The organism is Synechococcus sp. Tobar12-5m-g, from assembly GCF_024345415.1.
GTDB lineage: Bacteria > Cyanobacteriota > Cyanobacteriia > PCC-6307 > Cyanobiaceae > Regnicoccus.
The window spans coordinates 1-359,928 of sequence record NZ_JAGQBB010000001.1 but is presented as its reverse complement, the minus strand read 5'-3'; the positions used below and the strand labels follow the sequence as shown (position 1 = coordinate 359,928).

At 65.9% G+C, this 359,928-nt stretch carries 343 protein-coding genes, 2 tRNA genes, 3 pseudogenes and 2 riboswitches; of the genes and pseudogenes, 182 read left to right on the top strand and 166 right to left on the bottom strand.

The genetic code is table 11. The features are described from left to right. Positions 1-65: 65 nt before the first annotated feature. On the bottom strand, positions 66-3,257 hold the full coding sequence (locus KBY66_RS01745; RefSeq protein WP_255087390.1) for a glycosyltransferase: 3,192 nt from the start codon (positions 3,255-3,257) through the stop codon (positions 66-68). Between the two features lie 1,304 nt (positions 3,258-4,561). On the opposite strand from KBY66_RS01745, the gene KBY66_RS15805 reads away from it, so the two are divergent. Beyond that, entirely contained in the window at positions 4,562-4,711 is a 150-nt protein-coding gene (locus KBY66_RS15805) for a hypothetical protein (RefSeq protein WP_399224628.1), read from the top strand. Positions 4,712-4,726: 15 nt separating this feature from the next. Next, positions 4,727-5,089, top strand: a complete 363-nt coding sequence (locus KBY66_RS01740; RefSeq protein WP_255087389.1) for a hypothetical protein — start codon at positions 4,727-4,729, stop codon at positions 5,087-5,089. Between the two features lie 499 nt (positions 5,090-5,588). Here KBY66_RS01740 and KBY66_RS01735 read toward each other — a convergent pair whose 3' ends face one another. Continuing rightward, positions 5,589-6,701 (bottom strand): CARDB domain-containing protein, encoded by a 1,113-nt coding sequence (locus KBY66_RS01735; RefSeq protein WP_255087388.1) that lies wholly within the window; start codon positions 6,699-6,701, stop codon positions 5,589-5,591. Positions 6,702-6,754: 53 nt separating this feature from the next. Here KBY66_RS01735 and KBY66_RS01730 point away from each other — a divergent pair, with 53 nt between their 5' ends. Next, entirely contained in the window at positions 6,755-7,120 is a 366-nt protein-coding gene (locus tag KBY66_RS01730; RefSeq protein WP_255087387.1) for a YciI family protein, read from the top strand. Here KBY66_RS01730 and KBY66_RS01725 read toward each other — a convergent pair. The 3 genes from KBY66_RS01725 to KBY66_RS01715 all read right to left on the bottom strand — a co-directional run bounded on the left by KBY66_RS01725 (position 7,098) and on the right by KBY66_RS01715 (position 9,287). Further along, complete coding sequence (locus tag KBY66_RS01725) at positions 7,098-7,424, bottom strand: hypothetical protein (protein WP_255087385.1); 327 nt, start codon at positions 7,422-7,424, stop codon at positions 7,098-7,100. The genes KBY66_RS01730 and KBY66_RS01725 overlap by 23 nt on opposite strands. Positions 7,425-7,486: 62 nt before the next feature. Then, entirely contained in the window at positions 7,487-8,275 is a 789-nt protein-coding gene (locus tag KBY66_RS01720) for a fatty acid desaturase (protein ID WP_255087384.1), read from the bottom strand. A 52-nt stretch (positions 8,276-8,327) separates the two neighbouring features. Next, a complete protein-coding gene (locus tag KBY66_RS01715; RefSeq protein WP_255087383.1) occupies positions 8,328-9,287 on the bottom strand; it encodes an orange carotenoid-binding protein in 960 nt (319 codons plus the stop codon). 220 nt (positions 9,288-9,507) lie between these two features. Here KBY66_RS01715 and KBY66_RS01710 point away from each other — a divergent pair, with 220 nt between their 5' ends. Next, entirely contained in the window at positions 9,508-10,239 is a 732-nt protein-coding gene (locus KBY66_RS01710) for a hypothetical protein (RefSeq protein WP_255087382.1), read from the top strand. Here the strand turns inward: KBY66_RS01710 and KBY66_RS01705 are convergent. The 5 genes from KBY66_RS01705 to KBY66_RS01685 are packed head-to-tail and all read right to left on the bottom strand — an operon-like array spanning position 10,227 to position 17,614. Continuing rightward, complete coding sequence (locus KBY66_RS01705; RefSeq protein ID WP_255087380.1) at positions 10,227-10,943, bottom strand: hypothetical protein; 717 nt, start codon at positions 10,941-10,943, stop codon at positions 10,227-10,229. The genes KBY66_RS01710 and KBY66_RS01705 overlap by 13 nt on opposite strands. A gap of 8 nt (positions 10,944-10,951) precedes the next feature. Continuing rightward, on the bottom strand, positions 10,952-14,221 hold the full coding sequence (locus KBY66_RS01700) for a hypothetical protein (RefSeq protein ID WP_255087378.1): 3,270 nt from the start codon (positions 14,219-14,221) through the stop codon (positions 10,952-10,954). A 10-nt stretch (positions 14,222-14,231) separates the two neighbouring features. After that, positions 14,232-15,740, bottom strand: coding sequence for a hypothetical protein (locus KBY66_RS01695; protein ID WP_255087376.1), 1,509 nt, complete (start codon positions 15,738-15,740; stop codon positions 14,232-14,234). 1 nt (position 15,741) lies between these two features. Beyond that, positions 15,742-16,278 (bottom strand): hypothetical protein, encoded by a 537-nt coding sequence (locus tag KBY66_RS01690; RefSeq protein WP_255087374.1) that lies wholly within the window; start codon positions 16,276-16,278, stop codon positions 15,742-15,744. A 13-nt stretch (positions 16,279-16,291) separates the two neighbouring features. Beyond that, positions 16,292-17,614 (bottom strand): hypothetical protein, encoded by a 1,323-nt coding sequence (locus KBY66_RS01685; protein WP_255087372.1) that lies wholly within the window; start codon positions 17,612-17,614, stop codon positions 16,292-16,294. 103 nt (positions 17,615-17,717) lie between these two features. On the opposite strand from KBY66_RS01685, the gene KBY66_RS01680 reads away from it, so the two are divergent. From KBY66_RS01680 to KBY66_RS01665, 4 genes are all read left to right on the top strand, one after another. Continuing rightward, on the top strand, positions 17,718-18,038 hold the full coding sequence (locus KBY66_RS01680) for a hypothetical protein (RefSeq protein WP_255087370.1): 321 nt from the start codon (positions 17,718-17,720) through the stop codon (positions 18,036-18,038). 61 nt (positions 18,039-18,099) lie between these two features. Then, positions 18,100-19,206, top strand: a complete 1,107-nt coding sequence (locus tag KBY66_RS01675; RefSeq protein ID WP_255087368.1) for a hypothetical protein — start codon at positions 18,100-18,102, stop codon at positions 19,204-19,206. Positions 19,207-19,496: 290 nt separating this feature from the next. After that, complete coding sequence (locus tag KBY66_RS01670; RefSeq protein WP_255087366.1) at positions 19,497-20,042, top strand: hypothetical protein; 546 nt, start codon at positions 19,497-19,499, stop codon at positions 20,040-20,042. A gap of 53 nt (positions 20,043-20,095) precedes the next feature. Next, the gene (locus KBY66_RS01665) at positions 20,096-20,323 is read left to right on the top strand and encodes a hypothetical protein (protein WP_255087365.1); all 228 of its coding nucleotides are present in this window, start codon (positions 20,096-20,098) and stop codon (positions 20,321-20,323) included. Between the two features lie 37 nt (positions 20,324-20,360). Here the strand turns inward: KBY66_RS01665 and purB are convergent, their stop codons facing one another. Then, the gene (gene purB, locus KBY66_RS01660; protein ID WP_255087363.1) at positions 20,361-21,656 is read right to left on the bottom strand and encodes an adenylosuccinate lyase; all 1,296 of its coding nucleotides are present in this window, start codon (positions 21,654-21,656) and stop codon (positions 20,361-20,363) included. A 123-nt stretch (positions 21,657-21,779) separates the two neighbouring features. Between purB and KBY66_RS01655 the strand changes: the two genes are divergently transcribed. After that, on the top strand, positions 21,780-22,601 hold the full coding sequence (locus KBY66_RS01655) for a TlyA family RNA methyltransferase (RefSeq protein WP_255087421.1): 822 nt from the start codon (positions 21,780-21,782) through the stop codon (positions 22,599-22,601). Positions 22,602-22,622: 21 nt separating this feature from the next. On the opposite strand, the gene KBY66_RS01650 is transcribed toward KBY66_RS01655, so the two are convergent. Together KBY66_RS01650 and KBY66_RS01645 are read right to left on the bottom strand one after the other, a co-directional pair. After that, positions 22,623-22,961 (bottom strand): P-II family nitrogen regulator, encoded by a 339-nt coding sequence (locus tag KBY66_RS01650; RefSeq protein ID WP_255087362.1) that lies wholly within the window; start codon positions 22,959-22,961, stop codon positions 22,623-22,625. Positions 22,962-23,329: 368 nt separating this feature from the next. Beyond that, positions 23,330-23,554 carry a DUF4278 domain-containing protein gene (locus KBY66_RS01645; RefSeq protein WP_255087361.1) on the bottom strand — a complete coding sequence of 75 codons (225 nt, stop codon included), beginning with the start codon at positions 23,552-23,554 and terminating at the stop codon, positions 23,330-23,332. Positions 23,555-23,840: 286 nt separating this feature from the next. Here KBY66_RS01645 and queF point away from each other — a divergent pair, with 286 nt between their 5' ends. Beyond that, on the top strand, positions 23,841-24,236 hold the full coding sequence (gene queF, locus KBY66_RS01640) for a preQ(1) synthase (protein WP_255087359.1): 396 nt from the start codon (positions 23,841-23,843) through the stop codon (positions 24,234-24,236). Here the strand turns inward: queF and KBY66_RS01635 are convergent. From KBY66_RS01635 to KBY66_RS01605, 7 genes are all read right to left on the bottom strand, one after another. Further along, on the bottom strand, positions 24,224-25,579 hold the full coding sequence (locus KBY66_RS01635) for a cytochrome c biogenesis protein ResB (protein WP_255087358.1): 1,356 nt from the start codon (positions 25,577-25,579) through the stop codon (positions 24,224-24,226). The genes queF and KBY66_RS01635 overlap by 13 nt on opposite strands. Then, positions 25,570-26,292, bottom strand: a complete 723-nt coding sequence (locus KBY66_RS01630; protein ID WP_255087357.1) for a cytochrome c biogenesis CcdA family protein — start codon at positions 26,290-26,292, stop codon at positions 25,570-25,572. Before KBY66_RS01630 ends, KBY66_RS01635 begins: the two co-directional genes overlap by 10 nt. A gap of 51 nt (positions 26,293-26,343) precedes the next feature. Continuing rightward, positions 26,344-27,627 carry an FtsW/RodA/SpoVE family cell cycle protein gene (locus tag KBY66_RS01625; RefSeq protein WP_255120017.1) on the bottom strand — a complete coding sequence of 428 codons (1,284 nt, stop codon included), beginning with the start codon at positions 27,625-27,627 and terminating at the stop codon, positions 26,344-26,346. Positions 27,628-27,718: 91 nt separating this feature from the next. Continuing rightward, positions 27,719-27,919: a phycobilisome linker polypeptide gene (locus tag KBY66_RS01620; RefSeq protein WP_255087356.1), complete on the bottom strand. Its 201-nt coding sequence runs from the start codon at positions 27,917-27,919 to the stop codon at positions 27,719-27,721. Between the two features lie 36 nt (positions 27,920-27,955). Then, positions 27,956-28,444: an allophycocyanin subunit beta gene (gene apcB / locus KBY66_RS01615; RefSeq protein ID WP_255087355.1), complete on the bottom strand. Its 489-nt coding sequence runs from the start codon at positions 28,442-28,444 to the stop codon at positions 27,956-27,958. 39 nt (positions 28,445-28,483) lie between these two features. Further along, the gene (locus KBY66_RS01610) at positions 28,484-28,969 is read right to left on the bottom strand and encodes an allophycocyanin (RefSeq protein WP_255087354.1); all 486 of its coding nucleotides are present in this window, start codon (positions 28,967-28,969) and stop codon (positions 28,484-28,486) included. 448 nt (positions 28,970-29,417) lie between these two features. Then, positions 29,418-32,444 carry a phycobilisome rod-core linker polypeptide gene (locus tag KBY66_RS01605; RefSeq protein WP_255087352.1) on the bottom strand — a complete coding sequence of 1,009 codons (3,027 nt, stop codon included), beginning with the start codon at positions 32,442-32,444 and terminating at the stop codon, positions 29,418-29,420. Positions 32,445-32,612: 168 nt separating this feature from the next. Between KBY66_RS01605 and KBY66_RS01600 the strand changes: the two genes are divergently transcribed. The 13 genes from KBY66_RS01600 to KBY66_RS01540 all read left to right on the top strand — a co-directional run bounded on the left by KBY66_RS01600 (position 32,613) and on the right by KBY66_RS01540 (position 42,269). Then, the gene (locus KBY66_RS01600) at positions 32,613-33,818 is read left to right on the top strand and encodes a class I SAM-dependent methyltransferase (RefSeq protein WP_255087350.1); all 1,206 of its coding nucleotides are present in this window, start codon (positions 32,613-32,615) and stop codon (positions 33,816-33,818) included. Between the two features lie 333 nt (positions 33,819-34,151). Then, on the top strand, positions 34,152-34,487 hold the full coding sequence (locus tag KBY66_RS01595; RefSeq protein ID WP_255087349.1) for a hypothetical protein: 336 nt from the start codon (positions 34,152-34,154) through the stop codon (positions 34,485-34,487). 67 nt (positions 34,488-34,554) lie between these two features. Further along, positions 34,555-35,283: a F0F1 ATP synthase subunit A gene (atpB, locus tag KBY66_RS01590; protein WP_255087347.1), complete on the top strand. Its 729-nt coding sequence runs from the start codon at positions 34,555-34,557 to the stop codon at positions 35,281-35,283. 157 nt (positions 35,284-35,440) lie between these two features. Next, a complete protein-coding gene (atpE, locus tag KBY66_RS01585) occupies positions 35,441-35,689 on the top strand; it encodes an ATP synthase F0 subunit C (RefSeq protein WP_071801201.1) in 249 nt (82 codons plus the stop codon). A gap of 93 nt (positions 35,690-35,782) precedes the next feature. After that, positions 35,783-36,247 (top strand): F0F1 ATP synthase subunit B', encoded by a 465-nt coding sequence (locus KBY66_RS01580; RefSeq protein WP_255087345.1) that lies wholly within the window; start codon positions 35,783-35,785, stop codon positions 36,245-36,247. Next, on the top strand, positions 36,244-36,789 hold the full coding sequence (locus tag KBY66_RS01575) for a F0F1 ATP synthase subunit B (RefSeq protein WP_255087344.1): 546 nt from the start codon (positions 36,244-36,246) through the stop codon (positions 36,787-36,789). Before KBY66_RS01580 ends, KBY66_RS01575 begins: the two co-directional genes overlap by 4 nt. Continuing rightward, positions 36,789-37,337, top strand: a complete 549-nt coding sequence (gene atpH / locus KBY66_RS01570; RefSeq protein WP_255087342.1) for an ATP synthase F1 subunit delta — start codon at positions 36,789-36,791, stop codon at positions 37,335-37,337. The genes KBY66_RS01575 and atpH overlap by 1 nt, the downstream gene beginning before the upstream one ends. Positions 37,338-37,421: 84 nt before the next feature. Further along, a complete protein-coding gene (atpA, locus tag KBY66_RS01565; protein ID WP_255087341.1) occupies positions 37,422-38,939 on the top strand; it encodes a F0F1 ATP synthase subunit alpha in 1,518 nt (505 codons plus the stop codon). Between the two features lie 12 nt (positions 38,940-38,951). Next, positions 38,952-39,905, top strand: coding sequence for a F0F1 ATP synthase subunit gamma (locus tag KBY66_RS01560; RefSeq protein ID WP_255087340.1), 954 nt, complete (start codon positions 38,952-38,954; stop codon positions 39,903-39,905). After that, the gene (locus KBY66_RS01555; RefSeq protein ID WP_399224595.1) at positions 39,886-40,626 is read left to right on the top strand and encodes a TIGR02466 family protein; all 741 of its coding nucleotides are present in this window, start codon (positions 39,886-39,888) and stop codon (positions 40,624-40,626) included. Before KBY66_RS01560 ends, KBY66_RS01555 begins: the two co-directional genes overlap by 20 nt. Continuing rightward, positions 40,623-40,946, top strand: coding sequence for a 2Fe-2S iron-sulfur cluster-binding protein (locus tag KBY66_RS01550; RefSeq protein WP_255087339.1), 324 nt, complete (start codon positions 40,623-40,625; stop codon positions 40,944-40,946). Before KBY66_RS01555 ends, KBY66_RS01550 begins: the two co-directional genes overlap by 4 nt. Before the next feature lie 43 nt (positions 40,947-40,989). Further along, positions 40,990-41,193, top strand: coding sequence for a hypothetical protein (locus tag KBY66_RS01545; RefSeq protein WP_255087338.1), 204 nt, complete (start codon positions 40,990-40,992; stop codon positions 41,191-41,193). After that, complete coding sequence (locus KBY66_RS01540) at positions 41,190-42,269, top strand: DUF3326 domain-containing protein (RefSeq protein ID WP_255087418.1); 1,080 nt, start codon at positions 41,190-41,192, stop codon at positions 42,267-42,269. The genes KBY66_RS01545 and KBY66_RS01540 overlap by 4 nt, the downstream gene beginning before the upstream one ends. Positions 42,270-42,308: 39 nt before the next feature. Here the strand turns inward: KBY66_RS01540 and ald are convergent, their stop codons facing one another. From ald to KBY66_RS01515, 5 genes are all read right to left on the bottom strand, one after another. Next, positions 42,309-43,448, bottom strand: a complete 1,140-nt coding sequence (gene ald, locus KBY66_RS01535) for an alanine dehydrogenase (RefSeq protein WP_255087337.1) — start codon at positions 43,446-43,448, stop codon at positions 42,309-42,311. An 81-nt stretch (positions 43,449-43,529) separates the two neighbouring features. Continuing rightward, on the bottom strand, positions 43,530-45,236 hold the full coding sequence (locus KBY66_RS01530; RefSeq protein ID WP_255087336.1) for an NAD+ synthase: 1,707 nt from the start codon (positions 45,234-45,236) through the stop codon (positions 43,530-43,532). Then, entirely contained in the window at positions 45,236-45,865 is a 630-nt protein-coding gene (locus KBY66_RS01525; RefSeq protein ID WP_255087335.1) for a nicotinate-nucleotide adenylyltransferase, read from the bottom strand. Before KBY66_RS01525 ends, KBY66_RS01530 begins: the two co-directional genes overlap by 1 nt. Beyond that, positions 45,862-47,148, bottom strand: a complete 1,287-nt coding sequence (locus KBY66_RS01520; RefSeq protein ID WP_255087334.1) for a DUF697 domain-containing protein — start codon at positions 47,146-47,148, stop codon at positions 45,862-45,864. The genes KBY66_RS01525 and KBY66_RS01520 overlap by 4 nt, the downstream gene beginning before the upstream one ends. Then, a complete protein-coding gene (locus tag KBY66_RS01515; protein WP_255087333.1) occupies positions 47,145-48,158 on the bottom strand; it encodes a CNNM domain-containing protein in 1,014 nt (337 codons plus the stop codon). Before KBY66_RS01515 ends, KBY66_RS01520 begins: the two co-directional genes overlap by 4 nt. Positions 48,159-48,272: 114 nt before the next feature. Here KBY66_RS01515 and KBY66_RS01510 point away from each other — a divergent pair, with 114 nt between their 5' ends. Further along, complete coding sequence (locus KBY66_RS01510) at positions 48,273-49,592, top strand: aminopeptidase P N-terminal domain-containing protein (protein ID WP_255087332.1); 1,320 nt, start codon at positions 48,273-48,275, stop codon at positions 49,590-49,592. A 3-nt stretch (positions 49,593-49,595) separates the two neighbouring features. On the opposite strand, the gene KBY66_RS01505 is transcribed toward KBY66_RS01510, so the two are convergent. Next, positions 49,596-50,351: a TIGR01548 family HAD-type hydrolase gene (locus tag KBY66_RS01505; protein WP_255087331.1), complete on the bottom strand. Its 756-nt coding sequence runs from the start codon at positions 50,349-50,351 to the stop codon at positions 49,596-49,598. A gap of 122 nt (positions 50,352-50,473) precedes the next feature. Here KBY66_RS01505 and KBY66_RS01500 point away from each other — a divergent pair, with 122 nt between their 5' ends. Next, positions 50,474-51,025: a 30S ribosomal protein PSRP-3 gene (locus KBY66_RS01500; RefSeq protein WP_255087330.1), complete on the top strand. Its 552-nt coding sequence runs from the start codon at positions 50,474-50,476 to the stop codon at positions 51,023-51,025. A gap of 127 nt (positions 51,026-51,152) precedes the next feature. Here the strand turns inward: KBY66_RS01500 and atpC are convergent, their stop codons facing one another. Both atpC and atpD read right to left on the bottom strand, forming a co-directional pair. Beyond that, positions 51,153-51,560, bottom strand: a complete 408-nt coding sequence (atpC, locus tag KBY66_RS01495; protein ID WP_255087329.1) for an ATP synthase F1 subunit epsilon — start codon at positions 51,558-51,560, stop codon at positions 51,153-51,155. Between the two features lie 42 nt (positions 51,561-51,602). Next, positions 51,603-53,069: a F0F1 ATP synthase subunit beta gene (gene atpD / locus KBY66_RS01490; protein ID WP_255087328.1), complete on the bottom strand. Its 1,467-nt coding sequence runs from the start codon at positions 53,067-53,069 to the stop codon at positions 51,603-51,605. Between the two features lie 244 nt (positions 53,070-53,313). Here atpD and groES point away from each other — a divergent pair, with 244 nt between their 5' ends. Both groES and groL read left to right on the top strand, forming a co-directional pair. Beyond that, on the top strand, positions 53,314-53,625 hold the full coding sequence (gene groES / locus KBY66_RS01485) for a co-chaperone GroES (RefSeq protein WP_255087417.1): 312 nt from the start codon (positions 53,314-53,316) through the stop codon (positions 53,623-53,625). Between the two features lie 65 nt (positions 53,626-53,690). Beyond that, a complete protein-coding gene (groL, locus tag KBY66_RS01480; protein ID WP_255087327.1) occupies positions 53,691-55,325 on the top strand; it encodes a chaperonin GroEL in 1,635 nt (544 codons plus the stop codon). Between the two features lie 265 nt (positions 55,326-55,590). On the opposite strand, the gene msrB is transcribed toward groL, so the two are convergent. The 3 genes from msrB to gpmI are packed head-to-tail and all read right to left on the bottom strand — an operon-like array spanning position 55,591 to position 57,937. Continuing rightward, positions 55,591-56,070, bottom strand: a complete 480-nt coding sequence (msrB, locus tag KBY66_RS01475; RefSeq protein ID WP_255087416.1) for a peptide-methionine (R)-S-oxide reductase MsrB — start codon at positions 56,068-56,070, stop codon at positions 55,591-55,593. Positions 56,071-56,075: 5 nt separating this feature from the next. After that, positions 56,076-56,306, bottom strand: coding sequence for a preprotein translocase subunit SecG (secG, locus tag KBY66_RS01470; RefSeq protein WP_255087326.1), 231 nt, complete (start codon positions 56,304-56,306; stop codon positions 56,076-56,078). Between the two features lie 38 nt (positions 56,307-56,344). After that, positions 56,345-57,937, bottom strand: coding sequence for a 2,3-bisphosphoglycerate-independent phosphoglycerate mutase (gene gpmI, locus KBY66_RS01465; RefSeq protein ID WP_255087415.1), 1,593 nt, complete (start codon positions 57,935-57,937; stop codon positions 56,345-56,347). 248 nt (positions 57,938-58,185) lie between these two features. On the opposite strand from gpmI, the gene pyrR reads away from it, so the two are divergent. Further along, the gene (pyrR, locus tag KBY66_RS01460; protein ID WP_255087325.1) at positions 58,186-58,734 is read left to right on the top strand and encodes a bifunctional pyr operon transcriptional regulator/uracil phosphoribosyltransferase PyrR; all 549 of its coding nucleotides are present in this window, start codon (positions 58,186-58,188) and stop codon (positions 58,732-58,734) included. Position 58,735: 1 nt separating this feature from the next. Here the strand turns inward: pyrR and KBY66_RS01455 are convergent, their stop codons facing one another. The 3 genes from KBY66_RS01455 to KBY66_RS01445 all read right to left on the bottom strand — a co-directional run bounded on the left by KBY66_RS01455 (position 58,736) and on the right by KBY66_RS01445 (position 61,519). Further along, positions 58,736-58,966: a ferredoxin-thioredoxin reductase variable chain gene (locus KBY66_RS01455; protein WP_255087324.1), complete on the bottom strand. Its 231-nt coding sequence runs from the start codon at positions 58,964-58,966 to the stop codon at positions 58,736-58,738. A gap of 43 nt (positions 58,967-59,009) precedes the next feature. Further along, a complete protein-coding gene (locus KBY66_RS01450) occupies positions 59,010-59,840 on the bottom strand; it encodes a hypothetical protein (RefSeq protein ID WP_255087323.1) in 831 nt (276 codons plus the stop codon). Positions 59,841-59,938: 98 nt separating this feature from the next. Then, entirely contained in the window at positions 59,939-61,519 is a 1,581-nt protein-coding gene (locus KBY66_RS01445) for an Hsp70 family protein (protein WP_255087414.1), read from the bottom strand. A gap of 105 nt (positions 61,520-61,624) precedes the next feature. Here KBY66_RS01445 and KBY66_RS01440 point away from each other — a divergent pair, with 105 nt between their 5' ends. From KBY66_RS01440 to KBY66_RS01430, 3 genes are all read left to right on the top strand, one after another. Beyond that, positions 61,625-61,855, top strand: coding sequence for a DNA-directed RNA polymerase subunit omega (locus tag KBY66_RS01440; RefSeq protein ID WP_255087322.1), 231 nt, complete (start codon positions 61,625-61,627; stop codon positions 61,853-61,855). 8 nt (positions 61,856-61,863) lie between these two features. After that, positions 61,864-62,265 (top strand): DUF1818 family protein, encoded by a 402-nt coding sequence (locus KBY66_RS01435; protein ID WP_255087321.1) that lies wholly within the window; start codon positions 61,864-61,866, stop codon positions 62,263-62,265. A gap of 439 nt (positions 62,266-62,704) precedes the next feature. After that, positions 62,705-62,890: a DUF2811 domain-containing protein gene (locus KBY66_RS01430; RefSeq protein WP_255087413.1), complete on the top strand. Its 186-nt coding sequence runs from the start codon at positions 62,705-62,707 to the stop codon at positions 62,888-62,890. Between the two features lie 46 nt (positions 62,891-62,936). On the opposite strand, the gene KBY66_RS01425 is transcribed toward KBY66_RS01430, so the two are convergent. The 5 genes from KBY66_RS01425 to KBY66_RS01405 form a co-directional block, all read right to left on the bottom strand. After that, complete coding sequence (locus KBY66_RS01425) at positions 62,937-63,392, bottom strand: EVE domain-containing protein (protein ID WP_315855467.1); 456 nt, start codon at positions 63,390-63,392, stop codon at positions 62,937-62,939. An 89-nt stretch (positions 63,393-63,481) separates the two neighbouring features. Further along, entirely contained in the window at positions 63,482-64,879 is a 1,398-nt protein-coding gene (gene murD / locus KBY66_RS01420) for a UDP-N-acetylmuramoyl-L-alanine--D-glutamate ligase (protein ID WP_399224586.1), read from the bottom strand. Positions 64,880-64,937: 58 nt separating this feature from the next. Further along, positions 64,938-65,009: transfer RNA gene (locus KBY66_RS01415), tRNA-Val, on the bottom strand. Positions 65,010-65,078: 69 nt separating this feature from the next. Next, entirely contained in the window at positions 65,079-65,843 is a 765-nt protein-coding gene (locus KBY66_RS01410) for a photosystem II S4 domain protein (RefSeq protein ID WP_255087318.1), read from the bottom strand. Further along, positions 65,830-66,333: a hypothetical protein gene (locus tag KBY66_RS01405; RefSeq protein WP_255087316.1), complete on the bottom strand. Its 504-nt coding sequence runs from the start codon at positions 66,331-66,333 to the stop codon at positions 65,830-65,832. The genes KBY66_RS01410 and KBY66_RS01405 overlap by 14 nt, the downstream gene beginning before the upstream one ends. A gap of 125 nt (positions 66,334-66,458) precedes the next feature. On the opposite strand from KBY66_RS01405, the gene serA reads away from it, so the two are divergent. From serA to KBY66_RS01385, 4 genes are all read left to right on the top strand, one after another. After that, on the top strand, positions 66,459-68,045 hold the full coding sequence (gene serA / locus KBY66_RS01400; protein WP_255087314.1) for a phosphoglycerate dehydrogenase: 1,587 nt from the start codon (positions 66,459-66,461) through the stop codon (positions 68,043-68,045). Then, entirely contained in the window at positions 68,045-68,962 is a 918-nt protein-coding gene (locus KBY66_RS01395) for a 50S ribosomal protein L11 methyltransferase (RefSeq protein WP_255087312.1), read from the top strand. Before serA ends, KBY66_RS01395 begins: the two co-directional genes overlap by 1 nt. A 142-nt stretch (positions 68,963-69,104) precedes the next feature. Next, a complete protein-coding gene (locus KBY66_RS01390; RefSeq protein ID WP_255087311.1) occupies positions 69,105-69,404 on the top strand; it encodes a ferredoxin in 300 nt (99 codons plus the stop codon). A 119-nt stretch (positions 69,405-69,523) separates the two neighbouring features. Further along, entirely contained in the window at positions 69,524-69,895 is a 372-nt protein-coding gene (locus KBY66_RS01385; RefSeq protein WP_255087310.1) for a hypothetical protein, read from the top strand. Between the two features lies 1 nt (position 69,896). Here the strand turns inward: KBY66_RS01385 and psbV are convergent, their stop codons facing one another. Then, complete coding sequence (psbV, locus tag KBY66_RS01380; protein WP_255087309.1) at positions 69,897-70,418, bottom strand: photosystem II cytochrome c-550; 522 nt, start codon at positions 70,416-70,418, stop codon at positions 69,897-69,899. Between the two features lie 116 nt (positions 70,419-70,534). Further along, on the bottom strand, positions 70,535-71,485 hold the full coding sequence (rnz, locus tag KBY66_RS01375; protein ID WP_255087308.1) for a ribonuclease Z: 951 nt from the start codon (positions 71,483-71,485) through the stop codon (positions 70,535-70,537). Positions 71,486-71,627: 142 nt separating this feature from the next. Between rnz and KBY66_RS01370 the strand changes: the two genes are divergently transcribed. Beyond that, a complete protein-coding gene (locus tag KBY66_RS01370) occupies positions 71,628-73,097 on the top strand; it encodes a SpoIID/LytB domain-containing protein (protein WP_255087307.1) in 1,470 nt (489 codons plus the stop codon). A gap of 26 nt (positions 73,098-73,123) precedes the next feature. Then, positions 73,124-73,879 (top strand): glucosamine-6-phosphate deaminase, encoded by a 756-nt coding sequence (locus tag KBY66_RS01365; protein WP_255087306.1) that lies wholly within the window; start codon positions 73,124-73,126, stop codon positions 73,877-73,879. An 11-nt stretch (positions 73,880-73,890) separates the two neighbouring features. Here KBY66_RS01365 and KBY66_RS01360 read toward each other — a convergent pair whose 3' ends face one another. Both KBY66_RS01360 and truB read right to left on the bottom strand, forming a co-directional pair. Further along, positions 73,891-74,646 (bottom strand): YebC/PmpR family DNA-binding transcriptional regulator, encoded by a 756-nt coding sequence (locus tag KBY66_RS01360; RefSeq protein WP_255087304.1) that lies wholly within the window; start codon positions 74,644-74,646, stop codon positions 73,891-73,893. Between the two features lie 24 nt (positions 74,647-74,670). Continuing rightward, positions 74,671-75,531, bottom strand: a complete 861-nt coding sequence (gene truB, locus KBY66_RS01355) for a tRNA pseudouridine(55) synthase TruB (protein WP_315855466.1) — start codon at positions 75,529-75,531, stop codon at positions 74,671-74,673. A gap of 113 nt (positions 75,532-75,644) precedes the next feature. Between truB and KBY66_RS01350 the strand changes: the two genes are divergently transcribed. Both KBY66_RS01350 and KBY66_RS01345 read left to right on the top strand, forming a co-directional pair. Further along, positions 75,645-76,433, top strand: a complete 789-nt coding sequence (locus tag KBY66_RS01350; RefSeq protein ID WP_255087303.1) for a queuosine precursor transporter — start codon at positions 75,645-75,647, stop codon at positions 76,431-76,433. A gap of 31 nt (positions 76,434-76,464) precedes the next feature. Then, positions 76,465-77,265, top strand: coding sequence for a class I SAM-dependent methyltransferase (locus KBY66_RS01345; RefSeq protein WP_255087302.1), 801 nt, complete (start codon positions 76,465-76,467; stop codon positions 77,263-77,265). Here KBY66_RS01345 and rpmA read toward each other — a convergent pair. Together rpmA and rplU are read right to left on the bottom strand one after the other, a co-directional pair. Beyond that, positions 77,243-77,509, bottom strand: a complete 267-nt coding sequence (gene rpmA / locus KBY66_RS01340; RefSeq protein WP_255087301.1) for a 50S ribosomal protein L27 — start codon at positions 77,507-77,509, stop codon at positions 77,243-77,245. The genes KBY66_RS01345 and rpmA overlap by 23 nt on opposite strands. 83 nt (positions 77,510-77,592) lie before the next feature. Beyond that, a complete protein-coding gene (gene rplU, locus KBY66_RS01335; protein ID WP_255087299.1) occupies positions 77,593-77,988 on the bottom strand; it encodes a 50S ribosomal protein L21 in 396 nt (131 codons plus the stop codon). 172 nt (positions 77,989-78,160) lie between these two features. On the opposite strand from rplU, the gene KBY66_RS01330 reads away from it, so the two are divergent. The 3 genes from KBY66_RS01330 to kaiC are packed head-to-tail and all read left to right on the top strand — an operon-like array spanning position 78,161 to position 80,946. Next, on the top strand, positions 78,161-79,024 hold the full coding sequence (locus tag KBY66_RS01330; protein WP_255087411.1) for a circadian clock protein KaiA: 864 nt from the start codon (positions 78,161-78,163) through the stop codon (positions 79,022-79,024). Then, positions 79,024-79,380, top strand: coding sequence for a circadian clock protein KaiB (gene kaiB / locus KBY66_RS01325; RefSeq protein WP_255087297.1), 357 nt, complete (start codon positions 79,024-79,026; stop codon positions 79,378-79,380). The genes KBY66_RS01330 and kaiB overlap by 1 nt, the downstream gene beginning before the upstream one ends. Positions 79,381-79,404: 24 nt before the next feature. Then, positions 79,405-80,946: a circadian clock protein KaiC gene (kaiC, locus tag KBY66_RS01320; RefSeq protein WP_255087295.1), complete on the top strand. Its 1,542-nt coding sequence runs from the start codon at positions 79,405-79,407 to the stop codon at positions 80,944-80,946. A 19-nt stretch (positions 80,947-80,965) separates the two neighbouring features. On the opposite strand, the gene nblS is transcribed toward kaiC, so the two are convergent. Both nblS and purD read right to left on the bottom strand, forming a co-directional pair. Beyond that, complete coding sequence (gene nblS, locus KBY66_RS01315) at positions 80,966-82,984, bottom strand: two-component system sensor histidine kinase NblS (protein WP_255087410.1); 2,019 nt, start codon at positions 82,982-82,984, stop codon at positions 80,966-80,968. Between the two features lie 77 nt (positions 82,985-83,061). Continuing rightward, complete coding sequence (purD, locus tag KBY66_RS01310) at positions 83,062-84,393, bottom strand: phosphoribosylamine--glycine ligase (RefSeq protein WP_255087293.1); 1,332 nt, start codon at positions 84,391-84,393, stop codon at positions 83,062-83,064. 58 nt (positions 84,394-84,451) lie between these two features. Between purD and KBY66_RS01305 the strand changes: the two genes are divergently transcribed. The 9 genes from KBY66_RS01305 (at position 84,452) to KBY66_RS01265 (ending at position 92,995) form a co-directional block, all read left to right on the top strand. After that, positions 84,452-85,507, top strand: a complete 1,056-nt coding sequence (locus tag KBY66_RS01305; protein WP_255087292.1) for a hypothetical protein — start codon at positions 84,452-84,454, stop codon at positions 85,505-85,507. Further along, positions 85,504-86,259, top strand: coding sequence for a phosphoribosylaminoimidazolesuccinocarboxamide synthase (gene purC / locus KBY66_RS01300; protein ID WP_255087291.1), 756 nt, complete (start codon positions 85,504-85,506; stop codon positions 86,257-86,259). Before KBY66_RS01305 ends, purC begins: the two co-directional genes overlap by 4 nt. A 43-nt stretch (positions 86,260-86,302) precedes the next feature. Beyond that, positions 86,303-88,648 carry a BamA/TamA family outer membrane protein gene (locus tag KBY66_RS01295; protein WP_255087290.1) on the top strand — a complete coding sequence of 782 codons (2,346 nt, stop codon included), beginning with the start codon at positions 86,303-86,305 and terminating at the stop codon, positions 88,646-88,648. 2 nt (positions 88,649-88,650) lie between these two features. Next, positions 88,651-89,499, top strand: coding sequence for a UDP-3-O-acyl-N-acetylglucosamine deacetylase (gene lpxC / locus KBY66_RS01290; protein ID WP_255087288.1), 849 nt, complete (start codon positions 88,651-88,653; stop codon positions 89,497-89,499). Positions 89,500-89,532: 33 nt separating this feature from the next. After that, the gene (gene fabZ / locus KBY66_RS01285) at positions 89,533-89,961 is read left to right on the top strand and encodes a 3-hydroxyacyl-ACP dehydratase FabZ (RefSeq protein WP_399224623.1); all 429 of its coding nucleotides are present in this window, start codon (positions 89,533-89,535) and stop codon (positions 89,959-89,961) included. A 4-nt stretch (positions 89,962-89,965) separates the two neighbouring features. Continuing rightward, on the top strand, positions 89,966-90,787 hold the full coding sequence (lpxA, locus tag KBY66_RS01280) for an acyl-ACP--UDP-N-acetylglucosamine O-acyltransferase (protein ID WP_255087286.1): 822 nt from the start codon (positions 89,966-89,968) through the stop codon (positions 90,785-90,787). Continuing rightward, positions 90,787-91,968: a lipid-A-disaccharide synthase gene (lpxB, locus tag KBY66_RS01275; protein ID WP_255087285.1), complete on the top strand. Its 1,182-nt coding sequence runs from the start codon at positions 90,787-90,789 to the stop codon at positions 91,966-91,968. The genes lpxA and lpxB overlap by 1 nt, the downstream gene beginning before the upstream one ends. Before the next feature lie 73 nt (positions 91,969-92,041). Next, positions 92,042-92,716 carry a peptide-methionine (S)-S-oxide reductase MsrA gene (gene msrA, locus KBY66_RS01270; RefSeq protein ID WP_255087409.1) on the top strand — a complete coding sequence of 225 codons (675 nt, stop codon included), beginning with the start codon at positions 92,042-92,044 and terminating at the stop codon, positions 92,714-92,716. A 93-nt stretch (positions 92,717-92,809) separates the two neighbouring features. After that, complete coding sequence (locus KBY66_RS01265) at positions 92,810-92,995, top strand: hypothetical protein (protein WP_255087284.1); 186 nt, start codon at positions 92,810-92,812, stop codon at positions 92,993-92,995. 9 nt (positions 92,996-93,004) lie between these two features. Here the strand turns inward: KBY66_RS01265 and KBY66_RS01260 are convergent, their stop codons facing one another. From KBY66_RS01260 to KBY66_RS01245, 4 genes are read right to left on the bottom strand one after another with little or no spacing between them, the layout of a single operon-like run. After that, positions 93,005-93,256 carry a hypothetical protein gene (locus KBY66_RS01260; RefSeq protein WP_255087283.1) on the bottom strand — a complete coding sequence of 84 codons (252 nt, stop codon included), beginning with the start codon at positions 93,254-93,256 and terminating at the stop codon, positions 93,005-93,007. Positions 93,257-93,285: 29 nt separating this feature from the next. After that, complete coding sequence (locus KBY66_RS01255) at positions 93,286-94,767, bottom strand: leucyl aminopeptidase (protein WP_255087282.1); 1,482 nt, start codon at positions 94,765-94,767, stop codon at positions 93,286-93,288. 60 nt (positions 94,768-94,827) lie between these two features. Continuing rightward, complete coding sequence (locus KBY66_RS01250) at positions 94,828-95,466, bottom strand: GIY-YIG nuclease family protein (RefSeq protein WP_255087281.1); 639 nt, start codon at positions 95,464-95,466, stop codon at positions 94,828-94,830. Between the two features lie 2 nt (positions 95,467-95,468). Next, positions 95,469-96,161 (bottom strand): ComEA family DNA-binding protein, encoded by a 693-nt coding sequence (locus KBY66_RS01245; RefSeq protein WP_255087279.1) that lies wholly within the window; start codon positions 96,159-96,161, stop codon positions 95,469-95,471. Positions 96,162-96,293: 132 nt separating this feature from the next. Here KBY66_RS01245 and KBY66_RS01240 point away from each other — a divergent pair, with 132 nt between their 5' ends. Then, the gene (locus KBY66_RS01240; protein ID WP_255087278.1) at positions 96,294-96,617 is read left to right on the top strand and encodes a DUF1825 family protein; all 324 of its coding nucleotides are present in this window, start codon (positions 96,294-96,296) and stop codon (positions 96,615-96,617) included. Here the strand turns inward: KBY66_RS01240 and KBY66_RS01235 are convergent. From KBY66_RS01235 to KBY66_RS01220, 4 genes are read right to left on the bottom strand one after another with little or no spacing between them, the layout of a single operon-like run. Continuing rightward, on the bottom strand, positions 96,559-97,380 hold the full coding sequence (locus KBY66_RS01235) for an ABC transporter permease (RefSeq protein WP_255087277.1): 822 nt from the start codon (positions 97,378-97,380) through the stop codon (positions 96,559-96,561). The genes KBY66_RS01240 and KBY66_RS01235 overlap by 59 nt on opposite strands. Next, positions 97,377-98,276 carry an ABC transporter permease gene (locus KBY66_RS01230; RefSeq protein ID WP_255087275.1) on the bottom strand — a complete coding sequence of 300 codons (900 nt, stop codon included), beginning with the start codon at positions 98,274-98,276 and terminating at the stop codon, positions 97,377-97,379. Before KBY66_RS01230 ends, KBY66_RS01235 begins: the two co-directional genes overlap by 4 nt. Beyond that, entirely contained in the window at positions 98,245-99,399 is a 1,155-nt protein-coding gene (locus KBY66_RS01225) for a PotD/PotF family extracellular solute-binding protein (protein ID WP_255087274.1), read from the bottom strand. Before KBY66_RS01225 ends, KBY66_RS01230 begins: the two co-directional genes overlap by 32 nt. 8 nt (positions 99,400-99,407) lie before the next feature. Continuing rightward, the gene (locus KBY66_RS01220) at positions 99,408-100,481 is read right to left on the bottom strand and encodes an ABC transporter ATP-binding protein (RefSeq protein WP_255087273.1); all 1,074 of its coding nucleotides are present in this window, start codon (positions 100,479-100,481) and stop codon (positions 99,408-99,410) included. Positions 100,482-100,566: 85 nt separating this feature from the next. On the opposite strand from KBY66_RS01220, the gene tyrS reads away from it, so the two are divergent. Beyond that, positions 100,567-101,871 (top strand): tyrosine--tRNA ligase, encoded by a 1,305-nt coding sequence (gene tyrS / locus KBY66_RS01215; RefSeq protein WP_255087272.1) that lies wholly within the window; start codon positions 100,567-100,569, stop codon positions 101,869-101,871. Positions 101,872-101,879: 8 nt separating this feature from the next. Here tyrS and KBY66_RS01210 read toward each other — a convergent pair whose 3' ends face one another. Further along, on the bottom strand, positions 101,880-102,230 hold the full coding sequence (locus tag KBY66_RS01210; RefSeq protein ID WP_255087271.1) for a type II toxin-antitoxin system VapC family toxin: 351 nt from the start codon (positions 102,228-102,230) through the stop codon (positions 101,880-101,882). 236 nt (positions 102,231-102,466) lie between these two features. Here KBY66_RS01210 and KBY66_RS01205 point away from each other — a divergent pair, with 236 nt between their 5' ends. Further along, complete coding sequence (locus KBY66_RS01205) at positions 102,467-102,658, top strand: PIN domain-containing protein (RefSeq protein WP_255087408.1); 192 nt, start codon at positions 102,467-102,469, stop codon at positions 102,656-102,658. A 132-nt stretch (positions 102,659-102,790) separates the two neighbouring features. On the opposite strand, the gene KBY66_RS01200 is transcribed toward KBY66_RS01205, so the two are convergent. Next, positions 102,791-103,393: a DUF6398 domain-containing protein gene (locus KBY66_RS01200; RefSeq protein ID WP_255087270.1), complete on the bottom strand. Its 603-nt coding sequence runs from the start codon at positions 103,391-103,393 to the stop codon at positions 102,791-102,793. 495 nt (positions 103,394-103,888) lie between these two features. Between KBY66_RS01200 and KBY66_RS01195 the strand changes: the two genes are divergently transcribed. The 8 genes from KBY66_RS01195 to KBY66_RS01160 all read left to right on the top strand — a co-directional run bounded on the left by KBY66_RS01195 (position 103,889) and on the right by KBY66_RS01160 (position 115,398). After that, on the top strand, positions 103,889-104,314 hold the full coding sequence (locus tag KBY66_RS01195) for a hypothetical protein (protein WP_255087268.1): 426 nt from the start codon (positions 103,889-103,891) through the stop codon (positions 104,312-104,314). Next, positions 104,314-105,039, top strand: a complete 726-nt coding sequence (gene pyrF, locus KBY66_RS01190) for an orotidine-5'-phosphate decarboxylase (protein ID WP_255087266.1) — start codon at positions 104,314-104,316, stop codon at positions 105,037-105,039. The genes KBY66_RS01195 and pyrF overlap by 1 nt, the downstream gene beginning before the upstream one ends. A gap of 24 nt (positions 105,040-105,063) precedes the next feature. Next, positions 105,064-106,524, top strand: a complete 1,461-nt coding sequence (locus KBY66_RS01185) for a flavin monoamine oxidase family protein (protein ID WP_255087263.1) — start codon at positions 105,064-105,066, stop codon at positions 106,522-106,524. Positions 106,525-106,573: 49 nt separating this feature from the next. Then, entirely contained in the window at positions 106,574-107,278 is a 705-nt protein-coding gene (locus tag KBY66_RS01180; protein ID WP_255087261.1) for a superoxide dismutase, read from the top strand. Next, entirely contained in the window at positions 107,278-107,805 is a 528-nt protein-coding gene (locus KBY66_RS01175) for a WbuC family cupin fold metalloprotein (RefSeq protein WP_255087259.1), read from the top strand. Before KBY66_RS01180 ends, KBY66_RS01175 begins: the two co-directional genes overlap by 1 nt. Positions 107,806-107,810: 5 nt before the next feature. Further along, positions 107,811-109,187, top strand: a complete 1,377-nt coding sequence (locus KBY66_RS01170; protein WP_255087257.1) for a 1-acyl-sn-glycerol-3-phosphate acyltransferase — start codon at positions 107,811-107,813, stop codon at positions 109,185-109,187. Positions 109,188-109,622: 435 nt separating this feature from the next. After that, positions 109,623-110,561: an NAD-dependent epimerase/dehydratase family protein gene (locus KBY66_RS01165; RefSeq protein WP_255087256.1), complete on the top strand. Its 939-nt coding sequence runs from the start codon at positions 109,623-109,625 to the stop codon at positions 110,559-110,561. 328 nt (positions 110,562-110,889) lie between these two features. Beyond that, entirely contained in the window at positions 110,890-115,398 is a 4,509-nt protein-coding gene (locus KBY66_RS01160; RefSeq protein WP_255087254.1) for a glycosyltransferase, read from the top strand. A 368-nt stretch (positions 115,399-115,766) separates the two neighbouring features. On the opposite strand, the gene KBY66_RS01155 is transcribed toward KBY66_RS01160, so the two are convergent. The 5 genes from KBY66_RS01155 to hpf are packed head-to-tail and all read right to left on the bottom strand — an operon-like array spanning position 115,767 to position 120,567. Continuing rightward, the gene (locus KBY66_RS01155) at positions 115,767-117,005 is read right to left on the bottom strand and encodes a glycosyltransferase family 4 protein (RefSeq protein WP_255087253.1); all 1,239 of its coding nucleotides are present in this window, start codon (positions 117,003-117,005) and stop codon (positions 115,767-115,769) included. A 27-nt stretch (positions 117,006-117,032) separates the two neighbouring features. Further along, entirely contained in the window at positions 117,033-118,412 is a 1,380-nt protein-coding gene (locus KBY66_RS01150) for an MFS transporter (protein ID WP_399224567.1), read from the bottom strand. 4 nt (positions 118,413-118,416) lie between these two features. Further along, positions 118,417-119,247 (bottom strand): DNA repair protein RecO, encoded by an 831-nt coding sequence (gene recO / locus KBY66_RS01145; RefSeq protein ID WP_255087252.1) that lies wholly within the window; start codon positions 119,245-119,247, stop codon positions 118,417-118,419. Continuing rightward, a complete protein-coding gene (deoC, locus tag KBY66_RS01140) occupies positions 119,244-119,939 on the bottom strand; it encodes a deoxyribose-phosphate aldolase (protein ID WP_255087248.1) in 696 nt (231 codons plus the stop codon). Before deoC ends, recO begins: the two co-directional genes overlap by 4 nt. A gap of 4 nt (positions 119,940-119,943) precedes the next feature. Beyond that, positions 119,944-120,567, bottom strand: coding sequence for a ribosome hibernation-promoting factor, HPF/YfiA family (gene hpf, locus KBY66_RS01135; RefSeq protein ID WP_255087247.1), 624 nt, complete (start codon positions 120,565-120,567; stop codon positions 119,944-119,946). A 42-nt stretch (positions 120,568-120,609) separates the two neighbouring features. Between hpf and lipB the strand changes: the two genes are divergently transcribed. The 5 genes from lipB (at position 120,610) to queA (ending at position 126,270) form a co-directional block, all read left to right on the top strand. Further along, positions 120,610-121,287 (top strand): lipoyl(octanoyl) transferase LipB, encoded by a 678-nt coding sequence (gene lipB / locus KBY66_RS01130; protein ID WP_255087246.1) that lies wholly within the window; start codon positions 120,610-120,612, stop codon positions 121,285-121,287. A gap of 32 nt (positions 121,288-121,319) precedes the next feature. Further along, positions 121,320-123,224: an AMP-binding protein gene (locus KBY66_RS01125; protein WP_255087245.1), complete on the top strand. Its 1,905-nt coding sequence runs from the start codon at positions 121,320-121,322 to the stop codon at positions 123,222-123,224. Between the two features lie 46 nt (positions 123,225-123,270). Further along, on the top strand, positions 123,271-123,714 hold the full coding sequence (locus KBY66_RS01120) for a YlqD family protein (protein WP_255087244.1): 444 nt from the start codon (positions 123,271-123,273) through the stop codon (positions 123,712-123,714). Positions 123,715-123,791: 77 nt separating this feature from the next. Then, the gene (locus KBY66_RS01115) at positions 123,792-125,147 is read left to right on the top strand and encodes a dihydrolipoamide acetyltransferase family protein (protein WP_255087243.1); all 1,356 of its coding nucleotides are present in this window, start codon (positions 123,792-123,794) and stop codon (positions 125,145-125,147) included. Positions 125,148-125,175: 28 nt separating this feature from the next. Further along, the gene (queA, locus tag KBY66_RS01110; protein WP_399224620.1) at positions 125,176-126,270 is read left to right on the top strand and encodes a tRNA preQ1(34) S-adenosylmethionine ribosyltransferase-isomerase QueA; all 1,095 of its coding nucleotides are present in this window, start codon (positions 125,176-125,178) and stop codon (positions 126,268-126,270) included. Here queA and KBY66_RS01105 read toward each other — a convergent pair. The 3 genes from KBY66_RS01105 to KBY66_RS01095 all read right to left on the bottom strand — a co-directional run bounded on the left by KBY66_RS01105 (position 126,267) and on the right by KBY66_RS01095 (position 128,098). Then, positions 126,267-126,866 carry a superoxide dismutase gene (locus KBY66_RS01105; RefSeq protein WP_255087240.1) on the bottom strand — a complete coding sequence of 200 codons (600 nt, stop codon included), beginning with the start codon at positions 126,864-126,866 and terminating at the stop codon, positions 126,267-126,269. The genes queA and KBY66_RS01105 overlap by 4 nt on opposite strands. A 123-nt stretch (positions 126,867-126,989) precedes the next feature. Continuing rightward, complete coding sequence (locus tag KBY66_RS01100) at positions 126,990-127,679, bottom strand: FKBP-type peptidyl-prolyl cis-trans isomerase (RefSeq protein ID WP_255087238.1); 690 nt, start codon at positions 127,677-127,679, stop codon at positions 126,990-126,992. A gap of 77 nt (positions 127,680-127,756) precedes the next feature. Next, positions 127,757-128,098: a phasin family protein gene (locus KBY66_RS01095; protein WP_255087405.1), complete on the bottom strand. Its 342-nt coding sequence runs from the start codon at positions 128,096-128,098 to the stop codon at positions 127,757-127,759. A 50-nt stretch (positions 128,099-128,148) separates the two neighbouring features. Between KBY66_RS01095 and KBY66_RS01090 the strand changes: the two genes are divergently transcribed. Further along, positions 128,149-129,666 carry an apolipoprotein N-acyltransferase gene (locus KBY66_RS01090; RefSeq protein ID WP_255087237.1) on the top strand — a complete coding sequence of 506 codons (1,518 nt, stop codon included), beginning with the start codon at positions 128,149-128,151 and terminating at the stop codon, positions 129,664-129,666. Positions 129,667-129,746: 80 nt separating this feature from the next. Here KBY66_RS01090 and KBY66_RS01085 read toward each other — a convergent pair whose 3' ends face one another. Continuing rightward, positions 129,747-130,115 (bottom strand): RNA recognition motif domain-containing protein, encoded by a 369-nt coding sequence (locus KBY66_RS01085; RefSeq protein ID WP_255087235.1) that lies wholly within the window; start codon positions 130,113-130,115, stop codon positions 129,747-129,749. Between the two features lie 169 nt (positions 130,116-130,284). Here KBY66_RS01085 and KBY66_RS01080 point away from each other — a divergent pair, with 169 nt between their 5' ends. Together KBY66_RS01080 and KBY66_RS01075 are read left to right on the top strand one after the other, a co-directional pair. Then, positions 130,285-130,827, top strand: a complete 543-nt coding sequence (locus KBY66_RS01080; protein ID WP_255087233.1) for a PAP/fibrillin family protein — start codon at positions 130,285-130,287, stop codon at positions 130,825-130,827. A gap of 81 nt (positions 130,828-130,908) precedes the next feature. Continuing rightward, positions 130,909-131,148, top strand: coding sequence for a cell division protein SepF (locus tag KBY66_RS01075; protein ID WP_399224561.1), 240 nt, complete (start codon positions 130,909-130,911; stop codon positions 131,146-131,148). A gap of 33 nt (positions 131,149-131,181) precedes the next feature. On the opposite strand, the gene KBY66_RS01070 is transcribed toward KBY66_RS01075, so the two are convergent. Next, on the bottom strand, positions 131,182-131,985 hold the full coding sequence (locus KBY66_RS01070; protein ID WP_255087232.1) for an HAD family hydrolase: 804 nt from the start codon (positions 131,983-131,985) through the stop codon (positions 131,182-131,184). A gap of 135 nt (positions 131,986-132,120) precedes the next feature. Here KBY66_RS01070 and KBY66_RS01065 point away from each other — a divergent pair, with 135 nt between their 5' ends. Next, on the top strand, positions 132,121-132,642 hold the full coding sequence (locus KBY66_RS01065) for a hypothetical protein (protein ID WP_255087231.1): 522 nt from the start codon (positions 132,121-132,123) through the stop codon (positions 132,640-132,642). Positions 132,643-132,663: 21 nt separating this feature from the next. On the opposite strand, the gene glnT (KBY66_RS01060) is transcribed toward KBY66_RS01065, so the two are convergent. The 8 genes from glnT (KBY66_RS01060) to KBY66_RS01025 are packed head-to-tail and all read right to left on the bottom strand — an operon-like array spanning position 132,664 to position 140,524. Further along, positions 132,664-133,929 carry a type III glutamate--ammonia ligase gene (gene glnT, locus KBY66_RS01060; protein ID WP_255087230.1) on the bottom strand — a complete coding sequence of 422 codons (1,266 nt, stop codon included), beginning with the start codon at positions 133,927-133,929 and terminating at the stop codon, positions 132,664-132,666. A gap of 4 nt (positions 133,930-133,933) precedes the next feature. Next, positions 133,934-134,986, bottom strand: a complete 1,053-nt coding sequence (locus KBY66_RS01055) for an alpha/beta fold hydrolase (RefSeq protein ID WP_255087229.1) — start codon at positions 134,984-134,986, stop codon at positions 133,934-133,936. Beyond that, positions 134,983-135,939 carry a fatty acid desaturase gene (locus tag KBY66_RS01050; RefSeq protein ID WP_255087228.1) on the bottom strand — a complete coding sequence of 319 codons (957 nt, stop codon included), beginning with the start codon at positions 135,937-135,939 and terminating at the stop codon, positions 134,983-134,985. Before KBY66_RS01050 ends, KBY66_RS01055 begins: the two co-directional genes overlap by 4 nt. A 1-nt stretch (position 135,940) precedes the next feature. Continuing rightward, on the bottom strand, positions 135,941-137,206 hold the full coding sequence (locus KBY66_RS01045; protein ID WP_255087227.1) for a mechanosensitive ion channel family protein: 1,266 nt from the start codon (positions 137,204-137,206) through the stop codon (positions 135,941-135,943). Positions 137,207-137,216: 10 nt separating this feature from the next. Continuing rightward, complete coding sequence (locus KBY66_RS01040) at positions 137,217-138,458, bottom strand: extracellular solute-binding protein (protein WP_255087226.1); 1,242 nt, start codon at positions 138,456-138,458, stop codon at positions 137,217-137,219. A 47-nt stretch (positions 138,459-138,505) separates the two neighbouring features. Next, positions 138,506-139,417 (bottom strand): oxidoreductase, encoded by a 912-nt coding sequence (locus tag KBY66_RS01035; RefSeq protein WP_255087225.1) that lies wholly within the window; start codon positions 139,415-139,417, stop codon positions 138,506-138,508. Then, positions 139,414-140,256 carry a methyltransferase domain-containing protein gene (locus tag KBY66_RS01030; protein WP_255087224.1) on the bottom strand — a complete coding sequence of 281 codons (843 nt, stop codon included), beginning with the start codon at positions 140,254-140,256 and terminating at the stop codon, positions 139,414-139,416. The genes KBY66_RS01035 and KBY66_RS01030 overlap by 4 nt, the downstream gene beginning before the upstream one ends. A 10-nt stretch (positions 140,257-140,266) precedes the next feature. After that, positions 140,267-140,524 (bottom strand): hypothetical protein, encoded by a 258-nt coding sequence (locus tag KBY66_RS01025; RefSeq protein WP_255087223.1) that lies wholly within the window; start codon positions 140,522-140,524, stop codon positions 140,267-140,269. Positions 140,525-140,686: 162 nt separating this feature from the next. Here KBY66_RS01025 and KBY66_RS01020 point away from each other — a divergent pair, with 162 nt between their 5' ends. The 4 genes from KBY66_RS01020 to KBY66_RS01005 are packed head-to-tail and all read left to right on the top strand — an operon-like array spanning position 140,687 to position 143,531. Further along, a complete protein-coding gene (locus KBY66_RS01020) occupies positions 140,687-141,349 on the top strand; it encodes a DUF47 domain-containing protein (RefSeq protein WP_255087222.1) in 663 nt (220 codons plus the stop codon). 15 nt (positions 141,350-141,364) lie between these two features. Next, the gene (locus KBY66_RS01015; protein ID WP_255087221.1) at positions 141,365-142,438 is read left to right on the top strand and encodes an inorganic phosphate transporter; all 1,074 of its coding nucleotides are present in this window, start codon (positions 141,365-141,367) and stop codon (positions 142,436-142,438) included. Then, a complete protein-coding gene (locus tag KBY66_RS01010; RefSeq protein ID WP_255087220.1) occupies positions 142,435-142,890 on the top strand; it encodes a protein phosphatase in 456 nt (151 codons plus the stop codon). The genes KBY66_RS01015 and KBY66_RS01010 overlap by 4 nt, the downstream gene beginning before the upstream one ends. Then, a complete protein-coding gene (locus KBY66_RS01005) occupies positions 142,887-143,531 on the top strand; it encodes a 2OG-Fe(II) oxygenase (RefSeq protein ID WP_255087219.1) in 645 nt (214 codons plus the stop codon). The genes KBY66_RS01010 and KBY66_RS01005 overlap by 4 nt, the downstream gene beginning before the upstream one ends. Here KBY66_RS01005 and KBY66_RS01000 read toward each other — a convergent pair. Then, on the bottom strand, positions 143,482-144,996 hold the full coding sequence (locus KBY66_RS01000; RefSeq protein WP_255087218.1) for an MFS transporter: 1,515 nt from the start codon (positions 144,994-144,996) through the stop codon (positions 143,482-143,484). The two genes, KBY66_RS01005 and KBY66_RS01000, sit on opposite strands and share 50 nt — an antisense overlap. A 74-nt stretch (positions 144,997-145,070) precedes the next feature. Here KBY66_RS01000 and KBY66_RS00995 point away from each other — a divergent pair, with 74 nt between their 5' ends. From KBY66_RS00995 to KBY66_RS00970, 6 genes are all read left to right on the top strand, one after another. After that, the gene (locus KBY66_RS00995; protein ID WP_255087217.1) at positions 145,071-145,250 is read left to right on the top strand and encodes a hypothetical protein; all 180 of its coding nucleotides are present in this window, start codon (positions 145,071-145,073) and stop codon (positions 145,248-145,250) included. Next, positions 145,247-145,945 carry a Coq4 family protein gene (locus tag KBY66_RS00990; protein ID WP_255087216.1) on the top strand — a complete coding sequence of 233 codons (699 nt, stop codon included), beginning with the start codon at positions 145,247-145,249 and terminating at the stop codon, positions 145,943-145,945. Before KBY66_RS00995 ends, KBY66_RS00990 begins: the two co-directional genes overlap by 4 nt. Before the next feature lie 80 nt (positions 145,946-146,025). Then, positions 146,026-148,380, top strand: coding sequence for an arylsulfatase (locus tag KBY66_RS00985; RefSeq protein ID WP_255087214.1), 2,355 nt, complete (start codon positions 146,026-146,028; stop codon positions 148,378-148,380). An 87-nt stretch (positions 148,381-148,467) separates the two neighbouring features. Next, positions 148,468-150,843 (top strand): arylsulfatase, encoded by a 2,376-nt coding sequence (locus KBY66_RS00980; protein WP_255087213.1) that lies wholly within the window; start codon positions 148,468-148,470, stop codon positions 150,841-150,843. Positions 150,844-150,848: 5 nt separating this feature from the next. After that, the gene (locus KBY66_RS00975; RefSeq protein ID WP_255087212.1) at positions 150,849-151,517 is read left to right on the top strand and encodes a hypothetical protein; all 669 of its coding nucleotides are present in this window, start codon (positions 150,849-150,851) and stop codon (positions 151,515-151,517) included. Between the two features lie 71 nt (positions 151,518-151,588). After that, positions 151,589-154,528 carry a valine--tRNA ligase gene (locus tag KBY66_RS00970; RefSeq protein ID WP_255120010.1) on the top strand — a complete coding sequence of 980 codons (2,940 nt, stop codon included), beginning with the start codon at positions 151,589-151,591 and terminating at the stop codon, positions 154,526-154,528. A 25-nt stretch (positions 154,529-154,553) separates the two neighbouring features. Here KBY66_RS00970 and corA read toward each other — a convergent pair whose 3' ends face one another. Beyond that, entirely contained in the window at positions 154,554-155,624 is a 1,071-nt protein-coding gene (gene corA, locus KBY66_RS00965) for a magnesium/cobalt transporter CorA (RefSeq protein ID WP_255087207.1), read from the bottom strand. A gap of 81 nt (positions 155,625-155,705) precedes the next feature. Next, positions 155,706-156,215, bottom strand: coding sequence for a hypothetical protein (locus KBY66_RS00960; protein WP_255087206.1), 510 nt, complete (start codon positions 156,213-156,215; stop codon positions 155,706-155,708). 59 nt (positions 156,216-156,274) lie between these two features. On the opposite strand from KBY66_RS00960, the gene KBY66_RS00955 reads away from it, so the two are divergent. From KBY66_RS00955 to KBY66_RS00915, 9 genes are all read left to right on the top strand, one after another. After that, on the top strand, positions 156,275-156,952 hold the full coding sequence (locus KBY66_RS00955; protein ID WP_255087205.1) for a DUF6880 family protein: 678 nt from the start codon (positions 156,275-156,277) through the stop codon (positions 156,950-156,952). Further along, positions 156,916-157,632: a DUF6880 family protein gene (locus tag KBY66_RS00950; protein ID WP_255087204.1), complete on the top strand. Its 717-nt coding sequence runs from the start codon at positions 156,916-156,918 to the stop codon at positions 157,630-157,632. Before KBY66_RS00955 ends, KBY66_RS00950 begins: the two co-directional genes overlap by 37 nt. A gap of 23 nt (positions 157,633-157,655) precedes the next feature. Further along, positions 157,656-158,078: a hypothetical protein gene (locus tag KBY66_RS00945; RefSeq protein WP_255087203.1), complete on the top strand. Its 423-nt coding sequence runs from the start codon at positions 157,656-157,658 to the stop codon at positions 158,076-158,078. A gap of 63 nt (positions 158,079-158,141) precedes the next feature. Further along, the gene (locus KBY66_RS00940; protein ID WP_255087202.1) at positions 158,142-158,861 is read left to right on the top strand and encodes a Coq4 family protein; all 720 of its coding nucleotides are present in this window, start codon (positions 158,142-158,144) and stop codon (positions 158,859-158,861) included. Between the two features lie 94 nt (positions 158,862-158,955). Beyond that, complete coding sequence (locus tag KBY66_RS00935; RefSeq protein ID WP_255087201.1) at positions 158,956-159,738, top strand: sulfite exporter TauE/SafE family protein; 783 nt, start codon at positions 158,956-158,958, stop codon at positions 159,736-159,738. Between the two features lie 61 nt (positions 159,739-159,799). Beyond that, positions 159,800-160,048, top strand: a complete 249-nt coding sequence (locus KBY66_RS00930) for a hypothetical protein (RefSeq protein WP_255087200.1) — start codon at positions 159,800-159,802, stop codon at positions 160,046-160,048. Then, positions 160,042-160,518: an SDR family NAD(P)-dependent oxidoreductase gene (locus KBY66_RS00925; RefSeq protein WP_255087199.1), complete on the top strand. Its 477-nt coding sequence runs from the start codon at positions 160,042-160,044 to the stop codon at positions 160,516-160,518. Before KBY66_RS00930 ends, KBY66_RS00925 begins: the two co-directional genes overlap by 7 nt. A gap of 25 nt (positions 160,519-160,543) precedes the next feature. Further along, on the top strand, positions 160,544-161,329 hold the full coding sequence (locus KBY66_RS00920) for a methyltransferase domain-containing protein (protein ID WP_255087198.1): 786 nt from the start codon (positions 160,544-160,546) through the stop codon (positions 161,327-161,329). A gap of 16 nt (positions 161,330-161,345) precedes the next feature. Further along, the gene (locus tag KBY66_RS00915) at positions 161,346-161,834 is read left to right on the top strand and encodes a sigma factor (protein WP_255087197.1); all 489 of its coding nucleotides are present in this window, start codon (positions 161,346-161,348) and stop codon (positions 161,832-161,834) included. Between the two features lie 377 nt (positions 161,835-162,211). Here KBY66_RS00915 and KBY66_RS00910 read toward each other — a convergent pair whose 3' ends face one another. Then, positions 162,212-162,784, bottom strand: coding sequence for a hypothetical protein (locus KBY66_RS00910; protein WP_255087196.1), 573 nt, complete (start codon positions 162,782-162,784; stop codon positions 162,212-162,214). Positions 162,785-163,619: 835 nt separating this feature from the next. Here KBY66_RS00910 and KBY66_RS00905 point away from each other — a divergent pair. Then, complete coding sequence (locus tag KBY66_RS00905) at positions 163,620-164,795, top strand: iron-containing alcohol dehydrogenase (protein WP_255087195.1); 1,176 nt, start codon at positions 163,620-163,622, stop codon at positions 164,793-164,795. A gap of 3 nt (positions 164,796-164,798) precedes the next feature. Further along, positions 164,799-166,217 carry a coniferyl aldehyde dehydrogenase gene (locus KBY66_RS00900; protein WP_255087194.1) on the top strand — a complete coding sequence of 473 codons (1,419 nt, stop codon included), beginning with the start codon at positions 164,799-164,801 and terminating at the stop codon, positions 166,215-166,217. Here the strand turns inward: KBY66_RS00900 and KBY66_RS00895 are convergent. The 3 genes from KBY66_RS00895 to KBY66_RS00885 all read right to left on the bottom strand — a co-directional run bounded on the left by KBY66_RS00895 (position 166,214) and on the right by KBY66_RS00885 (position 168,785). Then, entirely contained in the window at positions 166,214-166,405 is a 192-nt protein-coding gene (locus KBY66_RS00895) for a hypothetical protein (protein ID WP_255087193.1), read from the bottom strand. The two genes, KBY66_RS00900 and KBY66_RS00895, sit on opposite strands and share 4 nt — an antisense overlap. Before the next feature lie 450 nt (positions 166,406-166,855). Then, positions 166,856-167,452 carry a hypothetical protein gene (locus KBY66_RS00890; protein WP_255087192.1) on the bottom strand — a complete coding sequence of 199 codons (597 nt, stop codon included), beginning with the start codon at positions 167,450-167,452 and terminating at the stop codon, positions 166,856-166,858. A gap of 250 nt (positions 167,453-167,702) precedes the next feature. Beyond that, entirely contained in the window at positions 167,703-168,785 is a 1,083-nt protein-coding gene (locus KBY66_RS00885) for a DUF389 domain-containing protein (protein ID WP_255087191.1), read from the bottom strand. 195 nt (positions 168,786-168,980) lie between these two features. Between KBY66_RS00885 and KBY66_RS00880 the strand changes: the two genes are divergently transcribed. After that, positions 168,981-169,220, top strand: a complete 240-nt coding sequence (locus KBY66_RS00880; protein WP_255087190.1) for a hypothetical protein — start codon at positions 168,981-168,983, stop codon at positions 169,218-169,220. 755 nt (positions 169,221-169,975) lie between these two features. Here the strand turns inward: KBY66_RS00880 and KBY66_RS00875 are convergent. Next, positions 169,976-170,812, bottom strand: coding sequence for a sugar phosphate isomerase/epimerase family protein (locus KBY66_RS00875; RefSeq protein ID WP_255087189.1), 837 nt, complete (start codon positions 170,810-170,812; stop codon positions 169,976-169,978). A 105-nt stretch (positions 170,813-170,917) separates the two neighbouring features. Beyond that, a riboswitch (guanidine-I (ykkC/yxkD leader) is annotated at positions 170,918-171,035 on the top strand. Between the two features lie 25 nt (positions 171,036-171,060). Between KBY66_RS00875 and speB the strand changes: the two genes are divergently transcribed. From speB to KBY66_RS00835, 8 genes are all read left to right on the top strand, one after another. After that, positions 171,061-172,266, top strand: a complete 1,206-nt coding sequence (gene speB / locus KBY66_RS00870) for an agmatinase (RefSeq protein ID WP_255087188.1) — start codon at positions 171,061-171,063, stop codon at positions 172,264-172,266. 3 nt (positions 172,267-172,269) lie between these two features. Beyond that, complete coding sequence (locus KBY66_RS00865; protein ID WP_255087187.1) at positions 172,270-172,701, top strand: hydrogenase maturation nickel metallochaperone HypA; 432 nt, start codon at positions 172,270-172,272, stop codon at positions 172,699-172,701. Between the two features lie 4 nt (positions 172,702-172,705). Further along, the gene (gene hypB / locus KBY66_RS00860) at positions 172,706-173,470 is read left to right on the top strand and encodes a hydrogenase nickel incorporation protein HypB (protein WP_255087186.1); all 765 of its coding nucleotides are present in this window, start codon (positions 172,706-172,708) and stop codon (positions 173,468-173,470) included. A 20-nt stretch (positions 173,471-173,490) separates the two neighbouring features. Continuing rightward, positions 173,491-174,873 (top strand): type III glutamate--ammonia ligase, encoded by a 1,383-nt coding sequence (gene glnT / locus KBY66_RS00855; RefSeq protein ID WP_399224618.1) that lies wholly within the window; start codon positions 173,491-173,493, stop codon positions 174,871-174,873. A gap of 63 nt (positions 174,874-174,936) precedes the next feature. Continuing rightward, a complete protein-coding gene (locus tag KBY66_RS00850) occupies positions 174,937-175,953 on the top strand; it encodes an ABC transporter substrate-binding protein (protein WP_255087184.1) in 1,017 nt (338 codons plus the stop codon). A 71-nt stretch (positions 175,954-176,024) separates the two neighbouring features. Continuing rightward, on the top strand, positions 176,025-176,771 hold the full coding sequence (locus KBY66_RS00845; protein WP_255087404.1) for an ABC transporter permease: 747 nt from the start codon (positions 176,025-176,027) through the stop codon (positions 176,769-176,771). Between the two features lie 16 nt (positions 176,772-176,787). Next, on the top strand, positions 176,788-177,558 hold the full coding sequence (locus tag KBY66_RS00840; RefSeq protein ID WP_255087183.1) for an ABC transporter ATP-binding protein: 771 nt from the start codon (positions 176,788-176,790) through the stop codon (positions 177,556-177,558). Between the two features lie 45 nt (positions 177,559-177,603). Continuing rightward, positions 177,604-178,782, top strand: a complete 1,179-nt coding sequence (locus tag KBY66_RS00835) for an aromatic ring-hydroxylating oxygenase subunit alpha (RefSeq protein ID WP_255087182.1) — start codon at positions 177,604-177,606, stop codon at positions 178,780-178,782. On the opposite strand, the gene KBY66_RS00830 is transcribed toward KBY66_RS00835, so the two are convergent. Then, entirely contained in the window at positions 178,728-178,910 is a 183-nt protein-coding gene (locus KBY66_RS00830; RefSeq protein ID WP_255087181.1) for a hypothetical protein, read from the bottom strand. The genes KBY66_RS00835 and KBY66_RS00830 overlap by 55 nt on opposite strands. Positions 178,911-179,097: 187 nt before the next feature. On the opposite strand from KBY66_RS00830, the gene mgtA reads away from it, so the two are divergent. Then, complete coding sequence (gene mgtA / locus KBY66_RS00825) at positions 179,098-181,644, top strand: magnesium-translocating P-type ATPase (protein ID WP_255087180.1); 2,547 nt, start codon at positions 179,098-179,100, stop codon at positions 181,642-181,644. Further along, positions 181,641-183,599, top strand: a complete 1,959-nt coding sequence (locus tag KBY66_RS00820; RefSeq protein ID WP_255087179.1) for an ABC transporter ATP-binding protein/permease — start codon at positions 181,641-181,643, stop codon at positions 183,597-183,599. Before mgtA ends, KBY66_RS00820 begins: the two co-directional genes overlap by 4 nt. Here KBY66_RS00820 and KBY66_RS00815 read toward each other — a convergent pair. Genes KBY66_RS00815 through KBY66_RS00805 form a run of 3 tightly spaced genes read right to left on the bottom strand, consistent with a single transcriptional unit; the run spans position 183,596 to position 185,347 of the window. Beyond that, positions 183,596-184,054: an AAA-associated domain-containing protein gene (locus KBY66_RS00815; RefSeq protein WP_255087178.1), complete on the bottom strand. Its 459-nt coding sequence runs from the start codon at positions 184,052-184,054 to the stop codon at positions 183,596-183,598. The genes KBY66_RS00820 and KBY66_RS00815 overlap by 4 nt on opposite strands. Before the next feature lie 48 nt (positions 184,055-184,102). Beyond that, a complete protein-coding gene (locus tag KBY66_RS00810) occupies positions 184,103-184,960 on the bottom strand; it encodes a gamma-glutamylcyclotransferase (RefSeq protein ID WP_255087177.1) in 858 nt (285 codons plus the stop codon). Positions 184,961-184,963: 3 nt separating this feature from the next. Next, positions 184,964-185,347 (bottom strand): DCC1-like thiol-disulfide oxidoreductase family protein, encoded by a 384-nt coding sequence (locus KBY66_RS00805; RefSeq protein WP_255087176.1) that lies wholly within the window; start codon positions 185,345-185,347, stop codon positions 184,964-184,966. Positions 185,348-185,669: 322 nt separating this feature from the next. Here KBY66_RS00805 and KBY66_RS00800 point away from each other — a divergent pair, with 322 nt between their 5' ends. Beyond that, the gene (locus tag KBY66_RS00800; protein WP_255087175.1) at positions 185,670-186,041 is read left to right on the top strand and encodes an AbrB family transcriptional regulator; all 372 of its coding nucleotides are present in this window, start codon (positions 185,670-185,672) and stop codon (positions 186,039-186,041) included. 38 nt (positions 186,042-186,079) lie between these two features. On the opposite strand, the gene KBY66_RS00795 is transcribed toward KBY66_RS00800, so the two are convergent. The 5 genes from KBY66_RS00795 to KBY66_RS00775 are packed head-to-tail and all read right to left on the bottom strand — an operon-like array spanning position 186,080 to position 193,109. Continuing rightward, complete coding sequence (locus KBY66_RS00795; RefSeq protein ID WP_255087174.1) at positions 186,080-188,806, bottom strand: AAA family ATPase; 2,727 nt, start codon at positions 188,804-188,806, stop codon at positions 186,080-186,082. Positions 188,807-188,838: 32 nt separating this feature from the next. Beyond that, positions 188,839-190,026: an exonuclease SbcCD subunit D gene (locus KBY66_RS00790; protein WP_255087173.1), complete on the bottom strand. Its 1,188-nt coding sequence runs from the start codon at positions 190,024-190,026 to the stop codon at positions 188,839-188,841. 22 nt (positions 190,027-190,048) lie between these two features. Further along, a complete protein-coding gene (locus KBY66_RS00785) occupies positions 190,049-191,185 on the bottom strand; it encodes an NAD(P)/FAD-dependent oxidoreductase (protein WP_255087403.1) in 1,137 nt (378 codons plus the stop codon). Positions 191,186-191,187: 2 nt separating this feature from the next. Continuing rightward, positions 191,188-191,967, bottom strand: coding sequence for a methyltransferase domain-containing protein (locus KBY66_RS00780; protein WP_255087172.1), 780 nt, complete (start codon positions 191,965-191,967; stop codon positions 191,188-191,190). A gap of 5 nt (positions 191,968-191,972) precedes the next feature. Continuing rightward, positions 191,973-193,109, bottom strand: coding sequence for a type III polyketide synthase (locus KBY66_RS00775; protein ID WP_255087171.1), 1,137 nt, complete (start codon positions 193,107-193,109; stop codon positions 191,973-191,975). 713 nt (positions 193,110-193,822) lie between these two features. Between KBY66_RS00775 and KBY66_RS00770 the strand changes: the two genes are divergently transcribed. Continuing rightward, a complete protein-coding gene (locus tag KBY66_RS00770) occupies positions 193,823-194,008 on the top strand; it encodes a hypothetical protein (RefSeq protein WP_255087170.1) in 186 nt (61 codons plus the stop codon). 473 nt (positions 194,009-194,481) lie between these two features. Here KBY66_RS00770 and KBY66_RS00765 read toward each other — a convergent pair whose 3' ends face one another. Further along, on the bottom strand, positions 194,482-195,444 hold the full coding sequence (locus KBY66_RS00765) for an orange carotenoid protein N-terminal domain-containing protein (protein ID WP_255087169.1): 963 nt from the start codon (positions 195,442-195,444) through the stop codon (positions 194,482-194,484). A 417-nt stretch (positions 195,445-195,861) separates the two neighbouring features. On the opposite strand from KBY66_RS00765, the gene KBY66_RS00760 reads away from it, so the two are divergent. The 3 genes from KBY66_RS00760 (at position 195,862) to KBY66_RS00750 (ending at position 197,862) form a co-directional block, all read left to right on the top strand. Next, the gene (locus tag KBY66_RS00760; protein WP_255087168.1) at positions 195,862-196,077 is read left to right on the top strand and encodes a hypothetical protein; all 216 of its coding nucleotides are present in this window, start codon (positions 195,862-195,864) and stop codon (positions 196,075-196,077) included. Between the two features lie 502 nt (positions 196,078-196,579). Next, a complete protein-coding gene (locus KBY66_RS00755; protein WP_255087167.1) occupies positions 196,580-197,326 on the top strand; it encodes a hypothetical protein in 747 nt (248 codons plus the stop codon). A gap of 65 nt (positions 197,327-197,391) precedes the next feature. Then, positions 197,392-197,862, top strand: a complete 471-nt coding sequence (locus tag KBY66_RS00750; protein ID WP_255087166.1) for a hypothetical protein — start codon at positions 197,392-197,394, stop codon at positions 197,860-197,862. On the opposite strand, the gene KBY66_RS00745 is transcribed toward KBY66_RS00750, so the two are convergent. From KBY66_RS00745 to rpsT, 9 genes are all read right to left on the bottom strand, one after another. Next, positions 197,799-198,602 carry an ABC transporter permease gene (locus KBY66_RS00745; protein ID WP_255087164.1) on the bottom strand — a complete coding sequence of 268 codons (804 nt, stop codon included), beginning with the start codon at positions 198,600-198,602 and terminating at the stop codon, positions 197,799-197,801. The genes KBY66_RS00750 and KBY66_RS00745 overlap by 64 nt on opposite strands. Continuing rightward, positions 198,599-199,273, bottom strand: coding sequence for an ATP-binding cassette domain-containing protein (locus tag KBY66_RS00740; RefSeq protein WP_255087163.1), 675 nt, complete (start codon positions 199,271-199,273; stop codon positions 198,599-198,601). The genes KBY66_RS00745 and KBY66_RS00740 overlap by 4 nt, the downstream gene beginning before the upstream one ends. 150 nt (positions 199,274-199,423) lie before the next feature. Then, on the bottom strand, positions 199,424-200,500 hold the full coding sequence (rlmN, locus tag KBY66_RS00735; RefSeq protein WP_255087162.1) for a 23S rRNA (adenine(2503)-C(2))-methyltransferase RlmN: 1,077 nt from the start codon (positions 200,498-200,500) through the stop codon (positions 199,424-199,426). Next, positions 200,491-200,670, bottom strand: coding sequence for a high light inducible protein (locus tag KBY66_RS00730; protein WP_255087161.1), 180 nt, complete (start codon positions 200,668-200,670; stop codon positions 200,491-200,493). Before KBY66_RS00730 ends, rlmN begins: the two co-directional genes overlap by 10 nt. Continuing rightward, positions 200,670-204,752 (bottom strand): DNA-directed RNA polymerase subunit beta', encoded by a 4,083-nt coding sequence (locus tag KBY66_RS00725; protein ID WP_255087160.1) that lies wholly within the window; start codon positions 204,750-204,752, stop codon positions 200,670-200,672. The genes KBY66_RS00730 and KBY66_RS00725 overlap by 1 nt, the downstream gene beginning before the upstream one ends. A gap of 62 nt (positions 204,753-204,814) precedes the next feature. Then, the gene (locus KBY66_RS00720) at positions 204,815-206,719 is read right to left on the bottom strand and encodes a DNA-directed RNA polymerase subunit gamma (protein WP_255087159.1); all 1,905 of its coding nucleotides are present in this window, start codon (positions 206,717-206,719) and stop codon (positions 204,815-204,817) included. Positions 206,720-206,774: 55 nt separating this feature from the next. Then, on the bottom strand, positions 206,775-210,065 hold the full coding sequence (gene rpoB, locus KBY66_RS00715; protein ID WP_255087158.1) for a DNA-directed RNA polymerase subunit beta: 3,291 nt from the start codon (positions 210,063-210,065) through the stop codon (positions 206,775-206,777). Between the two features lie 243 nt (positions 210,066-210,308). Next, positions 210,309-211,166 (bottom strand): TatD family hydrolase, encoded by an 858-nt coding sequence (locus KBY66_RS00710; protein WP_255087157.1) that lies wholly within the window; start codon positions 211,164-211,166, stop codon positions 210,309-210,311. A 35-nt stretch (positions 211,167-211,201) separates the two neighbouring features. Beyond that, the gene (rpsT, locus tag KBY66_RS00705) at positions 211,202-211,507 is read right to left on the bottom strand and encodes a 30S ribosomal protein S20 (protein WP_255087156.1); all 306 of its coding nucleotides are present in this window, start codon (positions 211,505-211,507) and stop codon (positions 211,202-211,204) included. A gap of 106 nt (positions 211,508-211,613) precedes the next feature. Here rpsT and hisD point away from each other — a divergent pair, with 106 nt between their 5' ends. Further along, entirely contained in the window at positions 211,614-212,984 is a 1,371-nt protein-coding gene (hisD, locus tag KBY66_RS00700; RefSeq protein WP_255087155.1) for a histidinol dehydrogenase, read from the top strand. Here the strand turns inward: hisD and rpiA are convergent. From rpiA to KBY66_RS00685, 3 genes are all read right to left on the bottom strand, one after another. Next, the gene (gene rpiA, locus KBY66_RS00695) at positions 212,914-213,627 is read right to left on the bottom strand and encodes a ribose-5-phosphate isomerase RpiA (RefSeq protein WP_255087154.1); all 714 of its coding nucleotides are present in this window, start codon (positions 213,625-213,627) and stop codon (positions 212,914-212,916) included. The genes hisD and rpiA overlap by 71 nt on opposite strands. Before the next feature lie 39 nt (positions 213,628-213,666). Next, the gene (locus KBY66_RS00690; RefSeq protein WP_399224615.1) at positions 213,667-214,782 is read right to left on the bottom strand and encodes a trypsin-like peptidase domain-containing protein; all 1,116 of its coding nucleotides are present in this window, start codon (positions 214,780-214,782) and stop codon (positions 213,667-213,669) included. Between the two features lie 131 nt (positions 214,783-214,913). Continuing rightward, the gene (locus KBY66_RS00685; protein WP_255087153.1) at positions 214,914-215,723 is read right to left on the bottom strand and encodes a metallophosphoesterase; all 810 of its coding nucleotides are present in this window, start codon (positions 215,721-215,723) and stop codon (positions 214,914-214,916) included. A gap of 85 nt (positions 215,724-215,808) precedes the next feature. Here KBY66_RS00685 and KBY66_RS00680 point away from each other — a divergent pair, with 85 nt between their 5' ends. From KBY66_RS00680 to KBY66_RS00655, 6 genes are all read left to right on the top strand, one after another. Continuing rightward, a complete protein-coding gene (locus KBY66_RS00680; protein WP_255087152.1) occupies positions 215,809-216,081 on the top strand; it encodes a hypothetical protein in 273 nt (90 codons plus the stop codon). A gap of 169 nt (positions 216,082-216,250) precedes the next feature. After that, positions 216,251-216,718: a ribosome assembly cofactor RimP gene (locus KBY66_RS00675; RefSeq protein ID WP_255087151.1), complete on the top strand. Its 468-nt coding sequence runs from the start codon at positions 216,251-216,253 to the stop codon at positions 216,716-216,718. A 49-nt stretch (positions 216,719-216,767) separates the two neighbouring features. Continuing rightward, positions 216,768-218,153 (top strand): transcription termination factor NusA, encoded by a 1,386-nt coding sequence (nusA, locus tag KBY66_RS00670; protein WP_255087150.1) that lies wholly within the window; start codon positions 216,768-216,770, stop codon positions 218,151-218,153. Beyond that, complete coding sequence (locus tag KBY66_RS00665) at positions 218,150-218,428, top strand: YlxR family protein (RefSeq protein WP_255087149.1); 279 nt, start codon at positions 218,150-218,152, stop codon at positions 218,426-218,428. Before nusA ends, KBY66_RS00665 begins: the two co-directional genes overlap by 4 nt. A gap of 63 nt (positions 218,429-218,491) precedes the next feature. Beyond that, on the top strand, positions 218,492-221,845 hold the full coding sequence (infB, locus tag KBY66_RS00660; RefSeq protein WP_255087148.1) for a translation initiation factor IF-2: 3,354 nt from the start codon (positions 218,492-218,494) through the stop codon (positions 221,843-221,845). A 7-nt stretch (positions 221,846-221,852) separates the two neighbouring features. Further along, complete coding sequence (locus tag KBY66_RS00655; protein WP_255087147.1) at positions 221,853-222,554, top strand: low-complexity tail membrane protein; 702 nt, start codon at positions 221,853-221,855, stop codon at positions 222,552-222,554. Here the strand turns inward: KBY66_RS00655 and KBY66_RS00650 are convergent. Continuing rightward, complete coding sequence (locus KBY66_RS00650) at positions 222,486-222,728, bottom strand: DUF3493 domain-containing protein (RefSeq protein WP_255087146.1); 243 nt, start codon at positions 222,726-222,728, stop codon at positions 222,486-222,488. The genes KBY66_RS00655 and KBY66_RS00650 overlap by 69 nt on opposite strands. Before the next feature lie 42 nt (positions 222,729-222,770). Between KBY66_RS00650 and KBY66_RS00645 the strand changes: the two genes are divergently transcribed. Further along, a tRNA-Thr gene (locus KBY66_RS00645) sits at positions 222,771-222,842 on the top strand. A 377-nt stretch (positions 222,843-223,219) separates the two neighbouring features. Next, a complete protein-coding gene (locus KBY66_RS00640) occupies positions 223,220-223,741 on the top strand; it encodes a tellurite resistance TerB family protein (protein WP_255087145.1) in 522 nt (173 codons plus the stop codon). A gap of 372 nt (positions 223,742-224,113) precedes the next feature. On the opposite strand, the gene KBY66_RS00635 is transcribed toward KBY66_RS00640, so the two are convergent. The 7 genes from KBY66_RS00635 to prfB all read right to left on the bottom strand — a co-directional run bounded on the left by KBY66_RS00635 (position 224,114) and on the right by prfB (position 230,054). Then, positions 224,114-226,198 (bottom strand): bifunctional aldolase/short-chain dehydrogenase, encoded by a 2,085-nt coding sequence (locus tag KBY66_RS00635; protein WP_255087144.1) that lies wholly within the window; start codon positions 226,196-226,198, stop codon positions 224,114-224,116. Then, entirely contained in the window at positions 226,195-226,962 is a 768-nt protein-coding gene (locus KBY66_RS00630) for an MBL fold metallo-hydrolase (protein WP_255087143.1), read from the bottom strand. The genes KBY66_RS00635 and KBY66_RS00630 overlap by 4 nt, the downstream gene beginning before the upstream one ends. Before the next feature lie 41 nt (positions 226,963-227,003). Next, positions 227,004-227,600, bottom strand: coding sequence for an anthranilate synthase component II (locus KBY66_RS00625; RefSeq protein ID WP_255087142.1), 597 nt, complete (start codon positions 227,598-227,600; stop codon positions 227,004-227,006). Positions 227,601-227,623: 23 nt separating this feature from the next. Continuing rightward, the gene (locus KBY66_RS00620) at positions 227,624-228,073 is read right to left on the bottom strand and encodes a diacylglycerol kinase family protein (RefSeq protein WP_255087141.1); all 450 of its coding nucleotides are present in this window, start codon (positions 228,071-228,073) and stop codon (positions 227,624-227,626) included. A gap of 65 nt (positions 228,074-228,138) precedes the next feature. Next, positions 228,139-228,705 carry an rRNA maturation RNase YbeY gene (gene ybeY / locus KBY66_RS00615; protein WP_255087140.1) on the bottom strand — a complete coding sequence of 189 codons (567 nt, stop codon included), beginning with the start codon at positions 228,703-228,705 and terminating at the stop codon, positions 228,139-228,141. Continuing rightward, complete coding sequence (locus tag KBY66_RS00610) at positions 228,702-228,911, bottom strand: DUF3285 domain-containing protein (RefSeq protein WP_255087139.1); 210 nt, start codon at positions 228,909-228,911, stop codon at positions 228,702-228,704. Before KBY66_RS00610 ends, ybeY begins: the two co-directional genes overlap by 4 nt. Before the next feature lie 17 nt (positions 228,912-228,928). Continuing rightward, positions 228,929-230,054 (bottom strand): peptide chain release factor 2 gene (prfB, locus tag KBY66_RS00605; protein WP_255087138.1). Its coding sequence is split into 2 segments (ribosomal slippage): positions 228,929-229,978 and positions 229,980-230,054, totalling 1,125 coding nucleotides; the frame shifts between segments, so codons are not numbered across the junction. An 89-nt stretch (positions 230,055-230,143) separates the two neighbouring features. Here prfB and grxC point away from each other — a divergent pair. After that, positions 230,144-230,419: a glutaredoxin 3 gene (gene grxC, locus KBY66_RS00600; RefSeq protein ID WP_255087137.1), complete on the top strand. Its 276-nt coding sequence runs from the start codon at positions 230,144-230,146 to the stop codon at positions 230,417-230,419. Next, a complete protein-coding gene (gshB, locus tag KBY66_RS00595; protein ID WP_399224613.1) occupies positions 230,416-231,435 on the top strand; it encodes a glutathione synthase in 1,020 nt (339 codons plus the stop codon). The genes grxC and gshB overlap by 4 nt, the downstream gene beginning before the upstream one ends. On the opposite strand, the gene KBY66_RS00590 is transcribed toward gshB, so the two are convergent. Then, complete coding sequence (locus tag KBY66_RS00590) at positions 231,407-232,819, bottom strand: isochorismate synthase MenF (RefSeq protein WP_255087135.1); 1,413 nt, start codon at positions 232,817-232,819, stop codon at positions 231,407-231,409. The genes gshB and KBY66_RS00590 overlap by 29 nt on opposite strands. Positions 232,820-232,892: 73 nt before the next feature. Here KBY66_RS00590 and menA point away from each other — a divergent pair, with 73 nt between their 5' ends. From menA to KBY66_RS00575, 3 genes are read left to right on the top strand one after another with little or no spacing between them, the layout of a single operon-like run. Further along, positions 232,893-233,858 carry a 2-carboxy-1,4-naphthoquinone phytyltransferase gene (gene menA / locus KBY66_RS00585; protein WP_255087401.1) on the top strand — a complete coding sequence of 322 codons (966 nt, stop codon included), beginning with the start codon at positions 232,893-232,895 and terminating at the stop codon, positions 233,856-233,858. Continuing rightward, positions 233,840-234,832, top strand: a complete 993-nt coding sequence (locus KBY66_RS00580) for an o-succinylbenzoate synthase (RefSeq protein WP_255087134.1) — start codon at positions 233,840-233,842, stop codon at positions 234,830-234,832. The genes menA and KBY66_RS00580 overlap by 19 nt, the downstream gene beginning before the upstream one ends. After that, positions 234,829-236,037, top strand: a complete 1,209-nt coding sequence (locus tag KBY66_RS00575) for an AMP-binding protein (RefSeq protein ID WP_255087133.1) — start codon at positions 234,829-234,831, stop codon at positions 236,035-236,037. Before KBY66_RS00580 ends, KBY66_RS00575 begins: the two co-directional genes overlap by 4 nt. A gap of 13 nt (positions 236,038-236,050) precedes the next feature. Here KBY66_RS00575 and KBY66_RS00570 read toward each other — a convergent pair whose 3' ends face one another. Then, on the bottom strand, positions 236,051-236,500 hold the full coding sequence (locus KBY66_RS00570; protein WP_255087400.1) for an acyl-CoA thioesterase: 450 nt from the start codon (positions 236,498-236,500) through the stop codon (positions 236,051-236,053). A 277-nt stretch (positions 236,501-236,777) separates the two neighbouring features. On the opposite strand from KBY66_RS00570, the gene KBY66_RS00565 reads away from it, so the two are divergent. Then, positions 236,778-237,470, top strand: coding sequence for a hypothetical protein (locus tag KBY66_RS00565; RefSeq protein WP_255087132.1), 693 nt, complete (start codon positions 236,778-236,780; stop codon positions 237,468-237,470). Between the two features lie 447 nt (positions 237,471-237,917). Then, positions 237,918-239,084 (top strand): SAM-dependent methyltransferase, encoded by a 1,167-nt coding sequence (locus tag KBY66_RS00560; RefSeq protein ID WP_255087131.1) that lies wholly within the window; start codon positions 237,918-237,920, stop codon positions 239,082-239,084. 18 nt (positions 239,085-239,102) lie between these two features. Here the strand turns inward: KBY66_RS00560 and KBY66_RS00555 are convergent, their stop codons facing one another. After that, positions 239,103-239,462 (bottom strand): DUF2752 domain-containing protein, encoded by a 360-nt coding sequence (locus tag KBY66_RS00555; protein ID WP_255087130.1) that lies wholly within the window; start codon positions 239,460-239,462, stop codon positions 239,103-239,105. Positions 239,463-239,539: 77 nt separating this feature from the next. Continuing rightward, positions 239,540-240,724 (bottom strand): NAD(P)H-quinone oxidoreductase subunit H, encoded by a 1,185-nt coding sequence (locus KBY66_RS00550; RefSeq protein ID WP_255087129.1) that lies wholly within the window; start codon positions 240,722-240,724, stop codon positions 239,540-239,542. Between the two features lie 48 nt (positions 240,725-240,772). On the opposite strand from KBY66_RS00550, the gene rsmH reads away from it, so the two are divergent. Both rsmH and KBY66_RS00540 read left to right on the top strand, forming a co-directional pair. After that, positions 240,773-241,672, top strand: a complete 900-nt coding sequence (rsmH, locus tag KBY66_RS00545) for a 16S rRNA (cytosine(1402)-N(4))-methyltransferase RsmH (RefSeq protein WP_255087128.1) — start codon at positions 240,773-240,775, stop codon at positions 241,670-241,672. Continuing rightward, entirely contained in the window at positions 241,669-242,235 is a 567-nt protein-coding gene (locus tag KBY66_RS00540; protein WP_255087127.1) for a DUF456 family protein, read from the top strand. The genes rsmH and KBY66_RS00540 overlap by 4 nt, the downstream gene beginning before the upstream one ends. Here KBY66_RS00540 and KBY66_RS00535 read toward each other — a convergent pair. Next, entirely contained in the window at positions 242,210-243,361 is a 1,152-nt protein-coding gene (locus KBY66_RS00535) for a cysteine desulfurase family protein (protein WP_255087126.1), read from the bottom strand. The genes KBY66_RS00540 and KBY66_RS00535 overlap by 26 nt on opposite strands. Before the next feature lie 1,015 nt (positions 243,362-244,376). Next, a complete protein-coding gene (locus KBY66_RS00530) occupies positions 244,377-246,044 on the bottom strand; it encodes a peroxidase family protein (protein ID WP_255087125.1) in 1,668 nt (555 codons plus the stop codon). Positions 246,045-246,350: 306 nt separating this feature from the next. Between KBY66_RS00530 and KBY66_RS00525 the strand changes: the two genes are divergently transcribed. The 3 genes from KBY66_RS00525 to KBY66_RS00515 are packed head-to-tail and all read left to right on the top strand — an operon-like array spanning position 246,351 to position 248,742. Beyond that, positions 246,351-246,848 (top strand): hypothetical protein, encoded by a 498-nt coding sequence (locus KBY66_RS00525; RefSeq protein WP_255087124.1) that lies wholly within the window; start codon positions 246,351-246,353, stop codon positions 246,846-246,848. Between the two features lie 38 nt (positions 246,849-246,886). Continuing rightward, on the top strand, positions 246,887-247,648 hold the full coding sequence (locus KBY66_RS00520; RefSeq protein ID WP_255087123.1) for a response regulator transcription factor: 762 nt from the start codon (positions 246,887-246,889) through the stop codon (positions 247,646-247,648). 32 nt (positions 247,649-247,680) lie between these two features. Next, positions 247,681-248,742, top strand: a complete 1,062-nt coding sequence (locus KBY66_RS00515; protein ID WP_255087122.1) for a pseudouridine synthase — start codon at positions 247,681-247,683, stop codon at positions 248,740-248,742. Here KBY66_RS00515 and KBY66_RS00510 read toward each other — a convergent pair. The 3 genes from KBY66_RS00510 to KBY66_RS00500 form a co-directional block, all read right to left on the bottom strand. Beyond that, entirely contained in the window at positions 248,736-249,356 is a 621-nt protein-coding gene (locus KBY66_RS00510; RefSeq protein WP_255087121.1) for a hypothetical protein, read from the bottom strand. The two genes, KBY66_RS00515 and KBY66_RS00510, sit on opposite strands and share 7 nt — an antisense overlap. 640 nt (positions 249,357-249,996) lie before the next feature. Further along, the gene (cutA, locus tag KBY66_RS00505) at positions 249,997-250,335 is read right to left on the bottom strand and encodes a divalent-cation tolerance protein CutA (RefSeq protein WP_255087120.1); all 339 of its coding nucleotides are present in this window, start codon (positions 250,333-250,335) and stop codon (positions 249,997-249,999) included. A gap of 56 nt (positions 250,336-250,391) precedes the next feature. Beyond that, on the bottom strand, positions 250,392-252,029 hold the full coding sequence (locus tag KBY66_RS00500) for a 2-isopropylmalate synthase (RefSeq protein WP_255087119.1): 1,638 nt from the start codon (positions 252,027-252,029) through the stop codon (positions 250,392-250,394). 365 nt (positions 252,030-252,394) lie between these two features. Here KBY66_RS00500 and KBY66_RS00495 point away from each other — a divergent pair, with 365 nt between their 5' ends. Together KBY66_RS00495 and KBY66_RS00490 are read left to right on the top strand one after the other, a co-directional pair. Beyond that, positions 252,395-253,972, top strand: a complete 1,578-nt coding sequence (locus KBY66_RS00495; RefSeq protein WP_255087118.1) for a 1,4-alpha-glucan branching protein domain-containing protein — start codon at positions 252,395-252,397, stop codon at positions 253,970-253,972. Between the two features lie 74 nt (positions 253,973-254,046). Further along, positions 254,047-254,553, top strand: coding sequence for a universal stress protein (locus tag KBY66_RS00490; protein WP_255087117.1), 507 nt, complete (start codon positions 254,047-254,049; stop codon positions 254,551-254,553). On the opposite strand, the gene crtL is transcribed toward KBY66_RS00490, so the two are convergent. Both crtL and gyrA read right to left on the bottom strand, forming a co-directional pair. Next, a complete protein-coding gene (crtL, locus tag KBY66_RS00485) occupies positions 254,501-255,736 on the bottom strand; it encodes a lycopene beta cyclase (protein ID WP_255087116.1) in 1,236 nt (411 codons plus the stop codon). The genes KBY66_RS00490 and crtL overlap by 53 nt on opposite strands. Before the next feature lie 9 nt (positions 255,737-255,745). Further along, the gene (gene gyrA / locus KBY66_RS00480) at positions 255,746-258,382 is read right to left on the bottom strand and encodes a DNA gyrase subunit A (protein WP_255087115.1); all 2,637 of its coding nucleotides are present in this window, start codon (positions 258,380-258,382) and stop codon (positions 255,746-255,748) included. Here gyrA and KBY66_RS00475 point away from each other — a divergent pair. The 7 genes and pseudogenes from KBY66_RS00475 to KBY66_RS00445 all read left to right on the top strand — a co-directional run. Continuing rightward, positions 258,381-259,592, top strand: coding sequence for a homocysteine biosynthesis protein (locus KBY66_RS00475; RefSeq protein WP_315855462.1), 1,212 nt, complete (start codon positions 258,381-258,383; stop codon positions 259,590-259,592). The genes gyrA and KBY66_RS00475 overlap by 2 nt on opposite strands. Before the next feature lie 223 nt (positions 259,593-259,815). Next, a complete protein-coding gene (locus KBY66_RS00470) occupies positions 259,816-260,232 on the top strand; it encodes a CAAD domain-containing protein (RefSeq protein WP_255087114.1) in 417 nt (138 codons plus the stop codon). Positions 260,233-260,306: 74 nt separating this feature from the next. Further along, on the top strand, positions 260,307-261,470 hold the full coding sequence (locus tag KBY66_RS00465; protein ID WP_255087113.1) for a GuaB3 family IMP dehydrogenase-related protein: 1,164 nt from the start codon (positions 260,307-260,309) through the stop codon (positions 261,468-261,470). Between the two features lie 212 nt (positions 261,471-261,682). Next, complete coding sequence (gene trxA / locus KBY66_RS00460) at positions 261,683-262,006, top strand: thioredoxin (RefSeq protein ID WP_255087112.1); 324 nt, start codon at positions 261,683-261,685, stop codon at positions 262,004-262,006. Between the two features lie 47 nt (positions 262,007-262,053). Further along, on the top strand, positions 262,054-263,070 hold the full coding sequence (locus tag KBY66_RS00455; protein ID WP_255087111.1) for a TIGR00730 family Rossman fold protein: 1,017 nt from the start codon (positions 262,054-262,056) through the stop codon (positions 263,068-263,070). Between the two features lie 13 nt (positions 263,071-263,083). Continuing rightward, the gene (hisH, locus tag KBY66_RS00450) at positions 263,084-263,716 is read left to right on the top strand and encodes an imidazole glycerol phosphate synthase subunit HisH (RefSeq protein WP_255087110.1); all 633 of its coding nucleotides are present in this window, start codon (positions 263,084-263,086) and stop codon (positions 263,714-263,716) included. Continuing rightward, positions 263,713-264,258, top strand: a pseudogene (locus KBY66_RS00445) (RsmD family RNA methyltransferase); the annotation flags it as partial. The gene hisH and the pseudogene KBY66_RS00445, both read left to right, overlap by 4 nt. A 13-nt stretch (positions 264,259-264,271) precedes the next feature. Here the strand turns inward: KBY66_RS00445 and petG are convergent. Continuing rightward, positions 264,272-264,382: a cytochrome b6-f complex subunit V gene (petG, locus tag KBY66_RS00440; RefSeq protein ID WP_255087109.1), complete on the bottom strand. Its 111-nt coding sequence runs from the start codon at positions 264,380-264,382 to the stop codon at positions 264,272-264,274. Between the two features lie 77 nt (positions 264,383-264,459). Here petG and KBY66_RS00435 point away from each other — a divergent pair, with 77 nt between their 5' ends. The 13 genes from KBY66_RS00435 (at position 264,460) to KBY66_RS00375 (ending at position 275,719) form a co-directional block, all read left to right on the top strand. Then, positions 264,460-264,849, top strand: coding sequence for a c-type cytochrome (locus KBY66_RS00435; protein WP_255087108.1), 390 nt, complete (start codon positions 264,460-264,462; stop codon positions 264,847-264,849). Beyond that, positions 264,846-265,601: an RNA methyltransferase gene (locus tag KBY66_RS00430; protein WP_255087107.1), complete on the top strand. Its 756-nt coding sequence runs from the start codon at positions 264,846-264,848 to the stop codon at positions 265,599-265,601. Before KBY66_RS00435 ends, KBY66_RS00430 begins: the two co-directional genes overlap by 4 nt. Before the next feature lie 32 nt (positions 265,602-265,633). After that, positions 265,634-266,722 carry a serine hydrolase gene (locus tag KBY66_RS00425; protein WP_255087106.1) on the top strand — a complete coding sequence of 363 codons (1,089 nt, stop codon included), beginning with the start codon at positions 265,634-265,636 and terminating at the stop codon, positions 266,720-266,722. After that, positions 266,722-268,176, top strand: a complete 1,455-nt coding sequence (locus KBY66_RS00420) for a DUF3370 domain-containing protein (RefSeq protein WP_255087105.1) — start codon at positions 266,722-266,724, stop codon at positions 268,174-268,176. The genes KBY66_RS00425 and KBY66_RS00420 overlap by 1 nt, the downstream gene beginning before the upstream one ends. Further along, positions 268,173-269,261, top strand: coding sequence for a magnesium chelatase ATPase subunit I (bchI, locus tag KBY66_RS00415; protein ID WP_255087104.1), 1,089 nt, complete (start codon positions 268,173-268,175; stop codon positions 269,259-269,261). Before KBY66_RS00420 ends, bchI begins: the two co-directional genes overlap by 4 nt. A 6-nt stretch (positions 269,262-269,267) precedes the next feature. Continuing rightward, positions 269,268-269,729, top strand: a complete 462-nt coding sequence (ruvC, locus tag KBY66_RS00410; RefSeq protein WP_255087103.1) for a crossover junction endodeoxyribonuclease RuvC — start codon at positions 269,268-269,270, stop codon at positions 269,727-269,729. Beyond that, positions 269,726-270,328, top strand: coding sequence for a 5-formyltetrahydrofolate cyclo-ligase (locus tag KBY66_RS00405; protein ID WP_255087102.1), 603 nt, complete (start codon positions 269,726-269,728; stop codon positions 270,326-270,328). Before ruvC ends, KBY66_RS00405 begins: the two co-directional genes overlap by 4 nt. A 62-nt stretch (positions 270,329-270,390) precedes the next feature. Beyond that, the gene (locus KBY66_RS00400) at positions 270,391-270,648 is read left to right on the top strand and encodes a hypothetical protein (protein ID WP_255087101.1); all 258 of its coding nucleotides are present in this window, start codon (positions 270,391-270,393) and stop codon (positions 270,646-270,648) included. A 66-nt stretch (positions 270,649-270,714) separates the two neighbouring features. Beyond that, the gene (locus tag KBY66_RS00395; RefSeq protein WP_255087100.1) at positions 270,715-271,278 is read left to right on the top strand and encodes a hypothetical protein; all 564 of its coding nucleotides are present in this window, start codon (positions 270,715-270,717) and stop codon (positions 271,276-271,278) included. Next, on the top strand, positions 271,275-271,700 hold the full coding sequence (locus KBY66_RS00390; protein WP_255087099.1) for a SufE family protein: 426 nt from the start codon (positions 271,275-271,277) through the stop codon (positions 271,698-271,700). The genes KBY66_RS00395 and KBY66_RS00390 overlap by 4 nt, the downstream gene beginning before the upstream one ends. Positions 271,701-271,727: 27 nt before the next feature. Beyond that, positions 271,728-273,032, top strand: a complete 1,305-nt coding sequence (locus KBY66_RS00385) for a homoserine dehydrogenase (RefSeq protein ID WP_255087098.1) — start codon at positions 271,728-271,730, stop codon at positions 273,030-273,032. Between the two features lie 99 nt (positions 273,033-273,131). Continuing rightward, positions 273,132-274,703 (top strand): ABC transporter substrate-binding protein, encoded by a 1,572-nt coding sequence (locus KBY66_RS00380; RefSeq protein ID WP_255087097.1) that lies wholly within the window; start codon positions 273,132-273,134, stop codon positions 274,701-274,703. Beyond that, positions 274,700-275,719 carry an ABC transporter permease gene (locus KBY66_RS00375; RefSeq protein ID WP_255087096.1) on the top strand — a complete coding sequence of 340 codons (1,020 nt, stop codon included), beginning with the start codon at positions 274,700-274,702 and terminating at the stop codon, positions 275,717-275,719. The genes KBY66_RS00380 and KBY66_RS00375 overlap by 4 nt, the downstream gene beginning before the upstream one ends. A gap of 13 nt (positions 275,720-275,732) precedes the next feature. Here the strand turns inward: KBY66_RS00375 and KBY66_RS00370 are convergent, their stop codons facing one another. Beyond that, on the bottom strand, positions 275,733-277,313 hold the full coding sequence (locus KBY66_RS00370) for an alpha/beta fold hydrolase (protein WP_255087095.1): 1,581 nt from the start codon (positions 277,311-277,313) through the stop codon (positions 275,733-275,735). On the opposite strand from KBY66_RS00370, the gene KBY66_RS00365 reads away from it, so the two are divergent. Beyond that, the gene (locus tag KBY66_RS00365) at positions 277,289-278,530 is read left to right on the top strand and encodes an MFS transporter (protein ID WP_255087094.1); all 1,242 of its coding nucleotides are present in this window, start codon (positions 277,289-277,291) and stop codon (positions 278,528-278,530) included. The two genes, KBY66_RS00370 and KBY66_RS00365, sit on opposite strands and share 25 nt — an antisense overlap. On the opposite strand, the gene KBY66_RS00360 is transcribed toward KBY66_RS00365, so the two are convergent. Beyond that, positions 278,486-278,719: a hypothetical protein gene (locus tag KBY66_RS00360; RefSeq protein ID WP_255087093.1), complete on the bottom strand. Its 234-nt coding sequence runs from the start codon at positions 278,717-278,719 to the stop codon at positions 278,486-278,488. The two genes, KBY66_RS00365 and KBY66_RS00360, sit on opposite strands and share 45 nt — an antisense overlap. 104 nt (positions 278,720-278,823) lie before the next feature. Between KBY66_RS00360 and KBY66_RS00355 the strand changes: the two genes are divergently transcribed. The 3 genes from KBY66_RS00355 to KBY66_RS00345 all read left to right on the top strand — a co-directional run bounded on the left by KBY66_RS00355 (position 278,824) and on the right by KBY66_RS00345 (position 281,300). After that, positions 278,824-279,630 carry an N-formylglutamate amidohydrolase gene (locus KBY66_RS00355; protein WP_255087092.1) on the top strand — a complete coding sequence of 269 codons (807 nt, stop codon included), beginning with the start codon at positions 278,824-278,826 and terminating at the stop codon, positions 279,628-279,630. 83 nt (positions 279,631-279,713) lie between these two features. Then, complete coding sequence (locus KBY66_RS00350) at positions 279,714-280,553, top strand: transglutaminase-like domain-containing protein (protein ID WP_255087091.1); 840 nt, start codon at positions 279,714-279,716, stop codon at positions 280,551-280,553. 18 nt (positions 280,554-280,571) lie between these two features. Next, positions 280,572-281,300 (top strand): peptidase, encoded by a 729-nt coding sequence (locus KBY66_RS00345; protein ID WP_255087090.1) that lies wholly within the window; start codon positions 280,572-280,574, stop codon positions 281,298-281,300. 277 nt (positions 281,301-281,577) lie between these two features. On the opposite strand, the gene KBY66_RS00340 is transcribed toward KBY66_RS00345, so the two are convergent. The 17 genes and pseudogenes from KBY66_RS00340 to KBY66_RS00250 form a co-directional block, all read right to left on the bottom strand. Continuing rightward, a complete protein-coding gene (locus KBY66_RS00340; RefSeq protein WP_255087089.1) occupies positions 281,578-281,967 on the bottom strand; it encodes a hypothetical protein in 390 nt (129 codons plus the stop codon). 16 nt (positions 281,968-281,983) lie between these two features. After that, positions 281,984-284,470, bottom strand: coding sequence for an HlyD family secretion protein (locus tag KBY66_RS00335; protein WP_255087088.1), 2,487 nt, complete (start codon positions 284,468-284,470; stop codon positions 281,984-281,986). Positions 284,471-284,518: 48 nt separating this feature from the next. Then, positions 284,519-285,847, bottom strand: a complete 1,329-nt coding sequence (locus KBY66_RS00330; RefSeq protein WP_255087087.1) for a hypothetical protein — start codon at positions 285,845-285,847, stop codon at positions 284,519-284,521. A 301-nt stretch (positions 285,848-286,148) separates the two neighbouring features. Next, the gene (locus tag KBY66_RS00325) at positions 286,149-286,922 is read right to left on the bottom strand and encodes an SDR family oxidoreductase (protein ID WP_255087086.1); all 774 of its coding nucleotides are present in this window, start codon (positions 286,920-286,922) and stop codon (positions 286,149-286,151) included. Continuing rightward, positions 286,909-287,196, bottom strand: coding sequence for a hypothetical protein (locus KBY66_RS00320; protein WP_255087085.1), 288 nt, complete (start codon positions 287,194-287,196; stop codon positions 286,909-286,911). Before KBY66_RS00320 ends, KBY66_RS00325 begins: the two co-directional genes overlap by 14 nt. 295 nt (positions 287,197-287,491) lie before the next feature. Beyond that, positions 287,492-288,334, bottom strand: a complete 843-nt coding sequence (locus KBY66_RS00315; RefSeq protein WP_255087084.1) for an alpha/beta fold hydrolase — start codon at positions 288,332-288,334, stop codon at positions 287,492-287,494. A gap of 16 nt (positions 288,335-288,350) precedes the next feature. After that, the gene (locus KBY66_RS00310; RefSeq protein ID WP_255087083.1) at positions 288,351-289,883 is read right to left on the bottom strand and encodes a condensation domain-containing protein; all 1,533 of its coding nucleotides are present in this window, start codon (positions 289,881-289,883) and stop codon (positions 288,351-288,353) included. Then, complete coding sequence (locus KBY66_RS00305) at positions 289,876-290,757, bottom strand: alpha/beta hydrolase family esterase (RefSeq protein WP_255087082.1); 882 nt, start codon at positions 290,755-290,757, stop codon at positions 289,876-289,878. The genes KBY66_RS00310 and KBY66_RS00305 overlap by 8 nt, the downstream gene beginning before the upstream one ends. A gap of 84 nt (positions 290,758-290,841) precedes the next feature. Beyond that, on the bottom strand, positions 290,842-291,750 hold the full coding sequence (locus KBY66_RS00300; protein ID WP_255087080.1) for a TauD/TfdA family dioxygenase: 909 nt from the start codon (positions 291,748-291,750) through the stop codon (positions 290,842-290,844). Between the two features lie 58 nt (positions 291,751-291,808). Continuing rightward, complete coding sequence (locus KBY66_RS00295) at positions 291,809-293,410, bottom strand: alkaline phosphatase family protein (protein ID WP_255087079.1); 1,602 nt, start codon at positions 293,408-293,410, stop codon at positions 291,809-291,811. 15 nt (positions 293,411-293,425) lie between these two features. After that, entirely contained in the window at positions 293,426-293,740 is a 315-nt protein-coding gene (locus KBY66_RS00290) for an acyl carrier protein (RefSeq protein ID WP_255087078.1), read from the bottom strand. Between the two features lie 55 nt (positions 293,741-293,795). Continuing rightward, a complete protein-coding gene (locus KBY66_RS00285) occupies positions 293,796-298,721 on the bottom strand; it encodes a beta-ketoacyl synthase N-terminal-like domain-containing protein (protein ID WP_399224515.1) in 4,926 nt (1,641 codons plus the stop codon). A 28-nt stretch (positions 298,722-298,749) separates the two neighbouring features. Further along, positions 298,750-301,233: an SDR family NAD(P)-dependent oxidoreductase gene (locus KBY66_RS00270; protein WP_255087077.1), complete on the bottom strand. Its 2,484-nt coding sequence runs from the start codon at positions 301,231-301,233 to the stop codon at positions 298,750-298,752. An 8-nt stretch (positions 301,234-301,241) separates the two neighbouring features. Continuing rightward, a complete protein-coding gene (locus KBY66_RS00265) occupies positions 301,242-307,199 on the bottom strand; it encodes a type I polyketide synthase (protein ID WP_255087076.1) in 5,958 nt (1,985 codons plus the stop codon). A gap of 603 nt (positions 307,200-307,802) precedes the next feature. Then, positions 307,803-307,988, bottom strand: a pseudogene (locus KBY66_RS00260) (IS5/IS1182 family transposase); the annotation flags it as partial. A 494-nt stretch (positions 307,989-308,482) separates the two neighbouring features. Then, positions 308,483-308,731 (bottom strand): hypothetical protein, encoded by a 249-nt coding sequence (locus KBY66_RS00255; RefSeq protein WP_255087075.1) that lies wholly within the window; start codon positions 308,729-308,731, stop codon positions 308,483-308,485. A 21-nt stretch (positions 308,732-308,752) separates the two neighbouring features. Continuing rightward, entirely contained in the window at positions 308,753-309,544 is a 792-nt protein-coding gene (locus KBY66_RS00250; RefSeq protein ID WP_255087074.1) for a class I SAM-dependent methyltransferase, read from the bottom strand. Positions 309,545-309,793: 249 nt separating this feature from the next. Here KBY66_RS00250 and KBY66_RS00245 point away from each other — a divergent pair, with 249 nt between their 5' ends. Beyond that, entirely contained in the window at positions 309,794-310,642 is an 849-nt protein-coding gene (locus KBY66_RS00245; protein WP_255087073.1) for a class I SAM-dependent methyltransferase, read from the top strand. A gap of 27 nt (positions 310,643-310,669) precedes the next feature. Here the strand turns inward: KBY66_RS00245 and KBY66_RS00240 are convergent, their stop codons facing one another. Next, the gene (locus tag KBY66_RS00240) at positions 310,670-310,927 is read right to left on the bottom strand and encodes a hypothetical protein (protein ID WP_255087072.1); all 258 of its coding nucleotides are present in this window, start codon (positions 310,925-310,927) and stop codon (positions 310,670-310,672) included. A gap of 378 nt (positions 310,928-311,305) precedes the next feature. Here KBY66_RS00240 and KBY66_RS00235 point away from each other — a divergent pair, with 378 nt between their 5' ends. The 6 genes from KBY66_RS00235 to KBY66_RS00210 all read left to right on the top strand — a co-directional run bounded on the left by KBY66_RS00235 (position 311,306) and on the right by KBY66_RS00210 (position 322,535). Next, positions 311,306-312,346 carry an ATP-binding protein gene (locus tag KBY66_RS00235; protein ID WP_255087071.1) on the top strand — a complete coding sequence of 347 codons (1,041 nt, stop codon included), beginning with the start codon at positions 311,306-311,308 and terminating at the stop codon, positions 312,344-312,346. An 88-nt stretch (positions 312,347-312,434) separates the two neighbouring features. Continuing rightward, on the top strand, positions 312,435-312,767 hold the full coding sequence (locus KBY66_RS00230) for a hypothetical protein (protein ID WP_255087070.1): 333 nt from the start codon (positions 312,435-312,437) through the stop codon (positions 312,765-312,767). Between the two features lie 252 nt (positions 312,768-313,019). Further along, on the top strand, positions 313,020-313,700 hold the full coding sequence (locus tag KBY66_RS00225; protein ID WP_255087069.1) for a metallophosphoesterase: 681 nt from the start codon (positions 313,020-313,022) through the stop codon (positions 313,698-313,700). Beyond that, positions 313,694-317,053, top strand: coding sequence for an exodeoxyribonuclease V subunit gamma (locus KBY66_RS00220; RefSeq protein WP_255087068.1), 3,360 nt, complete (start codon positions 313,694-313,696; stop codon positions 317,051-317,053). Before KBY66_RS00225 ends, KBY66_RS00220 begins: the two co-directional genes overlap by 7 nt. A gap of 29 nt (positions 317,054-317,082) precedes the next feature. Continuing rightward, positions 317,083-320,829, top strand: coding sequence for a UvrD-helicase domain-containing protein (locus KBY66_RS00215; protein ID WP_255087067.1), 3,747 nt, complete (start codon positions 317,083-317,085; stop codon positions 320,827-320,829). Next, positions 320,826-322,535, top strand: coding sequence for an ATP-dependent RecD-like DNA helicase (locus KBY66_RS00210; RefSeq protein WP_255087066.1), 1,710 nt, complete (start codon positions 320,826-320,828; stop codon positions 322,533-322,535). Before KBY66_RS00215 ends, KBY66_RS00210 begins: the two co-directional genes overlap by 4 nt. A 78-nt stretch (positions 322,536-322,613) precedes the next feature. Here the strand turns inward: KBY66_RS00210 and KBY66_RS00205 are convergent, their stop codons facing one another. Next, the gene (locus KBY66_RS00205) at positions 322,614-324,785 is read right to left on the bottom strand and encodes a glutamine synthetase III (protein WP_255087065.1); all 2,172 of its coding nucleotides are present in this window, start codon (positions 324,783-324,785) and stop codon (positions 322,614-322,616) included. A 178-nt stretch (positions 324,786-324,963) separates the two neighbouring features. Between KBY66_RS00205 and KBY66_RS00200 the strand changes: the two genes are divergently transcribed. The 4 genes from KBY66_RS00200 (at position 324,964) to KBY66_RS00185 (ending at position 328,045) form a co-directional block, all read left to right on the top strand. Further along, positions 324,964-325,185, top strand: coding sequence for a hypothetical protein (locus tag KBY66_RS00200; protein ID WP_255087064.1), 222 nt, complete (start codon positions 324,964-324,966; stop codon positions 325,183-325,185). 4 nt (positions 325,186-325,189) lie between these two features. Then, positions 325,190-325,552, top strand: a complete 363-nt coding sequence (locus tag KBY66_RS00195) for a phosphomannose isomerase type II C-terminal cupin domain (protein ID WP_255087063.1) — start codon at positions 325,190-325,192, stop codon at positions 325,550-325,552. 316 nt (positions 325,553-325,868) lie between these two features. Further along, positions 325,869-327,692 (top strand): DEAD/DEAH box helicase, encoded by a 1,824-nt coding sequence (locus KBY66_RS00190; RefSeq protein WP_399224611.1) that lies wholly within the window; start codon positions 325,869-325,871, stop codon positions 327,690-327,692. 95 nt (positions 327,693-327,787) lie between these two features. Next, positions 327,788-328,045: a hypothetical protein gene (locus KBY66_RS00185; protein ID WP_255087061.1), complete on the top strand. Its 258-nt coding sequence runs from the start codon at positions 327,788-327,790 to the stop codon at positions 328,043-328,045. A 7-nt stretch (positions 328,046-328,052) separates the two neighbouring features. On the opposite strand, the gene KBY66_RS00180 is transcribed toward KBY66_RS00185, so the two are convergent. Beyond that, complete coding sequence (locus tag KBY66_RS00180; RefSeq protein ID WP_255087060.1) at positions 328,053-328,253, bottom strand: hypothetical protein; 201 nt, start codon at positions 328,251-328,253, stop codon at positions 328,053-328,055. A 174-nt stretch (positions 328,254-328,427) separates the two neighbouring features. Beyond that, a complete protein-coding gene (locus tag KBY66_RS00175) occupies positions 328,428-328,574 on the bottom strand; it encodes a hypothetical protein (RefSeq protein WP_255087059.1) in 147 nt (48 codons plus the stop codon). Positions 328,575-328,715: 141 nt separating this feature from the next. Here KBY66_RS00175 and KBY66_RS00170 point away from each other — a divergent pair, with 141 nt between their 5' ends. The 6 genes from KBY66_RS00170 (at position 328,716) to KBY66_RS00145 (ending at position 336,225) form a co-directional block, all read left to right on the top strand. Further along, a complete protein-coding gene (locus tag KBY66_RS00170; RefSeq protein ID WP_255087058.1) occupies positions 328,716-330,512 on the top strand; it encodes an ABC transporter ATP-binding protein in 1,797 nt (598 codons plus the stop codon). Positions 330,513-330,624: 112 nt separating this feature from the next. Next, positions 330,625-331,272, top strand: a complete 648-nt coding sequence (locus tag KBY66_RS00165) for a ParB-like protein (RefSeq protein WP_255087057.1) — start codon at positions 330,625-330,627, stop codon at positions 331,270-331,272. A 227-nt stretch (positions 331,273-331,499) separates the two neighbouring features. Further along, positions 331,500-332,357: an LCP family protein gene (locus KBY66_RS00160; RefSeq protein WP_255087056.1), complete on the top strand. Its 858-nt coding sequence runs from the start codon at positions 331,500-331,502 to the stop codon at positions 332,355-332,357. A gap of 270 nt (positions 332,358-332,627) precedes the next feature. After that, on the top strand, positions 332,628-334,406 hold the full coding sequence (locus tag KBY66_RS00155) for a TolC family protein (RefSeq protein WP_255087055.1): 1,779 nt from the start codon (positions 332,628-332,630) through the stop codon (positions 334,404-334,406). Further along, complete coding sequence (locus KBY66_RS00150) at positions 334,388-335,236, top strand: FUSC family protein (RefSeq protein ID WP_255087054.1); 849 nt, start codon at positions 334,388-334,390, stop codon at positions 335,234-335,236. Before KBY66_RS00155 ends, KBY66_RS00150 begins: the two co-directional genes overlap by 19 nt. Then, positions 335,233-336,225, top strand: a complete 993-nt coding sequence (locus tag KBY66_RS00145) for an FUSC family protein (protein WP_255087053.1) — start codon at positions 335,233-335,235, stop codon at positions 336,223-336,225. The genes KBY66_RS00150 and KBY66_RS00145 overlap by 4 nt, the downstream gene beginning before the upstream one ends. Here the strand turns inward: KBY66_RS00145 and KBY66_RS00140 are convergent. From KBY66_RS00140 to psbP, 4 genes are read right to left on the bottom strand one after another with little or no spacing between them, the layout of a single operon-like run. Beyond that, positions 336,177-336,383: a hypothetical protein gene (locus tag KBY66_RS00140; protein WP_255087052.1), complete on the bottom strand. Its 207-nt coding sequence runs from the start codon at positions 336,381-336,383 to the stop codon at positions 336,177-336,179. The genes KBY66_RS00145 and KBY66_RS00140 overlap by 49 nt on opposite strands. Beyond that, on the bottom strand, positions 336,380-337,639 hold the full coding sequence (locus KBY66_RS00135; protein ID WP_255087051.1) for an NHLP bacteriocin system secretion protein: 1,260 nt from the start codon (positions 337,637-337,639) through the stop codon (positions 336,380-336,382). Before KBY66_RS00135 ends, KBY66_RS00140 begins: the two co-directional genes overlap by 4 nt. Before the next feature lie 32 nt (positions 337,640-337,671). Further along, positions 337,672-338,808: an FAD-dependent oxidoreductase gene (locus KBY66_RS00130; protein ID WP_255087397.1), complete on the bottom strand. Its 1,137-nt coding sequence runs from the start codon at positions 338,806-338,808 to the stop codon at positions 337,672-337,674. Between the two features lie 12 nt (positions 338,809-338,820). Continuing rightward, positions 338,821-339,405 (bottom strand): photosystem II reaction center PsbP, encoded by a 585-nt coding sequence (gene psbP / locus KBY66_RS00125; protein ID WP_255087396.1) that lies wholly within the window; start codon positions 339,403-339,405, stop codon positions 338,821-338,823. Between the two features lie 148 nt (positions 339,406-339,553). Between psbP and recR the strand changes: the two genes are divergently transcribed. After that, positions 339,554-340,129 (top strand): recombination mediator RecR, encoded by a 576-nt coding sequence (recR, locus tag KBY66_RS00120; RefSeq protein WP_399224608.1) that lies wholly within the window; start codon positions 339,554-339,556, stop codon positions 340,127-340,129. Between the two features lie 23 nt (positions 340,130-340,152). Next, on the top strand, positions 340,153-341,103 hold the full coding sequence (lipA, locus tag KBY66_RS00115) for a lipoyl synthase (RefSeq protein WP_255087050.1): 951 nt from the start codon (positions 340,153-340,155) through the stop codon (positions 341,101-341,103). 614 nt (positions 341,104-341,717) lie between these two features. Here the strand turns inward: lipA and KBY66_RS00110 are convergent. Then, positions 341,718-342,005 (bottom strand): Nif11-like leader peptide family natural product precursor, encoded by a 288-nt coding sequence (locus tag KBY66_RS00110; RefSeq protein ID WP_255087049.1) that lies wholly within the window; start codon positions 342,003-342,005, stop codon positions 341,718-341,720. A 504-nt stretch (positions 342,006-342,509) separates the two neighbouring features. Next, positions 342,510-342,659 carry a hypothetical protein gene (locus tag KBY66_RS00105; protein ID WP_255087048.1) on the bottom strand — a complete coding sequence of 50 codons (150 nt, stop codon included), beginning with the start codon at positions 342,657-342,659 and terminating at the stop codon, positions 342,510-342,512. Positions 342,660-343,305: 646 nt separating this feature from the next. Here KBY66_RS00105 and KBY66_RS15660 point away from each other — a divergent pair. Both KBY66_RS15660 and KBY66_RS00095 read left to right on the top strand, forming a co-directional pair. Further along, the gene (locus KBY66_RS15660; protein ID WP_315855461.1) at positions 343,306-343,728 is read left to right on the top strand and encodes a prepilin-type N-terminal cleavage/methylation domain-containing protein; all 423 of its coding nucleotides are present in this window, start codon (positions 343,306-343,308) and stop codon (positions 343,726-343,728) included. Between the two features lie 819 nt (positions 343,729-344,547). Further along, positions 344,548-344,805, top strand: a complete 258-nt coding sequence (locus tag KBY66_RS00095; RefSeq protein ID WP_255087047.1) for a hypothetical protein — start codon at positions 344,548-344,550, stop codon at positions 344,803-344,805. Positions 344,806-344,839: 34 nt separating this feature from the next. On the opposite strand, the gene KBY66_RS00090 is transcribed toward KBY66_RS00095, so the two are convergent. Beyond that, complete coding sequence (locus KBY66_RS00090) at positions 344,840-345,175, bottom strand: ATP-binding protein (protein ID WP_255087046.1); 336 nt, start codon at positions 345,173-345,175, stop codon at positions 344,840-344,842. Positions 345,176-345,459: 284 nt separating this feature from the next. Between KBY66_RS00090 and KBY66_RS00085 the strand changes: the two genes are divergently transcribed. Further along, the gene (locus KBY66_RS00085; protein WP_255087045.1) at positions 345,460-345,615 is read left to right on the top strand and encodes a Fic/DOC family N-terminal domain-containing protein; all 156 of its coding nucleotides are present in this window, start codon (positions 345,460-345,462) and stop codon (positions 345,613-345,615) included. A gap of 223 nt (positions 345,616-345,838) precedes the next feature. On the opposite strand, the pseudogene cax reads toward KBY66_RS00085, so the two are convergent. Together cax and KBY66_RS00075 are read right to left on the bottom strand one after the other, a co-directional pair. Further along, positions 345,839-346,900, bottom strand: a pseudogene (gene cax, locus KBY66_RS00080) (calcium/proton exchanger); the annotation flags it as partial. Between the two features lie 62 nt (positions 346,901-346,962). Continuing rightward, positions 346,963-347,280 carry a hypothetical protein gene (locus KBY66_RS00075; protein WP_255087044.1) on the bottom strand — a complete coding sequence of 106 codons (318 nt, stop codon included), beginning with the start codon at positions 347,278-347,280 and terminating at the stop codon, positions 346,963-346,965. 147 nt (positions 347,281-347,427) lie between these two features. On the opposite strand from KBY66_RS00075, the gene KBY66_RS00070 reads away from it, so the two are divergent. Continuing rightward, positions 347,428-348,030, top strand: a complete 603-nt coding sequence (locus KBY66_RS00070; protein ID WP_255087043.1) for a peroxiredoxin — start codon at positions 347,428-347,430, stop codon at positions 348,028-348,030. 2 nt (positions 348,031-348,032) lie between these two features. Here the strand turns inward: KBY66_RS00070 and purQ are convergent, their stop codons facing one another. Both purQ and purS read right to left on the bottom strand, forming a co-directional pair. Beyond that, entirely contained in the window at positions 348,033-348,686 is a 654-nt protein-coding gene (gene purQ / locus KBY66_RS00065) for a phosphoribosylformylglycinamidine synthase subunit PurQ (RefSeq protein ID WP_255087042.1), read from the bottom strand. Further along, entirely contained in the window at positions 348,683-348,955 is a 273-nt protein-coding gene (gene purS / locus KBY66_RS00060; protein WP_255087041.1) for a phosphoribosylformylglycinamidine synthase subunit PurS, read from the bottom strand. The genes purQ and purS overlap by 4 nt, the downstream gene beginning before the upstream one ends. 97 nt (positions 348,956-349,052) lie before the next feature. On the opposite strand from purS, the gene KBY66_RS00055 reads away from it, so the two are divergent. Next, on the top strand, positions 349,053-349,463 hold the full coding sequence (locus tag KBY66_RS00055) for a hypothetical protein (protein WP_255087040.1): 411 nt from the start codon (positions 349,053-349,055) through the stop codon (positions 349,461-349,463). Here the strand turns inward: KBY66_RS00055 and cobW are convergent. The 3 genes from cobW to KBY66_RS00040 form a co-directional block, all read right to left on the bottom strand. Continuing rightward, complete coding sequence (cobW, locus tag KBY66_RS00050) at positions 349,445-350,560, bottom strand: cobalamin biosynthesis protein CobW (RefSeq protein ID WP_255087039.1); 1,116 nt, start codon at positions 350,558-350,560, stop codon at positions 349,445-349,447. The two genes, KBY66_RS00055 and cobW, sit on opposite strands and share 19 nt — an antisense overlap. Positions 350,561-350,562: 2 nt before the next feature. After that, a complete protein-coding gene (locus KBY66_RS00045) occupies positions 350,563-351,165 on the bottom strand; it encodes a HupE/UreJ family protein (RefSeq protein ID WP_255087038.1) in 603 nt (200 codons plus the stop codon). Between the two features lie 22 nt (positions 351,166-351,187). After that, a riboswitch (cobalamin riboswitch) is annotated at positions 351,188-351,349 on the bottom strand. After that, a complete protein-coding gene (locus KBY66_RS00040) occupies positions 351,343-351,909 on the bottom strand; it encodes a pentapeptide repeat-containing protein (RefSeq protein ID WP_410000993.1) in 567 nt (188 codons plus the stop codon). (Overlaps the previous riboswitch by 7 nt.) A gap of 34 nt (positions 351,910-351,943) precedes the next feature. On the opposite strand from KBY66_RS00040, the gene upp reads away from it, so the two are divergent. Genes upp through glmU form a run of 3 tightly spaced genes read left to right on the top strand, consistent with a single transcriptional unit; the run spans position 351,944 to position 355,417 of the window. Beyond that, positions 351,944-352,609: a uracil phosphoribosyltransferase gene (gene upp, locus KBY66_RS00035; protein WP_255087036.1), complete on the top strand. Its 666-nt coding sequence runs from the start codon at positions 351,944-351,946 to the stop codon at positions 352,607-352,609. A gap of 26 nt (positions 352,610-352,635) precedes the next feature. Next, positions 352,636-353,973, top strand: a complete 1,338-nt coding sequence (aroA, locus tag KBY66_RS00030) for a 3-phosphoshikimate 1-carboxyvinyltransferase (protein WP_255087035.1) — start codon at positions 352,636-352,638, stop codon at positions 353,971-353,973. A 49-nt stretch (positions 353,974-354,022) separates the two neighbouring features. Then, complete coding sequence (glmU, locus tag KBY66_RS00025) at positions 354,023-355,417, top strand: bifunctional UDP-N-acetylglucosamine diphosphorylase/glucosamine-1-phosphate N-acetyltransferase GlmU (RefSeq protein ID WP_255087034.1); 1,395 nt, start codon at positions 354,023-354,025, stop codon at positions 355,415-355,417. On the opposite strand, the gene murF is transcribed toward glmU, so the two are convergent. The 4 genes from murF to KBY66_RS00005 all read right to left on the bottom strand — a co-directional run bounded on the left by murF (position 355,344) and on the right by KBY66_RS00005 (position 359,685). After that, positions 355,344-356,747: a UDP-N-acetylmuramoyl-tripeptide--D-alanyl-D-alanine ligase gene (gene murF, locus KBY66_RS00020; protein ID WP_255087033.1), complete on the bottom strand. Its 1,404-nt coding sequence runs from the start codon at positions 356,745-356,747 to the stop codon at positions 355,344-355,346. The genes glmU and murF overlap by 74 nt on opposite strands. Before the next feature lie 4 nt (positions 356,748-356,751). After that, positions 356,752-357,453: a hypothetical protein gene (locus KBY66_RS00015; RefSeq protein ID WP_255087422.1), complete on the bottom strand. Its 702-nt coding sequence runs from the start codon at positions 357,451-357,453 to the stop codon at positions 356,752-356,754. Between the two features lie 12 nt (positions 357,454-357,465). After that, positions 357,466-358,977: a glycogen synthase GlgA gene (glgA, locus tag KBY66_RS00010; protein WP_255087032.1), complete on the bottom strand. Its 1,512-nt coding sequence runs from the start codon at positions 358,975-358,977 to the stop codon at positions 357,466-357,468. Positions 358,978-359,058: 81 nt separating this feature from the next. After that, entirely contained in the window at positions 359,059-359,685 is a 627-nt protein-coding gene (locus tag KBY66_RS00005; RefSeq protein WP_255087031.1) for a L,D-transpeptidase family protein, read from the bottom strand. Between the last annotated feature and the right edge of the window lie 243 nt (positions 359,686-359,928).

The following is a 359,928-nucleotide window of genomic DNA, read 5'->3' as shown; positions in this document are numbered from 1 at the left end:
CCGGAGATGGGCAAGATTTCGTGTCGCCGGAAAGAGGTTGTCGTCAAAGGCAACCGCAGAGCAGCTCAGGGGGCCTCACCGGCCAACTTGATTGACGCCAAACGGCCAAGGGGCTTGACGCGAGACACACGGATCCCTCTGCTGGCAAGACAGATCACAAAGTCATGATCCTCAATGCCAAGCTCTTGGCGTTTTTCTGGACAGATAGAAACATCATCAACAGAGTTGGAAATCTTGGTGAGCTGGTCTGCGCTTAGACCCATGGACAAGAGAGGCTGTCGATTCTTTTCCGCTACATAGGTACAGTGCCTGATCCAAGGAGTAAGCAGCCTACCGGCACGGGCAAGCTCCATTGTGTCAAGTTCATCATACATTCCGTGGGAAGTGACGACATGACTGACGCTGGAGCGGCCAGAGAAAAGCTCTGCAATCGTTGTATCTACCCAAGGGTGATGGGAATGAATGACATCAATTCCCAAATCACTGACCAGTCTTGGCAAAGCTTCCAGGGAAGACAGCTCAAACAAAGGAATATTAGAGTTGAGCATTGACCGCACCCCAGGTTGACTGGGTTGTTGGTGACAGTTCAGAACACTGATGGGGAAACCCCTGGTTCTTAGGGTGTTAGCCAGCCTAAGCGGCATAATCTCGCCGCCTCCGGGGATGAGGGCATAGGTCACGATCAGCAGAGCGGGAGTCTTCCCACCCTCAAGGGCAGACAGGGGTCGTAACGCCTTGATCCTTTGCTTCAACTCATCTGGCAACATTTCATTGCGACGATCCATCCATCTCTGCTCAAGCTCCGACTGCATAGCCAGGCAGTCTGGTCGCCTGAGCGACATCAGACGCAGAAGGCGCTCTGCAAGAAAGAGATGTTCAGTCAGATAGGACTGATTCCGATGGAGAGCGACTGAACTGTTGGTTGGATGCTGCCGATAAAAGTTGGTTGTCCTTGGGCTGTACGCTACAAGGCCCCCACATGCCAGGTGAAGATAGAAGAACCAGTCTCCACATACTCGCATTTGTACCCACTCAGGATCCTCCAGGAATGGTAACTGTGCAGGAGAACGAAACAAGGCTGCGCTGACATTAGGGATGAGATTACGCCGGCTCCAGATCCTCTCTGCCAACTTGTGTGTACTGACCAGGAACGGTTTACCCCAAGTTTTTGCGCTAAGCTCTGGTATGTAATCGTGCATTGACCAGACCTCGCGATCACCGGATGCATCAACGAAGACAGTCCGGCAAAATGCAAGCATGACAGCTTGATTGCTAAACAGAGGAACAAGCTCTGCAAGGAAACTAGGATCACAGAAGTCGTCGCTTTCAGCAATCCAGATCAAGTCTCCCTTGGCTGCAGCCAGCCCTCGTTTCCACTGAGAAAAGGGTGATCCAGAGTTAACAGAGTTAACAACAAGACTTGTGGTTTCCGGATTTTGACTGACAAACTGCTGCAGTATATCAGCACTCCCATCTTCAGAGGCATCGTCCAACAGGATGAGTTCAACGTTCGAGTAAGTTTGTTGGTTAATGCTGGACAGCCTCTGCTCAAGGTACCTCGCGTGATTAAAACACGGGACGATGATGCTGACGAGTGGGTTTGCATTAATCTGGGAGGGGGCATAAGGGTCTGAAAAAAAGATCTGTTGCAGCGATAGGAGGCCTCCCGGAGATCCTTTACCAAAAAATGCGGTTAGTGTTCGGCGCAACTTAAAGAAGACAAGACTATGCAATCCTGGGGCGGCTGGATAGACATAGCGTACCGAAAGGCTTCGCACCTTACGAACAAGGCGCCGACATCCATTCAGAATTAGGGGGTTGGAGAAAAAACTGCGACGGTGACAGTTCGGAACCTGAGAAATGGTTGAAACAGCGCTATCCTGTTGATGCCCAGTCGGTAAGAAAGAAATCAAATGCTTGAGACGATCAATGAACCCACGCAAGAATGCCGTGGATCGCCACAGTTTTGATTGGAGAACCTCATTGAGCATTTTCTCATAATGGATCGCTTCTTGCCTGAACAGCTCTGACCGCGCACGGTTGTGATCGGCTTCTGCCCTGTGTTTCTCTACTGCAACAGTGGCCTCCATTAGCTCCTGCCTGTGTTTCTCTGTGGCCTTCATTAGCTCCTGCCTGTGTTTCTCTACCGCAACAGTGGCCTCCATTAGCTCCTGCCTAAACCTATCCGCTTCAGCTTTGATGGATTCTAATGCAGAGTATGCCTCATCAAGAACGATAACATTGTAAGAGTCATTAGCGAGTTCTAAATTGTGGAGACAGAGCACAATCTCAGGGCAGCCCGTAACCTGTGCGAGGGAACGAATGAAGTTAATGGCAGACACTCTTGCGGCCGGCTGCGTATGGTGCCGAGCGGTAAGCATTGCCAGCTGCAATCCAATCGGAAGATCTGCTCTGATGTCAACTTCATTCGGTGCCGCCAGTTCAGTCAAGCGCTCAAGCAACGGCTGGATGTAGTTTGAATCACTGATTCCAAAGAGCTGAGTATAGACAAACACGGTCTCTGAGTAAATCCTGGATTTCTTTCTACCCAGTCCCGATGCATTCTTATTCTCCGGCAACACACGAAAGCGTACAAGTGGCTCGGTGGCCACATGAATCTCACCATGCTGCACCAGTCGGATCCACAAATCAAAATCAGGGAGTTGGCACAGGGTAGGATTGAAGGCTCCATAATCAATCAGAAAGCGATGACGAATCAAAACTGAGGAATGGCAAAGGCAATTGCCATCAAAGAAGAACTTCTCAAGCCATTCAATCTTCGATCGGTTGTCAACATTGAACACTGTTAAATATAACTTAGCAACTCTGTCTAGAGAGGCATCAGTGGCATCGACTTCAGCGGAATGCTCATTGATAATTGTGGCTCGCGAAAAGGTGGCAACAACATCGGGGTGTGCCTCAAGGAACCCCACCTGGCGCTCTAGCTTGAAAGGTTCCCAGATGTCATCAGAGCTGATGGCTGAAACATAAAATCCCCGTGCCATTTTGATGGCATGATTCGCGGCAATGCAGGCTGAGCGATTCGTAGTAAAGGCTTCGAGTCGGATCCTATGATCGTCAAACGTCTTCAGGATTTTCAGCGTGTCATCAGAAGATCCATCGTCGACAACAATCAGCTCAAAGTCAGAAAACGTCTGATCGAGAACAGATTGGACCGCTGCAGCAACATAGGGAGCATGATTAAAGCTGGCCATGCAGACAGAGACGATCGGGCTATGCGTTTGCGGCACAGACATAACCAAACGCCTTCAGAAACTAATGAAACTAATTTTAGCAGGTCATCTGATTCAGGCAACCCCATTGACAATGGAATTAGAACGATAGTACGTGCAGGAGTAAGGGGATAACTTCGGCACCCTTCCAGAATGTCGACGCTTAACACAAAGATAAGTGAACTTGATAGGCAAAAACGCTTTTCGAATTGGAACAATAGCCAGCGATGGAAAACGGGTCGACTCATTCAGTCGTGCGGAGTTGGGCCTCCTTGCCTGTCGTTGAACGAATAGAATGACGGTTTGGATGCAGGTTCAGTTCTTGCCATTCCATTGACTTATTTGCTGGGGCTCTTCGCAGGTGAGAAGAGAAGCACCTCATCAAACTTGTGTTTAGCGCAGAAGATGGTAAGCATGTGCAAAAAGTGTCGAGGAGCAAGCTCCTGAGTGATCAGTGACAAGCCTGGGATGACATCCCCATCCATTAAGCGTGATGCCACATTGAGGAATTCAGCCCTTTTGCCGAACGTCATTCTTACCCTCAGATGAGATAGCCTGCCGCACAGCAGAGTTTGATAACGCCTCCTTCACCTTCAATCAATGAGTTGACCAGGCGTCGAACCCATAGTCCAGATTTAAAGACTCCTTAGGCCATGGAAGCCATTATCTGCAGCAAGACCCTCCAAGGGTTTCTGCTTGTGGATGTGACCGGCCGAACAGCTGGGTCAACCATGTAAGTTGAGCAGAAGGACTACGCCATAGAAATGAATTCGAAAGCCTACCATGTTACCCAAAACTCCAGGCTATGAGCTAGAGTTTACCTGTGCCTACTTTCTTTGGCGATAGCCTCGAACGCCAGGAATCAATCAATGCCCGCGTAGCATGATCTTCAGCTTTAGCTTGGCCTGGCAAGACGGTACTCGGCATGAACTAATAACTCGAAGCGGCACCAACTCCCTTGATCGAGGGGGAATCTGCTCGGTAAGCGTCAACGGGTTGGAGGGAGCATGCATGGCAATAGGACCAATGCCGACTCCTGCTCCCAGCAGGTTCCTGCCGAAGTGGCATTGGCCACGCAACTCCCATGATGGTGATCGGTCCGACTGCCTTGGAGCACAAAGCGAGACGCAGAAGTCCCTGCCTCCGCTGATGCAGAGGAACGATCTCTGTGTAGACTGAGAAGTGACGGAAAGATCCTGGCTTGAAGTTACTCATCTTCGGGACAGGCACCTTTGTCAATTATGTTGCTTACGTCTTTTCAGCATGAGGAGTCCCTAATCCAGGCCTTCTGCATCGAATGAAGCTTCAACCAGGATCCCCGCCAGCGCCTGTATGGGATTCCAATTGTTGATTCTGAGAGTTTGGAGGAGGCCTTTCCGCCAGATGACCATCAGCTCTTCATCGCTATCGGCAATAACTGGGTGAGGGAGCAGATCTTCAGAAATTCGAAGTTTAAAGGATACTCCCTATTTAGTTAAATATCACCCAGGGCAATGGTCTGCCCAGATCTAACTTACGATGAAAATATCTTTATCGATGACGGAACAGGTGTTCATCTATTCTCCGCCATCGCTGACAACACGCTGCTGCTGTCCGCACAAATTGGTCATCACTGCCGAGTCGGCAGTCAGGTATTGTTGACTGCTTGTTCTTTGGCGGGCAACCTCCAGGGGGGAGACAACAGCTTCATTGCGATCAGCGCTGCCGTTCAGCAGAATACAGCCATCGGGAAGGGCAGCATCCTCGGCATGGGCAGCATCATCGTCTCTTCCACGGCCGATGGATCCGTTTACACTGAACCTCCCGCGACCAAACCACGGGTCTCATCCGCCGACGTCAAACAAATGGATCTCTGAAGCCACCAGCCCACAACGAGCTTACTGTTCCTAGCAGTCTCGGGCTGAGCGACACACAAGTCGAGAAAAATGAACGATGGGAAGAATGGCAGTATATAACGCTTGCTTGAGTGCCAATGAGGATCGCAGTCCTGCGGATGTGTTCGAGCACCGGTTGGCCATCCATAGATGAGCGGCCGGCTGCAGCGCCTAGGGAATCAACTGTTGGAGGGCCTTGAGCCTTGCCCCTGCAGGCATGATTCAGGGGGCGTCTATCGATAGCTCCGGCCCCCAAGCAGGATGGACAAAAGACCCTTCGAAAGCACGCCTTACTGGCAGCGGCTTTTCTGTACCGTTCCGTGAAATCCCAATCCATCTCTCCAAAGCAACCAAAAGTGATGGTGTACGAGGTGGTGTATTCGCCCCCCACCATCCTCTCTAAACGACTGCGCAGGAAAGGCTCTGCATGCCGTTTCAGAGGCCACCCTCTCCGTTCACCAACTCCCCATTCACCTTCCGCTCACACCGCAATTGAGAGGGTGGCGGCATTGTTGGCCTGGCTGGCCCGGGGCTCCAGCACATCCCGCTCAGGATCCACTACCACCAGCAGCTGATGGCGGCCAGTCGGCACGGCCAGCGGCAGGGCGAACGGCAGGGTTTCCCCGGCGGCGAGCCAGGGCAGCCGCAGGTACTGGTGGCTGGAGTAGATGTCGTCGATCACCACGGCCACCCCCAGATCGCTCACATCGAGCCCGCCGCGATTGGTGACTTGGAAGTGCACCACCCCATCGGCGAAGCGGAGCCGCTCGATCGCCAGGTCGGCGCCCAGCATCCGGATCTCCTGCAGCGGATAGATCGCCAGTGATTCCAGCCGCCGTAGCCGGCTGCCGGGATGCTCATGGTGCAGGTGGCCGCCGTGGCGCAGATCACGGCTGCAGCCATGCAGGTGGAGCGGTGCATCAGCCACGGGCACGGTGACCCGCCCCGTTTCGGCCTGGGTGTCCCAGAACCCGCAGCAGTCCCAGTGGAGGCTGTTGCCGAGGAAGCGGACTGGATCCTCGGCGTCCCCAGGGTCCACCGCGGCCAGCCGGTAGTGCTGGAGGCTGCCGTAGAGCCCCTGGGCGGCGGTGGCGGGATCCTGCGGAGCGGCGTTGCGGCGCCGTTGCCCCATGCAGAGCTTGGAGGCCACGGTGATCACCAGGCTGTGCCACTCCACCGCCAGGCGCAGGCCGTAGATGGGAGCCTCCGCCAGGTGCCCCGCCCTGGTCAGGGCGGCGATCGCCGCGCCGATCCGCTGCTGCAGCGGCAGCCCCTCGACGGCCTCCAGGGTGGCTGCGTCCACCGGATGGCGCAGGGCGGTGGCATCGCCGCTGAAGCAGACGTAGGGAAAATGGGCGCTGCCATCGCCGCTCTGCAACGGCCGGATGCTGCCGTCGCCGGCGGAGCACTTGTACAGGCGGGTCCGCGGCTCCATCCCGTTATGGAGGAATGTCAGTTCGCCGTTGTCGAGGCTGCTCGTCGTGCCGAGCCCGATCACATCGCCCTGCAGGGGGATGCGCTCCAGGGGGAGATGTTCCTTCACATCGCCCTGGATCAGATCCGTGATGGTGTTGGCGATCGAGAGGGTCACCATCAAGCGGCGGCGTGGTTACGGTTCAAGATGGGATCCGGGCGGGATTGGGTGCCATGCCGTGGTTCGTGAAGCTGGAGGAGGGGGTGGTGGACCGCAGCCGCTTCGATACCCATCTTCACGCCCATCTGGCCTGGATCCAGCGGTTGGAGCAGTTGGGACACCGCCCCAGCACGGGCTACTGGGGAGAACGCAAGGGGATGAACCGGGCAGGAGCCGGCGGCATGCTGCTCTTTGTGGCCCGGGACCGCGCCGAAGCCGAGGCGATCGTGCTCGGCGACCCGCTGATCCAGACGGGCTGCGTCCGCTGGGTGCTGCACGAGTGGCGCATCGTGGCCGGCGAACTGCGTGGTGATGGGCCGCCGACAGGGCCGGGGGCGGAGTCCACGACAGGCGGGGCTACATGCGGGCCAGAGCCGTGATCTTGACCACTTTCTCACGGTCGAGCCCATCGAGCTCCCCCACCGAGAGCAAGCCATCCTTCACGAGTGTGGCGAAGACGAAGAGGAGGGAAGAATCGCGGAGGTCGAACTTTCCATCCATCTCATGGCGCTTGGCGCTCAGGTAATCGTGCAGGTTCCAGACATCACCAGGGCAACTGACTTCGCTGATTTTGTGGTGGAGAGCCGTGATCAGTGAGGAGACCTCACGCTCATAAGCAAGATCGACAGCTTGTTTGGCAAGGTGCCGTTCTTCTGGGCTCCAGCCGGTGTGGCCTGTTTCCACGCGCGTTAAATCAACAGTTCAGTGTCTTTCGACCCTAACACCCGCCACAGGGGCACCGCGAATCACTGGGCGGGTGCCGTGGCTCCCCGTTCTGCCTGGCCTGGCCTGCGCAGGGAAGGCAGCGAATACCAAGGCGAATTGGGGTAGTGGTGGTGTTCCCAGTGGTAGCCGAAGTGATAGCAGGTCAACAAGGACAGTGCTGGCGGCAGAGAGCTGCTGCCCACCTGATGGGAGCTGCCCGGCGGCGCGGATTGACCCCTGTGGGGAAGATAGGTGCCGAACAGAAAGAGCTGAACCGAGCTCAACACCAACGGCAGAATCCAGAACAGCCCCAGCACCAGGAGCGGGTGGCTGGTGTTGGGGTGCAGGGCCGCCAGGCCGATCCCCCAGATCGCTAGCAGCGAGAGGATCTGGCCGGCGGAAAGATAGCCACGCATGAAGCTGAAAAACCAGAACAGCGGGTGGGTGTGCAGCCCATCGTGGAAATCAGGATCATTCCGATCACCGGGTGAGCGGTGGTGTCGGATGTGGTTGGAGCGGCAGTGGCGGTAGGGAATGCAGGCATACAGCCCGAGCGCAATCCTGCCCAGAAGGGTGTTGCAGCGAAGATTCCCAGGCAGCAGGCAGCCGTGCATGGCGTCATGGGCGACGATGAACAATCCGGTCTGCAGAAAGGTGCGGATCAGGATGACCAGAATCATTCCGATAACGCCCGGAGGGCCTCCCCCCCACCGGCTGCCGAACGGATCAAGCCAGCCGATCAGCAGAAGACTGGAGAGCCACAGGGCCATGATGGCCAGGGCCAGCCATGGCCCTGGCGCCAGAACTTCAACTGTTCTCCGTTTGCTCATCAGGGCTGCCGCCGTCTGCCGTCAGCACGAAGCCGTCGATGGACAGACGTGCTCAGCGAATGAAGTTAAGAAGTTCCTTGGGGGAGGCCAGCAGGTCGATGGCCACGAAGAAGATCTTGTTTTCGGGGTTGAGTAGAAACCGCCAGGCCACATTCATGCCCACGCCGGCACCGAACCAGGGGGTCTGAACCTTTCCGGTCACCTTGATCTGGGTGAAGCCGTCGTCGGCAGGCTCGGTGACTCCCTGTTCGGGAATCAGCTTGAGATTCTGGCAATCCTCCCGGAAAAAGCGCAGAACGGCCTCCTTGCCGATGATCGGCCGCTGGAAGGGAGGCTGAAGGGCAGCGTCCGGCAGGAACAGCTCGATCAGGGCATCGAAATCGTTGGCATTGAGCAGGTTCATATACGAGAGCACCGTGGTGTTGCTCACATTCCCGATCGTCACTGCGCTGCGCTGGGAAGCTTCCGTGGGTGGCACTACCGGCTCGGCAATGCGTTCGGCGGCTTCGAGTTTCTTGGGATCGAAGCCCATGTTGACGACGGCGTTGCGCAGAACGGTGATCTGCTGGCCGCCCTCCAAGCGCTTGATCGCATCGAGAATTGCGGCCGCGTTGGCGGAGAGCTGATAACCCTCGGGAATCGGAGCGACGATCCCCTCCTCCATCCATTCGCCCAGCTTGTACCAGAAGCCCAGCTTGATATTGGGAGACCAGACCGAGTAAATGCGCGACACGGCGGTGTCCACCCGGTTGGCCAGATCGCACATCACCTGGGACTGATCCGCGAAGCTCATCTGGCGGATCTGATTCAGCGTGGGTTCGGCGAACTGCATGCGGGCGGCCCCTGGAGCCGCGATGGTGATCGTTTTTCCCATCTCCAGGTAGGCGTACCAGATCAGGGCCAGCTGATCCTCCGCGCTGAGCTGCTCGAACCGGGCGATCGTGGCTGGCACGACATCCGCAGCCAGGGTGGAAGGAAAAATGCCGCGGGCTTCTTCGATCGTGATCGGCATGGCAGGGTCCCCGTGGAGCGCGATGGGCTTGTGTCGATCGTAACGGAGTCGTCCCCGAAAAGTCGTGGCGCCCAGCCCGCCCGGGGCCGCTGCTTAGGATCGATCCGGTTGTCCTCCTGAGCCAGTCGGATGATCACCGCTTGCAACGCTTTCAGCCTGGCTGTCAGGCCCTTTGTCAGGCCCACTGCCCTCCCCCAGCGGCCGTGGCGGCGCTGATGCCATGACCCAGGCAGACCCGGCCCAGATCGTCGAGTCGGTGAAGTTCCTGCTCAAGAGCGTGCGCCAACTCAGTGACCGCTTCCGAGAAACGAACACCAGGCTGGAGCGAAGCTTCGAGGCGGTGGAAGCGGACATCGCCGATCTGGCCGGCCGGCTCGAGAGGGTCGAAGCCGATCGGGGCGGCGGTGGCGCCAACGACGGCCCCGCCGGCACCACCCCGGCCGCTCCGCCCCCGCCGAGCGGCCGGGGCCTCGAGCCGGCCCCGGTACCGGCGCTGAACCTCCCCATCTCCCAGCTGATCGACACCTACCTCAGCACGCCAATCCTGCTGGAGCCGTTCTGCCGCCCCTGTTCCTTGAGCGGTCGCACCCTGAGCGGGGAGACCGATCAGGTGGAGCTGGAGGTGTTCCCCCAGGGCACCACCTGGGCCGTGGAGATGGTGGTCGGACCCTGGCTGCTGCTGCCCCGCCCCGGCAGCCTGGAGCGGCGCGCCCAGGTGCAGTCACTGGAGCGGCTGTTTGAGATCGAGGGGGCCGCGGCCCTTCCGGCCACCCTGCACCTGCACCAGCCCGCCACCGCCCTGGCGGTGCAGCATGGCCGGCGCTGGACCCTGCAGGACCGGGGCAAGCTGAGCGTGATCCCGGATCCCCTGCGGCAAAACACGGCCCAGCTCCTCGCTGACCTCGAAGCGCGCCTGGCCCGGTTGGAGGAGGGGGGAGGTCAGCCGGGGTAGTGGATCTCGCCGAGCTCGCTGACCCGCCACTGATCGCCTTCGGTTTCCAGTCGGGCCGCCTGGACGACCTGGGCCGAGGCCGCCGCATGGGGCCGGAACAGGAAGATTCCCTTCGCTGGTTGATGGGTGCGGAATCCCTCCAGGGTGCGCTCCGTGGGCAGCAGCCAGTCTTCTCCACCCAGCTGGACATGGAGGTAGCTGCCGCCGCCGCTGACCACCTCCAGGCCGGTGGGCAGGGAGCGCCCCATCTGGATCGCATCTTCCGATGCCCGGGTGATGTTGAGCTCGGCGGGGCTGGCCTCCCGGATGGCGACCTTGTCGCCCCGGTTGATCGCCGCGATCAGGCTGTCGATCCCAGGCTCGGCAGCGGCCGGGGCGGGGATGGGCGGCTCAGGCCGGGGCACTGCCTGCAACGGTGCAGGAAAGGTGTTTGGCGGAACGGTGGGAGAAACCGCAGGCAAGACCGCCGCGCTCTGGCTGCCCTGGCTGAAGCGGAGCTGGGCCAGCTCGGCCTTCAGTTGGCTCAACTCCTGGGTCAGGCCGAGCCCCTCCTGGCCCCTGGCGGAGGCCTGGCGCTCCAGGTTCGCGAGGCGGTAGCGCAGTTTGCCGATCCGCTTGGCCAGGACATAGGCCCAAGCCAGGGCCGCGAGGCCGAAGAGCAGGCCCAGTCCTCCGATGAACAGTGGCTGCAGGACGGGGGCCATTGGAGTGCTCAGAACCGCTCGGCCCACTGGCGGCCGAGGGTGTTGGTGAGGGCACGCAAGCCGAGGATGAAGCCGGGTTCCGGCTCCAGCTCGGCCAGTTCGCAGCCCTGGCGTTCGAGGCAAAGGGAGCGCACCTCCGTGTCCACATCGCTCCAGAGGGTGTCGAGCTGGCAGAGCCGGCGCACCGGTTGCAGCCCCGTGATCCGGCAGCTCTGGATGGCCGCGTCGTAGTTGGTGAGGAACCGCTTCAGCTCCTCCAGGCTGCCAAGCCTGTAGCTGCTCACCAGGGTGTCACCGGGGGCCTGGGCGGCCAGGTCCACCCGGTCGGTGGGGCCGAAGGTCTGCCCGTTGACCTCCAGTTGCTCGCCGGAGAACATCAGCTCGTCGCGGGGATCGAAATCGCCCTTGAGATTCACCCCCGTGCTGATCAGGCCGCAGGCCGTTTCGTTCTTGTAAGCGTCCGAGAGGGTGGTGGCGGCCGGGCCTGGCGCGAAGCCGGCGCTCAGCTGCTGCAGCCGTTCCATCAGTTGATCGGCCTCGCAGCCGGGGCTGAAGCGGCAACTCTGGTCGAGCCAGTTGATCAGCCTGCCGCCATTGCCGCCCAGGTAGACGGGCATCGGCGTGGAGCGCAACAGGCGGGATTCGCCATCGAGGCCCCGCAGGATGGTTCCCAGGTAGTGATAGAGGCCGCCGAAACTGAGCGCCAGCAGGCTGATGAACTGCTCAAGTTGGGCTGAGTTTTCGCCGCGCAGCACCGGCAGGCGCTCCGAGAGCAGGTCCTCGGAGCCGTAGCGCATGATGTTGTCGAGGCGGCTGGTGAAGTTGCGGTCCTGCCGGGCGCGGGCCTCGTCGTTGCTGATGTCGGCCGTGAGGCTGGGCGGAAACAGCCACTTCAGGAACGAGGGCTTGCGCTGCAGCAACTGGCTGCAGATCTGGCGCCCCGCGTAGGGCACCGACACCTGGTGGGTGAGGGTGTTCTCCTGCCAGATGCTGAGATCGGTGGTGCCGCCGCCCACATCCAGGCAGGCGGTGTGAACCATCTGGCGGCCCAGGTAGTTGCCGAAATAGCTGGCGAAGGCCACCGCCTCGGTCTGCAGGCCCCCCTCGCCCCCTCCCACCGCCAGGCTGTGGGGCATGCCGGTGCTGCTGCCGAGCTCCTGGCAGAGATCGCTCCAGAGGCGCCGGTAGTTCTGCACCTCGTTGGGGGAGAAGGCGCTGGGATACGACACCGACCAGGCCATGGCGCTGGCACCGGCGGCGGCGGCGTTGGCGCTGATCAGCAGGGCCAGCTCCTTGAGGTAGGGCTTCTGGTACTGAAGCTGGCGCCACTTGAAGCCGGTGCGCAGCTCGGCGCCACCGAACTCGCCGGGGGTGGGCACCTTGAGGCGGGCCTCATGGAACAGCTCCGGCACGGCTCCCGGCGCCTCCTGCCAGCCCCGCAGGCTCAGGGCCGTGGCGGTGGGCGGGTTCTGGCCCCGGGGCAGCATGTCCTCGGGGATGAAGTATTGGCTGAGCAGGGTCTGGCGGGTTTCCTTCTGGGCCAGGGTGAGCGGAATCACCCGGGTGTCGAGCGGTTTGAGCACCGGAGTGCCGCCGCCCTCGTCCATGAAGAAATTGGTGAAGGAAGTGCCGAAGTCGATTCCGACCTTCCATTCACCGGCCTGGCCGCTCGGCGGTGGTGGCGGCTCCACCGGGATCAACCCCCGCTCCTGGCCCCGCTCGATCATCTTGATCAGGTCGGGGAACCGGTTGGTGCTGAAGTACTTCACCGCCTGGCCGGCATCGCGGCCGAACTGCCGCTGGTAATCGGCAAAGCCATCCACCGTGAGGCCGGTGCTGCTGTCCTCGCAGAACACCACGAACTGGCTCCAGCGGCTGTCGTCGATGTTGGGCCAGAGGCTCACCACCGGCAGGTCTTCGGCGATCAGGTTCTGCTCCTGCAGGGCAAAGGAGCGGCTGATCGGGTAGGGCTCCACCTGGCCGACCAAAGGCAGTTGCAGCGTGACCTCGATGGCGCTGCCCCCAGTCGAGAGCCGCAGGCTGCAGGCCCGTCGCAGTTCCGCGCTGCTGAACAGATCCCGCACCCGCTCGCGCAGGGGCAGCAGCGGCGTGACGGCGGTGCCGTTGATGCGCGGCTGGCCTTCCAGCTTGCGCGGCAGCCAGGAGTGGAGCAGCGCCCCCTCGCCGGCCAGCAGGTGGATCGCCTCGAGGAAAAGGTCGTCCGGGGTGATCACCTCGATCTCCTGGCCGTACTTCATCTCCAGCTGCGCCTTGCTCTGGCCCACCGACTCCAGCGTCGCCGCCTTGTAGAGGCTGATCTCGGAGGCGGGCAGCCCAAGCCGGTTCGGCATCTGGGGGTCGAGCAGCACCACCGGCCTGGTCGGGGTGTTGGGCAGTGGCCGCTGGCGGCGATCGCCCAGGGCGAGGGTGGCCTGGCTGGGGCTGCTTCCCCCCTGGGCTGGCCTGGCCAGCAGGGCCAGGGCCGTGGGCTTGGGCGGCAGGTTCGGCACCCGCGCCTCTGAGAACACGGCGGGGCCACTCCGTCCGCCGCTGAGCTCGGTGGCGAAGCCCTGGAGCACTGCGGCCAGCTGGTTGACCATCGCCGGGTTCGGTCGCTCGGGGGAGCTGAGCAGGCCGTCGCCCAGGTGGGTGATCCAATCGGCAAGGGCCTGCTTCTGCTGGCCTCCCAGGAATGGAACGGGGGAGGAAAACCGTCCGTTCGCGGCCCAGTTCATGCCGGGGATCGGGCCAGCCAGGTGCACCGCCGGGCAGAGCAGGGTGGCCGGAGAGGTGAAGCCGATCAGCTGGCCATTCAGCCGCAGCACGTAGAGCTGGTGCCAGGGGTGGCTGCCATCGGCCAGCTGGTAGAGGGCCTGGGAGGGATTCGGGGCGGCGCTTTGCAGGCTGCGGGCGAACGGCCCGACGGCCCCATCCTCGATGGCGGCCAGATCGGGCAGAAAGACCCGCTCGGCCTCCAGCTTCAAGCCGACCATGTCCCACAGGCCCACGCTGGCCAGGCAGCCGAACAGTTCCGCCAGCAGGGCGGCGCGGGTGGGATAGCGGCTGTTGAGCACCGCCTGCTCGAACTGAAGGGCGCGGGACCAGGGAGAGGGCAGCGCATTGACCTGGCTGTTGGCCACCTCGTAGACGAGCCGTTTGGCCAGCTCGCCGAGGCTGTGTTGCTCTCTCCCCTGCCACACCCCCGCGGCAGCGCCACCGCCCAGGGGGGGGTCGGTCTTGGGGAACCAGGGGTGCTGAACGATGTCGGACGTGGCCATGGTGGGGGATTCAGGCGCAGAGCGTCCAGAGGGCGTCGGCCAGGCCTGCCATGCCGACGCGGCTGATCGCGGCGGCGGGCAAGCCATCCATGGCGATCTTGATCGTCTCCACGGTGTCGGAGGCTTCGGGGCGATCGGGGCGCGCCTTGCCCCGCACCACCTTGTGCAAGGCGTTGTCGGGGCTGGAGGTGCGCTTCAATGTTTCGGGGCTGAACAGCTCCTGCTCGAAGCCGCTGCCGACGTTGCTGCTGATCTGCTGCAGCCACTGCAGCAGGGTTTCGGCGTAGCGGTCGATGCAGGTCTTCAGCGACAGCTCGGTGGCGTCGCGGATTGGCGGGCGCCCACCGGAGGTTGCGGTGGGAGCCCCGGAGGGGGAGAAGAACCGCCGGGCCCAGGGGGCACCGCTGAGGAACGTGCCCATCGGCACCTGCTGGGCCGCATCGATCTCCAGACTCAGGTTGTTGAGCCAGGCCACCGCGAAGCGAGCCCCTTGGGCCAGAGCCGCTCCCACCGCTTCATCGTCAGGGATGTCCTCCCAGCCGATCTGGCCCTGGCGGGCGCGGCTGAGCACGAAGGCATAGCCGCTGGCGTTGGCCGGGGCCTGCTCCCGGGCCCCCAGCGCCGCCAGCAGCTCGACCAGGTGGGCGGCGTTGCTCTGGGAGGTGCCGCCGATGCTGAAGCCGAAGCGGGCCTTGAGATCGCTGCCCACCAGGAACACCCGATCGAAGCAGCTCGGCCCGCTGGCTCGCAGGTACTGCAGGGCGGCATCGGTGTTGAGCTGGAAGTTGCGGGCTTCGGCGTGGACGCCGGTGTCGCCATCCCCCTGGCCGTCGAAATCGAAGTACGGCAGCAGCAGCGAGGCCTGCACCGTCACGCTGCCGAGGTTCTGCTCCCGCAGCCAGTTCTTCAGCAGCAATCCCAGGCTCGGCACCCCGGAGGCTCCCGTGCCGCCGAACACACTGCCGAACAGATGGATCACCGGCGCCTCACCGTTGCCGGCGGCGGCCTGGATGTCGGAGAGCATCCGCTGCCACTGACCGGTCTGGGCTTCCTGCTCCAGGTTGATCCGGTTCATCACCGCCGCGCCGATCGGCGGCCGGCCGCGGAACCCCACCTCCAGGTCGGCCTGCTGCTCCTCCGGCGGGAAGAGGCAATCGAACAGGCCCGCCAGGCCGCTGGCCTGGTTGGTGAGAATCGCCTTGGGGAACACCTGATCAAGGCTCACCGCCCCGCTGCTGTTGCTCAGGGGGCTCCAGTGGCCGTAGTCGTGGAGGTCGCCGCGGGCGAAACGGTCGCTGCGGTCGGCGATGGCGCCCCGCAGGGCGCCGTAGCGGCTGATCGCCGTCTGGGCGCGCAGCAGCAGGGCGCTCTGCTGGTCGGGATCGACCAGGAAGGTGCCGAGGCTGCGGCGGCCCGCACCGCCGTCGCCGCGATCGATCAGGCCGCAGGCGTGCAGGTGGGTGAGGGCTTCGAGGCATTTGGCACCCGTGCCCCCGACGCCGATCGCGAACAGGGTCATCTCAGCGGCCCCCGCGCAGGGTCACGGCGCCGGGCACCACGAAGCGGTGGCTGCGGGGGGAGGCCAGCACGGTGGGAAGCCAGAACAGCAGGATCACATCGAGCACCACGACCACAAGCAGCAGAATCCAGCCCATTGGCGGCACCGGGTAATAGTTCACCCCACCGCCCTCCAGGGGGCTGGTGCCGGTGACCTGCCAGCGGAACACGGTGAAGGTGAGCTGGGAGAACCAGCCGAACAGCACCAGCAGCAGGGCCGCCAGCCACCAGCGGCCCCGCATCCGGCGCACCTCGGCGGAGCTGCGGGTGCTGCGGCTGAAGGTGTGCCAGTACCAGATCAGCAGCGCCGTGAGGCAGCCGATCCACAACACGGTGAAGGAGGGGCTGCTGCCGGTCTGCAGAAAGTCCTGGAGGTTGAGCCCCGGGCCCACCAGCCAGCCGGCGAACACATTGAGGAAGAGAGCGTTCTGGCCCAGGAACACCCACAGCGTGCCGACGATCACACAGGCCAGGAGGCTGATCCATTCACTCGGACGCATGAAGGCTCGCTGCTCAGGTGGTGAAGGCGACGCAGAAGGCGACGGCGGGCGGGCTGCCGGCCGGAACGGCCGCCTGGCTGAGACTGCTGAGGGTGAGCAGCAGATTATCGGTCTGATCCTTGGCCTGGGCGCTGGCGGGATCGCTGCGGCTCCAGCTCAGCCACCAGGGCTCCGGCAGGCCGCCGGCCTCCACCGTGGCCCGGAACGCGCCGGCTGGCGTGCCCGGCGGGACCCTGAAGCGGGCCACCAGCTGTCGCCCGCTCACCGCCAGGCCGCTCACCGCCACACCCTGCAGGGACCCATCGGCACCGGTGCCGGCCAAGGGCAGGGGGGTGAGGGTCATCAGGCCGGCCGGGGCGGGGCTGGCGGCCGTGCCGGTGGCGCCCAGCCCCTTCGAGGAGCTCACGGCCAGCCCGGTGGCGCCGGGAAGCAGCTTGACCAGTTGATAGTCGCCATTGTCGCTGGGGCCGTAGGTGGTTCCGCCGATGCGAATCGGCAGACCCGTGCTGGCGGCCCCCCGGGGCTCACCCCAGGCCGTGGCGGCCTTCAGGGTGGGGGGAGCGGCCCCAAGCAGGGAGATCTCGATCGGCCCGTTGAAGCCCGAGAGGGCCAGGGTCTGGCGCACGCCCTCAAGGAACGACTCCACCGCCCCTTTTGACCCCGTGGCCACCAGGTACGCCGGCCGGTTGGCTTTGCCCACATGTAGGCGCCGGGCATTGCTGTCGAAGACGGTGCCCTCGAAGGGCAGGCGCACCCCGAGCACGCCGATGCTGGCCCCTCTGGCCAGGTCGTCCTGAATCGCCTGGCGCAGGGCCGAGATGTCGCCCTGGTTCACCTCCAGATCCGACAGGATCACCCGCAGCGGCGGCACCGCCCCGGCCCGGGGAATCGTCCAGAGGGTGTGGAGGCTGGAGGCCAGGTTGGGGCGGCCGGGGCAGCCGCCGAAGAAGCAGGGATCGGCCGCCTCGGTGATCGCTCCCACCGCCGTACCCGAGCTGCCGCCGATCCGGTACACCGCCGTGGGGCCGTAGCCGGTGGCGGTGAGCTTGATCGCCTTGAGCAGCTGCTTCCAGGCTTCGCCGCCGCCCGAGCCGTTCAGGAAGCCTGCCATCGAGGCGCTGCCGTCGATGCCGATCAAGGCCTGCCGGGACGGGGGAATTCCCTTGGCGACGGGCGCCTTGGCGCTGGGTTCCAGGCAATCGGGCAGCTTGACCACCGTGCAGCCACCGGCGCCGAAGGCCAACACTGCGGCCAGCCAGAGGGCCGCAGCGCGGTGCTGGTCTGCCGAACGGTGCGGGGAAAAAGCAGGCCTGGCTGAAATGGGGCTCTCAGCCACGGGGCTGCCGGGGTGGAGTGCTGAGGCTAGGGCGGAATCCACAGCCCTTCCCTCCCGGGGGCTCTCCATAGGATGGACTCCACAGTGGAGCGGGCGTCCATTCGTGCGTGGCTTGCCCTCCGATGGCTGTGCCTCCGGCTGTGGCGGCTGCCTTGTTCTGATCGTCGCGGCGGCCCTGCTGGTGGCAGGCCCCGCCGGTTGGACCCTCGCCCTGGTGATCGTCGCGGTGTTGCTGGCACTCGGCGCGGACCGGACCAAGCGCCGGACATCGCTGCTGCGTCACCAGAGCCGCCCTTCGCTTGCCTCGGGGGCCCATGCATCGAAAGCGGAGGAGGCTGCTGCTGTGACCCTCCGGCCTGACCCCGATCAGGAGCTGGATCAGTTGCTTGAAGAGGCTCGTCGCGCCATTGAAGGAGCGGAATAGGAGGTCGATGCGAACTGGATTCCTGCCGATAAGATCCTCGCTGAAGGTTCCGCTGGTGGGATTGGCTCCAACACACACGGCGGCAACCTTCGCTCCCCTGGCCAGCCTGCTGGTCCTGGCACCCGCGCTGCTGGCCGCTGATGTGGCTGCCCAACCCCTCGACTGGCGGTTGCCTCAACCGGATCCAGCCACGGCAGCTGCCTTGCCCTGGCGCCTCGAATCCGCTGATCCTGGGCCTGGATCCTGGAATGTGGTGCCGGCGAATCAACCGGTCGGCCCGGGGTTTCCCGAGGTTGTGCCCGCACCGCAACCTTTGGTTGCCGCAGCCACGCCGCCAATCACCCGGGTTCGGGGCCTCAGCCGGGGCATGACGGTCAATGGCACGCTGTACACCGACACAGCCCTCCAGGTGCCGAACGGCTTCGCCGCCGACAAGCGCTACACCGTTTCGGCCACCCTGACCGGCGTGAACCGCACCCGCTCCTGCGGGGCTGGCTCGGGAAACACGGCTGGCTGTGAGGACTCCGAGCTGAACTTTGAGGTCACACCGATCAAGGGTGAGGACGCCAGCCTGGGCCTGAGCTGGAACATTCAGAGCCTGAGTTCCCGCAGCGGAGGAACCGGTGCGTTTTCGGGCCAGAGCCTCGGGTTCCGCGCCGCCGTCAACCTCACCCCCACCCTGGGGCTCTCCTTCGGTGGTGAGCAGATCATCCAGTTCGACAGCAGCATCGATCTGGGCCGAAACTTCTACCTGGTGCTCTCCCAGGCGGTTCCGCTCAGCGCCGGTCCTGAGCCCGTGGTGGCTGTGGCCACCGTGGGCATCGGCTCCGATTTCTTCGGCTATGGCGGCAACGGCATTCTTGGCTCCACGAACTGCCTGTCCGGGAACAACATCAGCAGCAAAAACTACCCAAGTGGCACCGATTGCTTCTGGGGGCCGATCGGTTCGATCAGTCTCCACCTGGGCAGCCGTGTTTCCTTGGGGGCGGAATGGTTCGGCTATGGCGTCGGCGCGGGGATTTCAGCACGTCCTTTCAGCGACATTCCGCTCACCGTTTCGGCTTATGCCACTGATTTTCTTGGCAATACACCCAGCTACATCGAAGGGCTCTGCACCACCAATCCCTGCGGCGCCCGTTACTACGGACGCATGACGTTCTCCTTCTGACTGCCCGGGGGACATGGCCAAGGTCACGATCGATCGATTCTGGACGGCAGCCATGGTCAGACCACCAGACAGACTCCCTTCCAAGGGATGAGCTTTAAATATTAGGGAAGGCATCCTATGATGTGACAAAAATGCGCACAATGATTGATCCCTCCAGGCGGGTGAGGTCACGCCACCTTCCTGTTGCTCTGTTCACCGCTTCGGCGGTGCTTTGGGCGGGCTTGCCCGCTCGGGCATTCCCAAGCGCCCGCGTCAATCTGATCAGGATCACCGGCGAGGGAGTCACCGCGATGCCCGGTCTGAATCAGGCCAGGCTTCCGGCGTCTTCTATCCCTGCTTCCTCATCCGGCCCATTCCTCAGCCAAGCCGCACCTCCGTCAGGGAATGGGCCGACTCTCCTGACCAAGGCCAGCGATCCGCTCGTGCTGAGCTTTGCCACCCCGCTGCCGAAATTTGGTCTAGACGACTACATCTCCATCCGCGACAGCAATAACACAGAAGTCGAGCAGATTCGATTTGATTCCTCTGCGGTGGTGATCTCCACCGATCGCCGCACGATCACAATCACCCCGACCCAGCCGGTTCAGGAGGGTCAAACCCTGGCGGCCCTGCTCCCCACGGGCAATTACGTTCTCCCCCTGGCCACCAGTTCCTGTTTCTTCCAGCTCGCCCCCCCAGTTGCGGTCATTCCTCCTGTCGTCCCTCCGGCTCCGCCACCGCCACCGCTGTTCCCAGTCATTCCCGTCCTGCTCGGCATAGGCGCGGCAGCTTTGATCGGTTGCGCGATTGGTGGTTGTTTCAGTGGAAGCGGCGGCAGCAACCCATCGTCCAACTGAAACGTCCGAAGCACTCCGGCTCTCTGAATCCTTTCTCAATTTGTGTGACCGCCATGTTCAAGCCTCTCGTTCTTTGTATTGCTTCCTCCTTTGCGCTCTCTCTTCCTGCTTTCTCCGCCGAACCCAGCGACGTGCCGCCCTGCCTGAAGGGAGCCAAGACGCTTGCTTCCGTTCCGGTCAAAACGGTTGAAACCACCCTGATGGCCCAGGCGGCGCCCAATCCCGCTTGCACGTTCACACCGGTCCGAAAGCCCGCTCCCGTGATCCGGGGCCTCTGGTGAGCCGTGCCTCTGGGCTCTGAGCCAGGAGGCATCGTCGTCAGATCCCCAGCCGTTCCCAGATCACTCCCAGCTGGGCCTGATGCAGGTCGGCCGAGAAGCACTCCGCGAGCTGATCGGTGTTCAGGAGGCTGATGACCTCGGGATCGGCCTCCAGATTGGCTCGGAAATCTCCCCCCTCGCTGTTCCAGGCGCTGTGGGCATGGCGCTGCACGATGGCGTAGGCCTGCTCCCGGGTCATGCCGGCCTCCACCAGGGCGAGCAGCACCCGCTGGCTGAACACCACGCCGCCATACACATTCAGGTTGCGCTGCATGTTGGCGGGATAGACCCCAAGGCCCTTCACCACCTCAGTCATCTCCCGGAGCATGAAGTGGAGGGTGGCGGAGCAATCCGGCAGCATCATGCGCTCCACGGAGCTGTGGCTGATGTCCCGTTCATGCCAGAGCGCCACGTTTTCGAGGGCTGCCACGGTGTAGCCCCGCAGCACCCGCGCCAGTCCGCTGATGCGCTCACTGCGGATCGGGTTGCGTTTGTGGGGCATGGCCGAGCTGCCCTTCTGCCCCTTGGCGAAGTTCTCCTCCACCTCGAGCACGTCGGTGCGCTGCAGGTTGCGGATCTCGGTGGAGAAACGCTCCAGGGAGGTACCCACCAGGGCCAGGGTCTGCACGTAATCGGCGTGCCGGTCGCGGCCGATCACCTGGGTGCTGGCGGTGTCAGGCACCAGGCCCAGCCGCGCGCAGGTGAGGGCTTCAACCCGGGGATCGGTGTTGGCGTAGGTGCCCATGGCGCCGCTGATCTGGCCCACGGCCACCACCGTTTCCAGCCGCGCCAACCGCTCTTGATTGCGCAGGGTTTCGGCCAGCCAGCCGGCCACCTTGAAGCCGAAGGTGATCGGCTCGCCATGGATGGCGTGGGAGCGGCCAATCATCACCGTGCCCTTGTGGGCCCGGGCCAGCTCCCGCAGGGCCTCCACCAGGGCGATGAGCTCTCGTCCCAGGGCCTGCACCGACCCCTTCAACTGCAGGGCGAGCCCCGTATCGAGCACATCCGAGCTGGTCATGCCGACGTGGATGTGGCGGCCCGCATCGCCGACGTGCTCGTTGACGTTGGTGAGAAAGGCGATCACGTCATGGCGCACTTCCGCCTCGATCACCGCGATCCGCTCCGGCTCGAAACAGGCCCGGGCGCGGATCTCGGCCATCGCCTCCACCGGCACCAGGCCCAGGGCGCAGCGGGCTTCGCAGGCCGCCAATTCCACCTCCAGCCAGGACTGGAACTTGGCCTGCTCGCTCCAGATCTCGCCCATCTCGGGGAGGGTGTAACGCTCGATCAAGGGCCAGAGGAGCTCGAATGTTCGCCCAATCTATGGGTCGACTTTTCAGACACGATCAGGGGGTGCCCCGGCCGTGGTTCGATGGCCCCAGGAGCACAGGCGGTGCTTCGACCCAGCCTCGCCATGGCCCGCAAGCAGCGCCTCGACCTTCACCTGGTGGCCCTGGGCCTGGCGGCCAGTCGTGGCCAGGCCCAGCAGCTGATCCGGGCAGGCCGGGTGCGCTCCCAGGGGCAGATCCTCGACAAACCCGGCCTGGAGGTGCGCCTCGAGCTGATTCCTGAGGTGGAGCAGGGGCCGCGCTTCGTCTCCCGGGGTGGTGAGAAGTTGCTGGCGGCCCTGGCCGCCTTCCCGATCAACCCGGCTGGGCGGGTTTGCCTCGATGGCGGGATCTCCACCGGGGGTTTCACCGACTGCCTTCTTCAGCACGGGGCCCGCCGGGTGTACGGCGTTGATGTGGGCTATGGCCAGACGGCCTGGAGCCTGCGCACCGATGGGCGGGTGATCCTCAAGGAGCGCACCAACCTGCGCCACCTCAACCCTGAGCAGCTCTATGGGCCCGAAGAACCCTGGCCCGACCTGGCCGTGGCTGATCTTTCCTTCATCGGCCTTGCTCTGGTGCTGCCGGCCCTGCGGCGGTTGCTCCAGCCTTCTGTGGCTGAGGCCGTGGTGCTGATCAAGCCCCAGTTCGAGGTGGGGCGGGAGCGGGTGGGCAAGGGGGGGGTGGTGCGGGACCCGCGTGCCCACACCGACGCCATTGAGGCGGTGATTGCCGCCGCCGCCGCTCTGGCCTGGCCGGCGGCGGGCCTGGTGGCTTCTCCGATCACCGGCCCGGCCGGCAACCACGAGTACCTGCTCTGGCTTAGGGCTGGCTCGCCCAACCAGGGTGAGCCTTTCGACCGCGGGGTGATCGAGGAGCTGGTGGGCCTCACCCTGGCCGGAGCCTGAGAACCACCAGGACGCTTCGGCCTAGATCGCCGTGCTGTCGCGGTCGCCCGTGCGGATTCGGATCACGGTTTCGATCGGGCTGATGAAGATTTTGCCATCACCGATTTCACCGGTGCGGGCGGCATCCTGGATCGCGTTGACGACGGTTTCGACGCGGTCATCGTCGACGACGACATCGAGCTTGAGTTTCTGCAGAAACTCAACAGTGAACTCGGATCCCCTGTAGCGCTCAACCTGACCCTTCTGCCTGCCGAATCCACGCACTTCACTCACCGTCATGCCGATGATGCCGGCATTCACCAAGGCCACCTTGACATCTTCAAGCTTGAAGGGACGAATGATGGCTTCGACTTTTTTCATGGAGTCTCAAAGAGGGGCGGGTGGGCGGAGTTCAGGGGGGTTTGCCGGATGGGCAGCTTCAGCGTCTCCGTGAGGCTGTCCTGGTAGGTGGCTGACGGCCAGGCCTGCCTCCCGGGCGTCCGTGTCGATCAGGCGAGCTGAAGACGCTTCCACGCTGACATGGCCGGCGGCCAGCAGGTGCCAGTGTTCAGCCTCGAAGTGAGTTTGTAGCCACAGCATCCCTGTCGCCGACTGGGCCAGCAGGCGGTAGCCCCCTGGAATGGCGACGAGAACGAGATCCAAGACAGAACCCTGCGACGCAGCCATTAGGCCTGAGTCCGCAGGGTCCCGATGTCGTTGTTGCTACAGCTGATTCGGCTTGTCGGCGATCAGCGATCCCGAAGCTGGCGGGCCGCCTCCTGCTGCCGATGCTGGTAAACGTTGCCCCGATAGTGGAGCAGAACGGTTTCGTTCGCCTTGGCAGGCTCATGGCGCAGGGGTTCCTGGAACTGGATGCCCCGGTAGATGTGCCGCACCGGAGCGGTGCCGGGGGATTGGCCCGGCTGATCGGCGTCGTAGCGAACACCGCGATACACAAGGGAGGTGGGGGTCATGGCTGAACGGCTTCGAAGGGAAGGGATCACAGGGCTTGGAGCTGGTACCGCTTCATCCAAAGGAGCGTTGCTTCGCCTCGCGGTGGGGCTACTTCCAACAGGGGCTCCGGGACTGGCCCAGGGCATGCCCAACGTTTTGTCCTTCAATCCAGATTTAGCGCGTTCATGATGTTCATCGGGAGCAAAAGCGAGCTTTCCAAGGGAGCTGTCACAATCCGTTGAGTTCCTGGCCTCGGAACGCCCGGCCGCCGCCGCTGCTTCGATGGCCATTGCGATGACCACTTCGATGACCGCCACCCAGACCCCCCCCTACGGCGAGAGGTTGATTGCCGACGCCCAGTTGATCTGCTTCGACAATCCCCGGCCCGGACGCCCCTATGAGGTGGCAATCGAGCTGCCCGAGTTCACCTGCAAATGTCCCTTTTCGGGCTATCCGGATTTCGCGGTGCTGCGGTTGATCTACCAGCCGGGCCTGCGGGTGCTGGAGCTCAAGGCGCTCAAGCTCTATGTGAACAGTTGGCGCGATCGGAGCGTTTCCCACGAAGAGGTCACCAACCGAATCCTCGACGACCTCGCCGCAGCCTGCCAACCCGTCTGGATGCAGCTGGAGGCTGACTTCAATCCGCGTGGCAATGTCCACACCGTGATCCGGGTTGCTCAGGGCAGCCGTCAGGCCTGCTGAGCGAGAGCGGACGTTTCACTGCGGCCGCGCTCCACCGCCGCCAGGAGTTCCGGCAACTCCTGGGCCAGGGCCGTGAGGTTGCGGTTGCAGAGGCCCGCCAGGTGGAGCTGGCCTCGCTCAGGCTCGGCAATCGCCCAGAGCTGGCGGGTGGCGATCAGGCTGAGGCCGCCGCCGAGCAGGGCGATCGCAAAGCCGGTGTAGACCAGCGGCACCCCCGGATCCCGCTTCAGCAGCAGGCCACTGGCTGGCAGAACGCTGACCACCCGCAGCGGCAGGCCGCCGACCTCGATCGGCTCTCCCCCTGGCACGATCTGGCCGATCCGGTGGGCATCGGCGGCGAACAGCTCGATCGGTCCCCGCTCATTGCCCAGGGTGAGCAGGACGGGCTCGCTGCCATCCGGCCGGGTCGGCAGGGCCAGCCCCCAGATCTGTTCCCCCAGTTCCGGCAGGCTTCGCAGCGGCAGCTCCAGCAGGGGGCTGCGGCCGATCTGGACGGTGATCGCCGCCAGGGCCCAGTCCGCCTGATAGACCGTGACACCCCGGTAGCGCAGGGGGTGGTTCACGCTCACTTCCGCCGTTTCCAGGGTCTCTCCGTCGCCGTTTTTGAGCAATAGAGCGGAGCGAAACTGTTCTGGACGGCCGGCAGGATCCCGCTCGATCCGGAAGTTGTCCACCGCGAGGGTGAGCTGGCTGACGCCCCTGGAATCGAGCAGGGCCAGCTCCCGGCCAGGGGCAAGAAAACGCTCCAGCCGCTGGCCACCCAGCGACCCCCAGGCCGAACCCACCATCAGCACCACCAGGCCGGCATGGACCAGCAACGGCCCCACCCGACCTGCCAGTCCCCGCCGCGCCGCCAGGCGATCCGGGGCGAGCTGCAGCCGCCAGCCCCGCGCCTCGAGCAGGTGCTGCAAATGGCCCAGGTCTGAGCTGGGATCCGGGCTGGCGATGGTTTCCGCCAGGCTCAATTTGCTGAGCTGGCGCGGCGAGCGGTAGTCGATCCAGCGCAGCGCCGCCCGCAGCGCCGGCCACTGGCGGCGCCAGCTGCAGAGCACCAGGGCCAGACCCAGCCAGGCCAGCAGGCCCAGGAACCAGCGGCTGGAATAAACGTGATCCAGCTCCAGTCGGAGGATCCAGTCGCCGTTGAACAGCCCCAGCCAGGGTTGGCTGTCGTAGAGCTGGTGGTAGCGGCCGGCGGCTTCCCGCTGCGGAATCAGGGTGCCGACACCGCTGGCGATGGCGATCACCAGCAACAGGCCGATCGCCAGGCGCAGGTCGGAGATCCAGGCCAGCAGGCGCAGCAGAGCCGCCGCGCCTGCTGGCCTGGGGGCAGGGCTCAGGGCCATCGCGCCAACAGTGTCAGGGCTCCACTGGCCAGCAGCACGCCGCCGCTGAGGGGGGGGATCCAGCGGCTAAGGGCCCTCAGGGCCAGCAGCCGCTGCATCGAGGCGGCCGCCGTGCCGGCGAGGAGGAGAGGCACCACCTGGCCGGCGCCGAAGCAGGTGAGCAGCACCATGGCGACCAGGGGTTGGCCATGCTGGGCAATCCAGCCGAGCAGCACCGCCAGCACAGGAGTGGTGCAGGGACTGGCGGCCAGGCCGAAGGCAGCGCCGGCCGCCAGCGGCGCCAGGGGCGCCGGCATGCGGCGGCGCCATTGCTCCGGATCCGGTCCGCTCGGCAGGGGCAACCGCAGCAGCCCGAGCAGGTTGAGGCCCATCACCACCGACAGAATGGCCACCAGGGTGGGGATGACACCGGGAATCTGCCCATAGAGCCTGCCCAGCAGGGCACTGGCCCCGCCGAGCAGCACGAGGGACAGCACGATGCCGCCGGCGAAACTGAGGCTGCGCTGCCAGGGTCGACCCGTCTGTCCGGGAAAGCCCGCCATGTAGGCCACCGTGATCGGCAGCAGCGACAGGGAGCAGGGCCCCAGGCTTGTGAGCAGGCCGGCGCCAAAGACGATGGCAAGGGTCAGGGGGCCCGGTGCGTTCAGGGAGCTGGCGGTGAGATCCTCACCCCAGCGAGCCAGGTCGGAAATGAACAGCCCCGGGCTCGTCATCCGCGCGTTGGGAAAGGCGGGGAAGCCTTGCAACCACCCCAGGCAGAGCAATCACCCTATCGGGACGGGGCTCCCCTCCGTATCGCTACCAGCCTCCCGCCTCCGGCGCCGCTTGTGGGGGGGGCGGCCCTCCCAATCCGCTGATTCCAGCGAACAGCGGATCAGCAGTCCAGCCGTGATCAGGCTGGCCAGCAGGGAGTTGCCGCCGTAGCTGACCAGCGGCAGGGGCAGGCCGGTGGTGGGCATGGCACCACTGGCCACGGCGATGTTGAGAATCGACTGCCCCACCAGCAAGGTGACGCAACCGATCGCCACCAGGCGCTGCTGGTTGCCGCGGGATCCCAGGGCCACCCGCAGGCCCACGAAGCCGAACAGCAGGAGAAACACCAGGACCACGAGGGAGCCCATGTAGCCGAACTCCTCGGCAAACACCGCGAAGATGAAATCGGTCGACTGGATCGGCAGATACTGCAACTTCTGGGTGGAGAGGCCATACCCCTCGCCCAGCAGTCCCCCGGAGCCGATCGCCAGCAGGCTCTGCACCAGTTGGTAGCCGTCCCCCTGGGCGTCCTGCCAGGGGTTGAGAAACGACACGACCCGCACGCGCTGGTAGTCGTTGATCAGGATGCTGGCCGTGCCGATCAGGCCACCGGCGACCGCCGTGCCAAGCATCAGCAGCAGGGACAGACCGGCCGCCAGGGCCATGGACCAGAGCAGAAGCCCGGTCAGGGCGGCGGTGCTGAGGTTGGGTTGCTTGAGAATCAGCAGCAGCAGCACCGAAAACGTAACCAGCCACAGCACCTTCTGATCCATGCCGATCCGTTTCCAGTGGGCGAACAGGGAGGCTCCCTGCAACACGACGAAGGGCTTGACGAGCTCAGAGGGCTGGATCTGGATCGGCCCGATCACCAGCCAGCGGCTTGCCCCATTCACGGTGGTGCCCGCCACCAGGGTGGCGGCGATCAGCAGGCACCCCACCAGCACGGCCGGTCCAGCCAGGCGCAACCAGCGCCGCAGCGGTGTGCTGATCGCCAACCAGAGCAGGCCCCAGCTGGCGATCAGCCAGATCACCTGACGCTTCAGGTAATAGGCCGGATCCCCCATTTCCCGGGCTGCCACCCACCAACTGGCTGAGGCCAGGATCAACAGGCCCGCCAGGCTCCAGATCGCCACTAGGCCAAGCAGCAGGCGGGCCTCGGCGGGCCACTGGGCCCAGGGCAGGCTGGATCCATCCGTTGGGCCAGGGCTACCAGAGAGAACGCCCCGGGCTGGCCGTGTCCTGTTGCTGGAGTTCGCGGAACCGGCCAAGGCGAAGCGGTCGAGAGGTGCCCCCATTCAGCCGTGTTCCAGTGGTCAATGACAGGGTGCCAGGGACGAAAAAAAGCCCGGCTTCAGCCGGGCATGAGCAATCCAGGGAAGGGACAGGTCAGTTGCCGACGTTGACCTGCCGCCGACCACTGACGAGCTCAACCTTGAGGATCTTCCCCCCCTGTTTCATGATGCGCTGTTGCTCAGCGAACCAGCTCTCGTAGGGCACCCACTTGGTGAAGAAGGTGTTCTGCAGCTCCCTCTGGCTGCGCACCTTTTCGGGGCAAGGGATGCAAGCCGTGATCTTGAACAGGCGCATGAAGGAATCCTCGCTGGGTGGGGCGTCGCGCTGGGATCAGTTGCCGAGGCCTGAGCTGATGTAGTCGAGGTAAACACCCAACTCTCGGCCGGCATCCGGGCCGACCAAGGACGCCGCTGTTTCCTTCATCGCCTGAATCGACTGAACCGTGGCACCGATCGGCACACCCAGGGAGTTGTAGGTCTCCTTGAGACCGTTCAGCACCCGCTCATCCAGGATCGAGGTGTCACCCGCGAGCATGGCGTAGGTGGCGTAACGGAGGTAATAGTCGAGGTCGCGGATGCACGCGGCGTAGCGACGGGTGGTGTACATGTTCCCGCCCGGACGGGTGATGTCCGAGTAGAGAAGAGTCTTGGCGACGGCTTCCTTGATGATCGCCGAAGCGTTGGAACCAATCGTCGCCGCAGCCCTGACCCGCAGTTCTCCGCTGGTGAAATACTGCTCAAGGCGTCCGATCGATGAATCGTCCAGGTAAAGGCCCTGGACGTCGGACTGGTTGATGACGTTGGTGATCGCGTCTTGCATGGGTCCTGGGAAGAGGCGGGGGGCAGGGAAGGGCGAGCCTCAGGAGAGGGCGCCGATGACGTAGTCGAAGTAGAAACCAGCCTCTTCGGAGTCAGCTCCAGTGAGCAGGCCCATGGAGGCGTTCTTGAGCTCGCGGACGGATTCGGCCATGGCCTCAAGGGGAGTGCCGAGGGCCCGGTACATCTCGCGGGCACCGATGATGCCGATCTCTTCGATGGGAGTCACATCTCCAGCCACCATGCCGTAGGTCACAAGGCGCAGGTAGTAGTCGATGTCGCGAAGACAGGTGGCCGTCATTTCTTCGCCGTAGGCATTGCCACCGGGAGAGATCACGTCCGGACGCTTCTGAAAGAGGGCGCCGCCGGCCTGCTTCACAATCCTTTCACGGTTCTCGCTCAGGACCTGAGCCACTCGCAGCCGGCGTTGACCGCCGCCCACGAAAGACTTGATCTGGTCGAGTTCGCCAGGACTGAGATAGCGGGCTTCTGCGTCCGCGTTGATGATCGAGTTGGAGACGATGCTCATGCAGTTCTGCCTCGAAACAAGCGGCCGCCGATAAGGAGACCGATATCCGGTGGGTAAGGGGAATGCCCTGACTCGCTGCCCGCCGGCAACCTTGGAGGGCTGCACGGTTAAAGCTTGAAGCCATGGCGGACGATCGAACGGGCCGATCGCTCAATGATTCTGCGGCCAAGGGGCCACTGGAGCGTGACGGTGGTAACAGTTCTTCACGCCGGCCAAATCCCGAAAACCCCTTTGCTGCCAAGGATTTCAGCGGGGTCCGTCCACCATCGCCAGCGCACCACGAAACAACAATTACACCACGACGAATGAGATCCGACATTCATCGATTCCGGCAGGAATGCAGCCCAATTGAGCATTCCGGCGAAGGGATTGATCGGCCGCAACAAATCCCTGCTGGCGGGGCGGTCTGGATCAGCTTGATCTAACGATGTTGATCCAATGCTGCGGACTAGATTGCCCCCTTGGTGGGAGGGGTGAGGCCTGCATTGCCTGCATAGAGCGCTGCGGTGCGGTTCACAGTGGTGATTGGGATCCCGTTCTCGGTGTCGAGGCCGCGGAGATAGGGAACCGTGTCCCGCCCGAAACGTTCCGAGTATTCCTGGCTGTCGAGGATGCCATCAAGGGCCGTCATCTGGCCTTGCTTGGCTCTTGTGGCCAGGAAATGGCTCACCTCCTTGGGCTGACCGGCCCGGCCCAGCAGGGCCAGGAAAGCCGCCGAGGCGGCCCGCAGCGGCGCCATCCGGATCAGCCGTTGCTGGAACAGATCACCCGCAGCGATCAGGCCGATGAACTCGGAAACGGAGAGCTGCCCATCGCGCAGCTGGGACTCCGCATCATTCAGCCGCTCCGACGCCAGGGGAACGCGATTGAGCAACTGGCGGTAGCTTGCCTCGATCACTTCCTGGAGGGCTGTTTCACCGGCATCCGGGCGCCAGGTGATTGGTTGGCCGAGACCACCGCGCCGGCTGAAGCCCTGGGGCCTGGCCCCTCCCAGGGCGCCGGCCATGGCGGCATCAGGCCCTTTGGCGGGACTGAATCCTGGGCTGGCTCCGCCGACCCGGGAGGTCCAGCCCCCAGCCTGAGGGGGAGACTGGTAGGAGGTCGACCCCGGAGCGGCCGAGGGTGTTGATCGCCAGGCTGGGACCGATAAGCCTGGTGTGGCCCGCGGCGTGCTCCACCGGCGGGTGGGGGACGGAGGTTGCCTCAGGCCCTGGGGGGCCTGGGCCTCAAGCCTTCCCGAGGGTGTCTCGCCGCCGCTGATCGAGGCGCGCCAACCGCCCACCACCCGGACGCGCCGCCGATCCGCCAGGTTGCGGGCGGTGAGATCCCCACTTCCCCGGAAACTGGTCGTGGGGGCGACTTCCGGCCGCCGAACAGGGGTGAAATCAGCCACCGCCGTGGCCTCGAAAGGCTGGCGAAGCGAGGGCACACGCCGGGCGTTGAGATCGGCTGGGGAGATGAACCGTTCGTAGGGAACGGTGTCCTGGCCGAAGGCGTCGTTGTACTCGCGGCTCTCCATCATCGCGTCGATGACGCCGTAGAAGCCCTGGCGCGCGGCGGTGTCGAAGTAGCTGTTGATTTCCCAGCGCCCGAAGGTGGGGCGACCCAGCAGGCGGCGGTGCATCACCTCGATGGCTTTGGTGATGTAGAGCCCTGACCAATAGCGTTTGCGGAAGGCGTTGGAGCGGGCCACCTGGCGAATGAAGTCGCGCAGGCTGATGTCGCCATTCTCGAGTTTGATCTCCTCGACGGTGAGTTGCTCACCGGCATAGCCGACGGTGCCGAGCACCTGGACATACACAGCCCGGATCACCCCCTGGGTGCTGGCTTCTGTGTTGCGCACGCTCGGCTGCCCACGGCGGCGGGGCACGGAACTGCCACCTGTGGCGATCTGCTGCAGCCGCACCACCCTGGGCCCCACCCGTCTTGGACTCGACGCCCGGAACTGGGGGCTGTCCATCTGGCCGGGCTGGGCCATGCCGTTGCCCACCAGGATGCGGCGGGTGTCGTAGCCGAAGGGGGCTGGCCGGGTGGCCACCGAGGCCGTGCCGGAAGGGAAGATCGCCCCGAAGTTGAGACCCAGGGGATCGTTGCCGCCGCCGTAGACGTGCTGATCGGGGAGCGACTGCCGGTAGGAGGCGTAGAGGGTGATGTACTGCGGAGCGCCCTCGAAGGGAGCGCTGAAGCGGAACAGCTTCCGGTTCGATCCCCATCCGGCGCTCTCCTGGGCTTCCTCGCCGAGGTCGCGAAGGAAGGGAACGGTTTCCTCCCCGAACACCTGGCCATACTCCAGGGTGTTGATCAGGGAATCCACCAGACCGGCGAGGCCCTGGTCGCTGACGATGGCGAAATAGCGCCGGAACTCCTCGATCGAACTGACGCCGCGCCCCAGGAAGTGGCGGAAGGCGAGTTCCACCACCCGGCTGTTGGAGAAGCGTCCGTAGAACTGCTGGCGGTACTCCTTGCTGCGGCCCAGGCAACGGATGAACTCCCGCATCGGCAATTGCCCCTGGGCCGTCTGGGTGGCCTCCACCGGGCTGATCACCTGGGAATAGCCCTTGACGATGTCGCGCTCGAACACCTGGCGGTACGCCGCCCGGATCACCTCGGCTTTTTCTCGTCCGGAGAGGCCGGGCTTCATCACGAAGCGTTGGGGCGTCTCGGCCGCCAGGGCATAGGTGGCGGGCAACTGCAGGCCCTGGTTCTCAGGACTGCCCAGCCGTTGCCGGGTCGATGGGGTGGGCACCGCCAACTCCTTGAGCAGCACGTTGAAACAGGCGATCACCAGTTCACGCGCCTCCGGCTCCTGGCGGAAGAGGTTGGCGGCGGCGGCCCGCATCTCCTGGAGCGCCACATTGGTGGCGGCCAGGGAGCAGCCCTTTTCCAGGACATCCCGAAGCCCACGGGTGTTCACCGCCAGGATGCTCGGATCACCGGCCACCACGGCATAGCCGACGTAGCGCAGGAACCAGCCCATGTCACGCAGGGATTTGCGCATGCGCTCGTTGCCGTAGCGCGCCACGCTGATCGGGCTGAAGCCGCTGGGCAGCACCACCCGCACGTCGGCGTCGGCCTGGACACCTTCGAGGATCCGGCCCAGCAGTCCGGAGCCACCGATGCCCTGGGCGAAGGTGCGCACGGAGGAGGCCGCCGCAAGCTGGTCGGCCGCCAGGGGGGCATTGGCGCCGCTGCTGATCAGGACAGGGGTCAGGGGCGCGTCGAGATAGGACAGGGGCGTGCCGCCGGCGAAAATCCGGTTGGCGGCTTTTGCCACGATCACATCGGCGTTGGCCGAGAGGCGACGGGCCGCTTCGAGGCGAATGACGCCGCTGTTGAAGAAGGTGATCAGGGTGTCGAGCTCACCCTTTTCAGGAAAGCGATCCTGTTGCTCCGCCTGACGGACGCTGGAGAGCGGCAGGGTGTCGTAGCGCTGTGGGGAAACCCTGCTGCTGCCGCTGCTGGCGGTCACGGTCATGGAGGGGCGTGTACCGGGCTGGACAACGTTACGGCTCAGCTTCAGCCTGCTTCGGGCGCCATGAACAAATGTTTGCAGCTGGGCTGCTCCAGCCAGGGGGGTTGGCCAAGTGTGGGGATCGGAGCGGAGCATGAAAGGCTCGCCAGACCGGTGAACGACCCTCCCCCCATGCCCCAGGCTCCCGCCGATGCCGCCACCCCCGTGGTGAGCGCCTTCTACGACCGCTTCCCCTACCCAGGGGATCCCCTCCAGGATGGTCCCCCGCCCGGTTACAACTGGCGTTGGTGCCATGCCACCGCCTTCAGCGCCTGCACGGGGCGCCTGCCCTTGCCGGTGCCGCCGCCGCGGCTCCTCGATGCGGGCTGCGGCACCGGGGTGAGCACCGATTACCTGGCCCATCTCAATCCGGGCTCCGAGATCCTGGCGGTGGACATCAGTGCTGGCGCCCTGGAGGTGGCTCGGGAACGCCTGCGGCGCTCCGGCGGCGGTGCCCTCACCGCTGGCCTGCGGATCGAGCAGCGCAGCTTGCTGGAGCTGGAGGGCGAAGGCCCGTTCGATTACATCAACTCCGTGGGGGTGCTGCATCACCTGGGCGAACCGGAAGCAGGCCTGGCCGCCCTTGCCCGCCTGCTGGCCCCTGGCGGGTTGCTGCATCTGTTTCTGTATGCCGACGGCGGTCGCTGGGAGATCCACCGCATTCAGCGGGCCCTCCAGGACCTCGGCGTGGTCGCCGACCAGGAGGGTCTGCGGCTTGGCCGGCAGCTGTTCGCGGATCTGCCGGAGAATCACCGGCTGCGCCGCCACCACGAGCAGCGTTGGGCCCTGGACACGGCGGCGGATGCCAACTTCGCCGACATGTACCTGCACCCCCAGGAGACGAGTTACAACCTGGAGCGACTGTTCCGCTTCGTGGCGTCCGCCGATCTCCAGTTCGCCGGCTTCTCCAATCCTGAGCAATGGGATCTCGCCCGTCTGTTGAAAGGGGATCTGCTGGAGCGGGCCAGGGGTCTGCCTCTGCGGCAGCAATGGAGCCTGGTGGAGAGCCTCGATCCGGAGATCAGCCATTTCGAGTTCTTCCTCAGCCAGGGTCCCCTGGCCCAGAGCCACTGGAGCCAGGATGAGGAGCTGTTGGCCGCCACGGGCAGACGCAACCCCTGCCTGTGGGGATGGCCGGGAGCGTCACTGCTCGATCCCGACCTGCGGCCCCTTGACCTGGATGGGGATCAGCTGGATCTGCTGAAGGCCCTCGAAGCGGCGCCCCCGTCCACGCCGCTGGCCGAGCTCCCGCTGGGGTGGGACCCGTTGCGGCTGGTCCGGGTGGCACGGCAGTCTTGGCTGCAGCGGCTGCTGCTGTTGGCGCCGCCGCAGGCGTGATGGGACGGTTCGGGCTGGCTGATGAATCAGGGCCTGGATGGACCTGCCGGTCAGCGGGGAGACCGGGTTTGGCGGCAACCCCATAGAGGTCCGCATGGTAAATTCCGCGGGCCTTTTGCAGAGCTTTGGGGGCGTTTGCAGGCTGCAGCTTCGCCGGGTGTCAGCCCCTCAGGCATTCCGTCCGTCGGACGGGACCAACCTGATGGGAAGCCAGGGTTTTCAGAGCCCCTGGACCGACGCGACCCTCTGCAACTGGACCTCTCCGACCAGGGAGAGGCGGATTCAACCCAGCCAGATACCAGCAGGCCGGGGCCTTCCAAGCCTTCTGGTGGCATGGACGATTACGCCCGGCTTCAACGCCAGCTCCTGGTCGCCACCATGGCCCTGGCTGTGGTGGTTGTGCCGCTGTCGGCGCTTCTGTTCGGCCGTTTTACGGCCATCAGCCTGCTGCTGGGATCCCTGGCAGCTCTGCTCTATCTGAAGCTGCTGGCGCGCACCGTGGCCCGCATCGGTCCCGACTCACGCCAAGTGGGTAAGGCCCAGTTGCTGGTGCCCGTGGTGCTCGTTCTTGCCGCTTCCCGGGTGCCCGGTCTCGAAATCGTTCCGGCCCTTGTCGGGTTTCTGCTCTACAAGCCGGCGATCTTGCTCCAGGCCTTTCTCCCGGCCTAGTTCCAGCCAACCCCACGGCTGATCTCCCTTCCCATCCGTCGCAACAGCGGCACCTCCTTTTCCTTCGATGGTCCCGTTGCCCTTCTCCCTCCCGTTCGCTGCGCTTGAGGTGGGTCAACACCTCTACTGGCAGCTCGGTGGGCTCAAGATCCACGGCCAGGTGTTTCTGAGTTCGTGGTTGGTCATCGGCGCACTGCTTGCCCTTGTGGTGGCGGGAACCCGCAAGCTGGAGCGCGATCCCAGTGGAGCTCAGAACCTGCTCGAGTTCCTCTGGGAGTACCTCCGCGACATCGCTCGCGAATACATCGGCGAGAAAGCCTACCGCGACTGGCTTCCCTTCATCGGCACTCTTTTCCTGTTCATCTTCGTGAGCAACTGGGGAGGAGCCCTGGTTCCCTGGAAGTTGATTCATCTTCCCAGTGGAGAGCTCGGCGCCCCAACCGCAGACATCAACACCACCATTGCCCTGGCCTTGCTGGTGTCTTTGGCCTACTTCTATGCCGGCCTGAGCAGAAAGGGTTTCCGCTACTTTGAGTATTACGTGGAGCCGACGCCGATCATGCTTCCGTTCAAGATCGTCGAAGACTTCACCAAACCACTCTCCCTCTCTTTCCGTTTGTTTGGAAATATCCTTGCCGACGAACTCGTCGTCGCTGTTCTTGCCTTCCTGGTCCCCTTGATCGTCCCCCTGCCGGTGATGTTCCTCGGTCTGTTCACCAGCGCCATTCAGGCACTGATCTTCGCCACCCTTGCCGCCTATTACATCGGTGAGGCTGTCCACGAGGAAGCCCACTGAACGGGCCCGCTCAAGGCCTCTACCTGCTCAGCACCCCTCTCTGCTAAAACTCCTGCGCGCAGGTCCGGTCGATTCCGGGCCCATCTCCCATCGGTGAGATGTCCCCGGCGCCAGCTCCAACCCGCGCTCACCGGCGCCCCCATCTCTTCGTTCCACCATGGATTCCATTACTTCCGCTGCGTCTGTTGTGGCTGCTGGTCTGGCCGTTGGCCTCGGTTCCATCGGCCCTGGCATCGGTCAGGGCACGGCTTCCGGCGGCGCCGTCGAAGGCATTGCTCGCCAGCCCGAAGCCGAAGGCAAGATTCGCGGCACCCTGCTGCTCTCCCTGGCCTTCATGGAATCGCTGACCATCTACGGCCTTGTGGTTGCCCTCGTGCTCCTGTTCGCCAACCCCTTCGCCGGTTGACCGCGACCAGCTGATCAGTTCACCCCATCGTCTGCCCCGCTGAGGGACCTGTCCCCCGGCGACCAACCTTGATTTTCCCAGCGCTCCTGCCCCATGACCAGCTGGTTTCTGTTTGCCGCTGCCACCGAGGGGGGTCTTTTTGACCTGGACGCCACCCTGCCCTTGATGGCGATTCAGGTGGTGCTTCTCACCTTCATCCTCAATGCCCTGTTCTTTCGACCCATCGGGCGAACTGTGGAGGAACGGGAGGGTTTCCTGGCCACCAGCCGCGCTGATGCCAAACAGAAGCTCGCCCAGGCCCAGCGCCTTGAAGCTGACCTCACCAGCCAGCTCAAGGAGGCACGTCAGAAAGCCCAGTCCCTGGTTGTGGACGCGGAGCAGGAGATGGACAGGCTTTACCGCAGCGCTCTGGCCGCGGCCCAAGCCGAAGCCTATGCCAGCCGGGAGAAGGCCCGCCGGGAGATCGATCGAGAGAGCAAGCTCGCCCTCGATCAGCTGGTGGCCGATGCCGATCGGCTCGGAGATCAGATCGTCAAACGTTTGCTGGCCGCGACATGATCGACCCGTTCCTCGCTTTCCCCTTCTCATCTCTTCCGCTCCTGGCGGCTGAAGGTGGGCTCGGGTTGAACCTTGATCCGTTCGAGACCAACATCATCAACCTTGCCATCGTCATCGCTGGCCTGGTCTGGTTTTTGCCCAAGGTGATGGGCTCCATCCTGGAGCGCCGCCGCGGGGCCATCCTCTCCGATCTCGAAGAGGTGGAGCGCCGGTTGCAGGAGGCCAATGCCGCCCTGCTCGCCGCCCAGCAAGACCTGGCCGCAGCCCAGACGAAGGCCGAGCAGATCAGGATCGAAGGCAAGTCCAGGGCTGATGCCATTCGGCTGGACAGCGAACAGAGAACCGTCGAAGAGATGGCGAGGCTGAAGCAGTCCGCCGCCTCCGATCTCGATTCGGAGGCTTCCCGGGTCAGTGAGCAGCTGCGTCGTGAAGCGGCAAGGCGGGCGATCGAGAGGGCCCTTGCCGAGCTCCCTGGCCAACTCGACGCCAATGCCCAGGCCAAGCTGATCGATCGTTCCATCAACACCATCGGACAAGCCTGATGCCGTTGCTCAATTCGATCGCCTCCCCCTACGCAGACGCTCTGCTGCAGGTGTCAGATCTACGCCAGGAAGCCGACCTGGTGGCCGATCAGGCCAAGCAGGTTCTGCAGCTCTGGAAGGATTCTCCAGAATTGCGCGACGCGATGACCTCTCCAGTGATCGAACCGGAGCTCAAAAAGGCAGCGCTCGTTACCCTGTTCAACGATCAGGTCACCCCGGCCTTCCTCAACCTGATGCAGTTGATGGCTGATCGTCAGCGCATCGCCCTGCTTGATGCTGTCCTCGCACGCTTTCTCGATCTGTACCGCGAACAGCGGGGAATCGCTCTGGCCAACGTCACCTCCGCCACGCCGCTCACCGAGGCCCAGCAGGCCAGCCTGCGCACCAAGGTGAAGGCGGTGGCCGGCACCGAGTCCGTCGAATTCGACCTGAGCGTCGATCCCGCCCTGATCGGTGGGTTCGTCGTCAGCCTGGGTTCCCAGGTGATCGACGCCAGCCTGGCGGGTCAGGTTCGACGGCTCGGTCTCGCCCTGGCCAAGGCGGGCTAGTTCCCTGTCTACGGCTGTCGCTTCCCCCCTCCTCACCTTCCCTCCCTCCTCTTCCATCACCTCCCCGAGCGGGGATCTGAACCCATGGTTTCCATCCGTCCCGACGAGATCAGCGCCATCCTCAAGCAGCAGATCGAGGACTATGACAAGTCCGTTTCGGTCAGCAACGTTGGAACCGTGTTGCAGGTGGGTGATGGCATCGCCCGTGTCTACGGCCTGCAGCAGGCGATGGCGGGAGAGCTGCTCGAATTCGAGGATGGCACCGAGGGCATCGCCCTGAACCTTGAGGATGACAATGTTGGCGCCGTGCTGATGGGCGAAGGCCTGGGCATCCAGGAGGGGAGCACCGTGAAGGCTTCCGGCCGGATTGCCGAGGTGGCCGTCGGTGACGCCATGCTTGGCAGGGTGATCAACCCGCTTGGGCTTCCGCTCGATGGCAAGGGGGAGATCGCCACCACCGAGTCGCGGCTGATCGAGTCGATGGCCCCCGGGATCATTCAGCGCAAGTCGGTCCATGAACCGATGCAGACCGGCATCACGGCGATCGACGCGATGATCCCGATCGGCCGCGGCCAGCGCGAGCTGATCATCGGTGACCGCCAGACGGGCAAGACCGCCATCGCCATCGACACGATTCTCAACCAGAAGGGCGAAGATGTCGTCTGCGTCTATGTGGCGATCGGCCAGAAATCCGCTTCCGTGGCCAACGTGATCGAGGTGCTGAGGGAACGCGGCGCCCTGGATTACACCGTGGTGGTGGCCGCCAGTGCCTCGGAGCCTGCCGCCCTCCAGTACTTGGCCCCCTACACCGGTGCCGCCATCGCCGAGTACTTCATGTACAAGGGCAAGGCCACCCTGGTGGTGTACGACGACCTCACCAAGCAGGCACAGGCCTATCGCCAGATGTCGTTATTGCTGCGCCGTCCCCCCGGACGGGAGGCCTACCCCGGCGATGTGTTCTATTGCCACAGCCGCCTGCTCGAGCGGGCCGCCAAGCTCTCCGACGCGATGGGCAAGGGCAGCATGACCGCCCTGCCGATCATCGAAACCCAGGCCGGTGACGTGTCGGCCTACATCCCCACCAACGTGATTTCGATCACCGATGGCCAGATCTTCCTAACCTCCGACCTGTTCAACTCAGGCCTGCGCCCGGCCATCAACGTGGGCATCTCGGTGAGCCGGGTGGGGGGCGCCGCCCAGACCAAGGCCATCAAGAAGATCGCCGGCACCCTCAAGCTCGAACTGGCCCAGTTCGATGAGCTGGCCGCCTTCTCCCAGTTCGCTTCCGACCTCGACGCCACCACCCAGAAGCAGCTCGGACGCGGCAAGCGCCTGCGCGAGCTGCTGAAGCAACCCCAGTTCAGCCCGTTGATCCTGGCCGAGCAGGTGGCCGTGGTCTATGCCGGCGTCAAGGGGCTGATCGATGAAATCCCCGTCGACCAGTGCACCCTGTTCGTGCGAGAGCTGCGTGAGTACCTGAAAACCAATGCGTCCGCCTTCGTCGAGCAGCTTCAGACCGACAAGCAGATGAGCGAGGCGTCCGAGGAGCTCCTGAAGGCGGCGATCAACGAAGTGAAATCCACCCTGCTCGCCACCGCCTGAGGCATCTGAACCATGGCCAACCTCAAGGAAATTCGCGACCGGATCAGTTCGGTCAAGAACACCCGCAAGATCACCGAGGCCATGCGTCTCGTGGCGGCAGCCAAGGTCAGGCGGGCCCAGGAGCAGGTGCTCCGCTCACGGCCCTTCGCCGATCGCCTCGCCCGCATGTTGGAGAATCTCCAGTCGCGGCTGCGCTTCGAGGATGTCAGCAGCACACCGCTGCTGGAGCAGGAGCGTCCGCTTCGCCACATCACCCTGGTGGTGGTGAGTGCGGATCGTGGCCTCTGCGGTGGCTACAATGCCAGTATCATCAAGCGCGCCGAGCAGCGTTTCGTCGAGCTCACCGGCAATGGCTTTACCGTGGAGCTGGTGCTGATCGGCCGCAAGGCCACCACCTATTTCAAGAACCGTTCCTATCCGATCCTCTCCACCTTCACAGGGCTGGAGCAGGTGCCAACGGCCGAGGATGCCGGACGGATCGGCGATGAGATCCTGGCCGAGTTTCTCTCGGGCAGCACGGATCGCGTCGAGATGATCTACACCAAGTTCGTCAGCCTGGTGAGCAGCGCGCCCGTTGCCCAGACCCTGCTGCCCCTGGATCCCCAGGGCATTGCAGCCCAGGACGACGAGATCTTCCGGCTGACCACCCGGGAAGGGAGGTTGTCCGTCGAGCGGGGCGGGACCAGTGCCAATGAGGCGCCCCCTTTGGAATCTGAATTCGTTTTTGAGCAGAGCCCGGATCAGCTTCTCAATGCCTTGCTGCCCCTTTACCTCGACAACCAACTGCTCCGTTCGCTTCAGGAAGCCGCCGCCAGCGAACTGGCCAGCCGGATGACGGCGATGAACAACGCCAGCGACAACGCCAAGGAGCTCGCCAAGACCCTCACCCTCGATTACAACAAGGCGCGTCAGGCGGCCATCACTCAGGAAATCCTGGAAGTGGTGGGTGGCTCGGCGATGGGCTGAGCTGACCCTGCAGATCCAGCCCCTGTTCCCCCTCGCCCTCGGCCGGGTGCAGCTGGGGCCCGATCCGCTCAAAACGGCGGTGATGATGCAGGAGGTGCTGGCCCTGCCCGGGGGGGCGAGCAGCAATCCCGATCCCGGCTGTGCCTGGACCGGTGATCTCAATGGGGTCTGGCAGGTGCATCGGCAGGCCTCCTTCCAGTGGCTGCGCCGCCAGGTGGAAGCCCAGGCCTGGGACTACCTCGAAGCCCTCGGTTTCGAGCTGAACCAGGTGGACCTCTTCATCCAGCGCGCCTGGCCGGTGGTCAGCGGGCTGGGCATGGTGGTAGGTCGGCATCACCACCCCAACGCCCATCTCAGCGCTGTCTTCTATCTCAACGGCGATGGCACCGGGCGGGGGGGCTGCCTGAGGCTGTTCGCAACCCGGCAGGTGAACGAGCTCGTGCCGGGCCTTGGCGTCGGCCATGGCGGACCGATCGCTCCGGAGCATCCCCTCAATCTGCCCTGGCTGGATGTGCCCCCTGAAGCGGGTTTGCTGGTGCTCTTCCCGGCCTGCACGGACCACGCCGTCACCGAGAATCAGGATGGGGAGAACGTGCGCCTGTCGATCAGTTTCGATCTGTATCTCAGCGCCTGTCGCAGCCGCGGCCCGGATGGCTCGCTCGCCGAGTATCTGGCCCCCCACCCCGACCACTGGACCCCCGTCTCCCCCCGCCCGTCATGAGTGAGAGCTTCACCGTCGTCGCCGACCTGGGCGGCACCCTCCACACCTTCTCCTGCCGTGACGACCAGACCGTGCTGGCGGCGGCCGAGCTGGCGGGCGTGCCCCTGCCCAGCTCCTGTTGCTCGGGGGTCTGCACCACCTGTGCGGCCAGGGTTCGAGCGGGGTCGGTGGATCAATCCGAGGCGATGGGGGTGAAGGCGGAACTGCAGGCCGAGGGCTTTGCCCTGCTGTGCGTGTCCTATCCCCGCAGCGACCTCCAGCTGCTGGCTGGCCAGGAGGATGCCCTCTACCAGCTGCAGTTCGGGCAGTTTCAGACGTGATCGCTCCTTCTGGACGCCGGCGGCCTGCCCTCCGGCCACGGCCATGAGGCTTGAAGCGTTGGAGTTCTGGCTGGAGGCCGGGCCGGGCCCACTGCTTCCTGAGGTGCTGGCGGCCCTGGCCGCCCATGGAGAACCGCTGCGCTGGGCGATCACCGCCGCAGAGTCGATCGGTGACGGCGCCGCGGAGAGCGGGGGGGGCGCAGGCCGTAGCAGGCTGCGGCTCGAGGCGGTGGTGCTGTGCCCCTGACCCAGGCCTCCCCTCTACCCACCCTGCTGGTGATCCCGACTGGGATCGGCTGCAGCATCGGCGGCTTCGCCGGTGATGGCCTGCCGGTGGCCCGGCTGTTGGCCGCCGCCAGCGGTTGCCTGATCACCCACCCGAACGTGATGAACGGGGCAGCCCTCTATTGGAGCGATCCCCGCCTCCACTACGTGGAGGGCTGGGCCCTCAACCGGTTTGCCAGGGGCGAGCTGGCCCTGGCTCCGGTACGGCGGCAGCGGGTGGGTCTGTTGCTGGATGCGGCGATGGAGCCCGAGCTGCAGCTCCGGCATCTGCAGGTGGCGGATGCCTGCCGGGCCACGCTTGGCCTTTCGATCGGGCCGGTGGTGATCACCGATCAAGCGGTCGAGGTGCGCCTGACCCGGGGGGAGAGCGGCGCGAGCTGGGGACAGCTGGGCCATCCCGATGCGTTGCTGCGGGGCGCCGAGCGGCTCTGCCGGGAGGGGGCAACGGCGATCGCGGTGGTGACCCGCTTCCCCGACGACCATGGAAGCGGGGCGTTGCAGGCCTATCGCCAGGACGGCGGGGTCGATCCCCTGGCCGGGGCGGAGGCGGTGATCAGCCACCTGCTGGGTGGCAGGTTCGGCCTGCCCTGCGCCCATGCCCCGGCCCTGGGGCCGCTGGCGTCGGAACCTGGTCTCGATCCGCGGGCCGCCGCCGAGGAACTGGGCCACACCTTCCTGGCCTGCGTCCTGGTGGGGTTGAGCCGGGCACCTGATCTGATTCCGCTGGGGTCGTTGGCCAAGGCTCCACCCGTCGCGTCCGGGCCTTTGGATCTTCTCCACCCCAGCCGGATCGGGGTCGTGGTGGCTCCGGCGGGGGCCCTCGGCGGGGAGGCCGTGCTCAGTTGCGCCGAGCGCGGCATTCCGCTGATTGCGGTGGAAGGGAACCCCTGCCTGCTGGCGGTCACGGCAGAGGCACTGGGCCTGAAGGCCCTGAAGGTGGGCAGCTATGCCGAAGCGGCCGGTCTGGTGCTGGCCCTCCGGGAGGGCATTGCACCAGAGGCCCTCGGCCGTCCTCTGCCACCGCTGCGGCCCCTGTAGGGCGGCCGCGCCCCCGGTGGGGTGGTGTGCCTCTGGTGCTCAGCGCAGGCAGGCCATCGGATGGCGGGTCGGCACCCCCAGGGCCTTGGCCACGCCCGGGTGGCAGACGGCCCCATCAACCGTGTTGAGCCCGGAGAGCAACTCGGGCCGTTCCGTGACGGCCTCCAGCAGCCCCCGGCCGGCAATCCCCACGATGTAGGGGAGGGTGACGCTCACCAGGGCTTCGGTGGAGGTGAACGGTACGGCACCGGGCATGTTGCCGACGGCGTAGTGCTGCACCCCGTGGATGGTGACGACCGGATCGGTATGGGTGGTTTCACGGCTTGTGGCGATGCAGCCGCCCTGGTCGATCGCCACATCAACGATCACCGAGCCCGGCTTCATCCGTTGTACGAGCCCCTCGTCCACCAGGGTCGGCGCCCGGCCACCAGGGGTGAGCACCGCCCCGATCAGCAGATCGGCTGTGGGCACCAGCCGCTCGATCAGCCCCTGGCTGCTCACCAGGCTGACCAAACGACCACGGCGATCCGATTCGAGGTTCCGCAGCCGCTGGGGTGTGTGATCCAGCAGCAGCACCTCGGCGTCCATGGCGGCCGCCAGCCGCGCCGCGTTCCAGCCCACGGTGCCGGCCCCCAGCACCACCACCCTGGCGGGCCGCACGCCAGTGCAGCCACCGATCAGCACACCCCGACCGCCATGGGGCTTCTCGAGCAGATGGGCTCCCACCTGGGCCGCGAGCCGTCCGGCGATCTCGCTCATCGGGGCGAGCAGGGGAAGTTGGCCGTTGTCGAGTTGAACCGTTTCGTAGGCCACCCCGGTGGTGCCGGCCTCCAGCAGGGCCCGGCCCACCTCCGGATAGGCGGCCAGGTGGAGATAGGTGAACAGGACGAGATCATCGCGGAGGAAGCCGAACTCCTCCTGCTGGGGTTCCTTGACCTTCACCACCAGGTGGGCAGCCCAGGCCTCATCACGGCTCACCAGGCGGGCGCCGGCCTCGGCGTAGCTCGCGTCGGTGATGCCCGCCCCCGCCCCTGCGCCGGCTTGAACCCGGACTTCAAGCCCGTTGGATACCAGCTCCCTGACCCCATCCGGGGTGAGCGCCACCCGCTGTTCATCCCGCTTGATCTCGGTGGGAACGCCGATGCTCGCGATCGGCGCCGCCGGGCCATTGGCTGCCATGCAACTCAGAAGCTGTTCCCAGATTGGCGGGCATCGGGTCCAACTGCAGGGGTTTGATCGGGAAACCCTGCCAGGCCGCCTTCAGGGCGGCCCAGCGGCGATCGGCATGCGCCAGCCCGTGCCGAAGGCGCGGCCGCTCACCTTGAGCAGCGGTGCTGCCTGCCGCCGCTTGAATTCAGCCCGGCGCAACAAGTGGTGCACCCGATGGGCCAGGGTCGCCTCGGTTCCGGCGGCGACCAGCTCCTCCGGAACGCGCAGGTCTTCGATGAAGGCCCTCAGAATCGGATCGAGCTCGTCGTAGTCGGGGAGGGAATCGGAATCCCGCTGATCGGGGCGCAATTCGGCGCTCGGTGGTTTGTCACGGATCGCGCTGCCGATCAGTTCACCCTCGCTCGGCAGGCCGTAGCTCTTGCGGCAGGAAACGGCCGCCTCCGAGTCGAGCCAGGCGCAGAGCCGGAAGACCGTGGTCTTGTAGAGATCACCGATCACGGCCAGGCCGCCGTTCATGTCGCCGTAGAGGGTGCAGTACCCCACCGCCAGCTCCGATTTGTTGCCGGTCGAGAGCAAGAGCTGACCCTGCTGATTCGCCACGGCCATCAGCAGGGTGCCCCGGATGCGGGACTGCAGGTTCTCGGCACTCAGGCCATCCGGCGGGCCTTCGATCGGGCCCAGCAGGGCCTGATCGAAGGCCTCCATCAGGCTGGCGATCGCCACCGTGTGATGTGGGAGGCCCAGGCGGCCGGCCAGGGCGGAGGCATCGCTGCGGGATCCCGCCGAGCTGTAGGGGGAGGGCATCAGCAGGGCGGTGACCTGCTCTCCCCCCAGCGCCGCTGCGGCGATCACCGCCACAAGGGCCGAATCGATCCCACCGCTGAGCCCCAGCAAGGCCCGCTCGAAGCCGCACTTGCGGGCATAGTCGGTCACGCCGAGCACCAGCACGCGGAACAGCTGCTCGAGGGGCGCTGGTTCCGGCGACGGATCAGGCAGGGTAGGAGGCGCCGCGGCCGTGCCGGGCACCGGCCAGATCGCCAGGTCCACTCTGGCGCAGGGGAGCTGCAGCAGGATTCGCCCGGCCGCATCGATCACGAAGCTGGCACCATCAAAAACCAGTTCATCGTTGCCCCCCACCTGGTTGACGTAGACCACCGGGCAGCCCAGCCGCGCCGCCGCCGCCGTGGCCAGGCGTCGCCGCAGCGCAGGCTTGCCCTGCACGAAGGGCGAGGCGGAGAGGTTGAGCAGCAGATCGGGGTGGTGCGGCAGCAGCTCGGCGATCGGATCGGCGCCCGCCAGTCGATGGCCCAGCACCTCTTCTTCCACCCAGAGGTCTTCGCAGATCGTGAGGCCGATCGCCCAGCGACGCCCCTGCCGCTCCAGCTCCAGCAGGCAGGGTTGATCGGCGGGCCGGAAGTAACGCCGCTCGTCGAAGACGTCGTAGCTGGGGAGAAGCCGCTTGCGGGCGACGATGCGCCAGGCCCCCTGCTCGACCAGGGCCACGGCGTTGTGCAGGGCCGGCAGCCGTTCGCCGATCACGGGCTCGGCCACCCCCACCAGCAGCGCCAGGCCCGGGGGGAGGGTGGTGGCCAACTCCGCCAGGACCTGGCCCTGCCCCTGCAGCAGGGCGGGCCGCAGCAGCAGGTCCCGGGGGGGGTAGCCCCAGAGGGAAAGCTCGGGACTCACCACCAGATCAGCGCCGGCGGCCGCCGCTTGCTGGCTGCAGGTGAGCAGCAGGGCCGCATTGCCGCGCAGATCGCCGATCAGCGGATTGGTCTGGGCCAGGGCGATCCGCATCAGCGCAGGGGGCGGCGGTGGGGCGGCGGCTGGACCAGGCTGGACTCGACGGGCTCGAACCCATACAGATGGCGCTCCTGCAGCATGGGCCACAGCTCCACGGGCACCAGCTCGGGATCGGGATGGAGCCGGATCTCGGAACTGGCGGTGGCGGGAATCCGCAAGGGGACCAGGTCCACCTGGGCTCCCCGCTGCCGCAGGGCATCGAGGTCGGTCGATGCGATGGGCCAGCCGAGGCGCGGGACCACCGCCAGCCGGCACAGTCCGAGGATGGTCTCCACGGCGAACCAGCGGTGGATCTGGGGCAGCAGATCGCTCCCCACCACAAACACCAGCGGGGCTTCCGGCCAGTGCGCCCGGGCCCGCTCCAGGGTGTCGAGCGCCCTGGGGCTGCTCAGCTCCTGGGCCAGCCGGAGCCTGGGGTTGGCCAGCCCATCGACGACGGCCTGCAGCAGGGCCGAGCGAACCTCTAGCGGTGCCCCGTGCTGCTTGAAGGGGTTGTCGCTGGCCCAGGTGCGCACCCGGGGGTAATGGGCGGCGAGGCCCGTCAGCAGGGCGCGATGGCCCAGGGTCGGGGGATCGGCGCTGGTGCCGAACAGGGCCAGTTCCGCCCTTGCCGGATCGTTCATGGCCCGTGCAGCAGCCACTGGCGCACCTGGGGATCCTGGGCGGCCAGGCGCCGCAGCATTCCGCCGGGGCCGCCGGGGCCCCGGCGGGCGCCCTGCTGCAGTTCCGCAGCCGCCAACTGGCCGGTGCGGCGTGTGGTGTGGACAGCCAGGGCCGCCTGGGCCAGGGCGACGGGCGCTGCTGGTGCCAGGGAGAGGCCGCCGCTGAGCGGGGCCGCCAGCACGAGCACCTGGCGAAGGCTGCCCAGCAGCAGCTGGATGCCGAGCTGGGCCCCGCCCAGCAGGGCGCCGTGGCCGGAGAGGCGGCCCAGCAACCGGCGGGCCTGGGCCCCGTTGACCGTCAGCCCGTAGAGCCGGCACAACTGCACGATCAAGGCCGTGTCCACGGCCATCGATCCAGCCAGATCCAGCAGCAGCAGGGGGTTGGCAGCCACGCCGGTGGCCTTGAGGGCGGCAAAGCGGCCGATCAGGCTCTGGGCCTCCCTGCGGTGATGGCGCAGCCGCCAGTCCTGCAGCCGCTGGTTGAAGCGATCCCCGGCCCGCAGGCTGTTGAGGGCGAGCAGCAGCGAACCGTGGCCCGCCAGGAGCGCCAGCAGCCGTTCGCGCAGGGGTTCGATCGCCGCTGGCGCCGGTTCGCTGCGGACGCGGCCACCGGCCAGGAGCTTCGCCAGCCGCGGTGCCGCCGAAACCGCCACCAGCTCCAGGTCGCGGCCAAGCTCGGGCAGGCGGCGGCGGATGCTGGCCAGCAGGGAGTCCCGCTCGGCGGCGGGCCAGCAGTCGATCCGGTTCACAACCAGCAGCAGGGGTTTGCCGAGGCGCAGCATCTGCTCCAGCGCGTCGGCCTCCGGCTGGGTGAGGTCGCCATCGAGCACGAACAGCACCAGATCGGCCCCCAGCGCCACCCGGGCCGCCAGGCGTTGGCGGGCTGGTGCGGCCACTTCATCAATGCCCGGGGTGTCGATCAGATCCACCCTGGCCAGCCCATCGATCAATGGATTCCACGGTTCGTGCTGCTGGAGCCGGGTGCAGCCGTGGGCCAGGTCGGTGGCGAAGCGGGGCTGACCCAGCAGGGCGTTGAGCAGGCTGGATTTTCCCACCCCCACCCGGCCGAACACCGCCACGTGCAGATGGCGCCAGGCCAGGCGCTGCAGTTGACGGTCCAGGGCGGCCAGCTCTGGTGCGAGCACGGACTGCTCCCGGGCGGTCATCCCGAGGCGAGCACGCCAGCGATCGAGCAGTTGCTCGCAGCGGGTGATGGTGTCCGGGATGGCGGGGGAGCGGCTCATGGCATCGGGTCCGGGGCCGGCTGGGGCCGACGCCACCAGCCGGCCAGCACAGCCAGCACGGCATCGGCGCCGATCACCCCGACAAAGCCGCCGTGCTCATCGACGACAACGCGTACCGAATGGCTGTTGCGTCGGAAGGCGGTGAGCAGCCGGTCGGCCCGGATCATCTCCGGGACGTAGTCCACCGGAATGGTCAGGCTGAGGGCCGTGGCCTCGCCCCGGCCCTCCACAAGGGCAGCCAGCAGGCTCTCGCGGCTCGCCACCCCCAGCACCTCGTCCACCTCCTCACCGAGCACCACCCACCAGCCGGTGGTGTTGGCCAGCAACTGCTCGCGGACGCTCTCGAGGTGGGCCAGGGCGGAGAGGGTGGGAGCGGAGACCCTCGGCACCATCAGGTCCCGGGCCGTCAGGTCATTGAGCTGGAACACCTTGCCGATCATCGCGGCCTCATCGGCCTCGATCTGGCCGGTGCGGGAGCCGAGCCTGGCCAGCAGGCGAATCTCTTCTTCATCGGTGGTGAGTTCACTCTCGGCGGTGATCGCCGGCATCAGTCGCTCCAGCACCAGCACCAGGGGCAGCATCAGCTTCAGCACGACGCCGACAGTGGCGGCGCTGCCCAAGGCGATCGGCAGGGCCATGCGGCTGCCGATCGCCTTGGGCAGGATTTCGCCCAGCAGGATCACCAACACGGTGAGTCCGACCGAGAACAGGGGCAAGGCGATGCGGTCGATTCCCTGGGAGGCGAACACCCAGCCGGCATAGCTGCCCAGCATCAGGCTGCCGAAGATGTTGAAGCCGTTGTTGAGGATGACCAGCACGGCAAGGGCCCGTCCCATCCGGTTCTTGAGGGACAGCAGGGCCAGGGCACCGCGCACCGGCCTGGGCCGGCTGGCCAGCTCATGGACCCGCAGCGGGTTCACCGTCAGCATGGCGGCCTCGACGCCGGAGCAGACCGCCGAACCCACCAAAATGAAGACGACCAGTGCGGCCAGCCCGACCAGTCCGTTCATGTCCGAAACGTCGCCGCAGCCAGCCCCTGCCCCGACCGTCGTCGTCCCACGCTGATTGCCAATCCCTTCATGCTATCGGTTGTGCCATCTTCGCGCTGTTCCGACCTTCTCTCCATGGGGATCTCCGCCGCCGAGTTCAGCCGACGCCGCACCACCTTTCTGGAGCGGCTCGGCGGCGTGGCGGCGGTGATCCCGGCGGCCCCACTGGTCACCCACCACGCCGATGTGGAGCACCCGTTTCGTCAGCAGAGTGATTTCTGGTATCTCACCGGTTTCGATGAGCCCGGTGCGGTGGCCCTGTTCCTGCCCCACCGGCCCGACAACCCCTTCGTGTTGTTCGTGGAGCCGAAGGACCCCACCGCCGAGGTGTGGAACGGCTTCCGCTGGGGATGCGAGGGGGCCGTGGAGCGCTTTGGCGCCGATCTGGCCCATCCCCGTGCCGAATTGGCAGAGCGCCTCGGCGACTATCTCAAGGGCGCCGAGGGCATCGCCTTTCGGGTGGACCGCCATCCGGCGGTCGAACCGCTGGTGCTGGCGGCCTGGGCAGCCCAGCTGGATCGCGCCCCCCGCAGCGGTCATGCTGCCCTTGGCCTGGTGGCCCCCTGCCCCCTGCTGCATGAGCTGAGGCTGCGTAAATCCGCCGATGAGCTGGAGCGGATGCGCCTGGCCGGCAGGATTTCGGCGGAAGCCCATGAACTGGCCCGCCAGGTGGCGCGTCCAGGCCTGAACGAACGCCAGGTGCAGGCGGCCATTGAGCGGCATTTCATGGAGCAGGGGGCGCGGGGTCCTGCCTATGGCTCGATCGTGGCTGGCGGCGACAACGCCTGCGTGCTGCATTACACCAGCAACAACGCCCTGCTCGAAGCTGGCGACCTGCTGCTCATCGATGCCGGCTGCAGCCTGAGCGACTACTACAACGGCGACATCACCCGCACCTTTCCGATCAACGGTCGCTTCAGCGCTGAGCAGGGGGCCCTCTACGAGCTGGTGCTCGCTGCCCAGGAGGCGGCGATTGCCGAAGTGCGCCCCGGTGCCGATGCCGAGCAGGTCCATGGGGCTGCCCTGGGGGTGCTGGTGGCAGGGCTGGTGGACCTGGGCCTGCTGGCGGGGGAGGTGGACGGGTTGATCGAGCAGGGGGCCTACCGCCACCTCTACATGCACCGCACCGGCCACTGGCTAGGGCTGGATGTGCACGATGTGGGGGCCTACCGCCTTGGCGAGCATCCGGTGCCGCTGGAGGCCGGCATGGTGCTCACGGTGGAGCCGGGCCTCTATGTGAGCGACCGCCTGCCTCCGCCCCAGGGCCAGCCGGCGATCGAGGAGCGCTGGAAGGGCATCGGCATTCGGATCGAAGACGACGTCGCCGTGACCGAGCAGGGCCATGAGGTGCTCACGGCCGCCGCTCTCAAGAGCGTGGCGGCAATGCAGCGCTGAATCTCAGCCGGTGGGGCCGCCCCCCAGCCAGGCGAGCACCAGATCGGGCTGGAGAGCCGCCATGCGGGGGATCAGCCGATCGGCCCCGGCCTCCAGCAAGGCGGCCTCATAGCTGGAGCGTTGCTTGGCCAGGCCAGGGGCGTGGAGATGGGGCGGGGCCACCGCCAGGCTGATCAGGCGCTGGCCGGGCCGTTCGCGGCGGGCATTGCGCACGGTCAGCACATCGGCCACGGTGTCACCCAGATAGGCCACGGGGGGAGCCCCCGGGCCCAGGGCCTGGCCGGCCAGGGTTTCGGCCAGCTGCACCAGGCCGGTGGGGTCGGGTTTGTCGGGGGCCTCCCCCATGGCGAGCAGCGGCGGATCCACCAGAGCGAGCCGCTGGCTCAGGACGTAGCGCGCCGAACTGGGCTCGGCGCCGCTCACGAAGCCCCAGGAGATCCCGGCCTCGCTCAAGCGGGCGAAGAAGTCAGCCTCGACCAGCAGGGGCTCATCCCGGATGAAGCCACGCCAACAGGCCGGATCCCCATACGGATCTCCACCGAAGTAAAAGCGGCTGAACACGCCGACGAGGTCGTCGTACTTCGGCAAGGGGCTCTGGCCCCGTCGCCGCAGCAACTCCTGGGCGGCCTGCCAGTCGTTGTTCCAGTGACCCTCGCTCTTGAGGGCATCGATCAGATCGGGTCGCGGCCGCCAGCCGCTGTAATGGTGAACCGTTTCACGCAGGGCGCGGCGGTAACTGCCGCCCACATCCCGTATCACCCCATCGATGTCGAAGAGCAGAACGGCCTGGATGCTCGGGTCGATGCTCAGGATGGTGCTCAGGGCCTGAAGCGGCGGCTGATAGGTTTGTTGTTTGATTTTATGCCTTGAGCGCCGAACCCATGACGGCCACTGACAGTGCCGCTCCCGACTTCGACTCGGCGGCCACCCCCTCCGCGGAGGTGGCCAGCCCCGATCGCGGTCTGACCCGAAGGATCGTCCCCGTGGAGGCCAGGCATGTCCCCGGTGCCGCGCTCGACCTGGAGGAAGGCATCACCAAGGGGCGCCCGGCCCTGCGGGGGGCCAGCGCCGCCCTGGCCACGGCCACGGTCGATGAAGACGGTGTTCCCTCCGGCCATACCCCCAAAGCCGACGAGGGTCGATTCCTCCTCAAGATTCTCTGGCTTCCCGACAACGTTGCGCTGGCCGTCGATCAGATCGTCGGCGGTGGTCCCAGCCCCCTCACCTCCTACTTCTTCTGGCCCCGCGAAGACGCCTGGGAAACGATGAAGGGCGAACTGGAAGCCAAATCCTGGATCACCGACAACGAGCGCGTCGAGATTCTCAACAAAGCCACCGAGGTGATCAACTACTGGCAGGAGGAAGGCAAGGGCAAGTCGTTGGATGAGGCCAAGCTCAAGTTCCCCGACGTGACCTTCTGCGGTACCGCCTGAGTCTGCGGGACTGCCGGGGATCCGTTGGTTTCCTGAAAACAAACCTCAAGCGAAAAGCGTCCCTCTGGACGCTTTTTTTTGCCACCAGCTGCTCATTCAGCCGAACCCGCCAGTCAGTCAGCTCCGCTCAGCTGGCTTTTGAGGCCTGCAAGCGGGCCCGGGCCCGGGCCAGGGCCTGCTGGGCTTTGAGTTTGCCCGTGCTCGATGGTTGACCCTCGAAGCCGGCCGCCACCAGTTGGGCGGCCTCGACGGCCTGCTCCGCCTGGCTGGGTTCGATGCTGGAGCCCAGCTCGGCGGTGTTCACCAGGACGGTGACCTGATCGGCCTGAATCTCGGCGAATCCCCCCATCAGAGCGATCGAGGCCCAATCCTTGCCCGTGCGGAGGCGCATGACGCCGACGTCAAGGGCGGTGAGAAGGGAAATGTGGCCGGGAAGGATGCCCAGCTGGCCGGTGGTGCTCGGCAGGATCACCTCGTCGGCGCTGCCATCGAAAACGCTCTGAGCGGGAGCCAGAACGCGCAGGTTGAGTGTCATCGGCGTGGATCCTCAGAAAGCAAGACGGAAACGGGAAGGGGATCAGGCTTTGGCTTCGGCGCTGAGTTTTTCGGCTTTCGCCTTGACTTCATCGATCGTGCCGACCAGATAGAAGGCGGCCTCGGGAAGCTCATCGAGCTCACCGGCCAGAATCATGTTGAAGCCCTTGATCGTTTCCTCCAGCTTCACGTACTTGCCGGACATGCCAGTGAAGATCTCAGCGACGAAAAAGGGTTGGGAGAGGAACTTCTCGATCTTGCGGGCCCGATCCACCGTGCGTCGGTCGTCTTCGGACAGTTCATCGAGGCCAAGAATGGCGATGATGTCCTGAAGCTCCTTGTAGCGCTGAAGGGTGGATTGCACTGCCCGGGCTGTGCGGTAGTGGTCGTCGCCGACCACAGCCGGCTGGAGCATCGTGCTCGTGGAATCGAGGGGATCCACAGCAGGGTAGATGCCCTTCGAGGCCAGGCCACGGCTGAGCACCGTGGTGGCGTCGAGGTGGGCGAAGGTGGTCGCCGGGGCGGGATCGGTGAGGTCGTCGGCGGGCACGTAGACCGCCTGAATCGAGGTGATCGAGCCTTCCAGGGTGGAGGTGATCCGCTCCTGCAGTTCACCCACATCGGTGCCGAGGGTGGGTTGGTAGCCCACCGCGGATGGCATGCGGCCGAGCAGGGCGCTCACTTCCGAGCCCGCCTGCACGAAACGGAAGATGTTGTCGATGAACAGCAGGACGTCCTGGTTGTTCACATCGCGGAAGTGCTCCGCCATGGTCAGAGCTGAGAGGCCCACCCGCATGCGGGCACCGGGGGGCTCGTTCATCTGGCCGAAGCAGAGGGCCACCTTCGATTTTGTGAGGTCTTCGGAGTTGATCACCCCGGATTCCTTGAACTCTTCGTAGAGGTCGTTGCCCTCACGGGTGCGTTCTCCGACGCCACCGAACACCGACACACCGCCGTGCTCCTTGGCGATGTTGTTGATCAGCTCCTGGATCAGCACGGTCTTGCCCACACCGGCACCACCGAACAGGCCCACCTTGCCGCCCTGGCGATAGGGGGCGAGCAGATCGATCACCTTGATGCCGGTTTCGAACACCTTGGGCTTGGTTTCCAGCTCGGTGAGCTTCGGGGCCTCCCGGTGGATCGAGGCGGTGAGGTTGGAGGTGACGGGGCCGAGTTCATCGACGGGCTCGCCCAGCACGTTGAAGATGCGGCCGAGGGTGGCTTCTCCCACGGGGACGCAGATCGGGGCACCGGTGTCGAGGGCTTCCATGCCCCGCACAACCCCGTCGGTGGTGCTCATCGCGATCGCCCGCACCCGGTGGTCGCCAAGCAACTGTTGAACCTCGGCGGTCAGGGCGATGTCCTGGCCGGCGGCGTTACGACCCTCAATGCGCAAGGCATTGAAGATCCGGGGCAGTTTGCCGGCCGGAAATTCCACGTCCAGCACGGGACCGATCACCTGGCGCACAACGCCCTTGATGACGGTGTTGACGGGAGCAGCAGCAGCCATAGGAAAGGATGGGATTCGCACAGCGGGCCGCACACCCACCGAAAGCGCGGCCAACTTACCACCGCGCCGGGGAGAGGGGGGAGCGCCATGGCCCCTGGAGGGGCCGTTGTTCGGTCAACCGCCCCCGGTGCCGATTGCCGGGCAACCCTTGGCTGCCATAGGTTGGCACTCGACGGACCCGAGTGCCAACTCGACCGTTCCCATGGCGTCATCGGCGCCATGCCTGTCGTTGTCGCATCGAATCATGGCTGCTGTTTCTCTCACCGTCTCCACGGTCAAACCCCTCGGGGATCGCGTTTTTGTCAAAGTTTCCGACTCCGACGAAAAAACCGCCGGCGGGATCCTGCTTCCCGACACCGCCCAGGAAAAGCCCCAGGTTGGTGAAGTGGTTCAGGTCGGTCCTGGCAAGCGGAACGACGACGGCACCCGCCAATCTCCCGAAGTGAGCGTGGGTGACCAAGTTCTCTACAGCAAGTACGCCGGCACTGACATCAAACTGGGCGGCAACGATTTCGTGCTGCTTTCGGAGAAGGACATTCTGGCGATCGTCAACTGACCATCGATCGGTTTGCTTCGCCTGTCGACGCTTCAGTCCAAACACCCCCCTAGAGATTGATTCCCATGGCCAAACGCATCATCTATAACGAGAACGCCCGTCGGGCCCTCGAAAAAGGCATCGACATCCTGGCCGAAGCCGTTGCTGTCACCCTCGGCCCCAAGGGCCGCAACGTGGTGCTCGAGAAGAAGTTCGGTGCTCCCCAGATCATCAACGACGGTGTCACGATCGCCAAGGAGATCGAGCTCGAGGATCACATCGAGAACACCGGTGTCGCCCTGATCCGTCAGGCCGCCAGCAAAACCAACGATGCCGCCGGTGACGGCACCACCACCGCCACCGTCCTGGCCCACGCCATGGTGAAGGCGGGTCTGCGCAACGTGGCCGCCGGCGCCAACGCCATCACCCTCAAGAAAGGCATCGACAAGGCCTCAGAGTTCCTGGTCGGCAAGATCAAGGAGCACGCCAAGCCGATCTCCGACAGCAACGCCATCGCCCAGGTGGGCACCATCTCCGCCGGCAACGACGAGGAAGTCGGCCGCATGATCGCCGACGCGATGGACAAGGTGGGCAAGGAGGGCGTGATCTCCCTGGAAGAAGGGAAGTCGATGACCACCGAACTGGAGGTCACCGAGGGCATGCGCTTCGACAAGGGCTACATCTCGCCCTACTTCGCCACCGACACCGAGCGGATGGAAGCCATCCTCGAGGAGCCCTACATCCTGCTCACCGACAAGAAGATCGGCCTGGTGCAGGACCTGGTGCCTGTGCTCGAGCAGATCGCCCGCACCGGCAAGCCCCTGCTGATCATCGCCGAGGACATCGAGAAGGAAGCCCTCGCCACCCTGGTGGTGAACCGTCTGCGCGGCGTGCTCAATGTGGCCGCCGTCAAGGCTCCCGGCTTCGGTGATCGCCGCAAGGCCATGCTCGAAGACATCGCCGTTCTCACCAACGGTCAGCTGATCACCGAGGACGCCGGCCTCAAGCTGGAGAACACCAAGCTGGAGATGCTGGGCACCGCCCGTCGCATCACCATCAACAAGGACACAACCACGATCGTGGCCGATGGCAACGAGGTGGCGGTCAAGGCCCGGGTCGAGCAGATCCGCAAGCAGATCGACGAGACCGATTCCACCTACGACAAGGAGAAGCTCCAGGAACGCCTGGCCAAACTGAGCGGCGGTGTGGCCGTGGTCAAGGTGGGCGCCGCCACCGAGACCGAGATGAAGGACAAGAAGCTGCGCCTGGAAGATGCCATCAACGCCACCAAGGCGGCCGTTGAGGAAGGCATCGTCCCTGGTGGCGGCACCACCCTGGCCCACCTGGCTCCGGCTCTGGAGGAGTGGGCAGCCGCCAATCTCTCCGGTGAGGAGCTGATCGGCGCTGGCATTGTCGCCTCCGCCCTGAGTGCTCCCCTGATGCGGATCGCCCAGAACGCCGGGGTCAATGGCGCTGTCGTGGCTGAGCACGTCAAGGGCATGCCCTTCAACGAGGGCTACAACGCCGCCACCGGCGAGTATGTCGACATGCTGGCCGCCGGCATTGTTGACCCCGCCAAGGTGACCCGTTCGGGGCTTCAGAACGCTGCCTCGATCGCCGGCATGGTGCTCACCACCGAGTGCATCGTGGCTGATCTGCCCGAGAAGAAGGAAGCAGCTCCCGCCGGCGGCGGCGGCATGGGCGGCGACTTCGACTACTGAGTACTGCCTCCCCATCAATTGGATGGGGTTCTTCAGGCTCTCCAGTGGCGCCACAGCATGGGGAGAGGGTTTCGGCCTTCTCCCCTTTTTCACCGGTTCCTGTGTGGTTGCCCACGACGGGCAGCTGCCGCTCGGCCACTTCGGCGTTGCCGCGGTTCAGAATGTCGCGGAAGTCACTGCCGAAGCTGCCGACGTGTTGATTCTGAGCGAAGGCATGGAGCCTGTTCTCATGTCCGGCGCATTGTGCCAGCCCAGCCAGGCTGCCTCAACCAGGGATGAAACCCAGGGCAACCCCGTTGTTGCAGTAGCGCTTGCCGGTGGGCCTGGGCCCGTCATTGAACACATGGCCTTGGTGTCCGCCACACCGCCTGCAGTGGTACTCGGTGCGGGGCACGATCAGCTTGAAATCCGTCTTTGTGACCAGTGCATTGGGTAGCGAATCCCAGAAACTGGGCCAGCCGGTCCCGCTGTCGAACTTCGTGGTGGAACGGAACAGGGGAAGGCGGCAGGCGGCACATACGAAGGTGCCCTTGCGTTTTTCCTTGTCCAGGGGGCTTGTGAAGGGCCGCTCGGTGCCCTCCTTGCGCAGCACGGCATAGGCCTCAGGGCTGAGTCGTTTCTTCCATTCCGCCTCGCTGAGTTGCCATTTCGGATCCGTCCCCTTCGAGGCGGCCTCGGCCCGGCTGCCACCGATGATCGGGCCGAGGAGGGAGGCGATGACGGCCAACAGGTTGCGGCGCTTGATCGGTCTCAACGCAGCCAACCCGCGCTCAACAACACGGCCAGACCGAGAAACAGGGCCAGCAGGGTCCAGCTGATTCGGTTGAGGGTGTCTTCAGCGCTGCGGGCGCTGCTGAACATCGAGCCACCACTGCTGGCCAGGCCTCCCATGCCGTCGCCCTTGGGGCTGTGGAGCAGGACACTGATGATCAGCAACACACCGGTGCCGATCCAGATCCAGGAGAGAATGGCGATCAACATGAATTCAGCGTACCGAATGATCGCTCCAGGACTGCCCCCTACACCTGCAGGGCTTGGTAAACCTGGAGAGGCTTGGGCTCGGCGGTGGCGTCGGGAAGGATGTCGGCCGGCTCGATCAGGGAACGGCCAGTCATGCGCGCCGGCTGGGGAAGATCAAGAATCTCAAGCAGGGTCGGGGCGATGTCGGCCAGGCCCCCACCGCTGCGAAGACTGGCGCTGGCTCCACGGCCAGGCAGCTTCCGCTTCTCTCCCTCCACCAGGATGACGGGAACAGGGTTGGTGGTGTGGGCCGTCCAGGGCCGGCCATCCTTGCTCTCCATCATTTCGGCATTGCCATGGTCTGCTGTGATCAGCACCGTTCCGCCTTTGCGGTTGGTGGCTTCCACCAACTGGGCGACGCAGCGGTCGACCGTGGCGATCGCCGCCTTGGTGGCTTCCATCTGGCCGGTATGGCCAACCATGTCGGGGTTGGCGTAGTTGATCACGATCAGGGAGTAGATGCCCTTGTTGATCGAGGCGATGCAACTCTCGGTGAGCGCATCGGCCGACATCTCCGGCGAGAGGTCGTAGGTGGCGACCCGGGGTGAAGGAACGAGGTGGCGATCTTCGCCGGGAAAGGGTTGCTCGATTCCGCCATTCAGGAAGTAGGTGACATGGGGATACTTCTCGGTTTCGGCCGTCCGCAACTGGAGCAGGCCTTGCTCGGAAACCACCTGGCCGAGCAATCCGTCGAGGGATTCGGGGGGGAAGGCCACCGCTACCGGCAAGCCCACTTCGTACTGGGTGAAGGTGACCAGGTGGAGAGGTGACAGGAACGGACGCGGAAAGCCTTCGAAGCTCTCGAGGGCCAGGGATCGCAGCAACTGCCGGCCCCGATCCGGACGGAAGTTGAAACAGATCAGTCCATCACCGGCGCTCACAACCCCCGGACCGAGGCGTAAGGGCTCGATGAATTCGTCATGGATTCCTGCGGCATAGGCCGCTTCGACGGCCTGTTGCGCCGTCAGCGGGCTGGCCTCGGCCGGTTCGGTGAGCAGGCGGTAGGCCTTCTCGGTGCGATCCCAGCGGTTGTCACGATCCATGGCCCAATAGCGGCCGCAGAGAGTGCTGATCCGCCCCACACCGGCCGCATCGATCTGGGCATCGATCTGATCAAGGAATTGAATGGCGCACTGGGGAGGGGTGTCGCGGCCGTCGGTGATCGCGTGGATGCAGACATCCTTGAGACCCCGACCGGCGGCCCAGCGCAACAGCCCCCCGAGATGGTCGATGTGGCTGTGCACCCCTCCATTGGAGCAGAGGCCCACCAGATGGAGGCTGCCGCCATCCTCGAGCAGGCAGTCGGCCAGGGCGTTGAGCGTTGGGTTGTCCGCCAGGCTGCCGTCGCTCACCGCCTTGCTGATCCGCACCAGTTCCTGGCGGATGATTCGCCCGGAGCCGATCGTGAGGTGTCCCACCTCGGAATTGCCCATCTGCCCATCGGGCAGGCCGACGTCGCCGCCGCTGGCTTGGATCAACGTGTGGGGGTAGGCCTCCCACAGGGCGTCCATCACCGGGGTGGAAGCCTCGGAGATGGCGTTCGTCTGGGAAGCTTCCCCGTAACCCCAGCCATCAAGGATCGCCAGAACCACTGGAGAAACTGACCCATCGGCCCCTTGGGTCGTGGTCGAGCCACCGGAAGAGAAGGGGTTCGAGCGGGGGCCGGATGTCATAGAGAACAAAGTGTCACCCCGGTGGATGAAGGCTTCCCATCGTTGAACATCCCCTCAAGTTAACCCGGGCCCTGCAAACACCCTTCCCACCAGGCGGTGGGTCAGCTTTTGGTCATGTTTGTGGCACCCAGGGCTCTGCCTACGCTGCACGTCCTCTCGGCAGCGCCATGCAATCGCCCCGTCGGCTCGGGCGAGTGGAAATCCTCTCGGCCCAGGACCTGGCCCGCACCCTGCATCGCCTGGCTTCCCAGGTGCTCGAGAGCGTCACAGACAGCAGGCAGTTGCTGCTGCTGGGAATCCCCACCCGTGGCGTGGCCCTGGCCAGGGTGCTGGCCCAGCAGTTGGAAGCCGATTCCGGCCACCCCATCGACCAGGGCAGCCTCGATCCCACCTTCCATCGCGACGACCTGGAGCGGGTCGGAACCCGGCTTGTTGAAGCAACCCGGTTGCCAGTCGGGATCGAAGGGCGCCAGGTGGTGTTGGTGGACGACGTGATCTTCACGGGTCGGACCGTGCGGGCGGCGATGGAAGCCCTGCTGACCTGGGGACGCCCCGAGGCGGTGCGCCTGCTGGTGATGGTGGACCGGGGCCACCGGGAACTGCCGATCCAACCGGACTTCTGTGGCCGGGTCGTGCCCACCAGTCGCAAAGAGAGCGTTCAGCTCTGTCTGGCCGAAGTCGACGGGGTGGAGGGGGTTTACCTGTTGAAGGAGTGAGTCAGGCTGGTGGGGTCACCGCTTCGAGTTCATCGGCACGGAAATGGGCCCGGAACCGTCCGAAGGCCACGATCACAGGCAGGGTGGGGCTGATCGGTCGTCCTTTCCAGTCATCGAGGACCTGGTGAACCTCCCCTTGCTGACCCTGGAGATCGAAGGGCTCACCTCTGTGCTCCGGGTGGGTGAAGACCACGACGCTCTGGCTCACCCTGACCTGCTCTCCCGGCTGCATGGCGGTTCACGCTCTGGTTCTGTAATCCTGTCATGGGCGGCTCTCAACGCTGGCAGCCCGTTTCTGGCCCCGCTTCCACCACCCTGCCGCCCAGCTCCTTACAAGCTTTGGTGAAGGCGGTCCAGTCGTCGAGTCCGAGGCCGATGTTGCGTTGAACGGCAGCATCGAGTTCGGCCATGGGCACGGTGCTCAAGCTGGTGTCACCGTGGCTGTGGTGTTCTTGCTCCTTGGCCTTGAGGGCGGCGATTTCCCGCTCCACCTGGCTCTGCAGTCCGGCGGACTGGCGTTTCCACCAGGGATGGTCGATGCGGTTGAGAGCATCGAGCGCCTCCCACCAGCGCTTCTGGGCGACCAGGGCGCGGGCCCGATCCTGCTGGAGGCGGTTGCGGCTCCAGAATTCCCGCAGGTTGTCGCCGTAGGCCTTGCCATCGGGATGCTGATGCTCCCCCATCGGCTTGAGCAGGGCGATGGCGCCCTCCAGATCTCCGGCTTCGAAGCGAGCCAGGGCCCTGGATTTCAGGTCCTGCTGCCAGGCCTCCAGGCGCCGCTTGTCGGAGGCCATGCCGGCCGGAGAGTTGCTGAGCAAGAGTTGCAACTTCAGCGCCTCCCCCCACTTCCCTGCTTTCCAGAGCGTTTCGGCCTTGTTCCGTCGGCAACGCCCCTGCTCCCGGGGGGCGCGTCCACTCATCCAACGCAGGGAGGCGAGTTGGTCGCTATAGCGCAGACAGGCTTCGTAATCCCCCTCGGCGGCCGCTTGCTCCAGTCGATCGGGAAGCTGGGCTTCCCACCAGTGGGCGGCTCCAACGCCTGCCGCCACCAGGCCCAGGGTGAGGGCCAACCAGAAGCGCGGCAGCCTGTGGCGGCGTATGGCCAAGGCGAGGGGGGAGGCAAAACCTACTCTTCCCTATCGAAGCACCCCCGAGTTCCCATTCTCTGGGGGCAGCCACCGGGCCGTCCACCCCAGCCCTGGATCTAGCGGACGGGGCCAAGGGCGATGGGCTCGCTGGTGAGGCCGCTGACCAGATCCTCCCTCTCCATGGTCAGCTGGGCTTGCCCATTGATCTGGAAGCGCAGCCGCAGCCGATCCAGGCCGCGGGTCCCGGCGGGATCCAGGCCGATGGCCGCGGGCTGCCGGGCCCAGGGCTCCACCCGGATCTCTCCGGCAGGGCGGCGGCACAGTTCGGGAAGACCATCGCGGAACACCACCTCGGTGCGCCGCTCATCGAGCGGCTCGCCCAGCACTAGGTCCAGCTCACGTTGCCCATCCCGACTGCAGGCCAGCACCAGCTCCAGGGGCTGGCCGGTGGGCCAGCTCTGGCCGGCGAGGAAGAGGGGATGCCAGCGGTAGCCATCACTGCGGGGATCCCAGCGGCGCAGCGACACGCCCCGGGTGAGCACATCCTTGATCTGAACGCCGGGGGTCAGGGCAAGAGCCCCAACCGCCACAGCCTCGATCGGCCGTTGATCGAGGATGGGGATGCCGCAGCAGCGCTCCCGCAGCCACTCACGGATCAGGGGGATGCGGCTGCTGCCCCCCACCGGAAGCACGGCGTCGATCGCCGCCAGGTTCAGTCCTTCCGCCCGAGCCCCGGCCAGCACCCGCTCTAGAAGGTCATCGAGAAGCTCCAAGAGCCCCTTCCCCCTGAGCAGCGCCTCAAGCGCAGGCCTGTTCAGCCTGAGCTCTCGGCAGGCCTCGCCAGGGGGGCACCAGAGCACACTGGCTTCCTGTTCGGTGCTGAGCCTGCACTTGAGCTGCTCGACAGCCTCCAGCAGGGCTCCCGGCATGGCCGCGGTGGAGCCAGGGGCCCCGGAAGGGTGACCGTCCAGGAGGGCCGCGGCGATCCAGTGATCCAGATCCCTGCCCCCCAGGGCCAGGCCCGCCTTCCCCAGTACCCTGGCGCAGCGCAGGGCCTGGCGGCTGCCGCGCAGGTCGCGGCCACCGAAACGGAGAAGCTGGGCGATCGGTGCCGCCCGGCCTTCGCCTCCCTCCAGGGCCACGAGGGAAAGATCAATCGTGCCGCCACCGAGGTCCACCACCAGCACCCGGCTGCCGGGGGGGAGGCCGGCGCCGATGGCGGCGGCGGTGGGCTCATCCACCAGGGCCACCTCCTCCACAGCCAGAGTTTCGCTGGCCTGCTCCAACCACTGCCGGTAGCCCCGGTAGCCATCGATCGGGGCCGTGAGCACCAGCCGGGAGGGCGCCAGTTCCGGGGGCAGACTGGCCCAGATGCGCTGCAGCAGCAGGGCGCCCGCCTGCTCTGGACTGAGCAGGCACACCCGGCCGGAGCCGCTGTCGCCAGCGCCGATCCTGCGCTTGAAATCGCGGCAGAGCTGGGGGCTCTCACTCCAGGCCAGGCCGGCCTCCTGCACCTGGCGGCCGACCAGGGCCTGGTCGGCCGTGGCACTGGTCACCCAGATCAGGCTTGGGATCACACCTGCGGTGGCGCCGCTGAACGGGGCGAGCGAGACCAATTCGATCGGCCCGCCGCCAGCCGCCTGGAAGGCCACAACGGTGCTGCTGCTGCCCAGGTCGATCGCCAGGGTGCCATCCATCACGGCGGGGCTGGCCTTCGTTCTGTGCACCAAGTGTGCCGGATGGAACCACCATCCGGGGCTGGCTGTGCGCTGGCTTAGAGTGTTGGAAGTTGGTGACTCGATTTGTATACCAGTGCAGTGGTCAATCCCAAGGAACTGGCCCAACGGGCCGAGAGCCTGATCCGTGAGTCGAGCAACCGCTATCTGACTACCGTGAAGATCGCCTTCCGGGCCAAGCAGCGCCGCTTCGATGATTTTGATGGCCTCCTGGAGGATGCGATGGTCAAACCCGTGCAGCGCGCCATCGTCGAACTCAGCGACGAACAGGACCAGCCCGATCTCCTGCCTGGCTGAGACTTGCCTTGAATCCGGGGGGATGGTGCGGAGAGGGGGAAGGCTGGCGCCTGGCCTGGGACCCTGCTCGCCAACCCTTTTCGGTGCTGATCGGCGGAGCAGGCTGGGCTGCAGAGCTCACTGCGGGCGAAGCCCTTCAGTTGCTGCAGGCGATCCGTCACCTGGTGGAGCAGGTCGGTGCCCTCACCGACCAGTTGATGCCCGAAGAGCTGGTCAGTCTTGAGCTGGAGCGCCAGCCCTGGTGGGTCGGCCTTGAGGGGGATCGCAGCGCTTGGGCCCTGCGTTTCGTGCTCACCCCCGGCGACTCCCAACGGGGGATCGAAGGGGGCTGGCCGGCGGCGGCCAGTGCCCAATGCCTGAGGGCCATGGAGCAATGGCCGCTCGGTGACCAGCACCGCTCGGAGAGTTAGCCGCCAGTGAGACTGGCCGCCCGAATCGGCAGGGATCAGCAGTGCTGATCTCCTGGACCCTCCCCGGCCCGGGGGGGCTTCCCCAGGCTTCTGCACAGCTTTTCCACAGCTCGATCGGCAGGAACCTGTTCCCCAGCTCCTGCCTGTGGAGAAGCGCCCTTCGATGGGTTCTCCCCTTGACAGTGGCGGCGAATCGGTTCAAGCCGCCGCCGCTGCGGGGCTGATCGATCCACAGCCCCCCCGTGGTTGAAGTCTCAGGCTGGGATGGTCGCTCCCCGCCCCGTGCCGCCCGATTTGACGGGACTGCCCCGGTGTGGAGAACTGGTGTCTCCCCGAACACGTTCCGATGGATGCAGCTCCGGTTCTCTCCCCCCCAACCCAGCTGAGCGCCCCCCCCGCCACGGTGGCGCCACCCGCCTCCGATCAGGACGACCAGGGGGTGGTGAGCCTGCGGGCCGATGTTCCGGAGGCCCTGCTGGGCTCGATGCGCCGCTTCATCGATGCCCATCCGAACTGGGACCAGTACCGGCTGTTTCAGGCTGCGCTGGCGGGCTTTCTCGTCCAGAACGGGGTGCAGAGCCGGGCGGTGACCCGCTGCTACGTGGCCAACATGTTTCAGCGGTAGCCGAGCCGGCAAGGTCCCGGCAGGGCGGGGTCCGGGCTGGGCAGGATCATGCGGCAAGAAGCGCAAGCAGCCGCAGGGCCGTTGCCTCTGGCACCGGCATAATTGAGAGACGGTTGCCCCGCCGCACTACCATCAGCTCGTCGGTGGTGAAGCTGTCCCGCAGGGTGTCGAGACTGAGCAGATGGGGGAACGAGCGCCGGTAGCCCAGCCGCACGCAGTCCCAGCGCGGGGCGTCCTGGGTGGCGGAGGGATCGAAGTACTTCGAGTCGGGGTCGAACTGGCTGGGGTCGACCAGCCCGGTTTCAAGCACCTCCATCAACCCGACGATGCCGGGTGGCTTGATGTTTGAGTGATAGAAGAACGCCTGGTCCCCCACCTGCATGGAGCGCATGAAGTTGCGCGCCTGGTAGTTGCGGATGCCATCCCAGAGGGTGGTCTGCTCGCGGGCCAGGTGATCGATGCCGTAGACATCGGGCTCGCTTTTCATCAACCAATAGGCCAAGGTCAGACCGGGCCAGGGTCCTGAGTCTATCGACCACACCCTTGGTCCTTATGTCTGGGGCGTTTCTCTGGCGTTGCTGCTGGACGCTCTCAGGTCTCCAGGGCTGCGACCAGGGAGCGGAAGTGGTCGCCGCGGGCCTCGAAATCGCCGTACTGATCGAAGCTGGCGCAGGCCGGTGAGAGAAGCACGGTGCGGCAGCGGGCCTCGGCGGCCAGTTGGCGAGCTTTGGGGACGGCCTGGCTCAGACCCTCCAGCTCCAGGACCGTGCCCGCATAGCCGCTGGACTCCAGCAGGCCAGCCAGGGAGCGTCGGGCCGCGCCGAACAGCACCACGGCAGCCGCCTTCTGCTGCAAAGCGCTCAGCCAGGCCGCCGGATCGCCCTGCTTGGCCTGCCCCCCAGCCAGCACGACCATCGGACCGGGCAGGGCCGCCAGCGCCACTTCCGCCGCGTCGTAGTTGGTGGCCTTGCTGTCGTTGTACCAGCCGACGCCAGCAAGCTCACGAATGCGCTCCAACCGGTGGGGAACCCCCGGGAACGAACGAAAGGCGGACTCCATGACGGCGGCTTCCAGGCCCAGCTTCCAGCCCACGGCCGCGGCCATCAGCAGATTCTGGCGGTTGTGATTGCCCGGCATCGCCAGGCAGTCGGCGGGAAACAGGGGTCCAGCTGCGCTGTGCACCAGGCCCGCCGCAATCCAGAGCAAGGGCTCCATCCCCTGGGGCCACTGGTCCATTGGCGTGGCGGTGACCCAGTCGGCCTGGTCCCAGCTGGCCGCGTGGGCGCGCAGATCGGGGTCATCGGCATTGAGAATGCGGCTGCCGGAGCTCTCGAGCAGGCTGCGCTTGATCGCCCGGTAGTTGTCGAGGCTGCCGTGGCGCTCGAGATGGTCGGGGGTAAGGGTTGTCCAGAGACCCAGCCGCGGACGCAGCTCCGCTGACGCCTCGATCTGATAACTGCTGAGCTCCACCACCATCCACTCCGGCAGGGCTTGCCCTGGCGACTGGCGCTCAAGCACCAGCTCGGCCGCCGAGCGACCCACATTCCCTGCCATCGGAGCATCGATGCCGGCCTGAGTGAGCAAATGGCTGACCAGATGGGTGACGGTGGTTTTGCCATTGGTTCCGGTGATGCCGATCCAGGGAATGGAGCGGGTTGCCTCCCAGGCCACCGAGAGTTCACCGCGGATCGGGACCCCCCGCTGCCTCAGCGCCTCCAGGGTGGGGTGATCCCAGGCAATCCCCGGACTGACAACAACGTCGTCGGGGGGAGTACCGAGGGTCTCGAAGCTTGCAGGCACCAGCGGCGTGGCCAGGTGAACTTCGATCCTTTCGCTGCGGAGTTGAGCGGCGGTTTGCTCGAGTTCAGGGGTGGATTTGCTCTCCAGAAGCGACACCCTCCTGCCCCGGGCAGCCAACAGACGGGCAGCGCCGATGCCTGATCTCCCCATGCCGACAACCACAGTGAAAGGGTGAGCCCCAGCGGTCATTCCTTTCTCCTGATGCGTTTCTGTTGAGGGGAATCGGGCCCGTTGGGCTATGGGGGAGTGGGCGATACTGGAATCGAACCAGTGACTCCTACCGTGTCAAGGTAGTGCTCTACCTCTGAGCTAATCGCCCGGGGTCTGGGCAATTCGCCCAAGGCCGAAACCTAGCAGCCAGAGCTGCCAGATTTCCTTGTGACCGCTTTCAGCACCTGCTGAGCATTAGGCGCCACCGCTCCCGCTTGGTCGCCTCCACTGCCAAAACCGTGAGTTCGCCGCGGTTTTCCAGCTGAATCCGATCGCCCGGGGCCAGCTCCCTGCCGGGGCTGTCGATCACGTACCAGTTGACCCGCACCAGCCCCTGGCGGATCCAGCCGGCCATGCGGCTGCGGGAGACGCCGAATCCGGCCGAGGCCACCGCATCCAGCCGCAGGGAGGCTTCAACGGTGTGGAGCTGGCGGGGTTGGGGCCGGACGGGTGGCTGCAGATCGCTAAGGGGGATGGCTTCGAGGTCCACCGTCACCGTGCGGACCCGGGCCTGCTGCCCGTGCCACCGGGCGGCCAGCGCCTCGGTGGTGACCAGTTGGGCGCCGCGATCGCCCCGTACCCACAGATCACCGAGATCCGCCTCGGTGGCCCCGGCCGCCAGCAGACCGCTGCGGAAATCGGCAGGGGAGGCGGGGTCGAACAGAAAGTTGCCGCTCACCTGCAGGCCCCCGAGGGGGGCCGCGGCCAGGGGGTGCTCCGCACCGACCAGCTCCACCCTCTGCAGCCGCAGGCAGCGCCGCTCGGCGTGGGCATACCCTCCCCCCGTGTGCAGGTCCAGTTCGCTGAGGGGCGCCAGCCGCCCTTCCGCTTCTTCGAGCACCGAGGCGGGGAGGAAGCCACTCCAGAGCGGTTCCCAGGTCCGCAGGGCCCGCTCGGCCAGCTGGATGAGATCGGCGAGCGGTGCGGGGTCAGCTTTCGGCAAGGCGCACCACGGCCCGGGGCCTGGACTGTTGAATCAGGTTCCAAGGAATCTCCTCGCCGGTCGCCGCATCCAGCAGCAGCAGCCAGTTGCCCTCCTCGAGCCGGTTGCGCAGGCTGCGGATCCGGTCGTCAGCCTCGGAGGTCACGCTCGCGGCCGCCGCAAAGCTGCCCATCCAGCCGGAGCCCATGCCGAGCAGGCCACCGATCAGCGGTTCGCCGACGGGGCCGGCGAAGGCGAAGGTGTCGAGGTTGGTGATCAGGCTGAACATCAGGCCGGCAAAGAACCCGAAGGGCATCAGCCAGCGCACCATGGTCCGCTGGCGGCGTTGGCGGGCGAGCGCCGGATTGAGCAGCTCCACCGCCTCCATCGGCGTTTCCCCTTCCCCGACCGCCACCAGCGCCGTTGGCGCTGGCCTGAGCTGGCTGAGTTGATCGCGCAGCTGGAGCAGCTTGACGTGATCATCCAGCACCATCACCACACACAATCCCAAGACAGAACGCCGCAGTCGAATGGATTCTCTTCGCTGCCGGCGAGCAGCGTGGCGACCGCTCACTACACTTCACCGGCGGCCATCGCTGGAGGCTCTCGGGCCCCTCTCCACCCCATCCCCGGTTCATGACAAAGGTTCTGGTTTCCGATCCGATCGATCAAACGGGGATCGACATCCTCTCCCAGGTGGCCCAGGTGGATGTGCGCACGGGCCTGCCGCCCGAGCAACTGCTCGAGATCATCGGCGACTACGAAGCCCTGATGATTCGCTCCGGCACCCAGGTGACGGCCGCCCTGATCGAGGCGGCCCCGCGGCTGAAGATCATCGGGCGGGCTGGTGTGGGCGTCGACAACGTCGATGTGCCCGCCGCCACCCAGCGGGGCGTGCTGGTGGTCAACTCGCCGGAGGGGAACACCATCGCCGCAGCCGAGCATGCCCTGGCGATGATGCTCTCCCTCTCCCGCCACGTTCCCCAGGCCCACCAGAGCACGATGGCCGGGGGCTGGGACCGCAAGAAATACGTCGGCAACGAGCTCTACAACAAGAAGCTCGGCGTGGTCGGACTGGGCAAGATCGGCTCCCATGTCGCCCGGGTCGCCAAGGCGATGGGCATGGAGGTGCTCGCCTATGACCCGTTCATCTCGACAGAACGGGCCCAGCAGCTGCAGGTGCGCCTGCTGGCGATCAAGCCCCTGTTCGCCGAGGCGGACTTCATCACCCTGCACCTGCCCCGCACGCCCGACACCGAAAATCTGGTGGACGCGGCGCTGCTGCAGTCGATGAAGCCCACGGCGCGTCTGGTGAACTGCGCCCGCGGCGGAATCGTTGACGAGCAGGCCCTGGCCGAAGCCCTCAACGCCGGCACGATCGCCGGAGCCGCTCTGGATGTGTATGCGAATGAACCGCTGGAGGCGGATTCCCCCCTGCGCGGGGTGAAGGAGCGGCTGATCCTCACGCCGCACCTCGGCGCTTCGACCGCCGAAGCCCAGGAGAACGTCTCGATCGACGTGGCCGAGCAGATCCGCGATGTGCTGCTGGGGCTGCCGGCTCGCAGTGCCGTGAACATCCCGGGCCTGACCCCCGAGGTGATGGAGCGGCTCCGGCCCCACCTCCAGCTGGCCGAGACCCTGGGGCTGCTGCTCAGCCAGATGGCCGGTGGCTCGGTGCAGGAACTGGAGGTTCGGCTCCAGGGCGAGTTCGCCAACCACCCCTCCCAGCCCCTGGTGGTGGCGGCCCTCAAGGGCCTGCTCTCCCCCGCCCTCGGCGATCGGATCAACTACGTGAACGCGTCCCTGGAGGCCAAGGGCCGCGGCATCCATGTGCTGCAGGTGAAGGACGACAGCAGCCGCGACTTCGCCGGCGGTTCGCTGCAGCTCACCTCGCGGGGGTCCCAGGGCAGCCACAGCGTCACCGGCGCGGTGTTCGCCAACGGGGAGCTGCGCATCACCACGATTGATGAGTTCCCCGTGAATGTGGCCCCCAGCCGCCACATGCTCTTCACCCGCCACCGGGACATGCCCGGCATCATTGGCCAGCTCGGCTCCCTGCTGGGCGAGCACAACGTGAACATCGCCTCGATGCAGGTGGGCCGGCGGATCGTGCGGGGCGATGCGGTGATGGTGCTCAGCATCGACGACCCGATCCCCCCCAGCCTGCTGGCCCACATCCACACGATCAACGGCATCCAGGAAGCCCATCCCGTCACGCTCTGATGGCCCGGAGCTGGTGGCGGCTGGAGATGGATGCTCCGGCCGAACTGGAGGAGTCGCTGCTGTGGAAACTGGGCGCGCTTGGCGTTCAGCGGGTGGCCATTCGCCACGGGCCCGGAACGCCGCGGTTCCACCGGCTGGTGGCCTGGCTGCCGGCCGCCGACTGGCCCCTGATCGAGCGCCAGCGGCTGGAGGCGGCCCTGGAGCCGCTGGGTGAGCCCTTTGGCCTGCCGCTGCCTCCGCAGGAGTGGCATGAGCAGGGAGAAGAAGACTGGAGTTCAAGCTGGAAGCAGCACTGGCAAGCCGATCCGGTTGGGCAGCGGTTGCTGATCCTGCCGGCCTGGCTGGAGTTGCCGGCCGAATTCTCCAGCCGGGAGGTGATCCTCCTCGACCCCGGCAGCGCCTTCGGCACCGGCAGCCATCCCACGACGCGTCTCTGTCTGGAGGCGATCGAGGCGATCGATCCTGTGGGCTGGAGGGTGGCCGACCTGGGTTGTGGCAGCGGCATTCTCTCCCTGGGCGCCCTGCGGCTGGGGGCCGCCTTCGCCGCCGCCACCGACACCGATCCCCTGGCCGTCCGTGCCACTGGTGAGAATGGTCGGCTGAATGGCCTCGCCGTTGGACCAGGAGAGACCCTGCAGGTGGACCTGGGGTCGGTGGAGGCGCTGGCGGGGCTGCTCGACGGCCAACCAGCCGAGCTGCTGTTCTGCAACATCCTGGCGCCGGTGATCGAGACCCTCGCTCCCCAGTTCCACACCGTGCTCTCCAGCAGCGGGGTTGGCCTGCTCAGTGGGCTGTTGCTGGATCAGGTGCCCGGTCTTGTGAGGGCCCTGGCAGCAGCCGGCTGGGGCACGAGGCTGATCGGGGAGCAGGGAGGCTGGGGGTTGCTGGAGATCCGTCGAGGTGCAGCCGTCGCATAAATCACGCTTATCTGTGCCCCCCCTTTGATTGGCCTTCCGATGATCCGCCGCCGGGAGCACCGGCAATGCCCTGGTCCGATGTAGGAAGGTGCGGTCCTACAGGCCCGGACTGTCCAGGCGCCTGTGAGCCCCAATCCCTTCCATGGCTTCCTACAAGGTCACCCTCATCAACGAGAGCGAGGGCCTCAACAAGACCATCGAGGTTCCTGACGATCAGTACATCCTCGATGCGGCTGAAGAGCAGGGAATCGATCTCCCCTATTCCTGCCGCGCCGGCGCCTGCTCCACCTGCGCGGGCAAGCTCACCACCGGCACGGTGGATCAATCCGACCAGAGCTTCCTCGACGACGACCAGATCGAAGCCGGTTTCGTGCTCACCTGCGTGGCTTACCCCACCTCCGACGTGACCATCACCACCCACGCCGAAGAAGAGCTCTATTGAGCGCCTGGGGGTGGAAGGGGGGCCACCGGGGTACATCTCCTTACACCCCCCTTGATTCATCGCTTCTTCGTTGCTGGATCTGAACCCCATTCACCGCCACCCGATCGGGTGGCTTTTTCATGGCCTTGCAGGTCGACGCCCTCCTGAAGTCCGGCAGCGAGCATCCCAGCCTGGGCGGCCAGTACAGCTACCGCATCCTCGGCCCCTGTTGCAGGCTGTTCGACCGGGAGGAGTTGCCCTGGCCCTGTTGCAGGCTGGCCTGGCGCACCAAGGAGCCGAGCTGGCGGCGGATCGGTCGTCGGTTCGTCGCCGATCTGGCGTCCCGCCGCTGCCCGTCCTATGCCGTGGAACTGCTGCAGCCAGGCTCCAGGCCAACCCGCACGGTGGTCACGCTCTTTCCGCAGCGGTTGAACGGGCCGTTGCAGGAGTGGTGGTACAGCAAGCTGCCGGGGTCCCTCGATCCCCGGAACATCAGGCCACCGGTGGCCTGATTCAGAAGTAGACCTTGCCGCCGCCCCACTGGATCCCGCTCACCTTCGGCGCCACCAGGATGTAGCCGGCAATCAGGCGCAGGTCGTTCTCGCTGAGGTCACGCATCTTCACGAACACATCACTGCTGCGCAGGCTGGGGTGAATGTCCGAAATGCTGAATTCCCCGTCGTAGGAGGTGGGATCCTTCATGTAGTCCACCAGGGCATCCACGGAATCCCGGGGCGGGGTGGCCAGGGCCAGGGTTTCGATGTCGAGACCGACGTTGTAGTTGGTCTTGGTCACGCCACCGGCATGGCAGGTGCCACAGCTCTCGTTGAAGATCTTGCGACCCGTCTTGATTTCCGCCTCACTGAAGCTGACCGGCGTGCCATCCGGGGTGCCGGCCACGGTGAGGGTTTCGGTGTCCCACTGGGCCGCCTGCACCGCCATGGCCGGCAGCGCCAGGCAGGCGAGCAGTGACAGGCAGAGAACCAGAAGGGATCGGGTGAGGGTCCGGAGCGAGGAGGAGAGGAGGGAGACCATGGAGGGAGCCGGCGAAATGGCGGTGGGCACCGCGCCTGAGACCTTGTATCACGGCCGGACGGCCGTCCGGCACGGAATCAAGAACTGTTGCAGGCCCGCCTGCCGACACGCCTGGTTCAGGTCTCCGCAGGGCTGACCTCGACGCTGAGGAAATCCCTGGCCAGCAGCGTGTTCGCAAAAATCGAGCGGGCCTCGGCGAGCAGATCGTCTGGGGTGAAGGCATTGCCGGGCACGTAGCGCGGGCTGAGGTGGGTGAGCACGAGCTGCTTCACCCCCGCCATGGCCGCCGTCTGGGCGGCCATGGTGCTGGTGGAATGCTGGCGCTGGATGGCCATGGCCGCCTCGCCATGGGCAAAGGTGGATTCGTGGATGAGCAGGTCGGCCCCTTTGGCCAGCTCGACCGCCGCCTCGCAGAACACCGTGTCGGTGCAGTACACGACGCTGCAGCCGGGGCGGACGGGTCCGCAGAGGGCCTCGCCGCGAATGATCCGGCCATCCTCCAGCGTCACGCTGCGGCCGGCCTTGAGCTCGGCGTAGATGGGTCCCGGCGGAATGCCCAGGTTCCGGGCCTTGTCCGCATTGAAATGGCCGGGACGTGGCTTCTGCTCCACCCGGTAGGCGTAGGCGGGGATGCGATGGGTCAGGGGGGCGCAGCGCACGAGCAGGTCGCCGTCGTCGAGCAGGACCAGGCCCTTGAGGGCGGCCGCCCGCACGGGATGGGTGCGCAGGGGATAGCCGATCCGGGTGGAGGAGGTGCGCAGGGCCCCTTCCAGATAGTCGGCCAGGGGGTCGGGGCCGTAGAGATCGATGCCGCCGCAGCTGCCGGCCATGCCGAGGCTGGCCAGCAGGCCTGGCAACCCGAAGACGTGGTCGCCGTGCATGTGGGTCACGAAGATCCGGCTCAGCTGCGAGACGCGCAACTCACTGCGCAGGAACTGATGCTGGGTGCCTTCGCCGCAATCGAACAGCCAGATCTCGGCGCGCTGGGGCAGCCGCAGGGCCACCGCCGACACGTTGCGGGCTCGGGTGGGGACCCCCGAACTGGTGCCAAGAAAGGTGACCTGCACACCATCCGCGTCTTTTCGGCATGCTGTCACGGCTCCGCCCGACGCCGGTCCAACCAGTGGTGCGGGTGTCCGGCGGGGGACTGGCAGCCCCGTTGCGTGGTGGTCACAATGGGCCCGCTTTCTGCGAGCCCACCGCCGGTTCATGGCTGCTGTCTTGTCCCCCTTCGCTCCTCTGGCCCTGCCTCCAACCCCCCGCCGCCTGTGGAGGGGAATCGGGGCTCTGGCCGGAACCCTGCTGCTCTTCAGCGCCCCTGGCCTGCAGCGGGGGGCCGGGGCTGAGCCGGCTGAAGCGACCAGGGGCCAGGAGGGCGTCAGCCCGGAACTGCGGGTGTTGCTGCTCGAATCGGCGGGCTTCCGCATCGCCGGCGACGGCGGGGCCCGGTTGGTGGATGGAGCCGGCAAGGAGCTGCTGCGCCTGCCTCCGGGGGGCATGGTGGTCCTCAGACCTTCCGCCGGCAGGGTCGTCGTCGATTCCCAGCCCCAGGGCCAGGTCGAAGCGCCAGCGGCCCCGATCTCCGTCGGCGAGCTGTGGTTCGAGCCGATCGGCACCGGCTCGGCTCCCGCCACCTTTGAGCTCCAGCAGCGGCGCTACCGCGGCCGCCTGCAGGTTCGCCCCGCCAACGACCAGTTGCGGGCCATCAATGTGATCGGCGTCGAGACCTATCTACCCAGCGTCGTCGGCAGCGAGATGCCCGCCAGCTGGCCCCTGGAGGCCCTGCGGGCCCAGGCGGTCGCCGCCCGCACCTATGCCCTGCGGCAGCGCAATCCCTCGGCCGCCTTCGACCTCAAGGCCACGGTGAGCAGCCAGGTCTACAAGGGCCTGGAAGCCGAGACGGCCTCCACCCGCCAGGCGACCGCCACGACCCGGGGCCTGGTTCTGATGTACGGTGACGGCCTGATCAATGCGGTGTTCCACAGCAGCAGCGGCGGCGCCACGGAGAACAGCGGCGACCTCTGGTCGCAGCAGCTGCCCTACCTGGTCAGCGTGCGTGACTTCGATGAGAGCAGCCCGGTGAGCCAATGGAAGAAGGACCTGGCACCGGAATTGCTGGACCAGGCGTTCGCCGAGATCGGCGGCGTGCGGCGGATCGATGTGATCGCCACCACCGCCAGTGGCCGGGTGCGCCAGGCCCGGGTGATCGGCCCCTCCGGAGCGCTGGTGCTCAGCGGTGCCCAGCTGCGCAGCCGGCTGGGCTTGAGGAGCACCATGGTGCGCTTCGAAGCGGCCCCCTTCCGCTTCACCGGTCCTGCCGACGCCGGGGTTGCCGTGGCCGGGGGTCCCCAGCCTGGAGTGCCGGTTGGGTTCAGCACACCCCTGGGCCCCCTGCTTGGTCCGCCGCCGCCACCCCAGGCCCAGCTGTTGCAGCCTCCGATCGGATTGGTGGCCATCGGCCGCGGCTTCGGCCATGGCGTGGGGATGAGCCAGTGGGGCGCCTTTGCCCTCGCCCAGCGCGGTGAACGGTTCGACCAGATCCTTCGGCATTACTACCGGGGTGCCGAGCTGCGTCCGTTCAAGGACCAGGGCAGGGGGCCGCTTGCCTCGGGGACGGCCAATCCGCCAGGCTCCCCGGGATGGACACCTGGAACCGTCACGGCCTGGGGCCGCCCCTGACCGTCCTAGAGCCGCCAGGAGCAGCCTTGCCCGTCTGGGCTGGCCGCCTGGTGGTGGCGGAGGATGGCGCTGCCCTGGCCGAAGGGGTGGCGGCGATCATGGCCGGGGCCATGATCGCCGATCCGCGCCTGTGTCTGGGCCTGGCCACCGGCCGCACGATGGAGCCGGTGTACGCCGCCCTGGTCCGCCGGCTGACCGGGTTGCCACCCGAGCAGTGGGAAGCCATCCGGGCCGATTGGCGCAGCTTCAACCTCGATGAGTACGTGGGGCTGTCCCCCGTTGATCCCCGCTCCTTCGCCGCCACCATGCGCCGGCAACTCGGGGACCCGCTCGGCCTCGATCCAGGGCGGCTGCAACTGCCCAGGGGGCTGGCTGCCGACCCAGACTACGAAGCCCTCCGCTATGGCGAGGCCATTGGCGCCGCCGGCGGCATCGATCTGCAACTGTTGGGGCTTGGCGAGAACGGTCATGTGGGCTTCAACGAGCCCCCGTGCCTGCCCTCGGCCGTGAGCCGCTGCGTGGCGCTCAGCCGGGGAACCCGCCTCCAGAACTGCGGCTTGTTCGGTGGTGATCCAGCGGCCGTGCCCAGCGCCGCCATCACCCTGGGCCTGGCCGAGATCCTGCAGGCCAGGCGGATCCTGCTGGTGGTGAGCGGCTCCGGCAAGGCCCCAATCCTCCGCCGCCTCCTGCAGGAACCAGCCAGCCCGGACCTCCCGGCCAGCTGGCTGCAGGGGCATCCAGCCCTGCAGGTGTGGGTGGACCGGGCGGCGCTCAGCGGTTAGCCCAGCGTTGATCAGGTCAACAGCGCCTCCAGGAGGGCATCGTCGGCCTCCAGGTTGGAGGTGACGCTGCGCACGTCATCCAGATCCTCCAGGGCATCGAGCAGGCCCAGGCAGGTGTTCAGCTGGTCGGCGTCCACGAGGCGGCACGGCCTGGCGGCGATCCAGCGGTGCTCCCAGCCAGCCACGGCCCAACCCTGGCGCCGCAGGCCGTCCTGAAGCGCCTCAAGGCCTGTGAAGCCGCAGACCACATCCGCCCCGGCAGCATCGAGCTCGTAGCCCAGCACCTCCAGCTCCAGCAGGTTCTCGAGCAGGGCCTCTTCGGCAAGATCGGACTGCTCGATCCGCACCACCCCCCGGTGCTCGAACAGATAGCCGACGCAGCCGGTTTCCCCCAGGTTGCCGCCGTGCTTGCCGAAGGCCAGCCGCAGGTCGGCCGCGGTGCGGTTGCGGTTGTCGGTGAAGGCCTCCACCAGCACCGCCACCCCGCCGGGCCCATAGCCCTCGTAACGCACTGCCTCGAACCGGTCTGCTTCCCCCCCCGCCTGGCCTGAGCCCTTGGCGATCGCCCGGTCGATGTTGCCGTTCGGCATCCCTGCGGCCTTGGCCTTCTCGATGGCGGTGCGCAGCTGGAAGTTGCCGGCCGGATCGGCGCCGTGGCGCGCCGCCACCGTGATCTCGCGCCCCAGGCGGGTGAAGACCACACCGCGCTTGGCATCGACGACCGCCTTTTGGCGCTTGATCTGGGACCACTTGCTGTGGCCGGCCATCGCAATCGGCTCCGGGGTGTGGACTCAACCGGCCGGATCGAGCACCAAACGGGGCTGAAGCCGTCCGTCTGGAGCTGAGCGGGCCATGCCAGCCAGGTTGCCATCCGGGCTGACCACCACCACGGCCTGGTCGGGGGTGAGCTCCATCGCGGTGCCCGGACCACGGCCGCAGCGCCAACCCAGCCAGTCGGCCGCATCGAGCTGGTGGCGGGGCAGGTGGGCCAGGGCCAGCAGGGGATCCCGCAGGGGCAGCAGGGGTTCGGCCTCCAGGCGCTCCAGATCCACGCTGCCGGCCAGGCCGAAACCGAGGGCCTCGGTGCGCCGCAACGTGGCCAGGGCGCCGCCGCAGCCGAGCCGATCGCCCAGGTCGCGGGCCAGGGCGCGGATGTAGGTGCCGGCGCTGCAGCTCACTTCAAGCTCCAGCCGGTGGTGCTCCGGATCCCAGCGGAGCAGTTCCAGCCGGTGGATCGTCACGGCGCGCGCCTTGAGCTCGAGGGTTTCGCCGCGGCGGACGCGGACGTGGGCCCGCTCACCGGCGACGTGGACGGCGGACACCTGGGGGGGGCGCTGCTGAATGGGGCCGCGGAAGGACTCCAGGCAGGCGTTCAGCTGCAGGAGATCCAGATCCGGGACCGCAGACCTCTCCAGCACCTCCCCGCTGAGGTCGTCGGTGCCGGTGCGCAGGCCCAGCTGGATCACACCGCGGTAGGCCTTGGCGCCGGGCAGATAGGGCAGCAGTCGGGTGGCGCTCCCCAGGGCGATCGGCAGCACCCCGGTCACGGCCGGATCGAGGGTGCCGCCGTGGCCGACCCGCTTGAGCTGATAGCGGCGGCGCACCCTGGCCACGCAGGCGTGGGAGGTGAGGCCTGGCGGCTTGTCGAGCACCAGAAATCCACAGGGTTTGTCCAGGGCCCAAGCGGTGAGGAAGGTTGAGGGAACTGTTGCATCCCGCGCCGGCCCCAGCAGGCTGGGGCCCGTGCCCCCCGACCCGATCCGCCTTGACCCTGCAGAACCGCCGCGATCTGGCCTACATGGTGCTGGCCGGACTCTTCCTCGGCACGATGGGCATGCTAAACATCCTGGGGCTGACCCGTTTTCTCAGCCTCGGCTCGATCGGTGGCTGGCCGATCGTGGTGGCGGTCGGGGCGCTGCCCTACCCCGTCACCTTTCTGTGCACCGATCTGATCAGCGAGATCTGGGGCGAGCAGAAGGCCAACCAGTTGGTCTGGGTGGGGCTGCTGCTGAACGGCTGGATCGTGCTGATCCTCTGGCTGGGGGGTGTGCTGCCGGGCCTCGATGGCTACGGCGGCGGCCATGGTCTGCCCCTGGCTGACCCCGAAGGGCGATTGCCGGTGTTCTTCGAGGTGCGGCGGTTGGCGTTCGGTGCGGTGGGCGCCTCGATGGCGGCCTACCTGGCGGCCCAGTTCACCGATGTGCGCCTCTTCCATTTCTGGAAGCGCTTCAGTGGCGGCAAGGCGCTCTGGCTGCGCAACAACGGCTCCACCATGGTCAGCCAGCTGGTCGACACCACGGCGGTGGTGCTGATCAGCCACTACGCCGCCCATGTCTTGCCCGTTCGTGTGGGCGAGCCGGTGCTGCCCCAGCTGGGGGCGTTCATCGCCAGCGGCTACCTGTTCAAATTCGTAGCCGCCCTGCTGGACACCCTGCCCTTCTATCTGCTGGTGGCCTGGCTGCGCCGCTGGCTCGATGTGCCCGGTGCCGGTTCGGAGTTGGGGGACCTGGGACTGGGGGAGCCGGAGCTGGGGTCAGCGAGGACACCGCCGTAATCTGCGGGTTGTTTCAGATGTCCGATCCGGTGTGCCTGAGCTGATCCGCGCCGATTCCGCCAGCCACCGACGCGACGCCGCCATCGACGTGGATCAGTTCCTTTGCGATGGCTTTGCCCTCCGGGAGCAACTGGCTGATTTTCTGGAGCTCACTCCCGCGGTGTTGGAACAGCGCCTCGGCGCCAGTTGCAGCGATCTGGCGGCCCTCCATCCCGGAGCCGTGGATTTCGACCCCCTGCGGGTGGGGGCGTTTTACGAGGAAACGGTGGGTACGGGCCACCTGCTGGAACTGGCCGCCTGGCACCTGGGCAGTGCCGACTACATCGCCGACACCCTGAGGCTGCAGGCTCGCTGCGCCGTCGGACAGGTGCTCGACTTCGGCGGCGGGATCGGCAGCCATGCCCTGGCGGCGGCCGCCTTGCCGGCGGTGGAGCAGGTCTGGTTCGTGGATCTCAACCCCCACAACCGTGCCTTCGTGGCCGAGCGGGCGGCCCGCTTCGGCCTGAGCGAGCGGCTGCAAGTCTGCCGAGACCTCCATGACCCCTCCCTGCCGAGCCGGTTCGACACGGTCGTTTGCCTCGATGTGCTGGAGCATCTGCCCGACCCGGCCGCCCAGCTCGTTGACTTTGCCGCACGGATGGAACCAGGGGCGACGGCGTTGCTGAACTGGTATTTCTTCAAGGGGTTCCAGGGGGAGTACCCCTTTCATTTCGATGAGCCGGCCCTGGTGGAGCGCTTTTTTGAAACGCTCCAGGACCGATTTCTCGAGGTGTTTCACCCCTTCCTGATCACCACCCGGGCCTACCGGCTCAGGCCAGCAGGGCCACGTTGATCCGCTTGCGGTTGCGCAGGCTGCGCTTGATGCTGTCGAAGTTCACCACCCCGTCCACCAGGGCAAAGAGGGTGTCATCGGAGCCACGGCCGACATTCAGGCCGGGAAGGACCGAGGTGCCACGCTGGCGGATCAGGATCGAGCCGGCGCTGACGGTTTCGCCGCCGTAGCGCTTCACGCCCAGGCGCTTGGAATTCGAATCCCGGCCGTTGCGGGTGGAGCCGGTGCCTTTCTTGTGGGCCATGGAATCAAGCCTGGAGGAGGTGGAAGCGAGGTGAAGGAAGCGGAAAACCCCTGTTGAAGAGGATCAGCTGAGGATGGAAAGGATCAGCTGAGGGACTGGCCGCCCACCGTGATCGATTCGACGACCACCCGGGTGAGCTCCTGACGGTGGCCGTTCTTGCGACGGGTTTTCTTCTTGGGGCGCATCTTGTAGACGATGATCTTGGGCCCGCGGCGATGGGCGACCACTTTCAGGGTGACAGAAGCCTCCGGCACATGGGGGAGGCCCAGGCGGGTGCCGCTGGAATCGCGAACCAGCAGAACCTGATCCAGGGTGACGGTGTCATCCACCTCGGCGTGGATCCGGTCCAGGTCGTAGTAGCGGTTCGGCTGAAGCCAGAACTGCTGGCCCGAAGCCTCGACGATGGCGTAGGGACCCGTGGCCGCCGCTGGGATGCCGTTGGGGGGCGGAGCGCTGACGGCGGGAGAGGTGTTGGTCATGGAAACAGGTGGCATGGACAGGCAAACAACGCTCCGCGCAGGGGAAATGCCCCTGCGGATCGTAGTTATTCAGGCCTGGCGCACGACCAGCGCAAGAAACGAACAAGTATCTTCCCTTGCCGTTTGCCCCAGCGTCAACACTATGGTCATGGCTCTCATCCGAGAACGGCGGATGGCCCAGCCTGCCCTGACCATCGCGTCCCTGCTCAGGGACCCTACCCTCAGGGAAACCTGCGGCCAGTGGCTCCGGGAAGGTCGCTATGAACTGGTGGATCTGGGGGGACAGCCCTCCCCCGGGGCGGCTCTGGAGGATCGTTGGGATGGCTTCGATGCTGTTCTGCTTGAGCAGGGCCTGCTGAGCAGAGACACCATGCAGCAGCTCTGGGGAAAGGGGCTGGTGCTGCCCACTGTCATCCTCGGTCCCGTGACCGGCCTGGTCGAGTACCACGCCGCAGAGGTCCACCTCGCCAAGGACCAGCTCGAACAGCTCAGCTACAGCTTGGATGCGGCCATCTCCCGGTTCCTGCGGCGGGGGCAGTCCATGGGGCCCGACGACGCAAACGAAATCGGTTGGGCGGAAAAGTGGAGGTTCTCCAATCGGCTCAAGGAGCGCCTGGGCTATCTCGGTGTGTTCTATAAACGGGATCCGAGTAGGTTCTTCCGGAACCTGCCGCCCGCGGAGCGCAACATCCTGCTGCAATCCCTGGAACGCACCTACCGGGATCTGCTGATCAGCTATTTCCGTGACCCAGTGGCCGCAAATCAAGCGCTCGAAAGCTTCGTGAACACAGTTTTCTTCAGTGATATCCCGATTACAAAAACCGTTGAAATCCACATGAATCTGATTGATGAGTTCTGGAATTTATTGAAGTTGAAAGGCCGCAAGAATGATTTTCTCAGGGACTATCGACTGGCTCTGATGGATGTGTTGGCCAATCTCTGTGAGATGTATCGTCGCTCCCTGCCGCCGGAGCCTCTCCTTGAGGCGATCGAGCCGGCTGCCCAGCTGGGTGCCTTAAAGCAGGAGATCTGCTGATGGCACCACCAAAGGCCTACATCCTGAAGCTCTATGTGGCGGGAAACACCCCAAATTCGATGCGTGCGCTCAAGACCTTGCGCACCATCCTCGAATCGGAGTTCAAGGGTGTCTACGCTCTCAAGGTGATCGATGTGCTCAAGAATCCCCAGCTGGCTGAGGAGGATAAAATCCTTGCCACGCCAACCCTCGCCAAGATCCTGCCGCCGCCGGTGCGGCGGATCATCGGTGATCTCTCAGACCGGGAGCGGGTGTTGATCGGTCTGGATCTTCTCTATGACGAGCTTTCGGAGAACGATCTGATCGATGGCTCCCTCGACTCGCCTGAGGCCATGGGCAAGTCGGCCCTGCTTTGATTGTCTTCCCCAGCCTCGTTAATCATGCAGAATTTCATGCCGACCTCTGACTTGCCATTGCAGGTGCAGAAGCTCCCCACCGGTGTGGAGGGCCTCGACGACATTCTTCAGGGGGGCCTGCCGACGGGACGCTCCACCTTGATCAGTGGTACTTCGGGCACTGGGAAGACCATTTTCTCGCTTCATTTCCTCTACAACGGTATTGATAAGTATGATGAACCGGGAATTTTTGTTACCTTCGAAGAATCCCCCGTTGATGTGATTCGCAACGCCTCCAGCTTTGGCTGGGATCTTCAGTCTTTGATTGATCAGGATAAGCTTTTCATCCTGGATGCTTCGCCTGATCCGGAGGGACAGGATGTGGCAGGTAGTTTTGACCTCTCAGGCCTGATCGAGCGCATTAACTACGCGATCCGCAAGTACAAGGCTCGCCGCGTTGCCATCGATTCCATCACTGCTGTTTTCCAGCAGTATGACGCCCTGTCGGTGGTGCGTCGTGAGATTTTCAGGATGATCGCCAGGCTCAAGGAGATCGGTGTCACCACGGTGATGACCACTGAGCGTGTCGATGAGTATGGGCCGATTGCCCGCTATGGCGTTGAGGAGTTCGTATCCGATAATGTGATCATCCTACGCAATGTGCTCGACGGTGAGCGGCGCAGGCGAACGGTGGAAATCCTCAAATTGAGGGGAACCACTCACATGAAGGGAGAGTTTCCCTTCACGATGGGGGTCAACGGGGTCAGCATCATCCCTTTGGGTGCCATGCGCCTGACCCAGCGATCTTCCAACGTTCGTGTCAGCTCTGGGGTTGCCCGTCTCGATGAGATGTGTGGCGGTGGTTTCTTCAAGGATTCGATCATCCTGGCCACCGGTGCCACCGGCACCGGCAAGACGCTCTTGGTCAGTAAGTTTGTGGAGAATGCCTGCCTGAACAAGGAGCGAGCGATCGTCTTCGCCTTTGAGGAATCGCGCGCCCAGCTTTTGCGCAATGCCACCAGCTGGGGAATTGATTTCGAGCAGATGGAAGAGGATGGGTTGCTTCGGATCATCTGTGCCTACCCCGAATCGACGGGTCTGGAAGACCATCTCCAAATCATCAAGACGGAGATCAGCGATTTCAAGCCATCACGAATGGCGATCGACTCCCTGTCTGCCCTGTCGCGGGGCGTTAGCCACAACACTTTTCGCCAGTTCGTGATCGGGGTAACCGGCTATGCTAAACAGGAGGAGATTGCTGGATTCTTCACTAACACATCGGAGGAGTTTATGGGCAGCCATTCGATCACGGACTCCCATATTTCCACCATTACAGACACGATTCTATTGTTGCAATATGTGGAGATTCGTGGTGAGATGGCCCGCGCCATCAATGTGTTCAAGATGCGTGGATCGGCCCATGACAAAGGCATCCGCGAATTCGTGATCACCGGTAATGGGCCCGAGATCAGGAACTCCTTTTCCAACTTCGAGCGGATCATCAGCGGTGTACCTCACCGCATCACCAACGACGAGCGCAATGAACTCTCCCGGATCGTGCGGGGGGTCGGCAGTGACGATCTCTGATTTTCATCAAGGTTGGACGTCAGTCGTGGGTAGCTGCCGCCAGGGCGTGCTGGCGTCGTAACCCCTCAACCTGCAGGTCGTCGAGGTCGGCGTGTTCCAGGGCCAGATCAAACCAGAAGGTGGTGCCGACGCCCGGTTCGCTGACCATCCGGATCCGGCTGCCGTGCTTGTCGAGGATCCCACGCACGATCGAGAGGCCAAGTCCTGTGCCCACTTCGGTATGCACGGCATTCTCGACACGAAAGAACCGCTCGAAAATCCGCTGCTGGTCTTCCCGGGAGACTCCCGATCCGGTGTCGGCGATCTCCAGGCGCAGGCGGGGCATCGGTGAAGACAGCTCGCAGGATGGCTGGTCGGTGTTCGGGACGTTGCCGGGATCGAGGGGGCAGGCATCGGGCCAGGGGTAGGCGCTCAGCTTCAGGCGCCCCCCGGCGGCGGTGAACTTGAGGCCGTTCCCCACCAGGTTGTCGAGCACCTGCAGAATCAGGTCCCAGTTGCCCATCACCCGGGGCAACTGCGCATCCACCTCCAGGTCGAGGGTCACGCCTTTCTCTTCTGCGTTGAGTCGGTAGTTGCGCAGGGTCTGCTCGATCGCCGGGCGTAACTCGATCGGCTCGAGGCTCCAGATCCGGTCGGATTCCAGCCGAGAGAGATCCAGCACATCGTTGACAAGCCGGGTGAGGCGATCGGTTTCGGCGTTGGCGATCGCCAGGAACTCCTGGGTTTCCTCCTCGCTGAGCTGATCGCGCAGGTCGTGGAGGGTTTCCACGTAGCTCTTGATGTTGAACAGTGGCGTGCGCAGCTCATGGGAAACATTGCTGATGAAGCGGCTCTGGGCCGCATTGAGCTCCACTTCGCGGGTCAGGTCCTGCACGGTCATGGCGATGCCCTTGAGGCTTTCGCCACTGACATCCTTGACTGTCTGCAGCACGATCCGCAGGGTGCGGGCCGGCTCCCCGAAGCTGCAGCGCACGTCGGTGCTGTCCCGCTCGCCGCTCAGCAGGGTGTGGAGCGGCTCCTGCAACTCCATGGCCAGAACCTCGGGCAGTTCGCCGCAGAGTTCGGTGCCCTCCAGTTTGCGGCCCTCCCAGCGGAACAGACGGCGGGCGGTGGGGTTGACCAGCACGATGCGGCCCTCCCCGTCGAGCAGGGCGGCCCCATCGGCCATCGTGGCGATCAGGGTCTGCTGCTTCACCTGGGCGGCGGTGAGTTCCTCGATGTTGGCGGCGTCGTAGACCTCCAGCCGCGAAGCCATGTCGTTGAAGCCCTTGAGCAGTTCGCCGAGTTCACCGCCCACCGGCAGGGTGATGCGGGCTTCGAAGTCGCCCCCGGCGATCGAGCGCACGCCCTCCAGCAGTTCTTTGATCGGTCGGGTGATCGTCAGCGCATTGAACACCGCCCCGAGGATCACCAGCACCCAGATCGAGATGAACACAGCCACCGTCACTTCGCGGGTGAGGGCCGCACTGGCCAGTACCGCCTCGTTTGGGTTGATGCCAAGCGCCAGCACCCCCAGATAGCGCCCATCACTCACCATCGGCACGAACACGTCGGTGACCTGGCCATCGGGGCTGAGGTGCTGGCGAATCAGCGGGTTCTGGGGCCGACGCTGCAGATCGGGCGGCAGCTCGAGCCGGCGGCTGAGCAGAAGTTCACTGCCGCCGTTGGTGGCACTGATCGGGATCCCCAGATAGATCACGCCATCGGGATCGGCGAAAAAGATGTAGCGAAGGCTGCGGCTGGAGCGCCAGAAGCGTTCGGCCACCGCCGCCAGTTCCCGGTCCCTGCTTTCCGCCACCAGGGGTGTGACGTTGGCGGAGAGCAGCAGACCAAGGTCGCGGGCGAAGCGGGTGTCACTCATCCGGGCATCGCGCTGGATGCTGTGGAAGGCAAAGAAGGTGATGCCCGTCATCATCAGACTCACCACCAGGGTGGCCACCGCCAGCAGCTTGGTCTGCAGGCTGAATTCAGCCCACCAGCGCAGGAATCCCTGCCACCAGGAGATCGGTTCGACCGCCGCGCTTTCAGCCGCGGCCATGGCCGCGTCGAGGTTTGGAAAGGTGGGGATGGACGGGTTGTCGGCGGTCACGATCGGAACCGTCGGATCAGCGCACCCTAGAGGCGTCGGACCTGGTGGCCGATATCGCGCCGAAAGGTCATCCCATCAAAGTGAACCTGCTCCAGGCCGGCATAGACGGCGCCGAAGGCCGCGTCGAAATCCGCCGCCTGGGCCACCACCGCCAGCACCCTGCCACCGGCCGTGAGGCAAGTGCCGGAGGGCTCCAGCCGGCTGCCGGCATGGAACACCTGCCGATCGGGATCGGCAGGGAGGTTGGCCTCAATCGGATCGCCCTGCCGCGGCTCGTCGGGGTAGCCCGAGGCGGCGGCCACCACGCAGGCGCTGCAGCGGGGCGCCACGGTCAGGGCGGGGGCCTGGGCCAGATTGCCGCTGGCGCAGGCCAGCAGCACCGCCGCCAGCTCCCCGCCCAGCAGGGGCATCAGGGTCTGGCATTCGGGATCCCCGAAGCGGCAGTTGAACTCGATCACCTTGGGGCCATCGGCGGTGAGCATCAGCCCAGCGAAGAGGACGCCGCGGTACTCGATGCCGCGCCCTTGAAGGGCCCGCAGGGTGGGCTCCAGCACCAGCTGGCGCACCTGCTCAAGGCCGGCGGCGTCGAGCAGGGGTGCCGGGGCGTAGGCGCCCATGCCCCCTGTGTTCGGACCGGTGTCCCCCTCGCCGATGCGCTTGTGGTCCTGGGCGGGCGGCAACAGCACCATCGCGGTGCCGTCGGTGAGGGCGAACACCGAAACCTCAGGACCAAAGAGGCGCTCCTCCAGCACCAGGGGGGCGCCGCCGCCAGCGTCGTTGCTGCCGGGGCTGGAGAAGCGGCCCGCAAAGATCTCCTCGATGGCGCTCCGGGTGGCCTCGACCGTGTCGGCGACCGTGACCCCCTTGCCGGCCGCGAGCCCGTCGGCCTTCACCACCAGGGGCAGGCCCTGGCGCTCCAGCACGGCCAGGGCCTCCGCAAGGGTCGTCGGGGCCCAGTGGGAGGCCGTTGGCACCCCGGCCTCCCGCATCAACGTCTTGGCCCAGTGCTTGCTGGCTTCCAGCCGGGCCCCATCGGCCCCGGGACCGAACACCGTCAGGCCAGCCCCCCGCAGCCGGTCGGCCAGGCCCTCGGCCAGGGGTCCCTCCGGGCCCACCACCACCAGCTCCACCTGCCGCTCCTGGCAGGCGCGGACCAACCCGCCCTGATCGCTGCTGGCAATCGCCAGGGGCTCGCAGCCCGGCTGGCTGGAGGTGCCCCCATTCCCAGGCGCCACCCAGACCCTCTCCACCCCGGGGCAGCGCCGCAGCGCCCAGGCCAGGGCGTTTTCCCGGCCACCGGAGCCGACGACCAGGAGCCGGGATGGGGTGGACGGTTGGAGCGGTGCCGAGGACGTCATCGGATCGATCGGAGCGGAGGGGGCGGTTCCCTAGGTTGTGGCCCTTGGATCGCCCGCCGTGCCGTTCCTTCTCTACATCTCAGCGGTCCCATCCCGCCGGGTGGCCGGCTGGATTGGGGCGCTGCTTCTCTCCCCGGCAGGGTTTCTGGGCGTCGACCCGGCTGCGTCGGCCCAGCCCCTGGATTCGCCGGTCGAGCGGCCGTCGCCATCGGCCCCAACGGTGGCATTGCCAATGGAGGAGAAGGCCTTTGCCGCCAGCCTGGCCTCAGATGATCTGTTGCTGCTCGAGCAGGCCTGCCAGGACTCGGCCCGGTTCGATCAGCCCGAGCGCCTACGCCTGCTGACCGAACGCCTTGTCGCGCTGCGGCCGGCCCCCCAGCCGTTCAGCGTGGTGATCACCAACGCCAATGCCCTGATCAGCTGCCGGGCGCCGGAGGCGGCCCTCACCGTGCTCGACCGTTTCGGTCCCGGTGCTGGCATCGAGCGCCAGCAGTGGTTGATTCAGCAGTGGCGCGCGGCGAACGCCGGGCTGAACCACCGCCGCGCCGCCGCCGCTTTGCGACGGCTGGCGGCGGGGAATCCGGCCAGCCTGGAGGCCATGCCCCTGCCGATGCGGCTGCGGGAGGACGGCAGTCTCGACACCCGTCCCGCCCTCGACGTGCTCGCCGGCCACCTGGCGGCCTTGGGCCTCAACGAGGAGGCCGCCGCCCTGCTGCTGGCGGGTCGGCTGCCGGGGCGCCCGGCTGCCGAGCGGCTCCAGCTGGCCGCCCAGTTGCTTGATTCGGTGCCGATTGCCGAGCGCGATCGCCTGCTGGAGCAGGCGCTGGACCAGGCCGCCGCCGCCGCGGCCTGGGGCTTGGCGGCCGAACTGCTGGATCTCCAGCGGAACCTGCAGCAGGCGTCCGGTGGGGATGGGGCGGCCGCGGCGGCGCGGCGGCTGCGGCTCAGCCAGCGCATCGACGACGCCTACGCCGAATGGCGGCTGCGCCAGTCGGACCCCGACCAGGTGGCCCGCACCCTTGAGCTGGAGCGCCAGCTGCGCTCACCTCGGGCCGCCGGAGGCCATGCCGCCAGCCCCCCGGTCAGCCCCTCCCTTCCGCCTGCGACACCATGACGGCTTTTCAGCTCGGTCCCCTGCTCTACGAGGGCAAAGCGAAGCGGGTGTTCCGCACCGACACCGACGACCTGCTGGCGGTGGAATTCAAGGATGACGCCACGGCCTTCAACGCCCTCAAGAAGGCCCAGCTGCCGGGCAAGGGACCCCTCAACTGCCGGATCTCCGCCCTGTTGCTCGAACGGCTCGAGCAGGCTGGCGTTCCCACCCACTACCGGGGGATCGATGGCGATCGCTGGATGCTGGTGCGGCCGGTCGCGGTCATTCCCCTCGAAGTGGTGATCCGCAACGTGGCGGCCGGTTCGCTCTGCCGGGAGCTGCCGATCGCCAAGGGCACGCCCCTGGAGCCGCCTCTGCTGGATCTCTATTACAAAGACGACGCTTTCGGCGATCCTCTGCTCACCGAGGCCCGGCTGGAGCGCCTGGCCCTGGTGACCGCGGAGCAGCGCTGGGAGCTGGAGCGGCTGGCGCGGTGGGTGAACGATGTTCTGCGGGACCTTTTCGTCGGGGTACAACTGCAACTGGTGGATTTCAAGCTCGAATTCGGCTTCACCACCGACGGTCAGCTGGTTCTCGCCGATGAGATCAGCCCCGACACCTGCCGCCTCTGGGATGGCCGCGTTGAGGATGCCAACGACCGGATCCTGGACAAGGATCGCTTCCGTCAGGACCTTGGCGGCGTCATCGAGGCCTATGGGGAGGTCTGCAAACGGGTCCAAGGTGTTTGCCCTGAACCCCACGTGTACGGGTAAGGTCACGCCAAGTTGCGGCTTCGCCGCATTGCCTCGGAGACGCATGGGTGGCACCCGCAACGCCCTGACCCCAGATTCCCTCCCAGCCCGGCTCGGGCGGCGCGGCGGCCCTGGCCTGGTGGTCACCCTGCCGGTGCTCGGAGTGCTTGCCTTGCTCGCCCCCGCCCGGGTTCAGGCCCAGGCCCAGTCCACTCCAGCCCAGCCCCAGGCGGCCCCCCCGGCTTCGATGCCGGCGCCCGCCAACAAGCCAGCCGGCTTTGAGCCGGCCCTACCTGGCCCGGCCGTCACCCCTGGACCCACCCCGCCCGCCACTCCGCCAGAAACCACCCCCCCGGCCAGCACACCGCCAGCCGGCAGCCTGGCGCCCCAGGCGCCCGCCGAGCCCAAGGTGCTGATCAGTGAGGTGGTGGTCAACGGCCTGGAGGGCCATCCGGAGAGGGAGCGGCTCGAGCTGGCCGTCTACGACGCCATGATTGTGCGGCCCGGCAGCAGGGTCTCCCGTTCGGAGCTGCAGACCGATCTCGCCGCGATCTATGCCAGCGGTTGGTTCTCGGATGTGCGCATCCAGCCGGTGGATGGTCCCCTTGGCGTTCAGCTCGTGGTGATCGCCACCGCCAATCCTGTGCTTCAGAAGGTGGAGCTTGACTCCACCAAGGCCAAGCTGCCACCCGCCGTTCTGCAGGACACCTTCGCTGCGGACTACGGCAAGACCCTGAACCTCAACACCCTGCAGGGTCGGCTGGCGGAACTGCAGAAGTGGTACGCCGACCAGGGCTATTCCCTGGCCCGGATCACCGGCCCCAGCCGCGTCAGCCCGGAAGGGGTGGTGGTCCTGGGCGTCCGGGAGGGAACGGTCCAGTCTGTGGAGGTGCAGTTCCTCAACAAGGAGGGCTCCGCCACCAATGAGAAGGGAGTGCCGATTCGCGGCAAGACCAAGCCCTGGGTGGTCAGCCGGGAGATCTCAATCCTGCCGGGCCAGACCTTCAACCGCCGCAACCTCGAGGAGGACATCAAACGCCTCTACGGCACTGGCCTGTTCGCCGATGTGAAGGTGACCCTGCGGCCCGTGCCGGCCGAGCCAGGCACCGTGGTGATCGTGCTGGGGGTGGTGGAGCAATCCACCGGCTCCCTCTCCGGCGGCCTGGGCTACAGCCAGAGCCAGGGTGTGTTCGGCCAGGTGCAGCTCCAGGACAGCAACCTGCGCGGTCGCGCCTGGGATGTCGCCCTCAACTTCACCTACGGCCAGTTCGGTGGTCTGGCCGATCTCTCCTTTACCGATCCCTGGATCAAGGGGGACAAATTCCGCACCGCCTTCCGCGCCCGCGTCTTCATCAGCCGGGATGTGCCGCAGATCTACCAGAGCCAGGACAACGGCAACATCAACACCGCCTCTGATTTCTACAAGGCCCCAGGCACCAGCGTCGCTTACAACATTAATTCCGACGACAACCCCGCAGAGCGCACCTTCAATTCCGTCAGTGAAGCCGAATCCCAATCGCGCGGGAACAGCTGGTTCAACTACGACGGGAATTCGATTGCGTTGCAGCGGGTGGGTGGCAACATCCAGTTCGTGCGGCCCCTCAATGGCGGCAATCCGTTCAAGAAAGCCCTCTGGAGTGTGGTGCTGGGAGCCAGCGCCCAGGAAGTGAGGCCGATCAACTTCGCTGGTGACTCCATGCCCTTTGGCGTGAGCAACAACAATTTCAATGGTTCCGAGGCCCCGATCCAGGACGTGGTCTGCGTGGCCTTCAACTGTGCCTCCGTCAACCAACTGCTGGGCATCCGCTTCGCTGCCACCCGCAACACCCTCAACGACCCCCGCAACCCCACCTCCGGCAACTTCCTCAGCCTGAGCACCGAGCAGTTCGTCTCGGTGGGCCCTGATTCCCCCACCTTCAATCGCCTGCGTGGCAGCTACTCCTATTTCATCCCAGTGAACTGGGTGCGCTTCTACCGGGGGTGCCGGCCGAAGCGCGGTGATGCGGCCGATTGCAAGCAGGCCCTGGCCTTCCAGGTCTCTGCCGGCACCAACATCGGTGATCTGCCCCCCTATGAGGCCTTCTGCATGGGGGGCTCGAACTCGGTGCGTGGCTACGCCGACTGCGATCTCGGAGTCGGCAAGAGCTTTGGCGAAGCCACGATCGAGTACCGCTTCCCGCTCTTCGCCGTCGTCAGCGGGTCCTTTTTCGTCGATGGCGGCACCGACTTCGGCACCCAGTCCAGTGTCCAGGGCAATCCGGGCGGCCTGCTGAGCAAGCCGGGCAGTGGCTTCTCGGTGGGCACCGGTCTGATCGTGACCACTCCAGTGGGCCCCCTGCGGCTGGAAGTCGCCAGCAAGGACTTCAGCGGGGATTGGCGCTTCAATCTGGGCGTTGGCTGGAAGTTCTAGGCATGGACTGGCCCGAGAGCTATGGCCAGGCCTGGACCCTGGCGGCGCCGGTGGAGCGCTCCGGTGTGGGTCTGCACAGCGGCACCGCCTGCCGGGTGCGGCTCGAGCCCAGCGACCAGCCCGGCTTCCGGCTCGGCTGGCTGGATCAACCAGCAACTGAACTCGCCCGGCTTCACCCAGCGATGGTGTGCGAAACCCAGCTGTGCACGGCGCTGAAGCTCGATCAACGGCGCCTCGCCACGGTGGAGCATCTGCTGGCGGCCCTGGCTGGAGTGGGCCTCAGCCAGGTGGCGATTCTGGTGGAGGGCGAGGAGGTGCCGCTGCTCGATGGCTCGGGCCTGCCCTGGGTGGAAGCGATCGCCGAGGCCGGTCTTTGCCCCCTGGGCGAGCGGGAGCCGCTGCAGGAGCTTTCCGCACCGATCACCCTTCAGCAGGGCCACAGCTTCGTGACGGCCCTGCCCAGCGCCCAGCCCTGGATCGGAGCGGCCATCGAGTTTTCCCAGCCGGCGATCGGGCGGCAGCTCTTTTCCCTGGAGCTCACCCCCCGGCGTTTCGTTGAGGAGATCGCCCCGGCCCGCACCTTCGGCTTTCGCGAACAGGTGGAGCAGCTTCAGGCGGCCGGGCTGATCAAAGGTGGGGATCTCAGCAATGCCCTGGTCTGCGATGGGCGGCAATGGTTGAATCCCCCTTTGCGATTCGAGCAGGAACCGGTGCGCCATAAGCTGCTGGACCTGCTGGGCGACCTGGCGTTGGTGGGTTTGCCCCGAGCCCAGGTCTTTGCCTTCCGCGGGTCCCATGGGCTGCACACCGCTCTGGCGGCGGCCCTGGCTGCTCAGTTCCGATCTGCCTGAAGCCCGTTGACCGTTTCTCTCGCCGGCTCCCCTCTGCTGACCAGTGAGCAGATCCTCAATCTGTTGCCCCACCGCTATCCATTTGCTCTTGTGGATCGGGTGATCGAACATGAGCCTGGTAAGCGGGCCGTGGCCATCAAGAACGTCACCATCAACGAACCCCAGTTCCAGGGCCATTTCCCTGGCAGGCCCCTGATGCCAGGCGTGTTGATCGTGGAGGCGATGGCCCAGGTGGGGGGTCTGATCATCGCCCAGATGCCTGAGCTGCCGAAGGGCCTGTTCGTTTTCGCCGGCATCGATGGGGTGCGATTCCGTCGTCCGGTGGTGCCTGGCGATCAGCTTCGGATCAGCTGCGAGCTGATCGCTCTCAAGCACAAGCGTTTCGGCAAGGTGAGGGGCGAGGTGACTGTGGATGGCCAACGGGTCTGCTCCGGGGACCTGATGTTCTCTCTGGTGGACTGAGGCGATGACCAGTGCAGCCGTGGAAACCTCGATCCATCCCACCGCCCTGGTTGATCCCCGCGCCAAGTTGGCCAGCGGGGTGGCGATCGGGCCCTTTTCCGTGATCGGTCCGGAGGTGCAGATCGGCGCCGGCAGCCGCATCGGCCCCCACGTGGTGATCGAGGGTCGGGTGCGGATGGGGGCGCGCAACCGGGTCTTCCCCGGGGCCTGCATCGGCCTGGAACCCCAGGACCTGAAATACAACGGCGCCCCCACCGAGGTGGTGCTCGGCGATGACAACACGATCCGGGAATGCGTCACGATCAACCGGGCCACCGCCGACGGCGAGAAGACCCGGCTGGGCAGCGGCAATCTGCTGATGGCCTATTGCCACGTCGGCCACAACTGCGAGCTGGGCGATGGCATCGTGGTGGCCAACAGTGTGGCGATCGCCGGCCACGTGGTGATCGGTGACCGGGCCGTGATCGGCGGCGTGCTCGGCATCCATCAGTTCGTTCACATCGGCACCTTGGCGATGGTGGGGGGCATGAGCCGCATCGACCGGGATGTGCCCCCCTTCGCGATCGTCGAGGGTCACCCGGGGCGGTTGCGGGGGCTCAACCGCATCGGCCTGCGGCGCAGCGGCCTGGCCGAGCGCGCCGCCGGCGCCGAACTCAAACAACTGCAGGACGTGTGGAACCGGCTTTACCGAGGCGATGAGGTGCTGGTGCAGGCCCTGGCGCGGATCCGCCAGGAGGAGCTCATGCCGGCGGCGGAAGAACTCTGCAGCTTCCTCGAGGCCTCGATCACGCCAGGACGCCGCGGCCCCCTGCCCCCCCACCGCTGATGGTGCGCTTGCTGATCAGCACCGGCGAGGTGTCGGGCGATCTTCAGGGCGGGCTGCTGATCCAGGCCCTCCATGTGGAGGCCCGGCGGCGTGACCTCAACCTCGAGATCGTCGCCCTGGGCGGGGAGCGGATGGAGCGGGCGGGAGCAACGCTGCTGGCGAACACCGCGCCGATGGGAGCCATGGGTCTGTGGGAGGCTCTGCCGCTGGTGCTGCCCACCCTGCGGCTGCAACGGCGGGTGGGGCGGGTGCTGCGCCAGGCGCCGCCGGACGGGGTGGTGTTGATCGACTACATGGGTGCGAATGTCAGCCTCGGTCTGAAGTTGCGGCGTTGGTGGCCGGCGGTGCCGATCACCTACTACATCGCCCCCCAGGAATGGGCCTTCCGCATCGGCGAGGGCGGCAGCACCCGGCTGATCGGCTTCACCGACCGCATCCTCTCGATTTTTCCGGAAGAGGCCCGCTTCTACGGAGAGCGGGGCGCCGATGTGACCTGGGTGGGCCACCCCCTGCTCGACACCCTCGGTGAGCTGCCCAGCCGAGATGCGGCCCGCCGCCAGCTGGGGCTTGCGGAGGGGGAGCCGTTGCTGCTGCTGCTGCCCGCGTCCCGCAGTCAGGAGATGCGCTACCTGGTGCCCACCCTGGCAGCGGCGGCCGCCGAGCTGCAACGCCAGCGGCCTCGCTTGCGGGTGGTGGTTCCAGCCGGTCAGGCCGCTTTCGAGGCGACGCTGGCGGCCCTGCTGCATCAGGCGGGGGTCCGGGCCGACGTTGTGCCCGCCGCTGCCGCCGACCGGTTGCGGCCGGTGCTGTCCGCCGCCGCCGACCTGGCGCTGACCAAGTCGGGCACTGTGAACCTCGAACTGGCCCTGCGGGGGGTCCCCCAGGTGGTGGGGTATCGGGTCAGCCGGCCAACAGCCTGGCTGGCCCGCCATCTGCTTCACTTCCGGGTCGATCACATTTCACCGGTCAACCTGGTGCTGGGGGAGCGCCTTGTGCCCGAATTGCTCCAGGAGGCCTTCACCCCGGGAGCGGTCGTGGCGGCGGCCCTGCCCCTGCTCGATTCCGGCCTGGCCCGCGAGCGGATGGTGGAGGGCTACGGGCGCCTGCGCCAATGCCTCGGGGAGCCGGGCGTCACAGGGCGGGCGGCCATCGAGATCCTTGATCACCTGCCCACCGCCTAGCCATCCGGACCGCTGGCGGCGTCCAGCCCGGCAGGATGATCCGATGGCTTCCACCAGCCTCCCGGAGCCGACCATGGCGAACCAACGGCCCTGTCCCTACGCTTCTTCCCCCTGGCTGGGAATTGGCCGCCGGCTGCTCGTGCTCCTGCTTGTGCTTGTGGTGGGCGCCGCACCCGCCCAGGCGGCGATCGAGGAGGCGGTCTTCGCCGGGGGCTGCTTCTGGTGCCTCGAGCACGACCTGGAGGGGTTGCCCGGCGTGGTGGATGCGGTGAGCGGCTACAGCGGCGGGACGAAGGACAACCCCACCTACCGCCAGGTGACGGCGGGAGGAACCGGCCATCTCGAGAGCGTGCAGGTGCGCTTCGACACCAGCCGGATCAGCTACCCCACCCTGCTGCGGGCCTACTGGCGCAACGTCGATGCCCTCGATGGCGGCGGCCAGTTCTGCGACCGCGGCGCCTCCTACCGCCCGGTGATCTTCACAAAGGGCACCCGCCAGCAGGAGCAGGCCCTCGCCAGTGTCAAAGAGGCTGCGCGGGAGCTGAAGCAGAAGCCAAGTGCCATCCGGGTGCAGATTCGCCCGCTGCAACGGTTCTGGCCCGCCGAGGGGTACCACCAAAACTACGCCGAGCAGAATCAGCTCAAGTACAACTACTACCGCTGGTCCTGCGGGCGCGACCGCCGGCTCAACCAGGTGTGGGGGGGCAAGGCCCGCAGCTCCGCCCCCTGGGCCGGCCCCGGGGCCTGAAGCGGGCCCGGGCCGAGCGGGCCCACGGGGCCCAGACCTGTTCAGAACTTCGATTTGTGCCTACGCTGGAAACCCCAGAAGGGAGGGTGGCAGATGTTTCTACTGACGATTCGCGATGGTTTGGCCACACGGCACATCGGGCCCTATGAGAGCCCCAAACAGGCCGCCGACGACCTTGATCGCCTCAGCGCGAGCCTTGGTGAGCGGGCCCGCTGGCAGATTCATGCGATGGAATCGCCCGAATCGCTGCTCGCTAGCCTGGAGCCGGTTGCCATTTGACCCCACCGCTCAGCGGGCGTTGCGTGGATAGCCCCGCAGCAGGCCGCTCTCCACCATCAGCCCCACGCCGGCGGTCACGCAGATCAGCCCTAGGGTTCCGTACCAGAACCAGGGTCCGGCCGGCGACACCATCTGGTTCAGCAGAGCCACCCGCTGCAGGGTGCGCCGGGTCACGGCCTCACCGACCAGGCACAGGCCGAGCGGCAGCAGCAGCACCCCCAGCTGGGCGCTGACATACCAGCGGATCTTCTGAACGGCCATGGCGTCGCACTCCGGCGTCAGGCGCCAACCTAGGCCTCTCCACCCTGGGTGATCCAACGCACCAGGGTGCGCACCCCGAAGCCGGTGGCCCCAGCCGGATCCACCCCCCGACCCTTTTCGCTCCAGACGGTGCCCGCAATGTCAAGGTGGGCCCAGGCCGTCTTCGGCTCGACGAAGTCCTGCAGGAAGAGGGCTGCGGTGATCGCGCCACCGGGCCTGGGGCCGGTGTTCTTCAGGTCGGCCACCGGGCTTTTGATCCCCTCCTTGTAGGAGGCCTGCAGGGGCATCCGCCAGAACTGCTCACCTCCCTGCCGGCCCGCCTCCAGCAGGGCCGTCGCCAGGCCGTCGCTGGGGGACCACAATCCGGCGATCTCCTCGCCCAGGGCGATCACGCAGGCGCCGGTCAGGGTGGCCAGATCGACCACCGCATCGGGTTCGAGGCGGCAGGCGTACACCAGGGCATCGGCCAGGGTGAGGCGACCTTCGGCGTCGGTGTTGTTGATCTCGATCGTCTTGCCGTTGGAGGCGGTGAGGATGTCGCCGGGGTGGATGGCGTTGCCGCTGATCATGTTTTCGCAGGCGGCCACGATCACATGCACCTCCACCCCCGGGGGTTTCAGCTCGGCGATGGCGCGGGCGGCACCGAGCACCGCCGCGCTGCCGCCCATGTCGTACTTCATCATCTCGATCTGGGAGCCGGCGGTTTTGAGGTTGTAGCCGCCGGAATCGAAGGTGACCCCCTTGCCGATCAGCACCAGACGGCGCCTGGCCCCGGCGGCGGGGCGGTAGGTGAGGTGGATGAACTTGGGCGGCAGGGAGGAGCCCTGGGCGACGCCCAGATAGGCCCCCATGCCGAGGGCCTCGCAGTCGGCGCGCTCCAGCACCTTGAGCTCCAGGCCGAACTGTCGGGCGATGGCGGCGGCCGCTTCGGCCAGGGCCTCAGGAGTCACCACATTGGGGGGTGCTGCCACCAGCTGGCGGGCCAGCTCCACGCCGCTGCAGGTGGCCTCCAACGCATCGAGGCCGGCGACCGCCGCCTCCGTCAGTCCCAGCAGGGTGATGGTCTGAGGCAGCTCCTTCGGCTCGGCTTCGCTTTTGAAGCGCTGATCGGCGTAGAGGGCCAGACGAACTGCCTCGGCGATCGCCCCGGCGGCGAAGGCAGGCTCGAGGCCCTGGTTCGGCAAGGCGATGGCCAGATCGGTGGCCTTGCCGGCGGCGGCGGCCTTGGCAATGCTCGACGCTGCACTGCGCAGGGCTGCGGCGTCAAAGCTGGCGGCGTCGCCCAGCCCCACCAGGATCAGGTCAGCCGGGGAGTGATCCAGCAGGGAGAGGCTGAGGGTTTCGCCCGGTTTCCCCTTGAAGCCGCGTTGCTCCATAAGCCGCGGGAGCCCGGCACCGAACCTGGCCTCCAGCGCCTGCCGCGCTTCCCCCTGGTCGCCCTCGAACAGCCCCACGGCCAGGGTGTCGCCGCCCCAGTCGCTCAGGGTGGCGGGCGTGCAGCGGAATTCCATGGGGCAGGGGGCTGGGGGCCGCGATCGTAGCCACGCCGCAGGGGGCCACCCTGGCGGTGCTCAGGCCGGATCGGCGGTGAAGGGGGTGGCCCAGCGCCGGCGGGTTTCCTTGTTGAACGGCGGCAGCCAACGGCGGATCAGGGCTTGCTCCAGGGCACGACGTGGCCGGGCCGCCTCCGGCACATCGCAGCAGAAGCGGATGCTGAGGCGGGTGGTGAAGCCGGCCTGGAGCACGGCTTCGGCGTAGGCCGCCAGGTAGGCCTTGCAGTCGTGCTCGCCCTTCCAGCGCTGGTCGGCCCGGCCGGTTTCCCCCACATACAGCAGCAGGGGACTGACCAGGTGGGGCGGCTGATCGATCACCAGGTACAGCGCCGCTCCCGCCTGGGGCGGCTGGGGCCAGCGCCAGAACTGCAGGCTCTGGGGTGCGAAGGCGAGGGGGTTGAGCCGGGCGGCCAGGGCCGCGGGGTCTGGCGGCTGGCTGGGTGGCTGGGGCGAGAACAGGTTTCCTTGCTCAAGCCCTGGAGAGGGGCCCGGCACGGAGAGTGACCCTGCCGCTTCGAAGAGCGACTGCTGGACTTCAGCCAGCCGGATTTGCCAGGCCAGCACCTGGTGCCGCCTCAGCGGCAGCGCGCCAGCTCCAGAGCTCGAGCAGGATTCAGCCCCAGCAGCGAACAGTTCCCCCTGCCGGCCAACCCCCATCGTCACCACGACGGTGGGGGTTGGCTGGGCCGCGGCAGATCCGGCCCCACCGGCCCCTTGCCGAAGCTCACCTTGCCGATCAGGGCCTCGATCAGGTCGGCGGGGAGACCCAGCCGGTGCTGCAGGTCGGCCAGATCCTGGAAGGGGCCGCGGCCGCGCTCGCGCACCAGGCGCCGGCAGCGCTCGGCATCGAGGGGCAGGCGGCCCTGCAGCTGATCCGCGCTGCTTCGGTTCAGGTCGACCGGGGCCGGGCTGGGAGCGACAGGATCGCCGTACCAGCGGAAGGCGAGCAGGGGCTGCCAGCAGCGGACCTGGTCGTCGGCCAGCGCCAGCAGCCGTTGCAGATCGTCGGGGCCGCTGAGTTGCACGCCGCCGGCCTGCAGGCGCAGCAGCAGGTCCACCTGGCTGGGGGTGCAGCCAGGCAGGCGCAGCCAGTCGGCCGCCGTTGCCCGGTTCACATCGAGGCGCCAGCCGAGGGTCGCCAGTTGACGCACCTCCTCGGCGTTGCGCAGGCGCAGGGCCGGATTGCCTGCCAGCTTCAGGGCCAGCAGCTCCCTCTCGATCGCCTCGGCGCTCTCACCGGTGTCGCCGGAGCTGGATTGACCTGGAGCCGAACGCCTTGGCGCCGCCGGCAGCTGGCCGGTGGCGACCAGCAGGCGGCGAGCCAGGGGATCCAGCCAGTGCCCCTTGGCCATGGCGGCCCTCGCCCGAACGCACGACTGGGCTGAAGTTAGCGGCAGCCGGCGCCCGATTACGTCAATCCACACTCCCCCGGTGGCGGCGGGACGCTCAGAATCCTTGAGATCGCACCATGCCTGGCCTCTGCCATGGGATTCTTCGAATCCGAAATCGTTCAGGACGAAGCCAAGCGGCTGTTCGGCGATTACCAGCAGCTCACCCAGCTCGGCGGCGACTACGGCAAGTTCGATCGGGAAGGCAAGAAGCTGTTCATCGAGCGGATGGAGGAGCTGATGGACCGCTACCGGGTGTTCATGAAGCGCTTCGAGCTCTCCGAGGATTTCCAGGCCAAGCTCACCGTTGAGCAGTTGCGCACCCAGCTCGGCCAGTTCGGCATGACGCCGGAGCAGATGTTCAGCCAGATGAACCAGACCCTCGAGCGAATGAAGCGGGAGCTCGGAACCGGGAGCTGACGCCCAGCTGCCGCAGCGACCCCGCCGCGAGCATCGCCACACTGGCCACCAGCACCATGGTGGCCAGGACATGGATCTGGGGAGAGATCTCCCGCTGGAAGGCGCCTGCGATGTAGAGCGGAAAGGTGACGGCTTCCCCGGCGGTGAAGCTGCTGACGATCACGTCGTCGAGGGAGAGGGAGAAGGAGAGCAGGGCCGCGGCCAATACCCCCGGCAGGATCCGCGGCAGGGTGATGAGCCGGAACACCCGGCCTGGCCGGGCGCCCAGGTCCATGGCGGCATCTTCGAGGTTCCAGTCGATCCCGCCCAGCCTCGCCTTCACGGTGAGCGCCACGAAACTGAGGCAGAACAGGCTGTGGGACACCAGCAGGGTCCCCAGCCCCCGTTGCACGCCCAGTTGCACAAACAGATTGAGCAGGGACACCCCCATCACCACCTCCGGCGTGGTGAGCAGGAGCACCAGGAGGAGGTTCACGACGCGCTCCCCCCGGCAGCGGTAGCGGACCAGGGCGTAGGCCATCAGGCTGCCCAGCACGGTGGCGACGGCACTCGCTGCCAGGGCCAGCAGTAGGCTTGTGATGAACGCCCCGGTGAGGCCGGGATCGCTCAGCGGGTCCAACCAGTTGGCTGCGGTGGGTTGCCGCCAGACCAGGTTGAAGCGTCCGGCCGGGTCGTTGAAGCTGAACAGCACGATCACCGCGATCGGCGCGAACAGCAGCCCGTAACCCAGCAGCAGGCAGCAGCGGAGGACCAGGCGGCTCATGGGCCCGTCAGGGAGTCGCGGTCGAGTTTGCCGAGGCTGAGCACCAGCAGCAGCGACAGCATCACCATCAGCACCACCCCGAGGGCGGCAGCCGCCGGGTAGCGGTTCTGCACCAGCAGCAGATTCTGGAGGCTGTTGCCGATCATGCGGTTGCCCGGCCCGCCCAGGTACTGGGCGTTGACCAGGTCTCCCGCCGCCGGGATGAAGGTGAGCAGCACCCCGGCCAGCAGCCCTGGCAGGGAGAGTGGCCAGATCACCCGACGGAAGGTGCGGCCGCCCCTGGCGTGGAGGTCGGCGGCGGCCTCGAGCAGGCGGGGATCGATCTTCTCCAGGCTCACCACCAGGGGCAGGACCATGAACGGCAGGCCGTTGTAGGTGAGCCCGCCGATCACGGCGGCCGCGGTGTTCAGAATCCGCCCCTCGACGACCAGGCCCAGCCGCTCGAGCGGGCTGACCAGCCCCAACCAGGACAGCAGAGCCAGCACCGGTCCCTGGTCGGCCAGCAACGTGGTCCAGGCGATCGTGCGGACCAGATAGGAGGTGAAGAACGGCACGACCACCAGGCCGAGCAACAGGGGCTTCCAGCGCCCGCCCTGGCGGGAGATGGCATAGGCCATCGGATAGCCGATCAGGCCGCAGAGCAGGGTGGCGACACCGGCGAAAGCGAGAGATCGCCAGAGCACCGGGCCGTACTGCACCAACACCTCGGTGTAATTCGCCACCCTGCCGGTGAACATCGCATCGAGGCTGAAGCGTTGGGTCTGCTCCGAGAGCGACATTCGCACCAGCGCCGCCAGCGGCAGCAGGAAGAACAGAGCCATCCAGAGCAGGCCGGGGGCCAGCAGGGCATAGGGCGCCCAGCGCCTAGCCCCCGGTGATCGCGGCAAAGCGGGCATCAAAACGGCTTTCCTCCTCGGGGCTCAGGGGTCCGAACTTGGTGAGCCGGCGCTCCATCGCCGCATCCGGGAACATCAGCGGGTTGCGGGCCATGGCGGCGGTGGCCGGATCGCGCGCCAGGATCTCGGCCACACCCCGGACCGGGCTGATGTAGTTCACGGCCGCGGCGATCCGGGCCGCGTTCACCGGGTCGTAGACGAAATTCATCCAGGCGGCGGCGGCATCGCGGTGGGGGGCTCCCTTCGGCATCACCATCACATCGGCGAAGCGGATGCCACCGCTCTCCGGCACCACGAAGCGGAGCTTGGGTTGCTCCAGCGAGAGCTGGGCCACATCCCCCGACCAGGCCACACAGGCGGCGAAATTGCCGGCCAGCAGGTCGTCCTGGTAGTCGTTGCCCGTGAAGGCACGGATCTGCCCATCGGCTTTGGCTTGCTCGAGCCGGTTGAAGGCACCCTCGGCGGAGCGGAAGCTGGGCTTGGCGGGATCCTGGCCATCGGCCAGCATCAGCAGCCCGATCGTGTCGCGCATTTCGGTGAGGAAGCCCACCTTGCCGCGGAAGGCGGGATCAAAGAGATCGTCAACCGAACGGAGTTCGCGGCCGGTGGCCTCGATGTTGTAGGCAATGCCGGTGATGCCGGTCTGCCAGGGGAGACTGAAGCGCCCGCTGGGGTCCCACGACGGCTTGTCGAGGCTGGGAAGCAGGTTGGCGGCGTTGGGGATCTGGGAGAGGGGCAGGGGATCGACCCAGTCGAGATCGATCAGCCGCTGCGCCACCCAGTAGGTGGGCACGATGATGTCCTGGGGCAGCCGCTTGCCGGCTGCGAGATCCGGCTGGATCCGGCTGAAGAAGGCGAGCGGGTCGTTGATGTCTTCTTTGTAAGTGACGTCGATGCCCGTCTGTTTCGAGAAGCGCTCGACGCTGCCGGGGTCATCCTTCGTGCCGGGGTCGATGTAGAGGGGCCAGCTGGAGATCACCAGCCGCTTGGCTTTGGCGGCGGCTTCGCTGTCCTTGCCCTGACCCGTGCAGGCAGCCAGGGAGGGGGCCAGGGTCACGCCGATCAGGGCCCACGAGCTTCGCGCCAGGAAGCGACGGCGGCTGAGGGGGAGGTCAGGGGGCATGGCGTAGCTCAGGGCGCATGGGCAGGCATCGAGCGGGAGGCGGTTGGGGCCTGGTCGGGGGACCCACCCGGTAGAGGGCGTTCGGCGGAGAGATCCCAGACAGCCCAGCACCTTTGGCCGGATGTTAAGGGTGGATGAATCGTTTTGCCTGGCGAATCCGCCGCCACAAGGGCCAGCAACGGCGTGCCATCGGCGCCGACCAGGGCGACCCGCTGCAGGGGCCCCTGGAACATCACCGACTCGATCCAGGCCGTCCGGCCGGCCTGCCCGGCGGCGGGAGGATCCGCCTGCAACCGCACCCGCTCCGGTCGCACCATCAGCCGCTCCTGGCCGCCGGGCAGCGGCAGGAGGTTGACCTCCCCCACGAATCCCGCCACGAAGCTGTTGCAGGGCTGGTCATAGAGCTGCCTGGGGGTGCCGATCTGCTCGACCCGACCAACCCGCATCACGGCGATGCGGTCACAGAGGGCCAGGGCTTCGTCCTGGTCGTGGGTGACGAGGATGAAGCTGATCCCCACCTCCTGCTGGATGCGCCGCAGCTCCCCCTGCATCGCACGGCGCAGGTTGGGATCCAGGGCCGCCAGGGGTTCATCCAGCAGCAGGGCCGCCGGGGCGTTGACCAGGGCCCGGGCCAGGGCGACCCGTTGTTGCTGGCCACCGGAGAGCTGGGCCGGCCGGCGGTGGGCCAGATCGGTGAGCCCCACGATCGCCAGGGCTTCACCCACCCGCTGGCGCAGGGTGGTGGCTTCGATCTTCTGGGCGCGGGGACCGAAGGCCACGTTCTCCCAGACCGAGAGGTGGGGGAACAGGGCGTAGTTCTGGAACACCGTGTTGACGTTGCGCCGGTGGGGCGGCACCCGCGACACATCAACCCCCTCAAGCCGGATGGCGCCGCTGCTGGGGCTGTCGAAGCCGGCGATCAGGCGAAGGGTGGTGGTCTTGCCGCAACCGGAGGGACCGAGCAGCCCGAACATCTCGCCCCGGCCGATGCGCAGATCGACCCCGGCCACGGCGGTGACCGGCCCGTACTGCTTCTGGAGCCTCTCCAGTTCGATGACACTCTCCAGTGGTCTGGGGCCCAAACGGTTGGCAGCAGGTTGGCGCAGATTCGCTTCTCGTGCTGGGAATGGGGACCGTGTGTGCGGTGCTGCCTACCATCAGCCCCGGATGGATGCAGGCCCGGTGGCGATCAGCGAGGTGGAAGAGCCGGTGGAGGGCAGATCGGAGCTGCTGCCGGCGTGGCTGGAGCGGGGCATCGCCGACCTGTTCCCCGCTGGCTTTTTTTCTTCGAACCCCGATGGGCGGCTCGCGGCCCGGCTCGCGGAGGCTGGGCAGACAGGCCGGCCTTTGCGCATCAAGCTCGGCATCGATCCCACCGGCACCGACATCCACCTGGGGCACTCGATCCTGTTCCGCAAACTGCGTGCCTTCCAGGACGCGGGCCACACCGCCGTGCTGATCATCGGCGACTTCACCGCCCGCATCGGCGATCCCACCGGCAAGAGCGCCACGCGGGTGCAGCTGGACGCCGCCGAGGTGGAGGCCAACGCCGCCACCTACCTGGCCCAGCTGGGCCAGGGCCAGCCAGTAGAGCGATCACTGCTGGACTTCACCACGCCGGGGCGGCTGGAGGTGCGGCGCAACAGCGAATGGCTGGCGGCGATGGATCTCCCCAAGGTGATCGAGCTGCTGGGGATCGCCACCGTGGGGCAGATGCTGGCGAAGGAGGAGTTCGCCAACCGCTATTGCTCAGGCACGCCGATCTCCCTGCACGAATTTCTCTATCCGCTGCTGCAGGGCTACGACTCGGTGGAGGTGGCCGCCGATCTGGAACTGGGCGGCACCGATCAGAAGTTCAACGTGGCGATGGGCCGCGACCTGCAGCGCCATTTCGGAGTGCGGCCCCAGTTCGGCCTGCTGCTGCCGATCCTGCCGGGCCTCGACGGCGTGCAGAAGATGAGCAAGAGCCTTGGGAACACCGTTGGGCTCAGTGAAGATGCGCTCTCGATGTACTCCAAGCTGGAGAAGGTGCCCGATGCGGTGGTGGACGACTACCTCACCCTGCTCACCGATCTGGATCTGGCAAAGTTGCCGGAAAACCCCCGCGAGCGGCAGAAGGCGATGGCCCTTGCCGTCACCGCCTCTCGCCACGGCGAGGCCGCGGCACGGGCGGCCCAAGCGGATGCCGCCAAGCTTGTGAGAGGCGCCCAGGGCAGCGGCGCCGCCGAGGCGGAGGTCGTGGAGGCGTCGCTGGCACCGGTGAACTTCCCGGCCAAAGCTTTCCATCTGCTAAGCGCCCTGGGGCTCTGCGTCAGCAGCGGCGAGGCCAGGCGAGCGATCCAGGGGGGCGGTGTGCGCCTCGACGGCCAGAAACTCATCGATCCCAGCCAGGCGTTTGCTGGGCCGGGCGAGCTGGAGGGCAAGGTGCTGCAGCTGGGTAAGAAGACGTTCCGACGGCTGGTGCGGGGGTGAGACTCAGCTCAACCGTTGCCCACCCATTGCACCGGCCCTGGGTAACGGACCATCGCCCCATCGGCAGTGAGCAGCAGCTCCGAGAGACTGGCGACACTGAAGACAAGGGTGTTGGCGGGCTCTTCGAGCCGTTCGCGCAGGGAAGTGGAGAGGCGCCCCGGATCCCCTGTAGTCCAGATCAGCAGATGGGTGTCAAGCAGCAAACGCATGGGGCTTTCAGAGCCCCTCGGGGCTTCGGCGATCGCTTCCGCAGCAAGGCGGTCGAAGTCGTCGGGAACAGCGCACTCCCCTTGGAGCAGCCCCAGCCGCAGGCGGTGTCGCCCCACCGTTTCGCCTCCCACAAGGGCCGTGAGCCGCACCCATGGGTTTGCCTGCCTTGCAGATCACCAGGTCCTCTCCTGCGGCGGCTTCTTCCACCAGACGAGAGCGGTGGGTCTTGGCCTGGTGCAGATTGAACAATGCCATGACGGCTATCGACGTGAACTAAGTCTTCGTTTAGGGCGCAGAAGGTCTGCGACTGGAGGGGTTGGCACGACCCGTGCCCCATGCCCGGCGATGTCATCCTTGATGAGGGCATCTCCGCCTTGATGAGGGCATCTCCGCCGCGCTCGAGGACGAAGCGCGAGAGCGTTGCCGACGCGATCCCCGAGACTGGCCAATCGTGGCCACCGCCCTCGACCTGACCGCCGGGATCTGGACCAACGACAACGACTTCCTCGGCACCGGTGTAGCCATCTGGACCATCGACACTCTGCAACGCTGGCTCCAACGCCAGCCCGACCTCTGAAGCCGACTTTCGACGGAGCTCCACCTGACGACAAGGCCTGGGAGAAGCAGGATCCAGATCCAGCACTGGAGGGCCCGAGCCAACACGGCTGGCGGCTGCTGCGCGGCAGCTCCTGGATCAACGATTCCCAGCTCAGAACAACCCCAGCTGACCATTGTCCGGTGCCGGCGCAGTGGCTTCTGGCTCTTCTGGCCTGGTTTTCGGGCCATGCTCCGCAGCACTGGAGCTTTCTTTCAGGGCGGGGATGTAGGGAATCAGGCCTTTTGCGTAGGCGATCTCCTGGACCTGTAAGGGCAGTCTCCGCGCATCACGGATGAAGCCATCCACCTCCACCATCCACACCATGGGGTTGGCGTGCATCCTGCTGGGCAGGGTCCACTCGGGCGAGAAGCAATCCACCCCCATCAGATCGCGCAGCCGCTTCGATCGGGCCTGGCCGTTGCTGGCGGAGACTCCGAAGAAGGCGAAGATCTCCGGGCTCTTGCAGTGGGGGGTCTGGGTTCTTTCGAACAGGAAGTTGGCGGTGCCGATGGCGTGCACCGCCGCCGCTGCCCAGGTGGGCACCTTCCCCCCGGCCACCGGTGACGGCCGTTTGCGGGACAGTGCCGCCAGCAGGTAGCGGATCAGCTGCTGGTATTCACCGTTGAGGTGGGCGTCGCTGAAGGCTTCAGTTGCCTCACACAGGCTCTCGAACCGCTCCTGCATGGGTTTGGGAACGCGTTGAGAGTGGGCCATGGCACCAATCAGGTTGTGTGGTTGTCTACCGTCCCAGTTTGTCGGAAGCGTTTCTCACCGCTCCCCCGCACCGCGCAGCGGCAGCAGCTGGATTCACCCCCTGGGAAGCGGCGCTTCCACGCTCCCGGCCACCCTCGTACGCCGATCCGGCGGGATGTTCTGCACCTGAGCGAGCAGTGGGTTGCGGCTCTGATTCCAGGCCGCCAGCCATCGCAGTGAGTGTGCAACGATGCAATCTCAAGAGATTGCCAGAAGCGGTCATCTGTTGATCTGGGTGGAATTCTGCAAGGATGCTTTCTTCTGGCCTCTCCCCAGATGCCGGACCTGTTGGACTATGCCCCACCTCTCCATCCAGGCAGCCCAACATCATCGCGTGTCCCATGTTGGGCCTGATGTTGTTGACTGACTCCTTTGACCCATGAAATCCTTGAGCGGTATAGGGGTGGCCAGCCTGGTCAGTACGGCCACGACCAGGCGAATTGCCTGCCCCGCGACATGTTGCCCGATGCGGATCAGGTGCTGATCGAGAAGAACGGGGACGTTTTCACGATCATGCTCGATACCTATAGCCTTCCTTCACGTGATCACCGCACCGGCCCGATGCCGGTGCCGAGCGTCCGCGAGCGTGTGTGGAACGTACCCCCCGTGCACATCGATGGATCCGCCGCGTCGCCACGGGCGTTGAATCAGGAGGCCCTCCATGGGTTCCTTGCCAATGGTCTGCTGATCGGCTGTCACGCCCTCCACCGTCAGCGGGTGCTGGTCACGCAGGCCCTGCGGGAGTTCGAGCTGCTGGAGGGGCTGCGTCTCGCGAACTGGTCCGAGCCCGGGTGGATTCCGACTTCGATCTGCGCCTCTCCGCCCATGCCAAGCAGGACCTTGGCCCATTTGTATCCTGCTTGTGGAATCTGGCTGGTCTAGTGATCGCCACTGTTGACCCCGCCCAGCGAATCATCCTGGCCCTCGATCGCCCCGATGCCGCCTCCGCCTTGGAGCTGGTGGGCCGGATCCCGGGGCTGCGCAGGGTGAAGGTGGGCCTGGAGCTGTTCACCGCTGCCGGCCCCGACGTGGTGGGCGAGCTTCGGGATCGAGGCCTGGGGGTGTTCCTTGATCTCAAGTTCCACGACATTCCTGCCACCATGGGCGGCGCCGTGCGCAGTGCCGCCCGGCTGGGGGCCGAGCAGATCACGGTGCATGCCGCCGCTGGCGGCGACGGCCTGGCGGCAGCCCAGGCGGCGGCGCTGGAAGGAGCAGAGGCTGCGGGGGTGGTCCCCCCGACCCTCTTGGCGGTGACGGTGCTCACCAGCTGGGATCCTGTCCGGTTCGAAGCCGAGCTGGCGATCAGCGAACCGATTGAGCGTTACGCGGGCCGGCTGGCGGAGCTGGCCGCCGCCGCCGGCATTGGCGGGGTGGTGTGCTCACCGCTGGAGGTGGCGGCGCTGCGAACGGCCCACCCAGAACCCTTCACCCTGGTCACTCCTGGCATCCGGCCCGCCGGCAGCGCCAGCGGCGATCAGGCCCGGGTGCTCACCCCCGCCCAGGCGATCGCCGCTGGCGCCAGCGCCCTGGTGATCGGCCGGCCGATCAGCGCGGCCGAGGATCCGGCGGCGGCGTTTGCGGCCTGCTGCGGTGATCTGAAGGTCTGAATCGGCGGCTGCGATGCTGGGCCCATGGCGCTCATCCCATCGGAACCCGTTGATGTCGTGGTGGTGGGTGGGGGCCTCTCAGGTCTGGTGGCGGCCCGGGCTCTTCAGAAGGCAGGCCGCTCGGTGCGGTTGATCGAGGCGGCCGAGGAGCTGGGTGGTCGGATGTGCCGCCAGCGGCTGCCCTGGGGGGGGCAGGCCCCTGGCGAGGCACTTGCGGGGGGCGGCAGCTACCCCTGGGTCGATCTTGGCGGCCAGTGGGTCGGCCCCACCCAGACCCGTTTCCTGGCCCTGCTTGATCGCCACGGCATCCGCCGTTTCGCATCTCCCCATGACGGCGAGACGGTGCTGGTGTTCGGCGAGAGCCGCTGCAGCTTCGCCGGCTTCTTCCAGGGCTTCCCGGAAGGGCAGCCGCCGGCTGTCCCCTCCGCCGACTGGGACGACGCCATGGCCGCCCTGGCGCACTTCCAGGAGCAGGTGGCGCAGCTGCCAGATGGTCACCCCCACCACCATCCGGCGGCCGCCGAACTGGATCGCCTCAGCTTTCAGGACTGGATCGACGCCCACACCCACACCCCCTTTGCCGCCTGGTACTTCGCCTACTTCTGCCGGGCGGTGGGCTTCCTCGGCCCGGCCGAGCCGGAGCAGGTGTCGCTGCTGCATGTGCTCTGGGGCCAGCGCACGGCAGCCCAGGGCGAGCAACCGGAACAGGAGCTGCTGCATGGTGGCGCCGGGCAGCTGCCGGCCCTGTTGGCGGCGGAGTTGGGCGAGGGGGTGGTGCGACTGGACGAGCCGGTGCGGGCCGTGGTGCAGGAGCAGCCCCACACCGAGGGGGATCCCGCCCGAGGCCAGGCGGGGTCTCCGGTTCAGGTCCACACCGACCAGACCTGCTACCCCTGCCGTGCCGTGATCGTGGCGATGCCGCCGGCGTTGGCGGGGCGCCTGCGCTTCACGCCGGAGCTGCCCCCCGACCGTCTGGAGCTTCAGCAGCAGATGGCCATGGGCGCCTGCGCCAAGGTGCTGGTGGTGTATTCCCGGCCCTGGTGGCGGGATCAGGGGCTCTCGGGAATCGCCATCGGCGATCGCCCCTGGGTGGAACTCTGCGCCGACAGTTCCGACCCCGAGAGCGGCTGCGGGGTGCTGGCTGCTTTTGTGGTGGGCCACCGCCACCAGCGCTGGGCAGCCCTCGGCGCATTGGAGCGGAAGCAGGCGGTGCTGGGGGATCTGGCCGCCTATCTGGGGCCGAAGGCCCTGGAGCCCCTGGGCTATGCGGAAAAAGACTGGCCGGCGGTACCTTTTGTGGGCGGCGCCTTCTCCGCCTGGATGCCGCCGGGGCTGTGGAGCCGCTGCGGTGATGCCCTGCGCCGGCCCCATGGCCGGGTGTTCTGGGCCGGCACCGAGGTGGCCGAGCGTTGGCCTGGTTTTTTCGAAGGTGCGGTGCGCAGCGGCGAGGAGGCCGCGTTGGCGGTGCTGAAGCAGCTGGATTGAGCGGTCGCCGCCGGTGTTCCCATGCTTGGCTTCAACAGTGCGCTCCTCGATGCCCATGCTCCGGTTCTGGCTGTTGCCCTGGCTGCTGACCTTTCTGCTGGCATTCACGCCCGCCGAGCTGGCCCTCGCTGACGGGGCCCCCTTCTCCCTGCCGCCCCTGCCCTACCCGAGTGCGGCCCTGGAGCCGGCGATCGATGCCACCACGCTGGCGATTCATCACGACCTCCATCACCAGGCCTACGTAGCCAACCTGAACAACGCCGTGGGTGCGGATCCTTCCTTGCAGGGCCTTGGCCTGGAGACCCTGTTGAAGCGCCCGTCGCGGCGTTCAGCCGCCGTGCGCAACAACGCCGGCGGCCACTGGAACCACAGCTTCTTCTGGGAATCCATGGCGGCTCCAGGCCAGGGGGGAGCGCCGTCGGCCGCGCTGCTCGAAGCGATCGATCGGGATTTCGGCTCCTTCGCGCAGTTCCAGGCCAGCTTCAAGGCGGCGGGATTGGGGCGCTTCGGTTCGGGCTGGGTGTGGTTGATCGTCAACCCGAAGGGAGCACTCGAGGTGGTGAGCACCGCCAACCAGGACAACCCCTTGATGGACCACGCTGAGCGGCGGGGTACGCCGCTGCTGGGCAACGACATCTGGGAACACGCCTATTACCTCCAGTACCAGAACCGCCGCGCTGATTACCTGGATGCCTGGTGGTCGGTGGTGAACTGGGAGGTGGTGTCGGGGCGCTATGCCGAGCGGCTGGCCTGATGGACGGTAACTGCAATGACAATGGCACCGGCAACGATCAGCCGGCCATCAAGCTGAAACGCCTCGACCAGGCCCTGTTTGATGCGGTGGCAGGCCAGGCCCGTTCATCCCCGCGCCTCCGGAGGAACCACAACCTCCACGCCGAGCCCGAGCCGGTGCAGCGCTTTCTGAACGTGCTGCAGCCCGGCACCTACGTGCGGCCCCACCGCCATCTGCGCCAGGAGCCAGGAGCGGGCTTCGAATGCTTTGTGGTGCTGCAGGGGGCGATCGGTCTGTTGCTGCTCGATGGGGCCGGCCAGGTCGTGCAGCGGGAACGGCTCGATGCCGGCGGGCCGCTGCGGGGCATCGAGCTGGCCGAAGGCCAGTTCCACACCCTGGTGGCCCTCTGCCCAAACTCCGTGATGTTCGAGGTGAAACAGGGGCCCTACATCCCCTCCGCCGACAAGGACTTTCTGCCCGCGTTTCCTGCCGAGGGCAGCCCCGCCGCCGCCGCCCAGGCCCGCACCTGGGCAGCGTTGTTCGGCTGAGCCTGATGCCACGAGCCAAGGTCCAGGCCGCCCAGCCCGCGCTGGATTTCATCCCTCCCGCCTACACGCCCTGGTTGCATCGCCTCTGCCGGCTGGCCCTGCCGGCCGTGCTGGCGTCGCGGGGCATCGTCCGCTGTGAGGTCAGCGGAGCAGCGCGGCTGGCGGAGCTGTTTGCCGCGGCCCAGGCCGGACAGGTTCGCCTGCTGATCGCCTTCCGCCATCCCAGCACCGCTGACCCCCTGGTGATGGCCCAGTTGATCTGGAAGGAGGTGCCTCGGGCGGCCCGCCGCCACGGCATCCGCCTGGCGGGCCCGGTGCACAGCCAGTTCCTCTATGATCGCGGCATCCCCCTCTGGGCCGGCGCCGCCGCCGGCTGGATGCTCGCCAGGCTGGGGGGGATCCCGATCCAGCGGGGCAAGCTGGATCGCCGGGCCCTGAAGGCGGCCCGCCACCTCCTTGCAAAAGGCCCCTTCCCTTTGGCGATCGCCCCGGAGGGCGCCACCAACAACCACAACGAACTACTCGGTCCCCTTGAGCCCGGCCTGGCCCAGATGGCGTTCTGGGGCTGTGAGGATCTCGCCGCCGAAGGGCGTAGCGAGAGGGTGCTGATCGTGCCGGTCGTGCTGCAGTATGTCTCCCTCAGTAACGACTGGGCGCCGATCAATCAGCTAATCATGGACCTGGAGGCCCTCCTGGGGCTGCCTAACGCTCCAGATCCTTCGCCTTCCAATCCGGCCGATCGCCGCTATGTCCGGTTGCTCAAGTTGGCCGAGGGCCTGCTCGTGCAACTGGAAACGTTCTATCGACAAACGTACGGCCAGGCGCTGGAGACTGGTGGACCATCCCCAGCCCCAGGTGACTTCACAGAACGCCTCGAACGACTGCGTGAATCGGCCTTGGCCGTTGCGGAATCCCACTTCAACCTGCTCCCTCGCGGAACGATTAGCGAACGCTGCCGCCGCATCGAGCAGGCCGGCTGGCACTGTATTTACCGCGACGACCTCGAGGGGAGCTCGGCAGTGGAGCGCAGCCTGGCCGACTGGAGGGCGGCAGTGGCCGGAAGCCACATGGAGCACATGCGGCTGGTGGAGTACCTTGCCACCGTCAGCGGCTCCTACGTGGCCGAGAAGCCGAGCCTTGATCGCTATGGTGAGGTGCTGATGATTCTCTGGCGGGCGATCGCCTGGATCCGCGGCCGCGACGATGAGCGTCCGCCGGCTCTTGGCCCGTGGACGGTGCGCATCCGTGTCGGTGAGCCGATCGGCGTGGATCGCCGCACCGAGGAGTACGCGCACCGCCGGAGGTCCGCTGTCGACCGGCTCACCGCTGACCTGCTCCACAACCTTGAGGAGGGGCTCCACGCTGGAGAGTCGCAGTCTTAGGAGCGTGTTGCACCTCGATCGCCCTGAGCAGACACCCAGGAGCGGGTGCATCAAGGTCGGCCGGCGTCAACGCGGGATGCTATGGGTTCACAACCCGTCAAAACCCCGTGGTCCATCATCTGCCCACAGCCGCCAGGCTGCTTTGAGGGCATCGAGCTCTGAGGTCCGGACTTCGTTTGCCTCGCCCTGGCACTCGCCATTGGTCTTTGCGATGTGATGATCTCCGATCATTGTCAGGGCGAATGAATCAGTTTCAATCAGTTTCTCTTTTGGTGGAAGTCGTCGTGGGCTGGCTCAATGTCCTAAGCCAGTTCTGCAGGCCGTTGGAGCGCATTCGTATCACACCGACAACGGCCCCCTCGGGGTCATTCCCTCCTGGAGTTCTGGGACCGTTGCTCGCCTAAGGTTCAATGCAGCTTCACCGAGTATTGAGCCGTGCACGAATCCGCTCCAGTTGCCGTTCTCGGGGCGACCGGCTTTCTTGGCTCCCACTTGGTGGATGAACTTCTGGGACGCGGATACAGAGTTCGTGCTCTTGGTCGCACATTCCCGGGCCTGATTGGAACTGAAGCAAAACACCATCCCATGCTTGAGTATCACAAAGGTGACTTCAGTGATCAGGACGCAATGGAGCAGGCGCTGGCTGGCGTTGAGTTGTGCTTTCATCTAATCAGTACAACGATCCCATCAACATCAAACCTGAATCCCTCGCTTGACATTTCTAGCAATTTGATTGGAACTTTAAAGCTACTCGAGGTTGCTGTTCGAGTGGGAATTAGACGGATTGTATTTGCATCCTCCGGGGGGACTGTTTATGGGCCACCTCAGCAAACTCCAATTCCTGAAAGTCATCCGACGAATCCAACATGCTCGTATGGAATTGTAAAGCTAGCCATTGAAAAGTACCTTGCAATGTACAGATTTATGTACGGGCTCGACTCTGTGGCTCTTCGATTCGCCAATCCGTATGGTGATCGCCAACGCATTAAGGCTGCCCAGGGGGCTGCAGCTGTTTTCCTCTCCAAGGCCTTGCGTGGGGAACTCATTGAGATCTGGGGAGATGGAAGTGTAGTGCGTGACTATTTGCATGTGAGTGATGCTGTGAACTCTCTATTGGCGGCGGCAATGTATGTAGGAAATACTTCCGTCTTCAACATTGGATCGGGTCAAGGACTGAGCCTGAATGAGCTTGTTTCTGCCATCTCCTTTGAGCTTGGCAGGCCAATAGAGGTCGTCTATAGACCTAGAAGATCATTCGACGTTCCGTGTAATATTCTCGACATTCAGATGGCTGCATCAGAGCTTTCGTGGAGGCCTCTTGTTGCCTTTTCTGAAGGACTGGCACGAATGCGACGAACCCTCACGGTGCTTTAGCAGCCCCCAGCAGGAAGATTCTTCCTTGAAATGCATCACGATGAAGATGGGGGTGTGCCTTCCTGTGGGCTTTCCTCAGCGGCCCATACGGTCACGTGGGCATTGAGCTCGGAGCTGTGGTCGCTCCGCAACTTCTTCGTAGCGGCCTTGCAATGTGGCGATCCATGGCCTGCCCCTGCCCCTCTAACGGTCGATGCGCCCCCTCTCAGAGGAGCGATGGTTCCTGTCTTAGACAACTCAAGAACTCAAGCCCTCGAGATTAGAGCTTTCCATCAGTGCGGTTCTTTGCCTGGAAGGACTCGCTGGGGTACACTCACCAGGATACGGCTTGATCTTGTTTTTTTCGATGGATGGTCACCCCGATAACATCGCAATCAACATCATCGCAGCCTCACGTCAGTTCTTGATGACGGCTTATTCGCGTCCCACTGATGCTTTGCTTTGGCGGGAACATGTTGCCTTCGCTTACTGGCTGGTTCAGACGTTATCACCTACAACGTTTGTACAGCTTGGAGTTCGGGATGATGGTTCTTACACCGCGTTGTGTCTGGCCGTGAAGAATGCCGCTGGGGCGCGGACGGTGTGCTTCGGAATCGATTGCTGCGATGTGGAAGGTCAGACCAATGCATGGTCCAATACGGGGTGGGAACACCCATCGGACTCGCGGGCGAGGCAGCTCGAGGGCTCTTCACGCTTGACTTGCCCCAGTTTCGATGCAGCTCTTGGATCTTTTGAGGATGGCAGCATTGATCTGATCCACTTCAATGACACCAATTCATCTTTAGATCTTCCGCATCTCTTCGAATCATGGTTACCAAAGTTAAGCTCTTCTTCCACAGTCCTGATTTGTGGTATCAACCCACTTGGGACTAAATGTTACCATTCCTCGTTCTGGGACTCACTATGCCTGCGTTATCCAGGCAGAACATTCAGCTTTCTTCATGGGCATGGTCTTGGCGTTTTGTTTCCTGCTGCCACTCTCCCAGAGCCCGGCGAACAGCTTTGCCGTCTTGATCAACAGGGTGTGGACACTCTACGTAAAGCATTCGCCGCAATGGGAGATGCACTTGACAACCAGAACGGGCAGGTGCCGTTGAAGGGTCATGGGGATCTTTTGGAAGCGTATTCTCTTGAGGAAATGACAATCCAAACCAATCAGAGTTTCTCCGTTGAACAAAGCAGCCTGAGGGTTGATGCGCTTCGTCGTGAGCTGATTCAGCGCAACAGGGAAATCGGCCGTCTCGAAGCTCTGGCCATCAGGAATAAGCAACAATTGGCAGAATTACAGGATAAGGCGAACGATGATCAGCTCCAGATAATTGCTGAGATGTCGTCTGTCAAGGAGTCTTTAACCGACGTCTTGCAATCGCGGAGTTGGCGGCTGCTCTCCCCTGTGCGAACGGTGCTTGACAGGATCAAGTCCAAAGCGCGTTTGTTTCACGCATCAATTCCTAATCAGCTCCTTGAATCTCAACAGGTACCAGGAGCCTCATCGTCTTCCATGGTTCCACTGACCGTGAGTCCAGAGCTGATCGCTGCAGAAGTGGCAGCCATCCGTCAGTCTGGCTTGTTTGATGAGGCTTTCTATTGCAGCATCCTGACTGATCACCAGACAGCAACCATGGATCCAATCCAACATTACTGTGAGGTGGGTTGGCGTCAAGGTAGAAATCCATCGACAGATTTCGATACCAACTTCTATCTTTCTACCTACACCGAAATTCGCGATGCCGGGCTCAACCCTTTCTGGCATTACGTGGTGGCAGGGGCTTCTGAACTGCGGCATCCCCGTCCAGATATGACTCCACGCTATGAGGATGATGTCTGCTTTGGCAAGCTGGATCCCGACATTAAGCTCTTCGCTTTTTTCTGTACTCCGGATTGGGCGCAACTACGGAATCGCCGCCCAATCCCCGTTCAGGATTCAAAGCAGCCGCTGCCTTGCAATGATCTGAAATTCTATGATCCTCTTGATCAAGAAGTTCTGCGCCGGCAGTCCATGCTTGCCAAGCGCCATGGCCTCAGGGGCTTCTGTTTTTCGCTGGATGTCCTTACGGACGAGCGTGATTCCCAGTCGCCACTGAATCTTTTTCTAACCCATGGAGATATTGACTTTAGCTTTTGCGTACACATAACGATTTCTGCATCCGATTGCACGGCTGTGTTGGTAAGGGCGCTAGGAAGAGCGATTTCGGATCGGCGTTTTCTCTGCATCAACTGTAGGCCCGTCATCGTTGTCGGACTACAAGCCAATGAGCAAGCTGTAGACACTCTTTTGGGTTTTCGGCAGCAGCTGTCCAGTCATGGCATCCCTGCTCCCTTCCTGATCATCCGTTGGACAAGCTTTGATTGCAACCATCCACTGGAGATCAGCAGTGGATTGCTGGATGCCTTACTCGACCAACCTCCTGAGCCCGTGCCGGGCGAAACTGGCGATTTCGTCCCAATGGACAGAAGTGGTGTTGCCGTTGTTCCCTACAGCATTGTTGCTTTCCAGGGCATTGCCCGAGCCGCAATGGCGGCAGAGTCTTCTCAGCCCACCTTCCACTCTGTCACTGTTGGTCGCTACTACAGTGTCGGCCACCAGGGTAAGCCATTGGTCTATAGCCGCTTCAGCATAAAAGATTACCGTCAGTGGCTCAATGCTGCCATTGCCTGTGCTCGCAAAGCTCACCCTGAAGAGCGTCGACTGGTCTTTTTGGATGCTTGGAACAATTGGCAGGAAGGACTCATCCTAGAGCCGGATAGAATTGGTGGCTACGGCCGACTGAATGAAACCTCACGGGCTTTGCTTGATATTGAACAAGGCAAGATTTTCCCGAAGATCTCGGTCATTGTCCCGAACTACAACCATCAATCCTATCTGGTTCGTCGCTTGGATAGTATTTATAATCAAACCTATCAGAACCTAGAGGTCATCTTGCTGGACGACTGCTCCACCGATGAGAGCCATGTCGTCTTGGATCGATATGCGCATGCTTATCCGGAGATCACTCGAACCATCTATAATACGACTAATTCTGGTGGAGTTTTTCGCCAGTGGGCCAAAGGGATTAAGGCGGCGACAGGGGATCTCGTGTGGATTGCTGAAAGTGATGACTTCTGTGAGGACAATTTCCTTGAAGCCCTCGTTCGTTGTTTTCTTGACGAGACTGTTCTTTTGGCTTGTGGCCAATGCGTGTTTGTGGATCAACAGGAACACCCTCTCCAGGCTGGTTTTGCGCATCACATTAAGGATCTAGCTTCTGCCTACAGATGGGATTGCTCCTATGTGGAAACCGCCCACAAGGAAGTTGCAAGTGCGCTGGGTATCAAGAACACCATCCCTAATGCTAGTGCAGCTGTTTTCAGACGGCCGACCGTTTTGAAACTGCTGGAGGAGGAAGAGTGGCTTTCCATGAAGGTAGCCGGAGATTGGGTCTTCTATTTGCATCTCATCCGCGGAGGCAAGATTGCCTATTGCCATGAGGCGCTAAGTTACTTCCGGCGGTATCAGGGCAGTGCGGCCGAAGCAACATACAAAAAGGATGTATTTTATCGTGAAGTTGGCTTTGCAAGCCGTAATGTGGCTGCTCTCTACGCTGTCCCAATCGATGTTCTTGAGCAGTGCCGCCAGGGATTCAAATTCCTCTACGACCATCATCTGCATCGCAGTGAGGAGGAATTTGAGCAATGGTACGACTATGCTTCCGTGCTCAGCGCTCGGCAGAGACGCCTGCCCAATGTCATGGTTTCAACCATGGGCTTCTTTCCCGGCGGAGCTGAAATACTGCCGATCCGTCTGGCGAATGAGTTCAAGCGACAGGGCCTTTCCGTGTTGTTGTTGAATACAGGTCTGAACCCGCGTGAAGATGGGTGTCGACGGCTGCTTCTTAATGAGGTGCCACTTGTCGAGACCTATAGTATTGATGACATGAAGATGATCATTGATGACTTTGGTATTGAAGCATTAAACTCCCATCAGTGGCATGTTCAGAAGTACCCCTTGAACGTGCCGGATGTTTTTACCCAGTTGCGAGCCCATGTTGCATCGCTTCACGGGATGATTGAGCATGGAGATGCTTTTGGAGTGACGCATCAGCAGTTACGGAAGGCTGATCAGAATGTCACCACCTGGGTTTATACCGCAGACAAGAATCTTGGTCCCTTTGCGCAACTGGGAGTGCTTGGCAGTTCGGCTGCACGCTTCATTAAGCTGCCCAATGGCATAGAGCGTCCCACTGTCGCACCCGTTTCTCGGGTCGATCTTGGCTTTCCTGGTAGCGCCTTCGTGCTGTGTTGCGTGAGCCGAGCGATCCCAGACAAGGGATGGTCTGAAGCGATTCGTGTTGTTGATCGAGCGCGTGTTCTCACTGGCTGTGATATTCGGCTCATTCTTGTCGGTAACGGCCCTGTCTATGAAGAATACTGCCAGGCTGAAATTCCCGAATACGTCTTTCTTGCTGGGTTCAGCGAAAACTCGGTTGGGCACTATGCAGCGTCTGACATGGGGATCATGCTCACAAAGTTTAAGTCTGAAAGTTTCCCTCTCACGATCGTGGACTGTCTCTTCGCTGGCAAGCCTTACATCTCTACTGATGTAGGTGAGATTAAAAACATGCTCACATTGGGTGAAGACGTTGCGGGTCATGTCGTCTCACTGGATGATTGGGAAGTTCCCATCGAAGTGGCCGCTCAGGCGGTTGCCAGGTTTGTGTCGGACCCTGAACATTATCAACGTGCCTCATGTGTGGTTCAGGATGTTGTCGAGCGCTTTAGGCTCGACGTAATCGCTGGCAAGTATGTTCAAATCATACAATCTGACTGCGATGAACATGCCGCAATGGAGGCAAGCTAGTTTCCAGTCTCCCCTTCACAAGAGCAACGAACACTCATTCAGATCTGATGAACTCCGGATGTTTGGTTGGCTGGATATGGCACCATTGGGGACGCCTGCCATCCCGTCGAACGATAGGGCTTTTGGATGCGGGAGGACCATCAGGCTGCCGATTGGACCCTGCAAGGCTGACGTTCTGATGGGACGATTCTCATGGTTCCTGAGTCCCACACTCAGCGTCCTCAGGGGAGGGTCCTTAGGCGTAAGGCTCAGCATCAGCGCCGGAGTGGCATGGTCTTCGGCATTGGCATCAGAAGGAAGAGATTCGCTCGCAGATCCCATCCCTTTGTTGTTCAACCTCTGGAGCCTGAGCCTGCGGGCAACACGCCTTACACGGCCACTGATTTCCGCTGCAACAGCTCAGAGTAGAGCCGCTCCAGCTGCTCGATGTTGCTGGTGAGTGTGTAGCGTTCAAGCACCCGCTCTCGGGCGCGCTGGCCGAGTTCGGCAGTGAGCACAGGCTGATCCCGCAGCACAGGCAGGAGGGTGCGCAGCTGGGTGGTGACCCCCTGCGTGGTGATCACGACCCCTGCACCGCCCTCGAGCACCTCGCCGTCGGCGCCGGCGTCCGTGGCCACGCAGGCCGTGCCGCAGGACATCGCTTCGAGCAGTGCGAGGGAAAGCCCCTCCACCAGGGAGGGAAGCAGAAACACCTCTGCGACCTGCAGCAAGGCCACCCGCATACCCAGATCGGCTTCATAGCCCCACCAGATCACGTCACCCTCCTCGCCACTGGCCTGGAGCGCGTTGCGCAAAGGGCCGTCGCCCACGATCACAAGCACACAGCCCTTCGGGCGCACCAGCCGCCAGGCCTTGAGCAGTGCCTCGACATTTTTTTCCGTGGCCAGACGGCCCATGTAGAGGAACATCCGCCGAGCCTGGAACCGCAGGCGAACTTGGGCCAGTTCTTTCGAACCCCCCTGGTGTGGAGCCGGCTGCCAGCAGTCGGTGTCCACACCGTTCGGGATCACCGCCAGCCGTTCCTCCCTCACCCCCAGCCTCGCGAGTACCTCTGCCTGCAGGTCGGAGAACACGATCACCCGGTCGAAACGGGCGAGGGCTGGAGCGTAGAGCTGGTAGGTGAGCTGCTGGGTGCCGGCAGTCAGATTGCGCAGGCTGGCGTCGAAGGCAGGATGGAAGGTGGCCACCAGAGGCACCCCCAGGTGCTGGCAGAGGTCCGGCAGACGGAAATCCAGTGGCGAGAGGGTGAGGCTGGCATGAACCAGATCGGGCTTCAGTCGCTCCAGGGATTCTCGAAATTCCCGTTGCGCCCCAGGCGACGGGATGGTGTACACCTGCGATTTGACCAGATAGGGCAAGGCCACTTCCCGGCTGTCGTCTTCAGCCACCGCGCGACCCCTGCTGGAGGCCTTCAGGGCTGCCGCTGAGCCATGGCCGCCATCGAGGTTGAGGGCATCCCAACCGATGCCCAGGCCTGGTGAAGGCGTGTCGAAGTGGATGAAGCTGATCCGATGGCCCCGCTCCCTGAGCCGATCGGTGGTGGCCAGGCCGTAGGAAACGTTGCCGCAGAACGGAGATTTCTTGCCCAGCCAGGCGATATGGGCCACCCGCCGCCGTTCTGCCGATAACCAATGCTAGCAGCGGCGCCAGGGCCGCTCCAGCAGGGCAGCCAGGAAGGCTATCGCCGCCAGGATCCAGAGCACAGGCAGCAATCCATAGCGGCTCACCACGGTTCCGGCCAGCACCAGCGGCAGGCTCAAGGCGATGTTGATCAGGTTGTTCTGCAGTCCGAACACCTTGCCGCGCAGTGGCTCCGGCGTGTCTTCCTGGATGGTGGTCTGGGCCGGAATCGCCAGCAACGAGGCCCCCACGCCCAGCAGGGCGCAGAGGCCCAGGGTGAAGATCAGATTGCCGCGCGACTGCCCCAGCAGCACCAGGCTGAAGGCGATGGTGGTCAGGCCAGCCGTTGCCATCACCCGGCGGCTGACACCTTGTCCGAGTTGAGCCACGGCCAGGGCTCCGGCGGCCATGCCCACACCGCTCATTGCCAGCAGGGTGCCGAACTGGGTGGGCCCAAGCCCCTCGATCGCCGACGCCAGGCTGATCGCCAGCACATAGAGCGCCGCCAGAATGCTGTAGAGCAGCACCAGGTGCACCATGGCGCTGCGGACGCTGGTGCGTTCGCGCAGCACCTGGATTCCTTCGGCGATTTCGCTCCACACGCTGGTCCCGCTCTCCTGGCGCGGCGTTTCCTGCATGGGGATCGTGCTGATGATGAAGGCCGCCAGGCCGTAGCACAGGGGCAGCAGCACGAACTCTCCGCCCTTGAAACCAAGGCTGGCGAGCCCGTTGCGCAACATCCGCAGCACCGGATCCCCCAGGGCGAAGCCCACGATCGTGGCCCCCATGCTGGTGGCCTGATAGAGCGAGATCGCCGCCAGTAGCCGCGGCCTGGGCACCAGCAGGGGGATGGCCGCCTGCTCGGCCGGGGCGAAGAACTGGGTGAGCACCGATTCCAGAAAGGTCATCACCACCAGTCCCCAGTAGCCCCAGCTCAGGCCGAGCAGGTAGGGCCCGGGCACCAGGGCGAGGGGAGCCAGCAACACCAGGCCGGCCCGCAGGGCGTTGGAGGCCACCATCACCTCGCGCTTGGGCCAGCGGTCGGCCCAGACCCCGGCCACGGTGCCGAGGAACATGGCCGGCAGGGTGTTGGCCACATAGATCCCTGTGGCCAGCAGCGTGATCATCTGGGTCCGAGTCTCCAGGTCCAGCCGCAGGGAGGCGGCGGCTTCCGCCAGGGCCCCGTTGTCCTGGGGGGTGTCCGTCACCCAGTACTGGGCGATCAGGAACACCATCAGCACGATGTAGAACTTGTCGGCCAGCTGGGAAAAGATCTGCCCCAGCCACAACCGCCGGAAAGCCGGCAGGGCCAGCACGGCCTCGAGGCCCTCCTGTTTTGGCGGCACCACCTCGGCTGAACCTGGCGGGGGTGTGGGTCTGGAGAATCCGCTCAAGGTGTCAACCCTTCCGCGGCAATGATGGCCCAGAGCCGAGCGTCAACCGGGTGGCCGGCTCGAAACAGCCGCTCAGAAGGCTTAGGGAGCGGCAGCGGCGGCCCAGATGCTCCCCCCACCAGACCTCCACGAGTTGCAGCAGCCGCAGCCACACCAGCACGGGCCCGATCAGGGTTCCATCCTGGCGGCGCGGCAGACCGGGCCGCGGCAGCCGTTGGAGCAGGGCCAGCTCCGAGGCATTGAGCACCAGCACGGCTCCCGCCTCGGCCCCGATCACCAACCCACAGCTGGGCAGAAAGCTGCAGCGCCAGTCCCCGTTGCCGAGGGGGGGCTCCAGGGCCTGGCCGCTGCGGGCACAGCTCTGCAGGGGCAGGCCGTAGCCACCGAGGGCGAGCAGGTGGACGCTGCCCTGCACCGTGATCGCCAGGGCCTCCAGGTTGTCTTGCCGGTCCTTCACCACCAGCTCCAGTCGGCCCAGCTGCATCAACAGATCGTCGAGGACTCCGGCCACCCCGTCGCCGCTGGGCACCAGCTGGAGGCAGAGCTCGCTCAGGGCCTGCGCCGCCGCGAGGGTTTCCAGCCGCTGGGCCAGCTGACTGAAGCTGCGCAGCACCTTGAGCTGCCGGACCCGCCGCAGGCCGCTGCCCCCACTCACCTGCAGCTGCAACAGGGAGAGTGGCACCGCCGCCGCAAGGCTGCTGCGGGGGCGCCGGGCTCCCGGCACGGCCAGCCGGCTGAGCCCCTCGGCATCGCTCAGCAGGGTCAGCAGCCGGTCATTTTCCCCCAGGGCGCCGCACTTGAGTGAGAGCCCTTCGAGCCGCCCATCCGGGCTCACGCCGGCACACCCCCGGCCCCTGGGCTGACGGGAGGCCGGCGCAGGGCCTCAATCAGGGCCACCCCCCGGCTGGTTCCAAGCCGGCTGGCGCCTGCCTCCACAAGGGCGAAAGCCTGCTCCAGGTTGGCGATTCCACCGGAGGCCTTGATTCCGGCCCGGCCCCTGGCCAGCTCCCGCAGCAGGCTCACCTGCTCCACGGTGGCGGCTGGTCCGAAGCCACTGCCGGTCTTGAGGAAGGCGGCCCCGGCATCGATCGAGGCCTCCACCAGAAGTTGGAGCTCCTCCGGTCCGAGCCGGCCCACCTCCAGGATGACCTTCACCGGCAGGCCCAGCGCCACGATCGAGCCGATCTCGTCGTAGACGGAGCCGCCGTTGCCATCGGCCAGGGCACCGAAATCCGGCACGATGTCGAGCTCATCGGCGCCGGCCTCGGCGGCTGCTTCGGCCTCGGCCTGCTTGATCCGGCTGGGCACGGCGCCGAAGGGGAAGGCCACCACGCCGATCAGCTTCACCTTGGTGTCCCGTCCGAGGCGCTCCCGGGCCACCGCCACCCAGCGGGAGGCAAGGCAGACCCCGGCAAAGCCGAAGTGCCTGGCCTGGTCGCAGCAGCGCTCGATCACTTCGCGTCCCTGGTGAGGGTCGAGCAGGGCGTGATCGATCAGGGGGGCAAGGTCGGGGCGATCGCGGGCCAACGGCTCAGGACTCCCGGGATTGGATCACGCCGTAACCACCATGGTTGCGGTGATAGACCACCTGAATGTCGCCCTTCTTCCGGTCCCGGAAGACATAGAAATCATGGTCGATCAACTCGAGCTGATCGAGGGCTTCCTCCAGGGACATCTCCGGCATGGCGAAATACTTGCGGCGCACGCCCGGTGCCGGCAGGGCCGGCTCCCGGTCGCCGATCAAGTCAGTGGGGGCCATCGCTGCTTCCGGAGTGGCCTCGGAGCTGGCATCGGCCACCAGCTCCTCGTCGAGGTGCCCGGTGCCGTTGTGACCGGTGCCGTGGGGCTCGCCGTGGTGATCGGTGATGCGTTCCTTGTACCGCTGCAGCTGGCGGCTGAGCTTGCCCGCCACCAGGTCGATGCTGGCGTAGAGATTTTCACTCCGTTCCTGGGCACGGATCACCACGCCGTTGGCAAACACGGTCACTTCGGCGGTCTGCTGGGGCACCCGGGGATTGCGGGCCACGGAGAGATGGACGTCGGCCTCCTTGACCAGGCCTTCGAAATGGTTGATCGCCCGGCTTAACTTGGCTTCGGTGTAATCGCGGATGGCTTGGGTGACATCGAGATTGCGTCCGTGGATCAAGAGCTTCATCGAACACCTCTGCGTTCCATTCCATGGTACGGACGCCTCCGGATGAAACCGGGGCTCGACGCAATCCTTTTCGATCCCCCCGGACCGGTGCCCTTCGAGCGGGCCTGGCGGTGGCAGCGGACCCTGCAGCAGCGCCTGTTGGCGGACCCCCGGGGCCCTGAAACGCTGCTGATCCTTGAGCACCCTGGCTGTTACACCCTCGGCCGCGGAGCCAGCCTGGACCACCTCGGCTTCGATCCCGCCGCGCCGCCCGCACCCCTGTTCCGGATCGACCGGGGTGGGGAGGTCACCCATCACCTGCCGGGCCAGCTGGTGGCCTATCCGGTGCTCAATCTGCAACGCCATGGCGCTGACCTCCACCTCTACCTGCGGCAACTGGAGGGGGTGGTGCTCGATGTGTTGGGCCAGCTCGGCCTGGCCGGGCAGCGCCTGGAGGGCTTGACCGGCGTCTGGCTGGAGGGCCGCAAGCTGGCGGCGATCGGCGTGGGAGCCCGCCGTTGGATCAGCCAGCACGGCCTGGCCCTCAACGTGAACTGTGACCTCGATGGTTTCGCCGCCATCGTTCCCTGCGGCCTTGCCGACCACGGGGTCGGCAGGCTCTGCGACTGGCTGCCGGGCCTCCGCCCCGACCAGGTGCAGCCGCTGCTGCGGGACGCGATCGCCGAGCGGTTCGGCTTGACGCTCCGGCCACCGAAGGACTCCGAGCGGCTCCGGGGGTGATAAGGCTGGGCCCATTCCATGCTGAAGCTGCCGTGACCGGCGACGCGGAGATTCATTGGCAAGCCGATCCGCGCGACCGGCAGGCTCTTGCCGAGCGGATCGACTGGAGCGGCCTGGCGGGGCTCGAGCAGCTCTGGCCATCCCTGGCGGCGCGCTTCGGCGAAGCACCGGCCCTGGATGCACCCCACGCCAATCCACCGCAGGCCCTCAGCTTCCGGGAGCTGCATGGGGCCATCGCCACCGCAGCCGCCGCCTTCGCGGACCTTGGGGTGCACCCGGGCGATGTGGTGGCTCTCTTTGCCGAAAATTCCCCCCGCTGGCTCGTGGCCGACCAGGGCCTGATGCGCTGCGGTGCCGCCGATGCGGTGCGGGGAAGCAACGCCCCGCTCGATGAATTGCGGTACATCCTCGAAGATTCCGGCGCGATCGGTCTGGTGCTGGAGTCGGGTGCCCTGCTCCAGCGGCTGGACCTGGGCGAGGAGCTGCTGAGCCGGCTGCGCTTCGTGCTGCTGCTCGACGACGGCCCGGCCGAGGCTGCGGCTGGCACCCTGGCGGCGGACCTTGCCGTCGCCTGTCTGGACTGGGCCGCATTCCTTCAGCGGGGAGCGGCGGCCCCCCTGCCGCCGGCACCAGGCGGAGGGGCCCAGCGTCTGGCCACCCTGCTTTACACCTCCGGCACCACCGGGCGCCCCAAGGGGGTGCCGCTCAGCCACGCCAATCTTCTCCACCAGCTCACCAGCCTCGGCGTCGCGGTGTCGCCCCGGCCCGGCGATCGGGCCCTGAGCGTGCTGCCGATTTGGCACGCCTACGAGCGCACCGCCGAGTACTTCCTGCTCTCCTGCGGCTGCCAGCAGACCTACACCACCCTCAAGCACCTGCGCGGCGATCTCCAGCGGGTGAAGCCCCAGTACATGATCAGCGTGCCCCGGCTCTGGGAGGCGCTGCTGGCAGGCTTCGAGGATGCCCTTGCCGCCATGGCCGCCCCGCGCCGCCGGCTGATCGAGCGGGCCCTGGCTGTGAGCCGTTTCCATGCCCTGCAACGCCGCAGGGCCCTGGATCTCACCCTCCGCAGCGAGCCGCTGGCCCAACGGCTGCTGGCGGCCGGCCTGGCGCTGGCCAGCTGGCCCCTGCATGGCCTCGCTGCACGGTTGCTCTGGCCCAAGGTTCGGCAGCAGCTGGTGGGGGGGGTGATGCGCACGGCGATCAGTGGCGGCGGGGCCTTGGCCCTGCACGTGGATGGCTTTTTCGAGGCGATCGGCATCGAGCTGCTGGTGGGCTACGGCCTCACCGAGACCAGCCCCGTGCTCACCTGCCGCCGCCGCTGGCACAACCGCCGCGGCAGTGCCGGCCAGCCCCTGCCGGGCACGGCCCTGCGGGTCGTCGATGCCGAGACCGGGGCGTCGTTGGCCCTGGGTGAACGGGGGCGGGTGCTGGGCCGGGGCCCCCAGGTGATGGCGGGCTACTTCGGCAAGCCCGAAGCCACCGCCGCCGTGCTGGATGGCGAGGGTTGGTTCGACACCGGCGACCTGGGCCACCTGATGGCCGACGGCACCCTGGTGCTCACGGGCCGGGCCAAGGACACCATCGTGCTCAGCAGTGGGGAGAACATCGAGCCCGGCCCCCTTGAGGAGGCCCTGGTCGCCCATCCTCGGGTGGAGCAGGTGATGCTGGTTGGCCAGGACCGCCGCCAGCTGGCGGCCCTGGTGGTGCCCAGGGGGGACAGCCCCGACCCCGAGGAGCTTCGGACTCTCAAGGGAGAGTTCAACCGGCTGCTGGCGGCCCGTCCCGGCTCCCGCCCCGATGAGCGGCTGGCCGGGGTGGGCCTGGTGGAGCCGTTCACGATCGAGAACGGCCTGCTCACCCAGACGCTCAAGCAGCGCCGCGATCGGATCAGCAGCCGTGACGCCTTGGCGATCGAGGCGATCTACAGCAGTTGACCCCTGGTCGCCAGGCTGACAGCCTGAACGTTGTTATTGCCATGTCATGTCCGAGGGTCAAACGCTGACGATCAAACGCACGATCACCGTGCGGGCCGTGGTGACTCCAGGCTGGAAGGAGGATGCCGAGCGTGAACTCAGCGCGGCGGTGAGCAACTCCGACCAGCAGCTCGCCCAGCTCGAGCAGGAGGGGCAGCAACTGGTCGATGAGATCCGCCGGCAGAGCCTCAATCCGCTCGATCCGCGCGTGCAGGAGCAGGTGGGGTCGGTGCAGCAGCAGGTGGCCGGCAAGCGAGCCGAGCTGGAGGAGCAGAAACGCACCCTGCTGGAGCAGCAGCGCCAGGTGCGGGAACTGGATTTCGAGCAGATCGTCGAGCAGGGCCAGATCGAGGGCGCCTGCAAGATCAAGGTGGGCGACAACCTGGTGCAGAAGCTTCAGGTGGCCGTGCTGGTGCGTGACGGCGTGATCGAAGCGATCGAGGGGGGCTGAGTCTTGGCGGGCGCGGCGCTGGGGTCGCTTCGGCCACCCTTAAAATGCGGGCGCTTGCCGCTCCCGGGAACAAGATTTTGGCGACCCACGACATCTTCATGCCCGCCCTCAGCTCCACGATGACGGAGGGGAAGATCGTCGAGTGGCTCAAGAAGCCCGGCGATCCGGTCGCCCGCGGTGAATCGGTACTGGTGGTCGAGTCGGACAAGGCCGACATGGATGTGGAGGCCTTCCAGGAAGGCTTCCTCGCCGCCGTGCTGATGCCGGCGGGGGAAACGGCGCCGGTGGGCGAAACGATCGGTCTGATCGTCGAAACCGAAGCGGAGATTGCCGCGGCCCAGGCCAGCGCCCCCAGCGCTCCAGTGGCTGCCGCTGCTGCCCCGGCCATTGTCTCGTCCCCAGTTCCCGCGGCCGCCCCACCAGCTCCCGCCGCTGCGGCAGCCCCGGCGCCTCAGCCCGTTGCCGTGGCGCCCCCTGCACCACCAGCCAACGGACGGCTGGTGGCCACACCCCGGGCCCGCAAGCTGGCCAAGCAGCTGGGGGTGGCCCTGGAAACCCTGCGGGGGACGGGTCCCCATGGCCGCATCCAGGCCGAGGACGTCGAGCTGGCGAGCGGCCAGCCGGTGAGCGTGCCCCGGGTGGCCGAGGGAAGCGCCGCCTACGCCCCGGCCGCCGCTGGTTCGGCTGCCGGAGCTCCCGGTGGCGGCAACGGGGCCAGCCCGGCCCCCAGCGCTGCCATGGGCCAGGCCTTCGGACGCCCGGGCGACACCGTGGCCTTCAACACCCTGCAGCAGGCCGTCAACCGCAACATGCTGGCCAGCCTGACCGTTCCCTGCTTTCACGTCGGCTACACGATCACCACCGACCGGCTCGACGCTTTCTACAAACAGGTCAAGGGCAAGGGCGTCACGATGACCGCCCTGCTGGCCAAGGCGGTCGGGGTGGTGCTGGCCCGCCACCCCCAGGTGAACGGGGCCTACACCGACGCCGGCATGGCCTACCCGGCCACGGTGAATGTGGCGGTGGCGGTGGCGATGGACGACGGCGGCCTGCTCACCCCCGTGCTCAAGGACGCAAACACCATCGATTTGTATTCCCTCTCCCGCACCTGGGCGGATCTGGTCGCCCGCTCCCGCACCAAGCAACTCAAGCCCGACGAATACAGCACCGGCACCTTCACCCTCTCCAACCTCGGCATGTTCGGGGTGGATCGCTTCGATGCGATCCTGCCGCCGGGCACCGGCGCCATCCTGGCGGTGGCCGCTTCCCGGCCCACCGTGATGGCCGGCAACGACGGCTCCATTGCCGTCAAGCGGCAGATGCAGGTGAACCTCACCGCCGACCACCGGGTGATCTATGGCGCCCATGGGGCGGCCTTCCTCAAGGATCTGGCCAACCTGATCGAAACCAACCCGGAAAGCCTGGCCCTCTGAGGTGAGCGGAGCCGATCAAGGCAGCGGGATCCATCCAGACCTGCTGCTCTCGAGTTATCAGTTCGAGCTGCCCGACGCCTGCATCGCCCAGCGGCCGGTCGAACCCCGCCACGCCGCCCGGCTGCTGGTGGTTGACCCTGGAAACGTCAGCCGCCATCGGACCGTCTGGGACCTGCAGGACGAACTCGCCGCCGGGGATCTCCTGGTGGTCAACGACACCCGCGTGCTCAAGGCGCGGCTGCGTGCCCGTCGCGCCAGTGGCGGGGAGGTGGAACTGCTGCTGCTCGACCCCCTCGGCGCTGGCTGCTGGCGCGCCCTGGCCAGACCCGCCAAGCGGCTGAAGCTGGGCGAACGGCTGGAGCTTCAAGCGCCCGGCCAGCCGCCCCTGGCCGTGGAGGTGGTGGGACTGGAGGCGGAAAGTGGGACACGGGTGATCCGCTTTCCCGCCGAGCGGGACACGGCGGCGGCGATCGAGGGTCTGCTGGAGCTCTATGGGGAGATCCCCCTGCCTCCCTACATCCACCAGCACGATCCGTGCGACGACGAGCGCTACCAGACCCGCTATGCCGCGCGGCCGGGGGCGGTGGCGGCACCCACCGCCGGCCTGCATTTCAGTGATGCCCTGCTGGGGGCCCTGGCGGAGAGGGGCGTGGCGATGGCCCGCATCACCCTGCACGTGGGCCTGGGCACCTTCAGGCCCGTCGAAAGTGAGGATCTATCGGGCCTTGAACTTCACAGCGAGTGGGTGGAGGTGAGCCCGGAAGCCGTGGAGGCCGTGGCGGCCTGCCGGCGGCGGGGCGGCCGGGTTCTCGCCATCGGCACCACCAGTGTGCGGTCGCTCGAAGGGGTCGCCGCACTTCACGGCGGTGTGCTGGTGCCCTATCAAGGGCCGGTGGATCTGGTGATCCAGCCAGGCTTCCGCTTTCAGGTGGTGCAGGGCCTGCTCACCAACTTCCACCTGCCGCGCAGTTCCTTGCTGCTGCTGGTCAGTGCCCTGGTCGGACGGCAGCGGCTGCTGGAGCTCTACGGCGAGGCAATCGCGGCGGGTTTTCGCTTCTTTTCCTACGGCGATGCGATGTGGATCGCGCCGTCGGCGGTGCTGGAAAGTGCCCGGCCGGCCTAGGCCGCGGCCAGGTTGGCGGCGACGAAGTCCCAGTTGACCAGCTTGTCGAGGAAGGTGGTCATGTAGTCGGGACGGCGGTTCTGGTAATCCAGGTAGTAGGCGTGCTCCCACACGTCCATGGTGAGCAGGGCGGTCTGGCCATGGGCGAGGGGAAGATCGGCGTTGGCGGTCTTGGTGATCTTGAGGGTGCCGCCATCGAGCACCAGCCAGGCCCAGCCGCTGCCGAACTGGGTGGCGCCCGCCGCCTTGAACTGTTCCACGAAGGCGTCGTAGCTGCCGAAATCGGCGGCGATCTTCTCGGCCAGGGCACCGGTGGGGGCACCGCCGCCACCGGCTTTCATGCCCTGCCAGTAGAAGGTGTGGTTCCAGACCTGGGCGGCGTTGTTGAAGATGCCGGCCTTGCTGGGGTCGCCCGCCACCGCCTGGATCACCTCTTCAAGGCCCTTGCCGTCGAGATCGGTGCCTTCCACCAGTTTGTTGAGGTTGGTCACATAGCCGGCGTGGTGCTTGCCGTGGTGGAACTCCAGGGTCTGCCTGGAGATGTGGGGCTCAAGGGCGTCGAGGTCGTAGGGAAGCGCAGGCAGCTGATGGGTCATGGCAAATCAGGAATGGTTTTGGATCGGCAGGCAGGCCGCTCAGCCCTGGGCAAATTGTAACAACGGCTTCCAGGCTGCGGGCTTCAAGGCCGCGGGCATCCAGGACGCGGTGCGCGTATCGCTTCAGCTGCCGGCGCCCAGCAGCTCCACTTCGAAGATCAAGGTGGCGTTGGCGGGAATCACCCCGCCGGCCCCGCGCTCGCCATAGGCCAGATCGGGGGGGATGACCAGTTTGCGCTTGCCTCCCACCTTCATGCCGGCCACGCCCTCATCCCAGCCCTTGATCACCCGGCCGGCGCCGAGGGGGAAGCTGAAGGGGCCGCGGCCGATGCTGCTGTCGAACTGCTTGCCGTTGGTCAGGGTGCCGGTGTAGTTGACCTGAACGGTCTGCCCGGCAACGGCTTCGGGGCCATCTCCCAGCACCAGGTCGGTGATGCGCAGGCCGCTGGCTGTGGTGCGTTCCGGGGCGGCGTTGAGTTCGCCGCCAAGGGCTGCGGCACCGGCCTGGGCGAGGTCATGGGGATCGGAAACCATCGAGTCGGAAACCTTTGGATCGGAAGTAACCGGCTCGGGAGCCATCGCGAACAGTGTGGGGTTGGGATCGTCGGGATCGAGCTCGAAGCGGTCGCCAGCCTGGGCAACGGCCGGCCGAATCGTGCTGACGGGGACCCTGCTGACGGGGACCGTTGCGATCGGGGCACCAACCACGATCGAGCTGGCGGCAACCACGCTGCTGGGGGCGATCAGTTGGCTGGCCAGGGCCACCAGCAGACAGGCCACGCAGACGGACGCACTGATCAGGATGTCGCGCATGGCGCTGAAACCACCACAGGGGGGAATTGAATCGGATTCTGCCAGTTGCCCCCTCCTGGCCTGGCGAGGGGAGCGGATCAGTCCGGGGTCTCCTCCTGCTCCCGCCTGGAGCGCAGGAGTTGCTCGAGCCGATCGATCCGTCCCCGCAGCTCGTCGATCTCTTTCTGCCGCGCCAGGCCCACGTCCTGGAGGAAGTGGTCGATGTTGCGCTCCATCTGACGCCCCGCCTGCTTCTCCAGTTCAGGGTTGTCGCCCCGCAGGGCCCTCATCACGTCGTCGACCAAGGCGGTGGCCTGGCCGGGATCGAGCTGGCCACTCCGGACCCAATCCTGGGTCACACTACGCAGACGATCGGCCACCAGGGAACTGGTGCCAAGTCCACGAAGCAGAAGCTGTTGCAGCAGGTTGTCCCGGTCCATGGCGGCGTGGCTGGTTGTGTTGATCATGTTCTTCGCATCGGCACAGGGCCATGGGCGATGACCGGCACCTTGGCTGGGTGGTCTCCACACCCGCCACGGCCCTTGCCGGTCTGATCGCCGGCCTGAGTCTCCCCCCGCTCGGTTGCCCACCTCTGCTGTGGCTGAGCCTGGTGCCGCTCTGGGGCCAGGGCCTGCGCGAATCCGGACGCCGCAAAGCCTCGGGGATCGGCTCTGGCGTCTGGGCTGCGGGCCTGTGGGGGGGCGTTGCCGTTCTGGTCAGCCATCGCTGGCTGTTGTGGCTGCACCCGCTCGACTGGGTGGGGGTGCCCCTGCCGCTCAGCCTGCCGGTGTGCGTTGCCCTTTGGCTGGCCTGCGGCCTGGCGGCTGGGCTGCTGGTGGCACTCTGGTGCGCCCTGCTGGGCTGGCTGGGGCCGCTCCGCTGGAGCACGGCGCTGCTGATGGCGGGCCTTTGGGGGCTGGCGGAGGTGCTGCTGGCCCGCAGCCCTCTGTTCTGGATGGGCCTGGGCGCCGCGCCCTTGCCGGGCGATCGGGCCTTGGCGGGGCTGGCGGCCCTGGGCGGCGCCGGGCTGGTGGCGGCCGCCCAGCTGCTGATCGCCTGGCTGCTCTGGCGGGCCCTCGGCGCCGGAGCGACGGGGCGGCGCTGGTGGTGGTTCGGATTTGCCGCCCTGGTGGCGGCCCTGCACCTGCTGGGCTGGAGCCTGCTGCAATCCAGCGGCGCCGAGCGCGGAGAGCGTGTGGCAGTGATGGTGCTGCAGCCAGCGGTGCCCACCCGCCAGAAGTTCGAGCCCGCCCAGCAGCGGCGCCTGCTGCAGCGGCTGGCGGCCGCCAGGCGGGAGGCGGCGCTGCAGGGGGTTCAGAGCTTGCTGCTGCCGGAAGGATCCCTCGTCCGGGGCCAGGAGCTGCCCAGCCGGGAGCCGGTGGAGGTGCTCAGTGGTGGCTTCCGCGTCGAGGGAGAGGAGCTGCGCAGCAGCGTGTTGCGCTTTGCTCCCGACCGGGTGCTCCCCTCCGGCTGGATCGACAAGCACCGGCTGGTGCCACTGGGGGAATGGGTGCCCCTGGCGAGGTTCTGGCGCTGGAGTGGGCTCTCCGCCGTCGGTGGTGTGGAGCCTGGAACTCCCAGCCGATTGCTGGGGCGGCCGGCTGGGGCGATCGGCGTGGCGATCTGCTACGAGATCTCCGATGGCCAGGCCCTGGCCGCCGCCAGCCGCGACGGGGCCCGTTGGCTGCTGGCGGTCGCCAATCTCGATCCCTACCCAGCCCTGCTTCAGGATCAGTTCGTAGCGCTCAGTCAGTTGCGGTCGATCGAAACGGGCCGCTGGCTGGTGAGCGCCGCCAACACTGGACCCAGCCTGGTGCTCAACAGCCAGGGGGTGGTGATCGAGCGGCTGCCCGGGGGCCGGCCGGCCACGGCCCGCATCGAACTCGAAGCCCTGGGAGGGATCACCCCCTACGCCCGCTGGCGGGAGCTGCCCCTGCTGCTGCTGATCCTGATCGGCGCGGCAGCTGCCCTTGCTCCGGTGTGGCGATCGGCCAAGCGGGCGGGCTGAGGGGCGGCCGGGCCATGAAAAAACCCCGCCGAAGCGGGGTGAAGAAAGTCAACACCCGTTGGGGGTTGGAGCGCGTTGGTTCAGTAACGGCTGCGGCCACCGCCACCGCCACCACCGCCGTAGCCACCACCACCACCGCCGCCGTAACCACCGCCGCCACCGCCGTAGCCACCGCCACCGCCGCGATTACCGCCGCCACCGCCGCCGCCACGGGGCTCGGCTTTGTTGACGCGAATCATCCTGTTCATCCATTCGACGTTCTGGAGATCGTCGATGGCCTTCTGTTCTTCGGCATCATTGGCCAGTTCGACAAAGGCAAAACCGCGCTTACGGCCGGTTTCCCGGTCGAGGGGCAGGCTGCACTGGCGAACTTCTCCGTATTGACTGAAAAGGTCACGGAGATCCTCCTGTTCGGCGTCGAACGAAAGGTTGCCTACGTAGATTGTCATGTAACTGGGAAAAAACTTGAACTGATCCGTCGAGGGCTCTAGCCCACTTGTGAGCTAGCCAGAGATCTATGAACCAAAGTCACCTTACATCCCACGGGTGGCCGATTCGGGGCCCCGGGTCCCAGCGAACCCAATCTTCACCCGACCTTTACCGATCACCCTGGCCTCCATGTCAAATCGTGATCAACTGCTGCGGGCCCTGGACCGGCCGGGCCAGCTCGGCGATCGCCAGGTTGAAGCCCTGATCCAGGCCCTTGAGCGGGAGCTGCCGGCCGATCTCGGACGGCAGCGCTCCCTGCTCACGGGGGTGTGGGAGTTGTGCTGGAGCAGCAGCCGCCTTCCCTATCTCCTGGTGGCGCCCTGGTTGGAAAACCTGCAGATTCTTCAGCCGGAGCAGGGGCGCGGCATGAACCTGCTCCGGTCGGCTGGCCCCCTCGGCGCCCTGGCCGGCATCAGTATTGAGGCCAGCCTTGCGATCGTGGGGCCCCAGCGGGTCACCGTTGCCTTCCAGCGGGGCGGCTGGCTGGGGCCCTCGATCGGCGGCGGCCAGCGGCTGAGGTTGTTCCGGACGGTTCACCAGCCCTATCCCGCCTGGCTCGACATCACCGTTCTCGACCAGGACCTGCGCGTCTGCCGCGGCAACGCCGGCACCCTGTTTGCCCTCAAGCGGCGGGAGGACCTCAGCCCCGATGACTTCCTGGCGGGGGGATGAGCCTTGCTGGACCCCCTGGCCCGTGCATGGCACCCTGTGGCGATGAGCCGGTTCCCTGACTTGCCTCCTGAGGTGGTTCTGATGGAACCGCTGCGGTTCGAAGATGTGATGGCCGCCGTGCATGCCGTCCGGGAACGCAAGACGGTGCTGCTCAACCTGAGTTCCATGCCCCCGGAGGAGGCCCAGCGCTCCGCTGATTTCGTGGCCGGCGGGGTGTTTGCCCTCGATGGCCATCAGGAGCGCCTGGGGGAGCTGGTGTTCCTGTTCGCTCCCTTTGGCGTCGAGGTCACCCGGGATCCCGGCGGACCGATCGACCCCTGAGCCGGCCCGGGCCAGAGCCGTGGGGGGCCTTGCTCAGACGGGGCAATCCAGGCCGAAGTGGCGCAGGCCCTCGGCGATGCCGCCGCAGCCGTGGGCCTCGGCCAGGTAGATGTTCTCCAGTTCGGGGTGCAGGGCCCTCAACTTGGGTTCGGCGTTGCCAACCATCACGCCGTTCAGCCCGGTGCGGAACATGGCGAGGTCGTTGAGGGTGTCGCCGGCTGTGACCACCTGGCCATGGGGGAGATCGAGCAGGTCGAGCAGGCGGAGCAGGGTGGTGCCCTTGTTCACCCCGGCGGGGAGCACATCGAGGAACCGCTCGTCGGAAAGCAGGCAATCCACCCCGAGCAGCTCCAGCCGGCTGAGGATGGCGGTATCGAAGACCTGGGGCTCGTAATTGAAGGCATAGCGGCGCTCCACGTTGCGAAGCTGCGGACTCAGCCCGGCCACCCCCTCCAGGTGGCCGTCGAGCAGGGGTTGGACGGCCTGCCACTGGGCCTCGATCGGGTCCACGGCGATTGGCACCGTTTCCAGGCTGAGGCCGCAGGCCACCGTGCTGCCCACATCCCCGATCACCAGGTGGGGGGTCGGTGGCGGCAGCCCGTTGTCACCCCCCAGAAGGCTGCGAACGGCGGCCAGGTCGCGGCCGGTGCTGAAAATCTGCAGCACCCCGTCCCGGCGATCCTCCAGCCAGCTGTAAAACTGACGGCGCTGGGCCAAGGTGCCGCCCAACAGGGTGCCGTCGAGATCCATGACCAGCACCAGCTCGGGCCGTTCAGGCAGGGTGCCGCTGATCTGGGAGGAGAATTGGCTGCGGGAAGCCGCGTTGGCGTCAGCCATTGAGCTGGGGATCGCTGTCAATGACCGTTGTGCAGGGATCTAGGGCGACGGTTCCGTTTTGTCAAACACCCACGGATGACGTGTCAGGCAGATGGGTTGGTTTTCGGCCAGGCTGGTCGCCTCCGCTGCGATGCCATGACCCGCGAGAACGACCCCTTCCGGATCCCCCGCGCCGGTTGGGAAGTGGCCCCCATGGCCGGTTTCGCCTCCGTGGATCTCAATGCGAACGGCGGAGCGTTCAGCGGCGGTGAGTTCATCTCGGAGCGCACCGTTGGCGGCGTGCTCACCTATGCCATCTACCAGGCCCTGCTGACGGCCCTGCGCACCGAGGCCCTGCGCAAACGGGGTGAGATCAACCGCGGTACCCAGCTGAAACTGATCCTGAGCACCAGCCTGGAAACAGCCAAGACCGGTGTCGCCGTGGGGGCGGTGCTCTCGGTGCTGCTGCTGGTGTTCCCCTGGCTGGCCTTCCCCCTTTCGGTGCTGGGGGTGGTGGGCGCGGGCAAGGCCTCAATCGACCTCTTCCATGCCTTCTGGGATGGCCTCGATGAGGATCAGAAGTTGAGAGTGACTGTGGCCGCCCACGAGGCGGGAATCAGCCTGGCCGGTTTCTTCCGCGGCGAGGGGGACGGCATCGGCATGGCAGCCAGGGGTTGATGGCCTTGGGCCTGGGGAGACTCAACCCCCGGCACTGCCTGCAAGGTCCTGCCGGCGCAGGCTTTCGTAGGCCTGGCAGAAGGGCTCCCCCAGGGCCTCCCGCAGGATTCGGTCGGCGGCGAATGCCGCCAGGGCCTCGGCTGGACTGGCCGGGAGGGGTTTCGCCGCATCACCGGTGGGGGGATCGGTGTAGGTGTTGGCGTCGCTGCGGGGGCCGGGGTCCAGGCCCCGCTCGATGCCGTCGAGTCCGGCGGCCAGCACGGCCGCCGGCAGCAGGTAGGGGTTGGCGGCCCCGTCGGCCAGGCGAAGCTCGAGGCGTTGAGCGTCGGGGATGCGGACCATGTGGGTGCGGTTGTTGCCGCCATAGCTGATCCAGCCCGGCGACCAGGTGGCGCCGGAGCTGGTGGGCCGCCCTGCCAGGCGCCTGTAGCTTTCCGGTGTGGGGTTGGTGAGGGCGCAGAGGGCGGCGGCGTGCTCCAGCACCCCTGCGAGGAAGGCATAGGCCAGGGCTGAGAGCCCTTTCTCGCCGAGGGGATCGTGGAACAGGTTGCGGCCCTCCGCGTTCCAGAGCGAATGGTGCAGGTGGGCGCCGTTGCCGGTGAGGTCGGCGAATGGTTTAGGCGCGAAGCTCACTCCCAAGCCCTGCTGCTCGGCCATGCCGCTGGCCATCACCCGGAAGAAGGCGTGGCGGTCAGCCGTCACCAGGGCATCGGCGAAGGTCCAGTTGATCTCGAACTGGCCATTGGCATCCTCGTGATCGGCCTGGTAGGGGCCCCAGCCCAGCTCCTCCATTGCCTCCAGCAGCCCGCCGATCAGGGGGAGCTGGCTCATCAGGGCCAGCTGGTCGTAGCAGGGCTTGGTCTGGGTGTCCCCGGCATCGGCGATCGCCCCGCCATCCTGGGTCAGCAGGAAGAACTCCGCCTCGACGCCGGTGCGGAACCGGTAGCCGAGGGCGCCGGCACGCTCCAGCTGTCGTTTGAGCACCCAGCGGGGCGACTGCTCCAGGGGCTGGCCCTCCACCTGCAGGTCGGTGGCCACCCAGGCCACCTGCCGCTGCCAGGGCAGCACCATCAGGCTGGCCGGATCGGGCAGCCCCAGCACGTCGGGGTCGGCCGGGGTCATGGCGAGCCAGGCCGCAAAGCCGGCGAAGCCCGCCCCATCCCGGGCAACACCCTCCACGGCGCAGGCGGGCACCAGCTTGGCCCGCTGCACGCCGAACAGATCAGAAAAGGAGAACAGGAAATGGCGGATGCCGTGGTCGGCGGCGTAACGGGCCAGGTCGGTCATGGGTTCAAGCGTGGCAGAGGCGATCGATGGCAGCGCGGATCTGGGCCTGCTCCTGGGGGGCGTCGCGGGGATTGCCGGCCCGGTGGCCCAGCACCGATTCGATCACCTCGAAGCGGCATCCGGGGATGAGGGCCGCCTCAGCCGCGCAATCGTCCGGGGGGAAGTAGAGGTCGTGGCGTCCGGCGATCACGGTGGTGCGGGCCTTGATCGCTCCCAGGGCGGCTGCCAGATCGTCGGGCTTTCCCGAGCCGGTGGCGGTCGCCATCGCGACCGCCAGATCGTTGCCCAACCAGGTGTCGAGCATGGCCAGCAGGTTGTGGGGATCGTGGCGGCGGTAGGCGGGCAGCCAGACGCGCTCCACGTAGTCCTCCACCGATCCGTAGCCCAGGGCCTCATGGTGCCGTTCTCGGTAGTAGGGCTGGCTGGCGGCCCAGCTGGCGTAGATCAGGGCGAAGGTGCGCAGTCCCTGGTCCGGGCTGGCTGTGAATCGCTGGCCATTCCAGGCCGGGTCGGCCGTGAGCGCCTGGCGCAGGCTGAGCAGGAACAGGCGGTTGTGGGGGGTGGTCCGGGCCGTGCCGCACAGACAGCAGAGCCGCTCCACCGCCTCGGGGGCCAGGGAGCCCCAGTGGTAGGCCTGCTGGGCCCCCATGGACCAGCCGTAGATCAGGGCGATCCGCTCCACGCCGAACCGCTCCTTCAGCAAGCGCCGCTGCGCCCGCACATTGTCGACATGGCTCACCACCCAGCCGTCCTCGGTCAGGCCCAGGGCGCTGTTGCTGGGGCTGCTGGAGCGGCCGTTGCCGAACTGGCTCACCAGCACCACGCACCAGCGCTGCGGATCGAGGATCGGGCCCACCACCCACGCGATGTCTTCTGGCCAGGCGCCGTAGGAGCTGGGGTAGAGCACCAGGTTGGAGCGATCGGCGTTGAGGCGGCCGTACACCCGGTAGTTGAGGCGGGCATTCCCCAGCTGCTGGCCACAGGCGAAGCGAAAGGGCCCCAGCTCGAAGAGCTGATCCCATCCCCCGTCGGCGACGGACCCAGCGGCCTGGGTCACGCGGGCAGGGCCAGAACGGAGGGATCGGCCAGGAAGCGACGGTGCACCGCCAGGTAGCCTGGGGCGTTGTGCACCAGGCGGGGGGCGATGTGCTGGTGGGCTGTCGCCAGGGCATGAAACGGCACCGAGGCGAACAGGTGGTGCTCCACGTGATAGGGCATGTTCCACATCAGCCAGCGCAGCGGCGCCAGGGTGTGGGTGGTGCGGGTGTTGGCCAGGCCGTCACCACTGTTGCTGCAGCCGCCGTGCTCGGCCAGCAGCACGAAGCGCAGCAGGGGCTGGCCCAGGGCCAGCGGCAGCAGCCAGAACCAGAGCAGGAACCCGTTCCCCCCTGGCACTGACAGCCCCAGCACGACGCCGTACACGGCCGCCTGCTTCCAGAGCGAGGAACGCACCGACGGGGCCGCGTCAGCGGGGATGTAGGGGTTGGCGCTGAACTCGCCTCGCAGCCCCCGCCAATGGCCCCGCAACTTCCCGGTCCACCAGGGCAAGCCGCTGAGCTGGAGCAGGTAGCCCGCCCGGCTGGTGGGCGGCGCATCCTCCAGTTCCGGATCGAGGCCCGGTTGGTTGGTGTACCGGTGGTGCCACTGGTGGTAGCGGCGGTAGAAGTCGGCGTTGTAGAAACTCAGCACGCCCGCCCACCAGGCAACCGCGTCGTTGACGGCGCGGCTGGCGAATGCGGTGCGGTGACCGCATTCGTGCATGGCGCAGAAGGCGAAGGCCAGGCCCCAGCCCAGCAGCAGCAGGGCCGGCAGCCGCACCACCCAGGGGAAGGCGCCGTGGCCCCACACCCAGCCGCTGGCCAGGATCAGGGCGCCGTGGCCGAGGGTCTGGCTCCAGCCCGCCCGGTCGGAGCGACCATTCAGCTCGCGCAGGGCCGGAGCGGGGATGAGGTCGTGGGTGGTCATGTCGCTGGTGTCCACGGAAGGCTGGTGCTGGGTCGGTGGCTCCATTTCAGCCCGTTTCGCCCGGCATCGCGACGATCGTCCCTTCGCGGTGTCCTGGCTGTTGAAGCACCCGCTGCGGGAAGGGGATCTCAATGCCTTCGGCATTGAAGGCATGCCAGACGGCAGTGGACACTTCGCTCTTGATGCCAGCGTTGTTCATCGGATTTTCAATCCAGAAGCGCAGGGCGTAGTTGATCGCCGAATCGCCGTAGCTGAGCAGCAACGCCTTCGGCGCCGGTTGGGGGAGCACCCGCGGCGAGGCCAGAGCCACCTGCTCCAGCAGGCGGATCACCGTTTCGGGGTCGTGGCGGTAGGCGGCGGACACGTCCACCTGGCTGCGGCGCATCCGGTCAGAGCCGGTGTAGGTGGTGGTGGTCTTTGTGAAGAAGTCCTGGTTCGGGACCACCAGCTCAGCGTTGTCGCGGTCGCGCCAGAGCACGGCCGCCCGCAGCCCGAGGCTGCGCACTTCGCAGGGATCCCCATCGATGAAGAGGATTTCGCCTGGACCCACGGATCCCTCGAACAGCAGCCAAAGCCCGCTGATGAAGTTGGAGAACACCTCCTTGACCCCGAAGCCCAGGCCCACCGAGAGGCCCCCGGCCACGGCGGCAATCGCATTGGCATTGAGCCCGATCCGGTGCAACACCCAGAGGAAACCGCCACCGATCAGCACATAGCGGCAGACCAGCTGGATCGCCACCCGGGTCCCCTTGTTGAATCCCAGCAGCCGCTGCATCAGGGCCCCCAGCCAGGCCACCGGAAACTCCGACAGCACCACCAGGAAATAGGGAATGGTGAACAGCAGCACGAGGCCGCCAGTGGTGAGCGGTTCGTTGAAGAGGGGGAAGAGGGGGATGTCGGCAAAGTCCTCCAGCGAATCGACCTGGTTGACCAGGGACCCCGCCAGGGACAGGAGAAACAGGGGCTTGATGATGCGGCCATAAAGCCGGTCGATCGGGGCGGCGCCAAAGCGCCGTGCGAGAAGGACCCGGGCAACGATCAACCCTTGCCAGATGGCGTAAAGCCGCACGGAGTACTCCACCAGGCCGCTCGGTTGTCCGAGGGCCTGGAGGAGTTCGGCACCCAGCCGAAGGGCCAGCAGCAGGCCCAGGGTGCCAAGCAAGCGAACGATGGGGGGGCGTGCGGCCAGCCGGGGTTGCACCCCCCAGTGGTAGCCGAGCATCAGCGCCGCCACCGTGAATCCCTGCAGCAGCACCAGGGGGCGGCTGAGGTAGCCCAGCCAGCCGGAGATCTCGAGGAGAAGCATGTCCATCGCCCGGGCCTCAGGGGGTGTCCTGGTCGGGGGGTGCGCCTCCCGCCTGATCGGTCAGGCCCTGAATCACCCCATTGGGATCGAGGCTTCCCGCCATCAACTGGCGCAGGAGGTCATGAAGTTGGCCAACCCGTTGCTCCACCCGCTCGGGATGGCGGAAGCTCAGCATGCGGGAGTGGTCGAGGCTGGCGGCCATGGCCGCATAGCGCTGGGAACTCTTGGTGGGGATCAGCACCTCTTTGTTGACCGGCACATTACCGGGGCCGGCCAACATCATCCGGCGTTGATTCACCGGGTTGAGGGTGAACAGCACGAAGGCTTGCGCCAATTGACGCTGGCGGGGGCTGGAGTGGGTCCCGAAGCTCCAAACTTTCAGCCGGGTGAGTGTGGTGGCGGGCTGACCATCCGCCCCAGGCAATTCCGACACCCCGAGGGATCCTTTCATCTGGCGGCCCAGCCGTCCCAGCCAGAGGCTGTTGCAACTGATCCAGTCCCGCTCGCCCCGGCCGAGCCGTTCCACCAGATCGATCGATTCCTCGGCGAATTCCACGTTCTGCTGCTGGTTCGCGTTGTCCAGCCAGTTGAGCCACCCCAGCAGCCTGCGCTGGTCTGTGGCCTTGAAGCTTGGGGCAGCGGCGGCGCTGTCGTCAGCGGATTCGAGCAGCGCCTGGAGGCTGTCTTCAGCGTCGCTGCCGCTGGCGGTCCAGTATAGGTCGGTGGCAGCCAGGGGAAGGCCCACCCGCATCCCCTTGGCGCTGAGGGCGATCAGCTGGTCCAGGCTGGTGGGCGGATCGGGGACCCGTCGTCTGTTGAAGCAGGCGAGTTGCGGTTCAGCCAGCAGCGGTACCGCCAGAAACCGGTTGTCTGCCAGCCGGAACTCGGCGAGAAAGCGGGGATGGATCTCCTCGAGGCCCTTGCCGCGAAACCGCACCGGGGTGGACAGGTGCTGCTGGTTCAGCCGCAGCGCCGTCACCACCCGGGTCACCAGCAGATCCGGACCGAGGGCGCGGGAGGTGCGGTAGGCGGTGGCCGGCACGATCGCCCCGCTGGAGAAGTGCCGCACCCGGATGCGCACGCCCGGATTGGCCTGCTCAAAGTCCTCGAGCAGCTGCTGAACAACCCTGCGGGAATCGCCGATCTCCGCCTGGCGGCTCTGGCTGGATTCGTTCTCGACGTAGATGAACAGGGTGTCGGGGAGGAAGCCGCTGCTGCAGCCACCGAGGCCGAGGAACAGGGTCAGGGCACCGCCCATGCCCAGAATCAGTCGCCCTTTCGGGAGCCGCCGACCGGGCAATCTCCTCAAGCCCTGTCCTCCGTGAGGGCCTCACTCACCTCCCAGAGCCGGCGCCGCTGGATGGGATCGAGGGCCGCTGGGGCGATCCGCACCTGGGTCGGCCAGCCCCGCATCCCCCCCCACTGATCAGGACCATACTGCTCGCCGCCCTTGGCCTCGGGGGCCGTGGCGGCGTAGAGCTGGGGCAGGGCTCCCATGGCGGCGCTCTGGAACAGGGGGTCCATCAACCGGTAGGCCAGCCCTTCCAGCTTCGAGCTGGGGGCCGCCACCGAGGCCGGCTGCAGGTTCGGGCGGGCCAGGCCGGGGTGAGCTGCGAGGGAGATGGCCGGCCGGCCGGCGGTCGCCAGCCGCTCCTGGAGTTCCAGGGCGAACATCACGTTGGCCAGCTTGCTCTGGCTGTAGGCCGCCCAGCGGTCGTAGCGGACTTCGCCCTGCAGATCATCGAAGGCGATGCGGCCGAAGTACTGGGCCCCGGAGGTCACCGTCACCACACGGGCGCCCGGCCGCCCTTCCAGCAGGGGCAACAGGGCCTGGGTGAGGGCGAAGTGGCCCAGGTGGTTGGTGCCGAACTGCAGCTCGAAGCCATCGTGGGTGAGGCGCCGCGGCGTGCCCATCACCCCGGCGTTGTTGAGCAGGATGTCGAGGCGGCCGTACTGGTCGGCCATCCAGCGGGCCGCCGTTCGCACACTGGCCAGATCGGCGAGGTTGAGCTCCAGCACCTCCAGCCCGCCGGTGGCCGCGGGCAGCAGCTCGTCGCGGGCCGCTTCCCCCTTGCGCCGGGAGCGGCAGGCCAGCACCACCGTGGCGCCGTGGCCGGCGAGGGCGCGGGCCGATTCGAGGCCCAGGCCACTGTTGGCGCCGGTGATCAGGGCGATGCGGCCGCTCTGGTCGGGGATGTCGGCGATGGTCCAGGTCATGGATGCCATCGTGTCGCCCGCAGCTCCAGCACCGTGGGAGCGACCCAGTAACTTCCAGCCCGCCCGTGGGCCCGGGCCATCTCCCTCTCGGCGGCGGCCGCCTCCTCCAGGCTCCAGCGGCCCTGCTGCTGCAGCGTTGCGCCGTAGACCCGCACGAACCACTCCAGCCAGTCGGCCACCGCATCGCCGGGTTGGCCCACCAGGGCCAGGGGGCGAAGCTCCTCGATATGAAACCCCCGCGCCGCCAGCAGGGCCGGAAGTTCCCGGTTGGGGTTCGGATGGCCGCCGGCCGCCTCGAAGCTCTCCAGGGTGGCGGCAGCGAACCGTTCGATGGCGGCGCCATGGGGATGGAGCGCAAAGCTGCTCCAGTGCACGTACTCGTGGAACACCACCTGACCACCGGGGCGCAGGGCCTGGCCCAGCTGCTCCACGAGCGGTTCCAGCCCAGGCAGGAACATGGCCACCCAGCGGCACCAGGCCCGATCAAAGGGCTCGTCCGGCAGGGGATCGCGGCACAGATCGTGTCGGCGAAATTCCAGCTGCTCCAGTCCGGCGCTCGCGGCCGCCGCCCGGGCCACCTCGACATAGTCGGCGCTGAGCTCAAGCCCCAGCACCCGCCCCGTGGGGCCCACGGCCCGGGCCAGTACCAGGCTGACAAAGCCGGGCCCGGCCCCCAGATCGAGCACCCTGTGGCCTGGCTGCAGGTGGGCACGGCCCCAGGCCTGGCGTGCCAGGGGCAACCACAGCTCATGCTGCAGCCGCAGCCGTTCCCGCTCGAGCGCCGTGGTGCCGAGCACGTAGGTGTCGCCACCGAACCGAAGGGCGCGGGGAGCGGCCATCGTGGAGGGATCAGTCTTCCGGGAACAACAGGTCGGCCAGCTCGTCGGGATCGACGTCGTAGACCCGGGCGAGGCTGGTTTCGATCGCGGAGGTCACTTCGCCGGGCAGGAAGCGCATGGCGTTGAGGGCATCCTCGGCGATGTCGTCGGTGAGCAGCTTCTCCTCTCCGCCGAGCTTCTCGTCGTTGATCACCGCCATCACCCAGCTCTGGTAGGCGTAGACGAGGTCCGCGAACTCCAGATCCGGGTCGTTGAGGTCGAGGGCCATGGGTCTGTCACGTTCAGGCCTCCGTAGTTTGACCCCCGAGGGGGACGAAGGAGCACCGTTGCTGCTGAGGTGGCGGCGGGATGACGGATGCGGCCACGGTCTGCCGCCCCCTTCGTGCCGTTACCTTTGCCTGACAGGAACGAAGCCAGGCAAGCAAACCCGGTGTCCAGTGAAACCCCTCCGCTTTTCGGCAAAACCCGTTTTCTTCAGGGCTTGATCGAGGAGTTCCTTGACAAGATCTCCGAGGGCGTGCTCATCGTGGAACTCGGCCTTCGCGCCTATCTCTCCCCCGCGGAGAACCTGGCGATCTGCGAGGAGAAACTGGAGCAGGCGATCGAGATCAAGCGGCGCTGCAGTGAACTGCGCCGCACGATCGTGACGATGCTCTACACCGAGATGTTGCTGCCTGATGCCCGGGGCGATGTGTTGCGGCTACTGGGCGATCTGTTTGAGCTGCTCGACCAGATGGGCGACGACTTTCAGGAGTTGATGATCGTGCAGCCCCGCTCCCGTCCGGATTTTACCCAGGAGTTCGAGGAACTCTCCACCTTGGCGATCCGTTGCGTGCAGGCCGTGGTGCTGGCCGCCCGCACCTTCTTCCGCAACCCGGAGGCCGTGCGCGATCACATCAACGAGGTGCGGACCTTCGAGGATGAAACCGACAGGATTGCCCTGCGGATCAGGCGCAAAATCGTCGCCTCCGGCCTCGATTTTGAGCAGCGGAGCCAGCTGCGCCAGGAGGTGGCCATGCTGGATGGTCTGGCCGACATGGCCGAGAACATCAGTGATGACCTCTCGATCTACGCGATCAAGCGCGCTCTCTGAGCCGGAGCCCAGCCCATGAGCCTGATCGTCACGCTGATCTTCCTCTCCAGCGGCCTGTTCCTCGGCTGGTCGATGGGGGCCAACGACGCCTCCAACGCCTTCCGCACCGCGGTGGCCACCCGCATGATCCGCTTCTCCACGGCGGCCTTCCTCTGCAGCGCGTTCGTGATCATCGGTGCCGTCACCAGCGGCGCCGGCGCCGCCGAGGGCCTGGGTCAACTGGGGGCGATCAACACCCTGCCGGGGGCCTTCACCGCCGCCCTGGCGGCCGCCCTCACGGTGGCCTGGATGAGCAAGCTGGGCCTGCCGGCCTCCACCAGCCAGGCGGTGGTGGGCTCGATCATCGGCTGGAACCTGTTCAGCGGCTCCCCCACCGACCTGGGCACCCTGGGCCGCATTGCCGCCACCTGGGTGGTGTCACCGGTGCTCGGGGCGATCTTCGCGATGCTGCTCTACAAGCTGCTGGTGGAGTGGATCCGCCTCACCCGGCCCCACCTGCTCTCGCTCGATCGCAACACCCGCACCGGATTGATCCTGGCGGGCGTCTTCGGCTCCTATGCCATCGGCGCCAACGGCATCGGCAATGTGATGGGCTTCTTTGTGGAGGCCTCGCCCTTCCGCGATCTGAGCCTGGGGCGTTTCAGCGTCTCGTCGGTGGAGCAGCTGTTCCTGATCGGTGGGATCGCCGTGGCCGTCGGTGTCTACACCTATTCCCGGCGGGTGATGATGACCGTGGGCGACAGCCTGATGACCCTTTCGCCACTGGGCGCCTTCGTGGTGGTGGTGTCCCATTCGCTGGTGCTGTTCATCTTTTCCTCCACGGCGCTGGAGAGCCTGCTGGCGGGCTGGGGCCTGCCCACGATTCCGCTGCTGCCGGTGTCGGGGTCCCAGGCGGTGATCGGCTCGGTGCTGGGCATCGGCCTGCTGCAGGGCCTCAAGGGGGTGCGCCAGATCCGCTGGGGCGTGCTGGGGGGGATCGCCTCAGGCTGGATCACCACCCCGCTGATCGCAGCGGTGATGGGGTTCGTTCTGCTGTTTGTTGTGCAGAACGTGTTCGGGCAGGAGGTGTTTCGGGCGGTGCATCCATGAGCCCGCCGGCCGCCGAAGCCTCTGCGCTCCAGGCGGGCCTGTTCGATTTCGCCCTCGGTGAGCTGGTGCGGCAGCACCGGGAGAGCTTTTCGCCGCTGTGGACCCCTGAGGGCTGGGCCAAGTTGATGATCTGGCTGGCGCTGAACAGCGGATGCTCCGGCGATCGGGAGGCGCTGGAAGCGTTCGCGGCCTCCCTGGGGCCGGTGGTTACGGGCCGGATGCGGCGGCTGTTCTTCGAGCGAGAGCTGGCTGATCTGAACCTCAAGCTGATGGCGGATCCTGCCGAGGCCCAGGTGCTGGTGTGGCCCCTGGAGCCGGGGGGTGATCCGGTCGGTCTGGAGCGGGTGGCCGCGGCGCTGGAGGCTGTTGGGCTTGCGGATCGGATGGTGGAGCAAGGGAGCTGGCAGCTGCTGGAGGATCTGGTGGCGGTGCCGTGGCGGCAGAACCCATGAACCTGATTGCCCGCTTCCGCAACCCTGGCTATGTCGCCGTCGCCGAGGCGGCCCTGGCCTTCTTCGAGCGCCGGGTCGACCTGCAGCGACCCGGTGTGGCCTTCGGGCCCGATGCGGGGCCTGATCAGGGGCCGGATCCGGAGCCCGCCAAGGTCTCCACCGACATCTCTCTGGTGGCAATCGACCGCAGCGACCCGGAGGCCCATGGCCTGGCCCAGCTGATCCTGCGCGGGGTGAGCGCCGGCCTGGAGCGCTACCTGGCGGAGCGGCCCCTGTTCCGGCAGGTGTGCCCGGAGCAGAGTCTGTTCGTGCTGCCGATCTTCAACCTGCAGCGCTACGCCCCCGGCGAGGGCTTCAGGAGCTGGCACTGCGACTGGACCACCACCGAAGAGGCCACCGAACCGATCAGGCGGGTGCTGGCCTGGATCCTGTACCTGGACACCGTGCCCGAGGCCGGCACCGAGTTCCACTGGCAGGGCCACCACGAGGAGGCCGAGCAGGGCAAGCTGGCGATCTTCCCGGCGGGGCCCTCCCACATCCACCGGGGCCGGGTGAGCCACAGCCACACGAAAACGATTGCCACCGGCTGGATCAACGCCGGCAGCCAGCAGGATTACCTCCGGAGGCTGGCGGAGGGCTGAGCGTTGCGGAGTTCCGTTGGGGCGACTCGCGCCCCCGCAGCAGGGACACGGCCGCTCCCACCAGGCCCAGGGCCGCTGCCAGCTGAAAGGCGTGGTGCTGGGCGGTCATGTAGTGGATCAACGGGGTGCCCGTCACCACGCTTCCGGGCCGTCCGGCCAACACCTGGGCGCCGCCTGGCCCCAGCCCGATCGACAGGATCGAGCCGGCCAGCGAGGCCCCGAGGGCCTGGCCGAAATTCCGGGAGGTGGAGAGGAAGCCGTTGGCCACGCTCAGGTTCTGGGCCGGCACCGGATTGAGGGTGGCACTGTTGTTGGGAGGTTGAAACAGGCCGCCACCGGCGCCGAGCAGCAGCAGAGGGGGCACGATCTGAACCTCCGAGGCGCCGGCCTGAAGCCCTGAGAGCAACAACACGGCGCCGCTGACGGCAAGAAGTCCCAGGGTGCTGAGGCTGCGAGCTCCGAATCTGCCGCCCAGGAAGGTGACGGACAGGCTGGTGATCACCAGCATCACCGACAGCGGCACCAGCAGAAATCCGGCCCGCAGCGGGGTGAGACCGAGCACGAACTGGGCGTAGAGGGGAAGGAGGAAGTAGGCCGAGACAGCCGCCACGAAGTAAAAAGCGGCGGCGAATGAGCCGCAGCTGAAGGCCCGCGAGCGCAGCAGGCCGAGGCGGAGCAGGGGCTGGGCCGTTCGCCGCTCCACGGCCAGGAAGCCCACCAACAGGAGCAGGGTCGCGGCTGCCAGTGCCACTCCAAGGGGCCACGGCCAGGCCCCTGAGAGGTGTTCGATCAGCAGGAAGGGCGCCGCCACCGTGGCACTCCAGAGCAGGGCACCGACCGCGTCGAAGGGGGGCCCGCCGCCTGCGGCACTCGAGGGCTCCAGCACCAGGAGGCAGAGGACCAGACCCGCCAGGCTGATGGCCAGGATGATCAGGAATAGGGACGGCCAGCCATACGTACCGATCACAAGGCCCCCCAGCACCAGCCCTGTGACCTGGGCCAGGGCCAGCACAGAGGCGTTCACGGCCATGGCGGTCCGCCGTTCCCGCAGGGGGAACACCGAGGTGATCTCCGCCATCACATTGGCCAGCACCAACCCACCGCCGATGCCCTGCAGCACGCGCCAGAACAGAAGCACCGGGAAGCTGGTGGCCAGGAAACACATCAACGAGCTGATGGCCAGCCCCCCCATTCCCCCGGCCACGATGCGGCGGCGGCCCCAGAGATCAGCCATGCGCCCGGCTGGCAGCAGGGTGATCGTCACGCTGAGCATGTAGGCGACGATCACCCATTTCAGGGTGGACAGACCGACACCGAACTGCCTGGCCATCGCCGGCAGGGCCAGGGTGACGATGAACCCGTCCATGTAGACGACGAAGTTTCCGAACTCCACGGCTACCAGCGCCCACCAGCGGTGGGAGGGGCCATGCAGGGTCCGACGGAGGAGGCTGGGTTCAGGCTTCATCCGTGGATCCTGAGTCGCATTCCAATTCAACTGGTAAGGCCAAAGTCAGCCAAGCCTGGCCCTCGGCACCGGAGTTGGCGGCCCTGCCGAACGGCAGCCTCGGCAAGCTCGATCAGGCGCGGTTCGATCGGCTTGGGCTGCACGCGCCACCACCACACAAAACCTTCTCCACCGGCTGGATCAACGCCGGCAGCCAGGAGGATGACCTGGGGCGGCTGGCGTCGTCTCCTGCCCCTGCCCCATCCACACCATGAAGATCGATCCCGACCTCCGCCGCCGCACCCTGCGGGCCGCCATCGCCCTGCTCGAAACGGCCCATGATCCGGAGCATGTGTTTCCCCATGCCGTGCCCCTGCTGGATGCCCTCGGCAGCTCGGCTCTGGGGGATCTGGGCCGGGCCCAGTTGCTCGAGGATCCCGCCCTCAGGGCCCTCGCCGCTGAGCGGTACTGGGGTCCCTGGCCCTCGGCACCGGAGTTGCGGGCCCTGCCGAACGGCAGCCTCGGCCAGCTCTATCAGGCGCGGTTCGATCGGCTTGGGCTGCATGCGCCACCACCACCGGACACCTCCGGCATGGACGGCCCCGGCGCCTACCTGCAGCAACGGCTGCGTTTCACCCATGACCTCCATCACACCGTGCTGGCCATTCCCGTGGACGTGCCCGGAGAGGCCGCAGGTTCGGCCTACTACGCCTCGGCCCTGCGCCAGCCAGCTTCTGCCGCCGTGTTGACGGCCTGGATCTTCCACGGCTTTGAAGTTCCTCAGGAGAACGAGCGCCTCTGGAATGGCATCCGCTTCGGTCTGGAGGTGGCCCGGCTGGGGCCCACCCTGCTGGCGATGCGCTGGGAAGAAGGCTGGGCGCTGCCGATCGCCGCCTGGCGTCAGCGGCTGGGACTGACAGATCTTCTGCTGCAAAGCCCCTTCCAGGAGGAGCTGGCGCTGCTCAGCTGAGCGCTGTGTCGAAAGACACAGGTGAAAAACTCACCTTGGCCTGTCTGATTATCTTTCGGGCAGCCCTCCTCCCCGGACCGATGCCGCTCAACGAGTACAAGCCCGGCACCGCCTTCCCTGGCGTGATCGGCCGCACCGCCGACGTGTCGACCCCGGCCTGGCCCGAGCCCAACCGGGCGAAGGAGGGGGCGCCGAACGTGCTCTACATCGTTCTGGACGACACGGGATTCGGGCAGCTCGGTTGCTATGGCAGTCCGATCGCCACGCCCAACCTCGATGCCCTGGCGGCCGATGGGCTGCGCTACAGCAACATGCACACCACGGCGCTCTGCTCGCCGTCACGCTCCTGCATGCTCACGGGGCGCAACCACCATTCCAACGGGCTGGCCTGCATCACGGAAGGCTCGATGGGCTATCCCGGCTCCAACGGCTACATCCCGTTCGAGAATGGCTTCCTTTCCGAAATCCTGCTGCAGCAGGGCTACAACACCTACGCCGTGGGCAAGTGGCACCTCACCCCGGCGGAGGCCACCTCCGCCGCCGGCCCCTACGACCGCTGGCCCCTGGGAAGGGGTTTTGAGCGTTTCTACGGCTTCCTCGGCGGCGACACGCACCAGTACTACCCCGAGCTGGTGCGCGACAACACCCAGGTGGAACCTGAGAAAACTCCTGAGCAGGGCTATCACCTCACGCCGGATCTGGTGGAGAAGGCGAAGGCGATGATCGCCGATGCCAAGCAGGTGGCGCCGAACAAGCCCTTCTTCATGTACTTCTGCACCGGCGCCATGCATGCGCCCCACCATGTGCCGAAGGAATGGGCCGACAAATACAAGGGCCAATTCGACGACGGCTGGGATGCCTACCGCGAGAAGACGTTCGCCCGCCAGAAGGAGCTGGGCATCATTCCCCCGAACACCACCCTGTCGCGCCACGATCCCGACGTGCAGGACTGGGCCTCTCTCTCGGACGATGAACGCCGGTTGTATGCCCGCATGATGGAGGTGTTCGCCGGCTTCCTGGAGCACACCGACCACCACATCGGCGAGCTGATCGCATTCCTCAAGGAACTGGGCGAATACGACAACACCCTGATCATGGTGATCTCCGACAACGGCGCCAGCTCCGAGGGCGGGCCCACCGGGTCGGTGAACGAGGGCAAGTTCTTCAACAACGTGCCGGAAAACCTGGAGCAGAACCTGGCCGCCATCGACGACATCGGCGGACCGAAGTATTTCAACCATTACCCCTGGGGCTGGACCCATGCCGGCAACACCCCGTTCCGGCGCTGGAAGCGGGAGACCTACCGGGGTGGTACCAGCGATCCCTTCATCCTGAGCTGGCCGAAAGGCATCAACGCCAGGGGGGAGATCCGCAGCCAGTACGCCCATGCGATCGACATGGTGCCCACCGTGCTCGATGCCCTGGGGATTGAGGCTCCCACCACCATCCGGGGGGTGACCCAGAGCCCGATCGAGGGCTTCTCGCTGGCCTCCAGCTTCGACAACCCGGCTGCACCGAGTCTGCACCTCACCCAGTACTTCGAGATGTTCGGCCACCGCTCCCTGTATCACGATGGCTGGCGGGCCGTTTGCCCCTGGCCGGGCACTTCTTTCAGCGAATCGGGCCGCAGGTTCGGCGATCCGATCTCCTACGACCAGCTGATCCAGCTCGATGCCCATGGCTGGGAGCTCTACAACCTCGAGGAGGATTTCGCCGAAACCAATGATTTGGCGGCGTCCGAACGGGATCGGCTGATCGCCATGATCGGGATGTGGTACGTGGAGGCCGGCAAGTACAACGTGCTGCCGATCGACAGCCGCGGCACCCAGCGATTCGGGGTCGAGCGCCCTCAGATCGCCGCCGATCGACAGCGTTACGTCTATTACCCCGGCACCCAGGTGGTGCCCACCAACGCGGCCCCCAGGGTGATGAACCGGCCTCACTCGATTTCCGTGGAGGCCCTGGTGCCCGAAGACGGAGCCGATGGGGTGTTGTTCAGCATGGGGGGCAACGACGGTGGTTTTGCGTTCTACGTGCAGAACGGACTCCTCACCTACGGCTACAACTATGTGGCGGAGAGCCACTTCCGCATCACCTCCACAGCGCCGGTTCCCAGCGGCCATCACATCTTCAGCGTGGAGTTCACCCCCACCGGTCCGGCCGACATCGCCAACGGCAAGGGCACCCCAGCGGCGATCAAGCTGTTCGTGGATGGCGAGCCCGTGGGTGAGGGCCAACTTCCGGTCACGATTCCCCTGAGCCTGGGCCTGGCGGCGGGGGCGGCGGTGGGCGCCGATCCCGGCTCCCCCACCATGCCCGATTACAAGCCACCCTTCGCCTTCAGCGGAACGGTGAAGCGGGCGCTGGTGGATGTGACCGGCACAGCGGTGGAATCGCAGGACGACAAGATGCGGATGATCCTGGCGCGGCAGTAGTTGCGTTTCGCGCAGATCTCAGCGGAACGCGTCGCTGCGATCCACCCATCCGTTCCCAGTTGTTCAATCCCGAACAGGCCTACACCGATGACCTCTTCCGATCCCGTGCAACGCCAGATCCTGCCGATCCCCGATCAACCCCATGGGGGCCTGACCACCTACGACGCCAGGGATCCCGATACGTCGTACCCGCCGATCAGGGATCTGCGGCCGCCGGCGGGAGCACCGAATGTGCTGGTCATCCTGCTGGATGATGTGGGTTTCGGTGCCTCCAGCGCCTTCGGTGGCCCCTGCCAGACGCCCAACATCGAGAAGCTGGCCGCAGGCGGCCTCAAGTACAACCGCTTCCACACCACCGCCCTCTGTTCTCCGACGCGGCAGGCCCTGCTTACCGGGCGCAACCACCATTCGGTGGGCATGGGCGGCATCACCGAGATGGCCACGGGAGCGCCCGGCTACAACTCGATCCTGCCGAACAGCTGCTCCCCACTTGCCCGCACCCTGAAGCTCAACGGCTACTCGACTGCGCAGTTCGGCAAGTGCCATGAGGTGCCCGTCTGGCAGACGAGTCCGATGGGGCCCTTTGATGCCTGGCCCACCGGCGGCGGCGGCTTCGAATACTTCTACGGCTTCATCGGCGGTGAAACCAACCAGTGGTATCCGGCGCTCTACGAAGGCACCACGCCGGTGGAACCCCACAAGACACCCGAACAGGGCTATCACCTCAGCGAGGATCTGACCACCAAGGCGATCCAATGGATCCGCCAGCAGAAGGCGCTGATGGCCGACAAGCCGTACTTCACCTATTTCGCCCCTGGCGCCACCCATGCCCCGCACCATGTGCCGAAGGAATGGGCCGACAAGTACAAAGGCCAGTTCGACCAGGGCTGGGACGCTCTGAGGGAAGAAACCTTCGCCCGTCAGAAGCAGCTGGGGGTGATTCCTGCCGACTGTCAGCTCACGGGGCGCCATGCCGACATTCCCGCCTGGGACACGATCACGGCCGAGATGAAGCCCATTCTCGCCCGACAGATGGAGGTGTATGCGGGCTTCCTTGAGCACACCGATCATCACATCGGCCGCTTGATTGATGCGCTTCAGGAGCTTGAGATTCTCGAGGACACGCTGATTTACGTGATCATCGGCGACAACGGCGCCTCAGCGGAGGGCTCCCTGCAGGGCTGCTTCAACGAAATGGCTCCGCTCACGGGCTTTGCCCACCTCGAAACCGCCGAGTTCCTAACCGAGCGGCTGGATCAGCTGGGCGGAGTTGAGGCCTACAACCACTACGCGGTGGGCTGGGCCCACGCCATGGACACGCCCTACCAGTGGACCAAGCAGGTGGCCTCCCATTTCGGCGGCACCCGCAACGGCACCATCGTTCATTGGCCCAAGGGAATCCAGGCCAGGGGAGAAATCCGCAGCCAGTTCCATCATGTGATCGACGTGGCCCCCACGATTCTGGAAGCAGCGGGCCTGCCCCAGCCCACCTTCGTGAATGGCGTGCAGCAGCGTCCGATCGAAGGGGTGAGCATGGCCTATTCCTTCAACGACCCCAAGGCGGCCGAACGGCGCCAGACCCAGTACTTCGAGATGATGGGCAACCGCGGCATTTACCACAAGGGCTGGACCGCCGTGACCAGGCACCGGACGCCCTGGGTAACCGGCCAGGTGCAACTGGCCGCCTTCGACGACGATGTCTGGGAGCTCTACGACACCAGCTCCGACTGGACCCAGGCGCGGGATCTCGCCAGGGAACAACCCCAGAAGCTCCATGAACTGCAGCGGCTGTGGCTAATCGAAGCCACCAGGTACAACGTGCTGCCGCTGGATGATCGCTTCGCCGAGCGGGCCAATCCTGAGATCGCCGGCCGGCCCCAGCTGATCAAAGGAACACGGCAAGTGGTGTTCGGCGGCATGGGGCGGCTGAGCGAAAGCTCGATCGTCAACTTCAAGAACAAGTCGCACGCCATCACCGCCGAGGTGATCGTGCCCGAAGCCGGTGCCGAGGGCGTGATTGTCGCCCAGGGGGGCCTCACCGGTGGCTGGAGCCTTTACGCCAAAGAAGGCAAGCCGAAGTACTGCTACAACTTCTATGGCGTGAACCGCTACACGATCGCGGGCACAGCGGCGATTCCGGCAGGAACCCATCAGGTGCGGATGGAGTTCGCCTACGACGGCGGCGGCCTGGCCAAGGGGGGCACGGTGACGCTCTATGTGGATGGACAGAAGGCAGGCGAAGGCCGGGTGGAGCAGACCGAACCGATGGTGTTCTCCGCCGACGAGACCTGCGACGTCGGTTTCGAGGCCGGCTCACCGGTGACCGACGACTACCCGACAGCAGGCGGGATGTTCAGCGGCGAGGTGAACTGGGTGGAGATCGCCGTCGACAAGGACGCCGAGGATCTCGACCATCTGATCAGACCGGAGGAACGGCTGCGGGTGGCCATGGCACTGCAGTAGAGCGCGTGATCCAGGGCAAGCCAGCAAAATCCCTGCGCATCGAACTGCGCTGGTCCGCCGTTCTCGCCGTGGTCGTCCTCTGGGCGCTGGAGAGGGGGCTGCCCAACCGGTTCCGGATCCTTCCCTACGGCTTCGACTTCATCCTCTTCGCGACGGCTCTGATCCCGATGCTGGCCGTCGGACTGACGACCGGCCGCCGGAGCTGGTTGCGCATCGAGCGCGCCACTACCTGGCTCTTCGTTGCGGTCACCGGCAGCCTCACCCTGGCGAATCTGGCCGTTCTGATTCGGGAGATGCTGTTCGGCGGAGGACAGCTCAATGCCATCGAGCTGCTCGCCTCGGGCATCGCGATCTGGGTCTCCAATGTGGTCACCTTCTCTCTGGCGTTCTGGCATCTCGATCGCGGCGGCCCCGAGGCGAGGCTCAATCGTCTGCCCATCCGGGCCGACTGGTTCTTCCCCCAGGAGGGGGTGCCCGATGCCGTGAGCCCTGACTGGCGCCCCACCTTCATCGATTACCTGTTCCTGGGCTTTTCGACGGCGACGGCCTTCAGCCCCACCGGGGCCATCCCGCTCAGCGCCCGGGCGATGCTGCTGATGATGCTCGAAAGCACCATCTCTCTGCTGACCATCGCCGTGATCGCGGCCCGGGCCATCAACATCCTCGGCAGTTGAGATCAAGGCCATGACGATCGCCCCCGAGCGGCCGCGGCGCACGGCCACCCCAGCTGCGCCGTTTTGAGAGCATGGGCAGATCTATCTTCCCGGCTCCACCTGTGATCGAGGCCGCCGCCGCCCCCAGCCCTGAAGCTGCCACAGCCGACGAGGCCCTGTCCAAGACCTACGACCCGAGCGGCACGGAAGCCCGCTGGCAAGCGGCCTGGGAGGCGGCGGGCGCCTTTCACCCCGACCCCAACGCTCCCGGCGAGCCGTTTTCTGTGGTGATCCCGCCGCCGAACGTGACCGGCAGCCTGCACATGGGTCACGGCTTCGAGACGGCCCTGATCGATACGATCGTGCGCTTCCAGCGCCTGCGCGGCCGCAACGTGCTGTGCCTGCCCGGTACCGACCACGCCTCGATCGCGGTGCAGTCGATCCTGGAGAAGCAGATCAAGGCGGAAGGCGGCAGCAAGGACGACCTGGGCCGCGACGCCTTCCTCGAGCGCGCCTGGGCCTGGAAGGCCGAGAGCGGCGGCACGATCGTGGGCCAGCTGCGCCGGCTCGGCTATTCGGTGGATTGGCGGCGCGAGCGCTTCACGCTCGATCCCGGCCTCAACAAAGCGGTGGTGGAAGCCTTCGTGCGCCTGCACGAGCAGGGGCTGATCTACCGGGGCGAGTACCTGGTGAACTGGTGCCCGGCCTCGGGATCGGCGGTGAGCGATCTGGAGGTGGAGATGAAGGAGCTCGACGGGCACCTCTGGCACTTCCGTTACCCGCTCACCGCTGGCGCGGCAGGTGACGCCACCGGCCTGGATCATCTGGTGGTGGCCACTACCCGCCCCGAAACCCTGCTGGGCGACACCGGTGTGGCCGTGCACCCGGGCGACCCCCGCTACGCCGCCCTGGTGGGCCGCACCATCACCCTGCCCCTGGTGGGCCGCCAGATCCCGATCGTGGCCGATGAGCACGTGGATCCGGCCTTCGGCACCGGCTGCGTCAAGGTGACCCCGGCCCACGACCCCAACGACTTCGCGATCGGCGCCCGCCACGGTCTGCCGCTGATCACCGTAATGGCCAAGGACGGCTCGATGAACGCCGCCGCCGGCCGCTTCGCCGGGCTCGATCGCTTCGAGGCGCGCGCGGCGGTGGTGGCGGCGATGGAGGCGGAAGGGTTCCTGGTGAAGGTGGAGCCGCACCGCCACAGCGTGCCGTTTTCGGATCGCGGCAAGGTGCCGGTGGAGCCGCTGCTCTCCACCCAGTGGTTCGCGCGGGCTGAGCCGCTGGCCGCCCGCTGCCGCGCAGCGCTCGATCAGGGCGAGCCCCGCTTCGTGCCGCAGCGCTGGGAGAAGGTCTACCGCGACTGGCTCACTGACATCCGCGACTGGTGCATCAGCCGCCAGCTCTGGTGGGGCCACCGCATCCCCGCCTGGTTCGTGGTGAGTGAAACCGGCGGTGTGATCAGCGACGCCACCCCCTACGTGGTGGCCCGTGACACCGAGGAGGCCAAGGCCAAGGCCGAGGCGCAGTTCGGCGCCGCCAGCCGCGCGGCAGGGCGCCCGCTGCAGCTGGAGCAAGACCCCGACGTGCTCGACACCTGGTTCTCCAGCGGTCTCTGGCCCTTCTCCACCCTCGGCTGGCCCGATGCGAACGCCGCCGATCTGGCCACCTGGTACCCCACCAGCGTGCTGGTCACCGGCTTCGACATCATCTTTTTCTGGGTGGCGCGCATGACGATGCTGGCCGGCGCCTTCCTGCAGGAGGACGGCGTGCCGGTGGGCGGCCGCGACACCTGGATCCCCTTCCGCGACGTGATGATCCACGGCCTGGTGCGGGATGAGAACAACCGCAAGATGAGCAAGAGCGCCGGCAACGGCATCGATCCGCTGCCGTTGATCGAGCGCTACGGCGCCGATGCCCTGCGCTTCGCCCTGGTGCGCGAAGTGGCCGGCGCCGGCCAGGACATCCGCCTCGACTACGACCGCGCCAGCGGCAATTCGGCCACGGTGGAAGGGGCGCGCAACTTCGCCAACAAGCTCTGGAACGCCACCCGCTTCGCCCTGATCAACCTGGGCGGCGAAACGCCCGCCAGCCTGGGGGAGCCGGATCCGGAGGCGTTGACCCTGGCCGACCGCTGGATCCTGACGCGGCTGGCGCGGGTGAACGGCGAAACGGCGGAGCGCTACGGCAGCTACGCCCTGGGCGAGGCCGCCAAGGGGCTCTACGAGTTCGCCTGGAACGGGGTGTGCGACTGGACGATCGAACTGCTCAAGCGGCGCCTCAACCCCCGCCCTGCCGTTGAAGGCGAGGGGCTCAGCGCTGAGGTGCTGGCGGATCAGCGCGTGGCCCGCCAGGTGCTGGCCAAGGTGCTGAACGAGCTGCTGGTGCTGCTGCATCCGCTCATGCCGCACCTGAGCGAGGAGCTTTGGCATGGGCTCACCGGCGCCCCTGAAGGCACCTTCCTGGCGCTGCAGGCCTGGCCGGCGGTGGACGCCGCCGCCCTCGACGCCGCCCTGGAAGCCCAGTTCGCCGAACTGATCGAGGCGATCCGGGTGGTGCGCAACCTGCGCGCCGTGGCCGGGCTCAAGCCCTCGCAGGCCGCGCCGGTGGTGTTCGTGACCGGCCGGCCGGAGCTGGCCGCCGTGCTGCGCGCCGGCAGCTGCGACATCACCGCCCTCACCCGGGCGGCGTCGGTGGAGGTGCGTGAAACCAGCGCCGATGCCAGCGGTGGTGCCGACGGATCCGGCAGCACGCCCGGGGGTGCCCGCTGCCTGGCGGCGGTGAGCGGGGAGCTGCAGGTGCTGCTTCCGATCGAGGGCCTGGTGGATCTAGACGCCCTGCGCGGCCGGCTGGAGAAAGACATCGCCAAGGCCGAGAAGGAGATCAAGGGCCTGGCCGGCCGTCTGGCCAACCCCAACTTCGCCGGCAAGGCGCCGCCGGAAGTGGTGGCCGAGTGCCAGGCCAACCTGGCCGAAGCCGAAGCCCAGGCGCAGCTGGCGCAGAAACGACTGGCGGATCTGGCGGGTTGAGCTCCGGGGCGCGGCTCGGCTTCGCTCAGATCCAACGACGCTTGCGGAAGTACAGAATCAGCAGCACCCCGATCGCCACCATCACCGCCCAGACGATGTAATAGCCCTCTTTCCACTTGAGCTCGGGCATGTGCTCGAAGTTCATGCCGTACACACCGGCGAGGAAGGTGAGGGGGATGAAGATCGTGGAGATCACGGTGAGCACCTTCATTACCTCATTCATGCGGTTGCTGAGGCTGGAGAGGTAGGTGTCATGCAGGCTGGCCAGGGAGTCCCGGGAGGTTTCCACCATGTCGATGACCTGCACGGTGTGGTCGTAGAGATCCCGCCAGAACACCTTGGTGTGCTCGCCCAGCAGATCGGATTCGCTACGCACGATCGCCCCCACTACCTCCCGAAGGGGCCACACGGCCCGGCGCAGAATCAGCATCTGCCGCTTGAAACGGTGGATCCTGTGGATGTCGCCCGGACTGGGATTGCTGATCACCTGCTCGTCGATCAGCTCCACCCCCTCGCCGATTCGCTCCACGGCCAGGAAGTAGTGGTCGACCACGGCGTCCATCAGGCTGAAGGCCAGGTAGTCGGCCGGCATCGTGCGCACACGACCGCTGGCTGTGCGCAGTCGCTTGCGTACGCTCTCGAACACATCGCCCTCGTCCTCCAGGAACGAGAGCACCCAGGTGGGGCCCAAGATCAGGCTCACGTGCTCGATCGTCACGCCCCGCGCGGGCCCGCCGTCGTCCAGCATCTTCATCGCCAGGAAGGCATAGGCGGCGAACTCCTCCCATTTCGGCCGCTGGGAGGTGTTGGCGATGTCCTCGCGGGTCAGGGGGTGTAGATCGAAGGCATCGCCCAGCTCTTCGATCAGCCCGGTGTCGTGAACGCCGTTCACGTTGATCCAGCTGACCGTGGGGCCTGCCAGGCAGGTGAGGCAGGTGGCCACATCGGCCTGGTGCCACTCCTGGATCGCCTCGGCGCTGTAGTCGATGATGTCGATGCTGGCCCGCTCGCGCCTCTGACGGCCCACGAACACCGTGGTGCCTGGCGCCTGGAAGGCGGTGTCACGGGCGCTGTTGCCCATGCTGCTGCTCACCATCTTTCAAGGCCGCTGCTGGGGGAGTCCGGCCCCACTGGGCCCAGATCCGCTCCCAGGCCTTCACCGGCACCCGAAGCCCCCCTACAGCAGCGAGGTCTGGTGATCCACCGGATTGAGCCGGGGCGCCGGCGGCCGCTCTTCCGCCTCGCCAGCCTTCACCTCAAGGGCCTGCTCGATCACACGGTCGGTGAGGGCGTCGAAGTAGGCCGACAGCGTCTGCTGCAGTTCCTGGAATTCCGGCCAGAGGGTGTCGTTCACGAAGCTGCGGCTGAGGCGTGCCATCACCGTGGTGCGCCGTTGGCCGCGGTAGCGGTAAGGCTGGATCTCATAGCGCCGCAGCAGGGCCACGAAGAGGTGGCGCGACCACTGGTCCGAGAGGGTGAAGCGGAACTCGATCGGCGGCTCCTCGGCGGCGAGCTGCTTGAGCCTCTCTTGAATGCGCTCGCGAGCCCGGGCGGCCGCCACCTTTTCGCCGACGCTGCCGGCCCGGGAGAAGAGCGCTTCGATGCGCTGCAGCTTCTGAACGAGTTGCTCTTCAGCGCTGGCTGGCGCCACCGCGTTGCGCCGGTTTGTCCTGACGCGGGCGCCCATGGCGTTGCTCCCTTGGGGTCTGGCGCGCCACCGTAGGTGCCCTGATTGAAGGCTGGATCATGGCGGCAAAATCCACCCTCAACGCCAGGAATCTGGAGGCCCTCGGCGCACCGCGATTGGCGGAACTGCTGCTGATCCTTACCCAGGGGAACGCCGCCGCCAAGCGGGTGCTGCGGCTGGCGCTGGCGGAACAGGGCGGGCCCAACGAGATCGCCAAGGAGGTGCGCAAGCGGTTGGCCACCGTCGCCCGCTCTGGCAGTTTCCTGGATTGGCGCCAGCGTGATGCCCTGCTCAAGGACCTCGACCAGCAACGCCAGGCGATCGTGGGGCCGATCGCCGAGCACGACCCCGCCCTGGCGGTGGACCTGCTCTGGACGCTGCTGGAGCTGGTGGAGCCGGTGCTGGAGCGCTGCGACGACAGCGACGGGGCTGTGATGCCCCTGTTCCACCAGTCCACGGCCGATCTGGGCGCCGTGGCGGCCCGGGGCAAGGCCAATCCCGAGCCCCTGGCTGATCAGGTGTATGGGGCGCTGATCGACAACGGCTATGGACAGTTCGATCACCTGATCGACCATCTCCAGGAGGCGCTGGGCCCCGTGGGGCTTGGCCATCTGCGCCAGCGGCTGGAGGTGCTGCGCAGCCGGCCGGGGTTGAATGAACACCGCCGGAGCACCGTGCGGCTGGCGATGGCGAGGCCTATTTGGCCGAATACCGCGACCACGAACCCGCTGCCCTGACCGTGCCGGTGATCGCCGCCGAGGTGGCGGAGCGGCTCACCGCCGCCGGGCGAGCCAACGAGGCGCTGAACCTCCTTGACGGGGCCGACCCTCGCCAGACGAAGCGCTTGGCCGGCCTCGTGGAGTGGCTCGATGCCCGGATCGCCGCGCTGGAGGCGCTGGAGCGCGGCGAGGAGGCCCAGGCGTTGCGCTGGGGGGTCGTGGAGCAGTCCCTATCGATCCGCCACCTGCGCGATTACCTGAAGCGGCTGCCCGATTTCGAGGACGCCGCCGAGGAGGAGCGGGCCCTGGAGCTGGCGCTTCACTACCCCATCTTTTCTCAGGCGCTGCGGTTCCTGCACCAGTGGCCGGATCGCCGCCGGGCCGCCCGGCTGATCCTGGAGCGCCAGGGCGAACTCGATGGCGACAGCTACGAACTGCTCGGCCCCGTCGCCGAGGCGTTGGAGGCCCAGCAGTCCCTGGCGGCGATGCTGTGCCTGCGGGCCATGATCGAGTTCAGCCTGGAGCGGGCCCGCACCAGCCGCTACCGCCATGCCGCCCGCCACCTCGAAACCTGCCGGGGCCTGGCTGCCGGCATCGACGATTGGGGCGACGTCCAGGAGCACACGGCCTACCTGACAAGGCTGCAGCAAAACCACGGCCGCAAGTATGGGTTCTGGAGCCTGGTCAGCCAGGAGTGAGGGCCGCCTGAGGGGGCGTTCAGATGAGCGGCATGGATCCCAGTGCCTTCGGCCTCCAGCCCTTGGTGGGGGTGATTGGCTTTCTCCATTCCGCCGCCGGGCGGGCGGGCGGCACCAGCGTGACCTTCATCCTGTTCAGCTCCCTGGGCGGTGTGCCGATGAGTCGGCGTCCACTGCCAGCGGAAATCGTGCCCCTGCTGATCAGGGTGTCGATCGCCGGTTGGCTGGGCTCCCGGCTCGGCAGCGGCCTGCTCTCGCTGCGCGTTCTGGAGCGGAGGGGTCGGGCCGCAGGCGCGCCGATGGTGATCGCGGAGTGGGCGCGGATCCTGGTCAACGGGGCTGGGAAGGCCAGGCGTTGCGGATCGGACGCCGGACTTCACCAGGTGGTGCGTCGATACACCGGCGCAGGCGACATCAGGCCCCTCGATGTCTCAAGACACAGGTGACAACATCCGACGGGCAGCTGGAGCCAGCAGACCTAAGTTCCCTCCACCGCCTCAACGTCTGCCATGACCCGCTTCCAGCAGTCCCTGCAGGCCCTGGGGCAGGCCCGCCAGCTGATCGCGGTGGGGCGCAGCCAGGGGGATCTCACCAGGATCGCCGATCTGGTGGACAGCTTCCTGGACACACCCCAGATGGACGCCTGCCTCGCCCGCTTCAGGGCCCTGCCGGGCGGGGCGGAGCTGCTGGACAGCCGCTATCCCCCACTCCAACCCGACCTGGATCGGCTCTCGGCGCTGCCGGAGGGGAGCCTGGGCCACACCTACGCCGCCCTGATCCGGCGCCTCAACTACGACCCCGCCTTCTTCCGCCCACGGCCGATCGATACCGAAGGCCGCTGGCTCACCCAGCGGATCGCCACCACCCATGACCTGCACCATGTGGTCAGCGGCTTCGGCACCTCAGCGGCCGGGGAGAACGGGGTGCTGGCGATCACCGCCACCCAGATCGGCTTTCCCGCCTACGTGAGCCTGACCCATGCGGCGCAGATCGCCGGATTCCGCCTCCGGCTGGACGGCTACGCAACCCTGAGCCGAGCCATCAGCCACGGCGTCACCATCGGCTTCACCGCGTTCCCCTTCGCCACCGCCCGCTGGGAGGAGGGCTGGGAGCTGCCGGTGGCTGCCTGGCGTGAGCGGCTTGGGGTGACCTTGCCGGCGGACGCGGAGCCCTACGGGCTGACCCCCGCTGAAGCGGACTCTCCAGTGAACCCCAGTGAACCCCGCTGAACAGTCTGTAGCGGCACGGATCGACAGCGCAAGCAGCGTCCTGGGATGGTGAACGCACCCCAGCGCACCGGTTCTTGAGCGCCCCCATCGGTCGATGAGCGGCCCCCTGCCCTTCGAGATCCAGGCCGCCTGGGCGGGCCTGGCGGCCATCGCCGCCGGAGGGATCAATGCCCTTGCCGGGGGCGGTTCGCTGCTGAGCTTTCCTGCCCTCACAGCCATCGGCCTGCCGGCGGTGATGGCCAACGTGACCAACACCGTGGCCCTGGTGCCGGGCTATCTGGGGGCAACCAGGGCCCAGAGCCGGGAACTCCTGGGCCAGCGGCAGCGGCAGCGGTTGCTGCTGCTGCTGCCAGCCGCCGCCCTGGGTGGCCTGGTGGGCGGCTGGCTGCTGCTGAAGACCGGCGAGGGGTTGTTCACGCAGCTGGTGCCGTTCCTGATCCTGTTCGCCTCGGCGCTGCTGGCGGTGCAGGAGCCCGTGCGCCGCTGGCTTCAGCGCCGGTCTGAGCGGCACGGACGCAAGCCATCGGAGCGATGGGCCGTGGGGCCGGTGTTCCTGGCGGCCGTGTACGGGGGCTTCTTCGGCGGCGGGCTGAGCGTGATCGTGCTGGCGGTGCTGGCCCTCAGCCTCGATGACACCCTCACCCGTCTCAACGGCCTCAAGCAGGCCGTGTCGTTCGCCGCCAACCTCACCGCCGCCGCCTTCTTCCTGTTCTCCGGTCAGGTGGCCTGGGGCCTGGCGGCGGTGATGGCGATCGGCGCCATCGTCGGCGGCGTCCTGGGGGGCAAGGTGGCGGGCCGGGTCCCCGCTGCCACCCTGCGGGCCATCGTCGTGGTGGTTGGGGTGGCGGTGGCTTTGGTGTATTTCTTCAGGACATGAGGGCGGTGCCCCACGGCGGGCTGCCTGGATGAACCGAACGGGCTGAGCATCCCAGAGAGCGATGGCCCCGTTGGCCAGGCTGGCCGTTTCCGGGCCAGCCAGCGTGGAGCACTCCGCACCCAGCCGTGCCAGAGCCGTTCCAGGTGCCCTGGCCGTGCTGGTGCTGGTGCTGGTGCTGGCCGAGCCGGGCCTGGCGGCGGAATCGCCCAGCCCCGCCACGACTGAGGACACCCAGCCCGTGGCCGGCAGTTTTCGCCTCTCCCAGGTGCGCATCCTCGGCGTGCCGGGCCCGTCGAGGTGGAGATGCTGATGGTCAACTGCCGGGCGATGCTCTGCGCCTGCTCTCACTTCGGGCGCCGCTTCCGGCAGCGGGGCCGGGGCGGCCTGGTGCTGCTCAGTTCGATCGCTGCCTTTCAGGGGATGCCCTATGCGGCCCATGACGCGGCCACCAAGGCCCATGTGCAGAGCCTGGCGGAGGCGTTGCAGCTGGAACTGCAACAGGACGGAGTGGATGTTCTGGCTGCAGCGCCGGGCCCGACCCACAGCGGCTTCGCGGCCCGGGCGGGACAACGGCTGGGGACGGCGCTCCAGCCCGATGCCATCGCCCAGCCGATCCTCGATGCCCTGGGCCGTCAGGCCACGGTGCTGCCCGGCTTCCTCTCGAAGCTCTTGACGATGTCGCTGGTTCCCCTGGCGCGCTGGGTGCAGGTGAGGATCAAGGGCAACGTGATGCTTGGCATGAGCCAACCTCCAGTCGGGATCGCAGGGGCTGCTGGCTAGCGTGAAGGCCAGCAGCGGATGAGCCATGGCTGAGAGCCCCCCAGACCTGCTCTCGGTCGGCTTCCGGGATGTCGACACAACCGCCCCAGGCAAGATCCTGCGTTGTCTTGACGCGCTCCAGGCGATGACCGCCGGCCGGGCCTACAAGGCCCGAGCCCAAGCCGCGCTCGGCCTTGAACCAGGAAGCTCAGTCCTCGACGTGGCCTGCGGCCTCGGCGATGATGTGGGGCGGATCCAGGCGGGCGGTGCCCGGGCCGTCGGTGTCGACCTCAGCCGCACCCTGATCGCCGCTGCGCAGCAGCGCCACGCAGGCACCGGCTGCGCGTTTCAGGTGGCCGATGCCGCAGCCCTGCCGTTCGCGGATGGCAGTTTTGCTGCGGTCCGGATCGACCGTGCCCTCCAGCACATCGCCGGGCCTGGCAAGGTCGTCGGCGAGATGGCCCGGGTCTGCCGCAGTGGCGGGGTGGTGCTCTGCGCCGAGCCCGACTGGGGCACCTTCCTACTGGGCGGCAGCCACTCCCCCCTGAGTGAGCGGATCCAGCACGACTGGATCCGCACCTTCCAGAACCCCTGGATCGGCCGCGAGCTGCCGAGTCTGCTCAGCATGGCCGGGGTTGTCGAGCTCCAGCGCGAGGCGTTGTGGTTGCCAACCCACGGCTTCGCCGAATCCGACCTCCTGTTCGAGATCGATGCCAACGCCCGCAAGCTCGCGGCCGAGCATCCCGAGGCTCTCGCCTGGCTCGAGGCCTACCGCCGCAGTGAGGCCTATGCCGGCGTGCTGATGCTGATCTGCTGGGGCCGCAAGCTTTGAGGGGTCACAGCCGGCCATGAAGCCAACCGTGGCCTCGATGTGGGCTGCGGAACGGGGGTGTATCACCACCATCCCCGGGCCCCTGCGGCCCGTCCATCCCCATGCCGCTGCCCATGCCTTGGCGCTGGCGCATCTGGATCTGGCGGACACGATCGCCGGCAACTTCGCCCGGCGAACCACCCATCCCTTCGATGATCTGCGCCAGCTCGCGGTGATCGGGCTGCTCAAGGCGGGGGCTCGCTTCAATGGCACGGGCGGGCGCTCGTTTCGCCCCTACGCCCGCACCTACGCCAACGGCGAGATCACGCACGACCTGAGGGACCACGGCTTTGCGATCAAGGTTCCACCCTCTTGGAGGGACCTCTACCCCAGTGGGCAGAAGCTCTTGCGGGAGAGGCTGCCGCCCCATGCGGTGCCGGAGAGGCTGGGCATCACAGCTGAGCGATGGCGGGAGATTCAGGACGCCTGCTCGGTCATGGTGATCGCACTGCAGCCAGATTCCTGAGCAGTGGTACCAAAGTGCAGAGCACTCTCAGCCTGTGCTGGCCAAAGACGCAGGCTTGGCCCAATGTGTCATCCCGTGGGTAATGACAAGAGCGGCAACAACTGGATCTCACTACCGATCATCAGGGGGGGGGCAGCTGAGAAACCCCCTTTCCGGTTGCCTTTCACCACATCCTTGAAGTTGTGGGATTGGCTATTTAGTGCTGTCGGCCCAAATGTGAATTGGCTGGTAAGGATCGGTATCACCTGGCTTCAAGCAAGTCACGATGTTAAAGAGATCCCCTCGGGTCGGCTCAGGTGGATGGCGTCGTTGAGGAGTTGACATGCGCGGGTCATCCACTTTCATTGTCAACTCTCGGAGCAACACTGAATCTGAGCCTATCTCGGGAAAAGGAATTGAAACTGTGCCCTATGGCTCCAGTCTCCGGCATTGTCTGGTCTGACGACATTCCAGAAGGCCTGCACCGATGCGTTCACTTTTTCATCGCCGATCGCGAACACCCGGCCGAAGCCACCTCCAATCGGTACCGTCCATTGCTCATCCCCCGATGCCGCTTCCCAGTTCGCAGTGATGATCGGCGCACTCACCAGATACCAGCCCTTGGACAGGTTGTCATTGATGCATGGTTGAACGAGCATCTGGTTGACATTCTCCCTATCGCTTGAACCGGCAAAGGACCAGATAGTGTTCCCCACCGCCCCGAACACCATGTGCTTGGTGGTAACAACCACCACCGCTGCTGGCCCGGCACTCCATTGTCCCTGACCCAACACCTCTAGAGTTGCCTTCAGTAGAACAAAGGTGGGGCCAACGCCCCAGGTGATCGGGCTTCTGGTTCGCGGGCTGAAATAGAATTGGGGGTTGATGTCACCCATGCCGAATAGGCTCTCACGTCCAGTAGGCGAGGTGGGTTGATTGATGACGGGAACGATGGTGCGGGTGATCAGCAATCAATCCTTGCTGAGAGGCACCTGAATCACAGGCTGGATGTTGAGCACATTCAAGGTGCGCTCTCCCTGCGGACCAGCGCCGAAAATGGTGTTGTTCTGAAGGGGCAAGCTGATCAGATTCGCGATTGGGTTCTGTGCTTGCTTGGCCAGTTCCGCCGTGGCATCAACCTCGCTCGGCCCGTCAGTCGACGCTGGGATCGCTTGGTCGCGTTGCGGTTCTGCCTGGGCCGTGAGCGGGGGGGGGGGGGCGATGCCCTGGGGAGAGTCAGGGACTGGCTCAGGTTTGCCGGGATGGGGCTGGCATTTGCTGCAGGCGTGAGCGCCAAAGCCAAAAGCAGCATCAATGGCCTGGTGAAGGCCATGTCTCCCTGGGATGATGGGGCTTCTTCATTCGAGTCCGTCCGAACATCATTCTAGAGAGCAGCATGTTAGATCAGCCCGAATAAGCCAATGGCATGCGCCGCGAAATGCAAATATCGAAAGCACCCACGAATCGACGTGATTTAGTGCAGGATGGGAAGATAGGGGAAAGCTCTCAGAATTGCTTTGTTGCTAGCCTCAAATAACCCAGTAAAGTCTCTTGACAGCAATGCAGCCTCAGACCAACGCTTTACCAAGCCACAAGCAGTGCTTGGGGTTCTCTACGGTGTACCTTTGTGCAAGCCTTGAACCATGCTGGCCCAAATTCAGTGATTGAAGGCTGCAGCAAGTATCATCCATTGCCCACGAAAGCAGATTGGACTGTTTTGTTCTGTTTGGTGACACCCATCCAGAAAGAGTAGGTTGATGAGATGAAGCATCTGCTCGCCCGTCTCCGCTCCGCGCCCTCGGCGTCGTGGCTCGCCTCGTGCCTGCGCCGACGCCGTTCATGCTGACAGGGCCGGGTTCATCGCTTGAGCTCGCTCGATTGATCGCCGATCGTGGCGCTCGGTCCGTCCTCGTCGTGACCGATCGTGTGCTCCTGGAGCTCGAGGTCGTCGCCCCGCTGTTGAACGCCTTGAAGCAGGCTGGCCTTGCGGTGACGGTGTTTTCGGAGGTCGAGCCGGATCCGACCATCGCCATGATCATGGCGGGGATCGAGATGCTCCGCGCTTCGGGGGCGACAGCGGTGCTTGCTGTCGGCGGCGGCTCGCCGATCGATGCCGCGAAGGCGATGATCGCGTGCCATGCGAGCGGCCGCCCTCCGGAGGACCTGGATGGCTACTTCAAGGTCCGCGACCTCGTCTTGCCGTTCTTTGCTGTTCCGACCACCGCGGGCAGTGGTTCGGAGGTGACGATCGCTTCCGTCGTCTCTGATCCGGGGGCGGGGCGGAAATTCGCCATCGTCGACAACCAGCTCGTTCCAGTGGCGATCGCGCTCGATCCGAACCTCATGGTCGGCCTGCCTCCGCACGTGACCGCAGCCACGGGCATGGATGCACTCACCCATGCGATTGAGTCGGACCTCTCGACGCTCGCCACACCGGCATCGAGAGCCCAGTCCGTGGCGGCGGCGCGGGCAATCTTTCGCGATCTTCCCAGGGCTTGCCAAGACGGTCACGACATCGACGCCCGGCAAAGCCTTGCTGTCGCGTCCTGCCTCGCTGGCCTGGCTTTCACCAGGGCGAGCGTCGGTTACGTCCACGCGATCGCCCACCAACTCGGCCCGCTCTACCACCTCCCGCACGGATACCTGAACGCGACCCTGCTGCCGTATGTGCTCGACTTCTACTTGGATGGCGCCGCCCCGCGGATGGCTGAGTTTGCGGGCGCCTGCGGGCTCGGCCAAGACGGCGACGATCCCCAATCCCTCGCGAAGAGTCTGATCGCCGCGATCCGACAGCTGAACGCGAGCGTCGCCATCCCTCAAACGATTGAGCAGATCGTCGACGCCGACATCCCGGAGATCGTGCAGCGTGCGTTGGCGGAGGCGCACGGGACCTACCCGGTGCCGACGTACATGTCGGCCGCCGACTGCGCGACCGTCGTGCGGCGCGCGGCCGGAGCAAGGCCCGAGAAGGAGGAGGTCTGAGCCATGGGGTCGCCGGCCCTCACCCTTGGCCAGTGCCTCAAGCTGCAGCGCGCGGCTCATCGAGCCGATCCGTACCCTGACCTTGAACGGCGCAGAGGCCACCTCGCGGCGCTGCACCGGTTCCTCCAGGAGAACGAGGCGGCGATCATCGAGGCCATCCAGGCCGACTTCGGCGTCAGGCCGGCGACCGAGACACGCCTGCTCGAGCTCTTCCCGGTGCGTCAGGGCATCCGCGACGCCACTAGGCATCTCGCGAAGTGGATGCGTTCACAGCGCCGTTCGGTCGACCAACTCATCTTTCCCGGCGCCAGCAACCGTGTGGTCCCCCAGCCTCTCGGGGTGGTGGGCGTGCTCGTTCCCTGGAACTTCCCGATCTTTCTATCATTCGGACCGCTCGTCGACATCCTTGCCGCCGGCAACCACGCCATGGTGAAGATGTCGGATCGATCCGGCCACCTCGCGCGCCTGCTGATCGAGGTCTTTCCGCTTTACTTGCCGATCGAGAAGGTCGCGTTCTTTGAAGATCTCGGACGAGGCCCGGAGTTCTCGAAGCTTCCGTTCGACCACATGCTGTTCACCGGTTCAAGCGGCGTCGGCCGCGCCGTGATGGCTTCTGCGGCGGCGAACCTTTGTCCGGTGACCCTCGAGCTCGGGGGCAAGGCCCCGGCAGTGGTCGCCCCCGACTTTTCTCTGGCGACGGCCGCCCAGCGCATCCTCTGGGCCAAGTGCATGAACGCCGGCCAGGTGTGCGTCAATGTCGACTACCTCCTCTTGCCCGAAGGGAGTATCGACGCGTTCGTCGCCCATGCCAAGCGGCTCGTCGCCGAGCGCTATCCCGATCTGAACGGCCCGGATTACACCACGATCATCGATCAGCCTGCCTTTGATCGGCTCGTCGCGACGCTCGAGGATGCGAAGGTGCGCGGAGCGACCGTGATCAACCTGGCGCCCGACCAGCAACTCGATGCCCGTCGCCGCAAGCTCGCCCCGCACATCGTTCTGGGGGTGACCGACGAGATGACGATCATGAAGGAGGAAATCTTTGGGCCGTTCCTACCGATCAAGCCGTATCGAGAAGCGAAAGAGGTCATCGCTTACGTCAACGGTCACGATCGCCCGCTCGCGTTCTATCCGTTCACCAACGACAAGCGACTCGCCCAGCGCTACATCACCGAGATTCTCTCAGGCAGCGTTGGCGTGAATGAGGCGATCGTGCAGGTGGGGCAGCACGACCTGCCGTTCGGTGGCGTCGGCGCGAGCGGCATCGGGCACTACCACGGTTTTGAGGGATTTCTGACCTTCTCAAAGCTACGGCCCATCTTTTGCCAAGGGCGCGTTTCTTCCATCCAGGCGTTCCTGCAGCCGCCCTACGGAAAGCGCGCAAAGAATGTCTTGGACTGGATGGTCAGGCTGCGGGGCTAGCGATTGCGGTCGCTCGATGATCGGAAGCGGATTTCGTTTGCAGATCCACGGTCGAGCCACCAGCGGGCGACCCGCGTGATCGGGCCACGCAGCAACAGGTAGGGCACAAAGGTGAGCAGGCCCGCGATGATCACCGCTTCGGCGGGATGGAACGTGTCGAACACGATCAATTGGTAGATCAGGTCCATGCACAGGCCGAGGAGGATGACCCGCGCTGTGGAGATCAGCCTCTCGTGTAGGCGACTGCTGCGCTTCCTTGGGTCGCTCAGAAGGGTCCATAGGTAGGGATTTGCGCCCGGTCCGGGCGTCCTTGACGCCATCAACCAGCGCCGCAATTGACGCCATGATGGGTTGAAGAACGAAACGGAAGGTCATCGGCCCGCTCGGCCGGTCGAGCGGGTTTTGTCAGATGCGCTCAAAGACTGGCACCGAGTGTCCGAGCATGGCCACCCCAAGGACGACGAATGCGACCATCAGCACAAGCACCAATCGAGCGAGGAGAGTCTTCGACTTCGATATTTTTTCTGTCATCGCCTGCTCTCCCTCTCTTGCCCTGAGAATGCTGTCATTCCTGTTAGTTCGGGAATTGTCTTTTGGCGCAGTGATCCAGGCGTGTCTTGGTCGATCATCTCGCAGACTCAGCCAGCCTCCACCAACCGCTTGAGCCTATGGACGGTCAGAGCGACAGGCAACAGCGTTACGTTCTCCACGGCCATCGCTTCACCTCGTGCGAACGGGTTGTCGAGATCAGCGATCAGCATCAGCAGCTTGATCAGCAGGAAAGAAATCACGCCTATGAAGAAAAGGGATTCTCCGAATGGCTCGATTTCGGTAAGAATGAGCCCTCCAGTCAGAAAGCCCGTTCCGGCGTAGGCCATCCAGTAAACAGTGGGCACGAACGTGGTTTCACGAATCACCTCGATGCGAACCACAACTCGGCGGATGTTGGCCAGTTCGAGAAGCAGGCGGGCCTGCAGCGGGGCGGCATTCCAGATGCTCAGCCGCTCGATCGAATGCTGCAGTTCATCGAGGCGGTTCAGCAGCGTGGTGACCAGACCGCCATTGTTCATCCAGGCCAGGAGATCTTCACTGAAGCCAGCCAGCAGCGCCAAGGGCCCCATCACCTCGGCTTCGGGATGAAGCTCCCTGACGCTTCTTGCCTCCGTGGCGAGGCACTCCAGAGCAGCGGCCAATTCGCCTGGAATCTTTTCGCCTTCCTTGTAATCCAGCAGCACCCCATTCAGCAGGAAGCCCAGCAGGAATACCTCGGAGGCCACCAGCGCCGGGAACAGGGGATTCGGGGCCAGCAGCTCCCAGTGCATTCGGTGCACCAGGACCTTGACGGCCAAAATGGTCAACAGCACCAGGCTCACCCGGCCGAAAAACCAGACACGCCGCAGCCAGGGCCTGCGTTGCGTATCGGTCTCCAGTTGTTCGACAATCATTGTTTCGAGGCGCATGGACGGCACTTTGTCGGGCGGGCCCCTATGGCTCCTTGGCTTCCTCCTGCGGCAACGGCGGGATCGGCGGGGGTGGCAGCACCTCCAGCTCGGGGGGGTTGGGGGCGGTGTCCGGGCCGATCAGGTCCACGGCGGTGCGTTGCAGCACCAACCGGAAGCGCAGGGGCGCCTGCTGCTGATTGATGAACGCCTGCACAGCAGCCACTTGCTTGGGCGTGGGCAGTTCCGGATCGGTGACCCGCACCCGGGCCCGGATCAGCGGTGGGTTCTTCTGCCAGTCGATGGAGATTCCCACCAGATCAATGGCGGGATCGCCGCCGAGCGTGATCGTGCTGCTGCGCAGCCGCTGCTCGATGGTGGCCTCCACCTGCTGGGCTTTCGTCTCCTGCTGGGATCGGTTCAGCAGGCGAAAGAAGCTGCTGCCGAGGGGAATCACCAGCAGGGCGGTGAGGGCCACGCTGGTGAGGCCGAGCCGGCTGTGGAACAGGCGGCCCCGGTACGCCCGCTCGAGCACCCCCAGGGCCGCCATCGCCCCCACCATGATCCCCAGCAGGTTGGTGGCGAACAGCAGCAGCGCCCCATAGGCCTGGGCCCAGTGGGAGGAGGCCAGCAGGATTCCCACCACGCACATCGGCGGCACCAGGGCCACGGCGATCGCCAGGCCGGCCAGGGCCGAGATCGCGTCCTTGCGCAACTTGGCGTACATCGCCACCGCCCCGGCCACCAGGGCCACGCCCAGGTCCAGCAGGTTGGGGCTGGTGCGGGCCATCACCTCGCTCCCGAAGCTCGGTAAGGCCACCAGATGGGCCACCCCCATCGCCAGCAGCACGCAGATCACCACCCCCAGCATCAAGGTGCGCAGGGCCCGCAGGAACATCGGCAACCGCCCCCGCAGGATCTCGAAGGCCATCGCCTGCAGGGGCAGGATCCAGGGGGCCACCACCATGGCGCCGATCACCACCCCAGGACTGTTGGCCAGCAGGCCCAGGGTGGCAATCAGGGTGGCCCCCACCGTGAGCACCACGAACACCTGGCTGAAGCTGGCCTCGTGCTCGAACTCCTTGCGCAGGGCGTCGAGCCGGGCGTCGTCGGGCGGGACCGTGCTCATGCTCATCCCAAGAACTGGTGCTACTGGACGAAGCCCATGATGCGCCAGCCACCCTCAGGGGAGAGCAGCGCTCTGCAGGCGATGACACAGGCGCTGATCCAGAGTCCTGCCGGCTTACCGCCTGGTTCAACCATCCCCTTCTGTCGCGCCCGGTGCACCAAGAGTTGCTGGAACTCCAGGCGGCGTCCCACTTTGATGGATGCGGCGGGCGTTTGTCACGCCAACGGCGAGATCACCCACAACCTGGGGGACCACGGCTTTGCGATCAAGGTGCCGCCCTCCTGGCGGGATCTCTACGTCAGCGGCCAGAAGTTGCTGCGTCAGGGCTGCCCGCCAGCTGAGCTGCCAGAGCGCCTGGGAGTGACACCGGAGCGGTGGGAGGAGATCAGCGCCGCCTGCAGCGTGCGGGTTGTGGCATTGCCTCTGGAAACTTGAGGGCATTTTATTGGCAACTCTCCAGATCAGCGGGGGGTAGGAGTTTACATCGAAGAGTATAAGTGACTGATTCCGTCCGCTGCATCTGGATGTTCGACGTCGCCACCAGCCGATGTGCTCACGCCCGGGTATTTCGTGCACGAATGCACAGCACGCACCAGATCGCCATAGCCCCATGCAGTGCCACAACTGGCCACAGCATGACACCCGACTGACCCCTCAACTTCCCGGCCACTGCCAGCGTTATGCCGATCGCAACGTTGTAAACGAGCATCCCACTCAGCAGATCAGACCGGGCCAGGGCGCCGTCATCTCGCCTCAGCCAAGCGGCCGTCCCGAGCGCTATGAGCCCAAGGCCAACCGCCCGTGCAACTGGCATCGCTGCCGCTGCGGACTCTGCGGCACCGAGCAGCAATTGGATGACAGTTCCAGGCACGAAAAACAGGGCGGCCCCAGTCCCGAACTCAAGGACCGCGGTCGTCGTGAAGAGCGCGGGTCTAGAGCGCATTCCGATGTCTCCCGTACGTAGAACAACTACTTCGGCGGTTCCGCTAACCACTCTTGACCCGCCATCATTAGCCGTCTAAGTCGCCCAGCGAGAAGCGTCATTCTCCCGATCTTCACCCCAGCGCAGCCGATCCACCTGATTCTTGTTCAATTTGAACATGTGGTTCGCGGCCAGTGAACCACATGTTTGGAACGATACAAGTCGCCGGTTCGGTTGTCGAGGTCAACGGCTGGCCGGTTCCCACGTCTCACTCCAGCCGCTGCCGCACCCAGGCCGCCATGGCCCGGTTGATCTCGCTCAGATCGGCCACCGGCTGATTGGTGAAAGGCAGCGTCGGCAGATAGCCATCGGGGCCGAATTCGGGTGTCACCGTGATCGCTCCTCCTCCCTGCAAGCGGTGCCGCTCGGCGAACAACGCCCAGCAGCCCCCATGGGCCTCCAGCGCCTCCCGGTGCTCCGGCGCAAGCGGATGGGACACCTGGGGCCCCTGGGCCCAGCCCACCCGGGCATGGATGTGATCGACGCGGTCCGCCATGGCCTGAATCGGCGCCAGCTCCGGCGTCATCAGCCGCTCCGCCACCACACACCAGTGGCTCAGATCGGCCGTGAGCCGCAGGGTGGGGAAGGCCTCCAGGGTGCGGGCGATGCCCCAGGGGCTCGCCAGGCAGCGGGAGCGGTGGGTCTCGAAGCTCACCGCCAGCCTGCTGCGCTCCACCCGCTCCAGGGCTCCCGCCCAGTAGCCCTGCTCCACCTCCCAGGTCCAGCTGTCATTGCCGCCGATCACGGTCACCTTCACCGGTGCCAGCGCCCGGCTGGCCGCCAGTTGCCCCCCCAGGTCGTCGAGGTGCTGGGCCGGCCCGCGATCCAGATCCGGCACGTAATCGCCACCTGTCACCACCTCCACGATCAGCTCCAGCTCCGCTGCCGCCAGAGCCCGACGTACCACGATCGCCTCCAGGCCCACCAGGCAAGGGTGGTGGAGGTTGAGCTCAAGACCATCAAAGCCATGGGCCAAAGCCGCCGCGATCGCCGCCTCCAGGGAGCCACCCCAGCCCCACAGGCTCTTGAACAGCCGCGTCGCCATCGCTTCCTCGCCCTTCACCTCGGGCGCACTGTTCCCCCGACCAGCCGCTGTTTCGGTTGCGAGTGCTACACACCACGGCCCGTGTCAGCTTCAAGCTCATCGAGCGGAAGCAGTTCCTAGGGTTCCGGTCTCCAATCTCGCCACGGTGAGGTTCGGGACGCCTGGTCCGAGAGGAACTCACCAGGGTCACCTGGTTGCACGGAGGGACAAAAGCCCGGGAGACCGCTTCACCCCATCCGTGCCCCTCCATGAGCGAGATTTTAGGCTCAGCCGGGACCTTCGAGCAGCCCACCCCCGGAAAGGGCGTCGGCCAGCAGGGAGCCGAAGCCCTTGAAAAGGAAGCCCGCCTGCCCCTCACCGGCTGGCAGCAGGAGGTGGAACAGGGCCTGCGCTACGGCCTTGAAGCGGCCGAGAGCATCGTCGACCGCCGCATCTCCACCTTCTCCCGCGGCGAGCTGCCCCACTACGCGGGCATCAACACGTTCATGAAGGCGCCCTACATCGAGGACGTCAACAGGGTCGGCGAGTTCGATGTGGCGATCGTGGGCATTCCCCACGATTCCGGCACCACCTACCGCCCCGGCACCCGCTTCGGCCCCCAGGGCATCCGCCGTATTTCCGCCCTCTACACGCCCTACAACTACGAGATGGGGGTGGACCTGCGCGAATCGATCAAGCTCTGCGATGTGGGCGATATCTTCACGATTCCGGCCAACAACGAGAAGAGCTTCGATCAGATTTCCAAGGGGGTGGCCCATGTGTTCGCCAGTGGCGCTTTCCCGATCCTGCTGGGGGGCGACCACTCGATCGGCTTCCCCACCGTGCGGGGCGTCTGCCGCCACCTAGGCGACAAGAAGGTGGGGATCATCCACTTCGATCGCCACGTCGACACCCAGGAGATCGACCTGGACGAGCGCATGCACACCTGCCCCTGGTTCCATGCCACCAACATGGCCAACGCCCCGGCTGAAAACCTGGTCCAACTGGGCATCGGCGGCTGGCAGGTGCCCCGCGAAGGCGTGAAGGTCTGCCGGGAGCGGGGCACCAACGTGCTCACCGTCACCGACATCTGCGACATGGGCCTGGAGGCCGCCGCCAAGTTCGCGATCGAGCGGGCCACCGACGGCACCGATTGTGTGTACATCTCCTTCGACATCGACTGCATCGACGCCGGCTTCGTGCCCGGCACCGGCTGGCCCGAACCGGGCGGCCTGCTGCCCCGCGAAGCCCTCAAGCTGCTGGAGCTGATCGTGCGCAACGTGCCGGTTTGCGGCCTTGAGGTGGTGGAGGTGTCCCCCCCCTACGACGTCAGCGACATGACCTCCTTGATGGCGACCCGGGTGATCTGCGATGTGATGGCCCATCTGGTGGTCAGCGGCCAGCTGCCCCGCAAGGCGAAACCGCCCTGGCTCCATGAGGCTTGCAACATGGCCGTCGATCAGAAGTGGCGGTGAGCCATGCATGAAGTCGACATGACCAGGTGCCTGCTGCTCTCCCTCAATGAATGGAAAGGACAGCATCGGCCCCAGGAACCTGAGGTGAGAGTGGTGCACCTGCAAGTGGGCACCTTCACTTGTGTGGAGCCCGAAGCGCTGGTGTTCACCTACGGCACCGGAGTGCGGGGCAGCTGGCTGGAGGGGTCGGAACTGCGGATCGAATCGATCCCGCTGCGGGCCCGCTGCCTGCGCTGCGAAGCGATCTACGACCCCGACCAGGGGAACGCCTACCGCTCCCCCTGCTGCGATCACCCGATGGAGGAGATCGTCTCCGGACGTGAGCTGCGGATCCGCTCGATCGACTACCAGCTCCACGACGCAACCTCGCCTGAGGCGCCCCAGGCCGCGGCCCTCATCGCAGTCCCTACCCCAGCCCTGTCCTCAGCGCCCTGATCCCATGCACATGCCCCTCAGCGACACGCTCGGAATCAACCTGCTGGCCGCCAACCAGCACCGGGCCGAGCACAACCGCGAGCACTTCGATGCCTGGCGCCTGCTCTGCCTGAACGTGATGAGCAGCCCCGGCGCCGGCAAGACCTCCCTGCTGGAGCGCACGATCACCGCCCTTGCCCCCCAGTTGGAGATGGCCGTGCTCGAGGGCGACATGACCACCCATCTGGACGCCCAGCGCTTGGAGGCGGTGGGGGTGCCGGTGGTGCCGATCACCACCGGCCGCGCCTGCCACCTGGATGCCTCGATGGTGAGCGGTGGCCTCAAGCTGCTCCAGCAGCGCCTCGATCCGGCCTCGCTGGATCTGCTCTGGGTGGAAAACGTGGGCAACCTGGTCTGCCCGGCCGAGTTCGAGGTGGGTGAGCACCTCAAGGTGGCCCTGCTCAGCGTCACCGAGGGCGAGGACAAGCCGCTCAAGTACCCGGTGATGTTTCGCGAGGCGGACTGCGTGCTGATCACCAAGATCGATCTGCTCCCTTACCTTCCCGTGCAGGTGGAACGCTTCGTGGAGCACGTGCAACAGGTGAATCCCCGGGCCCAGGTGTTCCTGCTCTCCGCCAGCAGCGGTGAGGGCCTTGGCGCCTGGCACCAGTGGCTGCTGGAGCAGGTGGCGGCAGTGCGCACCGCCAGCGAACCAGCCTCTGAACCAACCACTGAACCAACGACGCAAGCCATCAACGACATCCCCTTCCCCGCCCTGGTGACCCGATGAGCTTGTCCATCTCCGATCCCATGGCCGCCCACCCAACGGCCAGCACTCCAGTGACGGGCAGCAGCGGCGCGACCGATCTCAAGGCCCAGCTGGCCGCCAAGGGTGTGCGCTACGCCCTCGCCTCCTTCGTCGACCTGCACGGCGTCAGCAAGGCCAAGGCCGTACCCCTCGCCCACCTGGGCCAGATGCTGCGCGGCTCCGAGTTGTTCACGGGCGCCGCCCTCGATGGCGTCCCCCAGGAGGTGAGCGACGACGAGGTGGCCGCCGTGCCCGACCCCGCCAGCGCCACGGTGCTGCCCTGGAAGCCGGATGTGGCCTGGCTGGCCAGCAACCTCCAGCTCAACGGCGCCCCGTTCGAGGCCTGCAGCCGCAACATCTTGAACCGCGTCCGCGCCCAGGCCGCCGCCATGGGTTACCGCTTCAACCTGGGGATCGAAACCGAGTTCTTCGTGCTGCGCCAGGGCCCCGATGGCCAGCTCGCGCCCTACAGCGAGCGTGATGTGCTCGACAAGCCCGCCTATGACGTGGTGGGGCTGCTCGACAACCTGGAGTGGCTCGATGAACTGTTGAGCGCCATGAATGGCCTCGGCTGGGGAGTTTACTCCTTCGATCACGAGGACGGCCCCGGCCAGTTCGAGATCGACTTCGACTACGCCGACGTGCTCACCATGGCCGACCGGCTCACCTTCTTCCGGCTGATGGCCAAGGAGATCGTGCGCCCCCATGGGCTGGTGGCCTCGTTCATGCCCAAGCCCTTCAGCGACCGCACCGGCAGTGGCGCCCACTACAACATGTCCCTGGCGGACCTGGGCAGCGGCGCCAACCTGTTCGTCTGCCCCTCCGGCGCGCCAGCCAGCGTCAGCGATCTGGCCAAGTCGTTCATCGCGGGAGTGCTCCGCCATGCCCCGGCGATCTGCGCCGTGATCGCCCCCACGGTCAACAGCTACAAGCGGCTGGTGGCCCAGGGCTCGATGAGCGGCTTCACCTGGGCGCCGGTGTTCATCTGCTACGGCAACAACAACCGCACCAACATGCTGCGTATCCCTTCCCCGGGCGGTCGGGTGGAATGCCGCGCCGCCGACAGTGCCGCCAATCCCTACCTGGGGGGAGCGATGATCCTGGCGGCAGGCCTGGAAGGCATCCGCGAAGGGCTCGATCCAGGCCCCGCCAACCTGGTGAACGCCTACACCCTCAGCCCTGAGCAATTAGCCGAGCGTGGCATTGCCATGCTCCCGCGCACCCTCGGTGAGGCGATTGAGGCCTTTGCTGCCGATTCACTCTCGAGAAGCGTATTCGGTGATGCCATGTTCGAGTCCTTCGTCGCCTACAAACGCGGGGAATGGGAGTCGTACCACGGCGCCGTTTCCGAATGGGAACGCAAGCGCTATCTCGAATTCTTTTAGCCCACACCACATCGGCCCAGCACTGTTCATCGCCCATCACTACCCCCTCATCCCCTTATCAACATGAAGCGCTTCCCACTCTGCCGTCGCTCCTCCCGCAACCGCCTAGTTGCCTCAGCTGTGGCGGCCGCCCTCTCCGCCGGCCTGCTGGTGGGTTGCCAGAAACCCGTCAGCCAGGACACCCCCATCAAGATTGGCTACAGCGCCTGGCCCGGCTGGTTCCCCTGGAAGGTCACCGAAGACAAGAAACTCTTCGAGGCCCAGGGTGTGCCCGTGGCGATGCAGTGGTTCGACGGCTACCTCGATTCGATCAACGCCCTCAACGCCGGCCAGCTCGACTGCAACAGCCAAACGCTGAACGACACGATCAGCTCGATCGCCGGTGGCGCCGACCTGCAGGTTGTGCTCCAGAACGACTTCTCCACCGGCAACGACCAGATCATCGCCGCCAAGGAGATCACCTCCGTGGCCGGCCTCAAGGGCAAGAAGGTGGCCGCTGAGGAAGGCACCGTCGACCACTTCCTGCTGCTCAAAGTGCTCAAGGACGGTGGCCTTTCCGCCAAAGACATCACCTTCGTTCCCTTGGAAACCGGCGCCGCTGCCGCCGCCTTCGCCGCCGGCAAGATCGATGCGGCCGGCGTCTACGCCCCCTTCACCACCCAGGCGCTCAAGCGCCCCGGCAGCAAGGCGCTCAGCACCTCCAAGGACCATCCCGGCGCGATCAGCGACCTGCTGGTTTGCCGCACGGAGTTCGTCGCCAAGAACCCCGAGAAGATCCAGAAGATCGTCGATGCCTGGTTCGCCACCCTCAAGACCATCAAGGACGACCCAGCCGGCACCCTGCCGATTCTTGTTGAACGCTCCGGCGTGAGCGAAGCCGAATTCAAGGCCTACGACGCCGGCACCACGATCCAGACCCTCGAGGAGAACCGCACCAACTTCAAACCCGGCACCACCATGACGCACCTGCCCTATGCGGCTGAGCAGATCAGTGCCTTCCTGGTGGAAACGGGTCTGGCCAAGACCAAGCCCGAGCTGGGCAAACTGCTCAACTCCACCTTCGTGGACGCCGCCAAGTGAGCTCCACGTCAACAACAGCTGGCAAGGCCCGATCGGCCAACGCTCTCGACGCCGCAGCATGGCGCCGCTGGCTGGGCCACCCCTGGTCGCTCGGGCTGATCGGCATCCTTGCCGTCCTGCTGGTCTGGCAGCTGATCGCCGGCAGCGGCCTGGTGGACAAGCTCTTCCTGCCCAGCCCCGAGGCTGTCTGGAAGGCGGGCAGCGAACAGTACGCCCGCGGCATCCTGATCAAGGACCTGCTGGCCAGTGTGGGCCGGGTGGGGGCGGGCTTCGCCCTCTCGGCTCTGGTGTCGCTGCCGATCGGCATCGCCATGGGCTGCAGCCGCGTGATCTGTCAGCTGCTGGAGCCGTTGATGGGCCTGATCCGCTACATGCCCGCTCCCGCCTTCATCCCCCTGCTGATCATCTACTTCGGCCTCGGGGAAGAGCCCAAGATCCTGTTGATCTTCATCGGCACCGTGTTCTTCAACACCTTGATGATCATGGATTCGGTGAAGTTCGTGCCCTCCGAACTCCGCGAAACCGCCCTCACGCTCGGGGGCCACGGCTTCCAGATCGTCACGAAGGTGGTGGCGCCCTTCATCGCTCCCCAGGTGATCGATGCCTATCGCATCAACATGGCCTCGGCCTGGAATCTGGTGATCGTGGCGGAGCTGGTGGCTGCCAACGAGGGTCTGGGCAAACGCATTTCCCTGGCCCAGCGCTTCCTGCGCACCGATGAGATCTTCGTTGGCCTGATCGTGATCGGGCTGATCGGCCTGGCGATCGATCTGGGCTTCCGGCTGCTGATGCGCCGCGCCTGCTCCTGGGCCAACTGACACCGCCACTTCACCCATGCACCTCTCGGTATCCGGCGTCAGCAAGACCTTCGGCCATGGCCCCAGGGCCAAGCTGGTGCTCGACGACATCAATCTTGAGCTCGACTCGGGCGAGTTCGTGGCCCTGGTGGGCAGTTCGGGCTCGGGCAAGTCCACGGTGATGCGGCTGGTGGCTGGCCTGGAGCGCTCCAGCACGGGCTCGATCACCGTCGATGGCAGGCCCGTCAGGGGCCCGGGCTCCGATCGCGGCATGGTGTTCCAGAAATACAGCCTCTACCCCTGGCTGAGCGCCGCCGAGAACGTGGCCTTCGGCATGCAACTCCAGGGCCGTCCCAAGCGGGAGGTGAACGAGCGCACCGCCTACTTCCTGGAGGTGGTGGGGCTGTCGGATGCCGGGCGGCGTCTGCCGCGGGAGCTCTCCGGCGGCATGCAGCAGCGCGTGGCGATCGCCAGAGCCCTGGCGGCCGATCCGAAGGTGCTGCTGCTGGATGAGCCCTTCGGCGCCCTGGATCTGCAGATCCGTGAGTCGATGCAGGAGTTCCTTTACCAGCTCTGGGAGCGCACCGGCCTGACGGCGCTGCTCATCACCCACGACGTCGAGGAGGCGCTGCTGCTGGCCCAACGCGTGCACATCATGGCGCCGCGGCCTGGACGGATCATTCGCACCGTCGCCGCCCAGCTCGATCGCTCGAACCTGGCCCACCTGCGCGTGTCAAGGCCATTCCTGGAGTTGCGGGAGGAGCTGGCGGGCTGCCTGCGCAGCCTCGATGCCGGTGTACCGGCTTAAGTCCCCAGGCTGAGCAGCCCATCTGAGCCTCCAAGCCAAAGCGCCATGAGCACTTCCCTGGCCACGCCCCCCCCGGCTGCCCCCTTTCTTGGCGCCGAGCTGTATGTCTCCCCCCGGGTTGCCCAGTGGGAGCGGGATGTCTACGCGCGGCAGTTCTGGCATCCGCTGGCGCTGCTGACGGAGCTTCCCGAGGGGGCGGCGCTCAGCCGCGCGCTGCTGGGGGTGGAGTTGCTGCTCACCCATCCGCCCGGTGCCGGGCCGCGGGTCTTCCTGAACCAGTGCCCCCACCGGGGCGTGGCCCTGCTGGCGCCGGGGAGCGCCCGGAACCCCTGCCGCAAGCTGATCTGCCCCTACCACGGCTGGACCTACGCCCCGGATGGCCGTCTGCTGGCGGCCGCCCGTGAGGGGGAGTTCTGTGCGCCTTTCGAACGCCGCCACTGGGACCTGAGCCCGATCGAGATCGCGGAGGGCGGGCCCTTCCTCTGGGTGCGCCTGCCGGCGCGGGGCGCTGAGACCGTCGCCGCTGATCTGGGTCCATCCCTTGCCGAACAACTGGATCTCCTGAGGGAGCAGGGGGGCTGGAGTGTCGGCGCCCCTGGAGCACCGCCTGATCCGGGCGCGGCGGCGGTGCTCTGGGGCCGCCGCCAGCTCAGCCTGGCCTGCAACTGGAAGGTCGCCCACGACAACACCCTCGACGACTACCACGTCGCCATTGCCCATCCCACCACCCTGCACCGCATCCAGGGCCCCGTGAGCGCCTACCGGCATGGGTTCGGGCGCTGGTGCAACCTGCTGGCCACCCCGCTCACCCCTCCGGCAGCCGGCGACGAACGACCCGCGGGGGACTTTCTCACCTTCTCGGTGCCCCCCTGGAACCACGTTCTGCTCTGGCCCGATGGCACCACGGCCCTGCTCGGCTTCCATCCGGAAGGGCTGGATCGCTGCCGGATGGAGCTGACCCTGGCTGGCTCGACGCCACCACTGGCCGGGGCCGAGTCCCAGCTGGAGGAGATGACAGCGTTCCTCGAAGAGGACCGCGCCCTGGTGGAATCGGCCCAACGGGCCTATGGGAGCGAGGGGTTCAGGCCCGGCCCGGCCCATCGGCTGGAACGTCGGATCCTGCACCACCAGGCGTTCTACCGGGAGGCCCTGGGGCGATCAGGCCTGGATCAGCCTGCCGCCAACGAGGCCGGCTCCAGCAGCTCGGGTCTGATGTCGAGATAGGCGGCTTCCCTGAACAGGGCCAGCTTCGCCTCGGCGTCACCGTGGGCCACGGCGGCGGCGTAGCGCAGCTGCAAGGAGTTGATTAGCGAAGCCTGACGGGCAGCTGAGTTGGAGGGAGCTTTGGCCATGGCAGAACGAGCATCAGCTCAGAAATTCCGTATCAACCATAACAGTTCTGTCCAGGGTCTGCATCGGTCGTCGGCCTTTTCAGCCCGTGGGAAAGACCGCCCAGCAGCTGCTTCATCCCCGAGTGGTTTGCTGGCCTGAAGCGTGTCCTGGGGGAGGATCGTGGCCTGGTGGAGGCCACCCCGCACCGTGAAGCCCGGAAATACCCCCACACCGTTCTGGAGCCAGCCGCTCGAGCTGCTGCTGGCGGACCTGGCCACGGGGCCCCGGGGGCTCACGGCACTGGAGGCCTCTCGACGGCTCAGGGCCGGGGGGCCGAATCTGCTGGCCCCCCCGCAAAGGGGGGGCGCCGCCCTGCTGCTGCTGCGGCAGTTCGTCAGTCCGATCATCCTGATCCTGGCGGCGGCGGCAGCGCTCTCCTTCCTGCTGGATTCCCCCACCGACGGTCTGATCATCCTGGTGATCGTGCTGATCAGCGGCCTGCTCGGTTTCTGGCAGGAGCAGGGGGCGGCCCGGGCGGTGCAGACCTTGCTCCAGACCGTGGAAACCACCACCTGCGTGCGTCGCGACGGGGCCGAGCAGCGCATCCCCGCGGCCGACCTGGTGCCCGGAGACCTGCTGGTGCTCTCGGCCGGGGCCGGCATCCCCGCCGATTGCCGCCTGATCGAGGAGCGTGATCTCAGCCTTGACGAGGCCAGCCTCACCGGTGAGAGTTTTCCGGTCAGCAAGCATCCTGGCGAGGCGGCGGCGGCGGCGTCCCCGGCGGAGCGGGGAAACGTGCTGTTCTTTGGCACCCATGTGGTGAGTGGCACCGGTACGGCGGTGGTGGTGCACACCGGTGCCGATACGGCCTACGGCTCGATCGCCGCCCGTCTGCGCCTGCGCAGCCCGGAAACGGAGTTCGAGCGGGGCGTGCGGCAGTTCGGCACTCTGCTGCTGGAGGTGACGCTGGTGATGATGTTCGTCATCTTTGCCCTCAACGTCTACCTGCAACGACCGGTCGTCGACTCCTTCCTGTTTGCCCTGGCCCTGGGGGTGGGGCTGACGCCCCAGCTGCTGCCGGCGATCATCAGCGTCAACCTGGCCCAGGGGGCGCGGCGCATGGCCAAGCAGCGGGTGATCGTGAAGCGGCTTGCCGCGATCGAGAACTTCGGCAGCATGTCGATCCTCTGCTCCGACAAGACCGGCACCCTCACGGAGGGCTGTGCCCGGGTTCAATGCTGCAGCGGCATCGATGGTGAGCCCAGCGCGCGGGTTCAGCTGCATGCGGTCGTGAACGCCTCCTTTCAGTCCGGCTTTGCCAATCCAATCGACACCGCGATTGTTGGTGATGGCAGCACCGACCTCTCCGCCTGGAGCAAGCTCGACGAGATTCCCTTCGACTTCAGCCGCAAGCGCCAGAGCATCCTGGCCCGCCATTCAGGCCACTCCATCCTGATCACCAAGGGGGCCCTCACCAAGGTGTTGGAAGTGTGCGATCGGGCCGAGCTGGCCGATGGCTCCACCGTTCCGATGGCGGCGGCGGAGCCGGAGATCCTTCGCCGCTACGGCGAAACCAGCGCCGAGGGATACCGGCTGCTCGGGGTGGCAGTGCGCCGCTGGGAGGACGCCGCTCCGGAGGATCCGGTGGTCGTTGACCGGCAGGCGGAAACGGGCATGACCTTCCTCGGCCTGGTGGCCCTCAGCGATCCGCTCAAGCCCGGCATCCACCAGACGGTGGTCGAACTGGAGCGGATGGGGGTGCGGCTCAAGCTGATCACCGGCGACAACGCCCTGGTGGCGGCCCGGATCGGCCGTGAAGCCGGGCTGCGCAACCCGGAGGTGCTCACGGGCCTCGAGCTTCACCAGTTGAACGAGGCGGCCCTGTCGGTGCGGGCCCAGGAGGTGGATGTGTTCGCCGAGATCGAGCCGAACCAGAAGGAGCGGCTGATCCGTGCCCTGCGCCGCGCCGGCCCTGTGGTGGGCTACATGGGGGATGGCATCAACGACGCGCCGGCCCTGCACGCCGCCGATGTGAGCCTGTCGGTGCAGGGGGCGGTGGACGTGGCCCGGGAGGCTGCCGACATCGTGCTGCTGGAGGCCGATCTGGCCGTGCTCCAAGCCGGCATCCGTGAGGGGCGGCGCACCTTTGCCAACACGCTCAAGTACGTGTTCATGGCCACCAGCGCCAACTTCGGCAACATGTTCTCCATGGCTGGAGCGTCGCTGCTGCTTCCGTTCCTGCCGCTGCTTCCCAAGCAGATCCTGCTCACCAACCTGCTCACCGACCTGCCGGAGATGACGATCGCCAGCGACCGGGTCGATCCCGACTGGATCGATCGACCGCGCCGCTGGAGCATTCCCTTCATCAAACGGTTCATGCTCACCTTCGGGCTGGTGAGTTCGGTCTTCGACTACCTCACCTTCGCCGTGCTGCTCTGGGTGCTGAAGGCGGATGCGGCCCAGTTCCGCACCGGCTGGTTCATGGAGTCGGTGATCTCGGCGGCCTCGATCGTGCTGGTGATCCGCACCCGGGGCCTCTTGCTGCGCAGCCGGCCTTCCCGCTCGCTGGTGGCCGCCACCATGGTGGTGGTGCTGCTGACCTTGCTGATGCCCTATTCGCCGTTGGCGGCTCCCTTCGGCTTCGTTCCCCTGCCCCCGAGTTTCCTGGCCCTGCTGGCCCTGATCCTGCTTGCCTATGTGCTTTCGGCTGAGACGGCGAAGGGCTGGTTCTACCGGCGTTCGCTCAACGCATGAGGCCTTCGCTCCAGACCTTCGCCGGCGAGTTCCGCCAGCTCGCTTTCGCTTTTCTGCTGCCGGCCGGGCAGCGCCGCCCGCTGCTGGCCTTCGCCGCCCTGCTCACGGCGGCGGCCCTGGCTCTGGGGGTGTCGGCCCTGGTGATCGGCAGCTCGGCCCAGCTGCTGGCGTGGGCCCTGGGCCCTGAGCGGCTCGATCTGGCCTTCCCCTACCTGCGGGCGGCCTTGACGCTCTCCCTCCCCCAGCCCAACGGAGTGCTCGCCCTGGCCCTGGCCGCGGCGGGGTTGCTGGCGGCCCTGGCTCTGCTGCGACCCCTGAGCCGTGCCCTGCGCCGCCGCTGGTTGGCCCTGAGTGGGCTGCTGCTGGTGCTGGTGGTGGCCACGGCGGTGGATGTGGCCTTTACCGAGGGCAACGGGGCGGTGATGGAGGCCCTGAACGTGCGCAGCGCCATGCGCTTCTGGGGCACGGCGGCAGGACTGACGGCGGTCTACCTGATCACCCTGCCGATTCAGTACCTCAACGGCTACGGCCAGCAGCGTTTCGCCCTTGTCTGGCGCAACAGCGCCACCACCGAGCTGGCCCAGGCCTACATGGAGGGCCACAACTACTACCGCCTGGAGGCCGCGCCGATCGGCGGTGGCGGTGGCAGTGACGGTGGCATCGACAACCCTGACCAGCGCATCGCCGAGGACATCGAGCGGGCGGTGGTCAGCTCCACGGAGCTGTTCTTTGGTTTCTGCACCTCGCTGCTGTCGCTGGCGGCCTATGTGCTGGTGCTGTTCCAGATCAGCGGAGCCCTGGTGGCGACGCTGCTGATCGCCACCGTTGCGGGCAATGGCGTGATCGTGCAGCTGGTGCGGCGGCTGGCCAGCCTGGGCTTCAGGCAGCAGTCGCTCGAAGCGGATTTTCGCTTTGCCCTGATGCACGTGCGCAGCCATGCCGAGAGCATCGCCTTCCTGCGCGGTGAGGGCCGAGAGAGCCGGGGTCTGGGAAGGCGCTTCAGCCGGCTGCTGCAGAACCTGGAGCGGTTGATCCGCTGGCGGGCCTTCGTGGAGCAGGGAACCGGCCTCTATGGCTTCCTGATGCAGTTCGTTCCCTACCTGGTGCTCTCCACCGCCTACTTCAGCGGCAAAGTCACCCTCGGTCAGCTCACGGTGGGCAGCATCGCTTTCAGCCAGGTGCAGGTGGCCCTGTCGTTTCTGATCGTGCGCGCCGACGACTTCTCCAGCCTGTTTGCCAGCCTGCATCGCGTCGGTGAACTGCGCACCGCCCTCACCGCTCCAGGGGCGCAGAAGGGAGGGGATGGCTCCGACGGGCACTCCGCCGGCACGGAGCTGCTGCTGCGTCAGCTCACCGTGGCCGATCCCGGCGGTGGGGCGCCCCTGATTGATCGCCTCGATCTGCGGGTGGGCCCCGGCGAGCGGCTGCTGATCACCGGGCCCAGCGGCTGTGGCAAGACCAGTCTGCTGCGGGTGCTCTGCGGCCTCGTCCCGGCCGCCGGCGGCAGCCTGCGCACGCCCGAATGGATGGTGCTGCCCCAGATGCCCTACATGACCCTGGGCAGCCTACGGGACCAGCTGATCTACACCCTGCCCCTGAAGGCGCCCGAGCTCCGTGACGCCGAGTTGCGCCAGGTGCTGGAGCGGGTGTGCCTGGGGCCCCTGGCCGAGCGCTACCGGGATCTCGATGGGGTCGAAGACTGGGCTCGGCTGCTCTCCGGCGGCGAGCAGCAACGGCTCGGCTTCGCCCGGCTGCTGCTGGCCCGCACCCCCTTCGCGGTGCTGGATGAAGCCACCAGTGCCCTGGACCTCGACAGCGAGCGGATCCTCTACGGCGAACTGGAGCGCTCGGGCATGGCCGTGATCAGCGTGGGTCACCGGCCCAGCCTGCGGCCCTTTCATCAACGGCTCCTGCAGCTGGATGGCCGCGGGGGCTGGCGGATTGAGCCGGCTTAGCTTTCGCGCGGCTCGGCGGCCGCCCGTTTGAAGCGATCCTGCTCTCGGTTGTAGCGGAACAGGCCACAGCTGCGGGTCCAGCTGATGAAGGTGTCGAAGACCACCTCGGCCTCCTGGTCGGTGAACTGCTCGTTGAGGCGGTCCAGCACGGTGTCGCCGTCCACCTCCCCCCGGGGGCTGGCGTCGAGGGCCTCCTGCAGCTGCCGCACCATGGGCACCCGGGCCAGCAACTGCGTGCGCAACAGCTGCTGTTGCTCCTCCTCGTCGGCGTCCTGGAGGCGCTGTCCCGCTTCGGTGAGCTCCAGCTGGGCGTTGTCCACCTCCATCAGCCCCAGCAGCTCGCCGGCATCGATGATCGGCAGCTCCAGGGAAAGGCCCAGCAGCAGGGCCAGATCCACAAGGAAGGCGCGGCTGGGCTGGGCGGCCAGAGCGGATCGGAGGACGGCCGGTTCCATGGGTCTGACCCGATGCCAGCACTATCCCCCCGTTGCCCGGCTTGGACCTCAAGGCGGGTCCGCGGCACCCCGGTGGCCCAGTTCCCCTGCCAGTTTCTGCCGCCAGCTCTGTGGGAGGGGCCAGTGGGCCAGACCCCGCAGGAGGCGGCCGGCATAGTCGGCGCTGGCGACGAGGCCCTCGGCACTCCAGGCAGATGTCGGTTCATAGGTCGAGGCCCGGAAGCACTCGCCCGCCCGAGACGTGACCGACACGATCCGGTGGCGGTAGTGGCCGTTGGCCACCCCCTCGCAGTTGTCCAGAGTCAGCCGGTCGGCTGGGGCGAGGTGGTGCACCACGCCCCAGCAATGGGCGGCGGGATCAGGGCGTATGCCTGCTGCCCCTTCCCCATCACGGCCGGCCCGCACCTTGCAGATCGCCCAGCGCCACCCGTCCAGACGCACCACCAGACCACTGCCATCCCACCCCGGGCAGCGCCGCCCCAGCTGCTCCGGGCAGAGGTTGGAGCCGTAGCTGAACACCGGCGTGGTGCCCCAGTCACCGAAGGGCACCAGGGGCAGGCCCCTCACCTGCTCGGGGCGCCCCAGATAGACCCAGGCGGTGTCGCCATCGGTGAGGCGAACCCTGCTGCGCTCGTAGTCGTGGGGGACATCCTCCAGCCGATCCAGGCGGGCCAGGCCGTGATCATCCACCCCGTACAACTCGCCATGCAGGAAGGCGGTTGGATCCAACGGAGCGGCCGCCGCTGCCTCGGCCCGAACGGCTTGCGGGTAGGCCCCCAGATCATGCAGATGAGCACCGGCCAGGCGTCGACGCCCCAGGCAGGTGGCGCCCGTGAGCCAGTGGTGATTGCTTTCGCCGCGTTTGAGCGTGCCATACACGAAGACCCGCTGCCTTGAGGCATCCATCGTTCAGGGCCGCAGACCCTGGAGGGCCAGGGCAAGGCGGCGGGCCACCAGCAGCAGCGGATAAAGCCGGCGGCTGCGGCCGCTGTCAGCGAACAGCCCAGTCACCAGGCGCAGCAGGGGATCACTGGGTCGCATCTGCTCGCACAGCCGGTTCACAGCATCGGCGCCGTGCCAGATCCGCTCACCCTCGATCAAGATGGCCCCATCGGCCAGATTGAACCCCTGTCCGGAGAGCCTCTGGCGCAGCAGGGTATCGGCGCGGCCATCAAGGATCTCCAGGTCGGGCAGGCCACCCCGCAATTCGCTGGTGGCCGCGAAGGAGCGGCAGAACGGGCATCCACCGTCATAGACGAGCTGCACGGGAACGAGGTCGTCATGGCCGTTCATTCTGGCGCCCCTGTCCGGTTGGGGCGGGGGCAAGCTGTGCTGTCCGGCCAGGAAGATGGGCTTTCAGGCGATGCGCAGCGTCTGCGGATTCAGCCGCCGATTTGAACCCCGCCCCGGGCCGCTGAGAAGGGTCAGGCTCAAGCAGTCTGGAGAATTCGGACCTATCGGTGCCGGGATCAGCCGTTGATGCCGCTGGCCCCATGTTCCGGTGGCGTGGACCACCCTGATCGATGGGGAGTGCGCCGCGGCGTAGGTGGCTGCGGGGCTAGTCAGCAATTGCGCCGCATTGCTATGTTATGGACGAAGTTTCCCCATTGATTCCATGCTCACCGGATCTGACCTGCTTGCCAAAGTCAAAGAGTTGGGTGATGTCGGCAAATCGGAGCTGGTCAAGGCCGCCGGCTACGTGAGCACCAAGAAAGACGGCAGCGAGCGGCTCAATTTCACGGCCTTCTATGAGGCGCTCCTGGAGGCCAAAGGTGTCAGCCTTGGCCTCGGCAGCGGCAATGGGGTTGGCCACGCGGGCCGCAAACTGAGCTTTGTCACCAAGGTTCAGTTCAACGGAAACCTGCTGATCGGCAAGGCCTACACGGCTCTGCTGGGCCTGCAACCCGGCGATGAGTTCGAAATCAAGCTCGGCAAGAAGCAGATCCGCCTGATCCCAGCCGGCGGCAGCGACGATTCCGAGGATTGAGCTTTCCTTGCTCACCTCCCCTTGCTCAGCACCCTCGCCTAGTCCTGGGCGGGAGACGCAGCACCAGGAGAGGTTGGAATCTCGGCAGTTTGGACTGCTTCGAGCTGCACGGTTTCTGCACCAAGCCAGCCATAGGCCCGCGGATTGCAGGTGAACAGGATCACCTGCAATCCGCGGGCCACCGCCGTTCGCACCATGTCCTCGATCACCCTGATCCGCTCTGAATCGGAGTGGGTGAAGGCGTCATCGAACAGAAGTGGCAAGCAGCCCCCATGGGCAGCCTTGAGCACATCCGCCATCGAGAGACGCAGGGCCAGGCCCAGCTGTTCCTTCATGCCGCCGCTCAGTTCGCCAAAGCCGTAGAACTCCCGGCCCCGGCGCAGTTGCAGACCACAGAATCCGTTGGCCCGGTCGTAATGCATCCGGCAGGACTGCCCTCCGCCAAGCAGCGGCTGGAGATAATCGCTGATCGCGCCCGCCAGCGGTTCGCTATAGCGCGTTGAGAGATCGGACTGGGCCTCGTTGAACAGCTGCTTCAGCAACTGGATTGCCTCGCTGCGGCTCTGGAGGGCGTCATGGGCCGCCTTGGCCAACTCCAGCACCGCCTCCCCATGCTCCAGCGCCGCATGGGGATCGTCGCTGCTGATCGTGTCGCAGCGCTGACGGGCTGCCCCTCGGCGGCTGATCAGCCCCTGACAGTCCAGCTCAAGCCTCTGGATCTGCTCCGCCAGGTCTTGGAGCTGGGCGTCGATCGGGCCGTCCGAAAGGGGAGCCAGCTGCCGCTCGAGCGCCTCCACAGCGGCGGAACAGCGCTGCCAGCGCTGGTGCAGCCCCTCCAGGCTGGTGGCCAGGAACTGGGGATCGCCGTGGGCCTCACGCAGGACCCGCTGCCGTTCCCCTTTGCCGCGGAGTTCGGCCTCGAGGGCGGCCACGGCCTGGGCCTGCCTGGCCGCGCTGTCCCTGGCGATGGTGAGTTCAGCGCCGGCGCTCCGGAGTTGCTGATCGGCGGCCAGCACCGCGATGTTGAGCCCTGCCAGGTTCTGCCGTAACTGGCTGCGCAATGGATCCAGGGCTTGCGGGTCGTCCAGTCCTTCGCCTGGTTCGCTGGCCTCCACCATGGCCAGCTCGGCTTCGATCGCGCTGAGCGTGGCGACGCAGTCGTCGAGCTGGCGCCCCAGGGCGAGGCGCTCCTGGCGCCGATCGGTGGCGCGCAGGGCCAGCAGTTGTTGCTCGATCGCCTCCCGCCGCCGGGCCTGGGCTTCGGCCTCTGCCACGCTCTCCACGCCGAGAAAGGCATAGCCCTTGGCGAGGCGAGCCGTGGCCTCCGCCAAAGCGGCGCGGCAATCGGCGAGGGCCTCGCCGCCCCCGGGGCTGATCCGCACGGCCACGCCCGCCCCCACCCGCAGCTCAACGACGGCCCCGAGCTGGCGCTCCTCCCCGGGCTGGAGCGGTTCGCCATCCAGCCACACCGGCTGATCGGCCCGGACCAGCTCCACCCCCGTGGCCAGGGCCTGCTGGCGGATGCCGGCCTCCCGCTGGGCCGCCTCCAGCTCCCGCAGGCGTTGCACATGGGCGGCATTGGCGATCGGCAGGTCCTGGTGGCGACGCTCCAGCTCCGCCAGGGCAGCGGCCTGGGCTTCAATCTCCGCGAGGGCCGCTGCGGCCCGGTCGCGGTCGGTGCGGCAGCGGGCCCTGGTGATCAGCCGTTGCAGCTGCTGGTCCCGGCGCTCCAACACCTGACGCTGGCTCTCCAGCGCCTCCCGATTCGCTTGCTGCGCCGCCAGCTCCGTGGCCGCCGCCGTGATCGTGGCCTCGGCGGCGGCCTGGCTTCGCAGCGTTGCCTGGAGGCGCTCCGAGCCGGAGGCGATCGCTCCGTTCAGCTCGCACAGTTCCTTCTGGGCAGCCTCGAGGGCCTGGAGTTCCAGGCTCAGCGGCTTGCGTTCGCTCGCCTGGAGAGCCAGGGCTCGCAGCAGGTCCTGGCGCGATTTCAGGGCTGGCAGCTCGATGGTCTGAAGCCGCTCGAGCCGCTCGGCCAGCTCGACGAGTTCCTCGTTGGCGGCGTCGTAGTCCGCCAGCCGATCTGCGGCCAGCAGCCGCTGGCGCTGGGCCTGCTCCAGGGTCTGACGGGCGTTCCAGAGCTCGGAGTTGCGCCGCAGGTCGCCCCGTTTGCCGGTGAAGGTGGTTTCAAGTTCCGCATCGATCCGGGCGACCACGGCCTGATCGAGGGCGGATTGCAGGGCCGCCCCACCGCCCCGCTCCAGCAAGGAGAGCAGCACCGGCAGCTCGTAACTGGCGCCGCCGCGGCCCAGCAGGTCGTCACCGGAGCGGCCCTGCATCACCCAGAGGTGGGCCCAGCGGCTGGGCAAGACCGACTGCGCCTGCTTGCTTCCCAGGCTCTCGCTGAAGCCCAGAAGCTGGGCGAGGCGCTCCTCGGCGGCGGGGCCGGAAAGCTGAACGCCACCAGCGGGGCTGAGGCTGATCGTGCCACTGGCACCACTGAACCGCTTCAGCACGGTCCAGCGTTCGCCGCCGGCCTCGAAGCCGATCTCCACTTCAGGATGGCCGGCATGGAGCCGGGAGCGCAGGGCCTGAACCGGTTCTCCGCTGGCGGTGGCCTTCAGGAACAGGGCGCGGTGCAGGGCTTCCACCAGGGTGCTCTTGCCCGTTTCGTTCGGTCCGCCGACCAGGGTGATGCCCGGGCCGAAGGTCACGCTCAGCTCGGCGTGGACGCGCACGTTGCGCAGGCGGCAGTGGATCAGGCGCATCAGCTAAGGGGCATCAGCTCAGGGGCATTGGCTCAGGGGCGTGTGGCGAAACCGAACAGCTCGCCGAGGGCCAGGCGGGTGAGGCGGGCTGAAGCCTCGTCGCCGGCCTGTTCCTGTTGATCGAGCCGCCGCTGCAGCTGGGCTGCCACCCCCGCGATCAGGGGGTCCCCCGGGCGCTCCACCAGCTGGGCCAGCTCCTCGGCCCGGGGTGCGGTGTCGCAGTGGCCCTTGCGCTTGAGGCGCAGCAACTGATCCTCAAGCCCCGCCATCAGGGCCTGGTAGCGCTGGTGGGCGCCGAGGCTGAGCTGGCCGCTCACCTCGAGTTGGAGCAGGTCCTGGGACACCCGCCCGCCGATCAGGCGCTCCAGCTCGATCGCGAGTCGCTCCAGATCGTCGTCGGAGTGGAAGCGAACGCTGCGCTGGTGCCAGCCCAGCCGGCCGGTGGGGATGGCCTCCACCAGCGGCGGGGCGCCCCGTTCCAGCTCCACCTGGAGCACCTGGCCCCGCTGGTTGCCCTCGCCCTGGTCGAAGCGATCCGGTTCGGGTGTGCCGGGGTACCAGGCCTTGGCAGACACCGCCTTGAGGTTGTGCCAATCGCCGAGGGCGATGTAGTCGATTTCCAGATCGGGCAGGCGGGCCAGATCCAGCTTGTTGTGGGCGCCGCCCCGTGCCTCGCCGTCGGCGTCGTAGTCGCGGGCACCAAATCCCTGGATGCCGCCATGGGCGAGCACGAGGCGCGGCCGGTCCGCCGGCAGGGCCGACCAGTCAAGGCTGGCGATCCAGGCGGTCGGATCGGCGCTGTCGGCCTGGCGCAACAGCGGGCAGGGCAAGATCACGAGCTCCTCCCGCACCCAGGGAGCGCGGTGGAGCAGCAGCTGCAGGTTGGGGGCGCGGCGGGCCTGCTCTCGCTGGAAGTCATCGCGATGCCACACCGTGCCGGGGGCGCCATGGTCGTGGTTGCCGGGGATCACCAGCACCGGCACCGCCATGGCGCCGATCGCTTCAAGCACCTCGAGCACGGCGGTCGGGGCCACGGTGGGGGAGTCGAACAGGTCGCCGGCCACCAGCACCAGACGGGCTTGCCGCTGCCGCACCACCGCGGCGATCCGCTCGATGGCCCGGAGCCGTTCCTCCTGGAGCAGGAACCGTTTGCGTGGATCGGCGACCTTGCCGTAGGGCTTGCCGATCTGCCAGTCGGCCGTGTGGATCAGGCGAAGCATGGGGCGCCGGGTTCTGGGGCCATCATCGGGCCCGCTCGGCCCCCCGGGTGGCGCGAATCAAGGCATCACCGAGGGCTGGGCGGCTCCCGCAAAGCCCCACCGCCAGCCGCGCGACCGCGGGATGGAGGAGACCCTGCTGCAGGCAGCGGCCCAGCTGCAGCCGCCTTCGGAAGGCCCGGTTCCAGCCCTGACGGTAGCGGCCTTTCACGAGCTTCGGCTCGATGTGGCCCCCCAGAAAGGCCAGGGCAATCGGCAGGGCCAGGTCGGCGGACCCCAGGGCCATCGCCATGCCATCGCCACAGAGGGGGGCGATCATGCCGGCCGTGTCGCCGATCATCCAGAGGTCGTCGTCGAAGGTGCCCTTCAAGGCGAAGCTGATCTGCCCCAGGGCCTGCGAGGCTCCGGCCACGGGGGTCATGGCCTCCAAACGGCTGGCCAGAGAGGAGTTGCGGCGCAGCACGGCCCTGGAGAAGGGCTCCGTTGGGGGCAGCCCCGCGGCAGCGGATCGCATCAGGCCCCCATGGCCGATCCAGCAGACGTTGATCACGCCCGCTTCGATCTCTGAAAGCCCGCAGTAGCCGCCGGGAAAGGCATGGAGCTCCACCGTTTCCGCCAGGCTGAGGCCCGTGTAGTGCCCCTTCACCGCCACGAACGGATTGGGACGGGCCGCGAACCGGCGGCCCCGCTGCCGATCCAGCCGTGAGCACTTGCCGTAGGCCCCGAATGCCAGCCGCGCCCGGTGGAACCCTGCGGCCGTGGACACCGTGAAACCCTCGGCCAGGTTGCCATCGATCGCTGTGACGGGCGTGCGGTCGAGGCAGGTGGCCCCCACCTCCAGGGCCCGCTGCCAGAGGATCCGATCCAACGCATAGCGGCTGAGCCCCAGCGCCGTCCCCGGCAGGTGGGTGCGGAACGATTCCCCCGTGCAGGTGGTGAGGCTGGCCCGGCGAATCGGCACCGCACCGGCGGCCTGAACCGCTTCAAGGATGCCGAGGCGCTCGAAGATCGCCGTCACCTCTGTGGAGAGGAATTCACCGCAGAGTTTGTGGGTGGGATAGCGCTGTTGTTCCAGCAGCAGCACCCGCTGGCCCTGCTGGGCCAGCTGGATGGCCAGGCCGCAACCGGCCAGGCCGGCCCCGATGATGATCGCGTCGTGCATGGTCAAGCGAGGGCGTTCATCGCGGGGTGCTCCACAGCCAGGTTGGTCAACAGCCAACGAAACGCCCAGCACCACTGAATCGAGACCTCCCGCAGCCCGGCGTCCGCCGCGATGCTCCGGAGTTCCTGGGCCTGAAAGCCCCGCAACACAGAAAGGGGACCATCGTTCTGCATCATTTCCGAGGCCCTCAGCAGGCGGGTCAGCCCGGCGATGCCGTAGTAGGCGAGCGGATGGCGCTGCAGGTCGTTGATGATGATTCCCCGGCGGGAGATGCGCTGCATCGCTTGCACCACCGTCACCGCTTTTTGGTGAGCGAAATGGTGCAGGAACATCGAGGCGATCACCACATCGAAGGAGCCATCGCCGTAGGGCAGGGCCAGCGCATCGGCCACCTGAACGTCGATGGCCCCCTGCAACTCCTCCGGCAGCCGTTGTGCCAGCGACCGGCGGGCGTGGGCCACGGTGGCCGGGTTGGCATCGACGGCCACCACTTTGATGGCACAAGGTGGTGATTGGCTGGCAGCCCAGCGCACCAGGTATTCCGGGAAATCGGCGATGCCGGTTCCCAGATCAAGAATGCGAATCGGCTCGTTGTGGCGTTCCAGCAGCAGGGGCCTCAACGCTTTCATCGGCGCGCTGTAGCCACCGAGAACCTGGTTCACCACCCGCAGCTGTTCCAGGGCGCCGGTGAGCCGCTGATCGGTGATGGAGAAATCGTCCATCAGCTCGTCCTCTTCGCTGCGCGACTGGAAGGAGGGAAACAGCCTGAGCTTCACGTCCATGGGTGTCATCCCTCCGCGTGGGCGAACAGGGCGCCTTCGATCGAGAGTCCAGGGCCGAAGCCCAGGGCCAGCCCCTTCCCTGCTGCCTGGCCCGGCCTGGCCGAAGCGGCCTCCATCCAGCGCTTGAGGATGAACAGGATGGTGGGGGAACTCATGTTGCCGAACTCCCGTAGAACGTCGTAGGAGTCTTGGAGGGCCATGGGCGAGAGCCCCAGGTCCTTCTGAACCTGATCGAGGATCAGGCGACCGCCGGGATGGACCGCCCAGAACGCCAGGTCGTCGCGGCCCAGGCCATGGCGGCGGAGCCACGGCCCAAGACAATCAGGCAGGGTCTGCTGGATCAGTTGCGGAACAGTGGCCGACAAACGCATCAGAAAGCCGGTGTCGCCAATCTCCCAGTCCATCGCCTCAAGCGTGTGTGCGGCGATCGTGCAGGCGCTATCAAGGTAGGCAAGCTGGCCAGGGCGAGGATCTCCGGGCGAGAGCACGACGGCCGCGGCCCCATCCCCGAACAGTGCATTCGTCACCACGTCCTCCAGGCTGGTAGGAATCTGGATGTGCAGGGAGCAGAGCTCGACGCACACCATCAGCACCTTCACGATGCCCTGGCCCTCGGCCCCGGCATGGCCGCTGGCCTGACAGATCCCGTGGGCCAGTTTCAGGCCATGGAACGCCGCGTTGCAGCCCATGAAGCCGATCAGGGTTCGCTCCGTGGCCACCGGCAACCCCAGACGCTGAATCAGGAGAACGTCGAGTCCGGGGGCGAAGAAGCCCGTGCAACTCACCACCAGGAGATGGGTGATCTCCGAGGCCGCGCAGGCGGCTTGCTCCAGGGCCTGCTGGGCCACAGCCTCAGCGAGCGGAGGGGCACAGGCGCGATACGCCCTGTTGCGTGCTGCGGTGCTGGGCGGTGGAGAGAGCGCCCAGTTGCTGGGGAAAAAGCCGAAGGCGTCCGCCTCCAGGCCAAAATCAGCCAGGCAGCTGTAGCGCTGCTCGATTCCCGAACGGCTGAAGATATCGGCGATGCGGCCCCGCAGACCGCCAGGAACCCCCTCGATCCTGGCCATGAACGTGGCCAGCTGCTGCTGGGATCGCCTGAACGGTGGCGTGGCGACCGCGATCGCTTCCAGAACAGTGGGCATCAAGGGAATGCAAGGGTCGATCCGTGGCTGGTTCCGCTTGGGCGCGCCCTTGTTGCCTGCTTGAGGTTCTTCTGATCTGTTGTAGCTGGAATCCGTCGGGTCCAGCCGCTTCGACGCCCCCACGGCCGACCCGATGGCCCATGCCCAGCACAACAAAGCCCGATGACGAGGTCACCGGGCTTTGCGTCTAGGGGTGGCTGCGCCGTGGGAGCGGGGCTGCCGAAGGTTCAAGCGACGGGTCTGGGAGGGGGTGTTGGGTTGTGGGGCGGAGCTTGCTGGCGTTGGCGCCTGGGGCCATTGACGTTCAAGAATTGGTTTCGATGAGCCGGGGGCACCTGAAACGATGCATCGGCAACAACGTTGTCCAGAAATGGAAATCCGGAAACCAGGTGATTCAACGAGACTGTTGGAGCAGGGTCCAGAACGTCAGCGCGCTCCTGACACCTGGTTGGGGGGAGTGTCGTCCGTCAAGGGAGCCTCCGGTTCAATGATGACAGTGTCGGCCCACGTCCTTTGGCTGGCAATGGGTATTCATGCCAGCCCGAGGGCAGCCGCGGGCAGCCTTTGGACCCGGCTTGGTCAGCAACCGCTCAACCTGATGACCAATCCATGACTGCCTGTCAATTCACCGAAATACTCCGTTACGTTGAAGGCCGATCAAGCCCGGATCCCTGGGCGACATCCACCACTGTCCTCTCCTGAGGAACTTCACCATGACGCTTCAGCAAGGCACCTTTGTTCGGCTCTCCGGCAAAGATGACTCCATCTATCAAATCCTCAGCGTCGACGATGACGGGGACCGCTGCTGGGTCCGTCGCTGGCCCCTCTCCAAGCAGGGCTCACCCCCGTTTGCCGTTCCCCAGCACCAGCTCAGCGAGGCTGTTCTCGAAGCGGTTTAGCCGCGAGCCCAGGGCCTCTGGGCCAGCGGGCAGCCCCAAGGCCAGCCCCTGTCCCAGGCAAGCCCTTCAATGAGCTGGTTTCATCGTTGACCGTCAAGGCCTCTTCGTCTATAGGTCTAATGGTGTATTCAGCCGATCCATGAGCTAATCCCTTCCCTCCGAGCCAGCAGTTGGCCGTTGAGGCCCATGTACGGGCGATCGGCAGTTGCACTGACATCGACCACTCCGCAGGATCTGGAAATCCTTGCTGGAGCTCTGGCAACTCCAAGCCAGCTTCAGTGAACAATATGGAGCTGAACTGCTTTCCTTTCAACGGCTTTGAAGGTTTTGCCTGGGCCGTCAGGCCACTACCGTGGCGGCCCTGAACAGCTACTCCTTCGGACAAGCCTTCACGGCTGGAGGAGATCGTGACCGGTGCCCATCAGCGACCATTCACCGCTCACCTTCTCAAAGACCTGCAGCAGGAAGAGAGCCTAAGGAGCCAGATTCAGCAACTCCTTGGCAGAAGCGAGTAAATCAATGGCAACAACGAAAATCTTGTTCTCTGGATTGAGGAGGAATCGCCAGGCAACGTTCATGCCCACATCCTGGCCAAACCAGGGAGTTTGCACCTTGCCGGTGACCTTGATCCGGGTGTAACCATCTTCGTCGGGCTCCGTGATGCCCCGCTCAGGTAACAATGTTAAATTCTGGCAATCCTCCCGGAAAAAGCGAAGCAGGGCTTCCTGACCGACAATCGGTCGCTGGAAGGGGGGTTGCAGGGCACCATCCGAAGCAAAAAGGTTTACCAGAGCATCAAAGTCATTGGCATTCAGGTTGTCCATGTACTCCAGAATCACTGTGTGTTCAACACCAGGAATCGAAGCGATTGGGGTGCGCTTGGCCTTGTCCTGGGGTGGGACCAAAGGTTCTGCCACCGAGCTGTAGCTCCCCAGCTGCGCGGGTTCAAAGCCCATATCGACCACTGCATTTCGGAGAATCGTGATTTGTTGACCAGTATCGACCACCCGAATTGCTTGGAGGACAGCCGAGGAGTTAGCTGAAAGTTGGTAACCCTGAGGAATGGGGGTAACAATCCCTTCTTCCATCCACTTTCCCAATTGGTACCAAAAGCCGAGTTTGATATTCACTGACCAGGTGGCGTAGATGCGACAAATGGGTCGATCCGTCCGACTGGCCAGGTCATGCATGAGTTGCGACTGCTCATCAAAATTCATCAGCTTGATCTGGCTAAGTGTGCTGCTGGCAAATTGCATATTCACAGGGTCTGGGGTCGCAATTGAGAGCGTCTTTCCCATTTCCAGGTAGGCAAACCAGATCAGCGCCAATTTGTCTTCGACCCCCAGTTGGTTAAAGCGGGCAATCGTGGCTGGCACCACATCCGCGGCCAGCGTTTCGGGAAAAATATTGAAAGCGGACTCAATCGTAAAGGACATCCCTATTGACTCCCAGCTTGAAAAACGACGTTACACCACTTTACAAAGTCAGGTAGCCGCCTGAGCCAGCGACACCATTAGCATTGTTGATCATGCAGTTAAGTTATTCGAGCCGCCCAATAGGGGGCAGAGGATTGCAACTGTCAATCAAGGCCTTGCCTCGCCACTCAAGCCTTGACTTATCTCCACTAATGGCTGAATTCCTTGACGTCCTTAACGTTTTGCACCTCTGGATCGGCAAATGTCAGTGTACCGCCTCAGCCAGATGACAATGGCGGCAACCTGGCCACCGAAAAAAAACGATGATTTCAAATTCTGCGTCACAGAGGCTCCGGTTCACCGATTGGATCGTTGATTGTTGCGATAGGGGCAGCCAAGCTGCCTACGGTAGATTCGAATGCTGGAAGCGAAAGGCTTTTGTTAGCCGTTGCTTCCGTTCGCTGCAGTGGATTGCCGGTGATGCCGTTCCGCCGAAAAACGGCCATGACATCTTCTCTGCTCAATGAATTGGGATGGTTATTGGCACACAAGTACACAAACTTGCTGGCCAAGCCGCGCAAGAAAGTGTGCGATTGGCATGTCGAGGTACTTCTTGATCGATCGGACATTGCCAACCAGACAGCCAAGATGTAGACGTCACCGGGAAAGCGAATGCAAATGTCTTTAATGGCCCTGACATCTATCTCCTCGTTGAGGTGGCGGCGTTTCTGCCTTGTAGGCCGTTTCATTTCGGCGAATCCGTGGTGAGGCGCCTGTTCGCCTCGTGTTTCTCGATAAGCTTGTCTTTGGACGGCTCTAAGGCTCCCCTTGCTCATCCCAGCCGCTTCCGTGCATGCAGCACTGCACCAGGCTGGGATCAGCCAGAGCTAAACGACGGCAAAGACTTCAACAAGTTTACCGGAAACGGTGCAACTCATTTGTTGGTCAGAGAACCACCTGATTCATCGAGTGACAGAAGGTTCGCCCCCCTCTGCCGGTGAAGGTTTCGCCTCACCATCTCGACCACTTCAATCACCAGGGGCCTGATGAGCGGCATGGGGCCATCGCTCCTGGCAGTCACCGTCTTCGATCGTTACGGAGAACCTTCCCGTGAGGATCCGCCTCGATAGGGTCGAATCAGCCTTCGATCCTTGCCATGCGACGCCACCACATCAGGACCCTGCAGGCCCTGTTTGCCCATCCCCTGCAGCACGGCGTGCGGGCTTCCCGTGTGGAGGCGCTGTTGCGTTCGCTCGGAGCCCAGGTGAGCCAACGGGATGACAGGCGCCTGCAGATCCGGATGTCCTCCGGCCAGGAAACCTGGATCCACTCCGGTTCTGGACTGCGTCAACCCGACCTGGATGCGGATGCGGTGATGCGGGTGCGTCATTTCCTGCAGGAGGCCGGCGTCAGCCCCGACCATCCCGAGGTCGATGCCCCCTCCCCCCGTGGTGATCAGGCCCATCGCCTCGTGCTGCACCTCGACCATCGCCGCACGGACGTGTTCCGGCTTGAAGGAGAGGAGGTGGAGCATGCGGTGCTCCGTCCGCACGGGATCTGGGGAACGGATCAGAACCTCACCCATCGCCATGACCGGGATCAGGCGGGTCAGCGCGCCCCGATCGACACCGATTACCTGGCCCGCATCACCGAGGCGATGACCGACGCCGATGCGGTGCTGCTGCTCGGCCACGGCACCGGGGAAAGCGACATGCGTCAGGTGCTGCTGCACTACCTCGAAACCCATCGACGCGACCTGATGGAGCGGATCGTGGGGGTGGAGACTCTCGACGACAGCGGCCTCAGCGACGAGCAGATGCTGGCCGTCGCCCGGGAACACTTCGGCAACCTCCCCCACCGGCGGCCCCTGGTGGTTCCCGGTCAGGAAGTGGTGCTCAGCTGAGGCTGTGGGAGACGACATGGCCATTCCATGGTTCGAGCCCTGTCCATAGTTCGCGCCCTGAATTGATGTCAGTGATTGTCACCATCTTCACAACCATGGCCTTGGTCCTGATGCTGACCCTCACGGCCTGCGGATCCAACACTTCTGCCTCATTGGCTGACGATTGCGACGCGAACGGAGAGGCCGGGATCGGTACCGCCGCTTGTAACGAGGATCAGGTCAAGCAGGTGGGAGTTACCGAGGCGTTTGGGCTGCTTGAGCCGGAAGGTGATTCCCAGAAGGACACCGAGGATGATCTCCAGGCCAGCATCCCACCTCTGGATGGTTCAGAGGCCCAACCTGTTGGCAACCTGCTGCTTGCAGATGGTCTTGGCGTTGCTGATGCTCACGCACCGATTCACCTGTGGCAGGTTGATAGTCACGGGGCCGACAAGCAAAGTCTTGCCTTCAGATCGATGGGGGCTGGCCTCCTTCAGGAGTTCGTCCGCAGCCTGTCCAGACGCAACTGGTGCTCCCGGCTGGTGAGCCGCAGATAGCCCAGCAGCACCACACCCACCACTCCCAAGGCCGTGGCGGCGGCGATCATGAACAGGATCACGATCTGATAGCGAACGGCTCCGGCGGGCGTGGCCCCCTGAAGGATCTGGCCGGTCATCATGCCGGGGAGGCTCACCAGCCCCATCACCATCATGGAGTTGATCGTGGGGATCATGCCCACCCGGATGGCATCGCGCACCACCTCCAGGCAGGCCTCCCAGCGGCTCGCCCCCAGGCTCAAGCGTGCTTCTACCTGCTCCCGACGGCTGGTCAGACCCTCCATCAGCCGGTCCAGGGCCAGGGAGATGCCGTTGAGCGTGTTGCCCAGCACCATCCCCAGCAGGGTGATCAGGTACTGGGGGGCAAACCAGGGCTGGGGGCGGATGATCCCGCCCACCGCCAGGCCGGTGACCAGGGCGGAGGAGGCCAGCACCGAGAGCAGGCTGTTGGCGTAGATCCCTGCAAACCGCGCCCGGGTGCGCTGCACCGCCGACACCCCGGCGATGCTGGCCATCACCAGCCCCAGCAGCAGGATCGTGAGCGGGTCGTGCTGGCGGAACAGCCACTCCAGCACCGTGCCCACCAGCAGCAGCTGCACCACCATGCGCACGGCAGCGAGCAGCAGCGAGCGCCCCAGCCCGAGCCGCAGCAGACCCGAGAGCAGCACGTTCACCAGGATGAGCAGGGCCGAGAGGGCCAGCCGCCCGTCACTGATCGGCAGGGCACCCGGCGCGCTCATGGCGTCAGGCTCAGCTGCCGGCCGGTGAAGCGCTCGATCTGGGCGGCGTCGTGGCTGGTGAGCAGGCAGGCCCGTTGGCCCTGGGCCAGCCATTGGAGCAGCAAGTCCTCCACCCGCCCGGTGCTGGCTGGATCGAGGGAGGCGGTGGGCTCATCCAGCAGCAGGATCTCCGGATCGAGCTGCAGCGCCCGCAGCAGGGCCAGCAGCTGCAGCTCGCCCCCAGAGAGCCGCTCGGCCGCCATGGTCAGGAAACTGGCCTCCCGGCCGAGCTGCCGCAGCCAGCCCAGGAGCCGCTGCTCGGCGTAGGCCTGGCCGCGATGGCTGGCATAGCCCAGCACCTGGCACAGGTTGTGCTCGACCGTGCCGGCGAAGGCGATCGCCCGCTGGGGCAGGTAGGCGACCCGGGAGCGATACACCGGCAGAGTCCAGTGCGTTGGAGAGCGCCCCCGCAGCAGAATCCTGCCCCGCTGCAGCGGATCAAGCCAGGCCAGGTGGCGCAGCAGCAGGGACTTGCCGGCGCCGCTGGGCCCCACCAGCCCCAGCCGATCTCCCGCGTTCAGTGCAAAGCCGACGCCTTGCCAGAGCGTGCGCCCCTCCAGCTGCCGGGCCAGATCCTCAACCTCCAGCAGGGGCATGGTGTTCGCCAGCACATGGTCACCTTGCCAGACCACCTAGAGGGACCCCCAACTCTGAGCCGGTCCTTCGAAGGGCTGCATGGATCGTCAGGCCGTTCCTGCTCGGTCTTGACGATGGGGGGGCACTGCAGTCCAACCCCTGCCAGCTCCCTTGCAATCGTTTGTGTTGCTCCCTCGGCTCCCGATCTAGCCGGTCGCTACCCGCCGTCGCAGCTGGCCGCAGGCGGCATTCTCATCCAGGCCCCGGCTGGCCCGCACGCTCACCGCCACGTGGCGCTGCTCAAGGGCCGCCTTGAAGGCGGACACACGCTCCGGGCCAGGACGCTTGAAATCCTCCTCGTCGATCGGGTTGTAGGCGATCAGGTTCACATGGCTCTGGAAGCCGCGCAGCAACTGGGCCAGCGCCGCCGCCTGGCGGGGATGGTCGTTCAGGCCACCCAGCAGGATGTACTCGAAGCTGATCCGCCGGCCGGTGATCGCCACGTACTCGCGGCAATCCTCGAGGAGTTGGGCGATCGGATAGGCGTGGGCCGTGGGGATCAGGGTTTCCCTCAGCTGCTGGTCAGGGGCATGGAGGCTCACGGCCAGGGTGAACTGGGCACGGCCGAGCCGATCGAGGGCAAGGGTGGCCAGCTTCGGCAAGCTGCTGGGCACCCCCACCGTGCTCACGGTGATCTTGCGCTGGGCCATGCCCAGATCGGTGCAGAGGCAATCGATCGCATCCAGCACCGCCTCGGTGTTGAGCAGGGGCTCTCCCATTCCCATGAACACCACGTGGCTGGGGCGCTGCTCCATCACCTCACGCACGCTCAGCACCTGGTCGATGATCTCGTGCACCGCCAGCGAACGCAGCAGCCCCCCCTTGCCGGTGGCGCAGAAGCGGCAGCCCATCGGACAACCCACCTGGCTGGAGACACAAACCGTGAGGCGGTCCCGGCTGGGGATTCCCACGGTTTCAAGGCTGAGGCCATCGGCGGTGGCGAGCAGCAATTTGGTGGTGCCGTCCCTGGCGACACTGCGCCGCAGGGCCTGGGAGCGGCCGATCGGATCACCGCCGGCGCTGCCCCCCCCCCTCGACAATTGCTCCCGCCAGGCCTTGGGCAGGACGTTGATCTGATCGAGGCTGCGGGCCCCCTTGGCATAGATCCCGTCGTGCAGTTGGCGGCCCCGGTAGCGCGGTTGCCCCTGGGATACCGCCAGGGCCTCCAAGGCCTCCAGCCCCTGGCCCAGCAGAGGTGAGCCGTGACCCAGGCTCAGGGCCACACCAGGATCCCATGGCCGAGAGTTTTCTCAATGGCCAACAGGGCAACGAAGCCGAGCATGGCCAACCGTCCGTTCAGGCGCTCCGTGTGGGTGTGGAAGCCGAAAAGGGGGAGCCGACGCTGGGGCACCAGCTTCGGCTCCAGCGGCGCCAGGGGTTCAGGGACCACCATCAGTCCTCACTGAGGAGGCCCTCCTCCTGCAACCCTTCGAGCGCGGCGGGATCGGGAATCAGCTCCTCCTCCAGTCCCTCCTCAGCGACTGGGCGGGCAAAGGCGGCGAAGGCGCTCTTGGAGGCCTCGATGCCACGCAGGCTGCGCACAGCATCGAGCTGGGCTTCGGAGGGGTCATCGAGCACCGCTGTGGCGCTGATGGCGGGAGCCGCCGGCATCTCCACGGTGTAGTCGGGCCGGAGGTTGGCCATCCGCCGATAGCCACCGACCTCTTCATCGAGAATGTCGGGGTGGGGGCCAGCCTCGGCGCGCAGCTCCTCCTCGAAGCCGCTGAACCCGGTGCCGGCCGGGATCAGGCGCCCGATGATCACGTTCTCCTTGAGGCCCCGCAGCCAGTCGCTCTTGCCTTCGATCGCCGCCTCAGTGAGCACCCGGGTGGTTTCCTGAAAACTGGCGGCGGAGATGAAGCTGTCGGTGTTGAGCGAGGCCTTGGTGATGCCGAGCAGCACCGGTGTGAATTCGGCAGGGGCCCCACCGGTGATCGCCATCGCCTGGTTCACCTGCTCCACCTGACGCAGTTCGATCAACTCGCCGGGGAGCAGGGTGGTGTCACCGGCATCCTCGATGCGCACCTTGCTGGTCATCTGACGCACGATCACTTCGATGTGCTTGTCATCGATGGTGACCCCCTGGGACTTGTAGACGTTCTGAACCTCCTGCACCATGCGGAACTGCAACTTGGAGATGGCCTCCTGGGCAGCCGGCATCGAAGGCTTGCGGCTCAGCAGATCGTCGAAATGGCACTCCAGCAGTTCGTGGGGATTGATCGGGCCGTCGGTGAGCATCTCGCCGGCGGTGACCTGCTGGCCATCGTTCACCATCACATTGCGGCCAAGCAGGATCGGGTACTCGGTCATCACATCGTCGTGCTCGATCACCGAAACGGTGACGGAATCGTCGTCTTCGCCGAGCTTGATCGCAACGGTGCCAGGCTTGCGGCAGAGAACAGCTGATTCCCGGGGACGGCGAGCCTCCAGCAGCTCTTCGATCCGCGGCAGACCCTGAACAATGTCTCCGGTTTTCTGACGCTCGAACACCAGCAGGGCGAGGGCATCACCCCGCTGCACCAGTTCACCGTCGCGGACATGCAACACCGAATCGGGCGACACCATGTAGGGGCGGCCGAGCCGGATCGTGATTGTGCCGGCATCAATCGCCTCCACCTGACCGCAGCAGGGTGCCTCGATCCCCTCCGCCAGGAGCTCCCCATCAACAAGGCGTTGGCCGAGCACCACTGTCGGCTGGCGGTCGCCGATCACGATCGTGCGGGTGTCGTTGGCCCGTTCCACGATCATGCGGCGGACGGGCTCCCCGTCGACCAGATCGGGAAGCTGAACAAGGCCGTTCTCCTTGCCGAGGATCTGGGTGGTGGCCACCACATCCCCGCTCTTGACGGTCATGCCGTCTTCCACCTGCAGCTCGGTGTGGGTGGAGCCATGGCTGGCGTCGGAGAGGGTGTCGCGCCGGACCAGCAGGGTTTCCAGGATCACCAGTTGAAGCCGCTCGATCGTCTTGGCGCGCCTGTCGGGAACGGCCTCCACATCCACGGTCATCTGCGGCGTGGTGTCGTAAGTGTCTAAAATAAGTTGGGTGCGCAACAGCTCAACGCCCTCGACCGATTTGATCAGCTCGCCATCTTTGTAGGTGAGCCGTTGAACCGCCTTCAGCCCCAGAGAGGGCCCACCGTTCTGCTTGACACTGCCCAGATCAGGCAGGTGAGCCTCATCGGGAATCGCGTACTCCTCTACGGGACGCAACAGCAAAGCACCCCCCTCCGGGGTATCCACCGCCTCGGCATAGACCATCGTTTCGATGGTCAGCCCCGGCGCCAGTTCCTCGCCAGGATTGTGAATCTTGCCTTCATCAGTGTAGCGGGAGAGCACCTTGCTGTCGGCAACCAGATGGAGGGTTCCAGATCGAACGATGATCTCCCGCAGGATGTCATTCTTCTGGGTAACGGTGACGATGCCGGCGGTCTGGGAGAAGATGTCCTTGACGACTTCGGTGCCTGCCTCGATCCACTGCCCGTCCTCGATCATCAACAGTGAGATGTCCTTGTTGATTTCGTGGGTTTCCTGGGGAATCCAGAGCAAGGTGCCGCCCTTCGACACTTCGAAACCGTTCTTGGCGGAGCGGGCCTTTTTGATCGACAGCCCGGGGGCATACTTCACGATGCCGCCGGTCTGGGTGCGGAAGCGGTTGTCGGCCAGCTCGGCAATCACCTCGCCATTGCCGATCTTGCTCCCCGGCATGGTCTTGAGCAGATAACGGATGTTGTCCTTGCCCTCCAGGTGCCAGATCTCGCCGGAGTGGGTGGATTCGCCCACCAGCTTGCAGTCCTTGAGGGTGAGGCTGGCCGTGACGATCTGAACCTCACGGGAATCACCCGCCGATTCACGCAGCCGCACGGCGCCGCCATGCTCGCTGACCAGCCGACTTTCGGCCAGCACATCACCGTTGGTGACGGCAGAGTTTCCCTTTACCACCGGAATGGCGTTGGGAGGCAGGTTGTAGACGTCGCCGGCGAGAACCCAGAGACGACCCAGTCGCTGAGCCTTGAGGGTGACGTTGCCCTGGCGGTCGGTGACCTCCCGGGGCTGGATCACCTCCTCGTAGCGCACCTGGCCGGCCAGATCGCAGATCACATCCTTGGTGGCCTTCTCGACGCTCTTCTTGACGGAGGAGCCTGAGGAGATCTGGGCCAGGACACTGTCGGCCGGAACGGGTTCACCATCAGCGACGAACAGGATCGAGCCGGAGGTGATGTCAAGCTTCTGGGGTTTGAGCTTGCCGGCGAATTTCACCTGCAGGGTGAAATCGGTTTCGGCGATCTGAGCCTCGACGCCATGGGGGGTCCGGAAGGGACGCAGGCGTGCCTTGGGATCGAATTCGACGACACCCTCGACCGTTTTATGGGAACGCACCACACCGCTCTCGGCCGTGGACACCCCACCGGTGTGGAAGGTGCGCATCGTCAGCTGGGTGCCCGGCTCACCGATCGACTGGGCCGCGATGATCCCCACCGCCTCGCCCACGTCGACCAGTTGGTTGTGGGCCAGGGCCCAGCCGTAGCACTTGCGGCAGACCGAACGGGCCGCTTCGCAGGTGAGAGGCGAGCGCACGACGACGGTTCTGACACCGGCCGCTTCGATCCTGGCCGAGAGCTCGATGTCGATCTCACCATCACGCTCGACCAGGACCTCCTGGATCTTGCCCTGGCCCACCAGGACGGGCTCGGCGGCGAGGCGTCCGACCAGCTTGGCGTAGAAGCGGCCCTTCTCATCGGCGGTGATCGGGATGCCGCGGGTGGTGCCGCAGTCGTCTTCGCGCACGATCACGTCCTGGGCCACGTCCACCAGCCGGCGGGTGAGGTAGCCAGAGTCGGCGGTGCGCAGCGCCGTGTCCACCAGGCCCTTGCGGGCGCCGTAGGAGGAGATCACGTATTCAGTGACCGTGAGTCCCTCGCGGAAGTTGGTGCGGATCGGCAGGTCAATGATCTCGCCCTGGGGATTGGCCATCAGGCCCCGCATCCCCACCAACTGCCGCACCTGGGACATGTTCCCCCGGGCGCCGGAGTTGGCCATCATCCAGACCGAGTTGAGCGGGTCGTTCTCGTTGAAGTTGCGCCGCACCGCCGCCACCAGGCGCTCGTTGGTTTCGGTCCAGGTGTCGATCACCTTGGTGTGGCGTTCCACCTCGGTGATTTCGCCGAGGCGATAGCGCTCTTCGGTGGCCGTGATCTGCTCTTCGGCCTGCTGGAGCAGGGCCGCCTTGTCCCCGGGAATGCGCAGATCATCCACCGAGATCGACACCGCCGCCTGGGTGGCGTAATGGAAGCCCAGATCCTTGAGGTCGTCGGCCATCGCCGCTGTGGCCGCCGTGCCGTGGTGCTTGTAGGCCCAGGCCACCAGGTTGCGCAGCGATTTCTTGTCGATCTCGCGGTTGCGGAAGCGGGGTGCCTCCTTGCTCAGCGGAGCGATACGGCGCAGATCAGCAGAGGATTTGGAGGGGGTGGTGGTCATGGCGTCGCGCGGATGGGAGGAGCTGAGAACGAAAGAGCGGAACGTGCCTCGGGGGCTGAAACTCAGGCGGAGCCGACCGACGCGATGATCGTGGTGTTCATCACGACCCGACCCACGGTGGTGAGGATGTAACGGCTGATCAGCCCCCCCTCCTCATCGAGGCGGTCGCGGCGGTACTTCCACTGCTCGATGTGGGTGCCATCACTGAGAATTTCCGTCTTGATGGGTGCATCGGCTTCATCGTCATCATCGGTTTCACCGCTGAAGCGGACCCACACCCATTCATGGATGGCGAGGTGCCGTTCATCGAAGGCATTCAGCACATCCGGCAGGCCAGCGAAGGTGCGGCTGCGGTCACCGAACTCCGGCTTCGACTCCTTGCGGTCGACAGCCGTGAGGTAGTAGATGCCCAGCACCATGTCCTGGGACGGGGTGATGATCGGCTCGCCGGTGGCAGGCGAGAGAATGTTGTTGCTGGCCAGCATCAGCATGCGCGCCTCGGTCTGCGCCTCGATCGCCAGGGGAACGTGCACGGCCATCTGGTCACCGTCGAAGTCGGCGTTGAAGGCAGGGCAGACCAAGGGGTGCAGCTGGATGGCACGACCATCCACGAGTTTGGGCTCGAAGGCCTGGATGCCGAGGCGGTGCAGGGTCGGGGCACGGTTGAGCAGGATCGGATGTCCTTCGATCACCTCCTGCAGCACCTGCATCACCTCATCGTCAGCACGCTGGATCAGCTTCTTGGCCGCCTTGATGTTGTTGACGATGTTCTGGCGGATCAGGCGATGAATCACGAACGGCTGGAACAGCTCGATCGCCATCTCCTTAGGCAGGCCGCACTGGTGCATCTTGAGCTTGGGGCCCACCACGATCACCGAGCGACCGGAATAATCCACCCGTTTGCCGAGCAGGTTCTGACGGAAGCGGCCCTGCTTGCCCTCAATGATGTCGCTCAGCGACTTGAGCGGGCGATTGTTGGCGCCCACCACGGTGCGGCCGCGGCGGCCGTTGTCGATCAGGGCATCGACGGCCTCCTGCAGCATCCGCTTCTCATTGCGGACAATGATCTCGGGGGCCAGGATCTCCTGCAGGCGGGCCAGACGGTTGTTGCGGTTGATCACCCGCCGGTAGAGATCGTTCAGATCGCTGGTGGCGAAGCGGCCACCATCGAGCTGCACCATCGGTCGCAGATCGGGCGGGATCACCGGGATCGCATCGAGCACCATCCACTCCGGACGGGCATCGGTGGCGATGAAGTTGTCGATCACCCGCAGTCGCTTGATCAGCTTGGCCCGCTTCTGCCCCTTGCTGCCGGCGATGTCTTCCCGCAGTTGCTCGGCGATCTCGGTGAGGTTGAGGTCTTCGAGCAGGTGCTTGAGCGCCTCGGCGCCGATGCCGACCACTGGCTCGTTCTCGATCTCCGAGTCTTCGGCGTAGATCTGGTCCTCGATCTCGAGCCACTCATCCTCGGTGAGCAGCTGCTTGTAGGTGAGGTCCTTGTGGTCGCCCTTCTCGAGCACCACATAGCAATTGAAATAGACGATCTGCTCGACATCGCGCAGCGGCATGTCGAGCAGAATGGCCACGTAGCTGGGGATCCCCTTCAGGTACCAGACGTGGGAGACCGGCGCCGCCAGCTTGATGAAGCCCATGCGGTGACGTCGCACCCGGCTTTCGGTGACCTCAACGCCGCAACGCTCGCAGACGATGCCGCGGTGCCGCACCCGCTTATACTTGCCACAGTGGCATTCCCAGTCCTTGGAGGGCCCGAAGATCTTCTCGCAGAACAACCCGTCCATCTCGGGTTTGAGGGTGCGGTAGTTGATCGTTTCGGGCTTGGTGACCTCGCCGACCACCTGGCCGTTGGGAAGCGTGCGCTGCCCCCACTGGCGGATCCGCTCGGGGGAAGCGAGCGTGATCTTGACGTAATCGAAGTGGTTCTCGATGCGGGAGTTGCTGTTGGTCATGGGCGGAAGGAGGCGCGCGGACGTCGAGTGAAACGAAGGGGATCAGGCTGGGAGTTCAATCGTCGTCATAATCCGCGACGCCAAGCGACTCATAGGTGGGGCGGTTGGGGGTGCTGCGGCGAGGGTTGACGTCCTGCATCAGGTCGACCTCAACACCTTCATCGGTGTAGACCGCGATATCGAGCCCCAGGGACTGGAGCTCGCGCATCAGCACCTTGAAGGACTCAGGGGTGCCTGGGCGGGGAATCGGCTTGCCCTTGACGATGGCGTTGAGGGCCTCGTTCCTGCCCTGCATGTCGTCAGACTTGACGGTGAGCAATTCCTGCAGGGTGTAAGCGGCGCCGTAGGCCTCGAGAGCCCACACCTCCATTTCCCCGAGGCGCTGGCCGCCCTGCTGGGCCTTGCCACCCAGGGGTTGCTGGGTGACCAGGGAGTAGGGGCCGGTGGAGCGGGCGTGGATCTTGTCGTCCACCAGGTGGACAAGCTTGAGGATGTGGGCATAGCCGACGGTGACCGGTTGGTCGAAGGCTTCGCCGGTTCGCCCATCAACAAGTTGGATCTTGCCGGGGTTGTCCGGGTTGTAGACCCACTCCTTGCCGGGCAGGGCAGCAGCCTCTTCCAGATACTTCTGGACCGTGTTCTTGGAGGTTTCGTTGCCGTGCATCTCATCGAACGGCACCACCTTGACGCGGCAGTCGAGGTGGGACGAAGCCCAGCCCATCAGGCACTCGAACACCTGGCCCACGTTCATCCGTGAAGGCACACCCAGGGGGTTGAGCACGATGTCAATCGGAGTGCCGTCGGGGAGATAGGGCATGTCCTGGCGGGGAAGAATGCGACTGATGATGCCCTTGTTGCCATGGCGGCCCGCCATCTTGTCGCCGACCTGGATCTTGCGGCGTTGGGCCACGTAGACCCGCACCACCATGTTGGCGCCAGGCGGTAATTCATCACCCTGCTCGCGGGTGTAGATGCGAACATCCACCACCCGACCGCGTTCGGTGTTCGGAACACGCAGGGAGTTGTCGCGCACGTCCCGGGCCTTCTCGCCGAAGATGGCGCGCAGGAGCTTCTCTTCCGGGGGCTGGTCGGATTCACCCTTCGGCGTCACCTTGCCTACAAGAATGTCGCCCGATTCCACGTAGGCACCGATCCGGATGATGCCCATCTCATCGAGATTGCCGAGGCTCTCTTCGGCAACATTGGGGATCTCTCGGGTGATTTCCTCGGGCCCGAGCTTGGTCTGACGCGCTTCGATCTCATACTTCTCAATGTGCACCGAGGTGTAGAGATCTTCCTGAACGAGCCGTTCGCTCACCAGAATCGCGTCCTCGTAGTTGTAGCCCTCCCATGGCATGTAGGCGATCAACACGTTCTGGCCCAGGGCGATCTCGCCGCCTTCGCAAGCTGAGCCATTGGCCAGAACCTGGCCCGCGATCACCTGGTCACCCTGACCGACGATCGGTCGCTGGTTGAGGCAGGTGTCCTGGTTGGAGCGCTGGTACTTCTGAAGGTGGTGGATGTGGTCTGTGCCCTGGTCATCGCGGATCACGATCGCGGTGGCATCCACGAAGGTGACCGTGCCGTTGACCCGGGTGATTGGCACCATGCCGGAGTCGCGAGCGACCTGGGTTTCCAGGCCGGTGCCCACCAGGGGCCGCTCGGGCCGCAGCAGGGGAACGGCCTGGCGCTGCATGTTCGAGCCCATCAGGGCCCGGTTGGCGTCGTCATGCTCGAGGAAGGGGATCAGGGAGGTGGCCACCGAGATCACCTGAACCGGCGAGAGCTGGACATAGTCCACCTGCTCGGGAGGAACCTTCTCGAAGTCCTGGCGGTAACGCACGGGCACCAGCTCGGCCTTGATGCGGCCCTCGGCATCGGTGGCCACATCACCCGGGGCAACCCGGCACTCGTCCTCCAGGTCGGCGGAGAGGTAGATCGGATCCTCCTGCTTGAAGACGATGCCGCCCTCGACGCGCCAGAAGGGGGTTTCGATGAAGCCGTACTCATTCACCCGGGCGTGGGTGGCCAGAGAACCGATCAGGCCGGCATTCGGACCTTCCGGGGTTTCGATCGGACAGATGCGTCCGTAGTGAGATGGGTGAATGTCGCGGACGGCAAAACCGGCCCGTTCCCTGGTGAGGCCACCGGGACCGAGGGCGCTGATGCGGCGCTTGTGGGTGAGCTCGGCCAGGGGATTGGTCTGGTCCATGAACTGGCTGAGCTGGCTGGAGCCGAAGAACTCCTTGATCGCCGCCACCAAAGGCTTGGGGTTCACCAGCTGGGCCGGGGTGAGCGATTCGGTTTCGCCCACGGTCATCCGTTCCTTGATGATCCGCTCAAGCCGGTTGAGGCCAACCCGCACCTGGTTCTGGAGAAGCTCCCCCACCGAGCGCACCCGGCGGTTGCCGAGGTGATCGATGTCGTCGAGGGAGGCACCGCCCACATCGAGTTCGAGGTTGATCAGGTAATCGATCGTGGAGAGGACGTCCTCGGCCGTCAGGGTGCGGGTAGCATCGGGGATGGTGAGCCGCAGCTTCTTGTTGATCTTGTAGCGACCGACCCGACCCAGGTCGTAGCGCTTTGGATCGAAGAAGCGGCTGTGCAGAAGCTGCTGGCCACCGCTCACGGAAGGGGGCTCGCCCGGTCGCAATTTCTTGTAGAGCTCCAGCAGGGCCTGGTCTTCGGAGGCGATGCCTTCGTCGTTGGCCGCCTCAATCGACTTCTTGTAGTACTCCGGGTGACGGAGCTTGTCGAGCACGTCATTGTCGGAGAGCCCGATCGCCCGCATCAGGACGTGGGCATTGATCTTGCGGGTCTTGTCGACCCGAACGTGCAGCAGGTCGTTCTTGTCGGTTTCGAACTTCAACCAGGCGCCCCGGTTGGGGATCAGGCTGGCGTTGAAGGTCTTGCGGCCGTTCTTGTCCTGCTCGTCCTTGAAGTAGACGCCGGGGCTGCGCACGATCTGGTTGACGATCACCCGCTCGGCGCCGTTGATGATGAAGGTGCCCCGTTCGGTCATCAGCGGCAGCTCGCCGATGAAAACCTCCTGCTCCTTGATCTCGCCGGTTTCCTTGTTGACCAGCCGGCAGGTGACATACATCTGCGAGGCGAAGGTGGCGTCGCGCCGCTTGGCTTCCTCGACGTCGTGGCGCGGACGCTTCAGCCGGTATTCGTTGCCGACGAAGTGCAGTTCGAGCTTGCCGGTGTAGTCGGTGATCGGAGAGAAGCTGTCGAGCTCCTCGATCAGACCCTTCTCCAGGAACCATTTGAAACTCGCCCGCTGCACCTCCACGAGATCGGGCAGGTAGGTAACGGTCTTGGCGACCTGGATCGCGCTGCTCATGCGTGGACCTGCCGAACGGATGGGGAGAGTGAACTGGGGCCGGAAACGCAAGTGCCAAAGGCAGTGGCGTCAGCGGCGGAATCGAACGGGACGAGGAGTTGCCCAACGAGGGACAGCCAAAATCACGGAGCAGCAATCCCCTTTCAAGGAGGAAGGCTGGGCCGTGATCACACCTCTATGGAGCTCGGTTCAAGGCTGCCGACGTCGACAAAGGAGCTCTCGCGCTGCCAGACCAATAAAACATCATACACATTGGCTGATGGGCATGCTGGGAAGGCCAAACAGGCGTACCGCATTCGCGGTGCTCGTGGCGGCCACCTGGGCCAGGGATTCCCCCCGCAGACTGGCGAGGCGTTCAGCCACGGCCACGACATTGGCCGGCTCGTTGCGCTTGCCCCGACGGGGAACCGGAGCAAGAAACGGGCAATCGGTTTCGACCAGAAAGCGATCGGCCGGCACCTGGCGGGCGCAGGCATGGGTGTCGGTGGCACTCGGGAAGGTGACGGTGCCGCTGAAGCTGATCAACAGCCCCAGGGCGAGGAACTGCTCCATCTGCTCGGGAGTTCCCCCCCAGCAGTGCATCACCCCCCGGGGACAGCGGCCCTGAGCCTGAAACTGGCGCAACAGGTCGAGCATCGGCTCGGCCGCATCGCGGCAATGGATGATCACCGGCAGGTCGAGTTCCACCGCCAGCTCAAGCTGGGGTTGGAGCATGGCCCGTTGCTGCTCGAGGTTGGAAGCCTTGAACAGATCCAGGCCCAGTTCGCCGATTGCAACGACCCGTGGGTCGTCCAGCGCTGCCCGGCGAAGCACCGCAGCGGTGTCGGCTTCCCAGTGCTGGGGGTCCAGGGGATGAACGCCGACGGAATAGCGCAGCTCAGGGAAGCGGTCGGCAAGGGACCGGATCGCCGGAATCTCGCCCGGCTCCACGCAGGAATGCAGCAGGGCCACGACCCCGGCCGTCCGCCAACGCTCGGCCACCGCCTCGAGATCGGCTTCGAAGTTGCGAAACACGATGTGGCAATGGCTGTCGATCAGCTGCGGCAACGGAGGAGGAGCCTCTGAAGCCGCGGCCTGCTTGGGGCTGCTGAGGGCTGCCATGTCCGTTGTGGGGGCCGTGGGGCTGGTGGGGCCGCTCAGGCGCTGGTGGTGGCGGGCTCGATCGCCTGCTTCACCACCGCACTGAGGCGGGACTTCTGGTTGGCTCCGGTGTTGCGGTGCAGAACGCCACGCTTGACGGCCTTGTCGATCTTGCTGAAGGCCGCGTTCAAGCTGGAATGGACGGCTGTTTTTGTGTCGTCACCAGGTTTCTGGGTGTAGTCGGACACAGCTGTGAGGCAGCGCTTCATGAGCGTGCGCACTGCTGACTTGTAGGAGCGATTGATCAGCCAGTTGCGCTCGGCAACCTCGATGCGTTTCTTCGATGACTTGTTATTGGCCACAGGCGGGTTCGGCGCTGAATCGGCGACTCCTGATCCTACCGCGACGGCTTGCTTCCTGTCTCAGTCCAGGGCCTAGCTTGAAATCCGCTTTTCCCTTCCACACGCCTTGGCCGCCACCTCCCTGCCGACCGTGCCGGTGCTCACCGATCTCGACGCGGCGGGCCGGCGGCTCGATGCGATCGCCGGGCGCACCAGCAGCGGGCAAATCCAGGAGGCCAGCGGCCAGGTCGAAGCCATTCTTGCCCGCGTTCGACAGGACGGCGACCTGGCCCTGCTGGAGCTCACCGAGCGCTTCGATGGGGTACGACCGGATCCCCTGCGCATCCCCCGCCACGATCTCGCCGCCGCCTGGGCGGGTTGTCCCACCCCCCTCCAGGAAGCACTGAAGTTGGCCCATCGGCGCATCCTCGATTTCCACCAGCGCCAGAAACCCCAGGACATCAGCGTGGTGGGTGTGCATGGCGAGCGGCTGGGTCGCCGCTGGCGGCCGGTGGAGCGGGCCGGGCTTTATGTCCCAGGCGGGCGGGCCGCCTACCCCAGCACGGTGCTGATGAATGCCATCCCGGCGAAGGTGGCCGGCGTGGGCCGGGTGGTGATGGTGACGCCCCCTGGGCCCGGCGGCATGCCCGACCCCACGGTGCTGGCGGCGGCCCAGCTGGCGGGGGTGGAGGAGGTGTACCGCGTTGGCGGAGCCCAGGCGATCGGGGCCCTGGCCTATGGAACGGAATCGATCCCTGCCGTCGATGTGATCAGCGGCCCCGGCAATCTCTACGTGACGCTGGCAAAGAAAGCTGTGTATGGGCGGGTGGGGATCGATTCCCTGGCGGGCCCCAGCGAGGTGCTGGTGATCGCCGACCACACAGCCACCCCCGACCAGGTGGCCGCCGACCTGCTCGCCCAGGCCGAACACGACCCGCTGGCGGCCGCCATCCTGTTGACCACGAGCCCCACTCTGGCCGAGGCGGTGCCCCGTGCCATCGAGGCCCAGCTGGTAGGCCATCCCCGCGCCGAGGTGAGCCGCGCCGCCCTGAGGGACTGGGGCCTGATCGTGGTTTGCCCGAGCCTGGAGGACGCGGCCCGCCTGAGCGACCGCTTCGCCCCGGAGCACCTGGAGTTGCTGGTGGAGCGGCCGGAGCCCCTGGCCGAGCGCATCCACCATGCCGGTGCGATCTTCCTGGGTGGCTGGAGCCCGGAAGCCGTGGGCGATTACCTGGCCGGCCCCAACCACACCCTGCCGACCGCGGGCACCGCCCGCTTCGCCTCAGCCCTGGGGGTGGAAACCTTCCTTAGGCACACCAGTTTGATCCAGTTCAACCGCCAGGCCCTGGAGGCCACCGGCCCCGCCGTGGTCACATTGGCCGAGAGCGAAGGGCTCCACAGCCATGCCGAATCGGTGCGTCTCCGGCTCAACGCTTCTGAAGATCCCGCACCTGCGGCTCCCCATCGACGATCTCCCCCACCAGCACCTGGTCGGTGAGGCCAACGAACAGGCCGTTCTCCAACACCCCCGGCAGGTTGTTGATCTGCGCCTCCAGGCTGGCGGGATCCTCGATTCCATTGGCGAAGCGGAGATCAAGCACCAGGTTGCCCTGGTCGGTCACCACCGGCCCTGCCTTGAGGACCGCCATGCGCAGGGTCACCTCGGCCCCCATGCCCTCCAACTCCGCCTTCACCTGGCGCCAGGCCCCCGGCAGCACTTCCACCGGCAGCAGAAAGGCCAGGTTGAGCCGCTCCACCAGCTTGGAGCTGTCCACCACCACCACGAACCGTTTGGCGCGCCTGGCCACCAGCTTCTCCTGGACATGGCAGGCACCGCCGCCCTTGATCAACTGAAAGAAGGGATCCACCTCGTCGGCGCCGTCGATGGCCAGGTCGATGTGGTCGATGGCGTTGAGGCTCTGGAGCGGAATGCCCAGCTCGGCCGCCAGCACCTCCCCCTGAAACGACGTGGTGACGCCGGTGATGCCGGAGAGTTCACCGCTGCGCAGCTTGGCGCCGAGGGCCTGGATCATCAGGGCGGCGGTGGAGCCGGAGCCCAGCCCCAGCACCATGCCGTCGTGGATCTGCTCGACGGCCGCGGCAGCCACCGCCTGCTTCATGCGGTCCTGCAGATCAGACATGGGGGGCTCGGCAAAACGCCGTGACCGTAGCAAGCAAGCTCAGGCCGGGTGGGGCAGGGCCGCCGGCTTGATGCTCAGCTGCAGCTCCCTGGCTCCCCGCACCACTTTCAACGGCAGCATGTCCCCCACCCGCGACGCCTCAACCCGTTGGAGCAGGCTGGCGGGATCCCGCACCGGCTGATCGGCGGCGGCCACCACCAGATCACCGCGGCGCAGCCCAGCCAGTTCGGCCGGGCTGTCCGGCAGCACCCTCTGCACCAGGGCGCCATCCCGTTCGGGCAGTTGCAGCACCGCATCGGGATCGCGGTTGTTGTTGCGGGCACGGCGGGCCGTGAGCGGCACCAATTGCAGGCCGAGATAGGGATGCACCACCTCGCCTCCCTGGCGCAACTGATCCGCCACGCCCCGGGCCAGGTTGATCGGGATGGCAAAGCCCAGGCCCGCTCCCGGACCCGAGCGCACCAGGGTGTTGATGCCGATCACGTCGCCGGCCGCATTGATCAGGGGGCCGCCGGAATTGCCGGGGTTGATCGCCGCATCCGTCTGGATCAGATCCAGTCGCTTGTCGGAGAAGCCAAGGCTGTTGATGTTCCGGTGCAGGCTGCTGACGATGCCCAGGGTGACGGTGCGCTCCAGTCCGTAGGGGCTGCCCAGGGCGATCGCCCAGTCGCCCACTTCCAGGGCCTCGGAGTCGCCGAGGGGGGCGGCTTCGAGGCTGCTGATCTGGGGAATGCGCACCACCGCCAGATCGGTGACGGGATCGGCTCCTACCACACTGCCGTCCACCTGGCGGCCATCGGCCAGGGTCACCTCGACCAGATCGGCCCGGTCGACGACGTGGGCATTGGTGAGCACCAGGCCGCCGGCATCGATGACGACTCCCGAGCCCTGGCCCCGTTCCCGGCTGCTGCCGGCGGGATCGCCGAACAGATCCCGCAGCAGGGGATCGAGCAGGGCAGGGTCGAAGGCCTCACGGGACACGCTGCGCTCGGTGTCGATCCTTACCACGGCCCCCCCCACCCTGCGGGCCGCCTGGGCCACGAAGCTGTGGGTTGGGACCTGCTGAAGGGCAGGGGACTCCGCCAGATGCTGAGGACCGGCGGCTTCCACGGAGAGGGCAACAGCGGGGAGGGTCGTCACGCTGATCAGGAGCATGGAGGCAAGGATCGCCAGCACGCCCTGCCGTGCCCGGACCAGGGGGCTGAGGGGTTGGGGGCGGACCAGGGGCACGGCAGGGCGGCTCAGGTGGCCAAGGCTAGGGGGGAATCCAGACAGGGGTCCAGGGCTCAGGCTCCCTCCCCTGCAGGCGGCGGCGACCAGCGCAGCAACCGCTGGCTCCAGGAATGATCCGGCCGAAGCTCCAGCCAGCGCCCGCCTGGATCCTGCGGCCGGCCCAAGGGGCACGGCTGTGACGCAGGGAAGGCGCACAGGGTGGAGGGGCAGGCGAACAGCGGCACCTCCGGACGGCTGGCCAGTGCCCCCTGCCAGTGCTGGTGAACATGGCCGAAGAGCACCCCCTTGACGGCCGGACTGCCAGCCAGCAGCTCCAGCAAAGGCTCAGGATGCTGAAGCGCGATCGCATCGAGGCTGGGGATGCCGATCGGCTGGGGTGGGTGGTGGAGGACCACCCAGGTGGGGGCATCCCGATCCGCCAGTTGCTGGCGGAGCCAATCGAGCTGGTGGAGATCCAGCGCACCGGCCGGACTGCCGGGATGATGGCTGGAGAGCAGGATCAACCGCCAGGGGCCGAGGGACAGGGCGCCCGGCGCCAGGCGGGCCACCGGCCCGAGAACCTGCCGCAACAGGGCGGGATCGTCGTGATTGCCGGGAAGCAGCGCCAGGGGAAGGCCTGTCGGGGCCAGCAGGTCGCGCAGATGGCCATAGCCTCCCAGGCTTTCGTCCTGGCAGAGATCGCCGCTGACCAGGAGCAGATCCGGCCGCCGGTCCAGCTGGGCCAGGGCCTCCGCCAACCCGTGGCGGAGATGCTCGAAGGGAACGACATCTCTGTAATCACCTGCCTTGTCTGCGAGGAGGTGGGGATCACTCAGCTGGAGAATCTGCAGGCTTGGGGAAGGACCGTTCGCGCTGGCCGCCATCGGGTGGCACTTGAAGGGCTCGCAACAGTGGGGACCATGGCCCCGGTGAAGAGCCTAAGTTGCCAGCCTCAACGCTGCCACGTCCATGGCTTCGATCCCGCCCGGAACCCTCAAGCGGTGCGATCTCTGTCAGGTCGAGATCCGCGGGATGGCAGGGGGCCAGGACCAGGTGATCTTCAGCCAGGGTGGTCCCGGCACCCGCGCCAAGCTCTGGGCGCGGGTCTGTCAGTTCGTCAGGGAACCGCAGCGCTGCCTCAACCAGGACGCGACGCTGCGGGGGCAGGGCTTGCCGGAGGACTTCTACGGCGAGCCCCCCAGCCTGGGGGCCTTCGGCGGCGGCTCCCCACCCTCTCCCTGAGCCGAAGGCCCGACTGGAGGAGGAGGTGCCGACCTGATCGCCAGGACGCATCGCGTAAGCTCATGGGGTGCCCGGCGGGCATCACCCGTTCTTCCCTCTTTCAGGGCTGGTCGGGGCAGTTCTCTGCAGGAGCCGGACGGGCTTCTCGAACCGCTCCACTTCCCGCCCGTTGACCAACCCCCTGATCGATGACCTGAGGCAACTGGCCGCCCAACAGGCCGCTGCCGCCCAACTGACAGTGGTGGGCCTCCAGATTCAGAGCAACCGCGTTCCGCCCAGCCTGCTGATTCAGGTTCGCCGGGCCGATGGCGTTGACGTCAACCTCGACGAATGCGCCAGCTTCAGCGGCGTGATCAGCGACGCCCTCGACAGCAGTGCACTGCTTCCCGAGGCCTATGTTCTGGAGATCAGCAGCCCGGGCATCGGCGAGGAACTCCTCGATGACCGCGACTTCCGCAGTTTCCGCGGTTTTCCCGTGGAGGTGCGCTTCCAGGACGACGAGGGCAACGCGATCTCCCGCGAAGGCCTCCTGCTGGAGCGGGACGAGCAGTCCATTGGCCTCAACCTGCACGGCCGCACCAGCCGGATCCCCCGGGCGGCCGTGCTGAGCGTGCGCCTGATCACCCCCCAGGGCTGAACATCCCAGCCCTGGCCCACCTCCCACCCCTCACCCTTCCCTTGACCCGATGGCCCTCGTTCTTCTTCCTGGTCTGCAGAACCTGATCGAGGACATCAGCGATGAAAAGAAGCTGCCCACCCAGGTCGTGGAGGCGGCCCTGCGGGAAGCCCTGCTCAAGGGCTACGAGCGCTACCGCCGCACCCTCTATCTGGGCATCAGCGAAGACCCGTTCGAAGAGGATTACTTCAGCAATTTTGATGTCGGCCTTGATCTTGAGGAAGAGGGCTACAGGGTGCTGGCCAGCAAGATCATTGTCGAGGAGGTGGAAAGCGACGACCACCAGATCGCCCTAGCCGAGGTGCAGCAGGTGGCTGAAGACGCCCAGATCGGTGACACGGTGGTGCTGGATGTCACCCCGGAGAAAGACGACTTCGGCCGCATGGCCGCCTCCACCACCAAACAGGTGCTGGCCCAGAAACTGCGCGATCAGCAGCGCCGCATGATCCAGGAGGAGTTCGCCGATCTGGAGGATCCGGTGCTCACTTCCAGGGTGATCCGCTTCGAGCGCCAGAGCGTGATCATGGCGGTGAGCTCGGGCCTGGGCAGGCCGGAGGTGGAGGCGGAACTGCCCCGCCGCGACCAGCTCCCCAACGACAACTACCGCGCCAACGCCACCTTCAAGGTGTTCCTCAAGGAGGTGTCCGAAGTGGCGCGCCGCGGTCCCCAGCTGTTCGTGTCGCGGGCCAATGCGGGCCTGGTGGTGTACCTGTTCGAAAACGAAGTGCCAGAGATCCAGGAAGGTTCGGTGCGGATCGTGGCGGTGGCGCGGGAAGCCAACCCGCCTTCCCGATCCGTGGGACCCCGCACCAAGGTGGCGGTGGACAGCGTTGAGCGGGAAGTGGACCCGGTGGGGGCCTGCATCGGCGCCCGGGGCTCCCGCATTCAGCAGGTGGTCAACGAGCTGCGGGGAGAGAAGATCGACGTGATTCGCTGGTCGCCGGACCCTGGCCAGTACATCGCCAACTCGCTCAGTCCCGCCCGGGTGGAGATGGTGCGGCTGGTGGACCCGGAGGGGCATCACGCCCATGTGCTGGTGCCGCCCGATCAGTTGAGCCTGGCGATCGGCCGCGAAGGCCAGAACGTGAGGCTGGCGGCCCGGCTCACCGGCTGGAAGCTCGACATCAAGAACTCGCTCGAGTACGACCAGGTCGCCGAGGACGCCAAGGCGGCTGAACTGATCGGCTTGCGCCAGGAGGACGAACGGGAACAGGCCCAGGCCGAGGCCCGTCTGGAAGCTGAGCAGGCGATCAGGGCCGAGGAAGATGCCCGCCTGCGGGAGCTCTACCCCCTGCCGGAGGATGGGCTGGAGGAGGGCTATGACGAGGGCGCCGGCGATGGGGAAGACGAACCGGCCGATGCGCCGGCTCCGGCCGCCGACGATGAGCTCCGGTGAACGCCGCTCCCACCCTGCGGCGCTGCGTCAGCTGTCGTCAGCTGCTGGATCGCCGCCTGCTCTGGAGGGTGATTCGCAAACAGGGAAAGGATGTGGTGCTGGATCAGGGCATGGGTCGCTCGGCTTACCTCTGCCCCACCAGGTCCTGCCTCGACGACGCCAAACGCCAGAAGCGGCTGCAGCGGGCCCTGCGCTGTGAGGTTGCGGCTTCCATCTATCTCGCCCTTGAGCGGCGGCTGGACGGAGCAAGCGCCGCAGCCTCTGAGGCAAGATGAACAGTGGCCGCACCGCGCGTGGGGCTCGGCGGCACCCGTTGCCCCGACCGATCGGAGACCTGAATGACCAGCAGCGGCAAAGTCAGAATTTACGAGCTGTCCCGGGACCTTGGGCTGGACAACAGGGACGTGCTTGATGCCGCCGAAAAGCTGTCGATTGCCGCCAAGAGCCACAGCAGCTCGATCAGCGACGACGAGGCCAGCCGCATCCGCGACCTGATCCGTCCCAATGGAAGCCGGGGAACCAGGTCAACAGCCCCTGCCCGGCCTGGCCCCCCGATCATGACGGAGCCCGCCAAAGCGATCCTCTCCCTCCAGAAAGCCGCCGCACCCGCCCCGCCAGCCACACCGGCAACAGCACCGGCAGTGACAGCTCCAGCCCCTCCGCTCGCCAAACCCCAGGCCGCTCCGATCGCCGCCAAGCCGCTGCCCTCGCCGCCCGTGGTGGTCAAGCCAGTGGTCGTCAAGCCTGTTGTGGTCAAGCCGGCCCCACCGGTGGTCGTCAAGACAGCCACCACCGCCCCGACCAAGCCCGCCCCGACAAAGCCCGCTCCGGCCCCGGCACGCCCCACTGTGCCACCGAGGCCGGTTGCGGCACCGGTCTATGCCGCACCCAGCAAGCCCGGGCCCGCGCCGGTCGCGTCCACACCCCGGCCAGCTCCTGCCCAGCCGGTGGTGATCAAGGCTTCGGCAGCGGCGCCGACCCGCAAGCCTGAAGCCCCCGTCACCCCCAGCCCGCGCCCCGCCACCAGTCCCCGCCCGGTGCCCCGCGGCAGCACGCCCCCGCCCCGTCCCGCGCCGCCCCTGCGGCCGGGCTCCCCCATCCGCAGCGTGGGTGCCGCGGCCGGCAACGACGGCCAGCCCCAGCTGGTGGGACGCCCCCAATCCGGCCAACCGGGCGGAACCAGCAGCCGTCCAGCGCCCCCCTCGGGCCGTCCGTCCCTGGGCCAGCGGCCCGGCAGCGCACCCCAGCGCCCCGCCGCGCCAGGGGTTCGGCAGATTCAGATGCGCAGCCCGCTCGAACTGGTCGGCAAGCCGATCCGTCGCGATGCCGCCGGTCCCGCCGCCCCGATCCGAGCAGGAGTCGGCGCACCGGTGCGGGTGGGGGGAATGCCCCAGGGCATGCGCAAGCCCGTGGCCCCGGGCGAGCTGATGCAGCTCCAGAACCCTTCAAGCCGCTCACCGGCGGCGCCCCCCAGGCGCCCCGACGCTGGAATCGGCACGGCTCCCGATGGTCCACGACCCGCGGCCACGCCCCCTTCAGCCCCCAAGCGCCCTGGTTTCCGCACACCGCAGCCGGCCACCCGGGCCCGTCGGCCGGAATGGGACGACACCGCCAAACTCGAGGCCCTGCGGAGCAAATCGCCCCAGAAGCAGCGCCAGAAGGTTCACATCATCGGCGACAACGATGATGCGCTCACCGCCGAAACCAGCGGCTATGCCGGCGAACAGGAGGCCCTGATCCTCCAGGCCAGCCTGGCCCGTCCGGTCAAGCCGCGCACCCGGCAGGCGGCCCCCGGCGCCAAGCCGGTGGTGGCGATGCGCAAGCGCAAGAAGGAAACCACCCGCCAGCGCCAGCGCCGCCGCGCCATGGAGCTGCGCGCCGCCCGCGATGCCAAGGCCACCCGGCCGGAAATGCTGATCGTGCCGGAAGGCAACCTCACGGTGCAGGAGCTGGCCGACCTGCTGGCCGTCGAGAGTTCGGAAATCATCAAATCCCTGTTCTTCAAGGGGATCATCGCCACTGTCACCCAGACCCTCGACCTCTCCACGATCGAAACGGTCTCCGATGAATTCGGCGTTCCCGTACTTGAGGACGACGTCCAGGAGGCCGCCAAGAAGACGGTCGAGATGATCGAGGAGAGCGACAGGGCGCACCTGATCCGCCGCCCTCCGGTGGTTACGGTGATGGGCCACGTCGACCACGGCAAGACAAGCTTGCTCGACGCCATCCGCAAAACCCGCGTGGCGGCAGGGGAAGCCGGAGGCATCACCCAGCACATCGGCGCCTACCAGGTGGACATTCCCCACGGCGGCGAACTCCGCACGATCACCTTCCTCGACACCCCCGGCCACGAGGCGTTCACCGCCATGCGGGCCCGGGGCACCAAGGTCACCGACGTGGCCGTGCTGGTGGTGGCCGCCGATGATGGCGTCCGGCCCCAGACCCTGGAGGCGATCAGCCACGCCCGCGCCGCCCAGGTGCCGATCGTGGTGGCGATCAACAAGATCGACAAGGAGGGGGCCCAGCCCGATCGGGTGAAGCAGGAACTCTCCAACCAGCAGCTTGTCGCCGAAGACTGGGGCGGCGACACGGTGATGGTGCCGGTGAGCGCCATCAAGCGGGAGAATATCGACAAGCTGCTGGAGATGATCCTGCTGGTCTCGGAGGTCGAGGACCTCCAGGCCAATCCAGCCCGGATGGCCAAGGGCACCGTGATCGAGGCCCACCTCGACAAGGCGAAGGGTCCGGTGGCCACGCTGCTGATCCAGAACGGCACACTGCGGGCCGGGGATGTGCTGGCCGCCGGCCCCGTGCTCGGCAAGGTGCGGGCGATGGTCGATGACACCGGCAAACGGGTGAAGACGGCCGGCCCCTCCTCGGCCGTCGAAGCGCTTGGCTTCAGCGAAGTGCCCACCGCCGGCGACGAATTCGAGGTCTATGCCGACGAAAAAGCCGCCCGCGCGGTGGTGGGTGATCGAGCCAACGATGCCCGCTCCACCCGACTGGCCCAGCAGATGGCCTCAAGGCGGGTGTCCCTGGCCTCGATGTCTGGCCAGGCCAGCGAGGGCGAGCTCAAGGAGCTCAACTTGATCCTCAAGGCCGATGTCCAGGGCAGCGTGGAGGCGATCCTCGGCTCGCTCGAACAGCTGCCCCAGGGCGAGGTGCAGGTGCGGGTGCTGCTTTCGGCGCCCGGCGAGATCACCGAAACCGACGTGGATCTGGCGGCCGCCTCCGGGGCGGTGATCGTGGGCTTCAACACCTCGATGGCCTCGGGGGCGAAGAAGGCCGCCGATGCCACCGGCGTCGACGTGCGGGACTACGACGTGATCTACAAGCTGCTCGAAGACATCCAGCTGGCCATGGAGGGCTTGCTGGAGCCGGAGCTGGTGGAGGAAACCCTGGGCGAAGCCGAGGTGCGCGCGGTGTTCAGCATTGGCAAAACGGCCGTGGCCGGCTGTTACGTCACCAGTGGCAAGCTGCAGCGCAACTGCAAGGTGCGGGTGCATCGCGCCAAGCAGGTGGTCTTCGAGGGCGACCTCGACTCCCTGCGCCGCAACAAGGACGACGTCAAGGAGGTGGCCACCGGCTTCGAGTGCGGAATCGGCTGCGATCGCTTTGCCAACTGGCAGGACAGGGATCGCGTCGAGGCCTACAAGCTGGTCACCCAGCGGCGCACCCTCAGCACCACCTGAGAGCGCCGTGAACCCCCGCGGCGAGCCTCTGCTCTGGGTGCAGCTGCTGGGGCTGGCGGCGCTTCCGGCCGAACTGCTGCTGGCCTTCCTGCTGCTGGCGGGAGCGGATCCTGGTCGGCTCCCCGGACTGGAGCGGCTGCTCTGCTGGGCCCTCGGTGGCCTGCTGCCCGCCGTCTTCTTCTGGCGCCGTCCACCCGATGTTTGGTCCCTGCTGCTGGTGCAGATCCCGGGGCGGGGCCGCCGGGAGCTGCAACGCCGCCTGAACGTCCTGCAATCCCCGCTGGCGGTGAAGCTGGCGGGCGGGGCGGGCGCCCTTCTTCTGCTCCCGATCGTCTGGCTGATGGACGACTACGCCGGGCTGGCCACTGCCCTCTCGCCGCTCGGAGGGAGCTCACGGCTCGCGGGTCTTCTGATCACGGTGCCCCTGCTGGCGCTGTGCCTGTGGCAGTGGGAGCAGCTCTGGCAGTCCATCTGGCTGCTGAGCCGCCCCGAAGCGTTTGTCGTGGCAGCTGCCGAACGGGGTTTCGGAGCTGATGGTCCTGGCAGCGAGCGACTCTCGCTGGGGCTGCCGCTGCTGTTGCCCGATCCGCTCGTTCTTCCTCAAGCCCCTGCAGACCGCCATGGGGCGGGGGACGATCCCTCAATGATCCCGCCAGAGCAGCAGACCGAAGAGCAGCAGGGCACCGCTCTGGATGAGCAGATCCCCTGAGGCCAGTTCACCCCCCGCCGCCAGCCGCATCGCCATGGTGGCCAGTCCGATCAAGGCGGAGGCGGTGAAGGCCAACCACGCCGCCCGCCGCAGCCCGCGCCAGGGGGTGCGGGCCTCCTCCAGCAACCGGGCCCTCAGCTCAGGGTCAAGGGGCCTGGGAGAGGAGGGAGGCATCGGTACGGGCACAGCAAGGCTCGATGCTAGTTTCCAAGGGATGCCGGTGTAGCTCAGGGGTAGAGCAACTGATTCGTAATCAGTAGGTCGTCGGTTCAAATCCGATCACCGGCTTCATTCATTGGAAATCGATCTTCCTTGCACAGACAATCGTTGGATTCAAGCGACACCTGCTCGCAGTGAATCACCGCCACTGCGATCGGCAACTGCTCCAGCCAGACCAGGTCATTTCGTTCGGCGAAGGGAAGATGGCCGCGCCTCGAGGCAGAGCGCTGCCGGGGGCCGAAGGCGTGGGGATTCGATCGAAAGAACCGAACCCCACGATTGGAAACCAAGAATCAGCGGGGCCAACCTTAAGCGGCGGAACCTGCAACAGCCCAAGACCTGGCGATGCCCATGGGTGTCAGCTTGCGGACGGCAGAACGTCTCGTTCGTTACTGCTCTGTGCCTAAGAGGACTCTAGAAGTATCAATGGCCCTCAATGGCTCTCAGTGGCCCTTCTTCCCCCGGGCCTCACGGTCTACCCGATCCTCTGCTTCCCCCTTGGCGCCATGGCCTCCACGCTTCCTCCCACCGGGGTTCCAGCGACTCCGCCGTCGCCCATGGATCCAACCCGGGCGTTCATCGCCGTGGCGCTTGCCGCCGTCTCCTGGGACGGAGTGCTCACGCCCGCTGGATCACGTGCCCTGCGCCATGCCCTGGATTACAGGCCTCCTTTCTCCAAGCTCAGTGATACTGAGATGGTGCAATTGATGGACTCCGTTCTCGCCGATCTGCGCGCCCAGGGGCCCCAGCACCTGATGCTGGAAGCGGCCACGGCACTCAGTCCGCGGCAATGCCACACCGCCTACGCAGTGGCCACCGAAATCATGCGATCGGATGGGCCGCTGGAGCCCGACGAACGCAACATCCTCTCCAGCCTGGCGTACGCGTTCAAGCTGGAAGAGCTGGAAACCTCGATCGTGCAGACCGCCATGGATGTGCTCCACGCCTCCCTGCTGGAGGAGGACTAATCACCCCGTTCTGGTTTGCTACCGGGTTGTCCTCCGAAGCGGGGGACGTTCAGTCGACTGCAGGGAGAACCCTGCGGCAGTCGCCCCTCCCGTTGAGCATGCCCGATCCCATGGGTCATCCAGTCCTTGCCGCCGGCACCGCGCGCCCTGGGAGTCGAGCCGCTCGAAGCTGTTGTGGGAGGACAGCCAGGCCTCTTCGGCGGTGATCAGGAGATCGATGTCGGAGGTAAAATCACCAGAGTCAAAGTCATCAGAGTCAAAGGGCCCTCGATCCGAACAGCCGCCTGGGTCGAGGCTGCCTGGGGCGCTGTGGAGGTTGGTCCCACGGCCCCCGTTTCGTTTTGGTCAGTTTTGGCCTGCCGGTCAACGCCCCTATCGCACCATCGCCGCCACATTCCCCCCATCCACCGTCAGCAACGCGCCAGTGGTGCGCTCCATCCGGGCCAGGGCCACGAAGGCGTCGGCCACATCGGCCGCGCGCACTTCCTGACCCAGCAGGTTGCCGCCCATGTAGGTGGCCTCACTGACGCCACGGGCCGCGGAACGTTGCCGGATCATGGCGTCGTCAAGCAGGCCGGAGCGGATGCGATCGGCATTGATCCCATTGGCGCGGATGCCCTCGCAGCCCCCCTCGAGGGCGTACTGGCGCATCAGGGCCAGCAAGGCAGCCTTGGCGATGCCGTAGGCGCCGAAGCCGGGGCCGGGGTTGAGGGCCTGCTTGCTCACGTTGAACAGCAGCTGGCCACCGAAGCCCTGGGCGCGGAACGCGGCCACCGCCGCCTGGGCCACGGCCTGGTGGGCGAAGAGGTTGAGCTCGAAGCTGGCCCGCAGGTCGGCGTCGGGCAGATCGGCGATGGCGCCGGTCCAGGCGGCGCCGGCATTGCTCACCACGATGTCGAGGCCGCCGAAGTGGGCGCACGCCGCCGCGAAGGCCTGCCGCACCGCGCTGGGATCGGTCAGGTCACAGCCAATCCCCAGGGCGCCGTCGCCACCGCCAGCTGCGATCGCTTCGGCGGTGGCGACGGCCGCAACCGGATCGAGATCCAGCACCACCACCACGGCCCCCTGGGCGGCGAAGGCGCGGGCGGTGGCGGCACCGATCGCCCCCGCCCCACCGGTGACCAGCACCACCTGGCGGGCCAGGGGCTTCTCGCTGCCCTTGCCGAGCTTGGCCTGCTCCAGGCTCCAGTACTCCATGTCAAAGGTGTCGGCCTCGTTCACCGGCGCGAAGCGGCCCACGGCTTCCGCGGCCAGCAGGGTCTGGGCCCAGGCCTCGGCCACATCCGCCACCACCGCCGCATCGGCGGCGGATTTGCCGATGCCGACCAGGCCCAGACCCGGGATCGCCACCAGGCGTGGCAGCGGATCGAGTGGCTTTTTGACGCCGCCGGCGCGGGCGTTCTGACGGCTGAAACAGTCCTTGTAGCGCTCGATGTAGGCGGCCAGGGCCTGCTCGATCTGGGCAGCTCCTGGATCGGCGGGCAGCACCAGCGGGAACGCCTTGGTGCGGATCACATGATCCGGTGTGGCGACGCCGCGGCGGGCCCAGTCGGCCAGGCGGGGATCGTTCACCACCGAGAGCGCCAAGGGGGTGCCGCGCAGCGCCAGCAACCAGCGGGCCGGGGCCCCTTCCGCCTCGGCGGCCCGGCCCAGTGCACCGCGCAGCACCGGCAGCAACACCGCCGCCCCATCGGCGGGCTCCGGCACCGGCGCTGGTTGGCTCTGGGGTTTGGCGCTGTGCGCCTGGTGAATGCGTTCCTCGGCCTGCCGCACCAGCGCAATCATCCGTCCGTAGCTCTGCCTCGCCGTGGCGCCGAAGGAGAACAGGCCGTGCTGCAGCAGCACCATGCCTTCGAGCTCCACGCCGGCGGCACGGGCACGGGCCTCAGCCTCCTCGTAGGCCGCCGCCGCCGCCAGCGCCAGAGCGAAGCCGGGCATCACGTAGGGCACCAGCACCACCCGATCGCCATACACCTCGCGGCAGACCGCCGCCCCATCGGGCTGGTCGGCCAGGGCCAGCAGGGCGATCGCGTGGGTGTGGTCGACGAAGGTGTGGGGCAAAAAGGCATGCAGCAGCGCCTCCACCGACGGGTTGGGGGCGACCGGATCGATCAGGTTCTGGCGCTGGGCCGCAACCATGTCCTCGTCGCTGAGGGCGGCCAGGGCCCGCAGGGCGCGCAGGGGTTCAAGCCGCACCGCCGGGTGGCCCGGCGGCTCGATCGTGGCCAGGTCCCAGCCGGAGCCCTTCACGCACAGCACCGGGATCGTCTCGCCCAGCAGGCCGGTGACGGTGGTTTTCACCGAGGTGTTGCCGCCACCGTGCAGCACCAACTCCGGGTCGGCGCCGAGCAGGCGGGCCGAGTAGGTGCGCAGGGCCAGGTCTTCGCCGATGCCCTGGGCGCCGTAGTGGGCGATGGCGGCAGCGGCGTCAGCTTCCGACCAGCGGTTGCGGATCACCGCAGCACCTGGATCGAGGTGGCATCACTCAACGGGGCGCCCAGGCTGAGCGTGCGGCCGGGACGCTGCACCGGAGTGCCTGCCATCGCATCGAGGAACGGTTGGACGCTGCCCTGGTCACACTGGGCCGGAGCCTTGCCGCTCACGTATTGCACCGGGATCACCCGGCGCGGCTGAAGCTCCTTCACCACCGCAGCAGCCTCGGCTCCGGTGTACACCTTGGCGCCGCCACCCACGCCGATCACCAGCACGTCGGGCCGGCCGAACAGCACCCGATCTTCCGGCCGCAGGCTGGCTGCCGTGCCGCCGAGGTGGGCGAACTCAAGGCCGCCTTGCTTCCAGCGCCACGCCGTGGCCTGGCCGAAGCGACGGCCGCCAAAGCGGTCGTGGGGAACGGACACGCCCTCCAGGCTCAACCCGGCCACCCGGTAGGACCCCGGTGTGACCAGCAGGCGGCCATTGGCCACCGCCGCCCCCTCATCGGGCAGACGACTGCTGGCCAACACCACATCGGCCTTCACCCGAGGCTCTGCCAGCCCGGCGGCACAGGCCACCGCCTTGAACGGATTCAGCAGCACCGTGGCCCCACCGCCCTGGATCAGCAGCGCCCCGTGGCCGTAGCTGGTGATCGTGACGCCACCGCTGGCCTGGCCGGCGCCCGGACTGGCCAGCCCCAGGCCGGTGATCAAGGCGGCGATGGTGCCCACCGCGGCGACCTTCGCAAGGGGTCTGGAGGGTGCCGAAGGCTTGGCGTCGTGGGCCATGGGCGCGGTTGCGCCCTGCCGGCGCCTGGATTGGCGCGAACCTAGCAGCGCTCCGCCTGGTCGAGAAAATTGGCCAGCAGGTGATGGCCGCCTTCGGTGAGCACGCTTTCGGGATGGAACTGCACCCCCTGCAGGAGGGGGTGGTGGCGGTGACGCAGGCCCATGATCGTGCCGTCGGCAAGCCAGGCGGTGATCTCCAGGCAGGCAGGCAGGCTCTCCCTCTCGGCGATCAGGCTGTGGTAGCGGGTGGCGGTGAGGGGACTGGGCAGCCCGGCGAAGACCCCTTCACCGCCATGCAGCACCGGCGAGGTCTTGCCATGCATCAGCTCTGCCGCCCGCACCACCCGGCCGCCAAACACCTGGGCCAGGCACTGATGGCCGAGGCAAACGCCCAGGATCGGCACCGCCGGGCCCAGCTCCCGCAGCACCTCCAGGCAGACCCCGGCCTGGTCGGGATCGCCGGGCCCCGGCGAAATCAGGATGGCGGCGGGAGCAAGGTCGCGGATCTGATCGAGGCTGAGCTCGTCGTTGCGGATCACCCGCAGCTCAGCCGCCAGCGGATGCTCAGCCGCCAGTTCACCCAGGTATTGCACCAGGTTGAAGGTGAAGCTGTCGTAGTTGTCGAGAACAAGCAGCATCGATCAGGGCGTGGGCCTGCCCATCAAAGGCCCAGCGCCACCAGCAGCGGCGGCAGAAGCAGGAGAAGGGCAATCGCCAACGAGGCGAGGGCGGCCACCAGCACCGCCGCCGCCGCGCAGTCCTTGGCGATGCGTGCCAAGGGGTGGAAGCGGCGGCCGATGGCCAGATCCACCACCGACTCGATCGCCGTGTTGATCAGCTCCAACACCAGCACGGCGGCAACGGTGAGAACCAGCACCGCCAGGCGGTCGGGGCTCAGACGCAGCCATATCCCCAGGCTGAACACGAGCACACCCACGACAGCATGGATGCGGAAATTGCGTTGGGTGAGAAAGCCGTGAGCCAGGCCCTGGGCCGCATAGCGAAGGCTGAGGGGAAGGTCGCCGGCCACGCGCCAGGAACCGCCGCGACGCCCCCGGGGGCGGATGTCGTTGGCCAAGGGGACGGGATTGGACGGGGAAAGCGATGTCATTCGGACTTGCTTTCGAGCCTGCGTCCGAGATTACCGCCGGTTTCCGGTCCTGCCCTGATTGTCCGTCAGTGCGCACAGGTCAGCAGCTGCTCCTGGCGGGCCAGCATCGCCTCCAGGCGGGCCTCCGTCGGGTGATCCCAGCCCAGCAGGTGAAGCAGGCCATGGCTGGCCAGCCAGGTGAGCTCCCGCTCCAGGCCCAGGCCCGCCGCCGCGGCCTGACGCGCGGCCGTCTCCAACGAGATCACGATGTCGCCCAGCTCCAGGGGTTCTCCCTCATCACCATCCCCCGGCCCGTCGGCGTTCGGATGGGGCCTCGGCATCGGCGGAGCCCCATCGATGCCGTCGTCACCAGCGGCGAAGGCCAACACGTCGGTGGGCCCCTCAATCTGCCGCCAATCGGCATTCAACACGGCGATCTCGGCATCGCCGCAGAGATTGAGACCCAGGCTGTAGGACGGCGCCCGCAGGGAGGCCGGCATCTCGGAGGCCACCTCCATCAACCAACGGCTGAGAATCGCCTCCCAGAGAGCCACCCCGGCGAGGGGATCGCCATAGGCCGCCGCTTCGCCCAGCAGGGAGGGGTGCAGGCTCCCTTCCACCGTGAAGGACAGATCGAGAACCGGCGCGCTCATTGGGGCAGGCTCGGTCGGCCGAACCAGGCCAGCACAAAGAGCACCACGCTGAAACCCACGGCGGTGAGGCCAAAGTGAACCAGGCTCTGGCGGCCCTTGCGCACCATGTTGCGCATCGCCAGCTTCGTGAAGCTGGGCGGCGGGCTGGCCGCAGGCTCAGTGGCCGTGGCGCTGCCTTGATCAATGGGGCTGCTGCTGTCAGTCATCAGGGAGTGGTCAGGGCTCAGGCGGCCCCATCGGCGGCGATCTCCACACCCTGGCGCAGCAGGGCCTGGATGAACGGGTCGAGGTCGCCGTCCATCACCCCCTGCACGTCGGTGGTTTCCACGGCCGTGCGCAGATCCTTCACCATCTGGTAAGGGTGGAACACGTAATTGCGGATCTGGTTGCCCCAGGCGGCCTCCACCATGTCGCCGCGGATGTCAGCGATCTCGGAGGCCCGCTGCTCCTGGGCGATCACCATCAGCTTGGCCATCAGCAGCGCCATCGCCTTCTCCTTGTTCTGGAGCTGGGAGCGCTCCTGGGTGCAGCGAACCGCCAGGCCGGTGGGCACGTGCAGGATGCGCACTGCCGTTTCCACCTTGTTGACGTTCTGGCCGCCGGCGCCGCCGGAGCGGGACGTGGTGATCTCCAGGTCCTTGTCGGGGATGTCGAGCTTGACGTCTTCGTCGAGCTTGGGCATCACCTCGACGCCGGCGAAGCTGGTCTGGCGCTTGTCGTTGGCGTTGAACGGCGAGATGCGCACCAGCCGGTGGGTGCCCTTCTCGTTGCGCAGGTAGCCGTAGGCGTAGCGGCCGTCGATCTCGATCGTGCAGCTCTTGATGCCCGCCTCCTCCCCTTCCGAGAGTTCATCCACGGACACCTTCATGCCGTGGTCCTCGGCCCAGCGGGTATACATTCGCATCAGCATCAGAGCCCAGTCCTGGGCGTCGGTGCCGCCGGCGCCGGCGTTGATCGAGATCACGGCACCCTCCTTGTCGTAGATGCCGCTCAGAAGCCGTTCCAGCTCCCAGCGGTCGAGGGCGGCCTTGAGCTTCTGCAGGCCGTCGTTGGCTTCGGCCAGCAGGTCTTCGTCGGGGTCGAGGCCGTAGAGCTCCAGGGTGGCCTGGCCATCCTCAATCGCCTGCCGCCAGCCCCCCAGTTGTTCCAGCTGGGCCTTCACCTCATCAAGCTGGCGCATCTGTTTCTGCGCGCATTGCTGGTTGTCCCAGAAGCCGCTCTGGGAGGCCAGCTGTTCCAGGTCCTGCTGGCGGGCGTTCAGGGCCGGTACGTCAAAGACAGTCCTGGGCATGGCCCAGGCGGTCGGTGAGCTCGGAGAGGTCGCGTTTGAAGTCGGTGAGATCGAGCACCGGTGGGGCGGAATCAGTGGGATCGACGCTACCAGTGGGCCCGTTGCCGGGCCGCTTCTAGGATGAATGGATTGCAAGGCACCGGCGGGATGGCAGCCAACACCGCGGCGAAGGTCGAGATCTATACCTGGCGTTTCTGCCCCTTCTGCATCCGCGCCAAGGCCCTGCTCGACCGCAAGGGGGTGAGCTACGAGGAGTACGCCATCGATGGCGACAATGCGGCGCGTGCCGCGATGAGCGAGCGGGCGGGGGGCCGCACCAGCGTTCCCCAGATTTTTGTCGATAATCTGGCCATCGGCGGTTGCGATGAGCTCCACGGCCTGGAGCGCGCCGGCCGGCTCGACGCCCTGCTGCAGGGAGCCTGACGGTGGCGGTTGGCTCCGCCGAGGCCCTCGAGTCCCAGCTCTTCATCGTGGATCCGATCCAGCGGCTGCGGCCGGCCAAGGATTCCAGCGTGGCCCTGATGCAGGCCGCCCAGCGGGCCGGTCAACAGGTGTGGGTGGCCACCCCGGCCGATCTCTCCGTCGCGGGCCAGTCGTCGTCTGCCCCGGAGAGAGGGCCTGTCGCCTTGGTGCGCGCCCAGCCTGTCACCCTCGCCGACATCCAGCCCACACCGTCCGGTTGGCGGGTGCCCGAGCCGTGGCTGGAGCTGGGTGAGTCGCATCTGCTGCCCCTGAAGCACTTCCCGCGGGTGTGGATGCGCAAGGACCCGCCCGTGGATGAGGCCTTTCTCTATGCCACCTTGCTGCTGGAGCTGGCCGAGCGCCAGGGGGTGCGGGTGCTCAACAAGCCGGCCTCGCTGCTGGCCTGGAACGAAAAGCTGGGTTCCCTCCGCTTCAGCCACCTGATGGCGCCCACCCTGGTGGCCAGCAACGTGGAGCAACTGGCCACCTTCACGGCCCTGCACGGCGCCGTGGTGCTCAAGCCCCTGGGCGGTCGCGCCGGCCAGGGGGTGGTGCGCACCGATGCCGCCGCGCCGGGGTTGCGGGCCCTGCTGGAACTGGTCACCAACCAGCAGCAGCTGCCGGTGATGGTGCAGGCGTTCCTGCCGGCCGTCACCGCAGGCGACAAGCGCATCCTGCTGGTGGATGGCGAACCGCTCGGCGCGGTGAACCGAAAGCCAGCTCCTGGAGAATTCCGAAGCAACCTGGCCGTGGGCGGCGCGCCGGAAGCCAGCGAGCTAACGGCCGTCGAGCGGGTGATCTGCGCCGAGCTGGCCCCCGCCCTTCAGGAGGCCGGCCTGTTCTTCGTGGGCATCGATGTGATCGATGGCCGCCTCAGCGAGATCAACGTGACCAGCCCCACCGGCGTTCGGGAGATCGAGCGGCTGGGGGGCATTCCCCTGGCCGACCTCACCATGGAGCGTTTGCTGAGGGGCTGAGCGGCAGGTTGAGCTGCTGTTGCAGCACCCCCAGCTTCAGGGCCACCTCCTGCAACTCCCGCTCCGGATGGGAGCCCCGCACCAGGCCGGCGCCGGCGGTGAGCTCCAGCTGGTCGCCCTTGAGGCGGCCGCTGCGGATCGCCACCCGCAACTCGGCGTCACCGGCGCTGTCGATCCAGCCGATCGGGGCGGCGTAATGGCCCCGCTCGAACACCTCCAGGCTGCGCAGCCAGGCCATCGCCTCGCGGCGTGGCAACCCCGCCACTGCGGGGGTGGGATGGAGCGCCGCCGCCAGGGCGAGAGGGTGCTGCCCCCCCAGGGCCGCCGTGATCGGGGTGTGCAGGTGCACCAGCTGGCCGTGCCGAGCCAGGCGCGGATGGCGGGGACGGCGCGGCGCCAACCCGGCCTCGGCCAGCACCCGGGCGATTGTTTCGACCACCAGCGCGTGTTCATGGCGGTCCTTGACTGAGGCGGTGAGCCCCTCGGCCGGCTCCCCGAGCGGGGCAGTGCCGGCCAGGGCATCGCTGCGCAGCTGGCCCTGGCGCACCGCCAGCAACCGCTCCGGCGAGGCGCCGATCAGGGCCTCGCCGGCCCGTTGCTGCCAAAGGAACCGGCAGCTGCCCGGCTGGTGCACCCGCAGATGGCCGAGCAGGTCGAGCGGGTCGAGGGCCCGGTCCAGCTGCAGCTGCTGCCTGACGGCCAGCACCAGCTTGCGCAGGGAACCGCCTTCGATCAGCTCCAGCGCCCGTTGCACGGCCTGGCGGTAGCCAGGTTCCCAGCGGGAGCGGCTGGCGATGCTCGGACCTCGCTGCCGGGCCGGCTCGATCCCGGAGCTGGCGTCGGGTTGCTCGAGGGCCCGGGCCTGCTCCCACAACTCCTCCGCCACCGCCCGGGCCGTGAACGCCCCCCCGAGGGTGCGCTGCAGCCGCAGCCAGCAGTGGCGCCCCTGGCGACTCAGCTGCCAGCGGGGCAGCACCGCCTGCACCCCCGGCACGCCCGTGCCCTCCTGCAGGGGGCTGTCGAAAAAGGAGAAGGCCAGCAGGATGCGGGGCCTCCCCAGGGGCGGGCAGCCCTGGGGCTCCGACACCAGGCGGCTGAGGCTCACGGCGCTGAAGCGCTGGGCCAGCTCGAAGCGGCGCGGCCCGCTCAGCTCCAGGCTGTTGGTGGCGCCAGTGGCTGCCAGGCACAGACCCGGCGCCCCATCCCAGAGAAAGCGGAAGCGCTGACCAGCACCGAGCCGGGGCAGCAGGGTCAGGGGGTCGAGCTGTTGCTGCGCAGCGGGATCACCCAGGGGCAAGGCCAGGCTGAGCACGCCCTCCTCCTCCAGCTGCCGCTCGGCCTGGGCGGCGGCGGTCAGAAGCTCGCTGAAGGAGGGGGAAACCATGCCGGAGGCTTGGGCCGGAAGCGAAGGCTGCTCAAATGTATGGGGCCTCCCCATGTCACCGCCCGCTCTGCCCATGTCCGACCCCCAGGTCGTCGCAAGCCGTTACGCCACCCTGGCTCCGGCCCAGCGGCAGCTTTGGAGGGCGGCGATTAAGTGGCCGATGTACTCAGTGGCGGTGATGCCGGTGCTGCTGGCGGCCGGCTGGTGGATCGGGCAGGGGCAGCCACCGCGCTGGGACCAGCTGGTTGGTTTCCTGGTGGCGGCCGTGTTGTTGCTGGCCTGGGAAAACCTCGCCAACGATGTCTTTGATGCCGATACTGGTGTCGACCGCGACGGCAAGCCCCACTCGGTGGTGAACCTCACCGGCCGCCGCGACCGGGTGGCGCTTCTGGCCAACGGCTGTCTGCTGGCGGGCTTGGCCCTGATCAGCTTGGTGGCGGCCCGTAGCAGCCCGGCGGTGCTGGCCCTGGTACTGGCCTGCTGCGGCATCGGCTACGCCTACCAGGGTCCGCCGCTGCGGCTGGGCTACCGAGGCCTGGGGGAACCGCTCTGCTGGCTGGCCTTCGGCCCCCTGGCCACCGCCGCCGCCCTGCTGGCGCTGGCGCCGGCTGGCGCCGGGCAGGCCGGGGGGATCCCCTGGCGGGCGGCGCTGCTGCTGGGCAGCGGCCCGGCGGTCGCCACCAGCCTGGTGTTGTTCTGCTCCCATTTCCACCAGGTGGAAGAAGACGAAGCCCATGGCAAGCGCTCGCCGGTGGTGCGGCTGGGCACGGCAGGGGCGGCGGCCTTGGTGCCCTGGTTCGTGGCGCTCACCGTTGCCTTCCAGTGGGCGCCGGTGCTGCTGGGCCGCTGGCCGCTCACCGCCCTGCTGGGGGCGGTTGGCCTGCCGCCGGCCCGCGCCTTGATCCAGTTGCTCCGCGACCATCACCACGATCCCGAGCGGATCACCGGCAGCAAGTTCCTGGCCCTGAAGTTCCAGGCCCTCAACGGATTGGGCCTGGCCTGCGGGCTGGCGGTGGGGCCATGGCTGAGCCGCTGGTGAGGCTGGCCTGGCGGCCCTTCCGGCTGCCACTGGCGCGGCTGCTCGTCACCGCCCAGGGCACCATCGCTGAAAAGCGCGGCTGGCTGCTGCGGCTGGAATGGGAGGGTGCCCTCGGCTGGGGGGAGGCGGCGCCGTTACCGGTCCGGGCCGCCCTGGAGCAGGAGCGGCTGGGGGAACTGGCTGCAGCGATCGAGGCCCTCGGCAGCACCCTGCCTCGTCAGGCGCTGGAGGCGATGCTGCCGGCCTTGCTGCCGGAGCTGGGTTTCGCGCTCGGCATGGCTCTGGGGGAGGCCGATGGCCTGGTGGGCGCCCGTGCCGGCGGCTGGCTGCCAGCACCGTCCTCGGCGGTGTTGCTGCCACCGGGACCAACCGCGATCACGGCGATGGAGGCGGCCCTGGCCAGCGCAGGGCCGTTCAGCGTCAACCCATTCACCGCCAAGTGGAAGGTGGCCTCCCTCGACGACGCCCTCGAGCGCAGGGTGCTGGAGGAGGTGCTGCTTCTGCTCCCAACCCAGGCCCGCCTCCGGCTCGATGCCAACGGTGGCTGGAGCCGGGCCACCGCCACCGCCTGGGGCGATCGGCTGGCGGACGAGTTGCGCCTGGGGTGGCTGGAGCAGCCGCTTGCTCCCGAGGATCAGGCCGGCTTGGAGGCACTGGCGGCACGGCTGCCAGTGGCGCTCGATGAGTCCCTGCGCCAATCCCCCGCCCTGCGCCAGAGCTGGCCCGGCTGGCAGGTGCGGCGGCCGGCCCTGGAGGGCGATCCACGGCCGCTGCTGGCCCTGCTCCAGGCCGGCACACCACGGCTGATGCTCAGCACGGCCTTCGAAACCGGCATCGGCCGCCGCTGGCTCCACCACCTGGCGGCGCTGCAGGCCCAAGGCCCCACCCCCGCGGCCCCGGGCCTGGCCCCAGGCTGGACGCCCGAAGCCCCGTTGAGCAGCTTGAATCCCGAGATTGCGTGGGAGGCGGCATGACAGCCGCGGAGCAGGCCGTCGAACTGGAGCGGCTCTGGGGCGAGGGGGCCGTGGTGGCCCTGGCAAGGCCCGAGGAACGCGACGCCCTGGCGAAAGCCCTGCCCGTGGACATGGAACCCTTGCGCCATTGGGGCCCCGCCGTGCTGATCGGCAGCGGCGGCAGCGGCGGCGGGCGGCGCTGGTGCCTCCAGCCCCTGGAGCACCTGCGCCAGTCGGCCGAAGCGACCGGGGCCTGGCTGCGCGCCGTCGGGATCGATCCTGCCGGGACGGTGCTGGTGAACCCCTTGCCGCTGCACCATGTCAGCGGGCTGCTGCCCCTGGTGCGCAGCCGCCTCTGGGGCGTGCCGCTGCACGGGCTCTCGGCGGAGCTGATGCGTCAACCCGGTGCCCTGGCGGCCCGGGTGATCCTGCCGCCGGATCGGCGGGCCCTGCTCTCGCTGGTGCCCACCCAGCTCCAACGCCTGATGGCCGATCCAGCCGGCGTGGCGTGGCTGCGGGGCTTCGCGGTGATCTGGGTGGGAGGCTCTGGCCTGGCCCCAGCCCTGGCGGCAGCCGCCAGGGTGGAGGGAATCCGACTCTCCCCCTGCTACGGAGCCACGGAAACCGCGGCGATGGTGGCGGCCCTGCCCCCGCCGGCGTTCCTCGCCGGCCGGCAGGGTTGCGGCCATGTCCTGGCCGATGTGGAGCTTCGCCTTGATGCCACCGGCGCCATTGAGGTGCGCTCAACCCGCCTCAGCCCGGGCTGGCTGAGCGACGACGGTTCCGGGCTGCAACCGCTGGGAGGCCCGGACGGCTGGTGGCGCAGCGGCGACGCCGGCCGCCTTAATCCGGCTGGGCTGCAGGTGCTGGGCCGGCTGGATGGCGCGATCCAAAGCGGTGGCGAAACGGTGTTCCCTGACCAGGTGGTGCAACAGCTCAGGCCATGGCTTAGCCGCGCTGGGCTCCATTTGAGCGAGCTGCTGCTGCTGCCTGTGGCCGATGCGGAGTGGGGTCAGCGGCTGGTGGCCCTCTACCGAGCCGACGGCATCGCCGAGCCGCCGCTCCAGCTGCTGATGGAAGCCGCCCGCCGGCTGCCCCCGGCCCAGCGGCCGCTGCGCTGGATCGCCTGCCCGGAGCTGGAGCGCAATGCCCTGGGCAAATGGGAGCTGGGCCGCTGGCGGACCTGGCTGGATCGGCTCGATCACCGCAACAACCTGGGCGACTGAACCGAAGCAGACCTCAGGCCTGGCCAGCGGACGCTCCAACCACCGCCGGCAAACCGGACTGCTGCAGCCAGCGCTCGATCGGGGCCGGCAGCGGGCAGCGGCGACGGCTGCCGGTGTCGATCGCCAGGTGGCGGGTGAGGCCCCGGGCCACCTCCTGACTGTCGCCGGTGCCGCGCTGGAAGGCGTAGCTCACCTCAAAACGCCCCGGGTCGAGACGCAGGGGCGACAACCGCACAGACAGGCTGTCACCGCAGACCAGGGGCCTCAGGAAATCTGCGCTGCAATGGATGATCGGCAGCGCTACAGCCACACTGCCGTTGGGCGTGGGGAACAACACGGTGGCAGGAATTCCGAACAGCTCCAGGCTTTCCTCATAGGCCTCATGGCACCAGCGCAGCAACTGGTGAAAGTGCATCACCCCGGCGGCGTCGGTGTCACCGAAGCGAACGGTGCGTTGCAGCATCAGCCAGGGTGTGGCGTCGCTCAAGGTGTCGCCAGGGTCGAGGGGTTGTCTCAGTCAAGCGGAGCGTCGGTCGGCACGCTGAGCATCGGCAGTGGATCAAGGCGCCCATTGTCGTGTCAGTCGTCGTGTTCCGTGTCGTGCAAAACCTCCCGTCAATCCGAACACCGAACTTCTTACCTCTTCTTCATCGAATCGGGCCCTCTTCCGCACCCTGGTTCGTTTGGCGCTGGTGAACAGACAACATCCGGTAGATTTCAATTCGTTTGCTCCGGGGTCAATGGATGATCGGATTGCCCCTGGCCCTCCCACCCTCAACAAGGCCTGGTCGGCGTTCCTGGCCCATTTCCCGGCCATTCTGTTGATCTGGGTGGCCTCGATCGCCATCGCCGCCATCGGCGCCGTTGTCCATCTCCTCCTGTCCATGCTCGGCCTTGCCGCGGCCGGCGGCACCGACCCTGACACTGCCGCCGCGGTGGGGCTGTTGCTCGGCCAGATCGGCCAGGTGCCCTTCACGATCCTCTCCAGCCTTGTCGGGGTTCTGCTGATCGCCGTGCCTGCGATGCATTACGCCACCGGTGAGATCATCACCCTGAGGCAGGCCTTTGCCGTGCTGCTGAAGCGGCCCTGGCGCTATCTGCTGGCCGGCGTCCTGTTCTCCCTGGCCACGGGCATCGGCTTGTTGCTCTGTGTGCTGCCTGGCCTGGCGGTCGCCCTGACGGGCCCGATCTACGTGAACAAGATCTTCAACACGGAGGCCACCGTGCTGGAGGCCTTCTCCTCCTCATTTCAGGTCGTGTATCGAAGCCCCGCGGGACGCTCCTTCGTGGGCCTTCAGCTTCTGGTCTGGTTGATGGTCGCGCTGATCACCCTGTTCACCTGTGGTCTGGGTGCCTTGGTGGCGGTTCCTGTCAGCACCTTCTATGTGCAGAATGCCGCTTACGCCAAAGGCTTGATTCGGGCCAAGATTTGACCTGGTCACTGGCTTGAGGCTGACCCTGTCCGATCCCCCTCCCCGGGGCTGAGCAAACCCTCGAAGACCCCCTGGTCCTGGACCCCCCATCTGATCGGCTGGCCGGCCACCCTCATTGACATGCCCGATATCAATCCCGGTATCCTGCGCGGGCCCCAGCCCCTCGGATCGTCGCTGCTGGAGTGGCTGAATTGAAGGATCGGGTCCGGGTGGTCGGCAGGGGGACAGCAATCCTCCTGGCTGATGATGGCTGGCCTGATGATGAAAACAGGTGTCGGTTTCCTGACCTGCTGGTCAGAGCGCGTTTTGAAAGCAAAGCTTTGAATGGGCCTTGAACGGCATCGGCGGGGGCAGGGAGGGGACTCGGATTCATCCGCACAACTCAGCACAACTCCGGCTTTCCCCGCAGAGCTCGGTCTTCCATTCCTGCTCTTGAGGCATTTGGTGATGGCACAATCGATTGTTGATCCCTCTGGAAACCTCCAGGCAGCTTCACCATCTGGAGACCTCCAGGCGATTTCGGCCGAACCCCGAGGCCATAAAACAAGCAACTTCCTATCCTACAGAAGCACCCGTCTGATGGCAGGCGCCTTCAACCAGGCCCAGATGGCCATGGCGGAGGCCTACATCAACGGCCTTGAAATCCCGGACTCCCTCTTCCGGGGGATGGTCCACGCCACGATGCCGATGCTGTTTCGCCGCTTTCCTGGTCTGCTGGCACCCTACGAATGGGTGCTGGAGGAATCCGATCAGATCGCGGAATCATCCAGGGAGTTGATGGACATTCAGTATGATCGCCCCCAGGAGATGCTGAATCGCATGCTGGGCGATTGGGAGCCCATCTATCCGAAGTACAGCATGGGTTACTGGGAGAATGGCGCCAGAGATCTGGAGGAATCGCAGCGGCACATGATTGATCAGATGATCGAACGGCTGGGCATTGTGGATGGCGATAATCTCCTCGACTTTGGCTGCGGGTGGGGCTGCGTTCCCAATTACATCCTTTCCAAGTTTCCCAACCTGCGCTGCACAGGGGTCAACCTGAGCCGACAACAATGTGCCTACATGCGGGGGAAGATGAAGGATCCGAGCAGTTCTTTGAGCTCAGGAAGGTTCACCCTGGTTGAGGGTGACATCAATGACGTGGAGTTCCCGGAAACGTTCTCCAAAATCATTTCCGTGGGGGTCTTCTGCCATGTCGGCAATCTGACTCAGGCCTTCAGGAAGTTAGCGTCATTGCTGCAGCCCCAGGGGAAAGTGTTGATTCATATCATCACCGTTCGAATTCCAAATAATATGTCCTCAGGCTTCACGCACAAGTATATTTTTCCCCACGGCCGCTACTGGAATCATGATGCTGTGCCCAGCCACAACCAAGACTTGAAAACCATTCAACGCTGGTACATGAATGGAACCAACTACCACCAGACTCTCACCACCTGGCTGAATCGGTTTGATGCCTCACAGGATGTGGTCAGCCATTTGGACTATGGCATGGACTATGCAAAGTTTCGGCGCATGTGGCGATTCTATCTCCTGTTACTCGGAACGATCTTTGCCAGCTGCGATGGCGAATACAACGGAAATGGTCAATACTTGATGACCCACGCGTGAGCCTGTGCTCGGCAGGTTCTAGATGTGCGGAAAGGCGGCGATGCCGACCCCATAGGTGAGGCCCATCCGCCCAGCCCAGTAGAGCAGCAGCAGCCCGGCCACCAGAACCAGGTGGCTTCCCTTCAACGCCTCCGGCAGCAGCCGCCGGGTCCACAGGGCCTGCACCGACCACGCCAGCAGGGCGGCGGCGGCGATCGGCCCGAAGGCATGCAGCTCCACCGACTCACCAAACCGGCCATTCAGGGCCGCAGCCGTGGCCCGGGTGAGGAAGCAGGTGGGGCACGGGATCCCGGTGAGTGCCCGCAGGGGACAGCTCAGGCCTGGCAGGGCGGAATGCCAACCTTTCAGCCAGAGGTAGCCCGTGAGTCCCGCAGGCAAGGCAATGGCGCACCGGCGAAGCTGATCGAGCCAGCGCTGGCGCCGACCATGCCCCCTTTCACGGCTGCGGAGAGCGCTCAGCGATCCACCGATCCCATGATCACATCGATCGAACCGAGGATCGCCATGATGTCGGCCACTTTGGCGCCGGTGAGGATGTGGGGCAGGATCTGCAGGTTGTTGAAGTCCGCGGCGCGGATCTTCCAGCGCCAGGGGGTTACGTCGTCGTTGCCGATGATGAACACGCCCAGTTCCCCTTTGCCGGATTCCAGCCTGGCGTAGAGCTCACCTCCAGGAATCTTGAAGGTGGGGGCCACCTTCTTGGCGATGTACTGATAGTCGAAGCCAGAGGATTCGCCACCTTTGCCTTCCAGCATTCGCTTGGCTTCCAGGCTCTCGGTGGGGCCACCGGGGATGGCCTTGGCCGCCTGCTTGAGAATCTTCAAAGACTGACGCATTTCCTCGATCCGCACCCGGTAGCGCGCGTAGCAATCACCCTCGCTGGCGGTGGCCACCTCCCACTCGAAATCGTCATAGCACTCGTAATGATCCACCTTGCGCAGGTCCCAGGGCACCCCGGAAGCGCGCAGCATCGGCCCCGAGAGACTCCAATTGATGGCCATTTCGCGGCTGATCACGCCAAGGCCCTGAATCCGCTTCTTGAAGATCGGGTTGTTGGTGATCAGCTTTTCATACTCATCAATCTTCGGGCCAAAGTAGTCGCAGAAATCGAGGCATTTCTCCAGCCAGCCGTAGGGCAGATCTGCGGCCACCCCGCCGATGCGAAAGTAGTTGTTGTTGATCAGCCGCTGGCCGGTGGCCGCTTCCCAGAGGTCGTAGATCATCTCCCGTTCGCGGAAGATGTAGAAGAACGGCGTCTGGGCGCCCACGTCCGCCAAGAAGGGGCCAAGCCAGAGCAGGTGGTTGGCGATGCGGTTGAGTTCCAGCATCAGCACCCGGATGTAGCTGGCCCGCTTCGGCACGGGGATGTCGGCCAGCTTCTCGGGGGCGTTCACCGTGATCGCCTCGTTGAACATGCCGGCGGCATAGTCCCAGCGGCTCACATAGGGCACGAACATCACGTTCGTGCGGTTTTCGGCGATCTTCTCCATGCCACGGTGGAGGTACCCGATCACCGGCTCGCAGTCCACCACGTCCTCGCCGTCGAGGGTCACCACCAGCCGCAGCACCCCGTGCATCGAGGGGTGATGGGGGCCGAAGTTGACCACCATTGGCTCGGTGCGGGTTTCGAGCTGCGTCATGGCGCCGGGCGGCAGGGGAAGGATTGGCCGGATCTTAGGAAGGAACCCATGGTTCAGTCGTTCGATCACCATCCGGTTCTGCAGGAGCCGCTGCGCCAGGCTTTTGCAGCGATGGGCGGCGGGCTGCTGATCGATGCCACCGTGGGCGGCGGCGGCCACAGTGCCCTGTTGCTGCAGGACAACCCGGGCCTTCGCCTGATCGGCCTCGACCAGGACCCCACCGCCCTGGCCGCCGCCGCCGAACGGTTGGCCCCCTTCGGGGGGCGGGCCCGCCTGCTGGCCACCAACTTCGCCGCCTTCGAGCCGGCAGCCCAGCTCACGGCCGCCGAGGCGGCGCTTCCGCTGCTCGGGGTGCTGGCCGATCTCGGCGTGAGCAGCCCCCAGCTCGACCGGCCCGAGCGGGGCTTCAGCTTCCGCGCCGACGGACCACTGGACATGCGGATGAACCCCGCAACCGGTGAAACCGCCGCCGAGCTGATTGATCGCCTCGAGGAAACCGAGCTGGCCAATCTGATCTACGCCCATGGCGAGGAGCGCCTCTCCCGCCGGATCGCGCGGCGGATCGTGGAGCAGCGCCCCTGGCGTGGGCCGGAGCGGGGCACCGCCGCCCTCGCCTACCTGGTGGCGGGCTGCTATCCCCTCCAGGCCCGCCGTGGCCGCATCCATCCGGCCACCCGCACCTTCCAGGCCTTGCGCATCGCCGTCAACGACGAACTGGCCGCCCTGGAGCGGCTCTTGGAGCGGGCGCCGGACTGGCTGGCAGCGGGGGGGCTGCTGGCGGTGATCAGCTTCCACTCGCTCGAAGATCGGCGCGTCAAAACCGCCTTCCTGGCCGATGACCGCCTGGAGCGGGTCACCCGCAAGCCCCTGGTGGCCACCCCCGAGGAAGAAGATGCCAATCCCCGCAGCCGCTCCGCCAAGCTGCGTCTGGCGCGCCGCCTGCCATGACGTCCCTGCCCCCCGTCGATCCCCGCAGCCTGCTCTGGTGGTCTGCCCTGGCCATCCAGCTCATCTCCATCCCCGGGACGTTGATTCCGGTGCTGCCGGGGCTGATCTTCCTGCCGATCGGAGCGGGGCTGTGGGTGTGGACCGTGGGCTGGAGCAGCGCCTGGCCGGAGCTGGGGCTGGCCGCACTGATCCTGCTGCTCGGCTGGGGCGCCGAAGCCCTCGGCCTGGTGCTTGGGGCGGCTCGGTTGCAGGCCACCCGCTGGGCCTACATCGGCGCGGGCATCGGCCTGCTGGTGGGCTTGCTGGGCCTGCTGCCGGCCCTGCCGGTGGGGGGGCCACTGATGGGGGCCCTGCTCGGCCCCCTGGCCGGCGCTTCGTTGGGGGAGCTGATCACCGCCCCCACCTCCCTGGGACCGCTCGGGCTGCTGCGGCTGCGGCGCTCGCTGCTGGTGGGGCTGGCGGTGGTGGCGGGGATGCTGGTCAGCCGGGTGGCTCAGTTCCTGCTGGCCATCGTCGGAGTGGTGGGCTTCGTAATGCTCAGCACGGTGCTGTTGCCGGGCTGAACCTGGCAGTGGCCACGGCCTCCGCCACCGCCGCAATCGCCTGGTCGATCTCGGCGGCGGAGGTGCCGCGCCCCAGCCCGAAACGGATCGAGGCGGTCGCCTCGGCGCGGCTGAGGCCCAGGGCGGCCAGCACGTGGGAGGGGCTGCCACCGCTGCAGGCGGAGCCGCCGCTCACGGCCAGCTGACGGCGCAACTGGCCATGGAGCCGGCTGCCCTCCACCCCCTCGAAGCGGACGTTGAGGTTGTGGGCCAGGCGCTGCTCGACGCTGCCGTTCACCGCCACCCCGCCGAGGGCCTGCAGGCCGGCTAGCAACCGGTCTCGCAGGGCACCAAGCCGGGCCTCACGCTCCTGGCGATCGGCCGTCGCCAGCTCCGTCGCCGCCGCCAGCCCGACGATCAAGGGCACCGCCAGGGTGCCGGCCCGCAGGCCGCCTTCCTGGCCACCGCCGTGTTGCTGGGGCGCCAGGCTGATCCCCTCAGCCATCACAAGGGCGCCGATCCCTTTTGGGCCGTAGATCTTGTGGCCGCTCAGGCTGAGCAAATCGATGCCGAGGGCATCGGGGGTCAGGGGGATGTGCCCGAAGGCCTGAGCTGCGTCGCAGTGGAAAGCGATGCCGCTGGCGCGGCAGAGCGAGCCGATCGCCGCCAGGGGTTGGAGCACGCCGATCTCGTTGTTGGCGGCCATCACGCTCACCAGGATCGTGTCATGGCGAAGGGCGGCCACCAGGGCGCCGAGGTCGAGCAGGCCGTCGGGCTGCACCGGCAGAACGGTGAGATCGAAGCCCTGGCCTTCCAGATAGCGAACGGTGTCGAGCACGGCCCGGTGCTCCGTGGCCAGGGTGACCAGGTGGCGGCCCCGGTGCCGACGCGCCTCCGCCAGCCCCTTGATCGCCAGGTTGTTTGCCTCTGTGGCGCCGCTGGTGAACACCACCCGCTCCGGCGCCACCGCCAGCTGGGCTGCCAGCACGCCGCGGGCCCGCTCCACCGCCGCCGCCGCCTCGAGCCCCGGACGGTGCACTCGGCTGGAGGGGTTGGCGAACTGGGTGCTCCAGTAGGGCGCCATCATTTCCACGACCGCCGGGTCGCAGGGTGTGGTGGCCTGGTAGTCCAGGTAGGGAATCGTCACGGGCTCGTCGGGGGCGGTGAAGACGGGACGGAAGGTCGCCTAAGCCCACTCTGCCTTGTAGCAGTGGGCGCCTCGGTTCAAGACCCGGCGGTGTTGAACCAAAGCAGAGGCGACTGGAACGTGTTGCTCTGCCGCGAAGCCGGAATCAAAAAGAAGCAATGGATCCAATTCATTGCTTCAGCAGATGAAGCAGCCCGGGAGGATGTGACGTTTGTTGCCGTGACTACGGCAAGGAAGCAATCTAAGGCCTAAAAATGCATCTAATCTAAGTAACGACTATGGGTGTAAGCTGCGCTGATATGTTCAGAATTGCTCATCGACTCGCGCTTGCGGGGAGGGCTTGTCTCGGTTTGGTAGCGTTTTGAAGCCTGCTTCGGCCGTAAGCGTTACCGTTGGCGGAACTTCATTTGAGGTGACGTTCGTTAAGACCAGCCTTTCTTCGACCCCTATTTTATTATCCACTCCCGCCGACCGTGGGCATTTGCCTTGCTGGCGCGACCCAGTTATTGCTAGGGATTTTGCCTCACCAGTCCAGGACTCTTCAGGCTTCCCTGTTCAAGCAAACGGCAACGGATTCAACCAAGACAATGGGGCAGCAGTGAATCCTGTGTTTTCGTATGAAACGGAGGGAGGTGGTGTGGACCGGTAGGTTTCTGTGGTTTGGGCCCTTGGATTCATTGACCCAACTCCCCCTTTCAGTTCCATTGTTGGCGGTTTCGGAGTTTTCCCCGGTGTGGGATCTGCCAGGAACCCCAACGATCTTGTTACCAATTACGCCGTTGCGACCCAATCCACACCCGTCCCCCGCCCCCTGCCCCGTTGCTACGGGCTGGCAAAAACAACGTTCTGATCACAGGCCCCAGATCCAGCAGAACGTGATGCCGATCTAGGCTCAGGGATGAAATCTCCTCAGCGCCGCCGCCACCGACCGAAGCGAGCAGCATCGGATTTGTTTTGGCGCGATCCTGTCCAATCCACTGGTTTCATCCCAATGGCTCTTGCCATGATCCCAGCACTAAACCGACACCCCAAGCGTGGCGCGGAACTCGGAGCCCACAGGGAGATTGCGGGCCACCAGATCCTCAAATGTCTTGGTGATCGCGATCTGCTCCAGTCCATAGGTCGTGAGCGTTTCGGGGGTGTGAATGTGTGTTGAGAGCAGCGGATTGGTATAGATCTGCGTGAAGGCGTCGTAAGCCACCATCTTCAGCATCAACAGGCCAAACAGGGCTCCCTGCGACGCTTCTTCGGCAAACAGGCCCACCACAAGTTCCAGCTGATCGATGGATCCATAGAGGTGTGCAAGCCGATCGGCAAGATCGGTGTTGCTGGTGAGCTCGCTGAAATCCTTGAGCGGAGAGAGTTGGAAGTGTTCTCGGTAAGCGTTGTAGTTCTGCAGCCTGAAATCGCGGCCCATCTTGATGGTTTGATACTCCGATCCCATCAGGAAGCTCGGATTGTTGCCCAGCCCGATTTTGCCCGCAGGTTGTGCTGAGGCATTGTTGATCAGGCTGGCTACGCCGAGTTCCTCGAGCAGGGCATTGTTCCAGCGGAACTCGTTGGCACTGACGTTCGAGCCATTCACCGTGAGTTGATCAGGCACCAACCCGTGCCAGCGATACAGGAGATCGAATTCCAGGGCAATCCAGTTGGTGCGGTACCAGTTCTGCTGTTCGGCAAAGGTGTGATCAAGCAGAAAAAGCTTGTGGCCGGCAATGTGGTTGATGTAATCCTCAACGGTTAACTTCAGCAGGATGCAGATGTTGATCATCCGCGCGGTCTGAAACAATCGCTCGTCGTCCCAGCCCGAGCAATCAGGCTCCTGAGCCAAGGCGGTGCACAGGCGGTTGTGCTCGCGCAGAAAGATCAGGCTCAGCGCCACATAACCCACGGAGGAATTTCCCCGCTCCAAACCGGTTGCATAGAGGCGATCCAGCCGACCCTCGAACTCAGATTCCGTGAGGCTGCCAGGCGCGAAGCTGCCCTGCAGCGATGCTTTCATCCATTCGGTGTTGCCGTGGGGATGCAGGCCGCACCCCGGAACTGGATGGCCCGCTTGATCCCCAGCGCACCGATAAATCTTCTTGACCTGCCAAGCGCCAGCCTGATCGCGCTCGCCCAGATAATCCGGGAACTCCTGGCCATCGATCAGCTGTGAGCGCAGCCGGCCCTTGCTGCCGCTGCGCAGGCAACGGGCCTCCTGCTCGCTGAGCCCATAGATCTGACAGAGATCAACATCGTGGTTGGAGGTGTTCTTGCGACGATCCCTGGGATCAATCCGAAGCACGCTGTCGGTGAACCACTGGGCAAAGAACAGGAACAACACCGAGGATCGATCGGTGCGGATCACCCCCTCACCGAGCTCGTTGCTGGGACGCTCGAACAGGCTGGTGATCGATCCCCACTGCTTCGTTTCGCGGTTGTAGGGAAGATCCTGAGGCAAGGACTGAATCGAAGCCTTGCTGGCTGGAGCTAGGTGACGGGCGGAAAAGGTGCGGTCCGTGAGCGCTGGCCAGGAGGTGTACTCCGAGATCGGCCCATAGCTCTGCGGCGCCCCATCCTGTGCTTGATCCGCCCCATCCCCTGCCTTCACCGGCGACCACAGGCTGAACGGTCTGGGCCGTGCCGTGGTGGAACGGGCAATCGCATTGGTGGCGAATCGGTTGATCAGCTGAGCCAGCACAGGTATGGAATGAGCCCAGGAGAGAAACTGCCTCAGGTGTTGCGAACGCAGAAGAAGTGTGAGGATCATCACCGAGTTTTTCGCTTGGATCAATCTAATTCTGAAGATCGTTCAGCCCCACTCCTGACATAAAACCACACCTTCATTCCTCGAAGTCAGTGGAAGAATCTCATGCTGGAGCGAGCCATCCTTCTCCACACGAAACAGCAGAATCAAGCGCCGATCCCACCAGGACTTCGCTACGCCGGCCTTGGCAACACCCTGAGAGGATGCAAGGTGGTTGCGCCCAGTGGGCTGGTTGATCCGATGAACCGAGTGAAACTGGCGCTGTGTTCCTTGCTGCTGGCCGCCGGCGCCGCCCATGGCCAGGGAGCCGCGGTCCGCATCCCGTCCGAGAACCGGCCACCGGGGATGGCCTTGCTGTTCGAGCGCACCATCCCGGGCGGTCCCCAGGCCCTGGGCGTGTACGCCATCACCCCGGACCCCGCCGAGCCGGGATTGAAGCGGATCAAGGTGTGGGAGGAGCTGCCCAACGATGTGAAGGTGCGCAGCGAAACGATCCGCTGCTCAATCGCAGCGCCGACCCGGGTGACCAACGACGGCCGCCACCTGATCCTGCGGGAACTCAACCCCGGCGGAGCCATTTCCTCCGCCAACCGCATCGATCATCTGGTCTGGTGGGCCGCCTGTTTCCCTGAGCAGGCGGGCAAGGATCCGGCTGGCCTTCGCCCCCTGGCCCTGCAGCTCGGCTACAGCGGTTTTCGGGTCGAGAGGGAGCTGGTGCTGCCCGGCGGCCTGCGCTGAGCCGACCTGGATAGATTGCCTGCACAACAGCCAGGTCCATGAGCCAAGACGTGCCCGCCACCGCGGCGGAAGACCAGGCTTCGGCGGCTGCCGAGCCGCTCACCCCTCCGGCACAGCCCCGCCTGCTGCTCGTCGATGACGAGCCCGGCCTGCGCAACGCTGTCCAGGCCTATCTGGAAGATGAAGGCTTTGCGGTGAGCACCGCCAGCGATGGCGATCAGGGCTGGGCCGCCGCCCAGGAGCTGCTGCCCGATCTGGTGATCAGCGATGTGATGATGCCGCGCTGCGATGGCTATGAGCTGTTGCGGCGCCTGCGGGCCGATGAACGGCTCGGCGGTACGCCGGTGATCTTCCTCACCGCCAAGGGGATGACTGCCGACCGGATCGAGGGCTTCCAGGCCGGCGTCGACGACTACATCCCCAAGCCCTTCGATCCCGATGAGCTGGTGGCACGGGTGCGCAACGTGGTACGTCGCCAGGAGCGGCTGCTCGCCGAAGCTGCCCGCTACGCCGATGCCGACATCGGCCAGATGGCCCGCCAGATCACCGAGATCCGCTCGCTGCTGCAACTGGGCGGCGGCAAGAAAGCAGCGGCCCCGGTGCGCCACGAGTTCACCCCCCGGGAGGCCAGCGTGCTGCAACTGGTGGCCGAAGGGTTGATGAACAAGGAGATCGCCCGGCGGCTGGAAACCTCGATCCGCAATGTCGAGAAGTATGTGAGCCGTCTGTTCATCAAGACCGGCACCACCAGCCGCACCGAGCTGGTGCGCTATGCCCTGGAGAACGGCCTGGTCGATTGAGGGGGGGCGGATCCCTTTCCCCGCCAGGCTGGTTGCCGGCGGGCCTCAACGGCGGCTGGATCTACCGCGACCGGGTCGACCCGGCCAACCACGCGCTCTCTTTGAGCGCCTTCTATGCGGGCCGCTACCGGCATTCCGGTCGGGAGGTGTGGCTGCAGCGGCTCAAGGCCGGCGAGATCCGTCACAACGGCGAGGGGGTCCAGGTCGATGGGCCCCTGGCCGTGGGTGATCGGCTGACCTGGCATCGTCCCCCCTGGCGGGAGGAGGCCGTGCCGGAAAGGTGGCCAGTCGTGTTCGACGATGGCGATCTCTACGTTATGGACAAGCCCCGCGGCCTCCCGGTCCTGCCGGGAGGCGGTTGGCTGGAGCACACCGTGCTGCGGCTGCTGGAGCGCCGCTTTCCCGAAGCCGGGAGCCGGGCCCAAGGCGGAGTGCCCCGGCCGGTTCACCGGCTCGGACGCCACACCACTGGCCTGCTGGTCTGTGCCCGCACGCCGATGATGCGCTCCTGGCTGAGCGCCCAACTGCGCGAAAGCACGGCAGCTGCGCTGGACGTGGCTGGGGGCCTTGGCCAGGCATGCTCCTCGGGGTGGCCTGCCTGGCCCTGTCGCAAGACCTACCGGGCCCTGACGGCTCCTTTTCCCCTTGCCTTGGCCCCTGGGGAGAGCCTGGAAATCACCACGTCGATCTGTAGAAAACCCCATCCGCTCCTGGGTCAGATCTGGGCGGGTTCGGGTTCAGCCGACGTTGACGGGGTGCTTCCGGCGATCAGCCGGATCACCTTGCTGGAGAGAAGAGAGGATGCCAGCCTGGTCACCGTGACGATCGGCAGTGGCCGGCCGCACCAGATCCGGATCCATCTGGCAAGTATCGGGGCCCCATTGCTGAGGGACCCCCTCTTCCTGCCCGGCGGAAAGGCCCACCCCGGGATGCGACCCGGAGAAGGAGGCTATCTTCTCCATGCCCATCAACTCAGGCTGCCACTACCCAATGGAGCGGAGTTGGAGCTAGTGGCCCCATGCCCTCCGGAGCTGCGCTATGGGCCCCTCGACGACTCACACAGAGCTAAGACCTCTCTTCACCAGCCTCAATAGGTGGTGTTCCTGGTGTAGGTGCGGCCACGCCGACCTGTCCGCTCGACCTGCGAGGAGCCTGGCATGCGTTCGGCGGAGCGGGTGACGGTGCGGCCGCCGGGGCCGGTGACGGTGGTGTTGCCCGTGCCGCCGCCGTAGGTGGTATCCCGTGTGTAGGTGCGGCCCTGCTGATCAGTCCACTCGACCTGCTTGGAGCCTGGCGTGCGTTCGGTTGTGCCGGTGACGGTGCGGCCGCCGGGGCCGGTGATCGTGGTGTTGCCCGTGCCGCCGCCGTAGGTGGTATCCCGTGTGTAGGTGCGGCCCTGCTGATCAGTCCACTCGACCTGGGTGGAGCCTGGCGTGCGTTCGGCGGTGCCGGTGACGGTGCGGCCGCCGGGGCCGGTGATCGTGGTGTTGCCCGTGCCGCCGCCGTAGGTGGTATCCCGTGTGTAGGTGCGGCCCTGCTGATCGGTCCACTCGACCTGCTTGGAGCCTGGCGTGCGTTCGGTGGTGCCGGTGATGGTGCGGCCGCCGGGGCCGGTAATGGTGGTATCGGCCCTGGCAGGGACGGCAGCCAGAGGGTGAATCAGAACAATAGCTCCGAGGGCGGTCAGAGCCAGTAGGAAGGTTTTCATGGGTTGATGCCCGAAGAAGGGGGGACAAAGAACAGTTTCATACTTGCGGATGAACCAGTCATGTCCAGTGCGGGCAGAGACATGACCAAATGCGCCTTTAGGGCTTTTATCAACCCGGCGGGGGTTTTCGTGGGGGGTCTCCTTTTGGTTCGAGTATCCAGGACGGTGGGTCCTGGAGGTCAGAGTCCGACAGCTTCGTAGTCTGCCTGATCTGTGACCTGCTCTGAGGAGGACTCCGACGGCAGCTATTGCGCCGGTTGACGGGCGAGCCTGGCGGTGAGCCCCAACCCGTGTTGCGCAGCTGGGACGGTTCAACCTCGGGTTTGCTGGTCTGCGCTTGCTAACCGGCCGCCTGTTCCTGGCCCAGTTCCCAACTGCGCCAGAGCAAGGCGGCCTGCTTGGAGACCCATCGCGTCCTGACGGTGCTTCGAGCACTGCCCTTGTTCGCCCGGCTCGGCCAGGTTCTGGTGTGTTGGTGGCGGGCCCATCAGATCCGTATCCACATGGCCAGCCTGGATGCACCGTTACCTCCGGAGCTGGCGGTCGGGGACGACGACAGCAGCCCTTTAACTGGAAACTGAGCCAGAAGAACCGTGCTCAAGCACCGACAAATGCCTGTTCCCAGGTGGGTTGGATCGAATCAGCCATTCCCATCGGCACCTGCCACTTCGGCCAGGCTGATCTGCACCCACTCGGCATAGGCCTTGCTGACATGAAGGGCCTGGACGGCATGGATCGCCGGTAGATCGTAGGGATGATGCTCCAGCAACGCATCGCGGAGCACGTCATAGCGATCCGGGGTGGTTTTGAAGAGAATCCGTATCTCCTGGTCGTTTTCCATCGTTCCCTTCCAGCAATAGAAGCTCTCGATCCGCTCGAGCTGCACGCAGGCCGCCAGCTTGGCGTTGATGGCCAGCTTCGCCAGGACACGGGCGTCCTCCAGAGTGCTGACCGTGGTGTAGACGGCAAGGAGCGTCATGGGAGCCGGCGTGGTCCTGGGATTCTCCACCACCAAGGCCGGCCCATGGCAAGGGCTCAGACGCGAGGGCGATCAGCCAGGGGGATGTCTCCGACAGACAACGGCGCCATCTGGGGGTGCAATGGAGGGCGCTCGCTGCCCTGCAGCAGGCGGTTGAGGGCATTGACGAAGGCCTGGGCCGCCGCCACCACGATGTCGGTGTCGGCGGCGTGACCGGAATAGAGCACCCCTTGGTGGCGCAGCCTGATCGTCACTTCGCCCATGGCGTCGATCCCCTCGGTGACGGACTTCACACTGAACTCAACCAGCTCATTGGGCACCCGCGCCAGGCTGTTGAGTGCCTGGCAGACCGCGTCCACCGGGCCGGTTCCGATCGCCGCCTCGGTGAGTTCGGCCCCATCGGCGCTGATCAGGGTGACGGTGGCGGTGGGCTGCAGGTTCGTGCCCGTGCTCACTTGAACGAGCTTGAGGGTGTAGAGGGCTTCGCTCTGTTGGGCCTGGTCGCTCATGATCGCTTCGAGATCCCGGTCGGTGATCTCACGCTTGCGGTCGGCCAGTTCCTTGAAGCGGGCGAAGGCATCGTCGAGGTCGCCGCGCTCCAGGCTGTAGCCGAGCTCCTCGAGCCGTGCCCGGAAGGCGCTGCGACCACTCAGCTTGCCCAGGGAGAGGCGGGTGTCGGTGAGGCCGATCGTGCGGGCGTCGATGATCTCGTAGGTGAGGCGGTTCTTGAGCACACCGTCCTGGTGGATGCCGGATTCATGGGCGAAGGCATTGGCCCCCACGATCGCCTTGTTGGGCTGCACGGCCATGCCCGTGAGGTTCGACACCATCCGTGAGGTTTTGGCGATCTCCTCGGTGCGGACGCCGGTGAGCGGCTGGGTGCTGCCGGCTGAGCGACCCAGGAAGGGGTTGAAATAGCTGCGCCGCACATGCAGGGCCATCACCAGCTCCTCGAGGGAGGCGTTGCCGGCCCGCTCGCCAATGCCGTTGATCGTGCACTCCAGCTGGCGGGCCCCGTTCTTGACGGCCTCGAGAAAATTGGCCACGGCAAGGCCGAGATCATTGTGGCCATGGACGGAGATCACCGCCTGGCTGATGTTGGGCACATGGCGGTCGATGCCGGCGATCAGGGCACCGAACTCCGCTGGCGTGGTGTAGCCCACCGTGTCGGGGATGTTGATCGTGGTGGCACCGGCGCCGATGGCGGCCTCGATCACTTCGTAGAGATAGTCGGGGTCGCTGCGGCCGGCGTCCTCGCAGGAGAACTCCACATCGTCGACCAGGGAGCGGGCATAGGCCACCATCTCCGCTGCGATCTCAACCACCTCGGGGCGGCTCTTGCGCAGCTTGTGCTCCAGGTGAATGTCGCTGGTGGCGATGAAGGTGTGGATGCGGCGACGGGCAGCGGGGGCCACCGCTTCGGCGCAGGCCTTGATGTCGCCGCGGGTGGCCCGGGCCAGGCCGCAGACCACCGGGCCTTCGGGGGTGCCCACGGCGTCGGCGATGCGTTGCACCGCGTTGAAATCACCGGCACTGGCAAAGGGGAAGCCGGCCTCGATGATGTCGACCCGCAGCCGGGTGAGCTGGTGGGCGATCGCCAGCTTTTCCTCCAGGTTGAGGCTGGCGCCGGGTGACTGCTCACCATCGCGAAGCGTGGTGTCGAAGATCAGAACCCGGCCGGGATCGCTGGCCATGACCGCTGCAGGTCGAATTGACTATGAGTTGCGACCACTCTAAGCGGAAGGGTGATCACGACCTCGCGGCGGGGGCTCGGCGGCAACCGACACGCCGCCAAACGGCTCAACCCGTGGATGACCCAGGGGCCTGAGCCACTTCCGCTTTCTCCAGCTGCGGGCGCAACTTCTGCCGGGCATGGAATTGTCCCTGGCCATCGACAGCCAGGCAGCGGCGAATTGTTAAAATTCCCATGGCGCAAAGCCGAAAAACTTGCCTGGATTTCTGGAGTAGCCCGGTCTGCTGAAGTTTCAAACGAATGTGACTGGTCGATGAGAATCGGCCCCTATCTGGCCCGTAGGATTGCTGAATTGATCGTTCCGGGATGGTCGCTGGTGCCCTGGCCCTCGTCCTCCATGCCCACCTCCCCTACGTCCGCAGCAGCCAGCCGGGGTCCCTGGAGCAGGACTGGTACTTTCAGGCCCTACTGGAGTGCTATCTGCCCCTGCTGAGCCTGCTGGAGAGCAGCCAGATCGATCCAAACCAGCAGCCACGGCTCAGCCTCGGCCTCTCCCCCACCCTGCTGTCGCTGTTGAGCGACGTCGATCTGCACCATCAGTTTCCGGCCTGGCTGGAGCAGCGGCTCGCCCTGCTGGCCAGGGTTCCGCCGGCCCATCAGCCACCTCAGCATCAGCCTGCGGCGGAGGCTTTGGCCGAACAGCTGGAGCAGGCACGCGGCACCTGGCCGGCTCGGCCCGCTGACCTGTTGCTTCGCTTCCGCCTGCTCCAGCAGGCCGGCGTGCTCGACCTGCTCACCTGCGCCGCCACCCACGGGTATCTGCCGCTATTGCGCCAGACGCCCGAAGCCGTTCAGGCCCAGCTCCTAACCGCCATTCGGGAGCATGAGCGACTGCTCGGCGAGCGGCCCCTCGGGATCTGGCTGCCGGAATGCGCCTACTACGAGGGCCTCGACCAGCAACTTCTGACCTGCGGCCTGCGCTATGCAGTGCTGGATGCCCATGGCCTCCTGCACGGCCTGCCGCGTCCGCGCTACGGGGTGTACGCGCCGATCTGTTCGCCGGCCGGGGTGGCCTTCTTCGCCCGGGACAGTGCCGCCACACTGCCGGTCTGGTCGGCGAGCCAGGGCTATCCGGGAGATGGCGCCTACCGGGAGTTCCACCGCGACCTGGGCTGGGATCTGCCGGCCCCCGAGCTCCTGGCCGCCGGCATCCCCTCCTCCCGTCCGCTCGCGCTCAAGCTGCACCGGGTGACCGGCCAGAGCTGCCCCCTGGACCAGAAGCAGCCCTACGATCCCGCCATGGCGGCCAGGCGGGCGGCCAACCATGCCGCCGACTACATCGGCCAGCGCGCCCAGGAGCTGGAGGGGCTGGTGCCGGCCATGGATCGCCCCCCGCTGCTGGTGGCCCCCTTTGACGCCGAACTGTTCGGGCACTGGTGGTATGAAGGACCCACCTTCCTTGCCGAGCTGTTCCGCCAGGGGCCGGCAGCCGGCCTGTCCTTCACCAACCTGCGGGAGGTGCTGAATGACGCGCGCCCCCTGCAGATCTGCCGCCCCTCCCCCTCCAGCTGGGGCCAGGGGGGCTACCACCACTACTGGCTCAACGAGAGCAACGCCTGGGTGGTGCCGGAATGGGAGCGGGCCTCCTCCGCCATGGTGCAGCGGGTTAACCAGGGGGTCGCCACCAGGGACCAGCGGCGCATGCTGACCCAGGCGGGACGGGAGCTGTTGCTGGCCCAGTCCTCGGACTGGAGTTTCATTCTCAGGGCAGGCACCACCACCGACCTGGCCCGGGACCGCATCCGCTCCCACCTGGATCGATTCTGGCGGCTGATCCACGCCATCGATTCCGGGCAGCCCGCGCCGCTGGCCTGGCTGGTGGCGCTGGAGGCCGAAGACCGCCTGTTTCCCCTGCTCAACAGCGCCGATTGGGCCAGTCCCTGACCCGTGGCGGCCAAGGAGAGCGCCCCCGAAGCCAAGGGCTAGGGTTGGCCTGAAGGATGCTTCCGTGGGTTGGAATGACCGCACCGTACCGGCATCTGCTGGTCCCCACGGATGGCTCGGAGCTCTCCACCGGCGCCGTGCGCGCGGCCGTCGACTTTGCCAAGGGCATCGGGGCCCGCATTCAGTTCCTCCATGCTCGGCCCAAGCTGCCACTCTCCCTGATCGGTGCGGGGTCCCTGGTCAACCCCGGCACCGTCGAGGATCTCTCCCGTGCTTCGCGGGAGGCGTCGGATCGAACCCTTCAGGACGCCCTGACGATTGCCGCAGCGGCCGGTGTGGTGGCCGAAGCTGAAGCGGTGGTCAACGAAGTTCCCTATCAGGCCATCATCGCGGCGGCCGATCGCCACCAGTGCGACCTGATCTTCATGGCCTCCCATGGCCGGCGCGGCCTGAGCAGCTTCCTGCTCGGCAGCCAGACCCTGCGGGTGCTCACCCACTCCACGCTTCCGGTTCTGGTGTCCCGCGAACCTACCGGGAGAGAACACGCCAGAGCAGCTCCAGCTCCCGTCCCTGCGGATTGATCAGGCCGCCGCGCACCGGATTCGGTGCCTGGGCGAACAACCGCAGCATGGCCAGGGTGAGCTCGGGAACCGTCAGGGTGTTCGCCAGGAATCCATACCACTGGTGCTGGGGCAGATCAAAGAAGGCGGCGAAGAACTGGCGGAGCTGCGGCTCGGAGAAGCGCATCAACTTCTCCAGCCCGAATTGATACAGGGCGTGTTTTCGCACCAGGCCCGCTGGCCAGACCGCCGACCAGGCCGCCTGGGCCACCTGGTCGGCTCCGCAGCCGGGGACGTTCAACGCCGTGGCGATGGCCTTTGCCACGGTCGGTGCCCGGCGCAGCAGCGACCCCACCAGGTACCCCGAGGCGGGGTGCACCATGCTTGCCGCTCCACCGAAACCCACCACCCGCTGGCGCAGATCCGGCAGCGGCAGGTTCATCGGGAACAGGCAATCCTCCTCGGCCTCGATCGCCTCGATCGCCACACCCCGGAAAGCCAGTCGTTGCTGCAGGCGACGCTTCAGCCGCTCTGGCGGGAAGGCCGGTGCCAGGGCCAGGGAGGTTTCCTCGACGAAGAACACCCCATCGCCGAGGTCCATGGCGTAGAGGAAAGTGGGGGGTTGCGCTTGCCGCTCCAGGCTGCTCAGATGATCTGAGCGGAAGTCCATCAGCACGAACTGGCCAGGCTCCACCGGTGCTGTGCTGAAGCGTCCCACGACGCCGTAGGCCGCCTGGTAGGCGATCGGCCCCAGCGATGGGCGCTGCACGAAAACAGGGCGATGGCCGCTGGCATCGATCACCAGCCGGGCGCTGTGCTCGGCGCCCGCCGTGGTGGTGACGCAGGAGCCCTGGCCGTGGTGGGCGATCGCCCCGGCCAGGCCCCGCTGCCAGCGCAGGCCGCCCTGCTCGCAACCCTCCAGCCAGTGGGTCTGGAGCCTGGCCTTGTCGAACAGCCCGTAGGTGTGGTGATGGGCCACGGGCTGGGCCCCGAAGTAGCTGACGCAGTTGGTCCACCGGTGCTGCAGGAGATGGCCAAGCCCCCCGGGCTCGAGCTCACACCCCCAGACGCCATAGGTGTTGGGCCAGGGCGCCGTGGGTTCGACCGCCGCCAGAGCGTCCACCTGCAAGCCCTCGGCGCAGAGGCCGGAGGCGATCGCCAGGGCCGCCGGGCCGCAGCCGATCACCAGGACATCGGCCGTCAAGCCAAGGCCTCAGGCCAGGGGGGCGCCATCGCCATCCCCTGATCCCTCAACCGCTTCCAGATCGGTGTCCTCGTCGCCGGCGAGGGCGGGGGGAATCAGCACCACCTCGCTGAGCCGATCGCCGGAATCGAGCTTCTGCAGCCGCACCCCCGTGGCGGCGCGGGATTGCTGCGGGATCGAATCGGAGGGCATCCGCACGATCACGCCCCGCTCGCTGACCAGCAGCAACTCCTCACCGGCGCCGAGCACCTTGAGGCCCACCAGCACATCACCGCCGCGGCGGAACTTGATCGCCCGCAGCCCCAGGCCAGCCCGCCTCTGAAGGCGGAACTGGTTCACCGGCACCCGCTTGCCCAGGCCGCTGGCGGCGGCCACCAGCACCCAGGGGCCGTCACTGGTGGCGACCTCCTCACCGTCGTTCTCTCCTCCGTCGCTGTCCACCTCGTCCTCGCCGGAATCGGCCTCGCTGCTGGCGATCTGATCGGCCAGTTCGGCCGGCAGCACATCCATGCTCACCAGCTGGTCGCCAGGCCGGAGTGCCATCGAGCGAACGCCCCTGGCGGTGCGACCAAGCGGGCGCAACTCAGCATCGGTGAGCCGGAAGTGGATCGTCATGCCCTTGAGCGAGCCGATCAGCACGCTGTCGCCGGGAACGGCCAGGCGCACCCAGCGCAGGGCGTCGCCATCCTCCAACGCGATCGCGATCAGGCCGTTGGAGCGGATGTTGGCGAAGGCGGAGAGGCGGGTGCGCTTGATGTAGCCACCGCTGGTGAGCATCAGCAGTTGCACGTTGTCCTCGAAGGCGCTCACCGCTAGCAGGGAAGTGATCTGCTCCTCGCGGGGGATCGGCAGCAACTGCACCACCGGGGTGCCCTTGGCGGCCCGGCTTCCCACCGGAATGCGGTAGGCGGGCACCGCGTAGACCACGCCACGGTCGCTGAACAGCAGCAGGGTGTCGTGGTCGTTGCAACTGATGAACAGGCGCACCGCCTCCTCACCCTGGCTGCGGGTTCCCGATTTGCCGCGGGTGCCGCGGCTGGTGGCCTCGAACTCGCTCACCGGCATCCGCTTGAGGTAGCCGTTTTCGGTGAGCAGCACCACCGAGCGCTCGTTGGCGATCAGATCGATGTCTTCCAGACCGCCCTCCAGGTCGAGGATTTCGGTGCGACGGGGGGAGTCGTAGCGCTCACGCAGCTTGAGCAGCTCGGCCTCGATCAGGCCCAGCACCCGTTCGCGCCGGCCCAGGATGTCCTGGTAGTCGGCGATCTTGGCGACCAGATCCTCATGTTCCAGGCGGATCTTGTCGGCTTCCAGGGCGGTGAGGCGGCGCAGCTGCATCTGCAGGATGGCGTCGGCCTGGATCTCGCTGAGACCATGGCGCTCCTGCAACTGCTGACGGGCCGTGGCCGCGTCGGCGGCGGAGCGAATCAGGGCGATGATCGGATCGAGCTGGTCGAGGGCGAGCAGGAGGCCGAGCAGGATGTGATCCCGTTCCTCCGCCTTGCGCAGCAGATAACGGGTGCGGCGCTCGATCGTTTCGATCCGGAAGGCGAGAAACACCTGCAGCATCCTGCGCAGGGTGAGCAACACCGGCTCGCTGTTCACCAGCGCCAGCATGTGGGCGCTGAAGTTGGATTGCAGGGGGGTGAGCTTGAACAGGTTGTTGAGCACCACCTGGGGGTAGGCGTCCCGCCGCAGTTCAATCACGATCCGCATGCCGTCGCGGTCGCTCTCGTCGCGGATGTCGGAGATGCCGTCGAGCTTTTTGTCGTTCACCATCTCGGCGATGCGCTCGATCAGCGATGCCTTGTTGGTCTGGTAGGGCAACTCGGTGATGATCACCGCATCCCGGTCGGGGCGGCCGGGCACTTCGAGGGTTTCGATCGAGGCCACCCCCCGCATCGTGATCGAGCCGCGGCCGGTGGCATAGGTTTCGCGGATGCCGCTGCGGCCGAGGATCTGGCCCCCGGTCGGGAAATCGGGGCCCGGGATGATCGCCATCAAGGCGCGGTCGTCGATGTCGGGATCGGCGATCAGGGCCAGCATGCCGGTGATCAGCTCGGTCAGGTTGTGGGGAGGGATGTTGGTGGCCATCCCCACGGCGATGCCGGAGGAGCCGTTGAGCAGCAGGTGGGGAACCCGCGCCGGCATCACGGTGGGCTCCTGCTGGGAGCCGTCGAAGTTGTCGATGAAATCGACCGTTTCCGCTTCGATGTCCTCCAGCAGGCTGTCGGTGGTGAGGGCCTGCAACCGCGATTCGGTGTACCGCATGGCGGCCGGCGGGTCGTTGTCGACCGAGCCGAAGTTGCCGTGCCCGTCGATCAGCGGCATGCGCATCGAGAAGTCCTGGGCCATCCGCACCAGGGCGTCGTAGACCGCCGTGTCGCCATGGGGGTGGTATTTGCCGAGCACTTCCCCCACCACCCGGGCGCATTTCCGGTAGGGCCGATCGCTGGTCAGCCCCAACTCATACATCGCGTAGAGGATGCGGCGATGCACGGGTTTGAGGCCATCGCGGGCATCGGGCAGGGCCCGGCCCACGATCACACTCATGGCGTACTCCAGGTAGGAGCGCGACATCTCGATGCGAAGGTCGGTCTGGATGATCCGCCCGTCGGATTCGCCGGGACCGGTTGGATCCGCCATGTCGTCACCCACTGCCTGGTGCCAGGTTAATCGAGCCTCCTCCCGCCGGCCCCTGATGCCCCTGGAGCCCCGCAGCGAATCCGAGCTTCAACAGCGCCAGCGGGCCGGCGACCTGCGGGTCTGCAGCAGCACGGCGTTCCGGGACCGGGTGGCCGCCGAGGGGCTGGCAGCCGCCTATGCCGCCACCGATGTGGTGGTGGCGGCCAACGCCGAATTCACGGACCAGGCGAGCCTGCAGCTGAACCTTGGCCCCGCTGATCCACCGCTGCGAATTCGGCGGGTGCAGCTCGACCGGGTGGCCGGCCTGGGGTCGAGCGGCAGCGGCGGGATCACCCTGCCGATCGGCGGCGGCCTGGTGGAACCGCTCCGCCACGGCGGGGCCCAGGTGCTGGGAACCCTGCTGGCCGGTCGGGAGGTGGAACTGGTGGCGGTGGGCGAGGCCACCGCCCTGCACCCCCGGCGGGAACTCAGGGCTCGCCTGTCGCTTGAGCGGATCGGCTCCGGCCAGTTGCTTCTGCACCGGGGCATCAGCGAGAACGGCGTGGTGGCGCTCAGCAGCGGGCCAGGGATCACCCACAGCCCCTACGGTCCGCTGCTGGGCCCCTACGGCACGGCGCTCTACAGCAGTGGCGGCAGCCGCAGCATCGGCCTGACGATGCCGGCTCTGGCGTTGCTGGGGCCAGGCTCCCCTGTGCTGGTGGGCGGGGCGCTCGGCTGGGTGGTCGGGGCCGGCTCCGGCCACCAGCCCCAGACCCGCCGCCTGCCTAGCGGCCATGCCCGCGCACCGGGCGCGGTGGCCGCCCTCAGCGTCGATCTGCACCGCTTGCGGCCCGAATGGGTGCGGCCCTGCTTCTTCGAGGGGCACGGCAGCGGCCTGGTGGTGGCGATCGCGGCGCCGGTGCCCCTGATCAATGGGACCGTGGCCCGCCAGGCATCCCTCGGCGACGCCCAACTGGAAGCCCCGGTGCTGGATTTCTCGATTCCACGCCGCATCAAGCCGAGCTTTGGTGGGGTGGCCTACAGCCAGCTGCTGGCGGGGGAAATCTCGGTGAATGGCCAGCGGCTTCCCTGTTTTCCTGCCCACAGCCCGCGCCTGGCCGAGGCGATCACCGACGACCTGATCGAGCAGCTCAGGAGCGGCCGCTTTCCGCTCCGTCTGCCGCTCGAGCCACTGCCACGACGCAGCGGGCTGATTCCCCTGGATCCCTGATGCCAGCTCAGAAGCGCCGTAAGCTCACCCGGCGGTTTCGAAGCGAGCGATGGTTGAATCCTCCACCCCTTCCCCACCACAACCTTCCGGCGAAGGGCTCCCCCCCGTTGCTGGGGCGTCTCCTGCCGAGGGGCTTCCTGCTCCCGTCGAGGAGCTTTCGCCCATCGACGGCCCGGTTGATGGCCCGGTTGATGCACCGATTGGTGGCCCCGTTGAAGTCCCCGTGGCTCTCCCCGTCAGTGCCCCGCCGGTCGCGTCTCCCCAGCCCATCCCTCCGGTCGCCACCACCCTGCACGCCCCCGCCACCTCAGCCGACCCTGAGGTGGGTGGGGAATGGGCCCTGCTGGTCGCCAAGGTCAAGGACTGGATCGGCAGCGGCCAGCTCCAAGACACCCTCAAGCGCTACCGCGGCCCCCTGCAGTCGCTGGGCGTCCTGCTTGGGGCCGTGGTCATCCTTCGACTCTACGGGGCGCTTCTGGGGGCGATCGAGAGCCTGCCCCTGGTGCCGGGGCTGCTGGAGCTGGCGGGGCTGCTCTGGCTGGCTGGCTTCGCAGCCAGCAATCTGGTCCGCAGCGACGACAGGCACCGGCTGGTGGAGGGCCTGGACAAACGTTGGCAATCCTTCCGCGGCAGGGCCTGAATCGCACCGGGAGCTGGGGCTGGGCCCCGCTCCTGCCGGTTGATAGCTTGGCCCGACTGTGACAGGGCCCAGCGGTGACCATTCTGTTAGGCCGGAACCGAACGATTCGGCGCGCCTACGGCATCGATGAGATCGCCCTCGTACCGGGCGCTTGCACGGTGGACCCCGAGGCCACGGCCAGCCACTGGACCCTGGGGGGCATTGAGCGCGAGATCCCGATCATCGCCAGCGCCATGGATGGGGTCGTCGACGTTCGCATGGCGGTGGAGCTTTCCCGCCTGGGCGCCCTCGGGGTGCTCAACCTGGAGGGGGTCCACACCCGCTATGACGATCCCAACCCCGTGCTCGATCAGATTGCAGCCGTCGGCAAGGAGGCCTTCGTGCCCCTGATGCAGACGATTTACAAGCAACCTGTTCGGGAAGACCTGATCCGGCTTCGCATCGCCGAGATCAGAGAAGCGGGCGGGATCGCCGCGGTCAGCGCAACCCCGGTGGCGGCCATGCGGTTTGGCCATGCGGTGGCGGAAGCCGGCGCGGACCTGTTCTTCGTGCAGGCCACGGTGGTGTCCACCGAGCACATCGCACCGGAAGGCCGGCACAGCCTCGATCTATCGGCCCTCTGCCGGGAGCTGGGCATCCCCGTGGTGATTGGCAACTGCGTCACCTACCCGGTGGCCCTGGAGCTGATGCGGGCGGGAGCTGCGGGGGTCCTGGTGGGGATCGGTCCCGGCGCGGCCTGCACCTCCCGGGGGGTGCTAGGGGTCGGCATTCCCCAGGCCACCGCCGTCGCCGACTGCGCCGCCGCCCGCGACGATTACGAACGGGAGAGTGGGAGCCGGGTGCCGGTGATCGCCGACGGCGGCATCGTCACCGGGGGAGACATCTGCAAATGCATCGCCTGCGGCGCCGACGCCGTGATGATCGGCTCACCGATTGCCCGGGCCGCTGAAGCCCCCGGCCGCGGCTTCCACTGGGGCATGGCCACCCCCAGCCCCGTGCTGCCCCGCGGCACCAGGATCAAGGTGGGCACCACAGGCAGCCTGGAAACAATCCTGCGTGGCCCGGCAAGCCTCGACGACGGCACCCAGAACCTGCTGGGTGCCCTGCGCACCTCGATGGGCACCCTGGGGGCCCGCAACCTGCGGGAAATGCAGGCAGTGGAAGTGATCCTGGCTCCTTCCCTGCTGACCGAGGGCAAGGTATACCAGAAGGCCCAGCAGCTCGGCATGGGCAAGTAGGCGCCCCGCAGCAGGGGGATGTCCCGTGATTGGACCAGACAAAACAAGGCGAGACAGGCATTACCCTGATGGTGTGGGGGCTTCGGCTCGCACACTCCTCACACCTCCCCGCCCGGTGCGTCCGGGCGTTTTGTCTTCCAACGTTCGCGGGCCCAAGCGCCTTGGATCGGAAAGCCCGTTGCTAGATTCCGATCACCTTGTTTTCTCCTCGGATGTCCAGCGCCGCCGCCGTCACCGATGCCTCCTTCGAGCAGGATGTGCTCAAGAGTGATGTGCCTGTGCTGGTTGATTTCTGGGCCCCCTGGTGTGGTCCCTGCCGCATGGTGGCGCCGATCGTCGATGAGATCGCCAAGGAGTTTGAGGGCAAGTTGAAGGTCTGCAAGCTCAACACTGATGAGAACCCCAACGTCGCCAGCCAATACGGCATCCGCAGCATTCCCACGCTGATGGTTTTCAAGGGGGGCCAGAAAGTCGACACGGTCGTGGGTGCTGTCCCCAAGAACACCCTGTCGGGCACCATCTCCAAGCACCTCTGAACGTTCGCGTCGCACCGCTGACGCCCCCCTCGCCGCTGCCCCTGGCCATGACGCTGGCGAGCCATCCCCAACGGCTGTTGATCGAGCGCTCCCTGGCCACGATCCGTCAGCTCTGCGCCCTCACCACAGATCGGGAGGACTGGCTGCTGATCAGCGGCACTCTCCAGGATGTCGAGGAGGCGATCGCAGTGTTTCAACCCCACCGCACCACTCGCAAGGTCACGGTGTTTGGCTCGGCGCGAAGCAGCCCCAACAGCGACGCCTACCGGTTGGCAGAGGAGCTCGCCACCGCCGTGATCGCGGCGGGATTCGAGGTGATCACGGGGGCGGGGGGCGGCGTGATGGAAGCCGCCAATCGCGGGGCCGGGGGCGAGCGCAGCTACGGCCTCAACGTGCAGTTGCCCTTCGAGCAAGAGGCGAACCCTTACATCGGCCCCTGCGAGGGCCGACTGGTTCAGTTCCGCTACTTCTTCACCCGTAAGCTCTTCTTTCTTCGCGAGAGTGACGCCCTGGTGGTGCTTCCGGGTGGGTTCGGCACCCTCGATGAGTTATTCGAATCCCTCACCCTGATTCAGACCGGCCGCACGCCACCGATTCCCCTGGTTTTGCTCGCCCCTGAAGGCGATCACTTCTGGGAGCAGTGGCAGCGGCATCTCAACCAGGGCCTGGCGGCCAGGGGGCTGATCGCCGCCGAGGACATCCATCTGCTGCAGCCAGCCGGCAGCGCCCAGGAGGCGGTCGACCTGATCCGGCGCTTCTACCGGGTCTTCCACGCGGTGAGGGCGTCGGAGCAGGGGCTGGAATTGCTGCTCCATGCCCCGCTCCCCGTTTCGGAGCTGGAGACGATCCAGGGGCGGTTCGCCGACCTGCTCCTGGCCGGCCGGTTTGAAGCCAGCGACAGCCCTGATGGGGCCGGCGCGCGCCGGCCCTGCCTGCGGCTGGATTTCGATCAGCGCAAGGTTGGACGGCTCTACGAGCTGATCGATCACCTCAACGGCCTCGAGCTTCCCCGGTGCCCGGACCTTCAGCATCCCGAACAGCGCCTGTGTCCCCTCTCTCCTTGAACCTGGGCCCGCCATGAGCCGGATCGGATTGATCGACTACGGGATGGGCAACCTTCACTCCGTGGCCCGGGCGATCGAGCGCCTGGGCGCCGAGGTGGAGCTGGTCCAGGACGGGGCGGAGCTGGAGGATTGCCAGGCCTTGATCCTGCCCGGGGTGGGAGCCTTTGATCCCGCCATGGAGCGCCTGGAGGGATCGGGTCTGGCGGAGCCGATCCAGCGCTGGAGCGGGCGCGGTCGTCCGCTGCTCGGCATCTGCCTGGGCCTGCAACTGCTGTTCGAGGCCAGCGACGAGGGGGAGAGCCAGGGGCTGGGGCTGTTGAAGGGGCGGGTGCGGGCCTTGCCCAGCGATGCGGGCCAGCCGATCCCCCACATGGGCTGGGCCCCCCTGATCGCCAGCCGCCCCACACCCCTGCTGCCGGAGGCCAGCCCGACAGCCTGGGTGTATTTCGTGCACTCCTATGCCGCGGAGCCCGAGGATGGCCGCTGCATGGCCGCCACCGTTGGATTTGGCGACGGGGCGGTGACGGCAGCTCTCTGGCAGGGGCATTTGGCCGCCTGTCAGTTCCACCCGGAGAAGTCCGGGCCCCAGGGCCAGCGGATGCTGCGCCGCTGGCTGAGCTGGGTCGAGCAGGGCTCCCCCCCGTGACGCTCCGGTTGAGTGGTGGCCGCAAGCTGCTGAGCCCACCGGGCAGCACGGCCCGGCCGACCACCTCGCAGGTGCGGCAGGCGGTGATGAACCTGATCGCCGCCGATCTGCCCGGTGCCAGCTGGCTCGATCTTTGCTGTGGCAGCGGCGTGATGGGCTGCGAGGCCCTGCTGCACGGTGCGGCGGTGGTGGTGGCGGTGGACCAGGACCGGCAGATGGCCGCCACAGCCGCAGCCAATCTGGCGACGGCTCAAGCCGGACTCTCAACCAACCCTCTGGTGCGGGTGCTCTGCCGATCCCTGCCGCGCTGGCTGGAATTGGGCACAGCCCAGCGGGAAGCGGAGCTGGGGTTGACGGCTTTCGATCTGATCTACCTCGACCTGCCCTACGGCTCAGGCCAGCACGGGGTGATTGGCGAGGCGCTGGCGCGCTGCGGCTGGCTAGCCCCCGGCGGGCGCCTGATCCTGGAATGCGGAAGCAAGGGCGCCATAGAGGTTCCAGCCGATTGGCGGCTGGTGGATCGACGGCGCTATGGCGGCACCAGCCTGATGCTGCTCAGCCGAGGGCACTGCCCCGACGGTATTGATTCCATGCCGCCACGAACAGCCCCACAATCGTGATCGGCACCAGACCCAGCACGATGCCGCACAGCAGAGGTTCAACCATGGTAAGGATGAGATCGGAGGCAATGGACACGATTGTTTCATGCTTGCGGCAGGCTGTTGTGAGGTTTTGAACGATTTGTGACCGGCGAGATCTCCCCCCCCGCGCCGACAGCCGTGCAACGCCAGGGTCTGATCACCGCCCTGGTGCTGTTCGCCGCCGGTGCCTGCGTGATGCTTTCGCTTGTCGTGCTGCCCGCGGCCCGCAGCGATCCCTACACCCGGCAGACCCTGGAGCTGGCCGGCTCGGCCGAGAACGGCGGACGCCTGTTCCTGATGAACTGTGCCGGTTGCCATGGCATTGCCGGTCAGGGCCTGGTCGGTCCGACTCTGCAGGGGATCAGCAGGCGCAAGAATGACCGCCAGCTGGTTCGCCAGGTGGTCAGCGGCCGCACTCCGCCGATGCCCCGCTTTCAACCCGATCCCCAGGCGATGGCCGACCTGATCGCCCACCTGCACGCCTTGGCGTGACCCCGTTGCCCGTCGTGGTGCTGGTCGAGCCGGCCGGGCCGATCAACGTGGGCAGCGTGGCCCGCCTCTGCGCGAACTTCGCGATCCAGGAGCTGCGCCTGGTGCGGCCCCGCTGCGACCACCTCGGTGAGGAGGCACGGCGGATGGCGGTGCACGCCCAGACCCTGCTGGAGCGGGCCCTGTTGTTCCCCGATCTGTCCGCGGCGATCGCCGATTGCGGCCGGGTGGTGGCCACCAGTGGACGGCTGGAGCCCGAGCCCGTGCCGGTGGGGCCTGCCGCCGATGTGCTGGCCTGGCTGCTGGCGGGCAGGGCGGGTGGGGCCCGGGCCGCCCTGGTGTTTGGCCGAGAGGACCAGGGCCTGCGCAACGATGAACTGCTTCAGGCTGGCCGGATTCTGCGCATCGCCTCCGATCCCGCCTACCCATCCCTGAACCTCTCCCACGCGGTGGCGGTCACCCTGCACGGGCTTCGCCAGCTGGAGCCGCCGGCAGAAGGGGCCACGCCCGATCAGCGACAGCCCTCCGGGCCACCACGGCCGGATCCGGCCAATCGCGGCGCCCTCGAAGCGGCCCTGCTCGATGCCGAAGCGCTGCTCCTGGAGGCGGGGTTTCTGATGCCCCACACCGCCCAGGCCCGCATGGCCAAGCTGCGGGCCCTGCTGCAACGGGCCCAGGTGGGCAGCGAGGAGGTGGCCCTGCTGCGGGGAATGGTGAGCCAGGTGCGCTGGGCCTGCCGCTCCCGGACCCCTTAGCGTCCTGCAACCCAATCGCGTTCTCAGCTGCCGTGCGTCCGGGCCGATCTTCCCGTTCAGGTTCTCCCGGCTGGTTCCAGCCCCTCGCCCTGGTGCTCCGCCTGCTGGTGCTGGGCGTGGGTCTGGGGGTGCTGACCGGCACGGTCCTGAAGCAACTCGCGCCGCGGCTGGCCCAGGAGACGATGAACACCCCGGCGCTGAACACGGCCACCAGCGCGGTGGCCGCCCCCCAGCGGGGCCTGCCGCTGGGGAAGTTCGAGCCGAAGCGGGAGCTGCCCGCCCTGAGCCAACGCTGGAAGACCCTGGCGGCGGCCCAGAAGGATCTCAAGGTGGGCGGCTATCTGCTGGTGCTCGATGACGGCCGCTTCGCCCAGCTCGATCCGGACGTTCCCCTACCAGCCGCCAGCGCGATCAAGACCCCGATCTTGCTCGCCGCCCTGGACGATCTCGACGCCGGCAAGCTGCGCTGGAACGAGCCGCTGAGCCTCACCAAGGAGGTGGCCGGGGGAGGGGCGGGCTGGATGGCCAGCCGGCCGATCGGCTCCCGTTTTCCGTTCTACGAGGCGGCCACCGAAATGATCCGGGTCAGCGACAACACCGCCACCAACCTGCTGATCAAACGGCTCGGCGGCAAGCTGGCCCTCAATGCCCGCTTCCAGGCCCTGGGCCTCGGCTCCACGGTGGTCAACAACTGGCTGCCCGATCTGGAGGGCACCAACACCACCAGCCCCCACGACCTGGCCCGCTCGATCGCCCTGGTTGACACCGGCGAGAAACTCAGCCCCCGGGGCCGGGATCACTTCCGCACGATCCTCGGCACCTCTAGAACCAACACCCTGCTTCCCCTCGGTCTGCTCAAGGGCCTGGGGATGGAGTCGAGTGACCCGGACAGCGAGCTGATGGCAAGGGGTGTCACGGTGCTCAACAAGACCGGCGACATCGGCATCGCCTACGCCGACGCCGGTTTGATCGAGCTGCCCAATGGCCAGCGGGCCGTGGCGGCCTTCATGGTCAAGGGCCCGTTCAACGACCCCCGCTCCACCGATCTGATCCGGGCCATGGCCGCCGCCGTCAGCGAAACCCTGGTGGGCCGGAGCAGTTCCCCTCCGCCTCCCCGCTGATGCCCCCCGCCCTCGCGCGCCTTCTGCCTGCGGCGCTGCCTGTCCTGTTTCCTGTGCTTCTGGCGTTGGGCGTGGCGGCCCAGACAGTGCCGCCACGCAGCCTGTTTCGCCCCCAGCAGGTGCGCCCCCTGCCGGGGGGGCTGGATCGGTTGCTGGTGGTGAACGACAACAACCCCGAGCTGATCGTGCAGCCGGGCATTTTGCTCTCCACCTTCAACGGCAACGCCGAGCTGGGTGGCCAGCGCTTCACCGTGCCGGCGGCCCACCTGAACATTCCCCTGCAGGGGAACTTCGAGCTGTTCAGCCACCACGTCTATGCCGGCAGACCGGAACAACTCGACTCCACGCTCTGGCTGGGGGTGCTGGCAGCCCCCAACGGCGCGAAGCCCGTTCGCCTGCGGCTGATCAGCGGCTCCACGGCCCTCTCCCAGTCCACCGATCCGGCCCAGCCGGCGGCCCCGTTTCTGCCGCTGCCGGCCGTGGTCGCCCACGACGGCACCACGGCGTTTTCCGGTCCGGGCAGCCGGGTGGCGGCGGAGCTGCTGCTGAAACTGCGCAGCCCCCTGTTGCCGGCGCAATGGCAGCTTCCCACCGGCCAGCTCACCACTCTGGTGGCGTTGCCGATCCCGGTCAAGGGTCTCGACCCCCTGCTGAACGGCCGCAACCTCCAGCTGCGGCTGGAGAGCGATGGCCCGGTGCAACTCGCCACTCTGGCCGCCTTCGGCGGCGATCAGCCACCAGCCGCCAGCACCTGGGCCAGCCTGCTGCGGGGCGGTCTGAGCCCCAAGGAGCACAGCCCCACCCCCCGGGGCCAGAAGGGCGGGATCGTCTACTCGCGGGTGAGCGGGGTTCAGCAGGGCAGCCGCTGGCGCGGCCAGCTCACCGATCCATGTCCACGCCAGGCCTGCGTGCCCCAGCTCTCGGTGCGCAGTGCGCCCGTGTCCTGGCCGATCAGTTCCCTCGAGCGCGGCAGTCTCGGCACCGGCCAGGTGCAGACGGCGGAGCTCACCGCCGCCTACCCGGGCACGGCCTGGGCCGCCCACGGCAACTACGGCGTCGAGTACGACCTGCGGATCCCCCTGGTCAACGACACCGCCAGGCCCGCGGCGCTCGAGCTCGCCATCGAGTCCCCCCGCAAGGGCGACAGGACGGAAGGGGGGCTGAGCTTCAACGCCGAGCCCGCCCGGCCGGTGATGTTTCGGGGCACCGTCGAGGTGACCGGCCTCGATGGTGAGGGTCTACGCCCCAGCGGGCGTCGCTGGTTCCACCTGGTGCTGCGCCAGGGGCAGCAGGGTCCGGCGCTGGGCCGGATCAGCCTGGAGCCTGGCCAACGGCGCCAGGTGCGGGTGCGGCTGGTTTATCCCGCCGATGCCACACCACCCCAGGTGCTGACGCTGCTGCCGGCATCTCCAGCTGTGAAACAATCCGATTTTGTGCCGGCCCCTCGCCCGTGAGTCAGACCCGCCAACGCAGGGTGTTCCCCTTCACCGCCATCGTGGGGCAGGAGGAGATGAAGCTCGCCCTGCTGCTCAACGTGATCGATCCCCGCATCGGCGGCGTGATGATCATGGGGGATAGGGGCACGGGCAAGTCCACCACGATCCGGGCCCTGGCCGATCTCCTGCCGGAGATCGACGTGGTGAGCGGCGACCCCTACAACAGTTCGCCGACCGACCCCGACCTGCAAAGCCTCGAGGTGCGGGCACGGGCCGACCAGGGTGAGGTCCTGCCGGTCGAGCCGCGCCAGGTGCCGATGGTGGACCTGCCCCTGGGCGCCACGGAAGATCGCCTCTGCGGCACGATCGACATCGAAAAGGCCCTGAGCGAAGGGGTGAAGGCCTTCGAGCCGGGGCTGCTGGCCAAGGCCAACCGGGGGCTGCTCTATGTCGATGAGGTGAACCTGCTCGACGACCACCTGGTGGACGTGCTCTTGGATTCGGCTGCTTCGGGGTGGAACACCGTGGAGCGGGAAGGGGTGTCGGTGCGGCACCCCGCCCGCTTCGTGCTGATTGGCTCCGGCAACCCCGAGGAGGGCGAACTCCGCCCCCAGCTGCTCGATCGCTTCGGCATGAGCGTGGAGGTGCGCACCGTGCGGGAGGCCGAGCTGCGGGTGCAGGTTGTGGATCAGCGCACCAGCTTCGACGCTGACCCCGAGCGCTTCAACGCGGCCCATCAGGCCGGCCAGGAGGCGCTGCAGGAGCGGGCGGTGCGGGCCCAGGACCTGCTGCCTTCGGTGCGGATCGACGACGATCTGCGCCTGCGCATCTCCTCGGTCTGCGGCGAACTGAATGTGGATGGCCTGCGCGGCGACATTGTGATCAACCGGGCGGCCAGGGCCCTGGCCGCCTTCGAAGGCCGCACCGAGGTGAGCGACGACGACGTCGCCCGGGTGGTGAGCTGCTGCCTGCGCCACCGGTTGCGCAAGGACCCGCTGGAGCAGATCGACTCCGGCGACCGGGTGATCAAGATGTTCTGCAAGGTATTCGAGCGGGGAGAGCCCAGCGATCGCAACGCCTTCCAGCTGGCCCTGGCGGGCTGAGATGGGATGCGCATCCTCGGCATCGACCCCGGTCTGGCCCGGATGGGCTACGGCCTGATCGAAACCGGTCCGCCCCAGTGCCTGCTCGATTGCGGCATGGTCCAGACCGCCAGCGGCCAGCTCGAGGGAGATCGGCTTGTGGAGATCGCCCGGGATCTGCGCTGGATCGTGCGCCGCTGGCGTCCGGAGTTGGCCTCCGTCGAGAAGTTCTTCTTCTACCGCTCCAGCACCACGATTTCGGTGGTGCAGGCCCGCGGCGTGGTGATGATGACCCTGGCCCGCCTGCGGGTGCCGGTGGTGGAGGTTCCGCCGATGCAGGTCAAATTGGCCCTCACGGGCTCGGGGCATGCCTGCAAGGAGGAGGTGCTGGAGGCGGTGATGCGGGAGCTGGAACTGGAGCGGCCGCCGCGGCCGGACGATGCCGCCGACGCCCTGGCCGTGGCCCTGACCGGCTGGTTCCAGCGGTGATCGACGCACCGCCCCCGCTGGCGGCGGGCAAACCCGCCTGGCGACGCCACTGGCGCCAGCGGCGCCAGGCGCTCTGCTCGGCAGCCCAGGCGCCGCTGCTGGAGGTGGCCTTACGCCACCTCCCTGGCCTGGTGGGGTCCGGTCAGCGCCTGGGGTTGTTCTGGCCCCTGGCCGGGGAGCCTGATCTTCTCGGGCTCTCCGTCCCCCTGGCGGATCGCCTGGCCTTGCCGGCGATCCGCCAGGGGGACGGTGCTGGAGCACTGCACTATCTGGCCTGGCAGCCTGGTCAGCCCCTGCTGGCCGATGCCTGCGGCATACCCGCCCCCGCCGAGGCCCCTGGCGCGGAGCTCCGGCCGGCTGAGCTGGCCTTGCTGCTGGTGCCCGCCCTGGCCTTCGACCCCGGCGGTTTTCGCCTGGGCTACGGCGGCGGCTGGTACGACCGGCTGCGCAGCGACCCGCTCTGGCGGGCCGTTCCGGCCCTGATCGTGGCCCCGGCTGGCTGCCAGGTGCGGCAGCTGCCACGGGATCCCTGGGACCTGCCGTTCGACGGCTGGCTGAGCGAAAGGGGTCTCCAATGGTTGCAACCTGTTGAGGACTGACGCAACGGGCCGCTCTCACCCCATTGATTTGCCAGGATCACATGGTGCGATCTTCCCCCGTTTTGAACGTTTCTTCGGATTCCTCGTTCAGGCCCGAGCCGTTCCTCTCCCCCAGCTTTCTCCCCCAGCGGCCCTCCCCGGCCGCCCGCAGCGGGGCGGATCGCCGTGGCGCCGGATCGGCGCCGGATCGGGTGATGGAGGCGGAGCTCGGCTATCGCTCCCAGCCCAGCGAGGCCCTCTCGATGATGGTGAGCTCGATGGTGCGGATGGTGCAGGCCGGCAAGGGGCAATCGGCAGCCAGCCGCTGGTCGACGACCTGAACAGCCTTTAGCCTTGCGGTTCCGGCTCCAGCCCGCCCGGCTGGATGCCTGAATTTCAGGCTCCCCATGCACCCGATCCTTTCCCCATCCGCCCCGAACCGCCGGCCCCTCCGGCGGCGAACCCAGCGCAGAACGTGGATCAACGCCGGGCTCGCCGCCGGAGGGGCCGCCCTGCTGCTGGCTACGCTCTGGCCGGATCAGGCCCAGGCCCACGCGATCGAAAGCAGCCTCGATCGGCTGCAATCGCTGCGGGACGCGCTGGTGCTGGAAAGCCGCTTCTCCACCGGTGAGCCCGTCGTGGGAGCCCATGTGCGCCTGGTTCCCCCTGGAGGGGGCTCGGGGGTGGAGCTGGGCCAGATCGACGCCAGAGGACAGCTGTCCTTCAACCTCCCAAAACAGGCGGATGGCACCTGGGAGTTGCAGGTCGATGGCGGCCCCGGCCACCGCGACTTTCTCGATCTGCCGGTGCGCCAGGGCCAGCTGCAGCTGGACCAGGTCAGCGAGGGCCCTTTCATCCCCCCCCAGACCTCCCCGATCGTGCGCCATCTCCTGCTGTTCGGTGGCCTTGGCAGCCTCGCCTGGGTGTTGGCCTCCATGACCGGCTGGCCCTTCCCCTTCCGGCGCCGATGAGCACCGGCAGCGAGGCCCTCGATCGGATCGTCGAGAAGCTCCGGGGCAGCAGCGATCCGAAGCGTCGTTACGAATACGTGCTCTGGCTGGCCCGCAAACTGGAGCCCCTGCCCGAGGAGTTTCGCCAGGACGCCTTCAAGGTGAAGGGATGCGTGTCCCAGGTGTTCGTGGTGGGGCAGCTGGTGGAGGGCCGGCTTCACTGGCAGGGGGATTCCGACGCCCAGATCACCAAGGGACTGTTGGCCCTGTTGATCACCGGACTCGAAGGACTCACCCCTGAACAGGTTCAGGGACTGGATCCCGCCTTCCTGGCCGAAACCGGTCTCCAGGCCAGCCTCACCCCGTCGCGAGCCAATGGGTTTCTCAACATCCTGCGGATGATGCAGGCCCAGGCAGCGGCGCTCACGCCGGCAGATTTCTAGGATCGGCGGTTTCGCGGCGATCCAGGCATGACCATCGGCATCGGTTTGCTTGGTCTTGGCACCGTGGGCGCCGGTGTCGTCGAGATCCTCTCCACGCCGGAAGGTCGCCATCCCCTGGTGGGGCAGCTGAAGCTTGAGCGGGTGGCGGTTCGCGATCCGGGCCGATCCCGGCCGATCGCCCTGGCCGCCGAGCTGTTCACCACCGACCCGGAGGCGGTGGTGAACGATCCCGCCGTGGACATCGTGGTGGAGGTGATCGGCGGGCTGGAGCCTGCCCGCAGCCTGATCCTGGCGGCGATCGCGGCCGGCAAATCGGTGGTGACCGCCAACAAGGCCGTGATCGCCCGCCATGGTGAGGAGATCGCCGCGGCGGCGGCGGCCCGCGGGGTGTACGTGCTGATCGAAGCGGCCGTGGGCGGGGGCATCCCGATCATCGAACCGCTGAAGCAGTCGCTGGGGGGGAACCGGCTGGGGCGGGTGAGCGGCATCATCAACGGCACCACCAACTACATCCTCAGCCGCATGGCGGCGGAAGGAGCCGCCTACGCGGCGGTGCTGGCCGATGCCCAGGCCCTGGGCTACGCCGAGGCCGATCCGGCCGCCGATGTGGAGGGAGGCGATGCGGCCGACAAGATCGCCATCCTCGCCGGCCTGGCCTACGGCGGCGGCGTGGAGCGGTCCGCCATCCCCACCGAGGGCATCATCGACCTGCAGTCCAGGGATGTCGACTACGCCGCCAAGCTGGGCTTCTGCGTCAAGCTGCTGGCCGTGGCCGAGAGCCTCGGCACCGATCCGGACGGCACCCAGCTGCTGGATGTGCGGGTCCACCCCACCCTGATTCCCAAGGATCACCCCCTCGCCGGGGTCCACGGCGTCAACAACGCCATCCTGGTCGAGGGGGAGCCGATCGGCCGGGTGATGTTCTACGGCCCGGGGGCCGGGGCCGGCCCAACCGCCTCAGCGGTGGTGGCCGACATCCTCAACATCGCCAGCATCCGCCAGGTGGGCGGCCCTGGCGCGCCCCTCGATCCGCTGTTGGCGGCGGGCCGCTGGCGGCGCTGCCGCCTGGTGGATGGCGCCCTCACCCGCCACCGCAACTACCTGCGCCTGCAGACCAGCGACCAGGCGGGGGTGATCGGCTCGATCGGGCGGTGCTTCGGGGCAGAAGAGGTCTCGATCCAGTCGATCGTGCAGCTGGAGGCGGCCGCCGGCGATGCCGAAATCGTGGTGATCACCCACGAGGTGCCCGAAGCCCGCTTCCGGGCGGCCCTGGCCGCGATCACCGAGCTGGCTGAGGTGAGGCGGGTGGCCGCCTGCCTGCGCGCCCTCTAGCGTCACCCCCCCAACCTGAGCCCGGGTCGTAGGAAGCCCGCACTGATCTTGAATGGCCCCCACTCACACCCGGGGTTCGTCGTCGCTGGCTTGCCTTCCTTGAAGCGCCTGGTCTCCCTCTCCCTGCTGGGGGCGGTTCTGCAGCTGTTGATCGCCTGTCAGCCCTCGCGGCCGGACGGCCGGGTGGTGGTGGCGGCCCGCAGCCGGATCGACTCGGTCGATCCGGCTGCGGGCTTCAGTTTCGGGGCGATGCAGTTGCTCAGCGCCCTGGGCGATCCGCTCTACGCGATCGATGCCAACGGCAAGCTGGAGCCCCGCCTGGCCACGGCACAACCCCGGCTCAGCCCCGACCGGCTCACCGCCTGGGTGCCCCTGCGCCAGGGAGTGCGCTTCCACGACGGCACCCGCTTCGATGCGGCCGCCATGGTGTTCAGCCTGCAGCGCTTCCTGGCGATCGGCAAGCTCAGCTACCTGCTGGGCGATCGGATCGCCAGCGTGCGGGCCAGCGGCCCCTATGAGCTTGAGCTGCGGCTGCGACGCCCGTTCACGGCCCTGCCCCAGCTGCTGAGCGCCGTGAACCTCACGCCGCTCTCGCCGACGGCCTACCGCGACCATGGCAAGCGCTTCTTGAACGAGCGCTTCGTGGGCACAGGGCCCTACCGGCTCACTTTCTTCAATGATCAGCAGCAACGGCTGGAGCCGTTTCCGGACTACTGGGGGCCGGCCGCCGCCAATGGCGGCATCGATCTGGTCAACCTCAGCAACTCCACGGCCCTCTATGGCGCCCTGCGCAGCGGTGAGGTGGATGTGTTGCTCTCCACCAGCCTGGAGGGGGATCAGCAGCGCTCCCTGCACCGCTCGGCCGCGGCCGGCGAGCTGCGGGAGGGGGTGGGGCCGGCGCTGGAGATCGGCTACCTCACCCTGCTCACCGATCAACCGCCCCTCAAAAACCCGCTGGTGCGTAGGGCCCTGGCCCACAGCCTCGACCGGGAACTGATCAGCGAGCGGGTCAGCCATGGGCTGCGCAGCCCGCTGAGGCAGCTGATCCCGCCCAGCCTGCCGGGATCGCTGCCGGAGGCCTGGCCGGCCTTCGACCCCCAGAAGGCCCGGGCGCTGTTTCGCCAGGCGGGCTACTGCAACGGCCAGCGCTTGAGCTTGCCGCTCACTTTCCGCTCCAACATTCCGGCCGACAAACTCTTCGCCCTGACCTGGCAGGGGCAGCTGCAGCGCGACCTGGCGGACTGCGTGCGGCTGGAGATCAGTGGCATGGAATCCACCACCGCCTACCGTCAGCTCGGCGATGGGGCATTTGCTTCGATCCTGCTGGAATGGATGGGCGACTATCCCGACGCTGACAACTATCTGATCCCCCTGCTCAGTTGTGACAAGGGCGAGGGGAACCGTTGCATCAAGGGGGCCAGCGCCGCCAGCGGCAGCTTCTGGACCCGCCCCGGCCTGGAGGCCGACCTGCGCCGCAGTGAAAGCCTGGAAGGAGCCGAACGGCTGGCCCTGTTGCGCGGTCTGCAACGGGAAACAGCCGCTTCTTCCCCCTACATTCCCGTCTGGCTGGTGGCGCCGCGGGCCTGGGCCCAGACGAGCCTGCGCCTGCCGGTGTTCGATGGCTCCGGCCGGGTGGTGTTCAGCCTGCTGCAGAAGGGGACGGGGCGATGAGCCGCCGCCGCCAGTTGCTGCGTTACCTGGCCAGCCGGCTGCTGCTGGCTCCGGTGATGCTGTGGTTGATCGCCACCCTGGTGTTCCTGCTGCTGCGGCTGGCCCCGGGCGATCCGATCGATGCCTTGCTGGGGATGAGGGCGCCTGAAGCGGCCCGGGCCGCCCTACGCCAGCAACTCGGCCTCGATCAGCCCCTGCTGGTTCAGTACGGCAAGTTCCTGCTTGATCTGGTTCATGGCGATCTGGGCGCGTCGCTCACCAACCAGACGCCGGTGGCGGAGGTGATCGGCCAGAGCCTGCCCGCCAGCCTCGAACTGGGGGTGTGCGCCCTGCTGATCGCGGCGGTGCTGGGGCTGGCGGTGGGCTTCAGCGGGATCGCCAGGCCGGAGGGGAAGGTGGATCTGGCCGGTCGTCTCTACGGAATCGGCACCTACGCCTTGCCGCCGTTCTGGGCGGCGATGGTGGTGCAGCTTGTGTTCGCCGTCTGGCTGGGCTGGTTGCCGGTGGGCGGGCGCTTTCCTGCCAGCCTGGTGGCACCCACCGTCACCGGCTTCTATCTCCTCGACAGCCTGCGCGCCTGGAACTGGGAGCAGTTCAACGGCACCGTGCGCCACCTGGTTCTCCCCGCCGCCACCCTCGGCCTGCTGCTGAGCGGCATCTTTGCCAACGCCCTGAGGCTCAACCTGCGCCGCGCCCTGCGCTCCGACTACGTGGAGGCGGCCCGCAGCCGGGGCCTTGGCGAAACCCGGGTGGTGCTGCACCACGCCCTGCCCAATGCCCTGCTGCCGGTGCTCACGATCACCGGCATCACCGTGGCCTCGCTGATCGGCGGTGCCCTGCTGATCGAAGTCACCTATTCGTGGCCTGGCATCGCCTTCCGGCTGCAGGAGGCGATCGGCCAGCGGGATTATCCCCTGGTGCAGGGCATCGTGGTGGTGGTGGCGGGTCTGGTGGTGCTGGTGGGCGTGGCGGTGGACCTGCTGGTGGCCCTGCTGGATCCGCGCATCAGCTTCTGAAACGGCGCGGCGCTCAGCGCTGGATCCGCTGGCTCCAGAGCTCCGCTTCAGCCGGAGCGAGCACATAGGCGCGGATGCCATCCTGCTGGCGTTGCTGGGAGGGGAGCTGGGTGCGGCTTTCCAGCGAAAACAGGAAATCGGCGCTGAGGGCGAGCAACAGCTCCTGAACCCGCAGGGGCTCCTGGCCCACCAGCGGCGCACCCAGGCGCAGCACAGCCTCCTTCGGATTGGCGATGCGCACCGGCGAAAAGTGGCTCCCCCCCTCCACCAGCACCAGCCTGCTGCGCGGATCCCGCTGCTGCAGGAACAGGCCCAGCTGCTCGCTCACCGGAGGGGTGACCAGATCCAGGCTCCCCCCCAGCAGCAACAGGGGCGCCGCCAAGTCATCCAGGCCCCGGCCCGGCCAGAGCAGGCTGCCGAAGCCGTTCATGCTGACCACCGCCTCCAGCTCCGCGCGCCGCCGGGGCGGCGGCGGCAGGCTCACCTGGGCCAGCTGGCACTGCAGCAGCCGGGAGAGGTTGATCAGCGGGATTCCCTTCAGCGCCTGGCGGCAGCGCTGCTCCAGGCCGGCCACCGGGCGTTCACCGGCCGCCAGCAGGGCCGCCAGCCCACCCAGGGAATGGCCCATCAGCACCACCGAGCCACCCAGACGCGGCAGGCCACCGCCGGCTTCAGCCGCCAGCACCGCCTCCACATCGGCCAGCCGTTCGGGCAGGGTTTCGGCGCCCGGCGGTGGCCGCTGACCATCCAGCAGCTGGCGCACCGCCTTTTCGTCGCTGCCCGGGTGCTCCAGCAGCAGCACCGACCAGCCCCGTCGGGCCAGGCCATCGGCCAGCCAGCCCAGCTGGGCGCGGCTGCCGCCCAGCCCGGGCATCAGCAACACCCAGGCCCGCTGGCGCGGCGGCTCCGCCGCCCAGAGTTCCAGCTCCAGGGGCTCAGCCCGATGGGCGACCCTCAACTGGAGGCGGCGCGGCGGTGAGGGCCTGTTGAGGCTAGCCAGCCGCCGCGGTGCCGAATCACCCTCCCGGATCGGCAACGGCAGTTGCCGCAGGCGTTCAAAGGCCAGACCCTGGAGCTCCAGTTGCAGCCGCCAGCGCTGGGCCAGGGCCAGCACCCCGTCGAGTTCCAGGGAGAGCCGCGGAGCGGGCACGGCCAGCAGGAGGTCGATCACCGTGAACGGCTCGGGCTGCTGCAACTGCGAGCGCAGGGTGGCGAGCAGCAGCGACCCGCTGCCGGGTTGATCGGTGCTGAGCAGTTCCCCGACCTCGTCGAGCACCTGGCGGCCCGCCCAGCTCTGCAGCAACTGGAGCGCCAGGCCACGATCCGGCAGCAGGGGGGAGCGCAGCAGGGTGATCAGGTCATCGCGACTGCGGCCATCGAGCAATTCCAGCCAGACGCCCAGCTCGGTGCGGCTGCTGCTGGGATTGCGGCTCCAGGCCTGCAACTGGCGCAGGTCGATCGGCAGGGCGAAGCCATCGAGCCGCACCTCCAGCTGCTCGGCCGCCAGGGCAGGGCCGGACCCGGCCAACAGCAGACTGGCGAACAGAACGGGCAGCCAACGGCAGCGGTTTGACAGACCCTCGAGAAGGAGCAAGCAGCCTCAGCTGGTTCCTCCAGTTTCCCGCGCCGCTGCGCGAACTGAGCCTGATCCGCCTGGTGGCCAGCCTTGGCGCCGGCGGGGTGCTGTATCTCACCCCCGTGGTGTTCCATCAGGCGGCCTTCAGCGCCACGGCCGTGGGCCTCGGCCTGGCGGCGGCGGCGGCGGCCGGCACGGCCGGCAGGCTGTTGTGCGGTCTGCTGATCGACCGGGGCCTGAGCACCACCAAGCCAGTGCTGCTGGCGGCCCTGCTCTCCCTGCTGGCCGACGGACGCCTGCTGAGCGCCACCAGCTTCCCCGCTTTCGTGGCCGGTCAGATGCTGCTGGGCACCGCGATGGGGATCTACTGGCCCGCCATCGAACTGGCGGTGCCCCTGAGCTGTCCGCCGCTGCCCTCCAGCCGCGCCTATGCCCTGGTGCGCACCGCAGATGCGCTGGGGATCGCGCTCGGGGTGCTGGTGGGGGCGGTGCTGGCCAGCCTTGATGAGCTGCGGGGCATCTATCTGGTGGACATGGGCGGCATGGTGCTCCTGATTGCCCTGCTGGTGCGCTACCCGTTGCCGGCGGCAGCCCCCCTGCCGCCCGGTGGCCGCCGGCTGGCCTGGCGCCGCTGGGTGCTGCCCCTGCTGCCCCTGCTGGGGGTGACGGTGCTGACCACCGCCATGGTGGTGCTGCTGCAGAGCGCCCTGCCGCTCGATCTGGTGCGGGGCGGCCTGGGCCGTCCGCCGCTGCCGGGCAGTCTGGGGGCCCTGTTGATGGGCCTGCAGCTCAGCTTGCTGCTGGTGTTCCAATGGCCCCTGGGGCGCTGGCTGGCCGACCGGCCGGTGGGCTTCGGGCTGGGCTGGAGCCTGGTGGCCTTTGCCCTGGGCAATGGGCTGCTGGCCCTCTCGAGCCTCGGCTGGCAGAGCACCGGCGTGTTGATCGCCGCCCAGTTCCCCCTGGCCGCCGCCGAAGCGGCCTTCCTGCCCACCGCCAGCGAAGCGGTGGTGGAGCTGACCCCGATCGCCCACCAGGGCATGGCGATGGCCCTGTTCTCCCAGTGCTTTGCCCTCAGTGCCTTGGTGGCGCCGCTCCTGGGGGGCTGGCTGCTGGATCGCCAGGGCCATGGCGTCGGCCTCTGGTTGTCGATGGCGGTGCTGTGCCTGCTGGGCCTGCTGCTGGTGGCCCAGCTAGGGCGCTTCCACCCCCACCCCCGCCGCAGGCGGATCTCCTGAACCTGAACCGGCGGGCTGCGGCGGGCGGGCCACCCAGCCCCCCTGCTCCTGGGGCAGGGGCTCGGTGCCGTACTCCCAGTCGTCGTAATCGGGGTCGTTGCGAATCTGCCGGTGCAGTTCCTTCTGCACCGCGAAGTTGTGGGGGGCTTCGGCCGGGCTGGTCGGGGAGGGGTCCTGGGCTGAGGTCATGGCAGGCCACCGCGTCTCCCTGCATTCTCGCTGATGCCGGGCCAGCAGATTGGGCAAGCTGGCGCTGGGCCAATCTGCTGGCAGAACCACAGGGATCCCAGCCCATGGCGGAATCCACCAGCTCCAGCCTTGCCACCCTGCTGAGCGCCGACGACCCGGCGGCCTTCGAGGTTGTGCGCCCCCAGGGTCGCTCAGCCTGCCTGCTCACCTGCGACCACGCCGGACGGGCCATCCCGCGCCTGCTGAACCGGCTGGGTCTGGGCGAACCCGAGCTGAGTGCCCATGTGGCCTGGGATCTGGGGGTGGCTGAACTGGGCCGGCGGCTCTCGGCCCGGCTCGATGCCGTGCTGATCCTGCAGCCCTATTCGCGGCTGGTGATCGATGCCAATCGCCCGCTGGGGGCGGCGGATTCAATCCCGGTGCTGAGCGAACGCATCAGGATCCCAGCCAACGAAGGGCTTTCAGCTGAGCAGATCCGCCAACGGGTCGAGGAGGTGTTCCAGCCCTACCACCGGCGCCTTGCCGAGGAGCTGGATCACCGAGCGGCCCAGGGGCGTAAAGCTGTACTGGTGACCCTGCACAGCTTCACGCCCGTGTTCCTGGACGAAGAGCGGCCCTGGCAGGTGGGGGTGCTCTATGGCCGCGATGCCCGGCTGGGGCGGTTGATGCACCGCCAGCTCTGCCGCGATCCTGCCCTGGTGGTCGGGGACAACCAGCCCTATGCCGCTGGTGATGAGAGCGACTACACGATCATTATTCACGGCGAACAGCGTGCCATTCCCCACGTGGAACTGGAGGTGCGACAAGACCTGCTCGCAACGGACGCCGGCCTGCGGACCTGGACGGAGCGGCTCGCCCGGGCGCTCGAAGCCTGCCTCCCCGGCCTGATCCCCAGCGCCGGGCAGACCTAGGCTGAGATATGGATTCCGAGTGCGTTCCAGTCGACCTTTCAGCCTCAAGCGACGGCCGAGCGATCCCCCCCGAGCCCCAGTCCTTGCAGATTCAAGTGGGCTACGAGCTGACCTATCGCTGCCCGACGCCCACCCCGATGATCCTGACCCTGAGCATCAACGACAGCCGCGGTTCGGACCTGATCGAGCCGGATCGCCTCGTGCTCACCCCAGCGGTGCCTGTCCAGACCTACCGGGACACCTATGGCAATCGCTGCAGCCGGATCCTGGCGCCCGCCGGCCTGATCACCCTCAGCGGCAACGGGGTGGTGGCCGACAGCGGCCTGCCGGACCCCGTGCTGCCCTGGCTGGATCAGGAGCCCGTGGAAAGCCTGCCGGAGGAGGTGCTGCTTTTTCTGCTGGGCAGCCGCTATTGCGAAACCGATCTGTTATCGGAGACGGCCTGGCAGCAGTTCGATGCGGTGCCATCGGGCTGGAAGCGTGTGCAGGCGATCTGCGATTTCGTGCACCGCCACATCACCTTCAACTATGGTCAAACCAGTCCAACAAAAACAGCCCATCAGGTGTATCGGGATCAGGTTGGCGTCTGCCGTGACTTTGCCCATCTCGCCATCACGCTCTGCCGCTGCATGAACATTCCCGCTAGGTATTGCATGGGCTATATCAGCGATATCGGTGAACCCCTGCCCCATTCGGAGATGGACTTTGCCGCCTGGTTTGAGGCCTATCTCGGCGGCGATTGGCACATCTTCGATCCCCGCAACAACAAGCCCAGGATCGGGCGCATCCTGATCGCCAGGGGCAGAGACGCGGCCGATGTCGCCCTGACCACCAGCTTTGGTCGGGCCACGCTGGAATCCTTCAGGGTCTGGACGGATGAGTGGAACGGAGAGGAAGGCCAGCTGGCCAACCTGCCAAACTGAGGGAGAACCAACCAAGCAATGACCTACTGCGTCGGCATCCTGCTGAAGGAGGGAATCGTGCTCGCCTCCGACTCCCGCACGAATGCCGGCGTCGATGATTTCGCGAAGTTCTGCAAGATGACCTGCTTCGAACGGGTTGGTGATCGGGTGATCATTCTGCTCAGTTCCGGCAATCTGGCTGGCACCCAGGCGGTGGTGAGCCTGCTGAAGCAGCGGGGATCTCTCCAGGATGGGGCCGACAACCTCTGGACGGCAGGCACCATGTTTGACGTCGCCCGGGTGGTTTCCGATGCGATGCGTGACATCGAGCAACGCGATGCCACCTTTCTGGAGGGCGGCCCCGTCAAGTTCAATGCCTCCTTCATCCTGGGTGGCCAACTCAAGGGGGAACCGCCACGTTTGTTTCGCCTCTACAGCGAAGGCAACTTCATCGAAGTGGGAGAAGACACACCGTTTCTGCAAACCGGCGAAGCGAAGTATGGCAAGCCGATCATCGATCGGGTGCTCACCCCCAGCACCTCGATGGCCGATGCAACCAAATGCGTGCTGGTGTCCTTCGATTCCACCATGCGCAGCAACCTCTCGGTGGGAATGCCGATCGATCTGGTCTGCTATGAGCGCGACAGCCTGCAGATTCGCCATCGGCGCCGTTTCCAGGAGGGCGACCCCTACTTCGCCGCCCTGAGTGCTGAATGGAGCGCCGGGGTGCGTCAGGCGTTCCGCAACCTGCCCGAGCTGTTCTGGTGAGCCGGGAGACACCCCCCCTAAGCTGCTGCACCAACTGTCAAGGATGAATAGGTGTCTATCAGGATCCATGAAGTTGGCTGGGATGCTGAAATCAGTCTGTCCCGCTTCCTCTGGAGAGGTACTACGATGTAAGACCTCGTCGCTCACTGGGAGGCTGAACTCCCCAGATGGTCTATAGGCAGATTGCAACTGACCCATCCCGCTGAGAGTTAACGATCGCTGTTCCCGAATTGGTCCAGTAAAAGCCAACCGCCTCACATCGTGTCAGCGGAATTGGCTACTGATCGGCTTGTTCCAGTTGGTGCAGCGCATCGTTGAGCATTTTGATCTCTAAGTGAAGGAAGTTAAGCAGCCGCTCTAACCAAGCTGTTTGATACTCAAGCTTCTTGATTTCCTGGACATTCTGCTGCGGATCAACACGATCGAGGTAGCCTAGGCTCGGGTCAGCGCTGACGCGATCACGCACAAACTGATCCAACTGGACGAAGAACGACATCATTTCTTCCTTGGGGGTCGAGTGGGAAGCCAGACGGTCATCATCTAGAAGTTCCCCATGTTCCAGTTCGGACTTGGACTCGCTGAGCAGAAACTGGAAACAGGCCGCGTTGTAGAGAAGCCGATCGCGCCTTTCAACAAGCTCTACTCGAGTGCTGGAGTGCTCAAACATACGGATACATGGCCTATCAGGGTAGCCAGGACCACATTTCCACGGTCACAAACCTCACCAGCGCTCTCGAAAAGACGACCACCAGGGGCATGGTTTGACCATCAATCTTTGCCCGCCCAGTCATTCCTGGCTTGATCAGAATTCCAGGGTCAGGCCTGATCTTCACTGTCACCTTAACTACCTTGCCAGCGGTTTCATCCACTACCTGGGCTTCGGATCCGGTCTCTGGTGCAGTGCTCACCGTGCCGGTGGTCTCGTTGGTAAGCGCCGCTGGGCTTACTGAGATCACTTGCCCCCGTATGGGACTCTGTGGGAAGGCAAACAATTTCACTTCTACCGCTCGCCCAAGCATGACGTGGTCATTCTCCGACTCGGGTACCAGAATCTCTCCCAACAAGGCCTTACCAGCAACCTTGGCAGTCGCAAAGGTATCACCCTGATTAAGATAGGTACCTACCTTGCGATTCAGCTGGGTGGTCACCAGGTAGCCATCAAATGGCATCCGCAGATTGGTCCGTTGCAACTGGCTGCGCAGGTAGCTTTCTTGCTGTCTTTGCTTGGCCAGATCCGCCTTGGCACGATCCACGTCGTGGAGGGCTCCCTCAATGACCTTCCTCTGAGTCAGAACATTATTTTTGTCGGTGGAGGCCTGCCGCTCCGCATCCTCCGTTGCACTCAGTGAAACCGCCCCCTGCTTGTACAGCTGAAAATCACGCTCATATTTAAGAGCGCTAAGCCTTGCTTGATCGGTGTAGGTTTGGAGCTGCTGCTTGTCCTCCCCAACCTTAGCCATGAGCCCGGAAATAGAAGAGAGTTGGCCAGTGATCTGTTGCTGGATTTCACGTAAGTTACTGTCCAGATCGGTAGACTCAAGGGTGGCGATCACAGTGCCAGCCTTAATCAACTGATCATCTTGATCTTGGGAAAAGACTTTGACTACCTTGCCTGCTACCGGCACTTCAATCTTTTGTTCTTTCTGGGGATTAATGGTTATTTGCCCACCGGGACGAAACTGATAGGGAATTAACAGAACAATGACAGTGGCCAGTCCCAGCCCGATCGGCTTCAGAAAGGATCGTTTGAGGAATCTGGGCCAGCCAACATTCAACGCTCCTACTCTGGGTTTGGGCGCCAGATCATCCTGGCCTTCGCGTGGCTTGGGCAAGGGCCTGTCGTCAACGGAACTCATGATAGACCACACTCCAAATAACTTGTAGACAAAAATAGCAGACATGCTGCCGACTAGAACAAACTCAGCCGCGTTCCCCAAAATGTTGGATGCAAAATCCTGGGCCAAGCCAATAGAATACAAAAAGATACTCAGAAATGCGGTAACAACCAAGGCACTAAAACCGATTAGCCCCATCGCTTGTAAGCCGAATTGTTCTCGCCTGTTGAGCGATCTAGGCAAAGGCTGCCTTTGGAGGACCATCGTCCAAATTTGATAAGATCGACCAAAGATGTCAGATAGACCAAGCTTGGCAATCAAATAATAGTAGCCGTCACCGGGCCAAAGAGGGATTGCGTCTAACAGCAAGCCAAAGAACCCAGTAAGCATGATCACAACGGACAAGGGCGTCAAAGCAGTATATCTGCCATAGCTGCTATACCAAATGAACGTAGCCAGGGAAAGGAGAAAAAACCTGACTAAAATTGAAGTCCCGTGGATCTGAATCTTCTGCTGGCGGGACATTCGTCTTTCATTTAGAGATATGAGGAACGTTGGTAGCATGCCTAAAAATAGGCCAAATCCCAGCTTTTGAACGGCGTTGCCATAGGTGGACGCCACTGCTCCTAGCGCCAATTTGGCTAGCGACCTTTGCACCCCAGAGGCCACCAACACAATGATCAAATTGCTGAAATTGCCGTTAATATAAAACTTGATATCGTTCGACAGCCAGACATGATGCCTAGCCACCGTAAATAGCGCTACAGGGAAGATCACAATCAGCGATTTGGCCATCAGTTTGAGCACTCCCCGCAATGGGGAAAACAGACGGGCTAAGCGCGCCAAAAATGCAATGGGTTTGGGTGCCGACCACAGCCAAACACTGAATTCAGGTGTTTGGGGGGCTGACCGCTGCTGGGATTTTAACCGGTTCCCTCTTAAAGGCTGGTTGAGGTTAGGCAGGGTATCTGTGGTGGATGGGAGGTTGTCCCTGGGTTTCTCGGCTGCTTCATGGTCTAGAGCTTGCGGAGTCTCGTCCTGCCCCACCGGGCAGGGCTCCAGTAGGCCCAACTGATGCATTTGCTTGGAGAACGCCAGTACCGCTTGAGCAGAAACTGGCCGTTGAAAATGTTCTTGAGAAGCAACAGCAATTGCCTCGGGAGTGGCAACACCATCCATTGCCAGGCAGAGGAAGTATTCATCCGGTCTAAGACAAAATAGCTTGCCCGTCCTGGGGTCTTTGACCCAAAAAAGCTGATCCGAATCCTGGCCTCGTTTATGGGCGCCGGCGATGACCAGATCTCGGCGAAACCGATTTTGATAGGGAATATACATAAGAAAGCCACATTTAGGCAAATTTAGTCGCGACGGTTTGCCAGTAAATCAGGCTTTCTGCCCAGAACCTCCATGAAGAGGAGATTGTTGCCCCAGCCATACTTCTAACCCTCCGCTTGGGTTGTCCACATACACCCACTCGTTGCCCACCTTGGTGGCAATGCGAGGGCCATAGGGGTTGGCCGTACCCACAAACAGGCCAACCGGAGACGGGATAAGATTTCGCACCCCGGCGTTGAAGGGATTATTGAATCCCTTGCGATTGACCGGAAGCCAATTCTCGCCATCCCAGCTGCGCCAGAGTTCAAAGCCCCGGCAGTTCATGATGTGATCCACCCCAACGCCCTCCACGAGACGTTTGGCATACTGGGGCAGCTCGTCTAGATCGATCCAGCCCATCATGCCACTAGACTCGTAGGTGCCCAAATAGAGCCATCCGTCGTGTACGGCCATGCGCCAAAAGTAGCCATTGAAACTATTGCCAAAGCCATCCAACAACCCGCTCAGGGGTTCCTTGATGCCCTCTGACGTCTCCAGGGCATTGCCGATGATTAAATCCCACCGACCATCTTCAAACAGCCGAATAAGCTGGGGGGCTGCGGGGCCGATGTTGTTGATCCGATCATAGCCCCCATTTTGAATGCCACTGCCGACGTACAGCGCGCCCTTAAAGAAAGCCATGCTAAGAGCAATTTGATTGAGAGGCCCGCGCCCAGCGCCGCGCTTCAACACCTGGGTCCAATGGTAGGGAGGATCGCCTCTGGCATCGGTCCGCCAAACTTGAAACCCCTCACAGTTGAACGTGCCCGCGTAGAGCCAATCGCTGGAGCTACAGAGGGAGAAAATACTTTCATTTTTCCCATCCCCAAAGCCCGGCTCGGAGGCCGCCCGCCATTGACCCTGACGCGGATCGTGACTTTCGTAGACCACAGGCACTGCCGATACATTCATATTGCCGCCACGGCTGCCTGTCGGGGCGATGAACAGTCGGCCCTGAAAGGGAGTCAGTGAGCGTAGGCTGGTGATGGGAAGACCAATGACGCCGTAGTCAGACACCGGCACAAAGGTTATGCCATCTTCGGACCGCAAGATTAGCGGGCCAGGGGCCAACCTGGGTGCCCATGTGGCTACATAGAGTACTGGCTCGGGATCAGACTCACCCTGAAAGACAGTCATCCCTCGGTAGCCGATATCCCGTGCTACCAAGGGGTTTTTGGTTCCAATAACGACAGTCTTTCCGTCTTTGCCTTTGACCTCAATCGCTTCTTGACTGGCGGGCTTGACCAGTGGCGAGCAATACACCTGCTGCCATTGTTCTGTGGGTGGGGAATAGCGCCAGATTTGGGCCCGTCGATCGAGCTCGTAGATGCCCTCCAAGGTGGTAGGGCATTCCACTGGCCAGGCGGAGAGCTGGCTCAGGTCCCCGCAAAGGTGATTGAGGCTAAGCTTTAACATACAGAGGTTTGAGCGTGTGGTGCCCACGTACAAACATCCTTTGAACCATGCCGCTGAGTGGGCAAAACTGTTATAGCCATCGCCAAAGCCGTTGGCACAAATCTGGCGGAACTGCTCAAACCTCAGCCCGGGGTTGGGGGAGGGATCATAGGGTCTTTGTCGGGTATGGGGAGCAGGGGTCATAGGGCGGGGTTTAGGGGGTGAATTAGATTTGATTGCTTGCTCAGCTGCGATCCCCAAGAAAAGGAAGCAGATGGGGGTGAATCACGGTCACATCCGGTGGTTGCTGCACCAAGGCAACCACGCTGCGGGCAAAATGATCCGGGCTGATGGCGCGGTTGTCAAACAGCTTAAGCAGAGCGGTCTGCGCCACCAGCGGGGTCAAGACTGGGCCTGGGAAAATCGCCTGGACTCGTATACCCGCTGTTGCCACCTCCGCCTCTAGGCTTTCAGTCAAGCCGACAACACCAAATTTAGATGCACAGTAAGCTGGGGCATAGGGTTGGCCCCGAAGACCATGCAGGGTTGTAGAAGAGCAAATGTTGACGATATGGCCGCTGCCTTGGGCCAGCATGGCAGACAGCACCGCCCGATTGCTCAAAAACACCCCTGTCAAGTTGACGTCAATCACCTCCTGCCAATCTTCCAGGGGCAGCGTTGATGTTGGGTGGGGAACGACCCGGGCAGAGCCAGATTTCTTGCCAAGGCCGGCGCTGGTCACCAGTAGATCCAGCCGACCAAACTTAGCAAGGGTCAATCTTGCCATGCCTTCCATGTCGGCAGCTTGCCGGACGTCTAACCGTAGCCCGAGCAACATCTCCAGGGGGGTGAACTGAGCCATCTGGGACAAGGTGTCGTCTATGCGCTGGTGACTGGTGCCCACTATCGTGACCCCATAACCCTCCCGGGCCAGTGCAATGGCGATGGCCTGTCCAATGCCGCTGCTTCCTCCCGTCACAATGGCAACCTTTGTCGGCAGACGATCAATATTGCTCATCGAAATCAACATATCCCATTTGGGTGGCTTCTCGGAGACCCGCGACCGAAGACATAGCAGCTTCTCCAGGATCGAGTTCGCCTTTGCAGTCCAGATGAACGGAACCGGTCTTTTCACTATAAGCCGCCGCGAAATCCCCGATCCTAGTGAGCCAATGATGCAAGGCTTTTAGTGTGGTTCCCGTTTCTGCAACTAGAATTCGGACCATCGCATCGATGGAGTGCTTTCCAAGGCTGGGTTTGCTCTGAAGAGCCCGCTCAATCACCTTGACCACGTTGTGCTCCCTCTAGGCGCGAGAATGACCGTGAGGCAGCTCATCATGCAATCCCTCAATCATGAACCAACAGAATGGATGATGCTATTTCCCTACTCTCATGCCCTTAACCCCCATCGCTTGTCAATGTGGGTATTGGCTTCACCGGCGCCACAATTCAGAACAATCTGGTCTTGCTGAACGAGCGAGAGAGGCATCAGGAATGGACTCAATCTAACTGGCATACCGCATGTTCTATCCCTCAGTTCAGAATAAGCAGTCCAGCTGAGGTCAGCGAAGCAAGGCTGGGTAGCCCCTACTGGGTGAGGAATTTTACTTGGTGGTGGAGAAACTGATCCGGTTTGAGGGCCGGATGAAAGTGGCCCACCCCTGGAATAATGGCCACCTCACAGTGAGGCACTTGCGCCTTCAATTCCCAACAGGAGGGCAAGCAGTGGGAGTATTCCCCAAACATGGCCAGTACCGGCACCTCTAGGCGCTGAAGGCCCTCCACACTAAGGGGTGATTGATCTTCTAACTCCTGGCGGGCGGTGGTCTGGGACAGCAATCTTTCCCAGTTGGCAGTCCCTTTGCGCCCCATCCCCCGCTGGCGCAGCGACGGCCGTTGGGCTGGCGATGGGGCTAGCTGGTCTGAGGTGGAGGCCACCTGGTTGAGATGGTTGAGGAGGGGAAAATCAATGATTTCGTTGTCGGCGGGGAGATTGACCACCCCTTGCCTGCGCAGCTGTTGCTGCCACTCCTGCCAGTACGGCCAGTCTTTGAGGCGAATGCGCGGCTGAAGGCAGGTGAATTGCGCGTCGGCCAGGGTGAGTGTCTCGACTTGTTGGGGGTGGAGCATGGTGTAGCAGAGCGCTACTCGGGCTCCAAAGCTGTGACCCACCAGGTGTGCCCGTTTGACACCCAGATACTGGAGCAGGTGCTGTAGATCCTGAGCCATGTCCGGAAGAGTATATCCAGCCGGCGGCATACTGCTCTCGCCGTGGCCACGCAAATCGTAGATGATTACACGATAGTTTTCTGCCAGTTTGGCGGCTATGCCCAGGTACCAAAAAGCCAAATTGGCGCCTAACCCATGGATCAGCACCAGATCAGGGCCAGCCCCAGATTGTTGGCCGAGCTGCTGATAGTGGAGGGTCACCCCGTCCGTTTCAAGTTTAGGCATTTTCACTATTGGGGTAGACAGCGTCTGCTGGACTCAATTCAGCCAGCCCCTGGAGAAACAACTGCCAGAGCTGGTGGCGCTGATCAGAGTCGGTATAGGCATCAACATAGGTAAAGGACAGATAGAGCTGCTGCTGAAACAGGTAGAGCAGCAGGCTGGGTACCGGGAAGCCCACATTGGCACTATTTAACTGAGCTGATTGAATCTTCAATGCTGGCAGGCCAGAAAAGTGCTTATCTGTAATCCCCATGTAGCTAACCCGCACCACCTTGGCGGATTGAGGGTGAAAGATCTGAGTGGTAGTGGCCAGAAAATCCAGCCACCGATCGCCCTTCACACGGTCTCCCAGCCTGTATTTCTGCCACACTTTCTCAAGGTAGGGTCCAGGCATTGCCGCCAACAGTTCTGTCTTTTTCTTCTGGATGGCGTGGACCAGCCCGCCTAACCCCATGCAGCTCGCCTCCGCCACATCAATTGTCATCACCACGGGGAAAAACAGGTCTTGAATGGAGTCCCGCAGGTGCTTGTCGGCACAGAGTGGACGAAGGTCGACGGCCATGCCCAGATGGGCGATCGCCACTGATTCGCCTGCCTGACGGGCCATGGCTAGTTGGCACTGAAGATAGAGGGCCGACAACAGCTCATTGAGTGACGGTCTGCCCCTTTCAGCCGACTGCAACGCCAGGTCTTCCAGGCGCTGGCGGAGAGCCCTCGTCTGGGCTTTGGACAGTCGGTGGGCCAGGGTGTTCACGGTGCCGCGCAACCCTTTGGCCAGGTCTGCTCCGCTGGTCAGCCGGGCCCGGGGAAAGGGAACGAGCTCCTGGCCGGGGGACCGCTGAGGTTTGGCTCGGGCCAGGGTGGCCTTGAGGTGGGACCAGCCCAGTGGCTGAAAATCATCGTCTTTGGCGGTATCGGGTGGGGTTTGCTGATCGGCAAGAATGTCGCGATCGAGATTCTCCTTAGCTGTGGCGTTCACGGTGATTGCAAAAAGTCGACTCCAGTCACCGCCAAGCGGAGTAGGGGTGACTTGTGGCGATTGCCCCTGCTGCAACGCCAAGTAAAACTTCAGGAAATCTCTCAGAAAAATGACTGAGCTTTTGCCGTCCAGGGCGGTGTGGGAGGCCACCAGCTGCACATGGGTGAGCCGTTGTCTCCACGGCATGATGAACAGATGAAACGGCGCAGATCGATCGAGTGGAAGGGTACGATTTTGGTGATCGCTTTCAAGGCGGCCAAAAGCGGAGGGGAGATCAGCGTCGTCGCCGTCTAGGGGACACCACGTCAGGGGGAGCGGAGCGGAGATGGGGAGAGGCTGCCAGAAGTAGCGTTCGGGAGACTCCAAGTCGATCGCCACACGCGATCGCAGAATCGGGTGACGCTCCATGACCAGCCCCAGTGCCGACTCGCAAAGAGCCGGCTCAAGAATTGCCCCCAGCTCCAGGGTGAAGGAGGTATTGAAGCTGGCCTGATAGAGGAGAAACCGATGGAAAAACTCAAAGGAAATTGGGTTGAGAGCTTCATCCATGCGCATTGGTGGTGGCGAGGAGGCGGTGACCCTGAAAAAACGCCCAAATCAGCTGGCTGGCATCGATGTCCTGAGAGGTTTCCCCCACCAGCCACTGGGGTTGTTGAACCCCGCCCGGCCAGGTGTGTCCCCCATTGGCTAAAACGATTAGCACCACCTCCGCCCCACCTTCCGGATTGACATAGCGGGTGACCTCGATCTCGCCAGTCTGCCCCCCAAGGAAGTGGGCCGAAGAGGTAATATCCCAGGCTGATTCCGTTTGGCAGTTGCCCTTTTGCCTCCAAAACTCAAAGGTGTCGGGAATTGACAGGATTTCGCCACCCTTACCTCGACGGGACACCCCGCCCTGAAAAGGGACAAACCTATCCCGCCGACTGTTGATCATCAGCAAGGAAACTGGCGTATTGGTCTGCATCTTCACCCGCAGAGGCACAGGCAGAGCGGCGGCTACGGTTGCAAAGGCGGCAAAGGTATGGGGTAGCTCAGACGCCAGGCGTTGGACCATGTAGCCCCCGTTGGAGATGCCGACCGCATAGACCCGTTTGGTATCCACCGCTCGATGCCTTTGGATGTCGTCGATCAGGGCGGCAATGAAACCCACGTCATCGATGTCAGTGTTGACGCCAGGGCGACCGTCGTTCCAATGGCGATCAAAGCCCTCTGGGTAAGCCACCAGAAACGCTTCGGAATCGGCCAGATCGTTGAAGCCAGTTGTCAGGGCAAAGCGGCTGGGGCTGGTGTAGCCTCCGTGGAGACCAATTACTAGGGGCAGAGGATGTTCTGGCCGGTAGGTCGCTGGGGTATGCAACAGATACTTCCGCTGCAACCCCTGGTGCTGCAACTGCCGTTCATCCGAGAGCAGTGCTCTGCGCATGAACCTTCGCATCAACATTCCCCGTCTTCGCATTGTTCTACTCGGTAACAGCTCATTCTCTGTCAAAGGCTAGGGGGCGATCGCTTACCAGAGAATCGAACGTCCCATACGGGTGTAGATCTCTCGATGATTGTCCTCAAATGCCTTTCTGCCGTGGAGTACACGGGTGTTGTCTACCATCAGGATCTCCAAGGGTTGCCAGGCCACTAGACGAGTACATCGATCAGCCGCCGCCTTGGTCTCCTCAATGATATCAGCGGAAATTTGAGAGCCATCTTCCCAACGCACGATGTTGTTGGTACTGCCGTTTTCCTCCTGCCAAATCACCGGCAGCAGATTGTTGATAAACACTGGGCGATCGCTCCGGGGAGGATGCATCACCCCAGGGGAAACGTATTCGGTGTCAATCGAGTCATCGCCATGTTGTGTAATGCTTAGGCCATTGTCGTGGCAGAACTGCTGTACAACAGCCATGTCTTCAGTCAGAAACCGGGCCTGCCAGTCTTCACGTTGGTAGGAGCGTATGTACTTGAGTCGTTGCCGATTAAAGCAGTCCTGGGTCTTGGGGCTGAGGGCTTGGTATAGCAGGGCTCCATCAGCAACAGTTGTTTCCCCATCCCGGCTGGCGGGGTGCACACAATAAAAAAACATGACGTCTGGTCGGTGATCAATGTAGTACATTTCACCGTGAAGGGGTAGACCAAAGGTGCGCTGATGCTGCTGGCCAAGATAGTAGTTGACTGACAGGATCGTCTGGTCGCCTTCTGTGTTGATCACCTGTCGCTGGTAACCGCCCCCCATGTAGGTAATAAACTCTGCACAAAAGAGATCACTAAAAGCTTGGTAGGCTTCCAGTTCGGGGGCAAAGCCCCGAAACAACAGCGCCCCGTGCTTCTTGAGTAGAGATAGGACCGCGTCGCGGCTCAGGTTCAAAAGCCCACCGTCACCATCCGGGGTGACCACCGCACCAATGGTGTCAAACAGCGATTCCACCCGATAAGGTGTTGTTGTAGAGTTCATTGTATTGTGAGTAGAGTTCATGAAGCTGGGACTAGTCCATATAGCCCAAGAGTTTCAGTTGAGCCATGAGCGCATCCTTTTCGTCCTCTGAGATCTCTGGGCGATCGGCTGCGGCTTTTGGCTTCGCAGGTTGCACCATCTCAGATATCTTAACCGGGTTGGCGCTGAGCGCCTCTGCCTTGAGCGCCTCCACCGGAACTCGCCCCTCAATCTCCTTAGGGATCTCTAACCCCATCAGATGGAGTAGCATGGGTGTTACGTCTAAAATAGACAGGGGCTCGAGGTGCTTGCCCGAGGCAATGTCGGGACCCCAGGCGATAAAAACACCGTTGGGTCGATGAGTGCCATCGACCTTGTCCCTGGTTTTGACCACCTCAGCCGATCGCAAGATCGAGACAAATCCCCCGTCCCGCAGTCCCAGGGTGATGTCGGGGGCATGCTCAAGGCTGGGCTTGCCAGCCAGGCGATTCTCGTTCAGATCGGCCTTGGCAAAGACCTGCCCACCATCGATGGGGTGCCGGTAGTCCAGGAGCTTTTGTTGGAGGGTACGGCAAAAATCTGGGTACTCCTCCGGTGACACTCCCTGAGTCCCGTCCTTGGCCTGCTTCACGTAGATCGCATTGCTGCTGGGGGTCAGCGAGTAGGCAAGAGTGTGCTCCCAGTCGATCATCAAGGTGTGATCTTTGATGCGATCCGCCGTCAGCTTGCTGGTGTTATCAACAATGGTCTGAGCAGTCCAGCTGAGGTAGCCGTTGCGAGCGAGCCATTCGTTGACATAGACAACTTCGTGGGTAGGCCCAAACCCGTGGTCAGAGGTAATCACCAAGTGAGTGTCAGGCCCTGAAATGGCTACCAATCTCTCAATGCTCTGATCGATCTGTCGGTAGGAGTTGAGGCATAGTTCGCGAATGTGGGTGTCCCACGGGATGGCGGTTGTCTCCTCCACCAGTGACGGATCGAGGTAGCGCCAGAACAGGTGCTGAATCTTGTCGGTGCCGTCATAGACAATGGCGGTTAGGTCCGTCGGGTCATGTTCCATTAGATGGCTGAGCAGCTCTGTCCAGGCAGCATCCCGCTCGGATTGGAGATGGATCCAGTCCTCGTATTCTTCTTCAGGTAGGCCCTGGATGCATTTCTTTTCTTCACCAATATCCATGCCCAACTTTTTAATGTCTACGTTGGGCAGACTTTTGACAGTGTCGAAGAGGGATTCGGGAAAGGTGGCGCTGCGCAGGTGACGCCAGGGAATAAACCCGGAAATCAGGTACCCGTCCACCTCCACGGGGGGGGACATGCCGTAGAAATTCAGCGTCGTCACCCGCTTACCCTGGCGGCTGGCCAGGGTCCACACGGTGTCACAGAGGATGTCGCGGGAGTCGTTGACTTTTAAGAAAACGCCAGCTTCAGTCGACTCGGGCCGTAGAAAGTCGTAGATACCGTGGACATCGGGGCTACAACCGGTGACGGTGGAGATCCAGCCCGGCGGAGTTAGGGGGTTGGGCGTGGACATTAGTTCTCCGTAGGCGCCCTCCGCCATGACTTTCCCCAAAAAGGGCATGTATCCGTCTGCAATCAGTGGCTTGAGCAAGGCGTAGGTAGCCCCATCAAGGCCGATCATTAATAGCTTCTTCATGGTGATCTCAGTGGTTTAGGATGAATGAGCGGTGGGTAGAGATTCATTTAAAAATTCAACGACTTCATTGACCCGTAGTTCATCAACGTAGTCCCCATCACGCATAAACAGTTTTTCAAAGGGCAAACCTTTGCAGTTGAAATGCTGCTCCAGCGCCACGACAAACCGCACAATGTCGATGGACTCAAAGGCAAGGTCGTCAATCAGACGGGTGCTTGGGCCGATGTCTTCCTCCAGATCAAGTTCCCAGTCCATGGTGAGCTCGTTGAGCACGGCGATTACCTGGGCACTCAATTCTTCGGGGCTGTAGGAAAGTGGGGTCGTGGTCATTGAACTTAATCTCCTTGGTGAAATGAACAGACAAAGCGAGGGGCAGCGACAATCGTCACCGGATGACAGGCCGCTGACAGACGGCCAAAATTTCGTCGGCCTGCTGTTTCAGGCTGACCTGAAGGGTTTGGGTTTCAAAAGTAACCTCAACCCGTTGGACGTCGGGGGAACAGTTGGTGATTTTCCACTTCCGGGGGTCCCCACCCAAGCCAAGGCCCACAGCCTTGGCTGCGGCCTCTTTGGCGCACCAAAGGGATACGCCAACCTGTGTTCCCCCGGTTTGCAGCCATGATTGCTCTGCCGGGCCAAAGGCGGCTAACAGCAAGTCGTCGGCATGATTCTGGGAGAGCTTCTGCAGATCGACGCCAATCTGCATACCGGGGGTGGCCAAAGCCGCCACGGTGTAGCCCTGGCTGTGGCTGATGGAAAGATCGGGCAGCGCCGTGATCTGGGCCAGGCGGGCACATTCGATCATGGGTTTGCCTGTGGCAGTGGCCACAATGCTGATATCTACTGGGGCTAGGGTCAAGCCAAGGTTATCCCACGCCCATTGTCTCACCGCATCCTTGGCGGCAATGCGCCCCAGCAGCCACTCCGTGCGGCGCTGGCCCTTGGCAGGGAAGGAGTACCAGCGCTCACGCTCCGGCTCGGACAGGCTGAGGTGGGCCAGTACCCGCTGCCAGATCCCCCAGGAATCTTCAAAGAATCCTTCAGGGAAGGGATCGATGCGGCGCAGAACCAAGGGTTCGGCGATCGCCCAGGGGTAGGAGAGAAAAGCCGACTGGGGATGAAGGCGGCACTGGTAGTAGGCGTGGGGAATGCTGAAGTAGCGGTCTTGCCAACCCTCCAAGCGGGCGATCAGCCGTTGGTTGACGTCGAAAAAGTCAAAGCTTGCCTCGGTCTGTCGATCGCTGACAAAGCGCATCAACCCTCGACAAAGCACCTGGGAGCCCGGCGGCAAGGGTGGCTCGTACTGATGAAAGCGCGCCACCTGAAAGGGAAACACGTTGAAATCGGTGCCAAACTGTTCTGACACCCAGTAGCCGACCAGTTGCCCAGCGGCATCCAACAGCCCAGCATCGATGAGAAAGCTGGACTCGGGAGTGGTGCCAAAGAAATCGTTGGTGGCGATGGTTTGCAGGTCGGCCTCGATGCCCTCGGCCCCCCAGCGGCGCAGGTGGGTCACCCCCTGGAAGCGAGGCCCGTGGAACATGCCGGTCTGGTAGAGATCGGCATCGTCCCAGCGGGAAGGGGCAGATTGGCTAAGGGCAAAGGGCAGGGGTGAAGGTGCCGCCAGGGGCTCACTCGCCAGGTCCACCAGACCCTCAAACACCAACTGACGGGGAAGCTGCGAGTCGGCCCCGAGCTGGAAAATCTGGACCTGCACCTGGGGAGCCGTGGCGGGGGAGGGCCGACGGCGGGCCAAAATCCCAAGAGTTAGATTGTCCTGATCCAGGCACAGCCAGCGGTATCCCCGCAGATCTGACAATTGGGCAACTGTGTAACCATCCCCCACCAAAAGGACGGCAGCCTCGGCCACCATCTCCATGCTCATGGTGAAGGGAATCACTGGCAGGGGGTGAAGTTCAGGTTGGTAGCTCGAAAGCTGTCCGCCCAGGGTGTGATCGATCAAAAAACGGTCGTGCTCCAGAGTGAAGCAACGCTCGCAATAAATGCGATCGTCACTCCGCTCTACAATCTTTCCTAGTAGCGCCCAGGCCGAGTCGGTGGTAGGAATCGCCAGTGCGGCGATGGTCTGGGTGCGAATGGGCAGTGACGCCAGCTCGGCCTGCGCGCGCATCGAAACCCGCTCCTGGTTGCCCAAAAACTCGTTCATCAAGGCAAAGTGGCCAGCCAGAATGGCCCCCAGCCCGTCGCCCTCAAGCGGTGGCATGGTCGGGGCGACCATGCTGGGGAAAGGCGGTTGAGACGGCTGATGGCCCTGGTGAGTCTCCGGGGACAGGGATTCCTGAGGAGCCTGCTGCTGTCTAGCCACCTGGTCTTCAGTCGACCGCCCGTGCAAGCTGAGAGCTGGTGATGTGGCTGGGGCGATAGCTTCTGGCCAGGGAGCTGCCTGGCTCGGTGTTGTGATCGGGGGGGGCGAAGGATTTGGGGCATGGGCTTGTGCCAGGCGGGCTTGGAGGGTTTGTGCAAACCCCGGCGACAGGGACATGGTGGGCATGGTCAAGGTCAGCACCGGGCTTGGGACCGTGGGCCGAGGTGGGACAGCAAGGTCAAGCTCGGTGAGCTGCCGCTGGCTGTAGAGGAGGGTGAGGTCAAGGTCGTGCCTTGTGATGAGCCGGGCCAGCAAGGTCATCAGCTGGGCCAGACCTGGACGGCGGCGGCTGTTGCTTGCCAAGGCCAGATGGGCACGCCCCTGGAGGATGTCTCCCACAAAACTTGACAGGTTGCTGCTAGGCCCGACTTCGACAAAAGCGCTGATGCCCTGGGCGTAGAGGTGTTCGATGGTTTCCTGGAACCGCACCCGACTAGACCACTGCTGGGTGGCCTGAGCGGCGATCGCCTCGGGATCCTCAGGAAAGGCAGCAACGTCGGCACAGCTGTAAAGGGGTGTGTGGCCAGGGCCAAGCACGAGGCTTTTGTAAAATGTGTTAAAAGCTTTGGCCACTGGTTCAAACAGTGGCGTGTGATATCCCCGGTTGAAAGGCAGTCGCTGGAAGATTGCCCCTGCCATCCGCAATCGGTCTTCAACGGCTGCGATAGTTGGTTCATCGCCAAACAAAATCACTTGGTTGGGACAGTTGTCCATGGCCAGGTGCAGCCGTCCGGCCATCTCATCCAGCAGCAGCGACAGGAGCTTGGGGTCGAAGGCCCCCACTGTCAGCAGGGCCCCCTGAGGAATGTCACCGCTCCGCTCAACATCCAAATAGATTTGGTTGAGCTGGCGCATCTTCTCTTGCAGTTCAGCCTTGTCGGCCAGGCGAATGGTGCCCGATGCGATCAGTGCCGTATTTTCTCCTGTGCTGTGGCCCACCATGGCGTCGCAGGGCACCTGAAACTCGTTGAGCAGCTCATGCAGGGCCATGCTGGCAATAAAGACAATCTCAGAGGCCACATCCATGTGATAAAGCTGCTGCTGCACCAGCGCCCGTTCCTGGGTCGTGAGCCCAGTGGGGGGTGGAAAAACCAGCTGGCTGGGGGGGCACTGGCGGCGATGGGCAAAGGTATTGTCCAGAAAGTCAAACCAGGCCCGTACCTGGGGAAAATAAAGGCACAGATCGCTCAGCATGTCGGGATACTGAGATCCCTCGCCTGGGAACAGAAAGCAGGTCCCCCCGACGGGATTGGCCTTATCAATCACTCCAGTGTAAATACCAGTGTGGTTGCTCCCCTGAGTGGATTCGTTGAGACAGTTGAGGGCCTTGGCTAGCTTATTCTTGAGGTGATGGATGGAGGATGCCACCAGACTCAGCCGGTGGGACCCCAGAGGATGCTTTGACAGGGTGTAGGCCAGATCGGCCAGGCTGACTGTTGGCTGCTGTTCCAGATACTGCTGAACCCGAGCGATCGACTCCCCCACAGCCCCCCAGTCTGTCCCCGAAAACACAATGACCTCGCTGGGCCAGTCCCGGTACAGCAGAGTGGGGAGAGTTGGCTCCGTGGGCACATGTTCTTCTAACACCAGGTGGGAATTGATGCCGCCAAAGCCAAAGGCATTCACCCCGGCCCGACGGGGCACGTCGCCCTGGCCGTGGATCCAGGGGCGGGGGGCTGTATTCAGGTAAAAGGGAGTCTTCTCCAGTTCCAGGTCGGGGTCGACCTGATCGCAGAGGGTGGGGGGCAACACCTTGTGGTAGAGCGCCAGGGCCGTTTTGATCAGGCTGGCCGCACCCGCCGCCGGAATGCAGTGGCCAATCATCGACTTAACGGAGCCCACGGCGCAGGTGGGTAAGGTGCCTTGGCGTTGCCCGATCAACTGGGAGAGGGAGCGAATCTCGGTGCGATCGCCCAGGGGAATGCCCGTACCGTGGGCCTCGATCAGCTCGAGAGTCGTGGGGTCAATGCCACTGGATTCGTAGGCCCTCTCAAGGGCCAGCACCTCCCCCTCGGAGCGGGGGGCCAGCAACCCCAACGCCTTCCCGTCGCTGGCGGTGCCTGCCCCCTTGAGCAGCGCATAGATGCGATCGCCATCGGCTTCGGCATCCACCAGTCGCTTGAGAACCACCATGCCTACCCCCTCGCTGAGCAGCGTGCCCTCGGCCCCCGCATGAAAGGGTTTGACCGCATTGCGAGCCAGCGCCCCCAGTTGGCTGAAAATCATATTGATCTGCGGCGGTGTCGAGGCATGCACCCCGCCCGCCAGCACCATGTCGCAGCGACCGCTGCGGAGTTCCTGCATGGCGTGCTCGACGGCGATCAGCGATGAGGCACAGGCCGCATCAACGATGTAATTTGGCCCCATTAGATCGAGGCGATTGGCAATGCGACCTGTAATCACATTGGGAACCAAGCCCGGGGCCATCTCTGGGGTAAAGGGGGGCAGACTGGCCTGAAGCTGAGCTCTCAGTTCAGCTTCAGTATCCGCGTCCATGGTGGGCAAGATCTGCTTCAGCAGGCCCATGGTTTGGTCGAGAATCTGACCGTGCTGCAGGAGAGTGTTGTAACCCCGGTTAATGTAAGTTCCCCGACCCAGAATGATGCCAGTTTTCTGGCGGTTGAAGGTGCGAGTGGTGTAGCCCGCGTCAGCCAAGGCTTGGGAAGCCACCTTGAGGGCCAAAAAATGGTCCGGTTCTCCCCCATCGACGGAGTTGGGCATGATGCCGAACTCCAACGGGTTGAACTCTGCCAGAGGGCCAAGGAAGCCGCCCATGGCGCTGTTGATGCGGTTGTTGGCGGTCGAGTCTGGATCGACAAAACCCTGGGACCATTCGTCGGGGGCGGCAGTCACCGCATTGACCCGATTTAGGATGTTTTGCCAGTAGGTCCTGAGGTCTTTGGCCTGGGGAAATAAAGCAGCCATCCCAACAATGGCGATGTCCCTGGTGAAGTCAACCATGGGAGTTTCCTGCCAATCGATTTAGGGCGGGGTTGCAGGTGCTCTCAATCTGGGTCATTGCCAGGTGCACCTGCTGATCACGGTCACAGAATACAGCGTCATAAACTATGGAATTTTCTTCCACTTGTCGCAGTCGTAGCCGCAACTGTAGAGGCCCCGGTGGCCCTGCTACCGCGTAGCGCACCACTGAGGTCAGGCAGGAGGGTAGTGGCGTGGTGTCACGGTAGAGGCGAGCCCACACGATGGCCAACTGGGGGGCCGTGTCGAGCAGCCCGGGATCGAAGAGCCAGCTAACTTGGCTGCCGCCGCTTACCCAGGTAGCCCCATCACTCGGGGTGACCCAGGCGTCAATACCCTGCTCAGCTATGGCCTCGATTGACTGCACCAGCTGAAATCTGGGGCCATGGAAGAGGTAGTCGCGATAGGCCATCACCGGGGAGAGGGTGCGCTCCGGCGGTATCGGATCCCAGACCATGGGGGGGGGCTCGACAAGCTGCGAACGCAGCACCACCTGGGCTCGATACATCGGAAGCTGGCGATCGGCGTCCTCAATCAAGGCGGTGACCAACAGTTCAGCGGCATCAGCGTGGGTCGAGGCCAGCGCCTGTAGCCGCAGACGTGCGGTATCAGTTTCAGAACTGAGCACCACCCCCCGCAGGACCCGCAGATTTCTCACTTCGCTGACCACCCAGTCGGGCCAACCAGCCTGCACGAGCTCCGCCAGCCACTCCAGGGCCGCCGTGGCGGGTAACACTGGCCTGCCTTCCAGGCGGTGGTCGTAGAGGTAGGGAGCCGTCTGGAGGCTGAGGGTGGCCTCCACCACCACTGCTCCGTTGGGTAAGGTCTGGGGTGGGCCAGGCAGTAGCCAAAAGGCAGAGGTTGAATGGCCTGAGGGGATCGAGATCTGACTCTGACTACGGGGCTCTCTGGCTAGGGACTGCTCCTGCTCGTAGGCCTCCCAGGGGCCGACCCCCGCCACCACCTCAGTGTCCCCCTTGGTGCCGTACAGCAACTCCTCGAGGAAGAACCGGCGACCGCTGGCCAAGGGGATGGGCTCAATGCCTCGGGCTCGAAACTGCTGCTTGACCGCCTCCGAGGCCATCCCAGTGGTATCCCATGGACCCCAGCACAAGGACACCACCCGGGTCTGGGGCCAGCGCCGATCGAGATCCCAGGCCAGGCGCGTCATCACCTCGTTGGCGGCTGCGTAGTCGGCCTGTCCGCGGTTGCCGTAGCGCCCGGCGACAGAGCTAAAAAACACCATCAGTTGGAGTGAGTCGGGCCGCAGGTGGAGGCTGAGGGTGAAGGCACTGTCGACCTTGGTGTCAAACACCCGCTCAAAGGAGGCCAGCGACTTGTCAGCGACCAGCTTGTCTTCGATGATGCCAGCTCCGTGGATAACGGCGTCAATGCGCCCGTAGTGCCGGTAGAGATCGTCTACCAGCTGACCGAGGGTTGCCCCATCGCGACCGTCTACGGCGTGATACTCAACCTCGGCCCCCAGCTGCCGAAGCCTCTCCAGGTTGTGGCGTACAGCGCGATCGCGCCTCAACTCCTGAATCTTGTGGTTGATCTCGGCGGGCATCAGCCGAGGGGGTTGCTGCCCAGGTTGGGAATGCTTTGCCTGCATGCGCAGAATTAGAGCCTTCCGCAGCAGGGACTCCTCTTCGATACCCTCGGTATCAACTGGCTCAGATCCAGGCAGGGGGGATTTCCCCACCAGCACCAGTCGCAGTCCATAGGGGGCCAGCTCGGTCAGGACTTCAGCGGTGATGCCCCGCGCTCCTCCTGTCACCAACACCACCCAGTCTTCATTAATGGCCAGAGAATCCCGCTTGGTCTCCGGTAGGGGTGCCTCTACGGTGGCAAAGACTGTGCGCTGTCCGCTCGGATAACCAACCTCCAACCGACCCGGGGCAAGCAACTCGGCCAGCACAATGTCGGCCCCCTGAACTGCTGAGAGAGCCGGATCTAGATCAATGGCCTTGGCCTGCACCTGGGTCGCCTCGGTGATTAGACATTTCAACAGCCCGGTGTAGCCCCCTCCGGCCAGTCCCTGGAGTGTCAGGTTGTGATCGCGGCCAAAGCATCCTCCCATCTGAGATGTCGCCACGATACGAAATGGTTCGTCTTGGTCTGCCTGGGAATAGTCGATGGCACAAAGCTGCAGTACTTGAAAGACTCCCTTGATGTGCGTCTGGGTCTGTTGCCGCCAGGTGTTCAGAGAGTCTGGTTCCTGGGCGTCGAGGACAGACAAAAGCACCACACCCGCTACCGGGCCGCAGCGCTCTCGCCACTGCTCAACGGTCTGACGCAGTTGGCCCAGGTCATTGAGCAGAGCTGGAGGCAAAAGGGCCACAGTGGCCCCACTCTGCTCCAGACGCTTGATCAATTCGGGAGCCAAGGCTTGGTCGGGCACCACCAGGTAAAGCCCGGTCAGACTTGGTCGGGGGCCGGACTCCAGGGGAGCTGGCACCCCCCGCATTACGTAGCGGGGGAGGCTGACTGCGGCATCGGCGGCTTTCCCAGGCGGGACTCCGAGCTGCTGGAAGCCAGGGCCATCAGCTGGTCCGCCAGGGCGTTGAGCGACTTGGTGCGCGTCATCTGCTCCATCTGCTGCTGAAACAGTTCCCCCAGTGCAGGGGGCAGGGTCTTTTGCAAAGCGCCCAGAATCTCTACCCGCTTAATCGAGTCGATGCCCAACTCCGCCTCCAGGTCTTGGTCGAGTCCCAGCATGTCGGTGGGGTAGCCGGTGCGATCGCTGACGAGTTCGAGCAGCGAAGAAAGCATCTGGGCTCTATCCAGCTCTGCCGGAGGAGCCAGTTCGGTGTTTGCCGCTGGTGGAGAAACGACTTCCGGTTCTTTCAGAGGCAAAGGTGCAGGCAGAGCCCCCAGCAGTCGGTCGATCAGGCCATTCAGGGTCTTGACCCGAGTCAGGGCTTCCATGTCCTGCTGCACAAGGGCTGCTAGATCAGTACCGAGGTTCTTTTGCATGGCCCCGAGAATTTCCACCCGCTTGATGGAGTCGATGCCCAGCTCAGCCTCAAGATCTTGGTCGAGGCCCAGCATGTCGGTGGGGTAGCCGGTGCGATCGCTGACCAGATCCAACAGCTGTCGCAGCAGCTCCTCCCGGGCCGGAGCTGGAGCCGGAGTGGATGCAACCTTGGAGGGATGCTCTGCCCCAGCCTGAGCCGCATTGGTCGGGCTTTGGCCATTTTGGATCGAGCCGTTAGGGCTGGCAGCCTTCTGGGCCACGCCATTCTCAACTGTTACCTCAGGAGCAAAGGAGAGGCGGGGAGTGGAGCCGGGGAGCGGAGCCGGTGGCACAGCGGCAGGGGCAGTCAACGGCTCCGGCGCCATCGCGGCGCCTGGGGGTGCCACCGCCATCCCCAGGCGCTGAACCTGAGCTGTGGCAGGGGCCAGAGCAGCTGCCTGAGAACCAGTCCGACCTCTCTGGCACTCTAAAAACTGGCTGACAACCCGCTCCTGCACCGCCAGGAACTGAAACATGGTGGCCTGGTGGGCCTGGTAGGCCACCAGGATTGGATCTGGGAGGGCTGGGGGTTCGGGTTGGGCGGAGTGGGTCATCGGACGGGGCTGGGGGGATGGTGGGATTGGGGTTATGGGGAGGTTCGGGGTATCGAGGTTGTTCGTCAAGCGTTTGGTGCCGGACTCGGGCTCTAGGGGTGGAGCGACAAGGTGCGTTGGCGTCGGCAGAGGTATTGGGTGTGCTGGGGCGGAGAGCTTTTGCTCCAACGTCAGCGGCGGTAGCTTGCCGGTGTGGCCCACGGCTACGCCTTGGGGCCGGGCATGTCCACCGTTCACGAACCAGGCACTGCGGGGGAGCGGTGACTCCTGGTATTGCTCAAGCCGATCGAGATCCAGGCGGGCCACGTCGCGACCATCAAACAGAGTCAGCAGCTGGAGACCAACACCCTGGGTGCTGAGCTTCCCCAGTGCGGCCAAAAAACCGATGAGATTTCCACCTTGGCCATCAAGGGAGACAGCAGTGAAGGGTTGCCCCTCTAGAATTTGACCCACCAGCTTGGTCAGTACGCTCTTGGGACCAAGCTCCACAAAAACCCTTGCTCCAGCCTTGTAGATCTCCTCAATCTGACATAAGTAGTTGACTGGCGAGGTCAGATGGGCGGACAACTGCTCACGAATAGCCTCGGGTTCGGCGCCGTAGGGTTTAGCGGTGGCATTGCTGTAGACCGGCATTGATGGCACCCGAAGCTCCGCGGTCGCCAGGGGTACCTCCATTGCCTTCTGGGCTGAGGCCACCAGCGGCGAATGAAAGGCCCCCGCCACAGGCAGTAGGCGAGCCAAAATTCCCGCTTTGTTGAGGTTTTCCACCACTTCATGGATGGCTTGGGTGGGGCCAGAGATCACTGACTGGCTGGGTGAATTGTGGTTAGCAATCACAACGTGCCCAAACCCGTCCAGGTGCTGCATCAGATCGTCCCGAGCCGCCTGCACTGCTGCCATGGCTCCATCGGAGTCAGCGCAGGCCGTGGCCATCACCCGGCCCCGGGTGGCAGAAAGGTTGAGGAATTCTTCCCGGGTCAGAACCCCGGCGCAGTAAAGCGCCACATACTCGCCAAAGCTATGGCCGCAGGTCATCGCAGGTTTCAGCCCTAGCCGAGCGGCAAGGTCGATATATCCAGCCGCAATTGCCCCAAGGGCTGGCTGAGCGATCTGAGTGTTAGTCAGCCGCAGGCGAAAATCCTCTTCTTCTTGACCTGAGTAGCTGCTAGGGGGATAGATAAACGAACTCAGTCGCCCCCCTAGCTGATCAGCATCGATACAGCGATCGGCAAACTCTATCGATTGCCTCATTTCTGGGCAGTACAGGGCAACCTCCCGGGCCATGTTTGGGTACTGCGACCCTTGCCCTGGAAACAAGAAAGCAATGCTCTGCTTTGTAATCGACGCATCTAACCCCAGGGAAAAATGAGGCGGCAGGGGTGGGCTCTTTTCTTGCCGTAGATGGTTGAGAGTGATTTCCAAGGCCCCTGCCAGTTGCTCCAGGCTCTCGACCACCAAGGACAGGCAGGCCGTGTCAGCCTGGCGAGCCTGAGCCCGGTGGACATAGCTAAAGGCCAGGTCGACCAGACGGGGACGTGCTCCGGTGGCCAGAGCCCGCCGCAGCTGCTCAATCTCCTCCACCAGGGCAGACTTGCTGGCGGCTCGGAAAATCAGCAGTTCGCAGGGCCAACGGTCGGCCCCCTGGGGCTTCACCGGGGCGGCAGCATACTCCTCCAACACAGCATGGAAGTTGGTGCCGCCAAAGCCGAAGGCGCTGACCCCGGCACGGCGCGGATAGTCGGGATGGGCGATCCAGGGGCGTGCCTCCTTCAGCAGGTAGACAGGGCTACTGGGATCGGTGATGGGGGCCAGGGGCTGCTCCACATTGGCGTGGGGGGGCTGCACTCGGTGGTGCAAGGCCAGCACCGCTTTCACCAGACCGGCCACGCCAGCGGTAGATTTCGTATGGCCAATCATGGTCTTGACCGACCCCAGGACGCAGGCCTTTGGATCAGCCTGGTGCTCATTCATGGTGGTGACCAACGTTTCCAGTTCAGCGCGATCACCCACCGCCGTACCGGTGCCGTGGGCTTCGTACAAACCCAGTGTGCTGGGGGCAAAGCCAGCTTTTCCGTAGGCCCTTCCTAGAGCAAGCATCTGCCCTTCGGGCCGAGGGGCGGTCATCCCCAGGGCTTTGCCGTCGCTGGAGCCACCTACAGCCTTGATCACCCCGTAGATGCGATCTCCGTCCCGCTCCGCATCGGCCAGCCGTTTCAACACCACCACCGCCAGCCCCTCACTGATGGCGATGCCATCGGCGGACTGGTCAAAGCTCCGGCAGCGACCTCGGGGCGACAGAGCCTGGGACTTGCTGAAGCAGTAAAACGCAAACGGACTCTGGATCGTGTCTACTCCCCCGACAATGGCCATGTTGCTGTGGCCGCTTTCCAGGTCCTTGACCGCCAGATCGATGGCGGCCAGGGAAGAGGCACAGGCGGCATCGACAGTATGGTTAATGCCGCGCAAATCAAAACGGTTGGCCACCCGGCCTGCAATCACGTTCAGCAACACTCCCGGAAACGACTCCTCGGACCACTCCGGCAAGCGATCCCAAACCCCTTCGTCTGGATTTTCCACATAGCGGGGAATTTCTGATCGGGTGGCGTACTGCTGCCCCAGGTCGGCAAGGCCGCCCCCCGCCCCCAAAATGACAGAGGTGTTCTCTCGATCAAACTCTCCGGTGGCGTAGCCCGCGTCCTCCAGCGCCCGCCGCACCACCTCCAGGGCCAAAAGCTGTAAAGGCTCAATGGACTTCAGGGACTTAGGCGGAATGCCAAACCGCAGCGGGTCGAAGGGTACATCGTCGAGAAAGCCGCCCCACTTGGAGTAGATCCGGTCGCGGGCCTGGGGGTCGACATCGTAATAGAGCCGCCAGTCCCAGCGGCTGGCGGGGATTTCCTGGATCGAATCAACCTTGTTGAGAATGTTAAGCCAGTAATCCTGGGGATCCTGGGCATCGGGCAGGAGGGTGCCAATGCCGATGACGGCGATGTCGGAGGGGCGATCTGGCCCGTACTCGGCCGGGTTCAGCTGGGCGGGCCGCCTCCGATTGAGCCACTGGGCCGCCCCATAGACCAACTCCTGGTGCAACTGCTCTGCGCTGATCACCTGGTTGCGCAGGGTGGCCACCTGCCCAATCATGTACATGCCATCGCGATGGCGGCGTGGTGCATCAACGGCTGTCAGTACCCCATCGTCTTCGCGCACGAGCCCTTTGGAGGCAAGCCTCAGCCGGCCCAGGGTCAGGGCCTCCAGGGCGTCCTTGATTTCCTCTGCGGAATCCCCCGCCGCCAGCATGGTCCTCCGGGCGGAATAGAACTCGTCTGCAAAGGGGGTAACCGCACATCGGCTGGCGTGGCCTACCCCCGTCTCCAAGTTGACGGTGTGATCGCAGCGCAGCGCCTGCTCCTGAAAACTCGGCAAAATCGCGCCGCAGTCCACAGCCTCATGGGTAAACAGATAGGCGGTGCCCATCAACACGCCCACCTTCATCCCCCGCTGGGCCAGGGGTGCGGCTAGCACGGAAATGAAGGCTGCTGAGCAACTGTCGTGGATGCCTCCAGCAAACAGCACATGAATCTCGGAGCCATGGTCCGGCCCCACCTCGCTCAGCAAGGTGTCCACCATGCTCTCCCAGAGCACACAGCTGCTCAGAGGGCCGACATGGCCCCCGCACTCGCGGCCCTCAAACACAAACCGGCGCGCCCCTTGCTCCAAAAACAACTTGAGCAGCACAGGCGACGGCACATGCAAATAGCTGGCAATCCCCTCCTTCTCAAAGGCCGCCGCCTGGTCAGGTCGCCCACCGGCGATCAGGGCAAAGGGTGGCTTGGCCGCGTAGATGGCCTCGATCTGCTCATCCCGCAACGATTTAGGGGCAAATCCCAACAGCCCCACACCCCAGGGTCGGTCTCCCAACAGCGCCTGGGTTCGATTGAGAAGGTCACGCACCTGACTGCCCCTCATCATCGCCAGGGCCAGCAGCGGCAGTGCCCCCGCCAGGGACACAGCATTGGCAAACTCCGCCGTGTCGCTCACCCGCGTCATCGGCCCTTGCACAATCGGGTAAGGGGTGCCGTGGGAGACTGCCAGCGGAGCCCCGGCACGCAGGGGTTGCAAGTCGTCGGCCAAACCCAGCTGCTTGCCACTGTTGGCCAAAATTGAACGGATTAGCTTGCCTGTGGTGCCAAAGCGCCTCAGCAATGAGGCTGCCAGCCCCACCCCCTGGCCCATGGGCCAGGCATTGGTTTCGGGATTGCCCCAGCCCAGATAGCTGCCTGCCTGCTGGTACCAGCGCTGGTCCGCCTCGGCCCCAGCCCCCAGATCGACTTCGATCTGCTCAGCCAGAGCCTTGAGCTGTGTCACAGCCGCCATTCCCGGCCGCACCAGCACGCGGCAGCCATGGCCCACCCTTTCGCCCAGGGCCATGGCCTCCTGCCCGGTCAGCGAACGGAGCAAAGCTTGCCAGGGCTCCGGCAGCGGCGACTCGGGCATCAGCCAAAGCTGGTCGTCCAGCACCACGCCCGCTGCCCCCAGGCCTCGACAGGCGGCTGCCACCTGGGGGCCACCTCCTCCCTGGACATAGAGCGGTTGCGACTGCAACGTCAGCAGCCGTTGCAGAAGTATAAACGAACTATCCTCTCCGGTCCAGCCACCACATTCCTGGCCCCGTACCACAAGGCCGGCAACATCGTGGTGTTTCCCGAGCCTCAGGGCTTGCTCAACGGAGGTGACCTCAAGCAACACCCGACGGGACTCTCCTTGGGGCAGCGCCTCCAGCACATCTTCCAGCTCCTGGGCCTCCCAAGCCGATAGAATCAGCCAATGGGGGTGCTGAGCCACCTGGGAAAGCATGATCTGGCTATGAATAATCTGATCTACCCGCATCCGTACTCCCACCGCACCTGAACCCGCAGCAAAATTGAGCAGCTGGTTCAGGCTCTGCATCGCCTGATCCAAATCATCATCGGGACAGAACTCCCGATCCAAAATGGCAATGCCTCCCGCAGAAATAGTGGCCGTACCGATGGAAACACCCAACAATTCAAGGGGCGTCAACACAAAACATTGAAAAGCTGTTAAGCTATGCATTCTGGGTGGGGTACAGCCGGATGAATTTAGTTTAATTGCTGGAGTGGCTTCAAAATGGCTTGACGACCAAGGCGTTTGGGCATTTCAACCGTTTTCGGCATGGGCAAGAGCGTTGGCCGCTTGGGCAAGAAAAAGGAAGTCAATCTATCACTTCTACCCTTTATCACCAAATACGTGGATTCATCGACAAAGGTCACGATATCACCACCTAGAAAAGCTCTGGACATCAAGCCCCCATAGCCAGTCACGGTCAGTCAACTGTGTGGCTTGGAACGTTCCAGCGCAGATCGGCCTGATCTCCCCATTTCTGGAGACATGCCACTTGCATTGAGGGCCGTTGCAGCCCCAATAGGTACCACACTCCGCTTATCTTGCCCAGCATAGCAATTGATGACGCACCGTGAATGGGTTCCCAAGGGCTGCCAGGTCGTTCACCTTGCAGCGGTACTTGATCATGCCCCGCAGCCGGGTCTTCTGAAATCCGAACTGCCGCTTGATCACCCGGAACGGGTGCTCGACCTTCGCGCGGAAGTGAGCTTTGGCAGTCTCGATCAGATCATCCAGTCGTCTCTCCGGAGAATCGGGCAGAAGGGGGGTTTCCAGTTCGCTCCAGCTCACACCATATGTAAGCTCTTTGAAGCCAGGGCACGCATACCGTCACGGTGGGTGGCTCTTGTAGAAGAGGGTCTCAATTACCCCCATGCTCAGAGGGCTGAAAGGCACTTGAACCAGCATTTCATCAGGATTCCTCGTTTCCTGAACGAAGAAGCAAGCCAATGGCCTACACCACATGTAGCGCCTACTGCCACGAACTGGAGACCGCCTTTTCGGGCAGAGCACGCCGCTTCCTTGGGCGCATGGCAACGCGGAAGCCGATGCCCTTGCCGTAGGAGATCAGCGCTCGTACCGCGGCACGGAGCCTTGGCTCCCTCCTGGCCGATGCTGCTCCCGGCAGTGGTCTCCGCGTTGGCGCGTTGGGGATCCAGGCCGGGGCGGATCCCGAGCAAGTCACCGTGAACTGCTTCGCCGACGCGACCTAAACAGTCTTAGCGCTGCAGCAGCCAGCGAAGCAGCGACAGACCAATGATCAGGCCGATGCCAGTGTTCCAGAGCCAGGACGGGCGTTCGGCAAAATGCTGCAGCCAACGCGGCATTCGATCGCCCCAGTGCTCCAGCGCCAGCACCGCCAGCACCAGCAAGGCCACGGGGAGTCCAAGGGCCAGCACCAGCTCACGCAGCATTCCATCGCTCGCCGCTATCGGCACCGTACCCAGCAGACAGGGCTGATCAGCCATGGCGATCGACCAGCAGGTGCATCACGGGCCTGGCACTGTGCCCCGGATGGCATGGGCCCGCGCCGGCAGGGTGATCGGGCCGCTGCCGGCCGCCTGCAGGCGGGCTCGCAGCAAGGCGCGGAAGCCGGAGCGTTCCTCCTCGTTCATTGCCGCGAGGGCCTGACCGGCGCTCGGGCCGCCGAGAAGGGTGCTCCAGAAATCCTCGAAGTCGGGGAAGGTGCGTTCCACGGCGATCACTCTCGTCTCGATGTCGCCCAGGCCGGCAGTGGCCCAGAGGTCTCGCAGCACCTCAAGGCGGGAGGCCTCCAGACTGGGGGGCATGGGTGTGGGCCGGCCGACGGCACTCAGGGTTTCCGTCACGTCCCGATAGGGGAAGCCCCCACCCTCCATGTCCCAGGCATAGGCGGCCACCGTGCCACCGGGGGCAACGACCCGCGCCATTTCTGCCACACCTCGGGCCGGCTCGGGCACGAAAAAGATCACCAAGGGCATGACCGCGAAATCGAAGGCGGCGTCAGGGAACGGCAGGGCCATGGCGTCGGCATTCACGAACTCCACGTTCTGCAGGAGCGGATGCTGCCGGGCAAAGTTGAGTTGGGCGTCTGAGGGGTCGATGCCGACGAGCGAGAGCGGTGCGCTCTGCTCTGCGATCAGCTGTGTGAAAGCGCCGTTGCCACAGCCCACATCCAGCCAGCGCAGGCCGGGCTGGGGGGCGATCCAGCTCAGAAACCCCTGGCCAGCAAGACGGCTCCAGACCCCCATGAAGCGGTCGTAACCGGCCCCGTCGGTGAAGCGGATGGGCTCACTGCTCATGGTCATGAGGCTCCACTGGGTTCAAGGGTGCGCTTCGCTCACGATGCCAGCTCAGGCTCGCGTCTGGCTTCATCGTGATCCTTGAGGTTTTGGACTTCTTGATAGCAATTCATCTCCTGTCTTAGCGGCCTGGGGCTGAACCTTGAATCGGGTGGCAGCCCACCCAAATGACCTGTCGGTTACCTGGGTGCTTCCATCACTGCTAGAGGCTGGGTTTCATTCGCCCTGACCAGAAGCCCTTTGGACCCTGTGGACGAGATCAAGCAGACCGTCGCCACCTATACGGCCAGGAGCGTGGAGCAGCGCCGGCACTGGTTCTCGCCGGCCGCAGTGGCCTATGCGGCCACCCGGCCCCGCTACCCGCAGCAACTGGTGGAAGCGGTGGTGGCTCGATCGGGCTTGACGGCTACATCCACGCTGCTGGAGGTGGGCTGTGGGCCGGGTACGGCCACGGTGTCGCTAGCGGAGCTGGGCTGCCGGATCGTGGCCATCGAGCCCAACCCGGAGTTCTGCCTGCTGGCTGAGGAGGTCTGTCAGCGGTACCCGAACGTCGATGTGGTGACGACATCTCTGGAGGAGTGGGAACCTCAGCAGGAGCGGTTCGATGCCGTGCTGGCGGCCACCTCCTTTCACTGGATCCCGCCGGAGATCGCCTATCCGAAAGCGGCCGGTGTCTTGCGGGAGAACGGCTGGTTGATCCTGCTGTGGAACAAGGAGCTGCAGCCACCGATCCAGACCCATGAAGCCTTGCGATCGATCGCCGGCCGCCATGCCCCTGAGCTGGAGCGCCCCTATGAAGATGCCGCCACCGTGGCCGGAATTCTCGAGACCTTGGGGCAACCCCTGCTGGAGTCGCCTTTGTTTCATGGTGCCCATAGGGGTCAGTGGCTGGTGGAAAGCCTGCTGGCGATTGACGACTACCTGACCCTGCTGACCACCTACTCACCGTTTCTGGCCCTTGATCCAGCGGTGCGGGATGCCCTCCTGGCTGAGCTGAGACCGGCGCTGGCGACGTTGCATGGGGAGTCGGTGCCGCTGATCCACACCTCCGCGTACGTCATGGCGCAACGGAAGACGGCACAGAGGTTCGCTGCTTGATACGGGACCAGAGGACCCAGGCTGTTGTTAGGCCGTCTGGGCATCCTGGCTGCGGTACGGGCGCGTGAGCTGGCCGTCAGCGTCGATCAGGCCAGCGTCCATCAGGAATTGGCGCGCAAGGCTGGTGATGGGCGCCAGCTGCTGCCCCTGCAGGGCGTAATGGAGCGCCGGCGCGGCGGCTGAATCGGGGCCGTTCAACCGGCAGGCGAGGAGCAACGCCCAGCGGCCCAGGGGCAGCCACTCCATCCCCTCGACCGGAGCCGGGCAGATGCTCGCCAGAAGCACCGCCTCCAGCTCGCCAGCACGCAGCAGCTCACACCAATGGCTCAGGCTACGCCACAGCAGCGGAGTCGGCCCACTGGGGGCGGGGGGGCATCGAGCAGGTGCTGATGGAACAGGCCTGAGGCCACACGCAGGCCTGTGGCAGGGCACAGGGAGGGAGGGATCGGAGCCAGGGGGGGAGGGATCGGAGCAGCCAACGGAACTGGAGCTGGTCAGCGGGTGACGGAATGCTCTTGCCAGCACGGCCGTCATCGGTCTTTGTTGCTGACCGCCACCAGCACGGGGGCGCAGCGCTGACGGATCGTGATGGTTGCAGCAGGAATGGCGGTGCCAGTCCTGCTGCCCAATGGGGCTGGGGACCTGTTCCTTGATCCAACGCCCATGACTTCCTCTCCGTCCGCGACTGCCGAGCAACGCCGCCCCAACTCGGATCCGCCGGCTCGGCCGCTGCGCTGCCACCTGCTGATCGGCCCTCCGGCCAGAGGCAAGTCCACCCTCGCCCGACACCTGGCCGCGCTGTTGAGCAGGCCTGAGGCGCCGCCGCCCAGTTACATCAGCAGCCGCGACATTTGCTCCGAGATCTTTGGCGATCGGGGCGTCTTTGGGCCATGGGATGACATCGCGGCCGTGATGCACCAGCGCATCCAGGAGGCTGTCTGCTCAGGCGCTCCGGTGATTGTCGAGGCCACCTTCACGCGCCGCTCCTGGCGCCTCGCGATCACCCAGAAGCTGGAGCTGCCGGTCCCGGTGGAGTGGATCGGCTGGTGGCTGCGCACCCCCGGCGAGCTCTGCCAGCAATGGAACCAGGGCCGTGATCACCGCGTCCCCGAACAGGTGATCGACAACCATGTCTCCTCGCTGGCTCAGGCCCCCTTCTCGCCCAGCCGCTCGGAGGGTTTCGCGGCGTTGGTCTGCGTTGAACCCCATCACCACAAGCCACTGGAGCCGCACCTGCAGGCGGGGCTGGCGAGGCTGGAGCGGCGGATCAGCGCCGCCCGCAACTGGGACGCCCGGTTGGTTCCCCATGCCTATTCCCGCCTGCTGGATTGCGAGCGGCTGCTCCACCTGATCCAGTTGCTCAGCCGCCAGCCGGAACTGACCGCCACCAACGCCCAATTCTCCCCTGAGGAATCTGCAGCCGGCCGAGCGGGCCGCCGCCCTGCTCGGCCGGCTGCACGGGCCTTGCTATGCGGATGTGAACGCGATTGCGGCCGACCTGGACTGGTTGCGGCAGCAGGGTTTCACCGCCGCCTGGCGCGTCCGCTCCGAGCAGGGGGAGACCGGGCCGATGGTGGCGGTCGAGCCGCCGCCCTGGTCAGCGACGCAACCGCTCAGCGCGGGCGGCTGGTCAGCGCTCGGCGATCGCGAGGCCTTTTGCCGGGCGCTCACCCTGCTGCGCCACATCCTTCACCACCCGTTTGATCGATAGGAGGGGGTAGCGATCGACCACCATCTGGCTGCTCGTCTGGCGACCCTCAGCGGCGGCAGTCAGTGCTGGACGCCCCGCCAGTTGCACCAGAGCATCACCACCGTCCTTACCCCCTATGGCTTTCGTGATGCGGCAGCCAGTGGCCGCAATGGCTATGCCCTCGGCGCCTCGCTGCTGCCCTTGCCGCTGCAGGTGGAGATCCATGGGCTGCTGCAGGCCAATGCCGATCGACTCGGTGATCCCAGCGGGCAGGCCATCGCCCGGGAGCTGGGAAGGCGGTTGCAACGCAGTGGCATCGTCATCGAGGCGGTGCCGCCGGTGCGGACGTTCTTCAACCGCTCCCCATGGGCCATTCCCATGGGGTCAGCCGCTCAGAAGCTTCCCGCTGCAGACCCAGAGCCGTCTCGGTGCTAAGCAGGCGCGCTCGCACGTACGGCTGCAATTGATAGGGAGAGTCCGACTGGATCCCAGCAACGAGTTGGGCGTGACGCTGGCCTTGAAGTCGAGGTCGCCCGAGGGGTGCACCAAGCCGGGCAGCACCCCCGCCAGCACCGGGGGGAACCGGGCGGAACTACTCCAGCCCAGGGGCCTCGAAGGCGGAGCTGACAAAAACCTGCTTGAAGGGCCAGAGTGTATTTGCGCAAGAATCCTTGAAGCGCAGTTTCAATGGCGTCCGCACCGCCCCATCCGTGTCACTGGGTGATTGGTGATGTCCACGGTTGCGCCCACGCCCTGCAGGCCCTGGTCGCCAGGCTTCCTGCCGCCGATCGCCTGATTCTCTGCGGTGATCTGATCAACCGCGGTCCCCAGATCCAGCGGGCGATGCAACTGGGCTGGAGCCTGGTGCGGAGCGGCCGGGCGGTCTGGTTGCGCGGCAACCATGAGCAGAGGCTGCTGGAGTCCCTGGATCGGGGTGGTTCGATCGGCAACCCCGACCTGGCCGGATCCGACACCTATCGGCAACTGGGTCCAGAGCAATGCCAGCTCTGGCGGCGCCGGCTGGCCTCCCTGCCCCTGGCCTACTGGGGCAGGGGATGGGTGGCGACCCACGCCGGCTTCGATCCGCTCACCTGGAAAGCCGATCTGAGGATCCGCGGGCCGTTCTGGCGGGCCTATGACGGTCGTTACGGGGATGTGATCATCGGCCACACCCCCGGGGCAGCCGTGAAGCGCCGAGCCAATTCGATCGTGATGGTGGACACCGGAGCCTGCTATGGGGGCAGGTTGACGGCCTACTGCCCTGAAACGGGAACCACGGTCAGCGTGCCAGGCCTGGGCTTCCAGCCTGAGGGGGCCGGTGGGCTGGGGTCCCTGGAGCAGGCACTGCTGGCGACCAGCCCTTGCTGACGGTCTACCGCAGCAACCGAGCCGAATTTCTGGCCCAGTTGCTGGCCCAGCAACTTCGCCTCGATCCCCCCAGCCCCTGGGACACCGTCCAGGTGGTGGTGAACACCTGGCCCACCAGCCGCTGGCTGGGGGAACAGCTGGCCGTGGAGCTGGGGGGAATCGCCGCCAATCTGCGGTTCCCCTTCCCCGCCAGCCGTCTGCGCCAGATCGTCAATCATCTGCTGGACGATGACCCCGCTGGCGTCGATCCCTGGCGTGCCTCCAACCTGGTCTGGCCGGTGCTGGAGTTGCTCCCCGACCTGGTGGAGGGTGGCGAGGCCCTCCTGCTCGAGCGTTGGCTGCAGGGGCGCGGGGATCCCAGACGGCTCGATGCGGCGCTCTGGCAGCTGGGCCGGGCCATCGCCGACGCCTTCGACGATCTCACCCTGTACCGGCCGGCCATGGTGGCGGCCTGGGGCATCGGGGAGGACCAGGACGATCGGGGCCAACCCCTGCCGGCCCTGCAGCGCTGGCAGCCCCAGCTCTTCCGCCAGCTCCATGGTCGCCTCGGGGTGCCGCCGTTCGGATCCAGGCTGATCGAGGCGATCGAGCGGCTGCGCCGGGGCACCGCCCGCGTTGATGGGCTGGTGGGTCCGCTGCGTCTGTTCGGCCCCAGCAGCAGCGCTCCGCTTCAGGTGCAGTTGCTCCAGGCCCTCGCCAGCGCCCTGCCAGTGGAAATCTATCTGCTCACCCCTTGTCGTGATCTGTGGCAGCGCTGCAGCCACCGCCGCCAGGAGCTCAGCGATGCCGTGGCGCTCAGCGAACCCTTCGCCCTCGACTGGTTAATGCAGGCCCCTGGGCTGGAGGGCCGTTTCGGCCGGCTGGGCGGAGAGTTCCAGCAACTCCTGGAAGGCACCGGCGAAGCCCAGCTGGGCAGTGCCCGGGAGCAGGATCTCTTTCTCCTTCCCGCCACCGCCGCCAGCCTGCAGGGGCGAACCCCCCAACTCTTGGAGCAGCTCCAGGAGCTGCTGGTGGAGCAGCAACCCCACCAGCCCCTGCAATGGACTCCAGGGGATCGATCCCTGGAGTTTCACCCGTGCCCGGGGCGGCTACGGCAGGTGCAGATCGTGCGCGACCGTCTGTTGCAGTTGATGGCCGAGGACAGCAGCCTCGAGCCGCGTCACATCCTGGTGATGACACCGGATGTGGACCGGCTTGCCCCCTTGCTGGCCGCCGTGTTCGGCGATGCCGGGGCCACCGGCGTGCCGCTGCCGTGGCGACTCACCGACCGCAGCCAGCAGGGGGAAGCGGGCCTCACCAGCGCACTGCTGCAACTGCTGCGGCTGGGGGGCGAGCGGCTCACCGCCTCCGCCTTCGATGCCCTGCTTCAGAACGCCGCGCTGCAGGAGCACTTCCAGCTCGAGACCGGCGAGGCCGCCGCCCTCAGCTCCACCCTTCAGACCTGCGGTTTCCGCTGGGGGCTGGAGGCCAGTCAACGGGGCGGTGAGGCCTGTCACAGCCTCGCCTGGGCGATTGATCGACTGTTGCTCGGCCTGGCGCTGCCGGAGCGGCCCGGACTGGCGGCCGGGGGCTGCGCCCCCCATCGGCTGGGGGGAGGGCTCGAGCGGCTCGGGCGCTGGATTCAGTTGCTCACCAGCCTGCGCGAGGTGCTGGGGGAGCTGGGCAGCCCCCGCAGCAGCACCGAGTGGGCGGGGCGGCTGCCCCATCTGATGGCGCACCTGTTCGGCGACGGGGGTGAGCGGGCCTGGGAACTGCAGGCCCTCCGCCAAACGATCGCCACCTGGCAGGAGAGCGCCGCGACCTGCTCCCTCCTGCTCACGGCCCCCGTGGTGGCCGCCGTGTTGGAGGAGCACCTGTCGTCAGACAGCGGCCGCTTCGGTCACCGCAGCGGCGCCCTGACGATCAGCGCCCTTGAGCCGATGCGCGCCATCCCCTACCGGGTGATTGTCCTGATGGGGCTCGATGCCGGCACCTTTCCCCGCCAGAGGCAACGGCCGGGTTTTCACCTGATGGAACGGCAACGCCGGCTCGGCGATCCCAACCCAGCCGATCAGGACCGCTACGGGCTGATCGAGGCCTTGCTTTCAGCCCGGGACCATCTGCTGGTCTGCTGGAACTGCCGCGAGGAACACAGCGGCGAAACCCTCCCCCCCTCAGCGCCGGTGCGCCAGTGGCTGGAGCTGCTGCGAACGGAACTGGGTGAAGCGGTGGCAACGTCCCTGGTGGTGAGTCATCCGGCCAGTCCGCTCGATCGCCACAACTTTCTGGCCCAAGGCGGGCGCTTGCCGGCCAGCTGTGATCGGCGCCTCCTCAGGGTTCTGCAGCGGCTGGAGAAGCCCGAGACCGTTGGGCCCCGAATCAATCCATGGGACGGTGCCACCTCTCCCCTGGCCCTGCGGGGGGAAGGGCGAGACACTCCTCCGGAATCCGGGGCAGAGCAGGCTGCCGAGCTGCTGGACGCTGGGGAGGCCTACCGCGACCTTCGCCAGTGGCTGACCAGGCCCCAGGCGCACTGGCTGCGGGGGTTGGGCCTCGATCCGCGGGAATGGACCGATCCGATCGAGGATCTCGAAGATCTCGAACTCAATGAGCGGCAGCGCGCCTCCCTGCTTCGCCAGGTCCTGGCCGCGCCTCCAGCCGGCGGTTCAGCCGATCCGCCGGACTGGGCCCTGATCACCCTGGGCAGGGGCCAGCTGCCCCCGCGGGCGGCCGGAGTGCTCGAAGTCCGGGCCCTGAGCGAGCGGTGGGGCTCCCTGAAGCAGACCCTCGACGCGCTCGGCAGCCCGCGGCAGGAGACCCACCGCTGGAAAGCAGCTGCGAATTCTGGCCAGCCCCTAGAGGCAACCCTCACCTGGCATGACCAAACGATCGTGCTGGTGCAGACCGGCAGGGCCCAGCCGCGCCATCGGCTGGAGCTGGCGTTGCAACTGCTGCTGGCCACCACCAGTGGAGCCAAGGCCTCAGGCGCCGTGTTGATCGCCCGCGGCAAGGACACCTTCTCGGTGGTGGAGCGGCTCCAACCCCCGACGTCCCTGGAGGCCGGCGCGATCCTGGAGCAGTGGCTGCGGTGGCGCCAGCGGCATCGCAGCCACTGCTGGCCGGTGCCGCCCGCCACCGGCTGGGCCTACGCCACCGCCGAACGGGCCAAACCCGGCAGCGGCCCCGCCGGGGCGACGGCCAGCTGGGAAGGCAGCGGCTTTGGCGGCCGCCCGGAGCGGGAGGACGCCGCCATCGGCCTCTGCTTCGGACGCGACACGCCCGCCAAGGAGCTGTTGATGGGGACGTTCGGACCCTTTATCGAGCTGGCGATCGAGCTGCAGGCCCCCTTGCTGGCCCTGCAGGCCGAGCCATGACGGACCATCCGTCCTCACCATCTGTCCTGATGGTGGACTTCGAGCCCAATCAGGTGGGCCTGGAGGCCGGCGTGGTGCTGCTTGAAGCCAGTGCCGGCACCGGCAAAACCTTTGCCCTGGCCCATCTGGTGCTACGGTTGGTGTCGGAGCGGCAGCTGTCCCTGCGGGACCTGCTGGTGGTGACCTTCACCGAGGCGGCCGCCGCCGAGCTCAAGGATCGGATCGGTCGACGCCTGGAGCAGGCCCTCAAGGGCCTGGAGCAGCTGGAAGCGGGCGCGATGGCTGCCGCGATCGAGGGCATCGACGCGGTGCTGTCCGCCTGGCTCGACGGCCAGGCAACCGCCGCCTGCCCCAGGCTGCGGGCCCGTCTGGTGCTGGCCCTCGAAGACCTCGACGCCGCCGACATCACCACGATCCACGGCTTCTGCCGCCGCACCCTGCAGCGCCATGCCCTGGAGGCCGGGCTCGGTCCGGAGGTGAACCTCGAAACCGACGGCGCCACCCTGCTCGGGCAGATCTGCCATGACTACTGGCAGCAACAGGTGCTGCCCTTGCCCAGCCCCCTGCTGGAGGGCCTCAAGCGCAAGGGGGCGACCCTGGCTGGGCTGAACGCCCTGCTGGCACAACTGGAGGGGGATCCGTCCCTGGAGCTTCCTCCGCTGTCGAGTGGTTTCCAGGCCGATCAGCCCCTGGCACCCCAGCTCACTGAGCACTGGGACCAGCTCTGGTCAACCTTCCGCCGGGAATGGCAGGAACGGGGGGAGCGCCTCTACGCCGCCCTCAAGGCCGCCCCGGCCCATTGGAAGTCACTCGGCGCCAAAGCCTCCAAGGAGTATCCGCTCAAGCCAAAGATCGATCGCCACCAGCAGCTTTGCGATTGGTTGAGCGCCCAGGAGGGCCTGGAGGAGCCGGGGTCCTACGCCGCCGTCCTGGCGGACAGGAACGGCCTCACCGACTACTTCCACCCTGGACCCTTCACCAGGCAGGCCAGCCCCTGGGAGGGCCCGGCGGTGTCGTTGCCGGAGCAGACGCTGATGGAGGCGGTGGCGGCCCTGGTGGACGGCCCCGCCGAAGCGTTGCTGCTTCACTTCTGCCATTGGGCCCGCCGGGAGGTCCGTCAGCGGCGCCTCCACAGTGGCCGGATGAGCTTCGGCGATCTGCTGCTGGGCCTCGACCCCGGCCCGGACGGCAAGGCCCACGGGGACTTGATCGCCGCGGTTGGTCAGCGGTATCGGGCGGCCCTGATCGATGAGTTCCAGGACACTGATCCGATCCAGTGGCGCATCCTGCGCCAGGCTTTCCTTGGCCCAGCGGCAGCAGGGGTCCTGCCGGATCATCTGCTGGTGATGGTGGGGGATCCGAAGCAGGCGATCTACCGCTTCCGCGGCGGCGACCTGGCGACCTACAAAGCCGTGCGCCAGGCCACCGCTCGGGTGGTTGCCCTGCGCCAGAACTTCCGGGCCTCGGCGGGGCTGATCGCGGCGCTCAACCGGCTGATGGCGCCGGGTCTGCTCCGCTCCGGCCTGGAGGTCCCCGCCGTGGTGGCCCAGCGGGCTGGGGGAATCACCCTGGCCTTGCCGTCTGGCGATTCCCCCCTCCAACTGCTCTGGCTGGGCGAGGAGGTCCCGCCGGGGGCTCCCCTGCCGAGCCGCAGCGACCTGGAGCGGGAGATCCCGCGGCAGGTGGCGGCCCTGGTGCTGCGACTGCTGCAAGGGTCCATCCGCGTTGGGGATGGCGAGCGAAGCCGCAGCCTGCTTCCCGGGGACATCTGTCTGCTGGTCAGCCGCCATGACCAGGCGGAATCCCTTCGTCTGGCTCTTCAGCAACGGGGAATCGCCAGCCGGTTGGTGAGCAAGGGGGATGTGTTGCAGAGCGAAGGGGCTCACGCGCTTCAGCGGCTGCTCGATGCCCTGGCCGAGCCGGGCAGTGGCCGCAGGCGGCGCTTGCTGGCCGCCTCCCCCCTGCTGGGCTGGAGTCCGAAGCGGATCGCCGAGGCCAGTACCGACGCCTGGGATGCCCTGGCCGATCGGATCGCCACCCTCTCGGCCAGCCTCAGCAGCCGGGGGCTGTTGGCTGCCCTGGGGGAGCTGATCAGTCCGGAGGTCATGGCGCAACTGGCCCAGGGCGGTGGATTACTGGCAGACCTGCAGCAGTGCGCTGAGCTGGTCCAGGAACGGCTGCATCAGGAGAAGCTGGGTGCCGCCGCCGCCGCCGACTGGCTGCGTCAACGCCGGCACCATCCGCCGTTGACGCTGCCGGACAATCACCAGTCGAACAGCGCCACCGTGGCCTCCGCCGTGGGGGTGGTGACGGTGCATCGCAGCAAGGGACTGGAGTTCCCCGTGGTGATCTGTCCTTACCTCTGGCAGGCCCCGGGGGAGCGGCGGGCCCGCCTCGATCTGCATGGCAATTCCCACTGGGGCGAAGGCCTGGCCGCCGCCGCCCGGGAGCGGCAACAACGGGAGGCTGAAGCGGAGCGGCTCGCCTATGTGGCTGCAACCCGGGCCATGGAGCTGCTGATCCTCTGCTACGGGCCCGCCCGGAATCAGGCCCTCAATCCGCTGCTGCCCTGGCTGTTCCCCACCCTCCCCTTGCCCCAGGACGGCGACGACGGTGACCCCCTCCAGGAGCGATCGGCCCTGGAGGGGATCCAGGGTCTACAGCTGATCACGGTGGGGCCCGAGCAAGCGGCTGGGGAGCGCTGGCAGCCCCCGACAGCGCAGGGAGAGCTCTCCACCGGGCCGATTCCCGAGCGTCGCCTCGCCGATGGCTGGGGACGCAGCAGCTACTCCAGCTGGACCCATGGGACGGACTCCAGCCTGGGTCCCCTCGCCCTGGAGGAGGGACGCGAAACCGATGCGATCAGCGTTCCACCGCTGGCAGAGTCCCTGTCTGGGGTCTCCACCAGACCACCCAGAATGGCCTGGGAGCGAACCGGGCCCCTTGCCTTCTTCCCCCGGGGCGCGGCCGCCGGCGACTGCCTGCACCGCATCCTCGAGCAGGTGGATCTCCAGGTTCCAGCCGCGTCGCCCCCCCAGCCTGAGCTGGTGGGGCGCGAGCTGGCGCGGGCCGGCATCGAGGCCAGCCAGCAGGATGCCGTGCTGGGTTTCCTGGATCAGCTGCGGCTCACCCCGATGGGCGGCGTCCTCGGCGGCTTCCGGTTGTCTGAGCTAGCGATGGGCCGTCGGTTGAACGAGATGAACTTCGATCTGCCCCTGGCGATAGGGAATGGCCACCTGGTGCGCTCCTCCGGCCTGGCCCGGGTGTTCAGGGATCACCCCGTTCACGGTGCGGCCGCCTACGGCGATCAGCTGGCCGCCCTGGAGGTGGCCAGTCGCGGCTTCCTCACCGGCTCGATGGATCTGGTCTTCACCGCCCCCGACGCCACAGGCCAGGAGCGCTGGTGGGTGGCCGACTGGAAGAGCAACTGGCTGGGGGAGCGGGATCAAGCCGGCCAGCCGCTGGCCTGCGGCCCGCTCCACTACGACCAGGCGGCGATGGCGGAGCTGATGCGAGCCAACCACTACCTGTTGCAGGGGCACCTCTACCTGGTGGCGCTGCATCGCTATCTGGGGTGGCGCTTGCCGGGCTACCGGGCCATCGACCAGCTCGGCGGATACGTCTACGTGTTCCTGCGTGGTGTGCCTGGCCCCCAGCCCTTGGTGGAGGCCGCCATGGCCCTGCCCGAAACCTACGTGCCCGGCATGCTGGTGGAGCCGGTCGATCTGGCGCGGCTGGAGGCCCTCGATGGGCTCCTCCGCGACGGGCAGCCATGACGGCGTCCCCGCCTTCGAGCCGTAACGGAAGCCCCTGGCTGGGGCCCTTGGCCGAGGCCATGGCGGAGGCGTTGCCCCGGCTCTACGGAGCGGCGCCCGATCCCCTGTTGCGCGAACTGATCGTGGCCCTCACAGCGGCCCTGGAGCGGGGGGAGCTGGAGCTTCCCCTTCAGGGGCCCCCGCCGGATGGGGTGTCCTTCGCCCATTGGCCAGCGGCCCACAGAGCCGCCCTGGAGCGTTCGGGATTGGCTGCCGCCCTCGACGAAGCAGGCGATCCGCCGTCACCGCTCGTGGTCACGGCGGCGGGGGGGATCGCTTGGCGCCGTTGGCACGAGGAGCTGCAAAGGTTGCTGACCGCTCTGCAGGAGCGGGCCCTTGCCCCATTGGCGGAGCCGATCCCTGCCGTGGACCAGCGCAAGGCCGTGGCGGAAGCCTGCCGGCGCGGTGCCCTCGACCGGCAGCAGCAACGGGCCGTGGAGGCCCTGTTGCGTCATCGACTCGTGCTGCTGGGGGGAGGCCCGGGAACCGGAAAAACCTCCACCGTGGTGCAGATGCTGGCGACGGCGCTCGGCCTGAGCCCCCAGCTGCGCGTGGGGCTGTCGGCACCCACCGGCAAGGCCGCTGCTCGCCTGAAGCTGGCAATCGAGGACCGTTGCCGTGCCCTGCCGGAAGTCCTCGGGGCGGCCTTGCTCGCGCTGCCCTGCGGCACCCTGCACCGCCTGCTCGAAAGCCAGGGCGACGGCTTTGCCCGCAATCGGCAGAACCCTCTCGCCATCGACCTGCTCGTGGTGGACGAAGTGTCGATGCTCGACCTCAGCCTGGCCACGGCCTTGATCGAGGCCCTGCCGGAGCAGAGCCAGCTCCTGCTGGTGGGAGACCCTGCCCAGTTGCCGCCGGTGGCACCTGGCGCGATCCTGGCGGAGCTGCATCAGCCGGAGTGCTGGAGCCGGTTGGGCGAGGCCGCCGTTGAGCTCAGCACCCCCTACCGCAACCAGGGCGCCATTGCCGCCGTCGCCAATCTGTTGCGCCAAGGGGATCAGCCGGGCGTGCTCGCACGCCTCCAGCAGCTCAGTCCCGGCGACAACCTGGCCTGGCTGTGCTGCCCGACTCCGCGGCTGCCAGCAGAACTGGTGGAGCGGATGCGGGCCAAACAGCAGGAGCTGCGCGCCCTGGCGCTGGCCTTCACAAGCGACGAGCCCAGCAGCGGCCAGGCCCTGCTTCGGCATCTTGAGGCCTTCATAGTGCTCTCCCCTCTGCGGCGCGGTCCCTGGGGTGTGGAGGAACTCAACCGGCGCCTGCTGGGGCCGCTGAGCAGCAGGGACCCCGCGGGTTGGCCCCCGGGCACCCCGGTGATCTGCACCCGGAACCAGAACGACGAAGGTCTCTCCAATGGGGACCTGGGTGTGATCGTGCAGGCCGCGGAGCGGGCCGTGCTGTTCCCGGGATCGAGGGGAGAGCCGGCAGGGGCAAGTTCCCTGAAGTTGGTGCACCCGGCACGACTGGAGGGCGCTGAGGCCGCCTACGCCCTGACGATTCACAAAGCCCAGGGGAGTGAATATCAGGAGGTGTGGCTGTTGTTTCCGAAGACGGAGCATCCAGACATTCGATCGCTCTACACCGGCTTGACCCGTGCTCGCGAACAGGCTGTTCTGGTGACTCCGCCGGAACCAGGTTGGTTGCTGGAGAGGGACCCAGTCCTGGGCTGAGAAGGGGGCCCGGCGCGGCCCCCGTACCCCGTAGAGCATGCCGAAAGCGCGATCGATCTTCAGGAAAGAAATCGATCCTCAGCGAACGAACAGCATCTCCTGGTAGGTGGGCAGGGGCCAGATGGCATCGTCCACCAGGGTTTCCAGGCCATCGACGGCCTCCCTCAAGGTTTCCATCAGCGGCAGCAGGGTGTGGGCGCAGTGGTTCATGTGGGCCTGAACCTCGCCATGGGGGGGGCTGTCGATCGCTTCGTCCAACTTGGTGCAGGTTTGCAGCAATTGCTGGTTGAGGCTGGCGATCTTGCCGGCCATCGCCCGGTCGGGGGGCAGGCCCAGGTTCTCCTGGTGATGCAGGGAGCTGGACAATTGGCCCAGGTAGGTCATCACGGCCGGGTAGATCTGGGTGCGGGCCATCTGCAGGGCCAGCCTGGCCTCCACTTCGATTGCCAGCACGTACTGCTCGGCGTAGACCTCGTAGCGGCTCTCCAGTTCCACGGGGCTGAGCACCCCTTCGCTGATAAACAACTGGCGAACATCATCCCGCTGTAGCACTGACAATGCATCGGCGGTGGTGCGCAGGTTCTCCAAACCCCGCTCTTCGACAGCCATGTGGTGCCAGGCCTCGGAATAGCCATCGCCACCGAACACCACGGAACCGTGCTCCTGCATGATCGTCTTGAGCACAGCAAACGCCGCATTCGGGAGGGTTTCACCCGCCGCCAGCTTCGCCTCAAGCTGATCGGCAACGAACCGCAGTGAATCCGCCAGGATGGTGTTCATCGCCACCAGTGGGCCAGCCACCGACTGGTTGGAGCCGACAGCCCGGAACTCGAAGCGGTTGCCGGTGAAGGCGAAAGGGGAAGTGCGGTTGCGATCGCCGGGATCCTTGGGGAATTCGGGCAGGGTGTCGACACCCAGCTGCATCACCCCAGCTGTGGTGGACCCGGTGACCTCCCCTTCGAGAATCTGTTTGTAGACATCTTCCAACTGGCTGCCAAGGTAGACAGAGATGATCGCCGGGGGGGCTTCATTGGCCCCGAGCCGGTGGTCGTTGCCCGCGGTGGCCACCACGGCCCGCAACAGGGGGCCATAGAGATGGACGCCACGGATCACGGCGCCGCAGAACAGCAGAAACTGCATGTTCTCGTGGGGGGTGCTGCCGGGATCCAGCAGGTTCCCCTGGGTGGCGTTGCCCACCGACCAGTTGACGTGCTTGCCGGAACCGTTGATGCCTTCAAACGGCTTTTCGTGCAACAGGCAGTTCATGCCGTGCTTGCGGGCCGTGTTCTTCAACAGCGTCATCGTGAGCTGCTGGTGATCGGTGGCCACGTTGGCCGCCTCGAAAAAGGGTGCGATCTCGAACTGGCCAGGTGCCACTTCGTTGTGGCGGGTCTTGGCGGGAATCCCGAGGGTGTACATCTGGCGCTCCACGTCCTGCATGAAGACCTGGACCCGTTGGGGAATCGCCCCGAAATAGTGGTCGTCGAATTGCTGGCCCTTGGCGGAGGGGTGTCCGAACAGGGTGCGGCCGGTCAACAGGATGTCTGGGCGCAGGGTCACGAAGGCACTGTCCACCAGGAAATACTCCTGCTCGGCGCCACAGCTTGAGTTGACTGGTGCGACATCGGTGTAGCCGAGCATCTTCAAGAGGCGCTGGGCCTCCTTGTTCATCGCTGCGTTGGAGCGCAGCAGCGGGGTTTTCTTGTCGAGAGCTTCCCCGGTCCAGGAGATGAAAACTGTGGGGATGCAGAAGGTGACCCCGTTGGGGGTCTCCATCAGGAAGGCCGGGCTGGTGATGTCCCAGGCCGTATAGCCGCGGGCCTCGAAGGTGGAGCGGATGCCACCGTTCGGGAAGGAGGAGCCATCCGGTTCTCCCTGCACCAGCACCTTGCCGGTGAACTCGCTGATGGTGGAGCCATCGCCTTGAACGGAGATGAAACCGTCGTGCTTCTCCGCGGTGGAGTTGGTGAGTGGGTAGAAAACGTGCGCGTAGTAAAGGGCACCCCGGCCAGTGGCCCACTCCTTCATGGCCTGGGCGACCACGTTGGCCACGGAGACATCGAGCTTGCCTCCCTCCTTGATCGTTTTCTGGACCGACTTGAAGACCTCCTTGGGGAGGGCCGCCTTCATCTTGGCCAGATCGAACACGTCCTGGGCCCAGAGTTCCTGGAGGGGAGCGTTGGGGGCCGTCGCCGCAGCAGGGCGTTCCTGGATGGTCTGGAAAGCGGCGAGACGCTGGGAGCTGGGCATGGGTGAAGAAATTGTCTTGACTGGCATCCTTGGCCGTGGCGTGCCGCCGGGATGAAGCGATTGCTACAGATCGGCCGGATGCTCACCCCGCCCGGGCCATGCCCGCAGGCTTCGCCCACCATCCGGCTCGGCTGGGTTGATGGGGGAGACTGAACAGGCCGCATGATCTGTCACCGCCATGATCCGTTACTACCTTCTATTACCGGATCCGACGGGTGGAGAGGCCACCCTGGGCAGGATGCTCGACGATCGCTCCGAGTCCTGCTTCGACGGTTCAGCCACACCGCCGAGCTGGCAGACCTGCAGCAACCAGATCCAGCGGCGCCTGCATTCCCACGACAAGATCGCCGAGATCAGCCAGGCCCGCGCCCAGGCCTGGAAGCCTTCGGCCTTCATCTGAATCTATGAAGAAGGGGGAGCAGGAACGCTGGCCACGACCCTGGGGCTGGTTTGAGTGTCTCGATCGGGGACCGGACCATCAGGTCAAGCGCCTGCATCTGATGGCCGGCCAGAGAATCAGCCGCCAATGCCATCGGCAGCGCAGCGAGCACTGGGTCGTGGTCGAGGGTCAAGGGGTGCTGGAACGGGACGGGGAGGTCTTCGAGGCGACCCCGGGAACCAGCCTGCAGATCCCGCTTGGCTCCATTCACCGGGCTACGGCTGGCTCGGCCCCCCTGGTGATCGTGGAGGTCCAGATCGGATCGAGGCTCGAGGAAGACGACATCGAGCGGCTGGAGGACGACTACGGGCGTGCCGCTGGTCCCTGAGTGACGCGTTCTCCCCCGCTGGCGGAAGACCCCGGGGTGGCAAGTGATACAATTTATATTCACCCTTTGATAAAGGGCAAGGCAGTCTTGCTTCAGGCCTATAGGCCAAGAGATTTGGATCGCTGCCGGCCTGCGTTGAAGGACATTCCAGGCCAACGCCTCCACAATCTCCGTGACCCAGCCTTCCGCTTGCGAGAGCTTCGCGTGCTCTTCCGACACCAGCATCAACCCAGGAGCTGACACCAGTCCCCTGGCTGAGACCTTCACCACGACCACCACCGAGTCGATCAGCGGCGAGTTGATCTTCGCCGAATCGATCAGCGGCCCAACCAGCAGCGACCAGACAAGCAGCGGCCAGGTCAGCAAACCATCAGCCGGCGTGGCCGAGGCTATCGACCAGCCCACCAGCGTGCCGGCCTCCCCAACTTCCGGCATCGTCGGTGCCTTCGCCGGCTTTGGCCTTGGAACTCCCCTGGTGGAGGCGGTCGAAGCCTGTGGATACACCACCCCCTCACCGATCCAGAAGGCGGCCATTCCCGAGCTGATGCTGGGTCGGGATCTGGTCGGTCAGGCCCAGACGGGAACCGGCAAAACGGCGGCCTTCGCCTTGCCCCTGCTCTCCCGGCTCGACCCGAACCAGCGCACCCCCCAGGTGTTGGTGCTGACTCCCACCCGGGAGCTGGCCCTGCAGGTTGCCGAAGCGTTCAACACCTACGCCAGCAAACTGCCGCTCGTGCGCGTGCTGCCGATCTACGGCGGTGCCGATTTCCGTGATCAGATCGTGAGGCTTAAGCGCGGTGTTCAGGTGGTGGTGGGGACCCCCGGCCGGGTCATGGATCACATGCGCCAGGGCACCCTTGACCTCTCGGGCCTGCGCAGCCTCGTGCTCGACGAAGCCGATGAAATGCTCCGCATGGGCTTCATCGACGATGTCGAATGGGTGCTCGAGAAGCTTCCTGAGCAGCGCCAGGTGGTGTTGTTCTCGGCCACCATGCCGTCGGAGATTCGGAGGCTCTCACGCAAGTACCTCAAGGATCCCGCCGAAGTCACCATTCGCCAGAAGGGGGCGGAGTCGAGCACGATCCGCCAGCGCCACCTGATCGTCAACGGATCCCAGAAGCTCGAGGCCCTGACGCGGGTTCTGGAGGCGGAGAGCAGCGAAGGGGTGATCATCTTCGCCCGCACCAAGGCGATCACCCTGGCAGTATCCGAGGCCCTCGAACAACACGGCTACGACGTGGCCGTGCTCAACGGCGACGTCCCCCAGTCCCAGCGCGAGCGCACCGTGGAGAGGCTGCGCAGTGGCCAGGTGAATGTGCTGGTGGCCACCGATGTGGCCGCCCGGGGTCTGGATGTGGAACGGATCACCCTGGTGATCAACTACGACATTCCCTTCGACAGCGAAGCCTACGTGCACCGGATCGGCCGCACCGGCAGGGCCGGTCGCCAGGGTGACGCCATCCTCTTCCTCACGCCGCGGGAACGCCGCTTTCTCGGTGGCCTGGAGCGCACCGTGGGCAAGCCGATCGATGCGATGGAGGTCCCTACCAATGCGGACATCAACCAGAACAGGCTGGGTCGGCTGCGCCAGGAGCTCACCACCCTGGTCCTGCAACCCCGTGCGGCCGAACAGGAACTGGCCCTGCTCGGCGAGATCCTGCAGCGGGTGGGACGGGAGATCGAGGCCACTCCCGACCAGCTTGCCCTTGCAGCCCTCCAGCTGGCTGTCGGCACCAAGCCCCTGCTGGTGCACGGCAACGAAGACTGGCAACGCTCGGCCGGCCCGCGCGACAGGGAGCGGAGCCGTGACGACGATGACCGCCGGGGTGACCGGCGTCGCCAGGATCGCCAGGGTCGCGAAGCTGGATTTCCACGACACGACGGCACCTCCGCCCCTGAGGCCGACATGGATCGCTTTCGGATCGAAGTGGGCTGGCGCGACCATGTCAAGCCTGGGAACATTGTTGGCGCGATCGCCAATGAAGCTGGTCTCGCTGGTCGCAGCATTGGGCGCATCCAGATCTTCGACACCCACAGCACGATCGATCTGCCCCAGGGAATGCCGGAAGATGTGTTCGAGGCGTTGAAGCGGCTGCGCGTGATGAACAAGGAACTTCAGATCAGCCGCCTCTCCAGCTGAGCCAACCCCGACTTCCTCCGAGAGCCATGTCTGCGACAAACGGTCCGAGCCCCATGCCAGGGCTCTCGAAGCGCGCAGCCAACACCTGGCACTGGGTGGCCCCAACCCTGATCTCCCTGGTGTTGCTGGTGGGAGCGGAAGCGGTCCAGGCGCAAAGCAATGACGATCTGGTCGTCGAGCGGCTGTGCCTGGCTGGTTTCAGCGCCGCTTTTCAAGCCGCCGGCAAGGTGGCGCCTCCGGGGATGAGCGCCTTCACCTGCTCCTGTTTCCTTGACCAGATCAACCAGGGAAGCGGCCTGGATGCGGCCCAATCCACCTGCCGGAAACGGGCGGGTGACCGTTATCGGATGTGATCAGGGATCAGCAGCACAGGCCGGTCAGGCCATCCGAGCAGAGGTTGCTCACCTCATGAAGCGAAAGCCGCTCGATGGAGGCGATTAAGCTGACTTGAACGTCAGGGTTCTCTGACAGAACCATCGACTGAAGCAGGTCGAAGCGATCGGTGAACGCCAGTTCACCGCTCTCGTTCCAGGCCAGACTCCAGGGAACGGGTGCAGCCATGGCCAAAGAAGTCAGGGTCTCAGCACAATGGACGGAAAATCATGGCTTTGGCTGCCCGACCTTGATTTCTTCGGTTTTTCTTCCAGCTCCCTCCCCGCCAACCTCCTCGGGATGGCCGGCGTGGATGACAGAGCTGGCGGGAAGCCTGACCTGCCCCGCCCGGTTGTGGCGGGCTCAGGGGGAGACGCCGTGCAGCTCATCGAGGTCATGGACCTGATCACGGTTCCAGGCCTGAAGACGCAGGGCCCCAGCTGGCTGGAGCATCAGCAGGTTTCCCTCCCGCTGCGGAGGCAGGGAAGCGCGCAAATGGCGCCGACGCAACTTGGCTGTCCAGCGCTGAAAGCGTGTGAAAGAGCGTGAGCGTGTCAATGGATCTGCTCCAATTGGAGTCCTTTCCGTTCTAACGGCGATGCCTCGGTCAAAACAGCTCATGCCAAACCGATCCTGATCCCCGATTCCTGCATGGCCGCCCCGCCCACCCGTCCTGCCCTGGCCCGCCTGCTCCGTACGCTCCGGCCCCATCGGCGCCTGGTCTGGTGGGCCGCAATCTGCTCGGTGCTCAACAAGCTGTTCGACCTGGCACCGCCGGTGCTGATCGGCTTGGCGGTTGACGTGGTGGTGCGCCAGCAGACCTCCTGGCTCTCGGCCTTCGGCTTCAGCAGCGTTCCCAGCCAGCTGGCGCTGCTGGGGGTGCTCTCCTTCCTGATCTGGAGCGCTGAATCCCTGTTTGAATACCTCTATGGGGTGCTGTGGCGCAATCTCGCCCAGACCGTGCAGCACGAGCTCCGGCTGGAGGCCTACGACCACCTCCAGAGGCTCGAGATGGCCTTCTTCGAGGCCGGCAGCAGCGGAGGCCTGCTGGCGATCCTCAACGACGACATCAACCAGCTTGAACGCTTCCTGGACCATGGCGCCAACGAGGTGCTGCAACTGGTGACCACGGTGCTGGCGGTGGGCGGCGCCATGGTGGTGCTCTCCCCCGGCGTGGCCGGCGTGGCCTTCCTGCCGATCCCGGTGATCCTCTGGGGCTCGTTGCTGTTTCAAAGGCGGCTCGCCCCCCTTTACCGCGATGTGCGCGATCGGGCCGGTGATCTCAACAGCAGCCTGGTGAACAACCTGGGCGGCATGCTCACGATCAAGAGCTATGCCGCCGAGGCCTGGGAACTGGAGCGCATCGGCCGGCAGAGCCAGGCCTACCGCAGCAGCAACGGCCGGGCCATCCGGTTGTCGGCAGCTTTCATTCCCCTGATCCGCTTCGCCATTCTGTTCGCCTTCGTGGCCATCCTGGTGATTGGCGGATTGCAGGCCTGGAAAGGGGCGATCGCGATCGGCAGCTACAGCTTTCTGGTGTTCATCACCCAGCGGCTGCTCTGGCCCCTGACCACCCTGGGCCGCACCCTCGATGACTACCAGCGGGCCATGGCCTCCACCGACCGGGTGCTCGATCTGCTTGCCACACCGCTGGCGATCCCGAGCGGGGATCGCCCCCTGCCCCTGGCCACCGTGCGCGGTGGGCTGGAGTTCAAGGCGGTGAGCTTCGGCTATGCAGGTCGCGACAGTCTGCTGCGGGGCTTCGACCTGGCCATTCCAGCCGGCCACACCATCGGCATCGTCGGGGCCACAGGCTCGGGCAAAAGCACCCTTGTGAAGCTGGTGCTGCGGCTGTACGAGGTGGATCAAGGCGAGATCCTGCTGGATGGCGTGCCGATCCGCAGCCTCAACCTCGACCATCTGCGGCGGGCGATCGGCCTGGTCAGCCAGGAGGTGTACCTGTTCCATGGCAGCGTGGCCGAAAACATTGCCTACGGCAGCTTTGCCGCCACCCCCGCCGCGATCGCCCGGGCCGCCGAGCTGGCCGAGGCCGCCGGCTTCATCGCAGCGTTGCCCCACGGTTACGACACCGTGGTGGGCGAACGGGGCCAGCGGCTCTCAGGAGGCCAGCGGCAGCGGATCGCCCTGGCCCGCGCCATCCTCAAGGATCCACCGGTGCTGATCCTCGATGAGGCCACCGCCGCAGTCGACAATGACACCGAAGCGGCCATTCAGCGCTCCCTGGAGCTGATCACCGCCGAGCGCACCACTCTGGTGATCGCCCACCGCCTGAGCACGGTGCGCCATGCCGATCGGATCGTGGTGATGGAGGGCGGCAGGATCGTCGAAAGTGGCCACCACGACGATCTACTCCGGCGTGACGGGGTCTACGCCAATCTCTGGAGGGTGCAGGCGGGCCTGCGGGCTAACGAAGCCCTGACGGCATGAGCTGAGCCGGGGCATGGAGTGGTCGCTGGCGCTCCTTCTCCGCAGACCGGCCAGATGTTGCACGATGAGAAGGACCCGTTGCCCGTGCCGCCAGAACCGGCTCCTCCAGCCCATGGCGCTGAATTCCAGCCCGTTTCACCTCTTGCCCTCGCCGCGGGGTGAATTGGTTGAGCTGCCACTGCGCTGTCTCCAGCCGACCCAGCTCTGCCTTGGACTGGCGGAAGTGAAGGCGCGGACCAGCGATTTCCGACTGGAATCGCCCCAGAGCCGGCGCCGCTACCTCCGGAACCGCCCCGTACCGATCGCCCTGAGCAGTGCTGGGGAGGCCTGGATGATCGACCGGCACCACCGCCTGCGGGCCCTGCTCGACGTTGACCCCCAGACCACAGTTTTTTGCGCGGTGGTGCTGGCGCTGGAGGGAGCCAGCCAGACCCATTGCCTGGAGGAACTGAATCGGCGTGGCTGGCTCTACCTGCTGGACGGGGACGGCAACGGTCCCTATCCGCCGGAACGACTGCCCCACAGCCTCGTCGAGCTGCAGGACGATCCCTACCGGAGCCTGGTGTGGAAGCTGAAGCAGGAAGGTTTGATCCGCCCCCAGCCAGCCGTGCCGTTCATGGAGTTCCACTGGGGCGCCTGGCTTAGGAAGCAAGCCCTGCCTCCCTTCAGCTCCAAAGACCTGGAGCCCGCCCTGGACCAGGCGCGGCGCCTGGTGAGCGGTCGCCGGGGCGGGGGAATCCCGGGCGCCACCTGGACCTGAATCCCCTGGATCTAAAACCTGCGGCCTCCAGATCTTGAACTGGACTGGCGCGAAGGGACGCCAGCGGGAGGCTCGGGGCAGGTGAAATAGGATTTCAAGATGAAGTCTTCCGCGATGCAGCAGTCCCGGAGGGCTCCGTTCCTGTTCAACCTCCCTCGACAGCTCCGGCGACATTGAGAGTCAGTCCAAAACGGTCCAAATCCAGTCCCTGGGCCGTCCTTTTCGCCATGGTGATGGGCCTCAGCGGCGGCCTGATGCTGGCTGGCCCCCTCGCCGGCCTGCTCAGGTCTGGCCTGGTGATGGATGCCAAGTCGATCACCAATCCGTTCAGCGCCTGGGTCGACACCGATCAAGACCTTCTGGTGCTGGGCTCCGACGTCGGCGGAGGCAACACCGATGTGATGCTCACCCTGCGGGTCGCCAACGGCCACACCACGATCACCCAGGTCCCCCGCGACACCTACATCAACTCGCCGCGTTTCGGGCCTCTCAAGGCGAATGCCCTCTATGCCTATGGGGGCGCCGATGCCGTCAAGGAAGAGCTCAGTCATCGGCTCGGCCGTCCGATCGGCCATCACCTGCTGATCAATCTGGGGGCCATCCGCCGCATGGGCGATGTGCTGGGCGGCGTTGAGGTGAACGTGCCCAAGCGGATGTACTACGTGGACAACAGCCAGGGGCTCTCCATCGATCTCCAGCCTGGCCTTCAGACTCTCAAGGGCCGTGACCTGGAGGGATTCCTGCGCTGGCGGCACGATGAAATGGGCGACATTGGCCGCATTGATCGCCAGAAGCTTGTGCTCAATGCCCTTTTCACCAAACTGATTCGACCGGAACATCTGGTGCGTCTGCCGAGTCTGCTGGCGGCGGCCGGCAGTGACGTCAAGACGGACCTCGGTCCGATGCAGATTGGCGGACTGATCACTGCCATGGCTGCCACCACCTTGAGCATCCATCAGATCGGCGGTCGCCCCTTCGATCAGAATGGGGTCAGCTACTGGGAAGCCGACTGGCCAGCCGTGAGCACCGATTCCTCCGCAAGCGGCGACGGGGCCAAGGACAGCCGTTACCGTTTCCTGTTCTGACCCTGCCTAGGCGGTCCATCGATCCTCAGGCTGGGTGCATGGCCGCTCCAACGCCAACCAGCTGGGAGATCCACCACGAGAGTGGGATCAACCTTCACCATCGCGAGCCAGGAAACTGATCGCGGGGCAGGACGGCACCACGCCCGAAGGATGGATCGCGGGGAACTCGGGTCGTCATCGACGGGAGCAAAGCGGGCCAGGGTGGTGAACAGTCCGGTGCCGCCCGTTGACGGGCCTCGTCCGGTCGGGGACCCTAGGGACGGATCGGTGATGTCCCTGCAAACGATGCTCTGGCTGACAAGGGCCGAAGCGATGCGGGGCAACCTCCAAAGGCTGGCCATCCTCTTCGGCGCTGCCTCACTGTCCTGGCTGATCGCCCTGGCACCCTCCGCCGCCGCTGGGGGGAGGACCTCCGGCACCAACCAGCTGGAGCGCTCCTGGAAGCAGCTCGACCAGGAGTTGCTTTGGCTCGACCAGTGGCTGCCCGCCGAAGCACCCGCTCCGCCACCGGCGGCATTGGACTCCAGCTCCACTCCCCCGGTCAGGCTGGAAGCCCCGCCCCCGCTGGCCATTCCCACGGCGCCACAGTTGCGGGACGGCCGCAGCCAGGGCTTCAGCCTCGAGCAGGCGATCCTGATCGCCCTGGCCCAGGGTCCACTCCTGGAGGCCCGGCGGCTGGAGGTGGCCGCCGAGCTGGCGGCAGTGCAGGCGCAACTGGGCGCCTACTGGCCCCGGATTGCCGCCGTGGGGGGCCTTGGCTACGATCAGAACGGCACGCGCTATGGGGTGCCCCGGGGGAATGACGGGTTGGGCTTCGGGCCCAACTTCAGCCCCAACGGCCTGCGGGCCGCTGACGGCTCGACCACCGCCGGACCTTTTTTTGTACCCAGTGGAGGCACCGCCCGGCTCAGCCAGGGGGTGCGCTCGGTGGCTGGAGGACTGGAACTGGAGCTGGCCCTGCTGGATTTCGCCCGCACTCCTGGGATCCAGGCGGCCCGGGCCCGGCTGCGCCGAGCCCGTCAGTCCTATGCCAATGCCCTGCGCCAGCGGCAACTGGAGGTGAGCGAGGCCTACTACGGCCTGCAGCGGGCCGATCAGCTGGTGCGGATCCGGGAGGCCGACCTGCGCAACGACCTGGTGATCCTCAACGACGTTCTCGCGCTCAAGCAGGCGGGGCTCGTGCCCCGGCTCGATCTGCTGCGGCGCCGGGCGATCGAAGCCGACGGCGAGGAACTGCTGATCCAGGCACAGGCGGACCAGGCGATCGCCCGCCGCCGCCTGGCCCTGCTGCTCAACCTGCCGCCGAACCTCACGCCCACCGCCAGCGATCCGATCGTCCTCCAGCCGCGCTGGCCCCTCGATCTGGAGGCCAGCCTGCTGGCCGCCTACGCGGGCAACCCCGAACTGGAGGCGGTGCTGGCGATGCGGGAGGCCCTGGCCCACGAGAAGGATGCCAAAGCGGCTGAGCTGTTGCCGCGGCTGAGCCTGTTTGCCGCCGCCGGGGCCACGGGCAGCCAGACCCAGCAATGGAACGCCAGCGGCGACTGCTGCGGCGCCACCGTGATCCCGATCCTGAACAGCAACGGTAGCGACTGGTCGGTGGCGCTCACGGTCCGCTGGCTCCTGTTCGACGGTGGCCGGACTGCCGCAGAGGTGCGGGCCCTGGCCCGCCGGGAGGAGGCGGAGGCCCAGCGCTTCGCCGCCTCCCGCAACGACATCCGCCTGCGGCTGGAGCAGGCCTTCTTCAGCCATGGGGCCAGCCTGGCCCGGCTGGCCTCGGCCCGGCGGGGCGTGGCCGCCAGCCTCGAGGCCTTCCGGGACGTCCGCCTGCGCTATCAGAGCGGCCTCTCAAGCGAAGTGACCCTCTCGCTCACCCAGGACCGCCTGATCGCCAGTCTGGTTGGGCGGCTCGAGGCCACCGTGGCGGTGAACATCACCTACGCCCAGCTGCTGCGTGAGCTGCTGCCCATGCCCGGGGAGAGCGGATTGCCGGCGGTGACGCTCACCCTGCCGATGGAGGACAAGGCGCGATGGGATTCCGCCCGCTGAGCGCCGAGCAATGGCACAGCAGCCTGCGCACCGGGATCGCCGCCCTGATCGCCGCGGCGATCACGATGCACTGGAAGGGTTCCAGCAGCCTCGACCTCTGGTATTGCCTCTATGGGGTGGCCCGCAGCAACCTTGCCGACCAGCGGCTTTCAGGGCGCCTGGCGCGGGAGCGGATTGTGGGCACCCTCTTCGGCGGTGCCATCGGTTGTGCCCTGCTGCTGCTTGGACCGGGGTGGGTCTGGATCGGGATCGGCTACCTGCTGGTTCAGGTGCTGGGAACCCACTGCAAGCTGAGCGGTGGCAGCCGCAGCAATGGCTCTATAGCCGTGCTCCTGCTGATGATGGTTCCTGGGGATTCGGCGGCAGGTCCCATTTATGTGCTCCATCGGGTGCTCTGGCACCTGCTGGGGTTGGCGATCGGCATGGCGGTGGAGCACCTGTTCTGGCCCAGGGGCGACCGGGAACGGCTCGACGAGCTGGAGGCGAAGCTGCTCGGGCTGCTGGGGGGTCTGGATCTTCAGCCCGATGACGCCCTCGCCCAGCGGCAGGAGCGCCAGTTGGTGGAGCACTTTCGGAAGATCCGGGAGCTGTCCCGGCAGACCGCCGAGGAAGACCCAGCCGCCTGGTCCGCCCGGCAGGGTGAGCGGCGGCTGCAGGACCTGGAACAGGCGGTGATCCACGCGGCGGCCCTGCTGCGCCACGGCCCCCGGCCCGGCACCGACGGCGCGCTGGCCCAGCGCTGTCTGGCGCTGGATCAGCAAGCCCTCGCCAGGAGCCTGGCGGCCCTGGCCCGGCCGGTGGAGTTCGCGATGGCAGCAGCGCCGGCATGAACGTCCGCCTGACCGTGCGCAACGCCGTGGTGCTCAGCCTCACCGCCGGGCTGGCCGAACTGTTCCGGCTGCCCGAGGGGCTTTTCATGGTGCTGGCGGTTCTGTTGAGCTTGGAGGGCTCGATCGGCCAAGGGCAGAAAGCAGCGCGCGAGCGGATCGTCGGCACCCTCTGCGGAACGGCCGTCTGTCTGTTGTTGCTGGGGCTGCTGCAGTGGACGGGGGTGCCGGCCGCGACCCTCGGGCTCACCCTGGTGAGGGTGCTGGGCCACGGGCTCGGCCTGAACAGCGGCTTCATTGTGGGCGGTCATGTGGTGGCCGGCTCGGTGGCGAACCACAGCAGCGACTGGCCGGCCTACCTCGGCCTGCGCAGCCTGGAAACCCTGGCCGGGGTGCTGATCGCGGTGCTCGCGGCACGCTGGATCCTGCCGGCGCGGGCCAGCCATCGCCTGGAACTGGCCCTGGAGCGCTGGCGTGGGGAGCTGGCTGTGGCCCTGCGCCAGGCCGATCTTTCCCCAGCCCAGTTGGGCGCCCTGCGGGGGGGGCGCGATCAGCTGCTCGATCTGCTCCCGTTCGCCCGTGAGGAACTGCTCCCCAGCCTCGGTGCCCGGGCCCTTTCAGGCAGCTGGGATCAGCAGTTGTTCCACGGCGGAGCCCTGCTCAGCAGCCTGCGGGATCTGCGCCAACTGTGCCTGTCGGTGCCGATCGAGCTGAAGCACAGCAGCGAAACCCTTCTGGAGCACGCCGCTGATCTGCTCGAGGCCGGTCTGTTCGACGGCGGGCGGGAGGGAGACAACCCTGGCCAGGCCAGCCTGAACGGGTTGCGGCAGGCCGCGATCGACCTCGGTCGCCTGGGCGGCGAGGAGGCGATCGATCAGCAGGCGCTGTGGATTCACCGCAGCCGGATGATCGGGCTGCACGCCGAGGCGATGATGGATGCTGCTCAGGGGGCTCGCCCATCGACGTCCGCGAGCCAGCGCTCGACCCGGTAGGCCAGCAGCACCACCAGCACCACCAGCCAGAACCAAAGCTCCGGTGCATTGGCATGGAGTAGCACCACGAGGATGGTCGCCTCGGCGACCAGCCAGGGCAACTCCCGCCGCAGCAAGGGCGCTCCTGGGGGCTGGTTGCGGGGTCCAGGTGGGCTCATCCGCCGCCCCCCGCTCCTGGGTTGGGGCCAAAGCCGCGGAAGCCACCGGTGAGGTTGCGCAGCCCCGGCAGCACGTAGGAGAGCGGCGTGCGCCATTCCACGTAGGCATGGGTGACGGTGGTGAGCCCCTCCCGCACCGGGAAGATGCGGCTGCCCTCCGAGAGGGTCCAACGGTAGCCATCGGTGCTGCCGGGGTCGCGCTCCAGGCTGATGTCCGCCCGCATCACCGGACCGCCTTCCACCAGCGCTTTGGCGAGCTGGGGGTTGCCGATCGTGGTGGAGATGTCCGCTTCGGTGGCGGGCAGCACGTTCACCCGCCGCACCCGGCCGACGATGCCGCCGAAGCGGCCGCGCTGGTTCCAGTCGGGAACCACCTCCACCGGCAGGTCGTCGCGGAGCCGGCGGGCATCGGCGGGGGAAAAGTAGGCGATCGCCTGCAGCATGCCGCCGCCAGGATCACGGCCGATCGTTCCCAGCCGCTGGCCTACGGCCACGGTCTGACCGGGGATCACCTGCAGGTCGAGCACCGTCCCGTCGCGGTCGGCGTGGAGTCGGCCGTCGAAGCCCAGCTGGGCCTCACTGACCCGCAACTGGCGGCGCAGATCATCGATGCGGAAACGGCGCTGCAGGGCTTCGGTCTCGATGCTCAGCTTCACCTGCTGGTAGGTGGTGAGCAGACGGGTCTCCTCGATCCGCACCTGGTCGAGGCTCACACCGGTGGATGTCAGGCCCTGCTCGGCCGTCACCACCTCATTCGAGAGCGGAGCGACCACCTCGCGGCGGGCCAGCCAGTCAAGGTTGGTGAGCTTTTCGGAGTAGGTGCCCTTGAGGCGAGCGAAGCGGCCCCGATCCGCCGCCAGCTTCGCCAGGGCCGTGTCGATCGCCCGCTTCTCGCTGGCAAGCCGCAGCCGATCACGCCCGGAGAGCTGGGCGTCCTGGCGCTCCAGCTCGCGCAGGTTGGCCCGTTGCTGCTCCAGCTGCCTCTCCAGCACCGGCAGGTGAAAGGTGATCAGCACCTGCCCGCGCCGCACCCGATCACCCACGGCCACGTGGAGGCGGCGCACCTGGCCGCCGGCGCGGGCATCGAGCAGGCCGGCGTTGTCGGGCTGCAGCAGCACCCCCTTGCCCACCACCTCGGTGGGCACCGCCCAGAAGCAGGCCCAGAGCAGCACGGCACCGCCCATCGCCCCCAGGCAGCAGCCCACCTGCTGGCGGGGGGTCAGCCCCTTCCAGTTCCTGGGAATTGGAACGTCCATGGGGGTCAGCATGCAGGGTTTCGGCGGGGCTGTCAGCAGCCCGGCAAGCGGGCGAGGGCGTTGCGATCGCCGCCGATCGCCGCCGCCAGCAGGGGGGCCAGCGGCGGCACTAGGGCAAAGGGGCCACTGAAGCCGGCAAACACCCACAGCCCCGGCCGGCCGGCCACAGGACCGACCAAGGGGCCACCGGGGCTGGTGAAGCTCACCGGGGCCTGGTGGAACGGCGCCCGCACCTCCGCCAGCCGAGGGTCGATGGCGGCCAGGGCGTTGCGGAGGGCCGCTTCGAGCCGAAGGGGATCGGGAGGTTCTCCCTTGGCCAGGCCGGCGCGCACCAGGGTGGTCTGGCCCAGCAGCAAACCCTTCCCCCAGGGCGCCAGGCCCGCATCCACGACCCATTCCTCCCCCTGGAGCTGGGCGGCGCGGGCCTCCAGCCCCTGGCGTTGCCCAAGCAGCGGCATGACGATCTCATCCCCACCGGCCAGCTCAGCCGGGAGCAAGGGACTGCAGGCGGCGGCATCCTCCACGGCCAGCAAGCCGGCCCAGCTCACCCGCAACCGCTCTGGCAAGGCCGGCAGCAGCGACCGGCAGCTGGCCCCGGCCGCCAGCACCACCTGATCCGCCGGAAGCGGCCCGGCCAGGAGGGGGCCGGCGTGGGCCCGCTGGCGCTCTACCCCGGCCCGCTCCAGGGCCAGCGGCAGCGCGGCCGCCAGGCAGCGTCCATCCACCCGGCCGTAGGGCAGCCGCAGGGAACCGGAGCGGGGAACCCGGCTCGAAGGCTCCAACACAGCCGCTGCCGGCAGGTGGCGCCCCGCCAGCGCCTGCACGCCGGCCAGGGCGGCTTCGATGGAGGCGATCTCCGCGGGGGATTCGCCGCCCTCCCAGCGAAGCCGCAGCCCGCAGGGGCGCCAGCCGAGCGGACCATGGCGCGCTTCGAGCCGCTGCCAACACGCCGGCGCGGTGGCCATCAGGGCACCGAGGTCATCGGGCGGTCCGGCCCACCAGGGCACGCCGCCGTAGCTCAAGGCGGAGGCTCTGGCCACGGCAACGGCGCTGGAGGAGGCAAGAGTTTCCTGGGCTGGAGCCGGGTCCAGCAGGCGGACCCGGGCACCCCGTTCGGCCAGGGCCAGGGCCAGCAGGCTGCCAGCCAGGCCGCCGCCGATCACCCACACATCGGCCAAGCGTCAGATCTGCAGGGTGAAGGAGGTGATCACCTGATGAAAGAGGGTTCGCACCTTCGGCCAACGGTCCTCATTGGTGCTGGCGGCGAGGGTGTACAAGCGTCCCCGGTCGACCACCACGGTGGCGAGCTCGTGGCGATCCCGATCAGCCAGATGCACGGCGTACTCCAAGTCGTAGAAGGTATGGCTGCCGTCCTGGCGCTCCACCGCTTCCACCAGCTCCGCCTGGCGGCCACTGCCTGCCGGGGCGATCACGATGCGACCGAGCTTCTCGCCCACCGCCAGGGCACCGTCGAGCGCGGCCAGGTCGTTGGTGGGGTTCACAGCGGAGATCACCAGGCTGAGGGTTTCGTCACTGTTGATCAGATCGTGAAACACCACCTGGGGCCCGCCCGTCACCGCCACCCGGCTCCAGCCGGTGGGATAGAGAAAGGCGTAGCGGCCATCGGGGCTCTGGAAGGGGTTGAGACCGGCGGCGGCGACGCTGCAGCCGCCCAGACCTCCACCGATCGCAAGAGCGCCCAGCACCAAGGCGAGCAGCCGGGTCAGCAGCCTGGAGGGAAGGGAGAAGGAATCGCGAAGGACCATCGCGGTCTGACAGGTGTGGAGGACGGGCGCCATGGCGCTGTCTCCATTGTCGCCGGTGTGGGTCAGCAAACGCTCGCGCCAGGCCGGTCCCTAGATTCCGGCCAGTTGCAGCGGTTCCCTGAGCGGCTTCACCCGGCCCCTGGCCCGCCTGATCGACCAGTTCGAGCGGCTGCCCGGCATCGGGCCGCGCACCGCCCAGCGGCTGGCCCTCCATCTGCTGCGCCAGCCGGAGGAGCAGATCCGCAGCTTCGCCGACGCCCTGCTGGCGGCCCGCAGCCAGGTGGGCCAGTGCCGCCGCTGTTTTCACCTATCGGCTGAGCCGCTCTGCGAGATCTGCCTCAATACCGAACGCCAGAATGGCCAGCTCTGTGTGGTGGCCGATTCCCGCGACCTGCTGGCCCTGGAGCGCACCCGCGAATACAAGGGGTCGTATCACGTGCTGGGCGGGCTGATTTCGCCGATGGACGGGGTAGGGCCGGAGCTGCTGCATGTGCAGCCCCTGGTGGAGCGGGTGGACCGGGAGGGCATCACCGAAGTGATCCTAGCGCTGACCCCCAGCGTGGAGGGCGACACCACCAGCCTGTACCTGGCAAGGCTGCTGCGGCCGTTCTCGCCGGTCAGCCGCATCGCCTACGGACTGCCGGTGGGCAGCGAGCTGGAGTACGCCGACGAGGTCACCCTGGCCCGGGCCCTTGAGGGTCGTCGGAGCATGGACGAGCGATGAGCGGATCAGCCATGGCAGGACCAATGGACTCACGCATCGGCAAGCCAGGATCCCAGCCGCCAGGGCGCGCCACCAGCCGCTACAGCGCCATCGCCCCCACCGAGCGCCTGCCGGAGTGGCTGCGGCGGCCGGTGGGGAACGCCTCGGAGCTGGAGGCGGTCCAAGGGGTGGTGAAGCAGCAGCGGCTGCACACGATCTGCGAGGAGGGCCGCTGCCCCAACCGCGGCGAGTGCTACGCGGCCGGCACCGCCACCTTTCTGCTGGGGGGGCCGATCTGCACCCGCAGCTGCGCCTTCTGTCAGGTGGAGAAGGGCCAGGCGCCGGTGCCCTTCGATGCCGATGAGGCCGAGCGGGTGGCCGAAGCGGTGCAGGCGCTCGGGCTTCGCTACGTGGTGCTCACCGCCGTCGCCCGCGACGACCTGGCCGACCACGGTGCCGGTCTGTTCACCGGCACGATGGCGGCGATCCGAGACCGCAACCCCCTGGTCGCCATCGAGGTGCTTACGCCTGATTTCTGGGGTGGCCACCACAGCGAAGCCGAGGGCGTGGCAGCCCAACGGCAGCGGCTGCTGGCCGTGCTGGCGGCAAAGCCAGTGTGCTTCAACCACAACCTCGAAACGGTGCGGCGCCTCCAGGGGGAGGTGCGCCGCGGGGCCACCTACGCCCGCTCGCTCGGCCTGCTGGCCGCCGCCCGCCAGCTGGCACCCGCCATCCCGACCAAATCAGGCCTGATGCTCGGCCTTGGCGAAACGCCCGGGGAGGTGATCGAGGCCCTGGAGGATCTTCGGGAGGCCGGCTGCCAGCGGGTCACCCTGGGGCAATATCTGCGCCCCTCGCTGGCCCACCTGCCAGTGCACCGTTACTGGGAGCCGGCGGAATTCGAACGGCTCGCCGAGGCGGCTCAGCGGATGGGCTTCACCCAGGTGCGCAGCGGCCCACTCGTGCGCAGCAGTTACCACGCCGGGGAGGACTGAGGCCATTGCTGGTGATGGTTCAGCGCCAGCAGGTCCGGCCGAAGCAAAGAGGGCCCTGGCGCAGGGACTGGGTTTTCAGGGCGGGGGTGAAGTGATTCAGCCCAAGGTTGGCGCCAGGAGGAATCCTTGGGTGGCGATGGGGCGATGAGCCATGTTCTGGATGGGTTGGAGCCGCTGAAAATCTGCGCTCCAGGATGCCGGCCTTGACCAGCGGGCTGATCAATTGCTCTTGGCTGACCGATTGAATGAAAAGGCCCGCATTTCAGCTGCATAATGAGGGCAGAATTTGCCTTAGCCAAGGCGGGAAGTTGATACGACTTGGATTGGAGCTATTCTGAAACAGCATCGATGTGCCCTAGCCTTTGCATGGGCTTGCAGCTTGATCAGAATGGGCGAGCCACGTCGAGTTGTTTCGTTTGACCAAGACCCTAAGGCTCGGGACATGGCTCTGAGATTCGATGGTTCTCTGCCTATCCAAGACCAGCCGGATCGTGACAACTGTGGCACATTGTGGACATCGCTAGGCATGGACTAGTCACGCTTCTGGGGACGAACCTAGTGATTGCAAGCCTTCCGAGCGGACTTTAAATCCGCGGGCCGCAAGGCTGTGGGGTTCAAGTTCCCCTGCCCCCATCGGCGACGCCCTCAAAGAACTTGCGTCGAAGCTCGGACGTTTGGTTGTCCCAAGGCCAATAGGGAGCTGACAGCTGACCTGAAACGCGCCGAAGCATGGGGATGGAAAGGTCGATGCCGATGGACTTGGCAATCTCGACGATCTCTTGGGGATTCGACGCGGCATGGACCTGCTTGGCAAGCTCGGGAGTCCTTCGCAGAACCTTTGAGAAAGCATAGACAGACTCAATCGTCTGATTGGTCTCGTCCTGTTGGGTGGACTTGTCCATGTTCAGAATATCGATAGGGGATCTGATGGGAAACACCAAACCGATAGATGTCGATTGATGATGTGGAATTGAGGGATCACTGGTTTCTCAACTCCAGCAGAGTGCAAGCCGAGCAAGGTTTCGTTGGAGTGAAGTTAAATATCGCTTTTGCTGATGGTGCACTCAGGAGAAAACATAGAGAAGAAGTGTGCATCTCTTGGCGTATCTCCATTTCAATAAGCCGAAAATGTTTCCGAGCCCCAAACCGTTTTATCTTATGTCAAGTTCTGACTAAGGCAAGCGTGGGGGGGGGGGGGGCATTCCCAATGTTTCCAAATGGCCATCAAGAAGGGCCATCAAGGTTTCCTGGACCTGTAAGCACTGTGCCGAGTCTCCGGCCGTGTCTCGCCAGCCCAGCAGCCGCAGCAGGACCTTGATGTCGTTCGAGAGGGTGGCGAGGGCCTCAGCGATGGACCAGAACCCATCCAGCCGCAGCGCATTCAACTGCTGCGCAGAAGGCAAGGCCTACGCCATGCTCCTGAGCGTGGCCAGGATCTGAACGTCGTTCTCCTCGCGGTAGCGATGGGCGTCTTCCCGCAACTGGGTATCGCGGGGCCCGTGACAGGAGTTTTCGTAGCCGCCAGGCTTCCTCGAAGCGGTACGACCAGCGGTCACGAATGTGCTGCCGCAAGGCCTTGGCGTTGCTGCGCAAACTCGAGTCTTAGTAACGGGTCTCGTCGGTTGGCTTGCCGACGCGGCTGCCCTTGCAGCGCACCGCCATCGCTGAGCGACAGGGCTCCAGCGCCGAATTCGGAGCGGAGCTGCTGGACCTGCAGCAGCAGCTGTTTGTCCAGTGGCACCACCACCCTGCGGCAACAGGACCGCGATGTCTGGGAGTTTCTGGAGCAGGCCTGGATCGCCCACCACCGCGGCGGTGTGATGCCATGACTGCTGCCGGATCCCTGAGTTCAGCAGCAAGGGCAGCACTGTTTCTTTGCCCGCTCAGCGTTGAGCGCTCAGGGGTGCATACGCGCGGCGGCGCATCCCGACCCTGAATGGTGACGTGAATCAAAACCAAACCATTGGTGAGAGAGAACTGAGATGTTGATGGATTCAGCATGGGCAGGGGCGTAAAAAGCATTTTGAACAGGTGTAGAGCGAATGAATCGCGCGGTGCCAACAGGTTCAGAACGCTTGCTGAGCAAGGGGCTTAGCCCTTTCTTCAGGCATCGATCAGCACCGCTCCAGTGGTCCACGAAGCAGGCGGCTGAGCACATTTGAGTCATAAGCTAGAAACGCTTTTCTCTTTTGGGACATCACCATGAACACCAAGACTCAGCTTGAACTGCTCCACAAACTGGGGGAACGCAAGGCCATGACCAGAGGCTTCACCCTGGTGGAGCTGATGATCGTTGTGGCCATCGTCGGCATTCTTTCTGCAGTGGCGCTACCCCTCTATTTGCAGGCTCGCAACGCCGCTGAGGCTGGAGCCCGGGTTGGAGAAGCCCTTGGCCTCGGCAAGGAGTGCGCCACATTTGTTGCATCCGGTGGCATCGGTGTCGCACCGACCAGCGCCGGCAACTCTGTGGTTACTTGTCCAAGTAATGCTGCTGGCACCGTGGTTGCCACATTCACCGCCGGTGCATCTGGAATCCGATGCCTCACCGATACCTCCACAACAGCCAGCAATAAAGTCACCGTGGGTATTGCAGCCACTGGAGCACTGTCCTGCGCCTTTAGCTGAATCCATATCTGCATCTCAATAACTGTCAATCCAAGGCAAGTGAGACTCGAGCCATTCCCTAGGCCGAGCTTGCCTTATTTATGCAACTTATCTGTATCTCCTAAAAGGCACTTTCGAGATTCCTGGCAAAATCTGCTCCATCGAATAGCGGACCCTCAAGCCCCTCCTTCTGAAAGGCTGTTTTATGGCTGTGATGGTAGAGATATTCCTTTCCATGCATACAGATGCTCGCAGCAAACTGCTGTGGCATTTCGGCTAACCAATTCTTGATTGCCTAGGAAGCTCAGTCGTGGTGCCGCAGCCAACATCAGCACTGGAGCGATCTCCAGTTCTCTATCAGCATTGCGGAAATCCAATCATGATCATTGCCAGCAGGCTCCTCCTGGATGAGCATCGATCGTGCTGACCATAGCGAATGCCGGAGATCCTATCAATAGGCCAATAGCATGCTGGCATCGACTTTAGACTTGATGCACTACAATCAGCAACAGGATGAGCAGGCGGTGCTTTGCTGTGGGCGTACACTGTCTGCAGATCCGTAGCAACAGCTTGGAGCAGCTCAGCCAGCCGTTCTCTCTGGCAAAAAGTCTGAATCAGGGCTGACGACTGGGCGGATGTATCTACCATAGAGAGCGTGTCAAACGCGCAGCCGGGCTTGTCCAATACCGGATAGATCGTGGCTAGGCACGATCTATCCGGTGTTCGTTCGTACGTCTGGTTCTTCCGGGGAATCCGCTTGTCGTGATGTTCTTACTGAACACATGGCAGGTGGGTCCATCCACCAGAATGGTGTTTCGTTTTTCTTTCACTCCTTTTCCCATGCCCATCTGGCTCACCCTGGTGCTGGTTTCCGCCTCGGTGATGTTGTGGTGCCTCGGCACGGCCAATGGCGACGACGTGATCGGCCTGCTGGAGCACATTCTGGCGGTTGCTGCCATGGCCGTGGCGCTGCTGGCTGGGCATCTGTTAGTGCTCGAGCTGGCCGGCCTTGGCCTCGCCGTCTGGCTGCCCCGGGCGCGCAAGGGGCAGGCGCCGCCGCCGGTCCCCCATCGCGGGGATGTGCTGATGCCGTTATGACCTCCTAACTTGGCAAAGCTGCCAAGTTAGGAGGTCAGTTTTTGCAAGAGGTCGGCCACTGCCGATCCTTTTTCCATGACTGCAGGCAGTGCTTGGCCTCGATCTGCTGCTGATCAAACCCGTCAAGGCCCTTCTGCCAGGGCAGGTGGGCATCGCGCAGCAGCCGTTGGCGCCGTGCCACCAGACGGTGGTCACACTCCTGCTCGCAGAGGGCATGGAGGAACTGGCAGGGGCTCCAGCCCTCCGTCTCAGCCTGCTGAGCGAGCGGCTGCCAGTGGCTGCGAAAGCGAGCGAGTTTGAGCTGTTTGAGCAGCAGCGGCAGCGCCGCTTCCACAGCTGCTGAGCGGGGCACCAGGGAGGAGGCTGTCATAGGAGGCCAGCAGGTGTCGGGGAATGACGGGATCAGTCAGAGCGCTGCGGCTAGGCGGTATGCGGAAGCGCTGCTGTAGGCCAGAGAGGGCCAGGTTTTGGCGGTTATGGGCCTGCTCGAGGAAGGCGAGCACCAGCTCAAACGGGGCCACGTACAAGGCCTCGACCATGGGCCGCGCTGCCGCATCACGGTCGCCGCTGCCCAGCAGGTGCTGCCAGACGTCCCACCAGCGCTGGTCGGGAAACAGCTGGCGTTGGTAGCGGCAATGCAGCAGGGCCTTGGGCTTGGCCGAGCTCAAAGGCCGGGCAGCGTCGATCCCGAATCAAGCCATCCTGATCGACACCCTGGCTTTGCAGGAGGCCAAGGACAGCTCAGAAACCAAGAACATCGTCACCACCCAGGACGAGCTGTTCAAGGTGGCACTGCATCCGCAAGCATGAATCTCAGGGCCAGCCAAGAATGTGGCCCGGTACCGCGACGCCCTCAAGCCCTGTCACGGACGGGGGGGGACGGATCCGCCAGGCTTTCCCAAACCATGTCAGACGCGATCCCACCACGATCCATCAGGCGCTGTGGCGAATCGGTCGGCATTGCAGCACGGTGAGCCGAGCCGATCACGATGGCGGCTTTTACTACAGTTGAAGGCTTTGCAGCCCAGCCTGCCTGGAAATAGAACCCTGTCGCCACGATCAGGTAGGCGGCCAGCAGCAACACCCCTTCGAGCCAGTCTGAGCGGCCGTCGAGGGTCACCCAGGTTGCTGATCATCACCGCGGTGATCACCGCCACCAGCTCGTAGACGTCGAAGCTCAGATCGAGGGGATGGCCGAGCAGGGGACCGATCAGCACCAGCACCGGCACCACCAGCAGGGTGGAGCCGAGCACCACCGATACCGCCAGATCCATCTTGTCCTTCCGGGCCAGCGACACGGCGGTGATGTACTCGGCGGTGCCCCCCAGCAGGGGCAACAGCACCACGCCGGTGAACAGGGCCGAGAGACCGAAGCCCTCGGTCACCGTCTCGACCACCCCGACGAACAGTTCCGACTCGTAGGCGAGGGCCGCCGTGGCCGCCAGCAACACGAGCAGCCAGGGGAGCGCGGCGGGCCTCTGGCCGGGATGGGCCTCCGTCTGCTCGGCCAGGTCCGCCTCTGCCACCTCGTAGAGGGAGCAGTGGGTGCGCAGCGAGAACAGCAGGGTGAGCCCGTAGACCAGCAGCAGCACCCAGGCGACGAAGGTGGAGAACCCCTGGGTGATGGCCGCCGTGCGGCCGGCCGATAGAACCGACGCGCTCGGAATCAGGATTGCCAGCAGGGCCAGGGTCATGGCAGATCCGTTGACCCGGGCCACCACGGGCTGGAATGCCTGTTCACGGCGGCCGACACCACCGGCCAGCATCGACAGCCCCAGGGCCAGCAGCAGGTTGGCCATCACCGTGCCGGTGATGCTGGCCTTGACGATGTCCACCAGCCCGGCCCGCAGGGCCACGACCGCGATGATCAGTTCGGTGGCATTGCTGAACACGGCGTTCAGCAGGGCGCCGACCGAGGGGCCCAGCGACAGTGACAGCTCTTCGGTGGCGGTGCTCAGCCAGATGGCGACCGGCAGGATCGCGATGGCCGAGGTGATGAACACGGCCAGATCTCCCCAGGCGAGCCGATCGGCCGCCACGGAGATCGGCTCGCCTGGGCCAGCAGGCCGATCGAAGCGGTCTTGCGGAAGGTCATGGCTGGCTGGGGGTGAGGTCAGGCTTGGGCGGGTTGGGCCGATGGACCTCAGCGCAGCTCGATCAGCGCATCTCGATGGCGTTCAGCCGGTCCCGGAAGCTCATCGACGAGCCTTCGCCGCCGTTGTCGAGGGCTTGGCTGAACCCGGCCGAGGCGGCCGCAGGTGCTCCATAACCACCGGAGCGACGCGATCGGCTGTAGCCCATTGGCTGGGGACGCAACTGGATTGGACCGGTGCCGGCTCCGTCGCGGCCATCGTCTTGAAGGGCGCCCTTCTGGCGGGGAAGGGGATGGGCCTTGATCTCACTGCGCAACTGGTTGAGCAGGCGGAAATGGCCCGTGGCGTTGAACTTGCGAAGCAGGGCCGGATCCCAGGGCATTGATGGGGTCAGTTTTCTATCGAGCCTTGAGCCTAGGACCCGGACTTCAGGCCGGAATCCGTGATAACTTGTGATCAGCTGTAAGTGGAAGTCGGTCCGAGTTCGGCTTTCTCTCCCCAGCTGTCCCCCTTCCCCACTCGCAACGCTATGACCGTCAGCGCTTCCCTTCGCGTTGGTCAGCAGGCCCCGGACTTCACCGCCACCGCCGTGGTCGATCAGGAATTCAAGGAGGTGACCCTCTCCCAGTACCGCGGCAAGTTCGTGGTGCTGTTCTTCTACCCCCTGGATTTCACCTTCGTCTGCCCGACGGAAATCACCGCCTTCAGCGACCGCTACGCCGATTTCAGCAGCCTCAACACCGAAATCCTCGGCGTTTCGGTCGACAGCCAGTTCAGCCACCTGGCCTGGATCCAGACCGACCGCAACCAGGGCGGCCTCGGTGACATCGCCTACCCCCTGGTGGCCGATCTCAAGAAAACGATCGCCGCCGATTACAACGTGCTTGACCCGGAGGCAGGCGTCGCCCTCCGTGGCCTGTTCATCATCGATCCCGAGGGCATCGTGCAGCACGCCACGATCAACAACCTCTCGGTGGGCCGCAACGTCGATGAAACCCTGCGGGTTCTGCAGGCCTTCCAGTACACCCTGGCCCACCCCGATGAGGTGTGCCCCGCCAACTGGACGCCGGGCGAGCAGACCATGAAGCCTGATCCGGTCGGCAGCAAGGAGTTCTTCTCCGCCCTCGGCTGAGATCAGCCGAGCAGGCTGGCCAGCAGCCGGCGGCCATCGAGGCCGCCGGTGAGCGGGTCACAGGCCCGCTCGGGATGGGGCATCAGCCCCAGCACGTTGCCGGTGGGGTTGCTGAGTCCGGCCACATCGCCCACCGAGCCGTTCGGGTTGCGCCGGTAACGCAAGGCCACCAGCCCCTCCTGTTCGAGGCGGTGGAGCGTGACGTCATCCACCTGGTAGCGCCCTTCACCATGGGCGATCGGCAGGCTGATCGTTTCCCCGGCCCCGTAGCCGCCTAGCCAGCGGCAGGTGCCTGGCTGCACCGTCAGTTCAGCCGGCTCGCAGAGAAAGTGAAGGTGGCGGTTGCGGGTGAGGGCTCCAGGCAGCAGGCCCAGTTCGGTGAGCACCTGGAATCCGTTGCAGATGCCCAGCACCGGCCCGCCCCGCGCAGCGAAGGCCACCACCTCCTCCAGCAACGGCGAGAAGCGGGCCAGGGCCCCGCAGCGCAGGTAATCCCCGTAGCTGAAGCCTCCCGGCAACACCACGGCGTCAACACCGGCCAGATCCCGCTCCTCATGCCAGAGAAAGCGGGTGGGGATGCCCAGGCAGCCTTCGGCGGCCCATTTCACGTCCCGGTCGCAGTTCGAGCCGGGGAAGACGGCCACACCGATCGTCATGGCGCCGTGGAGGTGGCGGGGTCCAACATCTCCAGGGTCCAGTTTTCGATCACCGGATTGGCGAGCAGCCGTTCGCTGAGCAGCTCCAGCCTGGAGCGCGCCGCGTCCGCATCCGGGGCCTCGATCTCCAGCTCGATGGCCTTGCCGATCCGCAGGCTGGCGAGCCCTTCCACCCCCAGCCGTTTGGCAGCGGCCATGCTTGCCTCGCCGGCGGGATCGAGCACCGAGGGCCTCAGGCGAACCAGGACGCGGGCGTGGAAGCGGGGCACGGGCGGTGCGTCGCGGTTGTTAAATCTTGCCAGCCCGGCCAGCCGCACCGGAGTCGCCGGAGCAGCTTGAAGAGGTGGGAGAGCGGGGGTTCCGGCGATGGTTCGGGCAGCGCGGCAGGCAGTGGTTCGCTCAGGTGCCCCGGAAGCCGCTCGGGAATGGCTGTGGCGTGCCGGCAACGCGCTGCTCATCGGTCTGATGGTTGGCGTCAGCGGCGGCGGCGGTGTTGGTGTCGGCGTGGCGGTGGCCCAGGTGCAACGGATCCCCTTGCGCTGCCGCTTTGCTCCGGGGCCCTGGCAGGCCTGCGTGATGCGGATCGAGGCGGTGGGGCAGCGCTGGAGCCTGGAGCTGCCGGGCCAGCAGATCGATTTCCGCCATGATGGCACCGGCAAGGTGGAAATGCAGCGGCCGCCCTCCGGTCGCTGGAGCCCCGTCCCCAGCCGCTGGACCGAGGAGCAGGCCCTTTGCTGGGGTGAGGTCTGCGCCCTGGGTCAGTTCCCCCTCGACTGAGCCACCGTTTGAGCCACCCCGGTTTGTACCGCCAGCGTGGATCCCAGGGCGGCCTCCAGCTCGGCCCGGTCCAGCCTCATCCCCAGGGCCACCAGCTCAAGGCCAGCTGCGGCTGGCCGGGCCCCGCCACCGACCTGCTCTGGTTGGGCCTCATACCAGCAATCCAGCCGTAGGCCCACCGCCTGGATCTGCAGCGGCCGGCTCTTGCCGGGTTGTTGCAACCAGCCCTTGAGCCGCAGGATGGCCTGCCGCTCGATCTGCTCGCGCAGCACGGCCTCCAGCCGGCTCCGATCGAAGTCGCCCTCCAGCCGCACCGCCACCGACTGCATGGGCACATGGCTGTGGTCATGGCTGTGGTCGTGGTCGTCGGTGGGGTTGCCATCCCCGCCAGGGCCCTCGGAGCGTTGCAGGCCGAGCAGCAGGTCGGGGGAGATGCGGCCCTGCTCGATGGGCAGCAGCTGGGTGCCCGGCCGGCAGGCCCGCTCGATGCGCCCGCGCACCACCTCCCACTGGCCGGCGTCGAGCCGGTCGGCCCGGCTGACCAGCACCAGATCGGCCGCTTCAAGCTGCTCGTCGAAGAGCTCCTCAAGGTCATCGAAGTGGTCGAGGCTGGGGTCGGCGGCCCGTTGGCGCTCCAGGGAAGCGGGATCGCCCACCACGCTTCCCTGGGCCACCGCTTCGCCATCGACCACCGCCACCACCCCATGGACGCGGGTGCGGCTGCGGATCTCGGGCCAGGCGAAGGCCTGCACGAGCGGTTCGGGCAGGGCCAGGCCGCTGGTTTCCACCACGATCCCATCGAGCCGATCCGCAGCGGCCAGCAGGGTCTGCATGGTCGGCAGGAAGTCGTCCTGGACGGTGCAGCAGAGGCAGCCGTTGGCCAGCTCCACCAAGCGGCCCTCGAGCTCCTCCTCGGGGCAGAAGCCGCAATCGCGCAGCAGGGCGCCATCGATGCCCACCTCACCGAACTCATTGACGATCACAGCCAGCCGCCGCCCGCTGTGGAGGAGCAGGTGACGCAGCAGGGTGGTCTTGCCGGCGCCCAGAAAGCCGGTCACCACGGTGACCGGCAGGCGCCGCTGGGTTGCAGGGGCCATGGTCAGGGCACCAGGGTGGTCCAGGCGAACGTGGCGCCGATGCCGATCAGGATGCCCGCCACCAACTTCACACCGCTGGAGCTGAGCCGGCTGGCCCAGGGGCGAACCAGGGTGATGGCGGCCAGGAGCAGGGTTGCCTGGCTGATCAGCAAGCCGAGCAGGTAGAAGCCGATCGCGGTGGACTCCCAGCCGATCACCGCGTCGCTGAGCACGTAGCCATGCAGGGCGATCGCCGGCAGCAGCACCCAGCGGGGCCAGCGGCCGATCACCACCAGGCCCAGGGCCACCAGGGAGAGCGCCACCAGCAGCTCAGCCCCCGGCAGGTTGGGGAGCAGCAGGCCAGCGCCACTGGCGCCGAGCCCGACGGCCAGCAGACCGAGCAGCCAGCGGCTGGGTTGTTGCAGGCCGACCAGCCCCAGCGAAAGCAAGAACAGCAGATGGTCGGGGCCGAGAAGGGGGTGGCCCAGGCCACTGAGGAAGCCGCCGAGGGGGCCGGCCTTGATGTGGAACAGTCCCATCAGGTGATGTGCCTCCGCCGGAGCGGCCAGCAGGGGCACAAGCAGCAGGGCCAGGGCCGCCGCCGTGAGCCGAAACAGAAAAATCATTGGGGGAGACCGGTCCGCGCCGGGTTTGGAGGGGGCATCCGGCGGGTGTTCTGACTGGATCCAGAGGTCGGTTTGCACCGGGGCCGGATCTTCACAGCTGCGGGACAGCGCCGGATTCACACCGGACTTTCCCCCTTTCTTCCCCGGACTGCTCCCCCGGGGAACCGGGCCGTGAATCTACCGGCAACCGAGGCTCTCGGCCGTGGCGGTCCCGGTGCTGGGGTTCACACCGCTGGCCCGCACACAGAGGGCCCGTTGTTGCGAAAGGTCAAGCACCGCTTCGCTGAAGTCGGCCCCCTCGATCACCGCATCGGTGAAGCGGCTCTGCATCAGCATGGCGTTGCGCAACACCGCGCCGCTCAGGTCGGCGCGATCGAAGCGGGTGGCGAAGGCCACCACGTCTTCGAGGTTGGCGCCCTGGAGGTTGGTTTCGCGCAGGTCGCTGGAGTTGAACACGGCGCCGCGCAGGTCGGCACCGCTGAGATCGAAGCCCTGCATCGGGGCCTTGAGGAACTCCTGCTGCTTGAGATCAAGGCCGTGCATGTCGGGCTGGAGATCCTGCAGGGCCCGCTGGCCGCGCAGCTCCGGCGCCATGATCGCCCAGGCGGCCGGAGGCTGCGGTGCCACCAGGGCGACCGCCGTGACGGCCAGGGCCAGGGCGGCGAGCCCCAACAGCCGCCCCAGGGCGGCGAGGCCGCGTTTGAGAGGGGAGAACACAGGCACAGCCGTAGCTTGGGCCTTCAAGTTATGGCAGGGCCAGGCCCGGGCGCGTTTCAGCATGAGCATGTCGCTGCGGGTGGTGGTGCCGCCCCATCCCCTGATCGCCCACTGGCTCACGGTGCTGCGGGATCAGGCCACCCCGCCGGCCCTGTTCGCCAGCGCCATGGCCGAGCTGGGCCGCTGGCTCACCTACGAGGCCGTGCGCGACTGGCTGCCGCACCGGCCGGTCACGGTGCAGACCCCCCTGGCCCCCTGCGAGGGAACGGTGGTGGATGGGGACGTGCCCCTGCTGGCGGTGCCGATCCTGCGGGCGGGCCTGGGCCTGTGGCAGGGCGCCCAGAGCGTGCTGCCCACCGCCCGGGTGGCCCACCTGGGCCTGCGGCGCGATGAAGCCACCGGCCTGGCCGATTGCTACCTCGACACCCTGCCAGCCACGATCGGCGCCCAGGTGGGTGTGCTGGTGTTCGATCCGATGCTGGCGACGGCGGGCAGCCTGATCCAGGTGCTGGAGCGGCTGGAGCAGCGGGGCGTGGGCGGCGACCGCCTGCGGGTGATCACCGCCCTGGCGGCCAGCCCCGGCCTGCAGCGCCTCGCTGAACGGTTCCCCCAGCTCACCGTGTACACCGCCTGCATCGACGCCGACCTGGATGGGGCCTTCCGGATCGTGCCAGGCCTCGGCGATGCGGGCGACCGCCTGTTCGGCTCGGAGCGACCCGAGATTTAGGCTCCCACCACTTCCGAGCCGCATCCATGGCCGTTGCAGCCAGCAGCGCTCTCCCCAAGCCGCGCCGTCTGGGAAGCAACGGTTTGCGCAGCCTGCGGGGCACTGTGCGGGTTCCCGGCGACAAGTCAATCTCCCACCGGGCCCTGCTGTTCGGCGCCATCGCCATCGGCGCCACCGAGATCGACGGCCTGCTGCCGGCTGAGGATCCGCTCAGCACCGCCGCCTGCCTGCGGGCGATGGGGGTGGCCGTGAGCCCGATCGAAGCGGGTCTGCCTGTGCGGGTGCAGGGGGTGGGCCTCGATGGGCTCAGGGAGCCTGACGCCGTGCTGGATTGCGGCAACTCCGGCACCACCATGCGGCTGCTGCTGGGCCTACTGGCCGGCCGCAGCGGCCGTCACTTCGTGCTCAGCGGCGACGGGTCCCTGCGGCGGCGGCCGATGGGGCGGGTGGGCCAGCCCCTGGCGGCGATGGGGGCCAGGGTCCACGGGCGCGCCGGGGGCACCCTGGCCCCCCTGGCGATCGAAGGCCATCCGCTGCACGGCACCGTGATCGGCACGCCGATCGCCTCGGCCCAGGTGAAATCGGCGATCCTGCTGGCCGCCCTCACCGCCAGCGGCCCCACCACCGTGATCGAGCCGGCCCGCTCCCGCGACCACAGCGAGCGGATGCTCAGGGCCTTCGGCGCCGACCTCAGCATCGGTGATGATCTCAGCCGCCAGGTGACCGTCCATCCCGGAGCGGTGCTGCGGGGCCAGCAGGTGGTGGTGCCCGGCGACATCAGTTCGGCGGCCTTCTGGCTGGTGGCCGGCGCGATCACCCCCGGCGCCGAGCTCACCCTTGAGAACGTGGGGCTCAATCCCACCCGCACCGGCATCCTGGAGGTGCTGGAGCAGATGGGGGCCCGGATCGAGCGGTTCAACTTGCATGAGGTGGCGGGGGAGCCGGTGGGGGATCTGCGGGTCTGGCATGGCCCCCTGCAGCCGTTCGAGATCGGCGGGGAGCTGATTCCCCGCCTGGTCGATGAGATCCCCGTGCTGGCGGTGGCAGCCTGCTGCGCCGAGGGGGTGAGCCGGGTTCGCGATGCGGCGGAGCTGCGGGTCAAGGAGACGGACCGGCTGGCGGTGATGGCCCGCCAGCTCCAGGCGATGGGGGCCCGCCTCCAGGAAACCCCCGACGGCCTCACGATCGAAGGCGGCACCAGCCTGCGGGGCGCCTTGGTCGACAGCGAGACCGACCACCGGGTGGCGATGAGCCTGGCGGTGGCGGCCCAGATCGCCACTGGCAGCACCGAGCTGCATGGCAGCGAGGCGGCGGCGGTGTCCTACCCGGGCTTCTGGACCGACCTGGAGCGCCTCCAGGCCTGAGCCAGAAAATGGGCTGCCGGTAGATTCCGCCCAGATCGCCCTGCCTGCCATGCTCGCCGTTGCCGTTCTGGCCGCCGGAAAGGGCACCCGGATGAAGAGTGAGCGGCCCAAGGTGCTGCAGGAGCTCGCCGGTGCCACCCTGCTGGAGCGGGTGCTCGACTGCTGCGAGAGCTTGGAGCCGGATCGCCGCCTGCTGATCCTCGGTCACCAGGCCGGCCGCGTCGAAGCCTCCCTGGCGGGGCGAGCGGGCCTTGAGTTCGTGCTGCAGCAACCCCAGAACGGCACCGGCCATGCCGTCCAGCAGCTGCTCGGACCCCTGCGGGGCTTCAGCGGCGATCTGCTGGTGCTGAACGGCGATGTGCCCCTGCTGCGTCCGGACACCCTGGCCGGCTTGCTGGGCCAGCATCGCCGCAGCGGCGCGGCCGTCACCCTGCTCACGGCGCGGCTGGAGGATCCCAGCGGCTACGGCCGGGTGTTCAGCGATGGGGAGGGGCAGGTGAGCGCCATCGTCGAACACCGCGACTGCAACGACGCCCAGCGCGCCAACGACCTGATCAACGGCGGCATCTATGCCTTCCACTGGCCCCGGCTGGAGGCGGTGCTGCCCCAGCTTGAAGCCAACAACGACCAGGGCGAGCTCTACCTCACCGACACCGTGGCCCTGCTCCATCCCGCCCAGCATGTGGAGGTGGGGGATTGCGCCGAGATCTTCGGCATCAACGACCGCCTCCAGCTGGCCCAGTGCGAAGCGGTGCTGCAGGACCGCCTGCGCCGCCACTGGATGGCCGAGGGGGTGACCTTCCGGGATCCGGCCAGCTGCAGCCTCAGCGATGGCTGCCGCTTCGGCCGTGATGTGGTCGTCGAACCCCAGACCCACCTGCGCGGCGATTGCCGGATCGGCGATGGCTGCCGCATCGGCCCGGGCAGCCTGCTGGAGAACGTGAGCCTGGGCGCCGGCGTTGAGGTGCTTTTCTCGGTGCTGAGCGATGCCACGGTTGGGGAGGACTGCCGGATCGGCCCCTACGCCCAGCTCCGCAACGGCGCCCGCCTTGATCCCGGCTGCCGGATCGGCAATTTCGTGGAGATCAAGCAGAGCCACCTGGGGGCGGGTTGCAAGGCGAACCACCTCAGCTACATCGGCGATGCCGACCTCGGTGCCGCCGTGAACGTGGGCGCCGGCACGATCACCGCCAACTACGACGGCGTGCGCAAGCACCGCACCGTGATCGGCGCCGGCAGCAAGACCGGCGCCAACTCCGTGCTGGTGGCCCCGATCACCCTGGGCGCCAACGTGACCGTGGGGGCTGGCTCCACCCTCACCCGCAATGTGCCGGCCGGGGCCCTGGCCGTCAGCCGGGCACCCCAACGCATCAAGACCGACTGGCCAGGCCCGCCTCCAGCAGGGGAATCAACCGCTCCAGGGCCACGCCCCGGCTGGCCTTGAGCAGCAGTTGATCGTTGGGCCTCAGCCACTCCAGCAGCGGCTCCAGCGCCTGCTCGGGGGTGGCGACCCGCGCCAGCCGCGCCACGCCGACGGCCGCTTCGGCCATCGCCTCCCCTTCGGCGCCCCCATCCACGATCACCAGGCCGTCGAGGCCGAGGTCCGAGGCCAACGCGCCGATGCTTCGGTGCAGCTCCACGCTGTGATCACCCAGTTCCCGCATGGTGCCAAGCACGGCCAGGTGGCGGCCGGGCTGGCCGGCCAGCAGCCGCAGGGCGGCCGCCACCGCCTCTGGTGAGGCGTTGTAGGTCTCATCGAGCAGGGTGATGGCACCGAGCTGCAGGCGGCTGCTGCGCCCACCCGGCAGCTGGGGGCGCAGCTCCGCCAGGGCCGGGCCGTCAACGCCAAGATGGTCGGCGACCGCCAGGGCCAGCAGCAGGTTGCGGGCGTTGTGCTCCCCCTCCAGGGGCAGGCCGATGCGCTCGCCGTTGCAGAGCAGTGCTCCGCCTTGGAGCTGGCCCACCCAGTCGGCGGGGGGTAGGCCTGCTTCCTGGCGGTCGGTGGCCAGGGCCACCCGCCGCACCGGGCCGCTCCAGCCCCCCTTCAGGGTCTGCTCCAGCAGGGGATCACCGGCTGGAATCACCACCAGGCCATCGGGCCTGAGGGCGGAGGTGATCTCACATTTGGCTCGCGAGATCGCCTCCCGGCTGCCCAGCCGGCCGATGTGGGCCGTGCCGATGTTGGTGATCACCACCACGTCGGGTTCGGCGCAGCGGGAGAGCCGCTCGATTTCCCCCAGCCCCCGCATCCCCATCTCCACCACTAGGGCGCAGTGCGCCGCCGTGGCCCGCAGCAGGGTGGCGGGAACGCCGATGTCGTTGTTGTCGTTGCCGGTGCTGGCCAGCACCGGGCCAAGCGGTTCGAGGGCGGCGCGGATCAGCTCCCGCGTGGTGGTCTTGCCGGCCGAGCCGGTGACCGCCACCACCGGCACCGCCAAAGCGCGCCGCCATTGCCGGGCCAACTGCTGGTAGGCCAGCAGCGTGTCGTCGACCGCCCAGGCCGGCAGCCCTGGAGGGAGCGCCGCAAGTCGGCTGCGCTCGATCACGGCGGCCTGGGCACCCAGCCGCTGGGCCTGAGCCAGGAAATCGTGGCCATCGAAGCGCTCCCCCACCAGGGCCACGAACAGGTGCCCGGCGGCGAGGGCCCGGCTGTCGGTGCAGACGGGCCCGAGCGGCGCCTCCGGATCGAGCGCTTCGGTGGCGAGCTGGCCGGTTCCGAACTCTTCGGCCCCGATCGGTGGCCCCCACAGCGCCACCAGCTCGCCCAACCGCATGCCCTCAGCCCATCGTGGAACGTTCGAACATGATCATGCCCCCTCCCACCAGGGCGGATCGACCCAGCAGGCGTCCGCCCTGATCGACCAGCTCCAGGCTCCCGTAGCCGAGGCCGCTGGCCCGCTCCAGCCAGCTCTCCGCCCACTGGCTGCCCAGCGGGGGGGCAAGGGCGGCGAAGCGATCGCTGAGCTCCAGCTCCAGCAACGACCTGGCCGGCTGGGGCCGGGCGGCGGTGATCAGTCCATCGGGATCCTGCTCCGCCAGCAGTGCCATCAGCGGATCGAGCTGCAGCGGTGGCGGTTCGATCGCCAGGGGCGGAGCCTGAGCAGGTGGGACCATCGGCGCTGGGGGCACCGGCTCGGGAGGCCGTGGTTCGGCGCCCACAGGGTCGGGGCCCACAGGTTCGGCGCTGGGTTGGGCCACCGGCTGTGACACCATCGGCCGGCGCCACCCCGGCGGCGCCGTCGCGAGCGGCAGCAGCGCCAGGATCCCTGTCACCAGAAGCAGCACAAGGGGCCAGAACCAGGCCCTAAAGCGGCGGGGCCAGAAACCCGCCACCGGCAGGTCCCCTTCACCATTGCGGCGCCACAGCTCCTGGACCTTCAGCCGGAGGCTGGCCACCACCGCCCGAAGATCTCTGGCGAGCAGACCCCAGGGGTTGCGGTAGGGGGCAGGCAGGTCGCTGGGGTCAGGCGCGGGGGGCATGGCGGCCTGGGCTCAGGCGATGCCGCGGCGCAGCAACTGGGTGAGGCGCTGTTGGATCGGCGCCGCGGCCGGGACCTCGGGGGTTGAATCCGGCGAAGGGTTCGTGGCGACCGGTTCCGGTTCCTCCACCGCTGCCGGCGCGGGCGGTTCCTGGATGCCCCGCACATCCCGGTAGAGGGCGTCGTAGTCGAGGGCGGAGCGGTTCCAGCTGCTGTCGCGCCCCATGGCCCGCCGTTGCAACTCCCGCCAGCTTTCGGTGTGGCGCCACGCCTCCCAGGCCCGCACGATCGCGGTGTAGAAATCGATCGGCTCGTAGCGGTCGAAGCAGAAGCCGGTGCCGCTCTGTTGATCGGGCACGTGCGGTGGCACGGTGTCAACCAGCCCGCCCACCTTCCGTACCACGGGGATGCAGCCGTAACGCATCGCCAGCAGTTGGCTGATGCCGCAGGGCTCGAAGCGGCTGGGCATCAGGAAGGCGTCGGCGCCTCCGTAGATCAACCGGGCCAGAGCGTCGTCGTAGGTGAGGAAGACCGAGAAGCGGCCGGGGTGGCGGGAGGCCATCTGCCACAGGCCGGCTTCGTAGCTGCGATCCCCGGTTCCGAGCACGACGATCTGGCTGTTGGTGTAGGCCAGCACCCGCTCGGCCACCTGCAGCAGCAGGTCCACCCCCTTCTGATCCACCAGCCGGGACACCATCCCCATCACGAAGCTCTCTGGGGCGGTGTTCAGGCCCATGCGTTCCTGCAGCGCCTGCTTGTTGATCGCCCGGGGCGCGAGATCGACGGAACTGAACCGGGCCGGCAGGCTGACGTCGGTGGCCGGATCCCAGGCCACCGTGTCGATGCCGTTGAGGATGCCGCTGAGCTTGCCGCCGAAGAAGTTCAGCAGGTCATCGAGGCCTTCGCCGTACTCCGGGGTTCGAATCTCCCGGGCGTAGGTGGGAGAGACGGCATTGATCCGATCGGCATGGATCAGGGCCACCGCCATGGTGGTTTCCCCCTGCATATACCAGGGGCACCAGGTCATGCGCTCCAGCTTCCAGCGCCAGGGTCCCTGGTACTGGAGGTTGTGGATGGTGAAGACCGTGCTGATCTCCGGATCCTGGTGCATCCAGGCCGGCAGCATGCCGGTGTGCCAGTCGTGGCAGTGCAGCACCTCCGGCTTCCAGTGGTGCCAGCAGAATTCGGCCGTGGCGTTGGCGAAGAAGGTGAAGCGCCAATCCTCGTCGTCACCGCCGTAGATGCGGGCCGGGTTGAAGACGGGATGGCCGACCAGGTAGATCGTCAGGCCGTTGCCAGGATGGCTGGTTTCGTAGATGGCGAAATCCGTTCCCATCGCCCGGCCGCGCCAGACCGGCTCCTCGGGAATCGGCAGCAGGCCCCAGAGCTTGCCGTAACCCGGCAGGATCAGCCGCACGTCGTGGCCGAGGCCGGCCAGGGCGGGCGGCAGGGAGCCCACCACGTCCCCCATGCCGCCCACCTTCACCATCGGGGCGCACTCGGCGGCGGCAAACAGCACGCGCATGGGAGTTCGCTCGGATCGAGCGAACTCTACGGGTGATCAACCGGGGTCCCCGGTGATCGAAAGGGATGCTCCGGCCGTGGATCAGGGCACCACGGTGACCACGGTGCCGACCTGGACCAGGTCGTAGAGCTCCTGGACATTTTCCTCGAACAGCCTCACGCAGCCATGGGACACGGCCCTGCCGACGCTGCCCCGTTGGGGGGTGCCGTGGAAGCCGGACGTCACGCAGCCTTCCACCTTCAGGTGCTGCTGGCCGTTGAAGCCGCTGCGGCCCTTGCAGTCGCGCAGGAAGCCGATCCAGCGGCTGCCGAGCGGATTGGTGGGGCCAGCGGGCACCACCTCGCCGGTGGCGGGGTGCTTCCAGGCCGGATCGGTGCGCTTCTCGATCACCGCGAAGCGACCTACGGGGGTTTCCCAGCCCGGCATGCCCACCGCCACGGGGAAGCGGCGCAGTTCCCGCTCGTTCTCGAGCACCAGAAGTTGCCGTTTGCCGCGCAGCAGCACCAGCTTGCGGTCAGGCGGCGAGGGGGGTTGGAGGGAGGGCTGGAGGGCGGGTTGGGTGATCAGATCGCCCGATGGCCGCAGCACCGGACTGTCTCCGAGCCAGCCTTCCGCTGCCGCCGGTAGGGGGCTGACCAGGCCGCCGGTGGCGATGCAGCCAGCGAGCAGGAGGGGCGTCAGTCGATGCACGGTTGGATTCAGAACCATCAGGCGAAGGCACGCCGTTGATCACCTCACCGGCCGCACCAAGGCTGTTGGTGATATTTCTCCACCGTAGCGAAACTGCTAGGGAGACTCTGGAAAACCCCACCACCCTGCGCGAGAATGGCCGTGTGATCGCAGGCGTGAACAGGGTTCATGGGCATCAAGCAGCTCGGCTTTGGTGATTACGAGCAGTCCACGGCCAAAAAGCGGACCCGGCGAGACCGATTTCTGGCTGAGATGGAGGCG

Bases quoted from the DNA above. Each gene is read 5' to 3' on its own strand.
- KBY66_RS00985 (WP_255087214.1), top strand. From the start codon at position 146,026: ATGCCGCTCAACGAGTACAAGCCCGGCACCGCCTTCCCTGGCGTGATC.
- KBY66_RS00205 (WP_255087065.1), bottom strand. From the start codon at position 324,785: ATGCCCAGCTCCCAGCGTCTCGCCGCTTTCCAGACCATCCAGGAACGC.
- KBY66_RS00395 (WP_255087100.1), top strand. From the start codon at position 270,715: ATGCACCCGATCCTTTCCCCATCCGCCCCGAACCGCCGGCCCCTCCGG.
- hypB (WP_255087186.1), top strand. From the start codon at position 172,706: ATGCACATGCCCCTCAGCGACACGCTCGGAATCAACCTGCTGGCCGCC.
- KBY66_RS00730 (WP_255087161.1), bottom strand. From the start codon at position 200,670: ATGGTGGTCCCTGAACCCCTGGCGCCGCTGGAGCCGAAGCTGGTGCCC.
- KBY66_RS00140 (WP_255087052.1), bottom strand. From the start codon at position 336,383: ATGAGCCCACCTGGACCCCGCAACCAGCCCCCAGGAGCGCCCTTGCTG.
- KBY66_RS00790 (WP_255087173.1), bottom strand. From the start codon at position 190,026: ATGCTTCGCCTGATCCACACGGCCGACTGGCAGATCGGCAAGCCCTAC.
- KBY66_RS00160 (WP_255087056.1), top strand. From the start codon at position 331,500: ATGGTGATGGGCCTCAGCGGCGGCCTGATGCTGGCTGGCCCCCTCGCC.
- KBY66_RS01635 (WP_255087358.1), bottom strand. From the start codon at position 25,579: ATGGCCCTGAGCCCTGCCCCCAGGCCAGCAGGCGCGGCGGCTCTGCTG.
- KBY66_RS00200 (WP_255087064.1), top strand. From the start codon at position 324,964: ATGATCCGTTACTACCTTCTATTACCGGATCCGACGGGTGGAGAGGCC.
- KBY66_RS01525 (WP_255087335.1), bottom strand. From the start codon at position 45,865: ATGAACGATCCGGCAAGGGCGGAACTGGCCCTGTTCGGCACCAGCGCC.
- KBY66_RS01735 (WP_255087388.1), bottom strand. From the start codon at position 6,701: ATGGTGACCCTCTCGATCGCCAACACCATCACGGATCTGATCCAGGGC.
- KBY66_RS00255 (WP_255087075.1), bottom strand. From the start codon at position 308,731: ATGGCTGATCAGCCCTGTCTGCTGGGTACGGTGCCGATAGCGGCGAGC.
- KBY66_RS00785 (WP_255087403.1), bottom strand. From the start codon at position 191,185: ATGCACGACGCGATCATCATCGGGGCCGGCCTGGCCGGTTGCGGCCTG.
- KBY66_RS01625 (WP_255120017.1), bottom strand. From the start codon at position 27,627: ATGGGGGCACCTCTCGACCGCTTCGCCTTGGCCGGTTCCGCGAACTCC.
- ybeY (WP_255087140.1), bottom strand. From the start codon at position 228,705: ATGAGCGCGCCGGTTCTCGATCTGTCCTTCACGGTGGAAGGGAGCCTG.
- KBY66_RS00525 (WP_255087124.1), top strand. From the start codon at position 246,351: ATGAACCGAGTGAAACTGGCGCTGTGTTCCTTGCTGCTGGCCGCCGGC.
- KBY66_RS00930 (WP_255087200.1), top strand. From the start codon at position 159,800: ATGGCCCCGTTGGCCAGGCTGGCCGTTTCCGGGCCAGCCAGCGTGGAG.
- speB (WP_255087188.1), top strand. From the start codon at position 171,061: ATGAGCGAGATTTTAGGCTCAGCCGGGACCTTCGAGCAGCCCACCCCC.
- KBY66_RS00720 (WP_255087159.1), bottom strand. From the start codon at position 206,719: ATGACCAACAGCAACTCCCGCATCGAGAACCACTTCGATTACGTCAAG.
- KBY66_RS01510 (WP_255087332.1), top strand. From the start codon at position 48,273: ATGGGGATCTCCGCCGCCGAGTTCAGCCGACGCCGCACCACCTTTCTG.
- glnT (WP_399224618.1), top strand. From the start codon at position 173,491: ATGGCCGCCCACCCAACGGCCAGCACTCCAGTGACGGGCAGCAGCGGC.
- KBY66_RS00970 (WP_255120010.1), top strand. From the start codon at position 151,589: ATGGGCAGATCTATCTTCCCGGCTCCACCTGTGATCGAGGCCGCCGCC.
- KBY66_RS00540 (WP_255087127.1), top strand. From the start codon at position 241,669: ATGACGTCCCTGCCCCCCGTCGATCCCCGCAGCCTGCTCTGGTGGTCT.
- cutA (WP_255087120.1), bottom strand. From the start codon at position 250,335: ATGACGCTCCTTGCCGTCTACACCACGGTCAGCACTCTGGAGGACGCC.
- KBY66_RS00500 (WP_255087119.1), bottom strand. From the start codon at position 252,029: ATGGCCAGCGATCCCGGCCGGGTTCTGATCTTCGACACCACGCTTCGC.
- KBY66_RS01745 (WP_255087390.1), bottom strand. From the start codon at position 3,257: ATGTCTGTGCCGCAAACGCATAGCCCGATCGTCTCTGTCTGCATGGCC.
- KBY66_RS00520 (WP_255087123.1), top strand. From the start codon at position 246,887: ATGAGCCAAGACGTGCCCGCCACCGCGGCGGAAGACCAGGCTTCGGCG.
- KBY66_RS00045 (WP_255087038.1), bottom strand. From the start codon at position 351,165: ATGATTTTTCTGTTTCGGCTCACGGCGGCGGCCCTGGCCCTGCTGCTT.
- KBY66_RS01075 (WP_399224561.1), top strand. From the start codon at position 130,909: ATGGAACCGCTGCGGTTCGAAGATGTGATGGCCGCCGTGCATGCCGTC.
- KBY66_RS00290 (WP_255087078.1), bottom strand. From the start codon at position 293,740: ATGACCACGACCCCACTTTCCTACAGCCCCGAAGAATTGAGTGCCCAG.
- apcB (WP_255087355.1), bottom strand. From the start codon at position 28,444: ATGCAAGACGCGATCACCAACGTCATCAACCAGTCCGACGTCCAGGGC.
- glgA (WP_255087032.1), bottom strand. From the start codon at position 358,977: ATGCGCGTGCTGTTTGCCGCCGCCGAGTGCGCCCCGATGGTGAAGGTG.
- KBY66_RS00690 (WP_399224615.1), bottom strand. From the start codon at position 214,782: ATGCTCCTGATCAGCGTGACGACCCTCCCCGCTGTTGCCCTCTCCGTG.
- KBY66_RS01595 (WP_255087349.1), top strand. From the start codon at position 34,152: ATGGACGATTACGCCCGGCTTCAACGCCAGCTCCTGGTCGCCACCATG.
- murF (WP_255087033.1), bottom strand. From the start codon at position 356,747: ATGCGGTTGGGCGAGCTGGTGGCGCTGTGGGGGCCACCGATCGGGGCC.
- KBY66_RS00265 (WP_255087076.1), bottom strand. From the start codon at position 307,199: ATGCTTTCCCAGGTGGCTCAGCACCCCCATTGGCTGATTCTATCGGCT.
- rsmH (WP_255087128.1), top strand. From the start codon at position 240,773: ATGGTTCAGTCGTTCGATCACCATCCGGTTCTGCAGGAGCCGCTGCGC.
- trxA (WP_255087112.1), top strand. From the start codon at position 261,683: ATGTCCAGCGCCGCCGCCGTCACCGATGCCTCCTTCGAGCAGGATGTG.
- KBY66_RS00590 (WP_255087135.1), bottom strand. From the start codon at position 232,819: ATGGTTTCCCCCTCCTTCAGCGAGCTTCTGACCGCCGCCGCCCAGGCC.
- KBY66_RS00980 (WP_255087213.1), top strand. From the start codon at position 148,468: ATGACCTCTTCCGATCCCGTGCAACGCCAGATCCTGCCGATCCCCGAT.
- KBY66_RS00945 (WP_255087203.1), top strand. From the start codon at position 157,656: ATGAGCGGCATGGATCCCAGTGCCTTCGGCCTCCAGCCCTTGGTGGGG.
- KBY66_RS00355 (WP_255087092.1), top strand. From the start codon at position 278,824: ATGGCGGAATCCACCAGCTCCAGCCTTGCCACCCTGCTGAGCGCCGAC.
- KBY66_RS01690 (WP_255087374.1), bottom strand. From the start codon at position 16,278: ATGCGTCCGAGTGAATGGATCAGCCTCCTGGCCTGTGTGATCGTCGGC.
- petG (WP_255087109.1), bottom strand. From the start codon at position 264,382: ATGGTTGAACCTCTGCTGTGCGGCATCGTGCTGGGTCTGGTGCCGATC.
- KBY66_RS00830 (WP_255087181.1), bottom strand. From the start codon at position 178,910: ATGGCCAAAGCTCCCTCCAACTCAGCTGCCCGTCAGGCTTCGCTAATC.
- KBY66_RS00900 (WP_255087194.1), top strand. From the start codon at position 164,799: ATGGGGTCGCCGGCCCTCACCCTTGGCCAGTGCCTCAAGCTGCAGCGC.
- KBY66_RS00375 (WP_255087096.1), top strand. From the start codon at position 274,700: ATGAGCCGCCGCCGCCAGTTGCTGCGTTACCTGGCCAGCCGGCTGCTG.
- KBY66_RS00195 (WP_255087063.1), top strand. From the start codon at position 325,190: ATGAAGAAGGGGGAGCAGGAACGCTGGCCACGACCCTGGGGCTGGTTT.
- KBY66_RS00990 (WP_255087216.1), top strand. From the start codon at position 145,247: ATGAAGATCGATCCCGACCTCCGCCGCCGCACCCTGCGGGCCGCCATC.
- gyrA (WP_255087115.1), bottom strand. From the start codon at position 258,382: ATGGCGGATCCAACCGGTCCCGGCGAATCCGACGGGCGGATCATCCAG.
- KBY66_RS00165 (WP_255087057.1), top strand. From the start codon at position 330,625: ATGGCGCTGAATTCCAGCCCGTTTCACCTCTTGCCCTCGCCGCGGGGT.
- KBY66_RS01390 (WP_255087311.1), top strand. From the start codon at position 69,105: ATGGCTTCCTACAAGGTCACCCTCATCAACGAGAGCGAGGGCCTCAAC.
- KBY66_RS00960 (WP_255087206.1), bottom strand. From the start codon at position 156,215: ATGGGCGCCCGCGTCAGGACAAACCGGCGCAACGCGGTGGCGCCAGCC.
- KBY66_RS01245 (WP_255087279.1), bottom strand. From the start codon at position 96,161: ATGGCCAAGGGGCACTGGCTGGATCCCCTGGCTCGCCGCCTGCTGGTC.
- KBY66_RS00385 (WP_255087098.1), top strand. From the start codon at position 271,728: ATGACCATCGGCATCGGTTTGCTTGGTCTTGGCACCGTGGGCGCCGGT.
- KBY66_RS00575 (WP_255087133.1), top strand. From the start codon at position 234,829: ATGACAGCCGCGGAGCAGGCCGTCGAACTGGAGCGGCTCTGGGGCGAG.
- KBY66_RS01260 (WP_255087283.1), bottom strand. From the start codon at position 93,256: ATGGCCGTTCAGAAGATCCGCTGGTATGTCAGCGCCCAGCTGGGGGTG.
- KBY66_RS00455 (WP_255087111.1), top strand. From the start codon at position 262,054: ATGACGCTGGCGAGCCATCCCCAACGGCTGTTGATCGAGCGCTCCCTG.
- KBY66_RS00835 (WP_255087182.1), top strand. From the start codon at position 177,604: ATGAGCACTTCCCTGGCCACGCCCCCCCCGGCTGCCCCCTTTCTTGGC.
- KBY66_RS00915 (WP_255087197.1), top strand. From the start codon at position 161,346: ATGAAGCCAACCGTGGCCTCGATGTGGGCTGCGGAACGGGGGTGTATC.
- KBY66_RS00420 (WP_255087105.1), top strand. From the start codon at position 266,722: ATGCCCCCCGCCCTCGCGCGCCTTCTGCCTGCGGCGCTGCCTGTCCTG.
- KBY66_RS01035 (WP_255087225.1), bottom strand. From the start codon at position 139,417: ATGACCTGGACCATCGCCGACATCCCCGACCAGAGCGGCCGCATCGCC.
- KBY66_RS00110 (WP_255087049.1), bottom strand. From the start codon at position 342,005: ATGGACAAGTCCACCCAACAGGACGAGACCAATCAGACGATTGAGTCT.
- KBY66_RS01200 (WP_255087270.1), bottom strand. From the start codon at position 103,393: ATGGCCCACTCTCAACGCGTTCCCAAACCCATGCAGGAGCGGTTCGAG.
- KBY66_RS00210 (WP_255087066.1), top strand. From the start codon at position 320,826: ATGACGGCGTCCCCGCCTTCGAGCCGTAACGGAAGCCCCTGGCTGGGG.
- KBY66_RS01360 (WP_255087304.1), bottom strand. From the start codon at position 74,646: ATGGCCGGCCACAGCAAGTGGTCCCAGATCAAGCGCCAAAAGGCGGTC.
- KBY66_RS01080 (WP_255087233.1), top strand. From the start codon at position 130,285: ATGTCAAATCGTGATCAACTGCTGCGGGCCCTGGACCGGCCGGGCCAG.
- KBY66_RS01015 (WP_255087221.1), top strand. From the start codon at position 141,365: ATGAGCCTGATCGTCACGCTGATCTTCCTCTCCAGCGGCCTGTTCCTC.
- KBY66_RS00145 (WP_255087053.1), top strand. From the start codon at position 335,233: ATGAACGTCCGCCTGACCGTGCGCAACGCCGTGGTGCTCAGCCTCACC.
- KBY66_RS01715 (WP_255087383.1), bottom strand. From the start codon at position 9,287: ATGCCGATCACGATCGAAGAAGCCCGCGGCATTTTTCCTTCCACCCTG.
- lpxA (WP_255087286.1), top strand. From the start codon at position 89,966: ATGACCAGTGCAGCCGTGGAAACCTCGATCCATCCCACCGCCCTGGTT.
- KBY66_RS01230 (WP_255087275.1), bottom strand. From the start codon at position 98,276: ATGCCCGCTTTGCCGCGATCACCGGGGGCTAGGCGCTGGGCGCCCTAT.
- KBY66_RS00335 (WP_255087088.1), bottom strand. From the start codon at position 284,470: ATGTATATTCCCTATCAAAATCGGTTTCGCCGAGATCTGGTCATCGCC.
- KBY66_RS01515 (WP_255087333.1), bottom strand. From the start codon at position 48,158: ATGAACGGACTGGTCGGGCTGGCCGCACTGGTCGTCTTCATTTTGGTG.
- KBY66_RS15660 (WP_315855461.1), top strand. From the start codon at position 343,306: ATGAACACCAAGACTCAGCTTGAACTGCTCCACAAACTGGGGGAACGC.
- KBY66_RS01095 (WP_255087405.1), bottom strand. From the start codon at position 128,098: ATGGACCGGGACAACCTGCTGCAACAGCTTCTGCTTCGTGGACTTGGC.
- KBY66_RS00325 (WP_255087086.1), bottom strand. From the start codon at position 286,922: ATGAGCAATATTGATCGTCTGCCGACAAAGGTTGCCATTGTGACGGGA.
- KBY66_RS01605 (WP_255087352.1), bottom strand. From the start codon at position 32,444: ATGACCGTGACCGCCAGCAGCGGCAGCAGCAGGGTTTCCCCACAGCGC.
- KBY66_RS00055 (WP_255087040.1), top strand. From the start codon at position 349,053: ATGGTTCGGGCAGCGCGGCAGGCAGTGGTTCGCTCAGGTGCCCCGGAA.
- KBY66_RS01610 (WP_255087354.1), bottom strand. From the start codon at position 28,969: ATGAGCATCGTCTCCAACTCGATCATCAACGCGGACGCAGAAGCCCGC.
- KBY66_RS01000 (WP_255087218.1), bottom strand. From the start codon at position 144,996: ATGAAGCCTGAACCCAGCCTCCTCCGTCGGACCCTGCATGGCCCCTCC.
- KBY66_RS00895 (WP_255087193.1), bottom strand. From the start codon at position 166,405: ATGGACCTGATCTACCAATTGATCGTGTTCGACACGTTCCATCCCGCC.
- KBY66_RS01090 (WP_255087237.1), top strand. From the start codon at position 128,149: ATGGGCGATGACCGGCACCTTGGCTGGGTGGTCTCCACACCCGCCACG.
- KBY66_RS01240 (WP_255087278.1), top strand. From the start codon at position 96,294: ATGGGATTCTTCGAATCCGAAATCGTTCAGGACGAAGCCAAGCGGCTG.
- KBY66_RS00620 (WP_255087141.1), bottom strand. From the start codon at position 228,073: ATGACATCGCTTTCCCCGTCCAATCCCGTCCCCTTGGCCAACGACATC.
- KBY66_RS00490 (WP_255087117.1), top strand. From the start codon at position 254,047: ATGACCGCACCGTACCGGCATCTGCTGGTCCCCACGGATGGCTCGGAG.
- KBY66_RS01730 (WP_255087387.1), top strand. From the start codon at position 6,755: ATGCCGTGGTTCGTGAAGCTGGAGGAGGGGGTGGTGGACCGCAGCCGC.
- purD (WP_255087293.1), bottom strand. From the start codon at position 84,393: ATGACGTCCTCGGCACCGCTCCAACCGTCCACCCCATCCCGGCTCCTG.
- grxC (WP_255087137.1), top strand. From the start codon at position 230,144: ATGGCAGCCAACACCGCGGCGAAGGTCGAGATCTATACCTGGCGTTTC.
- KBY66_RS01665 (WP_255087365.1), top strand. From the start codon at position 20,096: ATGTTCAAGCCTCTCGTTCTTTGTATTGCTTCCTCCTTTGCGCTCTCT.
- KBY66_RS00755 (WP_255087167.1), top strand. From the start codon at position 196,580: ATGCGACGCCACCACATCAGGACCCTGCAGGCCCTGTTTGCCCATCCC.
- KBY66_RS00650 (WP_255087146.1), bottom strand. From the start codon at position 222,728: ATGCCTCCCTCCTCTCCCAGGCCCCTTGACCCTGAGCTGAGGGCCCGG.
- pyrR (WP_255087325.1), top strand. From the start codon at position 58,186: ATGCAATCGCCCCGTCGGCTCGGGCGAGTGGAAATCCTCTCGGCCCAG.
- KBY66_RS01740 (WP_255087389.1), top strand. From the start codon at position 4,727: ATGGTCTGCCCAGATCTAACTTACGATGAAAATATCTTTATCGATGAC.
- upp (WP_255087036.1), top strand. From the start codon at position 351,944: ATGAGCATGTCGCTGCGGGTGGTGGTGCCGCCCCATCCCCTGATCGCC.
- KBY66_RS01700 (WP_255087378.1), bottom strand. From the start codon at position 14,221: ATGGCCACGTCCGACATCGTTCAGCACCCCTGGTTCCCCAAGACCGAC.
- atpH (WP_255087342.1), top strand. From the start codon at position 36,789: ATGCCGTTGCTCAATTCGATCGCCTCCCCCTACGCAGACGCTCTGCTG.
- KBY66_RS00225 (WP_255087069.1), top strand. From the start codon at position 313,020: ATGGCGTCCGCACCGCCCCATCCGTGTCACTGGGTGATTGGTGATGTC.
- KBY66_RS01530 (WP_255087336.1), bottom strand. From the start codon at position 45,236: ATGCGGATCGCCCTGGCCCAGACCAATCCGCTGATCGGCGATCTGCGC.
- KBY66_RS01100 (WP_255087238.1), bottom strand. From the start codon at position 127,679: ATGCGCGACATCCTGATCAGTGCGTCCGTCTGCGTGGCCTGTCTGCTG.
- nusA (WP_255087150.1), top strand. From the start codon at position 216,768: ATGGCCCTCGTTCTTCTTCCTGGTCTGCAGAACCTGATCGAGGACATC.
- KBY66_RS00285 (WP_399224515.1), bottom strand. From the start codon at position 298,721: ATGGCTGCTTTATTTCCCCAGGCCAAAGACCTCAGGACCTACTGGCAA.
- serA (WP_255087314.1), top strand. From the start codon at position 66,459: ATGACAAAGGTTCTGGTTTCCGATCCGATCGATCAAACGGGGATCGAC.
- queF (WP_255087359.1), top strand. From the start codon at position 23,841: ATGACCGCCACCCAGACCCCCCCCTACGGCGAGAGGTTGATTGCCGAC.
- KBY66_RS00360 (WP_255087093.1), bottom strand. From the start codon at position 278,719: ATGACCTCAGCCCAGGACCCCTCCCCGACCAGCCCGGCCGAAGCCCCC.
- KBY66_RS01120 (WP_255087244.1), top strand. From the start codon at position 123,271: ATGTCCGAGGGTCAAACGCTGACGATCAAACGCACGATCACCGTGCGG.
- KBY66_RS01720 (WP_255087384.1), bottom strand. From the start codon at position 8,275: ATGAGCAAACGGAGAACAGTTGAAGTTCTGGCGCCAGGGCCATGGCTG.
- KBY66_RS00305 (WP_255087082.1), bottom strand. From the start codon at position 290,757: ATGCGCAGAGCACTGCTCTCGGATGAACGGCAGTTGCAGCACCAGGGG.
- groES (WP_255087417.1), top strand. From the start codon at position 53,314: ATGGCTGCTGTTTCTCTCACCGTCTCCACGGTCAAACCCCTCGGGGAT.
- KBY66_RS00685 (WP_255087153.1), bottom strand. From the start codon at position 215,723: ATGGCGGCCAGCGCGAACGGTCCTTCCCCAAGCCTGCAGATTCTCCAG.
- KBY66_RS01295 (WP_255087290.1), top strand. From the start codon at position 86,303: ATGGGTGGCACCCGCAACGCCCTGACCCCAGATTCCCTCCCAGCCCGG.
- KBY66_RS01695 (WP_255087376.1), bottom strand. From the start codon at position 15,740: ATGACCCTGTTCGCGATCGGCGTCGGGGGCACGGGTGCCAAATGCCTC.
- KBY66_RS00090 (WP_255087046.1), bottom strand. From the start codon at position 345,175: ATGACAGCCTCCTCCCTGGTGCCCCGCTCAGCAGCTGTGGAAGCGGCG.
- infB (WP_255087148.1), top strand. From the start codon at position 218,492: ATGACCAGCAGCGGCAAAGTCAGAATTTACGAGCTGTCCCGGGACCTT.
- KBY66_RS00745 (WP_255087164.1), bottom strand. From the start codon at position 198,602: ATGAGCGCGCCGGGTGCCCTGCCGATCAGTGACGGGCGGCTGGCCCTC.
- KBY66_RS01025 (WP_255087223.1), bottom strand. From the start codon at position 140,524: ATGGCCCTCGACCTCAACGACCCGGATCTGGAGTTCGCGGACCTCGTC.
- KBY66_RS00610 (WP_255087139.1), bottom strand. From the start codon at position 228,911: ATGACTGACAGCAGCAGCCCCATTGATCAAGGCAGCGCCACGGCCACT.
- KBY66_RS00725 (WP_255087160.1), bottom strand. From the start codon at position 204,752: ATGACCACCACCCCCTCCAAATCCTCTGCTGATCTGCGCCGTATCGCT.
- KBY66_RS00940 (WP_255087202.1), top strand. From the start codon at position 158,142: ATGACCCGCTTCCAGCAGTCCCTGCAGGCCCTGGGGCAGGCCCGCCAG.
- atpB (WP_255087347.1), top strand. From the start codon at position 34,555: ATGGTCCCGTTGCCCTTCTCCCTCCCGTTCGCTGCGCTTGAGGTGGGT.
- KBY66_RS00775 (WP_255087171.1), bottom strand. From the start codon at position 193,109: ATGCCCACTGTTCTGGAAGCGATCGCGGTCGCCACGCCACCGTTCAGG.
- KBY66_RS00625 (WP_255087142.1), bottom strand. From the start codon at position 227,600: ATGCTGCTTGTTCTCGACAACTACGACAGCTTCACCTTCAACCTGGTG.
- KBY66_RS00885 (WP_255087191.1), bottom strand. From the start codon at position 168,785: ATGAGCACGGTCCCGCCCGACGACGCCCGGCTCGACGCCCTGCGCAAG.
- KBY66_RS01645 (WP_255087361.1), bottom strand. From the start codon at position 23,554: ATGACCCCCACCTCCCTTGTGTATCGCGGTGTTCGCTACGACGCCGAT.
- KBY66_RS00680 (WP_255087152.1), top strand. From the start codon at position 215,809: ATGGCTTCGATCCCGCCCGGAACCCTCAAGCGGTGCGATCTCTGTCAG.
- KBY66_RS01265 (WP_255087284.1), top strand. From the start codon at position 92,810: ATGTTTCTACTGACGATTCGCGATGGTTTGGCCACACGGCACATCGGG.
- KBY66_RS00865 (WP_255087187.1), top strand. From the start codon at position 172,270: ATGCATGAAGTCGACATGACCAGGTGCCTGCTGCTCTCCCTCAATGAA.
- KBY66_RS00495 (WP_255087118.1), top strand. From the start codon at position 252,395: ATGGTCGCTGGTGCCCTGGCCCTCGTCCTCCATGCCCACCTCCCCTAC.
- KBY66_RS01170 (WP_255087257.1), top strand. From the start codon at position 107,811: ATGCCACGAGCCAAGGTCCAGGCCGCCCAGCCCGCGCTGGATTTCATC.
- KBY66_RS00565 (WP_255087132.1), top strand. From the start codon at position 236,778: ATGGATGATCGGATTGCCCCTGGCCCTCCCACCCTCAACAAGGCCTGG.
- KBY66_RS00580 (WP_255087134.1), top strand. From the start codon at position 233,840: ATGGCTGAGCCGCTGGTGAGGCTGGCCTGGCGGCCCTTCCGGCTGCCA.
- KBY66_RS00875 (WP_255087189.1), bottom strand. From the start codon at position 170,812: ATGGCGACGCGGCTGTTCAAGAGCCTGTGGGGCTGGGGTGGCTCCCTG.
- KBY66_RS01195 (WP_255087268.1), top strand. From the start codon at position 103,889: ATGTTGCCCGATGCGGATCAGGTGCTGATCGAGAAGAACGGGGACGTT.
- lipB (WP_255087246.1), top strand. From the start codon at position 120,610: ATGAAACCGGGGCTCGACGCAATCCTTTTCGATCCCCCCGGACCGGTG.
- KBY66_RS01040 (WP_255087226.1), bottom strand. From the start codon at position 138,458: ATGGGCGGTGCCCTGACCCTGTTCCTCGGCCTCGGTGGCTGCAGCAGC.
- KBY66_RS00180 (WP_255087060.1), bottom strand. From the start codon at position 328,253: ATGGCTGCACCCGTTCCCTGGAGTCTGGCCTGGAACGAGAGCGGTGAA.
- KBY66_RS00340 (WP_255087089.1), bottom strand. From the start codon at position 281,967: ATGTTTGAGCACTCCAGCACTCGAGTAGAGCTTGTTGAAAGGCGCGAT.
- atpC (WP_255087329.1), bottom strand. From the start codon at position 51,560: ATGACACTCAACCTGCGCGTTCTGGCTCCCGCTCAGAGCGTTTTCGAT.
- KBY66_RS00075 (WP_255087044.1), bottom strand. From the start codon at position 347,280: ATGCCCTGGGATCCGGCCCTGCTTCGCAAGTTCAACGCCACGGGCCAT.
- groL (WP_255087327.1), top strand. From the start codon at position 53,691: ATGGCCAAACGCATCATCTATAACGAGAACGCCCGTCGGGCCCTCGAA.
- KBY66_RS00510 (WP_255087121.1), bottom strand. From the start codon at position 249,356: ATGAAAACCTTCCTACTGGCTCTGACCGCCCTCGGAGCTATTGTTCTG.
- KBY66_RS00135 (WP_255087051.1), bottom strand. From the start codon at position 337,639: ATGGACGTTCCAATTCCCAGGAACTGGAAGGGGCTGACCCCCCGCCAG.
- KBY66_RS00795 (WP_255087174.1), bottom strand. From the start codon at position 188,806: ATGCGCCTGATCCACTGCCGCCTGCGCAACGTGCGCGTCCACGCCGAG.
- psbP (WP_255087396.1), bottom strand. From the start codon at position 339,405: ATGGTCCTTCGCGATTCCTTCTCCCTTCCCTCCAGGCTGCTGACCCGG.
- KBY66_RS01395 (WP_255087312.1), top strand. From the start codon at position 68,045: ATGGCCCGGAGCTGGTGGCGGCTGGAGATGGATGCTCCGGCCGAACTG.
- KBY66_RS01085 (WP_255087235.1), bottom strand. From the start codon at position 130,115: ATGACAATCTACGTAGGCAACCTTTCGTTCGACGCCGAACAGGAGGAT.
- KBY66_RS00935 (WP_255087201.1), top strand. From the start codon at position 158,956: ATGAGCGGCCCCCTGCCCTTCGAGATCCAGGCCGCCTGGGCGGGCCTG.
- ald (WP_255087337.1), bottom strand. From the start codon at position 43,448: ATGGCAGCCAATGGCCCGGCGGCGCCGATCGCGAGCATCGGCGTTCCC.
- menA (WP_255087401.1), top strand. From the start codon at position 232,893: ATGTCCGACCCCCAGGTCGTCGCAAGCCGTTACGCCACCCTGGCTCCG.
- KBY66_RS00310 (WP_255087083.1), bottom strand. From the start codon at position 289,883: ATGGATGAAGCTCTCAACCCAATTTCCTTTGAGTTTTTCCATCGGTTT.
- KBY66_RS01580 (WP_255087345.1), top strand. From the start codon at position 35,783: ATGACCAGCTGGTTTCTGTTTGCCGCTGCCACCGAGGGGGGTCTTTTT.
- KBY66_RS01575 (WP_255087344.1), top strand. From the start codon at position 36,244: ATGATCGACCCGTTCCTCGCTTTCCCCTTCTCATCTCTTCCGCTCCTG.
- secG (WP_255087326.1), bottom strand. From the start codon at position 56,306: ATGTTGATCGCCATTCTCTCCTGGATCTGGATCGGCACCGGTGTGTTG.
- KBY66_RS00850 (WP_255087184.1), top strand. From the start codon at position 174,937: ATGAAGCGCTTCCCACTCTGCCGTCGCTCCTCCCGCAACCGCCTAGTT.
- rpmA (WP_255087301.1), bottom strand. From the start codon at position 77,509: ATGGCCCACAAGAAAGGCACCGGCTCCACCCGCAACGGCCGGGATTCG.
- rplU (WP_255087299.1), bottom strand. From the start codon at position 77,988: ATGACCAACACCTCTCCCGCCGTCAGCGCTCCGCCCCCCAACGGCATC.
- atpA (WP_255087341.1), top strand. From the start codon at position 37,422: ATGGTTTCCATCCGTCCCGACGAGATCAGCGCCATCCTCAAGCAGCAG.
- KBY66_RS01050 (WP_255087228.1), bottom strand. From the start codon at position 135,939: ATGGAGCCACCGACCCAGCACCAGCCTTCCGTGGACACCAGCGACATG.
- KBY66_RS00005 (WP_255087031.1), bottom strand. From the start codon at position 359,685: ATGGTTCTGAATCCAACCGTGCATCGACTGACGCCCCTCCTGCTCGCT.
- KBY66_RS00570 (WP_255087400.1), bottom strand. From the start codon at position 236,500: ATGCTGCAACGCACCGTTCGCTTCGGTGACACCGACGCCGCCGGGGTG.
- rpiA (WP_255087154.1), bottom strand. From the start codon at position 213,627: ATGTCTGATCTGCAGGACCGCATGAAGCAGGCGGTGGCTGCCGCGGCC.
- KBY66_RS01225 (WP_255087274.1), bottom strand. From the start codon at position 99,399: ATGCCCCCTGACCTCCCCCTCAGCCGCCGTCGCTTCCTGGCGCGAAGC.
- KBY66_RS00815 (WP_255087178.1), bottom strand. From the start codon at position 184,054: ATGGAACCGGCCGTCCTCCGATCCGCTCTGGCCGCCCAGCCCAGCCGC.
- atpD (WP_255087328.1), bottom strand. From the start codon at position 53,069: ATGGCTGCTGCTGCTCCCGTCAACACCGTCATCAAGGGCGTTGTGCGC.
- kaiB (WP_255087297.1), top strand. From the start codon at position 79,024: ATGGCACCACCAAAGGCCTACATCCTGAAGCTCTATGTGGCGGGAAAC.
- KBY66_RS00475 (WP_315855462.1), top strand. From the start codon at position 258,381: ATGTCGTCACCCACTGCCTGGTGCCAGGTTAATCGAGCCTCCTCCCGC.
- KBY66_RS01070 (WP_255087232.1), bottom strand. From the start codon at position 131,985: ATGGCTGACGCCAACGCGGCTTCCCGCAGCCAATTCTCCTCCCAGATC.
- KBY66_RS00765 (WP_255087169.1), bottom strand. From the start codon at position 195,444: ATGTCCTTTACGATTGAGTCCGCTTTCAATATTTTTCCCGAAACGCTG.
- KBY66_RS01500 (WP_255087330.1), top strand. From the start codon at position 50,474: ATGACGGCCACTGACAGTGCCGCTCCCGACTTCGACTCGGCGGCCACC.
- KBY66_RS01185 (WP_255087263.1), top strand. From the start codon at position 105,064: ATGGCGCTCATCCCATCGGAACCCGTTGATGTCGTGGTGGTGGGTGGG.
- KBY66_RS01670 (WP_255087366.1), top strand. From the start codon at position 19,497: ATGCCCGGTCTGAATCAGGCCAGGCTTCCGGCGTCTTCTATCCCTGCT.
- KBY66_RS01385 (WP_255087310.1), top strand. From the start codon at position 69,524: ATGGCCTTGCAGGTCGACGCCCTCCTGAAGTCCGGCAGCGAGCATCCC.
- KBY66_RS01030 (WP_255087224.1), bottom strand. From the start codon at position 140,256: ATGGCCGCTCCCCGCGCCCTTCGGTTCGGTGGCGACACCTACGTGCTC.
- KBY66_RS01175 (WP_255087259.1), top strand. From the start codon at position 107,278: ATGGACGGTAACTGCAATGACAATGGCACCGGCAACGATCAGCCGGCC.
- lpxC (WP_255087288.1), top strand. From the start codon at position 88,651: ATGGACTGGCCCGAGAGCTATGGCCAGGCCTGGACCCTGGCGGCGCCG.
- nblS (WP_255087410.1), bottom strand. From the start codon at position 82,984: ATGGCCGCGGCTGAAAGCGCGGCGGTCGAACCGATCTCCTGGTGGCAG.
- KBY66_RS01560 (WP_255087340.1), top strand. From the start codon at position 38,952: ATGGCCAACCTCAAGGAAATTCGCGACCGGATCAGTTCGGTCAAGAAC.
- KBY66_RS01520 (WP_255087334.1), bottom strand. From the start codon at position 47,148: ATGAGCCGCTCCCCCGCCATCCCGGACACCATCACCCGCTGCGAGCAA.
- KBY66_RS00925 (WP_255087199.1), top strand. From the start codon at position 160,042: ATGCTGATGGTCAACTGCCGGGCGATGCTCTGCGCCTGCTCTCACTTC.
- KBY66_RS00155 (WP_255087055.1), top strand. From the start codon at position 332,628: ATGTCCCTGCAAACGATGCTCTGGCTGACAAGGGCCGAAGCGATGCGG.
- KBY66_RS00345 (WP_255087090.1), top strand. From the start codon at position 280,572: ATGACCTACTGCGTCGGCATCCTGCTGAAGGAGGGAATCGTGCTCGCC.
- glnT (WP_255087230.1), bottom strand. From the start codon at position 133,929: ATGACCGACCTGGCCCGTTACGCCGCCGACCACGGCATCCGCCATTTC.
- KBY66_RS00560 (WP_255087131.1), top strand. From the start codon at position 237,918: ATGGCACAATCGATTGTTGATCCCTCTGGAAACCTCCAGGCAGCTTCA.
- KBY66_RS00015 (WP_255087422.1), bottom strand. From the start codon at position 357,453: ATGCCCCCCGCGCCTGACCCCAGCGACCTGCCTGCCCCCTACCGCAAC.
- KBY66_RS01620 (WP_255087356.1), bottom strand. From the start codon at position 27,919: ATGCGCCTGTTCAAGATCACGGCTTGCATCCCTTGCCCCGAAAAGGTG.
- KBY66_RS01370 (WP_255087307.1), top strand. From the start codon at position 71,628: ATGGCTGCTGTCTTGTCCCCCTTCGCTCCTCTGGCCCTGCCTCCAACC.
- rpoB (WP_255087158.1), bottom strand. From the start codon at position 210,065: ATGAGCAGCGCGATCCAGGTCGCCAAGACCGTTACCTACCTGCCCGAT.
- ruvC (WP_255087103.1), top strand. From the start codon at position 269,268: ATGCGCATCCTCGGCATCGACCCCGGTCTGGCCCGGATGGGCTACGGC.
- KBY66_RS00750 (WP_255087166.1), top strand. From the start codon at position 197,392: ATGTCAGTGATTGTCACCATCTTCACAACCATGGCCTTGGTCCTGATG.
- KBY66_RS00955 (WP_255087205.1), top strand. From the start codon at position 156,275: ATGGCGGCAAAATCCACCCTCAACGCCAGGAATCTGGAGGCCCTCGGC.
- KBY66_RS01180 (WP_255087261.1), top strand. From the start codon at position 106,574: ATGCCCATGCTCCGGTTCTGGCTGTTGCCCTGGCTGCTGACCTTTCTG.
- KBY66_RS01010 (WP_255087220.1), top strand. From the start codon at position 142,435: ATGAGCCCGCCGGCCGCCGAAGCCTCTGCGCTCCAGGCGGGCCTGTTC.
- glmU (WP_255087034.1), top strand. From the start codon at position 354,023: ATGCTCGCCGTTGCCGTTCTGGCCGCCGGAAAGGGCACCCGGATGAAG.
- KBY66_RS00630 (WP_255087143.1), bottom strand. From the start codon at position 226,962: ATGGCCCACGACGCCAAGCCTTCGGCACCCTCCAGACCCCTTGCGAAG.
- atpE (WP_071801201.1), top strand. From the start codon at position 35,441: ATGGATTCCATTACTTCCGCTGCGTCTGTTGTGGCTGCTGGTCTGGCC.
- KBY66_RS00295 (WP_255087079.1), bottom strand. From the start codon at position 293,410: ATGAAGAAGCTATTAATGATCGGCCTTGATGGGGCTACCTACGCCTTG.
- KBY66_RS00820 (WP_255087179.1), top strand. From the start codon at position 181,641: ATGAGGCCTTCGCTCCAGACCTTCGCCGGCGAGTTCCGCCAGCTCGCT.
- KBY66_RS00805 (WP_255087176.1), bottom strand. From the start codon at position 185,347: ATGAACGGCCATGACGACCTCGTTCCCGTGCAGCTCGTCTATGACGGT.
- KBY66_RS01255 (WP_255087282.1), bottom strand. From the start codon at position 94,767: ATGGAATTCCGCTGCACGCCCGCCACCCTGAGCGACTGGGGCGGCGAC.
- purQ (WP_255087042.1), bottom strand. From the start codon at position 348,686: ATGACGATCGGTGTGGCCGTCTTCCCCGGCTCGAACTGCGACCGGGAC.
- KBY66_RS00150 (WP_255087054.1), top strand. From the start codon at position 334,388: ATGGGATTCCGCCCGCTGAGCGCCGAGCAATGGCACAGCAGCCTGCGC.
- KBY66_RS01250 (WP_255087281.1), bottom strand. From the start codon at position 95,466: ATGGGGGTTGGCCGGCAGGGGGAACTGTTCGCTGCTGGGGCTGAATCC.
- KBY66_RS00070 (WP_255087043.1), top strand. From the start codon at position 347,428: ATGACCGTCAGCGCTTCCCTTCGCGTTGGTCAGCAGGCCCCGGACTTC.
- KBY66_RS00215 (WP_255087067.1), top strand. From the start codon at position 317,083: ATGGTGGACTTCGAGCCCAATCAGGTGGGCCTGGAGGCCGGCGTGGTG.
- KBY66_RS00840 (WP_255087183.1), top strand. From the start codon at position 176,788: ATGCACCTCTCGGTATCCGGCGTCAGCAAGACCTTCGGCCATGGCCCC.
- kaiC (WP_255087295.1), top strand. From the start codon at position 79,405: ATGCAGAATTTCATGCCGACCTCTGACTTGCCATTGCAGGTGCAGAAG.
- KBY66_RS01045 (WP_255087227.1), bottom strand. From the start codon at position 137,206: ATGGACATGCTTCTCCTCGAGATCTCCGGCTGGCTGGGCTACCTCAGC.
- KBY66_RS00235 (WP_255087071.1), top strand. From the start codon at position 311,306: ATGACTTCCTCTCCGTCCGCGACTGCCGAGCAACGCCGCCCCAACTCG.
- hisH (WP_255087110.1), top strand. From the start codon at position 263,084: ATGAGCCGGATCGGATTGATCGACTACGGGATGGGCAACCTTCACTCC.
- KBY66_RS00770 (WP_255087170.1), top strand. From the start codon at position 193,823: ATGACGCTTCAGCAAGGCACCTTTGTTCGGCTCTCCGGCAAAGATGAC.
- KBY66_RS00800 (WP_255087175.1), top strand. From the start codon at position 185,670: ATGCTCACCGGATCTGACCTGCTTGCCAAAGTCAAAGAGTTGGGTGAT.
- tyrS (WP_255087272.1), top strand. From the start codon at position 100,567: ATGGATGCAGGCCCGGTGGCGATCAGCGAGGTGGAAGAGCCGGTGGAG.
- KBY66_RS01550 (WP_255087339.1), top strand. From the start codon at position 40,623: ATGAGTGAGAGCTTCACCGTCGTCGCCGACCTGGGCGGCACCCTCCAC.
- psbV (WP_255087309.1), bottom strand. From the start codon at position 70,418: ATGGTCTCCCTCCTCTCCTCCTCGCTCCGGACCCTCACCCGATCCCTT.
- KBY66_RS01455 (WP_255087324.1), bottom strand. From the start codon at position 58,966: ATGCAGCCGGGAGAGCAGGTCAGGGTGAGCCAGAGCGTCGTGGTCTTC.
- cobW (WP_255087039.1), bottom strand. From the start codon at position 350,560: ATGGCCCCTGCAACCCAGCGGCGCCTGCCGGTCACCGTGGTGACCGGC.
- KBY66_RS00880 (WP_255087190.1), top strand. From the start codon at position 168,981: ATGGATGCGGCGGGCGTTTGTCACGCCAACGGCGAGATCACCCACAAC.
- KBY66_RS01330 (WP_255087411.1), top strand. From the start codon at position 78,161: ATGGCCCAGCCTGCCCTGACCATCGCGTCCCTGCTCAGGGACCCTACC.
- KBY66_RS01655 (WP_255087421.1), top strand. From the start codon at position 21,780: ATGGCCCGCAAGCAGCGCCTCGACCTTCACCTGGTGGCCCTGGGCCTG.
- KBY66_RS01445 (WP_255087414.1), bottom strand. From the start codon at position 61,519: ATGGATGGCACCCTGGCGATCGACCTGGGCAGCAGCAGCACCGTTGTG.
- KBY66_RS00550 (WP_255087129.1), bottom strand. From the start codon at position 240,724: ATGACGCAGCTCGAAACCCGCACCGAGCCAATGGTGGTCAACTTCGGC.
- lpxB (WP_255087285.1), top strand. From the start codon at position 90,787: ATGGTGCGCTTGCTGATCAGCACCGGCGAGGTGTCGGGCGATCTTCAG.
- KBY66_RS00250 (WP_255087074.1), bottom strand. From the start codon at position 309,544: ATGAGCAGTGAGCCCATCCGCTTCACCGACGGGGCCGGTTACGACCGC.
- KBY66_RS00780 (WP_255087172.1), bottom strand. From the start codon at position 191,967: ATGGACGTGAAGCTCAGGCTGTTTCCCTCCTTCCAGTCGCGCAGCGAA.
- KBY66_RS01235 (WP_255087277.1), bottom strand. From the start codon at position 97,380: ATGAGCCGCCTGGTCCTCCGCTGCTGCCTGCTGCTGGGTTACGGGCTG.
- KBY66_RS00390 (WP_255087099.1), top strand. From the start codon at position 271,275: ATGAGCACCGGCAGCGAGGCCCTCGATCGGATCGTCGAGAAGCTCCGG.
- hpf (WP_255087247.1), bottom strand. From the start codon at position 120,567: ATGAAGCTCTTGATCCACGGACGCAATCTCGATGTCACCCAAGCCATC.
- KBY66_RS00710 (WP_255087157.1), bottom strand. From the start codon at position 211,166: ATGGCAGCCCTCAGCAGCCCCAAGCAGGCCGCGGCTTCAGAGGCTCCT.
- KBY66_RS01545 (WP_255087338.1), top strand. From the start codon at position 40,990: ATGAGGCTTGAAGCGTTGGAGTTCTGGCTGGAGGCCGGGCCGGGCCCA.
- aroA (WP_255087035.1), top strand. From the start codon at position 352,636: ATGGCCGTTGCAGCCAGCAGCGCTCTCCCCAAGCCGCGCCGTCTGGGA.
- purC (WP_255087291.1), top strand. From the start codon at position 85,504: ATGACGGCTTTTCAGCTCGGTCCCCTGCTCTACGAGGGCAAAGCGAAG.
- KBY66_RS01710 (WP_255087382.1), top strand. From the start codon at position 9,508: ATGACCCAGGCAGACCCGGCCCAGATCGTCGAGTCGGTGAAGTTCCTG.
- KBY66_RS01705 (WP_255087380.1), bottom strand. From the start codon at position 10,943: ATGGCCCCCGTCCTGCAGCCACTGTTCATCGGAGGACTGGGCCTGCTC.
- msrA (WP_255087409.1), top strand. From the start codon at position 92,042: ATGGCGAACCAACGGCCCTGTCCCTACGCTTCTTCCCCCTGGCTGGGA.
- KBY66_RS01065 (WP_255087231.1), top strand. From the start codon at position 132,121: ATGACCCGCGAGAACGACCCCTTCCGGATCCCCCGCGCCGGTTGGGAA.
- KBY66_RS01005 (WP_255087219.1), top strand. From the start codon at position 142,887: ATGAACCTGATTGCCCGCTTCCGCAACCCTGGCTATGTCGCCGTCGCC.
- lipA (WP_255087050.1), top strand. From the start codon at position 340,153: ATGGACTCACGCATCGGCAAGCCAGGATCCCAGCCGCCAGGGCGCGCC.
- KBY66_RS00095 (WP_255087047.1), top strand. From the start codon at position 344,548: ATGCCCATCTGGCTCACCCTGGTGCTGGTTTCCGCCTCGGTGATGTTG.
- KBY66_RS01105 (WP_255087240.1), bottom strand. From the start codon at position 126,866: ATGACCCATCAGCTGCCTGCGCTTCCCTACGACCTCGACGCCCTTGAG.
- KBY66_RS01600 (WP_255087350.1), top strand. From the start codon at position 32,613: ATGCCCCAGGCTCCCGCCGATGCCGCCACCCCCGTGGTGAGCGCCTTC.
- murD (WP_399224586.1), bottom strand. From the start codon at position 64,879: ATGACCGCTGGGGCTCACCCTTTCACTGTGGTTGTCGGCATGGGGAGA.
- KBY66_RS00920 (WP_255087198.1), top strand. From the start codon at position 160,544: ATGGCTGAGAGCCCCCCAGACCTGCTCTCGGTCGGCTTCCGGGATGTC.
- KBY66_RS00810 (WP_255087177.1), bottom strand. From the start codon at position 184,960: ATGGATGCCTCAAGGCAGCGGGTCTTCGTGTATGGCACGCTCAAACGC.
- KBY66_RS00170 (WP_255087058.1), top strand. From the start codon at position 328,716: ATGGCCGCCCCGCCCACCCGTCCTGCCCTGGCCCGCCTGCTCCGTACG.
- KBY66_RS01630 (WP_255087357.1), bottom strand. From the start codon at position 26,292: ATGACGAGCCCGGGGCTGTTCATTTCCGACCTGGCTCGCTGGGGTGAG.
- corA (WP_255087207.1), bottom strand. From the start codon at position 155,624: ATGGTGAGCAGCAGCATGGGCAACAGCGCCCGTGACACCGCCTTCCAG.
- KBY66_RS01650 (WP_255087362.1), bottom strand. From the start codon at position 22,961: ATGAAAAAAGTCGAAGCCATCATTCGTCCCTTCAAGCTTGAAGATGTC.